Source organism: Rhodococcus sp. AQ5-07, assembly GCF_009707305.1.
Lineage (GTDB): Bacteria > Actinomycetota > Actinomycetes > Mycobacteriales > Mycobacteriaceae > Rhodococcus_F > Rhodococcus_F erythropolis.
Window position 1 is genome coordinate 4,813,379 of record NZ_CP046099.1, and the last position, 461,373, is coordinate 5,274,751.

Genomic DNA, 461,373 nt, shown 5'->3' on the forward strand with positions numbered 1-461,373 from the left:
AGGCAGCTCCGGCGCCTAAGGCACCGGAGCCGCCTCGCGGCCCGTCGGATTCGGCCCAGAAACCGGCGGCTGCGGCTCCCGACGCCGCGGGTGCGGCCAAGGGCCAGGCTCCTTCCGTTCCTTCTGTGGCTCCGGTTGCGCCGGTAACTCCGGCGAAGGGTGATGGTCAGGCTCCGCCGCAACCGGTCGCCAATCAGGCTCGTGGCAGCCAGGCACCGCCGTGGCAACGGGGACCCCAGCCGTCAGGCCAGCCTCAGGGGCAGCCATCTCAGGCGCCGAAGGCTCCTGCTCAGAATCCGGGGTCCAAGGCCCCGGCGTCGAAGGCTCAGCCACCGCAGAATCAGGCTCCGCAAAGTCAGCCGCAGACCAACATCACGCGCCCGGCCGGCGCTGGTGCTCCTGCAGGTCGACAGGCAGCTCCTGCTGGGGGTAAGCCGCCTGCGGGTCCGCAGCGTCCTGCTGCGGCAGGCCCGGCGCAGGGTGGTCCGGCACAGGGTGGTCCGGCCAAAACCCCCGCACAGGGTGGTGCGCCGAAGGGACAGCCGCAGGCGGGTCGCCCTGCTGCCGGTGCACAGACAGGTCGTCCTGCCGGCAACCCGTCGGCGCGTCCTGTCGTGACAGGAACGGCAGCTGCCGCAGCTACTGGTGGCGTCGCCGGCGCAGCGGCAGCCAAGGCTGTTGCACCCTCGGGCGCAAATCCCAAGGCTGCAAATGCCACGGCCGCCAATCCCACCGTCGCTAATCCGAAAGCAAAAGCCGCCGCGATCGACGGGCCGACTCGGCACATCGATCGCAAGGATCTGCCGAAGGACATGCCTGACCTCTCCGAGGCCAAGCATCCGTTGCCTGCTGCGGTGAAGGGTGAGAAAACTCACGCCGTATCGGCTTCGGTCGTGGACGGTGCGCCACTGCGCGCAACGGTCCAGATCCGTCGTATCGACCCGTGGTCCACGCTCAAGATCACGTCCGTGATCTCCGTGTCGCTGTTCTTCGTGTGGATGGTGGCCGTCGGACTGCTCTACGTCGTTCTCGACGGCATGGGCGTCTGGGATCGCCTGAACAACGCGTTCACCGACATCGTTGCCGACGGCGGCTCCGACGGTCTGGTGACGGCCGGCCAGGTGTTCGGCTACGCCGCGCTGATCGGTATCGCGAACATGGTGCTTTTCACGGCACTCGTCACGATCGGATCGTTCATCTACAACCTCTGCAGCGACCTGGTTGGTGGCGTCGAGGTAACTCTCGCCGACCGCGACTGACCTGCGAAAACATTGCTCCGCCGGGCCCGTTTTGGTGTCAGCGGCCCGGTGGGGTAATCTTTGGAATCGGTTCAGGGGCCTATAGCTCAGGTGGTTAGAGCGCTTTACTGATAATGAAGAGGTCGGAGGTTCAAGTCCTCCTAGGCCCACTCCCATGTGCCGAAGAAGGGTTGCTGGAATGAAGGTTTTCCTGCTTGTCGGGGCCGGAATTCTGGTAGCTCTCGGGGTCACCAAGCTGATCAAAAGTCAGCGCGGAGACAAGGTTTGGCACGATTTGGAAACAGGATAGAACCTAGGTACTCTGACTCCGGTCAGAAAACCGAACGGGGCCTTAGCTCAGTTGGTAGAGCGCTGCCTTTGCAAGGCAGATGTCAGGAGTTCGAATCTCCTAGGCTCCACAGTAAGAAAACACCCTCCCGGGATCCGGGAGGGTGTTTTTGTATGCCGATGTCCGACCAGTCGGTGCCCGACTCGTGGCCCTCCCCTTTGAGCGAACGGCACTTTCGGCGCACTGAAGGCGATGAACATGCCGTTCGCTCGGAGTGGGGTGGCCAGAACAGCGCCCACTATGGACCGTTCGTCCCGAATTCTCCGGAAAGTCTAGTGGTCATAACCAGCCGGGCGTAGCGTGAGGAGAACCCAATTTCAGGAGGTTCGTAGTGCTTCACAACGACATTCCCAGCCACGGTGAAATTGCCGCACTCGCGGAGGTGGAAGGGCCCACCTGCATCACCATCGTGACTCCGACTGAAGATGCGCCGCAGGATCATGACAAAGCGCGCATCGCCTTCAAGGACCAGGTCCGCTCGGCACTCGCATCGGTGGAGGATCCGGCCGAGCGCAAGCTGTTCGAGGCCGAATACGCAGAGCTCGACGACGACGACGATTTCTGGCGCTTCCAGTCGCGCTCATTGGTCACGTACGCGACGCCGGAGCGTCTGGTGACCTTCCGCCTGCCCAACCGTCTGCAGGCGCTCGAAACGGTCAGCGATCGGTTTCATCTCAAGCCACTGCTCCGTTCGGTGACCTTCCCCCAGACGGCGTTCGTTCTCGCTCTCGCCGAAGGTTCGGTGCGATTGATCGAGATCGCCGCCGATCAACCGGCCGACGAGGTTCGTGTTCAGGGAATGCCGAAGAACGCTGCCGATCACGCGGGTAAGTCCTCGATCAACAGCCGAACTGAAGCCGGTCGGCTCTCGGGTTCGGACAGCCGAAAGCTGCGCGTCAATCAGTACGCCCGCGCAGTCGATCACGAGGTCCGTGGTGTCCTCGCCGGCCGTGACGTCCCCTTGATCCTGGCCGCTGCGGAACCCATCGCGTCGGTGTATCGCTCCGTGAATTCGTACCGCCACCTGGTCGACAAAACCGTCGAGGGAAACCCGGAAGCCTTGTCGACGCAGGAAGTGGCGGACGGTTCGCGTCCGGCGCTCGACGATTTCCACGCCGAGCAGTTGGCGGCGGTGCGGGACACCTTCAATGTGCGCACGGAACAAGGTCGCACTCAAACCGACGTCGCCGACGTGGCAACGGCCGCGACGTACGGACAGGTCGACACCGTTTTCATCGACATCGATTCCGTTGTACCCGGAAGTCTCGATCCCCAGACGGGCGCTCTCACGACCGGTGAGTCGACCAACGGAAGTACATACGGGGTCGTCGACGAGATCGCTCGTCGTGCGCTCCTGACGGGTGCTCGGGTCCTCGCTGTTCGCGCCGAGGACATTCCGGGCGGCGGCGCAGTTGCCGCGATTTTGCGCTTCGCCCCGTAAACAGACTGGACGCGTGTGCGCTTCGTGACCTGATTCGGGCACGGGGCGCATACGATTCCGGCATGAAACGTGTGTGGGAACGGCTGCGCCTCTACTGCAAGACGCTGCACCCGGTCGGGCTTGCCTTTGCTCTGGTCTTCTTCACCTGGTCGATGAGTCCGTCCCTGTTGCCGCGCGCGTGGTACTTGCAGGGCGTTGCGACGGGCATCTCGCTCGCGATGGGATACGGCGTCGGCGTGACGGTTGCCTGGATGATCCGCAAGTGCGGCGTCGAACCGCAGTGGTCGGATCGCACCAAGAAGATCGGCTGGCGAATCCTGTTGGTCGCGGCCGTCATTCTGGTTCCGACGTTCTTGGTCCTCGGTTCGTGGTGGCAGCAGATCGTGCGTGACCTTGTCGAAGCTCCTCGCACCAATCAGGCGAATTACCTTCTGGTGCTGCTGATTTCGCTCGGAATCTGGTTCATCCTGCTCGAGGCAGGCCGTGGTCTTCGTTTCACTACCAACAAGCTCACCGCCGTCGCACTTCGGTTCGTTCCCCTCGAAGCGGCGAAGGTCGGCAGCTTGATCGTCATCTTCGCCCTCGGCATCTTCATCGTGAACGGTGCGCTGTACAACGGGTTGATTGCCTTCGCGAACTGGAGTTTCTCCGGTGCGGATCACGAAACACCGGACGGCATCGAACAACCCTTGATCGCTGAGCGCAGTGGTTCACCGATGTCCGCCGAAGCCTGGGATTCGCTCGGCCAGGAGGGGCGCACCTTCATGGGCAGCGGTCCCACCGCGGCCGAGATCACCGCATTGACCGGACGTGAAGCGAAGCAACCGATCCGGGTGTACGCCGGACGCGAATCCTCGGACTCGATCAACGGTGTCGCACAGCGGGTCGTCGACGAGTTGGAGCGCACCGGCGGATTCGACCGCGGAACCCTCGCGGTTGTCACGACCACCGGCCGCGGTTGGGTGAACGAGGACGTCGCGTCGGCGTTCGAGTACGTCGAGGGCGGGGACACGGCGATCGCGTCGATGCAGTACTCGTTCCTTCCGAGTCCGTTGGCCTTCATCGCCGACCGTGAGACGCCGATGATTGCCGGTCGCGCACTGTTCAACGCGGTGTACGCCAAGTGGATCGACCTGCCCGTGGAGACGCGACCCGAACTGGTTGTCTTCGGTGAGAGCCTCGGCTCCTACGGTGGCCAGGCCGCATTTGCCGGCGCTCAGGACATGATGACGCGCGTCGACGGCGCACTGTGGGTCGGAACGCCCAACTTCACTGCTCAGTGGCAGGAAATCACGGACAGCCGCGACTCGGGCTCACCGGAGATCCTGCCGGTGATCGACGGTGGCCAGGCAATTCGGTTTGCCGGCGATCCGGAAGATCTGGAGCTGAAGTCCGACTGGGACGACGATCGCATCGTGTACTGGCAGCACGCCAGCGACCCGATCACATGGTGGTCCTTCGACCTGCTGCTCAACAAGCCGGATTGGCTCAAGGAACCGCTGGGTCGCGACGTGGATCCGGGAATGACGTGGGTACCTCTCGTGACCTTCTGGCAGGTAACCCTCGACATGGTCTTCTCGGCTGACGTCCCGTCCGGGCACGGTCACAATTACGGCGAGGATGCAGCGGACATGTGGGCCAAGATCCTGCACCCCGAGGCGTGGACCTCGGCTGATACCGACAAGCTTCGTTCGCTGCTGACCTCCAATCTGGAGCCCACGAAGTAGTCGTAAACGGTTGTAAGTCAGCCTGTTAAGGCGAAAACCTCACGAAAAAGTGTTACGTGAGGTATGTGTTACTCTGCGTTCGCTGTGTGCCAAGCCACAGCGCAGGCGAGCGTGGGGAGATCGAAACGTGAAGAGCAGAGCATGGTGGGCGGCCGGGGTTTCCGTCGCGGCACTGGTCATGGGTGCTGTGACGGCCCCTGCCGCAATGGCGGACCCGGCGGATTTCTACACGCCGCCGTCGGAGCTTCCGGCAGGTGCCAACGGAGATCTCATCAAGAGTGAGCCGTCACCACTGCTGCTGAGCGTGCCCGGATCGAACGGTGCGTGGCCGGCAACCGCCACCAAGATCATGTACCGAAGCGAGGACGCCAAGGGTGCTCCCGTTGCCGTGACGGGGACCTACCTCGAACCGTCGAACCCGTGGACCGGGCAGGGGGCGCGTCCACTGGTTGCCGCAGCGGTAGGAACGCATGGGCAGGGCGATCAATGCGCTCCGTCCAAACTGTTCAACACCGGTATCGAGTACCAGTTCCCGACGGACGTCATGGTCGGCTACGAGTCCATCTGGGTGAACACGTTGCTGCTCAACGGCATCGCCGTCGTAGTCACCGATTACGAAGGCCTCGGAACTCCTGGCGACCACACCTACGTCAACCGTGAAGCCGAAGCGCACGCGGTTCTGGACTCGGTGCGTGCCGCTCAGCAGCTCCCGAACACGGGCATTCCCGCCGACGGCCCCGTCGGACTGTGGGGTTACTCGCAAGGTGGTGGAGCTGCCGCTGCCGCAACGGAATTGAAGCCGTCGTATGCTCCCGAGCTTGATCTCAAGGGCACGTACGCAGGTGCACCGCCCGCCGATCTGGCGGCGACGCTGCAGCAGGTCGACGGCACGTTCCTCACCGGAGTGATCGGCTACGCGCTCAACGGGATCCTTGCGCAGTACCCCGAGGTTCAGCCGCTGCTCGACGCCGAGATCAACGATCGCGGCCGACAGATGTTGGCCGCCACCAAGAACCAGTGCGTCGCCGAAAGTGGATTGCAGTTCGGCTTCCAGCAGTCGTCGAGCTTCACCAATTCCGGTGAATCACTCTCCGCAGTTCTGGCGCGTCTACCCATGGCGCAGGCGATCCTCGACGAGCAGAAGATCGGCAAGCTGACGCCGGAGTCGCCCGTGCTCATTCAGCATGGCCGCTCCGATGACATCGTTCCGTTCGGTCAGGGACAGCAACTGGCGCGAGACTGGTGCGGCAAGGGCGCGGCGGTGCAGTTCTCCGTCAACGAACTGCCCCCGATCATTCCGGGCATGGCAATCAATCATGCAACGCCGTACCTGGTGGGTACACCCGAATCCGTCGGGTACATGATCGATCGCTTCAACAACGTCCCGGCACCGTCCAACTGCTGAACGTGAACATCGAAAAGCCCCGGAACACAATCTGTTCCGGGGCTTTTCGTGTGTCGACTAAGCGGTCTTCTCGGCCGAGTTCTCTTCGAGCCGAGGGGGTGCGGAAGCGACCGGCGGATGCTCGCGTCGGCGGCTCTTGAAGAACACCGCGCCACCGATCACCGCAACACCGGCGATGACGAACACGGCGACGCGCTTGCGGCCGCGAGGCTTCTCGGTGCGTTCCGCGGACTTCGTGGGGATAGCCTTTGCGCGCTCGACGCCCTTCTTGGCGAGGACCTTGCCCTGACGACCCAGGAACAACCCGACCTGCCCGGCGCCGCGAGCGACCGATGTGGCGACCACCGCGGCGATACGGCGAGCGTTGTCGGCTGCCTCGGACTCCTTGATACGAGCCGCTGTCTCTTCGAGGTAGGCGGCAGTCTCGTCGAAGGTGTCCTCGACGCGGGCGCGCGCTTGATCGAAGGTGTCGGGCAACTGCGTGCTGAGGGACTCGGTCACTCGTGTCATGACTTCACTTTGCCACAAGGGCTGTACCGGGGTAGGTCGGTCGCAGATCGGACTTACGATGGATGAATGTCGACCTCCCCTGCACGGTCCCGTCGAAGCCCAGGCCGACCTGCGATTACGTCGACAGAGGAGATTCTCGATGCAGCGGAACGGGTGGGTTTGGACCGCCTGACGCGGGCGGAGGTCGCACAGGTCCTGGGCGTTTCCGCTGCGACGATTCGCCATCACGTCGACTCGACCGATCGTCTCTACTCGTTGGCGTGTGCGAGAGCTTTCGGACGTCTGCAATTGGATTCGGATTCGAAGTCCTGGCAGGACTACCTTCGGACGCTAGGTCAGCGGTTCGCTGAACTCGTGACTGCCACGCCTGGGCTCGAGGACTACGTGCTTCGAGGGCCTTACGAAGAGGGCACTCTGGCGCAGTTCGAGCGAATCATGAATGAGGTACTTCTACGGAAGCCTGAATTTGACCGTGCAACAGCACATTTGCTCGGCTCTCGGACACTGATCATGTCGGCGGCACTGCATACACCGGCGCGCAATCGTTACCCGGATTCGCAGTATCCGAAGCCTGAGACTCTCTCGGCTGTTGTTTCCTGGACGCTCGACGCCTTCCTTGTCGGTGCCGAAAAGATGATCGATTCCGGCCTCGTTCCTACGGTCGTTCCAACTCCTGACGCTTCCTGGACTCACATTTCGGATCACTGATGCCCTTCCGGGATAGGAAGGTAAGGCAACCCACATTAATTATTGCTACTGTGGCAATTATGAATAGACACAGGTGGAGGCCAAGATTCCTCGGCGCGGCCGGGGCCGCGTTAGTGTTCGCGCTCGCTGGATGTTCGTCACCGAACACGAACCCGGACGCTGACGGAAGTCCCGCAGCGAGCGGAAGCTATCCGGTGACCGTGAGCACGGAATCCGGAGACGTGATCATCGAGTCGGCACCTGAACGGATCGTGACCTTGGGGAACCCGGCGTTCGAGAACGTCGTGGCGCTGGGATCGCACCCCGTGGCCGCGAGCGTGACCAACATCGACAAGCTTCCCTATCTGGCGGACTACGTGGGAAACGAAGCGCTCGACGAGTCCTTGGCTGACATCTATGCAGGGCAAGTGAATTTCGAGCGGATGCTTGCGGTCGAACCGGATCTCATCATCGCGCCTGCCTGGCCGGTTTTCACCGAGCCCGCCACGTTGGAGCGGCTCCGAACGATCGCTCCCACTTTGATATTCGACATGCAGGACGCAGACAACGATTGGAGAGTCGGCGTTCAGCAGGTCGCGGATGCGTTGGGCAAATCCGAGCAGGGTGGCGAGTTGATCACCTCGGCAGTCGACGAATTTACGGGTGTGGCTGAGTCGAACCCAGGACTTGCGAAGCGGCCGTACTCATTCGGGCTCTACTACAAGGAGCAGATTTCGTTGGGATCGGGCGGAAACATACTGCGCCTCTTCGGAATGAAGCCGGCGGAGGACCAAGCCGCGGTGGAATCGACGGGAACTCCGGTGACGTATTCGGGTGAGACCGCGGGTGACGTCGACGGTGAAGCGGTACTTCTGATGCCGTCACCACGGGATTCCATCGCGAACCTCGAACAATCGCCTTTCTGGGAGTCGAATCTGAAATCCCGCGTCGTATGGCTCAGTGATGCGCAGGGTGAGGCGATCAACAATGCGGGTGTACTTGGAAAGACGTGGCTGCCGGGAAACCTGGGTACCGCGTTGGGACAGTTGGGTTAGTCGAGCGTGGACAGGGCGAGAGAATCCCGGTTACCTGCGGGCATGGTCATGACCGTTGCCTCGATTGCCGAGGTTGAACAGCGAACGGACGACACCGTTCGAGTTGTGTTGCAGTCGAGCGAGTTCGGAAACCTGAGCGTTCGTGGGGCGGCGCCGGTGTTCAAGTTGTTCGTGCCTCGGGAGCCGGCGGACGAGATGATGCTCCCCACCTTGGGGTCGGACAAACTCGCGGTTCCCAGTTGGGAGGCCGACCCCCGGCGTCCGATCGGGCGTTCCTACACAGCAATCGATTTCAATCCTGGCGATCGTAGGATCACGTTCGATGTCATAGGTCTCGGGAAGCCGGATTGGTGGCTCAACCGGACGGGCGTAGGCAGTCGCGTTGGGGTGATCGGATTCAAACACGAACTCGTCCTTGTTCCGGGCGTCACTGACGTCGTTGCAGTCGGCGACAGATCTGCGCGCCCTGCTGTCGGATCCTTGACGAATCTCGCCGAACAAGTCCGAATACACAGTTTCACGGGTCCGTCAGGCGAGCACGGATTCCCTGATATCGAGTGGGTGGACATAGTCGATCGGACCAAGGCGCAGACAGAATCGACAATGTTGTGGATCGGCGGAGAGAAAAGCTGTGTCGCCCGCTTGCGCAACCAAGCGATCGAAAACGGCCTACCACCGTCCCGGATTGTCGCATTGCCGTACTGGTCGGCGGGGCGAACGCGCGACGAGTTCGATCATGCTCTGTACCGGCTGTACCAACGCGCAGCTGCGGACGGAATCGACATTTCCGATCCGGTCGTTGCCGCCGACATCGAACTGCAGTGACGCATGCCTCGTCGCACGGAATTGGCAGGCTCACATCCGCGAGAACGCCGGCAATGGCACGATGGTGGTGTGACTTCAACTCATCAGACCGCAACCGCAACGCTGCACACGAACCGCGGCGACATCAAGATCGCTCTGTTCGGCAACCATGCGCCGAAGACCGTCGAGAACTTCGTCGGCCTCGCCGACGGCTCGAAGGAGTACACCACCGCAAACGCCGCCGGCACCAAGACCGGCCCGTTCTACGACGGTGCCATCTTCCACCGCGTCATCGACGGCTTCATGATCCAGGGTGGCGACCCCACCGGAACCGGCACCGGCGGCCCGGGCTACAAGTTCGGTGACGAGTTCCACCCGGAACTGCAGTTCGACCGCTCCTACCTGCTGGCCATGGCCAACGCAGGCCCGGGAACCAACGGCTCGCAGTTCTTCATCACCACCGGCCCGACGCCGCACCTGAACCGTCGCCACACCATCTTCGGTGAGGTTCTCGACGACGATTCCAAGAAGGTTGTCGACGCTATCTCCTCCACCGCCGTCGATCGTGGCGATCGTCCGGTCGAGCCCGTCGTGATCAACAGCATCACCATCTCCTGAACAGGTAAAACAAGCAGATGACGAACCCCGGTTGGGGCGGCGGTGCGAGTGAGGGCATCCCGCCCCAACCGCGGTGCGTCCGCCATCCAGATCGACCTACCGCACTTTCCTGCAATCGTTGTGGACGTCCGGCGTGCCCGGACTGCCTCCGCGAGGCGGCGGTGGGATACCAATGTGTTGACTGTGTAGCTGCCGGCCAACGCGATGTCCGCCCCGTTCGGGGCGTCGCCGGAAACACCGTGAGCCCCGCCCGTGCGATCCCGATCGTGACGTACACCTTGATGGGGCTCAACGTCCTGGCGTTCCTCGCCACCTTCGCGCAGTCGCGAAGCATCATGAACAATCAGGTCGGCTCGTCGATCTTCGCGAACTGGGCACTCAATCCGGGTCTGGTCGCCAGCGGTGACTGGTTCCGGCTCATCGGCTCCGGGTTCTTGCACTTCGGCATCTTGCACCTCGTGGTCAACATGTACGCCCTCTACATCCTGGGGCGCGACACCGAAATCGTGATGGGCCGCTCCCGGTACATCGGCATCTACCTGGTTTCGCTCCTCGGCGGTTCCGCCTCGGTGATGGCGTTCCAGCCGGTGTTCTCCTCGCTCACGGCCCTGTCCTGGACCGCTGGAGCGTCGGGTGCAATCTTCGGCATCATGGGCGCACAGGCCGTCCTTCTACTGCGTTTGCGTCGAAGCCCGGTCCCGATCATCTCGGTGATCGCGATCAATGTGATCATCAGCATTTCGCTGCCCGGGATCTCGTTCTGGGGTCACGCGGGAGGTCTGGTGGCAGGTGCCGCAACGGCCGCTGCATTCCTGTACGCCCCACAGTGGTTGGGCGCCGGTGAGAACCGCGTGAAAGCAGTGCGGATCGGCTGGATCGCTTTTGGTGCCGTCACCGTGGTGACGTTGGGAGTCATCGTGCTCCGCGTCGTCCAACTGCGCGAACAGCTGGGAATCAGCTAGCAAGAATCCTAGGGCCCAGCCGTTCTATGGATCAGCCGCCGATGATGGACTCGCAGGCGAACGTGATCTCGAAGCTCGACGTCTCCATCGGGTTGCCCTTGTCCCGGGCGCCGATTCCCTCGCCCGTCACCACGAAGGTATTGCCGTCCTGCTTGGCACTGGCAGATCCGCCAGGCAGACCCGGCGCGAATCCGGCGGTGTACGGCAGACCGTTCGATCCACCCTCGCTTCCGGCGATTCCAGCAGTCTGAACCGTGCCGGATTCATCGATGATGGCTGAGACGGTCAACATGCCGTAGGTGGCATTTTCCGCGTCGAGCAGTGTCATAACTGTCGTGCCGCCGTCCTTTGCGCACTTCGTCTCGAATTTGGCGTCGAGCGTCTTCCCTCCGACGGTGGCCGAGGATGTAGCGGACGAGGCGCCGGCAGCGCTCTTGTCGGAGTCGGTCTTGTCGGAGTCGCTGCCGCAGGCGGAGGCGAATAGTGCGACCGCCGCGATGGTGGCAGCGACTGCGGTGGAGGACCGGCGGGTCATCGTGGTCCGAACCATCTTCGTCATGTTCTGTCCTTCAAGTCACGCGGTGCGCCCGCACTTGCTCTGGCTATTTCGCCGATAACACTAGCCAGTGACTCGGTGCTCGTAGCGCTAAACCCCCAGCTCAGGCGGGTTTGTCGCCTTCGACTGTTCAGGGACGTTCGTCAGGCTGCTGCGGGTCATTCGCCGGATCGTTGGGAGTAAATGCACATGCAGGGACGGCTTCTGTAGAGATTGTCCACATAGGTTGGGCTCGGTGGTGCTTCTACTGTGGCTTGAGTCACTTCGTAGATTGCAACGCTGACCTTTTCCGAGGAGTACCCCTGCCATGACCTCCACCGATAGCACCACCACTGACGGTGGGGTTGCGCCGAGCGAGATCGAATCTCGCGTGGTGAAGAAGGTAGCGCGCCGGCTGATTCCCTTCCTGATCCTGCTCTATTTCGTGAACTATCTGGATCGTACGAACATCGCCTTCGCGAAGCTCACCATGAGCGCCGACCTCGGGATGACCGAGACCATGTTCGGGCTCGCCTCCGGACTCTTCTTTGTCGGCTATCTGCTGTTCGAGGTGCCGAGCAACCTGGCCCTGCACCGCTTCGGCGCCCGGCTGTGGATCGCGCGCATCATGCTCACCTGGGGCATCCTCGCCGCTGCGCTGGCATTCGTGCCCAACGTGGGCAGCCTCTATTTCCTCCGCATTCTGCTGGGAATCGCCGAGGCCGGCTTCTTCCCCGGAGTTCTTCTCTACCTGACCTTCTGGTTCCCGAAGAAGTACCGCGTACGCCTGATGGGCTTGTTCCTGCTGACACTTCCGCTCTCGTCGGCGCTCGGTGCCCCGCTCTCTGCTGCCATCATCCAGTACGGCGACGGCCTGTTCGGGTTGGCCGGATGGCGCGTGATGTACCTGATCGAGGGTCTGCCCGCCGTGATCTTGGCGTTTGTCGTCTGGTTCTACCTCACCGACCGTCCCGCCGACGCGAAGTGGTTGACCCTCGAGGAGCGCACCTGGCTGATGAAGTCCATGGCCGACGAGGAGAAAGAACTCGGCGACGCCGGTCACCAGTCCGCCGGCAAGACCCTGCGCGATCCCCGCGTCATCGGTTTCGGTCTGGTCTACTTCGGAATCACGTACGGCCTTTACGCTTTGAGCTTCTTCCTGCCCAGCATCGTCGCGGGATTCAAGCAGACGTTCAACACCGATTTCTCGCTCGTCGAGACAGGCATGATCGTGGCCGTCCCCTACGCGATCGGCGCTGTCGCGATGGTGCTGTGGAGCCGCCATTCCGACAAGACCGGTGAACGGATGTGGCACGTTGCAGCCCCGACGCTCCTGGGTGCGGTATCCATTCCGATTGCGCTGTACCTGGATTCACCGTTCACCGTCATGATTGCGGTCTCGCTCACCGCCGTCGGCGTGCTCTGTGCGCTCCCCGTCTTCTGGTACCTGCCCACCACGTTCCTGACGGGTGCCAGCGCGGCCGCGGGTATCGCCATGATCAACTCGATCGGCAATGCGTCGGGCTTCGGTGCTCCGTACATCACCGGCTGGCTCACCGATGTGACCGGAAATGCCAAGGCAGGCCTGTGGGTGGTGGGCGCCGTGATGCTCTGTGCCGCAGTTCTTGTGGTGGCACTGGCCAAGCGATCGAGCAAGCCCGCTCAGATCTGACCGAGTTTCCCCGCACTGGCACGCAGCCGGATCAGGAGCGCAAGATCGAGCGCCTGGTCCGGCTGACGCCACTGGGTGCCGATCAACCGGTCGATCGATTCGAGGCGTTGATACAGAGTGTTGGCGTGAATCGCGAGCGCGGCGGCGGTCGCAGAATGCTTGCAATTGTGTGACAGGTACGACGCGAGGGTGTCCAAGAGCGGAACGCCGCGTCGTTGCTCCTCCTCGAGGAGAGGACCGAGGGACCGCAGCGTCAGCGCTTCGAGTTCTTCGCGGCCGGTGCGGCTGAGGAGAATTCGGTAAATGCCGAGGGAACTTGCCGGTTCCACGTGGGAGGCCCGCCCGAGAGTCTCGAGGACGTCGACGGTGTGTTGTGCCTCGACATAGGCTCGCGCCAGACCTTCCGCTCCCACCGCAGGATCGGCGATTCCCACTGTCGGGTTCTCCGCCGGCTGCACCCACGCCGCCGCAACCTCTACTGGTGACATTCCCGGAATCAGAGCGATGACCCGTGAACCATGCTCGGCAACAACAGTTCCTGACGGTAATGCAATTTCCTCGATACTGCGACGCGTACGGTCTACGGCGTCGGCCGGGCCTGCCACCACGACGGTGTACGAGCGGTCGGGGTTGAGTCCGGCCAGGCGGAACTGACCGGTGACTTCGGCCGGCGTCGGCGCTGGCCTGGTGATCAGATCGACCAGAAATGCGTCGCGTGCTCGGCGAGTGGCTTCCCTGGCCGCCCGTTCGCCTACCAGGGCAAGCGCAATAGCCGGGGCTGACCTTTCGAGTGCCAACCTCATGGCGGCGGTGGGTTCATGACGCGAGAGTAGGAACAGAACTCCGAGTTGGTCACCGGCACTGCGTACTTCGGTGGCGAACAGGAACTGCTCACCGACGATGAGCGTCACCTCCTGCTCGCGTCTGTCAGCGGCAAAGATGTCGAAGACCCGATGCACGCTCTCGCTCACCCGTTGCAGTCCCGGTGGGATCTCCGACGTTCCGGTCACGAAAAACACCGGTGAACCCGTCGACGCGGAGGTTTCTTCCACGAGTTCGCGAACACCGCCGCCGCGCAGGACAACTTGTGTGAGCGATCGGTCCCAGGTCAGGGTCTGTTCGAGAAGTGCTGTGCGCTCGGCAAGTTCGGTGTTCGCTGCATTCACTTCTGCAACCGTCGCGCGATAGCGTTCGAGAGAGCGGGCATTCTCGATGGCTACCGAGGCATGAGCTGCGAGGGCGGACAGCAACGCAACTTCCTCGTTGCCGAATCGACGCTCCTGACGCTTGCACGCGCAGAGGGCACCCAGGATCTTGCCGTTCAAAGTCAGCGGAACGGCCAACAGGCCGCGCATGTTCTCGGCTCGTGCTGCGTCGTCGGCGGGCCCGATGTGTGCAAACGAGGGATCGTTGCGGTAATCGGGAGACCAAGCAGGAGAGGAGTTCTCGACCACGCGACCGATGAGGCCTTCTCGGAACGGAACCGTCAGGCCGAGCAGTTGCGACGTATACGCCCCGCTCGTGACTTCGATGATCAAGATGTCGTCGTGAATGAGAGCAAGGTACGAAAGGTCTACGCCGAGTAGCCGTTTGGCCTGATCCACGATCTCCTGCAGAAGGGCGTGGTGATCGTGCATCGTGGTCAGCAGTGACGCGATGTCGTTGAGCGCGCCCAGTTCGGTGGCACGTTGTCGGCGCTGAGCCAGGAGACTTCGCAGTTGGAGTGCGGATCGGGCTTCTCGCTCGATCTCGGCTGCGACCTCGGGGCCTGACCCGGCGGCCAACTGATCGCGGTGTTCGATCAGTTCCTCGGTGGATGCCTCGGCCAGGAGAAGCTGTAGCCAGTTCTCGTGCATCCGCACTCCCTTGTCAGGCCAACTTGTCAGGCCAACGATGAGTATGGAGAGAATGTCCATACGGTTTCCGGTTTCTCGGAGTAAATCTACATGGGGTGGTGTAGCCGCCGTCACTATCGTGGAGGCATGACACTCCTCGAGGCGCTCGGCTCGCAGATCGATGCGGATCGACTGATCACCGACCCCGACATCATGGCGAGCTACATCCACGACGACGCCGAGTGGGCTCCCTACGAGATGCCCGTCGCCGTGGTCCGCCCGCGTACAGCCGAGCAGGTACAGACAGTTGTGCAGGCGTGCATCGCCCACGGTGCGCCCGTCGTCACGCGCGGCGCAGGCACCGGTCTGTCGGGTGGAGCCAACGCAGTCGCCGGCGGCGTCGTGATCGCCTTCGACGCGATGAACGCCATCAAGGAGATCAACACCCTCGAGCGTTTGGCCGTGGTCGAACCCGGAGTGGTCAACGATCACCTCCGCGACGCGTGCGCCGAGCACGGCCTCTGGTATCCGCCCGATCCGGCGAGCGCACCCTGGTCGACGATCGGCGGCAACGTCGCGACCAATGCCGGGGGCCTGTGTTGCGTCAAGTACGGCGTCACCAAGGACTACGTGCTGGGCATGCAGGTGGTTACCGGAACCGGTGAGCTGGTTCGGCTCGGGCGTCGAACTGCCAAGGGAGTGGCTGGGTTTGATCTCTCGGCACTCATGGTCGGCTCCGAAGGCACTCTCGGGGTGATCACCGAGGTGACGGTCAAGCTTCGTCCTCAGCGCGATCCCGAGCGCACCATCGTCGGATACTTCGACTCCATCGTTGCTGCGGGCAAGGCCGTCGAGGCCGTCGCCGCAGACGGGCTCACGCCGTCTGCCCTCGAGCTGATCGATCGACAGTGTCTGCTTGCCGTCGACGCCTGGAAGTACATGGGCCTCTCGGCCGACGCCGAGGTGGTCCTGCTCGGCCGCATCGACACACCTGGTGAGATCGGCGACGCCGAAGCCGAGCGAATGTTGGCCTGTTTCAACCGTTCCGGGGCAACCTGGAGCGCCAGATCCACCGACCAGGAGGAAGCCGACGCCCTGTTCTCCGCCCGGCGTCTGGCGTACCCCGCCCTCGAGCGGCTCGGCCCGGTGCTCACCGAGGACATCTGTGTCCCCAAGGCAGCGGTCCCGGAGATGTTGGCACGGATCGAGGCCATTTCGGCCCGTCACGACACTCACATCGCGAACATCGCGCACGCGGGTGACGGCAACCTGCATCCGCTGCTGATCACGCCACACGACGACGAAGCGGCGCGGAGGTGTGCTCAGGCAGCTTTTGCCGAGATCATCGACAATGCCCTCGAGTTGGGCGGAACCGTCACCGGTGAACACGGCGTCGGCCTACTGAAGATGGGTGGCCTGGCACAGGAACTGTCACCGGCCGTCGTCGCGATGCATCATGCAATCAAGGGCGCACTCGACCCTCACGGAATCATGAACCCCGGCAAGGTGATTTGAAAGGCCGGGTGATCTGAAGGCTGGCTCCGTAACCGAATCGGTTTCCGGGGTTACGCCGTCGAAATGACGAGTTCCTACGCTCGAGTTGAACCGTTTGACGAACTCGACGTATGGAGTGATGAATGTTCTCTTCCGATTTGACGCTGGCAAGTGTTGTTCCGCGGCGCGTGGACACGGTCGAGGCCGTCCGGGCGGCAATCGCGCTGGACGGCGCCGCGGTCTTCGGTGGGCTGCACACCGAGGATGACGCCATTGCGTTCGCGTCGAAGTTGCTCGGTGAGAAGTGCATTCGCGTCGGCCGCCAGTTCGAGGCGAGCGCCAGAAGTCAGGATGCCGAAGCCGCTGTCGTCGACACCCAACCGGTGGACGAACGCGGGCGCAAGCGCTCGTTCGGTATCTCCGGCGAGCGGATGACCGCCCACAACGACGGTTTTGCTTTCGGCGATTACGCTCCCGATTACCTGTTTCTGTGGTGCAAGCGCCCGGCGTACCCGAGTGGGGGCGACTCGTTTCTCATCGACGCGGTCAAACTGACGCGATTGCTCGCCTTCGATCCATCAACAGCGGAGCTGGCCGAATTCTGTTGGAGCACAGACATCGACCATTCGGAACCGAACTTCCCGCAGAACACATTTGCGCCGATCGCCCGGACGGTGCCGAGTGGACGCAACCAGGTTCGCTATCACCCGTACCTCGCGCCGATCGCCGGCGAATCGGAAGAAGCGCAGTGGCCGCTGGTGAAGCAGTGGAGTGAGGCCGTGATTCACGTGCGCGACAGCGGGCCGATGTTCCGTGCCGAAGCCGGCGAGATGATCTGCATCGACAACTACCGGGTGCTTCACGGCCGCGACGGGTACACCGACCCCGGCCGCGAGCTGTACTCGATCTGGGGATGGTCGAGCGACGCCGTCGCGGTGCCGCAGCAGGCACTCGACATCGTGCAGCCGGACCTCGCGGCACTGGCCATGTAACCCGGCTTACTTCTCGGGCGGTACCAAACCGTGGACGGTAAGCACGTCCAGGACGTCCTCCGGCGTCGTACCGAGATCCCAGCGTCCGAAGATCAACAGCTTCTCCGTGTCGGTGGGCCGGTCGACGATGTCGATCTCGAGCATCGGCACGCGTCGACCCAGTCGCGGGTAGCGGACGAGACGCACGCGGTCGATCTGTTCGCGGGTGAACGTGTGGCGGGCGCGCAATCGCTGCACCGCGATCGACTTGGTTCCTGCGTTGTCGATCACCGCCAGGCGGGGGCGCTGACGCAGGGCGAGGCCGCCCATCACGAACAGCCCGATCACCGCGAGGGCGAGCAGGAAGCGTCCGGCAGGCTCCGTGGGCGCGATTATCGAGGCGATCGCGAGGGCAATTCCGCCGCCGAACATCGCGTAGACAACACCCATCGGAGTGGCCCACGAGACGACCTCGGTGGCGTTGTCACGAGGCTGTGGATGAAATTCATCCTCGAGCATGTGGATAACTTCCTAGGTTGTCCACAGGAGTTATCCACAATGGGGATGAATGACACCCATGTAATTGAGAGACGGTCACGATCCGAGCCGAATCAGATAATCGCTGGTCAGCGCCATCTCATGGTCATCACAAGGCCCACAACCATGAAGCCGAAGCCGACGAGGAAGTTATAGTTTCCCAAGTCGTTCATCCACGTGATCGAATCCGCGGCCAAGTAGTACACAATCAACCACGCCAGGCCGAGAAGCATGAATCCGAGCATCACGGAGACGTACAGCGCGCTCGACGGACCCATCTTCACCTTCACCGGAGTGCGGTTTGCTGGGTTGACTGTGTAGTCGTTCTTCTTACGGACCTTCGACTTGGGCATGGCGTCCTCGCTCTACGGTGTGACCTGCATGTGTTACCTACACGCTAACGTAGCTGTGTCCAGTTGGTCACCGGCCGACCTGCACAATCCGGGAGGAGCCACGTGTCTTCGGGTGAATCATCACGAACTGTCTGGCACATCGGTGTACTTGCCGTCTGCCTGGTAGCCGGTCTGATGGTTGCCACGGCGCAGAGATCCGCCGAGGAAAACCAGCTTCAGGTCACCGAAAGCACCAGGCTCTCCGATCTGGTCCGCAGCGCCCAGGCCAATGCCGAAAAAGTTTCGGCCGACCGGGACGAACTTGCCGCTCAGCTCGATTCGTTGCAGGAAGACGCCGCTCGGTCCGACGCCGGCGTGGCCGCCGCTCTCGGTGACATCAAGAACATCTCCGCCGACGCGGGACTGACGGAGATGACCGGCCCCGGCGTCGTGGTCACCATGACGGACGCCCCGCGCAACGCCGACGGCAAGTATCCGGTCGACGCCACCCCGGACGACCTCGTCGTGCATCAGCAGGACGTCCAGAGCGTGCTGAACGCACTGTGGGCCGGCGGGGCCGAAGCGGTGGGCATGCAGGACCAACGGATCATCAGTACGTCGGCGCCGCGGTGCATCGGAAACACCCTCCTTCTTCACGGCCGTACCTACAGCCCGCCGTACGTGATGAGCGCGATCGGCGATGTTGCGCGCCTCGAGGCGGCACTCGCTGCCGAACCGGGCATTCGGATCTACAAGCAGTACGCGACCCGCTTCGGCCTCGGGTACACGCAGGCGACGCCGTCGCAGATCACGGTCCCCGCCTATACCGGCGGATAGCACGGGCGTTTACCCTGCTCTCATGAGGATTCTCGTCGTCGACAACTACGACAGCTTTGTGTTCAACCTGGTGCAGTACCTCGGCCAGCTCGGAACCGAAGCCGTGGTCTGGCGCAACGACGATCCACAACTGACGGCAGACCTCGAGGGTGCAGTAGCGCAGTTCGACGGCATTCTCCTGAGCCCTGGCCCCGGAACTCCGCAGCGCGCGGGAGCGACGATGGATCTGGTGAAGGTCTGCGCCGACACCAAGACCCCGCTGCTCGGCGTCTGCCTCGGACATCAGGCGATCGGTGCGGCTTTCGGCGGAACCGTCGACCGCGCGCCCGAACTGCTTCACGGCAAGACGAGCTTGGTTCATCATAAGGACGTCGGCGTCCTGGCCGGGCTGCCCGATCCGTTCACCGCTACCCGCTACCACTCGCTGACGGTTCTCGAGGACACCATTCCCGAGGAACTCGAGGTGACCGCACACACGGAGAGCGGCGTCGTGATGGCGATGCGTCACCGCGAACTGCCGATTCACGGCGTCCAGTTCCACCCCGAGTCCGTTCTCACCCAGGGTGGGCACCGGATGCTCGCGAACTGGCTCGCAGTCTGCGGTGAGGCGCCCCCGGAAGGGCTCGTCGCAGCCCTCGAGGCCGAGGTCGCGTCGGCGCTCGGTGGCGCATTGCCCGCAATTCTCTGACACCTGTCCACAAAAAAGTGCCTCCCGGAAATCTCCGGGAGGCACTTTTTCACTTTGCTAGCGGCCGGGGATTCCGAGCGCTCCGACGCTGACGGTGATGACTGCGTCCTTGGAGATCTCCGAGCCCGGGGGCTGGGTCTGCGAGACGATCTTGCCCACCATTTCCGGGGTGAGCGTCGTGCTCTGGTTCTGCACCAGCTGCGATGCAGTTCCCGCCCAGCCGGCTGCGCGAAGCGTGGTCAACGCCTCGGACACCGTCTTGTTGGTCAGATCAGGCATCGCGACCTGGTTGCCGTTGGACACCCGCAGCGTCACGGTCGAACCCTTGGTGGCCGACGTGCCGCCGGTCGGGTCGGTCGAAACGACCTGTCCCTTCGGCAGTCCCGAATCGATCTCCGTGATCTGGACGACGAACCCGGCACCTTCGATGTTGGGCCTCGCCACCTCTTCACGCTGACCGGTCACATCCGGGACACGAACCTGCTCCGGACCGGTGCCGACGGTGATCGAGACCGCGGAATCGAGAACAACCGACACTCCGACGGCCGGATCCTGATTGACGATCTTGTCGACCTCGGCAATGGTCGACGCGGCCTTGCCGATGGTCGGATCAAGTCGGAGTCCAACGGAGTTGAGCTTCTTCTCGGCGTCGTCCTGGCTCAGGCCCGTCAGGCGAGGGATCGCGACCTGCTCGGGGCCGGTGGACACGTCGATGGTGACGGTGCTGCCCTTCTCGATGCGCACCCCGGCAACCGGACGCGTCGTGATGACGTTTCCCGCAGCGATCACCTTGTCCGTCTTCTGCTGACGCTCCACTTGGAATCCGGCGTTGGTCAGCGTCGCCTCGGCGACATCAGCGGGCTGGTTGGTGAGGTCACCCGGAACGGTCACCATCTCGACCTTCGGCGAGTTCACCCGAATGAGGAAGAACGTCACCAGTCCGATCACCAGAAGCGCCGCGATGCCCATCAGGGCGTAGCGTCCGCCCTTCTTCTTGGCAGGCGGCTCGGCGGCGCGAGTTGTCCGCGCAGGAACCGGCTCGACCGGATCGGGAGCAGTGCGGTAGTTCCCGGTGTCGGAGCCGACGGCGCCGAGGATGGTGGTGCGGTCCTCGTCGTTCATCACCATCGGCGCACTCGGACGCTGACCGCCCAGAACGCGTACCAAGTCGCTGCGCATGTCGCCGGCGCTCTGGTAGCGGTTGGCCGGGTTCTTGCTCATCGCCTTGAGAATGATCGAATCCAGCTCGCGCGGAATGTCGGGATTGATCTCCGACGGCGTCTGCGGATCTTCACGAACATGCTGGTACGCCACGGCGACCGGTGAATCACCCTTGAACGGCGGCTCGCCCGTCAGAATCTCGAACAGCACGCAACCGAGTGAGTAGACGTCCGAACGTGCGTCCACCTGCTCACCTCGCGCCTGCTCCGGCGAGAGGTACTGAGCGGTGCCGATCACGGCGGCCGTCTGCGTCATCGGGCTCGACGCGTCGGAAATGGCACGGGCGATACCGAAGTCCATCACCTTCACGGCGCCGGCACGGTTGATCATGATGTTGGCGGGCTTGACGTCGCGGTGCACGATGCCGTTGCGGTGGCTGAAGTCCAAAGCGGCGCACACGTCCGCGATCACTTCCATCGCCTTGCGCGGAGTCATCGGCCCGGTGCTGCGCACGATGTCACGCAACGTGTCGCCGTCGACGTACTCCATGACGATGTACGGCAGCGGCCCGGCGTCGGTCTCGGCTTCACCGGTGTCGTAGACGGCCACGATCGCCGGATGGTTCAGCGCGGCAGCGTTCTGCGCCTCACGACGGAACCGCAAGTAAAACGTGGGATCGCGCGCGAGGTCTGCACGCAGCACCTTGATCGCGACGTCGCGGCTGAGTCGGAGGTCGCGCGCCAGGTGAACCTCGGACATTCCGCCGAAGCCGAGAATCTCACCCAGCTCGTAGCGGGAGGAGAGATTGCGGGGTGTCGTCATTGGTCTTGTCCTAGCGGTTCTTCAGCGTCTCCGGGATCCGCCAACGGCTCAGTGGTCGTTGTGGTCGTCGTTGTCGTCGTGGTGGTGGTTGTGGTCGTCGGAGTTGTTGTTGTCGTGGTCGGCGTTGTCGTGGTGGTTGTCGGCTCGGTTGTGGTTGTCGTCGGCCGAGTCGTCGTTGTTGTCGGCTCGGTGGTCGTCGTCGTCGGCCGAGTCGTCGTCGTGGTGGGCTTGGTCGTCGTGGTGGTCGGCAACGTCGTGGACGTGACGACGGGCGGCGTCGGGTCGCTCGGACCGTCGGTCGCGATCCAGACTCCGCCGATGATCAACGCCAACAAGATCAATCCGCCGCCGGCCCATGCCACGGCCTTCTGCCCACTGGTCATTCCGCCGGCTGCCGCGTCGTCCGCAACAGCTGCGCCCGTCACCGGGCCCGCGTACGTCGGCGGCATGACCTGCGTGGCACCCGTAGCCGGCAACGCGCTCGCGGCACCGGTGGCGAGCAGACCGGGCGGCGGTGGACGCCTCCCTGCCCGAACGGCTGCAACGGCGTCGGCGAACTCACCGCCACTGGCGTAACGGCCGGCCGGATCCTTGGTCAACGTGATGTCGATGAGCTCGCGGATGTTCGGCGGCAGGTCGGCCGGCATCGGCGCCGGGGTTTCCTGCACGTGCTTCATCGCGACGGTGAGCGCGCCGTCACCGGTGAACGGGCGTCGACCCGAAAGTGCTTCGTATCCGACGATTCCCAGCGAGTACACGTCACTCGCCGCGGTCGCGTCCTGACCGAGAGCCTGCTCGGGCGCGATGTACTGGGCGGTGCCCATCACCATTCCCGTACGCGTGACGGGCGAGTTCTCGACGGCCTTGGCGATGCCGAAGTCCGTGATCTTCACCTGGCCCGTCGGCGTGATGAGGATGTTGCCCGGCTTCACGTCGCGGTGCACGACACCGGCGTCGTGTGCGACCTGCAGGGCGCGGCCGGTCTGCTCGAGCATGTCGAGGGCATGCGGAACCGCCAGGCGGCCGACGCGTGCCAGGACGGCGTTGAGCGGCTCACCGTTGACGAGTTCCATCACCAGGTACGCCGTGGAATCGCCCGAGCTGTCACGGGTCTCGCCGTAGTCGTAGATTCCGGCGATACCGGGATGGTTGAGCTGTGCGGTGGTGCGGGCCTCGAAGCGGAAGCGCTCCAAGAACTCCGGATCGGAAGAGAACTCGGACTTGAGTACCTTGACGGCGACGCGACGGTTGAGCCGGGAGTCGGTGGCTTCCCACACCTGACCCATCCCACCGGTGGCGATGAGACGGATCAATCGGTAACGATCGGCGATCAAAGCGCCGTTGTTCAACGCCACGGTTCAGCCCCCTTGGATTCCGGCTGCGATGACTGCACGACCGATCGGCGCAGCAACCGAGCCACCGGTAGCGGCAAGTCCGCGGTCACCACCGTTCTCGACGATGACGGCCACGGCGACCGTCGGATTCTGCGCCGGTGCAAAAGCGATGTACCAGGCGTGCGGCGGAGTTTCCCGCGGGTTCACGCCGTGCTCGGCGGTACCGGTCTTGGACGCGATCTGAACGCCGGGGATCTTGCCGTCGCCGCCGGTGAAGTTCTCCGAGCCGATCATCAGATCAGTCAGCGTTGCGGCCACTGCCGGCGAGATCGCCTGACCCATCGACACCGGTGACGGCGTACTGAGATCGGTCAGATCCGGTGCCTGCAACTGGGAGATCAGGTTGGGCTGCATCCGCACACCGCCGTTGGCGACGGTCGCGGCGATCACTGCATTCTCGAGCGGGGTCACCGCGACGTCGCGCTGGCCAATGCTGGTCTGGCCGAGAGCCGCGTCGTCGGAGATGTCGCCGACGGTGCTGTCCGCAACCGGCAGCGGGATCGCCGGAGTGTTGGGCCCGATGCCGAAAGCGCTGGCCTCGTCCTTGATGGCGTCCGCGCCGTCCTTGATGCCCAGTTCGACGAAAGCCGTGTTGCACGAGCGCGCAAACGCGTCGCGCAACGACGCCGTCGGGTTGGGGCCGCAGGTGCTGCCGTTGTAGTTCTCGAGGGTCGTGCTGGTGCCGGGCAGCGTGATCTGCGGAGCCGCGGTCAGCTGGTCGTCCGGCGTCGCACCGTTGCCAAGAGCTGCGGCCGTGGTGAGCACCTTGAACGTCGAGCCAGGAGGGTAGGTCTGCGAAATAGCGCGGTTGACCAACGGATCGTTGGGATCGGCATTGAGCTCGTCCCACGCCTTGGTGGTCTCGGCACCGTCGTGGCTGGCAAGCAGGTTCGGGTCGTAGCTCGGAGTGCTGACCATCGTCAGGATGCGTCCGGTGCTCGGCTCGATGGCGACGACGGAACCGGTGTAACCCTTGCTGGTCAGCTGGTCGTACGCCACCTGCTGCATCGCCGGATTGAGCGTCGTGACGACGTTGCCGCCGCGCGGATCGCGTCCGGACACCAGGTCGAAGAAGCGCTGACTGAACAGCCGGTTGTCCGAGCCGTTGAGAATCGGGTCCTCGGTGCGCTCGAGGCCGGCGCTGCCGTACTGCATCGAGTAAAAGCCCGTGACCGGTGCGTACGGGTACGGATTCGGATACTCGCGCAGGTACTTGTACCGGTCGTCTGTGGCGCGGGAGGCGGCAAGCACCTGACCGGAAGCCGAGATCTGACCTCGCTGGCGTGAGTACTCGTCGAGCAGCACCCGCGAGTTGCGCGGGTCGGCTCGCAGGTCGTCAGCTTTGATGACCTGTACGTACGTGGCGTTGGCGAGGAGCGCGACGACCATCACCATGACGGCCATCGCGACGCGGCGCAGTGGAGTGTTCATACGCGCGGCATCATCTCGGTATTGGCGTCAGCGATTGGGGGCGGACCTTTCTTCTTCGTCACTACCGGCGCACGTGCCGCGTCCGAGATCCGGACGAGGATGGCCAGCAGTAGGTAGTTCGCGAGCAGCGACGAGCCGCCGTACGACATGAACGGTGTTGTCAGACCCGTCAGCGGGATCAGTTTGGTGACGCCGCCGACGACGACAAAGATCTGGATCGCGATGGTGAACGACAGACCGGCGGCCAGCAGTTTGCCGAAGCTGTCGCGCACTGCCAACGCCGTACGCAGGCCGCGCACGATGAGAAGCAGGAACAGCATCAGCACAGCGGCCAGGCCGATCAGGCCGAGCTCTTCGCCGATGGTCGCGATGATGAAGTCCGTCTTCGCGAACGGCACCTGGTTGGGGCGGCCGCTGCCCAGACCCGTTCCGGCGATACCACCGGTGGCCAGGCCGAAGAGCGATTGCGAGATCTGATACCCGGTGTTGGCGTAGTCGCCGAGCGGGTCCAGCCAGGTGTCGACGCGAACGCGCACGTGTCCGAACATCTTGTAGGCGAAGAAGAATCCGATGGCGAGCAGTCCGCCGCCGATCACCAGCCAGCCCACACGCTCGGTCGCGATGTAGAGCATCACCAGCACGGTGCTGAAGAGCAGCAGCGACGTACCGAGGTCGGTTTCGAAGACGAGCACGCCCACCGAGACGATCCAGGCGAGCAGGATCGGGCCGAGGTCGCGGGCACGCGGAAAGTCCATGCCCAGGAAGTGTTTACCGGCCGAGGTGAACAGGTCGCGCTTCGCGACGAGCACTGACGCGAAGAAGATGATGAGCAGGATCTTCGCGAACTCGCCTGGCTGAATGCTGAATCCGGGCAGGCGAATCCAGATTTTTGCGCCGTTCACGCTCGAGAACTTCGCCGGCAGGATCGCAGGAATCGCCAGGAACACCAGACCTGCGAGGCCGAGCGTGTAGCTGAACCGCGCCATCAGGCGGTAGTCCTTCAAGAACACGAGCAGCAGCACGAAACCGGTGATCGCCAGTGCAGTCCACATGACCTGCTGGTTCGCATCCGGTGACGGTGCCTCCATGCCGTTGTAGAGCGCTGTCTGTTCGTCGGCGAGGTCGAGTCGGTGGATGAGCACCAACCCCAGGCCGTTGAGCAGGGCGACGATCGGCAGCAGCAGCGGATCGGCGTACGGCGCATACCGCCGAATTGCCAAGTGCGCGATCAGGAACAGGCCCGTGTACGCGAGCGCGTACTTGGCCAGATCGAGAGTGATCTTCTGTTCCTGGCTCGCCTCGACGAGCAGAAGCGAGACCGTCGTGATGATGACGGCAAAGCCCAGGAGCAGAAGCTCCATGTTTCGACGGGTCGACTGGACCGGCGCCGGGGCAAAACCTCCGGGCGGACTCGGAAAAGCCGTCCCCGCAGCTGCGTTGGACGACATCAGTTGACCGTCCTGCAAGTCTGACCGGGAATGTCGGTCGGCGTAGGCGTAGTCGTGGGTGCTGCCGTCGTCGGCGTGGCCGGCTCAGCGGGCGGCGCAGGAGCCGGAGTGGTCTCCGGTGCAGGCGGGGGAGTGGGCGCGGCCGTCGTCGTCGGAACCGGCTCGCAACGAGGCAGCAGATCGCCGCCGATGAGTCGGATCATCTGGCTCTGCGCATCTTCACGCTTGCCGGACGGCAGCCCGGCGCGCACCTGCTCCTGCGCCGACGGCTGCAGATCGGTGACCTCGAGGATGTTGCAGTTGCTGGGAATCGCGTCGGGGGAGACGAGGGTCAGGACGTCGTCGTCGCCGACGCAGCCCACCAGATCCGCGTCTTGCAGCGAGTAGCCGAGCACCGAACCGGGGATTCCGCGCAGCACCGTCACGCGGCCGTTGTCTTCGCCGACGTAGTAGTTGTTGCGGATGACGGCGCGGCCGATCACGGCGCCGACGCCGACCAGAGCGATCAGCACTACGGCGAGGACCACCCACCACAACCGGTTCCGCTTTTTCTTCGGTTCCGGTTCGGGTTGGGAGACAACTCGCTTGGGCGTCGCGCGCGGCGGACGCATGGCAGCGGCGCGGCCGGCAGCGGTGTTGGGGGGAGGGGCGTCCTCTTCCTCTTCCGTCGACGCGGCGCCCGCGACGATGGGATGCGACTGGCCGTAGTCGAGGTCGATGACATCGGCGACGACGACGGTGACGTTGTCGGGACCGCCGCTGCGCAGCGCCAATTCGATGAGACGGTCGGCGCACTGCTCCTGCGAGCCCTCGCGCATCGTGTTCTCGATGGTCTCGTCGCTGACCACGTCGGAGAGGCCATCGGAGCAGAGCAGGTAACGATCGCCGGCACGGGCTTCGCGCACGGTGAGCGTCGGCTCGATCTCGTTGCCGGTCAACGCCCGCATGATCAGGGATCGCTGCGGGTGCGTGTGTGCCTGTTCGGCGGTGATCCGGCCCTCGTCGACCAACGACTGAACGAACGTGTCGTCGCGGGTGATCTGCGTCAGGTGGTCGTCGCGCAGCAGGTAGGCGCGCGAGTCGCCGATGTGCACGAGGCCGAGCTTGCTGCCGGAGAAGAGGATCGCGGTGAGCGTGGTGCCCATGCCGTCGAGTTCGGGTTCTTCCTCGACGTGATCGGCGATGGAATCGTTGCCCTCGCGGGTGGCTGCCTCGAGCTTGCCGAGCAGATCCTCGCCGGGCTCGTCGTCGTCGAGATGCGCCAGAGCGGCAATCATCAACTGCGACGCGACCTCACCGGCCGCGTGTCCGCCCATGCCGTCGGCCAAGGCCAGCAGGCGTGCACCGGCGTAGACGGAATCTTCGTTGTTGGAGCGCACGAGACCGCGGTCGCTGCGCGCCGCGTAGCGGAGAACAAGGGTCACGGGCGTAGCTCGATTACCGTCTTGCCGACGCGAACCGGGGTGCCCAGCGGGACGCGCACCGCAGTGGTGACCTTGGCGCGGTCCAGATAGGTGCCGTTGGTCGAACCGAGATCCTCGACGTACCAATCGGCGCCGCGCTGCGAGAGCCGCGCATGGCGCGTCGACGCGTAATCGTCGGTGAGAACGAGCGTCGAATCATCGGCGCGACCGATCATCACCGGCTGAGAGCCCAGGGTGATGCGGGTGCCGGCGAGGGCGCCCTGCGTGACCACCAGGTACCGAGGCACCTTCGCCTTGCCCAGCGAGGGCAGGACCTTTCCGGCGCGGGTGTACCGCGGCGGAACCCTGACCCCGGAGCCGGCATAGATGTCGGAGCGGAGAGTGCGGAGGACTGCCCAGACGAACAGCCACAGTAGGAGCAGGAAGCCCGCCCGTGTGAGTTGCAGAATCAGGCCCTGCACGGCTGTCCACCTCCTTCTATGGCTCGAGCCCCGCCGCAGCGGGGTTCGAGCATTGTCGACTGGCAGCATCATAGGGGGCTCTGGGCCCCGAAGATCACGATACTGACAGCCGCGTGACGGCGGCGCGCCGACGGACCGCCGAATGTTCGATTGTTATCGGAAAAATCCTGGCGTCCGTTTCTCAGCTCAGAGAATGCGAACCAGAATCTCCGAGTGACCTGCACGAATGATGTCGCCGTCTGCCAGCTGCCAGTCCTGGACCGGTGCTCCGTTGACGGTGGTGCCGTTCGTGGATCCCAAATCGGACAGCATCGCGGTGCGGCCGTCCCAACGGATGTCGATGTGGCGACGTGAGACGCCGGTGTCCGGGAGGCGGAACTGAGCTTCCTGGCCGCGGCCGATGACATTGCTGCCGTCGCGAAGCTGGAAGTGGCGTCCGCTGCCGTCCTCGAGCTGCAGGGTTGCCGTCAGGCTCTGGGCCGTCGGTGCGTAACCGCCCTGCGGCTGGGCGTAGCCCTGCTGCGGGTAGGCCTGCGTCTGCTCGAAGTTGCCGCCCTGCTCGTAGCCGGCCTGCTCGTACGGCTGCTGTGTGTACGCCTGCTGGTCGTAGCCGCCCTGCTGGTAGCTCTGCTGGTCGTAGCCCGGCTGATCGTAGGACTGTCCGTTGTACGGCTGCTGGTAACCCTGCTGGTCGTAGCCGCCCTGCTGGTAGCCCTGCTGGTCGTACCCACCCTGGTACGCCTGCTGGCCGTAGCCCTGCTGGTCGTACGGCTGCTGCTGGTAACCCTGCTGGTCGTAACCGCCGCCCTGCTGGTCATAGCCCTGCTGGTCGTAACCGGCCTGCTCGTACGGCTGCTGCTGGTTCGGGTACGCCTGCTGGTCGTAGCCACCCTGCTGCTGGTTGTAGCCCTGCTGGTCGTCGCCCGTGCGGTAACCGTCGCCGCGGTCGTAACCGTTCTGGTACGGCGCTTCCTGGCCCTGCGGAGCGGCGTAACCGCCGTCGTCGTGGGAGTACCCGTTCCGTGCCGGCTGCTGCGGTTCGGGCTGGCGACCCGCCGGTTCGCGGCTTGGTTCGTAGCCTGAGTTCTGCGTCATGGGGCCGGCTCCTGGTTGTGACGGGACTGGATTGGAAACAGGGGGAACAATCGGTGCGGGTCGCTGAGGCGGCCGTTGTGGAGGCCGCGACGAAACCTGCGGAACATGCGACGGCGGCGATGCCTGCTCGGCGTCACCATCCGGGTCGACGGTTCCGCGGGTGCGGAACTGACCGGTGTGGAGCGTAGGCGAAGGCTCGAAAGTGACCGAGATGTCGCCGTACGTCTGCCAACCCTGATCGCGGATGAAATCCTGCAGGTGTCGGCTGAAAGCCTTTGTCGTCAGTTCGCGATCTGCTGCCAACTCTTCGTGATCGGAGTTGTTGATGGTGATCACGTAGTTGTTGGGGGCGAGAAGGATTCCGCCGCCGAGGTGCTCGACGCGGTCACGTGCCTCCTGCTGGAGCGCCGCCTCTACTTCCTGCGGCACAACACCACCACCGAAGACCCGCGCGAATGCGTCGCCGACAGCTCCTTGGAGCTTTCGTTCGAAACGCTGCACGATGCCCATCGGGCCCTCCTCTCGCCTCGCATCTACGACGGCAAAATGCTCGGCAAGTAGCGCCGGCACCGCCTTGTCGCGTGTCGTCCAAACTGCTGTACAGGTTCCACGGTACTGTCAAATGTCGCTTCGGCAGTACCTGGCCGCTGTTTCAGCATGGTATCGGTTCTGGGCTTTCGGGTGCTCGGTGTTCATCGATTCGTGCCCTGAGCTGCACGAATAGAACTTTCAAAGTTTGTCGTGATAATGTTTCGGCGTTGCTCGGGCGAGTGGCGGAATGGCAGACGCGCTGGCTTCAGGTGCCAGTGTCCTTCGGGACGTGGGGGTTCAAGTCCCCCTTCGCCCACCACAAGACGAGGCCACGAACTCACAAGAGTTGGTGGCCTCGTTTTTTGTTGTCGGCTATCTGGCCGCAGCCTGAATGAAGCTCAGAACGAAGTCCAATGCGGTGCCTGCAAACGAGTCGTTGACTGTTTGAGGGGCCGCGGCGGGCGCAGTGATCTGAGGGTTCATCATCCCTGGCGGCAGTGTGCCGGGTGGGAGATTGATGATGGCGTTGATGTCGTAGATGGTGTTGTCGGGACCGTTGGTCACCGAGAACGAGATACTGCCGAAGTCGGCCACCGGACTGTCGGCCGATGCAGTACCCACTGCGCTGCCGAAAGTGATTGCGGCAGCGAACGCGCCGACACCGAGGGCCGCGGTGGTCCGGGACAAACGATTAGGTGTGTCGAGTCCATTCACAGATGTGTACCCTTTCGTGGTGACAGCATCCCTGCACGGGACGCCAAGCAGCCAGGAGATTGCAACCACTATCGAGGAAGATAACGGACATTCACCCCATGGCGGGGTGGTTCGCACGAAGTGTTCCGCGCTTATAGAGCTATCGGACGGGGTTGTCGACGGAGCGCCGGTGCAGGCTTTCACAATGATGTGTTTTGTAGTCACCGCTTTGATCGTGGTTTGCCTACCGTGTGCGGCGGCTGTGAAGGGTATGGCACCAGCGGCATTTTGAGGAACCAGTTGGCGAGGTCAATGAGGACCGCCTCGGCCGACGGCCGGATCTGTGGTCCCACCCACCAGTGCAGGGGTTCGCCTGATGTCCCATTGTCGTACAACTGTTTTCGAGGGCGGGGGCTCGCATTGCTGAACTTCCGGGTCCGATAACCGTCCCTTATGTCAGGCAGCCCGCTGCGCGGGGATCGGCGTCTGCCGATCCCCGATCCGGATACTTCACGAGCTCAATCACCCCTGCCACGATGCTTGACAGCCGCCCTCATCCCGGCGCAAGGCGTTGTACCAACCGCTTGACGCTACGCCGTCGGAGAACTATCGACGTGCACGGATAAGCCTGTCGGCCATGCCTTGTCCGGGCGGACCCATACCTGACAGATCCGCTTCGTCAATTCCATCGAACGCGATCGAATGTCCTGGTCGGTCCACCGATTGCCATACTCGTCGATGATCTGCGTGTTCACGCGCAGAACGCTGAACTTGCTGAGCAGTGATCGCTTGCCACGGCCGGCCTCTTTGCCTGTGGGCGCGGATACCGCCGCCTCTTCATCAGTCCAGGGGCGATGCGACAACGAACCGTTGAGCTTCTGGGTGACCAGCGTCAGGTTGCCGAGCGTGTTGACCAAACGATCGCGATCGGCGGCAACGCCCTCGTCGAGGCCGGTGTCCCAGTGGGTGTGCCACTTCTGTGGCATCACATGCTCGATCTGCAACGTGTGTCCGATACTGACGTCCTCGTTGTACTCGGTGCGAAGGTGGTGCTCGACGCCTTCAAGCACCACTCGAAGGCGTCCCTGCCGGATTGCCGTACATCCGCAGGTTCGGGACTTCAGCGACCATCTCCTCGTCGGTCGGCCAACGTCGGGCTTCGGACTTCTGGACGGCGAGGAATCCGGCAACGATGCTGCCGATAGTGTCGGTGGAGCTCTCGTCGAGCATCCCGAGGATCGACACCATCGTCTTGTTGACGTCCTTCATGTTGCGCCGCAGCAATGTCCGGCGGATCACCCAACTCTCGAGCGCCGACAGCGCCTGCTGCACTTGCGCATCGGGCACGTTGTGGTTGTCGGAGATGATCCACATCAACAGCGGCATCGTGGCCGCCATCTCGAACTCTTGGACCACACGCTGGTGGAACCGCCCCACCTCGGTGTCGGCTGGGTTATCGGCCATCGACCTGAACTTTTCGGCGTCGCGCAGGAGCGCGGCGAGGAACCCTTCGGCCGCAGCGGGTGCCGACATACGGTCTGCCGCGTACTCGGTGAACGTGCGGAACACGTCGTCGGTGAGGACCTCGTCGCGGGTGCGCATGGTCAGCCAGTACTGCAGGAACGTGTCGATACGCGAGCGCATATGCCGGCCCTGGGAGGTCTCCTCCCGCCACCAGTCATCGTCGAAGTCGTTCCAGAACTGATCCGGCCAGGTATCAGTCTCTGCGCGAATCTTCTCGCGCTGCTGGAAGATCCAGTTCTTGATCAGGTCAGCCTTGAGCAGTGGTGCGCCTCGATCGTTGAGCGTCTCGAAGATCAGCTGATCGTCGTCATGACCGGACAAGTTGATGGCCACCACACACAGTCGTGATTGCACAGCACAGCCGTTGCGGCGGGCTGCGTCGATCCACCGTTGCAGGATGCGGACTTCGGCGACGAAGTTCTTCTGTTTGCGGTAAACGATCGCGGCTTGTTCGGTGTACCAGGGTGCCGGCATCCCGCCCCCGAGGGTTCCCGGCCGTTCGGTGACGTCGACGCATTCGAGCAGCAGCTCAAATCGATCTCCCTAAAACTGTTGACGGAGGGCATAGGAGCCGTGCGACAACCGATTCACGTACCCGACGCGCATTTACCCGCTGTACCAGCGCGGGACAGGCCAGGCCGGCGCGGATTCGACATCAGCCCACCGACTACGCGGGCTGGCCGCACGTAATAGCAATTGCAAAGCAGCTTCGGTATCCAGTCTTTTCACCGTCTCATCGTCGAGTTCAATCTGAGGAGGCCGTGGCGGAACCGCGATGTGCGCTGCTATACCGTCACCAGGGCGTTCGAACGTAGTCTTGGCTGCAGCCCCTACCAATTCAGTATTGACGCTGTGCGTTTCCGAGTTGGCGAGCCGGTAGGGTCCACGATGCCGAAGACCAGGCCTGAGCATCACCAGGACGCAATATGGGTTAACCGGATAGAGCACTACAGCGCTCATCAAAGCACCTACAGAATATTTCCTGGTCAGCGGTGGTCCAGACACAAAAATGACCGGGTCATCGCATGTGATGACGGGAGAAGCGGTGCGGAATAACGCCCATTCGCGTTGATAGAGAGAATCGGCGACAACGTTGCGGACATCCTTAATCATCAGATCCAGGACTTCCTGTTTCGGATCAGCGTGCCGATTCCGCATGGACTGCTCGATCTCGGCAATGCTCAACCGCGGGTTCATCTTTCTCAGAAACATCCGCTTCGCCGCATCCGGGCCGTTGACCAATAGAAGGGAGCGTTGACGATTGCTGGGAGTCCGAGTGACCTGAAGTCCGAGGAATACCGACAAATCTCGCTTCAACGCGTCATCCGACACTAACCCAGAGCCCCATGCCTCCAGCTCGTCCAGTCGAAGTGCACAGTCAGCCTCGATGCGGCCGAGATGGGTCTCGAGCCACTTGAGCGGTAGGTCCATCGCACTGCCGGCAGGAGGGAGACTGTAGAAGTTATTCTGGTACGCAACTTCTTTCGGAGGCTGCGGCCGATGAACCTGCTGTGTATCGACCTGTGTGGGCTGTACCTTCCCGTCCAGCGCCCATCTACGCAAATACATCTGCGGCACGTAGTGATGTTTCCGGCCCTTCTCATTCACGGCCAATTGCTGTGACTCCGCGACGAATTTCTCTGACAGCCATTCGTGCTCGAAACTCATCATCTCGATCAGCTTCATCAGATCAGGAACCATGAGGCGGAGCGTACGTGCCGGGTCCGACGCTGCCTCTATTGTCACTCCAGCGGAGCGTTCCAAAACCTTGGAATTGAGACACCCGCTCGCTCGTGCGCGGGGATCGGATGTTGGACCAGCTCACTGCGTCTCACAAGTACGTACTAAAACCAACGTCTCACCGTTGTTCAATTCGCCAACTTGTGAGACTGTCCGGATTATGAGCACAGTGACCCGCACCGGACACCTCGTCGGTTACGCCCGCGTCAGCACCGGACACCAGACCCTCAACGGACAACACGACGCATTCAAGGCCGCCGGCGTGGACCGCATCTTCGGCGACATCATGTCCGGCACTCACAAGGATCGTCCCGGTCTCGCTGCTGCTCTCGACTACGTCCGCGAAGGCGACACCCTCCTCGTGCCAGCCCTCGATCGACTGGGCCGCTCCCTTGTCGACACGATCAACACCCTCGACGCACCCCGCAAGCGTGGCATCTACGTCCGCGCCCTCCGGGAAGGCATCGATACCTCGACGTCCGCCGGCCGCATGGTCGCCGGCGTGCTCGCGTCGCTCGCAGAACTCGAGCGAGAGTTGATCCATGAACGCGCAGCTGTTGCTCGCGAGGCGGCGAAGGCGCGTGGTAAGCAGACCGGCCGACCGAAGGCGCTCACGAGCGAACAGGCGGGGGTGGCTCGGTCGCATGCGCGAGACCGGAGAGTCCGTTGCGACGATCACCAAAATGCTCGGCATCTCCCGAGCAATGTTCTATCGCGTAATGTCCGACTAATCGGTGCCCGTTACCCGGGAGCGAGGAGCAAATCCGCCCGATCCGGCGCTAAGGAGTGACCGCACATAGTGTCATGCTATGTGCGGCAACGTCTGAACCGTCTTGACTCGATGCGCCTTTCAGGTGGGGCGACTCGGGAAACTATATGCGGTAGTAGTCCGATGGTGTCCACCGTGGCAGCGTGCTCGGCGAGCAAAGCTGCCGGATCGCGTTGAACACATTTTATGAAAACCGCTTTCAAGCTGATCGAAGAAAATTTAAGGAAGGCAAAGTAGTGGCAAGGTCCGCTGAAGTCGTATTTCGTTCACTCGGCAACACAGAGTTCGAATGCGAGGTTCGCAGCCCGGGAGGGCTGACGATGCGCTGCAACGGTGCGCTCGGCGATCTGGAGCCTCGCGTTCTCGGTGACGACGCGTTGGGCACCAACCCTGCCCTAGTCCACAACGCATGGGCATTCGCCAAGCACGATCATTTAGACCGCACGCTACCGGAGGGTGCCGAGCGGAAAAGTCATCGTGAGCAGGCGAGTGCGCACCGTAAGACTGCGGCTGGCATCGCCGAACTGATCGACAAATTAGGTACCGTGTCGAAGAATTCCTGGTGCTCAGCATGTTTCACCCGAAGCGACCACCGCTGCTTGACGCAAGGATTCGGCACGATGCCGGCGTACCTATGCGAATCGTGCGGATCGCCGACACTGGGATGCGCAGGTCCCGGGTGCACGAACATGGCCACGCGAGGTTTCGCAGCTGTGCTGGTGCCGCGGTACTGCGCCGAGCACAGGCATGAGATCCCCGGGTTCGAAAAGGCATCGGCAAGCTTCGGGGCGCTGGAGGACTACCACGAATTCCTCGATTTCGAACGTCGCAACCTCGCACTAGGCTCACGTGTAGCAGCGATTTCCGTTCTCTCCGCGGGCGCCCTTGCGTCCGGCGCATTATTCGCTGCTCCGGCGATTGGCGGTGCAATAGGTAGCCTGAGCATCGCAGGGGGTGGCTACACGGGGGCCGCAGCGAGCAGTTACGGGTTGGCCTTGCTTGGTGGTGGCTCGATCGCTGCGGGTGGGCTGGGCATGGCTGGCGGGACAGCAGTCGTCGCAGCTGTCGGTGGAGCCCTCGGCGGCGCATTGGGCAGTTCCGTGACAACGGCTTACATCGGTGCTGACAAGTCGTTCTCGATCGAACTGATCAAGGCGGGGTCCGGCACAGCCGTGATCGTCGCGAATGGACTGTTCAGCGAGGGAGCGGACACACGCAAGGACTGGAAGGATTTTGTCGCACGACGCTACCCGGATTCGCCGATCTATCGAGTTCACTGGGGGAGCAATGATCTCGGAGACTTAGTGGCAATGGCCAAGGCGCTGGGTGGACAACCTGCAGCCGCGCTCGGAGTCAAGGGGCTGGCTGCAAAGGCGGGAAGGGCGGGCGCGAAGAAGCTGGGACCGTTGGCACCCGCGCTGGTGATAGCAGCCGTTGCCAAAAACCCTTGGCACACTGCAAAAGTCAAGGCAGACCGGACGGGCGTGGCTCTGGCAGGACTATTGGCGAGAACCGATGCAAAACGTTACGTGCTTGTCGGGCATAGCCTTGGTGCCCGCGTTGCAGCCACAGCAGCCCAGACCCTTGCGACGGCGAGGAGCGGACCGAAGATCGACACGGTCCATTTGCTAGGCGCTGCAGTCGGGTCGGGTGGTGACTGGCGACTTCTCAACAAAGCAGTCACCGGCGCCGTGCACAACTACCACTCATCGAACGATGGTGTGCTCAAGTACGCCTATAAGACCGCCCAAGCCGGACAAACGGCGGTCGGATTCGTTGGTTTCCGCACCGACTACCACCGAATCCACGACCACGACGTCTCCGCTATTGTCGCTGGTCATTCAAAGTATCTCGAAAACGTGCAGCTCAACTGATAGAGCTTCTCTGTCGGAGATATCCTATCGAACGGAGAAGAATTCGAAACACTATTCCCTGAATCGCGGGGGTCGAGGAGCAGATCCGCCGAATCCGGCGCTAAGAGGCAGCGAGTGCGTGGCCTTGAGCGACCGAGCGATCCGGCCCGGCAGCGTCGGTCGCCCGCGTACCGCTCAGCGGGCTCGGAAGCGTCGGTCGCCCGCGTACCGCTCAGCGGGCTCGGAAGCGTCGGTCGCCCGCCTACCGCTCAGCGGGCTCGGAAGCGTCCCAACGGATCTTCGCCGAGCGCCGGACCGCGGCGAAGACAATTTCTGGAACTAGCCGACGGTCGAATCCAGATGAAAATTCACTGTGGAAACAGTGCAGTCGCGCCCATAGTCCCAGCGATTGCGCTCTGCCCCGTTGGGGATGGTTGATTGCGAGGGAATCGGAATCCGCAACGGCCAGTCGAGATTCGATCGATATTCGACGCTTCTGTGAACCATGCGTATCCCCAGCTTGATCGGAGGTCGAGCTGTCGAGAACTCGCGTCGGTAATCTATGTCGAAAAATCTGCTGGGATTAACTATTCGACAGAGAAGTTTCTTTCAGGCTGCCCACCAGGTGATGACGAGGGCGAAGAGGAGGCAGCCGAGAATGCGGGAAGCTCCGACTGGCACGCCGACCCATTCGTGCATGCATCGTCATCGGTTGGTCCGAGGGGGTGCTGTGGTCATGGGGTGGTTGCGAGTTGGAGTGTTGCTACGTTTATGCGCTGATCGACCCACGAGATCGCTCCGTCTTTACGTAGGAAAGGGAGTCGGAGATCGCGTCTACGGTCACGTCTGGTCCGCGATGGGAGCAGCTGAATTCGTCAAAGACGGAATCGAAAGTGAATCCTTCACAGTGAAATCGGCAAAGAACCAACGTATTCGAGATATCTATCAGTCTGGCAGGATAGTCGAAACGTCATCCTTAGGCACCGGATCGAGCCCGAGGCGACAGCTGACAAGAGCGCATGCCATCGAGCAAACCTTGATCGATGGGCTCCGCCTGACAGAAGCGCCGACGGATGAGGCCGTGTTGGTGACCATTGCGGGCGGTCACACCACGACGGAGCGGGGCCCCCGCTACCGGAGCTGATCCGACGCTATGCCGCCTCTGCGGCACCAGAGATCGAACTGCCCTGCGTTATTCTCATCGTTAATACGGCTCTGAACCCAGATAACTCCAAGGAGCGAGTTTGCGAAGAAGGCCGAGGCTGGTGGCGCGCCGGCCCGGCTGTTCGCAACACACCGGACGTCCCGATCTTCTTCGTTGCTGCGGACAACGTCCGAGCGGTGTATCGGGCTTCGGGTTGGGAACAGAGTGGACTCGGCGGTGCCTGGCGGGTTTCCGGCCCGGCGGATCCGGAGCTGGAAGCCCGCTTCCTCGGAACTAGTGTCGCGGAGCTGAAGAATGCACGTCCGACTGGGCGATGGCGTCAACATTTGGCATCCCGACCCGGTGGACTGAAAACGCGGGCCCGCGCTACCCGCCCCAGGCAGCGAGCGGGCTCCTAGAATTGCCGAGTGGTAGGGCGGGGGACGGCGGTGAGGATGTTTAGGGAGGCGGTGAACCGGCAGGTCGGTATTGTCTTGTTTTGCGCTTTGTAGCAAGATGTCCCAATGTCCGAATACTATCCGCCATCAGCATCTATGCCGTTGCCACCGGCGACTCCTGGGCGAGTCACCACGGTCCCACCTACTCGGCCACTGCTGGGATTGCCGATATTTTGGATCGGCTTGGGTATCTTCCTCGCCAACTTCTTCGGTGCATTTCTGCACGTACTTTTTATCAAAGACTCAGCGCCAGGATGGTTCGTCATCGGCGTGGCCGCTGTCCTCGGGGCCGTCGGCATTGCACTCGTCATATACCGGACCAACGGGATTGCGTGGTGGCATTGGCTGCTGATGGCCTTTTGTGTCAACCTGCTGCTCGGTGCAGTGAATCGCGCGACCGATGTAACAGCGATCCAAGTGGTCTTCGGAATCGTGAACTTCGTGGGTCTTCTCGCGTTGATCGTTGGCGCAATTCTCGCTGCCGTACGGTCGTCGAAACAACCCACCGCAACGCCCACAGGTCCACTGTTGGCACCGATCGTCGGTTATACCGCTGAAGGACAACCGGTCTACGGCTCACCCGTTCGATCACAGACCACCAATACCTTTGCGATTCTTGCACTCATCTTCGGATTCCTCGCCGGTGTACTAGGGATCATTTTCGGTCATATCGCGCTGAGCCAGATCAAGCGCACAGGTGAGAATGGCCGCGGTATGGCTATCGCAGGACTGATCCTCGGCTATTTGTTTGTCGCTTTCTGGCTGGTGCTCTTTATCGTCGCTGCCACCAGTGCCGCGTGACGCCCCATTCTGGGGCGTGATGCGAGCGCAGGCGTGCTCGAATTACGGCCCGTATTTGTGTTTCGGGCGTATCCGACAGAAGTTCTCCGTCTTCCTTGGACAGTGACGAAGGTCCACGTGTGTCCGAAATGTCGTCCCCATCGGGGACGCCTCAACGCCGAGACTTCAGTGCTGCCTGCGCAGCATTGAACCCACCCATCCCGTGGACCCCGCCGCCCGGCGGGGTCGCGGACGAGCAGAGGTACACGCCCGGGGCCCCGGTGGCATAGGGGTCCAGCCCGAACCGGGGACGCGCGATGATCTGTCGCGCCGTGTTCGCACCCGCGGAGATGTCGCCGCCCACATAGTTGGGGTTGTACGCCTGCATCTGCGGCACATTGCGCACGTGGACGCCCACGATCCGGTCCCGGAATCCCGGCGCAAAGCGCTCGATCTGACTCGTGACCGCATCGGTCGCGTCACCCGGATAGCCATGCGGCACATGCGCATACGCCCACACCGGGTGGATGTCTCCCACGGATCGGGAGGGGTCGGCCAAGAACTGCTGGCCCAACAGAATGAAGGGCTTGTCCGGCATCTGACCCCGTACGGTCTGGCGTTCGACAGCAGCAGTTTGCGAAATCGTCCCGGACAGGTGCAGGGTGCCGGCCTTGCGGGCATGCGGATTCGTCCACGGCACGACGCTTCCGTCGGAATCACCACGCACGGCGTAGTCGACCTTGTAGGCGGCGGTGCCGTAGCGGAATTTGCGGTAGGCCCGGGCAATGCGGTCGGGCTGCCGACCGTCGAGCAGACGACCTGCAGCATCGGGAGCGATGTCGAGCATGACGATGTCGTAGTCGGCGATCTGGGAGTAGTTGGTGACCCAGTTTCCGGTTTCGATGGTGCCACCGAGGCTGCGCAGGATCGACGCGAGCGCCGCAGCAATTGATCCTGAACCACCCTGCGCCACAGGCCAACCGTGAGCATGAGCGGCCGCAGTGAGCATCGAGCCGACAGCACTGGAGAGTGGAAGGGTCAGCGTCCCGAACATGTGCGCCGCGACGCCACCGAACAGCGCCCGCGCTTGTGGGGTCTTGAACATCCGCGCGAAACCCGTCGCGGGAAGCAGAGCGCCCGTCCCGAAACGGGCGAGCATCAGCGGGTGCTTCGGAACGTGCACGATCGGCTTGAAGACGTCCTGCACCAACTCGTCGAAGTTCTCGGATAGGTATCCGAAGACGTCGAGCCAGCGCTTACCGTCGGCACCCAATCCCTCAGCGGTCCGGTTGATGTCGCGCCAGAGAACCCCGGCGGTGCCGTCGTCGAGTGGATGGACCAGTTGGATCTCGGGCCACAGCCACGTCAGGCCATGCTTGGCGAGCCCGAATTCGCGGTCGAGTTCCTTGAAGTAAGGAGAAGCCAAAGCGGTGGGATGGAAGGCGGAGCAATCGTCGTGGACGAGTCCGTCGACTATGTATTCGCTACTGCGGGTGCCACCGCCGATCTTGTCCGCACCCTCGATGACGTGGACGTCGATTCCGGCGCGGGCGAGTTCGATCGCCGCCGCGAGACCGTTGGGACCACTGCCCACCACTACTGCTGTTGTCATTTGCTCTTCGCCACCCGTCTTCTCAGGTGTGAGCCTACGGAAATTACAGCGATGGCATTCTGCGAGCAAACAATTCAGGCCTAGGCCTTGGTTGATCGATCAACTTTTGTTACAGTTCGAGGCGCACTGGCCGCAGCTGATTCTTATCGCTGCGGCCAGTTGTTGCATTCATCGCCCATCGCGCCTGTTTCCTGCGGATTCGGTATCCTGTGAATCGGAACTTCTCTGCACAGACGCAGCTCCGAAATCTGTCGAGGGGCCTTCTGGCTCCCTGCATCGCCGCAGTTCAGAGCAATTATAGGGCTACCTTAGTTGCGCCCGTGCCGGGGTTCTGAATTATCGTTTTCGTTACACGGTTGACTCACAAAAGTTTCAACCGACCGAAGACTCACGTCGCCGGGTGCCAGAACGCACACCATCGCGTCTGCGCAGGGCGGCTACTTCGGTGGTACCGAACACATCGTCGTGTCGGTGCTTTGAAGGACTTGCATTGCAAGTTGATGGCCATCAGCGCTGCTGGTCGTCGGTGCATCTTTATGGCATACGAAGGCTGGGTATGAAGCAACTTCCAGGCCCCCAGGGCCTCTATCACCCGTCCAATGAGCACGACTCCTGTGGAGTCGCATTTGTTGTCGACATGCATGGTCGCCGCAGCAGGGACATCGTCGAAAAGGCGATCACCGCTCTGGTCAACCTCGAGCATCGCGGCGCTGCCGGATCAGAACCCAACACGGGTGACGGTGCGGGCATTCTGCTGCAGGTTCCCGACAAGTTCTTCCGAGCTGTCGTGGACTTCGCGCTGCCCGCCGAAGGCGCGTACGCAACCGGTATCGCATTCCTCCCGCAGGGCGATGCCGATGCACACGAGGCTGCTGCTGCAGTCGAGAAGATCGTCGTCGAAGAGGGCCTGAAGGTTCTCGGCTGGCGCGAGGTCGGAACCGACGACTCCTCGCTTGGCGCATTGGCGCGCGACGCGATGCCGACGTTCCGTCAGATCTTCATCGGCTCCGAGGGTGACAAGTACACCGGCATGGATCTCGAGCGTCGTGCGTACGTGGTGCGTAAGCGCACCGAGCACGAACTCGGCTCCGAAGGCGCCGGCAAGGGTGGCCCGGGTAGCGAGACCGTGTACTTCCCCAGCCTGTCCGGCCAGACGTTCGTCTACAAGGGCATGCTCACCACCCCGCAGCTCAAGGGTTTCTACCTCGATCTGCAGGACGATCGTGTCGAGAGCGCACTCGGACTCGTCCACTCGCGCTTCTCCACCAACACGTTCCCGTCGTGGCCGCTGGCGCACCCGTTCCGCCGGGTCGCTCACAACGGTGAGATCAACACCGTCACCGGCAACGAGAACTGGATGCGCGCTCGCGAGTCCCTGATCGACAGTGACGTCTTCGGTGGCCGCGAGAACCTGGACAAGATCTTCCCGATCTGCACCCAGGGCGCCAGTGACACCGCTCGTTTCGACGAGGTGCTCGAGATGCTGCACCTCGCCGGCCGCAGCCTGCCGCACGCAGTTCTCATGATGATCCCGGAAGCCTGGGAGAAGCACGAGAGCATGGACCCCGCTCGTCGGGCGTTCTACGAGTACCACTCGGCACTCATGGAGCCCTGGGACGGACCGGCGTCCGTGTGCTTCACCGACGGCACCGTCATCGGCGCCGTGCTGGACCGCAACGGTCTGCGTCCGTCGCGTCTGTGGATCACCGAAGACGGCCTCGTCGTCATGGCGTCGGAGGTCGGCGTTCTGCCGATCGATCCGTCCACCGTGGTCCGCAAGGTCCGCCTCCAGCCCGGCCGCATGTTCCTCGTGGACACCGCGCAGGGCCGGGTCATCAGCGACGACGAACTCAAGTCCGAACTCGCTGCCGAGCACCCGTACCAGCAGTGGATCGACGAAGGTTTGATCCACATGGACGACCTGCCGGACCGCCCGTACACATACATGTCGCACGAGCGCGTCGTGCTGCGTCAGCAGCTCTTCGGTTTCACCAGCGAAGAGGTCAACCTGCTGGTCAAGCCGATGGCACTCTCCGGTGCCGAGGCACTGGGCTCGATGGGTACCGACACTCCGATCGCCGTGCTCTCGTCACGTCCGCGGATGCTGTTCGACTACTTCTCGCAGCTCTTCGCTCAGGTCACCAACCCACCTCTCGACGCGATTCGTGAAGAGGTTGTCACCAGCCTCGGCGCGACCATCGGCCCCGAGGGCGACCTGCTGCACCCGAATGCGGACTCCTGCAAGCAGATTGCGCTCCCGCAGCCGATCCTGCACAACGACGACCTGTCGAAGCTCGTTCACGTCAACGACGACGGCGAATTCCCGGGCTTCCGCAGCGTCGTGATCCGCGGCCTGTACCCCGTCAAGGAAGGCGGCGACGGTATCCGTCGTGCGCTCGAGGGCATCAAGTACCAGGTCTCGCAGGCAATCGAGGGTGGCGCACGCATCGTCGTGCTCTCGGACCGTGAGTCCACCGAGGACTACGCGCCGATCCCGTCGCTGCTCCTCACCTCAGCCGTGCACCACCACCTGGTTCGTGAGAAGTCGCGCACCAAGGTCGGCCTCATCGTCGAGGCCGGCGACGCCCGCGAGGTGCACCACATGGCGCTCCTCATCGGCTTCGGTGCCGCAGCGGTCAACCCGTACATGGCTTTCGAGACCATCGACGAGTTCCTGCAGAACAAGGAACTCGAGGGCCTGACCCTCGAGAAGGGCATCGCGAACTACATCAAGGCAGCCGGCAAGGGTGTCCTGAAGGTGATGTCCAAGATGGGCATCTCGACGCTCGCGTCGTACACCGGTGCTCAGCTGTTCCAGGTCATCGGCCTCTCGCAGGAGCTGACGGACGAGTACTTCACCGGTCTGCAGTCGCAGCTCGGTGGCATCGGCCTCGACCAGATCGCAGCCGACGTCGAAGCACGTCACCGCATCGCGTACCTCGATCGCCCCGAAGAGCGCGCTCACCGCGAGCTCGAGGTCGGCGGCGAGTACCAGTGGCGTCGTGAAGGCGAGTACCACCTGTTCAACCCGGATACGGTCTTCAAGCTCCAGCACGCAACTCGCACAGGTCAGTACGAGGTGTTCAAGGAGTACACGACCATGGTCAACGACCAGTCGGAGCGCCTTGCCGCTCTGCGTGGTCTGTTCGACTTCAACATCGGCAAGCGGCCGTCGATCTCGATCGACGAGGTCGAGCCGGCCAGCGAGATCGTCAAGCGTTTCTCGACGGGTGCGATGAGCTACGGCTCCATCTCCGCCGAGGCTCACGAGACTCTCGCCATCGCGATGAACCGTCTGGGCGCCCGCTCCAATTCCGGTGAGGGCGGCGAACATCCGTCGCGCTTCACGCCGGACGAGAACGGCGATCTGCGACGCAGTGCCATCAAGCAGGTCGCGTCGGGACGCTTCGGTGTCACCTCGCACTACCTGAGCAACTGCACCGACATCCAGATCAAGATGGCGCAGGGAGCCAAGCCCGGTGAGGGCGGCCAGCTTCCGGCTCACAAGGTGTACCCGTGGGTGGCCGAGGTTCGGCACTCCACGCCTGGCGTCGGCCTGATTTCGCCGCCGCCGCACCACGACATCTACTCGATCGAGGATCTCGCTCAGCTGATCCACGACCTGAAGAACGCCAACCCGCAGGCCCGCATCCACGTGAAGCTGGTCTCCGAGGTCGGCGTCGGAACCGTCGCGGCCGGTGTCTCCAAGGCACATGCCGACGTCGTTCTGATCTCCGGTCACGACGGTGGCACCGGTGCCACCCCGCTGACCTCCGTCAAGCACGCGGGCGCACCGTGGGAGCTCGGCCTGGCCGAGACCCAGCAGACGTTGCTGCTCAACGGTCTTCGTGACCGCATCGTCGTGCAGGTCGACGGCCAGCTCAAGACGGGTCGCGACGTCGTCGTCGCTGCCCTGCTCGGCGGCGAGGAGTTCGGTTTCGCCACCGCACCGCTGGTGGTCTCGGGCTGCATCATGATGCGCGTCTGCCACCTCGACACCTGCCCCGTCGGTGTCGCGACGCAGAACCCGTTGCTGCGTCAGCGTTTCAGTGGCAAGCCGGAATTCGTCGAGAACTTCTTCATGTTCATCGCCGAAGAGGTTCGCGAGCTTCTCGCCGAACTCGGTTTCCGCACGCTGCTCGAAGCAGTCGGCCAGGTCGACATGCTGGACACCACGCGCGCTCTCGATCACTGGAAGGGAAGCAAGGCAGGCAATCTCGACCTGTCGCCGATCCTGACCCAGGTCGAGTCCGCGTTCATGGACCAGGACGTCCACTGCACCGGCACACAGGATCACGGTCTCGACAAGGCACTCGATCAGCAGTTGATCGTTTCGGCCCGCAACGCACTCGACAAGGGTGAGGCGGTCTCCTTCGAGTCCGCGATCACCAACGTCAACCGCACGGTCGGCACCATGCTCGGCCACGAGGTCACCAAGGCGTTCGGTGGAGAGGGCTTGCCCGAGGGCACCATCGACATCACGTTCACCGGTTCCGCCGGTAACAGCTTCGGTGCTTTCGTGCCCAGCGGTATGACCCTGCGCCTGCACGGCGACGCCAACGACTTCGTCGGCAAGGGCCTCTCGGGTGGACGCATCGTCGTACGGCCGCCGCTCGATGCAGCGGAAGGCTTTGTCGCCGAGGACAACATCATCGGTGGCAACGTCATTCTGTTCGGCGCCACCAGCGGCGAGGCTCTGCTTCGCGGTGTCGTCGGCGAACGCTTCGCAGTCCGTAACTCCGGCGCCACTGCCGTCGTCGAGGGTGTGGGCGATCATGGTTGCGAGTACATGACGGGTGGAAAGGTGGTCATCCTCGGAGCCACCGGACGTAACTTCGGCGCCGGCATGTCCGGTGGCGTCGCGTACATCTACAACCCCGACAAGGCATTCGAGAAGAACCTCAACACCGAACTGGTGGATCTCGAGGATCTTTCGGGCGACGACTTCACCTGGTTGAAGAGCGTCATCGAACGTCATCGCGACGAAACCGGCTCCGAGGTTGCCACGCGCATCCTCGGCGACTGGTCGCAGCAGGTGGGTCACTTCGCAAAGGTGATGCCCCGCGACTACAAGAAGGTTCTTTTGGCCATCGCGGCCGCAGAGAAGGATGGCAAGAACGTGGACGAGGCAGTTATGGAGGCAGCTCGTGGGTGATCCAAGCGGCTTCCTGAAGCACACGTCGCGCGAACTTCCGGTTCGCCGGCCGGTGCCGTTGCGCCTGCTCGACTGGAAAGAGGTCTACGAGGAGTTTCCGAAGGAAACCCTCCAGACTCAGGCCAGCCGTTGCATGGACTGCGGAATTCCTTTCTGCCATAACGGTTGCCCTCTCGGAAACTTGATTCCCGAGTGGAACGACCTGGTCTTCAAGGACCACTGGCACGACGCCATCGAGCGTCTGCACGCGACCAACAACTTCCCGGAGTTCACCGGTCGTCTGTGCCCTGCACCCTGTGAGGCGTCCTGTGTCCTGGGCATCAACCAGGATCCGGTCACCATCAAGCAGGTCGAGGTCGAGATCATCGACAAGGCCTTCGACGAAGGGTGGGTCAAGCCGGTTCGCGCCGCGCATGCCACCAACAAGAGGGTCGCAGTTGTCGGCAGTGGTCCGGCCGGTCTGGCTGCAGCGCAGCAGCTGACCCGCGCCGGTCACGCAGTTACGGTCTTCGAGCGGGCAGACCGCATCGGCGGCCTGCTGCGCTACGGCATCCCCGAGTTCAAGATGGAGAAGCGGCACATCGACCGCCGTCTCGAGCAGATGGAAGCCGAAGGCACCGTCTTCAAGACCAACGTCAATGTCGGCGTGGACATCACCGCGGACGAGCTGCGCGAGCAGTTCGACGCAGTGGTTCTGGCCGGCGGCGCCACCGCAGCTCGCGATCTGCCGATCCCGGGCCGCGAACTGGACGGCATCCACCAGGCGATGGAGTTCCTGCCGATCGCCAACCGCGTGCAGTTGGGTGACCTCGACGCTCCCACCATCACCGCTGAGGGCAAGAAGGTCGTCATCATCGGCGGCGGCGACACCGGCGCGGACTGCCTCGGCACCTCGCACCGTCAGGGCGCAGCCAGCGTGCACCAGTTCGAGATCATGCCGCGTCCCCCGGAGACTCGCGCCGAGCAGACTCCGTGGCCGACGTACCCGCTCATGTTCCGCGTGGCTTCGGCTCACGAGGAAGGCGGCGAGCGTCTGTTCTCCGTCAACACCGAGAACTTCGTCGGTGAAAACGGCAAGGTCACCGGACTCAAGGCTCACGAGGTCGAGATGAAGTCGGGTCGTTTCGAGAAGGTCGAGGGCTCGGACTTCGAGCTCGAAGCCGATCTCGTGCTCCTGGCAATGGGCTTCGTCGGTCCCGAGAAGCCGGGTCTGCTCACCGATCTCGGTGTCGACTTGAACGAGCGCGGCAACGTCGCCCGCACGTCGAAGTGGAACACCAACGTCGACGGCGTGTTTGTGGCCGGCGACATGGGCCGCGGGCAGTCCCTGATCGTCTGGGCCATCGCCGAGGGACGTTCCGCAGCAGCCGCTGTGGACACCTACCTCGAGGGTGTCACCGCCCTTCCGTCACCGATCCACCCGACAGCGGCTCCGCAGCGCTAGAGGCTCTTACAAAGCCGCACCCCATCGCATTCGGTGGGGTGCGGCTTTGTTTCTCCAAGTAGTTCGCACGATCTGTAACAAACCTTCATCAATCGTGCATCGGACAGACACAACGCCCAGACAGTATGATTCCGGAGCATCGATAGTGGTGTATGGGTTGCTTAAGTTAAATCAGGGGAGTTTCATGCGTGCGAGGCGTCTCGTTGCGGTGTTGTCGGCACTAGCTGCGGCAGTAGTGGTACCGGTTGTCAGTTCTCCCGTGGCGTCGGCTGATCCCTGCCCCGGTCTGTACGTCGTGGCCATTCCTGGAACCTGGGAGCCTTCGGGTACTTCTCCCGGTGCCGGCATGCTTGCCCCGGTCACCAACGGCCTTCCCGGTTCCGTGCGCACGGATTACGTCACGTACTCGGCAACGGCCTTCCCGTGGGAGTCCAACGTCTACGCCAAGTCGAAGCAGCAGGCTGTCGACAACGCCCGCGGCATGATCGCCGCGATGGCCGCCTCGTGCGGTGACACCCGCTTCGCGATCGTCGGATACAGCCAGGGCGCCGACGCGGCAGGCGATCTCGCAGCCGAGATCGGAACCGGCATCGGCGTTGTTCCCCCGACTCGCGTCGAGGGCGTCGGCCTCCTGTCAGATCCCCGCCGCTCCGAGTCAGACGTCCTGATCGGACCCGCTGTCGGAGGCAACGGCGCCAGCGGCGCTCGCATCGGTGGATTCGGTTGGCTGTCAGGCAAAACCGTGACGCTGTGCGCCGTCGGTGATCTGTACTGCTCGACGCCCAAGGACGATTTCGTGATGCGTCTGGCCGGGTTCATGGCTCAGGTTTCCGACCCCACTCCGGCAAACGCTCTCTCGCTGCGCGACGAGGCCGCCGTGATCGTCAACGACCTGGTCACTGCAGGCGGACTCCCCGCACTGATGGCTCAGCTCGATCCAGGCGCGAACTCCCGGCGCGTCGATCAACTGGTCGCCTTCTACGGCTCGCAGGTTCACACCGACTACACGCGTTACGTTGTTGACGGCGCAGGCAATTCGGCCACATCCTGGCTGCACAACTGGTTGGCCGGCAAGGCCTGATCAGCAGTACGTCTGCTCCGCGGTGTCGACGTAGATCTCGGCGATCCGCTGCGAAGACATCGGCGTGATCTGTGAGTACACCTCGCCGACGGAGTTGAACTCCGCCAGCACCTCGGACCGCGGCATGCCGTCGGCCAGCGCCTTGCAGGTGCCGTCGGCGTAGAGGATCTCGGCGGAATCCATTCCGGCGGGCGGGATCCCGGCCAGACGTAGTGCAGCGATGTACCGCTGTCCCTTCTCGCCTGCGTTCGCGACGATCTCGTCCGGTGACCGGGCGTCGATCGGTGCGTTCGCCGGTGGCGCTACCTGTGGCGCTACCGGCAGCGCTACCGGTGGGGGCGTCGATTCGACGACGCTCGGCGCGGCTTCCGGAGTTGCGGCGGGTGGGCTGGTCGCCAGCGCCGACAGGGACTCGGGGGCAGCTGAACTCGACGTTGCCGCGATCGACGTGCTGGTGGCAGCAGATGTGGATTCCGCTGCGTTGCTGTCGGATTGGCTGCTGCAGCCGCTGAGGAGTAGGCCCGCTGCCGCGACGCAGAGGACCAGTCTGTTCGTGTTCATCACCCGTGAGTGTTACACACCGTACCGCTTAGTTTGTCCGTTTTAAGGAAACTCCCTTTTGCCCTGTTTTTAAGTCGAAGTCCTGTGATATACATCTGTTCAGTTGTTACTTGTGAGTAGGAGCACACCGCAAGACCTTGTCGGCGGCGGTCGAAACACAAGCAATGACTGCGAGTTTCGTCCCCCATCACATAAACGGCAGGGAGAAATCAGTGCAGAAATCTCACAAGAACGGCAACAGACGTCTCGGCACGCGCGTGGCCGTTATTGCAGGTACCGCAGGTGCAGTGCTGGCTTTTGCAGCGCCGATGGCCTCGGCTCAGGACCCGGTCGACAATTCGGTACCGGGCGCCGCAGTGTGTCCGGCTACTGCCGAATCCTGTGTGTCGGTAGTGGTTCAGAGCGGAACCTTCGACAACAACGGCTTCAACCTCCCGATCGGAAAAGGCGACATGATCATTGCCGCCGAGGCCGGCTCCGGTGAAGGTGAGTCCACCGTTCTTCTCCCGCGCGACGACGGACACAACGGTGTCTACTCCAAGCCGTTGACAGTTCCGGGTGGAGTTCTCGGAATCGATCTGCCGTTCGGCAATCTGTTCGGCCTGGCTGCCGTCACCGCCGAGGTGGAGGCAACGGCTGCGCCGACCCTCAACGGAATCATCACCGACATGGATCTGAGCATCCCGGTGCGGATGAAGATCAACAACGCGTTCCTCGGTGACAACTGCTACCTGGGTTCCGCGGCGGCGCCGGTGAATCTTCGTCTCGCACCTGACCCGTCAGTAGTACCGACCTACACGGTGCTGCCGTCGACTGCGCTGAAGGTGAGCCCGGTCGGGAACGAGGCCACCGGCTTCGCGCTGCCCGCCGCCAGTGGTTGCGGACCGTTCGGAGTGCTGAATCCGATCGTCAACTGGCGAGCAAAGGTACCGGCCACGTCCGGAACCTCGCTCAGCACGACCTCCGACGCCTACCTGTACCCGGGCGGGCTCACCGGTAGCGATCCTCTCGACGATCTCGGTGGCGGAACAGGATCCAGTGGTTCCAGTGGCTCGAGCGGTTCGTCCGGAAGCTCCGGTTCCTGAAAAATCGGAAGCCTAGACGCAGCGGTGGTGACGGAATGTCACCACCGCTGCGGCGTCCGACCTGTAATAACCTGTGCCTCAGGGTGGGCGAAGGCGGCACTCCATCAGGAGGACCTGCGCGGCCACGAAATCACAGGGGAGTCCTCAAACATGTTTCGAGACAGCGTTCTTGCCGGTTCGGTCCTGCGTCGGGGTGTGACGGCACTGGCAGTTGCTGCCGCAGCCACCATGTTTGTCGGCACCGCAGCAACGGCGGAGCCGGCAGCAGTTGTCGGTGAGGTGTCCGCGGACTCCATCGCGGCAGCCCGTGCGCAGGCCATCGGAACGACGGTCACCGTCGTGGGAACCGCGACTACGCCGTCCGGAGTGTTCGAATCCAGCTTCTACGACAAGGGCTTTGGTCTCCAGAGCGGCAATTCGGGCATTTACATCAGCGATCCGAACAACTCCGGGATTGCTCTCGGCGATCAGGTTCAGGTCACCGGAGTCCTCGCGGATCAGGAAGGCCTGCTCGTCGTCCGCCCGACTGCCGTCGAGGTAATCGGCACGAACACCCAGATCAGCCCGGCGCGATTGCCCCTCAATGCAATCGGTGAGGGCAGCGAAGGTCGTCTCGTGACGGTGTCCGGGATCGTGAGCGGACCCGTCGTCGACGATCTGCCGTACGGCCACAAGATCCTGGTGTCCGGCGTCGACGGAAACACCGTCATCTTCGTCAACACCCAGACCGGAATCGACGTCGACGCCATTGCAGTCGGACGCCCGATCACCGTCACCGGTTTCAGTGGCCAGTACGCCAGCACCTACGAGGTTCTTCCCCGTTCGGAAGCCGATGTGCAGCAGGGTTTCACGGGCAGCCTGAGTTTCGGAAGCTGACCTAGATCTCGAACCGAGCTCCGACGCGCATCGACCCGGGAGACAACCGGCTGATCGTGCGTCCGAGCTTGGCTTCGACGGTCACGGGCACCACGGCCTTGTTCGTGCGAACTGCTTTCACGATGGCACTGGCCACCCGGTCGGGGGTGAAGTTGCGCTTGCGGTAGAAGTTGTCGACCTTGGTCTGATTCTCGAGTTGTTCCTCGGCGGTGGTCCCGGCGAACTCGGTGGTCTTGAGGATGTTCGTGTGCACGAGGCCGGGGCAGATGGTGCTGACGCCGATGCCGTGTGGAAGCAGCTCTGCCCGTAGGCAATCCGAGAGCATGAATACCGCTGCCTTGCTTGTCGAATACGCGGTGAGGGCCTTCTGGGGTGTGTAGGCGGCGGCCGAGGACAGGTTGACGACGTGTCCGCCGGTTCCGCGATCGATCATCATCGGGGTGAATGCCCGGCAGCCGTAGACAACTCCCCAGAAGTTGATGTCCATGACGCGCTCGAACTGGCGCTGCTCGGTGTCGGCGAATGTGCCGGAGAACCCGATTCCAGCGTTGTTGACGACGATGTCCGGCACGCCGTGATGCGCCGCGACTGTCTCCGCGAATCGGATCACGGCCTGTTCGTCGGACACGTCGACCTGGTAGGCGTGCGAACCGCCACCGAAAACCGCTTCGGCTCCACTGGCCTGAGTGGGTGTGTTGATGAGTGCCGCAGTGTCCTGCGCGCTTTCGAGGTTGATGTCGGAGACGACGACGATAGCTCCCTGGGCCGCGAAGGCGAGGGCCGTTTCACGCCCGATGCCGCTGCCTGCACCGGTGACAACTACGAGCGTGCCGGTGAGGTCGCGTAGTCGACGCTGCAACTTCGTGCCGCGTCGCCAGCCGGTGACGTCCTTCAGTAGCCCCATTGGTTGCCCTTTTCGTGTGTACGTTTGCGGCGTGTGTCTCTAGCTGACTTCCCCTCTGCGAAAGGTATCCGATGAGGGAGCTTCGTGTCGTACGAGTCGTTAGAGTGCGCACATCTGCAGGCTGCACTGGCCGCGGCTGCCCACTCCTCGACGGTGCTCCGGCAGTTCACCCGTTGAGGACACTCGAATCGGAATGAATTCCTGACCTTCGCTAACGGCCTGACCTGCAAATGTCGCTCGAAAACTGAACAATCTTCTCGCTACATTCCACTGAGCGGGACCTGCAACTAATCCCTGTGCCTTACGTCACAAACTGTCTCGACAATGCTTCACATCACAGTTTCTGACCTGGAGGTTTTGAATGAGTCGCAGTTCTCGGCGCGGTCACCGCAAGGTTGCCGCCGTCGCGCTGGCTGTCTCCGCCGGCCTGTTCGTCTCGTCGTGCGCTGACAGCGGGAACGGGGGTGGGAGCGGCGACGCACCGGATTCCGGTTCAGGGTTGTCCATCGGCCCGGTTAACGAGCAGTCCGGCGAGGGTGACGCGGTCAAGGGCGGCACGCTTACGTTCAGCGGGTACTCCGCTGTCACGAATCTCGACCCCGCGAAGACTCAGATCGCCGGTTCGGTCGCCGGTTCGGAGTTGGGCGCCATCTACGACACCCTGCTGCGCTACGACCCGGCGTCGAAGGAATTTGTTCCGAAACTCGCGGAGTCGATGGAACCGAGTTCCGATTTCAAGACGTGGACCCTCGAACTGCGCGACGGTGTGAAGTTCAGCGACGGGACGCCGGTGGATTCGGCGGCCGTGTCAGCGAGCCTCAATCGCTACGTCACCAACAAGGGGCCGCAGTCGAGCCTGTACGCGTCGAAGATTGCGTCGGTCGACACCCCGGACGCGTCGACGGTCGTCTTCAATCTTGTCGACCCGTGGACCGGTATCGAGTCACTGCTCTCCACCGGACCCGGCATGATCGTCGCGCCGAGCGCCCAGCAGGGCGATCAGTTCACCCCGATCGGCGCGGGCGCGTTCACCCTCGAGAAGTTCGCTCCCAACGAGGAATTGATCCTCGACGCTCGGGAAGACTACTTCGACGGTGCCCCGAACGTGGACAAGCTGCGGTTGATCAGCATCGTCGGTTCACAGTCCACCACCGAATCCCTCAAGAGCGGCGGCACCGACGTCGCGTACATGCGTTCGCTTCCGAACGTCCTGGATCTGATCGACTCCGGCTACCCGGGCTTCGTCGACATCCCGTCGCTGTCGTACCTCTCGCTCGTCAACACGGCTCCCGGTCGTCCCGGTGCCGACGTGCGGGTGCGTCAGGCATTGGCGCTCGCGACCGATCCCGTCGCTCTCGACAACCGACTCAACGAAGGTAAGGGTCTGCCCGGCCAGGTCATCTTCCAGGACACCTCTCGCTGGCACAACGACGTCGCTCCGATCGGCGTAGACACCGCCAAGGCGAAGCAGCTTCTCGACGAGGCCAAGGCCGACGGTTTCGACGGCAAGATCACATACCTGACGCTGCAGGAGAATTCGGCGCAGGCGATGGCTCTGGCGTTGCAGTCGATGGCCAACGCCGTCGGTTTCGATTTCCAGATCGAGTACGTCAACTCGGTTGCCGACGTCGTCAAGCGTTTGTACGCCGACCGCGACTTCGACATGGCAACAGGTTCGGCCAATCTTGCGGAAGCCGATCCGTTCGAGCGTCTGTACTCGAACCTCAAGTCCGGTGGACGAAACAACGCCACGAGCTTCTCCGATCCGGAGATCGATTCGCTGCTCGACCAGTTGGGTGTAGCGACGTCGAACGACGCGAAGATCGAGGTGCTCGCCAAGATTCAGGAGCGCGCCAATGAGGTTGTGCCGTGGCAGGTTTACGGCAGTACCCCGTGGCTCGGTGTGTGGGGGCAGAACGTCCACGGCATTCAGCAGAGCCTGGACGGAATCATGTTCTTCGACAAGGCCTGGAAGAACTGAAGGCTTCTGAAGAACTAAAGAACTGACCAGACCCGAGAAGCGTCCCCGCGGGGACGCTTCTCGGCGTCAGAGAGTGTGACCGATCAAGAAGTGAGATCGAGGGCGGCGCGAACGATGCTGTCGGAGTCGAGGCCGTGGTACCGGTAGACGTCTTCGAGTGAACCGACCTGACCGAACCGGCTCACTCCGAGCGCAGCACCCGGGACATTGTTGATTCCCGTCAGGAACGCGAGGGTGTGCGGGTGCCCGTCGAGAACGGTGACCATCGGCGCGGACCGGCTACTCGGAAAGACCTGATCCAGGATCCACGACGGACCGTCCGCGAGACCGCGCCGAGACTGGAGCGCTTCGAAGAGCAATCCGGGGCTGGTCACGCACACGACGTCGGCGGAAATGCCTTGCTCGCCCAGTCTTTCGGCTGCGACAAGTGTTTCGGTGACGGTGGCACCCATGCCAACCAGGGTGACGACCGGATCAGGGTTGTGCCGCAGCGTGTACGCGCCGGCCACCACCTGACGTCGACGGCGTTCTCGCGCGGCCGGATCGGCCGGCACCGCGGCCAAGGCCTGATCGACCGGACGGGTCGACAGGCGCAGATACGACGAGCTGCCGTCTGGTCGGCCGAGGCGTCCGATGCTGTCGAGGAGCGTCCACTCCACGTCGACGGCGAATGCCGGTTCGAAACTGACGCATCCCGGCTGTTCGAGTCCGATGGACGGGGTCTTGATCGACTGGTGCGCACCACCTTCGGCAGCCAAGGTGACGCCCGACGGAGTGCCGACCATGATCGACTGTCCACCGGCGTAGATGCCGTACGACCACGGTTCGAGAGCCCGCTCGATGAAGGGGTCGTACATCACGCCGATGGGGAAGAGCGGCTGGCCCCAGCGACTCCAGGTTGCACCGAGTTCGCCCATCAGCCCGACCAGGTTGGTCTCGGCGATACCGAGTTCCATGTGCTGACCGGTGGGCTTCTCACGCCAGTGCATGATCGTTTCGGCGTCGTCGGCAAACCAGTTGTGCCGCTCGTTGGGGGACCAGACCCCGACCTTGTTCAGCCACCCTGCCAGGTTGGTGGTGGAACTGACGTCCGGGCTCAGTGTGACAACACGTTTCGCGGCGTCCGGCGCCTCTCGGCTGAGGTCGAGTAGCACCCGACCGAGAGCTGCCTGAGTGGTGGATGTGCCGGAGGGGGTACGGCCGATGTCTTTCGGAACTGCCGGGGGCATCAGATGCTCCACCTTCGGGCGAGCCAGGCGCTCAGCGGTTTCGGCGCAGATGCGGCCAGACGGGCCGTCCGCCTCGAACCGTTCCCAGGGCTTCGACGGATCCATGCCGAGTTCCGCCGCCAGAATCTCGTACTGCTCGGCGGTGAGCAGCGACGAGTGGTTCTGCGGATGGCCCTGCGTCGGCAGACCCCTGCCCTTGATCGTGTACGCGATGATCACGGTGGGGCGGGTGTCGTCGATCTGCGCGTACGCCTCTCGCAGAGCGTCGAGGTCGTGGCCACCGAGATTGCGGATGGCCTCGAGCACCGTGGCGTCGTCGAGGTCGTTGATCAGCGACGTGATCGCGTCGGCGTCCGCCGCGTCGCCGGGCAGCCTCAGACGGACCTCGTCGGCCGTGCATCGCAGCAGACGCTGGTACTCCGGATTCGGCATGTCCAGGATTCGTTCGCGCAACGCGGTGCCGCCCGGCCGGGTGAACAGCGATTCCAGGAGCGCGCCGAATTTCACGGTGATGACCTGCCAGCCGGCGCCCGAGAACATGCGCTCCAGGCGGGTTGCCGCGATGTTCGGCACCACCCGGTCGAGCGATTGGCGGTTGAGGTCGACGATCCACACGATCTCACCCAGTTCGGCGACCGAATGATCGAGAACTGCTTCCCACACCGCGCCCTCGTCGAGTTCGGCGTCACCGACAAGGGAGTACTGACGCCCGGTTCCGGCGCCGCCGAGGGAGGCGTCGACGTATCGGCGTGCGATCGCGCCCCAGATGGGAGCCGTCGCACCGATTCCCACCGATCCGGTCGAATAGTCCACCGGATCAGGATCTTTTGATCGACTCGGGTAGCTCTGCAGGCCCCCGAACTCGCGCAGCGTTGTCAGGTACGACTCGTCGAGTTCACCGAGCAGATAGTTGATGCCGTGGAGCACCGGAGCCGCGTGCGGCTTGACGGAAACCCGGTCGCCGGAACGAAGTTGGCCGAACCACAGCGACGTCATGATCGAGACCATCGACGCGCACGAGGCCTGGTGGCCGCCGACTTTGAGCCCACTGGGATTCGGACGGACACGGTTGGCGTGATGGATCATCGCGGTCGACAACCACAGAACGCGCTTCTCGATCTCCGCCAGTGGCTCGGGAGCGTTCTGGTTGATGCTGGGGCTGTTCACGGCCGGTCCTGCCTTCGATAGTTGACATCGATCGCCGCACCGCCTGTACCCCAGATCATGGGGCCGACGATGTGGTTGTGATGTTTGGCAGGACTTCCTGAGGCCGAACCGTTCGGCGCGGCAAAGTCCAGCCGCACCTGTCGATCTGTTGTGCAGATTCTGCGTCAAAGTCCATCATCGGCATACAGATTGGGCAATAGCTACCCAGTGGATTGAGCAATGTGCGCAACACCGAGGCCTGTGCGCCGTGCGAGGTGGGCACTATGCGCAGCACACTGCGAGTCGTGCGCGCTCAATCCATCAGATCGTGGACGTAGCACCAGCGCCAGGATTCGCCGGGCTCGTGCGAGCGCATGACCGGGTGCGCGGTGTCGCGGTAGTGGTTGGTCGCGTGCTGATGGGGGCTGGAATCGCAGCACCCGACGTGGCCGCAGGACAGGCACATGCGCAGGTGAGACCAGTTATCCTCGCCCAACTCGGCGCACTCCTGGCAGACGCCGGGCGTCAGCGCTGCCGGGTCCGTTTCGGGCGCATTGGTTAGTTCCTCGCAACCGGTCGGAGCGGGTGCGGGCTGCTGTGTGCGAGCTGCTGCTCGCTTCAGGATTTTCTTCATCGCCTTCCATACTGCATGCTGCCAGAGTGAACGGCATATTACTGGGGGTTGTAGTAGCGGCGTTGCTGGTGGCGGCGGTCGCGCGAAGGTTCGGATTGTCTTCGCCGCTGATCCTTGTCCTGGTCGGTTTGATCGCCTGCCAGATACCCGGTGTTCCGGAGTTGGAGCTCGATCCGGACCTCGTCCTGTTCGTCGTGTTGCCTCCACTTCTGTACTCGGCGGCGCTGGACAGTTCATACCTGGCACTGCGGTCCAATCTGCGTCCGATCGGATTTCTCGCAGTGGGGCTGCCCCTGGCGACGACGGCAGCGGTGGGCTTTGTCGCCTATCTGATCGTGCCGGAGTTCTCGATTGCGGCCGCACTGGTTCTCGGCGCCATCGTGGCGCCGCCGGACGCGGTGTCCGCGAGCGCAATCGGACGCAAGCTCGGTCTGCCGCGCCGAATCATGACCCTGCTGGGCGGGGAGAGCCTGCTCAACGACGCCACCGCTCTGACTGCCTACAAGGTCGCTCTCGCGGCGGCGGTGGGTACCGGTGCGACACTGATCGGCGGCTTCGAGACCTTCCTCGTCGCAGCGGTCGGTGGAACGGTGATCGGCCTCGCGGTGGGCTTTGTCATCTCGAAGGTTCGCGGCAAACTCCAGGATCCGGTGATGGAGAGTGGAATCGGATTGGTGGTGCCGTTCTTCACCTACCTGGCTGCTGAAGAGGTCCACGCGTCGGGCGTCATCGCGGTCGTCGTGGCCGGATTGTTCCTCGGCCAGCGCTCCACGCGCGCGAGTTATGCGACGCGCTTGCAGGACACGGCAGTGTGGAAGGCCGTCGACCTGATCCTGGAGTCCTTCGTCTTCCTGTTGATCGGGCTCCAATTGCCCAGTGTTGTCAACGGATTGCAGGGGTACAGCACCTCGATCGTCGTCTGGGCGTCGATTGCTGTGCTCGTGACCGTCGTGGTGGTGCGGATCGCCTGGGTGTTCCCGTTCACGTACGTACCGCGTTGGCTGTCGCCCCGTATCCGAGCGAGGGAGCCGGAGATTTCGGCGCGGGCAGTGTTCGTCGTGTCGTGGGCCGGTATGCGAGGGGTCGTGTCGCTGGCTGCTGCCTTCGCCATTCCGTTGACGGTCAACAGTGGTGAAGACTTCCCGGGCCGTTCGCTGATCCTGTTCCTGACGTTTGTCGTCGTGGTCGGCACGCTGCTGCTGCACGGCCTGACGTTGCCGTGGGTCATCCGTGTCCTCGGTGTGCAAGGAGACGAGGAGCAGTCCGACGCACGCGCCGAGGCGGCGGCTCAGGACAAGGCTGCACGCGCTGCTGCGGCGCGCCTGGACGAATTGGTCGGAGCAGACGCCGACGACGTCCCTCAGGTCCGCAATCGCGCCGCAGACATCTTGCGAAGCTGGAACACCCACCGCGCGAACTCGGCGTGGGAGCGACTGGGACGCAGCGACGAGGATCTGGGGGAGAGCCCGTCGAACGCTTTCCGCTCGCTGCGCCTCGAGATGATCGATGCCGAGCGAGGTGTGTTCATCGCCGAGCGCGATGCCGGCCGGATCGACGACGAGGTTCTTCGCAAGGTACTTCGAGAGCTCGATCTCGAGGAAGCCACGCTCGACCGGGACTAGACCGGCTGGTCTGATGTCGGTGAGGGTATTCGCTGGCCAGGGTCGGTTTACCTGGCCGTTGAGGCCTGCAACTTAACCGATTCCACTGAGCGAGACTCGATCCAATTTTCTGTGCCTCCCGTCACAGACTGTTTCGTGTTCAACATCACGTCACGGTCTTACCCCGCCTTGGAGGCATTCGAATGAGTCGTAGTTCCCGCCGCGGAGGTCGCAGATTGGCTGCGGCTGCGCTGGCGATCACCGCAAGTATGTTCCTGGCGTCGTGCGCCGACAACGGCTCGAGCAATGGCGGCGGCGAATCTGCTGATTCCGGTTCCTCGCTGAAGATCGGCATGGTCAACGAGCAGGCCGACCCCGGCACTCCGACCAAGGGCGGCACGCTGACGTTCAGCGGCTACTCGGCGGTCACGACTCTCGATCCCGCGAAGGCTCAGGTTGCCGGCGCCACCGGTGGCAGCGAGCTCAGCGCCATCTACGACGTGCTCATGCGCTACGACCCCATCGGGCAGAAGTTCGAGCCCAAGCTCGCCCAGTCGCTCGAAGCGAGTTCGGACAGCAAGACCTGGACGCTGAAGCTCCGCGACGGTGTGAAATTCAGCGACGGAACAGCTTTCGATTCCAAGGCAGTGGCGGACAGCATCAACCGCTACGTCACCAACAAGGGACCGCAGTCGAGCCTGTGGGCTTCCAAGGTTGCCTCGATCGACACCCCCGACGCGACGACCGTCGTCTTCAACCTCGTTGATCCGTGGACGGGCATCCAGTCGATGCTCGCTACCGGACCCGGCATGATCGTCGCCCCGAGCGCCCAGCAGGGCGACCAGTTCACCCCGATCGGTGCCGGCGCGTTCACTCTCGAGAAGTTCGCTCCCAACGAGGAACTGCTCTTGGCTGCTCGCCCCGACTACTACGACGGCGCACCGAACATCGACAAGCTCAAGCTGATCAGCATCGTCGGCGCTCAGCCCACCGCTGAAGCCCTCAAGACGGGCGGCATCGACGCCGCGTACATGCGTACGCTCACCCCGATCCTGGATCTGATCGAGTCGGGTTACCCCGGCTTCGTCGACATCCCGTCGCTCGGTTACATCGCGAACGTGAACATGGCCCCGGGTCGCCCGGGCTCGGATGTTCGTGTCCGCCAGGCGATGGCGCTTGCCGTCGATCCGGAAACGCTCAACACCCGCGTCAACAACGGCAAGGGACTGCCCGGCCAGGAGATCTTCCAGGACACCTCGCGCTGGCACAACGACGTCGCACCGATCGGCGTCGATCCCGCCAAGGCGAAGGAACTGCTCGATCAGGCCAAGGCCGACGGCTACGACGGAAAGATCACCTTCCTCTCCATCCAGGAACCGTCCGCCCAGGCAACGGCTCTGGCCATCCAGGCAATGCTCAACGCTGTCGGATTCGACGCTCAGATCGAATACGTCACCGGTGCAGGTGATCTGGTCAAGCGGATGTATGCCGATCACGACTACGACATGAGCACCGCAGCACTGAGCCTCGCCGAGGCCGATCCCTACGAGCGTCTGTACACGGGCATCAAGTCCGGCGGCCGTAACAACGCCACCGGCTACTCCGACGCCGAAATGGACGCTCTCCTGGACAAGTTGGGCGTCGCAACCACCGACGACGACAAGAAGGCAGTCCTGGCACAGATTCAGGAACGCGCCAACGAGACCGTCCCGTGGCAGGTGTGGGGCAACGTCGCCGCACTCGACGTCTGGAACCAGAACGTTCACGGTCTCGAGCAGAGTCTCGACGGAATCGTGCTCTTCGACGGAGCTTGGAAGTCCTAGAGAGCCTGAAGTCCTGGAGAGCTTGAACCAAGACCTGAAATCAGAGGAACTGCTGTGTATTGCGAGCTCGCTGTCCGAAGGAGACGAAATCGATGAACATCGGCGCAATAGGTAAGAAACTGGGCCAGCTCGTCATTGTGATCCTGATCGTCAGCTTCGGAACCTTCGTGCTGGCATCACTGATCCCCGGCGATCCTGCTGTCTCCGTTCTAGGTGAAGGCCGAACGCCCGCCGAGTACGAGGAAGTTCGGCAGCAGCTCGGGCTCAACGATCCACTCCTGGTTCGCTATTGGGACTGGCTGACCAGCGCTCTCCAGGGCGACCTCGGTAATTCGCTTGTTCCCCCGCAGCAGGACGTTCTGACTGCGATCGGCTCGGCACTGCCCGTCAGCGTTCAGTTGGCCGTGATGGGTCTGGTCATCGCACTCGTCGTCGCCGTGCCGCTCGCACTCTGGTCGGCGCACCACGAAGGCGGCGTCATCGACCGCGTCATCAGCGCCGCGACGTTCGGTGTTCTTTCCGTCCCGAGCTTCCTCGCCGGTCTGTTGCTGATCATGGTCACCGTCAATTGGCTCGGCTGGTTCCCGCGATCACAGTGGGTGCGCATCGGGGACAGCCTCTCCGGAAACCTCTCACACGCAATACTCCCGGCTATCACCATCAGCCTCCTCGAGATGGCGATGTTCACTCGCGTTCTCCGATCCGATCTGGTGACGACGCTCCGTGAGGATTACATCCTCGCTTCGAAGGCGAAGGGAATGCCCACGCTGCGAGTGCTTTTCAGTGACGCGCTCCGACCGTCGTCGTTCTCGCTCATCACGATGATGGGTCTGGCTCTCGGCGGCATGATCGGCAGCACCGTGATCGTCGAGACGCTCTTCTCGTTGCCCGGAATGGGCACGCTCATCGTCCGCGCAGCGCAGCAAGGTGATTCGCCGATGCTGCTTGGCGCGGTGGTCGTGATCGCGGTCATCTACGTCCTCGTCAACAGTGCGATCGATGTTCTGTACACCTATCTTGACCCGAGGAGTCGTCGTGTCCATGTCTGAAGTGACGCCAGACGGAGCGGCCCCGTCCGAGGTGATGACATACCGGCAGCAGACAGTCCTGCTGGCTCCCGGTCCCGTCGAGACGTTGGAACAGCCCAAGAATCTGGTCCTGATCGGATCGATTCTCACGGTGATCGGCGTTGCGCTGCTCGGCACCGCACTCTTCGGTTCGGCCATCATGATGACCGTCCGCATCGTGCTCGCGCTCGTTGCCCTGGTTTTCCTCTTCAAGGGTCTCGGCAAGCTCGGTACGTCCAAGTGGGGCAGTCAGTTCGATCTCTCGTACTGGTTGGCGTGCATCTGGCTGGCCGCGCTGATCCTGGCCGCGATCTTCGCACCGCTGCTGCCGCTCGGTGAGTACAAGGACACCGTCAAGACCTTGGCCGAGCCGGGCTTCGCCTCGCCGAGCCTGCTCTCCGATCACCCGTTGGGTACCAACAACTTCGGTCTCGACCTGCTTGCCCGCGCTTTGTTCGGTGCCAGGGCATCCTTGACCGTGGCCATCTGCGCCGTACTGATCGGCATGATCATCGGCGGCACCATCGGCGTCATGGCCGGTTACTTCCGCGGCAAGGTCGACGCAGTCGTCGGAATCCTGACCAACTCGCTGCTGGCCATTCCTTCTCTGGTGCTGTTGATCGCACTGGCCGCGGTGCTCACGTCGAACCTGCGCAACATCACCCTCGCACTCTCGATTCTCTGCATTCCCAGCATGGTTCGAATCGCCAGGGCCAACACCATCGTCGTCGCCCAACGGGAGTTCGTGCTTGCCGCGCGGGCCATGGGCGCCACCAAATGGCGCGTCATCTGGCGCGAGTTGGTTCCCAACGTCCTCGTTCCGGTCGCCGCGCTCGGCCTGGTGGCCGTCTCCGGCCTGATTGTCGCGGAAGCATCACTCAGCTTCCTCGGACTCGGTATCGCACAACCTGATCCGACCTGGGGCAACATGATTGCGGAAGGCCAGGGCGGGATCGTGGAGAAGCATCCGTTCATCGTTCTGGTTCCCGGCGTCTTCCTCTTCCTGACGGTGTTCTCCTTCAACCTCATCGGCGAGAAGTATCGGAGTAAGCTGTGACCACTTCAGTTCAGAACGGCGTTCCGCTACTGCAGGCGGACAACATCAGGACCGTATTCGCCACTCCGCGTGGCCAGTTGCGAGCAGTCGACGGTGTCTCGATCCACGTTTCCGCCGGTGAAACTCTCGGTATCGTGGGTGAATCCGGTTCCGGCAAGTCGGTTCTCGGACGCACCATCATGGGTCTGCTGCAGAAGGGTCCGGCTCTGGACATCAGCGGGACGGTGACGTTTGCCGGCCGCGACATGTCGACCATGAAGAAGTCGGAGATGAAGCACTTCTGGGGACCCGAGATCGCCATGGTCTTCCAGGATCCGATGACCTCGCTCAATCCGTTCAAGCGCATCGGCACCCACATCACCGAATCCTTGAAGTTCCACCTGGGTCTGAAGAAGGACGCGGCCCGCGATCGCGCAGCGGAACTCCTGTCGATGGTGGGTATCCCCGAGCCCAAGCGTCGGCTCGATCAGTACCCCCACGAACTTTCGGGCGGTATGCGTCAGCGTGTGGTCATCGCGATGGCCCTGGCCTGCGAGCCGAAACTGCTGATCGCGGACGAGCCGACCACAGCTCTCGACGTGACCGTGCAGAAGCAGATCCTCGACCTGCTCGCCTCGCTCAACGACAAGCTCAACATGGCCGTCATCCTGATCAGCCACGACCTCGGTGTGGTCTCGGGACGATCGGATCGCGTCGCCGTCATGTACGCCGGTTCCGTCGTGGAAACGTCGGCCACCGAAGAGTTGTTCACTCGTCCACGCCACCCGTACACCGAAGCGCTGATGGCCGCGATTCCGCGACTCGAATCGCCGACGCACACAGTGCTGCAGACAATTCCGGGTGGACTGCCGGACATGACGAAGCCGATCACCGGCTGCCGCTTCGCCGCTCGCTGCCGGTACGCCCAGGACGACTGCCTGACCGGCGAACCGGCTCTGGCTCCCGGCGGCCTGGGAGACAACACAACCGAAAGCCACACGTTCGCGTGCCACTACCCGGTCGACACCCCTGAAGGCACAACGGCATTGGTCGCCAACGAGAAGGCCGGCACTACCGCAGCGGGCCTCTCGCTCGCGGTGAAGGAGATGGTCTGATGACTGCAGCAACCGAAACCAGAAAGCCCGAGACGGTGGACGCGGCCCTGACGGTCGAGGACCTGGTCGTCGAATTCAACGTCGGCAAGGGGCAGACCGTTCACGCCGTGTCCGGGATCAGCTTCACCGTCGCTCCGGGTGAAACATTGGGCGTTGTCGGTGAATCCGGCTGTGGCAAGTCCACAGCGGGCCGGGCGATCATGCAGTTGCCCTCACCGACGTCGGGCTCCATTCGCCTCGGAGAGACCGAAATGACGGCACTGGGCGCGGAAGAACTGCGTCGCAGTCGCACTCAGTTGCAGATGATCTTCCAAGATCCGATCTCCTCCCTGAACCCGCGTCGCAAGGTCAAGGCTCTCATCACCGAGGGTCCGTCGATCTGGGGCGGAAAAGACAAGGCCGCCATCGAAGCTCGGGCACGCGAGGTTCTTGCCGAGGTCGGGTTGGACCCGGACATGGTGTGGGACCGGACCCCGCGCGAACTCTCGGGCGGACAGTGCCAGCGTGTGTGCATCGCCCGTGCATTGATGCTCGATCCCAAAGTCCTGATCTGTGACGAGCCGGTCTCGAGCCTCGACGTCTCCGTGCAGGCGCAGATTCTGAACCTGCTCGAGGATGCGAAGAAGCGTCACGGGCTGTCTTTGCTGTTCATCGCGCACAACATGGCCGTCGTGAAGAACATCAGCGACCGCGTGATGATCATGTACTTGGGCCGCGTCTGCGAAATCGTTCCCGCAGAAGACATGCAGAACCGCGCGCTGCACCCGTACACGCAGCTACTGCTGTCGTCGATTCCCGATCCTGATGCCACCGTCACCGCAGCGCAGAACGTCGAGCAGAAGGTCATCGAGCTGCCGTCGCCGCTCAATCCGCCCAGCGGCTGCCGGTTCCGTACTCGGTGCCCGCTGGCCACGGATCTCTGCGCCGAGGAAGTTCCCGAACTTCGTCTCGTCCAGGGCGGTCATCAGGTGGCGTGCCACAACGTGTGACTACACGCGAAGCATGTTGCGTACGTGACCGGTTTCGTTGATCGACCCGACCCTGCGGCTTCCGTCCCGGGAGACAAGTATTCGCGTGACGGACACGTACTCGATCGGGAAGGTCAACGGACGCTCCAGCCCGAGTAGTTCCTGCAGAACGATATTGATGACGCCGCCGTGGCAGAAGATCGCCACGGTGGCGTTGTTGTCGGTTGCGGCGACGACGTCGTCGATCGCACCGAGGACTCGCGCACGAAAAGCGTCGCCGTCCACCGACTCGGGTAGCCATCCGGCCTTGATGCGCGCATACGTTTCCGGTGCGCGTTCCAAGACCTCGTGCATCGGGATGTAGTGGGGCTGCTCGTAGTCGTACTCCGCCAGACCCTCGAGCTGGGTGACCGGAAGATCCAATGCCTGCGCTACCGGGTCCGCGGTCTCGAGTGCGCGCTTCTGCGGGCTACTGAAGAGCCCGGTGATCCGGTAGGGGGCCAATGCCGCAGGCAGCCGAAGTGCCTGCACTCGACCGGCGTCGGTCAGTGAGGGATCGGCGAAGCCTTCGGTGACCTCGGCCAGTTCGGGGAGCGCGTGTCGGATCAGGAGTAGTTGCACCCACGTCACCTTGCCATGTACAGATCGACGGCCACCACGAGGTTTCGGCCTTCGCGTTTCGCCTGGTACATGGCGGTGTCGGCGATGTCGAGCAGAGCGTCCATCTCGGCCATGGCCTGATCTACCCAGGCGACTCCGATACTGACCGTTCCGGCGAAGCCGCGGATGGATCGGGAGTGCGCCTCCTGCCTCTGCCTGATGCGTTCTGCCAGGGCAATTGCTTCCTCGAATGTGCAGTCGGCGGCGGCGACGGCAAATTCCTCCCCGCCAAGGCGACCGGACAGTCCCAGTCCTTCGGTAGTGGCGAGGAGGGTGTTTCCGAATTGTTCGAGGACCGAATCTCCGGTGAGGTGGCCGAGGTTGTCGTTGATCGATTTGAAGTGGTCGAGATCGAGCATCATGACGGCGATCGATTTTCGCGCTGTGTGTTGGGTGTCGAGGAGTTCCTGCGACTGGGTCCAGAACGCATGTCGGCTCAGCGTTCCGGTCAGGGCGTCGCATTCGGCGATGCGTTGGAGTTCACGTTCAGCGCGTCGCTGTGCGCCCGTGGCGACGGCTACGGCGATGGGGGAGAGCGCCATCAAGATGACGGAGATTCTGGTGGTTACACCTTCGCTGAGCAGATGAACCGGATCGGCCAGGGCCAACCGCCCCTGGCCCGCCATGATCAGCGCCCACGCGCTCCACCCAGCCGCGAGGAGCGAAGTGCTGAACAGCGAGACGCGCATCGCGCACCACAAGAGCGCCGGCATCGGAAGCAGCAATGCGAGGGCTCCCTGCACTTCGAGGGCCAGCGGGAGGCAGGCGAGGAGGGCTGCCAGCGGCAGAAGGATCTGGGCGACCCGTCGAAGTCGCAGATTCTGCCGCACGGACGGCCCGAACGTACGACGGACGTGGTCGAACGGAGGTGCGGAAAGAAGGATGGGCAGCACGATCAGATAGGTGCACAGGTCGGCGAAGAACCAACCCACCAATTCCGTTCCCGCACCGCTTCCTTCGTGGAGTTGAGTGCGCAGCGCGCTGGCGGACCCAGCCGTGAACGACGCCAGAACCGAGACGACGAAGATTCTGGTCGTGTACTTGGTCTCGGAGATCCGCCGCGGAAAACAGCCGAGCAAGTTCGCGGCGATCAATCCTGTCGTGACGCCGACCAGATTGATCGCATTCAGTTCGAAGGCCCTCTGCACGGGGCTTCCGGTCGCAAGATCCGCGGTCAGCAGCGCGGCGCCGCCGACAGCGAGTCCGATCGGCGCAAACGAGCGCGGGTTACGAAGGAGAATGCCCAGAAGAATCGCGTTGGCGGGCCAGAATGTCGACAGAAACCCGGGCGGACGGGCGGCGATGCCGGCGAGAGCGACAACGAGTATGGCGACGAAGATCAGCGACGAGCGCACCCGGGTTGTCGAACGATCCATGGCCAGCCTGTCGTAGAAAGCAGAAGCTGTCCGAGCCTAGCAATGATCCGGCTACTGTCCGAGTTGTACGTTGAAGTGTCATTCCCGAGGGTTCGGCTGCGTGAGGCGCCGAATCAAGTTCGCCAACTCCTCGGGCTGATCGATCATCGCGTGGTGATGCGCCGGGCGCAGGACGTGAAAACTCCCGCCGAGGTAGGTGGCGAGTTTCTGCTGCTTTGCCATCCAGGCGATGGACCAGGGAGTGGTGTGGCCAGTGTGTGCGGCGACGACGCTGAGGTCGATGTCGGGCAGTGGGTGCTTGCTCGAGCGTCGTAAAGCGGTGAGCTCCAGCGCCATATCGGTGTACGCGACGTATTCGATCATCGCCGCCTCCAGATAGTGAGGCTCGCGGTAGATCTTCCTGACCCATTCGAGGGTGGCTTCGGACGACCCGCTCGGCGGCACGGACTGGTTGAGGATCTTGCGCGTCGTGGTGCCGAGGAGTCGTTGGAGCCCGGTGGTGCTGAACGAAGCCGCGGCGGCCCGGGAGGCGATCAGCAGCAGGTCACGGGGGAAAAGACGTTTCGGTTCTTTCTCGGCACTGGAATCGAGGAGCAGCATCCCCGCTGCCCGATCGGGGAACAGTCGCGAGAAGCCTTCGGCATAGAAGCCGGCGATGGAGTGGCCGACGACGACGGCCGGACCAGTCAGTCCCAGAGTGTCGAGCACGTCGCGGATCCGCTGAGCTTCGCCGCGGACGGTCGGCACGTCGGAAGACGGCTCGCTGAGTCCGAAGCCCGGGCGATCGAAGCGGACGACGGTGTGGTCCGACTGGAGATGACGCGCGCAGTCATCCCAGTCGAACCAGTTGCCCGCCAGTCCGCCGCACAGGACGACGACGGGGCCGTCGCCCTCGGCAAGAACATGCAGTCGGCTCTCGCCGACCTGCAAGATCTCGCCCGGTGGTTTCACGTGGAACAATTCCGGCACGTGAGAATCCGGACTACTGACGCGGTTTCGCGAGGGGGAAGGCCAGCGTCTCGCGGATGCTGCCGCCCGTGATCAGCATGACGATTCGGTCGACGCCCATCCCGAGACCACCCGTCGGCGGCATCGCGTGTTCGAGGGCTTGAAGGAAGTCCTCGTCCAATTCCATTGCTTCTGGATCACCGCCGGCCGCAAGCATCGACTGCTCGGTGAGCCGGTTGCGCTGATCCACGGGGTCGGTCAACTCGCTGTACGCGGTTCCCAGTTCGACACCCCATGCGACGAGGTCCCACTTCTCGGCAACGCCGGGGATGCTGCGATGCGGCCGGGTGAGCGGAGACATCGAGGTGGGGAAGTTGGTGTAGAACGTCGGGAACTCCGTGTAGTCCTCGACCAGGTGCTCGTACATCTCCTGCGCGATGGCGCCGGTATCCCAGCTGGACTGGTACGGGATCTCGTTGGCGTCGCACAGCTTCTGCAGGTCTTCGAGACTCGTCTCGGGGGAGACGTCGACACCAAGCTTTTCGGCGACGGCGCCGTGCATCGTCTTCACCGGCCACTCGCCGGAGATGTCGACCTCGACCAATTCGCCGTCCGGGCCGGGTCGCATGATGATTTCGCGCCCGAACGCTGCGACGGCCGCCGCCTGGATGAGCTCGCGGCACATCCGCATCATGCCCTCGTAGTCGCTGTGCGCCTCGTAGGCCTCGAGGATCGTGAACTCGGGATTGTGTTTGAAGTCGACGCCCTCGTTACGGAACACGCGGCCGATCTCGAACACCTTCTCCATACCCGCGACGCACAACCGCTTCAGGTACAGCTCGGGTGCGATGCGGAGATAGAGGTCGAGGTTGTACGCGTTGATGTGTGTCAGGAACGGAGCGGCGTTCGCGCCGCCGTGCACCTGCTGCAGGATCGGGGTCTCGACTTCGAGGTATCCGCGACCACCGAGTGAATCGCGAAGCGACTTCACGACGGCACTTCGAGCTTCGAGCAGTTCGCGGGCCTTCGGGTTGAGGGCGATGTCGAGGTACCGCTGGCGGACTCGGGTCTCGGGATCCGAGAGGCCCTTCCACTTGTCCGGCAGCGGGTGCAGGCACTTGCCGTTCATGCGCCACTCGACGGCGATGAGCGACAGCTCGCCCTTGCGGCTACGCCCGATGGTTCCGCTCACTTCGATCAGGTCGCCGAGATCGAACTCGGCGGCGAACTCCGCCAGCTTCTCCCGGCCGACGTTGTCCTGGTCGACCAGGACCTGGATGTCGCCGGACCAGTCGCGCACGTCCGTGAATACGACTCCGCCGTAGTCGCGAACCCTCAGCAGGCGTCCCGCGATGCGTACGCGGGTGCCCTCCGGCGACTTCACTGCGGCGGCAATCGTGTGGGTCGGCGGATAGGCGACGGGGTAGGCGGCGATCCCTTCGTCGGCCAGTTGCGCAAGTTTGTTCATGCGCACCCGGACCTGCTCGGGTCGACGCGGACCGTTGGTCGTGAACGACGGCGCCGAGTCCGGCGGGCTGCCGTCGGCGTGCAGTCCTTCGGAAGTCACCAGAGCTGCCGGCACCGCCGCATGTGTTCCGGTGTGCTTGACGACCTGGCTCGACTTGCGGCCGAAACTGGGCAGCACCACAAAGCCTTCGGCGATGGCCGACGCGAATCCGACGCGTGGAAGCTCACGGTTGTCCTCGAAGCAGAGAAAACGCGGCTCCCAATCCGGCTGGTACTTCACGTTCGAGCGGTACAGCGCTTCGAGCTGCCACCAGCGGGAGAAGAAGACGAGCACCGAGCGCCAGATGCGGAGGATCGGGCCGGCGCCGATGCGCGAACCTTCCTCGAACACCGAGCGGAAGACGGCGAAGTTGAGCGAGACCCGCACGACGCCGATCTCGTCCGAACGTGTGGCCAACTCCGAGACCATCAATTCGACGACACCGTTGGGCGCCGTCGGCTTACGGCGCATCAGGTCGAGCGAAACGCCGTTCGGTCCCCACGGCACGAGCGAAAGCATGCCGACGACGCTTTCGTCCTCCGTGCCTTCGCCCATGACGGCTTCGACGAGGAGGCAGTCGCCGTCGAGGTGATCGCCCAGTCGGCCGAGCGCCATGGAGAAGCCGCGCTCGGTGTCGGTGTCACGCCAGTCGTCCGCGCGGATGATGACGGCCGCCATGTCCTCGGGCGGGATGTCGCGATGGCGTCGCATCCGCACGGTGACGCCGTGGCGCCTGACGCGGGTGACGGCCTGGCGTACCGGGCGCATGTCGCGTCCGTTGAGGTTGAACTCGCGGGTGCGCAGGATCGCTTCGTCGCCGAGTTGCAGGACGCTCAAGCCTGCCTTCTTGTACGCCGTCGCCCCGGTTTCGCTGGCGCCCATGACGGCTGTCGCCCAGCCGTACTGCGAGGCCAGGTCCTGCCACGCTTCGATGGCGTGCGGCCACGCCTCGGGATCGCCGATGGGATCACCACTGGCGAGGCAGACGCCGATCTCGACGCGGTACGTGATCGCGGCCTTGCCGCTCGGCGCGAAGATGACGGCCTTGTCGCGGCGGGTGGCGAAGTAAGCGAGGGAGTCGTCGGCGCCGAAGTTCTGGATCAACCCGCGGATCGCGGACTCGTCGTTGCCGGTGAGGGCGTTGTTGGAGCGTTGCGCGCGGAAGAGCGTCATAACTGCGGCGAGTAGTGCGATGGCGCCGAGGAGACCGAGGACCGTGTTGACGAAGACGCGTGGATGGCCGTCGAATACCTCGTTGTCGACCGAAGCCGCCGCGGTGACGCGGTTCAGGGCCCACAGGAATCGTTGGTTCTGCGGCAGGTCGCCCGGGAAGAGTTCGACAAGGCCCCAACCGATCACGGTCGCGACAGCCATGCCGCCGATCAGTACGCCGAGCGCTTTCCAACCGGCGCCGCGTCGTACGCGTGTGTAGAACTCGGGCCTCGCGGCGATGAGGATTCCGATCACGACAAGCAGAACGACAGCGGCGACGGCGTTGTTCGGGTTCTTGTCGACGATCGTGGAGGCGATGTTGGTGAGGGTGATCAGCGCGAGGTAGATCGTCAGCAGCCACCAGGCGATGCGCTTGCGACTCGCGAGGGCCGCGGCGAGCAGGGCGACGACGAGCGCCCACGACAGGCTCGTATCCGGTGCGTCGAAGTAGTAGCTGTCGATGTATTCGCGTGGGACGCGGAGGATGTGCCGCAGAACCGGCGAGATGCTCCACAGGAACACCAGTACGGAGAAAACTCCGAGGATCAATCCCGAGATATGGGGAACCTGGCTGAACCGCCCTTTGCGGAATCGCCGCGCCTGGCGCGGATTTTCGGGTGGCGATTCCACCAGCTCTGCAGTGGTGTCCGATACCTCGGTCAATGGTGCCATCGAGCTTCCTCTCCTACCGGTCGATCAGATCCTCACGCTAAGTGTGGTCTGTCGTGTCCAGTTTTGTGGGAGGAGGAAGATGATTGACATGACCGACAACATTCCAGCAGTACCCATCCGCGACGAAATGATTCGGCTCGGTCAGTTTCTCAAGCTCGCGAACCTCATCGAATCGGGCGCGGAGGCCAAGGAAGTGATCGCCGACGGCATGGTTTCGGTCAACGGTGAGGTCGAAGATCGTCGGGGCCGCCAGCTTCGTGACGGCGATGTCGTCGAGATCGGCGGGATGGCCGCCAAAGTGGAAGCCCCCGCCTGATCCCGCGACTTCTGACTAGCTTTCGCGAACGACGACGCCGTCCTGGTCGCTGTAGACGATCTCGCCGGGGTTGAAGGTGACTCCGCCGATTTCGATCGGCACGTTCTTCTCGCCCGAACCGGTCTGAGTGCTCTTGCGCGGGTTGGTACCCAGTGCCTTGACGCCGATGTCGAGGGTGCGCAGGATCGCCGAGTCGCGGACAGCTCCGTTGACGATGACTCCGGCCCAGCCGTTGTCGACGCCGCGGCCGGCGATGATGTCGCCGACCAGGGCGGTGTGGATGCTCGCGTCACCGTCGACCACGAGGACTCCGCCGTTGCCCGGTTCGCTGAGGGTCTGCTTCACGAGCAGGTTGTCCTGGAAGCACTTGATGGTGGTGATGGGGCCGGCAAACACTTCACGTCCACCGAACTGGGTGAACTGCGTGTCGCAGCTACGGATGTCGGGTCCGATCTCGTCGGCAAGGTCAGCGGTCGCTACAGGCTCGGTCATGCCCCACAGGATAGTCGGCGGGGCTCGGGCCTAGTTGTCGTCGGGGAGTATGCCGTTCAGCACTATGTCGGCAAGAGAATCGGCAAACGGTCCCGGGTCCGAGACGTCACGAACCGACAGCGCGAAGATGGCCGCGCCCGCCATGATGTCGAGGAGAGCGTCGGCGTCGACGCCACTTCGGATGTCGCCGCGCTCCCTCGCCGCTTCCAGTCGACGGTTCAGCTCGACGCGGACTCCGGCCAGTTGCCGCACCACGAGAACGTCGCGTAATTCCGCGTTTGTGCGCACTTCGCTCATCAGTCCGGGCGCCGCGGCTCGGGTGGCGGGAGCGGCGAACAGCGCCACCGCGCCCTGCACAAGCGCGCGAATCTGATCCGCGATCGTGCCCTCGGCGCCGAGTTCGGTGTCGATGTCCGCGCCCTGTTCGACGTCGAGTACCGGATAGATCGCGTCGTTGACGATGTGTGCCTTCGACGGCCACCGACGGTAGATGGCTGGACGCCCCACTCCGGCACGCGTGGCGATGGCGTCGATGGATGTGCCGGCGTACCCCTTTTCTTCCAACAGTTGCCTGGTCGCGTCCAGTACTGCGTCGTCGATTGCAGGGTTTCGCTGCGGGCCCAGGCGGTGCTGAGTTTCGGAATCTTTGGACATTTTGGGCAAATCCCTTGCGGTATCGCTGTGATGGCCGTTACATTCTGTCACGGCTTTAGTCGATACATATTGTATCGACTATCGGCACGTGCGCATCGGCGCCACCGAACCACGAGGAGTGGTGATGAACCTTCGAACCGAAACAGAAACCTCAGGCGGAGATCCCGACTACGCCGAATTCGCCAGGCCCGGCGAATCCCGCAATGACCCGTCAGAGATGCGACGCAGCCTCGAAGGCTGGCTCGCGAGCGTGCTGTGGCGAGGCTCGAAACCTTCCGTGACCTCGGTCGAGGTGCCAGCTGCGAACGGCATGTCCAACGAGACCGTGCTGTTCGATGCGACGTGGATCGAGGACGGGGTTCGAGCCGAGCATCGCCTGGTCGCCCGCATCGCCCCGCGAGACAGTGCGGTGCCGATCTTCCCGTCGTACAACCTGGACCAGCAGTTTCGGGTCATGAGCGCCGTCGCAGCTCATACGTCGGTGCCGATCCCGCGCGTGTACTGGTCCGAGAGCAACCCGGACGCGCTCGGCGGCGAGTTCTTCGTGATGGAACGGCGCGACGGCGAAATCCCGCCAGACGTCATGCCGTACACGTTCGGATCCTGGCTCTCGGAGGCTTCAGCGGCCGACTGTTCTCGGCTCCAGCAGTCCTCGGTCCGAGTGCTGGCGGAGTTGCACGCTATGGCCGATCCACACCTCGCTCTCCCCGAGTTGTGCCGCGATGGTGCCGAACCGACTGGGGCAGAAGCACTTCGCTCGCACATCGAGGACCAGCGACGCTACTACGAGTGGGCAACAGCCGACGGACCGGGATCTCCGTTGATCGAGCGCGGCTTCGACTGGATCGAAGCGAATTTTCCCGCCGATGCCGGTTCCGCAGTGCTCTGCTGGGGTGACTCGCGGATCGGAAACGTCATCTACCGCGACTTCGAACCGGCGGCGGTCCTCGACTGGGAGATGGCCACACTGGGGCCGCGTGAGCTGGACCTCGGCTGGATGATCTTCCAGCACAGGTTCTTCGAGGATCTCGCTGCCATGGCCGGACTCCCCGGAATGCCGGATTTCCTTCGTCGCGAGGACGTGGCAGAGGCCTACGGCTCGCTTTCCGGCCACCAGGTTGCGGATCTAGATTTCTACATCGTGTACGCCGCGTTGCGGCATGCGGTGATCATGTTCCGAGTCCAAAGTCGCGCAGTGGCTTTCGGTCAGGCGGAATTCCCCGCCAACCCGGACGAGATGATCCTGCACCACAAGACACTCGAAGCCATGCTCGACGGCACCTATTGGGAATCGCTCGCTACAGCCACGCTCACAACAGCGTCGGCCGCAACAGGAGATGCACGATGACACTGTCCCCGCTCGACGACTACCCGGTACATCAGATCGCCGAGACCATCCGCCACGTGGGCACCTCGGATCGAAACTTCTACGACCGTTACTACTTCAACTGCCATGCTGGCGTCGACGGCGACAGCGAGCCGCTGTTTCTCATCATCGGTCTCGGTCAGTACCCCAATCTTGTTGTGTGCGACGGCTTTGCGGTTCTTCGGCGCGGCGACGACCATATCGTCTTCCGGGCATCCCGCGCCTTGGGTGACGATCGTATGGACCTTTCAGTAGGCCCGTTGAGGATCGAGATCATCGAGGGTCTGCACCGTCTGCGGGTGGTGTTGGACCCGAGTCCCGAAGCGCCGGACCTGAGCTTCGACCTCACCTTCGAGTCCGACGGCCCCGCCAATCTCGAGGCCAGACATTTCCATCGCCAGCTCGAACGAGTCACCTTCGACACGCAACGATTCGTGCAGACCGGAACATGGTCCGGATCCCTGACCGTCGACGGCGACGTCATCCCGGTCACCCCGGAGACGTGGCGGGGTAATCGCGATCGATCCTGGGGTGTTCGACCAGTCGGCGAGGCGGAACCTCCTGGACGCAAGGCGGATCCGTCGATCGCCGGCAGTCAGAACTTCTTCTGGATCTACTCGATCATGCAATTCGGGGACTTCACCGTCGTCACGGTCGTTCAAGAAGATCAGCAGGGACGCCGCATTCTGGAGGATGCGACGCGCGTCTGGGCGGACCGCTCGCGGGAGTCGGAGTGGTTGGGTCGACCGGACCACCAGCTCACCTTCATTTCCGGCACCCGCGAGGTGAAGAGCGGAACTCTGTACTTCCGGCGTCCCGGTGCACCAGGAGAATCCGACCACATCCTGGAGATAACCTGCGAACCGATTCTGCCCAACTACATCGGTGTCGGTACGGGCTACGGACTCGAGCAGGATTGGCGCCACGGGATGTGGCAGGGAGAACTGGTGGTTCAGGGCCTGCGAGAGAAGGTTTCGGACATCGAACCGTGGAAGAAGATGCTGTGCCCGGTCGACAACTTGGCCCGGTTCATCCTTGTAGAAGACGGCGTAACTCGCACCGGGACAGGCCTGTTCGAAGTAGCAGTCATCGGACCCCATCAGCGATACGGGTTCACCGGAATCGGTGACGTCGCACCGTAACTCCAGCTCACCAAACCGCAAATCCCAAACCACAGAGAGAGACACTGCCACATGTCCACACGCTCACGAATGTTGTTCGCTCGCACTGCGAAGGCCGCCGCACTTGTTGTCACCGGAGGCCTGTTGTTTGCCGCTCCCGCCACGGCCATCCCGCTCGACTTGGGCTCTCTCAACACGGGATCGGTCGATCTCGGCTCGCTCGATCCTGTGCTCGCGCCGACACCGAACTTGGCCTCCGTGGCCAACTTTCGCGACGTCGCCGGCAATGACGGTAGGGGATACGCCACCGTCGACGGCTCGCACCTCAAGCGCGGCGTCATCTACCGGTCCAATGCGCTGACCGCGACCAGCGACGCAGACAAGGCGACGCTCACCGGCCTCGGACTTGCCGACGCCTATGACCTGCGCGGTTCAACCGAGATCTCCAACCCGTTCATCGGTGGCGCGGACAAGCTCCCGGACGGTGTGACGTACACGAACATCCCCATCGAGTTCAAGGATCTCACTCAGCTCGCCACAACGATCAAGTCGCCGGAAGAGGCCAAGCAGTTCTTGGTCGACACCAACCGTAGTTTTGTCACCGATCCCGTGCGCCGTGCCGGCTTCAAGCAGGTTCTCTCGGACATCGCTGCTGGTGACGGGGTGCAGTTGTTCCATTGCACTTCAGGCAAGGACCGCACGGGTTGGACCGCGATGTTGCTGCAGACCATCGCTGGTGTCCCCGCCCAGACGATCATGGACGACTATCTGTTGAGCAACACCTACCTTCAGGCGACCAACGAGAAGATCCTTGCGCAGATCTCTCAGGCTCTGAGCCCGCAGGTAGCGACCAATCTCGAGCCGGCCCTCGGTGTCGATGCGTCGTACCTGGAAGCTGGACTCGCGCAGATAGTCAGCGATTACGGAACCGTCGACGGTTATCTCACCGAAGGTCTCGGACTCACTGCGGACACGATCGCACTTCTGAAGGCCAAGCTCGTCGACTAGTTGCGCGCCGCTAAAACGCTTGAACGAACGAGTACCAGTCGCCGTCGAACTCCTGGTATCCGATCTCGCCGTCGCGGCGGGGCTTGCCGAGATATGGTGCGCCGTCGGGTAAGTACGCCAATCCGATCGAATCGATCAGACCGCCCTCGATGTGGAAGCGGCACCCGTTGCCGACGGGCCAGACCTGCAGGACCCGGTAGACGCCAATTGTTTGGTTGTCCAACGACTTCTGGCAATCCGCGGCCACTGCTTCGAGCGAATCTTTCGACAATGCAAACGCAACACGCGAAGGGACGGACAAGGTCACGAGCGCGCCGGTGACGAGGACTATCACCGGCGCGATCGTGCTCAACCGGAGCGTTTTGTACTTCATCCAACCAATCAGGCTGAGTATCAACCACACTCCACCCACACCGAGTAATACCGAGGCGGCGAGCGCAAAGAATGGAAAGTACACAACCGGCGGCATGAAGGACCACACGATGACGCCGCATGTGAGAGCGACAAGTACTGCGGTGACAATCGCTGTCACCTTCCACCAGGATGCCGGACTTCCACGCTCAGTTGTCGGATCACCGTCAGTCATCGGATCACCCTTGCACAAGGCAGTAATTGTGGGGTGGCAACGAATGGAATTGTTGCCACTGGTTTACGTCGAGGCCGTCGTGCGTTGAACCGAGAATTGGTCACTTTCAGCGCCGGCTATCTCTCTGATGCCGGAGGGTATGGTCGGATTGTGAACCAGGATCTGATCATTCGCCGCTACCTACCCTCGGATGAGGATGTGGTCGTCGACCTGTGGTCGCGCGCTGCCCGTGAAGCCCATCCGTTCCTTACGGGTGAGGGAACGGGCGATCGGGAGCAGAAGATGCGTGAGGTCTATCTGATCCAGGCCGATAATTGGGTGGCTGAGCACAACTCCGAAGTTGTTGGCCTGTTGGGAATGATCGGCTCCGAGATCGGCGGACTGTTCGTCGCGCCGGCGTCGCAAGGGTTGGGTGTCGGTCGGGCGTTGGTCGAACACGCCACAACCATGCACGGCGAGGTGACACTCGAGGTTTACACCCTCAACGATCGCGCCCGCAGGTTCTATGCGCTGATGGAGTTCGAAGAAGAGGGGCGCCGACACGACGCCGAGACAAACCATGAATTGATCACCCTGCGTCGTACTGGTCGCGACTCCTCCCAAGCGCCGGCATGAGAAATACGGATCAGCCCAGCACGGGCCTGACACTGTGCACCGATCTGACGGCTACCGATTGGCTGGTCGATCAGGATTTGCCTTGGTATCAGTTGGCTGGGCGCGGCCCGATCGGATTTCCGAAGTATGCGCGCCTGCGGTTCATCCCAGATCCGAGCTTTCCCGGTCAGAAATTCAATGATGTCGATTTCGATCAAACCGGGCCGGAAGAGAAAGTGCTGATCGGCTTCGCCCTGGATGTGTTGTCCACTTACACAACCACACCCGACGAGTGCTATTTCTGCATGTGGACCGGGTGGGGGTCGGCAGTCGGTGATGACGTTCCGCGGTTCGAGATCCCCAATCGTGACTACTGGCTCTTCCGTGGAACGCTTGCCGACTACGCCGATTGGAGCGTGGAGAACTCAGCTCGTTGGCCGTGGGGTTCTTCCCCTGATCCGGCCTTCATCTGGCCGGCGGATCATGCATGGTGCATAACCAATGATGTCGACCCACATTTCGCGATCATCGCCGCCCCTGAGGAAGCGATTATTCGAATTGTGGCCGATTCGCGGATCGATGCCGTCCTCGACGACCCGGATATCGTTCCGCCGTATTGGCACTGACGACCGATCACGGCCAAGTCTCGAGTTCGACTACCAGCGTGTTCCAGCGGACGCCGAAATTTGTGGGGACCTGACCCGTCTCGCAGTACACCGTCGGCCCGTCGAAGACGACGTTGAAGAGACCGGAATGAATTGTCGTCAAGAGTGTTTCGTGTCGCACGAGGTGGCCGGGCCGCGCTTTCACCCGTACGCGCCCGGTGGGCTGAGTGCGGTATTGCGTCCAGAGGTAGCGATCCCACACCAGGCAACCTCTCAACCGCACCTCGCCGACGCTTCCGACATCGTCGCCGATCAGTGTCGTAAATCCGTGTCCGAGATGGGCTATGTGCTCAGTGCGGCCGTCGATTGTCACGGTCGCGATGCGTGCATCGATTTCGCAGCACACCTCGGCAGGAAGGTCCAACATTTCGGGACTGGCCCAGTAGGTCGTCGGTTCGCAAGTATCGCCAGGCATGGGGGTGTCGCGCCACGGTTCGAGATCCTCGAGCATCCAGAGTTGCGCCACCGTGCAAGTATCCCAACGCGTCTACGCTTGGGCCTGCTGGTCTGCCTGCAGGTGCTTGACCGGGCATCCCGTGGGGAAGGTGCCGAGGTCTTCGACCTTGTAACCGTTCGGGTAGCTGCGGATGTTGGGCAGCTCGCGGGCGAATTTCCGCTTCGTACGCACCGGGAAGAAGCGCAGCAGACGCGCACGGACCTTCAGCGCACCGCGCGAGACGACGCGCATCGCGGTGCTCGGGTGCTTGTAGTGGAAGGCGTCGAGTAGGTGATCGTCCATGAGGGCGAAGGCGAATCCCTTGACCAGAGCCTTCGGCGCCAGGTTGTTGGGCGGGAAGGTGCACATCAGGTCGAGGGTGGAATCAGCGACGGCCCGCGCTCCGGAGTCGAATGAAAAGTGTTCGCGCTCATAGTCGTCGAGAAGTTTGACGAACCCCTCGTAGGTGTCAGGAGTGTCCTTGATGTTCATGTACCGACCCAGGTGGCGGTAATAGTTCGTCGACCCGACGATCTCGTTGTCGGTCATCTTCCGCCAGCCGTACTCGTCGAGCCATCTGACCGGCGTGACGACAAAGGTGGCCAGAACGTAGAGCATGTCGTCGTTGGAGATGTCGTAAGAACCGTGCATCTGATTCATGCGACGGACGCTCTTGCGGCCTTCCGTGCTGCTGAGGCCGTGCTCGAGGATGGCGTCGAGGATCAGGCTGGTGTCGTCGTAGCGCTTTTGAACCTTGTCGGTGAACTCGCCCGTCGAGAAGAGGAGCTTGCCGATCGAGGGAACCGCATACGTGCGAAAGAGGGCGAAGCTGAGCGCCTGATTGATGTCCCAGGGAAACTCTTGCGCCGCGAGAATGCGCGACATCTCTTCGTAATCGGTTTCGGGATCGAGTCGATCCGTGCGACTGCGGAGGTCGTAGCGCTTCATCTGAACACTCCCTGGGACTGGTCTGCGCGCTGCAGAGGTAGGTGTGAGCTGCACCACCGACTGTAGTTCTGACAACACGCGTTGTCTAGGGGTGTGAATAGTCGACTTTCCATCGTTTCGGGCGTTGTACCAGGGGTATCCGGAAAGTGTTGTCGACCCGAGGAGCAGCTATGAGCGTCACACGCACGGCCGGGGTTTTTGCGGCCATCGGATTACCGATTGCCGCGAGCGTCATGTTCGCCGGAGTCGCCTCGGCTGATCCGCCCCACCCTTTCGGCGGCGCCGCCGTCACCATCGGGTGCCCGAATCAGGGGTCACTGGCCTCGTTGACCGGGCTCACCGGCCAGTCCGGACCAGAGTCCAATCCGCCCATCGCCAAGGGTGATATTCGCTTCGATTCGTTCCCGGCAGCTGCGCCCATCCCGGCGGCGGGTCAGGTGACCGTTGCGTGGGTCAACACAGACACGGGTAAGTCCGGAATCGTGGACCTGGTAGGGGCGTACCCGTATCTCTCTGCCACGGTGAACACCGGCGTCGGCAATGTCGTTGCGACGGCGTTCGGTTCGATCAATTGGGGCAGTAGTCCCATCTGCCAGTCGAATCCGACGATCGGCAGGTTCATAGCCTGATCGTCGCAGCCTGATCGTCACAGCCTGAACGGGCACAGGGTTGGCGGTATCGCGTGATTATCTGTCATCTCGGAGATACCGCCGTGTCCGTCCCATCCCATATTCTGAAACGTGTTAGTTGAAAGCATATTTCAGGGATGGAAAAGGTGGCGACGTGAACGGGTCGAGCGCGCGTCAGTTGATGAGCCAGATGCTCGTCGAGAAACGAAACAGTCTTGCGCCCGAAAAGGTCGGCATGCGCTGCGAGGGTGCTCGCCGCATGCACGGCCTCAGTCGGCGTGATGTCGCGCAGATTGCCGACATCAGTTTCAATCACTATCAGCGGCTGGAACAGGGTACGTCCGTTGGTGTTTCGGCTCCGGTCATCGTACGTATCTGCGACGCCTTGTTGATGGAAGACGACGAGAAGGCGCGCATGCTGGCGTTGCACCAGGCATGGGCGCGCCCTCGTCGACCGCTGGCTGGATCCCGAGTTGCCGGACCTCAGGCGGCCGGTGAAATCTCCGGTAGGCAGCGGGCCAGTTCGTCCGGCGTGTAGAAGAAACTCCCGGCGCTCACCGGAGCGCACGGGGCAGCAAATGCTGTCTCGCGCTCGTTGTAGAGCATTCGGACCAGCCGATCACCGTCCGGTCCGGCGTAGACGTCCCACTGCACGTTGGCGGCCATCGGGCTGACATTCGCTCCGCTCCAGGGGTTGTTCGCGTAGGTGTAGAGATCGCCCTCGGCCTGCGAGACGGTGCTCCCCGGCAGTTTCAGGAGCGCAGCGAAGGGGATGATCGTTTCTGCGTGTGCAAACCGGAAGTCTGCTCCCGGTACGGTGGCGTCGCCGGTGTGTTCCTGCAAGCCGCGCACGAACTCGTCGCGCAGGACGGTTGCCATCCGGTAGGTGACGTCTTCACCGGTGAAGCCAGGGCCCTTGGCGTAGAAGTCCTCGGCGTCGTTCGTGTACGCGAGCCACTGAGCGTCGTCGGAGTCGATGAACCGCTCGAAATTCCACTTGCCTTCTTCGGCCATGCCCGGAGTGATGATGTACGTGTTGTACAGCATGTACGCGGCGTCGACCTCGTTGTCGATCGTGCTGGAACCCTTGCCACGGTCGACGAGTGAGAACTCGCCCGCACTCAGCCGGTTCACGAAGTCCTCCGAGTAGAGCCTGAGCATCATGTGCCGCGAGACCTCGCGGGTGCGGGGAAGATCGGCGATCTGGTCGTCGACGGCTTTCAGTCGAGGATCGGACTCTTCGTAGTCCTTGTAGTCGGCGTTTGCATCCGAGTCGTGGAAGTAGAGAAGGTCGGCATCCGTGGTCACCGGCGCAACATCGCCGGCGACGGCCGGAAACGCACCGGTCAGGCCCTGAGCGAAGTTCTCGGCGCTGTCCACGGCACGGTCGACGCCCGACGAAGTCAAAGTAATGGTGCCCTGTTGCGCTGCGATGGCGTCGAACAATTGAGGGAGACGCTCGGTGACGCGCGCTCCGAGCTGCCGATGTTCGGTGACCCCGAGTCCGCTGAGGTTGCCGTACCCGAGCTTCTTGTTGGCTGCCATGAGATCACGAAGCGCCGGGCCGAATTCCTTGCCGACGGGAGTCAATGCGTTCTCGGCTTCGGCGATTTCCCACAGCTGTAGGCTCAGGTCGTCGTACTTCAGGCTCGACAGTGCTCTGGAACCATGGCGCGCAACGCTTTCCGTGTACACCGGGATGTATCCGGTCGGCGGCACCTGATAGTCGGCGATGCGCTGGCCGGGAGTGTAGGGCGTCTTGGACGTGAAGCCGCCGTCGCTGACGGTCGGTATCTCTGTCGAACCGGAACTCGAACCGGCGTCGAGCGAACCGAACGGTGACGCCGTGGCGATCGACTGAACGCTGCTGGTGACAAGCACGAGTCCGAGAGCGCCGGCAGCGGCCAGCACGCCGAAGCGTGAGCTTCGCATGGTGAGTTGATCCTCTCCGTCGGTGCCGAGGTGACACGACGGAAGGAAAGTTAGAACAGCTAAGCGTCCGAATTGCACCTATTTGCCCATGTGCAGATGGACGCGGGGTTACAAGTTTCGGATTCGCGGAGCTCAGGAGGGTTTGGCGGCAATCCCGATCGACACGGAGAGCGACAACGCGATGAGGGTCATGGCCAGCCACTGGTAGCTCTTGGGCGTGGGCTGCTTCTTACGTCCGAACTTGCTCACTGATGTCTCCCGTTTGTCCGTGGGTACTCAGCACATATTACTGTTCCATTACCCCGATTGCGTGGTCGACCTAAAACTGTGCGCGATCAGACAGCAGGCGGACCGTGAAGTCCGCCCGCTGCCCTGTGATCAGGAGGTCGTGCGCAGCTCCCGTCGCAAGATCTTGCCCGTGACGGTCTTGGGCAGTTCCTCCACCAGCACCACGGAGCGTGGGTACTTGTACGCCGCCATCCGCTGCTTGCAGTGATCGATCAGGTCTTCCGGGGTGACGGACGCCCCCGCGACGAGGCTGACAAACGCCTTCACCGTCTCACCGCGGTATTCGTCGGCGATCCCGACGACTGCCGCCTCACGGACTGCGGGGTGCTCGGCAAGAACGTCCTCGACCTCGCGTGGCCACACCTTGTAGCCGGACGCGATGATCATGTCCTTCTTACGGTCGACGACGTAGAACCAGCCGGCTTCGTCCATGAAACCGACGTCGCCGGTGTGGAACCACCCGTCGCGAATGGCCGACGCACTCTCCTCCGGCTTGTTCCAGTAACCGCGCACCACCTGTGGACCACGGACGACCAATTCGCCGATCTCTCCGATCGGCAGGACCGCACCGCCCTCGTCTTCGATGCGGACCACGGTGTTGGGTACCGGAACGCCGACGGACAGTGCCCCGGACGTGGGGTCGACGGGGGTATCTGCCCCGACGGGAACGGCGTGAGTGGGCGACGTGGTCTCGGTCAGCCCGTAGATGTTGTGCAGCGCAGTACCGGTCATGGCGCGGACTGCCTCGGCGGCTGTCGGCGAGATGGGTGCGCCGCCGGAATACAGCAACCGCATGGAGGTGAAGTCTTCGGGCGCGCAACCCGGAGTGTTGAGCAGTGCGGTGAACGCAGTGATGGCGCCGACTGTGAATGTCGGGCGGTGCTCACGAATCGCGTCGAGCATCACCTCGGGCTGGAAGCGGTAGGCAAGCACCAGCGGCATTCTCGCCAAGACGGACACCGCGATGTGACCGATCAACCCCGTGATGTGGAAGAGCGGTGCGACGCCGAGAACCGTGTCTTTCGGGGTGAGCCCCAGCCAGTCACGGTAGACCTGGGCGTTGAAGGTCATGTTCGCGTGAGAGGTCATCGCTCCCTTGGGCGGACCTGTGGTCCCCGACGTATAGGTCAGTACCGCAATGTCTTCCGGTGCAGCGTCGGTAGTGATCGGATCGCCGAGACGATGCTGGTCGATCAGCGTCGCGAGATCGTCGGTACCGAGATCCTTCTTCACGATTCCGTCGAAAACCCGTGGATCGTTGCGGCTTTGGTACTCGAGTTCCGAGGTGGTGATGACTCGCCTGACCGGCGAGTCGGAGACGACGTTGCGGCCGACGGACTCGTAGAGCCCCTCGAGAGCGATCAGAACCGCTGCTCCGGAATCTTCGAGTTGGTATCCCAGTTCTCGTTCACGGCTCATGGGATTGATCGAGACTGCGACGCCGCCGGCTTTCCAGATTCCGGCGAGGGCGAGCACGAATTGCGGAACGTTCTGCAGGAAGAGTGCGACACGGTCTCCCTTCGTCAGACCACCTGCTCGTAGTGCGCGGGCCAGGGCGTCACTCTGCTGATCCAGTTCGGCGAAACTGAGTTGACCGTCGAAGTACTTCACAGCCGTGGCGTCCGGATCAGAGCGAACCGTCGCCGCCAACATTTCGAGCATTGTGGGCTGTTCGACGTCGATGTCGGGGGGAACGTCGTTGCGGTACAACGCCAACCAAGGGCGATCTTCGTATGTCATTTGATGGCAACCGGATTCACGGGAGAGCCGCTGGCCTTGGCAACCTTGAGCGGTGCGGCGACGTACAAGAACGTGTACTGGCCGTCGGACGCGCAGTCCGCGGCCAGCTTCTCCAGATCGCAGATCTCGGTGAACACCACACCGAGGTTGCGCATCAATGCGTTGTGGAGAACCAGTGCCACACCGTTTTCGGGGTCGGTGGTGACCTCGTTGGCAATGGTGTCGGTGACGAGGTTCGGAATCTCCATGTCCTGGAACCACTGGACGAGTTCGGGGCTGTAGATCAAGCCGGGCTCGCAGAAGCCCTCGTAGAAGGCTTCGCCCTGGTCGAAGAACAGCTTGAGGAAGTTGGTGCGGATGACGAGAATGTCACGCTTCTCGATGGTGACGCCCTGCGCTTCGGCACAGGCCAAAAGATCATGGTGCGTGAAGGTTTCGGCCTTGTCGAGGTTTTCCTTGCCGCGGAACTTCGCCATGTCGAGAAGTACTGCGCGTCCGACGACGCCGCGGTCGGCAATCGGTTCGACGCTGGCCTTCTCCAGGCCGCCGACAGTGGTATCAGCCGAGTATCCGTTCCACAGGGCGCCGTCGTACCAGACGTGGCCGAGTGCGTCGTACTGCGTCGAGCCCTGCAGGAACGCGTCGATCTTGTCGTCCGCGTAATGCAGGCCGCCGGGGAAGTTGGGGGCGTCGTCGCCGTCCCAGCTGCTCTCGTCGAAGATCTGTGTGCGCTCGGCGGGGCTCCGTCCCGGCCAGACCGGATCACCCTTGGGATCGCCGATAAGACGTTGGAGTGTGAACACGGAACCCTGCTTGATGGTTCCGACGCCGCGAAGCACCTGTCCGGCGTCGAGGTAGTTCAGTGAACCGACCTCGTCGGACTCTCCCCACTTGCCCCAGTTACTGGGTGCGTCGCGCAGGAGTTCTCCAAGATATGGCGCCTCGGTCATGGTGATTCGATCCTCTCGCTACCGACACCGAACGATCGCTCGGGCGGACCTGGGTCTTTGTGATCCACATCATGTTCAGGCCGATAACTAGTAGTCAACACGTTCATAGATTTCCGTGGTCATCGCATTGTTGGAAATCCTATGTTCGGCAATACTGAACACTGTGACCGAATTTGAGAATGCTGTCCTGATCGGGGCGTCGATCCGGCAAGCGCGGCGTCACAGCGGGCTCTCGCTGCGTGAATTGGCCAGGCGTCTCGATGTCAGCCCGGCCACCCTCAGCGCTGTCGAGACCGGAAAGACCAGAGTCAGCGTCGACCGGTTGGCGGCAATCGGCGGGATTCTCGGAGTGCGTTTCGACGCTCTGCTCCCGGCTGCGATAGTGCGTCCGCCGGAACAGCCGCGATGGGGAGGCGACGACGCCGACCCGGACGCACATTTTCGCCCGAACGAGTGGCGAAGGTTCGGTCCGAGTTCGTTCGATCCGGTGTTGGCTGCCGCGCTCGCGGAGATGGTGAAGACCGGATATCACGGCGCTGCGATGCGTGAGATCGCCAAACGTGCGCAGATGAGTGTTCCGGGTCTGTATCACCACTATTCCAGTAAGCAACAGATGTTGGCCGAAATTCTCGACCTCACCATGGCTGAACTCAACACGAGATCGTTGGCGGCTATCGAAGAGGGCGAAAGTCCCGACGAAAGATTGGCTTTCCTTGTCGAATGTGTGACCTTGTTCCATATCTATCGGCGTGATCAAGGATTTCTCGGCGCCAGTGAAATGCGCAGTCTCACAGCCGAGAACAGGTTGCGCATCACGGAATCACGCAACTACCAGCAATGGTTGATGACGAAGCAAGTGGACGACGGAATCGCCGCCGGTGTGTTCGAGACGGATCGGCCGCGACAGGCCGCGCGTGCGATTGTCGTGATGTGTGTCTCTGTCGCGCAATGGTATCGGCCGAGTGGGCCGCAAACGCCCGAGGAAATTGCACGTGACTACGTGCGTTTTGCGCTCGATCTGGTGCGCCTTCAGCGACCGTGACGGACGTCATCCGGTTCGGGTGATGCGCCTGCGGGCAAACGGGTCCATGCTTGGAAGGTATCCGTACCGCGACTCGAGTAAGGAACGAAACCCAATGTCTTCCAATCTGTCTCACAAGGCCTACATGATCGGTGCCGGCATCGGAAACCTCTCGGCTGCCGTCTATCTGATTCGAGACGGTGAGTGGAACGGTGAGGACATCACCATCATGGGCCTGGACATGCACGGAGCGAACGACGGCGAATCCGCCGCTACGTTTCAGCACCAGTACGGCCATCGCGAACTCGGTAACGACGCGGGTTTCATCAACCGCGGCGGCCGCATGCTCAACGAGGAAACCTACGAGAACCTCTGGGACATATTGAGTGCGGTTCCGTCGCTGGACAACCCGGGAAAGTCGGTGACGGATGACATTCTCGACTTCGACCACGCGCACCCCACGCATGACGTCGCACGGTTGATCGACCGAGACGGTATTCGCAACAAGGGCGAGAACGATTACAAGCACATGCAATTCGACAACAAGGACCGGTACTTGTTGACGAAGCTGATGACGATGCCGGAGTCGGACGAGGCAAAACTCGACGACATCAGCATCGAGCAGTGGTTCGAGGACACTCCGCACTTCTTCACCACCAACTTCTGGTACATGTGGGAGACCACTTTCGCTTTCAAGCGGGTGAGTTCGGCGATGGAGCTTCGCCGGTACATGAACCGAATGATTCTCGAGTTCAGCCGCATTCAGACGCTTGCGGGTGTCACCAGGTCCCCGTACAACCAGTACGAGAGCATCATCTTGCCGATGCGGACCTTCCTCGAAGGTAAGGGCGTGAAGTTCGTCAACGAACTGAAGATCACGGAGTTCGTGTTCAAGGACACCCCGCTTCGAGACGAGATCATCGTGACGGGACTCGATTACGAGAACGTCCGCACCGGCGAGAAGGGCCGAATCGACGTGGCGGAAGGCGATTTCGTCTTCGACACCAACGGCAGCATCACCGACAGTTCGTCGATCGGCGATCTCGACACCCCGATCGTCGAAGACATGAGATACGCACCGAGTGCGCTGCTGTGGAAGCAGGCCACCGAGCATTTCTACGATCTCGGGAATCCCGACAAGTTCTTCGGGGACCGGGCGCAGAGTGAGTGGACCAGCTTCACCGTCACCACTTCGTCACATGAGCTCATCAACGAGATTTCCCGAATCACCAAGCAGCTCCCCGGAAATGCACTCAACACGTTCGTGGACTCGAACGTGCTTCTGTCGATCGTGGTTCACCATCAGCCGCACTACCACGCGCAGAAGGAGAACGAAGGAGTCTTCTGGGGTTACTGTTTGTTCCCGCGCAAGGACGGCGACTACGTGAAGAAGCCGTTCATCGAGATGACCGGCCGGGAAATGCTGGAAGAGACTCTCGGGCATCTCGAGGCACTCGACGAGAGCGGTGCGCTCGCCGCGCGCCGACAAGAGATTATGGACAGCGTCGTGAATTCGATTCCCAGCCACATGCCTTACGCCAGTGCGCTGTTCAATCGGCGAGCCGTCGGCGACCGGCCGCTGGTGGTGCCGAAGCACTCCAAGAATCTGGCCTTCATCAGTCAGTTCGCGGAGTTGCCGTTCGACATGGTGTTCACCGAGCAGTACTCGGTGCGCTGCGCTCAGGTGGCCGTCTACAAGTTCCTGGGGATTCCGGAAGACAAGCTCACCAAGATGCATCACTACGAGAAGGATCCGAAGGTCCTCGCCAAGGCCGCAGTGACGATGTTCCGCTGAGGGGTGCTCAGCGACCGTGCCGCTTCTCGTAGTCCTCGCGAGTGCGATCGGCACGGCGCTGGGCCTTCTCGTCGAGCAATTCGGGATCGAGTCCGTGACTCAGCAGTCGGTGACGGCGGTAGATGGTCCCGAGCGCCACGACGAAGTACGCGAGCGGGATGAGCAGCAAAGCCATCATGGCCAAGGGAATCCAGATCGGTCCCGGAATCAACAGGAACAGCAGAAGAATCAGCGTCGCCGGCACGGTGAAACGAATGATGTAGCGAGCCTGCGCACCCGGTCCGACCAGATCGTTCCGCACCCAGTCCTGGTACCGGTCGGGGAGCGTCTTCCCCAGGAGGTATCCGCAGTACTGGGGAAAGTTCGGGCGAGTCTGTTCGGCCATGGTCTCCAGGATAGTGCCTGGTACTGCCGCTTACGCCGGTGCCTTGAACGTGCGTCGGTAGGCGCTCGGTGAAACGCCGAGCGCCTCGTTCATGTGTTGACGCATCGATGTCGCGGTCCCGAAGCCGGTTCGAGCTGCAATTGCATCGATCGACAGATCGGATTCCTCCAGCAATTCACGTGCCCGATCGACACGTCTGCTGGTCAACCAGCGGTTCGGTGTGGTTCCGACTTCGTCGCGGAATCGACGACTGAAGGTGCGGACGCTCATGTTGGCACGCGTCGCCAGGTCTGCCAGCGTGATCGGATCGCCGAGATGTTCGAGGGCCCAGTGCCGAGCGTCGGCAGTCGATTCCGAAGGCTTGTCGGCCAGTGGGCGGCGGATGTACTGCGCTTGGCCACCGTCGCGCCACGGCGGTACGACGCAACGCCTCGCGACGGTGTTCGCCACTTCCATGCCGTGGTCGCGCCTGACGATGTGCAGACAGAGATCGACGCCTGACGCCACGCCGGCCGAGGTCAGGATGTGGCCTTCGTCGACGAACAGCACGTCGGGATCCACGTTCACCTTGGGATAGACACGCTGGAAATGGTCGGTGTTGCGCCAATGTGTCGTGGCGCGGAGTCCGTCGAGCAAACCGGCCGCGGCGAGGATGTACGAACCGGTGCAGATCGAGACCAGCCGGGTCCCCGGGCGGATGTGTTCGAATGCTGCGGCCAATTCGGGGGAGAGATAACCCTCGTCGAAGGCCGGGCCCAATTCGTACGACGCCGGGATGACGACGGTGTCGGCGGTGGCGAGCAACTCGCTCCCATGGTCGACCGAAATGCTGAAGTCAGCGTCGGTCTGCACGGGATTGCCGTCGACGGTGCACGTCAGGATCTCGTACAGCGGCCGATCCTCGACGTCGATGGCACGCCCGAAGATACGCGCGGGGATCCCGAGTTCGAAGGGAATGACTCCGTTCAGAGCCAGTACGACGACGCGATGCGGACCAGACATGGCTCGATCCTTTCATATATTGGCAATCTGGCCACTGTTCTCGATCGAATCCGAACTGCAGAATTCTCTCTGTGACTTCTGAGACCGCTCTCCCCGAATCGGGCCCGCAGCAGGTGAGCCCCCCGCGCTTTCACCGCGCGTGGTCCGTCGCGATCGTGGCATTCCTGGCATTGGTCGGTGCGGCGAGCTTCCGCGCTGCCCCATCGGTGCTGATCGATCCGCTGCACGAGGATTTCGGGTGGTCGCGCGCCAGCATCTCGGCCGCCGTCTCGGTCAACCTGATCCTGTACGGGCTGACCTCGCCGTTCGCCGCTGCCCTGATGGAAAGGTTCGGTATCCGGGCGGTCGTCACTTCGGCGTTGGCGCTCATCTCGCTCGGCAGTGGTCTCACGATCTTCATGACCTCGAGTTGGCAGCTCATTCTGCTGTGGGGTGTGTTCGTCGGCCTCGGTACGGGTTCGATGGCGCTGGCGTTTGTCGCCACCGTCGTCGATCGCTGGTTCGTCGAAAAGCGTGGTCTCGTGACCGGCATCCTGACGGCCGGTGGTGCTGCCGGTCAGCTGGTGTTCCTGCCCGTCCTGGCGAAGCTCGCGGAAACGTACGACTGGAAGAGCGTCGCCTTCACAGTTTCGTTTGCCGCACTGGCCGTCGTGCCGTTCGTTCTGCTGTTCCTGCGTAACTATCCGTCAGACGTGGGAACGACGCCGTACGGCGCGCCCGCCGATTACGCCCCACCCGCCAAGCCTGTCTACCAGCGCGGCGGCGCCGGAGGCCGGGCGATCTCGGTGCTGGTGATGGCGTCGAAGACCAAGGTGTTCTGGCTTCTCGCCGGTACCTTCGCGATCTGCGGCGCGAGCACCAACGGCCTGATCGGAACGCACTTCGTCCCGGCGTCGCACGATCACGGAATGCCGATCACGACGGCCGCGTCCCTGTTGGCGTTGATCGGAATCCTCGACATGGTCGGCACCATTGCTTCGGGTTGGTTCACCGACCGGATGGACTCGCGAAAACTTCTCGGCATCTACTACCTCTTCCGCGGAATCTCGCTGCTCTTCCTGCCGCTGCTGCTCGCCAACACCGTGAATCCGCCGATGATCGCGTTTGTCATCTTCTACGGGCTCGACTGGGTGGCGACGGTTCCGCCGACGGTCGCGCTGTGCCGTCAACACTTCGGCGCCGACGCCCCCATCGTGTTCGGTTGGGTGCTGGCATCTCATCAGATCGGTGCGGGTCTGGTGGCCTTCTTGGCCGGCCTCGTTCGTGATCAGATCGGCTCGTACGACGCTGCATTCTTGGTGGCCGGCGCGCTCTGCGCGATCGCTGCAGTCATGTCGTTGTTGATCGCAAAACGTCCGAAAGAGGCAGTATTGGTTGACTCTGTCTGATTCGGCACTGTGATCGGTACCACCGACGGGGTAAGTTGTGTGTAACTCCAAGAACTACTCACCAGTAGGGGTACTGAAATGCCTGCTCCGTCCGCTGCGACCTTCTCGCGGCTCGCCGATCTGATCGCCATCGACAATGTTGCCGATCGCCCGACGAAGTCCATCACCGAGGTGTTCACCGGCAAGGAGCTGGCGACCATCCCCGTTGGCACCGCCGACGACGCACTTGCGGCCATCGCCCGTGCCCGCGTCGCCCAGAAGGAATGGGCCAAGCGCTCCGTCCTCGACCGCGCTGCCGTCTTCCACCGCTACCGCGATCTCATCCTGGAGAACCGCGACGCCCTCATGGACATGGCTCAGGCCGAGACCGGAAAGTCGCGTACCGCAGCTCAGGAAGAAGTCCTCGACATCTCGATGACGTCGCGTCACTACGCACGTGTGGCGCCGAAGCTGCTGCGCCCGCGTCGCGTCTCCGGCATGCTCCCGGGTCTGACGAAGACCGTCGTTCGATACCAGCCCAAGGGTGTCGTCGGCGTCATCTCGCCGTGGAACTACCCGATGACGCTGGCCGTGTCCGACGCCATCGCCGCGCTGCTCGCGGGCAATGCCGTTGTCCTCAAGCCGGACAGCCAGACGCCGTACTGCGCGCTCGCCTGCGTCGAGCTGCTCTACAAGGCGGGACTGCCCCGCGACCTCTTCGCCGTGGTTCCCGGACCGGGCTCCGTCGTGGGCACCGCGTTGGTCGAGAACACCGACTACCTCATGTTCACCGGTTCCACCGCGACCGGTCAGCTCCTCGCCGAGCAGGCCGGCCGTCGACTGATCGGCTTCTCCGCCGAACTCGGTGGCAAGAACCCGATGATCGTCGCGGCCGGCGCAGACCTGCGCGAGGTCACCGACGCCGCTGTGCGTGCGTGCTTCTCCAACTCCGGTCAGCTGTGCATCTCCATCGAGCGCATCTACGTCGAAGAGTCCATCGCACCCGAGTTCATCCGTATGTTCGGTGACCGCGTCAAGAAGATGAACCTCGCCGCCGGTTACGAATTCGGAATCGAGATGGGCAGCCTCGTCTCCGAGGCCCAGGTCAAGGCAATCTCCGCGCATGTCGACGACGCAGTGGTCAAGGGCGCCACCGTCATTGCCGGCGGCAAGGCCCGCCCGGACATCGGACCGCTGTTCTACGAGCCCACGCTGCTCACCGGGGTTCCCGAAGACGCCGAGTGCTACCGCGACGAGACCTTCGGGCCGCTCGTCTCGATCTACCCCGTCAAGGACGTCGAAGAGGCCATCGCTGCGGCCAACGACACCGAGTACGGCCTCAACGCCAGTGTGTGGGCGGGAAGCAAGGCTGCCGGCGAAGCCATCGCAGCGCGCATCCACGCCGGCACCGTCAACGTCGACGAGGGTTACGCACCCACCTGGGGCAGCACCGCAGCACCGATGGGCGGCATGGGTGTCTCGGGCGTCGGTCGTCGTCACGGCGCCGAGGGGCTGATCAAGTACACCGAGCCGCAGACCGTTGCCACCACCCGCGTCATGAATCTCGGTGGACCGCGCGGACTTCCGGCCAAGGTGTGGGCAAAGCTCATGCCTCACGCCATCAAGATCATGTCCTGGGTTCCGGGCCGGTAACGGGTGGAAACCGCCAGCGCGTACATCGAGGCAACTCCGGTATCGGTGTGGAAGGTTGTCAGCGACATCGAAGGTATGGGTCGCTTCAGCCCTGAAAACACGGGCGGAACATGGACTTCCGGAACCCCGGGCACCGTGGGCGCAAAGTTCAAGGGCACCAACAAGCACGGCCTGATTCGGTGGAGCACGCACTGCACGGTGGTCGACGTGGTCGACTGCCGGAAGTTCTCCTTCGAATCGGACGAGCCGAAGGCTCGGTGGACGTACGTGCTCGAACCTTCGGGAACGGGCACTGTACTTACCGAGACTCGTGAAATCTATGCGACGCCTGCGCTTTACGTCCGCGTGATGTCGGGTAGCGGCCTACTCGGTCGGGGTCGAGATCAGCTGATGCAGACCGGAATGGAAACCACTCTGGCGCGCATCAAGGCGTTTCTGGAGAGCTAGAAACATACACAAGTGGGGCTGCACTCGAATCGAGTGCAGCCCCACTTGTGTTGCTGCGGATCAGTTTGCAGTGGTGACAAGCGCGGCGTCGACGAGCGCGGTGTAGACACGCTCCGGCTCTTCGGCGATGCGATTGAGTACGTACAGCCACCACTGTGTTCCGAAGATGACGTATTCGCGTGTGGTGAAGCCCGCGGCTCGGAGTGCGTCCAGTTGCTCGGTACCGAGACCGAGCAGCATCTCGAACTCGACGTGCTCGCCTCTGAGCTTCGAATCATGCTCGGCACGTAATGCTTCGAGGATGTCGCGGTCATGCGTCGCGATGGAAACCTGGTGACCCGATTCGACGATTCGGGCAGCGTAGTCGAGATACGCGCTGCGCAGTTCGGCACTACCGCGCGGGTAGGCGACGGATTCGGCTTCGAGGAAGGCGCCCTTCACGAGACGGATGCGGCCGGGTCGGTCCAGCAGAGCGGCGAGATCCTTTGCGGTCCGGTGCAGTCGGGCCTGAACAGTGATCCCCACGTGAGTGAAGCGCTCGGCCAGCCGCGCGTGCATGTCGAGGACCAGGTCGGTGCGATCGGACGCTTCGGCGGAGATGATCAGCTCGGCACCTGCGCGTTCCGTGGTCTCGGCCAGGCGCACGACATTGCGAAAGCACTGCTCCGGATCGATCACCAAGCCGATGTGCGAGAGGTCGAACGACACGGTGCTCTCGACACCCGACGTGCCGATTCGTTCCGCGAGTTCCACGAAAACATCGGTTTCGGCGTTCGCGAGCTCGGGATCCCGGACGCTTTCCCCGGTGTATTCGATGCTCGCCTTGTGTCCTCGCGCGAAGATCGAGGGGAGGCGGTCGAAAGCGTCGTCGATGGTTTCGCCGCCGATGTAGCGAGCGGCGACTTTCCGTGCGAGTGCTGCAGTCGCAGCGTCCGCCATGGTGCGTTCTTTCAGGGATTCGTCGAGTGCGAGGCGGCGTAGGACGTCTGCGGCCTGGGCTTGTAGATCCGTGTTCACGGCTTCAGCGTATCCGGACGAGGGTGCGGGAATTATTCTCCGGACCCTTGCGTTCGATCTATTGTCGATATATCGTCGATACGTCAAACAAACACAGACAGTCCAGGAGGACAACATGTACGCCCCACACAACAACCCAGAAATGCAAGAACGTCGCGAGCATGGCCGCCGAGGCCCGCATCGTGGACACGGTTTCCGTCGAGGATTCGATGGAGAGCGCCCCGAGGGTCGCTTCGAAGACCGAGCAGAAGGACGCCCCGAAGGCCGACGCGGTCGCGAAGGTCAGCGCGGACACGGTCGTCCCGACCAGCGTGGACACGGCCGCCCTCACTTCGGTGAAGCCGGCGCAGCGCTCCGTCCCGCGATGGGTCTACTCCGAGGTGCCGCTGTCGCGGTAGCCGCAGGTGGGACCGCTGAGCAGGTCGCCAAGGCAGAGGCAATTCTTGCCGAGGCACGCCGTGCACTGTTCGAGATGCTGGCGGAAAAGCCGGCTGACGTGCAGCAGGCTCACGCAGAATCTACCGACACACTGCCGGCAGAGTGATTACGGCGCTCAGGCGCCGACGGTGACTTCCTCGCTGTTCATGCCGGAAACGTGGCCGTCGGCGCCCTCTCGCCAGTACCCGACAACATTGTGCTTGTCGCGAGCAATTCCTCGAACTTCCCTCAGATGCTTACGAATACGACGGCTGGTTGCGCTTTCGCACGCCACCCACGCGTAGACGTCGGCCGATTCGGATTCGGGAAACTCGATCTTCTCCACAGCCTCGAACAGCGCGCTCGGCGCCTTTCCGAGGCCACTCCCCACGAGCCACGTGTACGTGACGTCGCCGCGAGTGACAAATTCCTGTCGATCCTCTTCGGTTTCGACCTCGATGATCGCCTGTGCGACATCGCCCTCTCGAAGTTCTTCGACAATCCTGCCCAGTCCGGGGAGACCCGTGGCGTCTGCGACCAGCAGCTGCCAGCGAGGACCCGCCGGTGCTTGGTAGTGGGACCGCGAACTGTCCGACCAGAAGACGCCTAGTAGGTGACCTGGTTCGGCCCGCAGGGCCCAATCCGCTGCAATGCCGCCAGGGTGCACGACGAAGTCGATGTCCAGACGTCGGCCGCCGTCGTGCACCTTGCGCACGGTGTAGTGCCGCCACGGTGGCTCGGTTCCGAGATCGGCCTTGCCGTAGTCGGGATTATTGAAGTAGTCGTAATCTGCTTCTGTTTCACCGGGTTTCGGGAACGCGATATCGATGCGCTCGTCGCCTTGTCCGCCGGTCGGCCAGTGCCAGTCGCCTTCTGCCTCGATGCTGATTCGCCGCATGTGCGGGGTCAGGGACGTGACGGTGACAACGCGGGCGGGTTCGCAGAAAGACATGCCTCGACCCTATTGGTCCTGCGTGTCGAAGTGGAGACAGATGCTGTCGCAAGACGGACATCGAGCGCAACCGAAAATGCCAGCGTATGCCCCGGGGCATGGTTATTCCCCGGGGCATACGCTGGCATTTTCAGTTATGCCCGTTCAGGCGGCTGTCGGTGGGCTGTTCCCGCCGATCGGATGTTGATACGGATCGATCGACATCGGTGGGTAGAACACCGTCTTCCGATCCGGGCCGACCTCGACACGCCACTCGGTGTGGTGCAGCGTCCGATGATGATGACCGCACAACAAGATCAGATTGTCGAGATCTGTTGGGCCACCATCATTCCAGTGAACAATATGATGAGCATCGCACCACCCCGACGGAGTCCCACACCCCGGAAACGCGCACCCGCCATCACGAACTGCCAACGCCCGCCGCTGCGGCACCGTCGCCGTTCTCGCTTCCTTACCGCAGTCGAGCGGAACACCATTCTCATCCAGGAGGATCCGGGTGACGGTGCAGTCGCACGCCAGCATCCGGGCAGTGTCGATACTGATCGGGCCCACCCAATCCGTCCACGCAAACCCCAACTCCTCAGTGGACGGCAACAGGTCTTTCAGAACTTTAAGGTCCGTCATGTCTTTCGCCGACGCGGTCACCGTGATGTGCGGTTTCACGCCGCCCTCGATCGGACCCAACCCCGCCCGCTCATACCGGCGCAACAATTCACAAAACCCATCCGCACGCCGTAATGCAGGAGTACGGGTGTCCTTGACACCGTCCCTCTCCGGCGTCGGAGCCGACAGACTCGACAACAACGTGATCAGACGCGCCCCGTTCACCGCATCCAGATCACCCTTCACAGTCACTCTGCCGTACAAGCCTTTCGAGGCGTAGAACTCATTCCGCTCCGAATCTTCCCCGACCGGAACACCGTCCTCACGCTTGCCATATTGCTTCTCGATCCGCCGGATCGCCGCCCGCACCGCATCACAATCGGCAATGTTCTTCGACGCCAGGCCAAGCAGAATCCCCCGGGCCTTGTCCACATCCGCCAGGGTCATGTTCTTGGGCGGATGCTGACAAAACGACGCCACCTGACGGGCTTTCAACGCATCAACGTCACCCCGGTGAAACGCATCGCCGACCACAGGTTCGAGCATCAACAACCGCGCCAACCCGACCAGCAGACTGCACTCACCGATCTCCAAATTCGTCGACCCGTGCAACCACTGTGCGATCGCCCGAAAACCCTTCCCGCCGAGAACCTCACGGGAAAACATCTCCACGATCAGCAACACCATCCGCGACTGCAACTCGTGCCGGGCACGCACCAGATCGAAAACCTCACTCTTGAGGTCCTCACCATCCAGTTGCCACGCATCCCGACTGTTCATGAAGCAATCATATTCGAACAGAGTTTCGAACACAAGAGAATTACAAGCGAAAATTACTGCTGTCCAGCTACTTTCGACAATTCGGACAAACGTCAGATCGAACCCAGCTCCCGCGCACGAGCTACCGCCGACGTCCGCGACTTCACGCCCAACTTGCCGAAGATGTGGACCAGATGCGATTTGACCGTGGTCTCGCTCAGGAAAAGTTCTTTACCGATCTCTCGGTTGGATCGACCCGCCGCCACCAACTTCAGCACTTCGATTTCCCTTGGACTAAGGCTGGTTTCGGGTTTGCGTACCCGAGTCATGAGCTTCGACGCGATGGCAGGGGAGAGAACGCTGTCCCCGCTCGCAGCGGCGCGGACGGCCGACAGCAACTCGACCGGGGGTGTGTCCTTGAGTAGATAGCCGCTGGCTCCGGCTTCGACGGCGCTCAAGATATCCGCGTCCGTGTCGTAGTTGGTCACAACGAGTACGTGCGGCGGATTCGGCAGCGCGCATACCGCGCGGGTGGCGTCGACCCCGGTCTTGCCTGGCCCGAACCGCAGGTCCATGAGCACGAGGTCGACCGGCGTGGTGGCGCAGAAGGCTATGGCTTCCTCGGCGGTCCCTGCTTCGCCGACCACCTCGATGTCGGATTCGCTTTCGAGCAGCGCTCGCAGCCCGGCGCGCACGATCGCGTGATCGTCGGCGAGCAGCAGGCGGATCACTGTTCACCGACATCGAGGGGAAACGTCACCGCGACGGCCGTGTGTCCCGGCTCCGACTCGATGGAGAACGTTCCGCCCTGCAGTTCGACGCGTCGTCGAATTGCGTTGAGGCCAAAAGATTCCGCCGGTCCACGTTCGAGAACTTCCACGTCGAAGCCGCGGCCGTTGTCGACCACGTCGAGGCTGACGGTGTTGTCGGAATACGTCAGTGTCACAGCCATTCTGGTTGCATCCGCGTGGCGGAGAACATTGGACACCGCACCCTGGGCGATGCGCACCAGTGTTGCTTCGAGGGGCATCGGCAGCCGGATTGCCTCACCCTCGACCACGGATCGTGCTTCCAGTTCGGGACTGCTCGCGCGTTCACAGATTCGACGAAGCGCATCGGCGAGCGACTGACCGTCCAGGGCCGCCGGTGTCAATTCGGCTATGAGTTGGCGGGTTTCGGCAAGACTGTCCGCTGCAGTTTCCCGTGCGAGGCTGATCTGCCGGATGGCCGGGCTTTCCGGATCGGCGCGTTCGGCAGCGTGGAGGAGCATCTGGATGCTCGAAAGTCCTTGGGCCACGGTGTCGTGGATCTCGGCCGCGAGCCTTTCACGTTCGGCGAATTTTCCGGCATCGCGAGACGTCGACGCCAATTCTTCACGGGTGTTCATCAATTCGTCGATGAGACGTCCGCGCTCGGCTGCCTCGCGGTACAGCGCTTGGTATCCGAGACCGATAGCAACGGCTACGGCGGCGCCGATGATCGGTCCGACGGCGCCGGCCACTGTCCACCCGCGATGCAATCCGGTGCCGATCACGGCGACAGCCGTTGCCGCGGTGACGGCCAGCAGGCTCCAGGGGCGCCGCAGAATATGGAGATAGAGGAAGAAGAGTCCGAATGCGAGGTAGGCGGCGTCGGCGGATACCGCCATCGTCGCGATCCAGACGAGGGTCAGCACGGCCAGCCACCAGCGGGCAGCGTTGCCGCGCAGCCTTTTGGCAACGCCGAAAAGATAGACGGCAACAAAGATCACGGCCAACGCGATGATTGTTGCGGTGAGGTCGGATTCGTCGATCAGCGCTCGAAGAAACACCACACCGGCCAGCGCCATGACAAGGACATGCAGGCCCAGTTGTAGGCCGGCGAAGACAGGCGTGAGCGGAGATCGGTGCATCTCGCCCAGCTTAGCGAGGTTCGGGCCTGGTTCATCCATCAAAAGTTGTAAACCGGGATGGTTCTTTCGAGCGCTGGAATGTCGATCCGAGGTGCGATGGAAAAAGTCTGCATCCGCGAGAGCGTAGAGGCAAGCACAGGAAAGGAATTCACAGTGTTTGTCGCAATGAGGGACTTACGGGCAGCGCGAGGTCGTTTCGCGCTGATCTCCGTCGTGGTTCTGTTGGTTGCACTTCTCGTCAGTTTTCTCAGCGGGTTGACTGCAGGACTTCGCCATCAGAACGTGTCGGCCATCGAGGCCATGAATGCCGACACGGTGGTGTTTGCAGACACCGGAGCTGGGGCGTCGTTCGACGAGTCGGCGCTCACACAGGACCAGGTCAACGCCTGGGCCGGGGCCGCGAAGGATGTCGATCCCATCGGAATCGGCCGCGGGAAGGCAGGATTGGCCGACGGAAATCAGAAGTCGGTGGCCCTGTTCGGTGCTGACGGCGGTTTCGGTGACGTAACGCCGTCGGCGTCAGGCACGGTGGTGTTGAGCGAAGGTGCCGCCCGCGATCTGGGGGCGGGCGCCGGCGATCAGGTGAGCGTCGGTACGCAGCAGTTCACCGTCAGCGACGTTCGCGGTGACGACTGGTACAGCCATTCGCCCGTCGTCTGGATGACGCTCGGTAACTGGCAGGCGGCCAATCCACGCGGCGGAGTTGCGACAGTACTGGCTGTCACCGGAGCCTCCGACGCTTCCGCAACGGACAAGTCAGCCGCGACGACGTCGACGACGGTCAGCGGTTCGCTCGACGCGATCGGTTCGTACAAGTCGGAAAACGGGTCGTTGACGCTGATGACGCTCATGTTGTTCGCGATCTCGGCCCTGGTGATCGGTGCGTTCTTCACGGTGTGGACGATCCAGCGAACCCCGGACATCGCGACGTTGAAAGCGCTCGGCGCGACTACTGGTTCTCTGGTGCGCGACGCACTGGGCCAGGCGCTCATCGTTCTGATCGCCGGCGTCACCGTCGGAATCGGGCTGACGGCCGTGGCCGGCTCGCTGATCGGAGACGCCATGCCGTTTGTCCTGGACGCATCCACGACCGTCGTACCTGCCGTGGCATTGATCGGACTCGGTCTGCTCGGCGCGGCCTTTGCACTTCGATTCCTCTCGACCACCGATCCACTCACAGCAGTGGGGAGCGCACGATGACCATGACAACCGGCACCACAGTTCTCGACATCCAGAACGTCGATCTGACGTTTCCCGACGGGCAATCGCGGGTGACGGCGCTGGACGACGTGTCTCTGCGACTGCACCGCGGCGAGATCGCCGCAATCACCGGACCTTCGGGTTCAGGCAAGTCCAGCCTGTTGGCGGTGGCGTCGACCCTGATCCGTCCGGATTCCGGGCACGTCTATCTCCGGACGCCGGAAGGCAGCACCGACATAGCGGCGCTGAGTCGGAGGGCGGCGTCGGAATTGCGACGCTCGTCGATCGGAATCGTCTTCCAGCAGTCCAACCTCGTGTCGTCGTTGACGGCTCTGGAGCAGCTCGAGGTGATGGCGCATCTGGGGCAGTCCGTTTTCACGTCACGGACCCGTCGCAAGGCCGTGAAATCAAAAGCGATGGATTTGCTGGACGCTGTCGGGCTCGCGGATCAGAGCGGAAAACGACCGTCTCAGCTGTCGGGTGGGCAGCGACAGCGCGTCAATCTCGCGCGAGCATTGATGAACGATCCGCAGCTTCTGGTGGTCGACGAGCCCACCAGCGCGCTCGATCAGGAGCGCGGTGCCGCTGTCATGGATCTGATCATCGGGGTGGTGCGGGAACACGAGGCGGCAACCCTTCTCGTGACACACGACCGAAGTCACCTGTCTCGGATGGATACTGTCTATCGTGTTGTTGACGGTTCCTTGGCGGAGGACCAGGAGGCGCTCGCGGCGTAACTCAGGCGGGCACGATTCGGGCATTCGTCACTGCATCCGGGCGGGAAGTCAACCCGCGATTTGCTGGGCAGTTAGACTGTTGTCGACTCGGGCAACTTGAGAGGACGTGTTATGGAACGCCGCCGCAATGTTGCGCAGCCGCCACAATCGCCGATTGCGGATCTGGAGCAGATGCCTGCTCTGATTCTCCTCGACAGGCTTCCGGTGCCGGTTATGGCCGTTCACCGCGACGGCAGCATCGTTTTTGCCAACCCGTCCTTCGCTGACATGCTGGGATATCCCAAGAAGGCCGTCTCGGCTTTGCGTTTGCAGGACATTCTCTACGACAAGGATGCCGACGACGTCAGTGCCGAGCAGGCTCATCGTGAACTGAGTTCCGAGCCGGGCTCGGTCAAGGAGTTCGTGCACTCGGACAGCACATTGGTGCGCGCGACGGTCAGTCAGTCTCTGCTCCGACGGGACGACGACACGATCACCCTCGCCGTCCTTCACGATCTGACGGAACGCCTGTGGAACAACCCACGGCACATCGACGACAAGCCCACCAAGTAGTCCCAGCTACTTCCGGTATTTGACGGTTCGGTCCAGGCCCAGGGTGGCGGCAAGGGTGTTGACCACCCATTCTTCGTACTTTTGGCCGGTCCAACCCGCGCCGACCACGAGGTCTGTGTACGTCTCGGGACTGAGCAGCGTGAGTGCGACGTTCACGGCTGTTTCGAGGTCGACGGTTGGCGCTTTTTCGACGATGCCGACCATCAGATGTTCCTGCACCGTGCGTCGCTGAGTGCGGTTGATTTGCCAAAGGCGGGCGGCGTCCTCGTCCGCGGAAGCAGCGGCCCGCAGGGCCAACAGGATGTCCGCGGTACGCTCCAGAATGAGCCGTCCGTGGTGAACCTGAATCCGGAGTTGCCCGAGTGGATGTGGGGCGCCCAGTGCCGCCGCCACCCACGGACGGTCGAGAGTTGCCGTCTTTTCCTCGTCGCCCGCAACGGCCACGTCGAGCAGTGCTGACAGCACGCTCGGCTTGTTGCCGAACACAAAATAGACACTCTGCACCGACACGCCCGCCGCCGCGGCAAGCTGTTTGATCGTGGCGGCCGCGTAGCCGGGATCGACAAAAACTTCACGCGCTGCCTCGATGATCTTGCGCCGCGCCGACGTGTCTTCCCGAAGTACCTCAGTCATGATTAGAGTCTAACTCTAGAGTCGAACTCTAGCGACTCGGGAGGCGAAATAATGACGAAGGTTCTTGTACTCGGTGGCTACGGTGCCGTCGGGATTCCCCTGATGAAACAACTCGCGAAGGTCCCCGAAATCTCCGCGTACTCCGCCGGGCGCGATCGTGCTCGCGCTGACGTCGTCGTTGATCTTAAAGAACCAGGCGCGTATTCGGCTGCGGTTCGAGACTTCGATGTCGTGGTGAATGCCTCGGGTTTCGAGGATGTTCGCCTGGCAGAAGAAGCGGTACGCGGTGGGGCGGCATTCGTCGACATCACGGCAACCTCAAGCTACTGCGAAGAACTGGAAGCGGTCGACGGCCCAGTTCTGATGGGCGTCGGATTGGCACCGGGATTGACCAGTGTCCTTGCCGCCGAAGCGCATCGACTCGGCGACGGACCCGTGGACATCGTGATCGGCCTCGGCGGCGGAGAACTACACGGACCGGCCGCGACGGCGTGGACGTACGGGATGTTGGGAACGAGGTTTCCCGATCCCGACGGGCGATCGATCCGGAACTACGCCGGGATGAAGACGTTTCGGATGCCGGCGGACGCGACCGGCTACCGCACCGGTCCTGCTGTGCGGGCCGATTTTTCGGACCAACATGCCCTGACGCGCGACCTTGGCGTACCGGTGCGGACGTACCTGCGATTGGACACGTCCACAGCGACACTCGGGCTTGCAGCCATGACGTGGGCGCCCGCCCTCCAGAAGGTTGTGCCGAAGAAGCTGTGGGGTTCGGATCGTTGGGTTGCGATGGCCCGAACGGATACCGTTCCGGCGCTGTGGGTTTCGGGGCGTAGCCAGTCGGCCGCGACGGCAACCATCGCCGCGCGTGCCGTGCAGGTGATTCGAGACCGTGCAATCTCGAAGCCGACGTGGTTTCACGCGGTGGAGACCGCAGAGTCGTTACAACTGGCAGTTCCGGAACTGTCAGTGCGGCAATGGGATGGTGCGAATTGGATGTCCGGCAAGACTGTCGACTAGTCGTGGTGATCCGAGAAACGGCAATCCGGCGGCCGCATTGGTGAGACAACCGGGTACGACGGCGCGGACGACATGCAAGCCAGCGCGGAGAACATCAGCAGTGGTGAGGTCGACCCATGCCGGCCTGAAACCCGAGCCTGTCAGTGCGCTTTCGGTGTCGATGGGTGACGTCAGAGAGTCGAGGTCCACCTCGCCGACGACGGCACCTGCCAGCTCACTCTCGAATCGTGCTTGGATCTCCGGGTCCAGGTGGAGCTGCAAGTGGCACCCGTAATCCATCACGTCGGCAAAGTCCGATCGGTAGGCGCCTGCATAGCTTCGGTCAGCTCGCCAAGGCGCAAGCGGGCTGGTCGGGGAGGCCGCGGCTCGACCGATGCCGCTCTCCGGGTTGTCGTAGTCGGCGGAAAGCAGTTGCAGCTGAAGCGCTTCGCCGAGCGACTTGAAAGCAGCCGTCTGCGCTTCTTCGTGGCAGGCGGTACCCATGGTCGAGTATCCGGTGAGTCGGTCGTGGACGAGGGCGCCGAGCACCGGGATGCCGAAATCGCTGTCGAATGACAACCACCTGGTCGAGAGGCTGCCGTGATTGCCCAGGCGGCGAAGCACCTCGGGGATGCCGGTGACTATCCGAACGCCGCGTCTTCCGGTCCAGGAAAGCGTCATCGCGTCGCGCTCGACTATCTCGCGCAATGCATTCCGTATCGCGAATTCCGTCGTGGGACCGGCAGCGAGACCCGCCTGCGCTACTGGAGAGATCGCCGGACCCGTCCGGGCGACGAAATGAGGATACGAACCCCAGACGAGTTCGGCCGGTACCCAGATATCCGAACCCGTGATCAGGTCGACTCCGCGAGTCCAGTCCAACTCGAGATCGTCGGTTGGTTCGACGAACGGGAACTGTGGCCGCGCGTACTGGGCGGCGTCGAAACGCGCGAGTTGTGACAGGTCGATGCTTGCTCCGATCAATGCATCGGCCGACCCGCGGACGATCGGTTTGGCGACGATGTTCCCGCAATATCGTTCCACCGCTTCGCCTATCGCAGCTGCGGTAGGCCGCGCACGGTCACCCAGATCGAAGCAATATCCGGCGCCCGCCGAGTCGCTGGACCAGGGTGAGAAGCGTGCCGAGTCGGAGGCATACGAGTGAATCAGCTTGAACTCCGGCGGAAAGTGCTGGGGAACAACGGCGTCGACCAACTCTCGAATGATCCCAGTTCGGCGGTCGACGAGCAAAGACCTCATGCGAGAGGGACCGGCAGATGCAGATGGGTGGTCGATGCGCTGGTCAATCTGCTACCTCCAAGAAGGGGAAAAGCTGCCGGCGCATTGTTGTAGAGGCCGGGAGACAGGACGCGGACGACGTGCAACCCGGCAATCGAGATGTCGCGGGTGGTGAGATCGACGGAAATCGGTTGGTACCCTCGAGACGTCAGAAGGGCTACCAGAGAAGCAAGATTCACAGGATCTTCGTCGGGAATCTCTGATACCGAGCGTGTTTCGGTGTAATCGAAGAGATGCTCTTCCGCTGCCCCAGCCATCACGGGGTCGAGATACAGCTGGGCGACGGTCGGCAGATCGACGACGTCCTTCCACTGCGCATCGAACTCGTCCCGGTAACGACGGTCGGCCCGAAAGGGTTTGTACAGGTGCGCCGGCAGCGTTCCGTCCGCCACGCTGCGCCAGGTCGGCCCGTCGGGGTCGGCGAGGTCGATCGTGATGGCAAGTACGGCGTACGCCTCGACAAGGGCCTTCGAGACTGCCGCCTCCACCGTTGGTCGACAAGCTGTGCCCAGCGCGACCAATCCACGTCGGTCATCCCGGATCCACACTGCGGCGACGGGAATGCCGAAGGGGGAGGGGAGCAGAAGCACTCGAACGCTCCGAGTGTCGCTCTCCAGATCCCCGAGTTGGCGGTGCACAGGTAACCGCTCCCAGTCGGCGAGTTCGATTGCCGGCTGTGACCGGTCCCCGCACCACCACAGTGCGGTGGCATCGCGTTCGAGAAGTTCCAGCAGAGCTGACATCTCGGCCTCGGCGCGTGAGCGTCCCGCGGCGATTCCGGCGTACTGCAACGACGCGATCGGTGGTTCGCCGCGACGGGTGCCGGTGTAGTACCCGAGATAGGTCAGGGCGGCTGGCACATAGGTGGGCACTTTTTCGTCCATGGTGTGACCCAGCGCCCAGCGGATTTCCAGAGCCGATGTGAAGGGAACAAAGGGGAATCCGGGAAGGCGGTACTGGTCCTCGCTGTACAACGCAAATTTCGCGGGATCGACGACCCGTGAGCCTGCCAGTTCCAGCGCTGACGCACTGCTGCGGATCAGATCTTCGGGGACTACGTTGCCGCAATATCTTTCGACAGCCTCACCGGTTGCAGCACCGCGAGCTGCTGCGTCGTCGCGTATCGAAGCCCCGAATCCGTAAGGGTCCGCGCGAAACAGTGAACCGCTGCCGCCGAAGTTTCTGGTGTCGGCCACCCTCGCGGCCCAACCGACCCAGCCTGTCGGCATGTCCGAGCGAATGTGTGGTTCCAGTGAGGTCAGCACGCCGCTTCGGGCGTCGACCAGCAAGTCATCCACCGGCAGTTCCTCCGAGTATGGGCAGGGTCAACGACCCGGAAAATGATTGGTGCAGTGCGGTACTGCGTGTTCCTCGATAGCGATCACCGTCTCCGAGATTGCGTGCGAGCCGTGGGAAGTCCGAGCCGGCGATCCGCAGCGTCAAGACATCACCCGCGCGCACAGTGTGGAGCACGGGATCGAGATCTATGGTCAACGTGCCGGAGCAAAGGCTGACGCCCGCGCCACGAGCGATCGATCTCGTGACTCGAGTGGGATCGACGACGCTCAGTTCGGCGATCCAATCGGCTTCGCCCTGGGGTGAATGCACTGTCAACTCCACCGAAGGCATTCCCGACAGCACACACTCGACCTCCATGTCGAAAGTCCAGACAACACAGTCGTTTCGGCCCTCGTCTGCGTGGTGCGTGAAGTTGAAAGGCGCCGTCCTCGGGTCTGGTTCGAGACGAATCCGGTTCGCACCCGTGACGTACGGTTCGGTCGACCATTCGCCGGCACCCCGGTCGAATACCCGATTGATGGTCACGGGCCGCGCCGAGAATATCGATTCCATCCACTCGACCTGAAGGCGGCCGAAACTTGTCTCGCCGACCCTTCCCGGGCGGAGGTCGTGCGCCCAGGGGCCCACGATCAAACTCTGCGGCCCGCGCCACACGGATGCGAAGTGCCGCAGTGTCTCCCGAATCATCGCATCGTCCCAACCGCCGATGTGCAGCCCGGCGACGTCGAGTTCGGAGAGTTCGTCCGCGGACACCAGATCATCGCCACCGAAGTCTTCGCGCTCGCGAGCGCGACGGATCGGCGTCAACCAGCCCGGTGAATCGGAGGTCAGGCCAACATCCTCGATCATCGACTGCACCGGGAGATGTTCCAGCAAAGACGAATCCGAGCGCATCAGGGCAGGGATGAAACCCTCACGAGAGGAAGACGAATCTCCGTGCTCGCCCCACCACGCCAGATGCTCGGCGAGGAGAAGTATCCCCGAGGGATCACGTTTGACGCGGTCGCTTCCGATGGTCGGCACTTTGGAGACGACGCCGCGAGCACGAAATGCCCGATCGGCGCCGTTGGTCTCGGCAGTAAACGCCCACGCAGTTCCGGCCGCATACGAAGCCCCGCTTGCGATGACGCACTCGGGTGTCCACGGCTGATCCTGCAGCCACTCGGCAAGGGCGGCGGCGTCCTCGCGCTCGTGAACGTAGGGTTCCCAAGATCCGGTGGAATCGTGCCGTCCACGTACGTCCTGACAGATGAAGGCAATTCCTCGTGATCGCCATTCGAGCCCCTCGGCCAGATGCCACCCGCGTCCGTACGGGGTTCGGATCACGATCAATCCTCGAGGTGAAGAATCTGGGAGAAGCACATCCGTAGCCAGCGAAGAGCCGTCTGCTGCCGGGATCTTCACTCCGAGTGAGATCACCGGAGCGTCGGCGAAGGTTCGAGAACGCCGCCTGGCAGTGGTAGCACGGGATGTCGAGTCATCATCAGGGTTCGTGGATTCATCCGGATCTGGTGGTGAAGGTGTGATTGCGGTGCGCCGTAAGAACTAGCCACGACGTCCGAACATGCAAGTGCACTGACCATTGCGGCTGTGGTGGGTGAAAGTCCAAGCGGACGACGTTCACTGTCGGCGAGGTGGTTCCACAGCGCCAGAAGGTGATCCGGTACGCGTGACGCGGCTAGCCGTCGACCGCAGACGTCCCGGTAGCTCGCGCTGTCGATGCCGTCGAAGAAGGGACCGATGCAGATCTCACCCAGCTCTGCGTGGACGCGTTGCCACGGAGTTCGGCTGTGGCGGCACCAGGTATCGAGTTCCGACCACGCGTCGTGAGGAGGAGCGTCGGCAACCGACAGTACGAGGTCCGACGACGCAACGTCGTCTTCGATTGGCGCAGTGGTGGATACGACGTCGAGATCCGGAAGAGCCTTGGAGAGCAGAGCGATGCAGGCATCGGCAACGGGTCCGACCCCGTCCATCAGCACACGCTGTGGACCCGGAATCTCGGGCACTTGACCTGGAACAGCCAGCACGCCGCGAGAGGCGAGAGCGTCGGCGATCTCGATCGCTCCCGGGCCGAGCACCGAACCAGAGCGCCTGAGAAAGTTGTCGAGTTTCGCGAGGTCTTCGGCCGGCGCACCGATCGTGACTGCGTTCTCGTCCGGTGTCAGGTAATGCCAAGTACCGTCCGGTGTCGGATACAGCTGGTGTCCGTCGGCGAGGGCGTACACGGATCTCCTTGTCGGTGCCCGCACCCGACGAGTCGGATGCGGGCGGGGTCATCGGCAGATCAGGCCGTCGAAACGGTCTGGATCAGGGAAGGTTTCAGCTCTGGAAGCTGAACGGGTTGTCGACGAGGGCGTTGGTGCCCACACCCTGCAGAGCGTGTGCGGACGTCGCCTCGGCAACCGGCTCGAAGGTGAACGGGTTGTCGACGAGGGCGTTGGTGCCGACGCCCTGGAGTGCATTGGCCGGAGCCGAGTTGGAGACGCTGTCGAACGAAATGTTGCTCATTGTCATCCCTTCCGTAATGGAAACCATTTCCATTACGATGCCACCGTACGAAAGATCGCCACGAAGAGCAACAGGTACAAGAGAGTGCATAGATGAGCGAGACCTCGACGACGGGATCCGCCGAAGCGCAACCACATGTGTTTCGGGACAGATCGTTTCGATTCTTCTTCACGGCTCGCACGATTGCCGTGGCCGGTGCGGCCGTCACCGGAGTGGCAATGCCGATCCTGGTGTTCGACATCAGCCGGTCTCCGTTTCTCACCTCGCTCGCGGCTGCGGGGACGGTTCTGCCGTACCTCGTGTTCGGCTTGTTCGCGGGCGCCGTGGCAGACCGAGTCAACCGGCGGACAGTCATCCTGTGTGCGCAGGCCGTCGCTGCTCTTGCCTTGGCGAGCATTCCGGCGGCTCAGGCGCTCGGTGTGTTGACGGCATGGCACGCGGTCGGCGTATCGATGTGCATCGGAACGTGTTTCGTGTGGTTCGATGCTGCAGCTTTCGGAGCCTTGCCTGCGCTGGTCGGTCGGCAGAGAATACCGGCCGCCAACAGTGCGCTGTGGACTTCCAGCACGCTCGTCGATGTTGCCTTTCCGGCTATTGCCGGAGTGCTCGTGGCGTCGATCGGCCCGGCCTACGCATTGGGTGCTGATGCACTGGCCTACGTATTGGCCGGGCTGGCCATGGCGTCGATCGGAGCCTCGTTCTCGAGTACTCCTGCGGCGCCGAAGAAGTCGGAACCCGGAATTGCGCGTGACATACGCGAAGGCCTCAGCTTCCTCTGGCAGTCTCCGCTCCTGCGAGCATTGACCGGCGTCGGCTTCGTCAATTCGCTGACGCAGGGCGCTGTCACGGCGCTCCTGGTGGTGTACGCGACCGAGAGGCTGGGGATTTCGACGTCGAGTCCGATGATCGGGGCCGTGTGGACAGCAGTCTCCGTGGGTGGCGTGGTCGGCGCAGTCTTGCTCCCACGCCTACCGGCGCAATGGCCGGTCGGCGCGATCACTGTCGGTGCGTTGACCATCGCCCCGGTGGTGCTGTTCGTCGTTGCGACAACCAGCAATACCGCCGCAGCGATCACCGCTCTGACCGTCTACTCCGGCTGTGCGACTGTCACCATCCTCAACGGCATCGGTGCACGTCAGCGTCTGACTCCGGATCGTCTACAGGGGCGCGTGAACACCACGGCGAGGATGGTCGCCTGGGGTGGTTCGCCGGTGGGTGCCTTGATTGCCGGGGCAATTGCAGGACGTTGGGATATCGGCACCGCCTACCTCGTTGCGTGCAGCTTTGCGCTGGTCGGGGCACTCTTCGCGTGGGTGAGCGCCCTGCGGACCGATCCTTGTCCGCACAGATGAGCATGTCACTATTAATGAAAACGACTGTCGTTATGGTTAGATCCACCTGTTCATGCCTGTGAACCCCACCTCTTCAGGAGTGCGATGACGCTGACCAGCGAAGCAGTACCTGATGCCCCGTCGCGTGCGCATCCCGTCGGCGACCGCGGATACGTCCCGTTTCTGTTGGCCACGGCCGTGGTCCTTGCCACCGCCTCTACCGTCGCGGTGTGGTCGGGCGCTGCGTCGCTGTCCTTCGCCGACGTATTCGCGGTGTTGTACGCGCACGTCGGTGGACCGCCGGTCGACCCGCTGCTCGATCGGATCGTGTGGGGACTGCGGGTCCCGCGCATTCTGATCGCGGCACTGGCAGGTGCCGGATTATCACTGGCCGGCGCGGTACTGCAAGCGTTGGTGCGCAATCCGATTGCCGATCCGTACATCTTGGGTGTCGGTTCGGGAGCGTCCTTCGGCGCAGTGCTGATCATGACGACGGGCATCGGAACCGGTCTGTCGATCGGTGTTCCGGTGGCAGCCTTCCTGGGGGCCATGGTTTCCCTGATCGCGGTTCTCGTACTGGGTCGGCGCGAGGGAATGCTTGTCCCGCTGCGCATGGTCTTGGCCGGAGTTGCCATCGGCTATCTGCTTTCGGCTGCAACAAGTTTTGTGCAGTTGCGCGCCGATCCGAGTCAGCTTTCGGGAGTGCTCTTCTGGTTACTCGGTTCGGTGAGCGGGGCAGGTTGGTCGGATCTCGGTGTGCCCGCCGCGGTGATCACCGTCTGTGCGGCAGTGCTGTTGACGCAGTCTCGCCAACTCAACGCGCTGGCTATGGGAGACGAGAGCGCGCAATCGGTGGGCGTCGACGTGCGCCGTACCAGGTTGCTACTACTGGTGATCGCGTCGTTGCTGACCGCGGTTGTTGTATCCGTTGCCGGCGGAATCGGTTTCGTGGGGCTTCTCGTGCCGCACGCCGTACGACTCCTCGTCGGATCCGACCACCGCAAGCTGCTGCCGGCAACCGCGCTGGTCGGTGCAACCTTCCTGGTGATCGTCGATCTTGCGGCTCGGATGTTGGATGCGCCCAACGAATTGCCGCTCGGAATCATCACCGCCGGATTGGGTGCTCCGTTCTTCCTCTGGTTACTTCGACGCGACGGAGGTGCGCAGTCATGAGATTGTCGGCCAGCGGGATTCACGTCGTTCGAGGTGGGCGTCTGGTGGTTTCCGGCGTAGATCTCGAAGCGCCCGAGGGGAGCGTGGTCGGACTCGTCGGGCCGAACGGCAGTGGAAAGTCCTCCCTCCTGCGCGCGTTGTACCGCTCGATGAAGCCGAGAAGCGGAATCGTGAAGGTCGACGAAGTGAACGTGTGGGACGATCTCTCGCCACGATCCGCAGCACGCATCATCGGTGTTGTGGGGCAGGAGCATTCATCCGACTTCTCGTTCAGCGTCCGCGAGGTGGTGGCGACGGGCCGGACGCCGCATCACAGCGCATTCTCTCGACTCGGTGAAATCGACCGGGACATCGTCAGTGCCGCCCTGGCGCGAACCGGTATGCACGGCTTCGGATCACGACTCTTCGCCGAACTGTCCGGCGGAGAAAAGCAGCGTGTGATGTTGGCCCGGGCGATCGCTCAACAACCTTCGGTGCTGGTCTTGGACGAGCCCACCAACCACCTCGACATCCGAGCTCAACTCGAATTGATGGAATTGGTCGCCGAACTCGGTACTACGACGATTGTCGCGATCCATGAACTCGCTTTGGCCGCAGCGTATTGCGACTACGTCTGTCTGCTCTCCGGCGGGGTAGTTGTCGCGACAGGACCAACGGCTGAGGTCCTCACCGAGGACCTGCTGTCCGAAGTATTCGGGGTTCAGGTGCATCTCGGCACTCACCCCTTGACCGGGCGTCCCTTGCTCTCGTTCGCCCCTCCGCTCCTACACACGAAAGAAGCAGTGTCTTGAAATCCTCGATACGTACTGCCGCGCTGTTGTGCTCGGCCGTTACTGCCACTGCGGTACTGACCGCATGCGGAAACTCCACGGCGGATTCGGCGGCGTCGTCGTCCGAGAAGATTTCCGTCACCAATTGTGACCGCGAGGTCACGTTGCCCAAGACGGCGGAGCGGATTGTCTCGCTGTATCCGTCGATGACGGAGCTTCTGATTCAACTCGGTGCCGCCGACCGCATTGTCGGACAATCGAATACCGATCTCTCTCCTCCCAGCCCCGAACTCGCGGATCAGTTCGCGGCCGTGCCGGTACTGAGCACCGGAGTTCCCGCGAAAGAAGCATTGCTCGACGCCCGTCCGGATCTGATCGTCTCCGACGGGGAATACTGGTTCGACGGTGACCGACTGCAGAGCATGGACGAATTGCGTGACCTCGGCATCCCGATCTTCGTGAACAGCGGCTATTGCCACAAGGCGGTCACCGAGGGGCGGATCGACGACGTCTGGTCCGACATCGACGGTCTCGGTGCCCTGACCGGAACAAGTGACGAAGCAGCAACACTTCTGGCAGATGGCAAGAAGTCGCTCGCAGCAACCGAGGCATCCGTGGCCGGGAAGGAGCCGGTTGCCACTGTGATGGTTCAGGTTTCGGAGGGGCAGTCCTACGCTCTGGCGAGGGGCCTCTACAGCAGCGTGCTCGAGGCGGCCGGGGGAAAGAACCTCTACGAGAGCGACCTTCCGGATGGGAAGTACTTCGGCCAGGTAGCCACCGAATCGATACTCGCGAAGTCGCCGCAGGCAATTCTTGTCGTTTACTCCACCGAGTCGGCTCGGGAATCCACACTCGAGGCTGCCCGCACGGCATTTGCCGGGACGCCTGCCGCGACGTCGAATGCGATCTTTGCCGTTCCGGAGGCGTGGTTCGCCGGTGAATTGGTGTCGATCGACGGAGCTGCCGAGGTATCTCGCCTGCTGCACCCGGGTTCGTGAGGTCTTGACCGCCCTCGAGCGGGTCGAGGCCGTCGTATCGCTGCATGCTGCGCTTGACCGGACGGTGGCTCCGTCGGAGCTACCGTTCGACGAGGGCGCACTGCCCCCGGTGACGTCTGAGTTCGTTGAATTACCGGCGCCGACGCCACTGCCGGCCCAGGACTTTCCGGATATCTTGCAGGCACGACGGAGCCACTTCAACCCAGCGCAAGATGCTTTGGGAATCGATGAACTTTCAAATGTGCTGCACCACAGTCTGGTCAGCAGCCCGACGGCCGGTGGGATGCGCGAACTGACGCTGTCGTTTGTTGTCAGCCATCCCGGACCCTCGCTTGGAGCCGGGGTGTACCGGTACATCCAGGAAGGCCGTGCTGAGGCCGTTCGGCCGGGTGACGTACAAGGAAACCTTCGAGCGAGCCTTCTCCAGCCCGAGTTCGTCGACGTGTTCCCGGTTCTTCTGTTTGTGGTCGCCGACGTGGAAGCGCCGCTCGAGAAGTACGCGATGCGGCACTACCGCACGATGCACGTGGATGCCGGTGTGCTGGTTCAGAATCTGTACCTTGTGACCGAGGCGATGGGACTTGTGGGCTGCGCCATCGCAGGATTCACGGATGCCCGAGTGGCATCTCTGTTGAATCTCGCGACGACGCAGCTTCCCGTCATGGCTTTTGCACTCGGGCGGCCCAGCTAGTTCAGGCGAGGATGCGCGCCTTCTGGGTCTCGAACTCGGCCTCCGTCAATACGCCGGCATTCTTGAGTTCGCCCAGCTTGGTGAGCTGTTCGAGCTTCGCATCCATCGACATTTCCGATTCTGCCGGAGGTGCCTGCGGCGGGAGGGGCGGTAGATCGGGAATCGGCGGCACCGGCTGGACCTGCGCTGCGCGGGCCTGATCTTCGGCAGCCCAACGGGTCCGCTGACGGCGCTGAACATTGCCGTGAATGGAGCTTGCGACGGCTACCCGGCCGGCTCGCCTCAAGAAACTCATGCGTCCTTCTCCGTGGTATCCGGTGCGGTGTTGTCCAGTGCAGCAGCCAGTTCGTCCACGCTCAGGTGACCTTCGGTGACAACCTTTGCGCCGCTGCGGGTCCAGGCCTCGATGACCGGCAGTATTGCCAGTTCCTCGTAGACGAGTACGGCGGCAACACTTCCGGCAGCCAACTCTTCACCAACGGCAGCGATGTCGCCGGCGTCGAGCAGTCCGGAGGCAGCGCCGTCGAACTGCGCCAGATCGAAATCTGCGAGTTCGAAGGTGGACGCGGGTACGACGGATACCGATCCGTCGGCGGCTTTGGTGACGAACTCGAGGTCGAGGATGCGGATCACTCCGGAGTCGACGAGAGTGAGCAGCTGCTCGAATCCCGCGGAGGTCGGTGCACCGCTGGGAAACTCGACGGCAACGTATTCGATCGGACCGAATTGGTCTTGGTTGGACATCGGTTACTTCTTGCCCTTCGTGGGTTGCGGTTCGTCCAGAGCAGGTACTTCGTTGGGCATGCGCCCGGCCGGAATGATGGCGAGCAGAGAGAGCCCGGCGAGTACGAGCAGCGAGGTTCGCAGTGCGCGCAGGCGCGCTTCGGTGTTGATCCGGATGGCTTCGTCGATCTGTGCCTGTGTCGCGGAGGTGTTTTCGAGCGTCACGACGAGTTGATCGTTGGGGACGAAGTTGACCTGGTCGAGATTGATCCCTGACTCGACCTTGAGCGATGCCGGGATGGTGGGGTTGTCGATCAGCTGCGAGCTGACGAGGGTACCGAGGATTCCGACGGCGAACACGCTGGCCACCGCGATGCCGACGCTCCCGGACATGTTGTGTACCAGTCCTCGCCAGGCGCCGACGTCACCGGCCAGTTCCTTGGGAGCTGCGGTGAGGAGGGTGTTGAACACCAGCGCAACGATGGCGCCCTGCCCGAGGCCGAGGGTGATAAGGCCGATGACAACAAAGATCTGATGCCAGTCACCACGAATGGTGAAGGCCAACAGTATGAGTCCAGCGGCAACAACGACGAACCCGGCTCGTGCGATCAGACGCGGGGAGTACGTCTTGTACAGGCGCGCGACGACGGTGCTCGCGATGAAGATCGAGAGTGTGTACGGGATGATCGAGAATGACGTCTGCAAGCTGCTGCGGCCCTGGATGATCTGCATGTACAGCGGAATGAGGAAGTTGGCCGCGGTTCCCACGAACATCATCGTCGCCATGCAGATCGTGGTGGCGCGCTCGGCGCCGGTCTTGAGGACGTCGAGATTGAAGAGCTGAGGCTTGTTCTGCGCCTTGCGGCTTCGCGTCCACTGGAAGAATCCCTGCGCGCAGATGGTGCCGAGGACTATCAGGATGGCCGCGGGTGAAACACCGATGACCGAGAACGGCGCAGCGTCGGTGGCCAGGATGACGCCCCACGAGTTCAGGCCGCTGAAACCGAAGCTGAGCAGGATGACGGCAACGGCAGCCAGTGCGGCGCCGGCCCAATCGATGGTGATGTCCTTCTGCGGGGGAACAGGTTTGACACGGAAACTCAGGACCAGGTTGACCACGGCGAGCGCCACGACGAGGGCGAAGGAGTAACGCCACCCGATGGTCGTCGCGAAGGAACCGGCGATGAGTAGTGCCAGCACACCGGCTGCGGGGATTGCTGCTGCCAGGTAACCGATGGCCTTTGCCTGCTGATCGCCATTGAAGTTCGTGGCGATGAAAACCGTCAACGCGGGGGCGATGAGAGCGATCACGGCGCCGGACGCGGCTTGCGCCACGAACAGCATTGCCGGGCTCTGGCTCAGAGCGACCGCAGCCATCGCGAGACCGTGAATCGCGACGGCAATCTGGAAGACCAAACGCGTCCCGTAGCGGGCGCCGATCTTGGCGCCCAGCAGAATGAAGGCAGCCATGGCAAAGGTGCCTGCGGTGATCGCGGTGCCGACACTTGTTGCAGGAGTGTCGAGATCGGTGGTGATGCCGGCCATCGAGACGGTCAGCGCATTGACGGCGAACGACGCCTGAATCTGCGTGAGGACCACCACGATCAGTGGTAGCCAGGAGGCGGTGGTTACGGCGGCCGACGTATCGGCTGCGCCAGGCTTTACGGACATCATGGGTCACGCCTTCCTCGACACTGCGTGTACTCGCGGCGTGCCCGGATCAGCCACGCACGGTTACATTAGCCGGAATTGTGCTGAATGGTCGCCTGCAAGTGGTTGGTTTCTTCGCGGTAGACCACCATCTCCCGTTGCAAGGCGCGCCGGAAGCGTGGTTGCTCGGCCAGGAGTACGGCCAGGACGGTCAGCAACAGCCACGTCGCGGCCGCGCTCGCGAGGAGCAGCAGGACCGGAATCCACGGCCCGCCCATTCGTTCGAGCAGCGTCGTCTTGGCCCAGACTCGCCAATAGAGCATCAGATTGACGATCAGTCCGACACCGTACGAGATGACGAAAGACAGCAGGAACTGCTTCCACGTGCCGTCGTGGCGCCTCGCCGTCATCGGTTCGGCCCGCAGCGGCAAGGCCACGGACATCACGTTGGCGACACCGAGCCACAGCAGGATCATGGTCAGTACCTGACCGCACGCCTTCACCAGATCAGCACTGCTTCCGGAGCGCCACGCGAGGATGGCACTGAGCAGGAACCCGGCGCTGCCGACGAGAAGCAGCATCATCGTATTCTTCGCGACGAGGACGTGCCAGAGCCTGGTTCCGCCGGACAAAGCAGCACGGACGCGGCCGGCGTCGAAGCTGAGCGCATTGGTGCACACGACGCTTCCGACCACACCCGAGAGTGCGTACAGCGCAAGGTAAGGCAGTCGATCTTCCTTGGAGTCCCACTGGAAGAGGCGAATGAATGCCAGGTACGCCAAGCCCACTCCGAGGCTCAGCCCCAGCCGAAAAGCGATCGACCGAGGCTTGCCACTCACGACGTGCCGTGCTTCCTCACGGATCCGGGAGCCGAGATCCTGCACGTGCCGGACGACGGGGTTGCCCGAGTTCAGCGGGACGTAACCGCGGATCGCGGCGGCGACGGTATCGGTATCTCCAGCATCGAGCGCGGCGACGCGTGCTTCGAGAACCGCAAGGTGGGCGGCGCGCAAGGCTATCCGCGCGGTGGTCACCGCGGCGACGGCGTCGGCCTCGGCCTGCGCGGCGGTGCTGATGCCGGCGTCGGCGGGCAGTGGCGGCTGCAACGTCGTGATCAGTTCGAGTTGGCGAGCCATGTGCGGCGACGGCGACAACCCGCTGTACGACGGTCGGCTCAGCGCTGATCGTTCGTCGTCGAGCGAATCACGCACGGACGCGGCGGCCTTGCGGACGGCTGCCGGGTTGTGCCAGCGCACCGACCGGGCGTCACGCTCGGCGGCGACGGCCCGGGAGGCAACCTCGGTCAGATCCTCCACCGCTGTCAATGTCTGCTCCACTCGGTTTAGGTTGGTTTCATGACCACCAACTCGGAAAAGGAAGATCTTCAGCGGTACCTGCAGGCAGCACGTGACGCGCTCGTCTGGAAGCTCGACGGGCTGTCGGAGTATGACATTCGGCGTCCGATGACCCGGACAGGGACCAACTTGTTGGGACTGGTCAAACACATGATCGGCGTCGAGCTCGGGTATTTCGGTCCGACGTTCGGCCGTCGGGTTCCCGATCTACCGGCGTGGTTGCGTTCGGAGGAACTCAACGTCGACATGTGGGCCCGCGCCGATGAGTCCAGTGCCGACATCGTCGAAACCTATCGCCGCACCTGGGCTTTCGCTGACGCCACGATCGAGCAGCACGATCTGGACGCCCCCGGCTTCGTGAAGCACTGGCCGGAGGATCGTCGCGACGTCACATTGCACCGGATACTCGTTCACGTTGTCACCGAGATCCATCGGCACGCCGGCCACGCGGACATCGTGCGGGAGCTGATCGACGGAGCTGCTGGGATGAAGGCGGGCGACAACAATCTGGCTCCCGGTGATGAGGCGTGGTGGGCCGAGTACAACGACCGTCTGGAGACGGCGGCACGCGAGGCCCACCACGCCTGAACTACTCGAATACCGCTGCCGCACCGATCACCACGACGACGATCGCCGGGCAGACCATGTCGCCGGCCCCACGGGTGATCCGGGAGACGATTTTCTTCTCGCCCATCTTCGCGACTGAGCCGACGAGAACGGCGGCGAGGATGCCGCAATTCTTGACATTGACGTCAACGTCAACACACACTGTGACGGTGACCACCAGCGAAACGCAGGAGCGAGCGCGGACAGCCCGCAAGCTCGGGGACGGTCCACGTCGGGCCTGCCTGCTCGACACCGCTGCTCTCTGTTTCGGCGAACTCGGATACGACGCCGTGACCGTCGAGACCATCACCACCAGGGCTGATGTGTCCCGAGCGACCTTCTACGCGTACTTCTCGTCGAAGGACGAGGTCTTTCGTGCCGTCGCCGAAATGATGTGCCGACGGTTTCTCGACGCCCAGCACATGGAGGGGCCGGCCGAGGATCTACGCGAAGTTCTCAGAACGACCACGTCGGCGTTCATCACGGCCGTGTACACCTACGGGGACCTGCTCGCGGTGATCGAGCACCGGGCGCGGGTGGATTCCGAGGTCGAGCGCAGTTGGTCAGCAGTTCGCGAAAAGCTCGTGAGCCGCTACGTACGCTTCGTCGAACGTATTCGACAGGTTCACGATGTAGATCCCTGCGTTTCGCCCCCGGTGCTCGTTCAGATGATCTCGGACGCACAGATGGCCGGTGGAGCACGACTGAGTAAGGCGAGTGTCGAAGAGCAGAACCAGTTCATTGCAGATATGACGACGATGTCCGAACGGTTGATCGGGTTCGAAGAGTCGAAATAGATTTCTTTTACGAATGGAGTGATCGGTGGCAGAACAAGACGTGCTCGAAGCGGCTCTGGCGGAAATCACTGCGCTGCAGCAGGCGCATTGGCCCGCCGGGATTCCCCGCTCCGTCGAGTATCCGCTCGAAGGCGGGGGACTTGTCGACTACTTGCGGCATTGGGCGCTCGAGCGGCCGGATACTCCCGCAATCGTCTTTTACGGCCGCGTCATCACGTACGCCGAGTACGACGAGCTTTCGGATCGTTTTGCCGGATGGCTGCTTTCACTCGGAGTCGAACGAGGTGATCGTGTCGGCGTTCACCTGGTCAACTGCCCGCAGTTCCACATCGCGATGCTCGGCATTCTCAAGGTCGGTGCGGTTCACGTGCCCATCAATCCGCTCTTCCGTGAACACGAATTGATTCACGAACTCAACGATGCCGGCGTCAAGGTCCTACTGACGCAGAACACTTTCTCGAAGCTGGTGAAGAAGGTTCGCTCACAGACTTCACTCGAACACGTCGCGAAGACCGCAGTATCGGACATGCTGACTGCGATCCCCACCGTCGAACTGCCCTTCGAGGTCGACGATCCGCGCCTGAGCGACTGGCAGTCGATCATCACCAGTGAGCGGGCGACTCCCGTTGCCACCGAGCTCGATTCCCTCGCCGCCCTGAACTACACGGGCGGAACGACGGGAATGCCCAAGGGCTGTGAGCACACTCAGCGCCACATGGTTTACACCGCGGCCACCGCGACGCTTGCCGGTGGTGACCAGGTGGGCGCCAATCCGCCGGTATCTCTGGTGTTTCTGCCGATCTTCTGGATCGCGGGTGAGGACTTCGGCATTCTGGTTCCGCTCGTCAATGGCGGAACCGTTGTCCTGCTGAATCGTTGGGATGCGGAGACCACGCTCGACGCGGTCGAGACCTACGGTGTGACCTCGCTGGTCGGAACCGTCGACAATTACGTCGAACTGATGGACACATCAGGGTTCTCGGAGCGAAATCTCTCGACACTCCAGAACGCCATGGCAGTCTCGTTTGTTCTCAAACTCGATCCGGCCACGCGCCAGCGGTGGCGCGAGGCTACCGGCGGTGTTCTGCGCGAAGCGAGCTACGGCATGACCGAAACCCACACCGCGGACACGATCACTCTCGGTTTCCAGGACGGCGACTACGACCTGAAAAGCGAGCCGGTGTTCTGCGGAATTCCGGTGCCCGGTACCGACGTTCTGATCGTCGATCACGACGGCAGGCCGGTTCCCGTCGGTGAGCACGGACAGATCATCGTGCGCAGTCCGTCGATCCTTTCCGCGTACTACCGCAACGAGGCTGCCACCGCCGACGCCATCCGTGACGGCTGGTTGCAGACCGGCGATGTCGGAAAGTTCAGTGAGCGTGGTGGTTTGCACTACCTGGCGCGAAACAAGGAAATGATCAAGACCAACGGCATGAGTGTTTTCCCCTCCGAGGTGGAAGCGCTGCTCATGCTGCACCCGGCGATCGAAAAGGCTGCGGTGGTACCGAAACCGGACCCGGACAAGGGGCAGGTGGCTTTTGCGTTTGTCCAGCTGGTCGAGGGTTCCGACACCGCGGCCGACGAGATCGTCTCGTGGGCCAAGGAGAACATGGCTACGTACAAGGTGCCCGAAGTGGAAGTGCTCGAGGCGCTTCCGATGACTGCAACAGGAAAGGTGCGCAAGGGCGATCTGTTCGAGCGCACTCAGGGGGAAAAGTGAGACTGCTGATTGCGAACCGCGGCGAAATTGCGCTGCGGATCATTCGAACTGCCCGTGAACTCGGGATCGAGACGGTGTCGGTGTACGCCGAGGACGACGCGTCCAGTCCGCACGTCGCGGCGGCCACGGAGTCGGTGCCGCTCGGAGCTTCGGGCGCATCCGCGTATCTCGATCAGAGCGCACTGCTGAAGATCGCGGCCGAAACGGGCGCCACGCACGTGCACCCGGGCTACGGATTCCTCAGTGAGAATGCCGAATTCGCGCAGGCGTGTACCGAGGCGGGCATCGTCTTCGTCGGCCCGGACGCCCAGGTTCTCCGGACTTTCGGCGACAAGGCCAGCGCCCGCACTGCGGCGGTCGACTCCGGCGTACCGGTCCTGCCGTCGACATCGGCGAACGCCGACCTCGACGAGGTGCGTGAATTCTTCGAGCGCAACTCCCGCGGCATCATGATCAAGGCGCTCAGCGGCGGCGGTGGCCGCGGTATGCGCGCGGTGCGCGACCCGAAAGCGCTCGACGACGCGTACCGTGTGTGTGCGGCCGAAGCCCAGTCGGGATTCGGCAGTTCGGCACTGTTCGCCGAGGTACTCAGTGAGCACGCTCGGCACATCGAAGTGCAGATCGTGGCGGGGCCGGGGCAAGGCGGAACCCACGCGCTCGCTCTGGGTGACCGTGATTGCAGCGTCCAACGTCGGCACCAGAAGTTGATCGAGGTTGCGCCCGCGCAGGGGCTGTCGGGGGCCCTGCGCGAGCGTCTTCACGCTGCGGCCGCGCGGCTGTGCGCCGAGGTCGGCTACCGAGGCATCGCGACGGTCGAGTTCCTGGTCGAGGAACGCGGATTCGTCTTCCTCGAAGTCAATCCCCGAATTCAGGTGGAGCACACGGTGACCGAGGAGGTCACCGGAATCGACCTCGTCGCCGTGCAACTCGCGATCGCGGACGGGGTTCCGTTCGAGGACCTGGACCTGCCAACCGGAATCACTGCTGTCGAGAAGGTATCGGAGACAGTCGGATCCGTGGCAAACGCTTCGGGGATTGCGATACAGGCCCGCGTCAACATGGAAACCATGACGCCGGACGGCAATGCGCTGCCGTCCTCCGGCACGCTCGACAACTTCACTCCTCCGGGCGGACCCGGCGTGCGAGTGGACACCTTCGGTACGGTCGGACTCTCGCCGAGTGCGCGTTACGATTCGCTGCTGGCGAAGGTCGTCACCCACACGCGTCGATCGGATTTTCCTGCCGCTGTGCGCAAGTCGATTGCTGCTTTGAGTGAGTTCACTATCGACGGCGTGGCGACCAACCTCGAATTCCTGCAGGCAATACTGTCGGACAAGGACTTCCGCGACGGCCTGGTCGACGTCGACTGGTTGGGTTCTCGATTGGCGGAGCTCGTTCCCGAAGCGGACCCACAAACACCCTCCGCGAGTGTGGACATCGCGCCGGACGAGGACGTGGTTCGTGCGCAGATGGCGGGAATCGTCGTCGAACTTGCCGCAGTCGGTGACGGCGTCCATGCGGGTGGCCAGGTTGCCGTCCTCGAAGCGATGAAAATGCAGCATGTTCTCTCGGCGCCCGGTGACCTCGAAGTGGTCCGGGTTCTGTCGTCGCCGGGGAGATCGGTGAGTGCGGGCGAACCGTTGCTCGTCGTCCGTAGCGCGAGCGCGGGATCGAAGCTCGCCGAGGTCGACGAGGTGGACCTCGACGACGTACGTCCCGATCTGGCGGAGATCATCGCTCGCCACGAGGTGACCCTGGACGCGGCGCGGCCCGCGGCAGTGGCGAAGCGCCACAAGCTGGGGCGGCGGACTGCTCGCGAGAACGTCTACGACCTGGTCGACGACGACAGCCTGGTCGAGTACGGCGCTCTCGCACTGGCTGCGCAGCGCAGTCGGCGAAGCGAGGAAGACTTGATCGCCAACACTCCTGCTGACGGTCTGATCGGCGGAGTGGCGACCATCAGCGGCGGCGAGAGCGTCGTGATCTCGTACGACTACTCGGTGCTCGCCGGTACCCAGGGCATGCGCAATCACGCCAAGACCGACCGCCTGCTCGAGATCGCCGATCGCAAGCGAGTTCCGGTAGTGCTGTTCGCGGAAGGCGGCGGTGGTCGCCCCGGTGACACCGATGCAGGGGCGGGAGCGGGCCTGGAACTGGGAACCTTCCGTGCCATGGCGGCGCTGAGCGGCCGCGTACCCATGGTCGCTGTCGTGTCCGGCCGCTGCTTCGCGGGCAACGCGGCCCTGGCCGGCGCCTGCGACGTACTGATCGCGACGCCCGACGCCAACATCGGCATGGGCGGCCCTGCCATGGTCGAGGGCGGCGGGCTCGGAAACTTCCGCCCCGAGGACATCGGCCCCATCGACGTGCAGCGCCGTAACGGCGTCGTACACCTGGTGGCTGACGACGACGCTCATGCGGTGGCGCTGGCCAAGCAGTACCTCGGCTACTTCCAGGGTGCGAGCGGAGAGTGGACGGCTCCGGATCCGCGGCTCTCGCGGCATGTGGTGCCGGAGAATCGCCTGCGCTCGTACGACGTTCGTGGAGCGATCGACGCAATCGCGGACGTCGACAGCGTCCTGGAACTGCGTCGAGACTACGGACGCGGTGTAGTCACCGCACTCGTTCGTGTCGAAGGAGTTCCGTACGGTGTGCTGGCGAACAGCAGCGAGCATCTCGGCGGCGCGATCGACGCGGAAGCCTCGGACAAGGCTTCGGATTTCCTGGAACTGCTCGAAGCGCACCGCATTCCTCTGGTGACCCTCTGCGACACACCGGGATTCATGGTGGGCCCGGATTCGGAGGAGGAGGCGACGGTTCGAAGGTTCGGCAGGTTCTTCGTTGCCGGTGCTCGCCTCACCGTGCCGTTCGGAACGATCATCCTGCGCAAGGGTTACGGGTTGGGCGCCATGGCAATGGCCGGTGGTTCCTTCCACGCCCCCGAGTTCACGGTCGCGTGGCCGACGGGCGAGATCGGGCCGATGGGTCTGGAAGGTGCTGTGCGTCTCGGTTTCCGCAAGGAACTCGAATCCGTCGAAGATCCGGTGGCTCGGGAAACTCTGTTCGGTCAGTTCGTGGAACTGGCCTACGCACAGGGCAAGGCGCTGATGGCGGCGACCACGTTCGAACTGGACGACGTCATCGACCCGGCCGACACCCGCGCCTGGATCAGGCAGCTCGGCAGAAACAGTTGAGATCCTGCTGATTCGAGCTGTTGCCGCACGTGGGCAGGGCAACTAGCCTTGCCCACGTGTCGGCTGCGCGAGATAACGTCCTGATCATTCATTGGCACGACCTGGGCCGACACCTCGCGAGTTACGGTGTCGCCGGGGTCAACAGCCCCAACCTGGACCGGCTGGCGGCAGAGGGCATCCGGTTCACCGACGCACACGCGACGGCGCCGCTGTGCTCACCTTCGCGCGGTTCTCTCTTCTCGGGCAGGTATCCGCACAACAACGGTCTGATCGGGTTGGCGCACCACGGCTGGGAGTACCACGCTGAGGTGCAGACGCTTCCGCAGATCCTCTCCGACAACGGTTGGTACACCTCGCTCTTCGGCATGCAGCACGAGACTGCGTACCCGAAGCGACTTGGCTATCACGAGTACGACGTCACGAACTCGTTCTGCGACTACGTGGTTCCGCGTGCCCAGAACTGGCTACGACGTTTCCCGCCCGAGCCTTTCCTTCTCACCACGGGGTTCTTCGAAACGCATCGGCCGTACCCGGCCGATCGCTATACCCCGGCGGACACCGCAGCGCTGGAGGTGCCCGGATATCTTCCCGACGTGCCGCAGGTACGCGAGGACCTGGCCGAATTCCACGGCAGCGTAGAGGTAGCCGACGCCGCGGTGGGTGATCTGCTCGGGACGCTCGAGGAAGAGGGGCTCGACGAGAACACGTGGGTCTTCTTCCTCACCGATCACGGCGCCGCGTTCCCACGTGCCAAGTCGACGCTCTACGCACCGGGCACCGGGATTGCGTTGATCGCTCGGCCTCCGGCTCGGTATCGCAGTGGCGGAAAGGAATACGAGACACTGTTCAGCGGTGTGGATCTTGTTCCGACCATTCTCGATCTCCTCGGTATCGATGTCCCCACCGAGGTGGAAGGGCGCTCGCACGCCGATGCCCTCGTCGATCGTGGAACCGAGCCGTCCGAACCTGTCCGAACCTCCTTGTTCACGGAGAAGACCTTTCACGACAGTTTCGATCCCATTCGCGCGGTGCGCACCAAGGACTACAGCTACATCGAGAACTACGCCGTCCGCCCCGCTCTGGATCTACCGCTCGACATCGAGGACAGTCTTTCCGGAAAGGCGCTCGGCACCGAGCATCTGGCGGTACGCGCACCCCGGGAGCTGTACGACCTCCGTGCCGACCCCGACGAGAAGATCAATCTGATCGATCGACCGGAAGTCTCGGCAATACAGGCGGAATTGTCCTCGCAGCTTCACACGTGGCGCGCCGAAACGGATGATCGTCTCCCGGACGAGGCATTGGGAAGCGCGATGGCGGTGCATCGCATGGCGGCGTACCTCGAGAAGATCGGTGTCCGACCCAACGTGCGGTCCGCCTACAGTGCGGACCGCGGTTACCTCGAGTCGGACACCGAAAACCCCTAGGGCCTACCGGTTTCGCGCTCCTCCAACAATGCGATGACCCGCCCGACCAGTTCGTTGATGTCAGCGCCTGTCGTGTCGAAAGCCAGGTCCGGGTCCTCCGGAGTCTCGTACGGTGCGTCGATTCCGGTGAGCCCCTTCAGTTCACCGGCCCGCGCACGCGCGTACAGGCCCTTGGGATCTCGGCGTTCGCATTCTTCGACGGGAGTGGTGACGGCAACTTCGAGGAAGGTGAGCCCGGCAGCTTCGTTGAGAGCACGCGCAATTGCTCGATCCGAACGCAGCGGTGAGACCATCGACGCGATGGCCACGACGCCGGCATCGGCGAACAGCCGAGTGAGATGCCCGACGCGCCGGATGTTCTCGGCCCGGTCTCCCGGCGAGAACCCGAGATCGTCGGAGATACCGTGGCGGACGTTGTCACCGTCCAGGAGATACGCGGTGCGTCCCGCGTCGACCAGCGCACGTTCGACAGCCACGGCGACGGTGGATTTTCCGGAGGCAGGCAGGCCGGTCAACCAGATCGTCGCGCCCTTCTGGGTCGTCGACGCCCACCGCCGCTGACGTTCGAGTGAAGACGGATGCCACTTGATGTCGTTGCGGGTCTGCTCACCGGGAACGACAACGCGTGGCTCGAGAATGGTGCCGGCGCCGACGGTGTCGTTGCTCTGCTCGTCGATCAGAATGAAAGCGCCGGAGTCCCGATTGTGGTCGTAGGTGTCGGCGACCACCACGGAACTGGTTCGGAGCGTGACCGTTCCGATGTCGTTGAGCCCCAGTTCGACTGGGCTGTCCTGCTCGTCGAGCGTCTCGGGGTCGAGTCGGGTGTGCAGTTCTTGAACCGTCGCGCGCACGGTCCGGGACGTGTGTTTGAGTGCTATCCGATCGCCGGCTCGCAATGGAGTGTTCGACAACCAGCAGATCGTGGCTTCGAGTTCTCGGGCCAGAACCGGCAAATGGGCCTGCGCACCGCCGCTGACCAGAACGTCGCCACGTCCGACGTCGATGTCGTCGGCCAGTTCCACCGAAACCGACAGTGGTGCAACGGCAGTACTGCGGTTGTCGTCGAGGGTGTCCAGGCTGATCACGGTGCTCTTCGATCCGGACGGCAGTACCACTACCTCGTCTCCGACGCTCAGTGTGCCCGCCGAAATTCGGCCGGTGTACCGGCGCCGATTCTGCGGATCGGGGCGCGAAACCCACTGCACGGGAAGCCGAAGTTCCTCGATGTGGGTCGCGGGCGCATGGAGTTCGACGCCTTCGAGATATTCGAGAAGTGTCGGCCCGTTGTACCACTCGGTGTTCTCCGAGCGGGTCACGACATTGTCGCCGGCTTTCGCGGAGACGGGGATGGCAAGTACGTCGCCTCGCCCGAGCTGGCGTGCCAATACCCGCAATTCTTCCTGTACCTGCGCGAATCTCGCTTCGTCGAAGCCCACCAGATCGATCTTGTTCACCACGGCCACAAGGTTCGGAACACCAAGTAGCGCTGCGATTCTGGCGTGTCGACGCGTCTGACGCAGCACGCCGGTTCTCGCGTCGACCAGCAGGACCGCTACGTGGGCGTTGGACGCGCCGGTGAACATGTTGCGCGTGTAGCGCTCGTGTCCCGGGGTGTCGGCGAGTACGTAACTTCTGGTCGGAGTGGAGAAGAATCGGTACGCGACGTCGATCGTGATGCCCTGTTCGCGCTCGGCGCGCAATCCGTCGGAGAGTGCAGCCAGGTCGGCGACACCGTGCTCGTCGGTCACGGAATCGAGGTGATCGGTAGGCAGACTGTCGGTGTCGTGCAACAGTCGGCCGATCAGCGTGCTCTTGCCGTCGTCGACGCTACCCGCCGTGGCCAGCCGCAGGAGTTGGCGAGTGATGGTGGTGGTCATCAGAAGTAGCCCTCACGCTTTCGGTCTTCCATCGCGGCGACCGAGGTTCGGTCGTCTGCGCGAGTCTCGCCTCGTTCGGAAACCGTCGCGGCCGAGATCTCGGTGACGACGTCGTCGATGGTGGTGGCGTGCGATCGAACGGCGCCGGTGATGGTCAGATCGCCGACGGTTCGATAACGCACCCACTCGGTCGTTGCCGCGGCGTTCTCGGCGTCGGTGCTGAATTCCGAAGCAGCGAGGAGCATTCCGTCGCGCTCGAATACCCGCCGTTCGTGCGCGAAATAGATGGGCGGCAGTTCCAGTTCCTCCTGGGCTATGTAGCGCCAGATGTCGAGTTCTGTCCAGTTGCTCAGCGGGAAGACACGAACGGACTCTCCGCGTCTGATCCGACCGTTGTAGAGCGACCATGGTTCGGCCCGTTGCGCCCGAGGGTCCCACTGGCCGAACTCGTCACGGAAGCTCAGGACTCGTTCCTTGGCTCGCGCGCGTTCCTCGTCCCGGCGGGCGCCGCCGAATGCGGCGTCGAATCGCCCGCCTTCGAGAGCGTCGAGCAGAGTTCTGGTCTGCAGGCGGTTTCGCGATCCGCTGGTCTCGGTCGACTCCTGCACTCGACCCTGGTCGATCGAATCCTGAACGGAAGCAACCAGAAGTGTGTGCCCGCCCTCCTTGATTCGGCGGTCGCGAAATTCGATGACTTCCTCGAAATTGTGACCGGTGTCGACGTGAAGGACCGGGAAAGGGAGTGGGGAGGGTCGAAACGCCTTCTCGGCGAGTCGAAGCAGGACTATCGAGTCCTTGCCGGCTGAGAAGAGCAGTACCGGTCTTTCGAGTTCTGCCACCACCTCTCGAATGATGTGAACCGCTTCGGATTCGAGAACTCGGAGTTCGTCGACAACATCGGTGACGGTGCTCATGTGACGGGGTATCCGTTCTGTTCGGCGTCGATGCGATAACGCTGCACCCATTCGCGGGAGCGTCCGTCGCTCTGACGACGCAGCGGCGGTGGTGGGGCCAGTTGTCCGTCGAGACCGAGGGAAATGAGGGTTTTTGCGACCACGGACTGCGGGTCTTCGGTGAGATCGCGGAACCCGATCTCGATGGGGGAGATGTCCTCTTCCTCGAACCAGCGCTTCCACTGTCGTTCCTGCTCACCGAGAATCGTCACCAGGTGTGCGATTCCGAGCGCGTTGTACTGCGCACCGTCCGAGAGATTCGGTGGGGTCGCGTCGTCGCGCCAGACCTGCGTCTGCACGGCTCGCCACATCGATACAGCCTGAGCGACAACATCTTCTCGATAGACGTGGATGAACTGCAGGTCGTGATCGAGAGTGTCGTGGAGTGCGGAACGTAGATCTGTCCCACTGCGCCACGGCAATCCGGCTGCGCGATCGAGCAGGAGCGGTGTCTGATTCCACATCAGCTTGCCGCCCCAGACTCCGTTGGGTGTTCGGCCGAGTTCGAGAAGTTGTGTGCGCCACTGCTCGGAGGTGCGGGTGTCCGGCGTACCCGGGTGGAACGGGGCGAGCAGACCCAAGACGGACTCGTCCGTGACGTCTTCGAACCACTGCCTCGGTTGCGGCGAACGCGAGGTCTCGGGGAGGTACTGGAAGAACTCTTCCGGCTCACCCGCGACCCCTGTTGCTCGCAGGGATTCGACCAGCAAAGTACTGCCACTGCGCTGCGAAGCGCAGACGAGAAACGAGCGTTGGGCCTCCGTCATGCGAGCAACGCTAAGGGTGGCCGGAAACCGCCGCAAGCTGGGAAAATAAACTCACGTAGAGGTTAAATCTCGACGTGAAACGTTAAATGTGCGGGTCACGAAATCTTGTGCTGAGGCACGTCTTACGCAGTTGTCGCAAGGGCCGCGGCGAGCCCGAATGCGATGGCCATGAAGACAACTTCACCGATGGCGCGGCGCAGGGATCCGTCCGAACTCATGCGGTGTGCAGCACTTGCGACCACCCATGTCCGGCGCCACCACCATCCCAGTGCGACGAGCATTGCGATCGCCACGATCTTGGCGAGGATCACCCGGCCGTAAGCGGTGTCGTAGAAGGCGGAGAGCGAGTCGAGTCGCACGACGGCGTTGACGATACCGGTGACGACCAACGCGAGGACACATCGCCAGGCGAGGGCGGAGTACCTGGGCAACCAGATCGCCCAGGCACCGCGCGACGGTACGGCAAGCGCGAGTGCGGCGAGCACGCCGAACCACAAGGCCGCAGCGAGGACGTGAACGGCGTCGAGGATCGATCCGAAGCTCTGCTGCGCCATGTGCCCGGTGATCGGGCGGGCAGCGAGCGCCAACGCGGAGACGACCAATGCCGGTGCGACCGGCACCGTCTCGGGATTGGTGAACCCGTAGATGCCGTAACAGACCACGGCAAACGCGCACGCGATGATCGCGACACCGACGCGGCCGACGTTGACCTCGGAGACGAATGCGCCGAAGTGCCCGATGGTCAGTGAGGTGACCGGGGCGCCGTCTGCCGCTGCGGCATTGAGCACGAGGAGCGTGATCTCGGCGACGAGCCAAACCGCTGCCGCCGCGGTGAGCTGAGTCCACATGATCGCGGGGGTTGTTGCCGGACGGCGTTCACTGCGGCCCATCCAGGCAAGCGTCGCGATGCCGAGCGTCAACGAGCCGCATCCGATCGCGAGAACGCGGACAGTGCTCGACGATTCGGGTCCCGACGGACTCGCGAGGCCCCAGGCGATGAGGACTCCCAGCAGAGCTGTGGGTACGGCAAACAGCAACCACCACCTGTTTGCCGTACCCGTCACGCGATCAGCTCGACTTCGGCTTACGCAGCACGAAGAACAGCGCACCGCCGAACACGACGACGCCGGCGACGATGAAGATCCACACCGGCATGCTGCCGGACTCCGACTCACCCGTACTCGACGCGGCGGCAGCGCCGGGAGTGCCCGACCCCGCCTCGGTGAGGGTGAAGGTCAGTGTTCCGTTGACGGGGTGACCGTCGGCGGAAGTGACGCGGTACGCGATGGTGTAGACGCCGGTCGGCCCGAGATCGCCGAGGTCTGCACTGACAGTGGGTCCTTCGACGGACGGATCGCTCTTGGTCCAGAGGTTGCCGTCCGGGCCGGTGACCGTCAGTGCCGCGAACTGCGCCTGCAGAGCCTCGTTGAACGTGACCGAAACCTTGTCAGGCGCAACCTGAATGGACGCGCCGTTTTCCGGGTTGGAGCCGACAACCGCGGAGTGCGCACTGGCCGTGCCCATTCCGAGCATCGTGGCCAGCATCGCGAGCATGCCGACGGCGATGACCTTGATCCGGGTACTCATCAGCGCTTGCTCCTGACCAGTGCGCCGAGGCCGAGTGCAGCGCCCAAGGCGCCGAGCACCAGGCCGACGCCGCCGAGCCAGCGCGCGGTGTTGTCTGACGAAGAAGATTCGGAAGCAGCGGACGTCTCGGCAGTGTTATCGGCAGCAGGCGCTCCGTGAGCATCGCCGGTGGATGCGGCGAGAGTCAGCGTCGGCGCGGGCTTGTCCGGCTCGCTGCCGTCGGCAAGTTCTTCCTGATCCCAGTTGACGACGTTGCCGTCGCTGTACGTCTGCACGGCCTTGAACTCGACCTCTTCCTGCTCCGGCAGCGGGCCGGCGGAAAGAACGAACTGCTGGAACTGGCCGGGGGCGATTCCGACGCCGGGGTCGGCCGTCCAGGTCACGGACTTCGCGACCAGCGAGGTGGGGTCCTTCTCGACGACGGCGGTCCAACCGGGCATCGGTTCGGTGCGTGCCGACTTGAGGTCGGGGAGGGCCACCGTCAGCTTGGTGGTCGAAGCGGTGTCGGATTCGGTGGGCACGCGGAACGTGAGAACGGAGTATCCGCCCTGCGTAGCTCCTGGTGCGACGACGCTGACGTGTGCTGAAGCAATTCCGGCGGCCAGCAGCACAGCGCTGCCGGTAGCGACGGTCGTGACAACCGCACGCGAAATCAGGGTGTTCTTCATGTCGGGAAGTGTCCTCTTGGTCTGGTGAAGGGGTGGGGAGTTCTACGAATCTTCAGACCAGGGCAGGAGGACCGCGCCGCGAGATGCTGGCGCGAAGAAGGGCGTCGACGGGTCCGTGATGGATTCCGGTCGAGACGGTGTGGCCGCGGGAAGTGACGGCGGCGGGAGCCAGGGACGCCAGGACGACGTGGAGAGCGTGGGTGACAACGCGGTAGAGGCGCTCGGCGGCCAGGACCGCCACCGCACAGGCGACGGTGGCACCGGCGTGAGCACCGAGCATCACCAATCCCGGAGCGGGCGAATGAGCGTGCTCGGAGAGCGTCATGGTGGTGTGGGCGGCAAGCTGACCCAGGCCAAGAGCCACGATCAGGGCAGCGGGCCCCCGGGAGAGGGCGGGAAGGGTGGCCGTCACGGCGCCGACGGTTGCGCAGACGGCGAGCAGCAGGGTCAGCGACGACGACTGTGGCAGCTCGCCTCCGCCGATTCCATGCGCGGCGACAGCGAGAGCAGCCGAAGCGGAACCGACAGATATCCCCCGGAGGGTCGCGGTCTGCTCGGCTGCTCTCACTGGCGTTCTCAGGTCTAGCGCACGCCGAGACGTGCGAGCAGATCTGCTTCGACGCCGTCGAGTTCGGAAGAAATTGCCTGGTGAGCTGCCTTACGGCGAGCCTGAGGCATCTGCTCGGCAGCGCGAACTGCCGTGCTGAGATCGCCGAGGCGCTCACGGATGGCGGCGGCAAAACGCTGCGTCTCCGCATCGTCGGGCTTGCGGCTGAGGATCTCGGTGACCGAGCTCTCGGCGCCGGCGATACGAGCGCTCAACTTCGCGCCGTGACCGGTGTAGTCACCGAGCTGGTCGACGGCGATGCCCATCTTCTGCGCGCGCGTGGTGTCGAGCTGGGCGCGCACAGCCGTGGCAGCGCGGTAGGCGATCGGCAGGAGAACGGGGGCAAGCAGACGTGCCACACCCAGGTACTTACGCACCTTGGCGACAGTCAGGCCCTGATTCGCAGCGGCTTTCTCCTGCGCCTTCAGGGTCGCGATCTGCGCCTTTTCGATCTTGTGCTGTGACTCGATCTCGGCTTTCTCCAGCTTCTTGAGCGACTTGGTCTCGACCTTGTCGCGCTTACGCTGGCTCTTGGCGTTGAGCTTCGCCTCGACCTCAGCCTTGTGCTTGAGAGCCTTTGCCTCCGCCTTGCGGGTGGCACGAGACTTTCGCTTCTTGAACAACCCCATCGAAAAGGACCCCGTTTCCAGGTGTTTGTGTGTTGCCAGGTACCTGCGCTTCGGCTTCAGCCTAGGGGAGCACATAATCTTCGTCATCGTGTGTTCCGTTAACAACCCCGCGCCCCAGCTCCCGATCATCGATTCGGGGGCGTTGACCCGATGCCGTCATCGGGTGCGTCTGGACGGGTTGTTTCCCGGGAAATCGGCTTCGGAACCCGTCGACACCGGCGTCAAGCAGCGCCAGGATGCCGCGATCGCGAAGCGCGCGGAGATCGCCGAACTCGTGATCGGCGCTGCTCCCGAGCGTTGGGTGAAGATCAACCCCGATCAATCGGCGTCGGCTCAGGCTCGTGACACTCTTGCTGCCTGTGAGGCCGGCGCGGACCGGATCTGGGGCGCGGTCTTGCCCGTCGAGCGCGACACCGGACGCAAGGGCCGCTGCGAAATGCTCATCCGTGACGACGAGGGCGGCGGGTACATCCCCGTCATTGTCGTCAATCACAAGGTGACCGATCCCGGCCAGGGCGCGATCACCTCGGGGCTCTTCGAATGGGAGCCCGCGGTCGATCCCAAGCGCAAGGTCCGCAGTCAGGTCCGCGATCAGATGCGCGTCGCGCAGGTCTATCGGATGCTCGAGCGTCGTGGGCTGGCGAGCCCGTCGCTCACGGCAGGCGCGATCGGATACAACGGAGACTGCGTCCTCGTCCACGACCTCAGTGCGATTCTCGACGATTACGACGAGCGTTTCGCCGACCGTATCGCTGTTGCCCGCGGTGAGGTGCTGACGTCCCCTTCACAGGTGAGCGAGTGCAAGTCGTGCCCGTGGTGGACCGAATGCAAGCAGGAGTTGGTTCGCAACCGCGATGTCAGCCTGGTGGCTGTCGGATCGCGCGCGGAGCTTCTGCGCGACGTCGGCTGCAACACGATAGATCAGCTGGCCGCCTGGGACGGTGAGCCGCTCGAGGATTGGCCGCACGGAAATTTCGACGACGCAGTCGTGATCGCCAAGGCGTGGTTGGCAGATGCTCCGTTGGTGCGGCGGTTCGAGAAGATCTCGGTGACTCGGGCGGACATCGAGATCGACGTCGACATGGAGAGCTATCAGGAGCACGGCGCCTACCTGTGGGGAACGCTGCTCAATGTCGGTGGCTTCTCGATGTATCGAGGATTTGCGACGTGGGATCCGCTGCCGACGCGTGACGAGGCGCGGTCGTTCGCGGAGTTCTGGGGCTGGCTGATGGCGGAGCGTGCCGCAGCCGCTGCTTCGGGTAAAACCTTTGCCGCGTACTGCTATTCGCGTTCGGCCGAGGACAAGTGGTTGTTGGACTCGGCGCGCAGGTTTGCCGGTGAGCCCGGGATTCCGAGCAAGGACGAGATCCGCGAGTTCATCGACAGTCCGCAGTGGGTCGACATCTATCAAGCGGTGAGTGATCAGTTCATCTGCCCGAACGGCAAGGGACTCAAGAAGATTGCCCCCGTCGCCGGGTTCAACTGGCGTGACGCCGAAGCCGGTGGTGAAGCGTCGATGGCGTGGTACCGCGAGGCGGTCGGCTACGACGGTGAGCCGGACGAGACGCAGCGGACACGCATCCTGCAATACAACGAGGACGACGTCATTGCCACCAAGGTTCTACGTGAGTGGATGACGGACCGCGCGGAGAAGGAAATTCCGCTGGCTTCCGAGTTGTAGCGCCGATCCGTTCTGTCGCTATTGTCTGAAACATCCTATTTAACAGTGTATTTCAATTCGTAGTTTCTCGTCATCGTGTGTCCCGAGCCCGCATCCGCGCTACCTTCATCTGGTCGGCTCCACGATGGAGGGTGTTGCATGCTGAGCAGGCTGACTTCGAGTGCGAGCGACGCCGAACTGTCTGACGTCGAGCGGCGCGACCTCTTCGCACGCCAGATACTGCAGGTGACGACGGTCGCGCCACTGGCCAACATGGTCAATGTACTCAGCGTGTGCGCTTTGCTTGCGTACGTCATACCCCCCGGTCACAACGAGTTTCGGGCGATCTGGGGTTCTGCGGCCTTCTTGGTTGTCCTCAATTCGGTGCGCGTCTGGATACCGCGAGTCGTCCTGAAGGGCCGGTACACGCCCAAACATACGACGAGGTACGACTACTGGGCGCTCATGCTCGAGGTGATCCTGCTTGGGCTTCTGCTTGTCGTTCTCGCCGCCGCGATGCTTCCCGTGACGGACAACTCGCGAAAGCTTGTGCTTATAGCGACATTCGCCGGAGTCATGGGCGCCGGCGCCGTGGCATTGTCGACGGTTCGGTCGATAGCGGTAGCGTGGATTCTGGTGCACAGCATCGGATTGCTCGTCGTTATCCTGCCTAAGAGAACCACCGAATACACTGTCCTCTCGTTCCAGTTGGTCGTTTACTCGGTGACACTGATTATCGGCGTCGTGTACCTCTGGGCGTCGTTCCGAAGTCGTTGTCTTGCCGAGTTCGAGGCTGCTGCCGAGCGCCAGACGGTCAGTTTGCTTCTCGACGATTTCGAGGGCGGGTCTCGTGACTGGCTGTGGGAAGTCGACACCACCGGGACGTTGTCGCACACCTCCGCTCGGCTGTCGCAGATCTCGGGAGTCTCCGTCTCCGACCTGCGAACCCTGTCGCTGCGCGGATTGTTGGATCGGCTCGACGTCGGTTCGACGAAGAGTGGTCGAGCCGCGGTCCACGTCATCGGAGATCACCTCGACCGCCTCATGCCGTTTCGAGAGGTCGTCATTCCCGTTCGTGTCGGCGGCGTCGACCGATGGTGGTCTCTGTCGGGTCATCCCAGGCTTTCCGAGGCCATGGAGTTCGTGGGTTGGCGAGGCGTGGGCTCGGACATCACCGAGAAGTACAACTACGAGCGGCGAATTCTTTGGCTTGCTGCAACCGACGGACTGACCGGGCTCCCGAATCGCCGGACGTTCGGCACGGAGCTGTCCGACGCGCTCGGCGCTGTCCGGACCGGCGAGCAGGTTCTTGTCGGCATCCTCGACCTGGACAATTTCAAGTCGGTGAACGACACGTTAGGGCACCCCGTCGGCGACAAACTGTTGATTTCCGTTGCTGCACGGCTCAATCGGGTGGTCGACGGTGCCATGTGCGCCCGAATCGGTGGCGACGAATTCGGCGTCGTCTTGCGGGGAACAGGGGACGGCGGCGAGGTGTTTGCTCGCTATCTGGGTGCATTGCGTGAGCCGTTTTTCGTGCGGGGGAATCGCATCGAGGTTCGTGCATCGATCGGTTATGCCAGCTCACCGGCAGATTCCGAAGACGCGGACACGCTTGTCATGTCCGCCGACCTGGCGCTGTATGCCGCAAAATCCGCCGGCAAGAACCGGGTCGGAAGATACTCGCCGGTGCTGCGCGCGCGGGCCAGGGAACGAGCATCGGCCCTGCAAGAGCTTGGGCTCGCGATCGAGTCTCGGCAGTTCGAGCTGTACTACCAACCGCAGGTTCGTGCGGACACCGGCCGCGTCGAGGGTTTCGAGGCACTGCTGCGCTGGAATCATCCGGTGCGGGCAGTGCTTGCGCCGCGCATTTTCATCGATGTCGCGGAAGAGACGGGTTTGATTGTCCCGCTGGGGCTTCAGGTTTTACACATGGCCTGCGCCGAAGCGACGACCTGGCCCGATGACACCTATGTGACGGTGAACGTCTCTCCGGTGCAACTGATGTCGTCCGGCTTCGGATCAGCAGCCAACGATGCGCTGGAGGCATCCGGTCTGTCCAGCAAACGGCTTCAGCTGGAAATCACAGAGACGGGAGCGGTAGAGGAGCTTGCCGTCGCCGAGCTGGATCGCCTGCGTGCCACCGGAATTGCGATTGCCCTGGACGACTTCGGAACTGGCTATTCGTCTTTCGAGAGTTTGAAGAAACTGCCGTTGGACATTCTCAAGATCGACCGGTCGTTCATCACCGAACTGAGCGAGGGTGATTCGGCAGTTGTCACTTCGGTGGTCGAGGTGGCGAAGGCGCTCGGTATGCAGTCATTGGCGGAAGGCGTGGAGACGGCCGACCAATTGAGTCTCTTGCGTACCGCCGGTTGCGAATTGGTTCAGGGTTACTACGTCAGCCGACCGATGCCGGCGACGGAAGTGGCCGAGTACCTCAGCGCAACTGCCCAATCCAGCGGTGGGTATTTTCATTCGTTCTGACAACCGTGCGCCTTTATTAACCGCGGGCGGTTAATAAAGGCGCACAGCAGGGAAGTTAGCGCGGCGCCATGCGGAGAGCGCCGTCCATGCGGATGGTCTCGCCGTTGAGGTAGTCGTGCTCGACGATCATCTGCGCGAGCTGCGCGTACTCGGACGGCTGGCCCAGGCGGGACGGGAACGGAACGCCGGCCTCCAGGCCCTTGCGGTACTCGTCGGTGACGCCTGCGAGCATCGGGGTGTCGATGATGCCGGGGGCGATGGTGTTGACGCGGATGCCGAACTGCGCGAGGTCACGGGCAGCCGGAACAGTCATGCCGTGCACGCCGCCCTTGGAAGCGGAGTACGCGATCTGGCCGATCTGTCCTTCGAAGGCAGCAACGGAAGCGGTGTTGATGACGACGCCACGCTGGCCGGACTCGTCGACGGCCTCGGTCTTGGAGATGGCGTCGGCCGCGAGGCGCATGACGTTGAAGGTGCCGAGCAGGTTGACGGTGATGACCGTGCGGAACAGCTCGAGGTCGTGCGGACCCTTCTTGGACAGGATGCGTCCGGCCCAGCCGACACCGGCACAGTTGACGACGATACGCAGCGGGGAGCCCGACTCGACGATCTGGTTGATCGCTGCTTCGACGTCTTCGCCGCTGGTCACGTCGGTGGGGATGAGGGTGACGCCGGCGGGGACGTTGTCGCCTGCGCGCTCGATCGACGCGGGCAGATCCAGGCCGAAGACGGTAGCGCCGGCGTCGGCGAGGCGCTTGGCTGTTGCGGCGCCGAGGCCTGATGCCGCTCCGGTGACCAGTGCTGCGGTTCCCTTGATTTCCACTTCGTGTGCTCCTCGAGTTAGCGATCGGTAAGGCGGTGGTGCGTGTCGAGAACCATAACGCGAGGGTGTATGTGAGGGCGAACGCGCGAGACCCGCGTAGGGCTGGGTACCTTGGACGCGAGGTCTGAGAGCAAAGCACCGGACGAGAGGGGACCTGCGTGAGCAAGGCGCCTGTGCGTCCCGCCGCTTCTGTCGAGAATTTCGAGCGGTTGCAGCGCGACCCGCTCTTCGAAGATCTTGCCGAGCTGATTGCCGAGGTTCTCTCCTACGCGTTCGACGCTCCGGCCGCCGTCGAGATCGAACAGTGGACGATCAGTTGCCTGCCGTCGACAAATCGATCGGCGGAGCGCCATCGCTTGTTCACACTCAACATCGGTCCGATGGAGATTCTGAGCGTCGAGTGCCATCTGGTCGGCGGTAAGCCGATCGAGCACGTCATGTCCGTGTACGTATCCAGTTCGGCACTGGAATCGCGAACCGGCTGCAGCATCGAAGAACTCGATGCCAAGCACGATCTGGTCGCCATCAGACGCACCGAGTTGGCGTCCGCCGACGGCGACGGGACCGTGATCGACTGCAGTCTCGAGGACTCGGATGCGTTGGAACAGTTCGCCCTACTGCCTGTCGATGTGACGACGGTACGTCCACTCGCGGAGCATCTTGTTGCCAAGGGCAAGGGCCCATTTCGGCAATATCACAACTCCGGGTTCGCCAAATATGTACTGGAAAGGTCGCTCGACCATGGTTGATCAGTTGCCCATCCGCCTCCCGCGTGTGCTGCGAGACGGGGACGATGCCGGCGCGGTCGACGTGCTGCAGGAATACTTCACGAGGCCGCTCCGAAAGACGGGCTATCTCCGTACCGGTGCGCTGTGGGATTCCTGGGATCCCAGTGGCAACCGCGATCGTGATGCGAACATCTTTACCGCGGAAGATCTTGTTGCGGTGACGCTTCTGTCGGTTCAGGTTCCGGCGCAAGGGGCCTTCTTCCTACTCGGGGAGAACAATGCCGAACTGAACCGACTCCTGGCCGACGTGGGCCCCGATCGCGATCTGTCGAACGAACCCGATCCCTTCACTCCGGAATCTCCGGTGTGGCGGTTGGAGACGGCGCTTCGAGAGATTCACGGCGTCGGGCGAACCATGGCGTCCAAACTGATCGCACGCAAGCGTCCGCGGCTCTACCCGATCTACGACGACGTCATCGGGCGGGAGTTGGGAACGAAGGCTGCCCATGTGGAACCGGTACGAGAGGCCTTGCACGACGGAGAATTACACGTGCGATTGCTCGACTTGCGAGTTCGGGCCGGACTGGACGATGCCATTCCGGCGATCCGGGTGCTGGATGTGCTCGCCTGGATGCAGGGTAAGGGATACAAACCGGCACTCTAGCTTTCTTGTCGGTGGGCAGGTCTAGTGTCGAATGTATGTTCGATAATGGATCGACGGGCGGTGTGGGGGCAGTCGTAGATGACGGCCGTCCTGTCGTCGATCCACTCGTGCTGCCGGACATGCTCTTTGCAACGGCGCAGAGCGAGAACATGCTGGCCGCACAGAAGGTGCTCGGTGCATCCATGTTGTCGGAGTCGAGATTCAATGCGGAACTCGACGTGTCCGGTGATGTCGACAAGGCGTGGCGGATCGCGTGCAACGAGATCGCGGTCATGCTCACGTGTTCGCGGCGCACAGCCGAAGTTCACATCGAGATCGGTGACGCCTTGCGCGAGTTCCTTCCGCTCACCAAGGCCGCATTTGCTGCCGGCGAGCTGGACTATGCGCGTGTGCGCAAGATTGTCGACGGGCTCACCGGGGCCGACCCCGAGGCGATCGCAGCACTCGAGCGCCGAGTACTTGCCTCCGCGCACCGTCTTCCGCCCGGGCAACTCGAGCGCGACATCGAACGTCAGCTCTTTGCCTACGATCCGGATGCTGCCGCCGAACGTCGCCGGAAAATGCTAAAACACCGCGATGTTCGCACGCGTGCAGACCGTCACGGACTCGCCCAGTTGCAGGCAACACTCAGCGCGAACGAGGCTGTCGAAGCGCTTGGCCTGATCAACGAGGCCGCCGGAAGCGTCTGCAACCACGATCCTCGGAATGCCTCGACGCGCCGGGCCGACGCGTTGGTCGCTCTCCTGCACGGCGAACAGGGGCTGACTTGCCAGTGTGGCAGCGAAACGTGCGAGGCAGTATCCCCAGCAGCTCGATCAACTGCGCCCTCACGTCGGAAGCCGTTGCTGCACATCGTGTGCGATCTGGCGACGCTCCTCGGGTTGACGTCAGATCCCGCGAGTATCGACGGGTACGGGCCAATCGATCCCGACTTTGCTCGCGAGCTTGCCGCCGATTCCACTTGGCAGGCACTGTTTGTCGACTTTCGCTCTCAGGCCGCCGGGAATCGACCGCGTCGGCGACATGCTCCGACTGTCCTGCCGCTTGTCACCCGACGTGATCGCCTGAGTCGCGAACCGAAAGGCTGCGGAGATCGGATTCGGGCGATGCAACGGTTGGTCGCGCGAGCCCCGGACATAGTTCGAAGATCGGATGGGCATGGCGCCCAGCCCGATCCACCTCCCGGCGCGCTGACCTATGCTCCGGGAGCGGCTCTGGCCGCATTGGTGCGGGCCGTCGACGGTCACTGCCGGTTCCCTGGTTGTTCGGTGCCCGCGAACAGGTGCCAACTCGACCACATCACCGAATTCGATCCTTCCGATCCGAGACGCGGTGGGTGGACCATTGCGAGCAACCTCCAATGCCTGTGTCGCCATCACCATCAGGTGAAGACCTACAGGTTGTGGACACCAGTGATGCTGGAGGACCGTGCTATTCACTGGACCGACAGCACCAGCGGGTTGACGGCTGTCACGGTTCCGGAGAGGCGCTGACTTCGAAGATGGTCTCCAGACCGTCTTCTTCGTCCCACTGCTCACCGACTTCGTTGAAACCGTACTGGCTGATCAGATTTCGCGATGCGATGTTGTCCGGGCTGATGGTCGCTCGAACGATGTGCACTTCGGATTGGCGACTCGCGACGTCGAGAAGTATCTCGAGGGCAGTTCGAGCGTAGCCCAGTCGCCGGAATTCCGGATCGATGCGATATCCGATCTCCACCATCCCGCGCGCATCGGGGCGACCGTGGAATCCGGCCAACCCCACCGGCGTCGAGGTGCGGGCATCGACGGCGATGCGGGTGATCCACGCGCTGTCGAGTGGGTTCCCGGTTATCTGCTTGCTCCGGTAGCGCCACAAGCCCTGGCATTCTTCGCCGAGGAGATACGGGGTCAGGAGGTTGGGTTCGAGTTCCATTGCGAGAGTGGCGTTGTCTTCACCCAGTGCGTGGAGGGCGAGTGGTGGAACCCGGATCAGTTGAAGTCCACGTCCGTCGAGTGCCCAGGGTAGTTCGGTGACTGTCACAGGTCGGCGATCGGAGTCGACAGAGTTATGTCGACGCCGATGCTCCGAAGATTGCCGTCCAGAACCTGCCAGATGGAGCGCCCGAGGAACTCGGCCAATTCCGCACTGGTCACATCGGAACCCGGCTGGCTGAGCCAACGGTTGACGCTGACGTCGACCAATCCGATGACGCCGAAAGCCAAGGGCTCCGCCATCTTCGACGATTTCCCGCGGCTGGCGAGGATCGCACCCAACAGGTTCCCCAATTGCACGGCGATGGCCGTCTTGGTTCCGGTCACCACTTTCGAACCGGTGGCCCGCGTGCTCGGCGAGCCCTTGCCTAAAAAGTGGTGCAGTCGTGGGTATTTCACAATCCACTGGAGGTAGGTCTCGACTGCCCGTGAGATAGCCTCGCCGACCGTACCCTGCGGCGTGAGGGTGGGTGTCAGGTCGGTCATCATCATCTCGAGGATGCGAACTCGCAGCTGCTCGTCGAGGTCGGCTCGATCCTTGAAGATCCGGTAGACAACGGAACGGGGGACGTCAGCGCGCTCGGCGATCTGCTGGACGCCGACGTCGGCGCCACCTTCGTTGACTGCATCGAGTGCTGCGTCGAGGATCCGCGCTTTGCGCTGCTCCTTGTGATCGTTCCAGCGAGTGCTGCGCCCGTCGGGCTGCGCCGACTCGGCTGTTTTTGTCATAAATCGAACGATACTCACCCCGCCATTGACTGGACAAGATGTCTCACATACTTTGGTGGGACAGCGTGTCACACACAGATACCGTTCTCTTCAGGAGTGGCAATGAGTAACAGGGTTTTTGTCGTCGGCGTCGGCATGACGAAGTTCGAGAAGCCGGGAGCCCGCGAGTGGGACTACCCCGACATGGCACGCGAGTCGGGTACCAAGGCGCTCGAAGACGCGGGTATCGACTACACCGAGGTCGAGCAGGCATACGTCGGCTACGTCTACGGCGAGTCCACCGCAGGTCAGCGGGCTGTCTACGAGCTGGGTCTGACGGGCATCCCCATCGTCAACGTCAACAACAACTGTTCGACGGGATCGACCGCGCTCTACCTCGCCACGCAGGCAGTCAAGAGTGGTCAGGCCGACTGCGTACTGGCGCTGGGCTTCGAGAAGATGCAGTCCGGGTCCCTCGGATCCACCTACGACGACCGTGAACAGCCACTCATGCGGCACCTCCTCGCTCTCGCCGAGCTGCAGGAGTTCGCGATGCCGCCCGCTCCGTACATGTTCGGCGCGGCCGGCGTCGAGCACATGGAACGCTTCGGAACCACTGCAGAGCAGTTCGCGAAGATCGCCGTCAAGAACCACAAGCACTCACTGAACAACCCGTACGCGCAGTTCCAGGACGAGTACACCCTCGAGCAGATCCTCGAAGCACGCCAGATCCACGGGCCGCTCACCAAGCTCCAGTGCTCGCCTACCTCGGACGGATCCGGCGCGGCGATCATCGCCAGCGAAGCATTCGTCGAGAAGCACGGGCTCACTGCTCAGGCGATCGAGATCGTCGGGCAGGCCATGGTCACCGACATGAACAGCACCTTCGAGGACAAAAGCGCGATCAGTCTCGTCGGCGCGGACATGACCCGTAAGGCCGCTGAGAAGGTGTACGCGCAGGCCGGGATCACCGCCGACGACGTCGACGTCATCGAACTCCACGACTGCTTCTCCACCAACGAGTTGCTGACCTACGAGGCGCTCGGACTGTGCGCAGAAGGTGACGGCGGCAAGCTCGTCGACGCCGACGACACCACCTACGGCGGACGCTGGGTGGTCAACCCGTCCGGCGGCCTCATCTCCAAGGGTCACCCCCTCGGCGCAACCGGCCTTGCCCAGTGCGCCGAACTCACCTGGCAGCTCCGCGGAACCGCCGACAAGCGTCAGGTCGACGGCGCGAAGGTCGCGCTCCAGCACAACATCGGACTCGGCGGCGCAGTTGTCGTGACCGCATACAAGCCCTACGCACGCTGAATCACACCCACAACCCGCCAGCTACCCACTAGGAGTTTCATCATGGCTTCCGTTTCCGTCTCCGCTGTACTGCCCGCATCCCCCGAGAAGACCTGGGATGCGCTCTCCGACCTGTCTCGCTGGGAAGAGTGGCTCACCATTCACCAGGGCTGGAAGAGTGAACTCCCCACCCAGGTTGCGTTGGGCGCCAAGTTCACCGAGGTCGTCTCCGTGATGGGTATGGCAAACAAGATCGAGTGGACCGTCGAAGAGGTCGAGGTTCCGAAGATGGTCAAGATTGCCGGTACCGGAATGGCCGGCGTCACCGTCGAATTCGTTCTCTCGGTCGAGGCCGACGGTGCCGGTTCGAAGGCAACCGTCGACGCCAGCTTCAAGGGCACCATGATCGTCGGGCCGATCGGCAAGGCAGTAGCCAAGAACGCCAAGGCTGATCTCGAGGCCTCGCTGGCCAAGTTCGCCGAGCTGGTCGGGTAACGGCTCAATGACGACACCGAAGACCAACGCGGTCGAATTCGATACGTCCGGGCTGGACGTATGGACCGATCCGGAGCACTTCGAGGTGACAGCCGAGCGCATCGCTGAATACGCGGCTGCCACCAACGATCCCATCGAGCGACACCTGAAGGGCGAGATCGCTCCACCGGTCTTCGCGGTGGTACCCGTCTTCATGTCGATGGCACCCGCTGCGCTGTCGGTGGCGCCGGTCGAACTGCTGATGAAGCTCGTTCACGGTGAGCAGGACTTCCTGTTCCACCGTCCGATCTACCCCGGTGACCATCTGGTCGCTCGCGCCAAGCCCATCGGATTCGAGGGCCGGGACAACGGCTCCACCGTCGTCATCTACGTCGAAACCAAAACCGACAAGGGTGAATTGGTCAACGAGCAGTGGATGACGGCCTTCTTCCGCAAGGTCGACGCAGGCCCAGGCCTGGGTGAGAAGGCTCCCGAACACCGATTCGACGACGCTCTTCGCGCTGGTAGTCCCGCAGCGGTGGTGAACCAGCATATCGACGAGGACCAGACATTCCGGTACTCACCGGCTTCCGGCGATCCGATGCCGATCCACCTCGACGAGGAGATCGCTCGGATGTCCGGTCTCCCCGGAATCATCAACCACGGACTGTGCACGATGGCGTTCACGTCGTGGGGAGCCCTGACCGAACTGGCAGGCGGCGAGACCGAGCGGTTGCGCCGTCTCGCAGTGCGATTCGCGAAACCCGTACTCCCGACACAGGACATCGAGACGGTGTTCCACAAGTCGGGTTCGGCAGACGGAGCCACGTCGTACTCGTACGAAACCAGCGCGGTCGGTGACCTCGTCATCAAGGACGGCCTCGCGGTCATCGCCGACAAATGAGTCTTCATGTCCGACAACTGAACTGATGGGAATCTGAACTGATGGGAAGTCTCGACGGTCGCGTAGCGATCATCACCGGAGCAGGACGCGGCATCGGCCGTGAGCATGCGCTGCTCTTCGCTCGTGAGGGTGCGAGCGTCGTGGTCAACGATCTCGGCGGAGCAAACGACGGTTCCGGTGCAGATGCCGGCCCCGCGCAGCAGGTAGTCGACGAGATCGTCGCTGCAGGCGGCAAGGCTGTTGCCAACACCGACAACATCGCCACCTGGGACGGCGCCGAGGGCCTTGTCAAGCAGGCCGTCAGCGAGTTCGGCCGACTCGACGTACTGGTCAACAACGCCGGCATTCTTCGTGACGCCTTCATCGCCGGTATGGACGAGAGCCAGTGGGACGCAGTCATTGCCGTGCACCTCAAGGGTCACGCGGCGACGCTGCACCACGCTGCCGCGTACTGGAAGGACCAGAGCAAGGCAGGCGAGACCGTCAACGCTTCGGTCATCAACACCGCTTCGGCTTCGGGTACCTTCATGCCCAACGCGGGCCAGGGCAACTACGGCGCCGCCAAGGCGGGCATCGCAGCCCTGACTCTGGTGGCCGCTGACGAGCTCGATCGATACGGCGTACGTGTCAACGCTATTGCGCCGATCGCGCGTACTCGGCTGACGCTGGCGACACCCGGTATGGGCGCGTTGTTCGCCGCCGAGGTCCCCGAGGGTGAGTTCGACGCGTTTGCGCCGTCCAACATCTCCCCGCTGGTGGCCTATCTTGCGGCAGCGGATTGCAAGCTGACCGGCAAGGTGTATGCCGTTCAGGGTGGGGCCATCACGGAACTCGCCGGCTGGCACGGTGTGAACACCATCGAGAGCGAGGGTCCCTGGACCACCGCCGACCTCGCAGAACGTCTGTAAGCGCATGGCACGCAACGCATACGAACTCGGCCTCGGGCTGAGTGAGGAGCACACCGCACTCGCAGATTCGGTGCGGTCATTCGCCGAGCGCACCATCACTACCGAGCAGGTGCGCGCGGCGGTGGAGTCGAGGACCGAGGACAAGTTCCCCGAGTTCTGGACGGCACTGGTCGGGCAAGACCTTCTCGGGCTCGCGGTTCCGGAAGAACAGGGTGGTCACGGCGCCGGTCTGCTGACCTTGGCGGTGGCACTGGAAGCATTGGGCCGCACTGTCTCTCCCGGCCCGTTTGTTCCGACGGTATTGGCAAGCGCCGTTCTCGGCGCCGCTGATTCCAAGGCGGGACCCGAGTTCCTGCCGGGCCTGATCGACGGAAGTCGTACGGCAGCAGTCGCCTTGGGTGCACCGTTGACGGCCGAGTCGTCGGACGGCGGATACAAGATCACGGGCGCACTCGACGGTGTGCTCGGCGGTGAACATGCCGACGTGCTGCTGGTCCCGATCCAGTTGCCCGAGGGTGTCCGCTACGCGGTGCTCGAGAGCAGCGCAGTCGCGATCACCGTGCAGGACAGCATCGACGTGCTGCGCGGCAGTGCGCGGATCGAAGCTGACAATGTTCAGATCAGCGCCGAACGGATACTCGACGGTCTCACCGAGGCGCGGGTACGGTCCATTGCCGCAGTCGTTCTCGGTGCCGAAGACGTCGGCGTCATGTCCTGGTGTGTTTCCACTGCGTCGGAGTACGCCAAGACACGCGTGCAGTTCGGGCGACCGATCGGTCAGTTCCAGGGCGTCAAGCACAAGTGTGCGCAGATGGGCATTGCGCTCGAGCAGGCACGCGCCGTTGTGTGGGATGCGGCAAGCGCATTGGACAAGGGCGACGACACGGCAGATTTTGCCGCCGATATCGCCGCAGTCATCGTGCCGGACGCCGCAGTGCAGGTAGCGCAGGATTGTGTGCAGGTCCACGGCGGCATCGGATTCACGTGGGAGCACGACGCCCACCTGTACTACCGTCGCGCGCTCTCGATCCGCGGCATTCTCGGTACTCGCGAGGATCGCGCCAATCGTGTTGCGCAGCAGGCACTTGACGGTGTCAGCCGGGCTTCGGTTCTCGAACTGCCGCCCGAGGCAGAGGAGATCCGCGGCGGCATCGCGGCCGAGCTGGCCAAGTTGGTCGAGCTCGACGAGGACGACCAGCTCATCGCGCTCGGCGACGGCGGCTGGGTTCAGCCTCACCTGCCGAAGCCGTACGGGCGCAGCGCCGCTCCGCTCGAGCAGATCGTCATCTCCCAGGAGATCAAGGCTGCGGGTATCTCGATGCCGCAGCTCCTGATGGGCACGTGGGCCGTGCAGGCCGTCGTAGCGCATGGTTCGGACAAGCAGAAGCAGGAATTGGCAATACCGACCCTGCAGGGTGAGCTTGTGTGGTGCCAGCTCTTCAGTGAGCCCGGTGCTGGTTCCGACCTCGCGTCATTGTCCACGAAGGCCGAAAAGGTCGACGGCGGTTGGAAGATCACCGGTCAGAAGATCTGGACCACGGTTGCGCAGTTCTCCGACTGGGCAATGCTGATCGCCCGTACGGACGCCACCAAGCCGAAGCATCAGGGCATCACCTACTTCGTGCTCGATATGTCGACACCGGGCATCACCGTCCGCCCGCTGCGTGAGATGACGGGTTCGGCGTTGTTCAACGAGGTGTTCCTCGACGACGTGTTCATCCCCGACGAGAACGTGGTCGGCGAGGTCAACGACGGCTGGAACGTCGCACGTACGACGCTGGCCGGCGAGCGCGTCGCACTGAGCCAGAAGATGGAGGCGTACGCCTCGGACTCCGATCTACTGAAGTTCGCGAAGTCAGCAGACCTGAGCCCGATCGGGCGCTACCGCGTCGGCGAGCTGGTTGCCGAGAGTCAGGCGATCGACCTCATCGGCTCCCGCGTTGTGCTCAAGCAACTTTCGGGGATCGACGTGAGTACGACGTCGAGCGTCGGCAAGCTGTTGGCGATGAAGATCAGCCAGTCGATCGCCGAGTTCGTCGTCGCCGAACTGGGTGCTGCCGGAGCGGTCAGCATCCCAGGTCAGCCAAGCGACAAGGCGATGGAGCAGCTCATTTCGGGCCGTGCCACCACCATCTACGGCGGCACAACCGAGGTGCAACTCAACGTGATCGGTGAGCGCATGCTCGGATTGCCGCGAGACTGAGGGTATTTACCGGTGAGGCTCAGTCCTGGATTCTTCTCCAGGGCTGAGCCTCTTCCAGTTCGAAGGCCAATTCGAGGAGTGTGCGCTCGTCGCCGAGATCGGCGGAGAAATGCGAAGCCAACGGCAAACCGTTGCTGGTCTGGTGCATCGGTAGCGAAATCGCGGGACCACCGGAGATGTTGTTGAGCGGTGTGAACGACGTGTACGCGATCAACTTGTCGAAAAGCTCCTCGAAAGGCTGAGCGGGAGAGAGGTATCCGAGCTCGGGGGTGGTGTGCCCCAGAGCCGGCGAGAGCACGACGTCGTACTTCAAGAACATGGCGCTGTACTGCTGCTGGAGCCGTCGCAGGCGGTAGAGCACGCGCGGCGTCTTCACCAGGTTCTTCCGGTACAGCGTGTACAGGCCCTTGGTGAGATTGTCGGTGCCGGACTTGTCGAAGTCGGGCCCGAGCATCTGTTTGCCACCGGTGGAGATGGCAAACGACAAAAAGCCCCAGTAGATGCTGAAGTCGTCGATGAATTCCGGTCCGACGGGCAATGCCGCGTCCTCGACGTGATGGCCAAGGCCGGCAAGGAGTTCAGCCGTAGCTTCGACGGACTTGCGTGTCTCGTCGTCGGTCTTGGTGACCGTCACGGAATCGGTGATCACGCCGACGCGCAGGCGGGTTGAGCTGGGTCCTTCGATCAGACGAACCGGTGCGAGTCGTGGATTGCGGTAGTAACTTTCGGCCGCTGACATCCATCGTGCGGTGTCGCGAACCGTGCGGGTGACGGCGCCCTGAGAGATCAGCCGGATCGGCATCGACTTGTCGGCCGGATCGGCGATGGTACGGCCGCGAGTGGGTTTGAGTCCGACCAGTCCGCAGGCAGCAGCGGGAATACGAATCGATCCACCACCGTCGTTGGCGTGCGCGATCGGGAGGACTCCGGCAGCAACCAGTGCGGCAGCGCCACCCGAGGAAGCGCCCGACGAGTAGGCCGGGTTCCACGGGTTGTGCACGGGTTCTTCCGTCATGTACTCGGTGGACGCACTGAATCCGAACTCGGGCAGTCGGGTCTTGCCGATCGAAATGGCCCCGGTGGAGAGGAACTGCTTCGCGAAATCGCTGTCAGCCTTGGCGGGGACTGCTGTGAAGGCGGTGCTGCCCTGCTGGGTGGGAAGGCCGGCGCTGTCGGTGTTGTCCTTGATCGCGGTGGGCACACCGGCGAAGATGCCCGCGGCCGGCCGGTTGCTCCTGGCAAGGGCGCGATCGAAATCTGTGCAGGCCAGACCGTTCAATCGCCCCTGCACTGCCTCGGCGCGCGCGATCGACGCCTCCATGACTTCCCGTGCGGTCACCTCGCCTGATTCGATCCGGGCGGCGACGCCGGTGGCGTCGAGATCGCCCAGGGCGTCATCGGTGAATGCGTGGACGGGGGTGTTGGGGCTCATGGGGATCCTTGTCAGGCGGAGGCACTCAGGTCGTCCGTCCAGCATATTGGACGGACGACCCCTGAGTGGCGCTATCTGTGGATTGCGGTATCAGCTACCGAAGATCGTCACTGCCTGCTCTGCTGCCTGCGGTGCCTGCTGGAACAGGCCCTGAGGGATGAACTGCTGAGGAATGAACTGCTGGGGAATGAACTGCTGGGGACCCAACTGCTGGAAGTTCGTGACCATCGGGTGGATGACGTTGTTGAATACATCGTTGAACATGTGTTGCGTCCTTCGGTTACAGCGTTTTTCGAACTTCTGACTCCATCGACACTAAGCACGGTTCGGGTGGGTTTCAACGAAAATCACTGATACACAGTCAAGTTCAAGTTCATTGCCAGCTAGGGGCCAGGAATCGGCGTTTCTTCACAGCTTCGACGCGGTGCCGTGCAGATTCTTGGCTGTCGGGGACGTCTCGACGGATTTTGGATCGGGGTACGTGCCCAGTACGCGATCGGCCGTTCCCGCGGTGGTGACGGTGAACCAGTAGTGCTCGTTCTTGAAGTGATGGTTGCGATGGTTGCGCCAAACCGACCGGTAGAGAGCAGTTTTCGGCTTGAAGTCACTGTGGATGAGGAAATGAGTCCACTCGTAGCCGAGGCCGAGTACGGAAATACAGGTCAGGAAGGTCAGACCGAGTTCGACACGGGGAAACGCCAGGAGTGCGACGGCAGTCAGGACGGGAATCACGATCAGGAGCGTCTGCCACGGAATGAAGATGAGTGAGATGGTTCGCGGGGCGAAATGGTGCTCCCGATGGCTGCGCGCCAGGCGTGAATCGAGGGTGACGCCAGCAATGGTCCGCGGCTTCCAATGGAGAACGAAGACGTGAATAATCCACTCCACGAAGGGGAATGCGGCAAGCATCACGAGCGGAACAAGGGCGTCGGTGATCTGCCAGTTGCCCAGCGTGAAGCGCGCTGCCGCAGCGACCACCAACATGGTGCCGATCATCCACGGCGTCGGTGACTTGCGGAACGTCCGTGCTGCGTCGGCCAGAGTGAGAGGCTTGCTCATGGTTTGAGTCCTTCCAGGAAGGTGAGAGCATCGCCGATTGCCGTCGTACCGGTGTGAAGGAGCTGTGCGGCTGACGCCTCGGCAGTTGACTCGTCGTGTGAAGTGATGGCGGAGGCCAGTTTTCGATACAGGTCGGTCTGGCCGACTTCGGCGACCATGACGGAGGCAAGTGCAGTCATGGCCGGTTCGTATGCAGCGCGCAGGCTGTTGAAGATCAAACGGAAGGCAATGGAATCCGCGCTGTCGACGACGACGTCCCAGAACGCCAGAGCGCGGTCTTGCAGCTCTACCGGATCTTCGGTGGCGCCTAGTTGATCCACGGCCGTGTCGAGTTCTCGGGCAGATTCCGCGGAGATGCGACGGGCGGCCAGCACCGCGATCTGCGGTCCCATCAACTCGCGAGTTTCCAGGACGCTGCGCACCACGGTCAGGTCGGGGACGCCGTCTCGAACCAACAACTGGGGGAGAAGTTCGGGTCCGGCCTGGCGTCGAAAATCTCGCACGGACGTGGACTCGCCCTGGCGGACCTCGACGAGCCCGGCCTGGGCGAGCTTCTGAATTGCCTCGCGGACTGCGGGCCGCGAGACACCGAATGCCTCGGCGAGCTTGCGCTCGCTGGGTAGCGCCTCACCCGCGGCCAACTCTCCGGCCAGCACTTTCACCGAAATCTGGTCGAACACTGCGCCGGAAGCGGAGGTACGTGCAACGGGTTGGAACATGTACTGACCGTAAGCGCTAACTGGTGAGAGGTCAAGTGGTATGACCAGTTACCGTCACTGCAGGTTGCGAGTGGTGTCCGCCAACTTGTTCAGGAAGTCCGTGTAGGTGAGTGCGAATCCGACTTTGTCGTCGTAGTCGAGCGGTGCAACATTGCCGGCGACCACGGCTGGAACACGATCCCACGCCGGGTTGCCCGGCCAGGAGTCGAGATTCTGGGCGACGACGACATCGGCGTCGGCGAGCACATCCGCATTCTCCCAACCGAATTCGGCGCTGTAGCCGCCGATCGCGGCCGACTGGGCGGCGGTGATCGCGTCGTTGGACAAGATCGTGTAACCGAGTGACGACGCTACGTCGACGGTCAGGTTGTTCGGGGTGTTGAACACGAAGAACTTGTCCTCGATCAGCGATACGAAGGCGATCGTCTTGGTCTGCGCGACGGAACCGACGTCGTCGCGGGCAGTGGCGAGAGCGGCTTCGTACCGCGCCTGTGCTGCCGAGGCGGCGGCGGTCTTGCCCAGTAGTGCCAGTTGCTCGCCCATGAATCCCAGAGGCCCGCCGAGTGATTCGGTCTCCTTGTCGGGCGAGCTGCCGTCCTGGATCACCAGAACCGGTGCGATGTCCTCGAAAGTGAGGTTCTGTGACTTGTAGCTCTCGTACCAGCCGACGGAGATGAGGATCAGGTCCGGGTTGTAGCTCAGCACGTCCTCCTTACTGAGATTGCCGCCCAAATGCCCCGCATCGGCAGGGACCTTGGATGCGAGATGGCTCGACTCGTCGTAATCGAGGGCGACGATCGGGTAATCGGCGAGAAGTGCGAACTCGAGGGACGTCCGGGAGTCGATGACAACCACTCGCTGCGGGTCGGCAGGTATCTGGGCGGAGTACCCCGCGAAGCTGTAGTCGATGGTCTCGGCCGAAGGCGAGGGCTGGTCGTCGGACGAGCTGCACGAGGCGAGCGTGCCGATCAGGATCGCGCCGACCGCGAGCGCGATAGACCTGGCAAAACGGCGGCGGTGGTGCATCTGTGGTGTTCTCCAACGTGTTCGGGCAACATGGTTTGCCTTGCCTAACAACGCTAACGTGTCACCCGTGCGGGTTTGGTGCCATTCTGATGCGGTTTCATGACAGGTGAGAACGAGCGGAAGTACGCGGCGGGGGTGTGGCCGATGACCTGCCTGAACAGGTCGATGAACGTTCCAGGGTTGGCATACCCGAGGCCGCGGGCCACGGCGACGACAGGTTTGCCTGCGGCAATCTCGATCAATGCAACGCGGACGCGCACCAGAATTCGCCATTGAGTGAGCGTCGTGCCGGTGTCGGCCTGGAAGCGACGCATCAAGGTCCGGCCACTCACGCCGATGGTGCGAGCCCAGTCGGAAGTGGTGCGGTCGTCCGCCGGATCGGCGATGATCTGCTGGGCAATCGAAAGAAGGTCAGGCGTTCTCGGCAACGGAATGTCGAGACTCGCGGCCTGAACGGGATGGATGAGGTCGATTGCCACCTGCTGTAGCCGTAGTCGCTTCAGGTCGGGCATGGCGTTGTTCTCGTTGTGTAACAACACCTCCCGAAGTGCACCGGTCATGGGTATGCCGACTATCGAGTCCCAATCGGTGTCGATTCGATCCGGCGTCAGGTACGTCGCGAAGATGACGGCGCCGTCGTCGGAGCGGACACGGTGCGCAGTGCCGGCAGGAATCCAGATGCCGAGCATCGGCGGAACCATCCAGAGGTGTTCGGACGCTTCGAGGGTGACGGTCCCACCTGCCGACCACAGCAGTTCATGTTCGCGGTGGGTATGGAAATCCCAGACGCCAGTTGCCGTGCTCTTGAACCGGATGGTGCTGACGGACCACGGCTCCGCGACGATCCGGTTCGGGGTGGACACCGGCTCGTTCCACGTCGACGGTTCCAGGGTCGGCGCTCCCCACAACATGATGCCGGGGAAGTCCTGTCGCGAAGGCGTCACGAACCAAGAACGTACCGGCTTCCGGCCGTCGACCGAGGGGGTGCGCGTATCGATGGCTCGATCGAAACAGTGGTTGGCCATGACGCTTCACCGTAACAGTGCAGGTGAGAGTAATTTTAGGTAGCCCTAATTCGGATACCGTCAGGAAACCCATGACATCACTTCTCTTGCCTACCGCTGACACCGATGCCGAGTTCGCTCGCATCACCGCAGCACTTACCCGACGCGGTTTCCTCGGGGCCGGTGCCTTGGCGGGGATCGGATTGCTCACGGCCTGTGGAACCAGCTCCAGTGAATCGGCCGAGGGCTCGATGCGCACCATCAACACGGCACTGGGGCAGGTGGAGGTTCCCACCAACCCGCAGCGAGTGGTCAGCGCCGATTACTACACGGGCCCCGCGATGTTCGACGCCGGATTCACGCCCGTCGGATTGCCGGTGGACTACGAGAACGCCGACGGTGTCCCGGAACCGTATGCGTCTGCCCTGCGGACTCTTCCGAAGGTGGGACGCTGGTACGAGCCCAACGCCGAGGCGATAGCGGCTTTGTCTCCCGACTTGATCGTGATGACCAACCTCCTTTCGGAGAACAACCCGGATCTTTACGAGCAGATCCGGTCGATTGCACCGACCGCAGTTTTTGCCGAAGACGGCCAGTACGCGTGGAAGGAGCGCGCCCTCGGGGTCGCGGACGCACTCAACCAGAGTGCGAAGGTTCAAGAGTTGGCAGACCGGTACGAGGCGCGGATCGCGAAGTTCCGCAGCGACAATGCTGACGTGTTGAGCAAGGTGAAGGTCGTCTACACCACGTACTTCGAGGAGAGTGGTTTCTCGCTGTACTCGCCGACCAAGTATCAGACGACGGTCATCAGCGAGGCCGGGTTCCAGTTCAACGACCGCTCACTCGCAATTCCTGCCGGCAGCAACGAGTGGTTCCCGAAGGAGCAGTTGGAGCTACTCGACGAAGCCGACGTCATCATCACCAACAGTGGCAAGGGCCCCATCAACGAGAAGTTGGCGAACGACACCATCTTCCAGCGTCTGCGCGCCGTCAAGAACGATCAGGTGTACTCGTTCGACTACGAGGGCGTCGCGTCGTTCGGTTGGGCCCTGACGTTCCTCGAGCAGTTCCAGCCGATTGCTGAGGAGATCAGAGCCAAGCTCTGATCTCCTCAGCGATCAAGAGGAAGCCGGCGCCACCACATCCAGCCTCGGTTGATGCTGGTCGGTGTATGCCCACGGGCGGATCTTCTCCAGTGCTTTGCCGATCCGGAACACGGTCGGTTCGTCGTACGTATGGCCGACGACCTGGACGCCCGTGGGAACGCCGTTGTGTGCGTGTCCACTGGGCACCGCCAGTACGGGACACCGATTAGCGACGTTGAACGGCAACGTGAGAAGTGCTTCGGCGGTGGTGTTCACGTGCTGGCCCGCAACCGTGAGGCCGTCGAGCAAAGACTCGCCTGCCGGGAAGGCGATGGTGCCCGAAGTCGGGCAGATCAGCGCATCGAATGGAGCCATCGCCTCGGCGAGCTCTCGTTGCATCTGGGTTTCTTTGCGAAGGCCGTCCAGAAATGACATTTCCGCAGCGCCCTTCGACGTGATCGCGACGTTGTCGAGCGTGTAGTCGGCAAGAAGATCACCGTGGACGCGAGCAACTTCCGCGACGGATGCACCCATGATCGTTCCGAAATGGACTTTCACCGCTGCTGCCATCGAATCACGAGTCCACGGCAACTCGATCTCCTCGACGATCGCGCCGGCATCGACCAACGACTGTGCGAGAGCCCGGGTGTTCGCCTCGATGTCAGGCTCGATGGGGAAGTCACCGAGCCGCAGGCACAGGGCAATGCGCATTCCCTCGACCGACGGGTACTCGTGTGGCAGCGTGATCGCCGGCCTGAGGGAAGAATGGTCACGCGGATCCGGCCCGATCAGAACGTTGGCCAAAAGAATTGCGTCGTCGACAGTTCGGGCCATCGGACCGTCGCCACGGTAGGAATCCATGGACAGCGGGGCGACCCCGGGAATGCGGCCGTACGACGCTTTGAGTCCGACGGTGCCGGTGAAGCCTGCCGGGCCCCGCGTCGACCCGCCGATATCGGATGCTGTTGCCAGAGTGGTAGTTCCGGCAGCGAGGGCGGCGCCCGCGCCTCCGGATGAACCGCCGGGACTGTAATCGAGGTTCCAGGGATTGCGAGTCACGCCCCACAGTGGAGAGTGCGTGAACGCCGCAACACAGAACTCCGGCGTCGTGGTGCGTGCGTGAATCAAGCCGCCTGCTGCCAGAACTCGATCGATCACCGGTGCGTTCTCGCGGGCGATGTTTCCGCGCGCCGCCAGCGAACCTTCGGTCAGAGACTTTCCGGCAATAGCGTGTTTTTCCTTGGCAGCTACCGGAATTCCCTCGAGCGGCCGCGGATCGGGTCCGTGGCCGAGATATCGGCTCTCAGCTTCCCGAGCGCCGGTCAGTGCCTCCTCGAACATCTCTTCGGTGAAGGCATTGATGTGAGGTTCGAACTTCTGGGTTCGGTCGACGACTGCTTGTAGCAGTTCGACCGGAGACAATTCTCGCGTGCGAAAGTGTGCAATAGCTTCGGTGGCGCTGAGGTAATGCAGGTCGTCTGACATGGCGTTATCTCCCTGGAGAAGTATGTGTAGGAATCACGCGCTTCGCGCAAGGGCGCCCAGTGCGGCCGCAGTCATAGCCGTGACACCTTCGGGTAGTGCCGCGGCCGGATCCGGCGCGAAGCGCGGTGAATGATTCGAGGGTGTGCCGGGAGGAATCCGTCCCTCGGCGAGTGCGGCGAGAGCTCTTTCGTCGAAACTCCGAAGCGCCGTCCCGCCGAAATGCCAGAATACGGAGGGGCATTGGGCAGCAGTGCCGAAGACTCCGAAGTCCTCGCTGCCTGAAAGCGGTTGCGGCAGGGTGTGCATTCCCAATCCTGCCCGGCGTAGGTCGGACATCACCGTGGACGTTGCGTCCGGAGTGTTGACCGTGGCCGGAAAGCCGTTGTACGCATGAACGTCCGGCGCTTCGGCGGCGCCTGCTCCGTCCGCTTCTGCGCGAGCGATCCGGCCTACAGATTCGAGCATGTGTTCTCGCGACGATGCACTGAAAGTTCGCAGACTGAGTAGTAGTTCGGCGTCGTCGGCAATGATGTTCGCAGCTGTGCCGGCGTGCAATGCTCCCACCGTGAGCACCGGTGCTGTCGGGGTTGCCGCTTCATGAGCGACCAGACTTTGAATGCGCAGCGCGAAAGATGCTGCCATCAACAAGGGGTCGATGCACGCGTACGGCGATGACGCATGTCCACCACGGCCGTGAAAAACCACTCGAATCGTGTCGGATGCTGCCATCAAGATGTCGGGTTTGCTGACCAGCATCCCAGCCGGAGTCGGGCCCACGTGTTGTCCCAGGCAGAGGTCCGGTCGCGGGAAGCGGTCGAAGATTCCGTCGTCGACCATCGCACGAGCGCCGGACCCGGTCTCCTCGGCAGGCTGGAAGACCGCGACAACAGTGCCGGTGATCGACGTCGGATCCGCGGAAAGTGCTGCGCACGTGGCAAGTAGCGCGGTGACGTGGACGTCGTGGCCACACGCATGCATGACGCCATCCGTCTTGGAGGCGTATGACAACCCGGTGTCTTCTGCGACCGGCAACGCGTCCATGTCGGCGCGTAGCAGGATCACCGGCCCGCTGCTCCCTTGGAGAACACCGACGACACCCGTGCCGCCGACTCCGATCGTGACGTCCCAGCCGCCGATCCGCCGAAGCTCTTCGGCAACAAGTGCGGCAGTGCGAGTTTCGTTGCCGGACAACTCGGGGTGTGCGTGCAGGTCCCGGTACAGATCGAACCAGTGCGGCTCGACGGTTCGCAACCGCGACGGGTCTCCGAATTCAAGATTCGAAAGCAGTTGATTCATGGTCGATCTTCTTTCGGTTGGTGATGATCAGTTGGCGGTTTTCAGTTGCACCAGGTTCAGCATCTTTTCTCGGGTCTGCGGCGCTGCCATTACCGCGATGATCGCCACGACGGGCCCGAGCGCGAGCGATACGAACGCCGCTGACCAGGAGAGATGGTCCACGATGAATCCGAACACCAGCGGCGCGACAATCCCGGCGACCATGCCGCCGAAAATGATCATCGACGAGGCGGCTCCGACCACCGAAGAAGGCAGGCTACGAAGTGGGAGTGCAAAACACGGCATGAAAGCGAAAGAGGCAGCGGCAGATCCGAGGGTGACGAGAACGACGAACAAGGCCGTGTTGGAGGCGAAAGGAACTGAAACGAGCATCACGATGCACGCGAGCATGGACGGCACTACGACGATGCGGCTGTTGCCTGCCAGTCGATCCGAGATTCGGCCGCCGATGACGGTGGTCACGGCGGCCACCACGGTTGCCGGGATGAGAAGGAGGCTCGCACTCGAGAGGGCGATTCCACGTTCGTCATGGAGGTAGGACGGAACCCAGGACGACATCCCCCAGATCACGAAGTCGTAGCCGAAGAACATCAAGGCGAAGAGCCACATCGCGCGGGAGCGAAGTACGGTGCGCATGTTGTCCCAGGAGGAATCCGGACCGTGGTCGATCTCCGCCGGAAGTGCGGGCGGGAGCCACAACTTGATGCTGACGAGCGAGAGTACGCCGAGCGCCGCGACGGCCAGAAACATCCCACGCCAGCCGATCAACGGGAGAAGCGCTGCCGCAACGACAATGGCGAGAAGCGTACCGACGGCGTTGGAACTGTTCATCCATCCGGTTGCGGTGGCACGTTGCTCCGGGACGCTGCGTTCGGCAACCAGCTTTACTGCGGCTGCCGGAAACACGCCCTGTGCGAGACCGAAGAGAAAGCGAACAACCAGAAGCGTCCCGAACGACCACGCAAGGGCGGTGAGGCCGGTGAAGACACTCCACGCCACCAACCCGATCAGAGCCATCCTGACTGCGCCGTATCGATCGGCGAGCAGTCCACCAGGCAGTTGGGCCAGTGTGTATGCAATGAAGAACGTGGAGATGATCAATCCACGCTGGGAGTAGTCGAGATCGAACTCCTCACCGAGCAAAGGGAGGGCGAGGTTGATCGCCAGCCGATCTATGTAGTCGATCGCGTAGGCGACGAACAGCAGCGCGACCGTGACTTTGGTGGAGCGAAGCACTGGGCCTCCAAGTGGTGAACCTGTGAAGTGATTCACATATCTTCGGCAAACAGGCAGGGATCACCGGCCATAATGCAGTAATCCAGCAATACTTGGCAGATGAAGCCGGAATCCGACGCATTTGTGATCGCGGAATCTGATCTGGAGATCATCAATGCACTCCAACTCAACCCCCGCGCGTCGTGGACACAGTTGTCGTCGGTACTCGACATGGATTCGACGACGATCGCCCGCCGGTGGCGTCGACTCGTCTCGAACGGTCATTCGTGGGTCAACGCGGTCGCAATCGGTCGAACCCACATATTCGGCTATCTCCTGATCAGGACCACTCAGGATGCGGTTGCCGACGTGGGGGAGCGGTTACGTGAGCTGGCCTGCGCTTATCTGTTGGCCAGGACGGAAGGTGAGTACGAGTACTTCGTCGGAGTTGTGGCCGCCGACCAGAAGAGTTTGGACGCCTTGGTGTGTGAGCACCTTGCTGCCGATCCTGGAATCTTGTCGATCAGAAGCCGGGTCGGGGTGAAGGTGTACCGAGACGGCTTCAGTTGGGAGCCGGGCGCTCTGGGGCAAGCAGGTCGCGCTCAGCTGGCAACCGCTGCGGCGCCGGCAGATCCGACAGTGTTCCGTGAGTCCGACGGTGCCCTGTTGGAGGCGCTCGGCCGTGACGGACGTGCCAGCTATGCGCGTCTCGCCGCGATTTGTGGAACGAACGAGACTGCGATTCGACGGCGCTTGGCCCAGCTGACTGCATCGCGACAGTTGATTTTCCGCTGCGATGTCTCGCAACAGGCTGTCGGTTTACCGTTCGAAGTGATCTTCGATGTCGCTGTGGACGGTTCCACCGACGAACTCGGCAATCTTGTGTCGAGTTGGCCGGAGATCAGATTGTTGGTGGCGACTACCGGAACAGCGAACATGTTGATCAGCGTGTGGCTGAGCAGCCTCGCGCAGAGTCTTGTCGTCGAGGATCGACTCCGCCGAATCGGTAGTGTGCGGATCCTCGATCGACGTGTCTCGCTGTACCCGATGAAGCGGTTCGGGCAGCTACTCGGACCGAGCGGAGTGGCGGAAGGTCATGTCCCGGTCGCGATTTGGGGCGCCGGCGACGTTATTCGTTGAGCGTCAGTCGATCGGCGTCCGATTGTCGTCGACGAGGTGCGTGTCGGAGTCGGTCGCACGGGAGCGCTTCCAGATCATCCGCGCCAGCGCACCCAGTACGGACACTGCCAGGACAACGCCACCGCCGATGATGCCGGCCGACGAGTCGGGGAAGATGCCCTCGAGCAGCAGCCAGACACCGAAGACGAAGAACAGCACCGCGGCGCCGATCTTGATGAATCCGTCTGGGAGGTGCTTGCCCAGTACCGAGCCGACGATGATGGCGAGAGCGTCGGCCGCCACCATGCCTACCGTCGACCCGATCCAGACGCCGATCCAGTCGTTGTCGGTCGCAAGGGTGATGGTGGCGAGCATGGTCTTGTCGCCGAGTTCTGCCAGGAAGAAGGCCGACGCGACGGCGATGAAGGCGGATCGCGTGACGCGACCGGCCTTGTTCTGCTCGTCGTCGGTGAGATCGTCACCGCGCAGGGTCCAGAGGCCGAAGATCAGGAACGCGATACCGCCGACGATGGAGATTGCCGCGGTGGGGAGTGCGACGCCCAGGTAGTGGCCGACGGCGACCGAGACAAGGTGAACAAGGGTGGTGGCGACGGTGATTCCGCCGAGGACGACCCACCAGCGATATCGCAAGGCGAACGTCATTGCCATCAGTTGCGACTTGTCGCCGAGTTCCGCGACGAAAATGACGCCGAAACTCAAAAGTATTGCGGCAAGCAAGGTTTACTCCTCCGGTCGGTGTAGGTCGGAGGAAAAATGCGAGCCTCCGGCCTGGGCAGGCGCATAGTGCGCTTGTCCGGCCGAAGGTCTCGCCCACCGAGGCCACAGGACCTTCGGTTCGCCAGGCCGGGTGCTTCGCGATCCGCACCAGGCGGAGCGCGTCGAACCAGTATGTCGACACAGGCGATTGGGGGCTACTCCCCTTCGTTGCTCCCCACGTTAGCGCGCCTGAAACGAATTGGCAAAGCGCACAGCAAGTTTGGGAGTCCGAACTTATCGCTTACCGCGGCCGTCACGAAGCGAGGAGCATGGCCAAAACAGCGGTGTCGGGATCGCTGATCAAATCGATGCCGACGCGGCTGATCATGGAGACGACCGTGCCGTCCGGCTCCGCCTCCACCCAGGCCGCACGATGCTCCAAGCCCAGGTAGGGAAGTCCTGGCAGTAGTACGCACCCCGACGCGCTTCCTTCGCATTCCGGCAGGCTGGGGGTAGTTTCCGACGGCGGGTGCAGCATGATCAGTGCCGGCGGCTGATGGTCGGAGAAACGGCCGGGTGTCAGTGCAAAATCGCCGAGCACCGGACCTTCGGCAACCACCAGACCGACAGTGCCGGGTTGCGGATCCTCGGGAACGTCCTCACGCACTCCGAAGACCGTCGTCGTCGGCAACAATCCCGGCATCGAGGCCACTCGGACAGCCAGGGCGAGAAGCTGCGCCCACTCCTGGGTGGTGTCCGGCCAACGGCCGGAAATGACGAAACCCTGCAAAGACCCAGCGGCTTGGAACGGAGAAATGCCTATTGCTTCGTTTCTGTTCATTTCTGTTCCTCCCTCGGTGCTGGGGCAAATCTCGGTCTGACGCGCATGCGTCGGTCCGGCACACCTCGTTGGGTAATCGAAATATGCACCTATTCGGTACTGGCACACAAGACAGGGAGAGTGCCAGCCAGGTTTGCGCTGGTGAGAGCGGTGGTATGCGCAGGCATGACTCTGTCGAAGAACCGTTCTCGGCTCGAAGACCTGGCAACGCAGGCGTGGATCTTCGGGTATCCCCTGTTGATTGCGGCGGTATCGCGTGACGTCATGACGGCGACGCCGACCCCGGTGGCGATGAAAGCCCCGCTCAACCAGTTCGCTTATGCGCGTACGACGCCCGATGCGAGCTTCACCGATGTCGTCTCGCCGAACGCGGACACTCTTTACTCGTCGGGGTGGCTGGACGTCTCGACGGAACCGCAGGTGCTCTCGCTGCCGGACTTCGGCACCCGGTACTGGCTGGTCCCCATCCTCGACGCGTGGAGCGACGTCTTCACGGTGCCGGGATCTCGGACGGTAGGACGCACCGGGGGACCGTACCTGGTGGCCGGACCGAATTGGAAAGGCAACGTGCCCAAGGGTTTGACGCTGCTGCGGTCGCCGACGGCGATGAATTGGATAGTCGCCCGCTACGCGACGTCAGGGGGAACAGACCTGGCCGAAGTGCACAGCCTGCAGGACCGGACGCGACTCACACCACTGTCGGAGTGGACAGGTGATCCGCAGGACTACACGCCCGGAGAAGTTCCGGTGAACTCCGCTGTCGACACGCGCACACCGCCGGTGGACCAGGTGGCCGCAATGGACGGCGAGGCCTTCTTCACCACGCTCGACGCACTTCTCGACGACAATCCTCCGCGTCCGGAGGATACCGAGATGATGAAACAGCTGTCCGACATCGGAATCGGCTCCTCGTTGCCCTGGAAATCGCGTCCGCAAGAGGTGCGTGATGCCCTCGACCGGGCTGCGCGAACCGGAATGGACGTGCTGAGCGAGATCGCCAAGGAGGCGGAAGGCAATCCGAAGAACGGCTGGACGATGCACCGCGGCTTGGGGCATTACGGGACTCATTACGCTCAGCGGGCTCTGATCGTCTGGCTCGGTTTCGGGGCCAACCTCGACGCAGATGCCGTGTACCCGCACGCCACCACCGACGTCGACGGTAAGCCTCTGACCGGTGAGAAGAAGTACGTACTTCATTTCGAGAAGGACGAGCTCCCGCCGGTCGAGGGATTTTGGTCGCTCACGATGATGAACGAGCGACAGTACTTCGTGGACAACCCGATCGATCGATATGCCATCGGCGATCGAAGTGATCTGGTGTTCGCCGACGACGGCTCGTTGGACATCTATCTCCAGCACGAGTCGCCTGGTGGCGAGAAGGAGCGGAACTGGCTGCCGGCTCCGTCCGGTGACTTCAACGTCTTTCTGCGCCTGTACTGGCCGAAGGCTGCAGTGCTGTCGGGATCGTGGACCGCGCCCGGTATTCGGGAAGCAAGTATTCGGGAAGCAGGCTGAAAGTCCCCTCGCTTCGTACCCGAAGAGCACAACTCGGTATCAGCCGCGCGTTTCGATGGGCGGAAAGGTCACGATAGCCATACGATCTGTCGGTATTGCCCTGTTTGAAGAGCTGTTGAATCGGTCAGAGACACCGCTTGCTTCGGAGGCTACTGATGGTCACGCAGAACCCGTTCGTGCAGTACGGCAAAGAGATCTGGTGGATGATCCTGATCCGCGGAGTCTTCGGCGTGATCTTCGGAATCATTGCGCTCGTGTGGCCGGGAATTACCGTGGTGGCCTTGGTTTTCCTGTTCGGTATCTACTCCATTGTCGACGGCTTGATCACGCTCGTTCGAGCCATCCGGGACCGCGAACACCTGAGTTCGTGGGGATGGTGGGTGTTCACCGGCGTCGTTTCGGTGGGAGCCGGTATCGTCGCGCTGGTCTGGCCAGGCATCACGGCGCTGGTACTTCTGTACATAATTGCCTTCTACGCCATCATGTTCGGAATCTTCGGAATTGTCGGCGCCTTCAAGATGAAAGCGCTGCCCGGATCCAGTTGGGGATGGCTGCTCGCCGCGTCGGTGCTCGCGGTCATCTTCGGCATCATCCTTCTGATCGCACCAGGCGAAGGCATCATCAGCCTCATCTGGTTGTTGGGTTGGTACGCAATCTTGTTCGGCCTCTTCATGATCGTGGGCGCATTCCAGATCAGAAGCCGGGCAAAGGAAGCCGGTGTTCTCTAAGAAGGGCAAGCCGGCCGCCGCGGCTCCCGCTCCGATCCCCACGCTTTCCGGTAGTGCGAACTGGTCGATCCCGCGCGGTCTGATCGTCCTGCTCGGTCTCGCGGCCACCGTGGTTGCCGTCGGCGGAATGAAGGTGTTCGGCGGCATCCTCGGACCGGTATTCCTGGCGCTCGTGCTGACGATTGCCGTTCAGCCCATTCAGGATTGGTCACAGCGACGAGGATGGCCCAAGTGGGTCGGGATGCTCGGCTCACTGGTCACCGTGTACCTGATTCTGCTCGGGTTGGCGGCGTCGTTGATCGTGTCGACGGCCCAGTTGGCGACAATCCTGCCTCAATACTCCGAGGAGATGACCAACCTCCTCAACGAGGGCCGCGACAAGTTGGCCGACTTCGGAGTCAGCACCGAACAGATCCAAAGCACACTCAGCAGTATCGATCTCACGAAGGTCGTGGGCGTACTCGAAAGTGGGCTGGAGGGTCTGCTCGGCATTCTGTCGGATCTGGTGTTCATCCTCGCGCTGTTGCTGTTCATGGCTTTCGACGGCATGAGTATCCGCTCACGGTTGAATGTGCTGTCCGAGCAACGTCCCGAAATCTCCTACGCGCTCTCCACCTTTGCCGCCGGAACTCGCAAATATCTGGTCGTCTCGACGGTCTTCGGCCTCATCGTGGCGATACTCGACGGTGGCGCGCTGTGGCTGATGGGCATTCAGCTGCCCGTCCTGTGGGCGCTACTGTCCTTCATCACCAACTACATCCCCAACATCGGGTTTGTCATCGGCGTCATCCCACCGGCGCTCCTGGGACTCCTTCAGGGCGGGCCGTGGCTGATGCTGTGGGTGATCGTCGTCTACTCCGTCATCAACTTCGTGATCCAGTCCATCATCCAACCCAAGTTCGTCGGCGACGCCGTCGGGTTGTCGGTGACGATGACCTTCCTCTCGCTTGTCTTCTGGGCGTGGGTTCTCGGAGCACTCGGAGCATTGCTGGCGATTCCGCTCTCGTTGCTGGTGAAGGCCGTCCTGCTCGACATCGACCCGGCCACACGCTGGGCGGACATCCTGATCAGTGGTCCTCGAACCGAACCGGATGAAGACCCGAAAGAAGAAGCGAAACCGACCCCGGCGCCCACCTAGAACTTCTCAGTGTTTCTACAAGTTGTTGCTTTATCGTCTCGCCCATGAGCGCCGAGAACACCACCGAGAACTCCCACCGCCAGCCGTCACGCCTCGGTCGACGGCTGGCAGTGGGTGGTGTGGCCGCGATTGTCGCGGCTGCGGTGGCGGGGATCGGGTTCGTGATCTTCGCGGGCGGTGCCGATTCCTCGAACACCGTCGCGATCGTGAACGCCGACGCGGGAACCACGCTCGACGGCAAGGAACTTCGGGCCGGCGACACCCTGGTGGACACGTTGGGCAAGAACGAAGACTTCGACTTCCAGGTGGTCGACAATCCCGGCGGGAACTACTTCGCGACGTTGACGGTGCCGGAAGACTTCAGCGAAACCGTCGCGTCGATGTTCGGCACTGATCCCCGCCAAGCCAGTGTCGAACTGGCGGTGAATGGCTCGGACTCGGAGAAGTCCGCCGAGTTGACCCGGGCCGTATCGGCGCAGGTCGGCGCGGACGGAATCAAGGGTTTGCTGGCTCAGACTTCGGCCGCGCGGCGCTCGATCGATCAAAACCTCACCACCGCACAGATTCTGGTCGCCGGCACCAACGAGGCCGGAAAGTCCATCGATCAGGTGAAGGCAGGCGCAGGCACTCTGCTGCCGTATCTCGAGACCGCACGCGCTCGGGAGCGTTGGAGTTGATGAGCGTGGCGGACCAGGTATCCGGCGTGGTCGATCAGGCGTCGGGGTCGGCGGAAGAGCTGGCCACGCGCGCTGACTCACTGGGCCTGACGCTGGGGGAGGCGTCGTCGTCGACCGCGGAATTGAAGACACGGATCGACACGTTGCAAACTGCGTTGAACGGCCTTCCGATCCCGCCCGACGTGACAGCGCAACTGGCCGGTGTGAGTTCGGATCTCGGTGCGCTGAATGCGCAATTGGGCACCGTTCCGGCACTGTTGGGTGGCTCGGTCGGACCCGATACGGAGCTCGGTGATCTAGTCCGCACCGCTGTCGGGCAGCTGCAAGGCGCGAGCGATCAACTGAGCAGTGCTGCCGGACAATTGAACGACGGACTCATCCCCATCGCCGATCAGGCACCGCAGATGCTCGGCGACGTGACCGATCAGATCACCCAGGGATTCACGACGCTGCAAGGGATCGCCAAGTCATTGGTCACGGGCCTCGACGGCGCAAAATCCGGTATTCCGGCGATGACCACTCCGCAGCAGGTTCAGTTGACCTCGGTGCTGTCGGATCCGGTGGCCGTGAATCAGACCAGCGCGAACAGTGGTGACTCCGGAACTCGCACACTGGCATTGGTCTTCGGAGCCACGACGGTCCTGCTCGGTGGCGCTCTGCTGACGCGAACGGCGGCGCCCCTGGTGAGGCGCCGCCGTTCGCAAGAAGAGCTGTGACTAGACGATCAGACCTGCGGTCTGGGTACGTGCACGGTCGAAGCGAGCCGAAACGTCGTTCCAGTTGACGATGTTCCAGAATGCCTTGACGTAGTCGCCCTTGACGTTCTGGTAGTCGAGGTAGAAAGCGTGCTCCCACATGTCGAGGAGCAGCAGCGGCGTGAGGCCGATGGAGATGTTGCCCTGCTGATCGTAGAGCTGGACGATGATCAGACGCTGTCCGATCGAGTCCCACGCGAGGATGGACCAGCCGGAGCCCTGGATGGCGTTGGCGTTCGCGGAGAAGTGAGCGCGGAAGAGATCGAACGAACCGAAGTTGTCGTCGATCGCTGCGGCGAGCTCGCCTTCGGGCTTGTCGCCACCGTCAGCGCTGAGGTTGTTCCAGAAAACGGTGTGGTTGGTGTGGCCACCGAGGTGGAACGCCAGGTTCTTCTCGAGCAGGTTGGCCTGCGCTGCGATGGTGTCGTTCTCACGAGCCTCGGCCAGCTTCTCGAGTGCAGCGTTGGCGCCGGCAACGTAAGCCGCGTGGTGCTTGTCGTGATGCAGCTCCATGATCTTGCCCGAGATGTGCGGCTCGAGGGCTGCGTAGTCGTAGGGGAGTTCCGGCAGCGTGTAAACAGACACGAGGGTCCCTTCTTTGCGGGCTGGTGAGCCCTGGTGCTTTAGAGTGCGTCGATCACCGGTCACGGCGTGACGTCACTCGCGTATGTGCAAATCATTCTTCGGGTTTCCACCCAATAACATTCGTACACCGTCCGCAACAGTCCGGCTCAGGTAGTAATCACCAAAGAATAAAGTTTGGTTAACCGAACTTAGTCGGATCTAAGGGTAAGCTAATATGCGCAAATTCGTCGTAAAGGTGAACGGAACCTTAAACTTGCGCGATGCCCGCACCAGTTTTCCTCCCGGAATCACCAGAGGCGGCCGCGCCTCGGGTGAATCTTCCGGGCGCTGACCTGCTGCGAGCACTGGCGGTTGCCGCCGTGATCTACTCCCACATCTCTTTTTACGTCATCGACGATCTCGGCTCGGGTTGGTGGGTGATCGACGTCGTTTACGGCGTTCTGATCGAGCCTGCCGAACTCAACCAGCACCTCTCTTTTGTCGGCGTCGCGGTATTCATGATGCTGACCGGCGCTCTGGTGACGCGGTCCGCGATTCGTGACGGCCCCGGAAAGTTCTTGACCAACCGATTCAGCCGCCTGCTGCCTGCATTCTGGGTGGCAACCGCGATTGCCATTCTTCTGGTCCGCCTCGGAATCAACGGAATGTTCAGCGGTCAGGAAGGTATTTCCGATACCGAAGCGTTGATGAGCTTTTTTCTCGGCGGATTCTTTCTCAAGCCCGAGGTAGCGGTTCTCGGAGTGACCTGGACGCTCACCGTCCAGTTCCTCTTCTATCTCGCCTGCGTCGCGGCTCGACCGATACTGCGTCTGCGTCCAATCGTCATGCCGCTCGCGGGCGGAGCACTGTGCTCATTGGTGCTGCTCTACAACGTCTACGCGCCGTTGCCGTACACGGTGCCGATGCTGTCCAAGATCGCCGCGACGCTGCCGGCTGTCTTCCTCGGTCAGATCATGTACCTCGCGTGGGCCAAGCTCGCTCCCGGCCGCTGGCTGATCGTTGCCGTCCTCGTTCAGATGCACGTCATCATCGTGGCGACCCAGTTCCGCGTCTACTGGGCCGGCGAGCACTACCTGTGGACCATTTCGGTAGTCGCCGCAGCGGTAGTTCTCATCGGCCGCTACGACGGTGTCCCGACGCGCTGGTCGGTCGTGAAATGGCTCTCGACGCGCAGTTACATCATCTATCTCGTGCACACCCTGATCCTGTACCGCGTTGTCGAGAACACCGTTTTGCACGTCGGACCGACGCTGGCGTTCGCGCTGTTCCTTCTGGCAACGGCCGCGGTAGCAGAAATCGGCTACCGGTGGGTGGAGCTGCCCGGCGCCCGCGCGGTCACGGCGTGGCGAAACAGCCGCTCGCGCGTAGCATCGAAGCATGAGCTGGTACGACGACATTCTGGGACGAGCGTCCGCAAAATCCACGCTGATCGCGCCTGAGGACGCCCTGCCCGGGCGAGAGCAGAAAATGCCGGTACCTACCGCGCACTACGTCAACGGGCATCCGTTGACGCCGCCGTTTCCGGCCGAACTGCAGACCGTCGTCGTCGGGATGGGTTGTTTCTGGGGCGCCGAGAAGGAGTTCTGGCAGCTTCCCGGTGTGTACACAACCGCTGCGGGTTATGCGGGAGGCTTCACCCCCAATCCGACGTACGAAGAGACGTGCTCCGGACGCACGGGTCACACCGAAGTGGTGCTGGTGGTCTTCGATCCCGCAGTGATCTCCTACGAGCAGATCCTGGCGCACTTCTGGGAGAACCACGATCCGACGCAGGGGATGCGTCAGGGTAACGACCAGGGCTCGCAGTACCGTTCGGCGATCTTCACGACGTCCGCCGAGCAGGAAGAAATCGCTCATGCGTCGGCCGTCGCTTTCGGTGAACGACTTGCCGAAGCCGGATACGGCGCGATCACCACCGAAATCGGTCCGCTGCGCGACTTCTTCTACGCGGAGGATTACCACCAGCAGTATTTGGCGAAGAACCCCGGCGGCTACTGCCCGGTGCATGCCACCGGCGTCAGTTGCCCGGTCGGATTGCTCCGTCAGGATCAGGTTCCGGCGCAGACGGACATCCTTCCGCCGAGCGAATAACTGGACAGGTGTTGGAGGACACATGTGATTCAGCTCGTTAACACTTGCAACTAGATCGAAACAAAGGGAATCTCGATGTAAGAGTGTGTCGTCGAGAGAACTGAGCTAATAATGTCAGGTAGTACGCGAGGAACTGCGTCGCTGCTCCGACGCACCATTCATGTAGGCCACGATCCGATGGTTCGCCGCAGTGATCGGATCGAAGGATTCATGTCCTTCGGTCTGATCATTTTCGCGATTCTTCTGCTGCCTCTCGCGGTATGGGCAGGGGCTGCGACGGCTTCGAGCCAGAACGCACTGATCGCCAAACAATCCGCCGAACTACACAGCATTTCGGCGACGACGACTGCAGACTCGACGCAGACCACCCCCTCGACAGCCGATTACATTGCACCGACCACCGAAATGGCCAGCGCGCAATGGAACTGGAACGGCGAGGTTCACACGGGTGATGTCACTGTCGACTCGGCGACGCCCGTCGGCACCGAGGTCCCCATCTACGTCAACGATCACGGCGACAAGACCGTAGCTCCGATCACGCAGAGTGCTGCCGACGTCGCAGCCGTGGTCACCGGGGTTTTCACCTGGTTCAGCGTGATGTCCCTGTTGGTCATCGCGTTCATGCTGGTGCGGGTCTTTCTCGATCGTTCCCGCTCGGCCCAGTGGGACCGAGACCTACGCGCGTTCCTCGACGCGAACGCGCTGTAGATCCCGGACCTTTCCTCACTGCAGTTGGGGCATGACCTCGCTTGCGACGAGTTCGAGATGATCCAGATCGGCCAGATCGAGAGTCTGCAGATACACGCGCTGTGAACCGGCCTCGGCGAAAGTGCCGATCTTGTCGACCAGCTCCGAAGGTGTTCCGGCCAGACCGTTCTCACGTAGCTCGTCCACGTCGCGTCCGATCGCTTCGGCGCGCTTCTTGATCTCCGCCTCGTCGCGGCCGCAGCACAGGACGAGAGCGTTGGAGTACACCAATTCGTTCGGATCGCGCTCGTGCTCGACGCAAGCCTGACGAACCCGCGCAAAGATGTCCTTCGTTTCCGCGAGGGACTTGAACGGGATGTTGAACTCGTTCGCGAACCGAGCGGCGAGTGCCGGAGTCTTCTTCTTGCCCGTGCCACCGATCAGGATCGGCGGACCGTCGACCTGGTGCGGTTTGGGAAGCGCGGGAGAGTTCTTGATCTGCACGTGCTTACCGTCGTAGTCGAACGTGTCGCCGACCGGCGTACGCCACAGGCCGGTCACTACGTCGAGAGTTTCCTCGAGCAGTTCGAAGCGATCCTTGAGCGCCGGGAACGGGATGCCGTACGCCTGGTGCTCTTCCTCGTACCAGCCGGCACCGATGCCGAGGTCTACGCGGCCACCACTCATCTGATCGACCTGTGCGACCGAGATGGCCAGCGGTCCGGCGTGACGGAACGTAGCCGACGTCACCAGAGTGCCGAGGCGGATGGTGGATGTTTCGCGGGCGATTCCGGCGAGCGTGATCCACGCGTCGGTGGGCCCGGGAAGGCCGTCGGAATTCATGGCGAGATAGTGGTCCGAGCGGAAAAATGCGCCGTAGCCGAGTTTTTCGGCGGTCTGGGCAACAGTCAGTAGTTGTTCGTAGGTAGCGCCCTGCTGGGGTTCGGTGAATATACGCAGCTCCATGACTTCTACTCTGCCACTATTTTGCGGAGGTCGGGACGACGGCACCGACTTGTCCGGCGCCGAAACACAGCGTCAGTCCCGGCGTTGTCGGCGTGATCTTCACACTGTTTCCGTGGCCGACCAGGCGCACGAATGCCGAGTGCAAACCCTGCGTCACGGGTACCGATACTGCGTCGCCGGACTCCAACGCAACATCGATCGTTCCGTCGGTGCTCGCGAGGTAATTGAGCTGCACCGTCCATTCCCAGCCGGCCAGGGGGCCGTCGAGGGGGAGTTCGGTCGGGCCTTCGGCACGGGTGCCGCAGTTCGGTGCCGCTCCTTCGGGAATCCTTCTCGTCCAGGTCACTTCGGCATCGACAATCCGTCCGCTGTCGTCGATGGTGCGCAGAATCGGAGTGCTGGAAGAGAATTCGGGGCGATCAGGCAGTGGCGCGAGAACATTGCTTGCCAAATTGTTCGGAAAGGCGACGGGAAGGAGCACTTCGATCGCGACGGGTTGCTCGAGCAGTGGAGCATCCTCATTCTGTGACAACGACATTCGCGCGTTGGCGAGGTAGTCGCGAGTCGGGTTCTCGCGCCAGATGTCGACGAACGTGACGGTCGAGACGAGCGAACTGACCACGAAGAGCGCCGACAGGCCGGCGGCGACTGCGACGGGTATCCGGGCCGGACGCCGCCGAGGTGCAGCGAGAATCAGAGCGGCGGCGAGGGCGAACACCGTCGCCGAATCCGTGAAGTAACGCAAGGTCTGCGCCAACTCGTACGTGGTGTCGGCGTCGGATCGGGTAGCGGTCATCGCCACGACAGAGGCCAGGAAGTACAGCGCCGCGGCGGCCCAGATCCAGGCAGCGCCGCGTCGGGCACGCACGGTCATCACGACCGTCGTCAGCAGCGCGGCCCAGGCCGCGGCCACCAAGACCGTCGGCGGATCGGCCCAGGCGGGGCTGGGGATCCACCGCTCCCAGCGCCAGGGGCCGCCGAGAAGGGTGGGAAGCATCCCCAAAGACGTGCCGTGATGCAGCAGTTCGGTGGACATGGAACGGCCGTTGCCGGTGATCGGAGATTCGACAGTTGTCAGATACACCGGAATCCAGATCGCGAGCACGGCGGCGCAGGCCGTCCACAGGCGTCGGCACTTCGTGACCGCACTTCGTATCGGCGTTCCTTCACCTTGTGTGCGCAAGTACAGCACCAGAAAAGCGAGTGCTACGAACGGAACGAGCACTGCCTTCTCGAAGAACAGCAGAGAGACGACAAAAACCGCGGTGCCCGAGAACACGTAGCGCACATGCCCGGTGCGGTACAGCTTGATCGCGTCGCCGCATGCCCAGGCAAGCGCGATCTGAAGCGGCAAGGCGTTGAGTGCGGCCGCCCACCACGAGAACGACGGAAGGGTCAGCGGGACGAAGAGATACAGGATCAGCGGAATCAACAGCGCCGGTCGCCAACCAAGGACCAACCGAAGAGTGCGCAGAAGCGCCAACGACGCCGCGGCCTGGCCGATGACGAGCAGCGTTGCCGACAGCGCCAAGTTGTACGGCGCGATGCGGGTGATCAACCCGGTGAAGAAGAAGGCCGCGGGCATGAAGTGACCGTCGTGGTCGTAGAGCAGGAGTTCGCTCGAGAAGAGAGGGAAGCGTCCTCCGCGGCCCATCAGGATGAGGTCGTCCCAGTAGAAGTAATTGCTCGCGGCAACCCAGGCGCGAATGACGAGCTGACATCCGATCAACACGAACGCGAGCTGCGCGACCCGTTTCGGGGTGAACGTCAGAGTTGGCTCGGGCTGTGGAGAAGTCATCGACGGTCATGCTTCCAGGTGTGTCAAAAACCGACTTCCCGCAAAAAAGGGATAACGGTCTTTTCTGTCTTTTCGGGAGCAATTTCTGAATGGATTGTGAACTTTGCCGGGATAAATGACGCCGACGCCCAAAAGTTCACTGACCTGCGGTGTCAAATTCATCCTCGAGCCTGTGCATCGTTCGCTAACACCTGTCAGCAAATTCTCAGGGTCTTGCCCGTGACCTGTGGATAAAGCCCGATTCATTCATCCAGAACTGTGGATGAACCTGTGGAAACTGTGGATAACTCGAGTTTTTAAGTGGCGGAGGTCACATTATTCGAACAATGCAGGTGAACGCGGTGGAGGTTCGATCACAAATCGGGAGTGAATCCATTTGCTGCCGTTACCGATACGGCGTGACAGAATCGAAGTTGTGAGTGTCGTTCAGGTCTGCGCCCGGTGCGCCGCACGCTGGCCCGTAGTCGGCGGCCCCACGCAGTGGTGCCCGCGCTGCAGCGGCGTCCTGCTGATCCCCACCCGCACCGAGATCTACCAACCACCCAACCGTCGTGGCTTCCGCTGGATCGCGCGCTCACCGTCCGACCCACGCGGCGTGGGGGACGCACCAGTGCGTCGTAGCCTCACCACCCCGCGCTACGACGCCGTCCCGCAGTGGGGACTGCAGGACGTCGTCGACACCTCACCGGTGCCGCCCTCGCGAGCGGACCGGATGGCCGACCGAGTCGGGCCGTTGCTGACACTCGCGACAATCCTCTACGGACTCGCTGTGTTCGCCGAACTGGGCAGATACGCGATCCTGGTGCGTAACCGCACCACGCTGATCCCGCAGTGGCTTCTCACGGTCTCCGACGCCGCCGTGTACTTCACTCAGTTGGGTGGACTGCTGATCTCGGTCTTCGCGGCTGTCGCCGGTGTCTGCTGGCTGCTTCGTCAGCGTCGTGAACACTTCGCAGGTGCCCGTGAATCAGATCCGCGCACAGCGTCGGAAGTGGTCGTCGGCTGCGCTGTGCCGATCCTCAACCTCGTGATGCCGGCGGTTTATCTCTTCGAGTTGGTCCGCCGCGATCCGCGCGGAACTCTGCTGGTGAAGATCTGGTGGGGCTTCTGGGGATTCAGCGCTCTGCTGCTGGTGGTCAACGCGTACTGGCGATCACGCCCGGGGATTCAGGCAATGGCCGACGGGGTTCTGCTGAACGCCTTCATCGCATTGGTCGCAGCCGTCACCGCGGCGTTGACGCTCGTCGTGATCCGACGGATCGAGCGCAGGGGTTGGCGCGGCGAACCCGAATCGGAAACTCGATGGGTGCCAGTGCCGCGCTCGGTGCTGGAAGAGAAGGAGACCGCTGCCCTGTGAGCCCAGATCGTCGAGGTCCACTCGTCGTTGCGCACCGAGGTGCGTCGGCTGCGCGGCCGGAGCACACCCTCGCCGCCTACGAACTGGCCCTCGAGGAGGGTGCCGACGGGCTCGAATGCGACGTCCGGCTCACCCGCGACGGGCACCTGGTCTGCGTTCACGACCGCAAGGTCGATCGCACCTCCAGCGGCACGGGGATCGTCAGCGAGATGACGCTCGATTCGCTGAACGCTCTGGACTACGGGTCGACGAGCGAACCGGCCGAACTGCTGACTCTCTCCGACCTCATCACCCTCGCCCTGGATTTCGCGCGGCCGGTGAAGCTGTTCATCGAAACCAAGCACCCAGTGCGATTCGGCGGCCTGGTCGAAGCAAAACTTCTCGCGGAACTGCACCGCTTCGGGATCGCGTCGCCGCCGTCGGCCGATCACTCTCGCGCGGTGGTCATGTCTTTCTCGGCTACTGCGGTCTGGCGAGTGCGCCGTTCGGCACCGCTGCTGCCGACGGTCCTACTCGGTGACGCGTCGCGATACCTCGGCGGTGGTGCGTCGACGGCTGTCGGCGCCACGGCGATCGGGCCGTCGATCAAGGCGTTGCGCGAACATCCCGATCTGGTCGATCGGGCTGCCGCTGCGGGTCGCGCGACGTACTGCTGGACCGTCGACGACAAGGCGGATGTGGACCTGTGTCGTGAGCTCGGGGTCAGTTGGGTGGCCACCAACCATCCCGGGCGCACGAAGCAATGGCTGGGCAGCGTGTAGATTTTGCCCTCGTGGCCAAGAAGAGCAAAAGAAACAGTGGACCGAAGCAGGGCAGCGCACGCGCAGAGAAGCTGGCGGCACGCCAAGCAGAGCGTGAAGCCGCTGCCGGCGCAGTGAACCGCCCGTTCGAGGGCCTTGCCGCCGAGTGCGATCTGGTCGCGCTGCGCGAATTCGTTCCGTCCGCCACGGCTCCGTTGCCGGTCATCGGCTCCGACCGTCCCGTCACGTTGGCGACGGTCCTCCCCGGCGCTGTTGCCGCCCTCGTCCGCGACGAGGGCGAGACGGCCACCGGATTTGTCGGTGTCCAGGTTCAAGCGCACTCTGCCGACCTCGGCGCAGACCTCGCCGCTTCGGTGAACTGGATCAAGGACGCGGCCCCCGGCGACGCGCTTTCTGCCGCGAACCCCGATTCCGAGACACCCGCCGTCACCGAGGTTGTCGATCCCTCGGCTCTGCTCGACATCACCGTGCACCAGAACTTCAACTGGTGGATTCCGGAAGGCGTCGAAACCGATCCTGAGGTTGCCGCCACCGTGCAGCACGCCAACTCGGCGATCATGCCCTCTGCACGCCTCGAAGGAGACGGCCTCGTTGCCGCGTGGTGGGTCGACGCCGGCGAGAAGGCGCACCTGCGTTGGGTCCGCCCCGAGAGCGAAGACGACCTGATGCTCGCGTTGGCGCGCGTGCACGCGACCGGTGGACTGCACCTGGGTGAGGGCTCGCGCTACGCAGGCTCGTTCCGCACCCACGGCCTGTTGGTCCCCGTCTTCGACCTCGACCGCGAAAAGCATGCAAACGAGTGGGTAGCGGCAACCGTCGAGCTCGGTGAGCGTCTTGCCGAGGCTCTGGCCGTCGACGCTCCACTGAACTCGGCCGAGCTGCGCTCGCGCGACGGCCTGCGCGGACGCCAGGTCACGCTGCGCTGATTTTTTCGCCAGAACTATAGGCGTTACGCAAAGTTACGGTTAATGTTGGCGGCATGACTTTGTCGCACGACATCTCCGGTAGCGGTCCCACGCTTGTGCTCGTCCATGGCATCGTCCATCGACGGCAGGCGTGGGATTCGCTTTTGGACCAGCTGACGCCGTATCGCCGTGTGGTCACGGTCGACCTGCCAGGTCACGGAGAGTCCCTGCTACCCGAACTCGGTCCGGACGTCATGGGACAGCTGATCGACGACGTCAGTGAGTTCGTCAAGGAAGTGACTCCGGCGGGGGAGCGCGCCCACGTCGCCGGAAACTCACTCGGCGGATGGATTGCACTCTCGCTGGCAGCGCGCGGAGACGTCGCGTCGGCGACAGCTCTTTCGCCGGCCGGGTTCTTTGTCAATCACCTCGATCAGGTGCGGGCGATCAACACGTTCCGTGCACTGCGCGGCACGGCCAAGCTCATGGGTGATGGTCTGCCACGTGCATTGCGGTACAAGCTGATTCGCTATCCGGCGCTCGCCGCGTTCTTCGCTCATCCGAGTCATGTCGGCTATGCGGCGGCGTTGGCCGACTGCCGTTCGCTCGTGTCCAACGAACTCGTCGATCTCGGTCTCGAGATGGACTTCGTATTGCCGCCCATCGTGGATCCCACTGTGCCGGTGACGGTTGCGTGGGGTCGACGCGATCTCATTCTGCCCGTGTACCAAGCGCAGCGCGTGAAAAAGCCTTTCCCGCAGGCGAAGTTGATGGTTTTGCCCGGACTCGGGCACGTACCGATGACAGATGCCCCCGAGCTGATCAGTTCGATCCTGCTGGCAGGAAGCGAACCGTTCGGCTCGAGGGCAAAATCCGTGAGTGCTGCAGGCTAGATGGTTCCGCCTGCTGCGTTCGGCGCACCGGTGGTGTCACCGACGGTGCTCATCTCGCGGGACACGAAGTCTTCGAGGTCGAACAGGTTGGCGCCTGCGCGGTCCGCGATGGTGAGAAGTGTTGTCATGCTGGCAACTTCCTCGACCTGCTCCTTGAGGAACCACTGCATGAACTGCTCGCCGAGGTAGTCGCCTTCTTCGCGGGCAGTGCTCGCGAGCTGGACGATCTGCTCGGTGACCGTCTTCTCCTGCGTCAGCGCGAGGGCGATGGGCTCACGGGCATCCTTGAAGTCGGCCTTCGCGGCGTCGACGCCGGTGAGTTCGACGTTGATGTCGCGATCGAGGAAATACTGAACGATCATCATGGCGTGGTTACGCTCTTCCACAGCCTGCTTGTAGAAGTGCTTTGCCAGCTGTGGCAGGTCCGCATTGTCGAAGTAAACCGCTGTCGCGATGTACTGATGCGAAGCGTTGAACTCGTTGCGAATCTGGTCTCGGAGTAGTGCGTGGAATTTGGTCATGTGAGTCTCCCCAGAAGTCATGAATTCCAAGATAGTGCAGGTCAGAGGCCCTGTCATCCCAGTCTGACCTTATTGTGGTAAGCGTTCCCAAACTAAAGAAGACCTAATTTCTTTTCGAATTCGGTGCGGTTATCCATTGGCTCGAAAGCGAATGTTTCATTTAGGAATGTCCTTTTCACCAGGCGAGTTCCGTGCATTTACCGTCACTTCCCTGGAGTTCCACCTGCACGGTGGCGTGCTCCAGTTCGAATACCTCGGCCAGCAAGGTTTGGGTGGCCGCGAGCACCGTAGTGGGATCGGCGTCACTGGCCGCGGTGACGTGAACGGAAGCAACTTCCATCCCCGAGGTGAGTGTCCAGACGTGCAGATCGTGCGCGTCGACGACTCCCGGGAGTGTGTTGATCTTCTCGAGTATCGAGGTGACGTCGATGCGATCGGGAGCCTGCTGGAGCAGGATGCGGACGGCATGGCGGCCCAGGTTGAAGGCGCGCGGCAAGACGAAAAGGCCGATGGCGACGCCGATGACGGGGTCGGCGTAGCGCCAACCGAAAGCGAGCGTGACCAAGCCGCTGACGAGGACGCCGATGGACCCGATCATGTCCGCCATGACTTCGAGGTAGGCGCCGCGGATGTTGATGCTTTCCTTCGCGCCGCTGCGGAGCATCAGGAAGGCGATGACGTTCATCGCCAAACCGACGACGGCGACTATCGCGACGGGGAGGCCCGGAACCTCGGGCGGATCCGAGAATCGGCTGGCAGCCTCGTAGAGCACCCACCCGGCGACTGCGAAGAGCAGGATCGCATTGGCTAGTGCCGCAAACACTTCCGTGCGGTACATGCCGAAAGTGCGATCCGGGCGCCGTGCTGCGCGCTGTGCGACGAGGATCGCGGCGAGCGCCATGAAGATGCCGAAGATGTCGGTGAACACGTGCGCCGAGTCCGAAAGCAGCGCCAGTGACGAGGTGAAGAAGCCGACCGTCACCTGCAGCACGAACGTCACCAACCCGAGGCCGGCGGCGATCCACAGTTTGTTGACATGCTTGCCGCTGTTGCTGGTCGCAGCCTCGGCGGGAGAGATTCCGTGCCCGTGTCCGTGTGACATCGAAGGTCCTTTCGTCGACGTCAGCCTAGACACATATGCATATATGCGCAATAGTGCATGTCTTAAAAACTATGCAACATAGTTGTAAGGTGGCGGCGTAGACCTTCATTTGTCATCGACGCGAGGACCGAGAAGTGGGAAGACATCGAAAATCCGAGCCGATCAGACCCGGCGGGCGCATGGCAGCGGTTTCCGTGGCGACGGGCGCAATCCTGGCGTCCGGCACTTCCATCGGGCACGCATCGCCGCTTCCAGTTGCAGCGGAAGGTCCAGCGCTGGTGTCGGTGCCGGAGATACTCGACCTTGTTCGGACGACGGATCTTGCCGGGATAGCCGAACAACTCGGTAAAACGAGGCAACTCGAAGCCCAACGGGCGGCGTTGGCGTACGAGGCAGAAAAGCCGCGGGTGATGGCCCCCGTCAGCGGGACGATGACGTCCAACTTCGGTCCACGCTGGGGAACAACCCATTACGGTCTCGACATCGCAAATTCGATTGGTACGCCCATCGTCTCGGCGACCGACGGTGTTGTGATCGAATCCGGTCCCGCCGCGGGATTCGGGCTCTGGGTCCGCATCCAGCAGGACGACGGGACCGTCGGCGTCTACGGGCACATCAACGAGGCGCTCGTGGTTGCCGGTCAGAAGGTGCGGGCGGGTGAACTGATCGCGACCGTCGGCAATCGTGGACAATCGACGGGACCGCACCTGCACTACGAGGTGTGGCAATCTGACGGGCAGAAGACTGATCCGCTCGCGTATCTGAATTCCCGGGGCGTGTCGTTCGGGGAGAAGGCCGCGAGCGGCTGAAGTTCTGTCACGACGCGATGGAGGAGCAATGCAGGGGCTGGGCGGACTCGAAGCCGAGGTCATGGATGTGCTCTGGCAGTCCGACGACGCGCTCTCGGTCAAGGATCTGGTCGAGATCTTGGGTGAGCGTCGACAACTCGCGTACACCACCATCCTGACCGTCGTGACTCATCTCTACGACAAGGGCTGGGTGAGTCGTGAGAAGAAGAGTCGCGCCTACTTCTATCGGCCGAGTCGCAGCCGTGAAGAGGCCACATCCAGGGCACTGCGCGAATTGTTGGACAGCAGTTCCGATTCCGCTGCCGTGCTGTTGCACTTCGCGAAGACAATGACGGACGCTGAGAACGAGGCCCTGCGCCGAGGACTTTCCGGGGAAGGTGCGCAATGACACTGGCCTTGCCGATGCTTCTCGGTGCGGTATTCGTCGGATTTTTGGTTCCGAGAGCGTTACGGGCCGTTTCCTCGACGTTGTCACCGACGGTGCTGCTCGCGGCGTGGCTCGGCAGTATGGCGTCGGCTCTGTATCTCGCTCTCTCCGCGGTCTTGGTTCTGGTGTGGCCGAGCCACGCGCCGGTCGAGGGGCTGGTCGACGGTATCGCTCGGTGTTTCAGCGCCTTCGCGCACGGCACGAGTTCATGGGTGGGTGAACTGATCACCGGCACAGCCGTTGGTGTGGTGGGTTTGACCGCTGTTCGGATCGTGCTGGCCGGCCGCAAACAGGCACGTGAGCACGCGAGAGTCCGAGATTTCCATCGTGATGTTCTCTCGATCGTCGCGCGCCGCGACAACTCGGAGTCCGACGTGTTGTGGTTGGATCATCCGCTGCCGATGGCCTACAGTGTCGCCGGAAAGCCTGGATTTGTTGTTGCGACACAAGGCTTGTCATCCGCTCTTACCGGGGGCGAGCGTGACGCGGTCCTCGCGCACGAGCGTGCGCACCTGAGCGGCGGTCATCACCGAATCGTCGGTGCCTGTGAAGTCTTGGCCGCTGTTCTGCCGGGAGTGCCGTTGTTCGCGGCGGCACCTGCTGCCGTCGGCGCGATCGTGGAACTGTCGGCGGACCGGCACGCCGCTCGCGTCACCAGCCCGGCTGCAGTGCGTTCCGCCCTTGCCGTGGTGTCGAAATCGCCGCTTCCTCAGCCGGACTGGAGTTTGGGCGATCGCGGCGGCGCGACCGCAGTGCGATTGCGTTCCCTGGTCGACGGCGACGTGGCGTCGCCTCGGCGACTGACCTGCGCGGTCGCGGCGTGCGTGCCGGCGGCCATCACGACGGCCGTTGCCGCAGCCGTGACGGTGGCCGTCTCCGCCGGTATCTGCGCTGTTCTGACCTGATCATTGCTCCAAGGCTGAGTCGATCTGGGCTTTCAGATCTTCGTAGCTCGGCATCTGGGCCAGCTTCACGTCGTTGAGGAACAGCGTCGGGGTGCCCTGGACGCCAAGGCGTTTGCCCTCGTTGAAGTCGCGCTCGACCCGCTCGCGGACGCCGCGGCTGCTGAGGTCGGATTCGAATCGGGTCATGTCCAGGCCGAGATCTTGTGCGTAGGAGCGAAACAGTGCCTCCTGCGATTCGGCGGATTCACCCCACTGCGACTGAGTCTCGTACATCCGTTGATACATCTCGACGAACTTGCCCTGGCGAGATGCGGATTCGACGACCTGCGCCGCGAGAGTGCTGTTGGTGTGACTCGGAATCGGAAAGTATCTGATACCGAATGTGATTCGATCCTCGTACTCGGCTCTGATTCGCTCCATCGTCGGGTACAGCGCGAGGCAGGCCTCACATTCGAAGTCGAGGAACTCGACAAGATTCACTTTGTCGTCAGCGGCCGAGGTCAATCGGTACGCGTCGTCGGTCAGGACGGCGGTGGATTGTGCTGCCCGATCGGTGCTCTCGTTGTCCGCCCTGATCGGATCGACGGTGATGAACGTGATCAGTGCTACCGCGAACAATGCGATCAGGGCGGCGGATATCTTCATGCTTCTGGACACTGCTGTTTACCTTGACCTTCCGTCGATTACTTAAATACTATCCAACATAGTATTTAGGTGTAGAGTCGACGGTACCCGAAAGGATTCGAAGGAGGGTTCGCCCGTGAATCGGAGGTGAACGGTCTGGCGCCGCCGTCGATCGGACAGATGTTGACCTGGGACTCCTCGTCCCTGTCACCTCTTGTTCTACTGGGAGCTGTTCTGGCGCTTTGGTATTGGTGGTCAATGCACCGTGTGCGTGCGCGGGGACGGCTATGGCCCTGGTATCGAACTGCATGTTTTCTGGCCGGGTGCTTGCTGTTGATCGCCGTGACCGGTTCGAAGGTCGAAAGTTACGGGAACGAACTCTTCAGTGTCTGGATGTTCCAGCATTTGACGCTCTCGATGGCGATCCCGCCGCTGTGGGTGCTGGGCTCGCCAGGACTGCTGCTACTGCGTTCGACGTCGCATCGAGGTCCCGGGAGAAATGTTCTGGCGCTTGCACTATCGGCATTGCGCAGCCGTCCGGCGGCCGGACACGTCTTTCTCGAAATCTTCTTTCTCACCAGCGGTCTGCTCTTCATCATGCCCGTGCTCGCCACCGGACCACTGCCGGTGCGGCAAAGCTATCTCGGCCGGTGTTTCGACCTTTTCGTGGAGATGCCGCTGCACGTGTTCATCGGAGTCGTCCTCATGATGGCGACAAAGCCGCTGCTGACCACGTTCGTGAATCCGCCTCCCGAGTGGGGCGTGGACGTGATGCAGGACCAGCAGTTGGCCGGTGCCCTTGCGTGGTCGTACGGTGAGCCCGTCGCGCTGGTGGTGGTCGTGATCTTCGCGATGCGCTGGAACCGGGACGACAAACGGATGAATGCCGCCCAGGACCGCCGCGCCGAGATCGACGGCGACAGTGATCTGGAGGCATACAACAACTTCCTCAGATCACTGAGTGCCGCCGAGCGGCCGGAGACTCGGTAGGCCGGTGGCCCTCAGACGCCGCCGCCGGCGGGCGTCGGCGCCATTGCGTCGGCAGCTGCCGGTGTGTTCATCTCGCGTGCGACAAACGTTTCGAGGTGGAAGAGGTTGTCGCCGGCGCGGTCGACGATGGTGAGAAGTGTTGTCATGCTTGCAACTTCCTCGACCTGCTCCTTGAGGAACCACTGCATGAACTGCTCGCCCAGGTAGTCGCCGGTATCGCGCGCGGTGCGCGCCAACTGCGTGATCTGCTCGGTGACCGTCTTCTCCTGCTCGAGTGCCAATTCGACCGGGGCACGGACGCTGTCGAACTTCGTCACGACGTCGTCGACACCCGGTACGTCCACGTCGAGGTCGTTGTCGAGCAGGTACTGGATCATCATCATCGCGTGACCGCGTTCCTCGGTGGCCTGGCTGTAGAAGCGCGCGGCCATCTGCGGAAGATCGTGTGCATCGAAGTACACCGCTACCGCGATGTACTGCTGCGATGCAGTGAACTCGTTACGGATCTGCTGACGCAGCAGAGTGGTGAATTCGCTCGAGTTCTTCGCCTGTGTCATCCCAACAGATTACTGGGTCGGCGGCACGGACAGGGAGCTACTTGTTGTCGAGCTGATCGATGATGAAGTCGAGAGTTTCCGGCCGGTATCCGTAGACGAACGAGTCCTTTTCGCCGACGTACCAGTCGCCGCACTGAAAAGAACTGCCCTTCTCGACCCCTGTCGGCCACCACTGTGCGGACAGCGATGCCGGACGAGTTTCGACGGTAGGTCGTGCGATGCAGCTGTTGTGATCTATCTCCGTGATGTTCGCAGTCATTCGCAGGATGCGTTCGTTGCCGGTGGTGCGGATGACCTCGTCGATACCCGTCGCGCCGGCGGGAACCCAACTCGGCAGTGTGTCGATTCCGTTGGATGCTTGTGCAAAAGAGAAGGTTTCGGTTTTCTTGTATGCCTTCGACTCGTCGAACTTGTCGAAGGTGCCCGAGCAGGACGTGGCCAGTGAAGCCGCTCCGGCCGAGGCGGCGATGACGGCGGCAGTGCGGAATCGGCGGTGTGCTGTGTTCATACCTTCACGGTATTTTTCCGCCGGCCGTTCCGCGTCCTGCCGGAAAGCGATTTGTTCGCTCGGCCTGTCCTCCCGGGGTACTACCGAAACTCAGGGCAATCACCCCGTGGTGATCAGATCCTGCGGAATCTGCTGATCGTTGGCCAGGGCGTCGAAGAACTGCGAAGCGCGTGCCTTGTCCCACAACAACACGTTGCCCGACCCGTCCACGTCCTCGAAACCGGCGACCGGAACCGTCGTGGTGGTCATCCCGCCGCGAAGCGCCCAGGCGAGTGAGGCCAGATTCCAGATGTGATCGCCCTCGTCGACCTGCAAAGACTTGGCCGTATCGGAGACGAGCGGCCACAACCGGAACGGATTGAGGAACGTACTCGGACTCGTCGCCTTCGACAGCAACGCCGACATGAACTGGCGCTGGTTGTTCATGCGGTCGAGGTCGGCGAGCGCGGTTGCTCGGGTCCGTACGAACCCGAGTGCATCCGAACCCTTCAAGTCCTGGCATCCGGCGGGGAGGTTGATTCCGGCCAGCGGATCGTCGATCGCCTGCGTCAGGCATACATTGACGCCACCGACGGCGTCGACGATGCCGGCGAACCCGCTGAATCCGATCTCGGCATAGTGGTCGATGCGAAGTCCGGTTGCCTCCTCGACGGTCTGCACCAGCAAGGGGGCACCACCGAAAGCGAAGGCGGCGTTGATCTTGTCCGAGCCGTAGCCGGGAATCGGAACGTACGAATCGCGAGGGATGCTGACCATGGTCGTCTTCCCGCTCTTGGGAACGTGGACCAAGATGACCGTGTCAGTGCGCTTGGGGCCGGTGTCACCACCTGTCGCAAGCGCTTGCTCCTGCTCGGGTGTGAGCCCCTCACGACTGTCGGAGCCGACGATCAGCCAGTTCGTGCCCGGAGTATCGGCGACGCGTCCCGCGTAGTCGGGCAGCGCGTCGATTCGATTGAGCGAACTGTCGACGTAATAGACCGCGCCGGCCAGCGCGAGCAGCAAGACCAACAACGTGATGCCGATACGTTTACCCCAGCTGCGACGCTTGCGTGGGCGTCGCTGCTTCGGGGGTTCAGGAGGGCGAGGCGGGGCGTTCGGCGGGGTTCGGCGCGGCGGCGCGGGTGCGTACTTCGCCTGGCGTTGCGGATCCTGACGCGGCGGCCCCTGCCTGCGGGGGTCGTCCTGGAACGGCTGCGGGCGTTGGGTCGGCGCCCAGTCCTCACGCCTGGGTTGCTGCGGCGCTTCTGGTGGGACCTGTGACCAGGCCTGATTGGCCGGATTCTGCTGCGGTGGACGTCCGTCGCGGCGAATGACCGTCGGCCCTTCGGGCGGCATCGGTGGGCGCCGCTGCGGGGGTGGGCCCTGACGGGGTGGCATCGGTCCACGCGGGGGCGGCTGGCGCCGCGGAGGTGGCCCTGGCGGCTGGCGCCGCGGAGGGCGCTGAGGATATTCGGAGTCGCCGGTCACCAGTTCACGGTACCGGTCACGGCAGCCAGGAGACGTGATCGCGCAGGAGGGCGTAACCGATGAACGCCACCATGTCGATGAGCGCGTGGGCGATGATCAGCGGCCACAGCTTGCCGGTGCGCTGCCAGTATCGACCGAACACGAGCCCCATGATCACGTTTCCCACACCGCCGCCGAACCCTTGGTAGAGGTGATAACTACCGCGCAGGAGTGAGGACGCGAGCAGAGATTTGTTCTCGCTCCAGCCGAGTGTTCGGAGGCGAGTGATCAGGTAGGCGACGACCAGTACCTCTTCGGCGCCCGAGTTCGCGATCGCGGACAGTACGAGGATCGGAACCCGCCACCAGTGGTCGTCGAGCGCGCTGGCTTGGACGGTGAGGTTGATGCTCAGTGCCTGAGCGACGAGGTAGAACAAGAGTCCGGGGAGGCCGATCACAGCGGCGAGGCCGAATCCCGGAGCTATGTCGCGACCGAATCGAGGTTTGGGAGTCAGGCCCGCAGCACGTGGACCGATCCCCGAACGCCACAGTAGATAGAGTCCCAGCGCTGCCCACGCGAGAAGCTTTGCGACGCCCAGTAATTGGCGCGCCAGGTCGATCCAGTAGATGGCGGCCCGCGACGGGTTGAGTGCAACCGTCTGATCCGAGAGCGCAACCGGCGTCGCCAAGGATTCGGCGAGCGAAAGGATCCCGGACAATCCGCTGAGCCCGAAGGTGACCAGCAGAACGATAGTGATCTCGATCCGGATTCCGCGTCTGGCGGCGGGATCGAGTTCCGGGTCCGTTCGAACGGGAGACGGCGGCCGTAACCAGGTGCGGACGGTTTCGCGGGCATTCACCCGCGCAACGCTAGCCGTTTGCAGCGCCACCCGATCGGAGGCCGTTGAGGAAAGGGCACCCGACCAGCATTCGGATGGCGCGGCTCAGCGCGGGAGCGTCGTCGACGGGGTTGGCGAACGGCATCCACACGTCGCGGTCGCCGGTGTGATCCTCGACCCGCAGGCGCAGTCCGTAGCGGTCGATGCCGAGTGGGCGAACGCGTCCGGTGCGCATGTACGGGGGAAGCTTGCGCACGAGCAGGTCCACGAGATCGCGGTGGTCTTCGTCGAGATGCTGCAGCCACGCCGTCTCCATCTCCCAGAAGGGATCGGGGCTGGCGTTCAGCAGTTCGTCCACGGCGACGGGCTCTGCCCCCGTCGAGTCGGCGACAACGGCCGAGGCCAGGCTCAGGCGAAGGAGGACCGAGGTGTGGCCGATGTCGAGGAGCCCCGGATGGGGGTGTTCGGATGCGACGTCGTCGGCGAGAACGCGTGCCTCGTAGTCGGGCACGGCGTGTAACGAGCCGCGAAGCCACACGAGGGAGCGCACGGGCTCACGCAGACGCAGTGGTGCGTGATCGGTGATCTCGAGGACGGCAGGCAGTCCGCCGCCGCCGGAGTTCCAGGCCAGGGCCGCAGCTGCGGAGGCATGTGGGACTGCAACGACGACGTCACCGTTCGAACGCAGGTGATGCACCGACGTGACGGTGGGATCGCTGCCTTCGATGGCGAGAACTGCGTCCTGTGCGCGCACACAGGCGCTGCGGACGCGTTCGGCGGTGGACGGGCCGGTGCTGGTCTTCGTTGCCATGCTGCCCCCTTGGCGGGTGTTCTCTCGAACTCCATCGGATGATGAGGTAACCCTAACCTAAGGCGCTTCGGTGTGAATCGCAAGACTTTTGCGCAACTCGCGTGGAATCCGCCGCCTGCGTCGGGGTTACGGTTTGTCTGTGGCCATTCCTCTTTCACTCGGGCTGCCCGCCCCGAGAAACTCGCGCGGACTCCTCGAAGCACTCTTTCTCCCGGTCGTTCCGGCGTCGGCGCTGATCGGTGGCGAAGCAGCAGGCCGGGTTGTCGTCCGCCTCGATATCGATCCGGAAGAACTGCGCGCGGACACGGAAGCGTCGTACGAGGCCGTCCGTTTCGACGTCGACGTCACCACCGACCAGATCGACGACGCGATCGCGCTACGTCTGCCCGCTCCGCTCGCGGTGTACGTCGACGGCGGCGAAGAGGATCTGACACCCGCCGAAGCGGCGCTGCGCCTGTGCGAAGGTGGACGGATCCCCGGACTCGCCGCCGGTCGCACGCCCACCGAAGTGGCTGATTTCCTGGCGGTACTCGCGCACGAGTCCGTCGGTTTCGTAGCCCGCGCAGCCGACGGCGACGAGGTGATCGCCCTACTGTGTGGCACCGTCGCTGCACTGCGCGGCGACGACGTGCGCGCCGCGATAGTCGATCCGAAGCCCGAAAAACTCGCCGCGCTGATCCCGGAAGCCGCATCCGCGATGCGCGAGGTGCTGCTCACGATCGAGGTCGCGGATCTGCCTGCGGTGGAAACGGCTCTGCGTGCCGCGGGTTTGCAGTGACCGGCGTGGGTCGATGCGTAATCTTTTAGGCGTGCCAAGAATCGCGTATTTCGGTCCGTCGGGAACCTTCACGGAGATAGCTCTCGCCCAGTTGGAGGCTGAGGGCGCGTTCGGCGAAACCGTCGAGCGAGTACCGGCCGGCAGTCCGCCGGCGACTCTCGACATGGTTCGCGACGGTTCCGTGGACGGGGCCGTAGTTCCCTTCGAGAACTCGGTGGAAGGCGGCGTAGCTCCGACGCTCGATTCACTCGCTCTCGGTTCGCCCCTGCAGATCGTCGCCGAAACCGATCTGGACGTGAGTTTCTCCATCCTGGTTCGGGCCGGGACCACCGCCGACCAGGTCCGCACGATCGGCGCGTACCCGCATGCGGGCGCACAGGTCCGCGGTTGGATCTCCGAGCACCTGCCCCAGGCCGAGGTTGTGTTGGCCTCGTCCAATGCCGGTGCGGCGCTGGACGTGCAGGCCGGAACAGTCGATGCCGGTGTCTCCACGGCTTTGGCCGGTCAGATGCTCGGACTCGACAGCCTGGCGGACAACGTCGCCGATGTGGGCGGCGCCCGTACACGCTTCGTGCTGGTCACCAAGCCGGCTCCGGTTCCCGAACGGACCGGTGCCGATCGGACCGCGCTGGTGCTTCACCTCGACAACGCTCCCGGCTCCCTGGTGCGCGCACTCTCCGAATTCGCCGCTCGCGGTATCGATCTGACTCGGATCGAATCACGTCCGATGCGAACGGAATTGGGTACGTACCGGTTCTTCGTGGACTGCGTCGGACACGTCGAGGACTCGCTGGTGGCCGAGGCGATGCGTGCACTGCATCGCAAATCCGGAGTCCGCTTCCTGGGGTCGTGGGCGACAGCGAATTCGACCGGGCCACAACCTCCTTCGGACGAAGAAGCGATTCGGTGGATCGACGAACTCAAGCATGGAGGGGGAGAACGATGACCGGAAGGCTCATCCTCGTTCGGCACGGTCAGACGGAGGCGAATGTCGCCAAACGTCTCGACACCGCTCTGCCCGGAGCAAAGCTCACGCCGGAAGGGTTGGCGCAGGCCGAGACGTTGGGCATCGGTCTGGCTTCGGCGCCTCCTCTGGCGCTCGTATCGTCCTTGGCTTTGCGTGCCCGGCAGACCGCAGGTTTTGTGGAGCAAGCCGCCGGCGTATCCCTGGATGTGCGGGACGGACTGCACGAGGTCCAGGCCGGTGACCTCGAGGATCGCACCGACGAGGCCGCGCACCGACTGTTCATGGAGACGTTCCATCACTGGCACACCGGCAACCTCGGCGCTCGCATTCCCGGCGGTGAAACGGGATACGACGTCCTGGAACGGTACGTCCCCGTCGTCAATGCGCTGCGCGAAGAATTTCTCGAAGGCTCACGAGACGGCGGCGACATCGTCGTGGTGAGTCATGGTGCTGCGATTCGTCTTGTCGCCGCCCAGCTTGCCGGTGTCCCCGGACTGTTCGCAGCCAACAACCACTTGGCCAACACCGAGACCGTCGAACTGTTGCCCTCAGCTGATGGCGGCTGGGAGTGCCTACGCTGGGGAGCCGTCAACCCGCCGTTCGAGCACCGACTCATCCCCGGCGCCGACGACGTGATGGGCTGACGGACTGCTTCACCACCAACCGGTCTGGACGCTCAGTTGGCGCCCGAGTTCAGCGGAAAGTGTGCTCACGTAGCTGGCTGTCAGGTGGTGGGAATCGTGATACACCAACACATTTCCCTCCACGACGCGGCACAATTCCGGTCCGCACACACCGTCGCTGAGGTCGAGTAGACGGACGTTGGTCAGATCGGCAATTGCCGACGGCGCCGGATTGACGTCGCTGAGCATTTCGGACCGTGGCATCGCGCAGTGATCGGGTGACGTGGTTGTCGCCAGACAGTCGATCGCGCGGTAGGCGACGCCGTCGTGGTGCAGCCAGGGGGTATCGCGAATGGCGAGTACGTCGATACCGTCGCGCTCCAGTTCCTGCCAGACGTGAACGTACGATTCGGGCGTCACGTCACCAGGGCCGTCGGAACTCGGCCTGGTCGCCGTCGTGAACACGAAATCGGGTGAGGCGTCGGCCAACTCGGTCAGCACTCCACGCGACCAGTCGACACAATCCGGATAGTCGTTGTCCGACAACGTCTGCATGGAGTCGACGGTGAGCGGGCAGCCCATCTTCAGATACGTGTCGACGCGGAACCCGTGACTCTTGCCGAGTTCGTCGAGCGCAGTGAGCCAGTGCTCGGAGTGCGAACCACCCGCGAGCGCGATGGTTCTGTCTGCATCGGCGTCGCCATAGGTGCAGTGGACGACGTCCCGCTCGAGAAAATCGGCGATACAGCCGTCGAGCGTACTGGCCGGAAGGTCCAGTGGCGCATCGAAGATCGAGGGAACCATCGACGCCTTGGGTACTTCGGCACCGTCGGTGAGCGCGAGTGCGCCGGGATGGGTCGGGAGGTCGAGGGTGTCGACCGCCCGCTGGCCCGTCGTCTGGCTGCTCGCGTACGACTGCCAGGCGACCGAAGCGGCGAGGACCGCGGCAGCGGTGACGACGCATGCCAGGACGGTATACCGGCGCGAGCGGCCTCCGCGCTCCACCGGAACCTCGACCAGGCGCCGGAGTGCAAGCGCCCCCGCGACGGAGAGGGCGATGATCAGTGCCCCGCCGAGCAGGCCGGCTTCGGGGCGTCCGGAGATCACGAGTGCAAACACCAGAATCGGCCAGTGAATCAGGTACAGCGCGAATGCGAACGAGCCGAGCCACGTCAGTGCCGGATGGGCGAGCGTCTTCGACGTCCAAGGTGTGTCGTCGCCGACTCCGGACAGTATCAACGCAAGAGTGGCCAGCACCGGTACCAGCGCCCACGGGCCGGGGAACTGCTGGGCGCCGTCGAGCACTATGCCGCACAACAGGATCGACGAAAGCCCCGCCCAGCCGATCGTCGCTCTGACCGAGAACGGCAGGGATGCGATCTGCCGACTGCGCGTGCTGGTCATCAGAACGGCCAGCAGACCACCGAGGGCCAATTCCCACAACCTGGCGCCGGAGTCGTAGTACGCCCAGGCTTGGTGACGCGAAGATTTGGCGAGTGCGTAGAGAAAAGATCCTGCGGTCAGAACCAGAAGGGTGACCGCGAGTGACGGGCGGAAATAGTTGGGATTCACGCGTGAAGCCACATAAGCGATCACGGAGACGAGTGCGATGGCCAGGAGATAGAACTGACCTTGCACGGCCATCGACCACAGGTGCTGCTGGGGAGTGACCGAGCCGTCGGCGGCCAGGTAGTCGCTTGCGGTGCTGGCGAGCTGCCAGTTCTGGAAGAACCCAAGCACCGCGATCAGTTGATCGCCCAGATCGGCCCAGCGTGTGCGTGGCAGCAGCAACGCGGTCCCCAGTGCGGTCAAAATGCTGACCACCGCGATAAGGGGGAACAGCCGCAGAAACACCCGCCGCAGTGCCGGGACCGGGTTGAGTGAACCCCCGGCTTCGGCGCGTCGAACCAGTGAGCCGACGAAGAAGTATCCGGACAGAACCAGGAAGACGTCCACCCCGCCCGATACCCGTCCGAACCACACGTGGAATACGACCACCAAACCGATGGCGAGGCCACGCAGTCCGTTCAGGTCTTGTCGGTGCGGTGTTGTTGCCCGTTCTTCGTTCGGCCGGTCGATCGTGGCGACCGAGCCTTGTTCGCCCGGTGACGACGGTTGACGCGAGAACTGCATGCTGAAGTAAGGCTCCGGGCGTTGAAGGGACGCCTCGAGGTTACCCGGAAGTCTCCGGCGTCGATTCCTCGAGTTCGGTTACCAGCGCGTTCACGGCTTGTCGCAGGCGATGCGGTGTTCCGGAACTGATGGACGTCCACTCGGTGCCGTCGGCAGCCCGAGTAGTCGAACCCACGAGCCGGCCGGCCAAGGTGTCGTACACAGTCACTGCGCCGGTCATGAGCGTCGTCGCTCCCAAACTGTGTGGTATTCCAACCAATTCGGCGAAGGCGGTGCATGTGACGATTGCGCTACCCAGTTGGCGCGCGTCGGCTTCGGGTATCCCGGCGTTGATCAAGGCCGAGGTCACGCTGTCTGCATCCGGGCCGGCGCCGAATGCCAGGCTGAGCATCTCGGTCGGTGCGTTGATCACGGCAATCGGCATTGCTTCGGCGCTGCCGAGCGCGGTGACGACGGGTGCAGCTGGTTCGGCGGTGACGCTGCACAATGCGAACGAAGAATCGGTTGAAGTTGCTTCGACACAAAGGAATTCGCCCTGTGCGACGCAGAGGCGTGAAATCCTTCCACCGACATGCCGACGCAGCGCCAACTCCCACTTGGGGTGGGTCAGGACGCGTAGGCGGGCACTGAGTTCGTGATGGATCTCCCCGCCGGGGAGGAGATCGCGCTCGGAGAGTGAATCTGCCGCGGACTGCATCGCCATACGGTGAGCGCTCGCACCGGCGTGAACCGTCGCGCCACCGAGAACCACGGGAAGCGCATCGAGCCCGAGTCGCTCACGTACATAGTCGATTTCGTCCTGTGAGAAGGCGACGACAGGCAAATTCCACCCATCAGGTGAGGTGCCGAGGTCCACCATCAACGCTCTGCAGTTTCGAGTGCGCCACCGATCACGGACGGGATGACTGTTCGGCCGTCGGCGAAGTGCTCGAAGTGCTTCAGATAATCAGGTGTGTCGTGCTCGGTGTCGTCTTCAGATTGGGCCGCATGACGGCCGCCGGCGATCGGCGCAGATCCGCCTGCGGTTCGGGCCGGATCCACTTTGACGGTATCGACGGTGCCCTGAACCGGCGAGGTCACGGGGTTCTGGCGCGCGGCGCTCTGGCCGGTGGAGGGATCCGGAAGAGCGTGCCGGCCGGTGCTGCTGCTCGACGACGAGCCCGCGAATGCTCCGGCTCCGGTGGTCGCGGAAGCTGCGCTGACCTGTGCCGTTGCCCGACTTGCCGACGGGGTGCCGAACAGTGATGGTGTGGAAGCGCCGAGTCTGGCGCCACCGAGCCCTGCGCCACCGAGCCCTGCGCCGCCCAGTCCGGTGAGTCCTGCTCCGGCCGTCGCGAGAGTTGATGCGGCAGTGGTGGCGCCCGTGACGGCGGTGGTCGCGGCACTGACGGCGGCCGACGCTCCACCGGAGATGGCACCGGCCTGTGAGGCAGCGGCGGCAAATACCGGGTTGGAAACTACGGATGCGACAGCAGCGGTTGCGGCGCGCACGGGATCCGCGATTACGTCAGCGAGCGTTGATGCCGCTTGCGCGACGGACTGTCGTGCGGCGTTGCCTGGGCTTTCGGCCGAAGCGGATGCCCCAGCTGTGGGTTCCGCGATGGACGGTGGTGAATCGAAGTTCTGCTGCACGGCCAGATGCGTCGTTGCGGCGTCGTACGTTTCCATCGTCACCGCCGCTCGAATTTTGAGAGCTTCTTCGGCAGCCTCGGCGGCAGCGGCACCGCCGACCAGGGCCCCGCCGATGGAGTACGCGGCGACCTTGGCCGCTTGAACCGCCGCGATCTCCGCCAGGGACGGCATGGCCAGGGTGGCAACGGTGTAGGAACCGGACTGCACTTGGGCTTTACCAGCGGTTTCTCCCGCGAGCAGCGCGGCCGAGGCAGCCCATTCCTGGAACGGTGCGAACTTGCTCAACGCGGCATCCGCGGCTTCTCCTGACCACCCGGTGCGAAGGTCCGCCATCACGCGAGAGATGGACGCAGCGGTGTCGGTCAGTCCGGACGACACGGTGGACCAGGCCCCGGCCGCCACACCGAGAGGGACCGGCCCGGCCCCGGCGACCAGTGCTGCGGAGTTGGGTGCTGCGCCCCGTGGATACCAGATGACGCCGGTGATGCCGACCATTGTTCTTCCCCCCAGGAAGTGTGACTGTGTTGCCGAGTTGCCGAGTTACCGAGTTCGATTTCTGTCGATCAGATCGGTGCGACTGCCAGGCTGGACTTGGTGAGCTGGTCTTCGAGCTCGTAGGCAGCTGCATTCTTGCGCAGAGCTGCCGCAGCCGCGGTGAGCTCCTCGATTGCCCGATCGGTGGACGAGGCAAGGCTGCCCGAGATGGTGTTGAAGTAATTTGCCGCGCTACCGGACACTTCTTCGGATCCGGCTGGGAGAACGCGTAGCGTCGGCTGCGCAGTAGAGACGATTCCGCGCAATCGCGTCGCCGCAGACTCGAGTTCCATTGCGGCGGCAACTAGGGCTTGAGGGTCGACGTACATAGTGCCGAACTCCTTCCTGACCAGGGCGGATAAGTGGCCGGGAGGTCGTGCACACAGCCGTAGAAATCCCCCCGCACATAGTTTGATGCATACCGGCCGCTTTTGGTTCCCCCGAAATCGGACGACTTTGCCCTCAGCCCCAGCCGAGTTCGTGCAATCTGTCTTCTTCGATGCCGAAGTAGTGCGCGATCTCGTGGATGACGGTCACGGCAACCTCGTGAACAACCTCGTCCTCGGATGCACAGATGTCGAGTATCGAATCGCGGAAAATAGTGACCGTGTCCGGCAGGTACCCACCGTAATGAGAATCCCGCTCGGTCAGAGCGACGCCCTGATACAAACCGAGCAGCCCCGGTTCTGCCTCGTCACGTGCTTCGACAAGCACCACGACGTTGTCGATGGCCTTGGCAAGTTCGGGCGGAATCAGATCGAGCGCCTCGCCGACCAGTTCCTCGAACCGGTCGGGCGTCATAGTCACCGTCATGGCTTACGACGGCGGAGCTGCGCCGGGCAACGGCGTCGGCAGCGACCGACCTTCCGGTGCAGCGGGTGGCGGGACCGGAGCGGCGCCGTTGATCAGGATTTCGCCCTTGGCGCTTCCGGTGATCGCGGCAAACCCGCCGGTTTCGACCTCTTTGCCGATCGAACAATTGACTCGGCGGCTACCGGCCAACCAGCTTTCCAGTGAAATGTTGTCCCAGAACAGCGTCAGCGTCTTGTCGCGAAGCGCGTCTGCGGAACCAAGGTACTCGTTGGACGCCTGAGTGCAGACGCCCTCGAGGTAACGGTCCTGATCTTCGACCGACGGCATTGCGCCCGGGAATTGAGTGCCGAGGTCGATCACCGAAATAACCTCGTATGCATGCGGTTTCGCGCAATCGACCGGATCGGTCGGGAGGTTCTGGTTGATGCCGATGCACGTGCCGACGTCCCACACGTTCGACTGGTCCTGGTCCGCCACGCGGCCCACGAACGGTTGTAGTTCGCCGGTCGTGGTCGAGAACTGCAAGCCGCAACGCAGTGCGCGCTCGCCCGAAGCCCAACCCGATTCGCTCGGGAACATCAGGCCGACGCTGAACTTGCCCTTGGGATCGAACTTCGAATCGAGGTAGGACATGACGATGGGTGTGCAGTGCTCGTCGCGGAGTTCGGCGAATCGAAGGGCGCCCGGGTACCGGGAACCGGGGCCGAACTCGGCGCCGGGGAACACCGAGAGGTCGAGTGGTCCGGCAACCTCGAAGCGGTGTTCAGTTCCGCACTGAACCTTCGACATGTCCGTGCGGTCCCCGCCCGACTCGGTCGCAGGCGTCCAGTTGAGGCAGTCGCCGGCCGCAGCCGCGGTGAAGGCGTCGTCGCGAGTAGATCCCGTCGCTGCTGGACCGCCACCACTGACACTGACCGAGGACGAGTCGTCCTTGTTCAATCCACCGGAAATCGCGATCGTTGCGATCGCGGCGACCACCGCACCTACCGCCACAGCAGCCAGGACCCGACGGGTGCGACTCGCTGAGACAGTTTTCTTCGCCGGCGTCCCCTGGGGATCTGCCGGATCTGGCGACTTCTCGATCTTGTCTTCGGACATCGATTCCATCATGCCTGTTGCCGTGGCGATATCGAACCTTCACTACAAAACTCACAAACGCGTCTGTGAGTATTTTGTAGTCATGAGCGAAAACACCCCACTCGATCCCGAGGCCGTCGAGCTGGCGGGCCGGCTCTTCGACATGGCACGAACCGGCGACGCGGCCGGGCTGGCGTCGTACGTCGATGCTGGAGTTCCCGTCAATCTGACCAACGAGAGTGGCGACACGCTCGTCATGTTGGCGGCGTATCACGGTCACGCTGACGCCGTCGTTGCCTTGATCGAGCGCGGCGCCGACGTCAACCGGCCCAACGACAAGAACCAGACACCCCTCGCCGGAGCCGTCTTCAAGGGCGAGGATGCGGTGGTGAAAGCGCTGGTGAGCGGGGGAGCCGACCCGAAAGGTGGACACCCGACTGCCGTCGACGCGGCTCGGATGTTCGGACGCGAGGACTACCTGAGTCTGCTCGAATCGTGATCTCTCCCTCTCCGACATGGACGTGACCGTCGGCGAGCTGCGGTGAGTGGGTAAAGTTCGAAGTCGTGATTGACCTCAAGTTTCTCCGTGAGAACCCCGAAATCGTCCGCGAGTCGCAGCGCACCCGTGGAGAAGATCCAGGACTGGTCGACGCTCTGCTCGAAGCCGACGCGTCCCGACGCGCCGCCGTTCTGACCGGAGACAACCTCCGCGCAGAGCAGAAGGCCTTCGGCAAGAAGGTCGGACAGGCATCTCCGGAGGAGCGTCCCGCGCTGCTCGAGGGTTCCAAGGAACTGGCGGCCAAGGTCAAGGAAGCCGAGGCCGCGCAGCACGAGGCGCAGGCCGCGCTCGACTCCGCACACCGCGCGATTTCCAACGTCGTACAAGAAGGTGCGCCGGCCGGCGGCGAGGACGATTACATCGTGCTCGAACACGTCGGTGAGATTCCGAAGTTCGACTTCGAGCCGAAGGATCACCTCGAGCTGGGCGAGTCGCTCGGCCTGATCGACATGGAACGCGGCGCCAAGGTTTCGGGTTCGCGCTTCTACTTCATGACCGGCTACGGGGCCATGCTCCAGCTCGGACTGCTGCAGTTGGCGGCGCAGAAGGCGATCGCCAACGGATTCACGATGATGATTCCGCCGGTGCTCGTACGCCCGGAAATCATGGCGGGCACCGGGTTCCTCGGTGCTCACTCGGACGAGATCTACCACTTGCAGGATGACGACCTGTACCTCGTCGGAACTTCCGAGGTACCCATGGCCGGCTACCACTCGGGCGAGATCCTCGAACTGAACGAAGGCCCGAAGCGTTACGCCGGTTGGTCCTCGTGCTTCCGCCGTGAGGCCGGCAGCTACGGGAAGGACACCCGCGGCATCATCCGTGTCCATCAGTTCGACAAGGTAGAGATGTTCACGTACTGCCGTCCCGAGGATGCCGACGCCGAACACCAGCGTCTCCTCGGCTGGGAGCGAGACATGTTGGCGGCCATCGACGTTCCTTACCGCGTGATCGACGTCGCCGGCGGAGATCTCGGTTCTTCGGCTGCGCGTAAATTCGACTGCGAGGCATGGGTTCCGACGCAGGGCACCTACCGCGAGCTGACATCGACGTCCAACTGCACGACTTTCCAGGCCCGCCGCCTCGGAGTTCGGTACCGCGACGAGAACGGCAAGCCGCAGACGGCTGCCACTCTCAACGGCACCCTGGCAACGACGCGCTGGATCGTGTCGATTCTCGAGAACCATCAGCAGGCCGACGGCTCGGTGCGAGTGCCCGAGGCATTGGTGCCGTTCGTCGGCACGGATGTGCTTCGCTGACACACTGAACAAACACAATCAGGGCCGCGACGGACTCCGTCGCGGCCCTGATTCGTACTTTCGTACTGGTAGGTTTGGAACTTTTTCTGAACTGGCGGAATATCATATTTTTCCCGCCGATTGACGAGTTGACCACCAAAAGCGTTGTCGATAGACCGCTTTGGCGTTAGTTTTGCGTTCAATCGGGCTTCCATACCCTGCTTTTCCATCCCCCGTCAGGTGATGTGAGGGTGAGTCCGGGGTGAATTGGACAAGTGTCTTGCCAAAAGTAGTACACGTACTAGTTTTTTCGTTATGTTGTGACGGCGCGCACACGTTTTGTCCGAATCCACTGCTTATGTTTGCCCTTCCGAAGGAAGTGCCCATGCCCCAAATCTCTCAGTTGCGGCGATTCGCCGTGCCCATAACCGGAACCGCCATGGTTGCGGGGATGCTGCTGATCGGGTCCCCAGCCTCAGCAGTTCAAAGCCAATTCAACTTCTCCACCTCATGCCAGGCGAAAGCACTCATCACTGTCGACAAAGTGACTACGAGTTTTGTCACCGTGGATGCCCCCACATCAGTTGCTCCGGGTGAAACCTTCACCATCCGAATGCAATCCAATGGCCAGTCCTTTCCGAACTCGGATTCGGGCGCCACAACAACCAATTTGTCGCGCTTGAAGAACGATTTCGATGTCCCGGCAAATGCCACCTTCATCAGTGCGGCGATCGTGCCCGGAACCTCGTTCAACTTGGAGAACGTCGCCCCCAGTGTCATCCGCATCAACGAGGCTGGAAGCCCTGACGCGGCGGGTCCATATCTCCGAATCTCGGGTAACAACGAGGTGATCGGAAACAGTCCCAGTACCAGCACGAACAGCGAGGGTGGGATCCGCGCACCCAAGACGAAAAAGAACCTCGACGGGAGCACCAACACCAACGGTGACAGTTGGTTCAGGATGCCTGCAATCGATATTACGATGATCGCCGGCGCATCCGGCGTGATTCAGCCGAAGGTCAGAACTGCCGGTGACGCTGCTACATACGGCAACGACAAAAATTTCAATACACAGCTTGCAAAAGCGAGTCTCCTCGGCACGCAATGGGCCCCGACCAGATGCACGCCTCGAGATGCGAAGGGTAGCGCTCTCAACGCTGGTGCAGGTCCGCTCGCGACAATCAGCATTGCTTCGGCTCCGGTGGATGTCGAGACGACGACGTCGCTCTCGGTTCCCGCTACGGCAATTACGGGTGCGGCTGTTGATCTGACGGCGACCGTGGCTCCGAACAATGCTGTCGGTACGGTGCAGTTCAAGTCGAACGGCACGGCCATTGGTTCGCCGGTGACAATCACGTCGGGTGTTGCGACGCTCTCGCACATCTTCGATGCTGCTGGTGCTCAGAGCATTACCGCTGACTTCACCGCCGGTGCAGGGTTTGTCAGCTCCTCGGCATCTGCTCAGACGGTGACGGTCTCGGATCCGGCTCCGGTGGATGTCGAGACGACGACGTCGCTCTCGGTTCCGGCTACGGCGATCACGGGCAGCGCGGTTGATCTGACGGCGACCGTGGCTCCGAACAATGCTGTCGGTACGGTGCAGTTCAAGTCGAACGGCACGGCGATCGGTTCACCGGTGACGGTTTCCGGTGGAACCGCGACGCTGTCGCATTCCTTCGATGCTGCTGGTGCACAAAGTGTTACCGCTGACTTCACTGCCGGTGCTGGCTTTGTGAGTTCGTCGGCGTCGGCTCAGACGGTGACGGTGTCGGATCCGGCTCCGGTCGATGTGGAGACGACGACGTCGTTGTCGGTTCCGGCGACGGCGATCACGGGCAGCGCTGTTGATCTGACGGCGACGGTGGCTCCGAACAACGCTGTCGGTACGGTGCAGTTCAAGTCGAACGGCACTGCCATCGGCACTCCGGTGACAGTCTCCGCGGGTGTTGCGACGCTGTCGCATTCGTTCGATGCCGCTGGCGCTCAGAGCGTTACGGCTGACTTCACCGCCGGTGCTGGCTTTGTGAGTTCGTCGGCGTCGGCTCAGACGGTGACGGTGTCGGATCCGGCTCCGGTCGATGTGGAGACCACGACGTCGCTCTCGGTTCCGGCGACGGCGATCACGGGCAGCGCTGTTGATCTGACGGCGACGGTGGCTCCGAACAACGCTGTCGGTACGGTGCAGTTCAAGTCGAACGGCACGGCCATCGGCACTCCGGTGACAGTCTCCGCGGGTGTTGCGACGCTGTCGCATTCCTTCGATGCTGCTGGTGCACAAAGTGTTACCGCTGACTTCACCGCCGGTGCTGGCTTTGTGAGTTCGTCGGCGTCCGCTCAGACGGTGACCGTTTCGGATCCGGCTCCGGTCGATGTGGAGACCACGACGTCGCTCTCGGTTCCCGCGACGGCGATCACGGGCAGCGCTGTTGATCTGACCGCGACGGTGGCTCCGAACAACGCTGTCGGTACGGTGCAGTTCAAGTCGAACGGCACGGCCATTGGTTCACCGGTGACGGTCACGTCGGGTGTTGCGACTCTGTCGCATTCCTTCGATGCTGCTGGTGCACAAAGTGTTACCGCTGACTTCACCGCCGGTGCAGGGTTTGTCAGCTCGTCGGCGTCCGCTCAGACGGTGACGGTCTCCGATCCGGCTCCGGTCGATGTGGAGACGACGACGTCGTTGTCGGTTCCGGCTACGGCGATCACGGGTGCGGCGGTTGATCTGACTGCGACCGTGGCTCCGAACAACGCTGTCGGTACGGTGCAGTTCAAGTCGAATGGCACGGCGATCGGTTCCCCGGTGGCAGTCTCGGCGGGTGTTGCGACGCTGTCGCATTCGTTCGATGCTGCTGGTGCTCAGAGTGTTACGGCTGACTTCACCGCCGGTGCAGGGTTTGTCAGCTCGTCGGCGTCCGCTCAGACGGTGACGGTCTCCGATCCGGCTCCGGTCGACAAGGCGACGAAGACGGTTCTGAGCGTTCAGGGTGAAGCCAAGGTCGGACTGCCTGTTGATCTCTTCGCGACAGTGTCCGAAGATCCCTCGGACGCCCTGGTGCCGTCCGGCGGAACGGTTCAGTTCAAGATCGGTGGAGTCGATCAGGGTGCCCCGGTCGCGGTTGTTGACGGAGTTGCCAAGCTGCCGCACGTGTTCGGAGCAGAAGGCACCTTTGTAGTCTCGGCTGTATTCAGTGGCTCCGGCGTGTTCACGTCGTCCACCGCGGAATCCGTCGACGTCAATGTCACGGTTCCGACCCCGTCGGATGTCGAAAGCTCTACGTCGTTGACGGCTCCGTCTTCGGCAAAGGTCGGCACGTCGGTGCAGCTGAAGGCTGTGGTCAGTTCTTCCGGCGCGACGTCGGGAACCGTCCAGTTCTTCGATGGAACGACTCCGATCGGAACGGCCGTCGATGTTGTCGGTGGGCAGGCTGTGTTGAGCCACACCTTCACCACGACCGGCAACCATTCGATCACCGCGGTCTACAGCGGAGCCCAGGGCGTCACGGGTTCCACGTCGACTGCATCGGTTGTGAACGTCGGTAACGGGGGCGGTGACTTCGGTTCGCTCGGATCGTTGTCGCTGCCGTTCGGGTCCTGATTCTCCGATGATGTGATGCCCCTTGCGCCCGACGGGTGCAAGGGGCATCGCTCTTCGCGAATCGATGATTGGTCGTTAGCAGAACTATCGGCAATTCGTGAATATTTGTCTGAAATAACTGATACAAGTACTACTTTCGACGGGTACTGTACGAGCGTCCAGCTCCATTCTGATTTCCGCTCTGTTCGAGTGACCTCCTTCCGTGCGGTTCCCGATCCACGTCTGTTGCTAGCTGAGGAGAGTTCGTGTTGGTGAGAAGAAGTTCCGCGGTTGTGGTGGCGGCGTTGGTCGGTGGCGTGCTGGTGGCAGGTGGTGTTGCTTCGGCTGCTCCGACGTCATCTCCCGCGGTGGAGGACACGATCGGGTTCAAACTGGGTTGCGATGGTTACGAGCACCCTGGCTTGGGCAGCATCTCCGACGAATTCCACTCCACGGGCGTGACCATCTCGGCTCCGGAGAAGGTCGCGGCGGGGTCGACGTTCACCTACCGAGTCCAGCCAGGTGCGATGACTGTTCCCACGAGTGGTCATGCGGGGCGTTCGGCGATCAGGTGGACACGGATGAAGTACGACTTCGACATTCCTGCGGGGGTGTCGTTGGTCGATGCTCAGGTAGTGGCGGGTACGTCGTCGAATTTGTCGGGTGCGGCGCCCTCGGTAATTCGAATCAACGACGGTGGTTCGCCGGATGCTGCGGGCACTCACTTGCGTATTTCGGGTAACAATCAGACTGCTGACTCCAATGGCGGTGGTGGAAACGGTCCGAGTACAAGTAAGAACGATGATGGCGGAATCGGCGCGGAGGCTGGAAAGACTTTCCGGTTGCCGGCGATCGATGTGACGGTGATTGCGGGTGGTGCGGGTAGCACTGTGCAGCCGAAGTTAAGGGTGACGGATGGCAATTCGGGATCCTTTGATTCTCCGAAAAATGCCTTCACCTTCTTGCAGCGCGAGAAGGACGTCTTCACCGTCGCATACTGGGAGAGGTACAACTGCTCTCCGCATGACTCACGCAGCGCGGGATTGAATGCGGGTGGTCAGGCATTGGCCACCGTCAACGTCGTCTCGCAGGTGGCGACCACGACCGCAGTGACGTCCGGCGCGTCGGCCACGATCGGTCAATCGACGGATTTGATTGCGCAGGTCTCCCCGGTGCCGACAGGCGGCACCGTTCAGTTCAAGGATGGCGGGACTGACATCGGCGCCCCGGCGGCCGTCGTCAATGGCGTTGCCACACTGCCGCATACATTCACCGCGGCGGGAGATCACTCCATCACCGCTGTGTACGACGGAGTTCTCGAGTTCTTGACCTCAACGTCACCTGCGCGCACAGTGAGCGTGGCTGCTGCCGATGTACAGACGACCACGGCGCTGACAGTTCCGAGCAGCGCCGTCGAGCAGACCTCGGTCGCGCTGACCGCAAACATCTCTCCGGCAGCTGACGGCGGAACGGTCCAGTTCAAGGATGGTGGCACAGACATCGGCGGACCGATCGCGGTGACTGCCGGCGGAGCGACCCTGGATCACACGTTCACTACGACGGGATCGCACTCGATCACTGCCGTCTACTCAGGCACTGCAGGTTTTGGTGGTTCGACCGCGCAAGCTCAGACCATCGAGATCTCGAGCTCCGCGCTGAGTACGACTACAACGCTTCAAGTTCCGGCTGCTGCGATCACGGGTACTGCGGTTGATCTGACGGCGACGGTTGCTCCTTCCAACGCTGTCGGTACGGTGCAGTTCAAGTCGAACGGCACGGCGATCGGCACTCCGGTGGCAGTCTCCGCGGGTGTTGCGATTCTGTCGCATGCGTTCGATGTTGCTGGTGCTCAGAGTGTTACGGCGGACTTCACCGCTGGTGCAGGGTTTGCGAGTTCGTCGGCATCTGCTCAGACGGTGACCGTTTCGGATCCGGCTCCGGTGGATGTCGAGACGACGACGTCGTTGTCGGTTCCGGCTACGGCAACTACGGGTACGGCTGTTGATCTGACCGCGACGGTGGCTCCGAACAATGCGGTGGGCACGGTGCAGTTCAAGTTGAACGGCACGGCAATCGGTTCTCCGGTGACGGTGGCTGCTGGTGTTGCGATTCTGTCGCATTCCTTCGATGCTGCTGGCGCTCAGAGCATTACCGCTGACTTCACCGCTGGTGCAGGGTTTGTGAGTTCGTCGGCGTCGGCTCAGACGGTGACGGTCTCTGATCCGGCTCCGGTGGATGTCGAGACGACGACGTCGCTGTCGGTTCCGGCGACGGCGGTTACGGGTGCGGCTGTTGATCTGACGGCGACGGTTGCTCCGAACAATGCTGTCGGTACGGTGCAGTTCAAGTCGAACGGTGCGGCGATCGGTTCGCCGGTGGCAGTCGCGTCGGGTGTTGCGACGCTGTCGCATTCGTTCGATGCTGCTGGCGCTCAGAGTGTTACCGCTGACTTCACCGCCGGTGCTGGCTTTGTCAGCTCGTCGGCGTCGGCTCAGACGGTGACGGTTTCTGATCCGGCTCCGGTCGATGTGGAGACGACGACGTCGTTGTCGGTTCCGGCTACGGCGATCACGGGTGCGGCGGTTGATCTGACCGCGACCGTGGCTCCGAACAACGCTGTCGGTACGGTGCAGTTCAAGTCGAACGGCACGGCGATCGGTTCACCGGTGACAATCACGTCGGGTGTTGCGACGCTGTCGCATTCGTTCGATGTTGCTGGTGCTCAGAGTGTTACGGCGGACTTCACCGCTGGTGCAGGGTTTGTGAGTTCGTCGGCGTCGGCTCAGACGGTGACGGTTTCTGATCCGGCTCCGGTGGATGTGGAGACGACGACGTCGCTCTCGGTTCCTGCTACGGCAACTACGGGTGCGGCGGTTGATCTGACTGCGACGGTGGCTCCGAACAATGCGGTGGGCACTGTGCAGTTCAAGTCGAACGGCACGGCCATTGGTTCACCGGTGACAGTTTCCGGTGGGACCGCGACGCTCTCGCACATCTTCGATGCTGCTGGTGCTCAGAGCATTACCGCGGACTTCACCGCTGGTTCCGGATTCAAGAACTCGGTTGCGAGTGCGAAGTCAGTTCAGGTGAGTGTTGCCGACCAGGAATCCGTCGTCGAACTGAATATCCCCACCGATGCCAAAACTGGTGTGGCGACCGACTTGTGGGCAACAGTCCGAACGTCGTCGGATGACGCTGTCGGCGTCGGAACCGTGCAGTTCTACGACGGTGGCGTCGCGATCGGCGGTCCTGAAGCGGTTACGGCCGGCGCTGCTGGTCTGTCGCATACGTTTACCTCTGCGGGTGCGCACAGCATCACGGCGGTTTACTCGGGAGGAGCCGGTGTAGTCGGGTCCTCGGCCCAGGCGCGGACGGTGAATGTAACGGACCCTGCGCCTTCGGATGTCACCACGGAGACTGTGGTGACGGTGCCTGCCGATGGTGTGGTGAACAAGTCGGTGACCCTGTCGGCGACTGTCAGTTCGGTGCAGAACGGTGGAACGGTGCAGTTCATGGATGGGGACACCCCGATCGGTGACGCTGTGCCAGTGGTCAACGGGATCGCGGCGCTGAACCACACCTTCACCACAACCGGTGCGCATTCGATTTCGGCAATCTACAGCGGCGCAGCCGGATTCACAGGCTCCACCTCGGCGGCCCACGCAATTCAGATCAAGGCTGCAACCGGCGGTGGCACGGGCAGCCTCGGTTCAGGCAGCGCTGGCTCGAGCGATTTCCTTCCCTTCGGTTCCTGACCGAAGCGGTTCAGGTCGCGGCCCCGAGGCAGTATCCCTCGGGGCCGATCGACAGGGTGAACTGCATCGGGCGTGAGTTACCGGTTCCGTCGCTTACGGGCAGGGTGACACGGACGTAGTCGCCGCGAACCGGAGTGACTGTTGCAGCGTCGGCGTCGAAAGACTTGATACCGGCCAGCTGATTCGGATCGAGCTTGAGTGGCGGCTGGCCGGTGGCGCCGGTGCCGTCGGGATCCCACGGGCTGTTGCCGGGGCAGATCAGTGGATAGAACGTCTCGACGTCGCGGGTATTGACCGGCCGTCCCGTGGCGCGTGAGAGAAACCGGACGACGGCGTGGGAAGCGTCGGCCGCGGTGTAAAAGTTTGATTGCCCCGCAGGGAAGACGAACGGGCACGCATAGCCGGAAGCGATCTCCGAGCGCTTGGCGGCGACGGAGAGTCCGCCGCCGCTCCAGGTGACCGCGTACTGGCCGTCGACGCCTGGTGCGGCGATGGCCGTCAAGATGGCGGGCAGATCCGAGTATCGGTCGGCAATTGTTGTGGGCGGCATCGTCCAGCATGCGTTCGTGAGCGCGTCGACGTCCAAAGACACCAGGTCCGTTGCCCAGGCCGCCAAGGCCGGCGCAGCAGCCGGATTACCGGGCACGTCACCAACCGGAGGTGGCGCGACCGGCGTGGCGGGCGCAGTGGTGGTCGTGGGCGCGAGAGTGGTTGTCGTCGTGGTTTCCGTCGTAGGCGGAGACGGTTCGTCCGTCAGGATTCCTGTCCGTCCGTCGTCCTCACATGCGGTTATCGCCAATGTCATGGCGAGTGCGACTGCCCCCACTGCCGCTCGTCCTGCCGACTTCATTCGTTCTTACGCCCCTTTTGCGACATTCTGACCAACATCCACCCCATAACTGCTGCGGGTCAGATCACGGATTCCCGTCTACGCTAGCGAACTGTGGATCCCGTTTACAGAACAGTCATCGGCATCGCCCGTACCGTCTTCGCTTTCGAGGGCCTGAAGTTCTCCGTCAAGGGAGAGCAGAACATCCCGGCGTCCGGTGGCGCCGTGATCGCGATCAACCACACCGGATACATGGACTTCACGTATGCGGGACTGCCGGCGCGGACCCCCAAGCGCTACATCCGGTTCATGGCGAAGAAGGAGGTCTTCGACAACAAGATCTCCGGACCGATCATGCGGGCCCTCAAGCACATCCCGGTCGACCGCGGCGCGGGCGCCGACTCCTATAAGGCGGCCGTAGATTTCCTGAAGCGCGGTGAATTGGTGGGCGTGTACCCCGAAGCGACGATCAGTCGGAGCTTCGAGATCAAGGAATTCAAGTCCGGAGCCGCCCGGATGGCGATCGAGGCGGGCGTACCGATCGTTCCCGTCGTCATCTGGGGCGCTCAGCGCGTGTGGACGAAGGGTTATCCGAAGCGGTTGGGCCGCACCAACACTCCCATCTCGATTGCCGTCGGCGAGCCGATTGCACCTTTCGAGCCGGCGAGTGAGCTGACGGCGAAGCTGCGGTCGACGATGCAGGAGTTGCTACTCGATCTGCAGAAGGACTACGACCATCCCGCCGGCGAGTACTGGGTACCGGCCCGCCTCGGTGGCAGCGCGCCGACGCTCGAGCAGGCCGACAAGATGGATGCCGACGAGGCCGAGGCGAAAGCCAAAGCACGTGAGGCGCGGAAGTCCGAAGGCTGACCCATGTCGTTCGAACCCGTTTACACCGCCGTCGAGGTAGTCGCGCGTGGTCTGAGCGGTTTTCAGGGCGTGAAAGTCACCCGCACCGGGACGGAACACGTCCCGGTGTCCGGCGGTGCCGTCATCGCGATCAACCACACGAGTTACCTCGATTTCATACCGGCGGCCCTGGCGGTCGGCACCGCGAAACGCAAGCTCAGAGTGATGGCCAAGGCTGAGCTGGCGGACAACAAGGTCCTCGGCTTCCTCATGCGTGGATGCGGCGTCATCGAAGTGGACCGCTCCGCCGGAGCGCAGGCGTATCGAGCCGGAGTCGACGCCCTCGAGCGTGGCGAATTGGTGGGCGTCTACCCGGAAGCGACGATCAGCCGGAGCTTCGAGATCAAGGAAATGAAATCCGGAGCAGCTCGGATGGCCATCGACGCCGGCGTGCCGATAATTCCGCTGATCGTCTGGGGCGCCCAGCGGATCGTCACCAAGGGCGGACCGAAAAATCTGGGCCGCAATCATTTCCCGATCTCGGTGGAGGTGGGTGCACCGATCGATCCGGTCGAGCCCGCCGAAGCGCTGAGCGAGATCCTGCGCATCGAGATGGATGCGATCCTGCGCCACGTTCAGGACGGATTCGTGCACGAACCCGGGGCGTACTGGGTGCCTCGCCGACTCGGCGGTGGCGCGCCGACGCCGGCGGAAGCCGCGGCCATGGACGCACAGGAACGCGCGAAGCGGGCGCGCTGAGCGAGACCGTCGTACCGGGCAGGCACAATGGCGGTGTGAGCCCAGACCGTCGTATCAGCCCTGACCGCCCAACCTTGGTTGCGACCGATGTCGACGGCACCCTCATCGATCACGACGAGTTGGTCAGTGCCCGCACCCGCGCCGCCGTGCATGCCGTCGTCGAATCCGGCACGCCGTTCCTGCTGGCCACCGGACGTCCTCCGCGATGGATTTCGCCCGTCGTCGAAGGTTTGGGATACGCGCCACTCGCCGTCTGCGCCAATGGAGCCGTTGTCTACGACAGCTACGCCGACCGCGTCCTCAGCGCCGCGACCTTGTCGGTCGACGCACTCACCGAACTCTCCGAGTTGGCTCTGGTTGCACTTCCCGGGTCGGGATTGGCCGCGGAACGGGTGGGGGAGAGCGCACACGACGCCGCCACCCCACAGTTCGTCAGCTCACCAGATTACGAACACGCCTGGCTCAACCCGGACAACACCGAGATGTCCGAGGACGAAGTGCTTGCGGCGCCGGCCGTCAAACTCCTGATTCGCCGTCCAGGCATGACCAGCACGGCGATGTACGACACGCTCGCCCCGCACGTCGGTGCGCTCGCCGACATGACGTACTCCACCGAGAACGGACTGATCGAACTCTCGGCGCCGGGAATCACGAAGGCGTCCGGCCTGGTTGCCGCGGCCGAAAGGTTCGGCTTCGACCTGTCGGGTCTGGTGGCCTTCGGGGACATGCCCAACGACATCCCGATGCTGGGGATGGCACGCCTCGGCGTTGCCATGGGCAACGCTCACCCCGAAGCCAAAGCCGCAGCCGACGAGGTCACCGACACCAATTCGGAGAACGGCGTCGCAAAAGTCCTCGAGCGCTGGTGGTCGTAGAACCCACCAGCGCCCGAGGACGTGTACTGCTCGAGTGTCAGCCGACAGGCGCGCTGTTGGCCATTTCCTGGGCAAAGGTCTCGTTGTAGGTCTTGAGGACCTTCGTGACCATGCCGGTGATCTGGTTGAAGATCAGCGAACCGTTCTCGAAGTCGCTGCGCAGGCCGTCCGGGATCGAGTATTCGTCCGAGATCGGCAATCCGAGTTCACCCGCGTCGGAACCGAAGCTCTGCCACGACTTGAAGATCTCGCCGAGCACGGTGAACACTCCGCCGTTGGGTGAGGTGTAGACAGCGCCGTTCTGGAACAACGCACCCTGGTTGCCGAGCTTCGCCTGCAGGATTCCGGACAGCGCCTGGCCGAGGCGTCCGAGGTCACCACCTTCGGCGATCCACTTCTGCGCGAGCGGTGAATTGTCGGTGATCTTCAGAATCTGGGTGACCAGATCCGGGATCGACGATCCGGTGCCACCGGTGACCGTGTCGACCGGAGTGGTCGGCTTGGGCGCAGGCGTCGACGGATTGGAGGGGTTCGACGGGTTCAACGATCCGCCGATATTCGCGGCCGCGATGTTCCGGATGTCGTTCATGTGTGCGTATGCGGCATCACCAGGGCAAGCCGTGTTTCCGACGTCGCGGTGGGCGAAGATGATCGGCAGATCCACTGCTGCGCCCTGCGGGTACGGAGTGAACTCCGTGCCCTCGGAGTACATCGTCGTTCGGCCCTTCGGGTCGAGGCCGGCCAGGCCGAGCTTCCAACCGAGGAACTTGCCGACGGCGTTGAGCGTCGCCTGCGAAGGCTCGACGGTGGAGTAGTCACCCATCATCGCGATACCGGTGGTGTTCTCGTTGAAGCCGCCGGCGTGCGCGCCCTGAACTGCTTTGTCGAGTCCGCCTGCGCGGCCTTCGAAGGTCTGACCGTACTTGTCGACGAGGACGTTGTATCCGACGTCGCACCAGCCGAGAGTGCGTGCGTGGTAGGCGTAGATCGAGCGGACGATGCCGGCCGATTCTTCCTTGGTGTAGTTGTTGCTGCCCGCGGTGTGGTGGACAGTTGCTCCACCGGTGAAGTCGTCGTACGTGGGGGAGTCGCAGCGAAGTGACTCGTCTGCTCCCCACTGTGCGCGGGTGATGACGGAGGGTCCACTGCCGCCGAGCGGTGCCGCGACTGCCTGCAGATTGCTGTCCGCGTCGCTGGTACCCGGATCGATCAACACTGCGGTAACGGCATCTGCTGCCGTCGTCGCCTGGCGAAGCGGCTTGGACACCGAAGCCGGGGTGTACCCGAGTTCGCCGGTGGCTGCGGGTGCTTCCGCAGGCACAGGTGCTTCGGCCGGCGCTTCGGCAGGCACAGGCGCTTCAGCAGGTGCTTCGACAGGTGCGGGTGCGGCTTCCGGAGCCGGCACAGCTTCGGCCGCGGGGGCAGCGACACCCTGCGGGGTGAGGATCTGGATGGACTTGGTGGCGCCGACGAAGACAGGTTCGGTGGCGGTACCGGCGTTGGTGGCCTGATCCGAACTGGCGGAGTCGATGGCGTCAGGGGTGAACCACGGACCCCAGGTGCCGTCTTCGGCCAGGGCGCGGACCTTGGACTGCGCCGAGGCGAGCGTGTCCGAGGTCAACGCGACCATGCTGAACGGAGTGTCGCGGGTGACTTCCTTGACCACGGCACCTGGCTCTTCCTCGGAGGGAACCGGAGCGGTTTCGGTCGGGGCCCCGGGAGCAGCGGGTGCCGGGAAGAGTTCGGTCGGCAACGTGATCCCTGGAGGTAGCGGGATTTCGGTCGGGAGCTTGAGGTTTCTGAGATCGCCCAGGTTGATGTCGGGGAGATCGAGACCGGTCAGCTCCTTGACCGGAATGATGATGTCGGGCACCGACGCGAGGAGCACCTCTGCGATCTGGGTCGGCACTGCTACTGACGTCGTTTCGTTCGCGGAACGTACATCGGACGTAGTGCTCGTGAAGCCGTAGACCGCAAAAGGACTTGCGACAGCCACTGCGGCTACAGCCCCGAGTACGAGCGAGGGCTTCGGTCGACGGTGTGGCAAGGGATTACTCCTCGGTTGTAGTTACTTGCGAGCGAACCTCAGGGCCGATGACGGCCGTGAACGGAATCCTTCAAAACCGGATCCGAGCAGGTCGGATGCCATGTTCTGGGGTTGAACTCCAGTTTTCGGACGCGTACGTCTGCAACTCGTGATGCTGATGTGACTCGTGTGACTGGTGTTGCTAACTCCAAACACTCTTGCCACACTAGTCACAAAAGTCCATAACGCTCAACCTTAGGGTGAGACTTTAGTTAAATCGTTGTGGACTGGCCTGCACGCGAAGTACCGACTTCGCGGACTCGTGAGGCCGGTAGCGATGAGGAGAGCATTGATGGCGAGAAGCGGAAGAAGCGGAACTGCAGGTAAGAAGCCTGTGTCCGGTCGCGCAGGTCGCTTTCTGGTGGGCGGACCCGGGAGGCGAACCTCGCTGATGCGGGTCTCGGTCCTCGGTCTCGTTCCGGCTCTTGCGCTCGGCGTCGCGATCGGAGGTTTCACGCAAATCCGCGCTGACGAGCCGTCGATCCTGCACGCCGTCGCCGCCGATACACAATTCACGCTCTCCGGTCATGGCAACGGACACGGCCGCGGAATGGGGCAGTGGGGCGCTTACGGCTACGCCAAGAACGACGGCTGGTCCGGCGAGCGAATCCTCAGTCACTACTACGGCGGAACCGTCCTGGACTCCTTGCCGCCCGCCCAGATGAGTGTGCGGCTCACGGCCCAGGACAACTCGACGCTCGACGTCTACTCCGACGCCGGCCTCGTGGTCAACGGTCAGCGCACCGCGCCGGGCGAGGCTGCCCATCTCACTGCACTGCCCGGTGGCGGTGCGCAGGTGGTTGTCACCAGCGGGTGTGGTGGCGGGGTTGTCTGGGAAGCGGTCACCGAGCATCCGTGGGTGGATCCTGTGGATCTCAGTCCCGATCGACCCGCCGACCAGTTCCTGAAGCTGTGCAACAACGACGCGCCCTATCGCGGCGCCCTCGGCGTAGTGCTCGACAACGGCTCGGCTCGGACGGTCAATCTCCTCGACATGGAGGACTACCTGCTCGGCGTGGTGCCGGTCGAGGCGAAAGCCGAATGGGCCGATTCCGGTGGGGCCGAAGCACTACGGGCGCAAGCCGTGGCGGCGCGCTCGTACGCTGCGACCGAGCATCGCAGCTCGTACGCCGACACGTGCGACACTCAGGACTGCCAGGTCTACGGCGGAGCGGGCAAGGAAGATCCCCGGACCACTGAAGCCGTTCGGTCCACCGCCGGCGCCGTTCTGTCGCGTGACGGCAAGATTGTTGCCACCGAATTCTCTTCGTCCACAGGAGGTTACAGCTCCGGCGGTGAATTCCCGGCCGTCGAGGATCTCGGTGACGCCCTTTCGCCCAATCACGACTGGACAGTGAATCTGACCGCGGGTGAGATTGCGGACGCCTTCGATGTGGGCGAGCTGCAATCGCTCAAGATTCTCTCGCGCAACGGATTCGGTACCGACGGCGGGCGAGTGACGGCAGTCGAGGTGGTCGGAACAGATGCAACTGTTGGCGCCACCGGAATGCAGTTCCGTCAGAAACTCGGCCTGAAATCGGACTGGTTTACCGTCGGCGACGGCGCTGGTGTGGTAGTGGCACCGGATTCGGAATCGACAGTGCCGGAATCCAATTCGCCATCCGGCGATCCATCGGGTACGGTTACGGAGACGCAGATCGAGAAGAAGTATCGGGAGCTCGGCGGTGAAAGCGGCTCTCTCGGTGCTCCTGCCGGCCCGGAGATGCAGTTGCCCTCCGAAGCAGGCACTTTCCGTGTCTACGAAAACGGAACCATCATCTGGACAAAGGTTTTGGGTGCGCAGGTAGTTGATGCCAACGTGCTCCGCGAGTGGATACCGACGGGCGGAAGCTAGGGGAAGGTCGGTCGGTAGCGACTCGCACGTATCGACTCTGAAGGGTCTCTGCCGTAACCCGGCGGAGGCCCTTCAGGTCGTTCAGGGCTCATTGGTTGTCGGTCAGATGGTCGGAGCGTCGCCGAGCAAGCGGTACTCGAGCCACAACTCCGCACGTTCCGTGGGGGAGCCGAGGTCCAGTTGGAGAAGGCTCTCGATCCGAGCGAGTCTGCTGCGCAACGTATGCCGATGAATATTCAGCGCTGTGGCTGCGGCGTCGCCCACCCCGTTGTGTGCCAACCACATGGCCAAGGTTCGGTAGAGATCGCTACCGCCCTTCGCTTCCAGAAGTGGGCGCAAGTGTGCCGCCGCGAATGCCGTCGAGCGATCCTGGTCGAGAAATGCGGACAATCCGCTCTCCGAGAGTTCGGCGAACCGCATCGAAGGCAGGTTGCGGGCGCCGGCCTCGGCTGCTGCCTGCGCGGCTTGGCGTCTGGCGCGCGAGAGATCGTCCCACCACAGCATGTCCGACACGCCGACGGTTACGTCGATTTCGTTGACACGGGCGAGGATTCGCCCGCTGTCGGTAGCCGAGACGACGGCGATCAACGCTCCGTCGGTGATGCCGAACGCCAGATCGCGGCTGAGGCCGTCGAGCAGTGAGACGGACACGCTCTCGAGCAGGCCACTCGGGCCCGCTACGTGGAAGACCTGGAAAGGTTCGACCGGAAATCCTCCCCACAGTTCCCCGGAGATGTTGCGGGCGAGCGCATTCTGTCCTTCGAACAGCTGATGCATCGCCACGGTACGCAAGTGGTTCATCGTCAACTGCGCATCTCGGGTTCGAGCCGTCATCAACGTGAGCAGAGACGCGGCGGCGATGACGATGCCCTGATTCAAAGAGCCGACGGCGCCGGGGCAGCCGGCGACGAGGTACCCCATCAGCTTTCCCCTCGACGTCATCAAAGGATGGGAGATGACGTCCTCGTTCTCGCTCGTGAGGAAACTGACTTCCATCGGGCGGGCGTCGCGCTCGGGGGCCGTTCGCTCGATTCCTGCGGCAGCAGCGGTGTGTGAGATCTCGACGGTATGGCCGGCCGAGTCCAGCAGGGCCGCCCATCCGCCGATCAATTCCGCCACCCGTCGTACGACTGCCCGGGTGCCGTTGACCGTCACTGCAGCTTGAAGTAGTCGCCGAAGGCTCTGGTAGTTGCTGCGCAGCGCTTTCATGTCGTCGTCGGATTGCGCTTTCGACACCGCTTTGGTCAGGGCGATGAAAGGTGTTCGCAATGGGACGTCGAGTAGGGGCACACTGAAACGGGTGGCCGCATCCACCAGAGTCTGCGGCGCCTCCTCGTATCCGAGGCCGGTTCCGAAACCGATTCCGGCAATTCCGGCCGCCACCAGGGTCCGTACGAATCGGGTCGTTTCCGCGGCCGTCGTCGGTAGTGACACCCCGGTGATGAGTAGTAGTTCGCCGCCGTCGAGGAAGGGCGTCGGGTCGGGAAGTTCGGAGACATGTGCCCAGGTCAGGGTGCGATCGAGCTGGTCGTGCCCCGCCAGGACGCGAAGGCCGAACTGTTCGGTCGCACAAAGCTGGCGGAGCGTGATGGGCATGGGTCCAGTCTGACACCTCGGACTCGCCACTTTGTAGTGCCTGCGGTCACGTTTGTACAAAGTGGAGCCTGACGCGAGCTTGCCGAAGGTCCGACACTGGCGCTATCGAAAATGCGCTCCAGAAGAGCGTCACCGAGATCCACGTCCCGAACAGCCCACAAGGAGTACTGATGTCCAGTACAGACCAGCCGGCACTTCAGCACACGCTGAAGAAGCGGCATCTGTCGATGATTGCGATCGCGGGCGTCATCGGCGCCGGACTGTTCGTCGGCTCCGGTGTGGCGATCCAGGAGACGGGACCGGGTGTCCTGGTTTCCTACGCGTTGGCCGGCGTAGTCGTCATCCTCGTGATGCGCATGCTCGGCGAGATGTCGGCAGCGTCGCCGGAAACCGGCTCGTTCTCGTCGTACGCCGACAAGGCCATCGGCCGCTGGGCGGGCTTCTCGATCGGCTGGCTGTACGCGTGGTTTTGGATCATCGTGCTCGGCATCGAGGCCACCGCCGGTGCCCTCATCATGAATCGTTGGGTTCCCGGCGTTCCCCAGTGGACCTGGGCTCTGATTCTGATGATCGTGCTGACGCTGACCAACATCATCTCGGTCAAGTCGTTCGGCGAGTTCGAGTTCTGGTTCGCTTCCATCAAGGTCGTCGCCATCATCGCGTTCCTCGGCATGGGCATCGTGGCGATCTGCGGATGGATGCCCGGCGTCGAAGCACCGGGAATGACCAACCTGACCGGTCACGGCGGTTTCCTGCCGAACGGAACAGGAGCCATGCTCGCCGCAGTCCTTGTGGTCGTGTTCTCGTTCTTCGGCGCCGAAATCGCCACCATCGCCGCCGGTGAATCGGCCAACCCGCTCGAAGCTGTTCGCGCTGCCGTCAAGTCCGTCGTCTGGCGAATTCTCATCTTCTACATCGGCTCGATCGCGGTGGTCGTCACTCTGCTTCCCTGGGACAGCGCATCGGTCGCGCTCAGCCCGTACGTCGCCGTCATGGACTCCTACGGCATTCCGGCCGCGGGCAACATCATGGACGTCGTCGTCCTCACGTCGGTTCTGTCCTGCCTCAACTCCGGTCTCTACACCGCGAGCCGCATGATCTTCTCTCTCGCCGGCCGCGGCGACGCCCCCAAGTCGCTCTCACGTATCGAGAAGACCGGCGTCCCGATGCGCGCTGTCCTGGTCTCGACGATCGTCGGCTTCCTGACCGTCGGCATGAACTACCTCTCCCCGGACAAGGTCTTCCTGTTCCTGGTCAACTCCTCCGGAGCGATCGCGCTGTTCGTCTGGCTCGTCATCTCGGTGTCTCAGCTGCGCACCCGCCGCAAGCTCGAAGCTTCGGGCCAGGAGCTGGAACTCAAGATGTGGTTCTTCCCGTACCTGACCTACGCGACGATCGCCGCCATCATCGCGCTCTGCATCGGCATGCTCACCCTGGACTCGACGCGCAGTCAGATGATCGTGTCCCTGGGGCTCGCAGCGATCCTCGTGGGCATCGGGCTCTACCGATACCGGAACCACAAAGAGACCGAGGACGCCGAAGGCGCCGACGCCGAGGTTGTACCCGTGTCCGAGAGCGCTCCCACACCCTGACACTAACGTCCCCATCTGCGAGATACTTAGATGTCCTAGTATCGGCCACGGACAGAGAAATCGACGTGAGCACAGCAGATGGGGACAATCATGACCACACCCGAACCGATCGTCATCGTCGACGGGGCCAGGACCCCCGTCGGTAGCTTCGGCGGCGTCTTCAAGGACGTACCCGCACACGAGCTGGGTGCCGCAGCAGCCAAGGCTGCGCTGAGCCGCGCCGGCGTTGCACCCGAAGACATCGACGAGGTCGTCATGGGCTGCATCGGCCAGGTCGGCCCAGACGCCTACAACGCACGCCGCGTGGGTATCGCCGCCGGACTGCCCGAGAACGTTCCCGCCTACACCGTCAACCGCCTCTGTGGCAGCGGCCTGCAGGCCGTGTGGTCGGCGGCGATGCAGATGCGCTGGGGCGCAGCTGCCATCACCCTCGCCGGCGGCGACGAGAGCATGTCACGCATGCCGTTCTACGACTTCGCCGCCCGCTCGGGCTACAAGCTCGGCGATCGCAGCCTCGTCGACGGCACCGTCGCCATGCTCACCGACCCGTTCAGCAAGGCTCATATGGGCCGCACCGCCGAAGCCGTCGCCCGCAAGTACGGCGTCAGCCGCGAGCAGCAGGACGAGTTCGCCGTGGAATCTCAGCGCCGCGCTGCTACCGACGCAGCCAAGGCAGCATTCGCCGAGGAGATCACTCCCGTCGAGACCGGTGGTCGGCGCTCCGTCACCGTCACCGAAGACGAGCACCCCAAGCCCGGAACCACTGTCGAAACCCTCGCCAAGCTGCGCCCCGCATTCGAAGAGGGCGGATCCGTCACCGCCGGTAACGCGTCGGGCATCAACGACGGCGCCGGCGCCCTCGTCCTCGCTACAGGAACCGAGGCAGCCAAGCGCGGCCTCACCGGACTCGTCACGCTCGAAACCGTCACGACGGCAGCCATGGAGCCCGGCCTGATGGGCTACGCTCCCGTGCTCGCTCTCGAAAAGCTTTTTGCGCAAACAGGATTGAAGCCGTCCGACATCGGCACCGCCGAGGTCAACGAGGCCTTTGCTTCGCAGGCCATCGCCGTCATCCGTGACAGTGGCCTGGATCCGGAGAAGACCAACCCGTACGGCGGAGCAATCGCCCTCGGACACCCGGTCGGCGCCACCGGAGCCATCCTGACCCTGCGCGCCGCCCGCGACATGGTCCGTCGCGACCTCGAATTCGGCATCGTCACCATGTGCATCGGCGGCGGTCAGGCACTCGCTGCCCTGCTGAAGCGGGTCTGATCATGGCGACCAAGCGCAAGCCGTCGTGGCATGACGACGAGATCACCGCAGTAGCCGAACTGGCCCGTGGTTTCTTCGATCGTGAACTGATCGCCAAGCGTGAGCAGTGGGACGCTCAGCATCGCGTCGACCGGTCCGTGTGGCTCGAAGCCGGCAAGCTCGGCCTGCTGTGCTGCTCGATTCCCGAGGAATACGGCGGGGGCGGTGGAACTTTCGCGCACGATCTTGCAGTCTTCGAGGCGCAGGGCTACTGCGGGGACTATGCACTCGGGAACTCCGTACACAGTGGCATCGTCGCCCACTACGTGCTCGAGTACGGAAGCGAAGAGCAGAAGAAGGCCTGGCTGCCAGGCATGGCGACGGGCGAGATCCTCGGCGCCATCGGAATGACCGAGCCGGGAACAGGTTCCGACCTCAAGGCCATCACCACGTCCGCGATCCGCGACGGTGACCACTACGTCGTGAACGGGTCGAAGACCTTCATCACCAACGGTGGCAGCGCAGACATGATCGTGCTCGCCGTCAAGACCGATCCCAAGGCGGGCGCCAAGGGTGTCTCGCTCCTGATCGTGGATCTGCGTGACTGCGAAGGCTTTGCGGTCGGCCGCGTCCTCGACAAAGTCGGTCAGCACGGCGCCGATACGTCGGAGCTGTCCTTCACCGATGTTCGCGTTCCCGTCTCGAACCTCCTCGGCGAGTCCGAGGGGCTCGGTTTCGGTCAGTTGATGGCGCAGCTGGTGCAGGAGCGTCTCATCATCGGCGCGCAGGCCATCGGCACCATCGAGCGTGCCGTCGAGGAGACCGTCGCGTACACCAAGGCGCGTCAAGCGTTCGGGCACAGCCTCTTCGAGTTCCAGAACACCGCCTTCGAGCTGGCCGAGTGCCAGACGATCGCACGCACCTGCCGTGTCTTCCTCGACAACTGCATCGAGGATCACCTCAATGGCGAGCTGGACGGCGCAGACGCCGCGATGGTCAAGTACTGGCTCACCGAACAGCAGTGCGCCGTCGTCGACCGGTGCGTGCAGCTCTACGGCGGATACGGCTACATGCGTGAATACCCGATCGCGCGCATGTACGAGGACTCCCGCGTCCAGAAGATCTACGCCGGCGCCAACGAAGTGATGAAGGGCATCATCGCGAAGAGTCTTTGATCACCGGCGTCGAAAACCATTGACACCGACCAGGCACCCACCGAGCATTTCGGTGGGTGCCTTTGTGTGTGCCTACAAGCGGTATCGAGCTGTTCGGAAGGCAATCACTGATGAGCTTCACCATCGACGTCGGATCGGCGCGCGTCACTCAACTGACGGAGCTGGCGCACTGGCCGTTCCCGCCGCGAGAGCTTTTTCCGCACGCGGGTGATGCGGAGATCGAGGACGCGTCGGCGCGGCTGACACCGGAGTTCTTCGACGCGGGTAGCGGTGACCTCGTACTTGCCATCCACACCTACCTGGTGGAAATCGGGAGCAAGGTCATCGTCGTCGACACCGGCAACGGGAACAGCAAGCACCGGCCGAACCTCCTGCCGCACCACATGTTCGGTACCGACTACCTCTCGCGCTTCGCCGACACCGGCGTCGACGTGGGCGACGTCGATCTGGTGGTCAGCACACATCTGCACCCCGATCATTGTGGTTGGAACACCAACCTCGAGGCCGAAACCTGGCGGCCCACCTTTCCCCGCGCGACCTACATTTTCGACCGCACCGAACTGGCCGCGCTCGAACAACTCGCCGCCGACGGTCCACACGAAGGAGTGGTCTCGGATCTGGCGCAGACCTTCGAGGACAGCGTCCGTCCCGTTCTGGACGGGGCGAAGTGGGAGGCGGTCGACGACGGCCACGTCCTGGCCGAGTCCGAAGGCACACGCGTCGTCGTGCGCAGCGCGCCCGGCCACACGCCGGGCCACGTCGTGATCGAGATCCGCACCGCCGACGGCGGCGCCGTCATCGCCGGCGACGTGATCCACCATCCGATCCAACTTCTGTACCCGGACCTCAGCCAGGGCGGCGACGCGGATCCCGAGATCGCCAGGGTCACCCGCCGCGAACTTCTCGAACGCTGCGCGTCGGAGGGACTGCTTCTACTTCCCGCACACTTCCCCGTCGACGAACCGATCACGGTTCGGTTAAACGAGGACGATCGCCCGATGGCACCTTCGATATATGTTGCGAGGCCTGCATAGAATAGGCCAATGCCTGCGACCGAATCGACGCCATCGCTCTCCGGCAGGCCGCTTTCGAGTCGGATCGGATACGGCTTGGTCAAAGCCGCACTCCGCGTGAGGCAGTCGTACGCGGAGGCTTTGTCTCGCGTCGGACTGCTGCCCAATCATCACGCCATTCTCAGCACACTCGATGAACTCGGCCCATGCCATCAAAAGGAGCTTGCTTCCCGAGTGGTGGTCGACCCCGGTGACATCGTTGCCTATCTCGACAGTCTGCAGGAGTCGGGATACGTTGTGCGCGAACGCGATCAATCTGATCGGCGTAGGCAGGTCGTATCGATCACGGACTCCGGAGTAGCGAAGTTGATCGAGGGCGATGCGGCCCTCGACGCCGTCGAGCAAGAGGTCTTCGAGTCGTTGACCGATCAGGAACGTGAGACATTGACGGTCGTATCCGCCAAGCTCACGGGGCCGACGGCGCGGCCGTCAGAGGCCTGATGATTCCGGGTACTCTTTTGCTCATCTCGGCTGGACGCTTGTGGCCCCAGTAACTCGGTTGGTTGTAAGTTCTTGCCACCCAACTCAGATCGTCGACGGTGAGACCACCGAACCCGTACTCGATCTGCAGACCGGACGGGCTGCCGATGTAGATCGACGTCATCAGGTCATTGGTGTGGCGCCCCAGCGTTTGCATGACCTCGGTGTCGTGGCTGTCGAGAAGATCGATCAGGCGTCCGAGATCGTCCATGCATTCGACTTCGAGCATGAGGTGGTTGAAGCCGACGTGGCCGGGATATTCGGCCAGCGCAAGTGAATGATGACGCCCGTTGACGTGATAGAAGCGCACGGTGAATTGGTCGTTGGTGATCCGGTCCGAGAGTCGGAAACCCAGCACATCCACGTAAAACTTGTTGGCTTCCTCGATATTCGGCACCTGTAAAACGATGTGGCCCAGGCCTTGATCTCCGGTCACGAATCCACCGCGCATGACACGACCCGGTGTGAACGACAGTGGCGTCGATGCCTTTCCCCACGAGATTTCGTGTCGAGTTCCCCATGGGTCGGTGAACCACACGAGTTCGGCGACTTGCCGCTCGGCGAGCAGGTCGGGATTGCCGTCGTGCAGCGTGATGCCGCTCCGGTCGAGGTGTGCGGCAAACGAGTGAAGATCGGATTCATTGGCCATTGCCCAGCCGGCGTAAAGGAATTCGTCTACCTTGCCGGGGTGGACGGCAATTCGATAGTTGACGTCGTCTACTGCGAGCCGGATTGCGCCATCCGGTCCGTCTGGTGACAGTTTCGCGCCCAGAAGTCCCGTTCCGTACTTTCTCCAGTCCTCAGCCCTGGGTGACGCGACTCCGATATACGACAGTTCCTGAATCACGATGATCTCCCTCGAATGCACTTGATGGTCACTGTTCCCAAAATATAAGCAGTGTTACCAATGATTGGCAAGACAATCGTTGGTATTGCCAAGTAATTCATGAGTAGTAGCCGCCAGGGATGCTGAAATCAGGAAACAAGGGCCATAGTCCCTGGTGACGCATCCAACCCTCGGCGTCCGAACAGGTCCGATACCCTGGTTCATCGTGACCGCTGCAAATTCAGAGACCGCCCGTGCCCAGTACGACCTGATCGTCGTCGGTTCGGGATTCTTCGGGCTGACCATCGCCGAGCGTGCCGCTACCCAGCTGGGTAAGCGCGTGCTGGTGTTGGACCGCCGTCACCACCTGGGGGGGAACGCATACTCGGAGGCAGAGCCGGAGACCGGCATCGAGGTCCACAAGTACGGTGCCCACCTGTTCCACACCTCCAACAAGAAGGTCTGGGACTACGTCACCCAGTTCACGGAGTTCACGAACTACCAGCACCGCGTCTTCGCGCTGCACAAGGGACAGGCGTACCAGTTCCCGATGGGCCTCGGCCTCGTGTCGCAGTTCTTCGGTCGGTACTTCACTCCCGAAGAGGCACGGGCCCTCATCGCCGAGCAGTCCAGCGAGATCGATTCGAAGGATGCCTCCAACCTCGAAGAGAAGGCGATCTCCCTGATCGGACGCCCGCTCTACGAAGCATTTGTGCGTGACTACACGGCAAAGCAGTGGCAGACCGACCCCACCGAGCTGCCCGCGGCGAACATCAGCCGCCTGCCGGTCCGCTACAACTTCGACAACCGCTACTTCAACGACACGTACGAGGGCCTGCCCGTCGACGGCTACACGGCGTGGCTCGAGAACATGGCAAAGGATCCGAAGATCGAGGTCCGCCTCGACACCGATTACTTCGACGTCCGCGACGAACTGCGCACCGCCAGCCCCGAGGCACCCGTCATCTACACGGGCCCGCTCGACCGCTACTTCGACTACTCCGAAGGTTCGCTCGGATGGCGCACCCTCGACTTCGAGACCGAGGTTCTGCCCACCGGAGACTTCCAGGGCACCCCCGTCATGAACTACAACGACGCGGACGTCCCGTTCACCCGCATCCACGAGTTCCGTCACTTCCACCCGGAGCGCGAGTACCCGACCGACAAGACCGTCATCATGCGTGAGTTCTCACGTGCTGCGGAGGCGAAGGACGAGCCGTACTACCCGATCAACACTCCCGAGGATCGCGAGAAGCTCTCCGCGTACCGCTCACGCGCCAAGAAGGAGACCGCGGAGAACAAGGTCCTCTTCGGTGGGCGTCTCGGCACCTACCAGTACCTGGACATGCACATGGCGATCGCCAGCGCACTGACGATGTTCGAGAACACCCTGCGCCCGCATCTCGAAACGGGTGCGGAATTGGCAGGGGAGAGCGAATGAACGCACGTCATCTACTCGAAGGCGAAGAAGCCGTCAGCGGCGACGAGGTGACCTACCTCGGCAAGTCCCTGCTCCAGCGGATCATCCTGCCCCGTGCCGGTGAGCCGCTCGACGTCCGCACGTTGTACTTGGAAGAGTCCTGGTCCAACAGTCGACGGGCGCACTCGACCTCGCGCACGTCGGTAGCGCTCGGCGCCGAGACCGAGGTCTCGTTCGCGACCTACTTCAACGCGTTCCCCGCCAGCTACTGGCGGCGCTGGTCCATCCTGAAATCGGTGGTCCTTCGACTCGAACTGTCCGGACACGGCCGCGTGGATGTCTACCGTTCCAAGGCGGACTCCTCGCGAATTCACGTGGAAGGTAAGGAATTTGCCGACGGCGATGCCGCGGTCGAGTTCGAGGTGGAACTGGCGCCGTTCGAGGACGGTGGCTGGATCTGGTTCGACATCACCACTGATACGGCCGTCGTCGTCGAGAGTGGTGGCTGGTACGCGCCCGTCGAGGCTCCCGGCGAAGCGACTGTTGCCGTTGGTATTCCGACGTTCAACCGTCCGACCGACGCGGTCAAGGCTCTCGCTGCACTTGCTTCCGATCCCCTGGTGTCGGACGTGATCAAGGCCGTCATCATGCCGGATCAGGGCACGCGCAAGGTGCGCGACGAACCCGGATTTGCCGAAGCTGCTGCAGCGCTCGGTGATCGGCTCGCCATTCACGATCAGGGCAACCTCGGTGGTTCGGGCGGATACAGCCGAATCATGTACGAGGCGCTCAAGACGACGCAGTGCCAGCACATCCTGTTCATGGACGACGACATCGAGATCGAACCCGACTCGATTCTGCGTGCGCTTTCGTTCTCACGTTTCGCGAAGTCGCCGATGCTGGTGGGTGGGCAGATGCTCAACCTGCAGGAACGAAGCCACCTCCACGTGATGGGTGAAGTGGTCAACCGCGGCATCTTCATGTGGACCGCGGCACCGAACGTCGAATACGACCACGACTTCTCGAAGAAGCCGCTGCGCGAGTCGAAACTCCTGCACCGCCGCATCGACGTCGACTTCAACGGCTGGTGGATGTGCATGATCCCGCGCCAGGTCGCCGAAGAAATCAAGCAGCCGCTACCGCTCTTCATCAAGTGGGACGACTGCGAATACGGTTTGCGCGCAAAGAAAGCCGGATACCCGACCGTCACGCTTCCGGGTGCCGCGATCTGGCACATGGCGTGGAGCGACAAGGACGACGCCATCGACTGGCAGGCGTACTTCCACCTCCGTAACCGCTTGGTGGTGGCAGCGCTCCACATGCCGGGCAACGGCCGTGGCCTCGTGGTCAACACGGTGAAGGCAACGCTCAAGCACCTGCTGTGCCTCGAGTACTCCACCGTCGCGATCCAGAACAAGGCAATCGCAGACTTCCTTGCCGGACCCGAGCACGTCGCGAACATGCTGCCGACAGCACTCGGTGAGGTCCACGCCCAGCGCAAGGAATTCTCCGATGCCGTCGTACTGCCTTCGTCGACTGCGCTTCCGCTGCCCTCGGGTGCCGATGTCGGGGACGTGAGCCTGCCGTTGTCGACCGTCGCGAAGATCACCCGGGTCCTCAAGGCCGGAGTGCACAACGTGAAGCCGGCCAAGCCGGAACACCTCGAGCGCCCTCAGCTCAACGTGCCGACCATCGACGCCCGTTGGTTCCTGCTCTCACAGGTCGACGGCGTCACGGTCACCACCGCTGACGGTCGCGGCGTCGTCTACCGCAAGCGAAACCCCAAGCTTGCACTCGAACTGCTCAAGGAAGCCACACGGTTGCGCCGCGAACTCGCCGCGCGTTTCCCCGAGCTCAAGAAGCAGTACCAGGACGCCGTTCCTTCACTGACCAGCACGGAAAGGTGGGAACGTGTCTTCGGCATCTCCTGAAGTACAGATTCTGGCCGGTATTCAATCGACCGTCGGGCAGCTGCCGGGAGCCGTCAAGGTCGCCCGCGGTATGTCTCACTTCGGTGAGCACTCCCTCGGGTGGATAGCGATCGCTGCCGTCGGAGCTGCCGTGGACAAGCCGCGTCGACGTGAATGGGCCGGAGCAGCCGTCGGAGCATTCGGTGCACACGCCGCCTCCGTGGTGATCAAACGAGTCGTCAGGCGCAAGCGACCTTCCGACCCTTCGGTGCAGGTCAACGTCTCGACACCGAGCAAGCTCAGCTTCCCGTCGTCACACGCGACGTCGACGACGGCGGCGGCTGTGCTGATCGGTCGACTCACCGGGCTACCCTTACCGGCGTTGCTGGTGCCCCCGATGATGCTCTCGCGTCTGGTCCTGGGAGTTCACTACCCGACCGACGTACTCGCCGGAGCGGCACTGGGAGCCGCATCCGCGGCGGTAGTTCGCCGGGTCGAAGAAGCCAGAGCCGAACAGAAATGTGGAGATAAATGAGCGAGGAACCGGCTACGGTCAGCGGACCCCCGAAGTCCCTGCCCGCCGGCATCGTCAAGGCGCTTCGCCCACGTCAGTGGGTCAAGAACGTCCTTGTGCTGGCAGCGCCCATCGCGGCCGGAACCGCCACCGAAGCCGACGTGCTCCTGCCCGTCGCGCTGGCGTTCGTCGTGTTCTGCATGGCGGCATCGGGCATCTACCTCGTCAACGACGCGATGGACGTCGAAGCCGACCGTGCTCACCCCACGAAGCGATTCCGTCCCATCGCGGCCGGAGTTCTACCTGTCAACATCGCCTACGGCATGGCAGTCGTGCTGCTTGCCGGTGCGATCGGGCTGTCCTTCCTGGCCAACTGGCAACTCGCCGTGGTCATGGGCGTGTACATCGTCATCCAGCTCGCCTACTGCTTCGGCCTCAAGCATCAGGCCGTCATCGACATCTGCATCGTCTCGTCCGGCTTCCTGCTTCGAGCGATCGCCGGTGGCGTTGCCGCCGAGATCGATCTCTCGCAGTGGTTCCTGCTGATGATGGCGTTCGGTTCACTCTTCATGGCGGCAGGCAAGCGCTACGCCGAACTGCAGTTGGCCGAGAAGACCGGCGCGAAGATCCGTAAGTCCCTCGAGAGCTACACGATGACGTACCTGCGTTTCGTGTGGACGATGGCAGCGACGACGCTGGTCCTCTGCTACGGACTGTGGGCGTTCCAACAGGACGCCATCAAGGGCACTAACTGGTATGCCATCTCGATGGTGCCTTTCACCATCGCGGTGCTGCGATACGCGGTGGACGTCGACGGCGGCGAAGCCGGAGAGCCTGAGGAGATCGCGCTCGGTGACCGGGTGCTGCAACTCCTCGCGATTGCGTGGATCGGAGTAGTGGGTGTCGCTGTCTACCTCGTCTGAGCCACGCACCGAGGCCGACCCGCACGTCGACACTGCGGCGAACCGCACCACCCTCAGTCGAGGAGTTTTTCTCGGCGGGGTGGTGCTTGCTGCTGCCCTCATGTTCTGGGGGGCGTGGGAGCGTCGCTGGATCGCCGACGACGGACTCATCGTCTTGCGAACCGTCCGCAACCTGCTCGCGGGGAACGGCCCGGTCTTCAATGCGGGTGAGCGTGTCGAGGCGAACACGAGTACCGCGTGGACGTACATCGTCTACGCGTTCAGCTGGCTCACGCAGATCCGCCTCGAATACGTCGTTCTGACGATCGCGCTCGTGCTATCGACTGCTGCCGTCGTGCTGGCGATGCTCGGCACCGGTCGTCTGTACCGCGGCGTTCGGCCGTCGGCGGGCGGAACGATCCTGCTGGTACCGGCAGGTGTTCTCGTCTACATCGCGGTTCCGCCTGCGCGAGATTTCGCCACTTCCGGGCTCGAGACTTGCTTGGTGATCTTCTGGATCGCGCTCCTGTGGCTACTGCTCGTTCGGTGGGCGCAGGCGTCGACGCCGTCCACGGCGTCGATCCTGACTCTCTCGTTCGTGGCAGGCCTCGGACCATTGGTTCGACCCGAGATGGCAATTCCCGGTGCTGCCGCGTTGATGATGATCGTTCTCTCCGCAGGTCTGACCTGGAAGATTCGTGCACTGATCGTGGTCGTCGCCGGACTTGTGCCGGTGGGCTATCAGATCTGGCGAATGGGCTATTACGCCCTGCCGTACCCGAACACCGCGGTGTCGAAGGACGCCGGTGGCGCGAAGTGGGCGCAGGGTTTTGCGTACCTGTGGAACCTCGTCGGGCCGTACTTGCTCTGGCTGCCGCTGCTGTTCCTGCTCATCGGCGCGCTGCTGCTCGTGTGGCGAAGCCGAGCGGACGCACCTGCTACCGCCACCGATCAACCCGCACGCTCGCTGTGGCAGCGCTTTCAGCAGTTTCTGCGCACGCCGCGGGCCGTCGTCACGTTCATCCTCGGCAGCGGGCTGATCCTCGGGATCTATTCGCTACGCGTCGGCGGCGACTTCATGCACGGCCGCGTCCTGTTGCCGGTGTTGTTCTGCCTGCTCATCCCGGTCGCGGTTATTCCGTTGCGGGTTCCGGCGCGGGCAGCGTTCGGAAGTAACCGCGACACCGCGATCTTCGGAGTCTCGGCGGTGCTGTGGATCGGCACGATCATCTGGGCCTTCTTCGCTGCAAACACGACGGGCATGCCGGAAGGCTCCGTGGTGGGTCGCTCGGGAATCGTCGACGAGCGTGCGTTCTATGCACTCAACACCGGTCACAAGCACCCGATTCTTGCCGAGGACTACCTCGACTATCCGCGAATGCGTGCCATGGTGGAGACCATCGCGCGGACTCCGGAGGGTGGGCTGCTGTTGCCGTCGGCGAGTTACGACTCCTGGTTCGTCGTCCCACCGCCAGGGCCGCTCGAGGAGCCTGCCGAGCACGTCGTCTTCTTCCTCAACCTCGGAATGACGAGCATGAACGTGGGCCTCGACGTTCGGGTGCTCGATCAGATGGGGCTGGCGTACCCCCTGGCAGCACACACCGAGCGCCTCGAAGACGGCCGGATCGGGCACGACAAGAATCTATATCCGGACTGGGTGGTCGCGGATACCGGAATGATCGACGTTCGCCCGTGGCTGCCGTTCTTCCTCGACGAGGACTGGGTTGCCGACGCGAAGCTGGCGATCACGTGCCCGGAAACGCAGGAGTTGCTCACGTCGTACCGCTCCGAGCTGACCTGGGCCAGATTCAAACAGAACTTCCAGCAGGCTTTCGACTTCGCGAAGTACCGATTCGACCGGGTTCCGGCCTACGAATTGGAACGCTGCGGGCTCGTTCCGCCGGAGCCGCCGAAGTGATGTGATCAGCATCACCGACGGTTGAAGGTTTGAATATTTCGATTCAGTAACACCGAATCGATTGGCCACGATGTACTCGAAGACGATTCACCTAACCTGAATCACTCCCTGCGGGTGATGACGGCGTCGCCCGCGGACTGAGACGTAACGGTCTGTCTATTTGTCACAGCTGAACCTGTGACATAAAGTCCAGCGAGCGCAGTGTGACTTGGAAGAGGTCCGCTGCCGACCCGAACTTGTTCGGGCTGGCAGAAAAGCCTGTTCCCCGACGGAATCCGCCGGAGCCACTCCACCGAGTGAGTGCCGCAGACGAAGAGAGAGAGCAGTATCCATGCGTTTTGCCAGAAAGAGGCTGACCCAGCGCCTCAAGCACCGAGCGTTGGCCATCGGTGCCGCAGCACTTGTGCTACCCCTTGCTGCAGGAGTTGCCGGTAGTGCTGTCGCCTCTGCTGCGCCCGCGCACACTGCTCCCAGCCACACCGCCCCCTCCGGCGGATACGACGAGCTGTGGGTGCCCTCCTCGATGGGCAACATCAAGGTCCAGGTCCAGTGGGCCGCACGCGGCGGAAACGCTGCCCTCTACCTCCTCGACGGCCTGCGTGCGCGCAACGACGCCAACGCGTGGAGCTTCGAGACCAACGCGATGGACCAGTACCGCAACGACAACATCACCCTCGTGATGCCCGTCGGCGGCGAGTCCAGCTTCTACAGCGACTGGTATGCACCGTCGAACTTCAACGGTCAGCAGATCACGTACAAGTGGGAAACGTTCCTCACGCAGGAACTCCCCAACTTCCTCGCGAACTACGGCGTCTCGCCGAACAACAACGCGGTTCTCGGTCTCTCGATGGGTGGCAGCGCTGCTCTGACGCTGGCTGCTTACCACCGCGACCAGTTCAAGTTCGCCGGCTCGCTGTCGGGCTACCTGAACATCTCGGCTCCCGGCATGCGCGAGGCAATCCGCGTCGCAATGCTCGATGCCGGTCGCTTCAACGTCGACTCCATGTGGGGACCGCCGTGGAGCCCGTCCTGGCTGCGCAACGACCCGTTCGTCTTCGCACCGCGTCTGCAGGGCCTGTCGATGTACATCTCGTCGGCAAGCGGCCTGCCCGGTGAATACGACCACCCGCGCGCACCGATCGATTACTACAACACGGCTAACGGCATGGGCCTCGAAGCACTCGCCCTGGTCAACACCCGTGCATTCCAGATCCGCATGAACTCGCTGGGTATCCCGGCCACCTACAGCTTCCCGTCCAACGGCACGCACTCGTGGCCGTACTGGTCGGCAGAGCTGTGGAAGGCTCGCGGCCAGATCCTCGACACCATGAACGCTTGGTGATCGTGCGCCATCCCGTGACCTAGTCACTTCACCAGTGCCGTTCCGGACTCCCTCCAAGGGAAACCGGGACGGCACTTGTGTATTCAGGCGCTGCACGATCGCCTGAGGTCAGTAACAATTGCACCACCAGTAACAGCGCGGCTACCCCAAGCGGGGATCGTTTGCGTGTAGAAATAGTTTCAACGGGGGTCTGGCTGCTCAGGCGGCTACACGATCGACGCGCGGACCGAACGTAAGGAAAGAGAGTGAGCTCATGCGAGTAGGCCTTGCCACGGAGGACCGTCGCCGGTCCCGGGCAACCTTCCGGACAAAGGTCGTCGGCGCACTGGCAGCGATGCTGGTACTGCCGATCGCCGCGGGCTTGACGACGGCCGGAACCGCGGCAGCCGCGCCGGCACCTGCTCAGGCCGCACCGGCCGTGACCCAGAACCCCACCGGCGCAGCGGTCACGAAGGTCGACTGGCTCAGTGAGCGTCGCGTCGCGCTGTGGGTGAACTCTCCCGCGATGGGCACCCCGATTCAGGTGCAGATCCTCTTGGCTCGCGATTGGAACGTCAATCCGTCGGCCAGCTTCCCCTCGGTCTGGATGCTCGACGGTCTTCGCGCGACCGACAACGAGAACGCCTGGACCTACGAAACCGACGCCGAGTCCTTCTACGCGGACAAGAACGTCAACGTCATTCTTCCCGTCGGCGGTCAGTCCAGCTTCTACTCCGACTGGCTCGAGCCCGACAACGGCAAGAACTACCAGTGGGAGACGTTCCTGACCAAGGAACTGCCCTCCATCCTCGAAAAGGACTGGCGCACCACGCAGACGCGCGGAGTAGTCGGACTGTCGATGGGCGGAACGTCCGCGATGTTCCTCACGGCGCGCAACCCCGGCTTCTTCAAGTTCGCGGCTTCGCTGTCCGGCATCCTCACCACCACCTCGCTCGGCATGCCTCAGGCAATCCAGTTCGCGATGACCGACGCCGGTGGATACAACTCCGCCGCGATGTGGGGACCGCCGTCCAACGCACAGTGGGCTGCACACGATCCGTATGCGCTCGCCGAGAAGCTCAAGGGCGTCAGCCTGTACGTCTCGAGTGGCAGCGGTACGACCGGCCCGTACGACCAGCCGTCGGGAATTCCCGGCGTCAGCACCAACTACGCAGGTATGGGCCTCGAGATCCTCGCTCGCCTGACCTCGCAGACCTTCGCGACCAAGCTCAACCAGCTCGGCATCCCCGCGCAGGTCAATTACCGCCCGTCCGGAACCCACTCGTGGCCGTACTGGCAGTTCGAGCTTCATCAGCTGTGGCCGCAGTTGGCCAACGCCATCGGCGTCGAGGTCGAGAAGCCGGCTTGCGGCACGTCGGGTGAGATCGGTGCGACGGCTGCAGTCAACGGTTGGATCGGCGACTGCATCACGCCCGAGTACAGCGTCGCGGGTGGCCTGGCACAGGACTTCCGCAACGGTCGCATCTACTTCACCAGTGGAACGGGCGCCCAGCCCGTCGCCGGTCGTATCGCCGGCGCGTACATGAACACCGGAGCAGCAGCCGGCCCGCTCGGCTTCCCGCGTACTCCGGAACTCGGTACCCCCGACGGACGCGGACGCTTCAACCACTTCCAGAACGGCTCCATCTACTGGACCCCGCAGACCGGCGCTCACCCCGTCAGCGGTGACATCCTCGCCGAGTGGTCCGCACAGGGATGGGAAGGTGGCCCGCTCGGCTACCCGACCGCCGACGAGATCGCGACGCCCGGCAAGCCGGGCAAGGTTCAGGGATTCGAGATCGGCGCGATGTACAGCAGCGCCAACGGAACTCACGCGGTTCTCGGAATGATCATGGGCAAGTACGGCGAACTCGGTTGGGAAAACGGCTGGCTCGGATTCCCGAAGTCGAACGAGGTTCCGATCAAGGACAACGGACGCTTCACCGAGTTCGAGGGCGGCAACATCTACTGGAGCCCCGGCACCGGTGCATGGTCCGTCGAGAACGGCCCGCTCTTCGACGGCTGGAAGAGCGTCGGATACGAAGGCGGCCGCCTCGGATTCCCGATCAGTGACAAATTCGACATTCCCGGTGGTGTCCAGCAGAACTTCCAGTTCGGCTACATCACGGTGATCGGTGACAAGACAGAAGTTCACTAACTCACAGTGGTGCACGACGGGCGGGCCCGATCACGGATCGGTGCCCGCCCGCGTGCGTTGCGTAACCTGTTGATGGACTTTCGACTGAAGGCAAGGACGGACATTGATGTCGCTTTTCTCGGGTAACCGAAACACTTGTGCACGCGCGATCGCGGTCGGCGCCTTGGCGCTCGCCGCGGGTGGCGCGCTTGTCGCGTGCGGTAGTGACGACTCCACTGCAACCTCCAATCCGGTCACCACGACGTCCGCTGCGGCTTCGTCCTCGAGCGGTTCGGCGTCTGCGTCCGCCTCTGCGACCACGACGGCGTCGGCTGCGCCCACCAGTCCAGGAGCAGCAGCCACCGCGCCGCCGGAGCAGCCGCAGAGTATCGAAGGCTTCCCGGGCCCCACAGTCGTCGAGGTCAGTCCAGAGGCACAGAAGTTCCTCGACGGACTGAAGGCGAAGGGCATCACCCCAGCCGGTGACGGAAGCATCGCCGTCAACACGGCCAATTACATCTGCGCTGCCGGTCCTCAGACCGACGACGAGGTCCTGACCTTCGTGACTGCCTTCGTCGGCCAGGAAGCGTCGGCGGAAGGCAAGCAGATCACTCCCGAGCAGGCAGGTGCGAACGCTCAGATCTATATCGACGTCGCCAACACCACCTACTGCAAGTAGGCGCGGGTCATGGCGAGGTCTGGAAAGCGTCGTGGGTGCCTGATCCCGCTGCTGATCATTCTTGTGGTCGCAGCGGTCGTGATCGGCGGTTGGTACATCCTGGCCGGGCGGGTGCCTTCGCCGACTCCGATCCCGCCGAGTCCGGAGCCGCCGGTGTCTCAGCCGGCCAGTTGCCCCGATGTCCAGGTAGTAGCCATACCGGGTACGTGGGAGTCGAGTGCTACCGACGACCCGTACAACCCGACGGCCAATCCGGCGTCGTTGATGCTGAACGTGACCCGTCCTCTTCAGGAGAAGTTCGATAGTTCGAGGGCCGACGTCTACACCGTTCCTTACGTCGCACAGTTTTCGAATCCGGTTGCGATCCCGCCGGACGGACAGCAGTCCTACAACAACAGCCGGGCTGCGGGAACTGCTGCCACTAACGACTTTCTGATGAAGCGGCACGCCGAGTGCCCGCTCACGAGCTACGTCCTGACCGGATTTTCCCAGGGCGCGGTGATCGCGGGTGACGTCGCCGCGAGTATCGGCGACGGTACCGGCGCGGTGCCTGCCGATCTGGTTCTGGGCGTGGGCTTGATTGCCGACGGTCGGCGCGATCCGGCGTTCGGGAACACGGTTGGCCCGAGCGTTGCCGGTGTCGGCGCCGAGCTGTCGCTGAACGGGCTGAAGCTTCCCGGTCTCACGATGACCGGCCCGAGGCCAGGCGGATTCGGCGACCTCAACGACCGGACTTATCAGATCTGCGCGCCGAGCGACGGTATCTGCGACGCTCCGGCCGCCGCTCTCAATCCGACCAACTGGTTGAGTTCGGCGCCGCGGCTTCTCGAGTACTACAACAACCCTGTGCACGCGATGTACAACTCCTTCCAAGTCGATCCGAACGGCACGACGGCCACCCAATGGATGGCACAGTGGGCTGCGGAGAAGATCGACGCCGCACCGACACCGCCCCACAGTTGAGTCACCGCCGCACTGTTGATTCGTCACAATCGGGCGTCTCGGGAGTTCGCTCGCGGGTAATCTGCTCGTTTGGTCCCGGTAGAGTGCTGCACGGTCCGGGGGCGTCCTCTACAGTGCTGTCACGTAAGTGACTGGCGAGTAGGTTCGATTTGTCCGGTTTCGAAGTCCGAGTACGACGTACGTGTCCATCACAGGAGAATCGCTATATGAGTTCCACCCACGGCAGCGATGCCCTACGCAAATTCCGGTTTGCGGCCGGTGGCGAGGGCAACGCCGAAGAGGGTGGTGCGCGACGTTTCATCAAGCTTGCGCAGAAGGCCGAGGAACTCGGCTACGACTCGTTCATGATTCCGGACCACCTGGGTAATCAGGTCGGACCGATCGCCGCTCTGGGAGCACTCGCAGTGGCCACGGACAAGATCCGTCTGGGCACTGCCGTGTTGGCCAACGGCTTCCGCCATCCTGCTGTGCTCGCGAAGGACGCGGCGACTATCGACGTGCTGTCCGGTGGCCGACTCGAACTCGGTATCGGCGCAGGCTGGATGAAGGAAGAGTTCGACAAGGGCGGCATCGCATACGAAAGCCCCGGCGTTCGCATCGAGAAACTCGAGGAGTCTCTGCAGATTCTCGACACACTGCTGCGCGGGCAGGAATGCACTTTCGAAGGCAAGCACTATCAGGTGCGTGGCCTCAAGGGCAGCCCGCGACCGCGGCAGGGCCCGCGGCCGCCGATCATCGTCGGAGGCGGTGGACCGAAGATGCTCGCTCTCGCCGCGAAGTACGCGGACATCATCTCGGTCGCCACCCCGACCAACCGTGACGGGCGGCTTCTGCTCTCCGGAATCACGATGGAAAAGACCATCGAACGTGTCGAGCGGATCCGCGAAGCTGCCGGCGAGCGTTTCGATGAGATCGAACTCAACTGGACCATCACCATGATCATGATCACCGACGATCGAGAGCAGGCTGCCGAGATGGCAATCGCCGCTCTGGACCAAGGTTTTCCGCCGAACATCGAAGTGGATCGTAAGCTGAGCGTGGAGGAGTTGCTGAACTCTCCATACCTGGCTGTGGGCACTTTCGAGGAAATCGCAGACCAGATTCGACTGGTCCGCGAGAAGACGTCGATGTCGTACGTCGGGGTCTTCCCGACGCAGATGGAAGCGTTCGCCCCGATCATCCCGTTACTGGCGGGCGAGTAGGCCGGAGAATACGGACGATGCGAATCTGTAACATATCGATGGTTTGGGATCGATGAAGTGATTCAGGTGAGTTGCGCACAAAGTGCGATTCGATTGATCGAAGATGGACCCGAGAGAGCGAAGGAAGTCTGGGGCGCAGGCATGAAAGACAGTGCTTGTGTGATCGCTTCGGAGGAGATGGAATGAACGCGCTGTTCGATGGCTTTCTCGACGAGAAGGGCCAGATCCGCCTGCAACCAGGCTTCACGCTGGTCGACTACGTCGAGCAACACTCGCGTGTCAACGCGGACGAGCTCGCGTATCGGTACATCGATTACTCACGCGAACGTGACGGTGAAGCCCTGGAGCTGACCTGGGAGCAGTTCGGTGTGCGTCTGCGCGCTGTTGCGGCCCGTCTGCAGCAGGTCACCAAGCGTGGCGACCGTGTCGCGATTCTTGCTCCGCAGGGGCTCGACTACGTCATTTCGTTCTTTGCCGCCATTCAGGCAGGTTCCATCGCGGTGCCGCTCTTCGATCCGGACGAGCCTGGTCATACCGACCGTCTTCACGCTGTTCTCGGTGACTGCAAGCCGACTGCGATTCTGACTGCCGCTTCGTCGGCAGCCGGTGTTCGTCAGTTGTTCCGCTCGCTTCCCGCTGCCGAGCGTCCGCGCATCATCGCCGTCGACGCGATTCCCGACACCGTCGGTGAAACGTGGGTTCGTCCCGACATCGAACTCGACGACATCGCGTACCTGCAGTACACCTCCGGTTCGACCCGAGTTCCCGCCGGCGTGGAGATCACCCACCGCGCTGTCGGAACGAACGCGCTCCAGATGGTCGACTCCATCGAACTCAACGAGGACTCACGCGGCGTCACGTGGCTGCCGCTGTTCCACGACATGGGCCTGCTGACGGTCATCCTGCCTGCTCTGGGCGGCAAGTACATCACCATCATGAGCCCGCGCGCTTTCGTGCAGCGGCCGTACCGGTGGATCAAGGAACTGGCTGCGGTTTCCGACGGCGCAGGCACCTTCGCCGCCGCTCCCAACTTCGCTTTCGAGCACGCTGCCGCGCGCGGCCTGCCGAAGGACGGCGAGACCCTGGACCTGAGCAACGTCATCGGCCTGATCAACGGCAGTGAGCCGGTCACGACGTCGTCGATGCGCAAGTTCAACGACGCTTTTGCTCAGTACGGTCTGCCCAAGACTGCGATCAAGCCGTCGTACGGCATGGCCGAGGCGACGCTCTTCGTCTCCTCGACCAAGCATTCCGACGAGGCCAAGGTCATCTACGTCGACCGCACGGAACTCAACAAGGGCCGCATGGTCATCGTCGACCAGTACTCCGAGAACGCCATCGCACAGGTCTCCTGCGGGTACGTCTCGCGCAGTCAGTGGGCGGCGATCGTCGATCCCGAAACTCTGACAGAGGTCCCCGACAATCACGTCGGCGAGATCTGGTTGCACGGCGAGAACATCGGCATCGGCTACTGGGGTCGCCCCGACGAGACGGCGGAGACCTTCCACAACAAGCTGGACAATCGGTTGAGCGAAGACAGCCACACCGAGGGCACGCCGGCGGATGCCAACTGGATGCGTACCGGCGACTTCGGCGTCTACGTCGACGGCGAGCTGTACATCACCGGCCGCGTCAAGGACCTCGTGATCGTCGACGGTCGCAATCATTACCCGCAGGACCTCGAGGCTTCGGCTCAGGAAGCCAGCCCCGCCCTGCGCCCCGGCTTCATCGCTGCGTTTGCCGTCCCGGCCAACCAGCTGCCTTCTGTCGTGTTCTCCAACACGCACTCGGGTCTGAAGTTCGACGACGACGATTCCTCGGAGCAGTTGGTCATCGTGGCCGAGCGTGCTCCCGGCGCAGGCAAGGCCGATCCGCAGCCGATCGCGGACACTGTGCGTGCGGCGATTTCTTCCCGTCACGGTGTTACGGCCCGAGACATCCTGCTCGTCCCCGCGGGTTCGATTCCGCGTACGTCCAGCGGCAAGATCGCTCGCCGCGCGTGTAAGGCGAGTTATATCGAGGGAACGTTGCGAGGCGGCTATCAGCAGACCGCATTCCCCGATAGCGTTTGAGGAGCAGTCCCTTCATGATCGGTGGCTTGGTGAGTTGATGGTTGAACAAGATGGTGTGCAGAGCAAAGACGTTGTGAGCGAGATGAGTGTCGCGCAGTTGCGTGAGTGGCTTCGCAACTGGATCGCCGACGCGACCGGTCAGCCGGTGTCGACGATTGTGGACGACCGGCCGCTGGACGAGTTCGGACTCGCCTCGCGGGACGCAGTTGCTCTGAGCGGAGACATCGAGGATCTGCTCGGTGTCACGCTGACCGCCACGATCGTCTACCAACACCCCACCATCGCCTCGCTGGCTACTCGGATCATCGAAGGTGAGCCCGAGGCGCCGGAGGAGACCGTCGACGCGTCGTACTACGTCTCAGGCGCCACGACGGACGCCCACGACATCGCCATCGTCGGACTGTCCACACGATTCCCCGGTGCCGGGCACACGCCTTCGGACATGTGGGAAATGCTGGCGGCCGGACGCGACGGCATCAGCGACCTCCCCGAGGACCGCTGGGCCGAGTTCATGTCGGATCCCGCCATCAAGGCCGCGGTCGAGAACGCCAACACCAAGGGCGGGTACCTCGACGACGTCAAGGGCTTCGACGCCGAGTTCTTCGCGATGTCTCCGCTCGAGGTCGTCAACGTCGATCCGCAGCAGCGCCTCGCACTCGAACTCGCGTGGGAAGCGCTCGAGCACGCGCGCATTCCGGCCAGCGGGCTCAAGGGCAAGCAGGTCGGTGTTTTCATCGGCAGTTCCGCCAACGATTACCAGTTGCTCGCGGTCAGTGATCCGACGACGGCGCACCCGTACGCACTGACCGGAACGTCGACGGCCATCGTCGCGAACCGGGTTTCGTACTTCTTCGACTTCCGTGGACCGTCCATCGCTCTGGACACCGCGTGCTCGTCTTCGCTGGTTGCCGTTCACGAGGCTGTGCGTTCGCTGCGCAGTGGTGATTCCAACATCGCGCTGGCCGGTGGCGTCAACATGCTGCTGGCCCCTCCCGGAACCCTCGGTTTCGACCAGACCGGGATGCTCGCTCCCGACGGCAAACTGCGTGCATTTTCCGCACACGCTCAGGGAATCGTTCGTAGTGAGGGCGGCGGACTCGTCGTGCTCAAGCGTCTCGAAGACGCCGAGCGTGACGGCGATTCCATCCTCGCGGTGATCGCCGGATCCGCGGTCAACCAGGACGGCCGTTCCAACGGATTGCTCGCGCCCAACCCGGACGCCCAGGCCGACGTGTTGCGTTTCGCGTACCGCGACGCCGGCATCGTGCCGACCACAGTCGACTACATCGAGGCGCACGGAACGGGCACCGATCTCGGTGATCCCATCGAGGCCGACGCGCTCAGTCGTGTCGTCGGTCGTGGCCGTGACGACGACAAGCCAGCTCTGCTCGGTAGTGCGAAGACCAACTTCGGGCACCTGGAAGCAGCTGCGGGCGCCGCCGGCCTGATCAAGGTCGTTCTGGCGATGCAGGAAAACAAGATTCCCGCGACGATCAACTACCTGGGCCCGAACCCGCACATCGACTTCGAGAAGGCGCACCTGCAGGTGACGCCCGAGGCCACCGACTGGCCGCGCTACACCGGCAAGGCCGTCGCCGGCGTTTCCGGTTTCGGTTTCGGCGGAACCAACGCGCACGTCGTGGTCAAGGAATACGTGCCTGCCGACGTGGCAGTCGATGAACCAGTCGTGGATGCCCCGGTAGCTGACGAACCGGCAGCAGAGGACGAGAGCACCGTTGTGCTGGCTGTGTCCGGTGCGCTGCCTTCGCGTCGTCGCCGCGCAGCTGCAGATCTGGCCGACTGGCTCGAAACCGAAGAGGGAAGCAAGACGCCCCTCGCCGACGTCGCCCGCACACTCGCGCGTCGCAACCACGGACGCTCGCGCGCCGCTGTTCTGGCGAAGACGCGGTCCGAGGCCATCAGCTCGCTGCGCGCCGTCGCCGCAGGCAAGCCGGCTCAAGGAGTCTTCTCGGCCGACTCGCCGTCGCCCAAGGGCGCGGTGTGGGTGTTCTCGGGCTTCGGCTCGCAGCACCGCAAGATGGCCAAGCAGCTCTACACGGAGAACGCGGCTTTCAAGGCAGCCGTCGACGAGGTCGATGCGCTGATCCAGGACGAGGCCGGCTACTCGATGGTCGAGATGTTCCTCGACGATGCGATCGAGTACAACGTCGAGACCGCACAGGTGGGAATCTTCACCATCCAGGTCGGTCTGGCCGCATTGCTGCGTCACCACGGCGCTGAAGCCGAAGCCGTGGTTCCGCACTCGATGGGTGAGGCCGCTGCCGCATACGTGTCCGGTGGTCTGAACTTAGAAGACGCTGTGCGCGTGATCTGTTCACGTTCACGGCTGATGGGTGAGGCCGAGGGCGCACTCGTCGGCGACGACATCCGTCTGATGGCACTGCTCGAGTACAGCGCATCCGAGATCGAGGCGCTGCTGCCCACGTATCCCAAGCTCGAGGTCTGCGTTTACGCAGCTCCGACGCACACGGTGATCGGTGGACCGCAGCCGGACATCGAGGCGATCGTCGCGGCCGCCGAGGCCGACGGCAAGATGGCGCGTGTCCTGCAGACCAAGGGTGCCAGCCATACTTCACAGGTGGATCCGCTGCTCGGCGAGCTTGCCGCGGAGTTGGCCGGTATCGAGCCGACCACGTTGAAGCTCGGCGTCTACTCGTCCGTCGACAAGGACACCTTCTACCGTCCCGGTCACGAGCCGATCCATCAAGAGGCGTACTGGGTCAAGGGCCTTCGCCACAGCGTGTACTTCACCAATGCGGTACGCGGTGCAGTTGCCCACGGCCACACCACTTTTGTCGAGCTTGCACCCAACCCGGTGACGCTGATGTCGGTGGCGGCTACCGCGTTCGATTCGGGCCTGCACGACATGGAACTCATCCAGACGCTCAAGCGTAAGGAAGACGAGTCCGCGGGTGTGCTTGCCGCTCTCGCGCAGCTGTACGTGCACGGCCATGCCGTGAACCTCGAGTCCTTGCTTCCTGCAGGCGATTTCGCCTCGGTTCCGCGTACTGCATTCCTGCGTAAGCCGTACTGGCTCGACATTCGCGTCAGTGCCGGCGGTTCGGCTCGCGTACCCGGCTCGCACGTCGCTCTGCCCGACGGCCGCCACGTGTGGGAGGTCGACGCATCCGCCGTCACCGATCTGGCTGTGCTCGTGAGCGCTGCTGCCGGACAGGTGCTCTCGGATGTCGCTCTCACCGCTGCCGTTCCGCACGGTGAACTGGCCGGCGCTGCGACCCTGACGACAACCCTCAACCCGCATCCGGGTGGAGCGTCGGTGCAGGTGCACGCACGCGAGGGCGCTACGTTCCGTTTGCTGTTCGATGCCGTCGTCACGTCCGGTGAGCCGCTGCCCGAGCTGGTCATTAGCGCGCCGGTCAAGACCAGTGCGCCGATGGAAACCCTGGCCGAGGTCGTCGAAGACGCCGGAGACAAGTGGGATCCGAACGGTTCGCAGAGCCTCGACGACCGCCTCAAGATCGTTGTGGCCGAGTCGATGGGGTACTCGCCGGAAGATCTTCCGGCCGAGGTTCCGCTCATCGAACTGGGTCTCGATTCGCTCATGGCGATGCGTATCAAGAACCGCGTCGAGTACGAGTTCGACATTCCGCAGCTCCAGCTCCAGGCAGTCAAGGACGCGAGCCTCAACGAGGTCAACAAGTACCTGCGCTACGCGATCGACAATCGCGAAGAGGTTCAGGCGATGGCCGACAAGCAGGCTGCCGAGAAGTTGGCAGCCGATGCGGCTGACGAGGACGCTGCTCCCGCTGAGGAGTCGGTGGAACTGCCGGCGACTGCTCCGGTTGCTGCTGCGCCTTCCGATCCTTCTCGAGCCGGAACTGCCGACGATGCCGGCTCCGATGTTCCGCCGCGAGATGCGGCCGAGCGCTTGACGTTTGCGACGTGGGCCGTCGTCACCGGGAAGTCCGCCAAGGGTATTTTCAACGATCTGCCGATCGTCGGTGACGAGGTCGCCGAGAAGCTTGCTGCTCGGCTTTCCGAGCGTGCGGGCGGCGAGATCACTCTCGACGACGTTCTCGATTCCACCACCATCGAAGAGCTCGCGGACGTCGTGCGCCAGTACCTCGAGGACGACGGCAAGATCGACGGACTCGTACGCACTCTGCGTGCCCGTCCCGAAGGTTCCACTGCCGTACCGGTATTCGTCTTCCATGCTGCCGGTGGTTCGACGGTGACGTACGAGCCTTTGCTCAAGCGCCTGCCCGCCGGCACGCCGATGTACGGGTTCGAGCGGGTCGAGGGCTCGATCGAAACCCGTGCTGCTGCTTACGTTCCGCTGCTGCGTGAGATCCAGGGCGACGGGCCGTACGTACTGTGTGGCTGGTCGTTCGGCGGCGTGATGTCGTATGCGGTCGCGAAGTTGCTGCGTGAGCAGGGCGCTGACGTGCGTGTGGTCGGACTGCTCGACACCGTCATGGCCGGCGAGGTAGTGCCGGACACCGAGGCGGAACGACGCAAGCGTTGGGAGCGCTACGGCAAGTTCGCCAAGCGCACCTACAACCTGGATGTTCCGCTGCCGCTTGACGTTCTGGCCTCCACCGAAGCGGACGAGGATCAGATCCAGATCTTGATGGACATGATCAAGATGAGCGGCGCCAAGATTCCCGGCGGCATCATCGAGCATCAGCGGACGTCGTGGTTGGACAACCGCGCCATCCAGACGGCCGAGTTCAGCAGCTACGACGGCGACGTCGTGCTCTACATGGCCGACAAGTACCACGACGAGCTGATGACGCTCGAGCCCGCATTCAAGACCCGCAAGGCAGATGGTGGTTGGGGTGACTACGTGAAGAACCTCGAGGTCGTCTACATCGGCGGGGACCACCTGCAGATCGTCGACGAGCCGTACATCGCGAAGGTTGCGGCAGACCTCACCACCAAGCTGGCCCAGATCGAGACAGCTCAGACCAAAACAGCGGAAACCGGAGTTCAGAAGTGACGACAACCACCGCGGAGAAGCTCGCTGAACTCCGCGAAAAGTTGGAGAAGGCAAAGGAACCGGGCTCGGCTCGGGCCATTGCGAAGCGCGATGCAGCAGGGCACAGTACGCCGCGCCAGCGCATCGACATGTTGCTCGATCCCGGTAGCTTCGTCGAGGTCGGCGCCCTGGTGAAGATGGCGGGCGAGGACAACCCGTACAGCGACGGCGTCATGACCGGTCACGGAACTGTCGACGGGCGTCCGGTTGCCGTGTTCGCGCACGATCAGACTGTGTTCGGCGGTGCCGCCGGAGAGATGTTCGGTCGTAAGGTCGCCGCCGTCAACGATTTTGCACTGAAGGTGGGCTGCCCGGTCGTCGGTATCAACGATTCCGGTGGAGCTCGAATCCAGGATGCCGTTTCCTCATTGGCTTGGTACGCCAACATGGGTTCACGTCAGGAGCCCTTGTCCGGCGTCTGCCCACAGATCTCGGTCATCCTCGGTAAGTGCGCCGGCGGTGCCGTGTACGCACCGATCAACACCGACGTCGTGGTCGCGACCGAAGAGTCGTACATGTTCGTCACCGGACCCGACGTCATCAAGTCGGTCACCGGCGAAGAGGTCAGCCTCGAGGATCTGGGCGGAGCGCGCAAGCAGGCGGAGTACGGAAACATCCATCACGTCGCTCCCGACGAGAAGGCTGCATTCGACTGGGTGCGTGAGTACCTGAGCTTCATGCCGTCCTCGTGCACGGAGAAGGCGCCGTTGATCAACCCGGGTCTCGAACCCGAGATCACCGAGTCGGATCTCGAACTCAACGCCTTCATGCCGGATGCCGACAATGCCGGCTACGACATGCACGACATCATTCTGCGGATCTTCGACGACGGAACCTTCCATGAAATCGGAGCCCAGGTCGCGCACAACGTGATCACCGGGTTCTCCCGCGTCGACGGCCTGCCCGTCGGCGTCGTGGCCAACCAGCCCACGTACCTCAGTGGCGCCCTCGATGCGGACAGCTCCGACAAGGCTGCCCATTTTGTGCGCCTGTGCGACGCTTTCAGCATCCCGCTCGTTTTTGTCGTCGACACACCAGGCTTTCTTCCCGGCGTCGATCAGGAAAAGGTCGGTGTCATCAAGCGCGGCGGGCGTTTCCTGTTCGCGTACATCGAAGCCACTGTCCCGAAGGTGACGGTGGTGGTTCGTAAGGCGTACGGCGGCGGTTATGCCGTCATGGGTTGCAAGCAGCTCGGTGCCGACATCAACCTCGCGTGGCCGACCGCTCGTATCGCCGTGATGGGTGCCGAGGGTGCCGTCAACATCATGGGACGTCGTCAGCTCGCCGAGGCGGGAGAGAACGCACCCGCGGTGCGTGCTCAGTTGATCAACTTCTACAACGAGTTCGTCGCGACGCCGTACATCGCGGCTGAGCGCGGATACATCGACGCGGTGATCGAGCCTTCGCAGACGCGTCTCGAAATCCGCAAGGCTCTGAAGTTGCTCAAGGACAAGACGATTTTCAAGAACCCGCGCAAGCACAACTTGATGCCGCTCTAATTCTTCTTGTCACCGAGGGCGTCGAACTGGCGGCGTAGCGCTTCTATCGCCGCCAGGACGGCAGGTCTTTCGCTGTCGGTCCGCCAGGCGAGGTAGATGTCGCGGCCCAGCGGCGGAAGGGTGTCGAGCATTCGAACACCTTCCGGTGGTACAACTCTCGCCAGGCGCGGGATCAAAGCGACGGCGAGGCCCTGAGCGACGAATTCGACCTGGGTGGGAAACTCGGCGACCTCGTACTCGATTCGTGGGTCGAACCCCTGCGCGCGCAGGGTCCTGACGGTGAAGGTGTGAAAGTCCGTTCCCCGGGTCCACGTCGCCCAGGCATGCTCGGACAGCTCGCTGAGCGCGACGACCTTGTTCTCCGCCAGCGGATGTGACGCGGGGAGAGCAAGCAGCGCCACGTCGTCGTACACGGGCGTGAAGGAGACTCCGTCGGGAAGTTCGACGGGCAGAGTGCTCCAACTGTCGACCACCACGACGTCGAGGTCGCGGCGAATCAGTGCGGGGAGCAGTTCTTCGGATTCGCCTTCGTTGAAGGTGATTTCGAGCTGGGGGTGCGCGTGCCTGATCTCGGCGATGGCTCGCGGCAGCACTGTCCTGCTGGGGGAGACCAGGGCCCCGATGCGTACGCGGCCCGTCACCTCGCTCTGCAGCGACGCGATTTCCGCCTCGGCCTGGGCGAGCGTCGAGAGAACCTCTGCGGTTCGGCGCGCGAGGATCCGGCCCGCTTCGGTGAGTCGCACACCGCGGCCCTGCGGTTCGAGGAGCGGAACACCGACCTCGCGCTCGAGCTTGTTCAACTGCTGCGAAATTCCGGAGGGTGTGACATGCAAGGTGCGGGCGGCAGCCGCTACTGATCCGTTCTCGGCGACAGCGTGCAGGGCGCGAAGTCTTTCGAGATTCAACACAGTAGCAATGCTACCGAATATACGGTCTGAACATTTGCTTGTGCTGAATAGTTAGCGGCAGGAACATTGTCGAGTGACCACTCTGACCTCCGTGACTGCGCAGACACCGACACCCACCCGAACTCCTCGGGGGCGTATCGACCCTCGATTGCTGGTCGTCGGAGGCGCAGCCGCGATCTCGATCAGTTCGCTCCTCATCAAGCTGGCCGATGTCGGGCCCTCGACCGCCGTTTTCTTCCGTTGCTTCCTGGCCTTGCCGCCGCTGTTGTGGTTGGCGTGGCGGGAGTACCGCCGGGTGGGCAAGCCGAGCCGGCGGGCAGTCGTTCTGCAGGTGCTCGGCGGTCTGTTGCTCGGACTGGATTTTGCATTGTGGTCGCAGTCGATTCTGATGATCGGCGCGGGTATGGCGAGCGTCGTCGTGAACGTGCAGGTGATCGTGGTGCCCGCACTGTCCTGGTTGGTATTCGGCAATCGGGTGCCGATGCGCTTCGTCTTCGCCCTACCGTTCATGTTCACGGGAATCGCCCTGGCGGGCAGCGTGTTCGGGGGCGGGGGAACCGGCGACGAACTGCTGTGGGGAACGGCGCTCTCGCTCGTCTCCGGAATCGCGTACGGCGGTTACATCTTCGTGGTCGGCCGTACGGGCGAGGCGGATCGGGCCGCGAGCCAGGTGTTGATCTCGACGACGTCCGCGGGCATCGCCGGCTCCGTCATCGGATCGCTGTGGGGCCGGATCGATTTCGTCCCGGGTTGGGAAGCGTTCGGCTGGCTCGCGGCACTGGCGCTGGTCGGCCAGGTGTTCGGCTGGATGCTGATGGGGCACTCGCTCCCTCGGCTTCCCGCCGAGGTGGGCGCGACGCTCCTGCTCATGCAACCGGTCCTCGCCGTGCTGCTGGCGGTTGTGCTGCTCGGCGAACGGCCAGGCGTTGGGCAACTACTCGGGTGCGTCGTCGTTGTCGGAGCGGTCTCGGCCGTCTCCGTACGTCGCACCCGAGCAGTCACCCGAGTAGGTAGCGCAGGCTAGTGCACTCGCATCTCGCCGGGCATCCACATGCCCGAGCGGGTTGCGGTGCCCGTCTCCACCTCTGCCGGAACAGCATTCGGGAAGTACCGGTCGTAGCGCTCGAGTGATCCCCAGTCCCGTGCCCAGTCGTCCTTCAGGTACGTCGGAACCGTCGTAGCACCGGCGAGGACCTCGGTGAATCCGAGCGGTCCACCGTTGTCTGCGGACTGCCAGGTATCGGTGGAGCTGACGGCCAGGGGACGGTCCGGGAGGATGCGGAAGTTCGGCATCTCGGCCACACCGTTCTGATGTGTGAACGGACGTTGGCACGGGAACTGAAGGCCGACAGCCCAGTCCAGGAGAACCGGCTGCTCGCTGCCGATGTACGAGTCCAGGGACTCGAGCTTGGGCACGCGCGGCGGCGTGAATGCCATCCACTGATCGCCCGTGAGGTTGGGATCGAACGCGACCACCCGAACGGCGTCGGCATCTGGCGCGAGTTCGTCGATCGGGATACGGACGTTGCGCCACGACGGCGCCGGGCCGATGTCTCGCGGCATGTACGAACCCTGAACCTGCACGGTTCCGTCGGGCTGAGTCTTGCCGTACTCGACCAGAAGCGACTGGCCGTACGTGATCGCACCGGTGTTGTCGACGGACCACACGCGGCCCGCCACGGACATGACCACCAGCGGTGATTCTTCACTGCGAGTGGGCAATCCGTACCAACTCGAGATGAGGGAAGCAGGTTCCTGCACGCCGGGCTGGTAGCTGCCCATGACCGGTGTCTTCGACGGATCGAGGCCGAAGGGGAGCTTGGCCGTGCTGCCGTTGACGCCGAGGTTACCGGTGCCGCCGCTGGTTCCGGCGCCGGAACCGGTAGCGAAGGTGGGGCCGACACTCTGGCTGTCGGTATTGCCCATGCCCTGCTTGACTTCGATGTAATCGGCGGTCAGATCGCTGGGAACCCCATTGGGGGAGAAGCCCTTCGAATCGACTCCGGACAACGGATCCTCGGCGTTGAATCCGGGAGCGGGCAGAGGCCGCAGATTTCCGGAATTGACGTCGGTCTCGACCAGAACGTCCTCGGCCATGCCGCAGGTCTTGCCCGCGAGTGCCTCGATGTTGCTTCGGCCCAGCGAGTACGCCGGGTACTGCGACACAGCGCCCTTGAGTAGTGAGAGCACCTCGAACAGGACCATCAGACCGGCGATCACGGTGAGCGGAGCAGCCGCGAACTTGCGAATTCGTCTGCCCTTGGCCGTGTTCGGCTTCTCGGGCGGGGCTGCAAATCCCTCACGCAGGTACTGCCAGGCGGCAAAGGCCAAGGCGAGAGCAAAGAGCGCGAGGAACAGTGTGTTGGATTCACGGCCGTCGTAGGAGATGGTCTTGTCGAACCACGGAACGCCGTAACTCGAGACGTACCAGTAGCCGTTGATGCCGGCGAACGTCAACGCGAGCATCAGGAGCAGCCCGGCCACGAACACCGATCGGTTGCGACGCGAGCGCAGGGCAGACGCGGACACTGCCACGGCGGTCAGCGCGGCGAGAGAACCGGCGATGCCCGCGTACGCACCGAAGTGGTGAGTCCACTTGGTGGGGTTGAACATCATCAGGAACATCGTGCCGAAGACGACGCCGACCAGGCGCCACGACGGACCGGTTGCCGCGCCGGGGACGCGGCCGCGGCGCAACAACACGAAGAGCGTCGTGAAGAGGCACAGGATCATCGTCAAGAACGCGAAGCGTCGGGCAACCGAGCCGTCGACCGTCTGGACGAAGAGGTAGTAGTAGCGCAGGAAGTCCTGGTACCACTCGAGATTGGGCCCGATGATCGTTCGGACGCGCGTGGCTTCCATGACGCCGGCAAAGGTCTGGTCGGCGAAGATGACCACCAGCACGATGGTTCCGGCAGCGGCGATCGGAGCGAGAAGCGGCAGTGTGCCGACCAGTCGGTGACGCTTGACGACGATGCGCACCAACGGGCGCACACCGGCGAGAAGGGCTGCGATACACATCAATCCGGTGGGTGCGGCGGCAAGAGTGAAGGCGCCGATCAAGATTGCCGTGGCCGCGGGCAGCAGACGTCCGGTGGCGATGGCGCGCTCGATGGAGCACCAGGTGAGCAGTGCGCCGAGAGCCACGATGGGCTCGGGGCGAAGACCGTTGTTGTACGCCAGCCAGAAGGACAGGAATACCAGACCGCCGGTCCACAGGGCGACGTTGCTCCGGCGAACCGCCCGGCCGAGACGCGGGACGACCTCGCGGCTGATCACCATCCAGCAGAGGATTCCGGCGAGCAGAGCGGGCAGACGCATGAACGGGCTCGCCGTCGAGATCTTCGCCATCACGGCCAGGACTTCGTAGTACCAGCCGAACGGGGCCTCGGGAACGCCGAACCAACGGAAGTAGTTGGCCATGTATCCCGCGTCCGGCGAGACTCGGGCCATGGTCAGGAGATAACCGTCGTCGGCGGTGTTCGCGCCGATGAAGTGCCAGACGACCAGCGTGCCGACCACAACTCCGTCGATACCGGAGAACTTCCACCAGCGTTCGGGCAGGAAACGTCGGTGCTTGCGGCCGTCGGTGCCGTCGAGGCGAGCCAGGGCGACCAGCGCGACGATGGTCGAGAGCACTGCCACGATCATCGCGACCAGCTTCAGGACGCTGGGGCTCGACGAGAAACGTGAGTCGATCGTCATCGAGAAGCCGAGGCCCTCGGGGGCAGCGCCGTCGGGCAGGTCGCTGAAGACGCCGACCACCTGCGGGCGGAAGTCGCCGTCGAGCTGGCCACGAATCGGGTTGCCGTCGGGATACGTCAGGCCGACGAACTCTGCCGAGGTCCGGTTGACGTCAGAGCTGAACGCGATGGCGCCGCAGCGACTCGACTCGACGTCCTCGCGCGCTGCCGAAGCTACGACGACGTTGCGATCGAGCACGTCGACGCTGGTAGCGGACACACGGACGAACATCGACGAGAGCGCGGCACCGTCGCCCTGAGCAGGTGCCGTCGACATCAGGATGCCGCCGCCCTCGGGGAGTGAGCTGACCGCGGTGCAGGGGATCGACGCGTTGACGTCGATGGGAACCTGCGCCATCAGCGGTGCCTCGACGTCGCCGATCACGCCGTTCTGTGGCCAGTTGACCGTCGCCGTCGTCTGCACGACAGGAAGCAGAGGAGTTGCCAGTGCGAGTACGAAGCCGAGCAAGCCGGCGATGATCGCAACCCATCGAGTGCGATGGAAACGCTCGCGGGCATCCTGACCAGCAGGAGGCGGCGAACTCGAAGTCTGGGGTGAAGCTGTCACGGCGTCGGGCACGGCTACCGATGGTATGTCAGGGCTGAGCGTGGACCTACCGTGCCTGGGTGGTTGGTAGGTCCACGCGTAACAGTTACGACTGGTAACGAATCGGGCCCGGTGTCCAGGTGCCCGACCGGGTCTCGGTGGTGACGTTCATTTGCGCGGGAACTGCGTCCGGATCGAGCGGTGTGTACTGCTCGAGCGAACCCCAGTCACGATCCCAGTCGTTGTCCAGGTAGGTGGGCAATGCCCTGGCCGAGAGCAGTTCGCTGGTCCAACCGAGCGGTCCGCCGCCGTAGTGGTCCTGCCAGGCGTTGGTGGACTCCGCGCCGATGCGGTCGGGCAGAATGCGCCACTCGGGGATCTCGGCGACGCCGTACAGATGATCGACCGGACGTTGGCACGGGAAGGCCAGACCGACGGCCCAGTCCATCAGCACCGGATCGGTGGATCCGACGACGTCCTGCAGCGTGCGCATGGTCGGCACTCGCGGCGGTGTCACCGCCAGCCACTGGTCGGCACTGATGTCGGTGTCACTGGCCACCAGACGCACGGTGTCGGCGTCTGCGGGCAGTTGATCCATCGGAACGCGCAGGTTGCGCCACGACGGCGACGGGCCGATGTCGATCGGATCGACTCGTCCCAGCGCGTCGACGCTTCCGTCGGCCTGCTTCTTGCCGTACTCGACCTGCAAGACCGCGCCGGGGGTGACGATGCCGTCGGAGTTGACGTAGCGGATTCGTCCGGCCGCGGCGACCGTGAGGAGCGGTGCGGCGTCGTTGCGCTCGGGCAGTGAGTACCAACCGGTGGTCAGCGACGCGTTCTGGGGCGCTCCGTAACTACCGAGCACCGGCGTTTTTGCGGGGTCGAGCCCGAACGGGAGCGCGACGTTGCTGCCGTTGACGCCCGAGGTCGACTGCGAGCCGCCAGCGGTTCCGGATCCGGTTCCGGGCGTGCTGGTGGTGCCGGACTGAGAGGTCGTGGTGTCGAGGCTGTTTGCACTGCCCGCCGTCGAGTCCTCGGCGTCTGCGGTGAGGTCGCCGGCGACTCCGTCCGGCGAGAATCCGGTCGATTCGCTTGCACCGAAAGCTCCGGCGCCGGCGAGGTCGGTGGGCCTGTCCACCAATTGCAGGACGCCGGTGTTGGGATCGGACTCCACGAGTACCTCACCCGCGAGACCGCAGCTTCCGCCGAAGACGGATTCGATGTTGGACTTGCCGATCGAGTACGCGGGGTACTGAGCGACCGCTCCCTTGAGTAGGGACAGCACCTCGAAGAGCACGACGGCTCCGGCCGCGATGGTCAACGGTGACGGGGCGAGAAGGCGAAGTCGCCTTGTCTTCTTGACGCTGTCTTCTGTGCCGTTTCGCTCGCGCGGCTCCATGACGTGGTACCAGGCTGCCAGCAGCAGGGCGAGGATCGTGAGGCCGAGGAAACCCGTCGAGAATCCCTTGCCGGCGATTGACGGCGGCTTGTCCCACCACGGCACGCCGTAACTCGAGACATACCACCAGCCGTTGGAGCTGGTGAACGCCACAGCGAGGATGAACAGGATGCCCGCGGCGAACAGCGCGCGGTTTCGTTTGGAACGCATGCTCGACGCACTCACGCCGACAGCGGCGAGCACGGCAACCGTAGCGGCCAGACCGGCGTACACACCGAAGTGGTGGGTCCACTTGGTGGGGGTGAACTGCATCAGGAGCAGCGACGCGAACACGATGCCGAGGATTCGGCGCGAGGGCCCGATCGCGGTGCCGGGGATCCGGCCCTTGCGCAGGATCATCATGACGCAGAAGACGAGTCCGACGATCATGACGAACATGCCGAAGCGGCGTGCGAGTGAGCCGTCGGGGGAGATGGTCATCAGTGCGTCCCACCGCAACCGCTCCTCGAACCACGGAACGTTCGGCCCGACGGCGGTTCGCACCCGGGTCGATTCGAGAACTGTCGCGAGGGTTTGATCTGCGAAGACTGCGACAAGAACCACGGTTCCGGCTGCGAGGATCGGCATGACCTGGGACAGGAAGCCGACGCGTTTGCCGCGGGCGATCAGGATCTGCAGGATCGGCCGGGCTCCGGCGATCAGCGCGCCGATGGCGATCAGCCCGGAAGGCCCGGCGGCCAGCGAGAATGCGGCGATCAGCACGGCCATCGCGGCGGGCAACAGACGTCCGGTGGCGATGGCGCGCTCGATGGAGCACCACGTGAGCAGGGCGCCGAGGGCAATGATGGGTTCGGGACGCAGGCCGTTGTTGTACGGCAACCAGAAGGCCAGGAACACGAGCCCGCCCGTCCAGATGGCAACCTTGTTGCGGCGCACCGCAACACCGAGTCGCGGTATCACCTCGCGGCTGATGACCATCCAGCACAGAATGCCGGCGATCAACGCGGGCAGGCGCATCCACATGCTCGCGGTGCTGACCTTCGCGAACAGCGCCAGCACGTCGTAGTACCAACCGAACGGCGCTTCGGGGACGCCGAACCAACGGAAGTAGTTCGCCATGTACCCGGAGTGCTCCGAGACTCTGGCCATGCCGAGCAGATAACCGTCGTCGGAAGTGTTGGCGCCGAACACATGCCAGAGCGCCAGCGTGCCGATCACCAGGGCGTCGATGCCGGTGAACTTCCACCACCGTGCCGGAAGGAACCGCCGGGCACGACGGCCGTCGACGCCGTCGATCCGGTGCAGTGCGTACAGCGAGACGATGGTCGAGAGTGCCGCGACGATCATCGCGAACAGTTTGAGAAGTGTGGGGCTGGACGAGAACCGCGAGTCGACGTCCATGTGGGCGGACAGTCCGGCGGGCGCTGCGCCCTGCAGGTCGGTGAAGATGCCGACAACCTGTGGGCGGTAGTCACCGGTCAGGGTGGTGCCGACGCCGTCGATTCCGGTGACCGCCGCGACGGTCTGCTCGGAGTTGGTCGTGATGGTGATCGCCGTGCACCCGCTCAGTTGATCGAGCGGAGCCGAGATCAGCACCGAATCGCGAGTGAGTGCTTCCAGGCGGTCGGCAGTGGTGCGGACGGTGAGGCCGCGGGCGTTTCGGTCCGGCGCACCGTTCGGCATGGTCGAGAGCAGTGTGCCGCCGCTGCCGCCCAACTGGCCGAGGGTGGAACAGGGAATGCTGATGTCGAGCGATGTGGGCGAGTAGGAGATCAGCGGCGACGAGACGCTGTTGACGGTCCCACCCTGCGGCCAGTCGATGCTCGCGGCTTCCTGCTTGACGGGCAGGAACGGCGTCGCGAGTGCAAGAAGCAGGCCAAGAAGGCCGGTGACTATCGCGATGAGTCGTGCCGTCCGGACTCTCTGGGAATCCGATTCTCGGGGAGCTTCGGGGCCAGTGGGCACGGGTTTCGGGGGCACTACTACTTCAGACGGCACAAGGAACGATGTTAGGCGAGTGCGGGCCCACACATCCTGAGAGAACTACTCAGGATGCAACTTCCTGTTCGGATTGTGGTGTTTCAAGTGTTCGGGCGATGGTGTCGAGTGAAATACCCAACACTTCCGCGACCGCGCTGATGGTGAAGAAGGCGGGTGTCGCGATGCGTCCGGTTTCGATCTTGCGCAGCGTTTCGACGGAAATACCGGCGTCGAGCGCTACCTGAACCATGCTTCGGTCCCCCCGCGCCGATCGCAGGAGTTCACCCAGCCTTAGTCCTCGTTCGAGTTCTTCCGCCGTCAGCGGCACGCGCACCATGTGCTTATAGTAATACCGGTATAGTTATTCGACAAGGAAGGTGTTCGAGATGGTCGAAATCAAGACCGCAGGGGAAATCGACGCGATGGCGGCGGCGGGGAGAATCACCGCGCAGGCGCTGGCTGCGGCGCGTGAGGCGGCGAGCGTCGGAGTGACGTTGCTCGAATTGGACGCCGTTGCCGCGGAGGTCATTTCGGCTGCCGGCGCCTCGGCGCTGTTCTTGAATTATCGGCCGGCGACGGCGCCGATACCCTTTCCCGGTGTGGCCTGCATCAGCGTGAACGATGCTGTGGTGCACGGTATCCCGAATGGGTACCGACTCCGTGACGGTGACCTGATCAGTATCGACTGCGGTGCGAGACTCGACGGCTGGTGCGGCGACTCCGCCATCAGCTTCACCGTCGGACAGGGAAGTAGTGAGGATCAGGCACTGATCGACGCGACCGATGAGGCACTTGCCCGTGGCATTGCCGCCGCCCAGCCCGGAAACCGATTGGGCGACATCGGTGCCGCGATCGGACAGTACGCGCGTGGCCGCGGGTACGGCATGCTCGCCGATCACGGTGGGCACGGCATCGGCCGCGAGATGCACGAAGGGCCGGATGTGCCCAACGAAGGTAGAGCAGGCAAAGGCTTCAGGTTACGGCCCGGCCTGGTCATCGCCATCGAACCGATGCTCATTGCCGACGGAACCGACGACTACCGGCACGACGCCGACGGGTGGACCCTTCGCACCGTTTCGGGCGCCAGGGCTGCGCACAGTGAGCACACTGTCGCGATCACCGAAGACGGTCCGGTGATCATGACCCGCTGATCAACCCGCTCAGCTCTGGTTGGAGGTCTTGCCGCTAACGAGGTCTCGTACGTCCCACACCCACACGTCGTCGACGCGCTTGGCGTCGAAGCCGACCAGCTCGTCGACCGTGTGGCGCAGGGCGTCGTCGCCGGAGAATCGGGGAAGCACCAGTACATCGGCGTGCCAGTACCGCAGGTCGGTCAGTGCGTTCGCCCTGGTGCCCACGTCGATCAACGGGACCTTGCCGGTTTGTTTGGCATTGACCAGCAGGGTCGAGGTGGGCCGGGACTCGGCGCCGTAGATTCCGGCGCGGGTCTTCGAATCCGGGCCGACGAAGTACCCGCCGGCGATGGGGAAGCCGAAGTCGGCGTCGACCTGCCAGCTCAGTGCGCGGGCGTCCTCGGCGCTCGCGACAGGGGCCGTCACCAGAGTGCCGTCGCTGACGTAGTTCTCCCACGAGCCGCTGGTGATGAATTCGGGCGTCGCAGATCGCTGATCGGCGTCGATGGGGGTCGGGATGAGGGGAATCATCGCGACGGCGAGCGCCACCAGCCAGACACCGGCTGCCGTGCGGCGCGGTCCACGAAGTTCGACAAAAGCGCGGTAGGTGCCGAGGGTGAGCAGCAGCCCGATCGCCGGAATCGCGCCCATGGCGAATCGGGATTCGAGCACCGATTCGAACAACGGCAAGTCGGCGAGGAGTTTCCACGGCAGGGTGATGCCGGTCTTGTCACCGTCGATGGTCAGTTCGGAACCGAGCGAGAGCACACCCATCACCACGATCACGGCGGCGGCAGCGCGGGTCAGACGGATGCGCCACAGCCACACCGTTGCACCGAGAAGCAGGAGCACCAACGGCCATCCGAAGTACGCATTCTCCTCGGTCGGGTTCATTCGGAACTCCGCGCCCTCGGGATCACCCGCAACCGATTCGGTCGGGAACGTGGTGAGTGCAGCGGTGTCGTTGCCTGCCTGACCGTGTGAGACGCCGTCGTAGCTCGCAGGGCCGAAGAACTGCGACCACAGCGGCACCGCGGTGATCAGGAGTGTGACCGCGCCGCCGATCACGAGACCGGGCATCGCGCGCTTGATCGCCTGGCGCGACTTGGCCAGGTCAGGCAGTGCATAGGCGGCGCCGAACACCATGGCTGACATCGTGAAGATGAGGAGCGGCTCTTCGCCGAGGAAGATCTGCCACGCGACGAGTAGGCCGAGAACGATTCCGTCGCGAACCGGACGCTTGCCGTTCGAGATGCGTACTACCTGCAAGAAGATGAAGGGGAGTACGAAGAAAGCCACGAAGTTCGGATGACCGTTGGCGTGCGAGATCATGGCGGGCGCGAATCCGCAGAACCCCGCTCCGACGGCGGCGGCGATCTTGGAGCGGACGGAGACACCGGTCAGTACGTGCCGCGAGAATGCCCAGTACCAAGCGATGGCGGTGCCGCCGAGGCCGGCGGTCAGCCCGATCGCATACGTGGCTGTCGGTCCGAAGATCAGCGTGATCGGGGCCAACGGGATGCTGATGCCGAACATCGCGGTATTGGCCATCAGGTTCACGCCGAGCGGGTAATTCTGCAGGTCACTGAACAGCGGGCTGCGGAACTGGGCGAGGGCGTGAGCGGTATCGGCGAAGAACCATTCCCACATGGCCTGGTCGCGGCCCGCGTTGAACAGATAGCCGGACTGCAGATCGCTCCACAGGTTCGACATCACGTAGATCGCCGCAACGGTGAACGTCGCCATGATCGCGAGGTCGACAAGACGCCCGCGCTGGACGACCGAGCGCCGCACTGCTGAACGGACTCGCCCTGGACGTGCTTCTTCGAGCAGTTGGACGTCGGGCAAGGTCTCGGTCATGCAGTCGGTGCCTTTCGGTTCTGGCGCCCATCCCTGAAGTGGCAGTTCTCAGAAGTTCGGGGTGGCCTATTTAGGTCTCGATTCGATAACTTCCTCTGTCAGAGTAACGAACAAAACGGTTCGCGTCCGCGAGCGGGCGCAGCCGACGGGACAAACCGGGCCACCCGACTTGTCCGGAAAGTAATGTTTTCGTGCATCGTTTGACGGGTTCGTGACCGGGGTATCGCAACAAGGATCTTGCTCGCGTTTGTTCAGGCAGCCCCGACGAATCCCATCCTCGACGAAGAGTTGGAACCTACGTCCGGGGCCTATACCGGATGGGATGGTGCTTGTGCATGTCGAAGACAGCAGTTCGCAGTAGCGCAGTGGGAGCAGTGGCCTTACTGGCCGTTGTCCTGGGGGGTGGGACGGCGTCGGCAGGCGTCGACAACACCAGTTCGATCACCGACGTCAAAGGAAATCGGATAGAGGTCTATCAGGCTGATACCGCTATCCACGTCTTTCCGCCTCTCGACAGCTCACCGCTGAGCGTTGAGTTCTTCCACGACGGGGTTGCCGGCGTGAAGATCGACGGGCCGGACGCGGCAAGCTTCACCGGAACGAAGCTGACTATCGGTTATCAGATCGGCTATCCGATCGCGCTGACCGGTGCGACGGTTGTTCTCAACAGTCCCGGCCTCGACTGGGCAGTCGAGAGCGGAACGAACCTCGGTATCGGTCTGGTTCCGGACTTCGAACTGGGCCTGGACATTTCGAACGGGTTCGCCATCGGCGGCGACATCATTCCGTCGCAGGAACTGGACGTCGATCTAGCGCCGGGCGGTATCACCGACGTCGCGCTACTCGAAGACCAGGAATTCGACGGACCTGAAGCAGCCGTCCGGCTCTCCGGAGTTCACGGATACGTACAGGGAGCAATCGGGCCGGTAACCATCAGGCCCTACGCGAAGGCTGTCACGTCGAATGGCGATACCGTCGTCACTTACGGTGTGCCGCAACGGTTGTAGTGCAGTACCGGCGCTCCCGCCCTCACGCTGCAACAGCGTGGTGGTGGGAGCGTTCCGCGTTGTGAGTTGTCGAATCGGTGCCACGAATAGGCTCGGCGTCCGCCCAATGGGCACTGCGGGAAACACTGACGAGTTTCGCGACCAGCCGTGCCGCGATCCACACGAGGTACACGGCGGTGATCAGAAGCAGAAGCGCCCAGTCGTGCGCGAAGAATCCGACTATCCCGCCGATCGTGAACGCGAGGGCGACGAAGACGACGCGTCCGCCCACGTCGGTCTCGACCAGATACTCCGGCTCGATCGGATCGTCGAAGTCGTTCGATTCATCGGCGTCTCCAGCCGATTCGGCTCTGGACTTCTCGTGGTGTTCGGTCGGGATCTCGAGTAGCTCACCCCATTCGAGCACCGCAACGGTGTGTGCGGTGTCGGTCGGGATCGCGCGGTAGTCGCGGGACTCGGAAACGTCGATGAGAGCCCTTGCCAGAGTGAGTACTTCGATGCGATTGCGAATCGCGACGCTCAACACTTCGTGGAAGGCCTGCTCGCGCCCGAACGGTTTGCCGCGCGCAATGACCAGAACATGTTCTGCGGAATCGAGAACTGCACGATGCGGTACAAGCTCGCGGCTTTGCGTAACGAGTTCGCTCACTGTCATCACCTACCCCGCCGGTGGTTGATGCGGCCGTTTGCTCGACTGCGCTTGGAGGGGCTGAGTACCCCGGCAGTTTCGGAAACAAACTCGCCGGACAGCGTGTCAGATTTGCGCAGCCGGGGCCGAGAGTGCTCCGAGGCAACTTTCGATCAGGTCGGCAACAATCACGTGAGCACGTTCTCGGCTGTCGACGCGACCCTCCCACGTGGCAAAAGTGACGACGGCGAGCACGGTCAGAGTTGCCGCCCGAAGTTCGGCGATCTCTGCCGGCAACGAGGACGCAGTGACTATCCGCCGCTGAACTTCGCGGAAACTCTCGGCCTGCATGTGATCACGGATGGTCGACGACATGGCCGGGTCGAAGATCGACTGCACCAGGAACCGTGCGTACAACGTGCCCTCGCGGTAGATGGTCTGTTCCGCCAACGGCAGGACGAGAGCCCCGACGAGGGCGCGCATCGTCGGTGGATTCGCGTCGAGATCGATCGTGTCGAGCAACTCGCGTCGACGCTCACCGGCAGGTCGCATTCTGGACTCGACGACGGCCGCCAGCAAACCTTCACGTGAACCGAAGTGATACTGCGCAGCCGATTTGTTGGCCTGTCCGGCTTCGGTCTGAACATCACGAAGCGTCAGAGCGGCCAGACCTCGTTCGGCAACCAGACGCTCGGCTGCATCGATCATTGCCGCTCGGGCATCGGTTCGGGTCACGGTATGAAGTTAGGGGTGCGTCGGGGTCGCGTCAACGACCCCGACGGTAAGCCTTTTGTGACGTATCTCCTGGTTAGATCGCGTCAGAGCGGGTAACGACCACAAACGGGCCCTGCTCGGTGACTGTGAAACGAGGATCGTCGAACAGTTCCTTGGGGAACGTGACCGTGTAGCGGCGGACGTTCGGGTCGTTGGGGTAGACATCCTCGGCCAACCGCAGTGTGTACCCGTCGGCGCCCTGGCGGAAGACGAAGGCGTCGGGACTGCGCCACGGCGACGCGTCCAGCGCAGCTATCAGTTCGTCAGGGGTCTTCAGTTCCGACCACTGCTCGATCAGTGCGGCGCGGGCACGGAAATCGGCGAGGGGGTTTGCGTAGTGCGACGTCAGACCTTGGAAACCGAAGTACGGGTAGAAGCTCAGGAAGCCGATGTCGGCGGTGAGTACCACCGTGTCATGGGGTTCACGTCCCAACTGTTCGCGGATGATCCGGTCGATGTCCGCGTAATTGGCTTCGGCCCCGGGAGGTCGCTTGTCCCCGCGCTCGCCGTTGCCGTCGGTATCGCTGTATGCCACAGCGATATCCGGCGCCAGCACCTGCGGGATGTTCTGCGCGAAGGCGATGGCTCCGATGACACCGAGTGCAACCAGTACCGCTTTGACGCGGGGATTTTCGCTGGTGGCCAGGACGATCCAACCGGCGAACTCGAAGAATCCGAACACGCCGGCGGCCGCAAGGAGTCCGATCAGGACCGGCTCCAGTCGAAAGCCGAGGAGCGTACTGCCGGCGACGGTGAACGTCATGGACAGCAGTGCCCACAGGTACACGGCAATGACACCGATACCGAGTGCCCGGGCGCGGCGGGAGAAGAGGAAACGAGAAATCAGCCAGACCGTGCCGAGTAGGCACAGTCCGCCGACGAGCGAGAAACTCAGCATCGGGAAGGGCAGTACCGCACCGGAATCGGGGAGGTAGTGCATTGCCGTGCCGGATTCTGCAGTGGCACCCGAGAGTGCCTTCAACAGGTAGGGCGCCCAGACCGTCAGAGCGACCAAACCCGAGATCACCGCGATTGCGGCGAGCCTGACAAGGGGACCCAGTGCGGCTTTCCACGTGTTCTGAGCGCGGGCGGCAAGTACTGCGGCAACGACTGCCATCAGAGTCACTGCGAACGCGGCGAATCCGAGATACAGCGTGTAGACGGTTGCGGCAAAACCGAGGAACAGACCCGTCCCGAGTATCGCGCCGGCACCGGCGAATCGAGACGCCCCCGGCCGGTCCAATGCGCCCCACGCGAGGATCAGCACCGGCGGGATCAGGAGGTTGATGACGGCGCCGTACGCCTCGGGGGAGTTGTACGCCAACACGACTGCAGTGACGGCCAACGCTGCGACTACGGCCCAATCGCGTCGAATCAGCTTGGTCCACAACACGAGTGCAACGACGGCGACGACAGCCAGCGAGCCGATCGCGTAGGGCTTGAAGGCTTCCCAACCGTCCATGCCCAGCAGGTTCGCGACGCGTCCACCGATCCAGAACCAGCCGGCCGGGTAGAACGGCGGCAGATCCACGTACGTCATGTCCTGCAGCGCAGCCGAATCCGTCAGCCGGGTCAGGTACTCGGTCCGGAACTGCTGATCGACCGAGACGCCGTGCAGATACAGACTCGTCGCGGCCAGGGGAAGTCCGAGCGTCGTGGTGACGAAACCGGAGAGCCCGGCCCACGAGAGGAGTTTTGCGACCCGCTCGGCCTTGCGGGCGCGGAACATCAGAACCGCAACACCGACCACTGCGATGCAGAGCACCTGCAGCACCGTCGTGACGGCCTGCGTGACGTTGGAAGACGTGAACGCCGGCCACTGCACTCGGCCGAAAGCAAAGAGCCCGACAGCGGCTACAACAGCGGCGACCAGCGCTCCGAGGGCCATTTCCACCACCGTCGCCGCGGCATTACGCCACGGCGACGGGGTCGAAAGTTCTGTACTCGGAGCAGTTGTTGTTTCTGGCACGGGAGGAGCTTAAACCGGCAACTTCCGGAAGATCGGGCGCGGCACGTGGCGAAGACCCATCATGACGAAGCGCCACGGGCCGGGAGTCCAGACGATTTCCTTGCCCTTGTCCGAGGCGGCAACAGCGAGCTTCGCGACGATGTCCTTGTTGACCGTCAGCGGAGCTTCCTTGACGTGGGCGCTGAACTGCGTGCGCACCATGCCGGGACGGACGACGGTGACCTGCGGTCCGAATTCCGCGAGAGCCTCGCCGAGTCCGAGGTAGAAACCGTCGAGGCCCGCCTTGGTCGATCCGTAGACGAAGTTGGCACGCTTGACGCGCTCGCCGGCAACCGACGACATCGCGATGATCTTGCCGAAGCCCTGAGCCTTCATCTTCTCGCCGAGAAGAACACCGACCGAGACGGATGCGGTGTAGTTCACGTTTGCGACCAGAACCGCCTTGCGCTGGTTCTGCCACAGCTCTTCGGAGTCACCGTCCAGTGCGAAGGCGACGATCGCGACGTCGACGTCCCCGTTCGAGAACGCCTGGTCGATCACCTTCGGGTGCGATTCGAAATCAACGGCGTCGAAGTCGATGAGCTCCACCGAGGTGGCACCCTTCGCTTCGAGCTGCTTGACCGCAGCTTCGCGTCCCGGATCGCCGGGAAGTGCCGCAAGAATGACGCGGAGCGGCGCCTTCTTCAGGTATTCCTCACAGATGGCGAGGCCGATCTCGGAGGTTCCACCGAGAAGCAAAACGGTTTGCGGGTTACCTACAGCGTTGATCACAGTTCCAGCCTTCTGGACATATCGGAGGCGAAAACGCCTGTGGGGTCGTACTTGCGGCGCGTCGCGATCCACTCGTCGATGCGCGGGTACATGGCGTGGAAGGTTTCCGCGGACGTCCGCGAATCCTTGGCCGTGTACAGGCGCCCACCGAATTCGAGGACACGCTTGTCGAGTTCGGTGACGAACTCGTTCAGGCCCGGCTTGATGCGGAAGTCGACGCAGATGTTCCAGCCCGGGATCGGGAAGCTCAGCGGCGCCTGGTTGCCCTCGCCGAACAGCTTGAACACGTTGAGGAACGAGTAGTGCCCGCTGCGCTGGATGTCGACGATGATCTTCTTGAATTCGTCGACGGCCTCCGGCGGAACCACGAACTGGTACTGCAGGAATCCGTTGGATCCGTACGCCCGGTTCCACTCACCGAACATGTCGAGCGGGTGGTAGAACTGCGTCAGATTCTGGACCTTGCCGCGGTACTTGCCGGACTTGCGGAACCAGACCTCACCGATCGCGGTGAAGTTGAACTTATTGGCCAGCCCGTTGGGGAAGACGTCGGGGAACGTCAGCAACTGCGGCGCATCGAAGGCGAGCGGGTTCTTCTGCAGCTTGGCCGGAAGCTGGTCGAGCTTCGCCAGAGATCCGCGCGAGACTGCCGCACGGCCGAGCTTCGGGGGCGCGGAAATCGCGTCGAACCAGGCGCTCGAGTACTCGTAGTTGGCCTCGCTGCCGTCGCTGTGCAGCGCGATGGTCTCGTCGAGGCTGTTGGTGACGTCGCCGTCGGCGATGAAGTACGCCGTCTCGGTCGGTGTCATCTTGATGGTTGCCCGCAAGATGATGCCCGTCAGGCCCATGCCGCCGATCGTGGCCCAGAACAGTGCGGCCTTCGGGTCGTTGCGCCCGCCCTTGGGGGTGAGCGTGCGAACCTTGCCGTCGGCCGTCAGTAGATCCAACGACACGACGTGGTTGCCGAAGCTACCTGCGCTGTGGTGGTTCTTGCCGTGGATGTCCGAGCCGATGGCGCCGCCGATCGTGACCTGGCGAGTACCCGGCAGGACCGGAACCCACAGGCCGAACGGCAGAGCAGCCTTCATCAGCTGATCCAGATTCACACCGGCGTCGACGTCCACCAGGGCGGTGTCGCGATCGATGCGATGAATGCGGCTGAGTGCATTCATGTCGATGACCAGCCCGCCGGCGTTCTGCGCCGGGTCGCCGTACGAGCGGCCGAGGCCACGCGCGATGACGCCGCGTCGCAGATGCGATGGCTTGGAATCGTTCTGTTCCGCAACCTGGGCGACCGCGTTGGCGATCACTTCCACGTCGGGGGTGGACAGCACCTGTGCGGTGGTGGCGGCGGTGCGTCCCCAACCGGTGAGGGTGCGGGCTTGGGTGTGGAGAGCCGGCTGCGGCGTCTCTTCTGCTGTCGTGGACATCAAGGTAGAGGTTACCTGGGAGTAGTGCCGACGGCTCCGACTCGAGTGGTTACTCTCGTCGTCGTGCCCGAAACACCTGCAAGTCACCAGCACGAACCCCATGTCCCGCTGCCCGTCGAGATTCCTGTCACGACGGACATCGCCGACGACGCGCTGGACCTGAAAACGCAGATCGTCCGGTTCGTCGCGACGGGTGGGCTGTCGGCGGTCGTGGACTACGGGCTGTATGTGCTGCTCCTCGCGTTGGGGTTGCCGCGCGTCGCCGCAAAATCGCTGAGCTTCGTTGCGGGCACCACGACGGCGTACCTCATCAATCGTCGGTGGACGTTCAAGGCCGAGCCTTCTCGCGCCCGCTTCATCGCTGTAGTCGCGCTGTACGCGGTCACTTTTGCGGTTCAGGTCGGACTCAACGAACTGATGGTCCATGTCTTCGACGAGCATTGGTGGCGGACACCGCTGGCCTTCGTCATCGCGCAGGGCACCGCGACGGTCATCAACTTCATCGTTCAGCGGGCAGTGATCTTCAAGATCAAGTAACGGTTCGGGGTGGATTAGCGCATTCGTCCGGTTTCTCGAGAGAGAATCGAGCGCATGATCATCGTTCTCGATTCTTCGGCCCTGACCAGGGGTGTACGGTTCGACACTGCCATCGCCGACGCTCGCGCACTCGGACACCGCGTCGTCGTGCCGCGATTGGTTGTCCTCGAGGTTGCGAGTCGCTACCGCGAGGAATCGGCGGAGATGATCGCGGCCCTGAGCGTCCAGGCGCGCATGTACGACCGACTGGGGTTGCGGCGCGACCTCACGAGGTTCGTCGACGCTGCTCACGACAAGGCCGACGGCTACGTCGACGACGTGATCGAAGACCTCGTGGCGATCGGCGTCGAAGTGGTCGATCCAGTCGACGTGTCGCATCTCGAGGTGGCCGAGAGGGCGATCTCGCTGCGTCGGCCCTATACCGACAAGAAGAAGCGAGACGGCTACCCGGCGACGCTGAACTGGCTGACCGTGCTCGATCTCGCCCACCGCAACCCGGAGGTCGACGTCATCTGGGTCAGTTCCGACGCGCGGGCATACGGCGACGGCGAAGACGGGGTCTGGCACGCGGATCTCGCACGTGAACTGGCATCGCGCGGCCTCGAGTATCGGGTCCGCTGGGCGTCGGACATCCCGGTGATCGACGGACCGGTGCAGGTGGAGCAGGTGGCTGAGGTCGCTGAGGTCGCGCCCGAGGCCCCGGTTGCTCAGGGCTTCGTGGAGCCGGAAGCGGTCGTTCCAACAGAGATTCCCGAACCCGAGGTTCCGGCGGCGCCCGTCGTTCCGGAGGCACCGGCATCAGCTCCCGCACCCAAGCCCGTACAGCGCGCAGCGCGGACGAGAGTTGCGCCGCAGCGCATCGAACCCGCCCCGAAAGCTCAGTCCGGTGGACTGCGCGGCCTGGGCAAGGTCATCGGCGGGCGGAAACGAAAGGTCACGATCGTCGACGATCTCGACGAAGTCGACCTCTTCGGTGCCTGATCGCTTCTAATCTGGACAGATGTCTCTGTTGCCGACAGTCAGTCGTAGGACCGGAACTCGATACGGCAGGCCGAGTATCGAATCGCAGGTCCTCTACAACGCGTGTCGATGGATGCTTCGGCCCGTAGTTGGGATCGCGCCGCTGACGCCTGGCGCAATGCGCCGCGCCGCAGTTCTGGACTCGGCCGCGGGTGTACGCATTCCCTCCGGGATCGATCGGGAAGCGATTCGTTTTCCAGGTTTCGACGGCGAACTCGTGCGCACGGCAGGCTCGACGGCTGATCTGCGCGAGGGTGTAGTTCTCTACCTGCACGGCGGCGGGTTCATGTGCTGCGGGCTCAACACGCATCGGCCGGTCGTTGCCGGCATCGCCAAGCGAACCGGCCTTCCGGTCCTGCACATCGCATATCGGCAGTTGCCGAGCACGAGCATCAGCGGGTCCGTCGACGACTGCCTGGATGCGTACCGGTGGCTCCTCGAACAGGGAGCCTTGCCGGAAAAGGTTGTCTTCGTTGGTGATTCGGCCGGAGGTTTCCTGGTCTTCGCGACGGCGCTTGCAGCAGTTTCCGCGGGGCTCGAGGTTCCGGCCGGTCTTGTCGGCCTCTCGCCGCTCCTCGATCTCGATTGCACCACCAAATCGGTCCATGCCAACGCTCGACGCGACGTGATCGCCCCGGTGTCGGCATTGATGGCGATCGGAAAGCTTGGCGGACAGACGAACTCGCCCGTCGACGGCGATCTTGCCGCTTTGCCGCCGTCGTTGCTGATTGCCGCCGAATCCGAGGTGCTCAGAGTCGATTCGGAGGTGATGGCGCAACGGCTCGCCGCCGCGGGGGTGCCGTGCTCGCTGCAGATCTGGAACGGCCAGGTTCACGCGTTTCCCGCCGTGTGGCCTGGCTTGCCGGAGAGCCGGGCTGCGTTACGCGACGTCGCCAGGTTCATTCGCACCAGGCTCGATGCGGTCCCGCCCCAGGAGTCACGTGCGCAGTGACGCGACAACTGCCCGTGCGAGGGCGTCGGCAGATCCAGGGGCGAATGGCAGAAAGAGTTCGGGCTCGATCAATTCCACTTCCATGAGCAGTGGTTGATCCACCGGACCCACGACGTCCACACGCGCATAAAGCAATTCGCCGGGGCCGCATGGGGTCGCGGCCAGTGCCGCGTCGGCCACCGCGAGTTCGGCGGCGGAAGGCTCGTGGAGGTAGTTGGTTCCGCCGTGGAATTCCTGCACGCGGAAGTCGTTGGTGGCCGGGATCTTCCGGACGGCGTGGGAGTAGCGTCCGCCGAGGTGGATGATCGAGCGCTCGCCGTCGACGACGTCCGAGATGAAGGGCTGGACCAGAGCGTCGTTGCCACTCTCGAGGATCGAGGTGAGGTGAGCGCGGGCCTGCGCGGACCCGGCGGCAAACTTTCCCACTCCGACAGCGCCGGCGGACACGGCAGGCTTGACGATGACCTCGGCACCCTCGAACGAAGGGAGGGTGAGTGTTTCGCTCTTTCCGGCAGCGATCACAGCGGTTGGGACGATGGGGACGCCGGCCGCGGCAAGTTCGGTGAGGTATCCCTTGTGGGCGTTCCACTCGACGATCGGGAGCGGGTTGGCGATCGGGGCGGTCAGCTGATCGAGAACGGCAAGAAATTCGTCGAGGCGCTGGGTGTAGTCCCAGGTCGACCGGATCAGAACCAGGTCGGCGTCGATATCGAGGAGGGACGGGCTCGACCACGGCGCCATCGTCGACGCAATGCCGTAGGAGGTGAGAGCTTCCATGACGAGTTTGCTTTCGACATCCGCCTCGCGGGCGGCGCCGTCACAGGTGAGCAGGAGAACCGTGGTCATGCCACGATGCTTTCACGGCTGGCGCCTTGTACGACTAGCGAGGTGGCCCCTCGTCGAGGACCAGCGAACCGGTCCCGGGTTGCCCGGTTGCGTCCACCCACGTCACCGCGACGGTGTCGCCGGGGCGGCGCGAGCTCATCGCCGCGTTGAGATCAGCGGACGACGCGATCCGGCTGCCACCGAACTCGGTGATGACCGCACCTTTGGTCAGCCCCACCCGCTCGGCCGGCGAATCGAAGCTCACGGCAACAACTTCCGCGCCGGCCGGCATCTCCGCGTGATCCTTGACTGCGACACCGAGCACGGGTGTCGGTCCCACACGCACGGTTTCGGAGGAGCGGCCACCGAGTACCTGCTCGACGATCGGTAGCGCGGTGTCGATCGGTATCGCGTAGGACTGAGGCGCCGGCGAGGTTTCGGTGCGGTCGGTGACGGCGTTGCCCGCACTGCTGACGCCGATCAGCTCGCCAACGGCGTTGACCAGGGGGCCACCGGAATCGCCAGGCCGGATGTCCGCGTCGACCTCGATGAGGCCCTTCAACTGGTTTCGCGATCCGTCGGACACGTTGCGGGTGTTGACGGTGACACCGAGGTTGGTGATGACGCCGGGAGCTGGGACGGGCACTCCGCCGCCTTCCGCATTTCCGATTGCGGTGACGGCATCCCCACGAGTGGCTTCTGCTGATTTGCCGACCACAGCCACCGGCAGATCCGTGGCGCCCGCGAGTCGAAGGACGGCAAGGTCGCTGACGCTGTCGTACCCGAGGATCTCGGCGTCGTAGATCAGTCCGTTGGACATGCTGACGGCAGTGACGTCCGAGGCTCCGCTGATGACGTGGTGATTCGTGAGCACAACTCCGTCAGGGGAGAGCACGATCCCGGTTCCGGCGGTGGTGGTGAATCCGGCCGGCGCGGTGATGGTGACGATGGTGGGGACCACCTGGGCCGAGAGCTCCTCCGGGGTGAGCGGAACAACCGGCGCCGGTGGGGTGGTCGTGATGACCGTGACGGGGGCGGACTCGATCGTGCCTGGGGTCAGAGGCGGTGCGGCCAGTGCGAGGGCGCCGAGTCCGGCTGCGAGAACGGCGGCCGTCCACAGACCGCGTCTGCCCGCACGTTTGGTCATCCAGCCGTCCGTCCCGCCGGTCGTCATCCCATCGAGTGTGAAAGGTGAAGATTACCGATTCGGCGAATCTTCGGCCACAAAACCGGGCAACAGACCGTCCGCGCGGAGCGTCGCCAGGGACGGTGCGGCGGCGTCCTTTGCGGAGAGCTCGTAGGTCAGGGGGTCGCCATTACGGTCCGTCTTCGGCCATTCGATCGCGAGTTCAGGATCGAAGGGATCGAGGTCGCGGTCCAGGTTGGGAGAGTATTCGATGCTGCACAGGTACATCACTGTCGATCCGTCCTCGAGTGAAAGGATCGCGTGGCCGAGGCCTTCCGCCAGGAACACCGCTCGTCGATCGACGTCGTCGATCACCACCGCATCCCACTCGCCGAAGGTCGGTGATCCGACCCGTAGGTCTACGACAACGTCGAGGAAGGCACCTTTCACGCAGGTGATGTATTTCGCTTGTCCGGGCGGATTGTCCGTGAAGTGGATCCCGCGGAGGCTGCCGGCTTCGGAAACGGAGCAGTTGGCCTGGGCAAGGTCGAGTGTGCGGCCGGTTGCGGCGGTGAAGGTAGAGCTTTTGAACCATTCGAGAAAGACGCCGCGGTGGTCGCCGAACTGCTTCGGCGTAATCTCCCACGCTCCAGCGATCTTCAGTGGACGAATTTCCACGTCACCATTCCTTGCCGTGCTCGATCAGTTCGAGTAGGTAGTGGCCATACCCGGATTTGCCCAATGCTTCTGCCTGAGTGCGCAATTGGTCGGAGTCGATGAATCCCTGACGCCACGCGACCTCTTCGGGTGAACCGATCTTGAGACCCTGGCGGTGTTCGATGGTCCGCACGTAGTTTGCAGCCTCGAGCAGGGAATCGGGTGTTCCGGTGTCGAGCCACGCGGTTCCGCGGGGGAGGACGTCGACGGTGAGTATGCCTGCTTCGAGATAGCGCTGATTGATGTCGCTGATTTCGTATTCGCCACGCGCAGAGGGCTTCAGCGTGCGTGCGATGTCCACGACGTCGCTGTCGTAGAAGTAGAGGCCGGGGACTGCGTAATTGGATTTCGGTGACGTCGGTTTTTCCTCGATGGACACTGCTCGACCCGAGTCGTCGAATTCGACGACGCCATAGGCGGTCGGATTCGAGACCCAGTAAGCGAACACGGCTCCGCCGTCGATGTCGGAGAAACGCCTGAGTTGGGTTCCGAGGCCGGGGCCGTAGAAGATGTTGTCGCCGAGGACAAGCGCCACGGATTCCGATCCGATGTGATCCGCGCCGAGTGTGAATGCCGTTGCGAGGCCGTTGGGTTCGTGCTGGATCGCGTACGTGAGATTCACACCGAATTGTGAGCCGTCGCCGAGAACTCGTCGGAATTGCTCGGCGTCGTGTGGAGTCGTGATGATCAAGATGTCGCGAATGTCCGCGAGCATGAGAGTGGAGAGCGGGTAATAGATCATCGGCTTGTCGTAGACAGGCAAGAGTTGCTTGCTCACTCCGAGGGTGATCGGGTGCAACCGCGACCCGGTGCCACCGGCCAGAATGATTCCGCGCATGCGTGCAGTGTCCTGCACTCCTGCCCGCCGATGCAAACGGGACATGGCGAATTCTGCCGCTAAAGTGGGAGTTCGTTCGATGAACCTGAGGAGATGAAGTGCGACTACTGGTCACCGGGGGTGCCGGCTTCATCGGTGCCAATTTCGTTCATCAGACGGTGTCGACTCGTCGCGACGTGGAAGTCACGGTTCTCGACGCTCTGACCTACGCCGGAAATCGCCAGTCCCTGGCGTCCGTCGAGGACCGGATCACGTTTGTTCACGGCAACGTGGCCGACGAGCCGCTGGTCGACGATCTTGTCTCGCGCTCCGACGCAGTCGTGCACTTCGCCGCCGAAAGCCACAACGACAATTCCCTCGCCGATCCGGAACCGTTCCTGCGGACCAACGTCATGGGTACTTTCTCGCTCCTGCAGGCAGTGCGTTCGCACGGGGTCCGCTATCACCACATTTCCACCGACGAGGTGTACGGCGACCTCGAACTGGATGATCCGGCGAAGTTCACGGAGACGACACCGTACAACCCGTCGAGTCCGTACTCCGCGTCCAAGGCGTCGAGTGATCTGTTCGTGCGTGCCTGGGTGCGCTCGTTCGGGATCGCGGCGACCATCTCCAACTGCTCCAACAATTACGGCCCGTACCAGCATGTGGAGAAGTTCATCCCACGCCAGATCACCAATCTGCTCGACGGGGTGTGTCCGCGGTTGTACGGGGAAGGTCGCAACGTCCGCGACTGGATTCACGTCGAAGACCACAACCGCGCCGTCTGGGACATCCTGGACCGCGGAAAGTCCGGCGAGACTTATCTGATCGGCGCCGACGGTGAAACCGACAACCGGACGGTGATTGCGGCTCTGCTCGAAATTTTCGGACGCAAGCCGGACGATTTCGACTTCGTCACCGACCGCCCTGGTCACGATCTGCGGTATGCGATCGACTCGACGCGACTGCAGCAGGAGCTTGGGTGGAAGCCGCAGTACCGCGATTTCCGAAGCGGGCTGGAAGCCACCGTCGAGTGGTATCGCGACAACGAGCAGTGGTGGCGTCCGCAGAAGGCCGGCGTCGAGACGCAGTATTCCGCGTCCGAGAAAGTGGTCTGACCGAACGTCAGGCTTTGGTGGGGTCCGGCACCCGCGAGCGCTCGTGCACGAGTGCATTGCGCAGGCCCCGTGATCCCGACAACGCAGCCACGACGCCGGCAAAGACCTCACAGAGGGTGAACAGCAGCCTCGACGCCAGTGCGAGGCCGAGCGCGACGCCGGCATCCATGAACGGTGAAAGCGCTGCGACGATGACGGCTTCGCGGACACCGATTCCGGACGGGACGACAAAGACGAGGACTCCCGCGCACATACCGAGGGCGAGAGCGCCGATGCACTGGACGAGCCCACGGATTTCGAAGCCCGCCGAACTGGACGCGAGCAGCCACAACTGGATGCCGTAGAGCACCCAGCTTGCTGCGCACCAGCCCAAAGCGAGCGCAATCTTGTGCATCGTGAGCGGCTTGTGCAGCGGCGTGCGGCGGAGCAGTTTCAGCGCGAGGTTCACCAGGCGTGTGAGCACCGGCGGGTAGGCGCAGACCAATGCGATCGGTACGAGGATGATCACGCCGACCGCTGCCGCCGTGCTGACCTCGAACAGGGCAGGTAGACCGAAGAGGCCGACGACCAGCGCCGAAGTTGTGCTCAACCCCACCGTGACCAGCACTGCGACAAAGCCTGCGGCACGGGACACACCGGCGCGCCTGACGAGTTCCGTTTGCAGAACGAAGGCCCAGACACTGCCGGGAAGGTACTTGCCGAGTTGGCCGACCAGATAAGCGCGAGCGGCGTCGAAGGCCGGGATCGGTTGTTCGAGGGCGCCGAGTGCGTGCTGCCAGGCCCGCACTGCGGCACCCATACCGAGGAAGATGAACACCGACGAGGCGGCAAGCGTCCACCAGTTCAGCTCGGTGATCGTGTTCTTGACCTCGGACCATTGGGACTTCACCGCGAAGATGATCGCGACGACGATCGCGAGGGTGACGAGCACCTTGAACCCGTTGACGAGAAGGCCGCGCAGAGCGTTCGGCTGTGCGGCCGGTTCGACGTCTTCGACCGGTTGTTCAGATTCGGGAGAGGTACTCACGCGCCTGCATCCCGCCCGTTCGTCATTTCGCAGACGATACCAACCAGGATTTGTCTCGCTAAACCACGAGCGGTTTGTCGGCGCGTTCCCGCCACCAGGTGAAGGCTTCCGAGAGTGAGTCCGGAATGGCCGGTGACGTGCCGAAGCTGCCGGCGGCGTAGAGGTCTTCGATTGCGGAAATATCCGCGTCCGAGATACCTGATCGGCTCATTCCGATCCGGTTGACACCGTTCAACGACACCGGGTTGCCGAATGCCTTCGAGAAGGGTGGAACGTCCTTGACCACGACGGTTCCCATCCCGATCATGGATCCGGAGCCGATGATGCGGCGTTGGTGCGCGACAGTGTGCATGCCTAGGTTGACGCTGTTTCCGACGCTGACGTGCCCGGCAAGCGTCGTGCCGGATGACACGACGCATCGGTCACCGATCTGCACGTCGTGCTCGATTCCCACTCTGTTCATCACGAAGCAGTCTTCGCCGATCTCGGTGCGGCGTTCGCTGCCCTGATGGACGGTGCTCAATTCGCGAATCGTCGTTCGAGCACCGATTCGAATTCCCAGACCGGCGCTGACCGACCAGGATGTCGGGTGTAGCGCGCCGAGGATCTCGGGGGGAGCTCCCAAGACCGCTCCCGCGCCGATCCAGCACTCGTCGCCGATCTCGAGTGGGCCGGTCAGCACGGCGTTCGGTCCGACCGTGACCCCTGCCCCGATCAGTACGTCGGCGCCGATGACGGCGGTCGGATGGATGTGGCAGTCGGCTCGTTCAGACATGCGGGTTCCGGAATCCTCTCGAAGTATCGAATCGTGTTTCGATACGCTTCCTGGGTTGTCGGGGTATTTCGTTCCGACGACGGTCGGATGAATCTATCGGAGGTAACTCAGTGATCGCGATATCCAGTATCTCGTTCGGGGAAGAAGTCGAGCGCGAGGTGCTGGACACTCTGCGATCGGGGATCGTCGCGCAGGGACCCAAGGTGAAGCGGCTCGAGGACGAGTTCGCGGCGCTGGTCGGGACGCGACACGCGGTGGCGGTGAACAACGGCACGACGGCGTTGATCGCGGCTCTGCAGGTCCAGGATCTTCAGCCAGGTGACGAGGTTCTGACCACGCCGTTCACGTTCGTGGCCACGCTCAATGCGATCCTCGAGGCAGGCGCGACGGCGAGGTTCGCCGATATCTCCGAGTCCGATTTCAATATCGACCCGGCGGTCGCTGCCGATCGAATCGGGGACCGCACGAAGGTTCTGATGCCGGTTCATCTGTACGGACAGTCGGCGGATATGGGCGCATTGATGCCGCTGGCATCGAAAAACGGTCTGACTGTCGTCGAGGACGCCGCTCAGGCCCACGGAGCGACGTACGACGGGCGAGGCGCCGGCAGTTTCGGTGTGGGTTGCTTCTCGTTCTATGCAACGAAGAACCTCACGACCGCCGAGGGCGGAATGATCACGACCGACGACGACGCGATCGCCGATCGACTTCGGGTCCTGCGCAACCAGGGCATGCGGGCGCGCTACCAGTACGAGATGGTCGGCCAGAACTACCGGATGACTGACCTCCAGGCGAGCTTGGCTCTGCCCCAGATGGCGACGTACATGCAGCAGGTCGAGGCGCGCCGCCGGAATGCGGAGGCCTTGCGTGTCGGCCTGAAGGACGTCGAGGGACTGATCCTGCCGAGCGAACTGTCCGGTCGTGGACATGTCTGGCATCAGTTCACCTTGCTGCTGGCCGAAGACGCACCGATCACTCGCGACCAGTTGAGTGAGCGTCTGGCCGCGAAGGACATCGGTAGCGGCATCTACTACCCGAAGGCCGTCTACGACTACGAGTGCTACCGCGAGCATCCGCGCGTCGTCATCGACGAGACGCCGGTGGCCACTTCGGTCGCGTCGCGGTGCCTGAGCATCCCCGTCCACGCTGCGTTGTCCGCCGGCGACGTCGATCAGATCGTTGCCGCGGTACGCGGCGCCATGGAGGCCTGAAAAATGACTGCTAGCAAGCCACGTATCGCTCTTGTCGGATCCGGTCAGATGGGCTCGCTGCATGCGCGGGTCATCGCGCAGTCGCCGCTGTGCGAGTTGGATCTGCTGATCGAGCCGCGCGAGGAGCAGGGCAAAGCTGTTGCTGCGCGGTTCGATACGCGTTGGGCCGCCGATTTCGACTCGCTCGACGGTATCGACGCCGTGGTGATCGCCGCGGCTACGCCGGCGCACTACGAGTTGGCCGGGCGGGTTCTCGATCTGGGTAAGCCTGTCCTGGTGGAGAAGCCGTTGGCTGCGACGTACGAGCAGAGCGTCGACCTGGTCGATCGTTCGCGCGCGTCCGTTGTTCCACTGATGTGTGGACTGCTCGAACGCTTCAATCCTGCTGTTCGCACCGCCCGCGAGTTCTCCGGCGATGTGTGGCAGGTGAACGGTATCCGCCACTCGCCGTTCGTTTCCCGCATTCCGACGGGTGTCGCGACGGACCTGCTGATTCACGATATCGACCTTGCCATCGGATTTGCCGGCTCGGAACCCAGTTTGGCAAAAGGGGAGTTCGGCTACTTCCACCCGACGTCCGTGCAGAACCGGTCGGAAGATTGCGCCGACGCCGTATTGCGCTTCGGATCAGGTGCTGTTGCAACGATTTCCGCGAGCCGGATCAGTCAGCGCAAGATTCGCCAGCTGTCGTTGCTCGAGGCCGATCGACTCATCGAGATCGATCTCTTGCGTCGCGACATCACGATCTACCGGCACATCGACGACAACATGCCTACCGATCGGGACGGCTACCAGCAGCAGACGGTCATCGAAATTCCGACGATCCGCTACAGCGAGGAACCGCTTGCCGCGCAGCTGACGCATTTCCTCGGATTGGTGCAGGGCACCGGTGACGCAGACGGTGAGCGAGCGTCGATTCTGCCCGCTCACCGCGCGGTTCACGAGGTGACGGAATCTGCGTTGGCTGCAGCGTTGTCGTCCTGACCGCTGCGTCGGCGTCGGAAGGCCCACGCTCCTTGAGACAGTGCCAGGAGCAGTCCGACGCCGGCGACAGTCCAACCGAAAGTACTTCCGGGTGGACTGAATTCGATGGTGAGGGTAGATCCGGATTCGGCGCTCGGCGGTAGATCGACCTGCAACAACCCGCCGGGGCTGGCCTTCGTCTCGACCGTCTGACCATCTACGGTCGCGCTCCAACCCGGCCAGGCCAGCAGGGCGAATGTGACCGTGCCTGATCCGGTGTATTCGACGGTTTCCCTGGTGTCCGTAGCGGCGGCATCGCCACGCACGTCGAGACCAGGCGTCGTTGCCGATACGCGACCGTCGGGCCACTGATGCTCGGTGGTGCGATGGCCGACCGTGACCACCCGATCCGGCGATACGGTCCACTCGCCCTCGGGTAGGGCGTCGAGGGCGCGTTTTCCGCCGTACGGTCCGGAATTCTGAACGACGACCGTGTCGACTCGCATCGCGTCGAGCCAGGACACACCCGTTCCCGGCGATTCAGCGAGCAGTCGGTCGACGCCGTCCGGACACTGGACGCCGCCGTAGTAGTTCAAGCACAGTGCTTGAACGAAATCGTTGTAGCTGATTCCGGCGTAGCTGTTGACGGCATTGACTCCGGCAGGCTGCCAGGCGCTGCCGAACAGGAGGTCACCCCACTGCCCGGTTTCGTTGTCCGGCGGGATGTTGACGGGGTCGGCGATCGCGAAAGTGGTTCCCTGGTAACGGTCCTCGAACTTGGACTCCAGGAATGCCACCTGCCTGGGGAACTTCCACGGTGTCACGTTGTAGTTTCCGGTGAACCAGAAATTGGTCTGAGCACTGAGCACGACGACGATGCCGACAGCGAGTGCACCGGCGAGGTAGCGGGGCTTTCGGTAGGCCACGACCAACGCGAAGACGGTGAGAACCACGGTGATTATCAGTGATGCCGAGTGAATACCGATGTCTTCCGGGACATTCGACCAGGCAAGATAGAACTGAAGTGCCAACAATCCCGCGGTGATGATTGATCTTGTCCGGATTCGATCACGATGCAGTCCGGCAGAGAGGGCGACCGCCGTGACCACGATGGCGGGCAGTTGACCGTACTCGAGCAGTCGCGCGGGCCAACGGAAAAGCCACAGATTCGACGGTCCGAGAAGTAGTACGACGTAGATTCCGCCGAAGACGAACAGCGAGACGCTGTGGCGGCCCAACTTCTTCAGTGACTTCCACTGAATCCACGGTGCGAGCGGTATGAGGAACCAGGCCAGGTACACCAGTGGAATCGTCATGGCAGGCGAAGCGAAAGCGGTGACGTACGGCTGGTTCGACGGGCCGGAGAGGTTGAGCAGATCACCGAGATCGGGTCGAAGCGAACCGTCGTTCGCGATTCCGGACTGAGTACGCACCGACACGCCGGTGGTGAAGAGCAATGGTAGATACACGATCAGCGACATCATGATGATCGCTGCCGCGCTGATCATCAGTGATTTGATGCTGCCTGCGCGTTTGATTGCGATGCATTCCGCTATGACAGCGAGGTAGACGACCGCGACACCGACAGCGCCGTACGGGTTTCCGGTGGTCATCGCAAGATAGCCGAAAACGATCGGTACCAGGGGGTTCACTCGGCCGAGGGCGCTGGCGCGGGTAGACCACCAGACGTGGGGGATCCAGGCGAAGGCGATCAGCCCGGACGCCCAACTGGAGGCGTCGAAATAGAGCGTGTATCCGGCGAACGGCATGGCAAATCCGGCGATGAAAGCCATCGACCGATTGGCGCCGTACTGGCGGGCCACCAGATAAACGCCTACCGCGAGAATCGCCATGAATTGCATCTTGACCAGGGTGATTCCGATTCCCAGGTTCGGAATGAGTGCAATGGCAACCGAATCCAGAAGGATCACGGGATTGTATGTCCCGTAAAGGGCTTCGGCTGTGACATTGCCGCCGGCCCACAATTCGGGAATGAGCGTCGGCCATGACCCGGACAGGATTCGCTCGCCGATCGTGTGCCAACCAGGCGTGAAAGCTGCTGCGCTGTCGTCCCAGTAGTAGAACCACCGATTGGAGATCAGTGGGATGGCGGCGACGATCGACACCAGAGCGGCGAGAAGAATTGGCGGCACCACGCGTTGTGCGAGCGGTAAGTCAGATTTCACGATGTGCTTTCGTCTTCGAGTCGATGGCTGTTGTTCGGAGCCTGGGTCGTGCTCTTTTTCTCGGAGCCTGGGCTGCGCCTTGTTTCTCGGAGCGTAGTATTCCGACGAGTTCGAACTGCAGTCGGGGAAGTAAGGAGATCGGGACGTGGCGACATCGCGAACGGAACCCGTTCGTGGGGAACCAGCTACGCCGGAACTCTCGGTGATCATCCCCGCATACAACTCAGGCGAGGTGCTGGAGTCGACGGTGCGTCAATTCGCCGACTACTTCACCAACCGCCCCGCCGAGAGCGCCGGTCAGGTCGAGATCATCGTCGTGGAGAACGGTTCGACGGACAACACTGCCGACGTGTGTGCTGCTCTGGCAGCTTCCTGGTCTTGGCCTGGAGTGACCTTCCTGCCGATGAGCAGCGACAAAGGGATGGGCGCAGCGCTTCGCGCCGGGACGCTAGCTTCTCGTGGACGACGCGTGTTGCTCACCGCGGACGACCTTCCGTTCGGTTTCGGTGACATCGAAGGCGCCGACCGCGTGATGGCGGATCGAGGGTCCGTCCCGCCGGTGGTCATCGGTTCGAAGGCTCATTCGGAATCAGAGGTGGAACGTGGCTTGCTGCGTTCGGTGATGACGGGTGGATTCGCGACGCTGCGACGGGTGGTGCTGGGTACCCGCACGGGCGACCCGCAGGGAACTTTCATCGTCGACGGTGTCTTGCTGCGTCGAATCGCACCCTCGTTGACCGAGCGTGGCTTCCTTTTCACCACCGAACTGGACTACGCCCTCGAATTGGCCGGAGTACGCCCGGTCGAGGTCCCGATCCGACTCAGCGACGATCATCTGGCGCATGCGAGCCGTATCTCGCCCAAGGACGTGATCCAGATGGCGAAGGGTTTGTTGTCGCTTCGTCGGCGAAAGACCGAGCTGCGGGCGGCCGCTGCAGTGAGTGATCGCTAGGAGTAATCGCGGGTAATCGCGGGTAGACCTGGTGTGTCTCGGTGCCCGGGGCGCCGAGGTGCGGATTCGCGATACCCTGCGGGGCGTGGATACCGTGAACACGACCGATGACCAGTCCGATTCCGGAGTCGAGTTGATCGAACGCAGCGCGACGTCGGATCGACTGCTGGCGCAGCGGACGTTGTTCACCGGAACTTCGCCCGTCGCCAGTGACGAACTGTATGCGGTGACCAAGGTCGGTATGTCGACGCGATCGCGGTTCGAGTTGCGGCTTCAGCCGGGCGCGGTCGCGCACACCAATACCTTCTTCGGTCGTTTTCCGGCCAGCTACTGGCAGCGCTGGACCAATGTCACCGAGGTCACCGTCACTGCACATGTCGTGGCCGATACCGCTTGCCGCATCCAGATCCAGGCCTCGGACATCGGTGGCCACCGTCGTATCGTGACGAACGTCGTCGTGACCGGCGACGAGCGAGTGTCCATGACCGCCCCGCTCGATACTTTCGTCGACGGCGGGGCACTGTGGCTGCAGTTCGAAGCGCAGGGTGGCGGCGCAGTGGTCGACGATGTGGAATGGACCGTCGTCTCGCCGGAGTCGATTCGCCCGGTAGCCGTGGCGATCTGCACATTCAATCGTGCGGACGACTGCGCGCGCACGGTCGAGGCCCTCGCGTCCGACGAGCGTGTACTCGCGTTGCTCGACGCTCTGTACGTCGTCGATCAGGGAACGGATCCGGTAGAGAGCCGTGAGCTGTTCCAGGAAGTGTCGAAGAAGTTCGGTTCGCGGTTGCAATATCTGCGGCAGGCGAATCTGGGTGGTGCCGGCGGATTCACCCGGGGCCTGTACGAGGCTTCGGCGGCCGGGCCGCACGCCGACGTGATCTTGATGGACGACGACATTCTGTGCGAACCCGAATCGGTTCTTCGACTGAGTGCGTTCGCGAACATGACGACGGAGCCGGCGTTGATCGGTGCCCAGATGCTCTTCCTGTTCAACCCCGACTACCTGTTGGCTTCAGGTGAACGCGTCGATCTGGGCACGCTTCAGCGTGGTGTACCGACCGATGAGCACGGTGTTCGCAACCGGAGTGTGCTCGAGAAGCTGCCGGAACGTCGCGTGGACGCCGAATACAACGGCTGGTGGTCTTGCCTGATCCCTGCTGAAGCCATCGAGCGGATCGGCTTGCCACTGCCGGTCTTCTTCCAGTGGGACGACGTCGAGTACAGCTTGCGGGCCGGGCGGGCCGGGATTCCCACCATCACGTTGCCGTCGGCTGCTGTGTGGCATGCGGACTTCTACTGGAAGGACGTCGACGGTTTTGCGCACTACTTCAGTACGCGCAACGGACTCATCACCGCTTCGCTCGACCCGGGGTTCGCGCCCAAAACGCTCGCGAAGCAACTCTCTCGCGACATTTCGCATTCGATCGTCGGGTTGCAGTACGGCCTTGCACACACGCAACTCCGGGCGATCGAGGGATTCCTCGAGGGGCCGGAAGGTTTGGCGGACGGTGGGCAGGAGGCGCTTGCCGCGATCAACCAGGAACGTAAGCGCTTCCCCGAGACGGTAACTCGCCCGGCGTCGGAGCTGCCGGGAAGGCTGCCGATCCGTCGCGTTGCGCCCAGCCCGAAACCCGGTTTGTGGACAGACCTGGTTCTCGCGAAACGTGCTGTGATGCAGGCGCGCAATCATCTGGAGCGGGGCCCGGTGGCGATCTCGTACGAAGATGCGCAGTGGTGGCACGTCGGACGTTTCGATCACGTCTTCGTCACCGATGCTTCGCAGGGAGGCGTGCGTGAACGCCGCTTCGACAGCGAAAAGGCCGCCGAGATGAGCGGCCGCCTCGCCGGCGTCATGAAGCGGTTCCTCGCCGAAGCACCAAGTGTGGCTGAAGCATTCGCTCGCGAGTTCCCGCAGCTCACCAGCCGCGAGAACTGGGCTCGACTGTACGAGAAGTGAGCCTCAACGCACTATCTTGGCGATGACCTGCTCGTTGTCGACGGTGTACCCGAGATATTCGAACGAGATGCCGGTGCGTGTGACGAACTCCGTCCACGCCCGGTACTCGTGCTGCTGCCACCCGGGATAGTTGAAGAACTCGTCGAAGACGACGATCGACCCGGGGACCAGTCGGTCGCCGAGGAGATCGAGCACGGTCTTGGTGGACGAGTAAAGGTCGGCGTCGAGGTGCAGGAACGCAACGGGGCCGGATTCGTCGTTCAGGAACGAGGGCAAGGTGTCCTCGAAGAGGCCCGGAACAAGTTGCGCTCCAGGCACTTCGGGGATGGATTCCTGTGCGAACTCGCCGACCGGGAACCCGGTGCGCCAGGTCTCCGGAAGGCCGGAGAACACGTCGAAACCTGCGACGGTCCCCTCGCGTTCGGTGAAAGCCTCCGCGACGATCCTGAGTGTGGTTCCGCTGGCAACACCGAATTCGAGTGCCATGCCGGGGATTTCGATCAAGCCCAGTGCATGGCGAAGCGTGTCGTGTGGGTGGGCGAACGTCTCGGCGACGCGAAGGTGTTCGAGGATGAACTCTGCGGTCGATGCCGTCGCTTGCAGGTCGACGGCGTAGGCCAGATCCCGTCGCTGACGAAATTCCAGTTCGTCGATCCTGGACCGGAGGCCCGCGATGTCACCGCGGGCCCCGGCCAGTTCGTCACGTGAGAGCGTCAGCGCATCGAGGATCTGTTGCGTGCGATCTGCGTTGCGCCGGTCGGCGGCCTCGACCACCTCGGATACCGCACGCTGAAGCTTGGTTCTGGCGCTGGAACGGAACTGCTCGAACATGGCAACCTCTCGTCGGGATCACTCCCATGCTGCCAGGCTTTGTTCGCTACCGGTCCCGACCGCGGTAGTGACTCTTGAGTTGTCGGGAGATCACCTTGATCTCCCGCGTCCTCTCTGCCTGCAGACGAGCATCGCTTCGCGCGGCGTTCCATGCATTCTCTCGCTGTAGTTTCCGGTAGCTCGCAAGTCTCCGTTCGTCGATATCGCCGCGCCTGAGTGCGCTCAGGACTGCGCATCCCGGCTCGGAGTTGTGTGCGCAATCGGAGAACCGGCACCCTGCAATCAGCTCCTCGATCTCGGGGAACGTCTTGTCGATCCCCTCCGCCGCGTTCCACATGCCGACCCCTCGCAGGCCGGGTGTGTCGATCAACGTCCGGCCGCCGGAGAAGGGGATCAGTTCTCTCGTGACGGTGGTGTGGCGTCCCTTTCCGTCGCCGGTCCGAACGCGACCGGTCTCGAGTCGATCGGCACCTGTGGTGTCCGCGAGGAGGGCGTTCGCGAGCGTCGACTTACCGGCGCCGGATGGACCGAGTATCGCCACGGTGCCGTCCAGAACTGCATCGAGTACATCCATTCCTTCGTTGGTCTCGGCACTCACAGCCAGCACTGTTGCGCCGGGCGCAATGGCAGAGACCTCGGCGAGAGTGTCGGAGATATAGTGAGCTGCATCCGATTTGGTGAGTGCGACGACAGGGGTTGCACCACTTTCCCAGGCGAGTGCGAGTAGTCGCTCGATGCGCCCGAGATCGACGTCGCCGTCCGAAGCTGTGGCGATGACGACGGTGTCGACATTGGCCGCCAGAATCTGGCCTTCCGATTTTCCGGATGCCGAGGATCGAACGATGCTGCTTGATCGAGGGAGTATCGAAGTGACCGTGCGCATCTCGGGTTCGCGTGAGTCCCGTAACTCGGCCACGGCGACCCAGTCACCCGTACAGAGTGGATCGCTGCCGCTGAGTGCGCGAACTGTGCCTTCGGCGACGGCCACGTCACACCGCCCTCGGTCGACGCGAAGAACGCGCCCGGGTGCGGAGTCCGGTGGGGCCAGGGCAGTGAATGTGTTCGAGAGTGTTGCGTTCCAACCGTATTCGGTCAGGGGCGTGCTGTTTTCCGACATGGTGAGTGTGTCCTCGAGTACGAAGAAGTGTGAATGTTGACGGTGCTGAAACTGCGGAACACGACAGTCATCAATACTCACTCCTCGAAAATCTCAGGACGCACCATGCGTCGGATCAGAATCGTCTCAGCCGCAGACGCGACTGTGCAACTGAATTAACTCGGGGCGGCCGACTTAACTCGGACGTTCGAACTTCTCTTCCCGGCCGAGCTTGCGCAATCGCATCCACTCGCGCAGTCCTGCCGGATCGCGACGGGTGATCAGGAAGTACCAGCCGAACCGAACCCATTCCTGCGGAAGCAGTTTCCGCATTCCCGGTTGGGAGAGGATGTATCCACGGTTGCGGTACGTGAAGTAGCGCTTCGTGTCGTTGTCGGGGTACTGCGTGTGCATGCGACCGCCGAGGATCGGCTTGAACTCGTCCGCGCCGTTGGGGTGGACGTAAGCAGTTTGCAGGCAGGTGCCGAACTTCAGGCCGGAGCGGACGAGGCGACGGTGTACCTCGACCTCGTCGCCGCGGACGAACAGGCGTAGATCCGGAACTCCGACGGCATCGATCGCGTCGGCTGTGAACAGTGCGCCGTTGAAGAGAGACGCGATGCCTGGCAGGAGATCCTCGTCGCCGAGCTCGGAACGCAACCGGCGCCACGACGTGCCGCGGCGCAGTGGGAACGCGAGGCGGTCGGGGTTGTCGATATCGCAGACGACGGGGGAGACCTCGGCCAGGTCGTTTCGAATTGCACAGTCGAGCAGTGTTTCCAGGACTTCGGGTCCCTCCGGGCGGCCGTCGTCGTCGGCGAGCCAGACGCGGTCGGCACCGAGCGAAAGTGCGTAGAGAATGCCCAGAGCAAATCCTCCGGCACCGCCGAGGTTGTGCTGAGAACCGATGTAACTGGTCGGCAGTGGAGCGTTGTCGACGAGCTCTTTCACATCGGCTTCGTCGGCATTGTCGACGACAACCAGGTGATCGAGCGGACGCGACTGGGTGCTGAGAACCTTCAAGGATTCGGCCAGCAGTTCACGACGCTTGTGAGTGACGACGACCCCGATGATTTTCTCGGGTGCGCTCACGGGGTGTTCTCCCGTTCCATTTCCTTGATCACGTGGCGCACATGTTCGGCGGCGTCGTCACCTTCGTAGGCGCGCACGACGTCTTCGATGTCGCCTTGCATGCGGATCTGGCCGTGGTCGATCCACATCGCGCTGTTGCACAGCTGAGCGAGGAATTCGTTGGAGTGGCTGGCGAACACCAGGATGCCGGAGCGTTCCACCAGCTTCTGCAGCCGGATGCGGGCCTTCTTCATGAATTCGGCGTCGACGGCACCGATGCCCTCGTCGAGAAGGAGGATCTCAGGATCGATACTGGTCACGACGCCCATGGCAACGCGTACGCGCATGCCGGTGGAGTAGGTGCGCAACGGCATGGAGAGGTATTCACCGAGTTCGGTGAATTCGGCGATCTCGTCCATCTTCGCGAGCATCTGCTTGCGGGTCTGACCGAGGAACAGGCCGCGGATGATGATGTTCTCGTACCCGGAGATTTCCGGGTCCATGCCGACACCGAGGTCGAAGACGGGTGCGACGCGCCCGCGAATGCTGGCGGATCCCCGGGTGGGTTCGTAGATTCCGGAGAGCAGGCGCAGCAGGGTGGATTTGCCGGCGCCGTTGTGGCCGACGAGCCCGATGCGGTCGCCTTCCTTGAGCGTCATCGTGATGTCGCGGAGCGCTTCGACGACGACGACATCGGAGTCGTTGCGGCCGATGGATCCTCCGGCCTTGCCGAGGAAGGCCTTCTTGAGCGAGCGGGATTTCGCGTCGAAGATCGGGAAGTCGACGCACGCGTTCTGCGTGTGGATGCTGACTGGCTGACTCATGTGTTTCCTCTAGACCCAGTAGGGCACGCGTGCCCGGTACTTGCGGAGTGCCAGAATCGCGACGGCCCAGCCGACGACGGTGAAGGCGATGACGATGTACCAGTGGTATGCCTGCTGGTCGGCCCCGATGAGTGGTGCTCGGATGATCTCGAGGTAGTGGTACAGGGGGTTGAGCTCGGCGAGTCGCACGCGCCCTGCGGCTTCTGGACTTTGATCCTTGAGAGCCTGCGTCGTCCACATGATCGGCGTCAGCACGAACAGCAGCAGGGTGAGGCTGCCGAGGATGGGGGCGATGTCGCGGTACCGGGTGGAGAAGATACCGAAGACGATCGAGACCCACAGCGTGTTCGCGACGATCAGCACGAATGCCGGTATTGCCGCGAGCGCCGTCCAGCTCATGTTCTGCCAGATACTGAACGCGAACAGAAGAACTATGTAGATCGCGAAGTTGTGCGCGAAGAACAGCACCTGTCGCCAGACCAGGCGATAGACATGCACACTCAACGCCGACGGCAACTGCTTGATCAGGCCCTCGTTGGCGATGAAGACCTCGGAGCCTTCGAGGATGCTTGCACTGATCAGGTTCCACACGATCAGCCCGACCGTGACGTACGGCAGGAACTCCTTGAGCGGAATGTTCAGCAGCGCAGAGTACAGAAGACCCATCGCGGCGGCCTGAACGCCGGTGGCGATCGTGATCCAGAACGGTCCGATCACCGACCGGCGGTAGCGCTGTTTGATGTCCTGCCAGCCGAGGCTGAGCCACAACTCACGCTGATTCAGACCGTCGCGAAGGTCTTTGAACGCACGACGGAACGTCTGGGAGTCGGACACGGGCGCAGGTGCGTCCGGCGTCTCGGATTCGATTGCGGATGCTGACACGGAGGTCGAGCCTACCGGCCTGGCGTCGGCGCCGGATTTCCCTCGGACCTAGTGGTGGTCCGGGTTACAGATACTGGCCGGTTCCTGGGCTCTGTTGGTCCGGATGTGCAGGCGAATGCGGAGCCCCGATGCTCATGCCGGGAGGCAGTGCGCCCTGACGCATTTGTTCGAGCTGAGCGCGCGCTGCCATCTGCTGGGCGAACAGTGCGGTCTGAATTCCGTGGAACAGTCCTTCGAGCCAGCCGACGAGTTGGGCCTGCGCGATTCGCAGTTCGGCGTCGGAGGGAATGGAGTCGTCGGTGAACGGGAGGCTCAGTCGCTCGAGTTCTTCACGGAGTTCGGGTGCCAGGCCCTGTTCCAGTTCTCGGATGGACGAGGTGTGGATGTCCTTGAGGCGCTTGCGGCTGGCGTCGTCGAGCGGCGCGGCGCGCACTTCCTCCAAGAGTTGTTTGATCATCGTGCCGATTCGCATGACCTTCGCCGGCTGCTCGACCATCTCGGCGACGGACTCGGCTTCGGATTCCGCGCCTTCGGTGGTGCCGGAGGTGGAGGCCTCTGCCTCGGCGGCCGGCATCGCGACGGGTCGACCGTCGGGTCCGATAACGAGTACCTGCTCTTTGTCGGGGTTCGTCATGCTTCCATCTTGTCGTGTGTGGGCGACAAACGCCGCGTAACCCCCAAAAAGTTAGCTATCGAATAACTGTACTGACGGGTAATTGGGTGACTGCCTTCGACTAAGCGGGCGTCTGCACCTAGAGTGTCGAGCATGGCTTACGACGTTGCCCGCGTACGGGGGTTGATTCCCTCACTCGGTGACGGCTGGATCCACCTCGATCCGCAGGCCGGAATGCAGATCCCGGACGCCGTCTCGCGGACGGTCTCCACCGCGTTCCGTGCCTCTGCATCTTCTTCCTCCGGTCGCCACGTCTCGAACCGTCGTAGTGCTGCCATTCTCGAGAGTGCGCGCACCGCGGTCGCCGATCTGGTCGGCGGAGATCCTGCGGGAGTCGTTCTCGGATCAGACCGAGCGGTGTTGTTGGCTTGGCTCGCCGAGTCGCTCAGTTCGCGGTTGGGCCTCGGAACCGGTCTCGTGCTCTCGCGCCTCGACGAAGAGGCGAACGTCGCGCCCTGGCTTCGTGTGGCCAGTCGCTACGGCGCTCAGGTGCGATGGGCCGAGGTCGAAATCGAAACGTGTGAGCTCCCGAGTTGGCAGTTCAACGATCTCATCACCTCGACGACTCGCTTGGTGGCCTTGACGGCCGCATCACCGGTCGTCGGTTCGGCTCCGAACGTCCGTGCCGCAGCTGATCGTCTGCACGAATTCGGCGGACTGATGGTGGTCGACGCCGTCGGTGCAGCGCCATATGCGCATGTGGACATGGCTGATCTCGGGGCGGACATCGTTGCCGTCAGCGCGCCGTCGTGGGGCGGTCCGCAGGTGGGCGCACTCGTCTTCCGCGATCCCGGACTGCTCGACCGAATTCCGGCCGTGTCGCTCAACCCGTACGCGCGTGGCGCCGAGCGACTCGAGGTGGGCGGTCATCAGTTCGCGCTGCTGTCCGGTCTCACGTCGTCGATCGATTTCCTGGCAGGCTTGGACGAATCGGCAACGGGAACCAGGCGTGAGCGCCTCGAAACCTCGATCAGCTCGCTGCAGGACTATCAGGACGGTCTGTTCGATCACCTCATGCGTTCTCTCGCAGCCCTGCCCAACGTGATGGTGATCGGCGGCGCACCCACGCGGGTGCCGACGCTCAGCTTCACACTCGAGGGGATGGCGGCAGACAAGGTCGCCGCGCACCTGGCCGACAAGCGCATCGCAACGGTCAGCGGTACGCATGGTGGTTCCAGGCTGCTCGACGCCCTCGGTGTCAACGACGAAGGCGGCGCGGTCACCGTCGGCCTTGCGCCGTACACGACGCGGTACGAGATCAATCAGCTGGTCGCCGAACTCGGCGCCCTGGGCTGATCGATCCCGCTCGGCTCACTTCACGGTGAGGATGACCTTGCCTACGGTTTCCGGCGAATCCAGCAACTGATGGGCTAATGGCGCCTCGGTGATCGGAAGTTCGGTCGACACGATCGGTTGAACCGATCCATCGGCGATCAACGGCCACAACTTCGCACGGACGTCGGCGACGATGTCCGCTTTACCGCCGGGGCCGGTGAGCGGACGCCCGCGCAGGCCCGTCGACGTGATGTTTCCGCGCTTTCCCATCAGCTTGGCGATGTCGACTTCGCCCTTGCGGCCACCCTGCATTCCGATGATCACGACGTGGCCGTCCATGGCGAGTGCGTCGACGTTGCGCCCGAGGTACGACGCTCCCATGTTGTCCAGAACCACGTCGGCGCCGTGGTTGTCGGTGGCTTCGGCGAGTGATGCTACGAAGTCGCTGTCGCGATAGTTGATGAGAATATCCGCGCCCAATTCGCGGCAGCGGTTCAATTTGTCCTCCGAACCCGCGGTAACTGCGACGCGGGCACCGAGGGCTTTGCCGACCTGAATGGCGTGGGTGCCGATTCCGCCGCCACCGCCATGGACGAGGAGGACCTGTCCGCGTCTTAAGCCGCCGCGCATCACGACGTTGGACCACACCGTGCACGCAACTTCCGGCAGAGACGCTGCGACACGGAGATCGACGCCAGCGGGAACCGGGAGAAGTTGTGTTGCCGGGACCGCAACCTTCTCGGCATAGCCACCGCCGGCCAGCAATGCGCAGACTTCGTCGCCGACGGACCAACCGGTGACGTCTTCGCCGAGTTCGGTGATCACACCCGAGCATTCGAGGCCGAGAATGTCACTCGCGCCTGGCGGCGGCGGGTAGAAGCCTTGACGTTGGAGCAGGTCGGCGCGGTTGACGGCGGTCGCGGCGACCTCGACGAGTACGTGCCCGCGAGGTAGTTCAGGATCGGGCTGCTGCGCCCATTTCATGACCTCGGGACCGCCGGGCTGATCGATCGTTATGGCGTACATGGATACGACGCTAGCGAATCTCCCCGCTGACGGGTGTTTTGCCGCTACCGTCGCGGACGTGACTTACTTCGGGAACATGCAGAACGAGATCTATCTGACGGGACTGAGCGGCGCGAAGCCGGCTTTGCCGATGACTGCGGCGGGCTTGGAAGATGCCGCGCGCGAGCAACTCTCACCAGAGGCTTTCGGGTACATCGCCGGTAGCGCGTCGACCGAACGGACCGCGGTGTCGAATCTGCGGGCGTTCGACAAGCATGCGATCGTGCCGCGGATGTTGCGGGGGACTGCGGCGCCCGACGCGCGCGATCTGAGCGTCGAGGTGTTGGGGACGCGGTTGGCCGCACCGATCCTGACGGCTCCGGTGGGAGTGCTCGGCTTGGTCCACGACGACGCCGAGGTTGCGGTCGGTTCGGTCACTGCCGAGTTGGGGATCGGATCGATTCTCTCGACGGCGGCGTCTTCGACCATCGAAGACGTAGCGGCGGCCTCGGGCGATAACTGGTGGTACCAGCTGTACTGGCCGGCCGACGACGAGCTTGCCGAGTCGTTTGTCCGTCGGGCGGAGACGGCGGGCGCGAAGGCTATCGTCCTGACTGCCGACACTCCCGGTATGGGTTGGCGTCCAAGGGATCTCGAGCTCGGTCACCTGCCGTTCCTGCAGGCGAAGGGTATTGCCAACTATCTGTCGGATCCGGTGTTCCGCGCCAAATTGGCGACGCCTCCCGAGGAGAGTGCAGAAGCCCTGCAGATCGCGGTTCTCACGTGGGTGTCGTTGTTCGGCAATCACGCGGTGCGGATCGCGGATATCGCGAAACTTCGCCAGTGGACGACACTTCCGATCGCGGTGAAGGGAATTGTCCATCCCGACGACGCACGTGAGGCCGTCGCGGCCGGCGCCAACGGCATTGTGGTGAGCAACCATGGTGGGCGTCAGGTCGACGGGTCGATTTCGGCGCTCGACGCTCTCGGTCCTGTCGCTGATGCGGTGGGGCATGAGGTGGACATCCTGATGGACTCCGGAATTCGTTGTGGCGCAGACGTAATCAAGGCTCTGGCTTTGGGTGCCGACGCAGTGCTGTACGGACGGCCGTGGGTGTACGGGTTGGGATTGGCCGGAGCGGACGGAGTGCGTCATGCATTGCGCAGTCTCCTGGCCGACCTGGATCTCACCATGGGGCTGGCGGGGCTGGCATCGGTCGCCGAAATCGATTCCTCGATCCTCATGTCCAATTCGTGACTTTAGGGTGAGTCTTACTGTGACGGGCGGACACAGGTCTAAACTTGGAACCTGTGACAGCTGAAGCGACAACCGAGGAGACCTCGCAGGCGGCGCACGGTGAGACACCGTGGCTGACGCCATGCGAGATGCGTGCATGGCGCGGCTACATGGACGGTAATCAGCGCCTCATGGAGGTTCTCAACCGCGAACTGCAGGATTCACACGACCTGTCGTTGGCCGATTACCGCATTCTGGTCATGCTCTCGGAGTCAGCTGACGGGTCGTTGCGGATGAGTGACCTGGCAGACGGCGTGCTGTCTTCGCGCAGCCGCCTCACGCACCAGATCCGGCGGATGGAATCTCAGGGCATCGTCGTGCGCGACACTTGCGTCGAAGATGGTCGCGGCGTACTTGCGCGGATCACGGAAGAGGGTAGGCGTCGCCTCGCCGAGGCGGCACCTACTCACGTGGCCGGAGTGCGGAACAATCTGGTCGATCTGCTGACTCCCCAGGAACTGGACGTGCTGGCAGACGTCTTCGAGAAGGTCGACAAAGCCATCGGCGAGCGCTGACGTCGGAGCCGTTTTCGCGGTCCGCGGGAACACCCGATAGGATCGCCCACGGAAGCGTGGCAGAGCGGCCGAATGCACTCGCCTTGAAAGCGAGCGTGGCGTTAAACCCACCGGGGGTTCAAATCCCTCCGCTTCCGCCAAAGCAAAGGCTCTGACCTCGGACTTCGGTCCAGGTCAGAGCCTTTACTGTTTTCAGAGTCACACTGCTTGGGTAGTGGGCGTCAGAACCGCACGGTGAATACCACGTGGCGACGCTCTCGGGCCGCGCGCTGGAAAAAGTCCGCCACTTCCTGAAGCCAGCCCCAGGCGTACCCGCGCTCGTCGGAGCCGTACTCCGGGTTGCGGTCGTCGAGCGGCATCGCGTCGTAGCGCACGCCGAACTCGGATTCGGTGATTTCCGCCAGGTACGAGGAAACTTCGGCGACCCGATCGGGTGCCAGGTAGGTGAAGAGTTGGTCGTCGGTGTCGGTGTTGAGGTCTTCGTCCCCCAAGATCACGCCGTAGGCCGGCCAGTTCTCGGACACGCGCTCGTACCCCGTGCTGGAGAGGGCGCACAGGATCGGATCCCACGCCTTGTCCGTGTCGCACGAGAACTCGGATCGGCCCGTCTCCTCGATGTCCTCGACCACAGCGCCGAGTTGTCGTCGTCGCCGCGCGCGTCCAGAAGTTCCGCTGCCACGCTGTCTGACAGCGCGAAATGCACCCCAAGTTCCATGGCGTGATGCTAACGGCCGACCTTGCCGGCGTCCCCGCCCTCACTACAAGGCGAATCGCCTTAGGTAACGATCCTGCTCTGCCTCCGACCGAAGTTACCCATGGTGGGCCTGCTGTCATACATACTTCATCGGTGATTCCGACAAAACGGACCGGCCTTTCTGTTGTATCGCTGGTGATCCTCGTCGTCGCGGGGTTGCTGGTCGCAGCCCCTGCCAGCAGCGCCGCGCCGCCGCCTGACTGGAAATACACAATGGTGGCGTTCAGCAATGCCAGCGACCGTGACATGGATGTCTACGAGTCGGCCGACGGCACCGGCTTTCAGCTCGTCCAGCAGTCGGCGTACAGGCCGCCATCTGGGCTCGTGCGTGATCCGAGCATCTTCCGGAACACGGACGGGTTGTACTACCTCACCTACACGACGGGTGGTGGGGCGAATATCGGGTTCGCACGCAGCAGCGACCGCATCAACTGGACGCCGCTGGGGAACTATCCGGTTCCGTTTTGCTGCGCCTTGATGCCTGGCACGGGAGATGGCACCGGTTCTGCGAGCCCCCCGGGCTTCTCGGGTTCGGCCGGATTCAGCGACGGACCGTCGCTGTCACCATTCGTCACCAAGGCCTGGGCGCCTGAATGGTTTGTGGACGGCGATCGCGTCAACGTCATCCTGTCGATGTCGACCGGTGGAGGATTTGTACCGTATCTGATGACGGCGTTGGAACCGTCGCTCCGGTTGTGGAGCCCGCCTGTTCCACTCGCCGGGATCGGTGCGGACCACATCGACACCACCGTGGTCAAAGTCGGATCGACCTATCATGCGTTCACCAAGAACGAGACGAGGAAGGTCGTCGAGCATGCGGTCGCTCCGTCGGTGACGGGACCTTATTCGTTTGTCCCGCCCGGGAATTGGGGCTCCCTTGTCGAAGGTCCGGCCGTGGTTCAGTTGCCGAGCGGCGACTGGCGGATCTATCTCGACGCCTATACCGAAGGAAAGTATCTCTACTCCGACAGCACGGACGGGCTGAACACCTGGTCTCCGGTGCAAGAGGTTCCTGGGGTGTCCGGGACTGCACGGCATCTCGGCATCATGAGAGAACCGGCATAACTTTCGACCCCGAGTTGGTAAGGCTCTGATCAAGGACTCCGGTCTTGGTCAGAGCCTTTTCTCGTACCTGCGTACTACTTGTGTGCGTCGCCTGCGCGAATCAGTGATTGACAAGCTAACGATGCGATGCCGTTGGGTCCGACGAGTTCGCGCCGACCATGAAGTGAGTATCTCCGCGTGAGCTGTGCAGAGTTGCGCTCCCAGGCCCCGCTTGGGCGCCGTACTTCACGATTGATTGCCAGGTAATGCCTGTTAGTTTCATATTCAAGTACGCGCACTGGCTTGATGCCCGCACTTTCTGCCTTCAGCTGCTCTGAGGCCCGCGGGATGCGGGTCGAATCCGATTTGCCGCACTGTTTCTGAGGGGTCTTCTCGTCCGTAAACGGTGACCTTGCTCATAGTGGGACCTAGGTCCTTTTCGCTGCTGATAAGCCTGTCGATATATATCTGTTACCGAAAGTTCACCCTAAATCCAAGATGGGGGAGATGGCGCGCTGGCGGGCAAACAGGACGATTGGTACCGTCCGGTAACTAATTCAGTTAGTTGTCGGCTACCGCTCTGGTTGCTGTGTCACGTGGAGGAGCAGTTCATGTCGATCGAATCGCAAAACGGCGTATCCCATCGTCGATCGAGGGCCGCGGTAGGGCTCGCGGCGTGTGCGGTTGCCGCGCTGTCGTCTGGTGTGGTCTTCGCAGGGAGCGCATCGGCAACGCCGACGGCGTTGGCGGACAAATTCGCGAGCACGGTCACCGATGACGGTTGGTCGTTGGATCTTGCCGCCACGAAACTGTCGGCGAACCCGGTGCCGAATCTGGCGACGACGGCGTTCACCCGTGAGGGGTTCGTGTCGGCGAAGGTGACCGGCACGATCGGTGGTGCGGGCGATTCGGCGGTGAAGACCGGATATGTCGAGCAGGGATTGCAGATCGGCTGCCAGATCGATGTTTCCTCCGGACTTGGCTTGGGGCTTGGCTTTTCGCTCGGCCCGTCTGTCGGTGTGAGTATTTCGGGTGTCCCGTCGGCGAACGTGGGTGTGAATGCGTCGGTGAATCCGAGTATTCAGTCGACGATTGCGCCGGGCACGATCACGACGATTCCGTTGGGGAAGAAGGATCTCGAGTCGTCGAAGGCGTCTATCACGGCAGAGAACGTGCACGTGAAGGTTGATGCGTGCATGGGGCCGGTGACGATTCGCTCGTATGCACAACTCTCGGTGTCGACGGCGACGTCGGACAACACGTTGTTCGTGTACTCCGATCCCACCTGGCTCTAACCCACGCAGACTTCGCCGGCGCTGCTGGCGAGCAATTCCTGATCCGTCCCGTCCCGGGGTGGTTACTCATCACGCTCACAAAGGAGAAATCATGAAGATTCGTACCTTGGCCACTGCCGGAACCCTCACAGCGGGTATCGCCCTGATCGGTGTTCTCGGCGCCGGCGTGGTATCTGCTGCAACTCCGATCGTGCAACCGGAACATGGCCGGATCGGACTTTCGCTTTCGAACGCCGAAACGGCGGCGCTGGCGGCGAGCCCGATCCCGGACGCCATCTCCGACATCGTTCCAGGCTCGCAGCGGTGGATTGAGCTCGCACCGGGCTCGGCGCTCACCGTCGGCCCCGATGGCAAGCTCAGCGCCCCCGACCGCGTAGTGATAGGCGAAGCCGCTGCCCATGCTGGTGGCTACGTCGATGTCTACCTGGCTGATCCGAACAACCCGGCCAACGCCGGGTACGTCACCCTGACCTACCAGTACTGGAACTGATACCGCGCCCAGCACCGGCGACCCGTTGTCCCCGCTCTCCCTTCCTATTTGGAGTTCCAGCCATGACCGTCAACAACGCCGAACGCCGCAGTGTCCAGTCGGAATCCACTGCCGTCGATAGTAAAGACGTTGCAGACGTTGATGACTGGGATCCGGACAGCGAACTCAGTCCACTTTCCAAGGCTGTGATAGCCACCGCAGTCGGACTGGGGTTGCTAATCGCGGCATTCGCGGTGATCGGGAAGCTCGCCGGCTGGGCGAACGACTACGGGACGATCCTGGTTTACCTGGCATTCTTCTTGTGGATGTCGATCTCCGGACGGTTGTTCTGGTGGGGCGCAGACAAACTCATCGCGCTACTCCGAACGAAGAAGAGTGACAATCGTGGTGCGCACCGGTGAAGTCCGGTAGACGACTTCGCCGGACTCTCGCGGGAGTGCTTGCCGCTGGGGCGCTGTTGACTGGAGCGGCCGGAGCGATCGGTGCGGGAATCGCACTCTCCGCCGCTCCGGCGAACGCGACGCCGGAAGAAGACTGCGCGGCGGTGCGGGCACGTGATCATCAGATCTACCTGAATCTCATTGCGTCGCTGCCACCTGGTGCGCCCATCCCGCCAGAGATCATCAACCCGTGCCTGAGTGCGCCGTCCACGACGTCGACAGCTGCGCCGACGACCACTGTCGGGCTCCCCGGTACGCAGGCTCCAGGCGGTGGCCCGAACGTCGGCGCGAATGCTCCGACGAACTTTCCCACCTACAACGGCACCCCCATCGTCCCTGTGCCGACGATCGAGGTTCCGCCCATTACTTCCGAGTCCCCGGCCTCGGAAACTGGTGTCGGTGCATTCCCCAATGCATCGGCATCAGCGGTTCCCTCACCCACACCCACCCCGGGTGAGGGAACCACCACCGATCGTGGTCCCGGACCGATCTCCACGGATTCGGATTCGAATACCGCACCGGCCCAAACGGTTCCGGATCCGGCAGCAGATGTTTCCACAACCGGGGAGGACTCGGGCCGTGACAGGTATCTCGAACTGGTCCTCGTCGGGGCGGCGGCGTTCACCGCTGCGGGTATGGGAGTGAGAGGGCGGCCGGGACCGTTCAGTGCGCGTGTGAGCGCGCGCCCGTGGGAGTCGGTTCTCTCCCAGGTAGTCGGTACGGTCGCGAAACCGTTCATGCCGTATTTCGTCGGCGGTCAGGACGTCGTGGTCATCCCCGACCCAGGTGGCGGACAACGCACCATCTTCCTCATTCACGACGAAACCTCCTCGCATGAAGCTCAAATGGTGGTCGACGTACCACCCGGCGGACACATGAGCATCAACGACGACGGGTCCGTCGGTGTCTACGACGCGAACGGAGACTTGCAGGGCACCGTTGCCGCTGCGTGGGCGTACGACGTCAACGGCGATCCGGTTCCCACCTACTACGAGATCCGTGACGGCAAGCTTTACCAAGTCGTTATCCCGACCCCGGGCGTCATCTACCCGGTCACCGCTGACGGCCCCTACGGCGGCAGCGACCCGGTCACCGGACGAGACATCACCGCTACACCCCTTCAAGGCGGCGGTGAGGTCGTCAACCAGTCCGGCGGACCGGTCATGGTCAACGTCCCGACAGAGTCCCCCTACAACGACGTCGGCGGGATCGACCCACTGGGCAATCTCGACATGGATCCGCCGACGCAGTCAGCACCGACAACGCCTCTGCCGTTCGATATCGGATCGCCGACCGACTCGGGCGCCGATACACCCGAGGGTACAGCGAGCGAGCCTCCGTGGAACCCACTCGACAACCTCGACATGGAAACGCAGACGCAGCCAGATCCTCCAATGGAACTACCATTCGGGATCTTTGACTCTGATCCCAACAACGGTCTGATCAGCCCCGCGCAGAGGGCCGCGAACCAACGGGCGCTCGCCCATGGCGACGTACCTGCTGACTTCACTGGCAACGTCCCTCTGACCGCACAGCAACAACTTGACGACCTGCAATGACAGGTGGATCAGATGCGAGACCGCGGCTATACAGATTCCGAGATCACGACTGTCTTGAGTAAAGGCAGCACCGCGCTCGGTGGCCCCGCCTCGGGCTTGCAATCTGCGGGCACCCTTGCGAACACTGGTGTGCATCATGCTGGTTCGCTTCCGAGCGCTGCGCAGGCCGGTCGGTCGGCGGCGGTGGGTACTGTTTTAAGCAGATTATCGGTGGCAGCTGAGGTTGCCTCGGGTGTCATCAAGTGGCGCGAAGGCGCGCCAAGTGGCGAAACTGTGGGAAATTCCGGTGGCGCAATCGCATTGGGATGGGCAGGCGGCAAAGGTGGCGCCGCACTCGGCGGGTTTCTCGGCGGCCCGATAGGTGCCGCAGTTGGGGGCGGAATCGGTGCAATCGGAGGATCGCTACTCGGGGCATATTTGGGTACCCGGGCAGGCCGATCATTTGATTGAAGCCTTAGACAATGATCGATCGTCCAAGAGAAGGGACTGAGACCATGCATTACCTGCTGATCGCTGCCATTGCGTTCTGCCTAGCCTCGGGGGTGCTGTCGGCGCTTGATGCCGCAGCAGGCAATCCGATGCGGGGCGCGATAACCTTGGCCGTTTCGTTGACGGCTGCGAGTGGGATGGTCTTCCTCGTGACAGACAATTCGACCACCCGGATCGGCGCTGTCGCGGGCACTGCGGCGGTCCTCGTTTTGCGTTTTCTCCCAAAGAGTTCCATATACCGACGACACACCGTTCCTCGAGCGGAATCGGCACCATGACCACCTTCTATGCGATTTGTGCGATTACCGCAGGGGCTGTGGCGTTGATCGTATCCACGCCCTACGTGATGTACCGCAGTCATGCGAGAACGATCTACTGGAGTTCGTCGATCCTGACCATCGTTTTCGCTTGGCTCACCGCTCCTCAGCGGTCGATTCTCGGACCTGTCCTCTTGTGCGGTTTCGCTGCTGTGTTCGTGGCGTGGTGGTGGACCCCCTTCCTCACGCGAAGGCATCCCACCGGATTCAACGATGTTTTCGGTGCTTGGCTGACACGGGCGCTCTACCGCGAGCAGAAGGATGCACCTCCGGTAAACAGGTACGACAAACTGCACTACAAAGACACTGACCGCCAAGCACGAGATACCGATTCTGACGGAAATCAGGTCAACACCTGAGCCGGCGCGTAGAGCGCTTTGACGTGATGTCCTCAATACCCCCACGTGGCACGTGCCTCGGATCCAGTCTCCAAAGAGCAGATGATCAATTTGTCTGACCAGAAGGGATCTCGAGGTCATGATCGGTTTCGGGGGGTACCTCACGCACCGACTCGTTCTCCTGCACCTTTGCCGACGAATCGCTGATTGCGCTGGCGTTAAGGGTCGTACGGGGGCAGGCCGATATCTGGGCCTCTCGTGTCACCGTGCTCTACCACCGGACCGAATCATCGCCTCAGCGCAACGTACCCGGCGACGCGATCGTGGGCAGTTGCACCTACTTCGGCCTTGAGTTGCTGATCGACGAAACACAACTCCCACCCCAGGGTGGAGGCTTTTCCGTACGGGAACAGAACGATCGTCATCCAGCGTGATCCAAGCGCCCTGTGGGCCGCCGACGATATCCTAAGCATCCGCGCTGCAGCAAGATTGCCGACCGGGACGACCGGAGGTGCGTCTACCCAAGGTTCACGAGGGCTCTGGCACCCTAGACGTGACACCAGGCGTTCCCGCCCAGCTCACGAATGTGATGGCGTCTCCATCTTCCCCTGACGTGGTGACGACCGCCGAGCGTGGGCTCCTAAGTTCAATGGTTGGAAAGGACGGGGCGATGAGCTTTTTCGGGCGGCGGCCGACAGTGGGGGGTATTGGGGCACGCGGGTGCAGTCGAGTCAGGAAGTGGCGCAGACGATGCGCGCTTTCCTCGACGACCTGGAAGCGATCGACCCGGAGTTGGCGTTGTCGTTGGTCTCGACTGCCGAGTTCGACAAGGTGCCAGCAGATCTCAGTGTGGACGGGTTGGTGCGAATCTTCGAGCATTCCCGCTCGAAGGAGATGGGGTATTCGGACACCCCGGGGCCGGGCTACGACGTCGACTTGTCGCCGGAAGACGGGACCGCGCGCCGGGTCGGTGCCTGGGTCGGCGGGCTGGAAACCAGTGCTCCCAACAGTGTCCGGGTGTCGTTGCCGACGGAGAAGCAGCTCACCGACAGCACCCGGCAGCTGCTCGACCCTGACATCGGAGACGCGATCATGAAAGTTATCGTCAAGCATTGGGAACCGGATCGAGCTCGGTGGAGCATCGGCGACTACATAGATCTTCAGAATCGGTCGAAAGGTGAGGTCGAGGTGGGATGGGATACATATTTCCATTCCGGAGTTACGTTCGATCGCAGCGCGCTGCCCCAGTCTGCGGTGGTAGAGGATCTGCTCAATGGCACGTTGATTCGGTTGGGGGACAAGCCTATGCAGGTTGATGCCGCCGACATTGTGGCGGTGCGGGCGGCGTTGGGTCACCCGGTGTAGGCCCCGCAATGGGTCCGGAGTTCACCATTGCATCAGACGTCGAGAAATGTGTTAACCGGATGGCCTGCTTCGCCTTTCGATAGTATCGTCAGATGGCACTCCGAACCGACTTGCTCGCGTGGCTCCTCGATTCGGATCCAGCGATTCGGTGGCAGGTGGAGCGCGACCTGCTGAACGAAGCGCCCACTGTGTGGGCGGCGACGCGCGCATCGATCGCTACCAAAGGATTTGGTGCACGCCTGCTTTCATTGCAGGATCGAGACGGCCAATGGGCGGCTGGCGCGTTCTTCCCGGAAGAATTCGACTTCGCGGGACCCGAAGCAGCAGAACAAGGTCCGCAACCCTGGACGGCAACAACCTGGACGCTCAACTCCTTGCGTGAGTGGGGCCTCGACGCCAGTGTTCTGCGGGAGCGTCGTACCGCAGAACTGCTCGCGGAGAACTGTCGCTGGGAGTACGAGGGCCGGCCGTACTGGGACGGCGAGGTCGATTGCTGCATCAACGCCTGGACGGTGGCAAACGGTGTGTGGCTCGACATGCGTGTTGATGAACTGGCTGATTGGTTTGTGCAGCATCAACTTCCGGATGGCGGGTGGAACTGCGAGTGGATCGAAGGTTCGACGCGATCGTCGTTTCATTCGACCCTCAATTCACTCAAAGGGCTTCTCGCGTACGAGATCGCGACCGGGGGAACAAAGGAGACGTGCGCGGCTCGACGATCCGGTGAGGAATTCTTGCTGCAGCGCGGTCTGTTCCGGCGACTCTCGACCGGCGAACCGGTGGGGCCCTGGGTCGGCCGGTTCGCGTACCCGTTCCGGTGGCGTTACAACGTGCTCAACGCAGCCGACTACTTCCGTGAAGCGTCGTTGTCGTATGGAAATGAGCCTGATCCGCGAATGGCGGACGCGATCGAGATGATCCGGGCCGCTCGAGCCTCGGATGGGACGTGGCTCCAGGCCGGTCGCCAACCGGGGCGGGTATGGTTCGAGGTCGACACAGAGGCGGGGGAGCCGTCGAAGTGGCTGACTTTGTCCGGCATCCGAGTGCTCGCCTGGTGGGATCAATCCTCCCCTCTAGGTTCCGCATAACAAAAGAGTTACAGCGAGAGTTTTTTCACCTTTAAAGGTTATTGAAAGGTGATCTTCGACTTTCCGGTCGAAATATCCAGTACGGATGAAGAACATATTAACGACAGGATTGCCCTCAGTGCGGTGAAGGTTAATCATCTGAACAGGTGAGAAGATGTTCGGTGAAATTACCTACCCGATTGGATAGGCGGGTCACCGACGTTGGTAATCAAATAGGGCGCTCGCGGCTGTCTTGGTTAGGGAGCTAAGTCCCGAGCTGGAAATGGCATTTCTGCTTCGAAAGTGTCGCTCACCTGCGGCTACGTTCCCCATTTTGCAAGACTTAAACCACTTTCGGCGAGAATTGGTCCCGCAATTGTAGGTTGTGGAGCGTCCGCAATGTTTAGGCAAAGTCCCATCTTTTCCCAGAACAATGCTCTACTAAACGTGAAAACCGGATGTTCCCCCGATTTTGCTGAGAAGGTGCAACTATGGGGCGTAGCGTAACTGTCGCAGCGAACCGGAACATCGCGAATTGCTGCTCTAACCAATGACTTTGTTCAGGTCCGAATAATGCTCGGAGGTCGTCGATGTCGATGGAAATGGTGTTAGCCGAAGCAGTGATAGACAGTGGGGACACGGCATGGGTGCTGATCTCCGCGGGCCTGGTTCTGTTCATGGTTCCCGGACTCGCCTTCTTCTACGCCGGTCTGGTGCGTGGTAGCAGTGCGCTCGTCATGTTGCAGCAGAACCTCGTCCCACTCGGACTCGTCTCGATTACCTGGGTCGTGTTCGGATACAGCTTCGCGTTCAGTGGAGACTGGGGTTCCGGCTTCCTCGGTGACCTCAAATTGTTCGGCTTGCAGGACATACACACTGCCGCCGCCCCGGGCTTCCACCTGATCGAAGGTGCAGTCGCGGTACCGACTCTGGCGTTCGTGGTCTATCAGATGATGTTCGCGATCATCACGCCCGCGCTGATCACCGGTGCGACCGCAAACCGGCTCAAGCCCTTGGGCTGGGCCGTTCTGCTCGTGCTGTGGTCGATCATCGTCTACCCCCCGATTGCGCACTGGCTCTTCAATCCCGAAGGCTGGTTGGCGCTCCGCGGAGCTCAGGACTGGGCCGGCGGAATTGTCGTCCACGCATCCGCCGGCGCCGCCGCCCTGGCAATCTTGCTGGTGGTAGGTAAACGTCCGGGATGGCCCAACGCCGAGGCAGTCCCGCACTCGGTGCCTCTGGCGTTGATCGGCGCAGGCATCCTGTGGTTCGGCTGGTTCGGATTCAACGCAGGCGACGGATTGGCCGCCGATGGTGTTGCGGCACAAGCCTTGATGAACACTCACATCGCCGCAGCGGGCGGCATGGTCGTCTGGCTCGTCATCGAAAGGTATACCGAGGGCAAGGCCACGGCGATCGGTGGAATCACCGGCGCGGTAGCCGGTCTCGCGACCGTCACCCCCTGCGCCGGCTTCGTCAGCACCTTCTCCGCGTTGGCGATCGGCGCGCTTGCCGGACTGGTCTGCCACTTCGCGCTCGCGCTCAAGTCGATCTTCAAGTTCGACGACGCGCTCGACGTCATCGCGGTCCACTTCATCGGCGGCATCCTCGGTTCACTCCTTCTCGGTTTGTTCGGCGAAAAGGCGATCAATTCGATCGGCCGCGACGGACTCTTCTTCGGCGGCGGCGCCGGACTACTCGGCGAGCAGGCGTTGGCGTTGATCGTCGTCATCGCTTTCTCGTTCGTGGTGACCTGGCTGATCGCCACAGGCATCGAGAAGACCATCGGTCTCAAGCTGGCCCCGAAAGACCAGGTGGACATCGACCGTCGTCAGCAAGGCATGGACGCATACCGCTACAACGCCGCGTTCGTCGACGCCGGTGGTGCGCCGCAGACCAGCGGGTTCGACTCGGGGGTCCTGGTCGAGGGGACAAAACTTGTTCCGAACCTCGCCGCCCCGAAGCACGAACTCATCACCGCGGTATTGCAGACCATCGAGTCCGAGAAGCTTCGGGAGGCGCTGCTGGCTGCCGGAGCGGAGTCGATAGTCGTATCGGAAGCGCATGTCTCCGCGAGTGACTCGGCCTCGCTCAAGTTCCGCGGACAACGCAACGACGTCGTGTTCACCGAGCGGTTGCGTGTCGAGGTGTTGGTCGCCTCGGAACATGCCCAGGCGGTTCTGGACGCGATCAACGAGTACTCGGGCGGCAGGAGGAGCGGTTTTGTCCAGCAAGCGGCCGAACCACTCACCGAAGCGACGGAACAGGGGAGCTGACATGTATTCGACGACAGGGAGTTACCGCATGATCGACAAGGAGCGTTCGGAATGCATCTGACACCGCGAGAACTCGACAAGCTGACAATTCTCATGTTGGCGGATGTCGCACTGAGGCGAAAGGCAAAGGGGCTCAGACTCAACCATCCGGAGTCCGTCGCAGTCATCACTGCAGCCGCTCTGGAGGGAGCTCGGGAGGGCAAGACTCTCGAGGAGGTCATGGCCGACGCATCGCACGCCTTGACGGTCGACGACGTGATGGAAGGTGTCGCGGAGATGATTCCGCGTGTGCAGGTCGAGGCGGTGTTCCTCGACGGTAGCCGGCTCGTCACCGTGCACTCTCCGATCCAGTAGCCCGACCGAGATGTCAGGAGCACTCCAAGATGGCAAGCAAATCGACGAAGAAGGATTCCGGCGGCGAGAAGAAAGTGCCGGTCGGCGGATACGTGTTGCGGGACGAGCCGATCGAACTGAACGAGGGCCGTCCCCGTTTGAAGTTGCGAGTCCGAAACACCGGTGACCGTCCCATCCAGGTGGGTTCGCACTATCACTTCATGGAAGTCAATCGCGCGTTGTCCTTCGATCGTGAACAGTCCTTCGGCTGGCGCCTCGACATTCCAGCGGGCACGGCGGTCAGATTCGAGCCGGGCGACGAAAAGGAAGTGACGTTGGTGCCGTTCGGCGGCAAGCAACGGGTTCAAGGCTTCAACGGACTTGTCGACGGTTGGGCGCCGACCCACGCCGCCTACCGCCCTCGGCTTCCCGGAGCCGTCCAGCGTGCCGAAGAACTCGGCTTCCTGTCCGAACCTCAAACCGACTGATTCTCGTTCACGGCGGACCAAGGAGAGCGACACCCATGACAAGCATTTCGAGACAAGAGTATTCGGGCCTTTTCGGGGTAACCACGGGTGACCAGATCAGGCTCGGCAACACCGACCTGTACATCGAGGTCGAGGAAGATCTTCGAACCATCGGCGACGAGTCGATCTACGGCGGCGGCAAGACGCTGCGCGACGGCATGGGCCAGGATCCGGAGTCGTGCAGCATCGACGGTGCGCTCGACCTCGTGATCACCAACGTGGTCATCGTCGATGCGACCATCGGGGTCGTCAAAGCGGACGTGGGAATCAAGGACGGCAAGATCGTCGGCTGGGGCAAGGCGGGAAACTCCAGCACGATGGAAGGCGTCACTCCGGGGCTGACCACCGGTCCGGCGACCGACGCGATCTCCGGTGAGCAGATGATTCTCACTGCCGCCGGCATCGATCCGCACGTGCACCTCGTGTCACCACAACAGGCGTACCACGCACTCAGTGGGGGAGTGACGACGCTGATCGGTGGTGGTATCGGCCCGACCGACGGAACCAACGGCACCACCATCACTTCCGGTATCTGGAACATGGAGATGATGCTCAAGGCCAATGAGGGTTTGCCGGTCAACGTATGCATGCTGGGCAAGGGCAACTCGTCCGGGCATCAGTCGTTGGTCGAACAGATCAAGGCCGGTGCGGCCGGACTGAAGGTCCACGAGGACTGGGGCGCAACCCCGGCCACAATTCGTGAGTCTCTGCGGGTGGCAGACGAAATGGACGTTCAGGTCGCCATTCACACGGACACACTCAACGAGGCCGGATACGTCGAGGACACCATCGCGGCCTTCGAAGGCCGTACCATTCACACCTATCACAGCGAGGGCGCGGGCGGCGGTCACGCACCCGACATTCTGCGGGTGACGGGAGAGGACAACGTACTTCCGGCGTCGACCAATCCGACGTTGCCGTACGGCATCAATACTCAGGCCGAACTCTTCGACATGATCATGGTCTGTCACAACCTCAATCCCAAAGTGCCCTCCGATGTTTCGTTTGCCGAGTCCCGCGTTCGCGCCGAGACGATCGGGGCCGAGAACGTACTGCAGGACATGGGCGTCATCTCGATGTTCTCGAGTGACTCACAGGCGATGGGCCGCGTCGGAGAAAACTGGCTACGCGCGATCCAAACAGCGGACTGCATGAAGCGGTCCCGCGGGAAGCTGCCCGAGGATTCGCCGACGCACGACAACTTCCGCGTGTTGCGTTACGTCGCGAAGGTCACGATCAATCCCGCGTTGACGTTCGGTCTTTCGCATGTGGTCGGGTCGATCGGTGTCGGGAAGATGGCGGATCTTGTTCTCTGGGAGCCCGCATTCTTCGGTGCGAAGCCGAAGACGATCATCAAGAACGGTCTGATCAGCTGGCACGCCATGGGAGATCCGAATGCGTCGCTCCCGACACCACAACCGGTGATCTACCGGCCGATGTTCGGTGGATTCGGCAAGGCGTTGCCGCAGAGTTCGGTCTCGTTCGTCTCGCGAGCGGCACTCGACGACGGCATCAAGGACCGGCTCGGTCTCGAACGTCAGGTTGTTGCTGTCGAGGGGACCAGAACAGTCACCAAGCGTGATCTGGTTCGCAACTCGGCCACTCCGGAAATCAAGGTGGACCCGGAGACCTTCGCGGTGACTGCGGACGGCGTCCACGCATACGTCGAACCTGCCGAATCCATTCGCTTGAACCAACTTTACTTCTTTAGTTAGGGGTCTCCAGTGTCGGGAACAATCACACACACGCACGGCGCCGATGCGACGCCACACACGCACGGCGAGATGACCGCGCCGAGCGGAAAGCCGACGCGAGTCGACGCGCTGCTCGGGAAGGAGACCGACGAGGAGTGGGCCGGTCGACTCGACAATGCGGTAGTCGACGTCTTGTCGCTCGATCAGTGGGAAGCGCAGAAGAGTCGGTTACGACGCACCACGATCGGTGGCCGTGAATTGGCCGTCTCGCTCGATCGGGGTATTCAGTTGCAGGACGGCGACATTCTGCTGTGGGACGAGCCGGTGAACACCGTCGTCGTGGCGAGGATCAACCTCAAGGACGTGTTGGAGATCGACCTGAGCGCACTGGTCGACGTGACGCCCGAGAAGATGATTCAGACGTGCTTGGAGTTGGGACATGCCGTGGGTAACCAGCACTGGCCTGCGGTGGTGAAGGGAATGAAGGTCTACGTTCCGTTGACGGTCGACAAGGCGGTCATGGGCTCGGTGATGCGGACACATGCTTTCGAGGGCATCGAGTACACCTTCATCCCGGGCGCCGAGGTCATTCCCTACATCGCTCCACACGAGGCACGCCGTTTGTTCGGTGCGGCCGCGCGTGAGGGCGAGGGGCATACCCATGACCCTCTCGTCTGAGGGATCCGGGCTCAGCATCAACCGCGCGATGCGGATGATGCAGTTTTCCGATTCCATGTTCCCGGTCGGTTCCTTCTCGTTCTCCAACGGTTTGGAATCGGCCGTGGCGCAAGGAATTGTCACGGGCGGTCCGTCGCTGCGGGAGTTTGTGCTCTCGGCCACCCGTCAGGGTGCGACGTGCGACGGTATCGCCGTACTCGCGGCGCACCGGGGCGCGACCGCCGGTGACTTCTCGGCGATCCTCGCCGCTGATCATGCAGTGATCGAACGCAAGCTCAACGAAGAAGCACGCACGATGAGTACCCGGATGGGTAAGAAGTTGGCCGAACTCGGCGGGCGCTTGGCCGGTGAGACCCTGTTCAACAAGTGGTTGGCCGCGATCGCATCGGGGGAGACGCCGGGTACCTACCCCGTCGGCCTCGGAATTGCTTTCGCGGAGATGGGTTCTCCGGAGGAGGACGCTTTCACGGTCAATCAGTACGGTGTCGCGATGACGTTGCTCGGCGCTGCCCTTCGCATCGTCCGAGTAGATCACCTTGCGACACAGGAGATTCTGTTCGAGGTCAATCAGAGCGCCGGCCGTGAGTACGCCGCAGTGCGTGATTACGGACTCGACGACATGTCCAATTTCGCCCCGATGATCGACATTCTGGCTGCGGTGCACGTCAAGGCGCACGTCCGAATGTTCATGAACTAGAAGGAGAACGATGAAGAAGACAACGCGCATCGGAATCGGCGGACCCGTGGGTTCGGGTAAGACCGCACTCATCGAGGCGATCACGCCGGAGTTCATCAAGCGGGGCACCAGCGTTCTGATCATCACCAACGACGTGGTCACCACCGAAGATGCCAAGCATGTGCGCAAGGCTCTCAAAGGTGTTCTCGTGGAGGAACGCATCGTCGGCGTCGAGACGGGGGCCTGTCCGCACACCGCCGTTCGCGAAGACCCGAGTATGAACCTCGCGGCCGTCGAGGACATGGAGAAGACGTTCCCAGACACCGACGTGGTCTTCATCGAAAGTGGTGGCGACAACCTCACACTGACGTTCAGCCCGGCTCTCGTCGACTTCTTCATCTACGTCATCGACGTAGCCGCAGGCGACAAGATTCCGCGTAAGAACGGTCCGGGAATCTCGCAGTCCGACATCCTGGTCATCAACAAGACCGATCTCGCACCGTACGTCAACGCCGATCTCGGAGTCATGGATCGCGACTCCAAGGGAATGCGGGGAGACAAGCCGTTCGTCTTCACCAATTGCATGACCGGGGAAGGCATCAAGGAAGTGGTGGACCTCATCGTGCACGGAGTCCTCTTCGACGAAGAGGAAGTGGGAGCGAGCGCACCGTGAGCGCACCGCCCGTCCCGGGAGCATCGCGGGCGCTCCCGGGTCCGATCCCGACCATCCCGGAACTCGACCAGTACCAGGACCAACCGAAGCAGGCTCCGGCCGGCAAGGTCGGGAAGACCGGCGTTCTCGAGATGCGATTTGTCGACCGTGGCGACAAGACGATTCTGCGGGACATGTACCGCAAGACACCGCTGCTGGTTCAGCAGGCGCTGTACTGGGACGAAGCGTTGCCGACCATGCCGTGCGTCTACATGATCTCGACGTCCGGCAGTGTGTTGCAAGGCGATCGACTGTTCCTGACCATCGAGATGGAACCGGGTTCCCTCGCGCACGTGACCACTCAGTCGGCCACCAAGGTTCACCGGATGGACGCCAATCACGCGTCGCAACTCCAGAAAGTGGTGCTCGCGGAGAATTCGTATCTCGAACTGATGCCGGGGGTGACGATCCCACACCGCAACGCGAGGTACTACGCGCGCACCGACATCACGGTGGATCCGACTGCAACGCTGTTGTTCTCGGAGATCGTGATGTCGGGTCGCAAGTACCACGACGGCGGAGAGATGTTCGTCTACGACCTGTACTCCACAATGATCAAGGCGGAGCGTCCGGACGGGAAGAACCTCTTCACCGAGAAGTTGGTGATCGAACCGGCACGCTTCCCCGTGCGATACGGCGGAATCATGGGTGACCACGACGTGTTCGGCAATGTCATCTTGTTGACGCCGAAGGAGCACGCCGACGCGATTCTCGAAGAGGTAGTTCCGGGCCGTGACGGCAAGGTCGTTTCCGGAGCGAGTCGGCTACCGAACGACGCCGGTCTCATCTTCAAAGTCCTCGGTCCGGAGAGCGAACCCGTCAAGGCGAAGGTTCGTGATTTCTGGGCTCTGGTGCGAAAGGCAGTTCTGGACACCACCATTCCGCCCGTCCCGCTCTGGGGATGACGCGGATCGTCGGATATGGATCGAGGGACGTGCGATGACCACCATCACCAAACCCTGGGACGACGTCGCGGACAAGAACGTCGTGCTCAGATTCATCGACACCAATCTCAAAGGCTCCGGGCAGGTGATGTTCCAGGGCAATGCGCTGACGGGCCTGCTGTTTCTGGTCGGTATCTTCTGGGGAGCGATAGCCGCGGACACGATCACCGTCGCGATCGGTGCCGTGGTGGGTCTGGTGGTATCCACCGTCACCGGCATGATGCTGCACTCCGACGACGATTCGATGCGTATCGGCCTGTACGGATACAACGGAATTCTTGTGGGAGCTGCCTTTCCGACGTTCCTTGCCGGTGGCGTGATGCTGTGGATCTACCTCGTGGTGGGAGCTGCCGCGTCGACCATCGCGTTCCTGGCTGTCGCCAATGTCTTCAAGACCTGGGGCGTACCGGCGCTGACCTTTCCGTTCAACCTCGTCAACTGGTTTTTCCTCCTCGCGGCGTTCCAGTTCCTGCGGATCGAAACGTCGGACCTCAGCGCCGGCCAGTTTCCCCAGCACATCGGGGACTCGTCGGTTCATGCCGACATCACTTTCAACTTCCTGTGGGACACGCTGTTTCGCAACGTCTCCCAGATCTTTCTGATCAACAACACTGTCACCGGTATTATCTTCGTGATCGCGCTGCTGGTCGCGTCGCGTTGGGCGGCGTTGTTCGCGCTCATCGGTTCCGCGATAGCGATGGGTTCGGTACTGGCGCTGGGTGCCAACACCGTCGACATCGGGAATGGTCTCTACGGGCTCAGTTCGGTGCTGACGGCAATTGCTCTCGGATCGGTGTTCTACAACCCGTCGTGGCGTGTGTTCGTCTACACCGTCTTCGGAGTGTTGGTCACTGTTGTCATCCACGGCACGCTGGTGTCTGCGTTCGCTCCGATCAGCCTGCCGGCCGGAACGGGCCCGTTCGTCTTCGCGACGTGGCTGTTCCTGCTGCCGAAGAAGAAGTTCGTTCCCATCCAGCACGACACCATCGAGGGCGGAGCGGCCGAAGGCAAGGATTCGATCGCAAAGGCGAACGGCTAGACGGGCCGAATTGGCGAGGCGCCCGTACGCTGGGGCACACCGATGAGTTGATCCGATCGCCCCGCCACTCTCGAAGGAACGCACCTAAATGACAGACTCCAGCGCCCCTCGCATCCATCTCGGCCCCGTCGAGGATCCGCACATTGCCGACGGAATTCGCGGAGTCGGTGGGGTTCTCGTTCCACTCGCCGAGGCAGAGGGCGTGGTCTGGGTACATGGTCCGGACACGTTCCCGTCGTCGCTACCTGACTCGGTTCGTTGGGTGCAGTTGCCCTTCGCCGGGATCGAGCCATGGTTCGATGCCGACGTGATCGACGACAAGCGGGTCTGGACGTCCGCTGCCGGGGCTTACGCGGGCAATGTGGCCGAACATACGATGATGCTCCTCCTCGCCGGAGTGCGTTCTCTCCCCGAACAATTGGTGGCGCAGTCGTGGCGAAAAGAAGAGTTCGATCCACGGGTGGGCACCTTGCAGGGCTCGACAGTGGCGATCATCGGTTGCGGTGGAATCGGCCGTGCGCTGATCCCGTACCTCGCCGCGTCCAAGGTCAGAGTCATCGCCGTCACCCGCTCGGGAACCCCCGTCGAAGGTGCCTCCGAAACGCTCTCGGCCGATCGAACCGGTGAAATCTGGTCCCAGGCGGATCACTTCGTGATCGCAGCACCGTCGACGTCCGCGACGCGGCATCTGGTCGGCAAGGCTGAATTGGACCAGATGTCGGAGTCGAGCTGGATCGTGAACATCGCACGCGGCAACCTGGTCGACACAGACGCGCTGGTCGATGCTCTCGAAGCTGGTTCGATCGGCGGGGCGGCACTGGACGTCACCGACCCCGAGCCGCTGCCGGACGGGCACCGGTTGTGGAAGCTGCCCAACGCGATCATCACGCCGCACGTCGCCAACCCGGCTACGACGCTCACGCGTGTGCTGGCAGATCACGTGGCCGCCAACGTCGCTCGATTCGCTGCGGGTGAGGACCTTGCTGCGGTAATCGATCCGTCGGCGGGCTACTGAACCGACAGAACACGCAAATCCTCGAGACCGTCCACGACGGGAACGCGCCACGAGGCAAGCTCTTCCGGTCCCTGCTCGTCCCACAGTTCGAACAGTTCCGAATCGGTCGAGGAGATGGTGCGCTCCACCATCTCGATCAGCCAGGTGAGCCGTTCGCTGGTCAGGGCCGAGGTGAAGGAATCGAGATCGAGGTCCTGGGCGGCGGGGTCGCGTTTGCGATCGGCGCGCACGATCAACACCAATTCGAGCAAGGCGACGGCGATTTGGCCGCCGTCCACCTCGAGGTAGTCGTCCTCGAATGCCCACTCCACCGATTCGAAGGTGAAGTCACCGTGTCCGATGGACGCGATCAAATCCCCTGCACCGTCGTTATCGAACGGTCCCGATCCCCACGCGCCCACTGTCTACTCTTTTCCGATTGCCGTGTCAGCGCGCTTCGAGCGCGATCTTCGCTCCGAATCCTAGAAGAACTGTTCCGGTTATGCGCTCGAGTGCCTGTCGCACTCGGGGCTTCTCGAAGGTGCTACGCGCTCGCGAGAGAAGGACCACGTAGCCACTGAGCCACACGATGGTGATCGCTGCGTGGATGAGCACCAGCAGCGCAAGCGATGGTCCCGTCGGCCACCCGGCCGGAACCAGCTGCGGCAGCAGTCCGGTGTAGAAGACGGCGATCTTGGGGTTGAGCAGGTTGGTGGTGAAGCCCGTCTTCCACGTTCCGGCCTTCTGCGACCGTGGAGCGTCGGCATTGTGTTGCATCCGCGACGTCCGGCTCTCCCACAGTGCTCGCACACCGAGATAGATCAGGTAAGCAGCACCGGCGAGCTTGACGACGGTGTACGCCTCCGCCGACGCGGCCAGGATCGCCGACAGCCCGAGGACGGTCAGCAGGCCCCACACCAGAAGGCCCGAGACGATGCCGGCCGCTACCCGGAATCCGGCGGATCTGCCGGCGCCGAGAGCAGCCTGTGTCACGACGGCCATGTCGGGCCCCGGGACCAGGGTCAGTAGGGCGAGCACAGCTGTGGCGGCGAGGAGAGCGGTCAGCATGCACCAAGTATGAAGCTGGGGTGGGGAGCGTTCTCGGTCGGTGGTGTCGTCCCTGTGAACAAAGAGTGGCGCGGTGGAGTGAACTGCATGGACACGCCCGGAAACCGCTGTCGTGCCCGGCATGTTCGTCAAAGTTATGCACACTGTGGGGAAACGAAAAGATGCAGGTAGAAGGAATGACTTCGGTGTAATTCATTCTTTAGTCCACAGGTTATGCACAACTGGGAAGTGAATGTGAATGAAGTTATCCACACCTGTGTGTGCATCGGTGGAAAACTGTCCAACTCCATCGGATACCCGCGAGTAATAAATCCCAACCAGTGGGTTGACCTCGGGACGTTCGTCCTGTCCAATCGAGGGTTAGCGATAGTCGTGCGATGCTCAGGGGGCGCTTGACGGATGCGGAGATTTGGGTTTGTCGGGATTGTGTTGGTCGTGCTCGCGCTTGTTGTGGGCGGAGTGGCGTATGCCGAACCGGCGCCCGAAAATCCACCAGGAGATCTGACAGGTCAGACCGGGGCTCACATCAATCGCATCGAGCAATTGTCGCCCACTCGTAGCGCCGTGTTCGTCGATTCGCCGGCTATGCGGCGCGAGGTGCAAGTGCAGGTTCTGCATCCAGCGTCGAGCGCCGGTTCGCGTCCGTCCTTCTACCTACTCGACGGCGTCAGTGCCGGTTCGGAATCCGGATACTCCGAAAGCACCTGGACTCAAAAGACCGACATCGAAACATTTTTCGCCGACAAGAACGTCAACGTCGTTCTCCCTGTTGGCGGTACCGGCAGTTTCTACACCAACTGGAAGAACGACGATCCGAACCTCGGTGTGAACAAGTGGGAATCGTTTCTCGCTGAAGAGCTTCCGGCGTTGATCGATTCTGCGTTTTCCGGAAATGGGATGAATGTGGTCGGCGGGGTGTCCATGGGTGCGCTCGGCGCGGCCAACCTCATCACACATCACCCGAAGCTCTATACCGGATTAGCCTCGTACAGTGGCTGTCTCGACAACTCCGAGTCGTCTTCGCAGGATTCCGTGCGGCTCACCGTGGCCAGTAAGGCAGGCGACGCCACCAACATGTGGGGCCCGTCATCGGACCCCGACTGGCAAAAGCACGACCCGTCCACCAATGCTGAAACGCTGCGAGGAAAGACGATCTACGTTTCCTCGGGCACGGGCGCACCCGGAGAATACGACAACATTTTCACCCCGGGCGGCCTGCAGACGGCCATCGAAGGCGGGCCGCTCGAGGCACTGGCAAACACGTGCACGCAACTGTTCGAGGCGAGGTTAGGGGAGTTGTCGATTCCCGCAGTGTTCGCGTATCGAAACGTCGGCACCCATTCATGGCCGTACTGGCAAGACGCGCTTCACGATTCCTGGCCGACAGTGAAGACCGCCCTGGGAATGTGAACTGGGCTGTGAGCTGAGAACTACTCGGCCAGTGCCAGTTCGAGCAACTGGAGGGCGCCGTCACGGGTCTGCGCAGCCGCGATGAACCCAGCTTTGTGGCAGAAGACCGAACTGTCGACGCCCGTCTCGGCGGCAAGGTCCGAGCCGTTCAGGCCGCGCCACGGCTCCGGCAACAGCTTTCGTGAACCGAACTTGGAGTCAGCGGGCTTGACCGTCTGAATCGACCAGCCGCCGTTGGTGTTCGGGAAGATGGTGAACAGAAGTTCTGGCTGGGCCGACGCGGCGCGGCCGTGGGGAACGAAGCGTTCCAGCACGACGAAGCGCGGATCCGTTGCTTTCTCGTAGGTCTCGGTGAACTCGCGCTCGGCTGCAGCGTCGCCGGCGTACTTGGCGCGCAGGCGAATCAAGACCTGAGTTGCGAGAACCACGGCCAGCTCGAACTGGGTGTCGAACTCTTCGTCGGTGGACGAGATCGGATTGAACAGGTCCAGCACCGACGACAGATCAAAAGGCTTGGTGCCGTAGTCGTTGAGGGTGTAGATCTCCTGGCCGTTGTCGACGGCGTCGATGCCCTCGACCAGACGACTGTCGATTCGGCGGAAAACGGAGGCGTCGCCTTCGCAGAACTGCAGGCCGTATTCCTGCCAGAGCAGACCGAAAGCGGAGTACAGGATGCCGTTGCTGCGCTCGCCGGCATCGCGCTGGTGATGGTCGAAGCGACCCTCGGCCGGGTTGTAGCGACCGCCGACGTCGAGCACGATGTCCGCACTGTCGAGGACGGACTCGTCACGGCTGCGAACGACGGTGGCGTCGGGGTACAGCTGCTTGAGCAGCGATACGCCGAAGACGTCGTCTGCATGGAACTTGCCGTTATGGGTCGCGATGATCACCCGTCGAGACTAGGCAATCGAGCGGGGGGATGCCTATTCAGCCGACGGTGCGGATGCGATCGGTGGCAGGCGGCGAGACCGGGGACCCGGCTGCGAACAGGGCAGTCAAGGCGTCGAGGTCGTTGCCCGCGCCGGTCATCTGGGTGGAGTTCTTCAGTGCGGTGAAACCGTCCCCGCCCTCGGCGAGGAACTTGTTCACCACGACGCTGTAGACGCCGTCGGGGGCGATGTCCTGCCCGTTCAAGCGCATTTCCGAGATTCGCGAGCCCGGCGCTGCTCGCCGGTCCATGGCGTAGGTGAAGCCCGCGGACGGGGAGAGGATGCGCTCGGTAGCGGTGCCGTCGAGGTCGATCTGGAATTGCTGTTCGAGAGCGTCCTTCAACACCGCTCCTGTGACGGAGAGCACTTCGAGGCTGTTGCCGAACGGTTGAACACCGTAGGCCTGGCGGTAGGTGACCTGGCCGGAAGTGCCGAAGTCCAAGTCCTCGCGCATGCCGCCCGGGTTCGTCAACGCGAGTTGAGCCCCTCGTGTCGATCCGGCGGCGAGTTGAGCGTCGGCGACCAGGTTGCCGAGTGTCGATTCACCGCTGGGGACGCGGTCCCGTGTCAGATCGGCGGTGATGGTCCCCACCGGTCGCTGAGCGCTTTCCGACGCCTCCGACCAGGCCCTGTCGGCGAGAGCCTGAATATCGGGATCCGGCGAAATATCGTGTGTCACTATCTGATTGAAAGCGGACGTCTGATCGCGAACCACCTCGCGGGTGTTGCGGTCGATGGTGACGTCGGCGACGGACACGATCCGGCCGTGCGAAGCGCCCTGCATGACGACTCTGGGATTGCCTGCGGGATCAGGGAATTCGCAGTTGTACTGCTGGTGGCTGTCGGCGGTGAAGATGACGTCCACCTTCGGTGAGGCACGAAGGGCGATGTCGCGGGCCGGGCCGGACTCGACGTTGCAGTCGTTGGGCCCACCTTCGACGGCCGGTTCGTCCCCACGGTGCAGGAGAACGGTGATGGCTTTGACGCCGAAGAAGTCGAGGACATCGGCGGTGCGGTTGATCGCTTCGACCTCGTCGCCGAACTGCAGATCGGCGATCCCGCCCGGTGTCACGATCTGCGACGTGTTGGCGGGGGAAATCGCGATGACTCCGAGCGGAATGCCGTCGACCATGTTCACGGTGAAGGGCAGCGTGGCCGGAGTGCCGTTGGTGTACGTCATGTTCGCGGCCATCAGTGGGAAGTTGGCGCCGCCGAAGGACGGACTGAACGTGCACGCGTCGACGGCGGAGCAACCGCCGGACTGCATACGACGGAACTCGGCGAGCCCCTTGTCCAGTTCGTGGTTGCCGATCGCGGAAGCGTCGATCTTCATCCGATTCAGCAGTTCGACCGTCGGTTCGTCGTTGAACATCGCCGATTCCAATGCCGACGATCCCCAGTTGTCGCCGACCGAATACAGCAGCGAGTTGGTGGCTTGGCTGCGAAGTTGCGTCACGTATGCCGCGAGATACGCCGCGCCACCTGCGGGGGTGAGCGAGCCGTCGGCCTGCCTGATCTCGCTGCGAACACCTTCCGGCGGGCGGAGGCTGCCGTGCAGATCGTTGAAGGCCAGCAGACGTACCGACACCGTGTCCTGGGACTCGGCGGTGGCGACGGCACTCAGGGAGGTCGCGGTGGTGGCGAGAAGGGTCGTTGCGAGCACGGCACACGTTCGTGTCATGCGTCGCGTCATGCGTCGTGCTCCCTCACTCGGACCGGCCTCGAACCTCCCTGAGTGTGCCCGTCCGCCGAAACGAATTCCAGTCCTCGGCGTAACAGTTATGTATCGAGTGTCACGCGGTGACGCCGATGCCCGCAGCCTGCTTCGCGACGTCGGTGTTCGCGAAAGCGAGGAACGCGTCGTTCTCGTGTGGATCGCCGATGGTCATCCGGACGCCCTCGACGCCGTACTGACGGATCAGAATGCCCGCCTCGGTACTCGCCTCGGCGAAACCGGGGGAGAGCTCTCCGAGGGGGAGATAGACGAAGTTCGCCGACGACTCGGGGACGGTGTACCCGGCTTCGATCAGTGCACTGCGCACTCGCGTCCGCTCGGCGATGACGCCTTCGGTGCGGGCAAGCAGTTCGTCTGCTGCAGCCAGGGAAGCGATTGCGGCGGCCTGCGCGACAGCGCTCACGGTGAACGGGGTGTGCACCTTGCCGAGGGCCACGATGATCTCCGGATCCGCGACTGCGTAACCCACGCGGATTCCCGCGAGGCCGTACGCCTTCGAGAAGGTGCGCAGAACAACCACGTTGGGGCGGCTGCGGAACAGTTCGATGCCGTCGGCGTCCGAGCGTGAGTATTCGAAGTACGCCTCGTCGAGTGCGACGACGACGTGCGTCGGGACCGCGTCGAGGAAGCTCTCGAGCTCTGCCTTCGACAGCGCGTTACCGGTCGGGTTGTTGGGGTTGCACACGAAGATCAACCGCGTGCGATCCGTGATCGCGGCCAGCATCGCGTCGAGGTCGTGGCCGAAGTCCTCGGTCAGCGGAACCTTGACCGAGACGGCATGGCCGACCTGGGTGACCACGGGGTACGCCTCGAACGAACGCCATGCGTAGATGACCTCGTCACCCTGATCGCAGGTGATCTGCACGAGTTCTTGGCACAGCGTCACGGAGCCACAACCAGCGGCGACGTTGGCCGGTTCGACTTTCAGGAAGCTGGCCAGCGCCTCGATGAGTGCGACCGCGGCATTGTCCGGGTAGCGGTTGGCATTGGCGACCGCGTCGGCGACGGCGTCACGCACACCGGGCAACGGCCCTACGGTCGTTTCGTTGCTCGCCAGCTTGATCGCACCCGGAAAATTGCGTCCGGGAACGTAGGCGGGGATGGAGGCGAGGTCAGGGCGAATGTGTGCGGTCACGAGTCGATTATGCGCGCACCGATTTGGTGCGTAGCGGCCGTCTGCGTGTCAGAGTTAGAAGATGTCGGAAATCTTCCGGGCCACCGCGTATCTGCGCGGAGCCGAAGGGGAGGTCGCCACGGCTGTTCCGCTGACGGTGGTGGAGCCGGACGGCCCGACGCGGGGCGGGATCGTCGTCCTGCATGAAGCCCGCCAGTTCAGCCCGGCTCTGCTGAATCTGATGTGCGCACTCGCCGGCGAAGGGTGGGTGAGCGTCGCACCGCACCTGTTCCACCGCGAACCCGAACACATGCAGGGCGAGGTGTTCGGTGACAACCTCTTCGCCGATTTCGACGCGACCCTCGATTGGCTCGTCGGACGCGAAGTTCTCGCGGACACCGTCGGGGTGCTCGGATTCGACGACGCCGGGACCGCCGCGATGCTCGTGGCCACCAGCCGTCCCGTGGGTGCCGCGGTGAGCGTCGCCGCCCGGGGAATCGTCGAAGCCTTGTCGGTGGATGCTCAGGCGCTCGTCGATGCGGCCACTTCCCTGCAGGCGCCGTGGCTGGCGCTGTACGGCGAGGACGATCCCAGCACGCCGCGTGAGCACGTGACCCTGCTCCGGGAAGCGACCGCCAAGGCCGACGTCGCGACACTGGTGGTCAGCTACGCCGGACTGGCTCACCGGGCGGACGAGCCGCCACAGCTGTCCGAGGACGCCGACCTCGACGACCCTGGCTCGGCTTCGATCGTCGAAGCTCAGACCCGGATCTTCGACTGGTTCGACAGCCACCTGCGGTAAGTCGACAAAACAAGGCGCTGACCACACGTTTTGCCTTTGGTGGCGAAGGGTGTGTAATCTTTCGATCCGGCGGTCCGAAAGGATCGGAACCCCCAGGGAGGCGTGCCAGAGCGGCCGAATGGGACTCACTGCTAATGAGTTGTCCCTTTTACGAGGGACCGGAGGTTCAAATCCTCTCGCCTCCGCCAAGCCGGTGATTTTGACCGGCGGGTTAGAAATGATAGAAAGTACGACGGTAAGACACGCAAGACCAGCAAGACAACAGAACATGCGCCCGTAGCTCAACGGATAGAGCACTTGACTACGGATCAAGAGGTTAGGGGTTCGAATCCCTTCGGGCGCACAAGAAAGAAGGTCACAGACTCCGGTCTGTGACCTTCTTTTTGTTGTGGTGCATTCGCAATTTTTGAATGTGTGTGACGTCACCTCGGCGAATTTCGGTCGGTGACCCTCGCGATCGTAGGAACCAACAACCGATCCCCGCGACCTATGCTTTCTCCGGAGCAGCCGCGCAAACCGAGGAGAACCCGTTGGAGACCGTCGACAGTCGGACGCTCCCGGTCTACTCGGCCGGGGCGGTCGAGGTGCCCTTTGTCATCGCGGGCATGGACGAACTTGTCTCCCGCGAGACCCGGTGGGAGGCGCACTCGCACCCGACCCACGAATTGTTGTGGAACGAGCGAGGAGCGTCGAGCGCCACGGTGGGATCGCGCACGTGGACGATCACCCCGACCGTCGGTCTGTGGATGCCCGCCGGTGTCCTGCACTCGGCGATCGCGCCCGCCGGAACCTGGTATCGGGCCGCTCAGCTCGACATCGCATCGGTTCCGTCTCTGTCCGACGTGCCGGTGGCGATCGAGGTAACTCCGCTGCTGCGGAACCTCCTCGAGCGACTGGCAGACGATTCACTCGGAACCTCTTCGCGCTCGCTCACAGAGCAGATGGTGATCGACGTACTGGCGCCGTCACCCAACGAGTTGCTGGTTCTGGTGCCGGACTCGGCGCTTCTGCAACCCATCGTCGACGCGATCGGTGACGATCCGAGTGACATGCGAACGCTGTCCGACTGGGCAAGGCTCCTCGGCGTCAGCCCGCGAACCATCACCCGGGTATTTCGGTCGGAGACCGGGATGAGTTTCGGGCAGTGGGTGTCAGCGGTGCGCGCCCAACGGGCGGTGACGCTTCTTGCACACGGCTTGGATCTGCAAGAGGTTGCCGAGCGCGTGGGCTACCACTCGACCAGTGCGTTCGGTGCGGCATTCCGGCGCACCACCGGGGCCACACCAGGGATGTTCCGGGCTAGCTGATCGGCCATCACACCTTGTCTCGATCGCTACACAGGGTGTCCCAAACACGCGATTGCGCCACATTGCCCTCCCGTATACGGTTTAGGCAAACCTCACCTAAGTGCCTGATTGGGCCGGGTTGAGGGCCGTACCCCTTCTCGAGAGAGTTCTGTTTTCATGCGTTCAAAACGCTTCTTGGCGGTGGCCGCAGCAGCGGTCGCAGTCGCCCTCGGCATGACAGCTTGCAGTTCCGACTCCTCGGAGACCGCCGACGGCGGCAGCGCCGGAAGCGGCTCCAGCTCTTTTCCCGTCACGATCGAGCACGCTTTCGGAACTACGACGATCGACGCCAAGCCGGAGCGAGTTGCCACCGTTGCCTGGGCCAATCACGAAGTGCCCCTTGCTCTCGGCGTGGTTCCCGTCGGAATGGCAGCGGCGACGTTCGGCGACGACAACGGCAACGGAATGCTGCCGTGGGTCGAGGAAAAGCTCGACGACCTTGGCGCGAAGCCGCCGGTGCTCTTCGACGAGACCGACGGCATCGACTTCGAAGCCGTCTCCGATACGAACCCTGACGTCATTCTTGCCGCGTACTCCGGATTGACGCAGGAGGACTACGACACTCTCAGTGAGATCGCTCCGGTTGTGGCGTATCCCGAGGGGCCGTGGGCGACGTCGTGGCGTGACGTCATCAAGTTCAACAGCATGGGCCTCGGCATGGAATCCGAAGGGCAGGAACTGATCTCCACCATCGAGAAGGAGATCGCCGACGAGGTTGCCTCACATCCGCAGCTTGCCGGCAAAGCAACAATGTTCCTGACGCACGTCGACACTGCCGACCTGAGTCAGGTCAGCTTCTACACTGCGAACGACACACGTGCCGCGTTCTTCGAGGACCTCGGACTTTCGACGCCGAAGAGCGTTGCCGACGCCTCGACGGGTGGTGAGTTCTCGAAGAAGGTCAGTGCCGAGCGTGTGGACGTCTTCGACGACGTCGAACTGATCGTCACGTACGGTGACCAGGCACTTGTCGACGCACTCAAGGCTGACCCGCTGCTCTCGCAGATGCCTGCCGTCGCCAACAATTCGATCGTGTTCCTCAACGGAACCGGGCCGATGGGAACGGCGGCCAACCCGACTCCGCTCGCCATTTCGTGGGTACTCGGCGACTATGTCGATCTGCTCGCCGGGGCTGCTGGAAAGTCGGAGTGACTGTAACCTCGCAGGATTCGACGTCGGGCGCCAGCGATACGCGGCGCCCGACGTTCGGCAATTCGCTGTGGCTGATCGCCCTTCTCGTGGTCCTCGCGGTGCTCATGTGCGCCTCGATCGTCATCGGCTCTCGTGAGGTCGATTGGTCCGACATCGTTGCCGCACTTGGCGGTTCCACTGACAACATCGGTCAGGGTGCGATTGCCAAGCGCATTCCGCGGACGGTGCTCGCGATCGTCGTGGGTGCTGCGCTCGGTCTTGCCGGCGCGGTGATGCAGGGGATTACCCGAAACCCTTTGGCGGATCCCGGAATCCTGGGCGTCAACATGGGCGCTTCGCTCGCCGTGGTTATCGGAATGGCGTGGTTCGGATTGTGGACCCAGACCAGCATGATCTGGGTGGCAGTACTCGGTGCAGCCGGGGCGGCATTGTTCGTCTACGTAGTCGGGTCACTCGGGCGAGGTGGAGCCACGCCACTCAAGTTGGCTCTTGCCGGGGCCGCAACGTCGGCTGCGTTTGCTTCGTTCATCACTGCGATCATGCTGCCGCGAAACGATATTGCGGGCAACATTCGTTCGTGGCAGATCGGCGGCGTCGGTGGCGCGAGTTTCGAGGTGATCCGGCAGGGTCTGCCTTTCCTCATTGTCGGCTTCGTGATCTGTCTGCTGTCAGCGCGCAGTCTCAACTCTCTTGCGCTCGGTGACGAGGTTGCATCAGGTCTCGGCGAACGCGTCGCGGTGGTTCGTGCAGTGGCAGCGCTCGGTGCAGTGCTGCTCTGCGGTGCAGCCACTGCCATTGCCGGACCGATCGGCTTCGTCGGTTTGGTTGTCCCGCATCTGTGCCGGTTGCTGATCGGGATTGACAACCGTTGGCTACTACCGTTTTCTGCGCTGACAGGTGCCGGCCTTCTCGTCGCCGCCGACATTCTCGGACGAATTGTCGCCCGGCCGAGCGAAATCGACGTCGGCATCATCACCGCGCTCGTCGGAGCGCCCTTCTTCATTTACATAGTCCGCCGTCAGAAAATACGTGAGCTGTGACCACTACATTCGTTACTCCCGAAGTCGAGGTCGACGCAGTCGGAGCAAGCCGTATCCGACGAGGTAGACGCCGCCGCATCGTGATTGCCGTGCTGACGGTCCTCGTCGTCGCCTCCTTCGCGGTCACTCTGATGGTGGGAAAAACCTTCTACCCGCCGTCAGATGTGCTTCGCGTCGTGCTGGGGGAGAAAGTACCTGGTGCCTCGTTCACCGTCGGCCGCCTCCGGCTGCCTCGCGCTGTCCTCGCTGTGGTCGCCGGAATCTGTTTCGGCTTGGGTGGCATCACGTTCCAGACGATGCTGCGCAACCCGCTCGCGAGCCCCGACATCATCGGGATCAGCTCCGGCGCAAGCGCTGCAGCGGCTTTCGCGATCATCTCGCTTTCGCTCGGCGGCTCGCAGGTCTCGATCTTCGCCATCGCTGTCGGTCTGGGCGTCGCAGTCTTGATCTACGTTCTGTCCTTCCGAGACGGTGTAGCAGGCACTCGGCTGATCCTGATCGGTATCGGCATCGCCGCGATGCTCGACAGCGTCACCGCCTACCTGCTCAGTACCGCCGCCGCGTGGGATCTGCAGGAGACGATGCGTTGGCTCACCGGCAGCCTCAACGGTGCCAACTGGGGTTCGACGGTTCCCGTACTCCTGGCGCTGGTTGTCCTCGGACCTGTGCTGCTGAGCCAATCGCGCAACCTTTCGATCATCCAGCTCGGTGACGACGCAGCACAAGCGCTCGGCGTCAGAGTGGAACGAACGCGCATTCTGACGATCATTGCGGCCGTCGGACTCATCGCCTTTGCCACTGCCGCTGCGGGGCCCATCGCCTTCGTCGCATTTCTGTCAGGGCCCATCGCCGCCCGCATCGTCGGTCCGGGAACATCAATTTTGATTCCGTCGGCGCTGGTCGGAGCGCTGCTGGTGCTAGTTGCCGATTTCTGCGGACAGTACGCCTTCGGCACCCGCTACCCCGTTGGCGTGGTGACTGGCGCGCTGGGAGCGCCGTATCTCGTCTACCTCATCATTCGCTCCAACCGAACGGGAGGTTCGCTGTGACCGAATCCCATACTCTGACTGTCGAAAACCTCGAACTCGGTTACGGAGGACGGACCGTCGTCGAATCGCTCGACCTCGCGGTGCCGCCGGGAAAGATCACGACCATCGTGGGCGCCAACGCGTGCGGCAAATCGACGCTGCTGCGGTCGATGTCGCGGCTACTCAGTCCCCGAAGCGGTCATGTTCTGTTGGACGGCAAGGATGTTCATCGCCTACCCGCGAAGAAGCTCGCTCGCACGCTCGGTCTGCTGCCGCAGTCACCGATCGCACCGGAAGGGATAGTTGTCGCCGATCTCGTCGGCCGAGGCCGACATCCACATCAGCGGGTGCTGTCGAGGTGGAGTCGCGAGGATGACGCAGCCGTCGCTGAGGCGCTTGCGGCAACGGACACAACCGAATTGGCCGAACGATCGGTGGACGAACTTTCCGGTGGTCAGCGCCAACGTGTGTGGATTGCGATGGCGCTCGCCCAACAAACCGATCTGCTTCTTCTCGACGAGCCGACTACCTTCTTGGACGTGAGCCACCAGGTTGAGGTCTTGGACCTGCTCACCGACCTGAATCGGACTCGGGGTACAACGATTGTCATGGTTCTGCACGATCTCAATCTCGCCGCCCGCTACGCCGACTACCTCGTCGCCATGGCCGATCGCCGGGTCTACGCGGAGGGTGATCCTGCCGAGGTGCTCACGAGCGACAACGTCCGCACCGTTTTCGGTCTCGATAGCCGAATCATCCCCGACCCCATCTCGGGTAAGCCGTTGGTGTTGCCGCTCGGGCGCCACCACGTTCTCGACGACGTGTTGACGTGACGGCGTCGAACGCCCCGGGCGGGCGGATCGAATCCGTGGAACAACTCAATGCGATTCTCGGACAGCCCCATCCGACGATCATGGAGAAGCAGACCGCTTACACGACTCCGTTGATCCGTGAATTCATCGAGCAAGCACGGTTTTTTGTGCTTGCGACATCCGATGCGGCTGGAAATTGCGACTGCTCGCCGCGCGGAGACTTGGTCAGTCAGGTTCTGTTTCCTGACGAGAAGACGCTCGTGCTCCCGGATCGTCCGGGCAACCGGCGCGCTGACTCGTACCGGAACATGATCGAAAATCCTCACGTGGGGATCCTCTTTCTCGCGCCCGGGCACGACGAGATCGTGCGCGTCAACGGCACGGCGACGCTGTCCACCGATCCTGATCTGCTGGACTCGATGGCGATGAACGGCAAGCCGGCGCAGCTTGCTGTGATCGTGAAGATCGACGAGGCGTATCTGCATTGCGCGAGAGCGATTCTGCGGGCGAAGCTGTGGGATCCGTCGACGTGGCCCGCATCCGATGACGTACCGAGTCTGCGCGACATGATGGCCGAGCAGCACAGCCTGCTGGTCGAGGATCTGGAGCCGGCTCGGCAGGAGGCGTACCGCAAGTACCTGTACTGACTTCAGCCCATTGGCCTTTCGCAGAAGAACGGTCCCCGCCAGTTGATCGGCAACTGGTGGAGACCGTCGTTCCTACTGTTCCAGGTCTTACTGAAGCGAAATTGTGGCGCCACCGGAGAACATCGAGTCGTGGACCTCGATCTCCTTGGGGGTGGCACTGGTCGGGATGTCGAAGACAATGGTGGTCTTCCGCGTGATGCCGGGGTTTATGTCGCCGCCGATCGCGGTTTCGGCGTCGATATTGATCGCTGCCATCGTGTTGTTGGTGAACTCGCGACCTTCGGTGTCGATCAAGGTCTGATTGGATCCGAAGTAAGCCTGGGGCTTGTCGGAAGTGTTCGTGATCTCGACGTGGACGAGTACGAACTGTCCCTCAGCTTGCTCTTGCAAGTAGGGATTGTCGCCGATCGTCGTGAGGCCGGTCTCGATACCCGTCACGACGAAACCGAACTTTCCGTCCCGCACTTCCTCGCCGATTCCGGGATTCGAAGACTTCGTTTCCTTGGGAGCTTCGGCCGGAGCAACTGCGGCCACCGAGGCATCGCTTGCTGCGGCTTGCGCGGTTGTGGGGGCAGCGGCGGATTCGTCCTTGTCTTTGTCACCGCCGCTGGTCGCAATTGCGACCACCACGAAGAATGCCACGATGCCTCCGACGACCCATGGCCACTTCTTCTTTTTCACCGGTGCGGGCGGCGGTTGCTGGAATCCACCGGCCGGCTGAGCGTACTGGCCCGGGAACGGCGCGCCAGACTGATCTGGATGAGGCTGTCCATAAGGTTGCTGAGCCGGCGGTTGCTGTCCGTAGGACTGCTGCGGTGGCTGCCCGTACGGCTGCTGAGGCTGCTGGCCATATGGCTGGTTAGGGTCCTGCGGGGGTTGTGTCATGGCCGTTCCTTCACGTGGGATTGCTCACGCATTACTCGGTGAGCATTCGATACTTCTACCAGACTGACCGGTCGCAATGTGTGCAGAGTGGTCGGTTTTGTCCGACAATGATCCGTGCCTTCAATTGCCTCATCGCTGTTCTGGATTGCGCTGATCGCGGCCATCGCGCCGATAGTCGCGGGCTTGATCCCGCGTCGACTGGTTCCCGAAGTGGTGTTGCTACTGGTCGCGGGCGCAGTGGTCGGGCCGTTCGCCCTCAACATCGCCGCTGACAGCGAAGCGATCGGAATCCTCCGCGAACTCGGCCTCGGCATGCTGTTCCTGCTCGCCGGCTACGAGATCGACCGACAGGAACTCAGTGGGCGCGGCGGACGTCGAGCGCTCTACACGTGGCTGTTCTGCCTCGCGTTGGCGTTCACGGTGGTCGCGCTGCTCGGCATGAGGAACGTGATCTCCGCGGAAGCCGCTGTTGCCATCGCAATGACGTCGACCGCACTGGGCACGCTGTTGCCGATCCTCAAGGACAACAAACTCCTCGACACACGCTTGGGCAAGACGGTCCTCAATCACGGGGCCGTCGGCGAACTCGGGCCGGTCGTCGCGATGGCGGTGCTGCTGAGTGCCCGTGGTGCCGTCCTGTCGCTGATCGTTCTTGCCGTCTTCGCCTTGATCGCCATCGTCGTGGCGGTGCTGCCCGGCAAGCTGATTCACGAAGGCTCGTGGACACATCGGCTGGTGCGGGCAGGAGCGGACACCACGGCGCAGACGACGGTCCGCCTCACCGTTCTGTTGTTGGTCAGCCTCGGAGTGCTGTCGGCCGTGTTCTCGCTCGACGTCATTCTCGGCGCGTTTGCCGCCGGCTTCATCCTGCGGCGACTGATGCCAGAGGGCGACGAGCGCCTCGAGATCAAGCTCGACGGGATCGCCTTTGGGTTCCTCATCCCGATCTTCTTCATCACTTCAGGCATGGCAATCGACGTCTCGGCGGTCGCCGCCAGTCCCGGCATACTGATTGCGTTTCTGATCCTGATCGTTGTCGTCCGCGGCGTGCCGGTGTTCTTCGTGACCAAGTTCGAGAAGGTCGAGCCGCCCTTCACCACGCGCGAAAGTGCGCAAGTCGCGTTGTACGGGGCTACCGGTCTGCCCATGATCGTGGCGGTCACTGGCGCTGCCGTCGACGCGCATCAGATGTCCTCGGACAACGCGTCGATTCTTGTCGCGGCCGGGGCGATCACCGTTCTACTGCTGCCGATGCTCGCCACTCTCTTGACGAAAAAGGAGAAAGTGTCCTGATTCAGAGATCCAACTGCTCGTCGAGCCAGTCGAACATCCGCTGATCCGTCAGACGCCTCGCCATGGGCTGGCAGTGGAAGTTCGCGCCCTCGGCAGCGGTGAAGGGAACCACCGTCGTCGGTCCGCCGGATAGGGCGGCAAGCCGCTTGGATTGACCGGGCCAGAACTGCTCGCCTTCCGGATCGGTGATGAGCAGGGGAGTGGAGATCGAGCCGGCGACGTGTTCGAGGTGGTACTTCCGAACCTCGGCGAGAGTGTTGTAGTAGCCGTCGGCGAGGTACGGACGCGCTCGGAAGCGCCAGATCCGGGCGCTGTCCTTCGAGAATTTCATCCCCAGCCCTATCGCCATGTCGCGGTCGAAGGCCTCCGACTTCCCCTCGTCGAGCAGCTTCTGCATGTTCTTGGGGATATGGGCGAGCCACGACGCGGCCACGTCCACGACCCCCGGATCGGCGATCGCTGCCGCGATCCGATGCTCGAACGCCAACGACTGCGGTACCCAGTAACCGCCCTGACTGATCCCGTAGATCGCCAGCTTCGACGCATCGACGTCCGGCCGGTCCACGAGATAGTCGACGACGGGCGTGATGACGGATTCCCAGTCGTGACGGAACGGGATGTTGCGCTCGAAGAGCATCGACTGCTGACCGGGTCCGTCGAACATCAACACGTTGTAGCCCCGTTCGAGGGCCCCGGCGCCGCCGCTGCCCCACAGTCCGCTGATCGGGCCGTCGCTACCGTTCACCATGATCAACGTCGGCCGTCGCACGTCGCCGGGCGGCCGGAAGAAGTACCCGGGCAAGTAGGTGTCCTCGTAAGGGATCCGGACGCGTTCGACGGGCTGGGCGGTGGTGTCGACGAAGCGGTCCCACGCTTGTCGGTGACGTTTGAAAGTGGGGACCAGAACCGAATCGTCGCTGAGACCGTCTACGGCGTTGATCGCCACACCGAAGTACGACGCCGCCCGCAGGTACGCGTTGGACGCGCTTCGTGAATGCCCGGCCTCGGCCGCCTCATCGGCGTGCCCGAATACTCGTGTGCCGAGGTCGAACCAGGCCTCGTACCAGCCCTCGAGGTCTTTCTCGCCGACATGAGCGATGGCCGAGAGCACTTCGCCGGTATCTGCCGCGCCGTAGGTGGCTTGCCCGAGAACGACTCGTAGCTCGAAGTCGAAGGACTCGTTGCGGTAGAAACCGGCAGTGAACGCCTGGTGTGGATGGGCGAAGAACGACGACGCGAGAGACATGGGCACACCTTCGCTAGTTCGGGGCAGCCATTTTCAGTTGTAGTTCCAGGATCGCCCGAATCGGTTGCCGGAAAACCTGTCAGCGTGGCGACGCCGGGAGCCCGGTGGATGGCGGCCTCGACATCGCAAATGCCAGGGTGCACAACCACAACGACATCCCCAGCACCTGTGCGCGTTGAGCGATACCCAGTCCGAGATTACCGCCGCCGGAGACTTCGATGCTGTTGGTCGTCAACATCCACACCGTCGCAAGGGAAGTCAGGATCAAAATGGTCAGACCCGTCGTCCGCAAAGAAGGGTGTTCGCGATACCTGAACGCTCCCACGGTGAATGCGATCATCGCGGTGAAGATCGCGAACACCGCCACGCTGCTCGTCAATGCGTGAACGTGGTGAAGCTGCGGAAGTAGGCCGTCGGGTGCGCTCGACGGGCAGCCCTCACCCGAGCATTCGAGAGGGAACGACGCGTCGGCGATTGTGGCGATGCCGAACACTGCAAGTGCAATCCAGCCCGTGACGTAGAGCCTGCGCCTGGGCGTGATCAGCAGACCCAGCGCTCCGGAGATCAACATCAAGATCGCGGACAGGACGTCGGCATTGCCGAAGACGTCACGGTATTTCTGGTTCTCGGCATCGAGTTCGCTGAGGAACGATGTCACCGGGTCGAGGCCGGTGTCGAGGAAGAATTCGAGAATCCACGACGAGTAGACAATTCCGCCCAGAGCCAGCGCAGCCACCAAACCCCACCGCGCAACGTTGCGTTCCTTCACGAAATCGAGCTTACGGACCGAGCAGGGCTTTCTGGACGCGTTCGGCTGCTACCAGCGGATCTTCGTGCTCCCAGATGCGGATGACGGTCCAACCCTGCTCTGCCAGACGTGCATCGGTGTCGCGGTCTCGAACCACGTTGGCGGCCAACTTGTCCGTCCACCACTGCGCGTTGTTCTTGGGAAACGTCGCATGCTGCGGGCAGCTGTGCCAGAAGCATCCGTCCACGAACACCGCGACTTTGCGGCGCGGAAACACCAGATCAGCGCGTCGGCGAACACCTTTGACAGGCGCCCGGTCCACGAAGTACCGGAGTCCGCGCCGATGAAGCTCGCGTCGAAGTGCAATTTCAGGTTTGGTGTCGCGCCGACGCTGAGCGCTCATCCGAGCGCTGGTGGCAGGATCCGTCGCAGGCACCGTGGTTCCCTCAGCCGTCGGAATCGTCGCTGTCTTCGGGATCGGACCAGGTGGGCGCAAACCTGTTGCGACGCTCCACTTCACCGTGCACGACGGTCACGAAGTCGGTGAACGAGAGCGTCTGAGCTTCGGTGGGCCGGCCGTTGCGCGGCGGCGGCTCGTCGACGTCGAAGAACCGAACCGCGCCATCGGGTTCGTAGAGTCCGATGTAGACCTTCTCGAAGAGGTCGTAGCGGGTGTCCTCGGCGCCGAGATCCACCCAGGCCTTTCCTGGAACGCCGACCACTGCGCGCTTGCCCCGGCCCGAGCGCTTCGAGAGCGTCGTGACGTGGTGTGCAAAAGAGGATTTGCCGGTGTCGCTGGTCTTGGTCGGGTCGCCGTCGTCGCATGTGGCGTACGGCTCGAACATGACGGCGACCAACACGCTGTACGGCTGACGCTGATGCAGAACCATTGCCTCGCCACGCAATTCGTGGTCGTTGCGGACGATGTTCTTGGTCCACCGTCCAAGTTTTCCGCTGCGGGGACTGTAGTCCTGGAAGTTGTACGTCTTGATGGAGACGCAGAGGATCAGGCCGAGAGTGGGGTCGAGTGCCTTGACGTCCAAGCGCTTTCGGCCCTTGGCGACATCAACGGTTGCCTCCTGGCCTTCGCCGGACGCTGTCGGGGTGATGTTGGGATACAGCGGACGCAGAGCGTCGGCCACCGTCTGTGCCAGTTGATTGGAGAGTCGCTGGGCGTAGTTCTTCTTCTCGCCGCGATCGGCGTCGGCCGGAGGCTTGTCGCCCGCGAGTTGCAGTGCACTCCACAGTGGTTCGTGTTCCGGCTCGGAAAACAGCGGTTCGGGGAATAGCGTTTCAGGTTCGGGGAACAGTGATTCCGTCATGCCGCGGCCTCGGGGTATCCGCCCATCCGCTCGAGATGGCTTTCGACGTCCTCGATGAAACCGGGGATGAACCGAAGATTGCCCATGCGTGCGCGCTTGAGGAAGCCGGCCGTGGCCCGCGCCGACAGCAACCGCGTGTCCTCGAGGAAGCCACTCAGATCCTCGTAGTCGTACTGGACCGGCCAGGTCGAGGTGTGGACGCGGAAGGCTTGGCGGTTACGGCCCCACGCCGCACTCGGCCACGCGTCGCCCGGTTCGAGTGGCGTTTCGCCGGCGGCGTCGTATTCGATGGGATCGTTCAGCCGGCCACCGACCCACGACGCCATCCGCACGCTCACGGCATTGCCGACGAGCTTCCATCGGTGGCTGTGGCGTAGGCCGGGAACCTCGACGGACGGAAGCGTCCAGTCGGGATCGAAACCCTGCAGGCGTTCGGCGTCGACGAGGCCGGGAGTGACGATCTCACCGGACGGCAACCGGACCGCCGGCTGGCTGGGGATGCCGACGGACGAGCCGCCCTTGAGCGTCGGCACCGCATTGACGGCCCATCCGAGTCCGCGGGTGCCTTCGGTCCAGTAGAAGCCGCAGGGGTAGTCCGCGGGATCACCTCCCAGGCGCTCGCCGGCGTCCTGGCCGAACAGGATTTCGCGAGGATCGTCCGTGCGCGAGGCAAGCATGATGACGCGCTGGCGGCGCTGGGGGAGTCCGAAGGCGCGGGCGTCGACCACCCGGTATGCCCAGGTGTATCCGAGGTCCTCGAGAGCGTCGGTGATGTGCCGCATGGCAGCGCCCTTGCCGAGTTGCAGCATGAACGGAACGTTCTCGATCAACAGCCAGCGCGGGCCTTTCTTGCGCTTGACCAGCCGGAACACCTCGTCCACCAGGCCTGAGCGTGCGCCGGTGATGCCTGCTGTTTTGCCAGCTTGAGAGAGGTCCTGGCAGGGGAAACCGGCGGCCACCAATTCGATGTCACTGGGCAGCGCGCGCAGTTTGGTGACGTCGCCGTGCAACGGCACGTCGGCGAAACGCGAACGGAGAACTGCCTGGGCGCCCGGATCGATTTCACACAGCAGTTCGGTGTTCCACCCATGTTCCGAGAGCCCCAACTCGAGCCCGCCGATACCGGCAAACAAACCCACCATGCTCCGCGACGACGTCACAGCACCCTTCCTCACGAACCGACCTAGAAGCACGGTACTCGAGAACTCCGACACCGTTTGCCAACTATTCGGTCTGCGGGGTGCTCCTGGCTGAAGAAGCGTTGTGAAACGGCTTACATCGAGATCTTCGGGGCCGATCGAAGTCCCTAAAAGGTCCCTGATCGAAGCAATAACCCGAACCAGCGGTGCTCCGCGCCCGTTCGTCCATTACCGTGGTCGGGTGAGCATCCAACCTTCCGGTGACGCGTCCTGGCCCGCGGTATTGACCTGGCAGGCCCACAACGCTCCTCGTATGGAGTCTGTTCGTGTGCAGCTGAACGGAAATCGCATCAAGGCTTCCGGCCGGATCATCGGTGGAGCCTGCAGTGAGCACCCTGCATTCAGCGCGTCATACGACCTGGTCACCGACGAGGCCGGCATCACCCGCCGGCTGTCGGTGCGGACCGCCCTGGCCGCCGGTGAGCGTCAGATGTCGATCAGCCGGGACGAAGAAGGCACCTGGATGGTCGAGAACGGCGCCAGTCACCAGCGCTCTGCGTTCGATGGCGCACTTGATGTCGACGTGATCCTCAGCCCGTTCTTCAACACGCTGCCCATCCGCCGCGTCGGCTTGCAGAACGACATCGAAGACGCCGAGGTCCCGGTCGTCTACGTCAACCTTCTCGACCTGCGCGTCGAGGGTGCGACCATCACCTACAGCAGCGGCACCGACGGAATCAGTGTGCTGTCCCCGGTGTCCAGCTCGACGCTGGCCGTCGATACCGAAGGCTTCGTCCTCGACTACCCGGGTCTGGCAACTCGAATCTAGGTTTCGTACCTCTAGGTTTCGGATCGCCGGATGACGCCGCCGCGTCGACCGGCGTCCCGCATCCGCTCGATCCAGTCGGGTTCTCCGACCTGAACGTCTTCGATGTCCCAACGCTCGTGCGACTCGTAAGCGCCGCGCGCAGCGAACCCTGCGTCCACCAATCGTGCCGTGGAGCCGTTGTCGAGCAGATCGGTGCGTGCACCCTGCAAAAGGTCGAGCGCTTCGTCCAGCGCGACCAGCAGGGCGTCACGGTTGCCCTCGCACATCGCCCGCACCAGGCCAGGAGCGCTCCCGGCTACGCGGGTGCCGTCGCGAAATGACCCGGCGGCCAGCCCAAGGGCCAGTTCGCCGCCGGCAGCTCCGGTGATCGCGAGTGTTTCCGCCAGTAGGTGGGGCAGGTGAGAGATACGCGCGACTGCTCGATCGTGCTCGAGAGATTCGGCCGGCACGACCACCGAGCCGCAGTCGAGTGCCAGGTCGGCGACCTGCGACCACACGTCTGCGTCGACGCCGTTGTCGGTGGCAACGACCCACACCGCGTCGACGAACAGATCGGCATCCCCGACCGCCCAACCCGAAGCTGACGTCCCCGTCATCGGATGACCGCCCACGAACTTGGCGCTCAAGCCCGCTCGTTCGACCGCGGCCTTCACTTCGCCCTTGACGCTGACGACGTCCGTGATCGGATTGTTCGGCGCATGCGCGGCGATTGCCTCCAAGGTGGCGTCGACGGCAGGCATCGGCACGGCGATCACAATGATCGCACCGCTCTCGTTCGCTCTCTGCAGCACTGAAACCAGATCGGTGTCGGCGTCGAAACCGTCGGCTCGGGCCGCGTCGGCGGACTCGCTGGAACGGTTGTAACCCCACGCCTGACGGCCGGATCGGACGGCGGCGCGAAGTAGCGAACCGCCGATCAATCCGAGGCCGAGAACGCAGACTGGTGGGGCGGAATCGATCGCAGACACGAGTTCAGGTTGGCACATCGATGCTCGGACTTCACTCACTGGCACCAGGCGGGCTACCGTTGCGCCATGGGTGCACAGCGCGCGGGTAACAAGAGCGCCTCTTCGAACCAGTCGGAGGAGCTTGAAGGCTTCGGTGTCGCGGTGGTCCGTGAAGAGGGGCGTTGGACGGTCAAGGCACTGACGCCCGACGCGTTGACCTCGCTCTCGGCCGCCGAAACGCAGCTGCGTGAGCTGCGAAGTTCGGGTGCCGTCTTCGGTCTTCTCGACGTCGACGACGAGTTCTTCATCGTGTTGCGTCCGGCGCCGTCCGGCACGCAGTTGCTGATTTCCGACGCGACCGCCGCCATCGACTACGACATCGCAGCCGACGTCCTCGACGCCTTGCACATCGAGATCCCCGACATCGACCCGGACGACCTCGACGACGTCGAACCCTGGGAAGAGGGCGACCTGTCCGTCCTGGCCGATCTGGGCCTGCCGGAACCCGTGCTCGCCGTCATCGCGGCCGAGACCGATCTTTATCCGGACGAGCAGTTGGGGATGATCGCGCAGCGACTCGGGTTCGCATCCGAGTTCGGCGCAGCGCTCGACAAGCTCCCGCGCTAGATGACTCTCGCTGACGATCAGCGCATGATCCGTGCGGCCATCGTGGCCGCACGTTCCGCCTCCGACGCAGACGTCCCGGTCGGGGCAGTGGTGTTCGACGCAGACGGCGTCGAAGTTGCTCGGGCCTCCAATGCAAGGGAAGCGTCGTCCGATCCGACCGCGCACGCCGAAATCCTCGCGTTGCGTGCTGCCGCAAAAACCTACGGCGACGGCTGGCGCCTTGAAGGTGCGACGCTGGCCGTCACCCTCGAGCCATGCACGATGTGTGCGGGCGCTCTGGTCCTCGCCCGGGTTTCTCGGGTCGTTTTCGGGGCGTGGGAGCCGAAAACCGGAGCCGTCGGATCATTATGGGACGTAGTTCGAGATAAAAGATTGACCTATCGGCCGCAGGTGCGCGGCGGGGTCCTCGAGGACGAATGCGCTGGGCTTTTGGAAGATTTCTTCCGCGAGCAGCGGGCCTGAAATCGGTATTCCCCATCGAGAGTGATCGCACACTCGGGTAGCCGGAACCGGTAATCACGGGCATGGTGGAGATCAGATGCCGTCAGGGTATCGGCGAATCGCCGGAAGGTGATTCGTTCGCGTTCACAGAGGAGTACTCATGGGAATCGCAGACAAGGCTCAGAACAAGGCCGAAGACCTCGGGGGCAAGGCCAAGGAAGCTGCTGGCAGCGCTACCGGTGACCGGGACCTCGAAAACGAAGGTAAAGGCGACCAGGTGAAATCGGCCGTCAAGGACGCCGGCGAGAAGGTCAAGGACGCCGCATCCAGCATCAAGGACAAGCTCACGTAATACCGCTCCACCTGGCGATTTCGGCCACGGGCACTCCATCCGGTAAAGTCACCAGCGGTGGCGTGTCCGAGCGGCCTAAGGAGCACGCCTCGAAAGCGTGTGACGGGTAACCCCCGTCCGAGGGTTCAAATCCCTCCGCCACCGCCAAGGAACACCCTCTGAACTGCCAGTTCAGAGGGTGTTTTTGCGTCTACTGGGATGTGTTCGCTGCCGCTTGTGGCCACTTTTTGGCCACACTTGCCGGTGAGTAAGCCTTATCCATCGTGACCGCAACGTCGTCGAGGTCGGTGTCGAACAGGTCCGCATACGTGTCCAGGGTGACCTTCGCCGAGGTGTGCCCGAGCATCCGTGCCAGCGCCAGGACGTTCACGCCCGAGCTGATCGCCAGGCTTGCCGTGGTGTGCCGCAGATCGTGGGGCGTGATCGTCTGGACACCAGCGCGCTTGACGGCGCCGACGAACCAACCGCCGTCCGACTTGGGCCGTGGAAGGAACCGGCCGTCGGGGCCGGGGAACACGAGATCGTTCGGCGACTTGCCGACGCACTGGCGAGACAGCTCGTCGAGGATGAACTGAGGGACGGGTACCGATCGGGTCCGGCGACTCTTGGTCAGTCCTTCGGCGTGATCGACGCCGAGCTGCACGGCGTTGTCATGGACGGTGATGCGACGACGCAGGAATTCCACGTCTTTCACCCTCAGCGCGACCAGCTCACCCCAGCGGAGGCCAGTGTAGGTCAGAGTGAGCACCAAGACCCGATGTTGTCCTGACTCGTGAGCCAGGCGCGCAACGTCGTCGGCCGAGAGATAGACGTGACGCTTAGCCGTCTTGTTGGGCAGGTTCTCGACGCCGCGCGCCGGATTCTTTGCGATCCGTCGAGACTTCACCCCGTCGTCGAGGATGCCCGCCAGCACGCCGTACGCCCGAATGATGACCGTCGCGCCGCTGCCCTTCTTTAGGATCTTCTTCTTGTCCTTCGGGTCTTTGATCGTGCGACCCATCTCGGCTATCCACTGCTCGACGCCGGCCGGTTCGATATCGACGAGCCGGACGTGACCCCACCGTGGTTTCACATGGTTTCGCCATGCGGCCTCGAGGGTGCGGTAGTTCGACGGAGCTACATCAGTTTCCTTGCGCGCCAACCAATCCGGTGCCAGTTCGGAAACGGGAATCCGGCCAAGGGCCGGTGCAACGTATTCGCCAGTGAGCTTTTGCACCTCGACCGTGTTCGAGAAGGCTTCGGCGTCACGCTTGGTCTTGAACCCTCGCTTTTGGGTCTGCTTGTGATCCGGCGTGCGATAGCGGACGCGATATCGCTTGCCGCCCTTCGTGTCATAGCCCTCAATCGTCGCCACGTTGCGCACCCTTTTCGATCGCCTGCAGTGAATTCATGAACTCCGTAAATGCCCGCCAAACCGCGCTCGAATCAGAATCTTTGGACACCCGCGATAGCCAGCGGCCGATTGGCGCGAGCCCCTTCTCTCGCGGATCCTCCCACCATTCGTTCAGCGGATCGCCGGGTGGAGGGTCAAGCAAGAGGTATGCCCACACGTGAGATGCGCTGGTAGTGCCGAATGGTGCTGGACCGTCGACTCTTTCATCTGCGCTGTGCGCCTCTGGCATCAGAAGCAGTGCGGGGGTGACGTCAAGCGCAATTGCTAGAGCGAACAGGTCGTCGACGTCGACACGTCTTGCGCCGTTCTCTATCTGGCTGATAGCAGAGGCCGAGAGTGCCCATTGATTGGACTCAAGTTCCGCGGCGAGGTCACGCATTGTGAATCCCTGCCTCTTTCGGTAGCGCGTCACGTTCGCCGCCACCGTGCGACCAGTTGGACCGATTTCCACTTTTCGAGTAGCCATGATCGAAACAGTATTCCCGATCTTGCTTGATTCCAAAGTGCATGCAATGATGAGACGTGATCGAAACAGAAATCATCATCATCGAAACGGAGGGCATTGTGTCCGAACAGTCACCACTCGCTACAGCCGAGGAAGCGGCGATTTTCCTGCGAAGCACCACCCAGCGTCTCGCACAGGATCGATACCTTGGCGCAGGCCCTCGCTTCGTCAAGCACGGCCGGCGCGTCCTCTATCGCTGGGACGACCTGCACGCGTACGTGGACGCCAACACGTTTCAGCGCACCGATGACCGTCCGGTGTCCGCCTGATGACCACCAACTCGCCTCACGAAAACGCCCTCGACGCCGGCCAGGGCATCGAGGGCAATGAAAACCACCCAGCTACCAAGCGAGGAGCAGATTTCATGAACGACGATATCTCAGTCGAGGTCACGCAGAAAGCGATCGACACGGCCGCCGACGTGGCTATGGTGGCGAGCTGCAATGGTCGGATCGAATCGGCTACCGAGATAACCACGGCCCTGGTTCGTGAACTGCTCGAGCTGGTGAAGCATCAGCGTGGGCCGCTTTACGAGGCAGATGACGATCAGTGTGAATGCATCGCGTTCCGTATGTCTCACTCGGACGACAAGGAATGGCAGCGTACGGAGTTCTGGTCCAACATGCTCAAGCTGGAATCCGAAAACGGTAGCCCGGAGGGGTTCGAATGGCAGCGCGATGACGGACTGTGGGTTCACGACGAACCGCTGAACGAATACCCCAGGGTCACAGCTGAATCGGGTAGCGGCGTCGTGCAGATTCACCGATTCGACCGCTTACTCTCGGATGGCACAGAGACTCCGATGATCGGCGTCGAGGCCCCGCACGGTGAGTTAACCTACGACGAGGTTCACACGCTGATCGATCAACTCAAAGACGCCGCGCGATCCATGGTTGCAGCCGAGGACGTGAAGTGACGTGGACACTGCTGCAAAGCAACTCGCGCGGAGGCGTGAGGCCTCCAGGCGGGTTCCGCCTCTCGATTGTGGTTGCCCTGATCCGTGGCCCTGCAAATGCTCGGTTCCGCCGCTGAGTGACCGGGTGGCCGACAGTTGGCGCGATGCCGCCGCTCACATCCTGTTCACCGGTAAGTGCCCGATCGTCCCGTTCGAGGTGCTTCGTGCGCTGTATCGCAGGGGCGGGGAAGACCGCGGCATTGCGGTGGAGATCTTTCATCGAAGTGGAGGGGTAATTGCGTGAGCATTCCGTACGGCCAGGACTACCCCGAACCGGAGTGGCCTGACGGCCCACCTGACGACAATGTTCCGGCCGAGCTCAAACCTGCGCCGTCGATCGGGCAGCGTCATCCGGTGCTCGACTGGGGGCGTGTCTTTGAAGGTGCTCCTGAGGACGTGCAGTGGTTGGTCCCCGACGTCATTGCCCGGGGGCGGGCGTATTCGATCGTGGCGACGGCGAAGGCCGGCAAGTCGCTACTCATGCTCGACATCGCGGCCTCTCTCTCGACGGGCCGGCCGGTGCTCGGTAACCGCAAACGCAAGCCTGAGCGCGTGCTGTATGTCGATCTGGAGAACTCGCAGGACGACATTGCAGACCGCTTGCGTGATATGGACTATCGGCCCCAGCAGCTCGACAACCTCCGGTATCTGTCGTTCCCGACACTGCCGACTCTCGACTCCGAAGCCGGAGGCCGCGAGTTGGCGGAGTTGGCAGAGCTGCACGACGCATCACTGGTCATCATCGACACGCTGTCCAGAGTTGTGCGTGGGGATGAGAACTCGGCAGACACGTACCGGAATCTGTACCGCTATGCGCTGGCTCCGCTCAAAGCTCAACGTCGCGCAGTGGTGCGACTTGACCACACAGGCAAAGACGGCGCAGCCGGCGCGCGTGGATCGTCGGCGAAGAACGATGACGTCGATGCTGTCTGGCTGCTGTCACAGCAGGTTGAAAAGGGTGGTCTTGCTCGTGTCGGATTGAAGCTCGAGCGTCAGCGCGGCAACGCTCATCCCGAGCGCGTGAAGATCTTGCGTGAGGTCGATCCGATCCTGCGCCACGTCGCGATCGAGGATGAACCGCCTCTCGGCGACCAACTCCGAATTCAGGAAACGATGGCCGAAATGGCTCGGCTCAAACTCGATCCCGAGACGGGCGGGAAGCGGGCACGCACCGCCCTTCGGGCAGCCGGCTTCAAGGTGCGCAACGACATCGTTGTCGCCGCAGTCAAGGCTCGCAAGAAGGCTGCCGAAGGGGTCGACGATCGTCCGATACCCGAGTTGGCGGCCTTCTGATGAAAATAGCAGGTCACGCCATTGTTGGTTTCAATGTGCCTGGTCAGAGGGTGTCCCCGATTTGGCGGGGACACCCTGAAATCGGGAACACCCGAGGTGTTCGGGGACACCCTGTTTTTCGCACCTCCACGAAGAAGGAAGAGCCAGCTCAGAGGGTGTCCCCGCGATTTGGGGACACCTTGGGGACACCTTGCAGCCAGAGCGCCGCCGAGGGTGTCCCCGCACACCCCCCTCTCTTAAAGAGGGGGTGCGGGACCCACGTCGGCTCAGCTGCACACAGAAAGCGAAACACGATGAACTCAGTGGACTGCGCGAGAAGTGGGAATGCACCAAGGATTCTCGCTGGAGTCACAGCCGTCGAACGCGTGCTCTCGGACGGGCGATGGCAGACCAAGAGCGTGGTCCTCGACGCGATCGTCGCGACAGGTCTTGCGAAGAAGACTGCCGACGCGATCATCCGGGATGGCTCGATGTCATCGCCGCCGCTCTTGGTCCGTCGAGGTGCCTGGGATCGACGGGAATGCAGACTCGCATGGGGATAGTCAAGCCGCCGACGGAAGAGCAGATCGCGGAAACCGTCGCAGACCTCGATCGGTTGCGTGTCCCAGTCACGGCCACCCGCGCCGAGGCGCTCCAGGCATTGCGGAACGCGAAGTGCAGTGTGGGCACCGATCGTCTGCGCTTGGCGACGAACCAACGGAAGGCGGCTGCTGGGCTGACGCCACGCAACAGCGATCCCGCGAAACCGAAACAGGTCAAGCGCACGAGCACACGGTCAGACCCGCATCCACAGAGACGCACGTCCATCGCACTACTCGCGCTTTCGTCCCTCGCGGATCCTCGTCTCTTCGGTGCGGCGTGCGTCGGGTCTCACGAACTGTTCGACGCCGAACTCGATGGTGAGCAGCGAGTCGACAGAGATGCCCGCCATGATCGCGCAATACAGATCTGCGACCGCTGCCTCGTCTACGAAGCCTGCGATCGCGCTGCGGCAGAGAACCGAGCTTCGGTTGCCGGTGTCTGGGCCGGCCGGGTGCGAACGAAATCCTCATCAATGGAAGGCAACAACTCATGAAGGCCGAACGCTTCTGGGAACGCCCACAGGCCCCGAAAGAAGAGCAGATAGAACGGTGGCAGCCATTGCCGGCCGATTCGGCGCACCCCGGACTCGACGACGAGGGCCGCATCGGGATCGAGCGGCACTGGCACGCGTGGAATCACGACCAGCTCGACGAGTTGCAGACGATCGCTGTCACTGCCGTCTTCCAGAACGGTGCCGGCGGCAGTGTCGAACTCGGACCGTGGTCGATGGACCCACACGACGCCCGAATGTTGGCGCAAAGCCTGACGATGCTTGCCGACGCTGCAGAACCGGATGGTGAGATGTCGTGAGCCACTCGAAGCAAACCGTGCGCGTGATCCACCGTCCGACGAGACCGCTTCAAATCGTGGTTCGCAGCGGCCGAGCTGAGTTGTCGCTCACGTACACCGAAGCGATCGCGCTGGCGGATCGATTGGTGGATACCGTCGAGCGCAAGCAGGGGCAGGGGCGATCATGACCGCCATTCCTGCACAGATCCTCGATAGGGCCGTCATCCTGCAGGGGCCAGCGATCGAGGCATGTCTGTACGCCGCGGAGGCGGCGCAACGAGCGCGCGTCCGTGCTGGTCATGCACCCAGCCGAGACCTGTACACGCTCGCTGTGCTGTGTCGGGCTGCGGCCGGGTCCGGACAGACGGACATCGATTCGTCGCCCGCGGTGCAGGATTCGGGAATCGATCCGATCGACGTACGTCAAGCCGCGGCGATCCTCGGGCTGTCATCACGACAGACCAGACGTATCGCAGAAGATCTCGACGGCCGGATCGTTGGTGGTCGCTGGATGTTCGAGCGTCACACCGTCACCGAGTTCGCGCGCACACAGAAGAAGGAGGGATAAAGGCTCATGCCTACCAGAAACGAAGTAATTCAGTATCTTTCGTCACTAACCGATGACGAATTCGCGGAAGTTCTACGTGAAGCACGCAATACCCCCGTTGCCACCCGGTCGCGTCCGGGAGTCGACAGGATGGCGCAAGGCCTGGCCGATCAGTACTCACGAGATGAGAGACGGAAATGACGGACGAGCGCGAAAGGGTCTGGGCTACCGGCTACCTCACCCACGAGGCGGGGGCGGAGGCGGCTGCCGCCCGCGACGGGGCCCGCAAAGCTGCAACAATCGTCAAAGATGCACTTGCACAGCAGCCCTGGGTTGAAGCATTGATCGAATATGCGATTGCCCAAAAGCGTTCCGACATTGTGTTCAAGCGCATCGAGCGCGCACACATGGCACTTGGAACTGAACCGCCGCGACCGCCGAATGTACCGCTTTCCATCGCTGACTGGCGTGACGGAGTTCCGTCACCCGGCTTCCTGATTCGCCCTTTGATCGATCTGATAGACGATGCCGCAGATGTGCGCGCGGCCGAACTGATCGCAGAGCGAGACGCGGAAGTTGACGCAATCATCAGCGATGATGACGCGATTGCCCGATCAAGTGAACGCAACGAAGCAGACCTTGAACGCGCCGCAATCGATCCAGCTTTCGCCGTCAGCGTTGGCACATCAAGCGATCGCATCGAGGTTCGCACCGTCGACATCGACGGTGTTCCGCACACGGTGCATCGAAATATCGACACCCTGGAGCAGGTAGCAGTCGGCCCCGACGGGAAAGTACACAAACGGCCGACGGTGTGGCGTTCCCCGCTCGACTCGCCGCCAGACTGGACGCAACTGGGATAGGCGAACGTATCCAGGTAGGGCGTCAAAGTCACCGACTCGATACCGGCCTAACAAGGTCGAGCGAGGTCGAGAATCGGAATCCATGGCAGACGGCCAGGGCGACAACCGTCCAAGGCGATGAGCTCGCCAGCGCCCCACAGTTGCGAGGGTCGGGACCTGTTGGTTCCGACCCTCGTCAGCTCTAACGAAGGGGGAGGGGTAACCCCCTTTTCGACTTCAAAAGTCACAACACGGCGAGGTGTTCGATACCCCCCCGACTTTTTCCACACGCTGAGGTCAGCAAACTCGTGCACCTCGAGGCGGAACGACCGAGGCCACACCCAGTGTTTGACGACAACATGAAGTCCCACGAAACGCTGCCCCCAGCGAAAGCCCCCGCGTCTGCGTCAACAGACCGGGGGCGAGGCCGACATTCCATGGAATCGGCGGAACAACGATAACCGGAACGCACGTCGGCCCCACGTGCACCCCGACTCAACCGAGTCGGGGTGCACGTGGCATCTGCACCGCCCCTCGAAAATTACGAACGGGTGGAGGTGGCCCTGACTGTCGCGCTCGTCAGGAGAATTTTTTACAGATCCGAAGCCTCTGCGCAAACGGCCCTTTACTGCTGGTCAGGCGGAGAATCGTGTGATTTGCGAGATCGCGCAGTGCGGAAGGCTCGACTGACCGCGAGAACGACGACCACACAGTCGCGAAGTGTGCGGGATGACTCGGTGAAAGCCTGAATGAATGCGAGAAGTTCCAGCATCGTCGGACGACCTCCAGGATGGAAGGTGACGCCCGGCCCGAGGCCAGCAGCAGATTTAGTCACAACCTACCGGGAAATTGGTGCGCGCCTCGCATGTCGGTGTCGCCAGGTAACCTGGCGCATTCAACCTGGCTGAGGGAGATTTCCCAAGATGCCGGGTTATCGCATACATTGGCGGTACAGTCAAATGTGCCTGTGGAATAATCTGTGGATAAGTCGCAGTTTCATGTTGATGAGCCGTGAGGGAGGTCTTCAATGTTGGTCTGGCAAGAAGCTCGCCGGCAAGCGCGAGCACTCGTTGAAGAAGGTCAACTTGCGGGCGATCCGTACAAGCTCTGCCGGCGGTACGGGATTGATGTCCGTGTCGGCAAGCTGCCCGCCGACGTCTCGGGAATGATCATCAAGGAAGCAGGTCGTGACGCCGAGATACTGCTGTCGCAGGATGACTCGCAGAATCGGCGTCGGTTCACTTGCGCCCACGAACTAGGCCACTACATCGAGCGCACCGCTGTCGCAGGTGACAAGGATTTCTCCTTCCGCGACCTCCGCTCGCCCGGGAACTACGACCTACACGAGTTCTTTGCCGATGAGTTTGCTGGCGAGTTGTTGATGCCTGCTCGTACATTTGGCAGGGATCTGAGGGATGGTGTGCCGATCTCATCACTCGCGCTCAAGTATGGAGTGACCATTTCCGCGGCCGAGAAGCGCAAAGAGCGACTTGAGAAGTTCTCCGAGCCGCTGGCCGAGAGTTCAGGTAAGTAATCGGTCGGTGAAACTTCCCCGATTGCTGCGGCGACGGTCTGGCGCTGCTGCGGAAGATCAACAAGATCAAATCATGCTGCCAGTTTTGCCTATCAGCGCAGAGGAATCAGCGCTGGACTTGCTTGCTGCGATGGATACGTCAGTTCTTGAGAGGTCTAATGTTCACGTCGCCAATCGGGACCGAAGGACGGCGAAGGGCTTCGAAGATATAGAGAAGGATCGCCTTCAGCAAGCGACAAAGTTGCGTCCGTGGTTCTTCGGTCTTGCAGCGGTGCTTGCTGCAGTTGCTGTCGGTACAAGCTCCGCGATGGTTTGTGGAGTCGTATTCGGTGGCCGGCAAATCAGCGACGCCTTGGGTGTTGCGTTCATCAGCAGCCTTGCGGTCGAGACGCTGGGAATCTTGACGATTGTTGGAACGTATCTTTTCTCTCATTCGGTAGCGAAGAATGGCGGGGCAAAGCCTCCAGAGGAGAACGAATCACCGCTCTGAAACTTTGGAATGCCCTTCGGTGCACCCGTCGGCCCCAATTTCGTCACCCGCCCAGGGTGCAACTGTCGTTCAGGTTGTCCGAGTAATTTTCATGATAGCTAGGTCACTCTTTCGCGGAATACCATCTCGCGTTCGCATTACTTACCTACTCTGCTGGGCATGAGCGCATTTCGAGTACATTTCATCAAGCCTGGCAGTCGAGGGATCTCCTTTCATCGCTATCCCGAAGCGAAGAAGTTTCAGTTGGCCACAGATGGAGGCCTCTTTGTCTTGGATTCGTCAGGGAAGGGCATCGGCGTCTACGCGCCAGGAAACTGGACTGACGCATACTTTGAGGACTCCATCGGAGAACCTGAACAGGGCTAGCCCTGGCCAACCACTCGCGTGACGCTGGTGCCGGCGGGGCAACCACTGCTGTTACGGCTGTGGCTCGCTGATCTTCCGCACTGTCACCGGCCCACATTTCGACGCCCACTCGGCGTTCTCCCGCTTCATTCGCGCGACCCTCGACTCGTAGGGCACTTCCTGCAAGCGGGACTTCGGAGGCATTCGCTGATGCCAGTCGGAATTGTCTTCCATGCGATCGATTGTGCCAGCGTTTTCGTGGCCACATTTTGGCCACACTTCACCCCAAAACCGGGTGATTCAACGTTATCTCCGATGATGTATTCGGGCAGTTCAGGCGGCATTTACGCCCCTGGCCTGGTGGCCAATTAGGGTTCAAATCCCTCCGCCACCGCCAAAGCTCCTCACCTGTTCACGCAGGTGGGGAGCTTTTTTGTGTGGTAAACCTGGCGTGCGAGCGCTGCCGACCGTCAGGACGGACACGCTCCGACTGGACCATCGGACGACCGGCCAGTCCGCCATTCGGACGAGGACAGCGCTGGACTTCGGAGGAGATCGGAAGCTGCACTAAGTCTTATGGGGGAGGGGCCGTCCTCCGGTGGACATTCACAGGTTGACGAAGTTCAGGAGCGGCGAGCGATCCACTCTGCAGCGGCGGCATCGATGTCCTGCTTCAGCTTCTCGAAGAACGAGGGTGGCGGGGTAGGGATCAAATCTGCTGCGGTAGTGAGGGATCGACTGAGGGCGATCCGACGCTCGCGTAACTCGTCGTCGGTCAGGAGCGTCAGGTCCGCCATTGCGAGCCCCCCCGATCGGTGTGATTCGTGTTTCGGGCAGACCGTGCGCATCGGGATCGATGCATGATTCGATGCGCACGGCCCAGGCACTCCAGGCTGGGGGCCGGAGTGCAAAACCACTTTACCAAATGATTACTAATGGCTGCGGGTGTGCCCGCTTTCGGTGTTCGTGGAGCGCTTTCACAGGGTTCTCCCAGGTCGTAAGTCCTGACAATCGTTGAAGCTGCAACTATCGTCGAACCCATGAAAAAGATCTGGTGGATCGGCGGAGCAGTAGTTGTGGTCGTACTCGCCCTGCTTGTGGGGCCGTGGGCGTACGGGAAATTCATCGCTGAAGACGATGCGCCGGCGGCCGTGGTATCCACTCAGGGCGCAGAAGCGGCGTCCGGATCGATCGACGGGCAGTGGACCGTCGTCGCCGGGCAGGGGGGCAACCAGACGGCAGCGGGATACACCGTGCACGAGATTCTGAACGGATCGAGTGTGACCGTCGTCGGAACCACCGGCGAGGTGAGCGGAAACGCGGTTGTCGAGGGTGAAAAGCTCACTTCAGGCGAAGTGACGGTGCAGGTGGCAAGCATCAAGACCGACTCGGATCGGCGCGACGGCCAGTTCACGGGCAATGTGATGGATACCAGCACGTATCCGACGGCGACGTTCACGATCGACTCGCCGGTGGACTTGGCTGCTGTGCCGACGGACGGAACAACGGCGACGGTCACGGTGTCTGGCACCTTGACACTCAAAGGTCAGTCCAAGCCGGTGTCGGTCGACATGACCGTGCTGCATTCGGGTGATTCGCTGATCGCATCGGGCTCGATTCCGGTCACCTGGACCGATTTCGGAGTTGAACCCCCGTCCCTCGGTTTTGTCACCGTCGACGCCAGTGGATCGGTGGACTTCCTCGTCTCACTCGCCGCGAGCTGAATTACGTCTACCCGATTCGCACTGCTTCGGGGCGGGCAGGGAAGATTAAGGACATGACCTTCCTTTCTTGTTGTCCGTTCCGAAGGCAGTGTGCGATTTCTGCCCGGACGGAATGAACAGGTGATGCCCCGGTGGAGACCGTTCCGAACGGGTGAAGACCCCGATCCACGGTTCACTCTCGCCAATGAGCGGACGTATCTGGCCTGGATCCGCACGGCGACGGCCTTTGTCGCGTCGGGCGTCGGACTCGAAGCGTTCGGCGGCGACATTCTCAACCCGACGGTTCGTGCCGGCTTGGCCGCGTTGTTACTCGTCGGAGGCGCTCTGATCGCCATCACTTCTTTTGTTCACTGGATCAGTGCCGAGCGAGCGCTGCGTGCTGAGCGCTCGTTGCCGGTACCGCTGATGGCGCCGGTGGTCGGCATCGTGCTGGTGATCTGCGCGACCGTCCTGGTGGTCGAGGTCGTGAACTGATTGACCGCGCTGGAACCGTCGGAAGGTGTCAAGCCTCCGGACAAGGGCTTGCAGTCCGAGCGCACATCGCTCTCGTTCGTACGGACGAGTCTGTCGATCCTCGGCTTGTCTGCCGCCTGTTTGAGATGGTTGCCGCCGTTCGGTTCGCTAGCACTGATCGGCCCGTCCCTCGCTGCCGTGCTTGTCGTCGCGGTGACGGTCTACGAACGTCGGTCGCGGCCCAGGCGGTTGGCCCAGTTCTCAGCCGAAAAGGCAACGCCAGCTTTGGGTATGGGTGCAGCTCTCGCGGTCGCCCTGCTCCTGCTCAGTGCGACGGGGCTGGGGATTCTGCTGAAGTAACCTCGGCTTTGGGTGCCCAGCCGGGTGGGCCGAACACGTAGCCTGCGCGCTGGCGCCACGACTTCGACGCTTTCCAGTCGCGAGCGATGGCAGCGTATTCGCGTGTTTGGAGCTTCCAGATGTTGTACGTTCCGACCGGCGTCGTGAGTCCGTAGGTGGGCCGGTGGGTTTCGGCCGCGAAGGTTCCGAACATCCGGTCCCAGATGATGAGAATTCCGGCGTAGTTGCGGTCGAGGTACTCGGCGTCGGAGCCGTGGTGGACGCGATGGTGTGACGGCGTGTTGAAGATGAATTCGATGGGCCGCCAAAGTTTTCCGACACGTTCGGTGTGGACGAAGAACTGGTAGACGAGGCTGACGGAGAAGCCGACGAACACCATCCACGGCGGAATCCCGAGGAACGGCAACGGCAACCACATGATGATCTCACCGCTGTTGTTCCACTTCTGCCGCAGTGCGGTGCTGAAGTTGAAGTACTCACTCGAATGGTGAGCCTGGTGTGTGGCCCAGATGACCCGAACTCGGTGCGCGATGCGGTGATACGCGTAATAGAGGACGTCGATTCCGAGCAGCAGGATCACCCAGGTGTACCAGGCCGTCGGCGAGAGGTGCCACGGAGCGAGGTACACCCAGATTGCGGAATAGCCGATCAGCGCCAGCACTTTCCAGAAGGTGCTCGTTGCGATCGACACGAGTCCGAGCAGAACGCTGGTTCTGGCGTCGACGCTTCGGTAGCCACCTTCCGCGGGTCGTGCGCGTCCGTCGGCGTCGTCGGGATGATCCTCGAGAGCGCGGGCCGCGAACCATTCGATTGCCAGGAAGATGACAAACGCGGGGATTGCGAGCGTGACTGGATCATGGAGCGGTTCGAGAAGTGACTTCCATGATTCGAGAAGGGTTTCCCACACGCGATTTGTCCTGTTCTCTAGCTTCGATCGTTACATCATGCATCAAAATGTAACGTCACGGAACCCTTTGCGGCGAAGAACTCGCAGGTTTGTTGCGACTATTCATAGAACGATGGTAGGAATTGCCGGTGCATATCACCGCGAAGGTGGACTACGCCGTGCGGACTCTGGTCGAGCTCGCGGCAGTAGGTCCTGACCCGGCCAAGGCAGAGTTTCTCGCCAAATCCCAGGTCATACCCCACAAGTTCCTGGAAGCGGTGCTCTCGGACCTGCGGCGCGGCGGCTTGGTCAACAGCCGTCGAGGCCCGGACGGGGGATACTGGCTCGCTCGGTCCGCGGACGAGATCACGATTGCCGACGTCATACGAGCCGTCGAAGGACCGCTTGCTTCGATTCGGGGTCAGCGACCGGAAGACGTCGACTACGGGGGGCCGGCGACGCCCCTCAAGGAGGTGTGGATTGCAGTGCGCGTCAACCTCCGTGCTGTGCTCGAAAATGTCACACTCACCGATGTTGCAGGTGGGGAGTTGCCCGAATTCATTCACGAACTGACGGCAGATCCCGAGGCGTGGAATCGGCGCTGATACAGCCCGGTTTCAGTGTGCCCGTCGACGTGGAACAGTCATAGGAGCAGTGTTCGCAGTGTTGCCTCCCGCGGATTTTGCGTCGTACATCAGATGATCGGCCGCAACGATTGCTCGGGAGAACTCGTTGTAGTCGAACTCTTCCTGATGCGGGATGAAAGGTAGCGTCGCTGCTCCGACGCTGACCGTGGCCAAGGGGTCGTCGGAAGCGTTCACGACGGCTTTGGGCAGTGTCGCGATTCTTTTGCGAAGTCCGTACGGGGTGCCGATCATCACAACGGTGAACTCCTCGCCGCCGGTGCGCGCGGCGTAGCCGAAACCGTTCACATGCTCCTGCAGGCGCGTTCCTGTCCGGATGATGACGGCGTCACCGACTTCGTGACCGAAGGTGTCGTTCACAGCCTTGAACTTGTCGATGTCGACGACGGCAACAGCAATGTCGGCACGATTTGCCGACGCGACCGACCAGATACGCTCCGACATGTCCCACAGCCCTCGCCGGTTCAGGAGTCCGGTGAGTACATCCACCTTGGATCCCGTTGCGCGCGAGAGTAATTGCCGCCAGGTGAATTGAATGGTGGCCGGAATGAAGATCACGGCACACAGTACGACGTCGGTGCGTGCAATCACGCTGGTTGCCGAGTAGTCGCCGTTCGTCAGGCCGAGCACGGTCAGGGCGATGACAAACGTCGTGGCAAAGGCGAGGTGGAATGCCAGCCAGCGGCGGTCGAGAAAATAGGTGAAGTAGGCGCCGGTGGCCACAAAGAGTGCCGCGCCGAAAAGGGCGGCGTTATGGCTGGTGAAGGTGATGAGAATCGAGGCAGTTCCGAGATCCGCCCACAGACCGTAGAGCTTGAGCATGCGTGAACCTCTGATTCGGCCGACAAACCAGAGAATCGTGGGGATCAGGTTGACGGTCGCAATGCCGACGAGCCAACTGCGCGCAAACGGTCCGTCCGGGCCCTCTCCGCTGAGGAGAAACAGGAACGCCACGATCGAGAAATTGAGTGAGCAGAATCCGATGGTGAGACGGACGAGACGTAGTACGGAGCCTCGTCCGGACTTCGATCCCCACAGCATTACCGTGGACGAAACCGGCCAGGTATGCAGGAGCGGGTCCATCAGATTCCTTCGCCGAGCACATTGCGGTTAATTCACCGCAAAGTATGTCAGGCCATGTTGATTCACGCGTCAACTTGGCAGTGGGAGTCACGCCGTGGAGCCGCTCACAACTCTCTCTGTCGCGCTGTTCAGGCATTTGCCGTGCGTGAGTGTGAGGTACGCCTCGAGTTTCCGCGCTGTGTGTTCGATCGCACAATATTGCAGACCTCTGCAAAGTTGCAGAGCTCTGCAAGTTGGGTACCGTGTTGGAGTGATCATCGAACAAGGCCTTCGCGACCGCAAGAAGGCAGCAACCCGTGCCGCACTCAGTGGCGCGGCAGCACGGCTCGCTCGTGCGCTGGGGATCGAATGCGTCACCGCTGACGCGATCGCCTCCGAGGCCGGAGTGTCGACGAGGACGTTCCACAACTACTTCTCCAGCAAGGAGGAGGCAGTGCTCGCCAGTTTCGAGGAATCGGTGAACCTGTGGATCGAGGCGCTTGCGTCGCGGCCCGCGGACGAACCAATTCTCGACGTCCTCGAAGAACTTGTGGTCGAAATCGTGAACGACTCAGGTCCGAGTGGGAGTGAGAAGGCAAGTATCTGGCTGCTGTCGGATTCGAGTCCCGCGCTCTACCGGGATGCCGCAGACATGCATCAGCGGATCAACCGTGCAGTCGTTCAGGCATTGGCGGAACGCACCGGTACCGACGCCGAGAAGGACCTGTACCCGACGCTCCTCCTGGGAGCGGTGGGCGGAGCCGCTAAATCGGTGATCGACGTCTGGACTGGCGGAAAGTCGGAGGCTTCCAGTCCGGAGGAGTTGGTTCACGACGCTTTTCGGCAGATTCGTGCCGGATTGCCCGCCCCTGAGATGTCGCGTCCCTGAGATGTCCCGTCTCTGAGCCCCACACGTAATACCTGTCCACGTACACGCACCGAAACAGCAAGGAGCCCGTCGTGGCCACCTATCTTTATCGGATCGGCAAGTTCGCCTACCGGCGAAAAGGCGCGGTCCTCAGCGTTTGGCTGATAATCCTGGTCCTGATGGGCGTCGGGGCAGCCACTCTGTCCGGCCCCACCAAGGATTCGTTCTCCATTCCGGGAACCCCGGCACAGCAGGCGCAAGACCTGATGGCGGAGCGTTTTCCCGACGCGCCCAACCCGATGGATTCGCTGAGCGCACGATACGTAGTGCAAGCTCCGGCGGGCACGACGCTGGCCGATCCGGCGAACGTCAAGGCCATGGACGAGATGCTCGAGAGTATCCGTGGCATCGACAAGGTCGCCGACTCCGCCAAGGTGGACCCGGCGACTGCCACTCCGGAACAGGCCGCGAAGGCGTTGGTCAATCCGGTTACCGGCAACGACTCCATGGTTGCGATGTTCAAGGAAAAGGCTGCTGCGGCTGGAACTTCCGAGACGCAGGCCGTGGACGACGCGCGCGCGTTGTCGCCGCTCAGTGCCGACGGCACGGTCGGGTACGTCGAGGTTCCGTTCAGCGGTGACTTCGCCGATCTCGATCAGGCGTTACGTGATTCGATCAACTCCGCAGCTGATGTCGGTCGGGCCGAGGGACTCAACGTCCAGGTCAGTGGTTCTGCTGCACAGGAAGCGGAGATGCCCGGTGGTGTCACCGAGCTGATCGGTATCGCCGTTGCCGCTGTCGTTCTGGCCATCACCTTCGGTTCGCTTGTGGCCGCGGGGCTTCCGCTCCTCACCGCGATCATCGGTATCGCTATCGGCAGCCTTGGAATCACGGTTGCCACCGGATTCATGGATCTCAGTTCGATGACTCCGACGCTGGCGATCATGATCGGTCTGGCCGTGGCGATCGACTACTCGCTGTTCATCATGTCCAGGTTCAGGCATGAGCTCACCCTCACCGACAACCGTGCCGAAGCAGCAGGTCGCGCCGTCGGAACCGCCGGTTCCGCAGTGGTATTCGCCGGTTTGACAGTCATCATCGCGCTCGTTGCCTTGCGTGTCGTCGGTATCCCGTTCCTCTCGGACATGGGTGCGGCAGCGGCCTTCACGGTGCTGATCGCGGTCCTGATCGCATTGACCTTGCTGCCCGCGATCCTGGGTATGTTCGGGCGCAAGGCTTTTGCCGGCAAGATTCCCTTCCTCAGCAAGCGTGCGGAGGAGTCCGAAAACGATGATTCGGGCAAGCCGAAGTTGGCTCTGCGCTTCATCACCGCCGTCGTTCGTCGTCCGCTCGTGCCGCTGATCGGTGGAGTAGTCCTTCTGGGCGCATTGGCTCTGCCCGCAACGGGATTGAGCCTGGCATTGCCGTCGGAGGCCACCGGTGACCCGGCGACCAGTGCGCGTCAGGCGTACGACCTGATCGACGAGGGCTTCGGTGACGGCCGCAACGGACCGCTGATCGCGGTTGTCGACGCCAAGGATGCCAGCGTCCCCGCCGGGGAGGCCTTTGCGGAGGTCGTCTCGACCATCTCGAGCTTCGGTGACGTCCAGAACGCACAGGTCGTCGGAGTCAACGAGGCCGGCAACACCGCGCAGGTACTGATCACTCCGAAGAGCGGACCGACCGATCCGGCCACGATGGATCTGGTGGGCAGCCTCCGCGGAGCAGAAGCGGGACTCAACGATTCGATCGGCGTCAGCTACGGCATCACCGGTCAGACCGCACTCGAAGGCGACGTCTCGGACACGCTGAAGGATGCATTGGTGCCCTACCTTGCCGTAGTGGTCGGCCTTGCATTCATTCTGTTGCTCTTGGTGTTCCGTTCGATCCTGGTTCCGCTGACGGCGACGCTCGGCTTCCTGCTCAGCGTGCTCGCGACATTCGGTGCGACGGTGGCGATCTTCCAGCACGGTTGGTTGGGCATCATCTCGAACCCACAACCGCTCGTGAGTTTCATGCCGATCTTCCTGATCGGCGTGGTGTTCGGGTTGGCGATGGACTACCAGGTGTTCCTCGTGACGCGTATGCGTGAGGAGTACGTCCACGGTGCGAGCGCGAAGGAGGCCGTGACCATCGGCTTCAATCACGGTGCCCGCGTGGTCAGTGCGGCCGCGGTCATCATGATCTCCGTGTTCGGTGCCTTCATCGCGGAACCGAACTCGTTCATCAAGTCGATCGGATTCGCGCTCGCCGCGGCGGTGTTCTTCGACGCCTTCATCGTGCGCATGGTGATCATCCCGTCCGTCATGGCACTGCTCGGCGACAAGGCGTGGTGGCTGCCGAAGTGGCTGGACAAGATTCTGCCGAACGTCGACATCGAGGGTGAGAAGCTCAGCAAGGCCCTCCGTGACGAGAAGGAAGCGGAACTGCAGTCCGCATCTGCTTGATCTCTGCTGTGCGCCTTTATTAACCCCCCGCGGTTAATAAAGGCGCACAGCTGTTTTTGTGTATCGAAATATCCAGCGGCACATGTCGGCCAGGATTGGTAACCTTCGCTCACTATGCTGATCAGGCTGCTGCGCACTTATCTGACGCCGTACCGGGGTGAACTCACGGGCGTTGTCGTCCTGCAGTTTATTTCGACTATGGCGGCCCTTTACCTTCCGAGTCTCAACGCCGACATCATCGACAACGGCGTGACCAAAGGCGACACCGGCTACATCCTCTCCACCGGCGGGATGATGCTGATGGTCACGCTGACGCAGATCCTGTGCTCGGTGGGTGCCGTCTTCTTCGGAGCGCGAGTCGCCATGGGCGTCGGGCGCGACCTCCGAGCGTCGGTGCTGCATCAGGTCGGGACGTTCTCGGCCAGGGAAGTCGGGCACTTCGGTGCGCCTTCGCTGATCACCCGCAATACCAACGACGTCCAGCAAGTACAGATGATGGTCGTGATGAGTTGCACCATCCTCGTCATGGCTCCGATCATGTGTATCGGCGGCATCATCATGGCTCTACGACAGGACCTGAATCTTTCCTGGATCCTCGGGATCAGCGTCCCGCTCCTCGTAGTCTCGATGGGTTTCCTGATTGCCCGGATGGTCCCCGGATTCCGGGTCATGCAGGGCCGCCTCGACGCCGTCAACCGTGTTCTTCGCGAACAGATCACGGGCATCCGCGTCGTCCGAGCGTTTGTACGGGAACCGTACGAGGTAGAGCGTTTCGGCGACGCCAACCGCGAACTGACGGAGACTGCACTCGGCGTCGGCCGCCTCATGGCACTGATGTTCCCGCTCGTGATGCTGATCAGCAATGTCACCAGCGTCGCGGTCATCTGGTTCGGTGGCCATCAGATCAACGAGGGCTCGATGCAGATCGGCTCGCTCACCGCGATGCTCAGCTACATCATGCAGATCCTGATGGCCGTCATGATGGCCACCTTCATGGCGGTGATGCTGCCGCGTGCGTCGGTGTGCGCCGAACGTATCTCCGAGGTACTCGACACCGATTCCTCGGTGATTCCGCCCGAGAATCCGGTCCTGGAGTTGAAGGACCCGGGCGTCGTCGAGCTTCGTGGGGCTCAGTTCCAGTTCCCCGGAGCCGAGGAGCCAGTGTTGCGCGACATCACCTTCCGCGCCGAACCAGGCAAGACGACGGCGATCATCGGCGGCACCGGTTCGGGAAAGACCACTCTGCTCAACCTGATTCCACGTTTGATCGACTCCACCTCCGGATCGGTATCGGTGGGCGGCGTCGACGTCCGCGACATCGACACGGAGCTGCTCTGCTCGGTGATCGGTCTGGTCCCGCAGAAGCCGTATCTGTTCTCCGGCACTGTCGCCACCAATCTCCGCTACGGAAACCCCGAAGCTACCGACGAATGGCTGTGGGAGTGCCTCGAGATCGCCCAAGCTGCCGACTTCGTCCGCGCCATGCCAGAAGGCCTGGACACACCGGTGGCACAAGGCGGTACGACGGTATCGGGCGGTCAGCGTCAGAGACTCGCCATCGCGAGAGCGTTGGTGCGTAAGCCGCAGATCTATCTGTTCGACGATTCCTTCTCGGCACTCGACCTCACTACCGACGCACGGCTGCGTGCGGCGCTCCGGCCGGTCACGCAGAACGCCTGCATAGTCGTTGTCGCGCAGCGTATCTCCACTATCGTCGAGGCCGATCAGATCATCGTGCTCGACGACGGCGCCATCGTGGGGATCGGCACGCACGACGAACTCGTGGTCAGTTGTCCCACCTACGGCGAAATCGTCGCCTCTCAGCTAGCCGTACAGGACGCATCATGAGTAATCGACCGACTTCCTCGCCTCCCATCGGCCCGCCCGGCGGCGGCGATCCCACCAAGAAGGCCATGAACTTCGGCCCTTCGCTCAAGCGTCTCCTCGGTCGCTTGAGCCCGGACAAGCCGATCGTCATCCTGATCTTCGCTTTGGTGACGGCAAGCGTCGTACTTTCCTCGATCGCGCCGAAGATCCTGGGAAACGCCACCAATCTGATCTTCGACGGCATCGTCAGTAAGCAACTCCAGCCGGGGACGACAAAGGAACAGGCTGTCGAAGGATTGCGCGCTTCGGGGCAGGGTCAACTCGCCGACATGGTGTCCGGCATGGCCGTTGTGCCCGGAACCGGAATCGATTTCGACGCCGTCGGCAAGGTCTTGATGATCGTGCTGCTGCTGTTCGTCTGCGCGTCGCTGTTCAGTTGGCTGCAGGCGTATCTGCTCAACATCGTTGTGCAACGGACCGTTCGTCGGCTGCGTGAGGACGTCGAACAGAAGATTCATCGACTTCCCTTGCGGTACTTCGATACCCATGCCCGCGGTGACGTACTCTCGCGCGTGACCAATGACATCGATAATGTCGCGCAGAGCTTGCAGCAGACGCTCAGCCAGTTGGTCATGTCGGTGATGACCGTCCTGGGCATTCTGGTGATGATGCTGTGGATCTCACCGTTGCTCGCCCTGATTGCAGTGGCAACTGTTCCGCTGTCGATCATGGTCACGGCGTTCATCGCGAAACGTTCGCAGAAGCACTTCGTCGCGCAGTGGAAGAGCACCGGCGGAATCAATGCACAGGTCGAGGAAGCATTCAGCGGTCACGAGTTGGTCAAGGTGTTCGGCCGCCAGCAGGAGGTCGAGGAGCGCTTCCGCAAGCAGAACGAGGATCTGTACGAGTCGAGTTTCAAGGCGCAGTTCATCTCCGGTCTGGTCATGCCGGCCGTGATGTTCCTCGGCAACCTCAACTACGTCGCCATCGCAGTGGTGGGTGGCATGCGCGTCGCATCCGGAACGATGACCCTCGGCGACGTGCAAGCGTTCATCCAGTACTCGCGGCAGTTCACCCAGCCGCTCACGCAGATCGCGTCGATGACCAATCTGCTGCAGTCCGGCGTCGCTTCGGCCGAGCGGGTCTTCGCGCTGCTCGACCAAGAGGAGCAGTCGGAGGACCCGAAGAGTGCGAAGTCGCCCACGGTCGACAAGGGTCGCGTCAAGTTCGAGAACGTCACCTTCAGTTACAAGCCGGAACAGCCGCTGATCGAGGACCTGTCCCTGACTGCCGAGCCGGGCCAGATGGTTGCGATCGTCGGACCCACCGGCGCCGGCAAGACCACCCTCGTCAACCTCATCCTGCGGTTCTACGAACTCAATTCGGGCCGAATCACTTTGGACGGCATCGACATCGCCGACATGACGCGAGACGATCTGCGCTCACGGATCGGCATGGTTCTGCAGGACGCGTGGCTGTTCGGTGGAACCATCCGCGAGAACATCGCCTACGGCAAGCCTGGTGCCACCGACGAGGAGATTCGTCGTGCGGCCGAGATGAGCTACGTCGACAAGTTCGTGCACTCTCTGCCTGAGGGTTACGACACGGTCATCGACGAGGAAGGCAGCAACGTCAGTGCAGGCGAGAAGCAGCTCATCACTATCGCCCGCGCCTTCATCTCGCAGCCGTCCATCCTGATCCTCGACGAGGCGACCAGTTCGGTGGACACACGCACCGAACTGCTGGTCCAGAGCGCCACCGCGGTTCTGCGCAACGACCGCACCAGCTTTGTCATCGCGCACCGTCTTTCGACAATTCGTGATGCGAACCTGATCGTGGTGATGGAGGAAGGCCGGATCGTGGAGCAGGGGAGCCATGAGGCTCTGCTCGAATCCCGCGGCGCGTACTTCCGTCTGTACAACAGCCAATTCGTGGGCGCGGAGATCTGATGCCTCAGTAGACTGGAGCAGACTTGGTCCGCTGGGTGGACCACATTCTGTGTACTGGAGGCGCTCGGCGATGCATTCGTTGCTGGGGAAAGCGCGCCTGATACTCGATTCCTTCGATGCGGATTCGGGTGCGCTGTCGCTGACCGAACTTGCGAATCGGAGTGGTGTTGCGAAGGCGACGGTGCATCGAATAGCCGGTGAACTGGTGTCTCTTGGTCTACTGGAACGGGTCGGAACCAAGTACAGGTTGGGGTTACGGCTCTTCGAACTGGGGCAGTTGGTTCCTCGTCAACGTATTCTGCGCGAGGTGTCCTTGACGTATGTGCAGGATCTTCACGCGGCGACCCGGGAGACGGTTCACCTCGCGATTCGCGACGGCCTCGATGTTCTGTACATCGACAAGATCTCCGGTCATCACGGGGTGGACCTGCCGTCGCGGGTGGCTGGCCGGCTGCCGATGTATGCCACGGCAACCGGCAAAGCGATACTCGCGTACTCACCGGATTCCGTTTTTCGAGCGGTGACAGGCAACGGATTTGTCGAGTTCACCGATCGGACGGTGAACTCGGAAGACGGGTTACGTAGGCAACTCGACGCTGTTCGTTCGCAGCAGTTGGCGGTCGAGACCGAAGAGGTTCGCCTGGGAACATCGAGTATCGCTGCCCCGATCTTCGGTGGACTTGGTGAAGCAGTTGCCGCGATCGGTGTGTCGAGTCCGCGGTATCGAATGGATACCGAGCGTTTTGCCGAACCGTTGCGCGCGGCGGCCGAAGGGATCAGCCGGAAGGTATCGGTTCTCGAACGCTCGGCATAACCGTTTTATCGACGCACGCAGAGCAGCGCGATCACGCCGAGAACCGAAGCCCCGGTCATGGAGATGGCCACGGCAAGACTGGTGTTGCCGAGAAGGCCGACGATGGGCGCAACCACAGCGGCAGCGCCGAACTGCGCAAATCCGATCAGCGCGGCTGCTGAGCCTGCGGCTTCTCCGTGACGGGACAGTGCAACCGCCGGTGCGTTGGGCATGACAAAACCCGTTGCGCAGAGCATCAGCAGGATGGGGACGGCAAACCCGACGAATCCCCACGAGTCGGTGGCGGCAACAACAACAAATGCAGCGCCGACGGCACTACTGCCCCACATTGCCCAGATCGTGATGGAATTCGGCGACCACCGGCCGAGAAGCACGACGTTGAGCTGGGACGAACCGATCAAAACGACGGCGCCGCCGGCAAAGGCAAATCCGTATGCGGTGGCGCTCAGTCCGAACTGTTCCTGCATCACGTAGGACGACGCGGCGATGTACGACCACAAAACGCCGCGGCCGAGACCGCACACGAGCACCAACACCATGAAGTGGGCATCCTTGCCGAGCGCAATGTAGTTTCGCGCGATGGCGCCGATGCCCTTGCCCGACCGATTCTCGGGTGGAAGTGTTTCCGGCAGCGATACTGCCGCGAGTGCGATCATCGCGATGCCCAGGATGAAGAGAGCGAGAAAGACTCCGCGCCATTGTGTTACGGACATCAGTGCCCCGCCGATGGAGGGGGCCAGGATGGGCGCTACGCCCATGACCAACATCAGCCGCGAAAGTACAACTGCCGCATCGTGTCCGGTGAATAGATCACGAACGATTGCCATCGCGATCACGCCCGTCGCGGCGGCGCCGAAACCTTGAAGGGTTCGCAGCGCAGTGAGGACTTCGATGGACGGAGCAAAGAAGCAGGCCAACGACGCGCCGACGTGAATTACGGTGCCCACGAGCAGGGGACGTCGACGTCCGTAGATGTCGGACAGTGGGCCGATGAGCAACTGGCCGAAAGCCAGACCCAGCAGTGTGCCCGTCAGGGTCAGCTGAACCATCGTGTCCGACGTGCCGAATTCCTGCGTGATCTGTGGCAGCGCAGGAAGATACATGTCGACGGTGAACGGCCCGAGGGCGGTGAGAATTCCGAGAAGCAGTACCAATCGGATCCGTGCACCGCCCGTCGGGGCGATCACCGTTCGTTCAGTTGTGCTGTTGGTCAAGGAAACCCGAAACTACACTGTAGTAGTCGTATGGTCGTTCTTCCTGAAGATGATGCGACGCCTTGTCCATGATGTAGAGATGGCCATGGGGAATCATCCGCGCCAGCATGAGCGGGTAGTCCGGGGTGAGGAATGCGTCGTGCATGCCCCAGGCGAAGAGCGTCGGCGCCTGGATCTGGCCGAGTTCAGCTGTGAGATCCTGCCAATCGCCACGAGGTGAGTCCGCCGAGGCAGCCAGGGCCATTTCTTCGGGGTCGAGACTTTGCTCGTATCGCATCTGGAGGGTTTCGGCGGGCAACTTCGATCCGTCGAACCATTCGAGACTGGTGATCAAGGTGCGGAGTTTTTCGAGGGTGGGGCCGGTGCCGCCGTAGTAGAGGTCGCGGGCGTTGCGGCCACGCCGGCCATCCTCGGGGAGCGGCGCGAGTGGACCGTAGAAGACGGGCATGCTGCCCGTGATCACCAGGGAGCGAACGCGTTCCGGGTACTTTGCCGCAAGATTGAGCGCTATGGTGCCGCCCCACGAGTTGCAGACGAAGTCTGCGCGTTCGATTCCGAGTTCGTCGAGCAGGGCAACCATCTTGGCGGCGTGGAAGTCCCACATTGGGCCGGCGATGGTGCACTTGTCGGACCGACCGTATTGCAGCAGATCAACGAGAATCGCTCGTCGATCCGAGGCGAAGAGCGGTGCCACCGGCCCGAAGTCGGACCACGCAGTGCAGCCGGGGCCGCCTCCGTGCAGGAAAATCGTGGGGTCGCCCTCGCCGAGGTCGTAGTAATGGAATGTGACGCCATCTGCTTTGGCGTACAAGCTCTTCGGTTGATCAGCCATGGCTATACCTGACCTCGAGGTGAGCGGTATGGGAAGTATCGCGGTCCGGCAGGCGAACCCGGTTCGTGGCTGTGAGACTTCCGAATGCCTAGCGTGCTGGCATGAGAACAGAACTCGAGCACGCGCGTGATCGCGCGGAGGCGATGATCGGTACGCGGGAAACGCGAGAGTTGGGAACGGTGCGTCCGGCGGAGTCGGTTGCGTTTGCGGTTGCCACCGCCGAGACGGACCCCCGGTTTCTCGACCCGGAGCACCCGGCATTTGCCGTCCATCCGATGTATCTGCCTTCGCTTTTGCGAGGACCGCAAGGTGGCTCCGATCGAGAGTACCGAGCAGACGGCATGTTCCGTGACGAAGTGCCGGGCACAGACGGTATCGACGTGCGCTTGATGGCCGGCGGGCAGAGTGTGACTTTCTTGCGACCGGCCCCGCTGGGTGAGGCTGTCGTCGTAGGGCGAGTACTCGATACCGTGACGACCAAGGGCCGGGCTCCGGACGAGTTTCTGCTGCTCTCGGTCACCAAGACTTACCGGGGTGCGCAGTCCGGCGCATTTGCCGAGGTCGTCGAGAAGTTCATCGTCCGATGACCGAAACAGTAGTCGTGGGCACGCCGATCGAATCGGTGACCTTGGTCTGCGATCCGGTTCGGATCCTTCGATTCGGGGCGTCGACGCACAATTCGCACCGTATTCACTACGACGCCTCCTATGCGCAGACGGAGGGGTTGTCCGCACCGGTGGTCATGGCCCAGTTGCAGGGCACGCTGTTCTTTCGTGCCGCGTCACACTTTGCCGGTGGATACGAAGGAGTTGTGTCCGTCTCCTGGCAGAATCGTGCGCCCGCGCCCGTCGGAACCACACTCGAGGTGTCGGGTGAAGTGTCCCAAATCGACAGTGACCAACTAACTTTGACAATGCGGGAGCATTCGGACAATGGCGTGCTGTGTGCCGTCGGAACCGCTGTGGTGGTCCGGGTCTGCTGAGCGAACCGAATCCATTGGCGTAGACCGCAATCTCACCCAAGATCTGTTTCATTCAAACGTTCAGTGTCGAGAGGACTTCACATGACTGGTGTCGAGGCGTCGGAAGCCACGTTCGCGCTGCCCGAGCGGCCACGAGCGGCCGGTCGGCAGGATTGGACGGCATGGCCGGGTTACAACGCAGCCGGCAGCGGATACCGCGGTTACTGGTACCCGGTCACGTGGTCGAACCACATCACCAAAGACCCCAAGAGCTTCACCATCTGTGGTGAAAAGCTGGCGATCATCCGCGACGCAGGCAAGGCATATGCCCTGCACGATCGGTGCCCGCACCGCGGCGTTCCGTTGTCCGAGGGCGATCAGCAGTTCCCGGGAACCGTCAGCTGCCCGTACCACGGCTGGACGTACCGGCTCACCGACGGCAAGCTGGCCGCGGTCATCACCGACGGTCCGGATTCCAAGATCTGCGGCAAGCTGAACGTCCAGACCTATGCGATCGAGGAGCGACTCGGTCTGGTGTGGGTGTACATCCCGATCGCCAACGAGCCGGCGCCGTCCATCGACGACCAGTTGCCGCGTGAGCTGGTGGAGAACAAGGGTATCGTCGGTGGTCGGATTCAGCCCCGAGAAGGCAACTGGCGCTTCGCATGTGAGAACGGTTTCGACGAGGGACATGCGAAGTACCTGCACCGCACCGCATTGTGGCGTCTGTTCAAGCCGATGCCCACGTGGAACATCACGAGCATCGTTCCGGAGGGACGCTGGATCTACCGGGTGCAGGAAGAGGTGTACTGGGAGGCGGAATTCCCGGGCGTGGGAACCTGGACGAACAAGCGGTGGTGGAAGAAGAAGCCGGACGAGACCCAGATTTCGCAGATCGGAAACGTCGGCGCCGGCCTGGATGTCAATCCTGTGATCGCAGCTCAGAACTTCCCCGGTTTTGCTTCACTGTCCATGCCGGGTGTCCTGCGCATCGCGTACCCCAAGTTCATTCACTACGAGTTCTACGTCCCGGTGGACGAAGACAACCACAAGTACGTCGGCCTCATGGTCAACTTCGTCTCCGGCGCAGCAAAATTGGGCTTCTACGCCAAGTACCTCGGCGCGATCCGCTGGCTGTTCCACGGTCAGTTCTCGGGTCAGGATGCGTGGATGGTCGAGGTCACCGACGCGCCGCCGGAGAAGCTGTACCGACCGGACGTGTCGCTGACGACGTGGCGAAATCTGGCAGAGGAAGAGTACGCCGAGAAGATCGCCGACGCGGCCAAGCACACCCCCAAGGCGCCGGTCAGGCCCACCCGAGAGCGCCGGACGCCAACGTCCCGCTCGGCCCCTGTCGCCGACGCTCAGATTCCCACCGGCACCAGCGAATAGGAGAGATACATGTTCAAGATTCTGACGGCTGTCGCTATCGGTGCCGCTGTTGCAGTGGCAGTTCCCAAGCTGTGGCAGCTGGCCGGCGAGCGCAGCAATACTCAGGTACATCAGGTCAATCCATGACCACTGCGAGGGCCGACGCTCTCGCAGGCCTAGGCGACGAGCGCCGGGAATGGGTCGAGCGAGCCTACGCCCATGTCGATCGTGCGCGATTGCGAGATCTCGCCACTTCGGTGGTGAACATTCCCAGTCCGACGGGTGACGAAGCACCGCTGGCCCGCCACATCACGGCGGTCCTGGCAGCGTCGGGCATCGAGGCCCACACAATGGATCTCGATGATCGGCAAGCGAACTCGTGGGGAAGGCTCCGCGGTGACGGGTCCGGACCGGACCTGTTGCTGTATGCGCCGATCGACACCGTCACGACGGGCGATCCGGCGGAAGACCTGCCGTGGGTGGGAAACGAGCTGCGAGCGGATCTGACGCCGCACGCCCAGTTCGACGAGAACTACGTGATCGGATTAGGTGCGTCGAACCCCAAAGGCCACGCCGTCTGCATCGTCGCAGCGGCCGAAGCAATTGCCGCAGCTGGCATTCCGCTCCGCGGTGACCTGGTACTCGGATTCGGCGCCGGCGGTATGCCGACCAATGCCCGCCCCGGTGTCGGAAACCCCCGACACAACACCGGCCAGGGCGTCGGCTGCTCGTTCCTCCTGGAACAGGGAGTGTGGGCGGACTGCGCGCTGATCGCCAAGCCCGGCTGGACGGTTTCCTGGGAAGAAGTGGGCCTGGCCTGGTTCGAGATCACGGTGCACGGTCTGCACACCTACGTCGGCTCGCGCCACCGGTTGCCGTACCGCAACGCGATTACCGCCGCCGGCGAGGTGGTCGCCAAGTTGGAGGAATGGTTCCCGAAGTACTCGGCGGCGCATCAGGACGGTTTGGTTGCGCCCCAGGGGATCGTCGCCAACATCCGCGGCGGGTGGGAGCGAACAGCGTCGTTCACCCCCGAGCAGGTGCGCCTTACCGTTGATCTGCGGCTCAGCCCGCGGACGACGCCCACCGCAGCCAAGCGTGAACTCAAAGCTGTCGTGGCGGAGATCGCACAATCGCTGGATCTACAGATCGACGTCGAACAGGTTCTTGCCATCCCCGGTGAGGGTTCCGACCCTCGAATGTGGTTGCGCCGCGCCGCAGTCGACGCGTGGGAGGCTGCCGAAGGAGAGCCGCATCAGGACTTCTTCGACGCCAGTGGAGCCACCGACGCAAACATCCTGCGCAGCCGCGGCATCCCGACGATTCGGGTGGGTATGCCCAAGGTGGTCGACGCACCCTTCGAGGTGGACTTCGCGATGGGGATGAACACTGTGGATCTCGCTGCGGCGGAGAGATTTACGAAGTATCTGATCCGAGTGGCCCTCGACACCGTCACCCGCTCGCTCGAGGAAGTAGGAATCGACTGATGGCGAAGATAGTTCTGGGTATCGGTGCCTCCCACAGCACCTTGATGAACACCCATTGGGAAGAGACGACGCACAAGGCGGAGGCCGAACGCTTCAGGGACGCGCTGTATCTGAGCCGGGAGAAGATCGCGGCGTCGAAACCCGATGTTGTCTTGATTCTCGGCTCCAACCACTTTCGCGGTTTCTGGCTGGATCTGATTCCGGCGTTCACTCTCGGCGTCGGAGAGTGCATTTCCAGTGGCGAGTCAGGAACACCCAAGGGGCCGCAACGGGTCGACGTGGAGTTCGCCAGGCACCTTGCAAACGAGCTGATCGAAGGTGGCCGGTTCGATCTTGCCTACTCGGCGCGATTGCAGATCGATCATGGTCAGTCTCACGCGATTCAGTACCTTCTCGACGGAATCGATGTTCCGATAGTTCCGTTGGTGGTCAACGTATTCGCGCCGCCCCTCCCGACGTTCAAGCGATGTGAGGAAGTGGCGAAGGCCCTGCGGGATGCCGTTGCGTCGTATCCGGCGGATACCCGGGTCGTGGTGATCGCGTCCGGTGGATTGTCTCATCGTCTGCCCTGGCCGGACTGGCGTGATCCGCACGGTGAGGACGAGGATTTCATGGTTCAAGCCTGGCTGGACGGCCGGGAGAACTGGTCCGACTACGACGTCCGGCGACGCCAGATCATCCGCGCAGCCGATGCCGCGATCACTCCGGAGTTCGATGACCGAATTCTTGATCTGTTTGCCAGCGGCAAGGCAAGTGAGCTTGCCGAGTTCACGACGCAGCAGATCGAAGACGAGGCGGGCAACGGTGCGCAGGAGTTGCGGACCTGGCTCATGATGGCCGCGATGCTCGACTACGTTCCGGGTGAACGCCTTGCCTACGAAGCGATTCCCGAGTGGCTCACCGGTATGGGTGTCACGATTCTCGATCCAGCTGGAACAGACAGCGCAACAACATAATCTGCACCTTCAGTAAAGGAAGTTTCTCTGATGACAATCTGGAACGAACTTGCCGGGCTCGATTTCGAGTTGACGACCGTCGACGCCGGCGGTGTGCCCACGCGCTCTCTGCAGGCAGGATCCGGTGACGAGGCCGTGATCTTCCTGCACGGCACCAGCGGACACCTCGAGGCATTTGCACGCAATATTGCACCGCACGCCGAGTCTTACCGGGTTCACGCGATCGACATGCTCGGCCATGGTTACACCGGCAAGCCTGACTACCCGTACGAGATTCCGCGCTACGTCGAGCATTTGGTGAACTACCTCGACGCGGTCGGACTGGACCGTGTGCACTTGGTGGGTGAAAGCCTCGGTGGTTGGGTCGCTGCCTACCTGGCCAGCGAGCAGCCCGAACGTGTTCTGTCGCTGCAGTTGCTGGCAGCAGGCGGAACAGTCGCGAACCCGGTAGTCATGGAGCGCATCAAGACGTCGACCGCGAAGGCCGTCCAGAGCGACGACATCGAATTGACCCGCGCACGTATGCAGTTGCTCATGCATGATCCCGCCGATGCAACCGAGGAATTGGTTCAGGCTCGTCACCGGATCTACCATCAGCCTGATTTTGTCGCCAACATCCACAACCTCCTTTCCTTGCAGGAGATGGAGGTTCGCCAGCGGAACCTGCTGCGCCCGGATCGAATGGCACTCATCAAGGCGCCGACTCTTGTGGTCTGGGGTCAGGAAAATCCGTTCGGTGATGTTCCGGAAGCGAAGAAGATGGCCGAGGATATTCCGGGCGCTCAGCTCGAACTCTACTCGGAGTGCGGTCACTGGCCGCAGCACGAGCAGGCAGCGAAGTACAACCCGCTGAGCCTCGAGTTCTTGGCAAAGGCATCAACCAGCGCGAAGGCAGCTATCTGAGAAGTTCCTGCCAAATATACTGCTGCGTAATGGAGCCGGTCTCTCGATTGGGAGGCCGGCTTCCGCGTTTTCGAAGGTACAGTCATCGTCTTACAGCGAAGGAGTTCTCGTGAAGAAAGTACTTCTGCTGACGGCCGACGCCGACAACGGACTCGGTACCGCAATCCGTGACGCCGTCAGGGGTGAGGCGGAGGTAGTTCGATTACCTGAGCGCACCACGGGGGCGCTCCGTGCGGAGTTGCCGACATGCGACGTCGTGGTGGGGGACTGGAGTGGTGATCTGCCACTGGGCAAGGAGGAAGCAGAACTCGGCCGGAATGTGCTCCTCGTCCAACAGCCTGGTGCCGGAACCAATTTCATCGATGCCGAAGCATGGCGCGCCGCCGGAGTTCCGGTGGCGAATACTCCCGGTGCAAACGCGAATTCGGTTGCGGAGTGGGCAGTGCTCGCGGCAGGTGTGTTGTGCCGCTCCATGTTCTGGGCGCACAACGAGGTTACCGATGGTCGATGGCCACAGGAATCCATCCTGACGCGCGATTGCCGCGATCTGGCGCAGCGCCGGGTCGGCGTCGTAGGTGTCGGTTCGATCGGCCGCCGGTGTGCAGAATTGTTTGCCGCCTTCGGTTGCGACGTCTACGTCACCGCGCGTTCGAGACCGCGTGACACTGTGGCTGCGACGTTTGTGTCACTCGACGAGTTACTGCCTCTCGCGGATGTCCTGGTGCTGGCCGTCCCGCTTACGGAATCAACTCGGGGACTGATCAATTCCCATCGAGTTGCGCAGTTGCCCACCGGAGCGATCGTGGTCAATGTGGCGCGCGGCGCTGTCGTCGACGACGCGGCATTGGCGCGTGCCTTGCGTTCCAGGCATGTCGGCGGCGCTGCCCTCGATGTGTTCGACGTTGAACCACTACCGATTTCGAGCCCGCTCCGTGGATTCGATTCGACCCTCCTGAGCCCGCACGTCGCCGGCGGCAGCGCCGGAGCGCGTGCGTCGATCTATTCGATGACGGCGCAGAATGTCGCCAGTGCGCTGCGCTCGCAGACAATTCGGTGGACATTGTGATTCGGTGGACATTGTGATCGAGGGCCGTGTTACCGAAGTATTTCGGTCCGCACGTTCCTCCAGGTGCAGTGTTTCGCCGAGGTAAGTTCCTGTCCCCGGTCCGCACGGTGGACCCGGTTGGTTCTCGGGTGTAGGTACACACAGCTAGGTTTGCTCTCCACGACCCGCAACTGCGGCACAGATCACAAACAAAGGTGTGAGTAGATGGCCTCGCTGTCAAAGTTTGGAAGGACTGCTCTTGTTTCGGCTGCGCTGCTGCTGACCGTTGCAACCGGCGCATGCAGCCGCCCGGCGACGCAAAGCACAGCTGATTCCGCCGGAAGTGGACCACTGCGTATCGCAGTCGGAATCGATGCTTCCTACGCTCCGTTCTTCGTAGCGGATCAGGAAGGCATGTTCGACGCTGCCGGTTTGGACGTCGAACTCGTCCAGTTCGGTCGTGGTGGCGAGGCCGTCGACGCACTCTCGACCGGGCAGGTCCAGATCGCCGGTAGCTCCGATACGACAACGATCGCCCAGTTGCGTCAGAATCCGTCGTTGCGCGCGATGTACTCGTACGAGGCGTCGGGTGACTACATCAAGGTCGTGCTGCGTAACGGTGTCGACTCACCGGCTGCGATCAAGAAGATGGGCATCGTCCCGGGTCTCAGCCAGATTTCGACGGACAAGTACCTCGCTGCCAACTCCATTGCCCCCGGTTCGGTCGAGATGATCTCGGCGACCCCGACGGACATGCCCGCACTGCTCAGTCGCGGCGACATCGACGGGTTTGTCCTGTGGGAGCCGTGGCCGGCCACCGCCCTGGATCAGGGAACCGGCCACGTGGTGGCAGTAACCGGAGACTACGGCTGGTTCTATCATCATTGGGCGATCACGACGGCTCCGTGGTTGTCGTCCAACGAAGAGACAGCGCGAACCGTCGCGAAGGTGCTCGACGAGGCAACGCGCAAGGTCGAGTCGGATCCGGGCGTGGCAGCGTCCGCGACCAAGGCGGCTGTGAACGTCAGCGAGGATCAGACTATTGCCGCGGTGGACGAGATCGACTTCGCCGTGGTGAATCTCGAAGCTGCGGATGTCGAGTCGGCTCAGTCGATCGTAGATTTCTACAAGTCGATCGGTGTTCTCAGCGACCAGCCGGATCTCGAATCGGCAATGCTTCTGGATTGGTACAAGGATGGTGCACAGTGAGTATCGCAACAAGTGGTTCAACGACCAGCTCGACGAATAGCGCGGGGACAGCCGGCCCCGGCAAGAAGAACACCGGTGTTGCCATCGACGTGGTCGACCTCGGAATCAGCTTCGGCGCGGCGGAGATCGTCGCCGGAATCGACATGCACGTGCAGCCAGGTGAATTCGTCTGTCTGCTCGGTCCGAGTGGCTGCGGCAAGTCGACGCTGCTGTCGTCCATGGCCGGCTTCGTGGAACCCAGCGCCGGCGAGATCGTGTGCGACGGAGATGTCGTCGCCGGCAGTAACCGCCACGCCGGCATGGTGTTTCAGAGCTCCGAAGCGTTGTTCGAATGGATGACCGTGAGCCAGAACGTGGCCTACGGCCCCAGGATGCGTGGAGCGAACCGCAGCGAGCAGGCGAGTATCGCGGCCGAGTACCTCGCGATGGTCGGCTTGCCCCACGCGGGTGCGAAGTTCCCCTCGCAGCTGTCCGGCGGTATGCGGCAACGTGTTCAGATCGCACGAGTTCTTGCCAACCAGCCGTCGTTGGTTCTCATGGACGAGCCGTTCGGTGCGTTGGACGCTCAGACTCGTCAGGTTCTGCAGACCGAACTCGACCGTATCTGGCGGCTGACCCGCTGCACCGTGGTATTCGTGACTCACGATATCGACGAGGCACTGACGTTGGCTGACCGTGTGATCGTGATGTCGGCCGGCCCGCGGGCCCGGATCAAGAGCGTCTACGAGGTCAATGCGGCTCGTCCGCGAGACCGCAACGATCCCGAGGTGATCGAGCTCTATGAGAAGCTGCGGGACGACATTCGGGCAGAAGTGGTTGCGTCGCTGCGGAACCAAGGCATTGAGGAGGACGAGCTGTGACGGCTGCAGTGACCGGTGGTTCAGCCGGTGTGAGAACAGCGAAGGTGGCGCAGACAAAAAAGCGTTCGTCGGCGCGGCGATCCAAGATTGTCAAAGCGACGCTGATGTATGCAGCCTCAGCGGCAATCGGTTTGGGCATCTGGTCGTTCCTGGCGTGGTGGTACGGGCCGACCACCATTGCATCACCGGCCGAAGTATGGTCGGCGGCACAGGAACTGTGGGAGAGCGGCGTTCTGTGGTCGTCGATCACCGCATCGGGTCAGCGAATTCTCATCGGCTGGTTCCTGGGTGTCGTGATCGGTGCTCCCGTCGGAATTCTGATGGGCCGCATTTCCATCGTGCGACAGCTCCTCGATCCGTACATCGAGTTCTTCCGGTTCATTCCGCCTATTGCGTTTGTCACTCTCGCCGTCGTCTGGTTCGGCATCGGTGAGACGTCGAAGGTTGTTCTGATCTTCTACACCTCGGTATTCATCGTCACGGTCAGCACGATTGCCGCGACTGTAGCGATCAGCGAGAACAAACTGCAGGCAGCGGCAAATCTTGGTGCCAACAAACTTCAGATCATGAAGACGGTGGTCTTGCCGTCGTCGATCCCCGGCATCGTCACGGGCGCTCGCCTGGCGATGGGCAACAGCTTCCTCACCATCGTGTCGGCGGAGATCGTCGCCGCCGACCAGGGTATCGGTTCGATGATCTGGCAGGCTCGAAACTACGGCCGGATCGACTGGACGTTCGTCGGCATCATCGTCCTGGGCATCATGGGCTTCATCTTCGACCGGATTCTCCGCATTCTGTCCTCGCGGTACCTCGCCCGTTACGGCGTCAAATAGTCAGGAGCGCAGCATGAATCACCCGCTGAGCATTGCCGAGCAGGCCGGAATTCCGGGACCGCCCGAGTTCACCGATATCGAGAGTGAGCGGCGTCGTCGCAAGACCGCTGTCATCGGCGGGTATCGGATTTTGTCGAAATTCGGTTTGGACGAGGGAATCTCGGGACATATCACCGCCCGAGACCCAGAGGATCCGGAGACTTTCTGGACTGCGCCGTTCGGGCGGCACTTCTCCCAGGTTCAGCCGGAGGAATTGCTGCATGTGGCGTCGGACGGCACGGTCATTTCCGGAGACGGACCGCTCAACCGAGCAGCGTTTGTCATCCACAGCAAGGTTCACGAGGCTCGTCCCGACGTCATCGGAGCTGTTCACGCTCACGGTTTGAACGGTAAGGCGTTCTCCTCGCTGCACACCCGCCTCACGCCGATCACTCAGGACGCGTGCGCCTTTCACGAGGATCACTCGATCTACGAGGAGTATCACGGGGTGGCGCTGGACGAAGAGGAGGGGATTCGCATCGCGGATGCCCTCGGATCGAACAAGGCCGTGATCCTCACCAACCACGGTCATCTGACCGTCGGAACTTCCGTGGAGAGCGCAGTGTGGTGGTATGTGTCGATGGAGCGGTCGATGCAGGCGGAGCTGACGGCGCGAGCCGCCGGTGATCCGGTTGTCCTGCAAGAGAAGATCGCGGCGCAGACCTACGAGGCAGTCGGCACCGAGAAGGTGGGGTGGTTTGCGTACTCGACCATCATCCAGAAGATCGCAGCAGACGAACCCGAGGTATTCGCGCACTGAATTCTTCGCGCACTGAATTCTTGCGAGCATTGGGCCCGTAGACCGAGAGGTCGGCGGGCCCTTTTCGTGGTGTCCCGCAACTGTTACCGAGGTCTGTTGAGCGGACCGGTTTCATTTGCGGGAGTCCGTCAGCGCAATACCGTATCGAGCGTGAACACAACGTCTTCCACGGCGACCGACAACGAGATCGGCGTCGATATTCTGATCATTGGTGCCGGCCCCGCCGGGCTATACGGCGCGTACTACGCAGGCTTCCGCGGCCTCTCGGTTGCCGTGATCGATGCCCTTGCGGAACCGGGGGGACAGGTTAGTGCGATGTACCCGGAGAAGGCGATCCTCGACATCGCAGGATTCCCTTCGGTCAAGGGACGCAACCTGATCGAGGGTTTGATGGCGCAGGCTGCCCCGTTCGATCCGGTGTACCTTCTGGGCATGCAGGCTCGTGAGCTGTCGCATGACGACGACGGCCGGGTGCGGATCACCACCAGCACGGGCCAGGTCGTGGTGGCCGGCGCGGTTGTCATCACCGGCGGCATCGGAACCTTCACCCCGCGTCCGTTGGCGAAGGGTTCGGAGTTCATGGATCGGGGGCTGAGTTACTTCGTCCCGGATTTGTCGGCGCACACCGGGAAAGACGTTGTCATCGTCGGTGGCGGCGACAGCGCGTTCGACTGGGCCGTTCACCTGGAACCGATTGCCAAGTCCGTCACCCTGGTTCACCGGCGAGATCGTTTCCGCGCGCACAAATCCACAGTCGCCAAGGTGCAGGAAAGCAGTGTCCAGGTTCTCGTCAACGCCGATGTCTCGGCGGTACGTGGAAACGGGTGGATCGGCGAGGTCGACATCACCCACAAACAAGACAAGAGCACGTCCACGCTGCCCGCTCAATCCGTCATCGCTGCATTGGGATTCACGGCCGACCTCGGTCCGATGATGGAGTGGGGAATCGAGATCGACAATCGCCACATCGCGGTGAACACACGGATGGAGACGAATGTTCCGCGTGTGTATGCCGCCGGGGACATCACGGACTATCCCGGCAAGGTCCGCTTGATCGCCGTCGGTTTCGGCGAGGCCGCGACTGCGGTGAACAACGCTGCGGCAGTGCTGGATCCGGAAGCAGAAATCTTCCCTGGACACTCCACCGAACAGGAGAGCTAGGCAATGGCATTTGTCATCGGTGAAGCATGCATCGACTACACGGACCGATCGTGCATGGAAGAATGCCCCGTGGATTGCATCTACGAGGGTGATCGCAAGCTCTACATCAACCCGAACGAATGCATCGATTGCGGCGCTTGCGAATTGGCCTGCCCGGTGGAGGCGATCACCGTCGACCGGAAAGCAGACCCGGATTTCAAGGAAGACAACAAGCGCTTCTTCCTCGAGGTCTTGCCTACCCGTAGCGAGCCCGTCGGAAATCCGGGTGGTTCGGCAAAGATCGACATCGTCGGCGTCGATACCCCGATGGTTGCGGCGTTCTGATGGCTGGCGGCCTGCAACTCGGATACGTGGATTCGTCTTTCGGGCAATTGCATTACGCGCAGCAAGGTTCGGGTGAGGCGATTCTCCTGCTTCATCAGGCGCCCCGGTCGTGGGACGAGTTCCGCGAGTTCATTCCACTCCTTGCCGACGACTTCCGCGTTGTCGCGATGGACATGCCGGGGTACGGCAACAGTGCTCCGGTGCCCGGCCCGCAGACCATCGAGACCTATGCGCGAGGCGCGTGGGAATTGCTCGACACCCTGGGCGTCGATCGAGTCACGGTCATCGGTCACCACACCGGTGCGGCAGTGGCGCTCGAGATGGCGGCATCACGCCCCGAGAGGGTGCACGCTGCCGTGCTCTCGTCGTGCCCGTGGACCGACCGCAACTACCGCGAGGGGCACTCGGGACCCGGTGGGATCGACTGCGTCGACCGGGCCGCAGACGGTAGCCATCTCACCAGGCTGTGGGAGATGCGTCGCCCCTACTACCCCGAACCAGGCACCGCACTGCTCGACAGGTTCATCCGAGACGCGCTTGCCTACCGGGTAGATCCGGCGGAGGGGCACAAAGCCTGCGCCCGCTACGTCATGGAGGCGAGAGTCGGTTCGGTGACTGCGCCGGTTTTGCTGATCGGCGCGCAGAAGGATCCCTTCTCGATGCCTAACATTGCGCCGTTGCGTGCACACCTGACGGGTGCGGCAGTGGTGGAAACGGAGATCGTCGAATCGGGGACCGTCGCACTCGTCGAGGAGCACGCTCCGCAGATTGCATCCGCCGTCCGCATGTTTCTGGAGAATTACGCAGGTAGGCGCCCCGTGTAAACTCTGCGGGACGGGTTCACTGAGCGGACCGTGTGGCGTGCGTCTCATCGTGTCGTCACCATAGTGTCAGTCTCGAAGCACCTGCACCTAACGAGGGCCCCGACCGATCTCGGCCGTTGTGGCACTCGGTCTCGGCAGGCTGTCACAGATCGTTCAGGAGGACACTCATGGCCGCTCCACAACAATCCGTCGGGTTCGGATCCGTACTACCCATCGCGTCGGAAACGACCGCTGCATCGCAGCCTGCAGGTGAACTGTCCTCGGTCCTGGGCAAGGCTCGAATGATCTTGGACGCTTTCGACACCGACCACAGTGACCTGTCTCTGACGGAGCTCACCCGGCGCAGTGGGGTCGCGAAAGCGACGGTTCACCGGTTGGCCGGCGAGCTGGTCGAGTGGGGATTGCTCGAGCGCGCGGGTACCAAGTACCGGCTCGGCCTGCGATTGTTCGAGCTGGGCCAATTGGTGCCGCGTCAGCGGATTCTGCGCGACGCGGCGCTGCCGTACATGGAGGACCTACTGCTGGCGACGCAGGAGACGGTTCACTTTGCGGTTCGTGACGGCATCGACGTCCTCTACATCGAGAAGATCATCGGACACCGCGGGCTCAATCAGCAGTCGCGGGTGGCCGGTCGGCTCCCGCTGTACTGCACCGCCACCGGCAAGATCATCCTTGCCTTCTCCCCGCAATCGGTCTTCGACGAGGTAGTCGAGCAGGGTTTCACCGCCTTGACCAGTCGAACGACGATGTCCGTCAGCGTGCTGCGCCAGCAAACCGAGCGGATGCGTAAGGAACAACTCGCGGTGGAGGTCGAGGAGACACGGCTCGGGTACATGAGCGTCGCAGTGCCGGTGTTCAGCGGCCCGCGCACTCTGGCCGGCGCGTTGTCTGTGACAGCGCCGACGGCTCGCCTCAACGTCAGCCGCATCACCGGGGCCCTGCGCACTGCCGGCGCCGGAATCACCCGAAAACTTCATGCCATGAAGTGCACACATTCGCCGAGCGACCCGCTGGCTCTGCGCACGATCTGCAGTCCGGTGATGTGTTCGTTCAACGGTTGCGGCAAGTAGCGAGGCGCGGTCTATCGCCGGGCGCGGAACACGCTCTTCTCGCAGTCCCAGGTGTGTGGGCCGACGCCCCTCTCACGTAGCACTGCTTTCTGTACCTTGCCGGTTTCGGTGAGTGGCAACGTGTCCACGACGTCGATGTACCGGGGAAGTGCAAAGTACGGCAGCTGTTGCTGGGAGAACTCCAGAATCGAAATGGGGTCGAAAGATACTCCGGGGCGCAGTATTACAGTTGCCATGACGTCGTCCTCGGCCAGATCCGACGGTACCGGGAAGACGGCAACCTGACCGACTGACGGATGCAACGCCAGAACGGTTTCCACTTCGGCCCCGGAAATATTTTCACCGCGGCGCCGAATCACGTCTTTGATGCGATCGACAAATCGGAACCAGCCGTCTGCTTCCCGAATCACCCTGTCACCGGTCTGTATCCAACTCTCCGTCGCCGGAATCTCCTCGCCCAGATAGCCCAGTGAACAGGCGCCGGGGATCGTGCTGCGGACCACCAGTTCGCCGGGCTCCCCGTCTGCGGCAGCAGTACCGTCGTTGACGACTGCGGCGTCGTAGCCACTCATCACCCGCCCCATGTACCCGGCCCGCCGATCTCCCGGAAGTGTGCCGATCACGAGATTGGTTTCGGTACTTCCGAATCCGTCCACGAGTTCTACACCGAATCTCTGGGCAAACGGTTCGATCAGATGAGCCGGCGTTGCGGGGGCAAGTGCCACGTGGACGCTGTGCTGTCGGTCTTGCGGCGATGGGTCCGCGTTCATCAACATGGCCACCATCGCACCCAGCAGGTAGTCGACAGTTGCGCCGATCTCGCGAACTTCGCGCCAATGATTGCGGACCGAAAAGCGTTGTCCCAGGAAAAAAGTAGACCCGGCCCAAAGGGACTGAACAAAGGCATTGAGAGCATTGGTGTGAAACAGCGGCAGGCAGTTGTACAGCACATCGTCCCCGGTGAGCCCGAGTGAGGCGCCGACGCCTTTGCCCCACTGCAGGAACTGCGCGTGCGGGCATCGGACGCCTCGGGGCAGACCGGTGGTGCCGGAGGTGAAGAGTATCGCGGCCAGGTCGAGCGGATCGAGGGTCTCGGGCTCACAGCCCGGATGCGAACCGGCAGTGGGGACGCACTGTTCACCCATGACCCACACGGTGCCGTCGAATCCGGCTACAGCGCCTGAGTATTCGGGTGAAACCAGGATCCGTTGTACACCAGCCTGTTCGAGTGCGCTGGCAACACTGTCGGCTCGGAGGGCCGTATTGAGTGGGACGACAACCGCACCGATCCACGCGCATCCGAGAACAAGGTCTGCCAGTTCGATCCTGTTGCCGGACAGTGCCGCCACGCGCTCCCCACGGCCGACACCGTGATTACGGAGATCCGCCCCCATCGACGCTGCACGATCCCGCAATTCGCGGTAGGTGACCGTGATCCCGTCGACGACGAGCGCCGGGTGCTCCGGACGCTCCAAAGCTCGCCTCCGGATCAAATCCGGAAGCGAGCGCGGAATGGCATGTGCGTCGTGGGGCATGGGTAATTGTATCCCTCAGGGTACGACGACGGCCCGGCCGGCAACCTTGCCCTCACCCATCAACTGCAGTGCCGTTGCGATGTCATCCAGCGGAAACTCCTGCACTGCAACGGAAATCTTGCCTTCGATGAGCAGTCGGATCATTTCAGGTGCCAGTTCGGCTTGCCGGGCAGTCTTGCGAATCATGTTGACGGGCAGGATCCGGACATCGCTGAGCAACCAGTTCGGCAAGTCCAGGGTGAGGCTCTTACCCAAGGTATATCCGATCAGGGCAGCCCGGCCACCGGGGATAACACTCGCCAGAAGGTGCGGCAAGCCGTCGCCGCCAAGCGTGTCGATCACGGCGTCGACGGAAGGCTCGGATCCCAGCACCCCGGCAAGTTCGTCGCCTTGCCCGACGACGGGACGCACACCCTCCGGAAGCAAGGCAGCCTGATCTTCGCGCGGTACAACACCGATTACCTCGGACGCTCCGGCAAGCAGAGCGAACTGTGCTGCCATCGATCCGACAGCGCCGGATGCTCCGGCGACAACAACTCGTTCGCCGGGAGCGACGGCTGCAATGTCGTTGACGGCAACATAGCCGGTTGTGCTGGGCAGGAAGAAGGTTGCGGCGACGGCCGGCGACAGTGCGGGATCAAAGGGTGTGAACGCCTTGTCTGCCGCTACCAGATACTCAGCCCAGCAACCGTTCTTGAACAGGCCGACTCCGCCGCCTCGGACCAGAAGGCGGGTGCCAGGCTCATAGGTGTCGGATTCGATTACCGTCGCCGCTCCGTCTGTTCCACCGATATGTGGCAGGTTCGGCTTGACTCCGAAGTTTCCGCTCGCGACGGTGATGTCGAGATGGCCGAGCGCGGCAGCGTCGATGCGCACGAGCGTCTGACCGGATTCACGTGTGGGAATGTCGATGTCGTCGATGACCGGTGAAGTGCCGAACTGATGGAGTCGGGCCGCGCGCATTGTGTCTCCTAGGAGCGATCTGTGAATGGATGTACTGAATATGAGTGCGGTCAGGACAGGATCGACTGGTCGCGAAGTCCGGCGATCAGTTCGTCGCTGTATCCGAGCACCGACTCGAGGACGTCGTCGGTGTCCGCGCCCAGCACCGGCGCAGCGCGTCGGATCGAGCCGGGTTCGGAGTTCCGGCGAACGGGGATGCCTTCGTGGAGGAATGTTCCGGCGAGGGGATGTTCCTGTGCCGAATAGAAACTGCGTGCCCGAAGATGTGGATCGCTCTCGACCAGGTCGCGTCCGTCCTGGACGGTGCCGGCCGCGATACCCGCCGATTGCAAGCGTTCCATGACGGTTTCGGGTGACAGAGTCCTGGTCCAGTCGGCGATGGCGTCGTCGATACGTTCGTGATCGGCTTGGCGGCTTTCTGCACTCGCGAAGTCAGGATTGCCGATCCATTTCTCTGCTTCGATGATGCGGCACAATGCATTCCATTCCGTGGTATCGCGAACGGCAATCGAGCACCACCGGTCGCTGCCGAGGCACGGGTACACGCCGTGTGGTGCCAGTTCGTGATGGCTGTTGCCGATCGGATCGGGGGACTGTGACCGGGCGGCTTGGAGAACGCTGGTACCCATGTGCGCTGCCATGGCTTCGAGTTGTGACAGGTCTACGTGCTGTCCCCGGCCGGTCCGGTCGCGGTAGTCGAGGGCTGCCAGCATCGCGACGCCGGCTTGCAGTCCGGCGACGATGTCGCCATGGCCGTAGATGACTCCGACAACGTCATCGGCGTTCCAGCCGGTCAGTGCGGTCAAACCGGTACTTGCCGAAACGATGTCGGCATACGACACCCAGTCCTTGCGAGGACCGGTGTGACCCATCCCGGACATCGACACGTAGATGATGTCCGGGTTGAGCTCCCGGAGTTGTTCGTAGCCGAGCCCCATCTTGTCCATGACCGACGAGCTGAAATTCTCGACCACGACGTCGGAGTTCCTGATCAGGTCGCGCAGTACCGAAAGGCCCTCTGCGGATCGGGTATCGAGTGTGATGCTGCGCTTGTTGCGGTTGACGTCGTTGAAGTACCCGCTGGTGTTCGGATTGTCGTGCGGTCCTCGCGAGAGATGCATGAACGGTGCAAAGCGAGTCGGGTCCGGGCGTCCGATCGATTCGACCTTGATGACATCGGCACCGTGGTCGGCAAGGATTCTGGTGCCGTACGGGCCCGCCAACACCCACGTGAGATCCAGGACGCGGACACCTTCGAGGCTGGGCGTGCTGCCACCGCTGAACTCGTGGGTTTCGTTCACTGCCACAGGCGAGGTGGCCTTCAAGAGTTCCTGATGCTGGCCCAACCGGGCAGCCTCGAGCGTTCCGATGCGCCGGCCTTCGGGGAAAGCGAAGCCGAACCCGAGATCGCGGTAGGTACCGTGATCTCCGGTCACGTCGGTGAAGAAGTCCCGGTCGTTGAGTTGCGGGTTACGCAGCAGTTCTTCGGGCCGGTCGACCGCTGCCCACGGCAACTTGCGTGACTGCGCGCTGACCGCGAATTCTTCCTTCGGCCACTTCGCGATGAAGGCGGACAGAACGTCGAAAATGTGTTCCTGATGCGTCTTTCGGTAGACCGCGTCGGACCACTCCGGTTGATCGAGATCGTCCTGAGCATCGTTGTCGATCAGCCAGGCCAACATGCCGTCCCACATGCGGGGGCTACCGCCGAGGCCGCCACCGACATAACCGTCGGCGGCCTGGAACAGTCCGTGCGGAACGAGCGGATGTACCCGGCCCGGACGCGGTGGTACGCGGTCCTCGTGAATGTAGGCAAGAGTGCCCGCTTCCAGCGCGGCGGCAACACATTCCTGAGCGCTGATCTCCAGCAACGGGTTGTGGCCCTTGGATCGCGAACGCAGTCCGAGAAGCACGCCGATTGCGGCATTGATTCCGGCGAGCTGCTCAGCCTGGAGTTCGGGGAGCAGCAGTGGAGGGTGCTCGGGATCGCCGACCTGGGCCATCATCCCGCCGAGTGCCGCGACGGTCAGATTTGTTGCCTTCCAGTCACTTCGCGGTCCGGTTGTGCCGAAGGGTGTCACTCGTACGTGAACGAGAGATCCTCGGTTGTCGCGTAGAGCGCCGGTCGCGCTGCCGTCGAGCAGGACGTCGGCACTGCGCAGCAGTGCTTCGAAAGCGAGGCGATCGTTGCTGTCGTCGATATCGAGGACAACGGACTTCTTGCCCGCATGCCAATGCAAGTACGAATCACCCTGGGACTCGGTGCGACTGGGGTCACCGGTGGGTGGTTCTACCAGAATGACCTCGAAACCCAGCCCGACCAGGATGCGCCCGGCGAATCGCGCAAACGGACTGGAAATCTCTACGACCCGTACCGGGGGATGCACCACAACTACTCCGTTTCAATCGAAAGATATCGCCGAACCGACTGGTGTCGAACGTAGTTCTGCGGGCCGGTGGGCGACATGATTTCGGTCTGCCCACCGGACCCGTTCTCACTCTCCGCTCAGGCGGCGTTCTGCTCGAACCATCCCGAGAGGAGGACAGCGGACGGATCGATGTCCGCGGAGATCTTGCCCTGCTCGCGGAAGAATGCAACAAGTTCGTTTGCGCGCTCCACGTCGTCCTCGGTGAATCCGCGTCCACCGAAATCGATTTGGGTCACCCGGTCTGCGGCCTCGGCCGGGTCCATCTGGATAGACGCGGCAATTGCGGTTGCAGCCCGATCCGGATCCGAGTTCACGATTGCCGACGCTTCCGAGATCACCTTGAACACCTTGCCTGCGGTTTCTTCGTTCGCGGACAACCAGTTGTCCGAAGCGATGATCCATTGGGCGTACTTGGCGCCGAAGTCGCCGGTCGTGGCAACAACGCGCCCGCCGGTATTGACACTCTGCGTCACCCAGGGGTCGAAGGACAGGAAGCCGTCGATGTCACCGCGCGCCAGCAAAGCAGGCTGTTCGGGCGGGCTTGTGCTCACGAGTGTGACCGTCGTGGGGTCGATGCCGAGACTGGCCAGGTACTGGTTCGTGAAGTAGAGGCCGATGCCGGGGAAGACGCCCATGGTCTTGATCGACTTCGGCTCGACGCCATTCCTCAGTACAACCTGGAAGTATCGGTCGGATTCCTGAAATACGCCCAGCGCCCGCAGGCTCGGATTGGCGGCCATGACGGACAGTGCTGTCGAGTCGGCATTGCCGGAGAGTTCCGAAGTTCCGGCTACGACGTTCTGGGCGCCCGCCGCCCCGCCTTCCGTCTGGATGACCTGGACGTCGAGGCCGGCGGCCTCGAACATGCCCTCGTGGTCGGCCAGGAAAATCGGGGCGTACGACGGGTCTACACCCACCGCGATCCGTACCAGGCCACCACTTTCCGCGGAATTGTCGGTAGCGGGCCGGGTGCATCCGCTGACCGCGATCGTCAGGGCGGCGAGAGAAGCGACTGCGCCCACCCATTTCTTCTGAAATTTGTTGAGCATGATGGCCTCTCGGTAAATGGGAGCTGTCAGCGTCCCGTGAAGGTGGGGGACCGCTTGTCGAGGAATGACTGAAGTCCCTCAGCAGCGTCGTCCGTCTTGATCAGGTCGAGCACTGCCTCGAATTCGAGATCCAGCGCTTGATCGAGCGGCAACGACATGCCCTCGTCGACAATGCGTTTGATCATTCCGATGGTGGCAGTGGGTTTCGTCGCGAGTTCGCGTGCGAGGTCAGCGCAATGCGCATCGAGGTCGGCGTCCGCAACGACGGTGTCGACCAGGCCGATATCGAGTGCATGCTCGGCGCTGAGGCGCTTGCCTTCGATCATGAGCACTTTGGCTCGGTGAGCGCCGATGAGGCGTGGAAGTCGCTGGCTGCCACCGGCACCCGGAAAAAGCCCAAGTCCGATCTCGGGGAAGCCGATGGTCGCCGACTGCGCCATGATGCGGAAGTCGCAGGCCAACGTCAGTTCTGCTCCGCCGCCGAGTGCGTGCCCGTTGATCTTCGCGACGACAGGTTTGGGAGCCGACTCGAGGATCCGCTGTACGTCGACCCACGGGCGCATCGCGCGCTGAGTTTCTTCCGTCAGCTCGCGCATCACGGTGATGTCCGCACCGGCGACGAAGAACCGTCCAGTGCCCGTCACGACAATGACGCGGACGGTCTGGTCCGACGCGAGTACCGGCAGTATCTCCAGAAGCTCGGCGATCATGCTGGGGTTGAATGCGTTGGCTGGAGGTTTGTCGATAGTCACGGTGGCAATCGAGTCTGTGACGTCGACGGTGACGAAGTTGTAGGTCTGGCCGGTCTGTCTCGTCAAGTGAGCTCCTGTCAGCGGGTTGGCGGGGTAAACCGGTCGAGCCGGGGGATGTGTAGTGGGAAGTATGGTGGGGACCCTCACGCGGCGGTACCGCTCGGGTTCGGTCAGTAGACCAATGCGGATGCTGATCGCGTAGGAACTTTCTTCGCTGTGATCACGTCGATATTTGCTCCTGTGACAGGATTGAGCCCGTGACTTCTGCAGTACCGACACCGCCCGCGCCCTCCGTCGACAAGCGTCCCGAGTCGATTTTCACCATGGGGACCAGGCTCGAGGACCGGCTCGGACGCACCGGCACCATCCACACACCGCACGGTGATATCGCGACGCCGTCGTTCGTGGCCGTCGGAACCAAGGCCACGGTCAAGGCCGTGCTGCCCGAGTCCATGAAGGAACTCGGTGCGCAGTCGTTGCTCGCCAATGCGTACCACCTGTACTTGCAGCCGGGACCCGACATCGTCGACGAGGCCGGCGGGCTGGGCAAGTTCATGAACTGGGACGGGCCCACCTTCACCGACAGCGGCGGCTTCCAGGTCATGTCGCTTGGTGTCGGGTTCAAGAAGGTGCTCGCGATGGAGGCCGTCGGTGTGCAGTCCGACGACGTCATCGCGAAGGGCAAGGAGCGTCTCGCGACAGTCGACGACGAGGGCGTGACGTTCAAATCGCACCTCGACGGCAGTAAGCATCGCTTCACCCCCGAGGTGTCGATGCAGATTCAGCATCAGCTGGGTGCCGACATCATGTTCGCGTTCGACGAGCTCACCACGTTGCTCAACACCCGCGGCTATCAGGAGCGATCGGTCGAGCGTACGCAGGCCTGGGCGATCCGCTGCATCAACGAGCACGAGAAGCTCACCGCTGAACGCGCTGACAAGCCCTATCAGGCTCTCTTCGGCGTGATTCAAGGCGCGCAATACGAAGATCTACGTCGTCAAGCCTGCCGCGGACTCGAGTCGATCGAAGGCGAGAACGGATACGGCTTCGACGGCTATGGCATCGGCGGCGCCCTCGAGAAGCAGAACCTCGGCACAATTGTGCGTTGGTGTAACGAGGAACTACCCGAGAACAAGCCGCGTCATATGCTCGGCATCAGTGAACCGGACGACTTCTTCGTAGCAATCGAGAACGGCGCGGACACTTTCGACTGCGTCAATCCGTCGCGTGTTGCTCGCAATGCCGCGATCTACGTCCGCTCCGGCCGGTTCAACATCAACACCAGCCGATTCCGTCGTGACTTCACGCCTATCGACGACGAGTGCGACTGCTACACGTGCGCCAATTACACCCGCGCGTATATCCATCACCTGTTCAAGGCGAAGGAAATGCTCGCGTCGACGCTGTGCACGATCCACAACGAGCGATTCACCGTGAAGTTGGTCGACGACATCCGAGCCAGCATCGAAGGCGGATACTTCCACGACTTCAAAGCGGACATGCTCGGAAAGTTCTATGCGGCGAAGACGCCTGCACCTCAGACGTAGGTCGGTTCGCGCTTCTTCACGTAGGCGATGACGCGGTAGGTGATCGGCATGACCAGAACCTCGACAAGCGTCTTCCACAGGAAGCCGACCAGCACGTAGTTGATGAAGTCTTCCCACGTACTGATGCCGATGACACCGGCTGCGATGGAACAGAAGATGAGGGTGTCGGCGAATTCGCCGACGACGGTCGAGCCGATCAGCCGCGCCCACAGGTGCTTCTCCTGCATGCGCTTTTTCATCATGACCAGGACCAGGGAGTTCAGCAGCTGGCCGACGAGGTAGGCGGCCAAGCCTGCGACCAGCAGCCGGGGAATGACGCCGACCACGGTTTCGAGGGCGGCCTGGTTCTCGTAGAACTCTGCCGACGGGAGTTGCACAGCGATCCAGAAGCACGCGGCGGCAAGAATCAGTGCGCCGAAGCCCAGGTAGATCGCGCGTCGGGTCGCCTTGAAGCCGTACACCTCGCTGAGTACGTCACCGAGGACGTAGGCAAGCGGGAACAAGAAGAATCCACCATCGGTGATGATGGGCAGAATCTGCAAGGGACCGAGCGAGAAGTCGGAATCCGCAAAGAAGGCGACCCCCTTGGTCGCCGCCACGTTCGAGATCAGCAGCGTTGCGGTGAAGAGCGCGACGATTGTCGGGTAATAACCCCGGCTGACGTGCGCAAATTTGGTTTCGTGGGTCGATTCGTCTTGCTGATCCTGAGCTGTCACGTCCGTCATCCAAGCACCACAAGGCGCTCGGAGGCGAGTTGGCGACCGTCCAGTTGCGCAGAACACACCGAAGGCCCTGCGGTTTCACGTGGAACCGCAGGGCCTTCGGTGATGCAAACGAACTGATCAGGCAGCTACATGGCCGCCGGTCAGCACGCGGTATGCGTAGGTACTGGCGATCAGCGCGACGGGCGCCGTCACGAGAAGACCGATTCCGCACAGCAGTGCGCCGATGATGTTGATACCGATCAGAGCGAGCGCCAGCAGGATCAACGTTCCGACGTTCGACGAGGTCAACGCGTAGCTCGATTTGATGCCCGAAATCGCATCCTGATTCTTGTCCACGATGAAGGTCAGCGTGTAGTAGAGCAGGAACGCCGCGATGATGCCGGGAATGATGCACAGAACCAAACCGACATAGGTGGCGACGGCGACAAGGAAACCGCCGAGAACAACTGCACCGATGTTCGTGAATTGGAAGAAGGTGCCGAAAGCCGGCTTGATTCCGTCCAATTCGCTCAATGCTCCACGAAGGAATGCGGCTTGGATGATGTAGCCGACGATTGCGGTGACCAATCCACCCACGATCGACAGCGCGCTGAATTCGGTATTGGTGTAGTCGAAGCCGTTGAAAGCGCCCTGGATGAGTCCGGCGATCAGAAAAGCGATGATCGAGATCCCGATCCAGACCAGTGCGTTGTCTTTGAACTTGTTCCAGCCGTAGGTAATTGCCGCACCCACAGAAAGCTGGGGGGCGCCGAAGCCTGCGCCGTAGTCATTCGGGGGCGGAGGCGGGAAGTTGCCACCACCGGGAGGAGGTGGGTACCCACCGGGAGGCGGGTAGTTTCCGCCGGGAGGGGGATAGCTTCCACCCTGCGGGGGTGGAGGGAAGTTGCCCTGTGGGGGCGGCGGGTAGCCGCCGGGCGGGGGATAACTTCCACCCTGCGGAGGACCGGCCGGTGGAGGAAAACTCCCCGGAGGGGGTGTTCCCTGCTGGCCGTACGGATCCTGGGGTGGGAATTGCTTCCCGTCTTCTGGGTTCTGGTTGGGGTCTTGCCCACCGGTTGTCATATATGTCTACCTAACCCTTGACTACCTGAGTCCCACCAGCGAGCTCGTCATGCTTGCCCTGCTTGGTGGGGCTGTTGTTGATGGTGACCGCGATGACGATGTAGGCGACCAGCGCGAGGATTCCGCCGATGATCGGAATGATCGAGAGCAACGTGAAGGCGTTGCGAATCGCAGACTGCTGGACGGAGGGGCGAGGTGCGCCGCCCGGACCGTGCACTGAAAGGCCCAGAATCATCTTTCCCAAAGTCCGACCCTGCGTTACTTCCATTGCGATGAAGTAAGCGAAGGTCAGAATTCCCGAGATCAGAATCAAGCTGTCGGAGTCACTGACCAAGAGAGCCAGAATCGCGGCGATGATGCCGACGATGATTCCGTCGATGATGCGGGCGCCGAGTCGAATCCACAGATCACCCGGCTGAGCACCCGAGGGCAGTCGATTTCCTCCGCCGTACGCACCTTGGTCGTTGAACTGCGGAGGCGGCGGGAAGTTGCCACCCTGCGGAGGCGGCGGGTATCCACCGGGCGGCGGGTAGTTGCCACCCTGAGGGGGCGGGAAGTTCCCGCCCTGTGGAGGAGGCGGGTAGCTACCGCCCTGCGGGGGGCCGGCGGGAGGTGGGTAACTTCCGGGAGGAGGTGTTCCCTGCTGGCCATATGGATCCTGGGGTGGGAATTGCTTCCCTCCTTCTGGATTCTGGTTGGGGTCGTACCCGCCGGTTGTCATGTGTTCCCCTCAGTCGTAAATATCGCGCTCGAGTGTGACAGTGGATATGACCCTACTGGGATCAAAGAGCGATGTGGATGACATCTGCTCACTTGGATTCGGAGGTCACCTGTGGTTTAGGCTGCGTTGTATGACGAGTTCCGGGGGCAACAACGACGATTCTTCGAGCGATTACCAGGCAAAACCTGGATACGGAGAATTTCCGAGCCTGCCGCCCGAGGGGTACGGCGTGTCCCCGTCCGAAACGCAGTCTTCACCTGAAGTTCCCGGATATACCACTCCCAACGAGCAGTACCCGGGTTATCCGCCGCCGTCGTACAACCCGACCGGTAATACGCCTCAGCCGGGTGGAATTGGTGAACCCAATCCATACTTGCCGCCGCCGAATCAATATCAGCCGAATCAATATCAGCAACCCGGACAATACGGACAAGCTCAATACGGACAGCCCCAATACGGTCAACCGCCGAATGCGTACGGTCAACCGAACCAATTCGCTGGTGGATACATCCCGCCGATGCAGCCAGTCGGCACCAATGGTCTCGCAATTGCGTCGTTGGTGGTATCGCTTGCAGGCGGTTGTTTCTACAGTCTCGGCGGAATCATCGGAATCATTTTGGGAATTGTCGCGCTCAATCAGATCAAGCAGACAGGTCAAGAGGGACGCGGGCTTGCGATAGCCGGAATTGCGGTCGGAGCAACTTTCTTGGCCATTTTTGCCGTGATTCTCGTGGTCGCACTCATCGCGAGCGCATCGTCGTCGTACTGAAGTTTGGCGTCGTACTGAAGTGGCTGGCGCTCACACGGGAGTGACTATGGACGACGCAGGAAGTGGCTTCCCGAAGTAATAGCCCTGGCCCATGTCGCAGCCGGCTCGCAAGACGTTGGCTGCGTGTTCCGCGGTTTCGACGCCCTCGGCGATCGAATCAAGCCCGAGCTTCCGCGCGATGTCGGCGATTGACTCCATGACCATGAAGGCGCGGTCTCCAGCACGACCCGCTGCGCTGACGGCCCAGGTCAAGGATTGGTCGACCTTGAGAATGTCGAGCGGCAATTCCGACAACGCGGAGAAAGACGCGAAGCCCGCCCCGAAATCATCCAGCGCGATTCGAATTCCCTCGTTATGCAAGACGTGAAGGGTCTCGGCGGCATGCCGACCCACGACGCCGAGTTCGGTGACTTCCACGATGATTCTGCTCAGTGGGGTTTCTGAACTGTCCAGCGCTCCGAGGATCTCGTGAGCGGCGTGCGGGGTAGCGAGTTGGCGAGGTGAAAAGTTGACCGCGACCATCATGTGCTCAGGCCACGACGCTGTTTGGGCACAGATCATGTCCAGAGCCTGCAGCCCGATGGGAATGATGAGCCCAGAGGATTCGGCGGAGCGCATGAAATCTTGGGGTTCGATCAACCCTCGAAGCGGATGGCGCCACCGCAGAAGTGCTTCATAGCTGATAATTGCTGACGAGTTCAGATTGACCTGGGGTTGATACAACACCTCGAATTGATGGTCGTCGAGTGCCTCGCGAAGCTCGCGGACCATGCGTATTCCTTTTCGTCCTGAGTCGCCCGTGCCGCACGTGCGTGTCAGCGTGGATGCTGCAAGTGGGTACTGCGGTCGGATCCCAGGTTCAGATCCCGGGCGTAGTTTTGCAGGGACTACTCGCCCTGAATTTCCTTCGCCAGTCTTGACCGTACTTCACTAATCGAGAATTGCCAACGAATAGCTATTGCGGATGGCTTTGTCATATCGGACAATCGAGCTTTTGTCCCGACGAGGTGTCGATTGAAACTTCACTTACTTCGCCGGGAAAATCCACGGGGTTCGGGGGATCTTGCGAGAGTCGAATCGATCCGCCAATTGGGGTGGTGTGACAACTTCCCCGGGTTCAGCGAGACCGATGCTCGACGCGATCATTGTCAGGACCTGTTCGGCACTGCGTCCGGCCTCGAGTTGATCGGCCAGAGTCACTGCGCCGTCGCGCTTCGCGAGTCGTTTGCCTTCACTGTTCAACGCGAGAGGAACGTGGGCGTACGACGGCGGTTCGATGTCGAGCAGTTGAGCAAGGTGCGCCTGACGCGGTGCCGAGGTCAGGAGGTCGTCGCCGCGGACCACCTGATCGATGTTCTGCGCACCGTCGTCGACGACAACGGCGAGGTTGTAGGCGGGTACGCCGTCTCCGCGGAGCAGGACGACGTCGTCGACTTGCCCCGTCACCTCGCCGAACAGTTCGTCGTGCACGGTGAACGAATCGATGTCGGCCCGTAGCCTCAGCGCGGGGGATCGGCCGCTTGCCGATTTCTCGGCGCGTTCGGCCGCCGACAGGTTCCGGCACGTGCCGGGATAGGCGCCATCGGGAGCATGGGGAGCGGACGGTGCCTGCAGGATCTCCTTGCGTGTGCAGAAGCAGGGATAGGTCAGGTGGCGCTCGCGTAATAGCTCGATAGCGTTGTGGTACAAGGGAAGACGGTGCGACTGCAATACGACTGGGCCGTCCCATGTGAGGCCGAGCCTGCGCAGATCGTCGAGTTGTCGTTCCATCGAGCCGGGTCGGACACGGTCGAGATCCTCGACTCGAATGAGGAAGTCGCGACCGCTGGTGCGGGCGAACAGCCAGGCCAAGAGGGCGGTACGGAGGTTTCCCAGATGGAGATCGCCGGACGGGCTCGGCGCGAAGCGCCCTGCTCCTGCCACGTCAGCTGGCGAGCCCGACGGAGGCGAGCGGGTTCTCGGCGTCGTGCAGGGTGAGGCGGATCTGGGTTTCCAAAGCGTGATCGAGGTACTGCGGCGGATACATGGCGGGGCTTCCGAGTGCGTCGAGGGCCAATCCATTGACGGTTGAAAGTAGAAGTGCCGCTCTGGTTTCCGCTTCCGGAGTTCCGATCCCGATCAGAACTGTCGAGATGCCGGTGCGGATTGTGAACAGGGTTGTCCGGCGGATTTCGGAGAGTGACTCACTGGTTGCGGCGCGCACGGCAAACGCGGCGAGCACATGCGCCTCACGCGTGCGTTGCTCGTCGAGGGGCAGGAGTTGCGAGAGCGCCTGGAACAGGGCGGTATGCGGGTCCGCGTCGGCGGATGATTCGGCCAGTCTGGTCAACAATCGATCGACGAGTGTTCGCAGTGCGAATGCGAACATCTCGTCCTTGGTCGAGAAATGATGTTGCACTGCGCCGATCGAGACACCCGCCCGTTTTGCGACCTCGCGAACGCTGGCATTTTCCAGTCCGGATTCCGCGGCGACATCGAACAATGCCGCCGCAAGCAGGTCTGGACTCGTGGAGGATTTTCGGCGTTCCGGCATACCGCGACATTACATGTGTATGGAAGTAATGCCCACGTCAGGGGTACTTTTTCACGCCTTCCGGCCGAGGAAGGCAAGGAGTTTCGTCGCTTTGTCAGCGTTGTCCGGAACCTGTATTTCCGGGCCGCACACACCGCTCATGCGGATCGACTCGCCGAGGCCCGCGGCGATCTCCGACACCCACTCCACGTCCGTGTCACGCATCGTCGTATCGGTGCCGGTCGCGGCTGCGAGATCCCAACCGTGGATGACCAGATCGAAACACAAGAACCCCTCGACCGTGGCCCCGAGGTTGGTCCGGCCGAAGTGCCCGTCGTATTCGAGGGTGGACTTTGCCGGATCGTCCAGAATGGCCTGCATCGAATCTCGGACGGCCGCCCAGGCTGCCGACGGGTCGTCGTCGACCGACGGACCGGGTGCCAATTCCAGGCCGACTACCTTGACCATGTCTCGTTCGCTGTCGAGCACGTGTCTCACCACGTCGCGGGCGGTCCAGCCCTCGCAGGGGGAATCGTTGTCCCAGCGGTCGGCGGGTACGGCGTCGATCCGCGCCGTGAATCCGGCGGCCAGATCCCGATAACGGTGGGCGGGGGAGATCTCTGTTGAAGTCATGACAGCAATCCTTCTCCACCGCGGCGCGTCATGATTGATTATTTCGGACATTCACTCGATCTCCGGGGCTTCCGCCCAGATGTCCATCGGTACGACCCCGGCGCTCTTGCCTTCGTCATCGAGAAGTCGGCCCACCCTTTTCATCGATCGCAGCACCACTGACCTGTTCAGCACCACCAGGCCCGGTGCCTCTTGTGCGAGTTGTACTTCGGTAATGGGAGTTTCGCGAAGGGAGTGTGCGGCGATCGCGAGCAGTGTGTTGGCGTGTCCACCGGATATCCGCATGCACACTCGTGTTCCAGACACTCGCTCCACCAGAGCACGAATCGTCGACCGGTCCGTGGGATCGACATATCCCCACACCCAGGTCACGAGGGGCCAGCCGGACAGCGGTAGAGACACGTCGCAACGGAACACGATTTGGTTGCGCGACGTCAGTTCGGCAAGTCGCCGCCTGACCGTACTTTCGCTGAGGCCGGTACCGACCGTGAGCTCGGCAATCGAGGATCGACCGTCCTCGCCCAGCTTCAATATCAATTGGCGGTCGACCGCGTCGAAAGTCTTCCCGTGATGGCGCTGATCCGTCGGAGCATATTTGTAGCGCACAGGCCGGTCTGTCATCACCGCCCGCTGCGTGGCATCGAGTACCTGCAATTTCCAGTCGTCTCCGATCGCGAAGACCTCGGTGACGAGGTGCGCACGCGAACTGACGATCCCGGGCACCGACGCGAGTGAGCGAAGCAGGAAACGCGACAGGAAAGCCATGTCTCTGACCTCGACGAGAAGGGTCAAGTCGCCTGGGCCGCTTGTGTGTTCGACGCTCAGAACCTGCGGCCAGCGGGCAAGGCGTTCCGCAATCGCCAAGGCGTTCGAAGTCGTACAGTCGACTTCCACGAAAGCCAGACACGATTCCGGACGGCCGTGGCCGGTTGCCCTCGCGGAGACCCAGGCGGTGCCGGAGTCCTGTAGCCGTTGCCAGCGGCGCGCGACGGTAACCGGATCAACTTTGAGCGCGTCACCAACCGTGCGCCACGACGCTCGCGGGTCGAGTTGCAGGCAATTGATCAGGGCGAGGTCGACGTCGTCGAGCACGGCGGAATCCTGCGTTTCTTCGATCATGTTGCAAGTATCGTGCATCTTCATTGTGTCTGGGATCACTTCATTCATGCTCGAAGGGCAGAACGCGGTGGCAAGTGCCCACCGCGTTCGTGCTGTGAAAGGAGAACCCAGATGTCGTCCACCACGTTGTCCGCTGTTCCAACCGAGAGAAGTCTCGACTGGGTGCAGCGCCTCATCGGAATCGATACGACGAGTGCCGTGAGCAATCGACCGTTGATCGATCTCATCGCCGCGGAACTACGTCGCCACGGGGTCGAGCCGATACTCGTTTGCGACGACGAGGGTTCCAAGCTGAACCTGTTGGCAACATTCACGCCTCCTGACGGAAGCACTGCCGGTGGAGTGATGTTTTCCGGCCATACAGATGTAGTGCCGGTCGACGATCAAGACTGGAGCAGCCACCCTTTCACTCCCGAAATTCGCGACGGAAGTCTGTACGGACGCGGCACGTGCGACATGAAGTCGTTCATCGGGATCGTTGTCGCGGCGATCCCCGACATCGTTGCTCGGCCGCTGGCGAAGCCGATTCACTTTGCATTCTCCTACGACGAGGAAGTCGGCTGCATCGGTGCGGCCGGGTTGGTCGAGGAGGTTGTTTCCCGGAACCTGCGCCCTGATGTGTGCGTCGTCGGAGAGCCGTCGGAGATGCGGGTCATTCGCGCACACAAGTCGATGAACGTCATACGTGTTGATCTGCATGGTGTTTCGGCGCACTCGTCGCTTACTCCGCAAGGAGTCAACGCGATCGAATACGGCGCGGAGTTGATTCGATTCGTCAGAAGCGTGGCCGACGAGCTCCGTGCGTCCGGCCCGTACGACGACGCATTCGACGTGGCCTGGACGACGTGTTCGGTCAATCTCGTATCCGGCGGGATCGCAGTGAACACTGTCCCCGAGGATTGCTCCATCACTTTCGAATTCAGGAGCATCAGCTCAGCTGGCGCCGCAGATTTGCTCGAACGCTTTGCCGCCGAGGCGAATCGGATCGAAAACCTGATGCAGGAAGAAAACCCGTCAGCCTCCGTGACGATGCACGTGTCGGCCTCGGTTCCTCCCCTGGAGACGGATGCGAATGCTTCGGCGGCCGCACTGGTCGAACAATGGGGTGGTCGGCCCTCGGACGAAAAGGTCGCGTACGCCACCGAGGCCGGGATGTTCGCGAGTATCGGTGTCCCCACTGTTGTGTGTGGGCCGGGAAGCATCACTCAGGCGCATGCACCTGACGAGTACGTGACACTTGACCAATTGGCACAGTGCGAGCAGTTCGTTCGGAACGTCATCGCTCACGCCCGCGCCTGACCCACCCTCACCCCCCTAAGGAAAACCATGTCCACGGCAACTACGCCAACCTCCGGAGCAGTCACCCCGGAACGCCTGGCCGCTGCTCGCAAGGCGGTGATCAGCAGTTCGCTCGGCGCTGCGCTCGAATGGTTCGACGTCATCGTCTACGCATCATTTGCAGTGGTCATCGCCCATAACTTCTTTCCCGGCGGCGACAACACTCTCGGCTTGATACTGACGTTCGCGACGTTCGCGATCTCGTACGTCATCCGGCCGCTTGGCGGGATGGTTCTCGGAAGCTATGCCGACCGTCGCGGGCGCAAGAACGCCTTGACGTTGACGATGATGCTGATGATGATCGGCACGCTCATCATGGCGGTGGCGCCGACGACCTCGATGATCGGGCCGTGGGCCGGCGTCGTCATCCTGGTTTCGCGACTCATTCAAGGATTCTCCGCAGGCGGTGAATTCGGTACTGCTACAACCTTCCTCGTGGAAACTGCACCGCACAAGAAGGCGTTCTACTCTTCCTGGCAGGTTGCCAGCCAGGGTGCTTCGGTTTTCCTGGCATCGTTATTCGGATACGTGCTCAATACCCATCTCTCGCATGAAGCGCTTTACTCATGGGGCTGGCGCGTTCCGTTCTTCTTCGGCATCATCGTCGGGCCGGTCGGTCTCTACATCCGCGCCAAGCTCGATGAAACGGACGATTTCAAGACGAGCGTCCCGGAAAAGGCCCCGCTGAAGACGACGCTGACCAGGCATCTCGGCCGGGTGCTGACCGGCGCCGCAGTAGTCGGCGTCGCGACGATCTCGATCTACCTCATCTTGTACATGCCGACGTTTGCCGTGAAGAACCTCGGAGTATCCGCCTCTGCCGGCTACCTCGGCGGAATCGTCGCCGGACTGGTCACCTTGATCACCGTGCCGTTGATCGGTCATCTTGCAGACCGGGTCGGACCTGCGAGAGTTATGACCTGGGCCGCCGTTGCGGCAATCGTCCTGGCCTGGCCGCTCTTCAAACTGATGGTCGATCACCCCTCGACTCTGACGCTCGTCCTGGTTGTTTCGGCCCTGGGCGTCATCATGGCGTTTGCCTTCGGCCCGTTGCCTGCCTTGATGAGTTCGCTGTTCCCGGCGGAGATCCGGGCTACCGGGATGTCTTTGTCGTACAACCTCGGCGTGACCTTGCTCGGCGGAATCGCGCCGTTGGTCTTGACCTGGTTGATCAGTACAACAGGCTCGCTCGACGCTCCGAGCTACTACTACATGACGGTCGCAGTGCTCTCCCTCGGCGGGCTGTGGTCTGCCAGGACGCTTTTCAGTCAGAAGTGACGGCGGGGGAGCGCGGTAGCGATCATGCGACCGCGTCTCCCTCTGCCAGCGCGACAACGGTATCCGACCCGTGCCAGTCGGGGGCTTGGGTTCGCAGTAGAGCTGCCGGGGTCAGCGAAGAGATTCGGCGGCATTCACGCGTCAAGTGGGCCTGATCGCTGAATCCGCAGTGGGCTGCGGATTCAGCGAGGCCCAGTGCGGGTCGACTGCGAGCGAGCGCCATGAAACGCTGGAGGCGCAGGATCGAGCGCAGCGTTGCAGGGCCGTATCCGAAGGCGTCGTTGCATCGACGCTGGAGTTGGCGCGAAGTCAGTGCCGCCGCGTCGGCGAGAGTGCTGACATTCCACGAATGTTCGGACAGTGCGGTGCGGACGTGGTTGATCACCGGATCGTGACGGAAACTCGAACTTGCCCAACTCCGGACAGCGCTTTCGAGGATCGAGACTTGTTCGTGGTCTTCGGAATTTTCCAAGCGGTTCAACAGTATTCGTTCCGTGCGTGCGTCGGTTACAGCGCTGAGGTCAGCGCGAGAATCTCGAAGCTCGGACGCCGAGGTTCGCAACATCGGCGATGCCGATCCAGGGCGGAATCGAACACCCACGGAGCGTGTTCCGGGCGGAAGAGTGAATGACCATGCAGCGGTTTCGGGGCCACAGACGCGTATGCCGACGCCACGTATCCACAGCACGTCCATGCAAGCATCGGGCACGAGCAGGTGTTCACCTTCTGCGCACGCCGTCCAGCCACACACCAGGATGTCGGAGAGATCCGGGGCGACCGATTGTGGTGTGTACCAACCCATGACAAGAGCCTATCGAGCGCCACCGACACGAAGGCGAGTTCATTCGACCGGGCCGAAGCGATATCCGAACCCCCGGATGGTTTTGATGTACTTCGGTTTCGCGGGATTGGATTCGAGTTTGGACCGCAAGCTGAGAATGGTCGCGTCGACCACACGTGTCTTTTCGTGGTCGGAACCCCAGACGTTTCGGATCAGATGATCACGCGAGTACACGCGCCCAGGCTCGGTCGACAGTTCCAGGAGTACCCGCCATTCGGTCCGGCTGAGGACGAGCAGCTTTCCGCCCATCGTCGCCGTCATCGCACGTCGATCGAGGAGCAGGTCACCGTGACGTTGGTGTTTTCCGGCGGCGGGATGCGCGGTTTCACGAAGGATCGCGGTGACCCGAAGATCGAGCGCGTGAGAATCGATCGGGTTCAGTACGAAGTCCGAGACAGCGCCATGTGGTGCTTCGTCGATGTCCTCGTGGGTATCCACCAACATCATGATCGGCATCGAACTGCGCAAGCGGATCTGTCGTGCAATCTCGTAGCCGTCGATGTCCGGCAACAAGAGATCGATCACGGCGATATCGAAACTGTCGGTGTCCAGGTCGTCGAGTAGGCGGCGCCCGGTGCGGACGAGCTGTGTTTGATGACCAAAATGTACTAATTCGGCCCCGAGTGTCTGGGCAAGCTCCGAACGGTCGGTAGCTGCAAGTATCAAGCTCACGTGAAATCCTCCCCCCGAAGGTGTTACTAGTCGTAACAGCTTGCATTCTGGCAGATCATCCACCGCATGGCCACAACAAGGTGGCTGATCAAAAGTTGAGGGAACCTGGGGCGTTCGTCGCTAGACTTCTTTCATGGGCACTCTGTTCGCGTTGACGCTGCCAGGCTTGCTCGTGCTGCTGGTCCTGTTCGCGTTCGCCGAGACTCTCTGGAACCGGCTCACCGGTGGCCGGGCCCTGCCGTGGACCAGGGGGCGCACGACTCGTCCGGTCTCGGCTGCGGGCTTCGAAGAGGTTGCTGCCCTGTTTCAGGGGTCCAAGCATCATGAATTCGAACAGCGGCAGAGTGCGTTGATGCATCGTGAGGACGGAACCGACGGTGACCCGCCGTGGGTGCCCGTCGATCCGGAAGCTAACAAGGTCGTTCTCCGTCGACGGAGTTGACAGTCGCCGACAGTCGACGGAGTTGACAGTCGACGGAGTTGACAGTCGGGCTCAGGCCCAGTGGCTGGGGCGGGTCAGTGAATCGGGGAGTGTGGTAGCCGAATCGCCAACCGCCGCGTTGATCTGGAACTGAGTGAGAAAGATACTGCCGCGGAGTTTTGCGCCGCGAATGTCGGTGCCGCGCAAGTCTGCACCGATCAGATCGGCGCGATCGAGTTCGCAGCCGCGGAGGTCTGCACCGATCAGATAACTCCCGCGAAAGTTGGCCCCACGTAGGTCGGAACCACGAAGTTTGGCGCCGATGAGGTCTGCGCCGCGGTGGTCGAGTTTGCGACCCTTCTTGCCTGAGATCGGCGAGCGCACAAGGTTACTCGTCTGCAAGAGCAGTGTGTTGACTGCCGCTCGGTGTGCTGAGACGTCGACGGCTTGAATCTGCGAAGGCGTGCCGTTAGTCAGGCTTTCCGTCTCTGCGAGTGCAGCGTCGAGTTCCTTTCGTATCGAGTGGGTTTGCTTCAGCGAGCGGGCTTCGGCGAGATACCAGAGCAGTTCGTGCAACTGGCGTACGACAGGGAACGTTTCGAACATGTCTGACGCGGTCTCCGGGGCATCATGCCAGCTGATGCCGTCGTAGGTCTGCTGTGAAACCTTCTGTCCCGCACCGAAACAGTCGTACACGGTGCAGCCGGTGAAGCCCTTCTTTCGCAATCCGGTGTGAATGCCGCAGCGGAAATCCTGCTGCAGGTTCTTGCAGGGGTCGCCGGCATTCTTGTTGGTCGCGAAGTCGGAGGACTTGGAAAAGGGGAGTGCGACGCAGCACAGGCCGAAGCAACTGCTGCAATCCGCGAGCAGATTGGTCTGGCTGGCAAGCACGCGTACTCCCGATGGTTGGGTTGGACGGAAAGTGTGTCTTCGGGTTCGTGAGTCTGTCAAACGAAAATTTTGTAGATCTGAAACAGTCGATGCGCTGCTACGCTGCTTTTTCGCGTGTCGATTCGAAGCCGGGGGGCTTGGGTGGGGAACGAAGTACTGCAAGCGGGCGGCGGTTGGATTCGGGGCAAAAGGCGTTGGAAAGGCCGGAACTTTCGGGTCGACTTCGATGATGGCCTGGTGTGGATATGATGCGCCGCAAACGATTCCACAAGCAGGGCTCGACGGGTACGCCGACGGCGGCGCGGGATCGCTGGATCGATTCCAAGACGGACTGCGTGCATCCCACGACGGCACGCATTAATGCAACACGGTCATCGGACACATTTACGGATCGACCGTGATCGGCGCTGCGGCGCCTCGGACGGACGATCAATGGACGCGAATGATCTGTTCTTCGTGGGAAGCCCCGGAACATATCGGTGGCCATGTATACGCCACCGCCGCGGCAAACGATCCGGTTCCGATGATCGGGGACGTGTTCGGCGGTCTCTCGCATGGCGCGAACCCCGCGAACGATCTTCCGCTGATCGGATTCGGTGCCACTGTCATCGAGTCCGCACCCGGAACCGGGATCGACGCGGGTCTGTTGGGCGAGCTCCCCAGCCCAGTCGCACACAGCGAGTATTGGGAACGCACCAACCCGGCTCTTGCCGGGATGGGCCACGTGATCGCCGGACTAGGAGCGCCATGACCAACGCAACGCGACGCCGTAAATCACTCGGCATGAGCAGTATCGCGGTGGCAATCCTGCTGTCGGCGTGTACGACCCTGCTGTCGGCGTGTACGACGACGGAGAACGGGAAAGTGATGGAAGCCAACTTGAATCTAACCCTCATGCAGGCACAGGCCAAGGTGATCGAATACATGACGGACACGATCACGGTACTGCCGCCGGGCGCCTACTTGACGCGGTATTCCGAACTGAACCAGAAGGTCACCCTCGATCCGGGTGGCACCGTCCCGTGCAATGACAGCAATCTGTCGAAGGACACATCCGTGGACTACGGCGTGACGTACTTCCTCACCTCAACTGAAACCGCCGACATCCCAGGTTTCGGTGATCCGATTCGCAATCTGTGGACTGAGCGCGGCTGGAAGTTTCGAACGTACGACTCCGCTGGGGACTCGACGAGCACCGAGACAATCTTGCCGGATGGATATCGAATGGTTCTGGAGGAGTACGCGCGGGGAGCAAGTTTGACCGGGTCGTCGCCGTGTTTCCCCCGACCCGATGCATCGGATCGTCCGAACGCGCCCGTGCAGATCGATCAACCTTGACCGGGCCCGCGTCCTCGTTTCCCGAGTTGACTGTCCTCGCTCGCCAGTCGACGCCGAGGTCGGGAAGGTTCGCGCCCGCGCAGATGCTGGAGGTGGTGCAGTCAGCGTCGAGGTCGACGCGTACGGCGCGATCACTGACTTGCAACTCGCCGAGAGCGGTCTCCGGGCCGGCGCGGCTGCGCTCTCCGCCTCGATCGCAGCGGCCCACCGAACCGCTTCTGCGTCAGCAGCGTCTGCCGCGCAAGAACTACGCGCCCCACTCCTCCGTGAACCTCGCGTCGCCAGGGCAATGAATGCTTTCAATGCAGTGGACGCGTTCGATCAGGCGCCGGCCGCACCTGAACCTCACGTGGTGAAACGAGCCGACCGCACGTCAGTCGACGACGACCTACCCTTCGACGGCGGTTCGTTCATGCGACGTGCCTGAGCCCGGGCAAAAAGAACCCCTGCGAACCGCTTCTCAGCAGTTCACAGGGGTTCCTTTGGCGGAGGATAGGGGATTTGAACCCCTGAGGGCGTTAACCCAACCCGCGTTCCAGGCGAGCGCCATAGGCCACTAGGCGAATCCTCCGTGGAGCAGCATACCCAATTGCAGGCGTGAAGCGTTAAACGGGTACCTGACCTGCGAAGAACCGGTGGATCTCAGGGTTTGCATCTCCACCCCGGTAGGTGGTGTGCAGCGGCCGACGAAAGCCGTCTACACTGTTCATTGGATCCCGCGCGGCGCGCATCCTGTGAACTCCCCCAGGGCCGGAAGGCAGCAAGGGTCAACGGGCTCTGCCGGGTGCGCGGGGTCCTCTATTTTTTTCACATACCCGACCCCGCCTCGTCGGTGAAAGGCCGCTCCGGATGCCTATCCAAACCCAGATCGGGTTGATGAGCCATGAAGAACTCACCTCCGAGCATGAGAGCCAGAGCGCGAAGTACACGCAGCTCCAGGCGCAGAAGCTCGCACTCGATCTGACCCGCGGTAAGCCTTCCCCGGAACAACTCGACCTTTCCGCAGAGCTGCTGACGCTGCCCGGCGACGGTGACTTCCGTGACGGCAGCGGCACCGACTGCCGTAACTACGGCGGACTCACCGGTCTGCCGGAACTGCGCGCCATCTTCGGTGAGCTGCTGGGTATCCCCGTTGCGAACCTTCTCGCCGGCAACAACGCGAGCCTCGAGATCATGCACGACAACGTCGTGTTCTCACTGCTGCACGGCACTCCGGATTCGGCCCGGCCGTGGGCACAGGAAGAGAAGATCAAGTTTCTCTGCCCCGCACCGGGCTACGACCGCCACTTCGCGATCACCGAGTCCCTCGGCATCGAGATGATTGCGGTGCCGATGAACCACGACGGCCCGGATGTCGTCAAGATCGCCGAACTTGTTGCGTCAGATCCGCAGATCAAGGGCATGTGGGCGGTTCCGGTCTACGCGAACCCCACCGGTGCCGTGTACTCCGAAGAAATTGTCCGGACGCTCGCGTCGATGCCGACGGCCGCGCCCGACTTCCGCCTGTACTGGGACAACGCGTATGCCGTGCATCCACTTGTCGGCGAGACTGCGCCTTCCTACGACATTCTCTCGATGGCAGCGGAGGCCGGACACCCCAACCGTCCGCTCGTGTTCGCGTCGACGTCCAAGATCACTTTCGCCGGCGCTGGTGTGAGCTTCTTCGGTAGCTCGGCGGAAAACCTTGCCTGGTACCAGAAGTTCCTGGGTAAGAAGAGCATCGGACCGGACAAGGTCAATCAGCTTCGCCACCTGCGTTTCTTCGGCAATGCCGACGGCGTTCGTGCGCACATGGAGAAGCATCGCGCGTTCCTCGCGCCCAAGTTCGAGCTCGTACTGCGGATCCTCGAGGATCGTCTCGGTGCTTCGAAGGTCGCGTCCTGGACGGAGCCGAAGGGCGGATACTTCATCAGCCTCGACGTGGTCGACGGCACGGCCAAGCGCGTCATCGAACTGGCGAAGAACGCGGGTATCGCGCTCACCGCTGCCGGATCGGCTTTCCCGTACAGCACGGATCCGGACGACCGGAACATCCGGTTGGCCCCGAGCTTCCCGTCCACGGCTGAACTCGAAGTTGCCATGGACGGCGTGGCGACGTGTGTCCTGCTCGCAGCCACCGAATCGCGTCTCTCCGAGATCTGAGTTCTCGAAGCGGCGTGCCCGGTCGGTACTTTTCGGTCTCGTCTTGTACCGTTCGGAGCATCAATTCCCGACATAGGGTGTAAATCCCGGAGGTTGTAGTGACGGGCGCGATCAACGCTTCGGATGGGCCTTCTTTCGAGGCGCACACCGCGAAATCAGAGTCGGTCATCGAAGCTGACATACCGCGACGCAGTCTCCGTGTCGGTGTTCTCGGATTCTCTGTGCTCGGTGTTCTGGCAGTCGTGTCCGTGCTGATGGTTCTTTTCGCCGTGCCGATGAATACGCGGTACTGGGGGATCTTCGAAAATTTCCTCGATCTCGACGTCTACCGCCACGGCGGCAGCGTTGTGGTTCAGGGCCTTCCGTTGTACGACGGGCCAGTCCTGGAAGGGATGATGTTCACGTACACCCCGTTTGCGGCTTTGCTGTTCACGGTGTGGGCGGTGCTCTCGTTCAAACAGGCGATTGTCGTGTGGACGGGTTTGAACATCGCTGCGTTGTTCGCAGTGATCGTGTTGTGCTGGAAGTACCTCGGTTATCGGCTCGACGTGAAGGCGTACGCCGTCAGTGCGTTGGCCACCACGATCTTTCTGTTCATGGAACCGATACGTACGACGCTCTGGCTCGGGCAGATCAACATCTTCCTGCTGCTCTTGATCGTGTGGGACCTCGGTCGGGACGAGAAGAGTCGGCTCCGAGGAATCGGGGCAGGCATCGCCGCCGGCGTGAAGCTCACTCCGGCCTTCTTCTGGGCGTACCTCTTCATCACTCGTCAATGGCGTGCGTTGGTGACGGCCGTCGTGACGTTCGCGGCGACCGTCGCGATTGGTTTCGTCGTGATCTACAACGATGCGTACAAGTACTGGACCGGCACTCTTGTCGACAGCGAACGCGTCGGACCGACGGATGCTCCGAGCAACCAGTCCGTGTCCGGTCTGATTGCTCAGCTCACTCACACTCCGACGCCGTCGCGGGTCCTGGTCCTCGTCTTCAGTGCGCTGGCAGTATGCCTCGGACTCGGTGCCGCGTGGATTGCTCACCGGCACGGCCAGAAATTGCTCGGCCTCACCATGACGGGGTTGACTGCGACCACTGTCTCGCCGTTCTCGTGGGGTCATCACTGGGTGTGGTTCGTCCCGCTGGTCGTCCTCGCCGCGCACTACGCGATGGTGTCGAAGAAGCGCTGGGCGTGGGTGGCGCCGTTCGTTTTCCTGCTCCCAGTCTTGAACTGGTCTCACACTTGGTGGGACCCGTCGGTCATTCCGGGTACGGATCGCTTTGTCGGAATGGGCCTGTTCATGTTCGTGCCGCCCGAGTATCTGCGGATTCCGACCGTCGGCGTCTACCTCTGGGTCTTCACGCTTGCCGCGGTCTCGACGTTGGTTCTGTTCGGCTGGAAGAAGTGGAAGATTCCGGCTCCGGATGCGTCGGCGCCGGTCACAACTGCCGCCTGACGTGGCAGTATCGGACTCATGGCACTTCAACTGAACCTTGTCGGTGACCCCGAAGCGGATGCCCTCCTGGCCGAGGACCCGTTGGCGTTGTTGATCGGAATGCTTCTCGATCAACAGGTTCCGATGGAAACGGCCTTCCTCGGTCCGAAGAAGCTGGCGGATCGGCTCAGCGGTATCGACGTCAGGCGTATCGCCGACATGGACACCGACGAGTTCATCGCCATCTGTGCCGAGCCTCCGGCTGTGCACCGATTCCCCAAGTCGATGGGCGAGCGTATCCAGCTCATGTGCCAGTTCATCGTCGAGAACTACGACGGCGACACCGCGGCGATCTGGACTTCGGGAAATCCCGACGGCAAGGAAGTGCTGAAGCGGCTCAAAGCCCTACCCGGTTACGGGGATCAAAAAGCCCGGATCTTCCTGGCGTTGCTCGGAAAACAGATCGGCGTCGAGCCGAAAGGTTGGCGCCAAGCGGCCGGCGACTACGGGCTCGAGGGCTCGAGGCGCTCGATTGCAGACGTGGTCGACGAACAGTCTTTGCTCGAGGTCCGCGAGTTCAAGAAGGCCGCAAAGGCCGCAGCGAAGGCCGACAAGAAGTAAGCCGCTTTCAGGATTTCCGGGACCCGCTCGCACGCACTACTTTCATCAGGTCGCCTGCGGGGCCCTCGAGCTGACGCGGCGGGCGCCACACTGCACGCAGGGATCGGTCGAGTTCCAAGCCTTCGACGGCTACGACCCGAAGTTCTCCCTGCTTCACCTGGTCCTCGACGGCCAGCGTGCTCAGTACCGCCGGGCCGACGCCACCGAGCACGCTGGTTCGAATCGCGGCCGAACTACCCAGTTCCAACAACGGTGCACCGCGCTCGTATTCGTGTAACGCCAGGTCGAGAGTCGTTCTGGTTCCCGATCCGGGCTCACGCACCAGCAGCGGTGTCGCTGCCAGTTCGGCGACGGTCAGCGGCTTTCGTCGACGCGCCCATGGATGATCCGGATGAACGACCACGACCAGCGAGTCACGCGCGACGGTGACGCTGGGCAGGCTCTTCGGAACGGTCGGTGACTCGACGAATCCGAGGTCACACATTCCTACTTCGACGGCTTCGAGTACGCGTGCCGAGTTGTAGACCTGAAGGTGGACGGTGACACCAGGATGCAGTGATCGAAAGACGCCGAGCCAGGCCGGGATCAGATGTTCGGCGACGGTCATGCTGGCACACACGGTCAATTCCGCGGATCGTTCGGTCCGCATCCCTTCGGCGACGTCGAGAAGCTGCCTCGAGTTGGCGAGGACGCGGCGCGCCCAGTGGACGATGACGGTCCCCTGCGGAGTCAAAGTCGCCCCCGTCGACCTTCGGTGTATGAGTGGCATCCCGAGCTGCCGCTCGAGGGCTTTGACGGCGCGGCTGGCATTCGGTTGTGCGATGTGAGCCAGACGGCTTGCAGCACTGAGGCTTCCGTGATCATCGATGCCGACGAGTAGCTCGAGTGTGGTGAGGTCGGGCCACCTTCTGGTCATGCAGACAGGCTATACCCAGCATCTATTCCATATCGATCTGATATGTCGTGATGGTAGAAATCGCCCTACCGGAGCGATGGTGGCTCAAGGACGCTGGATGAGTGAACCGTGATGTGAAGTCCGTGGCCGAGAAACCCGCAGTCGCCCCTTCGTCAGAAGTACGACGGTGGTCGAGTGTCGCTGCATTGGTGCCCGGAGTTGCGTTGTGCGCCTTGGGTGCCACGGTCGCGCTGATAGCCGGTCAGTTCACCTCCGCCGTGAGTCCGTTGCTGATTGCGATCGTGGCGGGTGCGGTGTTGGCGAATACCGTCTCTTTGCCGGCGAAATTCCAACCTGGCCTGGCATTCTCGGCGAAACGGCTACTTCGGGTGGGTATCGCTCTGCTCGGGCTGCAATTGATGTTCTCCGACATCGTCGGTTTGGGTTGGGGAGTGATCGCCGTTGTGGTGGCGATAGTGTTCCTCGGTATCGCCGGGACCATGTATGCCGGAAAGCTTCTGGGATTGAGTTGGTCGCAGAGGATTCTGATTGCCTGCGGCTTCTCGATCTGTGGCGCAGCCGCTGTGGCTGCTGCGGACGGTGTGGTGAATGCGCGAGAGGAAGAGTTGCTGACCGCTGTAGCGCTGGTGGTGATCTTCGGAACTCTGATGATTCCGACGATCCCCTTGCTGGCCGATGCTTTCGGTATGAACGAGATCGAGGCGGGCATGTGGGCCGGTGGGTCGATCCACGAAGTGGCACAAGTAGTGGCTGCCGGCAGCGCTCTCGGCGCCACCGCGTTGGGTGTCGCGACCGTGGTGAAACTTGCGCGCGTATTGATGTTGGCGCCGGTCATGGCGTTTCTGAGCATTCGGCAACGCACGATGGTCGACAACACCGCCACCAAGCGGCCCCCGCTGATTCCGTTGTTCGTCGTGGCATTCATCGGCTGCATGGGTTTGCGCTCCACCGGAATGTTGCCAAATGAGCTTCTCGGATTGGCGAAGACCGTGCAGACGGCGCTGTTGGCTGCTGCGATGTTCGCTCTCGGGCTGGGGGTGCGGCTGAGCGTCATTCGTGGAGTGGGCGCACGACCATTCGTTCTGGCCGCGATTTCCACCGTGTGGGTGGCGACGATCGCCTACGTCGGAGTCGTGCTGGTCAGCTGATCGAGCGTTGAGTCCGCCATGCGCTCGGGCTCGTCGAGAACTGGGTGCGAAACCAGCGCGAGAAACTGCCCTGCGTCGAAAACCCCAGGTGCACCGCCACTTCGGTCAATGAATAGCGAGGGTTGGCGACAAATCGTTCCGCGAGGGTGCTTCGGACCGAATTGAGAACGGCCGTGAACGTATCTCCGGATTCGGCGAGATGACGGTGCAGTGTCCGCCGGTCGAACCCGAGGCTTCGTGCCACCTGCTCGACAGAGCAGCGGCCGGTCGGAAGCAGAACTTCGATCAATTCCTTGGTGCGGCTGAGGGTGTCGGAGGTTTCCGATGCGGGAAGTGAGTCGAGGAACTGGCGAGCGTACGGCCGGAGCAACTCGTCGGACAGTTGGTTTGCCGCATCCAGGTCGGCGGCGAAGAAAACGATTCCGGTGAATTCGTGATCGAATTCCACGGTGTCGCCGAGGATTCGTCGATGCGTGCTCGTATCTTTCGGGGCATTGTGCGTGAATCCCACGCTGACCGGATGCCATCGAGAACCCAGGAAACTTCGCAGGATCTGCAGCGTCGCGCCGACTGCGAGTTCGACGCTCTGTCTGGTGTCGACCGGTTCGCCGACCTCGAGCGAGATTCGCAGGGTGGCGAGTCCGTTGACCTCGTTCAATCGGATGCGCAATGACTCGTTGTACGTGTGCTCGTATCGCATCAATACGTCGAGCGCGCTCCTGACGTCTGGTTCTTCCCTGATGACCAAGCTGAGGGGACCGAGATTGGACAGTCGACGCAGGCCGGCGAGTAGAAGCCCGAAGTCTTCGTGTCCGGACTCCGCTGCCGATCGCTCCAGGAGCGATGCGATGGAGGCGGCCGGTACCCATTGGTCGGGGTTCGCCAGGCTTGCCGGGCTCAGGCCGACACTTCTCATGAGGGCCACAGCGTCCACGTCCACTGTTCGGCACAGGTCGACGTATCGGTTCAGTGACGCGTAGCGGGCGAGTGGCTTCATAGGGCCCCCTTTACTCGATGTCCCGAAATGTTGTGTTGTGTGTCTCGTCAAGTTAAGCATGTGAGCCGGATCTCACATAGTTTTGTTCACATCAGTTCGGCACGACCGCGAAGTCGAGCACCGACTTCTGGAAGTTGTTGCGTACGAATACAGCTCGACCGTAATCGAGTCGAGCCCGCCCACAGAATTGGAGAGCATTGATGGCAAACGCCATTCGGTTCCATGAGATCGGCACACCGTCCGTCATGCGTTGGGAAGAGATCGAGGTAGGACGACCGGGTGCCGGAGAGGTTCGGGTTCGTCATGAAGCGGTGGGGTTGAACTTCGCCGACACCTACTTTCGAAGTGGCCTCTATCCTGCGCAATTGCCTGCCGGGATGGGCGTTGAGGGCGCCGGTGTGGTCGAAGAGATTGGCGAGGGAGTAGTCGATTTTGCAGTGGGGGACCGTGTGACCTACACCGGCAGTCCGCTGGGTGCGTACGCCACCGAGCGGATCATGGCGTCGTCCGACCTGATCGCGCTACCCGACGGCATCGCCTTCGACACCGCGGCCGCCATGACCATGCGAGGACTGACCGCCGCCTACCTTCTGCGTCGCATCTACCCGTTGAAAGCGGGAGACACCGTGTTGCTGCATGCTGCGGCGGGCGGGGTTGGACTGATCTTCACCCAGTGGGCAAAACTGTTGGGAATCAAAGTGATCGGAACGGTGTCGAGCGACGAGAAGGCGAGCGTTGCCCGTGCTCACGGGTGCGATGAAGTCGTCATCTACACCCGCGAGGACGTCGTAGCGCGTGTCAAGGAGATCACCGGGGGCGTCGGCGTGCCGGTTGTCTACGACAGTATCGGGCAATCCACGTTCGACATCTCTCTCGATTGCCTTGCCAGGCGCGGGCTGCTGGTGTGCTTCGGAACGGCGTCCGGGCCGACTCCGCCGATTCAGGCAATGCAGTTGGCCGTCAAGGGATCTCTCTTCCTCACACGTCCGGCACTTGCCGATTACATCGCGGATCCCGAGGAACGTGCCGAATTGGCGGGCGAACTGTTCTCACACGTCGAATCCGGGCGAATCAAGATCGAGATCAACCAGCGATACCCCCTCGAAGATGCGGTGCGTGCGCACCACGACATGGAGTCCGGTCGCAGTATCGGTTCCTCCGTCTTCTCCGTCTGAACCGAAACAGCACTTCCCAGAGGAATTGTCATGACCAACACCGCAACGTTGACAGAAAACCTTCCCTCGTCGACCAGCACGATCCACGTCGAGAAATTGACCTGTTCGATCGGGGCAGAGTTGTCCGGGGTGGATCTCGGCGAGGTCGCACGAGATGCTGCACTCTTTGCCCAGATCAAGGGATTGCTGCTCGAGCACAAGGTTCTGTTCTTTCGCGACCAGAACTTCTCCAGAGCCGAGCACGTAGAACTTGCCCAGCGATTCGGTGAACTCGAGGATCATCCGGCCCTGGGCAGCGACCCCGACCACCCGGGCCTGGTCCGCATCTACAAAGACCTGGACAGCCCGCCGGAGCATTTCGAGAATGCGTATCACTGCGACGCCACCTGGCGCGTGAACCCGCCCATGGGATGTGTATTGCGTTGTGTGGAAACACCTCCGGTCGGCGGCGACACGATTTGGGTGAACATGGCACTCGCCTACGAGAATCTGCCGGCGCGGGTCAAGGAGCAGATCAAGGACCTGCGTGCCAGGCACAGTATCGAGTCGACCTTCGGCGCTCGGATGCCGATCGATCAGCGGCACCAGCTGAAGGAACGCTTTCCCGACGCCGAACATCCCGTGGTACGAACACATCCGGAGACCGGCGAGAAGATTCTTTTCGTCAATTCGTTCGCCACACACCTCGTGAACTATCACACGCCCGAGAACGTCCGCTACGGAATCGATTACGCCCCCGGCGCCGGGAATTTGCTCACTTACCTGGCGAGCCAGGCTCAGATTCCCGAGTACCAGGTTCGGTGGCGCTGGACCGAGAACAGCGTCGCGATCTGGGACAACCGGTCGACACAGCATTACGCGGTGCAGGACTACTGGCCCGCGGTTCGAAAGATGGAGCGCGCCGGAATCATCGGCGACGCACCGTTCTGATCGCTCTTCCCAGCCCCGAAGATAATTCATTCACTCGATCGGAGTCACGCTATGCATTTCCACGACGATTCACTGTTCCCCGAAACCCAGGACAAGCTTGTCATCACCGTTGCTCCCTACGGACCGGAGTGGGAGCCGGACGATTTTGCAGAAGACCTCCCGTTGTCGATGGACGAGCACGTCCAGCAAGCCGTCGACTGCTTCAACGCCGGTGCCACCGTTCTCCACATCCACGTGCGTGAACTCGACGGCAAGGGCTCGAAGCGACTGTCGAAGTTCAACGAGCTTCTCGGCCGCTTGCGTGAGGCCGTTCCCGAGATGATTCTGCAGGTCGGCGGCTCGATTTCGTTTGCCCCGGAGGGCGAAGGCGCCGATGCGAAGTGGTTGTCCGACGACGTGCGTCACATGCTGGCGGAATTGGAGCCGGCTCCCGACCAGGTGACGATCGCGATCAACACCAGCCAGATGAACATCATGGAACTGATGACCGACGACGACATCGCGGGTACGTCGATGCAACGTCCGGAATTGGCCGATACGTATCGGGAAATGACCGTGCCCGCCGGTCCGGAGTGGGTGGCAGAGCACCTGCGCCGGTTGCAGGCCGCCGGAATCCAGCCGCATTTCCAGTTGTCCAGTATTCCGCAGCTCGAAACGGTGGAGCGGTTGATCCGACGCGGCATCTACACGGGTCCGGTCAACCTCACGTGGGTCGCAATCGGCGGCGGCTTCGACGGCCCCAACCCCTACAACATGATGAACTTCGTCCAGCGTGTTCCCGACGGTGCGTGCCTGACGCTGGAAACGCTGATGCGTAGCGTCCTGCCGGTGAACACGATGGCCATCGCGATGGGCTTGCACGCTCGTTGCGGCAACGAGGACACCATCTGGGGCCGCAAGGGCGAGAAGATGACGTCGGTGCAGCAGATCGAGCAGTTGGTGCGCATTGCAGGAGAATTGGGCCGCGAGGTGGCTACCGCGAAGGAAGCTCGGGACATCTACCGGATCGGTGAGACGTATGCCGACACCGACGAGACGTTGGCGAAGCTGGGTTACGCGCCCAACCGCCGGATCGGCCAGCTGGGATTCACGCAGCACGCCTGAGTTCGCGCCCTCTCGTACAACAGTTCCGGGGGTACGAACCGCGACGGTTCGTACCCCCGAATCCCCCCGTCTACCTCGAGTACTTCTAGGAGAGTCATGGGACTGCAAGCTCCCGCCACGCCACGTGTGGACACCGCGCTCGGAATCGGCGGACGACGAAAGTTATACCCGTGGATCGTTTTCGCCCTGGCTTTCGGTCTTCTGCTCTCGGACTATATGTCGAGGCAGGTGCTCAGTGCAGTCTTCCCGATCCTGAAAGCGGACTGGGATCTCTCCGATTCGCACCTCGCCTCCCTGAGCAGCGTGGTGGCATTGATGGTCGGGCTGTTGACGTTCCCGTTGTCGCTGCTCGCGGACCGCTGGGGCCGCGTCAAGAGCTTGATCTTGATGGCGGTGTTGTGGAGTGTCGCGACGTTGCTGTGCGCAATCGCTCAGACCTACGAACAGATGTTGGGCGCCCGATTCTTGGTAGGTGTCGGTGAAGCGGCGTACGGCAGCGTGGGTATCGCCGTGGTCCTCAGTGTGTTTGCGCCCCGCGTGCACGCAGCTCTTGCCGGTGCCTTCATGGCCGGTGGATCGTTCGGTTCGGTCATCGGTGTGGCAATCGGTGGGTTCATCGCAGTCCAGTTCAGTTGGCGGTGGTCTTTTGCCGCCATGGCGATCTTCGGTCTGATTCTGGTTGCGCTGTTCCGTGCCCTCGTCACCGAGAAGAAGCTCACCGCTTACGCCGTCGAGGCCGCGCCGGATGCCGCCGGGGAAGCGGTGAGACACGACGGTTTTCGTGCGCCGGTGTCCTCGCTGTTCACCAATCCCGCCGTGTTGTTCGCCTACATCGGTGGTGGTCTCCAGATGTTCACCGCCGCTGTACTTCTGGCGTGGTTGCCGAGCTTCTTCAATCGCTACTACGATTTGGCCCCGGACAAGGCCGGCGTCACGGCTTCCGTGTTCGTCCTCCTGGTCGGAAGTGGGATGGTGGTGTGCGGGTTCATCACAGATAGATTCAGCCGCGACGATTCGGCGCGGAAATGGACCACCGCCATCGTCTACTGCGCCATCTCGTTGGTGACGCTGAGTATCGGGCTCCGGTTGGATACGGGGACAGCGCAACTCGTATTGCTCGGTATCGGTGCATTCTTCTCCGCCGGTTCGTCGGGGCCGACGGCAGCTATGGTCGCGAACCTTACCCATCACTCGATTCGAGCGTCGGCCATGGGAACGCTCACCGTTGCCAACAACCTTCTTGGGCTGGCGCTCGGTCCCTTCGTGGTCGGCATCCTCGCCGATCACCTGGGTCTTCTCGGCGCTCTACAGCTTTCGCCCTTCGTCTATGTCGTCGCGGCCCTCGCGTTGGTAGCCGGCAAGCGTGCCTATCCCGCCGGGATGAGGCGGTTGGCGACGTTGCAGAATCGGCCCGAGATCCCCGGCGCCACTGAAGTAGCAGAAGTTCGGAGTTCCTGATGGATGAATCACCCACGGTAGTAATAGTTCCCGGTCTGCGCGATCATGTCGAGGATCATTGGCAGACTCACCTCGCGCGCAGGCTCGACAACGTTCTGACGGTTCCTCCCCTCGAGACCGACAAGCTCAGTCGCGATGCCAGGGTTGCGGTATTGGACGAGGTGTTGACAAGTGTTTCCAGCCCGGTGGTCCTGGTCGCGCACAGCGCCGGAGTCATGACAGTTGCCCACTGGGCGAGGGCGCATCATCGAGATGTTGCCGGCGCACTTCTGGTCACGCCGGCGGATCTCGAACTTCCTCTACCCGAGTCCTATCCGTCTCTCGAGGAGCTCGATCGGAACGGGTGGCTACCGATACCGCGTCAGCGTCTGCCGTTTCCGAGCACGGTCGCGGCGAGTCGGAACGACCCGCTCGCCGGATATCGCCGAGTTGTGGGTTTGGCTGAAGGATGGGGGAGTCGGTTGCTGGATCTGGGTGAGGTCGGACATCTCAATCCGGCGTCCGGATACGGGTATTGGCCGCGGGCGGAATCATTGGTGTGGGAACTGCTCGAGTCGGTGTCGCGCGCTGCCTCGTCTCATGCCACGGATTCCGATGCGCAGGAGGAACACAGTCATGCTTGATCTTGCTGCTCTGCTGGAAGACTCGGCCCGGCGGTACCCGGAACGGGATGCGCTGGTTCTCGGGGAAGCGAGGCTGACGTATGCGCAGTTCGACGCGTACGCGAATCGCATCGCCCATCTGCTCGTCTCGCGGGGTGTCGAGCCAGGTGACAAGGTGGCGTTGTCCTGCCCGAACGTTCTCGAGTTCCCGATCGTCTACTACGGCATTCTCAAGGCCGGTGGCGTCGTCGTTCCTCTGAACATCCTGCTCAAGGGGCGCGAAATTGCCTATCGCCTGGCTGATTCGGAAGCGAAGCTGTACTTCTGTTTCGAGGGAAGTCCCGAATTACCGATCGCCGAGTACACCATCGCCGGGTTCGAGCAGAGCGAGACCTGTTCGGCCCTGATCGTGATCAGCGCCGAGCCGGGTGCACCGTCGTCGATCCTCGGAGTCGAGACTCTAGGCGAAGCACTGGCATCCGTGTCCGGCACGGAAACGCCTGCAGCCGCGGTTGTTCGTGAACCGACGGACACCGCGGTCATTCTCTACACCAGCGGCACGACCGGAAAGCCCAAGGGCGCCGAACTCACTCACTGCAACATGGTCTTGAATGCACTGTCGACCAACCGGTTGTTCGAGAGCGCTCCGTCCATGCATGAGCGTTATCTCCTGACTTTGCCGTTGTTCCACTCGTTCGGCCAGACAGTGACCATGAATGCGGGAATCTGCGTCGGTGCCACCTTGGTGTTGATGCCGCGCTTCGATGCGACCGCGGCACTCGAGATCATGGGACGCGAAAAGATCTCGGTCTTCGCGGGCGTCCCGACCATGTATTGGGGACTGCTCGGCGTGCTGGAGGAGGTAGTGAAATCCGGGGTGGATGTCGAGACCGTTGCACAGAACATGCGGTGCGCGATCTCCGGTGGTGCAGCGCTTCCCGTCGAAATCTTGACACAGTTCAGGGAACGCTTCGGTGTTCAGATCCTCGAAGGGTACGGGTTGTCCGAGACCTCTCCGTTGGCCTTGTTCAGTGACCCGGAGAGCGACCCCCGGCCCGGTTCGATCGGCGTGCCGATCTGGGGCGTCGAAGCGCGGCTTGTCGATGACTCTTGGCGTACGATCACCGGCCCCGATGAAGTGGGAGAGTTGGCGATTCGCGGGCACAACGTCATGAAGGGCTATTTCAACCGACCCGAGGCGACGGCGGAAGTAATGTGCGACGGATGGTTTCGCACCGGGGATCTGGCACGGGTCGATACCGACGGAAATTACTACATCGTCGACCGCGCGAAGGACATGATCGTGCGGGGAGGATTCAACGTCTACCCGCGCGAAATCGAAGAGGTTCTGCTCACCCACCCAGCCGTCTCACTCGTCGCCGTCGTCGGGGTGCCGGACACGAGCCTCGGCGAAGAAGTTGTCGCGTTCGTGATCCGAGAGCCGAGTGAAGAGATCTCCGAATCGGTTCTCGTGGAATGGTCGCGGGAACAGATGGCCGCCTACAAATATCCGCGCCGCATCGAGTTCGTGCCGTCGCTTCCGATGACGGCAACCGGAAAGATTCTCAAACGTGAACTGAATCAAGCATTTTCGATTGTCTGAGGAGATCGATGACTGACGTTCGAGCAAGTGAAGCTTTTCCCGTGACCCAGGCCATGAAGGATTCGGGTGGCTGGAATCCGTTGTGGGACGGACTTTCGGAGCTGGATCCCGAGTGGACCGAGCTGTACATGAAGACAGCAATGCAGCCCTGGAACAGTGGGGTGCTGTCACCTCAGGTGATCCAGTTGCTGTGCATAGCCGTCGATGCGGCGAGCACGCACATGTACGCGCCCGGCGTACGACGCCATATTCGCGCCGCGCTCGACATGGGAGTGACCCCGAAGGAGGTTCTCGAGGTGCTGAAACTGACCACCGTCGTCGGGATTCACTCCTGCAATGTCGGCGTTCCGATCCTGATGGAGGAAATCGCGAACCGGTGATGGCGGTCAGTCCCGTTCGCGGTTCTCCCGTTCCTCACGCTGACGCTGGAGGAACGGGCTCGGGTTCTGTCCGCCGATCGGGCCGTGGCCGAGGACTCCGTGCTCGTAGGCGGACTCCGCGTGCAGGGCAACGTCGATTCCGCGGGCCTCGTCTTCACGCGAAATACGGAAGCCGAAGGTCTTGTCGATGAGCTTTCCGAGACCGTAGGTCACACCGAAGGCATAGAGCGCGACCACGACGACACCGACGAACTGCTTGCCCAGCTGCGCGAATCCACCGCCGAAGAACAAACCTTCCGGACCGCCCGTCATCACGGCCGTCGCGAGGAGTCCGATCAGCAACGAGCCGACGATTCCGCCGACGAGGTGCACGCCGACGACGTCGAGGGAGTCGTCGTAGCCGAGCTTGTGCTTCCATCCCACGGCGTACGAGCAGACGATGCCCGCGATCAGACCGATGACGAGCGCACCGAACATGTTCACCGTTCCGCACGACGGGGTGATCGCGACCAGACCGGCGACGACGCCCGAAGCTGCGCCGAACGTCGTGGGGTGTCCGTCACGGTTCTGCTCGACGAACAGCCAGCCGAGTAGTCCGGTACAGCCGGCGACGAGTGTGTTGAGGAAGATCTGCGAGGCCATACCGTCGGCCGCAAGGGCCGACCCGGCGTTGAATCCGAACCAACCGAACCAGAGCAGACCGACGCCGAGCAGGACGAACGGCAGATTGTGCGGACGCATCGACTCGGCCTTGAAACCCATCCGCTGGCCGAGAACCAGTGCCAATGCCAGGCCTGACGCTCCGGACACGATTTCGACCACGAGGCCACCGGCGTAGTCGAGTGCGCCCATCTGGGCGAGCCATCCCTGCGGATTCCACACCCAGTGAGCGACGGGGACATAGACGAGCAAGGACCAGATGGGGACGAAGATCATCCAGGCGGAGAACTTCGCGCGGTCGGCGATCGCACCACTGATGAGTGCTGCAGTAAGGATTGCGAACGTCAATTGGAAGGTTGCGAACAACACTTCCGGGACATTCCCGTGCACGGTCGACGGGTCGATGCCCGCCATGCCGATGTGTTCGAGTCCGCCGATGATGCCACCGTGATCGTCGCCGAACACGAGGCTGTAGCCCACGAACAACCACGCGACCGTGACGAGTGCGATGGAGACGAAGCTCATCATGATCATGTTGAGCACGCCGGTCGAGCGGACCATGCCGCCGTAGAAGAGCGCGAGTCCTGGCGTCATCAGAAGTACGAGTGCAGTACTGACGAGCAACCAGGCAGTTGCTCCGGCATCGATGGTGGCGGGCACAGTTTTCTCCTCACGCATGCGGACCAGCCCGCGTGCACGGAACCCACGATGGGTGCGTGCGGTTTCCTCCGCACTGCGATTGTGTTGCGAACATGTTTCGGGAGAAGTCGGCGTTGCACCCGCACCGGATCACCTGTCGTGGGTCGCCGGTAGTCTTTGCGCGTGGCCCTGTACCGGAAGTATCGACCCGCGTCCTTCGCCGAGGTGGTGGGGCAGGAGCATGTCACCGCACCGCTCAGCACGGCCCTCGACACCGGACGCATCAACCATGCCTATCTGTTTTCCGGCCCGCGCGGCTGTGGAAAGACGTCGTCGGCGCGAATCCTGGCGCGTTCGCTGAACTGTGAGCAGGGACCGACGTCGACGCCGTGCGATGTATGCGACTCGTGCGTTTCGCTTGGCCCGGGCGGCACAGGCAACCTGGACGTGACGGAACTCGACGCCGCAAGTCACGGTGGCGTCGACGACACCCGAGAACTCCGAGACAAGGCGTTCCACGCCCCCGCCGCTTCTCGCTACCGCGTCTTCATCATCGACGAGGCACACATGGTGACGGCGGCGGGCTTCAACGCGCTGCTCAAGATCGTCGAAGAGCCGCCGGAGCACCTCATCTTCATCTTCGCGACGACGGAACCGGAAAAGGTTCTCCCGACCATCCGTTCGCGTACACACCACTACCCGTTCCGCCTGTTGGCGCCGTCGACCATGCGCGGACTCCTGGAAAAGATCTGCGCCCAGGAAGGCGTACCGGTCGAGCCTGCTGTTTATCCCCTGGTCATCAAGGCTGGCGGCGGTTCGCCTCGCGACTCGTTGAGTGTCCTCGATCAGTTGCTCGCGGGAGCCGGCGAAGAAGGTGTCACGTATCCGCGGGCGCTCTCTCTTCTCGGAGTCACCGACGTCGCGCTCATCGACGAAGCAGTAGACGCCCTGTCTGCCAGTGACGGAGCCGCCTTGTTCGGCACTGTCGATCGGGTGATGGACGCCGGTCACGATCCACGCCGATTCGCGCTCGATCTCCTCGAACGTCTACGCGATCTCATTTTGATGCAGGCAGTCTCCGATGCCAGCGAACGAGGGTTGGTCGATGCGCCGGAGGCCGAGCTGGTCACGATGCGTGAACAGATTCAGCGAGTCGGCCCGGCCACGCTCACCCGTTTCGCCGAAACCGTCCACGCTGGTCTCAGTGAAATGCGTGGGGCGACGGCGCCGCGGCTGCTGCTCGAAGTGATGTGCGCGAGAATGCTGCTTCCTTCGGCCTCCGACACCGAGTCGGCTGTGTTGCAGCGGCTCGAGCGCCTGGAACAAGGTATTCCGGCTGCCGGAGTCGCGGCTGCCGCTGCCCCTCGCGCGGCAGCAACGCCGGCACCGACTGTGCCGCCGCTCGAACCGGAGATTGCTTCCAAGTTCCAACGGCCCTCCCAACGCAAGGCCGAGCCTGAGGCACGGCACGAACCAGCCGCCCCGGCTCCGGCGGCGCCGCCGGTCGTCGAGGCTCCTGTCGTCGAACCTCCGGTAGCGGCAGCTCCCGTGGTCGAGCCTCCCACCGTCGAGATCGTGGAACCGCCGGTTGCGGAAGCTCCAGTGGTTGAAGCTCCGGTTGCCGAAGCTCCAATAGTTGAAGCTCCTGTGGTTGAACCACCGGCTCCTGCTCCGGTCGAAGCGGAAGAGCTGATCGGGCTTGCCGAGCCGGAACCCGACTACGAGCCCGAGCCCGAGTACGAGGAGCCGGCGGCTGCAGAAGCTGCGCCGGTCTCGGCGGGCCCCACAGTCGAGACCCTCCGTGAATCGTGGAACACCTTGCGCAACAAGGTCGGTGAACGAAACAAGGTTCTTCCGGCCATGCTTTCCGCTGCGACGGTTCACGACGTGCGTGGACATGTTGTGGTCATCGCTCACGGCTCGCCGGTCCTGGGTGCTCGTGTGACGCAACCGCACAACGCGGCGGTCATCTGCGAGGTCCTTGCCGAGATGTTCGGTGGCACTTGGCAAGTCGAGTACCAAGAAGGTGCGCCCACAGCGCCGGCAGCATCGAGCGCACCCAAGGCGACAGAAGCTGCGAGCCGCCCGGCCGCTGCGCCCCGCTTCTCGCGCCCCAGTCAGGAGCGTGCAGCGCAGCAGCCCAAGGCCCCGCAGCCCCAGCGCGGAGATTCGGACGACATTCCGCCGCCTGAGGCCCCCGACTATCCGGAAGACCCTGGACCGGCCCCTGCTCCTGAGGTCGACTACGAGGCAACTCCTCCGCCTGCAACGCCGGAGGACGAGGACGAGATGTTCGCGGAGGCGGCTGAGCCCGCTGATCCGACTGCCAGACGTGATCCCGAGGACGTTGCAAAGGAACTCCTCAAGGACGTCCTCGGGGCACGCCGCCTCGAAAGCTGAGTTGCCGACTCGGTCCGTGCGCGTGAAACGGCTGTCGGAATGCCGCGGCACCACTGTGTGATCGAATTGTTATAAGTGCCGTTCCTTTTGTGTGCGCACGTGTCGAAAGGGCACCGGCTCGGCCCGGCAAAGCTGAATTGTGTGTGGCCGGTTTGCTGGCACATTCGTTCGCTCAATTCCGGTGTAACGAAACATCGATTCGGACGATGGTCGCCGAAGAATATCTGGAATTTCTCGTTGTCTGATCGACATTCGCGTGCTGTTGCTAATTCTCGGTGTGTCACGAATGTTCAGATTGATAGTTGTCGGATGTTTGTTTTGCGGTGATCGACCAATTTGGGACATTCGGCGAATTGGCCACATATTCGGCATTGCGGCATTTCGGTGCGCACTCAACTGAGCATTTGCCGATCTCGAGAAAACGGTGGCCGTGAAACCGGTGTCCGGTACGGATGTTCAAACCACTGCTTGACCGGCGACGAAGCAAATAAGTAACTCCGAGTTACAGCTAACTATCGATTGCTGTCAAATTGCTGACACATGTTCACGGAGCTGAACGACCTTTGTTATTTGTTTATGCCTTGAGGTGAATCTGCGTTTTACACACGGCTGAACGCGTGGTTAGTCTTCGGTCGATTGAGTCTCCCGTGGATGCGCGCGAAAATAGGAAGTGTAAGATGACTGAAGATTCAACTAATCCCGCGATCGCGATAGTCGGGATGAGCATGTGGTCTCCCGGTGCCCATGATCTGCAAGGATTTTGGGAGAACGTCCTCGCGCGACGGATGCAATTCCGAAAGTTTCCCGAGTCGCGGATGTCGCTCGACGACTACTGGAGCGCGAGCCCTGACGACGTCGACAAGACATACGCCGACCGCGGCGCGTTCATGGATGGTTTCGAATTCGACTGGGTAGGTCGCCGGATACCGGAGCGAACCTTCAAGTCGACAGATCTCACACACTGGTTGGCGCTGGAAACAGCACTCGGGGCTTTGACGGACGCGGGCTACAGCCGAGGATCGGTGCCAACTGGACGCAGCGCCGCAATCGTCGGCAACTCCCTCACCGGTGAAGAATCCCGGATGTGGTCGATGCGTTTGCGTTGGCCTTACGTCAAGCGCGCACTCGCTGTGGCCGCCGAAGCGCGCCAGTTGGACAGTTCCGTCGCCGATGCTCTCGCCGAGACGATGGAAGAGGTCTACAAAGGCCCGTTGGTGGAGCCGAGTGAAGACACTCTGGCCGGCATGTTGTCGAATACGATCGCCGGCCGCATCTGCAATTACCTCGACTTCAACGGCGGCGGATACGTCGTGGACGGTGCGTGCGCGTCCGGAATGCTCGCGGTGGCGACTGCAGCCGAAAAGCTGGCGTCCGGCGCGGCCGACTTCGTATTGGCAGGTGGAGTCGACGTCAGCCTGGATCCCTTGGAACTGGTGGGATTCGCCCGTTTGGGTGCACTGACACGCGGCGACATGAACGTGTACGACGCAAGCCGAAGCGGATTCATCCCGGGTGAAGGTTGCGGATTCGTGGCCTTGAAACGACTCGAGGACGCCAGGGCGGACGGCGACTACGTGTACGCGACGATTCGCGGCTGGGGCATCTCCACCGATGGCAAGGGTGGAATTACCAAGCCCCGCGCCGAAACTCAGGCCGAAATGATCCGTCGCGCATACTCGGGAGCGGGATTCGCGGCCAGCGAGGTTGCCTTTGTCGAAGGACACGGAACTGGTACTCCCGTCGGGGACCCTGTCGAATTGGCCGGCGTCCAGCAGGCCGCGCAGACGGACGGACCCGTCGAGGCTCGTAGCATCGGCATGACCTCACTGAAGTCGCTGATCGGGCACACGAAGGCGGCGTCGGGCATCCTTGCGCTGATCAAGGCGACCATGGCCGTCAATCAACGAATCCTTCCGCCGCTCGCCGGTTGCACCGACCCGAACCCGGCGTTCGGAACCGAAGCACCGGCACTCTTTCCGCTTGTCAACGGCGAGATCAGAGATCCGTCGGAGAAGATGCGTGCCGGTGCGCAAGCCATGGGTTTCGGCGGTATCAACTGCCACGTCGCGATCGAATCGGCTGATGCACCGTCCAGCAAGCTGACACCCTCGCAAGACGTCCGCACGATGATGGCGTCGTATCAGGACACCGAGGTATTTGTACTCTCTGCAGATTCCGCGGTGGACTTGGCGACCCGAGCGCGGGATGTTGCAGATCTGGCGGTTCCGTTGAGTGTTGCCGAGCTGCTGGACTTTTCGGCGAAACTCTCGCGAGTGATCTCGCCGACCGCGCCCTTCCGTGCCGCAGTGGTGGCCGGACGTCCCGCGCAGTTGGCCGAACGCATGCGTCAGCTTGCCGTGATCTGCGAGAACTCCGCTCCAGCTTCCGGCCAGGTCAAGGTGGTGAGCAACGAGATCTCGATCTCTAACAGCGTCCGCCACGACATCGGATTCCTGTTCCCTGGACAGGGATCCCAACAACTCGAGATGGCTCGCGTGCTGATCGAGCGCTTCGAGTGGGCGCGCGAACTGGCGACCAAGGCGGACGGCTGGTTGGAGGGAGTTGGAGCGGAGGCGATCACGCCGCGGATTCTGCGGAACCCGGTCAAGAGCGCAGACGCTGCGGAATTGGCGAAGTGGAAGCGGGACCTCGCCCAGACACAGTTCACCCAGCCCGCCGTCGCCTTGGCGTCGCTGCTCTGGTTCGAGTACCTCCGCCGATTGGGTGTCACACCCAGTGCTGTCGCCGGCCACAGTCTCGGGGAGTTGACTGCGCTCTACGCGGCCGGAGCTTACGACCAGAAGACGCTGATCACCTTGGCTGCGGCGAAGGGTGCGGCCATGGCTGTCAGTGGTGGTGGAAACGGCGCAATGGCGAGCCTGACCTGCGACCGATCGACGGCTGAGGCGATCATCGCGGAGGCAAAGGGTTACGCGACCGTCGCGAATCTGAATACGCCCACGCAGAGTGTGGTTTCGGGTACCAAAGACGCGGTCGACGATGTGGTTGCCATCGCGAAGACCCGCGGAGTGTCGGCTCAGGCGCTTGCCGTGTCGAATGCTTTCCACTCCGAGATGATGAACGAGGCCGAACGGGAGCTGAAGTCCACTGCGCCCGTTGACGAGCAAGTCGATTCGTTGACTTGCCCCGTGTATTCCTGCGTCGAAGGGGAACGCGTACAGACGCCACTGGCACTTCGCGAACTGGTCACCAAACAGGTTGTCTCACCGGTTGACTGGGTCAAGACGGTAAGTGGGATCTCGCAGGAAGTGGACCTGCTCGTCGAGGTCGGACCCGGCCGTGTGCTGACCGGGCTCACCAAGGCGATCAATGGGACCGACGGCGTGCGCTGCTTCCCCGTTGCGTCCAAGTCCGGACGCGACGAGGACTTCAATGTCGCACTGGCCGCGATGTACGTACACGGCGCTCAGGTCCGCTGGAACGAACTTTTCGACGGCCGGTTCGTGCGCGAATTCGTTCCTGCCGATCAGAAGGTGTTCATCGAGAACCTGGCCGAGGCGAAACTGACGGTTGCCTCTGCTCCCGAACCGCTCGCACTTGGTACGTCCGGCGGGGATCCGGCTGCGGCGCTGGCCGATTACCTGAGCCGACGCGGGACCTTCCTCGTCGACGTCATTCGCGCGGATGTAGGCAGTGGAGCGACTTCTCCGTCTTCTCCATCTGCTCCGACTTCGCGGGCAGTCACCAACGGCCACGAATCTGTAGCAGCGAAAGCTCCTTCGCCGGTTTCGGCTCCGGTAGTCGAAGAGCCGGCTGTTGCGGGCGCTGGGTCCGTGGAAAGTGAGCTGATCAGGATCCTCGCCGATACGACGGGATTCCCCGCCGAGTCGATCACGACGGATCTGCGTCTGCTCGATGATCTGAATCTCGACTCGATCAGTGCGGCAGAGGCTATTTCGAAGGTTGCACATCAGTTCGAGGTTGTCGACCTCGACCCTGCCGAGTTGGCCAACGCCACCATCGGAGAAGCAGCATCGCTGATCCTTGCGGCATCACCGCATCCCGGCTCTGCCGTTCCAGCAGCGAGTTCGGCGCAGTCGGACGTGTCGCGAATACTGCTCGAGGTAATCGCGGAGGACACCGGATTTCCGGTGGAGTCTCTCGACGTCGATCTCCACCTTCTGGACGACCTGAACATGGACTCGATCAAGGCCGCCGATGCAATCGCGACGGTGGCAACACGATTGGGTGTTCAGGGTGACCTGGATCCGGCCGAACTCGTCAACGTCAGCCTGGGTGAACTGATCGAAGTGCTCGATCGGTCCGCGAAGGAGAAGTCGGGGCAGCAGCAGCCGGCTGCGCGGGCGCTGCCGGCGAAGGCAAAGGGTATATCAGCCGACAGCTTCACCTGGGTTCGTGATTACACCCTGGAAAAGGTTCGGAGCGAGACAGCGTTGCACGGAGTCCGAGACCTCACGGACACGACGTTTGTCGTCATCGGTGACGACGCCGGTTTGGTCGGAAAGTTGGAATCCGAACTTCGAGGTCGTGGCGCTCAGGTCGACATTCGCACATTCTCCGACAGCACTACTGCGAATGCACACCACGTGGTTGCCGTAATGCCGCGCGTGACCGATGATTCCGTCACCGAAATCGGCTTGCGCCGTGGGATCGAACACATGTACAAAATAGTTCCGGCGCAGCAAAGTGGAGGCGCGCGAACCACATTGGCAGTGGTTCAGTTCACCGATGTCGAGTTGAGCAATCCAGCGCCGGTGCCGAGTGTGGCGGCTTTCGCCGCTTCGGTGCATCACGAGCGCCCCGAACTGGATGTGCGCGTCATAGGATTCGACGGCTCGACTGCGGACGCGGAGGTGGCAGCCACTGTCGTCTCCGAGTTGGATTCGGTTGCACCCTATGTGTTCGCGACTTACGACGCCGAGATGGGACGCACGGCACTGCAACCGCGGGTTCTCGCCTCCAACGACTACACCGTCCGCGAAAGCGGATTGGGAAGTTCGGATGTCGTGGTCGTGACCGGTGGCGCGAAAGGCATCATGGCCCAATGTGCTCTGGCCCTCGGTCGAAAGACCGGCGCCGAACTGGTGCTGATCGGAAGCTCTCAGCGACAAGCGGGCGACGAAATCGCCTCCACTCTTGCGGACTTCACGTCTGCCGGTTTGAGCGCTCACTACTATCGCTGCAACGTCACGGATGCCGCGGCGGTGGCCGGCGTCGTCGCCCAGATCGAGGTCGAGGTGGGGCCGATCACCGGGTTTGTCCACGGTGCGGGGGCAAATGTTCCGCGGCGGTTCGAGAGAGTCGACAGCGCTGCGGCTTTCAAGGAGGTTGCACCTAAGGTCCTGGGCGCAGCCAACTTCGTCGAAGCGCTCGCTGATCGTGACTTGAAGCTGTTCGTGGGCTTCTCTTCCATCATCGGATTCACAGGTATGCCCGGAAACAGCTGGTATGCATACGGAAACGAGCTTCTCGACGAAATGGTGGTGCGGTATGCCGCCGGGCACCCGAAGACTCGGACGTTCTCGCTCGCGTACAGCGTGTGGGGAGAGACCGGGATGGGCGCCCGCATGGGCAGTGTCAACCACCTCGCGAAGATGGGTGTCATGCCGATTTCGACGGCTGCGGGAGTGGATCATTTCCTTCGCCTGGTCGACAGCGGACCCGAGGCGAGTCGTATCGTCGTGACCAGTCGACTCGGCGGTCTCGACACCTGGGCGCCGGCAGCACCGGCTCTGCCGGCGGTGTCGCGCTACATCGACCAAGTGGTGACATTCGAGCCGCAGGTAGAACTGGTGACCCGGACGACGTTGTCCACCTCGGCGGATCCCTTTGTCCTCGATCATGTCTGGAAGGGATCGGCGCTGCTTCCGACGGTGTTCGGGCTCGAGGCGATGTCGCAGGCGGCGGCGTATGTCACCGGACGCGTGACCCTGGGTCGCGTCCGCATCGACGACATCAAACTGGATCGACCGATCGTCGTCGACACCGTCGAGGGCACCAGAGTCGAGATCAAGGCAAGCGTCGTGGAGCAGGATCGTGATGCCGCAGGAACGCGGGTGCATGTCACGATCGGCACCGAACGGACCGGGTACGGGCGGCCCCATTTCTCGGCCGACTTCATCTTCGGGGTGGACGAATCACTGCCGGAGTTCGAGAAGGAGTTGCCGCGACCTGTGCTCGACATCGATCCGTTGGACGACCTCTACTCGTGGTTGCTGTTCCAGGAGGGCGATTTCCGCCGACTCGAAGAGATCTCGAGCCTCGATTCCGAGCACATTCTCTTCAGTGCTATTTCGCGAGCCGACCGTAAGCAGCACCTCCTCGGTGATCCGTATTTCCTCGATTCCCTGCTCCAATCGGGCCAGATCATGGTTCCGCGGGAGATCTGCCTTCCGGTCAACATTGCGCGAATCGACATGTACGACGGACGATTCGAGGCTCGTTCGTTCACCGCGTACGCCTACGACAAGGTGCAGACAGAGACCCACATGCAAGCCGACGTGGCGGTGGTGAAGGACGGACGAGTGGTGATGCAGCTCGAGGGATATCGCTCCCAGATTCTCTCCCACGACGAAAGCCGTCCTACGGCTGAGGAAATCGCGGATCCGACTGCGCGCGACGCACAGATCATTCTCGACAAGCTCGCGCAACACAGCCGGGCGTTGGGAGTGAAGAGCCCGCGGGTTGTGGTCGCGCACACCCCGGGGATTCACGAGTTGACCAAGTCGGAACGCCACGAGCAGGAGAAACCGATCGCCGAGGCGGCCGTGAACATTCATCTCGATGAGGATGTGGTGATCAAATGAGTAATGCCTTTGCCATCGAATGGCAGGAAACCGGAAAGCCCGTCGTTGTCGGTGATATTCCACCCTCTGTGGATGTCTCGCTCTCGCACGACGGCAGCAAGTCACTCAGTTCGGCCGGCGACTGGCCTCAGGGGTGTGACATCGAACCGATTCGCTCCCGAACCGTCGTGCAGTGGAAGGCGCTTCTGGGTTCGGCGCGGATTCCGCTGCTCGACGAGTTGATCGCAGGCGGCGAATCACTCGATCGTGCGGGAACCAGGCTGTGGGCGGCGGCCGAGGCGATCCGAAAGGCCACGGGGCAGATGTCGGTTTCTCTGGCGATGGGCGCCAGGGAGGACGACGCAGTGACCTTCCGCGGCGGCGCAGAGGGAAGCGTGGTGGTTCTGACTTTTCCGGCTCTGTTGACGGACAACGAGGAGCGGATTCTCGCTTTTGTGACCGATGAGGCGGATGCCGAAGAGCGTGTTTCGGACGAGGCGGATGCGGAAGAACCGGCGCAGGGCCCGGCACCACAGTTCGACTCCGGCCCGTTGTCGGCGAAGTCTCTCGCGCAGTTCGATCCGATGGCCTACGGCTCCGACGTGCATGTGGTGGCCCGGAGCGGCTATCCGGCGGTGTCGATCCGGTTCCCCGTCGGGTTCCGGGACGCGTGCAACGTCGGTGGATCAGTGGGGTTCGCGAGCTTCGCGCTGTGGTTGGGCGCTTTGCGAGAGAGGGGAACCGGACCGATCTCGAAGCAGATCGTGGAGGACATGGCGACGGGCCGTTGGGGCATGGTGACCAACAACTCCGAGGTGTTCATCGATGCGAACCTGTACACCGACGACATTGTCGAGGGGACGATCTGGATCACCGGCCTCACCGGTCCGGATCGGGCAACCACCAATCTGCATGTCGAATGGTGCCGGGTCGACGGCGGGACGCGCACACACATCGGATGGAGTGCGATGCAGACGACGTGGGTGGAAATCCTCTCCCACGGTGTGGTGGCGGCACGGCCGATGCCGCAGTACTTCCACGATTTCATCGAGCCGATGACGATTCCGACGGGGGCGAAGAACATCGCTGTCCCCACACAACCGAAGGACGTCGATCGTGGTTCCTTGATCCGCTCGGCTCCGATGGTGCCGCGCAATCCGTACCTGCTCGAATCCGAGGTGTTCTCGACGACGATGCAGGACGGAAACGTCGTGGGCAACATCTACTTCGGCAACTATTACATCTGGCAGTCGAGGGTTCGGGACAAGTTCCTCGCCCGTTCTCAGCGTGAGGCCATGGCGGCCAGAGGCGCTCTCGGGGAACTGCGTTGTGTGCACACCAGGGTTGAGCATCTGCGCGAGGTCATGCCGTTCGACGACGTCCTGGTCACGATGTCCTTGGCTGCCCTCTACGAGAGGGGGATCGACCTCGAATTCGAGTACTTCAAGGTCAATCAGGACGGATCACGGGAGAAGCTCGCGATCGCTCGGCACAGAACTGTCTGGACGATGCCGGGCGCTCCGGGAGAACTGGAAATCTCTCCGCCGTCGAAACTTCCGCAGTCACTGATCGATTCGGTGCTGGAGGCGATCGACGGAAAGTAGACGGGGGATTTTCCGAGATCGAAGTGGAGAGACGGGTTGCGTTTTCCTTGCCGGAGAACGCAACCCGTTTCGATGGGGAGGGGTATGTATGGGTATCGGGGTTTCGAGAAGGTCGGTTCTGAAGGGGTCGGCAGTCGGCACGGTGGCGGTTGCATTGGGTACAAAGGCAAGTGCTGTTCCAACCGGGAGCGCGGACATCGAGTCGCCGTTGATTTTTCATTCGCCGGAGTTCGAGCCGTTTTGTGACGAACTACCCTCGTTGTCGACGCTTTCCGGAAACGAGATCACGCTGACAGCGCAAGTGGGGCAACATGCCTTTCATCGGGACTTTCCATCGTCCCCGGCACTGTCGTACCGCAGCGGAGAGATCGGTGGCGGCTATCTGGGCCCGACCGTCGAGGCGCATTCCGGCGAGCCGATCATGTTGACGTTCGAGAACGGTCTGACCGGACATCCGTTGGCAGCGGACATGGATATGACGCTGCACGGAATGCAGGCCGACTTTCGTGCGAAACCGCCGACGTCGTTGCACTTGCACGGTGGAGTCACTTCACCTGAGAGCGACGGCCACCCGGAACTGCTGGTGATGCCGGGACAGGCTGCGATGCATCACTTTTCGCACGGTCAGGAAGCCGCCCACCTCTGGTATCACGATCACGCGATGGGCATCACCCGGCTCAACGTCTACGCCGGTCTGATCGGCAACTATCTGATCAGGGATGAATTCGACACCGGCAAACTGGGAAATCCGTTGGGGTTGCCGGCCGAGGAATTCGAGATCCCGTTGATCCTGCAGGAGAAGATCTTCACGCCGACAGGCGCCCAGAACGGCCGATCCACCATCTTGATCCCGGAAGGATCGTGGGAAGGCGGCGCGGTGGGCGACGTTGGCTTGGTCAACGGCAAGGTGTGGCCGGAACTGTCTGTGGCTCGGGGCCTTTACCGCTTCCGCATCGTCAATGCGTCGTCGGCAAGTGTGTGGAATCTTCACTTCTCGAACATGATGACGTTCTGGGTCATCGGCAACGACGCCGGAATGCTCGACGCACCCGTCGCGGTCAATGCCTTCCGCTGCGCACCGGGGGAGCGGTACGACCTCCTCGTCGATTTCACCGGACTGTCGGAGGGTTCGACGGTGGAGCTCCGCAACGACGAGGCGCCCCCGCTGCCCGCTGCTGTCATCGGTGAAGTGACTATGCCGTTGTTCTGCCGGTTCCGCGGCGACTCCAGGCGCGGATTCACCGGTGGTGTTCCGTCGCAACTGCGCGGTGGGCGCCGACAACGTGACGTTCTCGCCCCGTTGGAGCAGCCGACGGTAATTCGCACGGTGACGGTGAGCCAGCAACTGGAACTGCGGAATCCACCGGCTCAGATGACGCTGAACAACCTGACGTTCAGCACCACGGACGTCGAGAGGCCGCGGCAAGGCACCGTCGAGCAGTGGAACATCGTCAACACCACGCCGGACCCGCATCCGATACACCTGCACCTGGTGAATTTCCGGATTCTCGGCAGGACACCGATGCGGACGCTGGAGTACTTGATCCGCCATCCGCAGCCGGTGATCGGCAACAAGTGGACTCCGTCGCCCGACGGGTTCGAGGCGGGGCCGATGATCGCGCCGGCGCCGTGGGAAGCGGGGATGAAGGACACCGTCAGGGTGGACGGCGGCACTGTCACCCGGATCATCGTGCGATTCCCCACCGAGGATGAGCTGGGTTTCGATCCCGACGCGATGTTCGATCGTCTTCCGAGCGCTGTGATGACGGGCGGTGGGATGACGGGCGGTGATCAGGCGCATCAGGGAAACGGGCATCACGGCATGAGCAACCACGACGCGAGTTACACCGGTCGGCTCCAGGGATACGTGTGGCATTGCCATCTACTCGATCACGAAGATCACGACATGATGTTGCCGTATCGCATCGTGCCGTGAGTGCTTCCGGGGGCGCTCTCGAAATGAACCGAAGCGGGCAGGCGTTCGCGCGTCGGATCACCTCGGTCACCTAGCAGGATCGCTTCGGTCCTTCCCATGAATTTGGAACACGTTCTACAGTGAAAGGGCTGAGGTCTGTACCTCGGCCATGCGCCACCACCGAAGGCGGCGCGGACGATCTGCAGACCGGTTCGACGAATTACACGGAAGGAACACCTCACAGTGACCACAGAGGCATTCATTTATGAAGCCATCCGTACCCCGCGAGGCCGCGGCAAGAAGACCGGGTCGTTGCACTCGGTCAAGCCGATCTCGCTGGTCACGGGTCTGATCCAGGAACTGCGCGTGCGCTTTCCCGACCTCGACGAGGATCGGATCTCCGACCTCATCCTGGGCGTCGTCACCCCCGTTGGCGATCAGGGAATGGACATCGCCCGCGTTGCAGTCAACGATGCGGGACTGCCGGACACCGTCGGCGGCGTTCAGCTCAACCGTTTCTGCGCTTCCGGCCTCGAAGCCGTCAACATGGCAGCTCAGAAGGTTCGGTCCGGCTGGGACGAACTGGTGATCGCCGGTGGCGTCGAGTCGATGTCCCGCGTTCCGATGGGATCCGACGGTGGACCGTGGGCGCTCGACCCCGCCACCAACTACGACAATTACTTCGTGCCGCAGGGCGTCGGCGCAGACCTCATCGCTACCATCGAGGGCTTCTCGCGTGACGACGTCGATGCATACGCCGTGCGCTCGCAGGACCTCGCCGCCAAGGCGTGGACCGGCGGATACTTCGCCAAGTCGGTAGTGCCGGTCAAGGACATCAACGGCATCACCATCCTCGACAACGACGAGCACATGCGTCCGGGCACCACGGCCGAGAACCTTGCCGGCCTGGCTTCCGCGTTCGGTGTGATCGGTGAAATCGGCGGATTCGACGCCGTATCGCTGCAGAAGTACCACTGGGTCGAGAAGATCAACCACGTTCACCACGGCGGCAACAGCTCGGGAATCGTCGACGGCGCTGCCCTCGTGCTCGTCGGTAGCGAGCAGGCCGGCAAGGACATGGGTCTGACGCCGCGCGCTCGCGTCGTCGCCACCGCCACCAGCGGCGCCGACTCCACCATCATGCTCACCGGCCCGACGCCGGCGTCGAAGAAGGTTCTGGCAGCTGCCGGCCTGACGGTCGACGACATCGACCTCTTCGAGATCAACGAGGCATTCGCTTCCGTCGTCCTGAAGTTCCAGAAGGACCTGAACATCCCGGACGAGAAGCTCAACGTCAACGGTGGCGCGATCGCCATGGGTCACCCGCTCGGTGCAACCGGCGCGATGATCACCGGAACGATGGTCGACGAGCTCGAGCGTCGTGGCGGCAAGCGCGCCCTCATCACCCTGTGCATCGGCGGCGGTATGGGCGTTGCCACCATCATCGAGCGCGTCTGACGCGGCGTCCGTCCTTCCAACGAGGCTTACCAGGAGTCAAGCAAAGTGACTGATCAGAACATCATCAACTGGGACCAGGACGCCGACGGCATCGTCGTGCTCACCATCAACGATCCCAACCAGGGCGCAAACACCATGAACGACGCGTACATCGCGTCGATGAAGGCCACCGTCGACCGCCTGGTCGCCGAGAAGGACTCCATCACCGGTGCCGTCATCACCTCAGGCAAGAAGACCTTCTTCGCCGGTGGCGACCTCAAGAACATGATCAAGGTCGGCCCCGAGCAGGCCGAGGAGATCTACAACCACAGCGTCGAGATCAAGGCAGACCTACGTCGCCTCGAAACTCTCGGCAAGCCGGTAGTCGCCGCCATCAACGGTGCGGCGCTCGGCGGCGGCCTCGAGATCGCTCTCGCGACCCACCACCGCATCGCGGCAGACGTCAAGGGCGTCAAGATCGGCCTGCCCGAGGTCACCCTCGGCCTGCTGCCCGGCGGCGGCGGCGTCGTGCGCACCGTGCGGATGCTCGGTCTGCAGAACGCGCTCATGGGCGTCCTGCTCCAGGGGCAGCAGCGTGGACCCGTTCAGGCCAAGGAAGTCGGCCTCATCGACGAGGTCGTCGGCTCGGTAGAAGAACTGGTTCCGGCTGCGAAGGCATGGATCAAGGCCAACCCCGAAGGCGGCGTTCAGCCGTGGGATGTCAAGGGCTACAAGATCCCTGGCGGAACCCCGTCCACCCCGGCTTTCGCTGCCAACCTCCCGGCGTTCCCCGCGAACCTGCGTAAGCAGCTCAAGGGCGCTCCGATGCCGGCTCCGCGCGCCATCATGGCCGCAGCCGTCGAAGGCTCGCAGGTCGACATCGACAACGCGCTCCTCATCGAGGCTCGCTACTTCACCTCGCTGGTGACCGGCCGCGTCGCGAAGAACATGATTCAGGCGTTCTTCTTCGACCTGCAGTCGATCAACGGCGGCGGTTCACGTCCGGCAGGCATCGAGAAGTCCACCATCAAGAAGGTCGGCGTCCTCGGCGCGGGCATGATGGGCGCGGGCATCGCGTACGTCTCCGCGAAGGCCGGCTTCGACGTCGTCCTCAAGGACGTCAGCATCGAGGCTGCCAACAAGGGCAAGGCGTACGCCGAAGGCATTGAGGCCAAGGCACTCTCGCGCGGCAAGACCACGCAGGAGAAGTCCGACGCACTCCTCGCCAAGATCACCCCGACGGCTGACCCGGCAGATTTCGCCGGCGTCGACTTCGTCATCGAAGCGGTCTTCGAGAGCCAGGAACTCAAGCACAAGGTGTTCCAGGAGATCGAGGACATCGTCGATCCCAAGGCACTGCTGGGCTCGAACACCTCGACGCTGCCCATCACGGGTCTCGCCACCGGCGTGAAGCGTCAGGAAGACTTCATCGGCATCCACTTCTTCTCGCCCGTCGACAAGATGCCGCTGGTGGAGATCATCCGCGGTGAGAAGACTTCCGACGAGACTCTGGCTCGCGTGTTCGACTACGTCCAGGCGATCCGCAAGACGCCGATCGTGGTCAACGACTCGCGTGGCTTCTTCACCTCACGTGTCATCGGCACCTTCATCAACGAGGCCATCGGCATGCTCGCCGAGGGTGTCGAGCCTGCCACCATCGAGCAGGCCGGTATGCAGGCCGGTTACCCGGCTGCGCCGCTTCAGCTTTCGGATGAGCTCAACCTCACCCTCATGCAGAAGATCCGCAAGGAATCTGCCGACGCCGCCAAGGCCGAGGGCAAGGAACTGCCGGCAGATCCGGCCGGCGAGGTCATCAACACCCTCGTCGAGAAGTTCGATCGTAAGGGCAAGCTCGGTGGAGCCGGCTTCTACGATTACGCCGAGGGCAAGCGCACCGGCCTGTGGTCCGGACTCCGCGAGAACTTCAACTCCGGAACCTCCGACGCCCCGATCCAGGACCTCATCGACCGCATGCTGTTCATCGAGGCGATCGAGACGCAGAAGTGCTTCGACGAGAACGTCCTGATCACCACGGCGGACGCCAACATCGGCTCCATCATGGGCATCGGATTCCCGGCCTGGACCGGTGGCGTTCACCAGTTCATCGTCGGATACGAGGGCGGCACGGCCGGCTTCGTCGCTCGCGCAAAGGAACTCGCTGCGCAGTACGGCCCGCGGTTCACCCCGCCGGCTTCGCTAGGGGCATAGCCCCCGTGCGCGGTTAGGGAGTCTCAACACTTCCTAACCGCGCACAGCTTTATCCACAGGTTGGTTTTCTCGGCGAAATCCGACTGTATGTATTTGCAGGCTCGTCGTATGCCTTCACATACAGAAATCGATGCATTGCAGACCGTCGTCGATGCTCAGCACGGACTGGTCACTCACACTCAACTTCACACCATCGGATTTCCTCGCTCTCGCGTGAAACAACGAGTTGAGGTCGGACGCTGGCAAACTGTTCTTCGCGGCGTCTACTCCGTCACCACGGGCCCATTGACCAGGTATGCCGTACTCGAGGCCGCGCTCTTGTACGGCGGCGGGTCGTCGATGCTCAGCCATCACACCGCCGCTGAGGAATGGTCGATGCGTCGGCCGGACAACACTGCACCCGTACATATCACCGTTCCGTACGGGAAGTCTGCAATCTCTCAGGCCGCCACTTTCGTTCGTGGCCTCGGCGCCGACCGACATCCATCACCCCTGATCGGCACTGTCCTCCATCCCGGCGTTGTGGTCCACCGTTCGAGGGCTCATCGTCACATCGGCGTCGACGCGCAGATGCCGCGCACCGGCAAGGCTGATACAGCACTCGATCTGGCCGTCGCAGAACCGACTCCGCGCGAGGCCTATGTCAGCCTCATCACCACAGTCACCAACGGCCGCATCCGCTTGACGGACATCCGCCGACGCATGGAGGAGCGCTCACCCCGTAGATACCGGAAGGCCCTCGAAAGTGCGGTGAAGCTTTTGGCCGACGGGGTGCAATCGACTCTCGAATATCACTATGCGGTGGATGTGGAGCAGGCACACGGGTTGCCGTCGGCCAGACGCCAATCACCGGTTCGCGTCGACGGTCGCACACTGTACGAGGATTGTGATTACAGCGAAGTGGGTGTGCCGCTGATCGTGCGTCTCGACGGTCGGTGGGCGCATTCCATGGCCGAGGTGGCATTCCGTGATCGCCGTCGTGACAACGCGGCAGAGCTGGCAGGTCGTCCGCGGTTGGTCTACGGATTCGACGAGGTGATGAAGACCCCGTGCCAGGTTGCGCACGAGGTGGAGATGGTCTTGCGGCGGGGAGGCTGGGAGAGAAGAGGGGAGAACCCCTGCGGGGCCTGTGAGTGGTTAAGGAGTGCAGAGACTCCTTAACCACTCACAGGGAGCGGAGCTCCCTAGGCCTTCCACCACGGGCGAAGCGGCACATGCGCCTCACCCTTGGGGCCGAGCTTGACGGCCAGAACCTGGTGCAGCTGAACGACGTTGCGCTCGAACCCGAGTCGTGAGCCGGCCATGTACAGGCCCCAGACGCGTGCGGTTCCCTCGCCGACCTCGGCGACGCAGGCGTCCCAGTTGTCGACGAGATTCTGGCACCATCCGGCGAGCGTCAGTGCGTAGTGCTCGCGCAGGTTCTCCTCGTGGCGCACCTCGAGACCGACGTTCTGGATCTCGGAGATGATGCGACCCGAACCGGTGAGCTCCCCGTCGGGGAAGACGTACCGGTCGATGAATCCGCCTGCCTTGGCACTGCTTCGGTTGTCCGGACGGGTGATGCAGTGGTTGAGCAGACGCCCACCTTCACGCAGCTTGCCCTTGAGGAACTCGAAGTACGCCGGGTAGTTTCCGACGCCGATGTGCTCGGTCAGGCCGATGGAGGACACTGCGTCGAATCCCGTCTCGGCCACGTCGCGGTAGTCGGAGAAACGGACCTGGGCGAGATCGGCGAGGCCCTCGTCCTCGATGGCCTTCTGTGCCCAATCCGCTTGCTCGCGTGAGAGAGTCACGCCGATCACCTTGACACCGCGTCGGGCCGCGTAGCGAACCATCGAGCCCCAGCCGCAACCGATGTCGAGAAGTCGATCACCCTTCTGGAGTCCGAGCTTCTCGAACACCAGGCGGTACTTGTTCTCCTGGGCTTCTTCGAGCGTCTGTTCCGCATTGTCGTAGGCGGCACAGGTGTACGTCATGGACGGGCCGAGGACGTACTCGTAGAAGGTGTTGGAGACGTCGTAATGGTGATGGATGACTTCGGCGTCACGAGTCTTGGAGTGACGCAGTCCTTCTGCGACGCGACGCCAGCGAGGAAGGTGTTCCTGGGGCGGCGGGGCGATGGGTCGCAACAGATCCCAGCCCAGTGAGCGGGTGATGCTGGCGAGTGTCAGTGCCGACGGGCGCTTGAGGTGGAGTTCGTCACCCATGATGCGCAGGATCTCGTACGGATCACCGGGGTGAACACCCTCGGCTTCGAGATCGCCGGAGACGTACGCACGGGCCATGCCGAGATCGCCGGGCGCCGTTGCGAGATAAGTGGTTCCGCGAGTCGACTTGAGGTGCAGTCCGTAGTCGGCATCTTCTGGGCCGGCGGTGCTGCCGTCGTACGCGGTGAATCGAAGCGGCAGCATGCCGTCGGAAAGCGTCTCGAGAATCTCGGCAATAGAGAGCTTGTCCTGGCTTTTGGAGTCTTTGAACGTGGTCATTTACGTTGCACCGCCTTAGAGAATAGATCCAATAAACGGGATTTCGGGTCGTAGCGTTCCTTGAGTCCGATGTACCGGTCGCCGCCGTAGTACAGCTCCTCGAAGTCTTCCTTCGAGTAGTAGGAGTCGGAGTAGAGCGATTTGTGTCCGTCGAAATCGCTGACCTTTTCTTCGATCAGTCGATTTGCTGCCCCCTCGCGCTCGCCGGGAACGATCGGCACCGAAGACCAGAAGCCGATGTTGACGTAGGTGCGCTTGGGTTCGAGGGGGTAGAGGGGCCACGGCCGAGAAGCTGAGGCAGCTGCCGGGCTGGGCTCACGAAGACGCAACGGGCACAACCACAGTGGTTCGATCGGAATTTCCTCGAGGAACCAAGAGACGAAGTCCGCGGTTCGTTCGATGGGTACCTCGACGTCCTGGACGACGCGTTCGCGCGGGGGCTTGCCCTTGCGCTTTTCGAGGCGATCTCCGATGTCGTACTTGTGGTCGAGGGCGATCAGCTTCCAGTAGAAGCTGCTGCGCAGGTACTGCTTGGGCCAGAAGCGTCGAATCTTCGGGTTCTGTGCACCGAAAGCCCGTGAGCACCAGAACCAGTCGGTATCCCAGCGCCACAGGTAGTCCCGAATGGTCAAGCGATCCGTCTTGGGCTGTGTGAGTGACGGATGCTGGATCGACCGGTAGAAGATGTCCTGGTCGGTGTAATCGCTGACCGGGCCTTCCTCGTCGGTTTGCACGCCGAGTGTGAGGTAGCTCTCGGAATCGGTGAAGACCACCCCGTCGAGGTAGTCGACGGCGATCCCGTCGTACTCGCGCTCGGTGACGATGCGATCCATCGTTTCTTCGAGCTTCTTCAACGAATCGAAGCGCACGTGACGCAGGGCGACGTACTTCTTGACCGGTTCGAGTGCGATCTTCAATCGCGTCGAATAGCCAAGTGTGCCGTAGGAATTGGGGAAACCGAAGAACAGTTCGGCGTGTTCGCCGTCCGGCGTAGCGGTGATGATCTCGCCGCTCCCGGTCAGTACGTCGATTTCGAGCACCGACTCGTGTGGCAGGCCGTTGCGGAACGAGGTGGACTCGATGCCCAGGCCCGTCACCGCACCGCCCAGGGTGATGGTCTTGAGTTGAGGTACGACCAGTGGCGCCAGACCGTAGGGCAGTGTCGCGTCGACGAGGTCTTCGTAGGTGCACATGCCGGCGACGTCGGCTGTGTGCGCCTGCGCATCGACGGCGATGACACCTGCCAGACCGCTGACGTCGAGGCCGGGGGCCGACGTCTTGGCGCGAGCGCGGAACAGATTGGATGTCTTCTTTGCCAGGCGTACAGAAGCATCGGCGGGAATGGCGCGGTATGACGCGAGTAGGCGTTCGACGCCTTCTCTGTGCTGCTCGAACCCCATTTCACGCGCAGCATCGGAACCCGGGCCTTGCTTTGTCCGGATTCGATCTAACTTCTGAACTACCCCATTGAACGAGAGAGTCACACCCTGACGCTATCGGTAGTTGCGTGTGCAAGCTATCCGGAGGGGTATTAATGCCCGAATTTGATCGAGTTGTTGCAATCGAACTCGGTAAATGCTCCGAGTGGTGAACCAGCTCACACGGAATGGGTAGATGGTCGAGATACCCGGGCGCAGCAGGCAGTATGGAAAGGAATATCTGCGCAGTTCGAGGTGCGGATTCGGGTAGTCATTCGCGGTATCGAGCCGCGTTGGTCGAGCAAGGAGACGTAGGGCATATGGGTCAGGTCAATGCAATGAGTTCGATAGTCGTCACAGCAGCACCCGACAAGGTGCTCGCGGCGCTCGCGGACTACGAGACGGTTCGCCCGCGGATCCTGTCCGAGCAGTACCTCGACTACAAGGTCGTCGAAGGCGGCCAGGGTGACGGCACCGTCGCGCAGTGGACGCTGAAGGCGACGGAAAAGCGCTCGCGCAACGTCAAGTCCACCGTTACGGTCGACGGCAACGTCATCACCGAGAAGGACGCGAACTCCAGTCTCGTCACCACCTGGACCGTTGCCCCCAACGGCACCGGAACGACGGTGACGACGCTCACCCAGTGGCAGGGTGCCACCGGTATCGGCGGTTTCTTCGAGCGCACGTTCGCCCCGAAGGGTCTGCAGCGCATCCAGGCCCAGGTCCTGGACAACCTCAAGCGCGAACTCGTCTAACTGATCCTGCATCACCGAGATGGCGTCGTACCTTCACCGGTACGGCGCCTTCTTTCATGGGCCGGTAATGATCCGCCCCAATTCGGTGAGTGCGGGGTTTCCGCTTTCCCAGTAGTCGCTGTGAACTCCGAACCCAGGCTGCCCGGGTGATCCGGCGAACATCTGCGCGCCGAATTCCGGATCCGACGGGTCGAACCCGTGGACTCCGAGGATCTTGGGGATCAATTGGACCGGATCCCAGAAGGCCGTCGTCGAATGAACATGGCGCGCCACCTCGTCCGAGTCGACGCCGTCCAGGCTCAGTTCGTTCACGCGCTCGACATCGACGCCCGGACTTGCGACAAAAACCAGTTCGTCGACATCGAGAGAAGCGCCACGGGTAGTCGCAGCACCGACGACGGTGCTGCCGTAGGAATGACCGATCACCACGTTGTGCGACGGCTGACCGTCATGCGAGGTTCGTAACCCGTCCTGGAAGCTGTCCAGCCTCGGCGCCGCGGAGTTGGCGTACCGATCCGAGGCTGCATCGGGAATGCCTGGGGGAGCGTCGTATCCGGACCACAGGATCACTGATGTGGCTTCCGTTGGCGCCGCCGCGACCGCCGCGTCGTACATGGCCTTGGTTCGTTGCAGATCTCCGCCGACGCCCGACAGCCCGGAGCCGGTTCCGGGAACCAGTGTTGCGACGTTGTCGGCGGCATCGGGATTACCGACTGCCACTACGGCGTGCCCATCCGTGACCGAGAGAAGGAACGTGTCCGGTCGCAGTTCGCCGCGCACGGCCGTGTATCCGGCAGCTACCGTTCGATCCGGCAACTGCTCGAGCGCAGAGAGGTACCGCCGGTTGTAGTAGTCCCGGTCGAGAGCGGGAAGGCCGTCGCGGCTACCGATGGACGGATCCCACCTCGCCAACGCGTCTTTCTCGTTGGGAGTGAGCGATTCCCACAGTCGGTGTAGCTCCGTTGGTGTCCCGGGGAGTGTCGACCTCCCATCGATGATGTCGACGACAATGCGGTTGAGGCGATCAGTCTGATTGCCAAGGAGTGATCCGATCTCCCGGAATGCCTCACCCAGAGCAGTCGCGGCCCGGTTGTCTTCATCGTCGAGTGCGGTCAATGCAGTGGAGATCCTCTGCTGAAAAATCTCTGCAGCCGTGGCGTTTTCGGAATCTTGCATGACGTCGGCCAGATTCCACGGCTGCTTCGTCTCAGGCGCCGATACAGCTCCACTGTCTGACACCGTCAAGCCGTGTTCGAGAGTCGCCTCCTCGACCAGGTCCAGAACTGATTTTCGCGCCGCCCCGATCGTATTGGCCGCTCCGCCATACAGATCCGCAACTACGCGAACCGCAATCGACAGCCGCGACGAGGAAAGCGAGATGCCAGACCACTGCACTGCCGCCGCGCTCGACGCTTGTCCCTGCCAGAATTCGCGGACGGCGTCGATGCTGCGTCCGGCGTCATTGCCGAGAGCTTCGATCTGCCGGTCGATGTCGATCAGTTCCGAAGTGCTCGTGCGCAATTTCTCCGGTGACCACGTTCGAAGCTGAGAGACGGTGGACTGCATCAGTAGGCTCCGCGCAGTTCGGACACCACTTCGCCCTCGGCAGCGTCGTACAGACGTGCTGCGGCAGCGGTTCCCGACGCCATGAGTCCCAATTGCGTAGCCAGGTGCCGGTACGCGTCGGCGATGACGCCGGCATTCCCAGCCGACACAGCCGCGACAGCGGACGAGTTCAGGGCCGCCGCGGCTTCGAAAATCGGGCCGGCGGAATCGATCCCCGAGATCTGATCCGCAATTCGAGACAGATCAGCTGAAAGTTGCTGCAGAGCAGCGAAATCTACCTGAAGTATCGGCCCCATGGCAGAACCGTATCCAGGTGAGCTGGCTAGCGGGACGGTGCCGAGTTTCCTGTGGACAATCGGGATTTCTCCACAGTAGCGAGGTCAGGGGGTTGTCAGGAAGGCGGTGACTCCGCTGGTGACGGCGGTTGCATACTCCTGCTGACCGTCCGGGCTCGTCATGCGCGCTGCCTCGTCGGCATTTCGCATGTTGCCGAGTTCGACCAGAATCGACGGCCGCTGCGAAAGATTGAGTCCCGTCAGATCGGCGCGTGGCGCCAAGCCGTCGTCACCGATGTAGGTCGACGGGGTGAGCCCGGCGGTGACGAGTGAGTCGCGCATGGTTTCGGCAAAGGCGACGGACGGGCCGGCCTGCACCGTGTTCAGCGGGGGCGCGGAGTAGCAGACGTGGAAACCCTCGGCCCCGGCTGCTGCGCCGTCCGCGTGAATGCTCACCACTACGTCGGCGCCGGAGGAATTGGCGGCTTCGGCGCGTGCGTCGACGCATGATCCGACGCTGACGTCATCGGGTCGACTCAGGACGACAGTTGCGCCTTGGCCTTCGAGCTCGCTCTTGACCAGGCTCGCGACTTCCCAGTTGAAGGTGTGCTCGGGGAACCCGGCATCGGTGTTGGTGCCGGTGGTCTGGCAGTTCTTGGTGCCGCCGCGGCCCGTGGGGACCTGGGTGTTGATGCTGTCGTCGTTCGCCCCGCTGTGCCCGGGATCGAGGAAGACGACCTTGCCGGTGAGCGCAGCGGGGACGTCAGCGGCCACAGTGCTGAGCGGAGACACCTCGACCGAAGTCGTGGCCTCGGCAGTCTCGGTCGGAATCGTGCACGCAGCGCTCAGAAGCCCAGCCCCGACCACGGCGATCAGGGCAGTGGAGCGGAACACACGTGATGCCATGTTTGACCTACCTGACGGTTTTACGGTGTCTGACTGGTTCCGGCGCACCCGCTCACGGTAGCGCGCACCGACTACGCTGGTGGGGATAACTCTGTAGAAAGGACCGCTCGTGCAACCAGGTGGAGCACCCGACATGTCTGCTCTGTTGGCTCAGGCTCAGCAGATGCAGCAGCAATTGATGGCGGCGCAGCAGGAAATGGCTCAGGCCGAAGTGACCGGTCAGGCCGGTGGCGGACTGGTTGTCGCCACGGTCAAGGGCACCGGCGAGGTTGTCGGTCTGCAGATCGATCCCAAGGTCGTCGACCCCGAAGACGTCGAGACGCTGCAGGATCTGGTGATCGGCGCGATCGAGGACGCTTCGCGCAAAGCACAGGAAGTCGCTGCTGAGAAGCTCGGCCCGTTGGCCGGCGGACTCGGCGGAGGCCTTCCCGGTCTCCCCGGCTTCTAGAAACGAGAACGCGTGTACGAAGGTCCGGTTCAGGATCTGATCGACGAACTCGGGAAGCTTCCCGGAGTCGGGCCGAAGAGCGCTCAACGCATCGCTTTTCACCTGCTCTCCGTGGAGCCTCCCGAGATCGACCGTTTGAAAAATGCATTGCAGCGCATCCGTGACGGCGTTCAGTTCTGCACGGTGTGCGGAACTGTGTCCGATCAGGAGAAGTGCCGCATCTGCGCCGACGCGCGTCGCGATCGCACGGTGATCTGCGTCGTGGAGGAACCGAAGGACGTCCAGGCTGTCGAGCGCACCCGTGAGTTCAAGGGTCGCTACCACGTGCTCGGCGGTGCGCTCAATCCGCTCTCGGGGATCGGGCCTGACCAGTTGCGTATCCGGGAGTTGTTGGCTCGCATCGCAAATCAGGAGGACGGCGTCGACGTGTCCGAGGTCATCATCGCCACCGACCCCAACACGGAGGGTGAGGCGACAGCCACCTATCTCGTTCGCATGATGCGAGACATTCCGGGGCTGACGGTGTCTCGGTTGGCCTCGGGTCTTCCGATGGGTGGCGATCTCGAATTCGCAGACGAGTTGACGCTGGGTCGGGCACTGTCCGGCCGTCGTGAATTGTCGCGGAACGCTTGATGAGCGGCACGGAGCAAGGTCAGCAGGTGCGTCGTACGTCCGAGCAGACGCGTGCGCAGATCATCGCGTCGGCCGGGAAAGCATTCGCGACTCGGCCGTACCGCGAAATCACGCTCAAGGACATCGCCGAAGACGCAGGCGTCAGCGCACCTCTGATCATCAAGTACTTCGGTTCCAAAGAGCAGTTGTACGACGAGTTGGTCGACTTCCGGGCAGCGGCGGTCACGGTCTTCGACGCCCCGAACGACTCGCTCGGCGAGCGCATGGTCTCGCTGTTCACCAAGCCGTTGGAGTCGTACAAGCCGCTGTCCATGAGCTTGTTGTTCATGAGCGGCGTCAGTGAAGAGAGCAACCGCAAGCTGCGCGAGAACTATTCGACGCAGATGATCGACACCCTCGCCGCTCGCCTGTCCGGCCCCGACGCGAGATTGCGCGCGGAACTGGCGATGTCGATGGTGGTTGGAGTGGCGATCATGCGCCGACGGATGATGGCCGGCCATGCCACCGGCACCCAGGACGAAGTGGTTGCGCTGTACGCACCACTTGTCCAAAAGCTGCTCGACGGGTGAGCGGCATCACAATTCTTGCTTGGTAAATATCCGTTCACCTAATGTAGGTGAACGGATATTTACCTAGTGGGAACAGGCGGTGTGGGGTGACGACGCTCGACCGTCCGCCGGGCACGCCTGCAGCCACCACCCCCGACGCGAGTCTCGCGCAGCCGCGCTCCCGCTTTCTCTTCCCCATCGTTGTCGCCGCCGCCGTGTTCCAGGCTGTTCTGCAGACGGTCATCGTTCCACTGCTGCCGGAGTTGCCGCACTTCACAGGCGCTGGACGCACGGCCGTGTCCTGGCTGGTGACCGTAACGCTGCTGGTCGGCGCCGTCGTCACTCCCATCTTCGGCCGGCTCGCCGACATGTTCGGCAAGAAGAAGATGCTTCTGGTTGCCTTCTCGATGATGACTCTCGGCTCGATGTTGTGTGCGCTGTCGTCGGACATCGCTGTCCTCATCTTCGCGAGAGCGTTGCAGGGAGCCGGGTCGGCGGTCATCCCCATCGGAATCTCCATGCTGCGTGACGAATTGCCACGCAACAAGGTCAATGGCGCAGTGGCCATGATGAGTTCGACGCTCGGCGTCGGAACCGCTTTGGGCATACCGTTTTCTGCGATGATCGCGCAGTACTCGAACTGGCACGTCCTGTTCTGGGTAACCACCGCCATCGGGCTGTCCGTGACTCTTGCTGCGGTGCTGTTCATTCGAGAGTCCGAGCCGAATCCGTCGGGAAGATTCGACGGCGTCGGGGCTGTCGGTCTGAGCGCCGCGATGATCGCTCTGCTCGTGCCGATCACTCAGGGATCGAGTTGGGGATGGACCAGCGGAGCGGTGATCTCCATGCTGGCCGCGTCGGCGGTGCTGTTCACGCTCTGGGTAATTCAACAGCGGCGCAACGTCAATCCGCTGGTCGACGTCCGTGCTCTCGTGAAGCGTGCGGTGTTGATCCCGCATCTGGCGGCTCTGCTGGTCGGGTTCGCATTTTTCGGGAACACACTGATCACTACACAACTCCTCCAGGGGATGAAGGGGCCGGGCGCCGGGTACGGCCTGTCGATCATCGCAGCAGCGCTCTGCCAGATTCCGGCGAGTATCGCGATGGTGCTGTTCTCACCGGTTGCGGTGCGGATCACCGACCGCTTCGGTTCACGGACCGCGATGTTGACCGGTGCCGTGTTCCTCGCCGGCGGGTACGGGATTCACGCCGTTGCCGGTAAGCCGCTGTGGGGAGTGGTTGCAGCACTGGGCATCACAGCAGTCGGGACCGCCATCGTCTACAGCACGCTCTCGCTGCTGATTCTGGTTGCCGTGCCTCGACAGCGACTGGCGGCAGCCAACGGGGTGAACTCACTTCTGCGGACGTCCGGAAGCACGATCTGCAGCGCGACGGTGGCAACGATCCTCGCCGCGTTCGTGATCAGCGGTTCGGAACATTCCACGTCGTGGACCGGATTCTCCGTCGCCTACCTGGTGTGCGCGGGCTGCGCCGTGGTCGTGTTCGCAGTGTCGATCCTGTTGCCGCAGGGGCGAACCCCGAAACATCTGGACCTGCCGGATCTCGTCAGGCGACCCTGAATCCCGAGAGGAAGAGTGTGATCATCAGATCCGCGAACTCTTCGGTGGTGTATTTCTGGCGGTCCGGCCAATGCGTGGTCGACCACAGGGTGTCTCGTACTGATCGATAGAAAATCTCCGGGGCCACGTCTTTGCGGAAGATTCCCTGATCGACGCCTTCGGCGATCGCTTTCATCCAATGCTCGCGGACTTGGCGGGAAGGACCGTCGACGGATTGCAGGAGATCGTTGTCGCGTAGATACGCCCGATCGTTCTGGTAGATCGCCGTCGGGTGCGGGTGCAGTTCGATGACGACCAGGGTCTCGCGGATCAGGCCGCGTAGGACGTCCTCGGGGTCGTTCGCCGTCTTCTCCACCTGATCGAAGCGGAGTTGAATGTCGGTGATGAAGCCGCGCATGAGCTCGGCGACTATCGCATTCTTCGACTTGAAGTAGTGGTAAAGGCTGCCCGAGAACACTCCAGCGGCGTCGCCGATCTCGCGAACGGTCGTGGTGGCGACACCCTTCCTGGCGAACAGCTCGGCTGAGCTCTCCAGGATCTTCTCCCGACGATCTGGTGATGCCACTGAAATCTCCACTGGTTGTCGGTCCTGCTCAGAGCAGGGTTTCGCGGGTGCCGGGCTGCCGGCGTCGAACGTAGCGCAATCCTGCCTGATGGCTCCGGCTCGAACCAATTCGTCGGTGAGATCGCGTGTTTCCACTTCCGGATTCCTATGCTAGCTTCAAAATCAAGCGCTTGCTCAACTTTCGTTCACGGAGGATTTCAGTGCAGAGCCTGCAGACGCAGTTTCCGAATTTCATCGGCGCAGAGGCTGAACCACCCCGCGTCGCCCGCTACGCCGTCAACGAGGCGATGATCCGCAACTGGGTCGAGGCACACGACGACCGCAACTCGATCTACGTCGACGCCGAAGCTGCTCGCAGCACTGGCCGTCGAGACGTCGTCTGCCCACCCGCCATGATCTCGACCTGGGTGATGGCGGGCTACCGCCGCTATCGGCAGGTCCAACAACTTCGCGCCGACGGAGCCTCCGAGGATTTCGCCTATTCACGACTACTCGGGCTGTTGGACGAGGCCGGCTACACGTCCGTAGTCGCGACCAACGTCGAGCAGGAGTATTTCGCGGAGTTGAGTCCCGGAGACCACGTCACCGCATATTTCACCATCGAAGCGATCTCACCGTTCAAACAGACGGCTCTCGGTCACGGGTGCTTCATCACTCTGTTCAAGAAGTACGTGGACCAGGACGGAAAGACGCTGGTCGAAGAGCGCTTTCGACTGCTCAGATTCAAACCAGATACCCAGACAGATACCAAGCCCGAAGCCCAGGAGGTAATCGCATGAGCGAGACTGGCTCCCGCCACACCGCGGTGCCGAGACTCACCGTCACCGACGACAACGATTTCTTCTTCTCCGCGGCCAAAGAGGGTCGCCTCGAGATCCAACGGTGTGCGGATTGCAAGACACTGCGCCACCCGCCAGCGCCCGCCTGCCCGGAATGCCGCTCGTTCAGTTGGGACACAGTCGAATCCACGCGGCGATGCACGTTGCACAGCTTCACGGTCATTCATCACCCGAAGGATCCTGCCTTCGAGTACCCGCTCGCCGTCGGACTCGTCGATCTCGAAGAAGGGACGCGTCTGGTTGCCGACATCGCGGGCATCGATCACGAGGAACTCGAATTCGGTATGGAACTCGAAGTGGCGTTCTCCGAGCACGCCCACGGGGAGATGCTGCCGCAACTGAGGCGACGGGGATCGGCGCAGTGACGAATCTTTTTGATTACGAGGTAGGTTCGGCCCTTCCCAGCCTCGAACTGCCGTTGGACCGAACGCTCATCGTCGCCACGGCGATCGCTTCTCAGGATTTCGAGGACGTGCATCACGATCCGGGCAAGGCGCAGGATCGCGGAACTCCCGACATCTTCATGAGCATCAACACCACCAACGGGCTCATCGACCGCTACATCACCGACTGGTCAGGCCCGGGATCGCGAATCGTCAAAACATCACTACGGCTTGGTGTTCCGAACTTTCCCGGAGACACCATGACGTTCACCGGCAAAGTGATCGACACCGACGGCCGGGCGCTCACCGTGACGGTTCTCGGCAAGAACGCTCGCGGAACGCACGTGACAGCCGACGTGACTCTCGAACCGGCGGAAAGGGTAATCGCATGACACGAGGATTTTCGAGGCAAGCCGCCATCGCCGGGATCGGCGCCACCGAGTTCTCCAAGAACTCCGGCCGCAGTGAATGGCAGTTGGCGTGCGAATCCGTGATCGCCGCGCTCGACGACGCTCACATCGAGGCAGAAGAGGTGAACGGATTTGCACTGTTCACCATGGAGAACAATCCCGAGATTGCGGTCGCACGCGCTCTCGGGATCCCGGAACTGACGTTCTTCAGTCGTATTCCACACGGCGGCGGCGGTGCCTGCGCACCGGTTCAACAAGCAGCGCTTGCCGTCGCCAGTGGTGTCGCCGACGTTGTGGTCGTCTACCGTGCCTTCAACGAAAGATCAGGTCACCGATTCGGCGCCGGGCCACCACCCTTTGCGTACAACGCGTCGACGGACCAGGAGTATCGGAACTGGATCAACCCGTACGGGCTTCTGACGCCGGCGCAGCAGGAAGCCTTCCTCGCCAAGCTCTACATGCACAAGTACGGGGCAACCAGCGCCGACTTCGGTCAGATCTCGGTTCTCTCACGCAAGCATGCCGCGAACAACCCGAAGGCCTGGTTCTACGAACGCCCGATCACCATCGAGGATCATCAGAACTCGCGCATGATCGCCGACCCCATCCGCCTGCTCGACTGCTGTCAGGAAAGTGACGGCGGACAGGCGCTGGTCATCGTCAGCGCGGAGCGCGCCCGCGACCTGCCGCACAAACCAGCGATCATCAGCGGTGCTGCGCAAGGTGTAGGTCCACAACAGATTTCGATGAGCAGCTACTACCGCGAAGACATCGACAGCATGCCGGAAGTCGAACTCGTGGCGCGCCAACTGTGGGACCAGGCCGGTATCGACCCGGACGACATCGATGCCGCAATTCTCTACGACGCCTTCACCCCGATGGTTCTGCTTCAACTCGAGGAGTACGGATTCTGCGGTCGAGGCGAGGCAAAAGACTTCATCGCCGACGGCAATCTCGAGCTGGACGGTCGCCTGCCGATCAACACCCACGGCGGTCAACTCGGTGAGGGATACATCCACGGCGTCAACGGTATTGCCGAAGGTGTTCGCCTGATCCGCGGTACCTCCACCAACCAACCCACCAAAACTTTGGACAACGTGCTCGTGACCGGCGGCTCTCCCGTCCCGCACAGTGCGCTCGTCCTCTCGGCAGATCGCTGAATCTGCCGCCTATTCGAGAAAGCAGGAACAAGATGAGTGAGCGGATCACCTACGCCAGGGCTACACACGGCGAGGAAGAAATACAGGCGGTTGTCGACGTTTTGCGCAGCGGGCATCAAGGATTGCGCATCGGCAAGAACGTCTTCGAGATGGAAGAACGCATCGCGGCCTTGGCAGGCAAGAAGTTCGGCGTCATGTGCAACTCGGGATCCTCGGGTTTGTACTTGGCAGTCGAGCTGCTCGGACTGCCTGCGGGAAGCGAGATCATCACGTCGCCGTTGACGTTCTCCACCGACATCGCACCGATCGTGCGTGCCGGTCTGGTGCCGGTGTTCGTGGACGTGGAACCCAACACGTTCAACGTCGACGTCACCAAGATCGAGGCAATGGTCACCGAAAAGACCGGTGCCATCCTGATGCCGAACCTCGCCGGCAACTGCCCGGACTGGGACGTCATTCGTAATATCGCTGATCGCCATGGACTCAAGGTGATCGAGGATTCGTGTGACGCGATCGGCGCCACGCTCCGCGGCACTCCCACCGGCTCCCGGGCGGACATCGTCGTCACCAGTTTCTCGATGGCACACATCATCACGTGCGCGGGAACCGGCGGAATGGTGTGCGTCGACGACGAAGCCAGCCGCGACAAGGCGCTCCTGCTTCGCCGCTGGGGCCGTCGCAGCGAGCCAAACCTGTTCGGTAGCACCAAATCCGGCCGAGTCTTCCGTGAAGAACTCGACGGCGTCGACTACGACAACGACTTCATCTTCGAGCTCATGTCATGGAACTTCGAGCCCTCCGAACTCGGCGCAGCCTACGGCGTCGTGCAGCTCGACAAGCTGGAAGAGAACTACAAGACGCGTAAGGCGACGTTTGCGGCCTTCACGGCGGCATACGGCGCCCATCCTGAATTCTTCACGACGCCGGTAGAACTCGACGGTCTCGATACGGCGTGGCTGTGTTACCCGGTGATGATCAACGAGAACGCCCCCTTCACGCGCAGCGACCTGCAGGAAGCCATCGAGGCCGACGGTATCGACACACGAACTGTGTGGAGCGGCAACGTCACTCGTCACCCGATGATGAACAACATCGAGTTCCGTCAGCCGGCCGAAGGATTGCCGGAAGCCGACGCGGTTTTCGCCCGAGGAATGACACTCGGCATGAGTCACGGCCTGCGTGAAGACGAAGTTGCACGGATCGCGGAGAGCATCAATCGCTTCGCCTCGAAGTTCAAATAGCATGACGAGGCGCTTTGACGGCCGCCGAGCGCTTGTCACCGGTTCCAGTCGCGGAATCGGTGCGGGCGTCGCAGAGCGACTGGCAGCCGAGGGTGCCGACGTCGCCCTCGTGGCTCGGACGCTCGGCACGCATGCAACCCTGCCGGGCAGTCTCGAAGAGACTGCGGCTCGAATTGCCAAGTACGGAACCAAAGTCGAGATAGTTGTCGCAGATCTGACGGACGAGCAGCAGCGCGACACGGTGGTGCCGCTGGCGATCGAGAAGCTTGGCGGGACGATCGACATCCTGGTGAACAACGCGGCAGCGGCGATCTATCAGCCGCTGTCGGATTACCCACTGCGGCGGCGACGTTTGATGTTCGAGGCAAATGTCCATGCACCGCTCGATCTGATGCAAGCCGTGGTGCCGGGGATGGTGGCAAGCGGATACGGCTGGATCGTGAACGTGTCCAGCGGCACCGTCAAACCGTGGCATGGCCCGCCGTTCACGTGGGTCGAACCGGGAACTTCCATGACCGTGTACGGCGCGTCCAAAGCAGCGCTCAACAGGATGCGCAACGGCATGGGCGTGGAACTTTACGGCCAGGGGGTTCGCGTCAACACGGTTCAACCGCGGGCAGCGGTGCTCAGTGAGGGCGCCAGAGTCCTGGTCGGTGAGACTATCCGGCCGGATCAGGTCGAATCTATGGAAGAAATGGTGGAAGCGGTCACAGCGCTGTGTGATTGCGACACCGAGTTCACCGCGCGCTCGAGCGTCAGCTTGGACCTGATCGACGAGTGGTCCCTGACCGTACGCGGTCTGGACGGAACGGCACTACGAACCGAGGAGTTGGCATGAAGCCCGTCATCGTGGACGCAGCACGAACGCCGTTCGGCAAGCGTGAGGGTTGGCTGTCCGGAGTCCACGCGGCGGAACTGTTGGGTTATGCGCAGAGAGGCGTGCTGGATCGGGTGGGCGTGGATCCTGACGCGGTCGACCAGGTCATCGGCGGCTGTGTGACGCCTCTCGGTGAGCAGTTCGGAAACATCGTGCGTACGTCCTGGATGCATGCGGGCCTTCCGTTGAAAGCGGGCTGCACCACGATCGACGCGCAGTGCGGCACAGCGCAGCAATCGGTGCAGTTGATTGCCGGGCAGATTGCCATCGGTGCAGTCGACGTGGGTGTGGCGTGCGGTGTCGAGTTGATGTCCCGCGCTCCGTTGACGTACAAGGTGGGTACCGGCCTGGGAACGCCGCGTCCGGAGTCGTGGTCACTCGATACCGTCGACCAGTACACCGCGGCCGATCGGATTGCTGTCAAACGCGGTTTCAGCCGCGAGGATCTCGACGCCTTCGGGCTGCGCTCGCAGCAGCGGGCGGCGGCGGCGTGGGAGGCAGGACGCTTCGACTCGCACATCATCGATGTGGTCGCTCCGGGCTCTGACGTTCCGGTTCATCGGGATCAGGGTCTGCGCGAATCGAGTCTCGAAGGGCTCGCGAAGCTGCGCACCGTTCAAGAGGGCGGATTGCACACCGCTGGAACGTCTTCGCAGGTCTCGGACGGTGCGAGTGCCGCTCTGCTGATGTCCGAGGATCGAGCCAAGGCCCTCGGCGTGCGGCCGCGCGCAAAGATACTGGCGCAGTGCGTCATCGGCGGTGACACCGAGTTCATGCTCGACGGTCCCGTCGACGCGGCAAACATCGTGCTCGGACGCACCGGGCTGACAATCGACGACATCGATCTGTTCGAGGTCAACGAGGCATTTGCTTCGGTACCGATGTCGTTCGCGCAGGTTCACGGCGTCGATCCCGAATTGCTGAACGTCAACGGTGGTGCAATCGCACTGGGCCACCCGGCCGGTGCAACCGGAATCAGACTGTTGGCCAATGTCATCGACGAACTGGAACGCCGGAACAAGTCCATCGCACTGATCGCGATCTGCGCGTCCGCCGCAACCACCTGCCTGATTCTCGAATGCATCTGACAAGAACCGAAGATTGAGGAACCTGCCATGGCACTACCCCTGCTCGAAGATCACCGTGACCTGGCGGAAGCGGTAGCCGCATTCGCGAACCGCTTCGGTGGAATCGCCGATACCCGGAGCAACGTCAAGAGGTACGCCGCCGGTGATCGGCCGGACTCGTGGGATGGGTTGGTCCGTCAGGGCCTGCACGCAGTGCACCTGCCGGAGCAGTACGGCGGTGACGGGGCGGGTCTTGCCGAACTTGCAGTGGTAGTCGAGCAATTGGGTGATGCGCTCTATCCGGGACCGTACGTTCCGACGGTCATCGCGAGCGGCATTCTCGCAACAGCTGCGGGCCCGGCTGCGGAAACAATGCTGACCGAATTGGCCGCCGGTGCAACCGGAGCAGTCTGCACCGGAACGAGATTGCGCGCGGCTCGCAGCGACGCTGGGTGGACAGTGAGCGGTTCTGCCGACCCAGCTCTAGGTCTGCCCGGAGCTGATGTCGTTCTCGTGCGGGCGAACAGCGAAGACGGCGAGTTGTGGTTCCGGCTCGAACCGTCGACTTCCGCTGCGGTGGTGATCGAAGACGGGGTGGATCTGACACGGTCGATCGGAACACTGACGTTGACCGATCACCAGGTCGAGGCTGGGCTGATCGTCGACGGCCTCCAGGCGCACCGAGTCGAACTGATCGTCAACACGGTGTTGGCTGCGGAGGCGAGCGGTATCGCCGGGTGGGCGCTACGGACCGCAGTCGACTATGTGAAGTCCCGGCAGCAGTTCGGCCGTCCGGTCGGAAGCTTCCAGGCAGTTCAGCACAAGGCGGCCATGATGTTGGTCCGCTCCGAGATTGCCTGTGCCGCAGCGTGGGACGCCGCTCGATCCGAAGAGCACGACGAGGATCAGCAGAAACTTGTCTCGGCTCAAGCTGCGTTGGCCGCTTTGCCCGTCGGCATCGAGAACGCCCTCGAATGTGTAACTTTGCTCGGCGGAATCGGATTCACTTGGGAGCATGACGCGCATCTGTACTGGCGCCGGGCGATCAGTATCGCGGCAGTGGCGGGTTCCGAGGTGAAGTGGGCACACACATTGGGAGACCGGTCCGCCGATTCGGAACGGGATTTCTCCTTTGTCGACCCGGAAATGCTGCCGGAGTTACGAGAGCAGGTTCGGAGGGTTCTGGACGAGGTTGCGCTGCTGCCTGACGACGGAACCACCAGCGCGAGTTGGGCGCCGGCCAAGGGGAGCGCTCGACGCGCCCGATTTGCCGACGCCAAACTGGTTGCCCCGCACTATCGGGCGCCGTACGGGCTGGGAGCGGGACCGAGGGAACAGGCCGTCATCGCACATGAATTCGCGATGCGAGGTTGGGCTCAACCGTCCACGGTGATCGGGGAATGGGTGCTGCCCACGATTCTCGAACACGGCAACGCCGAGCAGCAGGACAGGTTCGTCGAGCCTTCGCTGCGTGCCGACATCATCTGGTGCCAGCTGTTCAGTGAGCCGGGCGCGGGATCAGACCTGGCCGGTCTGAGCACGAAAGCGCGCAAGGTCGACGGTGGCTGGGTCCTGTCAGGTCAGAAAGTGTGGAACTCGGGTGCGCACGAGGCAGATTGGGGAGTATGCCTGGCGCGTTCCGACGCGGACGCTCCGAAACATCGTGGGCTGTCGTACTTCCTGGTCGACATGACCTCGAAGGGCATCGACGTACGCCCGCTGAAGCAAGCCACCGGTAAGTCGGAGTTCAACGAGGTATTCCTCGACGACGTCTTCGTGCCGGACGACTGCCTGGTGGCCGAACCTGGGCAAGGGTGGAAACTGGCTGCGACAACGCTGTCCAACGAACGCTTGAGCATGGGCAGCACGCTGCACCACGGTTCGAGTCGACTGTTCCGTCAGGTGATTGCCGACGCGAGCCACGACTGCCCCCGCGAAGATGCAGTGGAAGGCCTCGGCCGCAGTATCTCTCGTGAGTTGGCACTGTCCGCGATGAATCTGCGCGGAGTGTCGGCGCGACTGGCGGGTCAGGAACCGGGCGCCGAGATCAGCGTGTCGAAGGTGTACAACGCCCTGGCGCAGCGCGAGGGCTCGCGGGACCTGTTGCGACTGCTCGGACCGCGCGCCGCAGTTGTCGACCCGTCGGCGAGTTACGCGATAGACCACATCGGACTTCCCTCGATTCTGTTCGGCGGCGGAACCGTCGAAATCCAACTCAACGTCATCGCGCAGCGCGTACTCGGCCTGCCGCGTTCGTAGATCTTAGGAGCTTCACCATGTACTTGGATTTGTCGGAGGAGTCGAAGACTCTGCGCAAGGAATTGCGCGCATACTTCGCAGAGATCATCAACGACGAAGACCGCCGTGCTCTCGTGGATCAGACCGAAGGCGGCCCCGTCTTCGATCGCATCCTGCGCCGGATGGGTAAAGACGGTTGGCTGGGCTTGGGGTGGCCGGAGGAATTCGGCGGTCGGGGTGAGAACCCCGAAGCTCTGTATGTGTTCTACGATGAGGTGATTCGCGCGAATGCGCCGCTGTCACTGGTCACGCTGAACACCGTCGGACCCGCTCTGATCAAGCACGGGACGCAAGCTCAGAAGGACTTCTTCCTGCGTCCGATCCTGGCGGGTGAATTGATCTTTGCCATCGGCTACACCGAACCCAATGCGGGCACCGATCTCGCGGCACTCGAAACACGCGCCCGCATCGAGGGCGACGAGCTTGTCATCAACGGCAACAAGATCTTCACCAGCGCCGGTGTGTTTGCCGACTGGGTCTGGCTTGCCGTTCGCACCGATCCTGACGCGCCGACGCATCAGGGCATTTCCGTGGTCCTGGTACCGACCAATTCGCCGGGGTTCTCGGTCACCGAAATTCACACCGTGGGCGGAATCAGCACTTCGGCAACCTATTACGAAGATGTTCGGGTGCCGATCAGCAATGTCATCGGTGAGCTCAATCAGGGGTGGAAGCTCATCACCAACCAGCTCAACCACGAACGTGTTGCCCTGGCAGCACGCGGCGGCATCGCCAACGAGCTCTTCGCCGAGGTGGTCGAGTGGGCAAAGACAGAACCCGCCGGTGACGGCCACGTCTACGACATCGGCTGGGTACGTGAGAAATTGGCGGAAGTCTACGCGCTGCTCAGCGCCGCCGACCTGATGAACCTGCGACTGGTGGCGGACGTCGCCGCCAACACCTTGGGCGGCGGGGATTCGGCCGCGGCCAAGATCTTCGGTACCGAAGCCGTCGTCAGTGCGTACGGCATGCTGCAGGAAGTGCTGGGTGCCAAAGGCTTACTGCGCCCCGGTACACCCGGAGCGGTACTGGAAGGGCGGGTCGAGAACCTGGGTCGGCGCGCCCAGAACAACACCTTCGGTGGTGGTACCAACGAAGTGATGCGTGAAATTGTCGCCGCAAAATGCCTGGGCATGGCGCTTGCTGCGCGTCGCCGGCCCGCTGCACAGAACGAAAAGAGCTGACATGGAATTCGAATTCGACGACAACTTGTCCGCCGTGCGGGATCTGAGTGAATCGATCTTCTCGGCGAAGTGCGGAGTGGACCGACTGCGGGAAGTGGAGAGCACCAGCGGTTTCGACGCCGAACTGTGGAAGCTCCTCGCCGACTCCGACGTTCTGGGAATCGCTCTGCCGGAAGAGGTCGGGGGAGCAGGACTCGGAATGCTCGGCCTGGCTGCGGTGCTCGAACAACAGGGCCGCCGGGTCGCCCAGGTGCCGCTCTGGTCGGTGTTTTCCACGGCGGCGCTGCCGATTTCCGAGTTCGGCAGCACGGAGCAGAAAGCGTCGTGGCTTCCGGGACTGCTCGACGGCTCGGTGATCGTCACCGGCGCATTCGACACCGGCTACAACGCCGAGACGGCGGTTCGCGCCGAACCGGCGCCTGACGGTTGGGTTCTGTCAGGCCACGTCGACTCCGTGCCTGCCGCGGAGTTCGCGGCCGCGCTGGTCGTTCCGGTGACGATGCCGGACGGCAGTGTCAGCGTCATGATCGTGCCCACGGACCGGGACGCGCTGGTGCGTACACCGCTTGCGGTGACCAACCGCGAGAGCAACAGCGCTGTGCAGTTCGACGGGGTTGCGGTTACTGCAGCTGACGCACTTCCCGCAGACGGCGCGGTGGTTCGAGACTGGACGTTGCGGCGTGCACGGGTGGCTCTTGCGGCCCTGGCTACCGGCGTCTGCGAGGAAGCGCTGGCGATGACGGCGAAATACACCTCCGAGCGAGTGCAATTCGGTCGTCCACTCTCGACCAACCAGGCAGTTGCCGTCCGGGCCGCCGACGCGTACCTCGACACCGAGAGCACAAGGTTGACCACGCACCGCGCTGCCTGGCTGATGGACAGCGGAGTCGAGAGTGAAGCGGAAGCAGCGGCGCTGGTCGCCAAATGGTGGGCGTCGCGCGGCGGCCTGCGTGTGGTGCACGCGACCCAGCACCTGCACGGCGGAATCGGCGCGGACGTCGACTACCCGATTCACCGCTATTTCCTGTGGGGACGGCAGATCGCCTTCACCTTGGGGAGCGCGGGGGCGATAGGCGCCGAACTCGCCGATCAGTTGGAAATCCGAGCCCAGATCGGGGCGTCGGCGTGAATATCTGAGACGACAGGTTGCAGTCACGGGCAGCGCGTCGGCAATCATCGCGCTACTCTGCCCTTCGTGAATCGCACCAGTTCGTTCATCCGGCCGTTGGTTCCGCGGGATCCGCACGAGCCGCATCGGGTGGCGACGCCGCTCGAGCTGCTCACCGACCTCTGCTTCGTCGTGGCGGTCGCTCAAGCGGCCACCGGTCTGCACCACGCGATCAGCGAAGGGCACGCGGCTTCGGGCGTCGGGCACTTCGCGATGGCATTCTTCGCGATCTGGTGGACGTGGCTGAACTTCACGTGGTTTGCCTCGGCCTACGACAACGACGACGGCATTGCGCGACTTCTGACGATCTTCCAGATTCTGGGCGCGCTGGTACTGGCAGCCGGGATTCCGCGCTTCTTCGACAACGATCCTCTGCTGATTATTCTCGGCTACGTCATCATGCGAATAGCCCTGGTGATTCAATGGGTTCGAGTGTCGAGGAATGATCCCGAACACGCACTGACCGCACGCAGATACGCCCTTGGCATCGTCCTGGTTCAACTTGGGTGGATCGGCTTCTACTTCGTGCCGACGGCAATCTACGTTCCGACGTTCTTGTTCCTGGTGCTGTGTGAATTTGCCGTGCCGGTGTGGTCGGAGAAGCCCGGAGTGACGCCCTGGCACCCGCACCACATCGCGGAACGATACTCACTGTTCTTCATCATCGTTCTCGGCGAAACGATTCTGTCCACCACCGTCGCGATTCAGGACGCGGTGTCCGGTGAACATCCGGCGGCCAAAGTGGCGTACGTCGTGGTCGGCGGAATCCTGATCGTCTTCAGCCTGTGGTGGCTGTACTTTCAGCGAAACGCCGGCGACGCTCTCAGCGGCGACAACGTCTCGCCCTTCGTCTGGGGTTTCGGGCACTACTTCATCTTTGCCGCCGCCGCTGCCATCGGTGCCGGATTGGCTTCCCGCGTCGACTATTGGACCGGCCACGCCGAAGGCAGTGCCTTGGTGACCGGTGCCGCCGTCACGGTGCCGGTTGCCGTCATCCTGGCGGCACTGTGGTGTATTCACATCCGCTTGCACGATTCCTCGACGCGAACCCTCGTGCCATTCGGCGTGGCCATTGCGGTGATCGTCGGCGGCACTTTCACCGCCGTCCCGGAATTGGTGGCCGGTCTGGCGTGCGCTGCGCTGCTGGCAGTGGAATTGGTTCTCACTGAGGGAACGAAGGGTACTGCCGCGTGCTGATCGCCAGGCGTGTTTTCGAAATGACGACCAAAGTTGGGCCGCCGGTCCAGTCTCGCGTCGTCGAAAATCCAGATCCCAGGCACAGATCCAGATTCCCGACGACGCGCTGCAAACCAAGTCGTAGTGGGTCCGTCCATCGACCTCCTGCCGTTCCCGCCATCCTCGGAGTTCAGCTGCAGGGACTACTCGACTTTGTCGAGGTCGACTCCCTTGGTCTCGCGGCTTGCCAAGAGTGCGATCACGGTGATCGACATCGTGGTCACCAGGTAACCCACGACCATGCCTACGCCGTGGTTCTCGATGAGCCAGATGGCGATGAACGGGGCAGGTGCACCGGCGATGATCGACGAACCTTGGAAAACCAGCGAGGAGCCGGCATAGCGATAGCGGGTCGGGAACAACTCGGTGATCCAGGCTGCTTCCGGGCCGGCGAGCATGCCGTGGAACAGTGCTCCGACGCACACACCGAGCCACAGCATCGGAAGGCTCTCGAGTTGGACAAGCCAGAAGAAGACTGGAGCCCACATCATGAGGACGACAGCGGGCACGAGCATTGCGAGGCGTCGGCCGACCCGGTCGGACCACGCTCCGCCCCCGATCATGCCAACGAACTGGAACACCGAGGCGAAGGTAACTGCCATGATGACGTTGCCGCGCTCGAAGTCGAAATATGTTGTGGCGTAAGCAATGACAAAGATCGTGTAAACGTAGAAAGCGATGTTTTCGCCGATGCGCATACCGAGGCCGATGAGCACCGTGCCCGGTCGTGACAACGCTTCGAGAATGCTCGAGCGGTTCTCCTGCTGTGGCGCCTTTGCAGCTTGCTCCTGTGCGGCCTTGAACACAGGCGATTCCTCAACGCCGCGGCGCACCCAGAAGCCGATGACGAGCAGCGGGATCGCGAACAGAAAGGCGATGCGCCAACCCCATTGGTCGAACGCCTCGTCCGGGACTGCGAATACGAGGATCGATACCACGACGGTGGCCAGCACCGTACCCATCGGTGCACCGGCCTGCGGCCACGAGGCCCAGAAACCGCGACGCTTGGGTTCGCCGTACTCACTGACCAGCAGCACTGCGGCACCGAACTCGCCGCCGAGCGCGAAGCCCTGGATCATGCGTAGGACTACCAACCCGACAGTGGCCCAGATGCCCACCTGTTCGTAGGTGGGCAGCAAGCCGATCGCGGCAGTCGCCGTACCCAGCAGAATGAAGGTGGTCACCAGCATCGGCTTGCGGCCGTACTTGTCGCCGAGGTGCCCGAATACGATGCCGCCGAGCGGCCGGGCGACGAAGCCCAGGCCCTGGGTGGCGAGTGCGAGCAGCAGCTTCGCAACGCCGCTGTCGCCCGGGAAGAAAAGCGGCCCCAGTACGGTTGCGGCGAGGATGCCGTAGATCGCGAAGTCATACCACTCGAGAACGGCACCAGCCATGCTGCCGGTCAGTACGCGCTTGAAACTACTGCGGGGGACGGCGTCGCTGGCGGGAGGCTCTTCCAGGTCGGAGACCTGGGCTTTCTGTGATCCCATGAGGATCCTTTCGGGTCGGGAAGAAATGGGGGAAAGATGGGTCAGAGGGCGAGGGAGATCTTCTGTCCGCAGGCGCGCGAGCAGCAGGTCATCATCGATTTATTCTGAGCGCGTTCGGTTTTCGTGAGCACCATGTCGCGGTGATCCACCTCGCCGTCGAGGACGGGGGCCTCGCACGATCCGCACAGGCCTTCCTCGCAATCGCTCGGGATGTCGATATTGGAGGCACGCAACGCGTCGAGGACGGTCTGATCGGCGGCGACCTGGATTGTCAGACCGGAGTCACGGAGTTCAACCTCGAACGCGTGCTCGTTGGACGGGTCGAGTGTCGCGAGCGTGGAGGTGAAATGCTCGACGTGCAGCGAGTCTTCGGGCCAGTGCGCAGTAGCCTCCCCGAGCGCGGCGAGCAGTCGTTCAGGACCACAGGAGTAGATCTGAGTGTGTGCCGTCGCAGTGGAGAACACTGTCGTGATGTCGAGGCGGTTGCCCGCGGCGCTGGAATGCACGACAAGGCGGTCGCTGTGATCGGCATTCAGCCTGTCGAGCATCGCCATCGTGGCGACACTGCTTCCGCAGTAATGGATCTCGTAATCCTTGCCCACGGCCTTGGCATGATCGGCCATCGTCACGATCGGCGTGATTCCGATGCCGCCTGCTACGAAGACGTAGCGCTCGGCAGCCGGATCGAGCTTGAAATGGTTGCGGGGCCCACGCATCTTGAGGGTGTGGCCGGTTTCGAGAGTGTGGTGCACGTACCGTGAGCCGCCCCGACTCTCGGGCTCTTCGCGCACGGCGATCTCGTAGCGGGACAGATCGTGAGAGTTGCCGCAGAGCGAGTACTGCCGCGTCAGATCGCCGAGATCGATGTCGATATGCGCGCCTGGCGTCCACTTCGGAAGTGCTTTGCCGGAAGGATCGGAGAGTGTCACCATGACCACGCCGTCGGCGGCGGGAGTGATCGCGTCCACCCGCACCGTGCGCGAGATATTGGTCTTGGACGGCTCACCGATCTTCACGGGCTGTGTTCGCGTGAGAATCGAAGCATCGCGGAGTTCCGGGTTCGCATCCGGATTCCACTGTACCCAAACATGATCGGGTCCTCTGAATGAGGTGTTCGGTAGGTAGGTGAACTCCTGATCGGGGACCAGTTCCAGGTGTGGGAGTCGTGTGGTGATCTCCTCGAGGAAGATCTGCATCTCCATACGAGCTAGGTTCTTGCCCATGCACTGATGGCTGCCGTAGCCGAAAGTGAGGTGATCGCTCGAGTTCTCGCGGCGAATGTCGAACTCGTCTCCGCTCTCGAAATGGCGGTCGTCGCGGTTTGCGGACGATGTGACGATCAGGAGCTTGGCACCCTTCGGGATGTCGATGCCGCCGATTCGGGTGTCGGCAGTGGCCAGTCGGCGCCACGCGGCAACTGAGCCTGAGTGCCGCAGGCACTCCTCGACGGCGTTCGCGATCAGACTGGGATCCTCGCAGATCTCCTGCCACACGCTCCGGTTTTCGAGCAGCAAGCGGAATGCGTTGGCTGACGCGTTGGCGGTGGTCTCATGGGCGGCAACGATTCCCGCCATCATCATCGAGTGCAGATAGGAGTCGGTGACGACCTCCGGTTGTTCCTTCTGGACGCGGAGACCGTACGGCATCCAGCCGTGGCCGGAGGGATCCTTGCGCATCTTTTCGAGCACAGTGCCTGCGTACTGCCAGAATTTGCCTACGGCTTCGGCGACCGCGACCTGTTCCTCGGGTGCGGGTCGTCCCCAGGTGTTGACGGTGTGCGCGATCGAGTACTTGCGAAGGTCGTCCATGTCCTCCTCCGGCACGCCGAGGAAGTGCAGCGCGACGGTGAGCGGGACCTCCCACAGCATTTCGTCGACGAGGTCGACCTTGCCTGAGTCCACGAAGCGGTCGACGTACTCGCGGACGAGGCGACGAACCATCGGCTCGTGGTGCACGAGTTCCGCCGGTGTGAACGGATCCATCAATGCGCGGCGACGCGGCATGTGCGCGGGCTCGTCTTCGTTCACCAGGGTGCGCGACATCGCATAGTCGTACTTGGCGAGGGTGGCGGTGGCTTCCTCCGAGACAGGGGTGATCTTCTCCAGTGCGACGGACGGCGAGAACAGGATGTTATCGCGGAAGACGGCCTTGACGTCCGAATAACGGGTGACGACCCAGTAGCCGATCTCGGGACTGAAGAACACGGGCTCCTCGTCACGCGACCAGCGCAGCGACGCAGCGGGATCCACCTGGTAGTCGCCGCCGAAGGGATTGAAGTCGGCTGCCTTTCCGGATACCGGACATCCCGAGTTAAGAGCCGCATGATCGATCGGGCATCCGTTCATGACTTCTGACATCTCTATAAACCGTCCTGAACTGTGAAGTTACTAATAGCGCACATAGTGTGCCTTGAGCGCACTTTGCACAGGGTAAGGGAGGTCACATTCAAAGGTCAAGATGGCTGAAAAACACAGTCGGGCGAAGATTTCGCCGACGGAACGATCAGGCAGAAATGAGGCGTTCGAGTTCTCGCGCCGTGGTCATCACGGCTTGGGCAGCGAGTTCGGTGTCGAGACCGTTGATCGCCACGACGCCGACGCTGCGCTCGAGGTTCGTAGCCGCTCCGAGCTTCTCCGGCAGTGCAATCCCGGACGCAATGCCGATGGCGCCGTGCTCGAGTTGCCCCAAAGTCAGGCTGTATCCGTCCTTGCGCGCCTGTTTGACCTCTTCGGAATCAGATGCAGCTTCGGGGCGCAGGGCCAATATCGCGATCCCGGCGGCACCCTTGTCGAGGGGGTGCCGCGTGCCGGTTCTGTATCCCACCCGGATGAGTGTGTCTTCGGGTTCGGCGACCATCAGTACAACGCAATCCTGGCCTTGCGCAACGGATATGAAGGCGGTTGCGCGCGTGGAGTTTGCCAGTGAGTGGAGTAGGGACTGCCCGTCCCGGTTGAGCTGTGGCTCGAAGCAAGAACCAAGAACCGCGGCTCCGACACCAAGTCGAATTCGTCCGTCCTCGATCCGAGCGACCAGCGAATGTGCTTCGAGTGTCGAAACGATGCGATAGCAGATGGCCCGGTGCACGTCGAGCTCACGAGCAAGGTCCGCAACCGAAATCCCGGCCGGGAACTGAGCAATGATGTCGAGCGCACGCAGCCCACGATCCAGAGTTTGCAGGGTACTCATTGGCGTCCTGTTCGTGGGCGGGCGGTCCGTGTCCGACTTTGCGTTGCCAGAGATCAGCGAATCGCGAGCCGCTCCTTGCGGAGCTTGTCGACCTCGGGCAGATGCAGGGGTTCGAGCTCGTTGACGCCCAAGGCCCGCATGAGCAGGAGGTCCGCGAGTTCCGGATTCCGGGCCAAGGCGGGTCCGTGCATGTACGTCCCGATCACCGAACCCTGCACGACGCCTTCGAATCCGTCACCGACGCCGTTTCCGACACCATGGGTGACACGTGCGAATCCAGAGGCTGAGCTACCCAGAGTTGTTCCGCCGCGGTGATTCTCGAAACCTGAGAGAGGCGCGGTGAGCCCGTCGATCAAGGGCTTCGTGATGACCTCGCCGATGGAACGCTTCTCCTGCGGAGAGGTCGTGACGTCGAGCATCGAGACACCGTCGACGCGTTCGCCGCTGGAGGTTTCGTACCAGTTGCCGAGCACCTGAATGGCAGCGCAGATCGCCAGAACCGGTGCGCCGCGCTCGGCGGCGCGTTGCAGGCCAGGGTATTTCGCGAGATGGCGCGTTGCGAGTCGCTGAGCGGAATCCTCGGCGCCACCCAATGTGTACACGTCGAGCGAGTCGGGGACCGGATCGCTCAAGGTGATGTCCACGATTTCGGCGTCGTACCCGCGCATCCGCAGACGCTGACGCAGGATCAGGGCATTGCCGCCGTCGCCGTAGGTGCCCATGACGTCGGGGAGAACCAGTCCGATGCGAATTGTCGAGTCAGACATTGCGAGACTCCTTCGCGATGGCGGTGTTGAGATCACGGAAGGCTGTGTAGTTCGCCAGTACCTCCACGCGTCCGGGAGGGCAGGAAGCGATGGCGCGCAACGGATCCGGATCGAGGGTGTGCTCGACGCCTGCGTACGTGAGGCGAACGGCGAGATCGGTTCCGCGTTCGCCGGCGGCCACTACCTTGACGCCTTCGAAGTGCTCGAACTTCACGTCCCACAGCCAGGAGAGGTCCTCGCCGTCCGGCACCTGACCGTTCACCGCGATCACCAGTCCGTCCACCGTGGGATCGATCATCGACAGCGCTTCCTGCCAACCGGCGGGATTCTTCGCGAGCAGCATGTGGACGGAGTGCGGTCCGACCTCGACGGTGCTGTAGCGGCCGGCGACTTCCTGGACCGTCGACGCGGCGGCAACTGCCCCGACCGGATCTGCGCCCAAAGCAGCCGCAGCAGCTACGGCCTGAGCGGCGTTACCGCGGTTGGCTTTTCCGGGGAGAGTCAACGTCATCGGAATCTTCAGGCCGTCGGGGCCGTAGAGATTGTCGTCGTCGAGCCACCAGGTCGGCTCGGGCCGCGCGAAGTCGGAACCGGTACTGCGCCAGTGCTTTCCCTCCCACACAATGGGTTCGCCGGTGCGCGGGCAGCTGACGGAATCGCCGGCCCAGCCGCCGCCGGCAGCAACCCACACGACGTTGGTGGCGTCGTATGCCACGGAGGTGACCAGTACATCATCGCAGTTGGCGACGATCACCGCGTTCGGATGCGCATTGACGCACGCGCGGAGCTTCCGCTCGATCATGTTGATCTCGCCGACCCGGTCGAGCTGATCGCGGCTGAGATTGAGCAGCACGATCACTTCCGGATTCACGGCGTCGGCTACGTGGGGGACGTGCAGTTCGTCGACCTCGAGTGCTGCCAGCGTTGCGTCCGTACGCGCGGCCAGAGCGGCCACGATCCCGGCATCCATGTTGGCGCCGTCGGCCTGCGTGGCGACGTCACCGAGTGTCGCGAGCGCTGCGGCGGTCATACGCGTGGTCGTCGACTTGCCGTTGGTGCCCGTGACCACGACGGTGCGCTTGCCGCGTCCGAGCTGAGTCATGAGCGTCGGGTCGATCTTGAGGGCGATCAACCCGCCGATCATCGAACCCTTGCCGCGACCGGCCTTCTGCGATGCCCAAGATGCTGCTGCGGCAGCTCGCATGGCGAGCTTTCCGCGCACTGTGATCGATAGTCCAGTTCCCACGGCCCGAGTTTGGCACAGGGCATCGTCAGACGCCGAGTCGCGCCGGTGGTGAGGCTGCAGGTGTGTCCGAGAAAACAGTGTTCGCGGGCTTGCGCCTCATCTGTGCGGCACTCGCTCCGGCGATCACGATGACTGCCCCGACCAGGGACAACGGGCTCGGATCCTCGTGCAGGAACAGCCAGGATGCGCCGATTCCCACTACCGGTACCAGCAAGGAGAGCGGCGCCACCATGCCGGCGGGATAGCGGCCCATGAGCATCGTCCAGAGCCCGGATCCGGCGATGGTGCCGAGCAGAATGATGTAGGCCAGCCCGACCAGTGACGGCCAGGCGTCGGCGCTGAACGCGGTGCCGAGCGCGTGCCATCCGACGGTGGGGCCTTCGACCGCCGCTGACAGGGCGAGCATCGGCAACGGCGGGATGACGCACATCCACAGCATCAAGCGCATCGGTGCGGGCTCGCCGACGGTGTTCGCCGCGGCCAAGCGGCTGCCGAGATTGCCGAACGCCCAGGACAGGCCGCCGAGGAGCGTGAGGATCACGGGCAGCAGTGCCGCGTGGTGTGAACGGTCCCAGCCGATCAACGACATACCGGCTACGGCGACGGCGATCCCGGAGACCTGCCAGACGCTGAGCTTCTCGCGGAGTAGGAACGCGCCGAGGACGACGGTGAACGGCGCGGACGACTGCAGGACCAGTGATGCGAGACCCGTCGGCATCCCCGAATGCATCGCCCAGAAGAGGAAGACGAACTGGCCGAATCCGAAACCGAATCCGTAGAGCAGCAACCAACGGAGCGGTACCTGCGGACGCGGCACGAAGATGACCACCGGAATCGCGATGATCAGGAACCGCAGCGCCGCGAAGAAGAACGGCGGGAAATGATCCAGGCCGACGCGAATGGCCAGGAAGTTCAGACCCCACAAGACGATCACGGTCAGGCCGAGGAGACGGTCGCGGGGAGTCATGACGTTAATCGTGAGCCGTACGAAGCATCAGAACAAGCGAATATAGATGCACTATCCATGTAGTTTTGCTACATGGATATTCGTCACCGTATGGATGCCACGCGCTTGCGGATCCTCCGCGAGCTCGCCGACCGAAGAACCGTCGGCGCTACTGCTCTCGCTCTCTCGATGACACCGTCCGCCGTCTCGCAACAACTCAAGATCCTCGGCCGAGAGGCGGGGGTCTCGCTCCTCGAACCGGACGGGCGCACGCTGCGCCTCACCGACGCTGGTCGAGCGCTGGTGCTCCGCGCCGACGACGTGGTGGCGGCGCTCGACCGGGCAGCGGACGAGATGGCGTCGTACCGAGGCTCGCCGCGCGGCAAGGTGCGAGTCGCGTTCTTTCCCTCCGGAGCAGCTCTCCTGCTGCCCGGCGTCCTGACGGCGCTGAAGAACTCGGACGTGGACATCGACGCCCACGACGTCGACAAACCGGCGTCGGCCGTCCCTGGACTGTTGGCCGATCACGACGTGATCCTCACTCACCGTGACGAACGCGGCGCCGAGACCTCGTTTCCCCGGGTCAGCGTGCAACCGCTGATGCGTGAACCGATCGATCTGGTGCTGCGGCCTGATCATCCACTCGCCGAGCAGGATTCGGTCCGGTTGGAACAATTGGCCGACGAGAACTGGATCAGCGTGCGCGGCGGGTTTCCGGTCGACGACGTTCTGTTGTCCGTTGCATCCGTCACCGGGGTCCAACCTCGAGTCGCTCATCGGATAAACGATTTCCGAGTTATCGAAGAGTTGGTGGCGGCGGGCCACGGTGTGGCTTTGATGCCGCGTTACGCGATCACACATCCTGGAGTGTCGAGGAAACCGGTGGCAGGCGTGCGCGCTGCACGCGTTTATGAATTGGCAACTCGATTACACATCGACCGCAGCCCGGCAATCGGAGTGGTTCTCGACGCTTTTCGCGACGTCGCCCGGGCGGTCGGTGAATGAACGGCTGTTGGTGAATGAACGGCTGTCGGTGCATGAACGGCGGATGGTGAATGAATACAAAACGGGAGCGACACGATTAGTGTCGCTCCCGTTTCGGTAGTGCAATCCTCACTGATTAGTGAGGGCCTGAATCAGGCGAGGGCCTTGGCCTTCAGCGCTGCGAATTCTTCTTCGCTGATGGTGCCGGCGTCGAGAAGCGCCTTTGCATCTGCGATGGACTCGGCCGGGGACTTTCCGGCAACCTCACGGATGTAGCTGTCCTGTGCATTCTTGACCTGCTGAGCAGCCTCCATGGAGCGCTGGGCCATTCCGTCGCTTCGGACGATCAGATAGACGAGCGAGGTGAGCAGCGGAATGAAGAACAGGAAGACGATCCAGATTGCCTTCACCCAGCCGGAAGTCTTGTGATCACGGAATAGGTCGGTGATGATCGAGAAGAGCAGGATCAGGTACGCGATGAACGCGAAGCTGATGATGATCAGCCAGAGGAAGTCCCAAAAGGAATCCATTGTCGAGCCCCATTTCACAAGTCGGATTTGTCTGAGGTGACTATCTCACGTGCCGAGGTCGGCTGCATCATCCTCGATGGGTGAATCCTGTTTGTTAACTTCGCTAAGCGACTCTTTCGGGACCTATGTCATGCCGAACCGAAAACACGGACCGAAGAACTTCTGTGCCGTGAAAACAACCCTGGTCTCACCCGAAAATCGGGTGAGACCAGGGTTTGTTGAAGAGCCGGGTTCGTATTGCGTGAGTGTCAGCTCGCGCGGTTCACTGCCGAAACCACGGCGCGCAGCGACGCCGTCGTGATCGACGTGGCGATACCCACACCCCAGACGACGGTGCTCTGACCGTCCGGGCCAGTCACTGCGCACTCGACGTAGGCCGCCGCTTGGGCGTCGTCGCCGGCGGACATTGCGTGCTCGGAGTAGTCGAGGACACGAACGTCGAAGTTGATGCTTCCCAGCGCGTCGACGAAGGCAGCGAGCGGGCCGTTACCGGTTCCCGAGATCTCCTGCTCCTTGCCGTTCACCTTGACGATGGCGGTGATGGCGTCGGTGCCGCCGTCCTCCTCGGAGGCGGTGACCTTCTGCTTCATGCGCTCGAGCGGGGTGACGGGGGCGAGGTACTCCTCGTGGAAGACGTCCCACATTTCCTTCGGCGAGACCTCGCCGCCTTCGCCGTCGGTGATCTTCTGGACCGACTGCGAGAACTCGACCTGCAGACGACGCGGCAGCACCAGACCGTGATCGGCCTTCATGATGTACGCGACGCCGCCCTTGCCGGACTGCGAGTTCACGCGGATGACGGCCTCGTAGCTGCGGCCGACGTCCTTGGGGTCGATCGGCAGGTAGGGGACCTGCCAGAGAATGTCGTCGACGTCCGAGTCCTGGTTGTCGGCGTCGACCTTCATGGCGTCGAGGCCCTTGTTGATGGCGTCCTGGTGGCTGCCGGAGAACGCGGTGTAGACCAGGTCGCCGCCGTACGGATGACGCTCGTGGACGGGCAGTTGGTTGCAGTACTCGACCGTGCGACGGATCTCGTCGATGTTCGAGAAATCGATCTGCGGGTCGACGCCGCGCGTGAACATGTTCAGAGCGAGGGTGACCAGGCAGACGTTGCCGGTGCGCTCGCCGTTGCCGAACAGGCAGCCTTCGATGCGGTCCGCGCCGGCCTGGTAGCCCAGCTCGGCTGCAGCGACGCCGGTGCCGCGGTCGTTGTGGGGGTGCAGCGACAGGATGACCGAATCGCGGCGGGCCAGGTTGCGGTGCATCCACTCGATGGAGTCGGCGTACACGTTGGGTGTCGCCATCTCGACGGTGGCGGGCAGGTTCAGGATGACCGGGTTGGCAGGCGTCGCACCCAGGGTTTCGGTGACGGCGTCACATACTTCCTTGGCGTACTCGAGCTCGGTGCCGGTGTAGGACTCGGGCGAGTATTCCCAGCGCCAGTTGGTGTCCGGGTACTTCTTCGACTCGGCCAGGACCAGTTCGGCGGCGTCGGTGGCGATCTTCTTGATCGTGTCCTTGTCGGCGCGGAACACGACGCGGCGCTGCAGGATCGAGGTGGAGTTGTAGAAGTGCACGATCGCGTTCTCGGCACCTTCGCACGCCTCGAATGTGCGCTTGATCAGTTCGGGACGCGACTGCGTCAGCACCTGGATGGTGACATCGGACGGGATCGCGCCGTCTTCGATGATCTCGCGAACGAAGTCGAAGTCGGTCTGGCTCGCGGACGGGAATCCGACCTCGATCTCCTTGTAGCCCATACGGACCAGGAGATCGAACATACGACGCTTGCGCGCCGGGCTCATCGGATCGATCAGCGCCTGGTTGCCGTCGCGCAGGTCAACGGCACACCACTGGGGTGCTCGGTCGATGATCTTGTCCGGCCAGGTGCGGTCGGGCAGCGTGACCGTCTCGACCTCTTCGGCGAACGGGCGGTAGCGGAACGTCGGCATCGACGAGTTCTTCTGCGTGTTCCACGCAGGCTGGTCGGAAGGTGCCGGCTTCGTGGGCGGGGTAATGGTGCGAGTGCCGGTGGTGAATGCGTCAGCGGGGGACATTGGTGTGATCTCCAGGATTGTGGACCTGGCCTGATGACCTGTTGGTCAAGACCATGAGTCCGGAAGGCTTGGTCGACCGGCGCACAAAAACCCCGCGGCGGGAGGCCAGTCTGGATCAGACCCCGTCGCGGCAACCAAGAAGGAGTGCGCGCTGCATGCACAGCACTCTACTCCTGGATTTCGCGAGAAATCGGTGGGGTTCGCCCTCATGTCCAATTTGTCGCCGAATTGTGCTGCCGTTTCGGCCTCGAAAATGGTGGACTGTCGTCCATGGATCCCCGAATCGCCGTGGCGAGCACGTACCTCGACGCGCTCCGTAGCCACGATGGCAGTTCCGTACCGCTGGCTCCGGACGCGGTACGTCACGGGGTCGGGTTGAAGACCGGATTTTCGGGGAATCATTTGCGGCGCAGCCTTTCCGGAGGTCCTCAGTATCGCGTGATCCGCGACATTCGTGAGGTGGAGTGGACGGTCGACGGGGACGACCTGACGGCTGACTACCTCCTTGACGCCGGGTTGTTCGGGCGCAACCTGATGACCGTTCGGGTTACCGAGACCTTCCGGATACCCGCTGACGATCACCGCATTCACCACATCACCGCGAAGATTCGACCGGCGCGCGCCAAGCACACGTGATGCGCTCGATCCGCTGGATCGTCTGTTCACTGCTGATCGTTCTCGCTGGTCTCGGTTTTGCCGGCTCGGTGCTCGCGCTGTTCGTCCACACCCAGGTGAACGACACCGACAGCTATGTCGAGTCCGTTGCCCCGCTGGCTGCCGACCCCGCTGTCCAATCGGCGGTCGTTGATCGGCTGACCGAGGAATTGACGCAGCGGTTGGACGGGTTTCCGCAGGTGGTGACGAGACAGGCCGAGAGACTTGTTCGTGAGGCCGCTCAGTCGTTGGTCTCGAGCGACCAGTTTGCGACGCTCTGGACCGCGGCCAACCGTCGAGCGCACGCGCAACTTGCCGCGATGGTGACCGGCCGAGCCGCCGACGGCATAGTTCGGGCCGACGAAAGCGGAACGGTCACCGTCTCCCTCGAACCGGTCATGACGGAACTGAGGACGAACCTGCGCGATCGCGGATTCACCGTGATCGATCGCCTCCCGGCGCTCGATCCGCAGTTCGAGATCCTGCAATCCGACGAGTTGGTGCGGGCCCAGGATTTCTCGAACACTCTCGACCGAGCAGCAGCCTGGTTGCCGTGGGCGTCGGTGGCCTGCGCGATTGCGGCCGTCGTAGTTGCACCGGGGCGAATGCGCGCGCTGTCCCTGGTCGGGCTGGCGACGGCGGTGGCGATGATCGCCCTGCTGGTGGCGCTGGCCGTCGTGCGCCGGGTCTATTTACAGAATTCAGACATACCGTCGTCCGAGGCGGCTGTGGCGGTGTACGACGCGCTGGCAGTTTCCCTGGTCAGCAGTATCCGCGTGCTTCTCGCCTGCGGAGTTGCCGTCGCGGTGGTCGGTTACGTTGCCGGTGGTTCGCGTTCTGCGACGTTGATGCGAGCGCGGATCTCGCAACTGATCCCGCGCGGATCTGAGGCGAACAGCAGTACGCATCGGGAAGTCCCAGGACCACCTCGGTAAGCTCGACCTCTGGTATCTGTAAACAATTTCGACCTGGAGGTAGAAACGCGTGGCTCTCGTCGTCCAGAAGTACGGCGGATCCTCGGTGGCAACCGCCGAGCGCATCCGACGAGTCGCTGAACGGATCGTCGAGACCAAGAAGGCCGGCAATGATGTCGTCGTCGTGGTGTCAGCGATGGGCGATACCACCGATGAGCTGCTCGACCTGGCTCAGCAGGTGTGCCCTTCCCCGCCGGCCCGTGAAATGGACATGCTGCTGACCTCGGGTGAGCGCATCTCCAACTCCTTGGTAGCGATGGCAATTCACTCCCTCGGCGCCGAAGCTCGTTCGTTCTCGGGCTCACAAGCCGGAGTCATCACGACCGGCAGCCACGGAAACGCCAAGATCATCGACGTCACGCCGGGCCGTGTTCGCACCGCCCTCGACGAAGGCTCGATCGTTCTGGTCGCCGGATTCCAAGGCGTCAGCCAGGACAGCAAGGACATCACGACGCTCGGACGCGGTGGCTCCGACACCACCGCCGTGGCGTTGGCAGCTGCACTCAACGCTGACGTCTGCGAGATCTACACCGACGTCGACGGCGTCTTCTCCGCCGATCCTCGCATCGTCCCCGACGCTCACCGCCTCGAGACGGTTTCCTTCGAGGAAATGCTCGAACTCGCAGCGTGTGGTGCCAAGGTGCTCATGCTCCGGTGCGTCGAGTACGCCCGTCGTTACAACGTGCCTGTGCACGTCCGTTCGTCATACACCACCAAGCCCGGAACAATCGTGTCCGGATCGATGGAGGACATTCCTGTGGAAGAGGCCCTGATCACCGGAGTCGCGCACGATCGCGGCGAAGCCAAGATCACCGTTGTCGGATTGCCGGACACACCGGGACATGCTGCCAAGGTGTTCCGCGCTGTCTCCGATGCCGAGATCAACATCGACATGGTGCTGCAGAACATCTCCAAGGTGGAGACCAACAAGACGGACATCACCTTCACGCTGCCGACCGCCGACGGCCCCCGCGCCGTCGAGATCCTGACCAAGCGTCAGGAAGACATCGGCTTCACACAGATCTTGTTCGACGACCACATCGGCAAGGTTTCCCTGGTCGGTGCCGGAATGCGGAGCCACCCGGGCGTCACGGCCACGTTCTGTGAGGCCCTGGCCAAGGCCGACATCAACATCGATCTCATCTCGACCTCCGAGATTCGCATCTCCGTGCTGGTCAAGGACACCGAACTCGACGACGCCGTGCGCGTTATCCACGCCGCTTTCGGTCTCGGCGGCGACGAAGAAGCTGTAGTACACGCAGGAACAGGACGGTAATTTCTGATGACAACAATCGCTGTTGTCGGTGCGACCGGTCAGGTCGGCATCGTCATGCGCACTCTGCTCGAAGAACGTAACTTCCCCGCGGACAAGGTGCGGTTCTTTGCATCGGCACGCTCCGCCGGTAAGAAGCTGACGTTCCGCGGCGAAGAGATCGTTGTCGAGGATGCCGAAGCAACGTCCGACGAGGATCTGAAGGGCATCGACATCGCCCTCTTCTCCGCCGGTGCGACGCTGTCTCGTGCGCAGGCTCCGCGCTTTGCCGCGGCCGGTGCGACGGTTGTCGACAACTCTTCCGCATGGCGCAAGGATCCCGAGGTTCCCCTCGTGGTCAGCGAGGTCAACCCGCAGGACACGAAGAACCTGGTCAAGGGCATCATCGCGAACCCCAACTGCACCACCATGGCAGCGATGCCGGTGCTCAAGGTTCTGCACGACGAAGCCGGTCTGCAGCGTCTGATCGTCTCCAGCTACCAGGCTGTGTCCGGTAGCGGCATCGCCGGCGTCGAGGAACTCCTCGGCCAGGTGCGCGCCGTTGTCGGTGACGCCGAGAAGCTGGTTCACGACGGCAGCGCCGTCGACTTCCCGGCTCCGAACAACTACGTCGCCCCCATCGCGTTCAACGTCCTGCCGCTGGCAGGTTCGCTGGTCGACGACGGAAGCGGCGAGACCGACGAGGATCAGAAGCTCCGTAACGAGAGCCGCAAGATCCTCGGACTTCCTGATCTGCTGGTTTCGGGCACCTGCGTGCGCGTTCCCGTCGTGACCGGACACTCGCTCGCGATCAACGCAGAGTTCGCGAACCCGCTCTCGGTCGCTCGTGCGAAGGAAATCCTCGCCGACGCTCCCGGAGTGGAGTTGGTCGAGGTTCCGACGCCGCTGGCCGCTGCCGGCGGCAACGCGTCTCTGGTCGGTCGTATCCGTCAGGATCCGGGTGTCCCGGAGGGACGCGGACTCGCGCTCTTCGTTTCGGGTGACAACCTCCGTAAGGGCGCCGCTCTCAACACGATTCAGATTGCCGAGCTGTTGGTCGGCTAGATCTTTCCTTCGGTACCGGCCCCGCACCTAGGTGTGGGGCCGGTGTCGTTTCAGCAGGAGCTCTAGTCGAGTTCGGAAATGGCGACCAGGTCGCCGAGGTACTCGGCATCCGAATACGCTTTGGCGAGAAGCACTCCGAGTTCACCAAGAGCTTCGTTGTCGCTGCCGTACGCAACAAACATGCCGGCTTCGGGATCGGTGCCGAAGCGGCCCTCCAGATGCGGTGCATCGCGGCCTACCACCGCATGGGCCACCGACGCCCAGTCGTAACCGGAGCCTTCGAAACCCTCTACCTGCTCGAATACCGCTGCCACCTTGCCGAAGTGCTGGTCGGTGAGCATCAGTGACCAGTTGCCCGGGGACGTTTCGAAAAGCTGTAGCGGTTCGATCGATGGTGATGTCATGCGTGTATTGAAGCAGATCCGACCGACAGGTTTCAGTGGTCTGCTAACGCCCGACCGACTGAGCGAGCGCAACGGCAAAGCTGGAAAGGCGTTCTCGGGTATAGGTTTCGGGGTCGCTGACGGCCAGTCGTCCGAGCATTTCGGCAAACGACATCATGGTGTGTGCGAGGAGAACCGGATCAAGGCCTTCGAGCTTCGGTTCGAGGGCAATCCCGGCACGCGCCAGTTCTTCGGCGCGGGCGAAGACAGCTCCGCGAGAGAGCTTCAGCAAGCCGTGATACTCGCTGGGGGCGTTCTCGACAGACGTCAGAATCAGGCGCCAGCGCGTCGGGTTCTCCAGTACGGCGTCGACGAAGGCGCCAACGGTTCCGGTGTATGACGCCGCTGGGCCGAGTTCGCTCAGATCCGTCGGCATGGTTTCGAGCACCTGAGCGATGGCTCGCTCGTGCTCGCGGCGCAGGAGTGCGGCGACGAGATCGGTCCTGGTATCGAAAATCGTGTAAAGGACGGGCTTGCCGACGCCGGCTTCGGCAGCGACGGATTCCATGCTGAGGTTGTGCAGGCCTACTCGGCCGGTGACCTCGAATGCTGCGTCGAGCAACTGTTCGCGTCGTTGCTCGGGCGCCATGCGAGGGGCGTATTTGCGTCGCGGTGTATCCGTTGTGTCAGCTTGTGACCTGGTCATCGTGTGCCTCACCTCCGCTCCCACCCTAATCTGCCTGCCAATTCTTCGTGAATCATACGCAACCGTTGTATTCGTCGTCATCAATTGTTACGGTGGCGTTGTATTCGAAGAGGCGGTCAGTGAGGCGCCTCTGCCGAGATCTCTAGGAGAACAACCGCGATGACAGCGTCGACCTCTTTAGTGCCGAATGATCTGTTGCTCCATCCCTCCACTTACGATCGGCCGGAATTCGACGCGACCACGCGGAGACTGCTGGGCGCGACCGTCGACTGGTTCGAGGCGCGTGGAAAGAATCGACTTCTGGCCGACTATCACGACAAGACCTTTTACTCCGACTTCCTCGACTTCGCGGCAAAGGAAGGCCTGTTCGCGACTTTCCTGACCCCCGCCCGCGACAGCGGCGGTGACTCCGACAAGCGCTGGGATACCAGCCGTATCGCCGCGCTGTCCGAGATCCTCGGTTTCTACGGACTCAACTACTGGTACCCGTGGCAGGTGACCATTCTCGGCCTCGGGCCGGTGTGGCAGAGCGACAACGAGAAGGCAAGGGCGCGAGCAGCTTCCGCTTTGGCTTCCGGAGGCGTTGCGGCATTCGGATTGTCCGAGAAAGAGCACGGCGCCGACGTCTACTCCACCGACATGGTCTTGACGCCGAACGGCAGCGGCGGGTACCTGGCCAGCGGTTCGAAGTACTACATCGGAAATGGCAACTGCGCCAACACGGTCTCTGTCTTCGGTCGTGTCGACGGAGTGGAGGGCGCCGATCAGTACGTCTTCTTCTACGCCGACTCGGACCATCCGGCATTCACCGTGGTGAAGAACATCGTTCCGGCGCAGATGTACGTAGCGGAGTTCTCACTCGCCGAATATCCCGTTGTGGCAGAGGATATCCTGCATACCGGCGAGGCAGCATTCAGTGCCGCACTCAACACCGTGAACATCGGAAAATTCAACCTGTGCTTCGGCGGAATCGGTATGTCGACTCATGCCTTGTACGAGACGATTACCCACGCGCACAATCGAATCCTGTTTGGCAATCCCGTCACGGCGTTCCCACACGTACGACGTGAATTCGTCGACGCGTACGCGCGCCTGCTGGCGATGAGGCTCTTCTCGGATCGTGCGGTGGACTACTTCCGCACCGCATCGCCCGAGGACCGCCGCTACCTCTTGTTCAATCCTGTCACCAAGATGAAGGTGACAACCGAGGCACAGAAGGTGATCGGACTGCTCTCCGACATCGCTGCGGCAAAGGGCTTCGAGAAGGACAGCTACCTCGCGGTGGCCAAGATGGATGTCGACGGGTTGCCCAAGCTCGAGGGGACCGTCGCCGTCAATCTCGCCCTGATCGCCAAGTTCATGCCGGCGTACCTCTTTGCCCCCGAGTCGTTTCCGGCGATTCCGACGCGTAACGACGCAGCCGACGACGAGTTCCTGTTCCGTCAGGGCCCGGCGCGGGGGTTGTCCAAGGTTCGATTCGACGACTGGCGAGCGGTGTACGCGAAGTTTGCGGATGTTCCCAACGTCGCACTGTTCGTGGAGCAGGCCGAAGCTCTCGTGACCCTCCTTGCCGAAGCTGCACCGGATGCGGCGCAGCAGGTCGACTTGGACTTCGGCCTGGCGATCACCGAACTCTTCACCCTCGTCGTCTACGGCCAGTTGATCCTCGAACAAGCCGAGATCTTGGGATTGGACGAGGGGCAGCGGAGCGATGGGGTGCTGGATCAGATCTTCGACGTCCTGGTCCGCGACTTCAGTGCTGCAGCGGTGGAGTTGTACGGAAAACCCAGCGCCAGTGAAGATCAGCAGCGGTTGGCTCTCGCATCTATTCGGCGCCCCAAATTCGCGGCCGAGCGATTCGAGTACGTCTGGCAGCAAGTAGTCGCCTTGTCTGGTGCCTACGAAATGAACGGTGCAGGGTCAACGAACGGGGAGGAATGAAATGTCTGAACTGACGATGAATCGACCGCGTGAGGATTACGGCTTCTTCGGCCCAGGATCACCCAGTTGGAAGATCTGGGCGGCTCCGACAGCATTGATCGGTTTCCAGCGGTCAGTGGTGCTCGAGCACTTCGACCCCTTCCTTGCTGCCGCAGTGGCAGATATGAGCGGGATCTACAGCGATCCCGCCGGGCGACTCGACCGAACCTTGGCGTACTTCCTGACCGTCGCCACTGCCGACGGGCGGACGGCACTGGCGTTGTCCGACCATCTCATGACGGTTCACGCTCAGGCCACGGGTATCGAACCGATCACCGGAACTCGTTACAGTGCAAACAATCCGGCGTCACAACTGTGGATCCACGTGACCGGTTGGCATTCGGTGCTCAAGTGCTACGAGATGTACGGGCCGGGCCCACTCTCCGCCGTCGAAGAGCAGCGGTACTGGGAAGAATGCGTGATCGCTGCCGAACTGCAGACATGCAAAGCGTCCGACGTTCCGCGCTCGCGAGACGAGGTACGGGAGTACTTCGCTGAAGTCAGGCCCAGATTGTGTACCTCCGAGCGTGCCAACCGGGCGATGCACTACTTGTTGAGAACGCCAAGGGCGCAGGGGAAGACGAAGTTCGCGACGTTCAGCCGATTGGTCGCGCCGGCCACTATCGCAACATTGCCGGGCTGGATGCGAACCATGGGCGGCTTCGATCAACCCGCTTTGTTGGACAGGGCAATTGCGCCCGCGGTGCGAACTGCGGTCCGGGTCGGCAGTTCACCGAAGAACATGACCACTGCTCTGAAGGTCATCGCGCCGATGACTGGCAAGGTGTTGGAGCGCCACCTGCGTGACGAGCAACCCCTCGACCCGAGAGTTGTCACGCCGGCGGAGATTCGGGAGCGATTCCCACGCACCACCAAAGTTCCGCAGGCGGTCTGACGGAATTCACGGCTTTCGGCACCGCATCGAGATCTGCTCGATGCGGTGCTGGCCCGTGTTCTGTTGTGCCCGAGGAGTACTACCTCAGGTTTTGAAGGTGGTGTTCGCGGGCCGTGGGTGCTGGCCGGGGTCGATCGAGGGTGGTGGGATGAACCAGGGTTTGTTGTCGGTGCCTATTCGGATTTCCCATTTCCCGACGAACCCGGCTTTGCGGTGCATCAATCGATGATGCGAACGGCACAGCAGGACAAGGTTGCTCATCACCGTCGGGCCACCGTTGGCCCAGTGCCGAATATGGTGCGCATCCGTCCAGGCCGGTACACACGTGCAGCCGGGGAACGCGCAGCCTTTGTCGCGGGCGATCAACGCCACTCGCTGTTCGGCGGACACCAACCGTTTCCCGGGTTTCGCATCCAACGGCGCCCCGTGATCGTCGAGCAGGACAGTGGAGAGGAAACAATCGCAGCCGAGGAGTCTGGTCTGCGACACGGACAGTGGCCCCAGCCAGGGCATGTGCCCGACATCGAGATCCGACACAGCCACAGCCACTCCACCACCAGGAGCAGCGGATGTTGCGGCGCAGTCACGGTGCTCCGCCAGATCACGGGCGTTGATGTGAACATTCACGTGCGGCCGCTGCCCACCGTCCGTACCGGTCTTCGCGCAGTCCAAATACCGGCGGATCAGTTCGGTGAACCCGTCCGCGGTCCGCTTCGCCGCCGACCGCGAATCCGGCGTTCCATCGGGTGCCGGGGTCGGCATCGTCAGATTCGACAACGCCGATAGCAGCATTTCGCCGGTGAGAGCATCGAAATCGCCGCGCACCACCACCCGGCCGTTCAACGTCGACGCGATCCGGAGCTCGTTGCGATCCACATCTTCGGCGGGTGGAATCTCATCGGACTCGAACACTCGCTCCAAGGTCGCGATAACACTCCGCACCTTCGTGGTCGTCGCCTCCACCCCGGACGCGGCAGCCAACAACAAATCGATACAGCGAGGGAGCGCTTCCTCCGGCATGCCCTTCGGTGGTGATTCGCAGAACGCCACGATCAACACGGCATGCTCGAACGAGCAGTCCCCGACGTCGAACCGGGCCGTCACCGCGGGAAACGGCCGCAGCGCCGCACCCAGGGCGGCGATCTTCTTCCCGTCCCGAACCTGCAGCATCGTGTTTGCCGCCAACCAGCAACCCACCCCGCGGCTGGCAATCACCTGATCATCCCGGCGCATCGACAACTCGTCCACCACCGCCACACGAACAGCCTCGAGACGAAGAATCTCCGCACTCGCCTCGATAGCAGCGGTACGTAACTCCGCAGCAGACAACCGCCACAGTCGTCCGCGCAACCCCACCGCAGAACCAGACACCACATCCGACAACAAGACGCTCATTGAATCCCCCGATCCCCTACACACAAGAATACTCGAACATGCGTTCGAGTCAAGAGTGTTTTCGAATCCTCGATTCGATCCCGTCAAGGAGGATCTGTAGGCCCTGAGTAAATGACTCTTCGGTTTCTCGTTCGAGATAGAAGTCGCCGCCCGGTACCGGTGGGGCCTCCCGACCCAACTGCATCGTGTGGGGGAAGTCGTCCGCGAAATCCGGTGCAGCATCGGCCAGTGCAGCAGAAGACTCTGCCCACCAATGAGATTCGGAATCTCCGATGGTCGAGGCGCTCCGGATCTCAGCTAGGGTCCGCGCGGACCCCCGGATGAAATGGAAAATCATGCTCACCGATCTGCGGATGATCGGAGCGTCGAGGCCCGTGGAGTAGAGAATGGACAGGAGTGATTCGAGTCCTGCCTGCTCGTGCGGACCCAGGACGGGGCGCGCCAACGAGACATCCAATGTCCACGGATGGCGTGTATGTAGGGCGAAGAGTGCGGCGGCCCAGTCGGACAGTGCCATGCGCCAGTCGCCGGTGTCTGCGATCGGCGGTAGCTCGGCATGCACCCGGTCGTACATCAGGTCCAGTAGTTCGTCCTTTCCCGGTATGTAGGTGTACAGAGACATCGCAGTGCGGCCGAGGTGGTCGCCGATCATGCGCATCGACAACGGTGTCGTGGGGTTGGCGTCGGCGACTTCGATCGCGGCGTCAACGACTGAGTCCGTGGACAGCGCGGGCTTCGGTCCTCGGCGGACGGAAGGCGTCTCGGGTTGACGCCACAGAAGTGAAATCGTGCGTGCGATATCGCGTCGGCCTGCCTGTTTGTTCATCTTGTCGCTTTCGTGGAGTCGCGCTATTCTTAATTACTTTACAGTGTAAAGATTTGGGAGTGGGCATGGTTGAGGCAAGACTTCACGACGGGACAACTATCGATGTCGAGGTTCTCGGACATGGCCCCGCCGTGCTGATGCCCGTGAATCCGATTTCGGCTGCCGGCATCAAGGCTGACGAACTGCGCGCCTGGGGCGTTGACCCCTCGCTCGGTCGAACGTTCATGGAAGGGTTGGCGTCGAACTTCACTGTGGTTGCCTTCGACTACGAAGGGCACCGGATGGCGTCGCCCGCTCCGGACACGCTCACTCCCGACAACATCACGTCCGACATTCTGGCTGTGGCGAATTCGGCTGGGATCGACCAGTTCGCCTACTACGGATACTCCTGGCTGGCTCTGTGCGGATTGCAGTTGGCGCTGCGCACCGATCGTCTGACCGCACTGGTCATGGGTGGTTTCCCGCCGGTGGATGGGCCGTACAAGGCGATGCTCCAGGTTACCGAAGCTACACACCGCATGACGAGTGAACCGCCCCAGCGCACATCACAACCCACGGCATCATCAGACGAGTTCGATTGGAACTCCATAGACATTGCGTTGACCGGAGCGCAGACCCGGCAGTTCGTGACGCTGTACCGCGCACTTGGTGAATTCGACGATCGAACAATGCAAGGGCGCATCCTTTGTCCGCGAATGTGTTTCGTCGGTTCGCAAGACGTCATCGAATACGGTGACCGATGGGGTGGGGTACGGGTCGCGCCGGCCGATCTCGACCTCGACGCCGCTCGGTCAGCAGGGTGGGATATCGAGGTACTAGACGGTCTGGATCACACGCAGGCAATGCAACCGGCTCATGTTCTACCCATTCTCAAACCTTGGTTGGAGAAGGTGGTCGGTGTTTGACCGTGCGAGCACACGGGTAACCCGCTCCGGATGCCGTCAGCGTGAGGGGGCCGTGAGTGGACGAGTCACACAAGATCCGTCGACGATCGTTTGTTCAAGGGCTTGGCTTGCTGGCCGGCCTGAGTGCATTGTCCGCTGGATCAGCGACAGCTCGACCCCCTGACATCGATCCGCTACGCCCATTCCAACTTCCGTCACCCCGGTTGGAACCGTTTCGGGAGACCCTTCCTGTCCTGCCGGGCATTTCGGGTGGCAACCTGGAGCTTCGCGCGGCTTCGTCGATGCACCGTTTCCATCCGGACCTACCGTCGTCGCCGTCGCTGGGTTACGGCGGAATGGATTATCTGGGCCCCACCATCGAAGCTCACGTCGATCAGCTCGTCACAGTCCGATATGCCAATGACATTTCTGCGTATCCGCTTGCCGCGGATGTCGATCCGGGTCTGCACGGCGTCAGCGACCTCGACCGCACACAGGTCCCCACCTCGCTTCACCTGCACGGAGGAGTTACTGCACCACAGTTCGACGGACATCCGGAGTTGATCCAGCGTCCGGGTGAAGGTTTGGTCCACGAATACACGAATGGTCGTGCCGCCGGCAATCTCTGGTACCACGATCACGCCATGGGAATGACGCGCCTCAACGTCTACGCCGGATTGGTCGGGATGTATTTTCTCCGTGACGACGTTGACACGGGCGCCGCCGGGAATTCTCTCGGCCTGCCGACCGGTGAGTTCGAACTCCCGATGATTCTGCAGGACAAGGTATTCACTTCCGACGGTCAGCAGAGTGTCCGTTCCACGTGGCTCACTCCGCAAGGTTCATGGGATCCG

At 62.6% G+C, this 461,373-nt stretch carries 423 protein-coding genes, 8 tRNA genes, 1 other RNA gene and 1 pseudogene (2 of these 433 only partly in view); 255 read left to right on the forward strand and 178 right to left on the reverse strand.

The window, feature by feature from the left end; all coding sequences use genetic code 11:
* From GJB56_RS22430 to GJB56_RS22455, 6 genes are all read left to right on the forward strand, one after another.
* On the forward strand, positions 1–1,259 hold the 3' portion of the coding sequence (locus GJB56_RS22430) for a DUF3566 domain-containing protein (protein WP_113683380.1). The gene continues 148 nt to the left of window position 1, outside the view; 1,259 of the gene's 1,407 nt are visible here — the last part of the coding sequence; its start codon lies off the left edge, out of view; it ends in the stop codon at positions 1,257–1,259.
* 75 nt (positions 1,260–1,334) lie between these two features.
* Positions 1,335–1,408 (forward strand) — tRNA-Ile (locus GJB56_RS22435).
* Between the two features lie 176 nt (positions 1,409–1,584).
* Positions 1,585–1,657, forward strand: a tRNA-Ala gene (locus tag GJB56_RS22440).
* 261 nt (positions 1,658–1,918) lie between these two features.
* Positions 1,919–3,028 (forward strand): baeRF11 domain-containing protein, encoded by a 1,110-nt coding sequence (locus tag GJB56_RS22445; protein ID WP_003942559.1) that lies wholly within the window; start codon positions 1,919–1,921, stop codon positions 3,026–3,028.
* 62 nt (positions 3,029–3,090) lie between these two features.
* On the forward strand, positions 3,091–4,755 hold the full coding sequence (locus GJB56_RS22450) for an alpha/beta hydrolase (RefSeq protein WP_019746219.1): 1,665 nt from the start codon (positions 3,091–3,093) through the stop codon (positions 4,753–4,755).
* A gap of 127 nt (positions 4,756–4,882) precedes the next feature.
* Positions 4,883–6,160 (forward strand): lipase family protein, encoded by a 1,278-nt coding sequence (locus GJB56_RS22455; RefSeq protein ID WP_029256819.1) that lies wholly within the window; start codon positions 4,883–4,885, stop codon positions 6,158–6,160.
* Positions 6,161–6,217: 57 nt separating this feature from the next.
* Here the strand turns inward: GJB56_RS22455 and GJB56_RS22460 are convergent, their stop codons facing one another.
* Positions 6,218–6,670, reverse strand: a complete 453-nt coding sequence (locus GJB56_RS22460) for a hypothetical protein (RefSeq protein WP_230091047.1) — start codon at positions 6,668–6,670, stop codon at positions 6,218–6,220.
* A 66-nt stretch (positions 6,671–6,736) separates the two neighbouring features.
* Between GJB56_RS22460 and GJB56_RS22465 the strand changes: the two genes are divergently transcribed.
* From GJB56_RS22465 to GJB56_RS22485, 5 genes are all read left to right on the forward strand, one after another.
* Complete coding sequence (locus GJB56_RS22465; RefSeq protein WP_020967984.1) at positions 6,737–7,378, forward strand: TetR/AcrR family transcriptional regulator; 642 nt, start codon at positions 6,737–6,739, stop codon at positions 7,376–7,378.
* 200 nt (positions 7,379–7,578) lie between these two features.
* Positions 7,579–8,412, forward strand: coding sequence for an ABC transporter substrate-binding protein (locus tag GJB56_RS22470; protein WP_157770410.1), 834 nt, complete (start codon positions 7,579–7,581; stop codon positions 8,410–8,412).
* Positions 8,413–8,454: 42 nt separating this feature from the next.
* Positions 8,455–9,237, forward strand: coding sequence for a siderophore-interacting protein (locus GJB56_RS22475; RefSeq protein ID WP_113683382.1), 783 nt, complete (start codon positions 8,455–8,457; stop codon positions 9,235–9,237).
* A gap of 69 nt (positions 9,238–9,306) precedes the next feature.
* Positions 9,307–9,834, forward strand: a complete 528-nt coding sequence (locus GJB56_RS22480; protein ID WP_007729190.1) for a peptidylprolyl isomerase — start codon at positions 9,307–9,309, stop codon at positions 9,832–9,834.
* A 17-nt stretch (positions 9,835–9,851) separates the two neighbouring features.
* Positions 9,852–10,796: a rhomboid family intramembrane serine protease gene (locus GJB56_RS22485; protein ID WP_113683383.1), complete on the forward strand. Its 945-nt coding sequence runs from the start codon at positions 9,852–9,854 to the stop codon at positions 10,794–10,796.
* 31 nt (positions 10,797–10,827) lie between these two features.
* Here the strand turns inward: GJB56_RS22485 and GJB56_RS22490 are convergent, their stop codons facing one another.
* Positions 10,828–11,355 (reverse strand): lipoprotein LpqH, encoded by a 528-nt coding sequence (locus GJB56_RS22490; RefSeq protein ID WP_021332617.1) that lies wholly within the window; start codon positions 11,353–11,355, stop codon positions 10,828–10,830.
* A 304-nt stretch (positions 11,356–11,659) separates the two neighbouring features.
* Between GJB56_RS22490 and GJB56_RS22495 the strand changes: the two genes are divergently transcribed.
* Positions 11,660–13,003 (forward strand): MFS transporter, encoded by a 1,344-nt coding sequence (locus GJB56_RS22495; RefSeq protein ID WP_113683384.1) that lies wholly within the window; start codon positions 11,660–11,662, stop codon positions 13,001–13,003.
* On the opposite strand, the gene GJB56_RS22500 is transcribed toward GJB56_RS22495, so the two are convergent.
* Positions 12,994–14,859, reverse strand: a complete 1,866-nt coding sequence (locus tag GJB56_RS22500; protein ID WP_113683549.1) for a helix-turn-helix domain-containing protein — start codon at positions 14,857–14,859, stop codon at positions 12,994–12,996. The genes GJB56_RS22495 and GJB56_RS22500 overlap by 10 nt on opposite strands.
* Before the next feature lie 126 nt (positions 14,860–14,985).
* On the opposite strand from GJB56_RS22500, the gene GJB56_RS22505 reads away from it, so the two are divergent.
* Positions 14,986–16,353, forward strand: a complete 1,368-nt coding sequence (locus GJB56_RS22505) for an FAD-binding oxidoreductase (protein WP_230091048.1) — start codon at positions 14,986–14,988, stop codon at positions 16,351–16,353.
* Between the two features lie 122 nt (positions 16,354–16,475).
* Complete coding sequence (locus tag GJB56_RS22510) at positions 16,476–17,324, forward strand: TauD/TfdA family dioxygenase (protein ID WP_113683386.1); 849 nt, start codon at positions 16,476–16,478, stop codon at positions 17,322–17,324.
* A gap of 6 nt (positions 17,325–17,330) precedes the next feature.
* On the opposite strand, the gene GJB56_RS22515 is transcribed toward GJB56_RS22510, so the two are convergent.
* Both GJB56_RS22515 and crgA read right to left on the reverse strand, forming a co-directional pair.
* Complete coding sequence (locus tag GJB56_RS22515; RefSeq protein WP_020905623.1) at positions 17,331–17,822, reverse strand: PH domain-containing protein; 492 nt, start codon at positions 17,820–17,822, stop codon at positions 17,331–17,333.
* Between the two features lie 107 nt (positions 17,823–17,929).
* Complete coding sequence (gene crgA, locus GJB56_RS22520; protein WP_113683387.1) at positions 17,930–18,193, reverse strand: cell division protein CrgA; 264 nt, start codon at positions 18,191–18,193, stop codon at positions 17,930–17,932.
* 102 nt (positions 18,194–18,295) lie between these two features.
* Here crgA and GJB56_RS22525 point away from each other — a divergent pair, with 102 nt between their 5' ends.
* Positions 18,296–19,009, forward strand: coding sequence for a DUF881 domain-containing protein (locus tag GJB56_RS22525; RefSeq protein WP_020967993.1), 714 nt, complete (start codon positions 18,296–18,298; stop codon positions 19,007–19,009).
* Positions 19,010–19,031: 22 nt separating this feature from the next.
* Complete coding sequence (locus tag GJB56_RS22530) at positions 19,032–19,697, forward strand: aminodeoxychorismate/anthranilate synthase component II (RefSeq protein WP_003942537.1); 666 nt, start codon at positions 19,032–19,034, stop codon at positions 19,695–19,697.
* A 57-nt stretch (positions 19,698–19,754) separates the two neighbouring features.
* On the opposite strand, the gene pknB is transcribed toward GJB56_RS22530, so the two are convergent.
* The 7 genes from pknB to GJB56_RS22565 form a co-directional block, all read right to left on the reverse strand.
* Positions 19,755–21,680 carry a Stk1 family PASTA domain-containing Ser/Thr kinase gene (gene pknB, locus GJB56_RS22535; RefSeq protein ID WP_019746231.1) on the reverse strand — a complete coding sequence of 642 codons (1,926 nt, stop codon included), beginning with the start codon at positions 21,678–21,680 and terminating at the stop codon, positions 19,755–19,757.
* Positions 21,677–23,035 carry a protein kinase domain-containing protein gene (locus tag GJB56_RS22540; RefSeq protein ID WP_019746232.1) on the reverse strand — a complete coding sequence of 453 codons (1,359 nt, stop codon included), beginning with the start codon at positions 23,033–23,035 and terminating at the stop codon, positions 21,677–21,679. The genes pknB and GJB56_RS22540 overlap by 4 nt, the downstream gene beginning before the upstream one ends.
* A 3-nt stretch (positions 23,036–23,038) precedes the next feature.
* On the reverse strand, positions 23,039–24,505 hold the full coding sequence (locus GJB56_RS22545; RefSeq protein WP_007735774.1) for a peptidoglycan D,D-transpeptidase FtsI family protein: 1,467 nt from the start codon (positions 24,503–24,505) through the stop codon (positions 23,039–23,041).
* Positions 24,502–25,953, reverse strand: coding sequence for an FtsW/RodA/SpoVE family cell cycle protein (locus GJB56_RS22550; protein WP_113683388.1), 1,452 nt, complete (start codon positions 25,951–25,953; stop codon positions 24,502–24,504). Before GJB56_RS22550 ends, GJB56_RS22545 begins: the two co-directional genes overlap by 4 nt.
* Positions 25,953–27,377: a PP2C family protein-serine/threonine phosphatase gene (locus GJB56_RS22555; protein ID WP_003943416.1), complete on the reverse strand. Its 1,425-nt coding sequence runs from the start codon at positions 27,375–27,377 to the stop codon at positions 25,953–25,955. Before GJB56_RS22555 ends, GJB56_RS22550 begins: the two co-directional genes overlap by 1 nt.
* Positions 27,374–27,838, reverse strand: coding sequence for an FHA domain-containing protein FhaB/FipA (locus tag GJB56_RS22560; protein WP_003943418.1), 465 nt, complete (start codon positions 27,836–27,838; stop codon positions 27,374–27,376). Before GJB56_RS22560 ends, GJB56_RS22555 begins: the two co-directional genes overlap by 4 nt.
* A 186-nt stretch (positions 27,839–28,024) precedes the next feature.
* A complete protein-coding gene (locus GJB56_RS22565; protein ID WP_020905627.1) occupies positions 28,025–29,443 on the reverse strand; it encodes a DUF3662 and FHA domain-containing protein in 1,419 nt (472 codons plus the stop codon).
* 254 nt (positions 29,444–29,697) lie between these two features.
* Here GJB56_RS22565 and GJB56_RS22570 point away from each other — a divergent pair.
* A tRNA-Leu gene (locus GJB56_RS22570) sits at positions 29,698–29,783 on the forward strand.
* 53 nt (positions 29,784–29,836) lie between these two features.
* On the opposite strand, the gene GJB56_RS22575 is transcribed toward GJB56_RS22570, so the two are convergent.
* The 4 genes from GJB56_RS22575 to GJB56_RS22585 all read right to left on the reverse strand — a co-directional run bounded on the left by GJB56_RS22575 (position 29,837) and on the right by GJB56_RS22585 (position 33,382).
* The gene (locus GJB56_RS22575; RefSeq protein ID WP_113683389.1) at positions 29,837–30,178 is read right to left on the reverse strand and encodes a hypothetical protein; all 342 of its coding nucleotides are present in this window, start codon (positions 30,176–30,178) and stop codon (positions 29,837–29,839) included.
* A 569-nt stretch (positions 30,179–30,747) separates the two neighbouring features.
* Positions 30,748–31,230: an HNH endonuclease family protein gene (locus tag GJB56_RS22580; RefSeq protein WP_162793426.1), complete on the reverse strand. Its 483-nt coding sequence runs from the start codon at positions 31,228–31,230 to the stop codon at positions 30,748–30,750.
* Positions 31,220–32,155 carry a DUF262 domain-containing protein gene (locus GJB56_RS31430; RefSeq protein ID WP_162793427.1) on the reverse strand — a complete coding sequence of 312 codons (936 nt, stop codon included), beginning with the start codon at positions 32,153–32,155 and terminating at the stop codon, positions 31,220–31,222. The genes GJB56_RS22580 and GJB56_RS31430 overlap by 11 nt, the downstream gene beginning before the upstream one ends.
* A 132-nt stretch (positions 32,156–32,287) precedes the next feature.
* Positions 32,288–33,382 carry a DUF4238 domain-containing protein gene (locus tag GJB56_RS22585; protein ID WP_113683391.1) on the reverse strand — a complete coding sequence of 365 codons (1,095 nt, stop codon included), beginning with the start codon at positions 33,380–33,382 and terminating at the stop codon, positions 32,288–32,290.
* Positions 33,383–33,581: 199 nt separating this feature from the next.
* On the opposite strand from GJB56_RS22585, the pseudogene GJB56_RS22590 reads away from it, so the two are divergent.
* The 4 genes and pseudogenes from GJB56_RS22590 (at position 33,582) to GJB56_RS31695 (ending at position 38,446) form a co-directional block, all read left to right on the forward strand.
* A pseudogene (locus GJB56_RS22590) lies at positions 33,582–34,152 on the forward strand (recombinase family protein).
* Between the two features lie 727 nt (positions 34,153–34,879).
* Positions 34,880–36,064 (forward strand): DUF726 domain-containing protein, encoded by a 1,185-nt coding sequence (locus tag GJB56_RS22595; RefSeq protein ID WP_230091049.1) that lies wholly within the window; start codon positions 34,880–34,882, stop codon positions 36,062–36,064.
* A gap of 715 nt (positions 36,065–36,779) precedes the next feature.
* The gene (locus tag GJB56_RS32125) at positions 36,780–37,187 is read left to right on the forward strand and encodes a GIY-YIG nuclease family protein (protein WP_397510584.1); all 408 of its coding nucleotides are present in this window, start codon (positions 36,780–36,782) and stop codon (positions 37,185–37,187) included.
* Positions 37,188–37,711: 524 nt separating this feature from the next.
* Positions 37,712–38,446 carry a DUF4190 domain-containing protein gene (locus GJB56_RS31695; RefSeq protein ID WP_230091050.1) on the forward strand — a complete coding sequence of 245 codons (735 nt, stop codon included), beginning with the start codon at positions 37,712–37,714 and terminating at the stop codon, positions 38,444–38,446.
* 151 nt (positions 38,447–38,597) lie between these two features.
* Here GJB56_RS31695 and GJB56_RS22605 read toward each other — a convergent pair whose 3' ends face one another.
* Positions 38,598–40,037: a phytoene desaturase family protein gene (locus GJB56_RS22605; protein WP_113683394.1), complete on the reverse strand. Its 1,440-nt coding sequence runs from the start codon at positions 40,035–40,037 to the stop codon at positions 38,598–38,600.
* 556 nt (positions 40,038–40,593) lie between these two features.
* On the opposite strand from GJB56_RS22605, the gene gltB reads away from it, so the two are divergent.
* The 3 genes from gltB to GJB56_RS22620 all read left to right on the forward strand — a co-directional run bounded on the left by gltB (position 40,594) and on the right by GJB56_RS22620 (position 47,717).
* The gene (gltB, locus tag GJB56_RS22610; RefSeq protein WP_020968012.1) at positions 40,594–45,192 is read left to right on the forward strand and encodes a glutamate synthase large subunit; all 4,599 of its coding nucleotides are present in this window, start codon (positions 40,594–40,596) and stop codon (positions 45,190–45,192) included.
* Entirely contained in the window at positions 45,185–46,636 is a 1,452-nt protein-coding gene (locus GJB56_RS22615; protein WP_020968013.1) for a glutamate synthase subunit beta, read from the forward strand. Before gltB ends, GJB56_RS22615 begins: the two co-directional genes overlap by 8 nt.
* A 184-nt stretch (positions 46,637–46,820) precedes the next feature.
* Positions 46,821–47,717 carry a cutinase family protein gene (locus GJB56_RS22620; protein WP_020905644.1) on the forward strand — a complete coding sequence of 299 codons (897 nt, stop codon included), beginning with the start codon at positions 46,821–46,823 and terminating at the stop codon, positions 47,715–47,717.
* Here GJB56_RS22620 and GJB56_RS22625 read toward each other — a convergent pair whose 3' ends face one another.
* Positions 47,718–48,278 (reverse strand): DUF732 domain-containing protein, encoded by a 561-nt coding sequence (locus tag GJB56_RS22625; protein WP_113683395.1) that lies wholly within the window; start codon positions 48,276–48,278, stop codon positions 47,718–47,720.
* 212 nt (positions 48,279–48,490) lie between these two features.
* Between GJB56_RS22625 and GJB56_RS22630 the strand changes: the two genes are divergently transcribed.
* Entirely contained in the window at positions 48,491–49,363 is an 873-nt protein-coding gene (locus GJB56_RS22630) for a hypothetical protein (protein WP_113683396.1), read from the forward strand.
* A 150-nt stretch (positions 49,364–49,513) separates the two neighbouring features.
* The gene (locus tag GJB56_RS22635) at positions 49,514–50,239 is read left to right on the forward strand and encodes a hypothetical protein (protein ID WP_113683397.1); all 726 of its coding nucleotides are present in this window, start codon (positions 49,514–49,516) and stop codon (positions 50,237–50,239) included.
* A gap of 1 nt (position 50,240) precedes the next feature.
* Here GJB56_RS22635 and GJB56_RS22640 read toward each other — a convergent pair whose 3' ends face one another.
* Positions 50,241–51,143 carry an SDR family NAD(P)-dependent oxidoreductase gene (locus GJB56_RS22640; RefSeq protein WP_020968018.1) on the reverse strand — a complete coding sequence of 301 codons (903 nt, stop codon included), beginning with the start codon at positions 51,141–51,143 and terminating at the stop codon, positions 50,241–50,243.
* Between the two features lie 361 nt (positions 51,144–51,504).
* Between GJB56_RS22640 and GJB56_RS22645 the strand changes: the two genes are divergently transcribed.
* On the forward strand, positions 51,505–53,124 hold the full coding sequence (locus tag GJB56_RS22645; protein ID WP_113683398.1) for an ABC transporter substrate-binding protein: 1,620 nt from the start codon (positions 51,505–51,507) through the stop codon (positions 53,122–53,124).
* Positions 53,125–53,207: 83 nt separating this feature from the next.
* On the opposite strand, the gene GJB56_RS22650 is transcribed toward GJB56_RS22645, so the two are convergent.
* Together GJB56_RS22650 and GJB56_RS22655 are read right to left on the reverse strand one after the other, a co-directional pair.
* Positions 53,208–55,520 carry a transketolase-like TK C-terminal-containing protein gene (locus tag GJB56_RS22650; protein WP_113683399.1) on the reverse strand — a complete coding sequence of 771 codons (2,313 nt, stop codon included), beginning with the start codon at positions 55,518–55,520 and terminating at the stop codon, positions 53,208–53,210.
* Between the two features lie 292 nt (positions 55,521–55,812).
* The gene (locus tag GJB56_RS22655) at positions 55,813–56,133 is read right to left on the reverse strand and encodes a UBP-type zinc finger domain-containing protein (RefSeq protein WP_019746256.1); all 321 of its coding nucleotides are present in this window, start codon (positions 56,131–56,133) and stop codon (positions 55,813–55,815) included.
* 26 nt (positions 56,134–56,159) lie between these two features.
* On the opposite strand from GJB56_RS22655, the gene GJB56_RS22660 reads away from it, so the two are divergent.
* From GJB56_RS22660 to GJB56_RS22685, 6 genes are all read left to right on the forward strand, one after another.
* Positions 56,160–57,755: a Na+/H+ antiporter gene (locus GJB56_RS22660; protein WP_020905652.1), complete on the forward strand. Its 1,596-nt coding sequence runs from the start codon at positions 56,160–56,162 to the stop codon at positions 57,753–57,755.
* Positions 57,756–57,937: 182 nt separating this feature from the next.
* Complete coding sequence (locus tag GJB56_RS22665; protein ID WP_113683400.1) at positions 57,938–59,557, forward strand: ABC transporter substrate-binding protein; 1,620 nt, start codon at positions 57,938–57,940, stop codon at positions 59,555–59,557.
* Between the two features lie 92 nt (positions 59,558–59,649).
* Positions 59,650–60,606 carry an ABC transporter permease gene (locus tag GJB56_RS22670; protein ID WP_019746259.1) on the forward strand — a complete coding sequence of 319 codons (957 nt, stop codon included), beginning with the start codon at positions 59,650–59,652 and terminating at the stop codon, positions 60,604–60,606.
* The gene (locus GJB56_RS22675; RefSeq protein ID WP_230091229.1) at positions 60,599–61,681 is read left to right on the forward strand and encodes an ABC transporter permease; all 1,083 of its coding nucleotides are present in this window, start codon (positions 60,599–60,601) and stop codon (positions 61,679–61,681) included. The genes GJB56_RS22670 and GJB56_RS22675 overlap by 8 nt, the downstream gene beginning before the upstream one ends.
* Positions 61,678–62,775 carry an ABC transporter ATP-binding protein gene (locus tag GJB56_RS22680; RefSeq protein ID WP_020905655.1) on the forward strand — a complete coding sequence of 366 codons (1,098 nt, stop codon included), beginning with the start codon at positions 61,678–61,680 and terminating at the stop codon, positions 62,773–62,775. Before GJB56_RS22675 ends, GJB56_RS22680 begins: the two co-directional genes overlap by 4 nt.
* The gene (locus tag GJB56_RS22685) at positions 62,775–63,764 is read left to right on the forward strand and encodes an ABC transporter ATP-binding protein (protein ID WP_021332638.1); all 990 of its coding nucleotides are present in this window, start codon (positions 62,775–62,777) and stop codon (positions 63,762–63,764) included. The genes GJB56_RS22680 and GJB56_RS22685 overlap by 1 nt, the downstream gene beginning before the upstream one ends.
* Here GJB56_RS22685 and GJB56_RS22690 read toward each other — a convergent pair whose 3' ends face one another.
* The 4 genes from GJB56_RS22690 to lysX all read right to left on the reverse strand — a co-directional run bounded on the left by GJB56_RS22690 (position 63,765) and on the right by lysX (position 70,118).
* On the reverse strand, positions 63,765–64,364 hold the full coding sequence (locus tag GJB56_RS22690) for a histidine phosphatase family protein (protein WP_020968024.1): 600 nt from the start codon (positions 64,362–64,364) through the stop codon (positions 63,765–63,767).
* 5 nt (positions 64,365–64,369) lie between these two features.
* On the reverse strand, positions 64,370–65,779 hold the full coding sequence (locus GJB56_RS22695) for a GGDEF domain-containing protein (RefSeq protein WP_020905658.1): 1,410 nt from the start codon (positions 65,777–65,779) through the stop codon (positions 64,370–64,372).
* Positions 65,780–65,857: 78 nt separating this feature from the next.
* Complete coding sequence (locus GJB56_RS22700; RefSeq protein ID WP_113683402.1) at positions 65,858–66,748, reverse strand: alpha/beta fold hydrolase; 891 nt, start codon at positions 66,746–66,748, stop codon at positions 65,858–65,860.
* Between the two features lie 13 nt (positions 66,749–66,761).
* Positions 66,762–70,118 carry a bifunctional lysylphosphatidylglycerol synthetase/lysine--tRNA ligase LysX gene (lysX, locus tag GJB56_RS22705; RefSeq protein ID WP_113683403.1) on the reverse strand — a complete coding sequence of 1,119 codons (3,357 nt, stop codon included), beginning with the start codon at positions 70,116–70,118 and terminating at the stop codon, positions 66,762–66,764.
* A gap of 88 nt (positions 70,119–70,206) precedes the next feature.
* Between lysX and GJB56_RS22710 the strand changes: the two genes are divergently transcribed.
* Positions 70,207–70,434 carry an RNA-binding S4 domain-containing protein gene (locus GJB56_RS22710; protein WP_003943569.1) on the forward strand — a complete coding sequence of 76 codons (228 nt, stop codon included), beginning with the start codon at positions 70,207–70,209 and terminating at the stop codon, positions 70,432–70,434.
* 15 nt (positions 70,435–70,449) lie between these two features.
* Here GJB56_RS22710 and rraA read toward each other — a convergent pair whose 3' ends face one another.
* Positions 70,450–70,926, reverse strand: coding sequence for a ribonuclease E activity regulator RraA (gene rraA / locus GJB56_RS22715; RefSeq protein ID WP_003943552.1), 477 nt, complete (start codon positions 70,924–70,926; stop codon positions 70,450–70,452).
* A 30-nt stretch (positions 70,927–70,956) separates the two neighbouring features.
* On the reverse strand, positions 70,957–71,580 hold the full coding sequence (locus tag GJB56_RS22720; RefSeq protein WP_020968028.1) for a TetR/AcrR family transcriptional regulator: 624 nt from the start codon (positions 71,578–71,580) through the stop codon (positions 70,957–70,959).
* Positions 71,581–71,704: 124 nt separating this feature from the next.
* Between GJB56_RS22720 and GJB56_RS22725 the strand changes: the two genes are divergently transcribed.
* From GJB56_RS22725 to GJB56_RS22735, 3 genes are read left to right on the forward strand one after another with little or no spacing between them, the layout of a single operon-like run.
* The gene (locus tag GJB56_RS22725; protein ID WP_113683550.1) at positions 71,705–72,928 is read left to right on the forward strand and encodes a phosphotransferase family protein; all 1,224 of its coding nucleotides are present in this window, start codon (positions 71,705–71,707) and stop codon (positions 72,926–72,928) included.
* Positions 72,925–74,088 (forward strand): hypothetical protein, encoded by a 1,164-nt coding sequence (locus GJB56_RS22730; RefSeq protein ID WP_113683404.1) that lies wholly within the window; start codon positions 72,925–72,927, stop codon positions 74,086–74,088. The genes GJB56_RS22725 and GJB56_RS22730 overlap by 4 nt, the downstream gene beginning before the upstream one ends.
* A 51-nt stretch (positions 74,089–74,139) precedes the next feature.
* The gene (locus GJB56_RS22735; protein ID WP_113683405.1) at positions 74,140–75,075 is read left to right on the forward strand and encodes a tyrosine-protein phosphatase; all 936 of its coding nucleotides are present in this window, start codon (positions 74,140–74,142) and stop codon (positions 75,073–75,075) included.
* A gap of 10 nt (positions 75,076–75,085) precedes the next feature.
* Here the strand turns inward: GJB56_RS22735 and GJB56_RS22740 are convergent, their stop codons facing one another.
* Positions 75,086–75,661, reverse strand: coding sequence for a hypothetical protein (locus tag GJB56_RS22740; protein ID WP_230091051.1), 576 nt, complete (start codon positions 75,659–75,661; stop codon positions 75,086–75,088).
* 150 nt (positions 75,662–75,811) lie between these two features.
* On the opposite strand from GJB56_RS22740, the gene GJB56_RS22745 reads away from it, so the two are divergent.
* Both GJB56_RS22745 and GJB56_RS22750 read left to right on the forward strand, forming a co-directional pair.
* Positions 75,812–76,276: a GNAT family N-acetyltransferase gene (locus GJB56_RS22745; RefSeq protein WP_113683406.1), complete on the forward strand. Its 465-nt coding sequence runs from the start codon at positions 75,812–75,814 to the stop codon at positions 76,274–76,276.
* Complete coding sequence (locus GJB56_RS22750) at positions 76,273–76,881, forward strand: hypothetical protein (protein ID WP_113683407.1); 609 nt, start codon at positions 76,273–76,275, stop codon at positions 76,879–76,881. The genes GJB56_RS22745 and GJB56_RS22750 overlap by 4 nt, the downstream gene beginning before the upstream one ends.
* A gap of 7 nt (positions 76,882–76,888) precedes the next feature.
* Here GJB56_RS22750 and GJB56_RS22755 read toward each other — a convergent pair whose 3' ends face one another.
* On the reverse strand, positions 76,889–77,386 hold the full coding sequence (locus GJB56_RS22755; RefSeq protein WP_047889329.1) for a hypothetical protein: 498 nt from the start codon (positions 77,384–77,386) through the stop codon (positions 76,889–76,891).
* Between the two features lie 21 nt (positions 77,387–77,407).
* Positions 77,408–78,304 (reverse strand): oxygenase MpaB family protein, encoded by an 897-nt coding sequence (locus GJB56_RS22760; protein WP_021342356.1) that lies wholly within the window; start codon positions 78,302–78,304, stop codon positions 77,408–77,410.
* A 170-nt stretch (positions 78,305–78,474) separates the two neighbouring features.
* Between GJB56_RS22760 and GJB56_RS22765 the strand changes: the two genes are divergently transcribed.
* Together GJB56_RS22765 and GJB56_RS22770 are read left to right on the forward strand one after the other, a co-directional pair.
* Complete coding sequence (locus GJB56_RS22765; protein ID WP_019746277.1) at positions 78,475–78,933, forward strand: hypothetical protein; 459 nt, start codon at positions 78,475–78,477, stop codon at positions 78,931–78,933.
* Positions 78,934–79,087: 154 nt separating this feature from the next.
* Positions 79,088–79,471, forward strand: a complete 384-nt coding sequence (locus tag GJB56_RS22770) for a helix-turn-helix domain-containing protein (RefSeq protein WP_070796722.1) — start codon at positions 79,088–79,090, stop codon at positions 79,469–79,471.
* Here GJB56_RS22770 and GJB56_RS22775 read toward each other — a convergent pair.
* From GJB56_RS22775 to GJB56_RS22785, 3 genes are all read right to left on the reverse strand, one after another.
* On the reverse strand, positions 79,417–80,865 hold the full coding sequence (locus GJB56_RS22775; protein WP_113683408.1) for a histidine-type phosphatase: 1,449 nt from the start codon (positions 80,863–80,865) through the stop codon (positions 79,417–79,419). The genes GJB56_RS22770 and GJB56_RS22775 overlap by 55 nt on opposite strands.
* 378 nt (positions 80,866–81,243) lie before the next feature.
* Entirely contained in the window at positions 81,244–82,893 is a 1,650-nt protein-coding gene (locus tag GJB56_RS22780; RefSeq protein ID WP_113683409.1) for a class I adenylate-forming enzyme family protein, read from the reverse strand.
* Positions 82,890–83,843: a cyclase family protein gene (locus GJB56_RS22785; RefSeq protein WP_003943547.1), complete on the reverse strand. Its 954-nt coding sequence runs from the start codon at positions 83,841–83,843 to the stop codon at positions 82,890–82,892. The genes GJB56_RS22780 and GJB56_RS22785 overlap by 4 nt, the downstream gene beginning before the upstream one ends.
* Positions 83,844–83,958: 115 nt before the next feature.
* On the opposite strand from GJB56_RS22785, the gene GJB56_RS22790 reads away from it, so the two are divergent.
* Together GJB56_RS22790 and GJB56_RS22795 are read left to right on the forward strand one after the other, a co-directional pair.
* Positions 83,959–84,885 (forward strand): TetR family transcriptional regulator, encoded by a 927-nt coding sequence (locus GJB56_RS22790; protein ID WP_029254130.1) that lies wholly within the window; start codon positions 83,959–83,961, stop codon positions 84,883–84,885.
* 94 nt (positions 84,886–84,979) lie between these two features.
* The gene (locus tag GJB56_RS22795; RefSeq protein WP_021332662.1) at positions 84,980–86,659 is read left to right on the forward strand and encodes an oleate hydratase; all 1,680 of its coding nucleotides are present in this window, start codon (positions 84,980–84,982) and stop codon (positions 86,657–86,659) included.
* Between the two features lie 7 nt (positions 86,660–86,666).
* On the opposite strand, the gene GJB56_RS22800 is transcribed toward GJB56_RS22795, so the two are convergent.
* Positions 86,667–87,044: a DUF5313 family protein gene (locus GJB56_RS22800; RefSeq protein ID WP_003943558.1), complete on the reverse strand. Its 378-nt coding sequence runs from the start codon at positions 87,042–87,044 to the stop codon at positions 86,667–86,669.
* A 30-nt stretch (positions 87,045–87,074) separates the two neighbouring features.
* Complete coding sequence (locus GJB56_RS22805; RefSeq protein WP_020968039.1) at positions 87,075–88,046, reverse strand: GlxA family transcriptional regulator; 972 nt, start codon at positions 88,044–88,046, stop codon at positions 87,075–87,077.
* 71 nt (positions 88,047–88,117) lie between these two features.
* Here GJB56_RS22805 and GJB56_RS22810 point away from each other — a divergent pair, with 71 nt between their 5' ends.
* The 3 genes from GJB56_RS22810 (at position 88,118) to GJB56_RS22820 (ending at position 91,513) form a co-directional block, all read left to right on the forward strand.
* Positions 88,118–89,434, forward strand: coding sequence for an MFS transporter (locus GJB56_RS22810; RefSeq protein ID WP_021332663.1), 1,317 nt, complete (start codon positions 88,118–88,120; stop codon positions 89,432–89,434).
* A 78-nt stretch (positions 89,435–89,512) separates the two neighbouring features.
* The gene (locus GJB56_RS22815; RefSeq protein ID WP_003943578.1) at positions 89,513–91,066 is read left to right on the forward strand and encodes a succinic semialdehyde dehydrogenase; all 1,554 of its coding nucleotides are present in this window, start codon (positions 89,513–89,515) and stop codon (positions 91,064–91,066) included.
* A gap of 3 nt (positions 91,067–91,069) precedes the next feature.
* The gene (locus tag GJB56_RS22820; protein ID WP_113683410.1) at positions 91,070–91,513 is read left to right on the forward strand and encodes an SRPBCC family protein; all 444 of its coding nucleotides are present in this window, start codon (positions 91,070–91,072) and stop codon (positions 91,511–91,513) included.
* Between the two features lie 60 nt (positions 91,514–91,573).
* Here GJB56_RS22820 and GJB56_RS22825 read toward each other — a convergent pair whose 3' ends face one another.
* Entirely contained in the window at positions 91,574–92,530 is a 957-nt protein-coding gene (locus tag GJB56_RS22825; protein WP_029254135.1) for a proline dehydrogenase family protein, read from the reverse strand.
* A 115-nt stretch (positions 92,531–92,645) separates the two neighbouring features.
* Here GJB56_RS22825 and GJB56_RS31700 point away from each other — a divergent pair, with 115 nt between their 5' ends.
* Complete coding sequence (locus GJB56_RS31700; protein ID WP_230091052.1) at positions 92,646–93,074, forward strand: hypothetical protein; 429 nt, start codon at positions 92,646–92,648, stop codon at positions 93,072–93,074.
* A 9-nt stretch (positions 93,075–93,083) separates the two neighbouring features.
* On the opposite strand, the gene GJB56_RS22835 is transcribed toward GJB56_RS31700, so the two are convergent.
* The 4 genes from GJB56_RS22835 to GJB56_RS22850 form a co-directional block, all read right to left on the reverse strand.
* Entirely contained in the window at positions 93,084–93,899 is an 816-nt protein-coding gene (locus tag GJB56_RS22835; RefSeq protein WP_070796729.1) for a siderophore-interacting protein, read from the reverse strand.
* Positions 93,900–94,043: 144 nt separating this feature from the next.
* Positions 94,044–95,282, reverse strand: a complete 1,239-nt coding sequence (locus GJB56_RS22840; RefSeq protein ID WP_113683411.1) for an HNH endonuclease signature motif containing protein — start codon at positions 95,280–95,282, stop codon at positions 94,044–94,046.
* Between the two features lie 92 nt (positions 95,283–95,374).
* Positions 95,375–95,992 (reverse strand): response regulator, encoded by a 618-nt coding sequence (locus tag GJB56_RS22845; protein WP_019746299.1) that lies wholly within the window; start codon positions 95,990–95,992, stop codon positions 95,375–95,377.
* Positions 95,989–97,191 (reverse strand): sensor histidine kinase, encoded by a 1,203-nt coding sequence (locus GJB56_RS22850; RefSeq protein ID WP_021332670.1) that lies wholly within the window; start codon positions 97,189–97,191, stop codon positions 95,989–95,991. Before GJB56_RS22850 ends, GJB56_RS22845 begins: the two co-directional genes overlap by 4 nt.
* Before the next feature lie 114 nt (positions 97,192–97,305).
* Here GJB56_RS22850 and GJB56_RS22855 point away from each other — a divergent pair, with 114 nt between their 5' ends.
* The 3 genes from GJB56_RS22855 to GJB56_RS22865 all read left to right on the forward strand — a co-directional run bounded on the left by GJB56_RS22855 (position 97,306) and on the right by GJB56_RS22865 (position 99,641).
* Positions 97,306–98,352, forward strand: coding sequence for an ABC transporter permease (locus tag GJB56_RS22855; RefSeq protein WP_195849557.1), 1,047 nt, complete (start codon positions 97,306–97,308; stop codon positions 98,350–98,352).
* Positions 98,349–99,089: an ABC transporter ATP-binding protein gene (locus GJB56_RS22860; RefSeq protein ID WP_020968047.1), complete on the forward strand. Its 741-nt coding sequence runs from the start codon at positions 98,349–98,351 to the stop codon at positions 99,087–99,089. Before GJB56_RS22855 ends, GJB56_RS22860 begins: the two co-directional genes overlap by 4 nt.
* 111 nt (positions 99,090–99,200) lie before the next feature.
* Positions 99,201–99,641: a PAS domain S-box protein gene (locus GJB56_RS22865; RefSeq protein WP_003943598.1), complete on the forward strand. Its 441-nt coding sequence runs from the start codon at positions 99,201–99,203 to the stop codon at positions 99,639–99,641.
* 6 nt (positions 99,642–99,647) lie between these two features.
* Here the strand turns inward: GJB56_RS22865 and GJB56_RS22870 are convergent, their stop codons facing one another.
* The gene (locus tag GJB56_RS22870; protein WP_113683413.1) at positions 99,648–100,274 is read right to left on the reverse strand and encodes a TetR/AcrR family transcriptional regulator; all 627 of its coding nucleotides are present in this window, start codon (positions 100,272–100,274) and stop codon (positions 99,648–99,650) included.
* 51 nt (positions 100,275–100,325) lie between these two features.
* Between GJB56_RS22870 and GJB56_RS22875 the strand changes: the two genes are divergently transcribed.
* On the forward strand, positions 100,326–101,297 hold the full coding sequence (locus GJB56_RS22875; RefSeq protein ID WP_113683414.1) for a sugar nucleotide-binding protein: 972 nt from the start codon (positions 100,326–100,328) through the stop codon (positions 101,295–101,297).
* Here GJB56_RS22875 and GJB56_RS22880 read toward each other — a convergent pair.
* From GJB56_RS22880 to GJB56_RS22900, 5 genes are all read right to left on the reverse strand, one after another.
* Entirely contained in the window at positions 101,244–102,536 is a 1,293-nt protein-coding gene (locus GJB56_RS22880) for a YcaO-like family protein (protein ID WP_113683415.1), read from the reverse strand. The two genes, GJB56_RS22875 and GJB56_RS22880, sit on opposite strands and share 54 nt — an antisense overlap.
* On the reverse strand, positions 102,533–103,873 hold the full coding sequence (locus GJB56_RS22885; protein ID WP_113683416.1) for a YcaO-like family protein: 1,341 nt from the start codon (positions 103,871–103,873) through the stop codon (positions 102,533–102,535). Before GJB56_RS22885 ends, GJB56_RS22880 begins: the two co-directional genes overlap by 4 nt.
* Positions 103,866–105,200 carry a CocE/NonD family hydrolase gene (locus GJB56_RS22890; RefSeq protein ID WP_230091053.1) on the reverse strand — a complete coding sequence of 445 codons (1,335 nt, stop codon included), beginning with the start codon at positions 105,198–105,200 and terminating at the stop codon, positions 103,866–103,868. The genes GJB56_RS22885 and GJB56_RS22890 overlap by 8 nt, the downstream gene beginning before the upstream one ends.
* 89 nt (positions 105,201–105,289) lie before the next feature.
* Entirely contained in the window at positions 105,290–106,102 is an 813-nt protein-coding gene (locus GJB56_RS22895; RefSeq protein ID WP_113683417.1) for a hypothetical protein, read from the reverse strand.
* Between the two features lie 94 nt (positions 106,103–106,196).
* Positions 106,197–106,385: a streptamidine-related RiPP repeat protein gene (locus GJB56_RS22900; protein ID WP_003943543.1), complete on the reverse strand. Its 189-nt coding sequence runs from the start codon at positions 106,383–106,385 to the stop codon at positions 106,197–106,199.
* Between the two features lie 92 nt (positions 106,386–106,477).
* On the opposite strand from GJB56_RS22900, the gene GJB56_RS22905 reads away from it, so the two are divergent.
* From GJB56_RS22905 to GJB56_RS22925, 5 genes are all read left to right on the forward strand, one after another.
* Positions 106,478–107,737 carry an MFS transporter gene (locus tag GJB56_RS22905; RefSeq protein WP_031330989.1) on the forward strand — a complete coding sequence of 420 codons (1,260 nt, stop codon included), beginning with the start codon at positions 106,478–106,480 and terminating at the stop codon, positions 107,735–107,737.
* An 84-nt stretch (positions 107,738–107,821) separates the two neighbouring features.
* Positions 107,822–108,889, forward strand: coding sequence for a FecCD family ABC transporter permease (locus GJB56_RS22910; protein WP_113683418.1), 1,068 nt, complete (start codon positions 107,822–107,824; stop codon positions 108,887–108,889).
* Positions 108,886–109,680 (forward strand): ABC transporter ATP-binding protein, encoded by a 795-nt coding sequence (locus GJB56_RS22915; protein WP_020968054.1) that lies wholly within the window; start codon positions 108,886–108,888, stop codon positions 109,678–109,680. Before GJB56_RS22910 ends, GJB56_RS22915 begins: the two co-directional genes overlap by 4 nt.
* Positions 109,677–110,657, forward strand: a complete 981-nt coding sequence (locus GJB56_RS22920; protein ID WP_020968055.1) for an ABC transporter substrate-binding protein — start codon at positions 109,677–109,679, stop codon at positions 110,655–110,657. The genes GJB56_RS22915 and GJB56_RS22920 overlap by 4 nt, the downstream gene beginning before the upstream one ends.
* A 4-nt stretch (positions 110,658–110,661) precedes the next feature.
* Positions 110,662–111,348 (forward strand): SagB family peptide dehydrogenase, encoded by a 687-nt coding sequence (locus GJB56_RS22925; RefSeq protein ID WP_113683419.1) that lies wholly within the window; start codon positions 110,662–110,664, stop codon positions 111,346–111,348.
* A 1-nt stretch (position 111,349) separates the two neighbouring features.
* Here the strand turns inward: GJB56_RS22925 and GJB56_RS22930 are convergent, their stop codons facing one another.
* The 4 genes from GJB56_RS22930 to GJB56_RS22945 form a co-directional block, all read right to left on the reverse strand.
* Positions 111,350–111,643 (reverse strand): SHOCT domain-containing protein, encoded by a 294-nt coding sequence (locus GJB56_RS22930; protein WP_020968057.1) that lies wholly within the window; start codon positions 111,641–111,643, stop codon positions 111,350–111,352.
* Complete coding sequence (locus GJB56_RS22935; protein WP_070384763.1) at positions 111,640–112,092, reverse strand: DUF6325 family protein; 453 nt, start codon at positions 112,090–112,092, stop codon at positions 111,640–111,642. The genes GJB56_RS22930 and GJB56_RS22935 overlap by 4 nt, the downstream gene beginning before the upstream one ends.
* Before the next feature lie 3 nt (positions 112,093–112,095).
* A complete protein-coding gene (locus GJB56_RS22940; protein WP_019746318.1) occupies positions 112,096–113,745 on the reverse strand; it encodes an MFS transporter in 1,650 nt (549 codons plus the stop codon).
* 65 nt (positions 113,746–113,810) lie between these two features.
* A complete protein-coding gene (locus GJB56_RS22945) occupies positions 113,811–115,058 on the reverse strand; it encodes a hypothetical protein (RefSeq protein WP_029254151.1) in 1,248 nt (415 codons plus the stop codon).
* A gap of 18 nt (positions 115,059–115,076) precedes the next feature.
* Between GJB56_RS22945 and GJB56_RS22950 the strand changes: the two genes are divergently transcribed.
* Positions 115,077–115,664 carry a DinB family protein gene (locus GJB56_RS22950; RefSeq protein ID WP_019746321.1) on the forward strand — a complete coding sequence of 196 codons (588 nt, stop codon included), beginning with the start codon at positions 115,077–115,079 and terminating at the stop codon, positions 115,662–115,664.
* A 1-nt stretch (position 115,665) separates the two neighbouring features.
* Here GJB56_RS22950 and GJB56_RS22955 read toward each other — a convergent pair whose 3' ends face one another.
* Positions 115,666–115,845 carry a hypothetical protein gene (locus GJB56_RS22955; protein ID WP_134771718.1) on the reverse strand — a complete coding sequence of 60 codons (180 nt, stop codon included), beginning with the start codon at positions 115,843–115,845 and terminating at the stop codon, positions 115,666–115,668.
* Position 115,846: 1 nt separating this feature from the next.
* On the opposite strand from GJB56_RS22955, the gene GJB56_RS22960 reads away from it, so the two are divergent.
* From GJB56_RS22960 to GJB56_RS22975, 4 genes are read left to right on the forward strand one after another with little or no spacing between them, the layout of a single operon-like run.
* Positions 115,847–116,479 carry a TetR/AcrR family transcriptional regulator gene (locus tag GJB56_RS22960; protein WP_113683420.1) on the forward strand — a complete coding sequence of 211 codons (633 nt, stop codon included), beginning with the start codon at positions 115,847–115,849 and terminating at the stop codon, positions 116,477–116,479.
* Positions 116,480–116,504: 25 nt separating this feature from the next.
* Positions 116,505–118,202: an AMP-binding protein gene (locus GJB56_RS22965; RefSeq protein WP_113683421.1), complete on the forward strand. Its 1,698-nt coding sequence runs from the start codon at positions 116,505–116,507 to the stop codon at positions 118,200–118,202.
* Positions 118,199–121,396: a carboxyl transferase domain-containing protein gene (locus GJB56_RS22970; protein ID WP_113683422.1), complete on the forward strand. Its 3,198-nt coding sequence runs from the start codon at positions 118,199–118,201 to the stop codon at positions 121,394–121,396. Before GJB56_RS22965 ends, GJB56_RS22970 begins: the two co-directional genes overlap by 4 nt.
* Before the next feature lie 56 nt (positions 121,397–121,452).
* Complete coding sequence (locus GJB56_RS22975; protein WP_020905704.1) at positions 121,453–122,823, forward strand: sulfatase family protein; 1,371 nt, start codon at positions 121,453–121,455, stop codon at positions 122,821–122,823.
* On the opposite strand, the gene cysC is transcribed toward GJB56_RS22975, so the two are convergent.
* The 8 genes from cysC to GJB56_RS23015 form a co-directional block, all read right to left on the reverse strand.
* Complete coding sequence (gene cysC / locus GJB56_RS22980) at positions 122,820–124,700, reverse strand: adenylyl-sulfate kinase (RefSeq protein WP_021342384.1); 1,881 nt, start codon at positions 124,698–124,700, stop codon at positions 122,820–122,822. The genes GJB56_RS22975 and cysC overlap by 4 nt on opposite strands.
* Positions 124,700–125,614 (reverse strand): sulfate adenylyltransferase subunit CysD, encoded by a 915-nt coding sequence (gene cysD / locus GJB56_RS22985; RefSeq protein ID WP_019746328.1) that lies wholly within the window; start codon positions 125,612–125,614, stop codon positions 124,700–124,702. The genes cysC and cysD overlap by 1 nt, the downstream gene beginning before the upstream one ends.
* Positions 125,611–126,420 carry a trehalose 2-sulfotransferase gene (gene stf0, locus GJB56_RS22990; protein WP_019746329.1) on the reverse strand — a complete coding sequence of 270 codons (810 nt, stop codon included), beginning with the start codon at positions 126,418–126,420 and terminating at the stop codon, positions 125,611–125,613. The genes cysD and stf0 overlap by 4 nt, the downstream gene beginning before the upstream one ends.
* Before the next feature lie 122 nt (positions 126,421–126,542).
* A complete protein-coding gene (locus GJB56_RS22995) occupies positions 126,543–127,484 on the reverse strand; it encodes a copper resistance D family protein (RefSeq protein WP_019746330.1) in 942 nt (313 codons plus the stop codon).
* Positions 127,485–127,488: 4 nt separating this feature from the next.
* Positions 127,489–128,007 carry a copper resistance CopC family protein gene (locus tag GJB56_RS23000; RefSeq protein ID WP_020905707.1) on the reverse strand — a complete coding sequence of 173 codons (519 nt, stop codon included), beginning with the start codon at positions 128,005–128,007 and terminating at the stop codon, positions 127,489–127,491.
* On the reverse strand, positions 128,007–128,675 hold the full coding sequence (locus GJB56_RS23005; RefSeq protein WP_020905708.1) for a YcnI family copper-binding membrane protein: 669 nt from the start codon (positions 128,673–128,675) through the stop codon (positions 128,007–128,009). Before GJB56_RS23005 ends, GJB56_RS23000 begins: the two co-directional genes overlap by 1 nt.
* A gap of 52 nt (positions 128,676–128,727) precedes the next feature.
* On the reverse strand, positions 128,728–129,243 hold the full coding sequence (locus tag GJB56_RS23010; protein ID WP_019746333.1) for a hypothetical protein: 516 nt from the start codon (positions 129,241–129,243) through the stop codon (positions 128,728–128,730).
* Between the two features lie 14 nt (positions 129,244–129,257).
* Entirely contained in the window at positions 129,258–129,911 is a 654-nt protein-coding gene (locus GJB56_RS23015; RefSeq protein WP_003944178.1) for a DUF6474 family protein, read from the reverse strand.
* Positions 129,912–130,035: 124 nt separating this feature from the next.
* Here GJB56_RS23015 and GJB56_RS23020 point away from each other — a divergent pair, with 124 nt between their 5' ends.
* Together GJB56_RS23020 and GJB56_RS23025 are read left to right on the forward strand one after the other, a co-directional pair.
* A complete protein-coding gene (locus GJB56_RS23020; protein WP_029537352.1) occupies positions 130,036–131,592 on the forward strand; it encodes a TM0106 family RecB-like putative nuclease in 1,557 nt (518 codons plus the stop codon).
* A gap of 138 nt (positions 131,593–131,730) precedes the next feature.
* On the forward strand, positions 131,731–134,058 hold the full coding sequence (locus GJB56_RS23025) for a putative bifunctional diguanylate cyclase/phosphodiesterase (RefSeq protein ID WP_113683423.1): 2,328 nt from the start codon (positions 131,731–131,733) through the stop codon (positions 134,056–134,058).
* Positions 134,059–134,113: 55 nt separating this feature from the next.
* Here GJB56_RS23025 and GJB56_RS23030 read toward each other — a convergent pair whose 3' ends face one another.
* On the reverse strand, positions 134,114–134,881 hold the full coding sequence (locus tag GJB56_RS23030; RefSeq protein WP_020905712.1) for an SDR family NAD(P)-dependent oxidoreductase: 768 nt from the start codon (positions 134,879–134,881) through the stop codon (positions 134,114–134,116).
* Positions 134,882–135,039: 158 nt separating this feature from the next.
* Here GJB56_RS23030 and GJB56_RS23035 point away from each other — a divergent pair, with 158 nt between their 5' ends.
* The 3 genes from GJB56_RS23035 to GJB56_RS23045 are packed head-to-tail and all read left to right on the forward strand — an operon-like array spanning position 135,040 to position 137,766.
* Positions 135,040–135,630 carry a hypothetical protein gene (locus GJB56_RS23035; protein ID WP_020968068.1) on the forward strand — a complete coding sequence of 197 codons (591 nt, stop codon included), beginning with the start codon at positions 135,040–135,042 and terminating at the stop codon, positions 135,628–135,630.
* On the forward strand, positions 135,623–136,273 hold the full coding sequence (locus GJB56_RS23040) for a DUF6308 family protein (RefSeq protein ID WP_084325541.1): 651 nt from the start codon (positions 135,623–135,625) through the stop codon (positions 136,271–136,273). The genes GJB56_RS23035 and GJB56_RS23040 overlap by 8 nt, the downstream gene beginning before the upstream one ends.
* A gap of 35 nt (positions 136,274–136,308) precedes the next feature.
* On the forward strand, positions 136,309–137,766 hold the full coding sequence (locus GJB56_RS23045; RefSeq protein ID WP_113683424.1) for an HNH endonuclease signature motif containing protein: 1,458 nt from the start codon (positions 136,309–136,311) through the stop codon (positions 137,764–137,766).
* Here GJB56_RS23045 and GJB56_RS23050 read toward each other — a convergent pair.
* Positions 137,744–138,295, reverse strand: coding sequence for a GNAT family N-acetyltransferase (locus GJB56_RS23050; protein WP_113683425.1), 552 nt, complete (start codon positions 138,293–138,295; stop codon positions 137,744–137,746). The two genes, GJB56_RS23045 and GJB56_RS23050, sit on opposite strands and share 23 nt — an antisense overlap.
* Positions 138,292–138,975: a TetR/AcrR family transcriptional regulator gene (locus tag GJB56_RS23055; RefSeq protein WP_020905717.1), complete on the reverse strand. Its 684-nt coding sequence runs from the start codon at positions 138,973–138,975 to the stop codon at positions 138,292–138,294. Before GJB56_RS23055 ends, GJB56_RS23050 begins: the two co-directional genes overlap by 4 nt.
* A gap of 102 nt (positions 138,976–139,077) precedes the next feature.
* Between GJB56_RS23055 and GJB56_RS23060 the strand changes: the two genes are divergently transcribed.
* Genes GJB56_RS23060 through GJB56_RS23080 form a run of 5 tightly spaced genes read left to right on the forward strand, consistent with a single transcriptional unit; the run spans position 139,078 to position 144,736 of the window.
* On the forward strand, positions 139,078–140,268 hold the full coding sequence (locus GJB56_RS23060; protein ID WP_113683426.1) for a lipid-transfer protein: 1,191 nt from the start codon (positions 139,078–139,080) through the stop codon (positions 140,266–140,268).
* A 42-nt stretch (positions 140,269–140,310) separates the two neighbouring features.
* Entirely contained in the window at positions 140,311–140,742 is a 432-nt protein-coding gene (locus GJB56_RS23065; protein ID WP_019746343.1) for a type II toxin-antitoxin system Rv0910 family toxin, read from the forward strand.
* Between the two features lie 7 nt (positions 140,743–140,749).
* On the forward strand, positions 140,750–141,625 hold the full coding sequence (locus GJB56_RS23070) for a MaoC/PaaZ C-terminal domain-containing protein (protein WP_021342394.1): 876 nt from the start codon (positions 140,750–140,752) through the stop codon (positions 141,623–141,625).
* A gap of 41 nt (positions 141,626–141,666) precedes the next feature.
* Positions 141,667–142,533: an SDR family oxidoreductase gene (locus tag GJB56_RS23075; RefSeq protein WP_007735961.1), complete on the forward strand. Its 867-nt coding sequence runs from the start codon at positions 141,667–141,669 to the stop codon at positions 142,531–142,533.
* A 4-nt stretch (positions 142,534–142,537) separates the two neighbouring features.
* Positions 142,538–144,736, forward strand: coding sequence for an acyl-CoA dehydrogenase (locus tag GJB56_RS23080; protein ID WP_092765635.1), 2,199 nt, complete (start codon positions 142,538–142,540; stop codon positions 144,734–144,736).
* Positions 144,737–144,755: 19 nt separating this feature from the next.
* Here the strand turns inward: GJB56_RS23080 and GJB56_RS23085 are convergent, their stop codons facing one another.
* From GJB56_RS23085 to GJB56_RS23105, 6 genes are all read right to left on the reverse strand, one after another.
* Positions 144,756–146,168 carry an amidase gene (locus GJB56_RS23085; protein WP_070796743.1) on the reverse strand — a complete coding sequence of 471 codons (1,413 nt, stop codon included), beginning with the start codon at positions 146,166–146,168 and terminating at the stop codon, positions 144,756–144,758.
* A 90-nt stretch (positions 146,169–146,258) separates the two neighbouring features.
* Positions 146,259–146,432, reverse strand: a complete 174-nt coding sequence (locus GJB56_RS31435) for a hypothetical protein (RefSeq protein ID WP_179300798.1) — start codon at positions 146,430–146,432, stop codon at positions 146,259–146,261.
* Between the two features lie 144 nt (positions 146,433–146,576).
* On the reverse strand, positions 146,577–147,227 hold the full coding sequence (locus tag GJB56_RS23090) for a sterol desaturase family protein (protein ID WP_113683427.1): 651 nt from the start codon (positions 147,225–147,227) through the stop codon (positions 146,577–146,579).
* Positions 147,224–147,946, reverse strand: coding sequence for a FadR/GntR family transcriptional regulator (locus GJB56_RS23095; protein ID WP_019746349.1), 723 nt, complete (start codon positions 147,944–147,946; stop codon positions 147,224–147,226). Before GJB56_RS23095 ends, GJB56_RS23090 begins: the two co-directional genes overlap by 4 nt.
* Positions 147,947–148,000: 54 nt before the next feature.
* The gene (locus GJB56_RS23100; RefSeq protein WP_029254172.1) at positions 148,001–148,972 is read right to left on the reverse strand and encodes an ABC transporter substrate-binding protein; all 972 of its coding nucleotides are present in this window, start codon (positions 148,970–148,972) and stop codon (positions 148,001–148,003) included.
* A gap of 53 nt (positions 148,973–149,025) precedes the next feature.
* Positions 149,026–149,916, reverse strand: coding sequence for a helix-turn-helix domain-containing protein (locus GJB56_RS23105; protein ID WP_198538398.1), 891 nt, complete (start codon positions 149,914–149,916; stop codon positions 149,026–149,028).
* Between the two features lie 152 nt (positions 149,917–150,068).
* On the opposite strand from GJB56_RS23105, the gene GJB56_RS23110 reads away from it, so the two are divergent.
* Positions 150,069–151,082 carry an ABC transporter substrate-binding protein gene (locus GJB56_RS23110; protein WP_113683428.1) on the forward strand — a complete coding sequence of 338 codons (1,014 nt, stop codon included), beginning with the start codon at positions 150,069–150,071 and terminating at the stop codon, positions 151,080–151,082.
* A gap of 12 nt (positions 151,083–151,094) precedes the next feature.
* On the opposite strand, the gene GJB56_RS23115 is transcribed toward GJB56_RS23110, so the two are convergent.
* Genes GJB56_RS23115 through GJB56_RS23125 form a run of 3 tightly spaced genes read right to left on the reverse strand, consistent with a single transcriptional unit; the run spans position 151,095 to position 155,078 of the window.
* Positions 151,095–152,546, reverse strand: a complete 1,452-nt coding sequence (locus tag GJB56_RS23115; RefSeq protein ID WP_092765629.1) for an amidase — start codon at positions 152,544–152,546, stop codon at positions 151,095–151,097.
* A gap of 33 nt (positions 152,547–152,579) precedes the next feature.
* Complete coding sequence (locus tag GJB56_RS23120) at positions 152,580–153,842, reverse strand: amidohydrolase (protein ID WP_113683429.1); 1,263 nt, start codon at positions 153,840–153,842, stop codon at positions 152,580–152,582.
* 27 nt (positions 153,843–153,869) lie between these two features.
* On the reverse strand, positions 153,870–155,078 hold the full coding sequence (locus tag GJB56_RS23125) for an MFS transporter (protein ID WP_113683430.1): 1,209 nt from the start codon (positions 155,076–155,078) through the stop codon (positions 153,870–153,872).
* Between the two features lie 99 nt (positions 155,079–155,177).
* Here GJB56_RS23125 and GJB56_RS23130 point away from each other — a divergent pair, with 99 nt between their 5' ends.
* Positions 155,178–156,197 carry an Lrp/AsnC family transcriptional regulator gene (locus GJB56_RS23130; RefSeq protein WP_113683431.1) on the forward strand — a complete coding sequence of 340 codons (1,020 nt, stop codon included), beginning with the start codon at positions 155,178–155,180 and terminating at the stop codon, positions 156,195–156,197.
* A 3-nt stretch (positions 156,198–156,200) separates the two neighbouring features.
* On the opposite strand, the gene GJB56_RS23135 is transcribed toward GJB56_RS23130, so the two are convergent.
* Together GJB56_RS23135 and GJB56_RS23140 are read right to left on the reverse strand one after the other, a co-directional pair.
* Positions 156,201–156,914: a TMEM165/GDT1 family protein gene (locus tag GJB56_RS23135; RefSeq protein ID WP_019746358.1), complete on the reverse strand. Its 714-nt coding sequence runs from the start codon at positions 156,912–156,914 to the stop codon at positions 156,201–156,203.
* Positions 156,915–157,206: 292 nt separating this feature from the next.
* Positions 157,207–157,734 (reverse strand): hypothetical protein, encoded by a 528-nt coding sequence (locus GJB56_RS23140; protein ID WP_019746359.1) that lies wholly within the window; start codon positions 157,732–157,734, stop codon positions 157,207–157,209.
* Positions 157,735–157,899: 165 nt separating this feature from the next.
* On the opposite strand from GJB56_RS23140, the gene GJB56_RS23145 reads away from it, so the two are divergent.
* The 5 genes from GJB56_RS23145 (at position 157,900) to GJB56_RS31710 (ending at position 162,508) form a co-directional block, all read left to right on the forward strand.
* Positions 157,900–159,249, forward strand: a complete 1,350-nt coding sequence (locus GJB56_RS23145; RefSeq protein WP_046377720.1) for a DUF1254 domain-containing protein — start codon at positions 157,900–157,902, stop codon at positions 159,247–159,249.
* Positions 159,250–159,404: 155 nt separating this feature from the next.
* Complete coding sequence (locus GJB56_RS23150; protein ID WP_021342412.1) at positions 159,405–159,977, forward strand: HdeD family acid-resistance protein; 573 nt, start codon at positions 159,405–159,407, stop codon at positions 159,975–159,977.
* On the forward strand, positions 159,967–161,115 hold the full coding sequence (locus GJB56_RS23155; RefSeq protein ID WP_113683432.1) for an AI-2E family transporter: 1,149 nt from the start codon (positions 159,967–159,969) through the stop codon (positions 161,113–161,115). Before GJB56_RS23150 ends, GJB56_RS23155 begins: the two co-directional genes overlap by 11 nt.
* A 44-nt stretch (positions 161,116–161,159) precedes the next feature.
* Positions 161,160–161,792 (forward strand): hypothetical protein, encoded by a 633-nt coding sequence (locus GJB56_RS31705; RefSeq protein WP_230091054.1) that lies wholly within the window; start codon positions 161,160–161,162, stop codon positions 161,790–161,792.
* A complete protein-coding gene (locus GJB56_RS31710; RefSeq protein ID WP_230091055.1) occupies positions 161,792–162,508 on the forward strand; it encodes a hypothetical protein in 717 nt (238 codons plus the stop codon). Before GJB56_RS31705 ends, GJB56_RS31710 begins: the two co-directional genes overlap by 1 nt.
* On the opposite strand, the gene GJB56_RS23165 is transcribed toward GJB56_RS31710, so the two are convergent.
* Positions 162,509–163,132, reverse strand: coding sequence for a superoxide dismutase (locus GJB56_RS23165; protein WP_003944189.1), 624 nt, complete (start codon positions 163,130–163,132; stop codon positions 162,509–162,511). It abuts the gene before it with no gap.
* A gap of 260 nt (positions 163,133–163,392) precedes the next feature.
* On the opposite strand from GJB56_RS23165, the gene GJB56_RS23170 reads away from it, so the two are divergent.
* The 3 genes from GJB56_RS23170 (at position 163,393) to GJB56_RS23180 (ending at position 165,931) form a co-directional block, all read left to right on the forward strand.
* Complete coding sequence (locus GJB56_RS23170) at positions 163,393–164,571, forward strand: acyltransferase family protein (RefSeq protein ID WP_166655136.1); 1,179 nt, start codon at positions 163,393–163,395, stop codon at positions 164,569–164,571.
* Complete coding sequence (gene msrA, locus GJB56_RS23175) at positions 164,510–165,223, forward strand: peptide-methionine (S)-S-oxide reductase MsrA (protein WP_020905733.1); 714 nt, start codon at positions 164,510–164,512, stop codon at positions 165,221–165,223. The genes GJB56_RS23170 and msrA overlap by 62 nt, the downstream gene beginning before the upstream one ends.
* A gap of 177 nt (positions 165,224–165,400) precedes the next feature.
* Positions 165,401–165,931 carry an Rv1733c family protein gene (locus GJB56_RS23180; protein ID WP_019746366.1) on the forward strand — a complete coding sequence of 177 codons (531 nt, stop codon included), beginning with the start codon at positions 165,401–165,403 and terminating at the stop codon, positions 165,929–165,931.
* A gap of 15 nt (positions 165,932–165,946) precedes the next feature.
* On the opposite strand, the gene GJB56_RS23185 is transcribed toward GJB56_RS23180, so the two are convergent.
* Together GJB56_RS23185 and GJB56_RS23190 are read right to left on the reverse strand one after the other, a co-directional pair.
* Positions 165,947–166,876, reverse strand: a complete 930-nt coding sequence (locus GJB56_RS23185; protein ID WP_070384785.1) for an LLM class F420-dependent oxidoreductase — start codon at positions 166,874–166,876, stop codon at positions 165,947–165,949.
* A gap of 16 nt (positions 166,877–166,892) precedes the next feature.
* Positions 166,893–168,674 (reverse strand): hypothetical protein, encoded by a 1,782-nt coding sequence (locus tag GJB56_RS23190; protein WP_113683433.1) that lies wholly within the window; start codon positions 168,672–168,674, stop codon positions 166,893–166,895.
* Between the two features lie 415 nt (positions 168,675–169,089).
* Here GJB56_RS23190 and GJB56_RS23195 point away from each other — a divergent pair, with 415 nt between their 5' ends.
* Genes GJB56_RS23195 through GJB56_RS23210 form a run of 4 tightly spaced genes read left to right on the forward strand, consistent with a single transcriptional unit; the run spans position 169,090 to position 172,590 of the window.
* Positions 169,090–170,031: a DUF4328 domain-containing protein gene (locus tag GJB56_RS23195; protein ID WP_113683434.1), complete on the forward strand. Its 942-nt coding sequence runs from the start codon at positions 169,090–169,092 to the stop codon at positions 170,029–170,031.
* Positions 170,028–170,792, forward strand: coding sequence for a glycerophosphodiester phosphodiesterase (locus GJB56_RS23200; protein ID WP_019746370.1), 765 nt, complete (start codon positions 170,028–170,030; stop codon positions 170,790–170,792). Before GJB56_RS23195 ends, GJB56_RS23200 begins: the two co-directional genes overlap by 4 nt.
* Positions 170,793–170,803: 11 nt before the next feature.
* Entirely contained in the window at positions 170,804–171,718 is a 915-nt protein-coding gene (locus GJB56_RS23205; protein WP_024487903.1) for a DUF5926 family protein, read from the forward strand.
* A 53-nt stretch (positions 171,719–171,771) separates the two neighbouring features.
* On the forward strand, positions 171,772–172,590 hold the full coding sequence (locus GJB56_RS23210; protein WP_003944129.1) for an alpha/beta fold hydrolase: 819 nt from the start codon (positions 171,772–171,774) through the stop codon (positions 172,588–172,590).
* Here GJB56_RS23210 and GJB56_RS23215 read toward each other — a convergent pair.
* Positions 172,587–173,132, reverse strand: a complete 546-nt coding sequence (locus GJB56_RS23215; RefSeq protein ID WP_024487904.1) for a ferritin — start codon at positions 173,130–173,132, stop codon at positions 172,587–172,589. The genes GJB56_RS23210 and GJB56_RS23215 overlap by 4 nt on opposite strands.
* 154 nt (positions 173,133–173,286) lie before the next feature.
* On the reverse strand, positions 173,287–174,213 hold the full coding sequence (locus tag GJB56_RS23220; RefSeq protein ID WP_019746373.1) for a cation diffusion facilitator family transporter: 927 nt from the start codon (positions 174,211–174,213) through the stop codon (positions 173,287–173,289).
* Between the two features lie 179 nt (positions 174,214–174,392).
* Here GJB56_RS23220 and GJB56_RS23225 point away from each other — a divergent pair, with 179 nt between their 5' ends.
* The 3 genes from GJB56_RS23225 to GJB56_RS23235 are packed head-to-tail and all read left to right on the forward strand — an operon-like array spanning position 174,393 to position 176,354.
* Positions 174,393–175,022 carry a M23 family metallopeptidase gene (locus GJB56_RS23225; RefSeq protein ID WP_069146679.1) on the forward strand — a complete coding sequence of 210 codons (630 nt, stop codon included), beginning with the start codon at positions 174,393–174,395 and terminating at the stop codon, positions 175,020–175,022.
* 28 nt (positions 175,023–175,050) lie between these two features.
* On the forward strand, positions 175,051–175,410 hold the full coding sequence (locus GJB56_RS23230) for a BlaI/MecI/CopY family transcriptional regulator (protein WP_019746375.1): 360 nt from the start codon (positions 175,051–175,053) through the stop codon (positions 175,408–175,410).
* Positions 175,407–176,354: a M56 family metallopeptidase gene (locus GJB56_RS23235; protein WP_113683435.1), complete on the forward strand. Its 948-nt coding sequence runs from the start codon at positions 175,407–175,409 to the stop codon at positions 176,352–176,354. Before GJB56_RS23230 ends, GJB56_RS23235 begins: the two co-directional genes overlap by 4 nt.
* On the opposite strand, the gene GJB56_RS23240 is transcribed toward GJB56_RS23235, so the two are convergent.
* Positions 176,355–176,999, reverse strand: coding sequence for a DsbA family protein (locus GJB56_RS23240; protein WP_021342427.1), 645 nt, complete (start codon positions 176,997–176,999; stop codon positions 176,355–176,357).
* A gap of 126 nt (positions 177,000–177,125) precedes the next feature.
* Here GJB56_RS23240 and GJB56_RS23245 point away from each other — a divergent pair, with 126 nt between their 5' ends.
* Positions 177,126–177,968 (forward strand): cytochrome c oxidase assembly protein, encoded by an 843-nt coding sequence (locus tag GJB56_RS23245; RefSeq protein WP_113683436.1) that lies wholly within the window; start codon positions 177,126–177,128, stop codon positions 177,966–177,968.
* 11 nt (positions 177,969–177,979) lie between these two features.
* Here the strand turns inward: GJB56_RS23245 and GJB56_RS23250 are convergent, their stop codons facing one another.
* From GJB56_RS23250 to GJB56_RS23270, 5 genes are all read right to left on the reverse strand, one after another.
* Positions 177,980–178,525 (reverse strand): ferritin, encoded by a 546-nt coding sequence (locus GJB56_RS23250; RefSeq protein ID WP_020905744.1) that lies wholly within the window; start codon positions 178,523–178,525, stop codon positions 177,980–177,982.
* Between the two features lie 37 nt (positions 178,526–178,562).
* On the reverse strand, positions 178,563–179,033 hold the full coding sequence (locus GJB56_RS23255; RefSeq protein WP_113683437.1) for a hypothetical protein: 471 nt from the start codon (positions 179,031–179,033) through the stop codon (positions 178,563–178,565).
* 99 nt (positions 179,034–179,132) lie between these two features.
* A complete protein-coding gene (locus GJB56_RS23260; protein ID WP_020968096.1) occupies positions 179,133–180,368 on the reverse strand; it encodes an LCP family glycopolymer transferase in 1,236 nt (411 codons plus the stop codon).
* Between the two features lie 148 nt (positions 180,369–180,516).
* Positions 180,517–181,338, reverse strand: coding sequence for a CPBP family intramembrane glutamic endopeptidase (locus GJB56_RS23265; protein ID WP_113683438.1), 822 nt, complete (start codon positions 181,336–181,338; stop codon positions 180,517–180,519).
* Between the two features lie 10 nt (positions 181,339–181,348).
* Complete coding sequence (locus GJB56_RS23270) at positions 181,349–182,128, reverse strand: DUF2470 domain-containing protein (protein ID WP_019746383.1); 780 nt, start codon at positions 182,126–182,128, stop codon at positions 181,349–181,351.
* Between the two features lie 139 nt (positions 182,129–182,267).
* Here GJB56_RS23270 and GJB56_RS23275 point away from each other — a divergent pair, with 139 nt between their 5' ends.
* Genes GJB56_RS23275 through GJB56_RS23285 form a run of 3 tightly spaced genes read left to right on the forward strand, consistent with a single transcriptional unit; the run spans position 182,268 to position 184,517 of the window.
* Positions 182,268–182,906 carry a hypothetical protein gene (locus GJB56_RS23275; protein WP_021334642.1) on the forward strand — a complete coding sequence of 213 codons (639 nt, stop codon included), beginning with the start codon at positions 182,268–182,270 and terminating at the stop codon, positions 182,904–182,906.
* 31 nt (positions 182,907–182,937) lie between these two features.
* On the forward strand, positions 182,938–183,852 hold the full coding sequence (gene pheA, locus GJB56_RS23280; protein WP_097388053.1) for a prephenate dehydratase: 915 nt from the start codon (positions 182,938–182,940) through the stop codon (positions 183,850–183,852).
* Positions 183,849–184,517, forward strand: a complete 669-nt coding sequence (locus GJB56_RS23285) for a histidine phosphatase family protein (RefSeq protein WP_019746386.1) — start codon at positions 183,849–183,851, stop codon at positions 184,515–184,517. The genes pheA and GJB56_RS23285 overlap by 4 nt, the downstream gene beginning before the upstream one ends.
* Before the next feature lie 9 nt (positions 184,518–184,526).
* Here GJB56_RS23285 and GJB56_RS23290 read toward each other — a convergent pair whose 3' ends face one another.
* From GJB56_RS23290 to GJB56_RS23315, 6 genes are all read right to left on the reverse strand, one after another.
* Complete coding sequence (locus GJB56_RS23290; protein ID WP_113683439.1) at positions 184,527–186,629, reverse strand: acyltransferase family protein; 2,103 nt, start codon at positions 186,627–186,629, stop codon at positions 184,527–184,529.
* A 40-nt stretch (positions 186,630–186,669) separates the two neighbouring features.
* Complete coding sequence (locus GJB56_RS23295) at positions 186,670–187,488, reverse strand: ESX secretion-associated protein EspG (RefSeq protein WP_113683440.1); 819 nt, start codon at positions 187,486–187,488, stop codon at positions 186,670–186,672.
* A complete protein-coding gene (locus GJB56_RS23300) occupies positions 187,488–188,756 on the reverse strand; it encodes a PPE domain-containing protein (RefSeq protein WP_069146672.1) in 1,269 nt (422 codons plus the stop codon). The genes GJB56_RS23295 and GJB56_RS23300 overlap by 1 nt, the downstream gene beginning before the upstream one ends.
* Positions 188,757–188,824: 68 nt before the next feature.
* Positions 188,825–189,124 (reverse strand): PE family protein, encoded by a 300-nt coding sequence (locus GJB56_RS23305; protein ID WP_046377729.1) that lies wholly within the window; start codon positions 189,122–189,124, stop codon positions 188,825–188,827.
* A gap of 133 nt (positions 189,125–189,257) precedes the next feature.
* The gene (locus GJB56_RS23310; protein ID WP_070796765.1) at positions 189,258–189,608 is read right to left on the reverse strand and encodes a metallopeptidase family protein; all 351 of its coding nucleotides are present in this window, start codon (positions 189,606–189,608) and stop codon (positions 189,258–189,260) included.
* Between the two features lie 3 nt (positions 189,609–189,611).
* Positions 189,612–190,718 (reverse strand): septum formation family protein, encoded by a 1,107-nt coding sequence (locus GJB56_RS23315; RefSeq protein ID WP_019746391.1) that lies wholly within the window; start codon positions 190,716–190,718, stop codon positions 189,612–189,614.
* 70 nt (positions 190,719–190,788) lie between these two features.
* Between GJB56_RS23315 and GJB56_RS23320 the strand changes: the two genes are divergently transcribed.
* The 4 genes from GJB56_RS23320 to GJB56_RS23335 all read left to right on the forward strand — a co-directional run bounded on the left by GJB56_RS23320 (position 190,789) and on the right by GJB56_RS23335 (position 199,811).
* Positions 190,789–191,184 (forward strand): ankyrin repeat domain-containing protein, encoded by a 396-nt coding sequence (locus GJB56_RS23320; protein WP_003945404.1) that lies wholly within the window; start codon positions 190,789–190,791, stop codon positions 191,182–191,184.
* Between the two features lie 65 nt (positions 191,185–191,249).
* A complete protein-coding gene (gene serS, locus GJB56_RS23325) occupies positions 191,250–192,503 on the forward strand; it encodes a serine--tRNA ligase (RefSeq protein WP_003945400.1) in 1,254 nt (417 codons plus the stop codon).
* A gap of 364 nt (positions 192,504–192,867) precedes the next feature.
* Positions 192,868–196,077: a beta strand repeat-containing protein gene (locus tag GJB56_RS23330; RefSeq protein ID WP_230091057.1), complete on the forward strand. Its 3,210-nt coding sequence runs from the start codon at positions 192,868–192,870 to the stop codon at positions 196,075–196,077.
* A 251-nt stretch (positions 196,078–196,328) separates the two neighbouring features.
* Entirely contained in the window at positions 196,329–199,811 is a 3,483-nt protein-coding gene (locus tag GJB56_RS23335; RefSeq protein WP_154606699.1) for a beta strand repeat-containing protein, read from the forward strand.
* Between the two features lie 10 nt (positions 199,812–199,821).
* On the opposite strand, the gene GJB56_RS23340 is transcribed toward GJB56_RS23335, so the two are convergent.
* Positions 199,822–200,661, reverse strand: a complete 840-nt coding sequence (locus GJB56_RS23340) for a hypothetical protein (RefSeq protein ID WP_113683443.1) — start codon at positions 200,659–200,661, stop codon at positions 199,822–199,824.
* Positions 200,662–200,754: 93 nt separating this feature from the next.
* Here GJB56_RS23340 and GJB56_RS23345 point away from each other — a divergent pair, with 93 nt between their 5' ends.
* Genes GJB56_RS23345 through GJB56_RS23355 form a run of 3 tightly spaced genes read left to right on the forward strand, consistent with a single transcriptional unit; the run spans position 200,755 to position 203,123 of the window.
* Positions 200,755–201,510 carry a lysophospholipid acyltransferase family protein gene (locus GJB56_RS23345; protein WP_020905757.1) on the forward strand — a complete coding sequence of 252 codons (756 nt, stop codon included), beginning with the start codon at positions 200,755–200,757 and terminating at the stop codon, positions 201,508–201,510.
* A 3-nt stretch (positions 201,511–201,513) separates the two neighbouring features.
* Positions 201,514–202,248 (forward strand): lysophospholipid acyltransferase family protein, encoded by a 735-nt coding sequence (locus GJB56_RS23350; protein WP_029254200.1) that lies wholly within the window; start codon positions 201,514–201,516, stop codon positions 202,246–202,248.
* A gap of 53 nt (positions 202,249–202,301) precedes the next feature.
* Positions 202,302–203,123 (forward strand): HAD family hydrolase, encoded by an 822-nt coding sequence (locus tag GJB56_RS23355; protein ID WP_113683552.1) that lies wholly within the window; start codon positions 202,302–202,304, stop codon positions 203,121–203,123.
* Positions 203,124–203,160: 37 nt separating this feature from the next.
* Here the strand turns inward: GJB56_RS23355 and GJB56_RS23360 are convergent, their stop codons facing one another.
* Positions 203,161–205,170 (reverse strand): N-acetylmuramoyl-L-alanine amidase, encoded by a 2,010-nt coding sequence (locus GJB56_RS23360; RefSeq protein ID WP_070796556.1) that lies wholly within the window; start codon positions 205,168–205,170, stop codon positions 203,161–203,163.
* A 331-nt stretch (positions 205,171–205,501) separates the two neighbouring features.
* On the opposite strand from GJB56_RS23360, the gene GJB56_RS23365 reads away from it, so the two are divergent.
* Positions 205,502–207,064, forward strand: a complete 1,563-nt coding sequence (locus tag GJB56_RS23365) for a SpoIID/LytB domain-containing protein (RefSeq protein ID WP_042950300.1) — start codon at positions 205,502–205,504, stop codon at positions 207,062–207,064.
* A 102-nt stretch (positions 207,065–207,166) separates the two neighbouring features.
* On the opposite strand, the gene GJB56_RS23370 is transcribed toward GJB56_RS23365, so the two are convergent.
* Positions 207,167–208,660 carry a PucR family transcriptional regulator gene (locus GJB56_RS23370; protein WP_113683444.1) on the reverse strand — a complete coding sequence of 498 codons (1,494 nt, stop codon included), beginning with the start codon at positions 208,658–208,660 and terminating at the stop codon, positions 207,167–207,169.
* Between the two features lie 170 nt (positions 208,661–208,830).
* On the opposite strand from GJB56_RS23370, the gene GJB56_RS23375 reads away from it, so the two are divergent.
* From GJB56_RS23375 to GJB56_RS23395, 5 genes are all read left to right on the forward strand, one after another.
* Complete coding sequence (locus GJB56_RS23375) at positions 208,831–210,252, forward strand: amino acid permease (protein WP_019746401.1); 1,422 nt, start codon at positions 208,831–208,833, stop codon at positions 210,250–210,252.
* A gap of 90 nt (positions 210,253–210,342) precedes the next feature.
* Entirely contained in the window at positions 210,343–211,524 is a 1,182-nt protein-coding gene (locus GJB56_RS23380) for a thiolase family protein (RefSeq protein WP_007731825.1), read from the forward strand.
* Positions 211,525–211,526: 2 nt separating this feature from the next.
* Positions 211,527–212,678 carry an acyl-CoA dehydrogenase family protein gene (locus GJB56_RS23385; protein WP_007731824.1) on the forward strand — a complete coding sequence of 384 codons (1,152 nt, stop codon included), beginning with the start codon at positions 211,527–211,529 and terminating at the stop codon, positions 212,676–212,678.
* 110 nt (positions 212,679–212,788) lie between these two features.
* Positions 212,789–213,712, forward strand: a complete 924-nt coding sequence (locus GJB56_RS23390; protein ID WP_113683445.1) for an MBL fold metallo-hydrolase — start codon at positions 212,789–212,791, stop codon at positions 213,710–213,712.
* Positions 213,713–213,721: 9 nt separating this feature from the next.
* Positions 213,722–214,192, forward strand: a complete 471-nt coding sequence (locus GJB56_RS23395) for a MarR family winged helix-turn-helix transcriptional regulator (protein ID WP_021342452.1) — start codon at positions 213,722–213,724, stop codon at positions 214,190–214,192.
* Here the strand turns inward: GJB56_RS23395 and GJB56_RS23400 are convergent.
* The gene (locus tag GJB56_RS23400; protein WP_113683446.1) at positions 214,158–215,078 is read right to left on the reverse strand and encodes a VOC family protein; all 921 of its coding nucleotides are present in this window, start codon (positions 215,076–215,078) and stop codon (positions 214,158–214,160) included. The two genes, GJB56_RS23395 and GJB56_RS23400, sit on opposite strands and share 35 nt — an antisense overlap.
* A 205-nt stretch (positions 215,079–215,283) precedes the next feature.
* Between GJB56_RS23400 and glf the strand changes: the two genes are divergently transcribed.
* The 13 genes from glf to GJB56_RS23465 all read left to right on the forward strand — a co-directional run bounded on the left by glf (position 215,284) and on the right by GJB56_RS23465 (position 236,614).
* The gene (gene glf, locus GJB56_RS23405; protein ID WP_097388267.1) at positions 215,284–216,498 is read left to right on the forward strand and encodes a UDP-galactopyranose mutase; all 1,215 of its coding nucleotides are present in this window, start codon (positions 215,284–215,286) and stop codon (positions 216,496–216,498) included.
* Positions 216,495–218,408 (forward strand): glycosyltransferase, encoded by a 1,914-nt coding sequence (locus GJB56_RS23410; protein WP_113683447.1) that lies wholly within the window; start codon positions 216,495–216,497, stop codon positions 218,406–218,408. Before glf ends, GJB56_RS23410 begins: the two co-directional genes overlap by 4 nt.
* Positions 218,389–218,922, forward strand: a complete 534-nt coding sequence (locus tag GJB56_RS23415; protein WP_003943893.1) for a phosphatase PAP2 family protein — start codon at positions 218,389–218,391, stop codon at positions 218,920–218,922. Before GJB56_RS23410 ends, GJB56_RS23415 begins: the two co-directional genes overlap by 20 nt.
* Positions 218,919–219,824 carry a decaprenyl-phosphate phosphoribosyltransferase gene (locus tag GJB56_RS23420; protein WP_003943808.1) on the forward strand — a complete coding sequence of 302 codons (906 nt, stop codon included), beginning with the start codon at positions 218,919–218,921 and terminating at the stop codon, positions 219,822–219,824. Before GJB56_RS23415 ends, GJB56_RS23420 begins: the two co-directional genes overlap by 4 nt.
* Positions 219,802–221,721, forward strand: a complete 1,920-nt coding sequence (gene zomB, locus GJB56_RS23425) for a flagellar motor control protein ZomB (protein WP_029254208.1) — start codon at positions 219,802–219,804, stop codon at positions 221,719–221,721. The genes GJB56_RS23420 and zomB overlap by 23 nt, the downstream gene beginning before the upstream one ends.
* 331 nt (positions 221,722–222,052) lie before the next feature.
* Positions 222,053–223,063 (forward strand): alpha/beta hydrolase, encoded by a 1,011-nt coding sequence (locus GJB56_RS23430; RefSeq protein WP_020905770.1) that lies wholly within the window; start codon positions 222,053–222,055, stop codon positions 223,061–223,063.
* Positions 223,064–223,316: 253 nt separating this feature from the next.
* Complete coding sequence (locus GJB56_RS23435) at positions 223,317–225,200, forward strand: alpha/beta hydrolase-fold protein (RefSeq protein WP_113683448.1); 1,884 nt, start codon at positions 223,317–223,319, stop codon at positions 225,198–225,200.
* A 106-nt stretch (positions 225,201–225,306) separates the two neighbouring features.
* Positions 225,307–225,858: a DUF732 domain-containing protein gene (locus GJB56_RS23440; RefSeq protein WP_021342459.1), complete on the forward strand. Its 552-nt coding sequence runs from the start codon at positions 225,307–225,309 to the stop codon at positions 225,856–225,858.
* A gap of 9 nt (positions 225,859–225,867) precedes the next feature.
* Positions 225,868–226,821, forward strand: coding sequence for a cutinase family protein (locus tag GJB56_RS23445; protein WP_019746409.1), 954 nt, complete (start codon positions 225,868–225,870; stop codon positions 226,819–226,821).
* Positions 226,822–227,027: 206 nt separating this feature from the next.
* Complete coding sequence (locus GJB56_RS23450; protein ID WP_020968111.1) at positions 227,028–228,023, forward strand: LLM class F420-dependent oxidoreductase; 996 nt, start codon at positions 227,028–227,030, stop codon at positions 228,021–228,023.
* Positions 228,024–228,205: 182 nt separating this feature from the next.
* On the forward strand, positions 228,206–230,095 hold the full coding sequence (gene fadD32 / locus GJB56_RS23455; RefSeq protein ID WP_003943899.1) for a long-chain-fatty-acid--AMP ligase FadD32: 1,890 nt from the start codon (positions 228,206–228,208) through the stop codon (positions 230,093–230,095).
* Positions 230,096–230,132: 37 nt separating this feature from the next.
* Positions 230,133–235,076 (forward strand): polyketide synthase Pks13, encoded by a 4,944-nt coding sequence (gene pks13, locus GJB56_RS23460; RefSeq protein WP_113683449.1) that lies wholly within the window; start codon positions 230,133–230,135, stop codon positions 235,074–235,076.
* A complete protein-coding gene (locus GJB56_RS23465) occupies positions 235,073–236,614 on the forward strand; it encodes an acyl-CoA carboxylase subunit beta (RefSeq protein ID WP_019746413.1) in 1,542 nt (513 codons plus the stop codon). Before pks13 ends, GJB56_RS23465 begins: the two co-directional genes overlap by 4 nt.
* Here GJB56_RS23465 and GJB56_RS23470 read toward each other — a convergent pair.
* On the reverse strand, positions 236,611–237,522 hold the full coding sequence (locus tag GJB56_RS23470; protein ID WP_020968113.1) for a LysR family transcriptional regulator: 912 nt from the start codon (positions 237,520–237,522) through the stop codon (positions 236,611–236,613). The two genes, GJB56_RS23465 and GJB56_RS23470, sit on opposite strands and share 4 nt — an antisense overlap.
* A gap of 73 nt (positions 237,523–237,595) precedes the next feature.
* On the opposite strand from GJB56_RS23470, the gene GJB56_RS23475 reads away from it, so the two are divergent.
* On the forward strand, positions 237,596–238,546 hold the full coding sequence (locus GJB56_RS23475; RefSeq protein WP_113683450.1) for a DMT family transporter: 951 nt from the start codon (positions 237,596–237,598) through the stop codon (positions 238,544–238,546).
* Here the strand turns inward: GJB56_RS23475 and GJB56_RS23480 are convergent.
* The 3 genes from GJB56_RS23480 to GJB56_RS23490 form a co-directional block, all read right to left on the reverse strand.
* A complete protein-coding gene (locus GJB56_RS23480; protein WP_020968115.1) occupies positions 238,543–241,845 on the reverse strand; it encodes an arabinosyltransferase domain-containing protein in 3,303 nt (1,100 codons plus the stop codon). The two genes, GJB56_RS23475 and GJB56_RS23480, sit on opposite strands and share 4 nt — an antisense overlap.
* A 73-nt stretch (positions 241,846–241,918) precedes the next feature.
* Complete coding sequence (locus GJB56_RS23485) at positions 241,919–245,209, reverse strand: arabinosyltransferase domain-containing protein (RefSeq protein ID WP_442792696.1); 3,291 nt, start codon at positions 245,207–245,209, stop codon at positions 241,919–241,921.
* A gap of 49 nt (positions 245,210–245,258) precedes the next feature.
* The gene (locus GJB56_RS23490) at positions 245,259–245,528 is read right to left on the reverse strand and encodes a helix-turn-helix domain-containing protein (RefSeq protein WP_003943854.1); all 270 of its coding nucleotides are present in this window, start codon (positions 245,526–245,528) and stop codon (positions 245,259–245,261) included.
* A gap of 49 nt (positions 245,529–245,577) precedes the next feature.
* Here GJB56_RS23490 and map point away from each other — a divergent pair, with 49 nt between their 5' ends.
* Complete coding sequence (map, locus tag GJB56_RS23495; RefSeq protein WP_070796571.1) at positions 245,578–246,342, forward strand: type I methionyl aminopeptidase; 765 nt, start codon at positions 245,578–245,580, stop codon at positions 246,340–246,342.
* A gap of 9 nt (positions 246,343–246,351) precedes the next feature.
* Here map and GJB56_RS23500 read toward each other — a convergent pair whose 3' ends face one another.
* Positions 246,352–248,184: a glycosyl transferase gene (locus GJB56_RS23500; RefSeq protein WP_113683452.1), complete on the reverse strand. Its 1,833-nt coding sequence runs from the start codon at positions 248,182–248,184 to the stop codon at positions 246,352–246,354.
* 335 nt (positions 248,185–248,519) lie between these two features.
* On the opposite strand from GJB56_RS23500, the gene GJB56_RS23505 reads away from it, so the two are divergent.
* On the forward strand, positions 248,520–249,191 hold the full coding sequence (locus GJB56_RS23505) for an MspA family porin (protein ID WP_020968119.1): 672 nt from the start codon (positions 248,520–248,522) through the stop codon (positions 249,189–249,191).
* A gap of 22 nt (positions 249,192–249,213) precedes the next feature.
* On the opposite strand, the gene GJB56_RS23510 is transcribed toward GJB56_RS23505, so the two are convergent.
* From GJB56_RS23510 to GJB56_RS23530, 5 genes are all read right to left on the reverse strand, one after another.
* Positions 249,214–249,846 carry a hypothetical protein gene (locus GJB56_RS23510; protein ID WP_195849558.1) on the reverse strand — a complete coding sequence of 211 codons (633 nt, stop codon included), beginning with the start codon at positions 249,844–249,846 and terminating at the stop codon, positions 249,214–249,216.
* A 99-nt stretch (positions 249,847–249,945) separates the two neighbouring features.
* Complete coding sequence (locus GJB56_RS23515) at positions 249,946–250,554, reverse strand: TetR/AcrR family transcriptional regulator (protein ID WP_230091058.1); 609 nt, start codon at positions 250,552–250,554, stop codon at positions 249,946–249,948.
* Between the two features lie 73 nt (positions 250,555–250,627).
* Positions 250,628–252,481 (reverse strand): galactan 5-O-arabinofuranosyltransferase, encoded by a 1,854-nt coding sequence (locus GJB56_RS23520; protein WP_046379736.1) that lies wholly within the window; start codon positions 252,479–252,481, stop codon positions 250,628–250,630.
* A gap of 90 nt (positions 252,482–252,571) precedes the next feature.
* Positions 252,572–253,333 (reverse strand): decaprenylphospho-beta-D-erythro-pentofuranosid-2-ulose 2-reductase, encoded by a 762-nt coding sequence (locus tag GJB56_RS23525; RefSeq protein ID WP_019746424.1) that lies wholly within the window; start codon positions 253,331–253,333, stop codon positions 252,572–252,574.
* Positions 253,330–254,763 carry an FAD-binding oxidoreductase gene (locus tag GJB56_RS23530; protein WP_003943934.1) on the reverse strand — a complete coding sequence of 478 codons (1,434 nt, stop codon included), beginning with the start codon at positions 254,761–254,763 and terminating at the stop codon, positions 253,330–253,332. The genes GJB56_RS23525 and GJB56_RS23530 overlap by 4 nt, the downstream gene beginning before the upstream one ends.
* Before the next feature lie 63 nt (positions 254,764–254,826).
* On the opposite strand from GJB56_RS23530, the gene GJB56_RS23535 reads away from it, so the two are divergent.
* Genes GJB56_RS23535 through GJB56_RS23545 form a run of 3 tightly spaced genes read left to right on the forward strand, consistent with a single transcriptional unit; the run spans position 254,827 to position 257,272 of the window.
* Complete coding sequence (locus GJB56_RS23535) at positions 254,827–255,300, forward strand: GtrA family protein (RefSeq protein WP_074447111.1); 474 nt, start codon at positions 254,827–254,829, stop codon at positions 255,298–255,300.
* A 54-nt stretch (positions 255,301–255,354) separates the two neighbouring features.
* Positions 255,355–256,281, forward strand: a complete 927-nt coding sequence (locus GJB56_RS23540; RefSeq protein ID WP_113683454.1) for a PIN domain-containing protein — start codon at positions 255,355–255,357, stop codon at positions 256,279–256,281.
* 19 nt (positions 256,282–256,300) lie between these two features.
* Positions 256,301–257,272 (forward strand): alpha/beta hydrolase, encoded by a 972-nt coding sequence (locus GJB56_RS23545; protein WP_113683455.1) that lies wholly within the window; start codon positions 256,301–256,303, stop codon positions 257,270–257,272.
* Here the strand turns inward: GJB56_RS23545 and GJB56_RS23550 are convergent.
* Genes GJB56_RS23550 through rfbA form a run of 4 tightly spaced genes read right to left on the reverse strand, consistent with a single transcriptional unit; the run spans position 257,258 to position 260,778 of the window.
* Positions 257,258–258,118 (reverse strand): ATP-grasp domain-containing protein, encoded by an 861-nt coding sequence (locus GJB56_RS23550; RefSeq protein WP_113683456.1) that lies wholly within the window; start codon positions 258,116–258,118, stop codon positions 257,258–257,260. The two genes, GJB56_RS23545 and GJB56_RS23550, sit on opposite strands and share 15 nt — an antisense overlap.
* Positions 258,119–258,152: 34 nt before the next feature.
* Positions 258,153–259,244, reverse strand: a complete 1,092-nt coding sequence (locus GJB56_RS23555; protein WP_113683553.1) for a S1C family serine protease — start codon at positions 259,242–259,244, stop codon at positions 258,153–258,155.
* Positions 259,245–259,295: 51 nt separating this feature from the next.
* Entirely contained in the window at positions 259,296–259,901 is a 606-nt protein-coding gene (locus GJB56_RS23560) for a dTDP-4-dehydrorhamnose 3,5-epimerase family protein (protein WP_020968128.1), read from the reverse strand.
* 1 nt (position 259,902) lies between these two features.
* Entirely contained in the window at positions 259,903–260,778 is an 876-nt protein-coding gene (rfbA, locus tag GJB56_RS23565) for a glucose-1-phosphate thymidylyltransferase RfbA (protein ID WP_113683554.1), read from the reverse strand.
* Positions 260,779–260,876: 98 nt separating this feature from the next.
* Here rfbA and rfbB point away from each other — a divergent pair, with 98 nt between their 5' ends.
* Positions 260,877–261,878, forward strand: a complete 1,002-nt coding sequence (gene rfbB, locus GJB56_RS23570) for a dTDP-glucose 4,6-dehydratase (RefSeq protein WP_113683457.1) — start codon at positions 260,877–260,879, stop codon at positions 261,876–261,878.
* Positions 261,879–261,885: 7 nt separating this feature from the next.
* Here rfbB and GJB56_RS23575 read toward each other — a convergent pair whose 3' ends face one another.
* The gene (locus GJB56_RS23575) at positions 261,886–262,839 is read right to left on the reverse strand and encodes a lysylphosphatidylglycerol synthase transmembrane domain-containing protein (protein WP_153211149.1); all 954 of its coding nucleotides are present in this window, start codon (positions 262,837–262,839) and stop codon (positions 261,886–261,888) included.
* A gap of 124 nt (positions 262,840–262,963) precedes the next feature.
* The gene (locus tag GJB56_RS23580) at positions 262,964–263,680 is read right to left on the reverse strand and encodes a DapH/DapD/GlmU-related protein (RefSeq protein WP_042950322.1); all 717 of its coding nucleotides are present in this window, start codon (positions 263,678–263,680) and stop codon (positions 262,964–262,966) included.
* Positions 263,681–263,790: 110 nt separating this feature from the next.
* Here GJB56_RS23580 and GJB56_RS23585 point away from each other — a divergent pair, with 110 nt between their 5' ends.
* Complete coding sequence (locus GJB56_RS23585) at positions 263,791–264,891, forward strand: DegT/DnrJ/EryC1/StrS family aminotransferase (protein WP_042950324.1); 1,101 nt, start codon at positions 263,791–263,793, stop codon at positions 264,889–264,891.
* Between the two features lie 3 nt (positions 264,892–264,894).
* The gene (locus tag GJB56_RS23590; protein ID WP_113683458.1) at positions 264,895–265,875 is read left to right on the forward strand and encodes a Gfo/Idh/MocA family protein; all 981 of its coding nucleotides are present in this window, start codon (positions 264,895–264,897) and stop codon (positions 265,873–265,875) included.
* Here GJB56_RS23590 and GJB56_RS23595 read toward each other — a convergent pair.
* Entirely contained in the window at positions 265,830–268,040 is a 2,211-nt protein-coding gene (locus GJB56_RS23595) for a hypothetical protein (RefSeq protein WP_019746439.1), read from the reverse strand. The genes GJB56_RS23590 and GJB56_RS23595 overlap by 46 nt on opposite strands.
* 145 nt (positions 268,041–268,185) lie before the next feature.
* Between GJB56_RS23595 and GJB56_RS23600 the strand changes: the two genes are divergently transcribed.
* Complete coding sequence (locus GJB56_RS23600) at positions 268,186–268,992, forward strand: glycosyltransferase (protein ID WP_084324974.1); 807 nt, start codon at positions 268,186–268,188, stop codon at positions 268,990–268,992.
* A gap of 85 nt (positions 268,993–269,077) precedes the next feature.
* Positions 269,078–270,952: a glycosyltransferase gene (locus GJB56_RS23605; protein WP_054827092.1), complete on the forward strand. Its 1,875-nt coding sequence runs from the start codon at positions 269,078–269,080 to the stop codon at positions 270,950–270,952.
* Between the two features lie 3 nt (positions 270,953–270,955).
* On the opposite strand, the gene GJB56_RS23610 is transcribed toward GJB56_RS23605, so the two are convergent.
* The 6 genes from GJB56_RS23610 to GJB56_RS23635 all read right to left on the reverse strand — a co-directional run bounded on the left by GJB56_RS23610 (position 270,956) and on the right by GJB56_RS23635 (position 276,290).
* Positions 270,956–271,783, reverse strand: coding sequence for a TylF/MycF/NovP-related O-methyltransferase (locus tag GJB56_RS23610; protein ID WP_084324975.1), 828 nt, complete (start codon positions 271,781–271,783; stop codon positions 270,956–270,958).
* A gap of 46 nt (positions 271,784–271,829) precedes the next feature.
* Positions 271,830–272,900, reverse strand: a complete 1,071-nt coding sequence (gene rsgA, locus GJB56_RS23615) for a ribosome small subunit-dependent GTPase A (RefSeq protein WP_042950330.1) — start codon at positions 272,898–272,900, stop codon at positions 271,830–271,832.
* 174 nt (positions 272,901–273,074) lie between these two features.
* Positions 273,075–273,971, reverse strand: coding sequence for a galactofuranosyltransferase GlfT1 (glfT1, locus tag GJB56_RS23620; RefSeq protein ID WP_113683459.1), 897 nt, complete (start codon positions 273,969–273,971; stop codon positions 273,075–273,077).
* Positions 273,968–274,774 carry a galactan export ABC transporter ATP-binding subunit Wzt/RfbE gene (gene wzt / locus GJB56_RS23625; protein ID WP_007731776.1) on the reverse strand — a complete coding sequence of 269 codons (807 nt, stop codon included), beginning with the start codon at positions 274,772–274,774 and terminating at the stop codon, positions 273,968–273,970. The genes glfT1 and wzt overlap by 4 nt, the downstream gene beginning before the upstream one ends.
* Before the next feature lie 9 nt (positions 274,775–274,783).
* Complete coding sequence (wzm, locus tag GJB56_RS23630; RefSeq protein ID WP_019746445.1) at positions 274,784–275,656, reverse strand: galactan export ABC transporter permease subunit Wzm/RfbD; 873 nt, start codon at positions 275,654–275,656, stop codon at positions 274,784–274,786.
* Between the two features lie 64 nt (positions 275,657–275,720).
* The gene (locus tag GJB56_RS23635; protein WP_003943894.1) at positions 275,721–276,290 is read right to left on the reverse strand and encodes a bacterial proteasome activator family protein; all 570 of its coding nucleotides are present in this window, start codon (positions 276,288–276,290) and stop codon (positions 275,721–275,723) included.
* A gap of 132 nt (positions 276,291–276,422) precedes the next feature.
* Here GJB56_RS23635 and GJB56_RS23640 point away from each other — a divergent pair, with 132 nt between their 5' ends.
* Positions 276,423–277,625, forward strand: a complete 1,203-nt coding sequence (locus GJB56_RS23640) for a cysteine desulfurase-like protein (RefSeq protein WP_007731767.1) — start codon at positions 276,423–276,425, stop codon at positions 277,623–277,625.
* Between the two features lie 15 nt (positions 277,626–277,640).
* Here the strand turns inward: GJB56_RS23640 and GJB56_RS23645 are convergent, their stop codons facing one another.
* The gene (locus GJB56_RS23645; protein WP_007731765.1) at positions 277,641–278,630 is read right to left on the reverse strand and encodes an NAD(P)H-quinone oxidoreductase; all 990 of its coding nucleotides are present in this window, start codon (positions 278,628–278,630) and stop codon (positions 277,641–277,643) included.
* Here GJB56_RS23645 and GJB56_RS23650 point away from each other — a divergent pair.
* The 3 genes from GJB56_RS23650 (at position 278,629) to GJB56_RS23660 (ending at position 280,561) form a co-directional block, all read left to right on the forward strand.
* On the forward strand, positions 278,629–279,867 hold the full coding sequence (locus GJB56_RS23650; protein ID WP_019746446.1) for a lactate 2-monooxygenase: 1,239 nt from the start codon (positions 278,629–278,631) through the stop codon (positions 279,865–279,867). The genes GJB56_RS23645 and GJB56_RS23650 overlap by 2 nt on opposite strands.
* A 128-nt stretch (positions 279,868–279,995) precedes the next feature.
* Positions 279,996–280,421 (forward strand): MarR family winged helix-turn-helix transcriptional regulator, encoded by a 426-nt coding sequence (locus tag GJB56_RS23655; RefSeq protein ID WP_020968140.1) that lies wholly within the window; start codon positions 279,996–279,998, stop codon positions 280,419–280,421.
* Positions 280,422–280,471: 50 nt separating this feature from the next.
* Positions 280,472–280,561, forward strand: a tRNA-Ser gene (locus tag GJB56_RS23660).
* Positions 280,562–280,642: 81 nt separating this feature from the next.
* Here GJB56_RS23660 and GJB56_RS23665 read toward each other — a convergent pair.
* The gene (locus GJB56_RS23665) at positions 280,643–281,050 is read right to left on the reverse strand and encodes a DUF1877 family protein (RefSeq protein WP_230091060.1); all 408 of its coding nucleotides are present in this window, start codon (positions 281,048–281,050) and stop codon (positions 280,643–280,645) included.
* 338 nt (positions 281,051–281,388) lie between these two features.
* Between GJB56_RS23665 and GJB56_RS23670 the strand changes: the two genes are divergently transcribed.
* The 6 genes from GJB56_RS23670 to GJB56_RS23695 all read left to right on the forward strand — a co-directional run bounded on the left by GJB56_RS23670 (position 281,389) and on the right by GJB56_RS23695 (position 286,453).
* Positions 281,389–282,240, forward strand: a complete 852-nt coding sequence (locus GJB56_RS23670) for a glycoside hydrolase family 43 protein (RefSeq protein WP_003943973.1) — start codon at positions 281,389–281,391, stop codon at positions 282,238–282,240.
* Positions 282,241–282,830: 590 nt separating this feature from the next.
* The gene (locus GJB56_RS23675; protein WP_020968149.1) at positions 282,831–283,514 is read left to right on the forward strand and encodes an MspA family porin; all 684 of its coding nucleotides are present in this window, start codon (positions 282,831–282,833) and stop codon (positions 283,512–283,514) included.
* Positions 283,515–283,605: 91 nt separating this feature from the next.
* Entirely contained in the window at positions 283,606–284,004 is a 399-nt protein-coding gene (locus tag GJB56_RS23680) for a hypothetical protein (RefSeq protein ID WP_113683460.1), read from the forward strand.
* 62 nt (positions 284,005–284,066) lie between these two features.
* Positions 284,067–284,405 (forward strand): hypothetical protein, encoded by a 339-nt coding sequence (locus tag GJB56_RS23685; RefSeq protein ID WP_029254242.1) that lies wholly within the window; start codon positions 284,067–284,069, stop codon positions 284,403–284,405.
* Positions 284,402–286,003: a hypothetical protein gene (locus GJB56_RS23690; RefSeq protein ID WP_230091061.1), complete on the forward strand. Its 1,602-nt coding sequence runs from the start codon at positions 284,402–284,404 to the stop codon at positions 286,001–286,003. Before GJB56_RS23685 ends, GJB56_RS23690 begins: the two co-directional genes overlap by 4 nt.
* Positions 286,004–286,213: 210 nt before the next feature.
* Positions 286,214–286,453 carry a hypothetical protein gene (locus GJB56_RS23695; RefSeq protein WP_113683461.1) on the forward strand — a complete coding sequence of 80 codons (240 nt, stop codon included), beginning with the start codon at positions 286,214–286,216 and terminating at the stop codon, positions 286,451–286,453.
* Positions 286,454–286,502: 49 nt separating this feature from the next.
* On the opposite strand, the gene GJB56_RS23700 is transcribed toward GJB56_RS23695, so the two are convergent.
* Entirely contained in the window at positions 286,503–286,685 is a 183-nt protein-coding gene (locus tag GJB56_RS23700; RefSeq protein ID WP_125461318.1) for a hypothetical protein, read from the reverse strand.
* A gap of 81 nt (positions 286,686–286,766) precedes the next feature.
* On the opposite strand from GJB56_RS23700, the gene GJB56_RS23705 reads away from it, so the two are divergent.
* Positions 286,767–287,168, forward strand: a complete 402-nt coding sequence (locus GJB56_RS23705; RefSeq protein ID WP_042950357.1) for a hypothetical protein — start codon at positions 286,767–286,769, stop codon at positions 287,166–287,168.
* Positions 287,169–287,434: 266 nt separating this feature from the next.
* Here GJB56_RS23705 and GJB56_RS23710 read toward each other — a convergent pair whose 3' ends face one another.
* Positions 287,435–287,572 carry a hypothetical protein gene (locus GJB56_RS23710; protein ID WP_154606700.1) on the reverse strand — a complete coding sequence of 46 codons (138 nt, stop codon included), beginning with the start codon at positions 287,570–287,572 and terminating at the stop codon, positions 287,435–287,437.
* 313 nt (positions 287,573–287,885) lie between these two features.
* On the opposite strand from GJB56_RS23710, the gene GJB56_RS23715 reads away from it, so the two are divergent.
* The 12 genes from GJB56_RS23715 to GJB56_RS23770 all read left to right on the forward strand — a co-directional run bounded on the left by GJB56_RS23715 (position 287,886) and on the right by GJB56_RS23770 (position 299,473).
* Positions 287,886–288,512, forward strand: coding sequence for an Imm52 family immunity protein (locus GJB56_RS23715; protein ID WP_230091062.1), 627 nt, complete (start codon positions 287,886–287,888; stop codon positions 288,510–288,512).
* A gap of 92 nt (positions 288,513–288,604) precedes the next feature.
* The gene (locus GJB56_RS23720; RefSeq protein WP_084324978.1) at positions 288,605–289,600 is read left to right on the forward strand and encodes a squalene cyclase; all 996 of its coding nucleotides are present in this window, start codon (positions 288,605–288,607) and stop codon (positions 289,598–289,600) included.
* 575 nt (positions 289,601–290,175) lie between these two features.
* Positions 290,176–291,855, forward strand: a complete 1,680-nt coding sequence (amt, locus tag GJB56_RS23725; RefSeq protein WP_230091063.1) for an ammonium transporter — start codon at positions 290,176–290,178, stop codon at positions 291,853–291,855.
* 51 nt (positions 291,856–291,906) lie between these two features.
* Positions 291,907–292,209: an urease subunit gamma gene (locus GJB56_RS23730; RefSeq protein WP_020905830.1), complete on the forward strand. Its 303-nt coding sequence runs from the start codon at positions 291,907–291,909 to the stop codon at positions 292,207–292,209.
* A gap of 29 nt (positions 292,210–292,238) precedes the next feature.
* The gene (locus tag GJB56_RS23735) at positions 292,239–292,676 is read left to right on the forward strand and encodes an urease subunit beta (RefSeq protein ID WP_003943812.1); all 438 of its coding nucleotides are present in this window, start codon (positions 292,239–292,241) and stop codon (positions 292,674–292,676) included.
* A 35-nt stretch (positions 292,677–292,711) separates the two neighbouring features.
* Complete coding sequence (locus tag GJB56_RS23740) at positions 292,712–294,430, forward strand: urease subunit alpha (RefSeq protein ID WP_003943847.1); 1,719 nt, start codon at positions 292,712–292,714, stop codon at positions 294,428–294,430.
* Positions 294,431–294,439: 9 nt separating this feature from the next.
* Positions 294,440–295,087 carry an urease accessory protein UreE gene (ureE, locus tag GJB56_RS23745; RefSeq protein WP_084324979.1) on the forward strand — a complete coding sequence of 216 codons (648 nt, stop codon included), beginning with the start codon at positions 294,440–294,442 and terminating at the stop codon, positions 295,085–295,087.
* Entirely contained in the window at positions 295,071–295,784 is a 714-nt protein-coding gene (locus GJB56_RS23750) for an urease accessory protein UreF (RefSeq protein WP_084324980.1), read from the forward strand. Before ureE ends, GJB56_RS23750 begins: the two co-directional genes overlap by 17 nt.
* A 10-nt stretch (positions 295,785–295,794) precedes the next feature.
* On the forward strand, positions 295,795–296,436 hold the full coding sequence (gene ureG / locus GJB56_RS23755) for an urease accessory protein UreG (RefSeq protein ID WP_007731713.1): 642 nt from the start codon (positions 295,795–295,797) through the stop codon (positions 296,434–296,436).
* Complete coding sequence (locus GJB56_RS23760; protein WP_020968162.1) at positions 296,433–297,380, forward strand: urease accessory protein UreD; 948 nt, start codon at positions 296,433–296,435, stop codon at positions 297,378–297,380. The genes ureG and GJB56_RS23760 overlap by 4 nt, the downstream gene beginning before the upstream one ends.
* A gap of 34 nt (positions 297,381–297,414) precedes the next feature.
* Entirely contained in the window at positions 297,415–298,458 is a 1,044-nt protein-coding gene (gene yut, locus GJB56_RS23765; protein WP_060939557.1) for an urea transporter, read from the forward strand.
* A gap of 88 nt (positions 298,459–298,546) precedes the next feature.
* Positions 298,547–299,473, forward strand: a complete 927-nt coding sequence (locus GJB56_RS23770; RefSeq protein ID WP_029254254.1) for a D-isomer specific 2-hydroxyacid dehydrogenase family protein — start codon at positions 298,547–298,549, stop codon at positions 299,471–299,473.
* Here the strand turns inward: GJB56_RS23770 and GJB56_RS23775 are convergent.
* Together GJB56_RS23775 and GJB56_RS23780 are read right to left on the reverse strand one after the other, a co-directional pair.
* Positions 299,467–299,874: a DUF4259 domain-containing protein gene (locus tag GJB56_RS23775; protein ID WP_020968164.1), complete on the reverse strand. Its 408-nt coding sequence runs from the start codon at positions 299,872–299,874 to the stop codon at positions 299,467–299,469. The genes GJB56_RS23770 and GJB56_RS23775 overlap by 7 nt on opposite strands.
* 25 nt (positions 299,875–299,899) lie before the next feature.
* Complete coding sequence (locus GJB56_RS23780; RefSeq protein ID WP_007731691.1) at positions 299,900–300,520, reverse strand: LysE family translocator; 621 nt, start codon at positions 300,518–300,520, stop codon at positions 299,900–299,902.
* Between the two features lie 399 nt (positions 300,521–300,919).
* Here GJB56_RS23780 and GJB56_RS23785 point away from each other — a divergent pair, with 399 nt between their 5' ends.
* On the forward strand, positions 300,920–301,930 hold the full coding sequence (locus GJB56_RS23785) for an alpha/beta hydrolase (protein ID WP_195849560.1): 1,011 nt from the start codon (positions 300,920–300,922) through the stop codon (positions 301,928–301,930).
* 20 nt (positions 301,931–301,950) lie between these two features.
* Here GJB56_RS23785 and GJB56_RS23790 read toward each other — a convergent pair whose 3' ends face one another.
* The 3 genes from GJB56_RS23790 to hisC form a co-directional block, all read right to left on the reverse strand.
* Positions 301,951–302,820, reverse strand: a complete 870-nt coding sequence (locus GJB56_RS23790; protein WP_019746470.1) for an MYG1 family protein — start codon at positions 302,818–302,820, stop codon at positions 301,951–301,953.
* Between the two features lie 37 nt (positions 302,821–302,857).
* Positions 302,858–304,552: a bifunctional metallophosphatase/5'-nucleotidase gene (locus GJB56_RS23795; protein WP_029254255.1), complete on the reverse strand. Its 1,695-nt coding sequence runs from the start codon at positions 304,550–304,552 to the stop codon at positions 302,858–302,860.
* A 100-nt stretch (positions 304,553–304,652) separates the two neighbouring features.
* Complete coding sequence (gene hisC / locus GJB56_RS23800; RefSeq protein ID WP_029254256.1) at positions 304,653–305,729, reverse strand: histidinol-phosphate transaminase; 1,077 nt, start codon at positions 305,727–305,729, stop codon at positions 304,653–304,655.
* Between the two features lie 61 nt (positions 305,730–305,790).
* Between hisC and GJB56_RS23805 the strand changes: the two genes are divergently transcribed.
* The 9 genes from GJB56_RS23805 (at position 305,791) to GJB56_RS23845 (ending at position 312,535) form a co-directional block, all read left to right on the forward strand.
* A complete protein-coding gene (locus tag GJB56_RS23805; protein ID WP_113683463.1) occupies positions 305,791–306,510 on the forward strand; it encodes a dienelactone hydrolase family protein in 720 nt (239 codons plus the stop codon).
* Positions 306,511–306,606: 96 nt separating this feature from the next.
* Positions 306,607–306,698, forward strand: a tRNA-Ser gene (locus tag GJB56_RS23810).
* A gap of 82 nt (positions 306,699–306,780) precedes the next feature.
* Positions 306,781–306,853 (forward strand) — tRNA-Arg (locus GJB56_RS23815).
* Between the two features lie 187 nt (positions 306,854–307,040).
* Positions 307,041–307,817, forward strand: a complete 777-nt coding sequence (locus GJB56_RS23820) for a helix-turn-helix domain-containing protein (RefSeq protein ID WP_029537413.1) — start codon at positions 307,041–307,043, stop codon at positions 307,815–307,817.
* A gap of 156 nt (positions 307,818–307,973) precedes the next feature.
* Positions 307,974–309,008: an iron-siderophore ABC transporter substrate-binding protein gene (locus GJB56_RS23825; RefSeq protein ID WP_020968170.1), complete on the forward strand. Its 1,035-nt coding sequence runs from the start codon at positions 307,974–307,976 to the stop codon at positions 309,006–309,008.
* A complete protein-coding gene (locus GJB56_RS23830) occupies positions 309,005–310,048 on the forward strand; it encodes a FecCD family ABC transporter permease (RefSeq protein WP_020968171.1) in 1,044 nt (347 codons plus the stop codon). The genes GJB56_RS23825 and GJB56_RS23830 overlap by 4 nt, the downstream gene beginning before the upstream one ends.
* Positions 310,045–311,097: a FecCD family ABC transporter permease gene (locus GJB56_RS23835; protein WP_113683464.1), complete on the forward strand. Its 1,053-nt coding sequence runs from the start codon at positions 310,045–310,047 to the stop codon at positions 311,095–311,097. The genes GJB56_RS23830 and GJB56_RS23835 overlap by 4 nt, the downstream gene beginning before the upstream one ends.
* Entirely contained in the window at positions 311,094–311,909 is an 816-nt protein-coding gene (locus tag GJB56_RS23840) for an ABC transporter ATP-binding protein (RefSeq protein WP_113683465.1), read from the forward strand. Before GJB56_RS23835 ends, GJB56_RS23840 begins: the two co-directional genes overlap by 4 nt.
* Complete coding sequence (locus GJB56_RS23845; RefSeq protein ID WP_003943810.1) at positions 311,906–312,535, forward strand: pyridoxamine 5'-phosphate oxidase family protein; 630 nt, start codon at positions 311,906–311,908, stop codon at positions 312,533–312,535. Before GJB56_RS23840 ends, GJB56_RS23845 begins: the two co-directional genes overlap by 4 nt.
* Positions 312,536–312,622: 87 nt before the next feature.
* On the opposite strand, the gene GJB56_RS23850 is transcribed toward GJB56_RS23845, so the two are convergent.
* Entirely contained in the window at positions 312,623–313,420 is a 798-nt protein-coding gene (locus GJB56_RS23850) for a DUF4352 domain-containing protein (RefSeq protein ID WP_113683466.1), read from the reverse strand.
* 114 nt (positions 313,421–313,534) lie between these two features.
* On the opposite strand from GJB56_RS23850, the gene GJB56_RS23855 reads away from it, so the two are divergent.
* Complete coding sequence (locus GJB56_RS23855) at positions 313,535–314,713, forward strand: cation:proton antiporter (RefSeq protein ID WP_019746478.1); 1,179 nt, start codon at positions 313,535–313,537, stop codon at positions 314,711–314,713.
* Position 314,714: 1 nt separating this feature from the next.
* Here the strand turns inward: GJB56_RS23855 and GJB56_RS23860 are convergent, their stop codons facing one another.
* The 5 genes from GJB56_RS23860 to GJB56_RS23880 form a co-directional block, all read right to left on the reverse strand.
* Complete coding sequence (locus GJB56_RS23860; RefSeq protein WP_113683467.1) at positions 314,715–315,959, reverse strand: alpha/beta hydrolase family protein; 1,245 nt, start codon at positions 315,957–315,959, stop codon at positions 314,715–314,717.
* Positions 315,960–316,038: 79 nt separating this feature from the next.
* Positions 316,039–316,728: a DUF998 domain-containing protein gene (locus GJB56_RS23865; RefSeq protein ID WP_007731663.1), complete on the reverse strand. Its 690-nt coding sequence runs from the start codon at positions 316,726–316,728 to the stop codon at positions 316,039–316,041.
* A 10-nt stretch (positions 316,729–316,738) separates the two neighbouring features.
* The gene (locus GJB56_RS23870) at positions 316,739–317,143 is read right to left on the reverse strand and encodes a very short patch repair endonuclease (protein ID WP_019746481.1); all 405 of its coding nucleotides are present in this window, start codon (positions 317,141–317,143) and stop codon (positions 316,739–316,741) included.
* A gap of 10 nt (positions 317,144–317,153) precedes the next feature.
* Complete coding sequence (locus GJB56_RS23875) at positions 317,154–318,029, reverse strand: hypothetical protein (RefSeq protein ID WP_019746482.1); 876 nt, start codon at positions 318,027–318,029, stop codon at positions 317,154–317,156.
* Entirely contained in the window at positions 318,026–319,171 is a 1,146-nt protein-coding gene (locus GJB56_RS23880; RefSeq protein ID WP_174531793.1) for a DNA cytosine methyltransferase, read from the reverse strand. Before GJB56_RS23880 ends, GJB56_RS23875 begins: the two co-directional genes overlap by 4 nt.
* A 238-nt stretch (positions 319,172–319,409) precedes the next feature.
* Here GJB56_RS23880 and GJB56_RS23885 point away from each other — a divergent pair, with 238 nt between their 5' ends.
* Positions 319,410–319,997 (forward strand): putative glycolipid-binding domain-containing protein, encoded by a 588-nt coding sequence (locus tag GJB56_RS23885; RefSeq protein WP_019746484.1) that lies wholly within the window; start codon positions 319,410–319,412, stop codon positions 319,995–319,997.
* Between the two features lie 11 nt (positions 319,998–320,008).
* Here GJB56_RS23885 and GJB56_RS23890 read toward each other — a convergent pair whose 3' ends face one another.
* A complete protein-coding gene (locus GJB56_RS23890) occupies positions 320,009–320,983 on the reverse strand; it encodes a prephenate dehydrogenase (RefSeq protein ID WP_113683468.1) in 975 nt (324 codons plus the stop codon).
* 48 nt (positions 320,984–321,031) lie between these two features.
* Between GJB56_RS23890 and GJB56_RS23895 the strand changes: the two genes are divergently transcribed.
* The 4 genes from GJB56_RS23895 (at position 321,032) to GJB56_RS23910 (ending at position 322,511) form a co-directional block, all read left to right on the forward strand.
* Positions 321,032–321,571, forward strand: a complete 540-nt coding sequence (locus GJB56_RS23895) for a tRNA adenosine deaminase-associated protein (protein WP_003943823.1) — start codon at positions 321,032–321,034, stop codon at positions 321,569–321,571.
* Entirely contained in the window at positions 321,572–322,033 is a 462-nt protein-coding gene (locus tag GJB56_RS23900) for a nucleoside deaminase (protein WP_003943976.1), read from the forward strand.
* Between the two features lie 139 nt (positions 322,034–322,172).
* On the forward strand, positions 322,173–322,364 hold the full coding sequence (locus GJB56_RS23905) for a CsbD family protein (protein WP_003943869.1): 192 nt from the start codon (positions 322,173–322,175) through the stop codon (positions 322,362–322,364).
* Positions 322,365–322,420: 56 nt separating this feature from the next.
* Positions 322,421–322,511 (forward strand) — tRNA-Ser (locus GJB56_RS23910).
* 43 nt (positions 322,512–322,554) lie between these two features.
* Here GJB56_RS23910 and GJB56_RS23915 read toward each other — a convergent pair.
* Together GJB56_RS23915 and GJB56_RS23920 are read right to left on the reverse strand one after the other, a co-directional pair.
* Positions 322,555–323,718 carry a site-specific integrase gene (locus GJB56_RS23915; protein ID WP_113683469.1) on the reverse strand — a complete coding sequence of 388 codons (1,164 nt, stop codon included), beginning with the start codon at positions 323,716–323,718 and terminating at the stop codon, positions 322,555–322,557.
* Complete coding sequence (locus GJB56_RS23920) at positions 323,705–324,223, reverse strand: helix-turn-helix domain-containing protein (RefSeq protein ID WP_113683470.1); 519 nt, start codon at positions 324,221–324,223, stop codon at positions 323,705–323,707. The genes GJB56_RS23915 and GJB56_RS23920 overlap by 14 nt, the downstream gene beginning before the upstream one ends.
* Before the next feature lie 56 nt (positions 324,224–324,279).
* Here GJB56_RS23920 and GJB56_RS23925 point away from each other — a divergent pair, with 56 nt between their 5' ends.
* From GJB56_RS23925 to GJB56_RS23970, 10 genes are all read left to right on the forward strand, one after another.
* Complete coding sequence (locus tag GJB56_RS23925; protein ID WP_442792697.1) at positions 324,280–324,531, forward strand: DNA-binding protein; 252 nt, start codon at positions 324,280–324,282, stop codon at positions 324,529–324,531.
* A 95-nt stretch (positions 324,532–324,626) separates the two neighbouring features.
* Positions 324,627–325,178, forward strand: coding sequence for a hypothetical protein (locus GJB56_RS23930; RefSeq protein ID WP_154606701.1), 552 nt, complete (start codon positions 324,627–324,629; stop codon positions 325,176–325,178).
* 279 nt (positions 325,179–325,457) lie between these two features.
* Positions 325,458–326,510, forward strand: a complete 1,053-nt coding sequence (locus GJB56_RS23935; RefSeq protein ID WP_162793428.1) for an AAA family ATPase — start codon at positions 325,458–325,460, stop codon at positions 326,508–326,510.
* Positions 326,511–326,892: 382 nt separating this feature from the next.
* Positions 326,893–327,585, forward strand: a complete 693-nt coding sequence (locus GJB56_RS23940; protein ID WP_113683473.1) for a WhiB family transcriptional regulator — start codon at positions 326,893–326,895, stop codon at positions 327,583–327,585.
* Entirely contained in the window at positions 327,582–327,902 is a 321-nt protein-coding gene (locus tag GJB56_RS23945) for a hypothetical protein (RefSeq protein ID WP_113683474.1), read from the forward strand. Before GJB56_RS23940 ends, GJB56_RS23945 begins: the two co-directional genes overlap by 4 nt.
* The gene (locus tag GJB56_RS23950; protein WP_154606702.1) at positions 327,899–328,069 is read left to right on the forward strand and encodes a hypothetical protein; all 171 of its coding nucleotides are present in this window, start codon (positions 327,899–327,901) and stop codon (positions 328,067–328,069) included. The genes GJB56_RS23945 and GJB56_RS23950 overlap by 4 nt, the downstream gene beginning before the upstream one ends.
* Positions 328,066–328,449: a hypothetical protein gene (locus GJB56_RS23955; RefSeq protein ID WP_113683475.1), complete on the forward strand. Its 384-nt coding sequence runs from the start codon at positions 328,066–328,068 to the stop codon at positions 328,447–328,449. Before GJB56_RS23950 ends, GJB56_RS23955 begins: the two co-directional genes overlap by 4 nt.
* A 176-nt stretch (positions 328,450–328,625) precedes the next feature.
* On the forward strand, positions 328,626–329,291 hold the full coding sequence (locus tag GJB56_RS23960; protein ID WP_113683476.1) for a hypothetical protein: 666 nt from the start codon (positions 328,626–328,628) through the stop codon (positions 329,289–329,291).
* A gap of 1,006 nt (positions 329,292–330,297) precedes the next feature.
* Positions 330,298–330,804, forward strand: a complete 507-nt coding sequence (locus GJB56_RS23965; RefSeq protein ID WP_113683477.1) for an ImmA/IrrE family metallo-endopeptidase — start codon at positions 330,298–330,300, stop codon at positions 330,802–330,804.
* Positions 330,805–330,811: 7 nt separating this feature from the next.
* Positions 330,812–331,294, forward strand: coding sequence for a hypothetical protein (locus GJB56_RS23970; RefSeq protein ID WP_113683478.1), 483 nt, complete (start codon positions 330,812–330,814; stop codon positions 331,292–331,294).
* A gap of 968 nt (positions 331,295–332,262) precedes the next feature.
* On the opposite strand, the gene GJB56_RS31440 is transcribed toward GJB56_RS23970, so the two are convergent.
* Positions 332,263–332,436: a hypothetical protein gene (locus GJB56_RS31440; RefSeq protein WP_003943953.1), complete on the reverse strand. Its 174-nt coding sequence runs from the start codon at positions 332,434–332,436 to the stop codon at positions 332,263–332,265.
* 243 nt (positions 332,437–332,679) lie between these two features.
* Between GJB56_RS31440 and GJB56_RS23975 the strand changes: the two genes are divergently transcribed.
* From GJB56_RS23975 to GJB56_RS23985, 3 genes are all read left to right on the forward strand, one after another.
* Positions 332,680–333,363 carry a YceI family protein gene (locus tag GJB56_RS23975; RefSeq protein ID WP_113683481.1) on the forward strand — a complete coding sequence of 228 codons (684 nt, stop codon included), beginning with the start codon at positions 332,680–332,682 and terminating at the stop codon, positions 333,361–333,363.
* 123 nt (positions 333,364–333,486) lie between these two features.
* A complete protein-coding gene (locus GJB56_RS23980; protein WP_029537421.1) occupies positions 333,487–333,837 on the forward strand; it encodes a YidH family protein in 351 nt (116 codons plus the stop codon).
* Positions 333,838–334,176, forward strand: a complete 339-nt coding sequence (locus tag GJB56_RS23985; protein WP_113683482.1) for a DUF202 domain-containing protein — start codon at positions 333,838–333,840, stop codon at positions 334,174–334,176.
* On the opposite strand, the gene GJB56_RS23990 is transcribed toward GJB56_RS23985, so the two are convergent.
* Positions 334,142–335,083 carry a sterol desaturase family protein gene (locus GJB56_RS23990; protein WP_113683483.1) on the reverse strand — a complete coding sequence of 314 codons (942 nt, stop codon included), beginning with the start codon at positions 335,081–335,083 and terminating at the stop codon, positions 334,142–334,144. The genes GJB56_RS23985 and GJB56_RS23990 overlap by 35 nt on opposite strands.
* A 128-nt stretch (positions 335,084–335,211) precedes the next feature.
* Here GJB56_RS23990 and GJB56_RS23995 point away from each other — a divergent pair, with 128 nt between their 5' ends.
* Positions 335,212–335,667, forward strand: coding sequence for an RrF2 family transcriptional regulator (locus tag GJB56_RS23995; RefSeq protein WP_003943908.1), 456 nt, complete (start codon positions 335,212–335,214; stop codon positions 335,665–335,667).
* A gap of 12 nt (positions 335,668–335,679) precedes the next feature.
* On the opposite strand, the gene GJB56_RS24000 is transcribed toward GJB56_RS23995, so the two are convergent.
* Positions 335,680–336,789 carry a GGDEF domain-containing protein gene (locus GJB56_RS24000; RefSeq protein WP_113683484.1) on the reverse strand — a complete coding sequence of 370 codons (1,110 nt, stop codon included), beginning with the start codon at positions 336,787–336,789 and terminating at the stop codon, positions 335,680–335,682.
* A 250-nt stretch (positions 336,790–337,039) separates the two neighbouring features.
* Here GJB56_RS24000 and GJB56_RS24005 point away from each other — a divergent pair, with 250 nt between their 5' ends.
* The 5 genes from GJB56_RS24005 to GJB56_RS24025 all read left to right on the forward strand — a co-directional run bounded on the left by GJB56_RS24005 (position 337,040) and on the right by GJB56_RS24025 (position 344,673).
* Complete coding sequence (locus GJB56_RS24005; RefSeq protein WP_113683485.1) at positions 337,040–337,657, forward strand: TetR/AcrR family transcriptional regulator; 618 nt, start codon at positions 337,040–337,042, stop codon at positions 337,655–337,657.
* A 71-nt stretch (positions 337,658–337,728) separates the two neighbouring features.
* Positions 337,729–340,083 (forward strand): MMPL family transporter, encoded by a 2,355-nt coding sequence (locus tag GJB56_RS24010; RefSeq protein ID WP_021342526.1) that lies wholly within the window; start codon positions 337,729–337,731, stop codon positions 340,081–340,083.
* 114 nt (positions 340,084–340,197) lie between these two features.
* Entirely contained in the window at positions 340,198–341,931 is a 1,734-nt protein-coding gene (locus GJB56_RS24015; RefSeq protein WP_020905870.1) for an ABC transporter ATP-binding protein, read from the forward strand.
* Positions 341,928–343,859: an ABC transporter ATP-binding protein gene (locus tag GJB56_RS24020; RefSeq protein ID WP_113683486.1), complete on the forward strand. Its 1,932-nt coding sequence runs from the start codon at positions 341,928–341,930 to the stop codon at positions 343,857–343,859. The genes GJB56_RS24015 and GJB56_RS24020 overlap by 4 nt, the downstream gene beginning before the upstream one ends.
* Before the next feature lie 70 nt (positions 343,860–343,929).
* Complete coding sequence (locus GJB56_RS24025) at positions 343,930–344,673, forward strand: IclR family transcriptional regulator (protein WP_007731643.1); 744 nt, start codon at positions 343,930–343,932, stop codon at positions 344,671–344,673.
* 5 nt (positions 344,674–344,678) lie between these two features.
* On the opposite strand, the gene GJB56_RS24030 is transcribed toward GJB56_RS24025, so the two are convergent.
* The gene (locus GJB56_RS24030; RefSeq protein WP_058038203.1) at positions 344,679–345,860 is read right to left on the reverse strand and encodes a multidrug effflux MFS transporter; all 1,182 of its coding nucleotides are present in this window, start codon (positions 345,858–345,860) and stop codon (positions 344,679–344,681) included.
* A 7-nt stretch (positions 345,861–345,867) separates the two neighbouring features.
* Positions 345,868–346,719 (reverse strand): alpha/beta fold hydrolase, encoded by an 852-nt coding sequence (locus tag GJB56_RS24035; RefSeq protein ID WP_046377785.1) that lies wholly within the window; start codon positions 346,717–346,719, stop codon positions 345,868–345,870.
* A gap of 101 nt (positions 346,720–346,820) precedes the next feature.
* Here GJB56_RS24035 and GJB56_RS24040 point away from each other — a divergent pair, with 101 nt between their 5' ends.
* From GJB56_RS24040 to GJB56_RS24110, 15 genes are all read left to right on the forward strand, one after another.
* On the forward strand, positions 346,821–347,306 hold the full coding sequence (locus GJB56_RS24040) for an FAS1-like dehydratase domain-containing protein (RefSeq protein WP_007731639.1): 486 nt from the start codon (positions 346,821–346,823) through the stop codon (positions 347,304–347,306).
* On the forward strand, positions 347,303–347,701 hold the full coding sequence (locus GJB56_RS24045) for an acyl dehydratase (RefSeq protein WP_070385914.1): 399 nt from the start codon (positions 347,303–347,305) through the stop codon (positions 347,699–347,701). Before GJB56_RS24040 ends, GJB56_RS24045 begins: the two co-directional genes overlap by 4 nt.
* A gap of 81 nt (positions 347,702–347,782) precedes the next feature.
* On the forward strand, positions 347,783–349,072 hold the full coding sequence (locus GJB56_RS24050) for an aromatic ring-hydroxylating oxygenase subunit alpha (protein ID WP_046377787.1): 1,290 nt from the start codon (positions 347,783–347,785) through the stop codon (positions 349,070–349,072).
* 122 nt (positions 349,073–349,194) lie between these two features.
* On the forward strand, positions 349,195–350,538 hold the full coding sequence (locus tag GJB56_RS24055) for a M20 family metallopeptidase (protein ID WP_021342534.1): 1,344 nt from the start codon (positions 349,195–349,197) through the stop codon (positions 350,536–350,538).
* On the forward strand, positions 350,538–351,494 hold the full coding sequence (locus tag GJB56_RS24060) for a 3-(2,3-dihydroxyphenyl)propionate dioxygenase (RefSeq protein WP_007731630.1): 957 nt from the start codon (positions 350,538–350,540) through the stop codon (positions 351,492–351,494). The genes GJB56_RS24055 and GJB56_RS24060 overlap by 1 nt, the downstream gene beginning before the upstream one ends.
* 30 nt (positions 351,495–351,524) lie before the next feature.
* The gene (locus GJB56_RS24065) at positions 351,525–352,397 is read left to right on the forward strand and encodes an alpha/beta fold hydrolase (RefSeq protein ID WP_113683487.1); all 873 of its coding nucleotides are present in this window, start codon (positions 351,525–351,527) and stop codon (positions 352,395–352,397) included.
* 109 nt (positions 352,398–352,506) lie between these two features.
* A complete protein-coding gene (locus GJB56_RS24070; protein ID WP_019746501.1) occupies positions 352,507–353,463 on the forward strand; it encodes an NAD(P)-dependent oxidoreductase in 957 nt (318 codons plus the stop codon).
* Positions 353,464–353,667: 204 nt separating this feature from the next.
* Positions 353,668–354,651 (forward strand): ABC transporter substrate-binding protein, encoded by a 984-nt coding sequence (locus tag GJB56_RS24075; RefSeq protein ID WP_046377789.1) that lies wholly within the window; start codon positions 353,668–353,670, stop codon positions 354,649–354,651.
* Entirely contained in the window at positions 354,648–355,511 is an 864-nt protein-coding gene (locus tag GJB56_RS24080) for an ABC transporter ATP-binding protein (RefSeq protein ID WP_205318842.1), read from the forward strand. The genes GJB56_RS24075 and GJB56_RS24080 overlap by 4 nt, the downstream gene beginning before the upstream one ends.
* Entirely contained in the window at positions 355,508–356,344 is an 837-nt protein-coding gene (locus tag GJB56_RS24085; protein ID WP_113683488.1) for an ABC transporter permease, read from the forward strand. The genes GJB56_RS24080 and GJB56_RS24085 overlap by 4 nt, the downstream gene beginning before the upstream one ends.
* A gap of 13 nt (positions 356,345–356,357) precedes the next feature.
* Positions 356,358–357,143, forward strand: a complete 786-nt coding sequence (locus GJB56_RS24090) for a class II aldolase/adducin family protein (RefSeq protein WP_113683489.1) — start codon at positions 356,358–356,360, stop codon at positions 357,141–357,143.
* 150 nt (positions 357,144–357,293) lie between these two features.
* Positions 357,294–358,304: an NAD(P)/FAD-dependent oxidoreductase gene (locus GJB56_RS24095; protein WP_046377791.1), complete on the forward strand. Its 1,011-nt coding sequence runs from the start codon at positions 357,294–357,296 to the stop codon at positions 358,302–358,304.
* A 3-nt stretch (positions 358,305–358,307) separates the two neighbouring features.
* On the forward strand, positions 358,308–358,628 hold the full coding sequence (locus tag GJB56_RS24100; protein ID WP_007731605.1) for a DUF362 domain-containing protein: 321 nt from the start codon (positions 358,308–358,310) through the stop codon (positions 358,626–358,628).
* Complete coding sequence (locus GJB56_RS24105) at positions 358,628–359,452, forward strand: alpha/beta fold hydrolase (protein WP_007731603.1); 825 nt, start codon at positions 358,628–358,630, stop codon at positions 359,450–359,452. Before GJB56_RS24100 ends, GJB56_RS24105 begins: the two co-directional genes overlap by 1 nt.
* A gap of 167 nt (positions 359,453–359,619) precedes the next feature.
* On the forward strand, positions 359,620–360,522 hold the full coding sequence (locus GJB56_RS24110) for an IclR family transcriptional regulator (RefSeq protein WP_007731601.1): 903 nt from the start codon (positions 359,620–359,622) through the stop codon (positions 360,520–360,522).
* 11 nt (positions 360,523–360,533) lie between these two features.
* Here the strand turns inward: GJB56_RS24110 and GJB56_RS24115 are convergent, their stop codons facing one another.
* The 5 genes from GJB56_RS24115 to GJB56_RS24135 form a co-directional block, all read right to left on the reverse strand.
* Positions 360,534–362,057, reverse strand: coding sequence for an AMP-binding protein (locus tag GJB56_RS24115; RefSeq protein WP_021342542.1), 1,524 nt, complete (start codon positions 362,055–362,057; stop codon positions 360,534–360,536).
* Positions 362,058–362,072: 15 nt separating this feature from the next.
* Positions 362,073–363,020, reverse strand: a complete 948-nt coding sequence (locus GJB56_RS24120) for a quinone oxidoreductase family protein (protein ID WP_021332885.1) — start codon at positions 363,018–363,020, stop codon at positions 362,073–362,075.
* A 50-nt stretch (positions 363,021–363,070) separates the two neighbouring features.
* Complete coding sequence (locus GJB56_RS24125) at positions 363,071–365,410, reverse strand: CaiB/BaiF CoA-transferase family protein (protein WP_113683490.1); 2,340 nt, start codon at positions 365,408–365,410, stop codon at positions 363,071–363,073.
* Positions 365,411–365,526: 116 nt separating this feature from the next.
* Positions 365,527–366,498, reverse strand: coding sequence for an ABC transporter substrate-binding protein (locus GJB56_RS24130; protein ID WP_007731596.1), 972 nt, complete (start codon positions 366,496–366,498; stop codon positions 365,527–365,529).
* Between the two features lie 26 nt (positions 366,499–366,524).
* Positions 366,525–367,316 carry an enoyl-CoA hydratase/isomerase family protein gene (locus GJB56_RS24135; RefSeq protein ID WP_020723626.1) on the reverse strand — a complete coding sequence of 264 codons (792 nt, stop codon included), beginning with the start codon at positions 367,314–367,316 and terminating at the stop codon, positions 366,525–366,527.
* 191 nt (positions 367,317–367,507) lie between these two features.
* On the opposite strand from GJB56_RS24135, the gene tgt reads away from it, so the two are divergent.
* Complete coding sequence (gene tgt, locus GJB56_RS24140) at positions 367,508–368,797, forward strand: tRNA guanosine(34) transglycosylase Tgt (RefSeq protein ID WP_397510514.1); 1,290 nt, start codon at positions 367,508–367,510, stop codon at positions 368,795–368,797.
* On the opposite strand, the gene GJB56_RS24145 is transcribed toward tgt, so the two are convergent.
* From GJB56_RS24145 to GJB56_RS32005, 3 genes are all read right to left on the reverse strand, one after another.
* Positions 368,788–369,522 (reverse strand): queuosine precursor transporter, encoded by a 735-nt coding sequence (locus GJB56_RS24145; RefSeq protein ID WP_019746509.1) that lies wholly within the window; start codon positions 369,520–369,522, stop codon positions 368,788–368,790. The two genes, tgt and GJB56_RS24145, sit on opposite strands and share 10 nt — an antisense overlap.
* 117 nt (positions 369,523–369,639) lie before the next feature.
* Positions 369,640–370,584, reverse strand: a complete 945-nt coding sequence (locus GJB56_RS24150; protein ID WP_230091064.1) for a hypothetical protein — start codon at positions 370,582–370,584, stop codon at positions 369,640–369,642.
* Between the two features lie 10 nt (positions 370,585–370,594).
* Positions 370,595–371,305 carry an RDD family protein gene (locus GJB56_RS32005; RefSeq protein ID WP_326839306.1) on the reverse strand — a complete coding sequence of 237 codons (711 nt, stop codon included), beginning with the start codon at positions 371,303–371,305 and terminating at the stop codon, positions 370,595–370,597.
* A 130-nt stretch (positions 371,306–371,435) separates the two neighbouring features.
* Here GJB56_RS32005 and GJB56_RS24160 point away from each other — a divergent pair, with 130 nt between their 5' ends.
* A complete protein-coding gene (locus tag GJB56_RS24160) occupies positions 371,436–372,074 on the forward strand; it encodes a DUF4190 domain-containing protein (protein WP_113683491.1) in 639 nt (212 codons plus the stop codon).
* A 30-nt stretch (positions 372,075–372,104) separates the two neighbouring features.
* Here GJB56_RS24160 and GJB56_RS24165 read toward each other — a convergent pair whose 3' ends face one another.
* From GJB56_RS24165 to GJB56_RS24185, 5 genes are all read right to left on the reverse strand, one after another.
* Complete coding sequence (locus GJB56_RS24165; protein WP_097387997.1) at positions 372,105–372,845, reverse strand: EAL domain-containing protein; 741 nt, start codon at positions 372,843–372,845, stop codon at positions 372,105–372,107.
* 255 nt (positions 372,846–373,100) lie between these two features.
* Positions 373,101–373,997 carry a tRNA glutamyl-Q(34) synthetase GluQRS gene (gene gluQRS / locus GJB56_RS24170; protein WP_019746514.1) on the reverse strand — a complete coding sequence of 299 codons (897 nt, stop codon included), beginning with the start codon at positions 373,995–373,997 and terminating at the stop codon, positions 373,101–373,103.
* Position 373,998: 1 nt separating this feature from the next.
* Positions 373,999–374,607 (reverse strand): TetR/AcrR family transcriptional regulator, encoded by a 609-nt coding sequence (locus tag GJB56_RS24175; RefSeq protein ID WP_019746515.1) that lies wholly within the window; start codon positions 374,605–374,607, stop codon positions 373,999–374,001.
* Positions 374,608–374,658: 51 nt separating this feature from the next.
* Positions 374,659–375,219: a TIGR03086 family metal-binding protein gene (locus GJB56_RS24180; RefSeq protein WP_113683560.1), complete on the reverse strand. Its 561-nt coding sequence runs from the start codon at positions 375,217–375,219 to the stop codon at positions 374,659–374,661.
* Positions 375,220–375,270: 51 nt separating this feature from the next.
* Positions 375,271–376,338: an Lrp/AsnC family transcriptional regulator gene (locus GJB56_RS24185; RefSeq protein WP_230091065.1), complete on the reverse strand. Its 1,068-nt coding sequence runs from the start codon at positions 376,336–376,338 to the stop codon at positions 375,271–375,273.
* A 111-nt stretch (positions 376,339–376,449) separates the two neighbouring features.
* Here GJB56_RS24185 and argE point away from each other — a divergent pair, with 111 nt between their 5' ends.
* Positions 376,450–377,637, forward strand: coding sequence for an acetylornithine deacetylase (gene argE / locus GJB56_RS24190; protein ID WP_113683493.1), 1,188 nt, complete (start codon positions 376,450–376,452; stop codon positions 377,635–377,637).
* A 27-nt stretch (positions 377,638–377,664) separates the two neighbouring features.
* Complete coding sequence (locus GJB56_RS24195; protein WP_020905883.1) at positions 377,665–378,954, forward strand: MFS transporter; 1,290 nt, start codon at positions 377,665–377,667, stop codon at positions 378,952–378,954.
* Between the two features lie 22 nt (positions 378,955–378,976).
* Here GJB56_RS24195 and GJB56_RS24200 read toward each other — a convergent pair whose 3' ends face one another.
* Together GJB56_RS24200 and GJB56_RS24205 are read right to left on the reverse strand one after the other, a co-directional pair.
* The gene (locus tag GJB56_RS24200) at positions 378,977–379,756 is read right to left on the reverse strand and encodes a helix-turn-helix domain-containing protein (protein ID WP_046377798.1); all 780 of its coding nucleotides are present in this window, start codon (positions 379,754–379,756) and stop codon (positions 378,977–378,979) included.
* A gap of 39 nt (positions 379,757–379,795) precedes the next feature.
* Positions 379,796–380,467 (reverse strand): response regulator transcription factor, encoded by a 672-nt coding sequence (locus GJB56_RS24205; RefSeq protein WP_019746521.1) that lies wholly within the window; start codon positions 380,465–380,467, stop codon positions 379,796–379,798.
* 133 nt (positions 380,468–380,600) lie between these two features.
* On the opposite strand from GJB56_RS24205, the gene GJB56_RS31715 reads away from it, so the two are divergent.
* On the forward strand, positions 380,601–380,909 hold the full coding sequence (locus GJB56_RS31715) for a DUF6191 domain-containing protein (RefSeq protein WP_230091066.1): 309 nt from the start codon (positions 380,601–380,603) through the stop codon (positions 380,907–380,909).
* Positions 380,910–380,960: 51 nt separating this feature from the next.
* On the opposite strand, the gene GJB56_RS24215 is transcribed toward GJB56_RS31715, so the two are convergent.
* Positions 380,961–381,779 carry a pentapeptide repeat-containing protein gene (locus GJB56_RS24215; RefSeq protein ID WP_113683495.1) on the reverse strand — a complete coding sequence of 273 codons (819 nt, stop codon included), beginning with the start codon at positions 381,777–381,779 and terminating at the stop codon, positions 380,961–380,963.
* A gap of 229 nt (positions 381,780–382,008) precedes the next feature.
* Between GJB56_RS24215 and GJB56_RS32130 the strand changes: the two genes are divergently transcribed.
* From GJB56_RS32130 to GJB56_RS24235, 4 genes are read left to right on the forward strand one after another with little or no spacing between them, the layout of a single operon-like run.
* The gene (locus GJB56_RS32130) at positions 382,009–382,140 is read left to right on the forward strand and encodes an alpha/beta hydrolase (protein ID WP_092765389.1); all 132 of its coding nucleotides are present in this window, start codon (positions 382,009–382,011) and stop codon (positions 382,138–382,140) included.
* Positions 382,141–382,176: 36 nt separating this feature from the next.
* Complete coding sequence (locus tag GJB56_RS24225; protein WP_024487912.1) at positions 382,177–382,530, forward strand: hypothetical protein; 354 nt, start codon at positions 382,177–382,179, stop codon at positions 382,528–382,530.
* Positions 382,527–383,117, forward strand: coding sequence for a hypothetical protein (locus GJB56_RS24230; RefSeq protein WP_020968197.1), 591 nt, complete (start codon positions 382,527–382,529; stop codon positions 383,115–383,117). The genes GJB56_RS24225 and GJB56_RS24230 overlap by 4 nt, the downstream gene beginning before the upstream one ends.
* Positions 383,071–383,544 carry a YbaB/EbfC family nucleoid-associated protein gene (locus GJB56_RS24235; protein WP_113683497.1) on the forward strand — a complete coding sequence of 158 codons (474 nt, stop codon included), beginning with the start codon at positions 383,071–383,073 and terminating at the stop codon, positions 383,542–383,544. The genes GJB56_RS24230 and GJB56_RS24235 overlap by 47 nt, the downstream gene beginning before the upstream one ends.
* Positions 383,545–383,600: 56 nt before the next feature.
* On the opposite strand, the gene GJB56_RS24240 is transcribed toward GJB56_RS24235, so the two are convergent.
* Positions 383,601–383,688 (reverse strand) — tRNA-Ser (locus tag GJB56_RS24240).
* A gap of 136 nt (positions 383,689–383,824) precedes the next feature.
* Here GJB56_RS24240 and ffs point away from each other — a divergent pair.
* From ffs to GJB56_RS24260, 4 genes are all read left to right on the forward strand, one after another.
* Positions 383,825–383,924: signal recognition particle sRNA small type (gene ffs / locus GJB56_RS24245), an RNA gene on the forward strand.
* Positions 383,925–383,966: 42 nt separating this feature from the next.
* Positions 383,967–385,259 (forward strand): aminotransferase class I/II-fold pyridoxal phosphate-dependent enzyme, encoded by a 1,293-nt coding sequence (locus tag GJB56_RS24250; RefSeq protein ID WP_019746524.1) that lies wholly within the window; start codon positions 383,967–383,969, stop codon positions 385,257–385,259.
* Positions 385,260–385,357: 98 nt separating this feature from the next.
* Positions 385,358–386,713 (forward strand): glycosyltransferase 87 family protein, encoded by a 1,356-nt coding sequence (locus tag GJB56_RS24255; RefSeq protein WP_113683498.1) that lies wholly within the window; start codon positions 385,358–385,360, stop codon positions 386,711–386,713.
* A gap of 18 nt (positions 386,714–386,731) precedes the next feature.
* Complete coding sequence (locus GJB56_RS24260; protein ID WP_019746526.1) at positions 386,732–387,313, forward strand: HhH-GPD-type base excision DNA repair protein; 582 nt, start codon at positions 386,732–386,734, stop codon at positions 387,311–387,313.
* A 7-nt stretch (positions 387,314–387,320) separates the two neighbouring features.
* Here the strand turns inward: GJB56_RS24260 and GJB56_RS24265 are convergent, their stop codons facing one another.
* A complete protein-coding gene (locus GJB56_RS24265; RefSeq protein WP_113683499.1) occupies positions 387,321–388,229 on the reverse strand; it encodes a LysR family transcriptional regulator in 909 nt (302 codons plus the stop codon).
* A gap of 101 nt (positions 388,230–388,330) precedes the next feature.
* Here GJB56_RS24265 and GJB56_RS24270 point away from each other — a divergent pair, with 101 nt between their 5' ends.
* Complete coding sequence (locus GJB56_RS24270; RefSeq protein ID WP_020905890.1) at positions 388,331–389,377, forward strand: YeiH family protein; 1,047 nt, start codon at positions 388,331–388,333, stop codon at positions 389,375–389,377.
* Here GJB56_RS24270 and GJB56_RS24275 read toward each other — a convergent pair.
* Positions 389,370–390,374 carry an AraC family transcriptional regulator gene (locus GJB56_RS24275; protein WP_021342611.1) on the reverse strand — a complete coding sequence of 335 codons (1,005 nt, stop codon included), beginning with the start codon at positions 390,372–390,374 and terminating at the stop codon, positions 389,370–389,372. The two genes, GJB56_RS24270 and GJB56_RS24275, sit on opposite strands and share 8 nt — an antisense overlap.
* A 200-nt stretch (positions 390,375–390,574) precedes the next feature.
* On the opposite strand from GJB56_RS24275, the gene GJB56_RS24280 reads away from it, so the two are divergent.
* The 7 genes from GJB56_RS24280 (at position 390,575) to GJB56_RS24310 (ending at position 397,626) form a co-directional block, all read left to right on the forward strand.
* Complete coding sequence (locus GJB56_RS24280; RefSeq protein WP_003943928.1) at positions 390,575–391,549, forward strand: quinone oxidoreductase family protein; 975 nt, start codon at positions 390,575–390,577, stop codon at positions 391,547–391,549.
* A 30-nt stretch (positions 391,550–391,579) separates the two neighbouring features.
* Complete coding sequence (locus tag GJB56_RS24285) at positions 391,580–392,479, forward strand: TauD/TfdA dioxygenase family protein (RefSeq protein ID WP_070796497.1); 900 nt, start codon at positions 391,580–391,582, stop codon at positions 392,477–392,479.
* A 51-nt stretch (positions 392,480–392,530) separates the two neighbouring features.
* Positions 392,531–393,583, forward strand: a complete 1,053-nt coding sequence (locus GJB56_RS24290; RefSeq protein WP_003943988.1) for a 3-keto-5-aminohexanoate cleavage protein — start codon at positions 392,531–392,533, stop codon at positions 393,581–393,583.
* Positions 393,584–393,679: 96 nt separating this feature from the next.
* On the forward strand, positions 393,680–395,041 hold the full coding sequence (locus GJB56_RS24295; protein WP_021332896.1) for an MFS transporter: 1,362 nt from the start codon (positions 393,680–393,682) through the stop codon (positions 395,039–395,041).
* Positions 395,041–395,664 carry an RBBP9/YdeN family alpha/beta hydrolase gene (locus tag GJB56_RS24300; RefSeq protein WP_113683500.1) on the forward strand — a complete coding sequence of 208 codons (624 nt, stop codon included), beginning with the start codon at positions 395,041–395,043 and terminating at the stop codon, positions 395,662–395,664. Before GJB56_RS24295 ends, GJB56_RS24300 begins: the two co-directional genes overlap by 1 nt.
* Positions 395,657–397,246 carry a long-chain-fatty-acid--CoA ligase gene (locus GJB56_RS24305; protein WP_113683501.1) on the forward strand — a complete coding sequence of 530 codons (1,590 nt, stop codon included), beginning with the start codon at positions 395,657–395,659 and terminating at the stop codon, positions 397,244–397,246. Before GJB56_RS24300 ends, GJB56_RS24305 begins: the two co-directional genes overlap by 8 nt.
* An 8-nt stretch (positions 397,247–397,254) precedes the next feature.
* Positions 397,255–397,626, forward strand: coding sequence for a carboxymuconolactone decarboxylase family protein (locus tag GJB56_RS24310; protein WP_113683502.1), 372 nt, complete (start codon positions 397,255–397,257; stop codon positions 397,624–397,626).
* 6 nt (positions 397,627–397,632) lie between these two features.
* On the opposite strand, the gene GJB56_RS24315 is transcribed toward GJB56_RS24310, so the two are convergent.
* Positions 397,633–398,946: an ammonium transporter gene (locus GJB56_RS24315; RefSeq protein ID WP_003943791.1), complete on the reverse strand. Its 1,314-nt coding sequence runs from the start codon at positions 398,944–398,946 to the stop codon at positions 397,633–397,635.
* A 162-nt stretch (positions 398,947–399,108) separates the two neighbouring features.
* Between GJB56_RS24315 and GJB56_RS24320 the strand changes: the two genes are divergently transcribed.
* From GJB56_RS24320 to GJB56_RS24350, 7 genes are all read left to right on the forward strand, one after another.
* Entirely contained in the window at positions 399,109–401,325 is a 2,217-nt protein-coding gene (locus GJB56_RS24320) for a DNA polymerase III subunit gamma and tau (RefSeq protein ID WP_113683503.1), read from the forward strand.
* Positions 401,326–402,002: 677 nt separating this feature from the next.
* The gene (locus GJB56_RS24325; protein ID WP_113683504.1) at positions 402,003–408,113 is read left to right on the forward strand and encodes a type I polyketide synthase; all 6,111 of its coding nucleotides are present in this window, start codon (positions 402,003–402,005) and stop codon (positions 408,111–408,113) included.
* Positions 408,110–409,696, forward strand: a complete 1,587-nt coding sequence (locus tag GJB56_RS24330) for a hypothetical protein (protein WP_113683505.1) — start codon at positions 408,110–408,112, stop codon at positions 409,694–409,696. The genes GJB56_RS24325 and GJB56_RS24330 overlap by 4 nt, the downstream gene beginning before the upstream one ends.
* A gap of 88 nt (positions 409,697–409,784) precedes the next feature.
* Positions 409,785–411,632 carry a multicopper oxidase domain-containing protein gene (locus GJB56_RS24335; RefSeq protein WP_113683506.1) on the forward strand — a complete coding sequence of 616 codons (1,848 nt, stop codon included), beginning with the start codon at positions 409,785–409,787 and terminating at the stop codon, positions 411,630–411,632.
* A gap of 222 nt (positions 411,633–411,854) precedes the next feature.
* Positions 411,855–413,069 (forward strand): acetyl-CoA C-acetyltransferase, encoded by a 1,215-nt coding sequence (locus tag GJB56_RS24340; protein WP_003943886.1) that lies wholly within the window; start codon positions 411,855–411,857, stop codon positions 413,067–413,069.
* 45 nt (positions 413,070–413,114) lie between these two features.
* Positions 413,115–415,256 carry a 3-hydroxyacyl-CoA dehydrogenase NAD-binding domain-containing protein gene (locus tag GJB56_RS24345; protein ID WP_003943799.1) on the forward strand — a complete coding sequence of 714 codons (2,142 nt, stop codon included), beginning with the start codon at positions 413,115–413,117 and terminating at the stop codon, positions 415,254–415,256.
* Positions 415,257–415,364: 108 nt separating this feature from the next.
* A complete protein-coding gene (locus GJB56_RS24350; protein WP_230091067.1) occupies positions 415,365–416,417 on the forward strand; it encodes a hypothetical protein in 1,053 nt (350 codons plus the stop codon).
* A gap of 23 nt (positions 416,418–416,440) precedes the next feature.
* Here GJB56_RS24350 and GJB56_RS24355 read toward each other — a convergent pair whose 3' ends face one another.
* Both GJB56_RS24355 and GJB56_RS24360 read right to left on the reverse strand, forming a co-directional pair.
* Positions 416,441–417,742: a class I SAM-dependent methyltransferase gene (locus GJB56_RS24355; RefSeq protein ID WP_003943932.1), complete on the reverse strand. Its 1,302-nt coding sequence runs from the start codon at positions 417,740–417,742 to the stop codon at positions 416,441–416,443.
* Positions 417,739–419,142 carry an FAD-binding oxidoreductase gene (locus GJB56_RS24360; RefSeq protein ID WP_019746543.1) on the reverse strand — a complete coding sequence of 468 codons (1,404 nt, stop codon included), beginning with the start codon at positions 419,140–419,142 and terminating at the stop codon, positions 417,739–417,741. Before GJB56_RS24360 ends, GJB56_RS24355 begins: the two co-directional genes overlap by 4 nt.
* A 338-nt stretch (positions 419,143–419,480) precedes the next feature.
* Between GJB56_RS24360 and GJB56_RS24370 the strand changes: the two genes are divergently transcribed.
* Positions 419,481–419,915, forward strand: a complete 435-nt coding sequence (locus GJB56_RS24370) for an SRPBCC family protein (RefSeq protein ID WP_113683508.1) — start codon at positions 419,481–419,483, stop codon at positions 419,913–419,915.
* 54 nt (positions 419,916–419,969) lie between these two features.
* On the opposite strand, the gene GJB56_RS24375 is transcribed toward GJB56_RS24370, so the two are convergent.
* The 3 genes from GJB56_RS24375 to GJB56_RS24385 form a co-directional block, all read right to left on the reverse strand.
* Positions 419,970–421,481 carry an alpha/beta hydrolase gene (locus tag GJB56_RS24375; protein ID WP_113683509.1) on the reverse strand — a complete coding sequence of 504 codons (1,512 nt, stop codon included), beginning with the start codon at positions 421,479–421,481 and terminating at the stop codon, positions 419,970–419,972.
* Positions 421,481–421,777, reverse strand: coding sequence for a hypothetical protein (locus GJB56_RS24380; protein WP_113683510.1), 297 nt, complete (start codon positions 421,775–421,777; stop codon positions 421,481–421,483). Before GJB56_RS24380 ends, GJB56_RS24375 begins: the two co-directional genes overlap by 1 nt.
* Positions 421,778–421,861: 84 nt before the next feature.
* Entirely contained in the window at positions 421,862–422,662 is an 801-nt protein-coding gene (locus tag GJB56_RS24385) for an Rv3717 family N-acetylmuramoyl-L-alanine amidase (protein WP_047888073.1), read from the reverse strand.
* 109 nt (positions 422,663–422,771) lie between these two features.
* Between GJB56_RS24385 and GJB56_RS24390 the strand changes: the two genes are divergently transcribed.
* The 4 genes from GJB56_RS24390 (at position 422,772) to GJB56_RS24405 (ending at position 425,871) form a co-directional block, all read left to right on the forward strand.
* A complete protein-coding gene (locus GJB56_RS24390) occupies positions 422,772–423,110 on the forward strand; it encodes a YbaB/EbfC family nucleoid-associated protein (RefSeq protein ID WP_003943929.1) in 339 nt (112 codons plus the stop codon).
* Between the two features lie 12 nt (positions 423,111–423,122).
* The gene (gene recR / locus GJB56_RS24395; protein WP_003943917.1) at positions 423,123–423,743 is read left to right on the forward strand and encodes a recombination mediator RecR; all 621 of its coding nucleotides are present in this window, start codon (positions 423,123–423,125) and stop codon (positions 423,741–423,743) included.
* Positions 423,743–424,312 carry a TetR/AcrR family transcriptional regulator gene (locus tag GJB56_RS24400; RefSeq protein ID WP_007731538.1) on the forward strand — a complete coding sequence of 190 codons (570 nt, stop codon included), beginning with the start codon at positions 423,743–423,745 and terminating at the stop codon, positions 424,310–424,312. Before recR ends, GJB56_RS24400 begins: the two co-directional genes overlap by 1 nt.
* A gap of 86 nt (positions 424,313–424,398) precedes the next feature.
* Positions 424,399–425,871: an MFS transporter gene (locus tag GJB56_RS24405; protein ID WP_069147121.1), complete on the forward strand. Its 1,473-nt coding sequence runs from the start codon at positions 424,399–424,401 to the stop codon at positions 425,869–425,871.
* Here GJB56_RS24405 and GJB56_RS24410 read toward each other — a convergent pair.
* On the reverse strand, positions 425,858–426,571 hold the full coding sequence (locus GJB56_RS24410) for a TetR/AcrR family transcriptional regulator (RefSeq protein WP_175413859.1): 714 nt from the start codon (positions 426,569–426,571) through the stop codon (positions 425,858–425,860). The two genes, GJB56_RS24405 and GJB56_RS24410, sit on opposite strands and share 14 nt — an antisense overlap.
* Positions 426,572–426,636: 65 nt before the next feature.
* Between GJB56_RS24410 and GJB56_RS24415 the strand changes: the two genes are divergently transcribed.
* From GJB56_RS24415 to GJB56_RS24465, 11 genes are all read left to right on the forward strand, one after another.
* A complete protein-coding gene (locus GJB56_RS24415) occupies positions 426,637–427,215 on the forward strand; it encodes an FAS1-like dehydratase domain-containing protein (RefSeq protein WP_003943815.1) in 579 nt (192 codons plus the stop codon).
* Positions 427,212–427,640 carry a Zn-ribbon domain-containing OB-fold protein gene (locus tag GJB56_RS24420; RefSeq protein WP_003943933.1) on the forward strand — a complete coding sequence of 143 codons (429 nt, stop codon included), beginning with the start codon at positions 427,212–427,214 and terminating at the stop codon, positions 427,638–427,640. The genes GJB56_RS24415 and GJB56_RS24420 overlap by 4 nt, the downstream gene beginning before the upstream one ends.
* Positions 427,637–428,050: an acyl dehydratase gene (locus GJB56_RS24425; protein ID WP_113683511.1), complete on the forward strand. Its 414-nt coding sequence runs from the start codon at positions 427,637–427,639 to the stop codon at positions 428,048–428,050. Before GJB56_RS24420 ends, GJB56_RS24425 begins: the two co-directional genes overlap by 4 nt.
* Positions 428,047–429,228, forward strand: coding sequence for a lipid-transfer protein (locus GJB56_RS24430; protein ID WP_113683512.1), 1,182 nt, complete (start codon positions 428,047–428,049; stop codon positions 429,226–429,228). The genes GJB56_RS24425 and GJB56_RS24430 overlap by 4 nt, the downstream gene beginning before the upstream one ends.
* A 32-nt stretch (positions 429,229–429,260) precedes the next feature.
* Complete coding sequence (locus GJB56_RS24435; protein WP_113683513.1) at positions 429,261–430,469, forward strand: DegT/DnrJ/EryC1/StrS family aminotransferase; 1,209 nt, start codon at positions 429,261–429,263, stop codon at positions 430,467–430,469.
* A 1-nt stretch (position 430,470) separates the two neighbouring features.
* On the forward strand, positions 430,471–431,307 hold the full coding sequence (locus tag GJB56_RS24440) for an SDR family NAD(P)-dependent oxidoreductase (protein WP_113683514.1): 837 nt from the start codon (positions 430,471–430,473) through the stop codon (positions 431,305–431,307).
* The gene (locus GJB56_RS24445) at positions 431,304–432,434 is read left to right on the forward strand and encodes a steroid 3-ketoacyl-CoA thiolase (RefSeq protein WP_060939254.1); all 1,131 of its coding nucleotides are present in this window, start codon (positions 431,304–431,306) and stop codon (positions 432,432–432,434) included. Before GJB56_RS24440 ends, GJB56_RS24445 begins: the two co-directional genes overlap by 4 nt.
* A gap of 27 nt (positions 432,435–432,461) precedes the next feature.
* The gene (locus GJB56_RS24450; protein WP_060939253.1) at positions 432,462–434,672 is read left to right on the forward strand and encodes an acyl-CoA dehydrogenase; all 2,211 of its coding nucleotides are present in this window, start codon (positions 432,462–432,464) and stop codon (positions 434,670–434,672) included.
* 17 nt (positions 434,673–434,689) lie between these two features.
* Positions 434,690–435,895 (forward strand): acyl-CoA dehydrogenase family protein, encoded by a 1,206-nt coding sequence (locus GJB56_RS24455; RefSeq protein WP_060939252.1) that lies wholly within the window; start codon positions 434,690–434,692, stop codon positions 435,893–435,895.
* Between the two features lies 1 nt (position 435,896).
* Positions 435,897–437,024, forward strand: coding sequence for an acyl-CoA dehydrogenase family protein (locus GJB56_RS24460; protein WP_113683515.1), 1,128 nt, complete (start codon positions 435,897–435,899; stop codon positions 437,022–437,024).
* 66 nt (positions 437,025–437,090) lie between these two features.
* Positions 437,091–438,260, forward strand: a complete 1,170-nt coding sequence (locus GJB56_RS24465; RefSeq protein WP_113683516.1) for a low temperature requirement protein A — start codon at positions 437,091–437,093, stop codon at positions 438,258–438,260.
* A 182-nt stretch (positions 438,261–438,442) separates the two neighbouring features.
* On the opposite strand, the gene GJB56_RS24470 is transcribed toward GJB56_RS24465, so the two are convergent.
* From GJB56_RS24470 to GJB56_RS24495, 6 genes are all read right to left on the reverse strand, one after another.
* Positions 438,443–439,789, reverse strand: a complete 1,347-nt coding sequence (locus GJB56_RS24470) for an MFS transporter (protein ID WP_113683517.1) — start codon at positions 439,787–439,789, stop codon at positions 438,443–438,445.
* A gap of 41 nt (positions 439,790–439,830) precedes the next feature.
* The gene (locus GJB56_RS24475) at positions 439,831–442,134 is read right to left on the reverse strand and encodes a cytochrome P450/oxidoreductase (protein WP_113683561.1); all 2,304 of its coding nucleotides are present in this window, start codon (positions 442,132–442,134) and stop codon (positions 439,831–439,833) included.
* 157 nt (positions 442,135–442,291) lie between these two features.
* A complete protein-coding gene (locus tag GJB56_RS24480; protein ID WP_113683518.1) occupies positions 442,292–442,975 on the reverse strand; it encodes an IclR family transcriptional regulator in 684 nt (227 codons plus the stop codon).
* Between the two features lie 53 nt (positions 442,976–443,028).
* Positions 443,029–443,742, reverse strand: coding sequence for a type 1 glutamine amidotransferase (locus GJB56_RS24485; protein ID WP_019746560.1), 714 nt, complete (start codon positions 443,740–443,742; stop codon positions 443,029–443,031).
* A complete protein-coding gene (locus GJB56_RS24490; protein ID WP_021332917.1) occupies positions 443,735–444,988 on the reverse strand; it encodes a Mur ligase family protein in 1,254 nt (417 codons plus the stop codon). The genes GJB56_RS24485 and GJB56_RS24490 overlap by 8 nt, the downstream gene beginning before the upstream one ends.
* Positions 444,989–445,013: 25 nt before the next feature.
* A complete protein-coding gene (locus tag GJB56_RS24495) occupies positions 445,014–445,955 on the reverse strand; it encodes an EamA family transporter (protein WP_113683519.1) in 942 nt (313 codons plus the stop codon).
* Positions 445,956–446,045: 90 nt separating this feature from the next.
* On the opposite strand from GJB56_RS24495, the gene GJB56_RS24500 reads away from it, so the two are divergent.
* Positions 446,046–446,939: a LysR family transcriptional regulator gene (locus GJB56_RS24500; RefSeq protein ID WP_069147130.1), complete on the forward strand. Its 894-nt coding sequence runs from the start codon at positions 446,046–446,048 to the stop codon at positions 446,937–446,939.
* A 131-nt stretch (positions 446,940–447,070) separates the two neighbouring features.
* Here the strand turns inward: GJB56_RS24500 and GJB56_RS24505 are convergent, their stop codons facing one another.
* Positions 447,071–447,448, reverse strand: a complete 378-nt coding sequence (locus tag GJB56_RS24505; RefSeq protein ID WP_020968226.1) for an SHOCT domain-containing protein — start codon at positions 447,446–447,448, stop codon at positions 447,071–447,073.
* Positions 447,449–447,696: 248 nt separating this feature from the next.
* Entirely contained in the window at positions 447,697–449,505 is a 1,809-nt protein-coding gene (leuA, locus tag GJB56_RS24510; RefSeq protein ID WP_019746565.1) for a 2-isopropylmalate synthase, read from the reverse strand.
* A gap of 270 nt (positions 449,506–449,775) precedes the next feature.
* Here leuA and GJB56_RS24515 point away from each other — a divergent pair, with 270 nt between their 5' ends.
* Genes GJB56_RS24515 through GJB56_RS24530 form a run of 4 tightly spaced genes read left to right on the forward strand, consistent with a single transcriptional unit; the run spans position 449,776 to position 453,450 of the window.
* Positions 449,776–450,141, forward strand: coding sequence for a hypothetical protein (locus GJB56_RS24515; protein ID WP_113683520.1), 366 nt, complete (start codon positions 449,776–449,778; stop codon positions 450,139–450,141).
* Positions 450,141–451,094, forward strand: coding sequence for a hypothetical protein (locus GJB56_RS24520; protein WP_021342645.1), 954 nt, complete (start codon positions 450,141–450,143; stop codon positions 451,092–451,094). Before GJB56_RS24515 ends, GJB56_RS24520 begins: the two co-directional genes overlap by 1 nt.
* A 49-nt stretch (positions 451,095–451,143) precedes the next feature.
* Complete coding sequence (locus tag GJB56_RS24525) at positions 451,144–452,409, forward strand: aspartate kinase (RefSeq protein ID WP_019746567.1); 1,266 nt, start codon at positions 451,144–451,146, stop codon at positions 452,407–452,409.
* 6 nt (positions 452,410–452,415) lie between these two features.
* Positions 452,416–453,450 carry an aspartate-semialdehyde dehydrogenase gene (locus GJB56_RS24530; RefSeq protein ID WP_019746568.1) on the forward strand — a complete coding sequence of 345 codons (1,035 nt, stop codon included), beginning with the start codon at positions 452,416–452,418 and terminating at the stop codon, positions 453,448–453,450.
* 62 nt (positions 453,451–453,512) lie between these two features.
* Here GJB56_RS24530 and GJB56_RS24535 read toward each other — a convergent pair whose 3' ends face one another.
* Together GJB56_RS24535 and GJB56_RS24540 are read right to left on the reverse strand one after the other, a co-directional pair.
* A complete protein-coding gene (locus tag GJB56_RS24535; protein ID WP_069147132.1) occupies positions 453,513–453,854 on the reverse strand; it encodes an Imm51 family immunity protein in 342 nt (113 codons plus the stop codon).
* Between the two features lie 43 nt (positions 453,855–453,897).
* Positions 453,898–454,539, reverse strand: coding sequence for a TetR/AcrR family transcriptional regulator (locus GJB56_RS24540; protein WP_113683562.1), 642 nt, complete (start codon positions 454,537–454,539; stop codon positions 453,898–453,900).
* A 159-nt stretch (positions 454,540–454,698) separates the two neighbouring features.
* On the opposite strand from GJB56_RS24540, the gene GJB56_RS24545 reads away from it, so the two are divergent.
* Positions 454,699–456,480: an acyl-CoA dehydrogenase gene (locus tag GJB56_RS24545; RefSeq protein ID WP_162793429.1), complete on the forward strand. Its 1,782-nt coding sequence runs from the start codon at positions 454,699–454,701 to the stop codon at positions 456,478–456,480.
* A gap of 1 nt (position 456,481) precedes the next feature.
* Positions 456,482–457,414, forward strand: coding sequence for an oxygenase MpaB family protein (locus tag GJB56_RS24550; protein WP_020968231.1), 933 nt, complete (start codon positions 456,482–456,484; stop codon positions 457,412–457,414).
* Between the two features lie 84 nt (positions 457,415–457,498).
* Here the strand turns inward: GJB56_RS24550 and GJB56_RS24555 are convergent, their stop codons facing one another.
* Positions 457,499–458,809 (reverse strand): HNH endonuclease signature motif containing protein, encoded by a 1,311-nt coding sequence (locus GJB56_RS24555; protein WP_113683521.1) that lies wholly within the window; start codon positions 458,807–458,809, stop codon positions 457,499–457,501.
* Between the two features lie 49 nt (positions 458,810–458,858).
* Positions 458,859–459,635: a TetR/AcrR family transcriptional regulator gene (locus tag GJB56_RS24560; RefSeq protein WP_113683522.1), complete on the reverse strand. Its 777-nt coding sequence runs from the start codon at positions 459,633–459,635 to the stop codon at positions 458,859–458,861.
* Positions 459,636–459,700: 65 nt separating this feature from the next.
* On the opposite strand from GJB56_RS24560, the gene GJB56_RS24565 reads away from it, so the two are divergent.
* Entirely contained in the window at positions 459,701–460,540 is an 840-nt protein-coding gene (locus GJB56_RS24565; protein ID WP_113683523.1) for an alpha/beta fold hydrolase, read from the forward strand.
* A 56-nt stretch (positions 460,541–460,596) separates the two neighbouring features.
* Positions 460,597–461,373, forward strand: the 5' portion of a protein-coding gene (locus GJB56_RS24570) for a multicopper oxidase family protein (RefSeq protein WP_020905930.1). The gene runs 990 nt beyond the window's last position; only the first 777 of its 1,767 coding nucleotides appear in the window; the start codon lies at positions 460,597–460,599; the stop codon falls past the right edge of the window.

What these genes read in the sequence shown, in the direction of transcription:
- GJB56_RS32125 (WP_397510584.1), top strand. Translation starts at nt 36,780, where the DNA reads ATGGGGTGGTTGCGAGTTGGAGTGTTGCTACGTTTATGCGCTGATCGA.
- GJB56_RS24100 (WP_007731605.1), top strand. Translation starts at nt 358,308, where the DNA reads ATGGCATTTGTCATCGGTGAAGCATGCATCGACTACACGGACCGATCG.
- GJB56_RS22545 (WP_007735774.1), bottom strand. Translation starts at nt 24,505, where the DNA reads ATGAACACTCCACTGCGCCGCGTCGCGATGGCCGTCATGGTGATGGTC.
- GJB56_RS22720 (WP_020968028.1), bottom strand. Translation starts at nt 71,580, where the DNA reads ATGTCCAAAGATTCCGAAACTCAGCACCGCCTGGGCCCGCAGCGAAAC.
- GJB56_RS24180 (WP_113683560.1), bottom strand. Translation starts at nt 375,219, where the DNA reads ATGACTTCAACAGAGATCTCCCCCGCCCACCGTTATCGGGATCTGGCC.
- GJB56_RS23750 (WP_084324980.1), top strand. Translation starts at nt 295,071, where the DNA reads ATGACCCTCTCGTCTGAGGGATCCGGGCTCAGCATCAACCGCGCGATG.
- GJB56_RS22915 (WP_020968054.1), top strand. Translation starts at nt 108,886, where the DNA reads ATGAGATTGTCGGCCAGCGGGATTCACGTCGTTCGAGGTGGGCGTCTG.
- GJB56_RS24285 (WP_070796497.1), top strand. Translation starts at nt 391,580, where the DNA reads ATGACCAACACCGCAACGTTGACAGAAAACCTTCCCTCGTCGACCAGC.
- GJB56_RS24325 (WP_113683504.1), top strand. Translation starts at nt 402,003, where the DNA reads ATGACTGAAGATTCAACTAATCCCGCGATCGCGATAGTCGGGATGAGC.
- GJB56_RS32005 (WP_326839306.1), bottom strand. Translation starts at nt 371,305, where the DNA reads ATGACAACCGGCGGGTACGACCCCAACCAGAATCCAGAAGGAGGGAAG.
- GJB56_RS22875 (WP_113683414.1), top strand. Translation starts at nt 100,326, where the DNA reads ATGACGAAGGTTCTTGTACTCGGTGGCTACGGTGCCGTCGGGATTCCC.
- GJB56_RS24540 (WP_113683562.1), bottom strand. Translation starts at nt 454,539, where the DNA reads ATGACCAGGTCACAAGCTGACACAACGGATACACCGCGACGCAAATAC.
- GJB56_RS24370 (WP_113683508.1), top strand. Translation starts at nt 419,481, where the DNA reads ATGGGTCAGGTCAATGCAATGAGTTCGATAGTCGTCACAGCAGCACCC.
- GJB56_RS22495 (WP_113683384.1), top strand. Translation starts at nt 11,660, where the DNA reads ATGACCTCCACCGATAGCACCACCACTGACGGTGGGGTTGCGCCGAGC.
- GJB56_RS22785 (WP_003943547.1), bottom strand. Translation starts at nt 83,843, where the DNA reads ATGACCGAGGCGCCATATCTTGGAGAACTCCTGCGCGACGCACCCAGT.
- GJB56_RS23100 (WP_029254172.1), bottom strand. Translation starts at nt 148,972, where the DNA reads ATGCACCACCGCCGCCGTTTTGCCAGGTCTATCGCGCTCGCGGTCGGC.
- GJB56_RS23720 (WP_084324978.1), top strand. Translation starts at nt 288,605, where the DNA reads ATGGCACTCCGAACCGACTTGCTCGCGTGGCTCCTCGATTCGGATCCA.
- GJB56_RS24040 (WP_007731639.1), top strand. Translation starts at nt 346,821, where the DNA reads ATGAGAACAGAACTCGAGCACGCGCGTGATCGCGCGGAGGCGATGATC.
- GJB56_RS22765 (WP_019746277.1), top strand. Translation starts at nt 78,475, where the DNA reads ATGAGCGTCACACGCACGGCCGGGGTTTTTGCGGCCATCGGATTACCG.
- GJB56_RS24185 (WP_230091065.1), bottom strand. Translation starts at nt 376,338, where the DNA reads ATGATCGAAGAAACGCAGGATTCCGCCGTGCTCGACGACGTCGACCTC.
- GJB56_RS23290 (WP_113683439.1), bottom strand. Translation starts at nt 186,629, where the DNA reads ATGCAGTTCTCGCGTCAACCGTCGTCACCGGGCGAACAAGGCTCGGTC.
- GJB56_RS23980 (WP_029537421.1), top strand. Translation starts at nt 333,487, where the DNA reads ATGCCCCGGTGGAGACCGTTCCGAACGGGTGAAGACCCCGATCCACGG.
- GJB56_RS23320 (WP_003945404.1), top strand. Translation starts at nt 190,789, where the DNA reads ATGAGCGAAAACACCCCACTCGATCCCGAGGCCGTCGAGCTGGCGGGC.
- GJB56_RS23255 (WP_113683437.1), bottom strand. Translation starts at nt 179,033, where the DNA reads ATGAACACAGCACACCGCCGATTCCGCACTGCCGCCGTCATCGCCGCC.
- GJB56_RS22475 (WP_113683382.1), top strand. Translation starts at nt 8,455, where the DNA reads ATGGTCATGACCGTTGCCTCGATTGCCGAGGTTGAACAGCGAACGGAC.
- GJB56_RS24385 (WP_047888073.1), bottom strand. Translation starts at nt 422,662, where the DNA reads ATGGCATCACGTGTGTTCCGCTCCACTGCCCTGATCGCCGTGGTCGGG.
- GJB56_RS22645 (WP_113683398.1), top strand. Translation starts at nt 51,505, where the DNA reads ATGAGTCGCAGTTCTCGGCGCGGTCACCGCAAGGTTGCCGCCGTCGCG.
- GJB56_RS24440 (WP_113683514.1), top strand. Translation starts at nt 430,471, where the DNA reads ATGACGAGGCGCTTTGACGGCCGCCGAGCGCTTGTCACCGGTTCCAGT.
- GJB56_RS22935 (WP_070384763.1), bottom strand. Translation starts at nt 112,092, where the DNA reads ATGTCCAACCAAGACCAATTCGGTCCGATCGAATACGTTGCCGTCGAG.
- GJB56_RS23225 (WP_069146679.1), top strand. Translation starts at nt 174,393, where the DNA reads ATGGCAGCGGTTTCCGTGGCGACGGGCGCAATCCTGGCGTCCGGCACT.
- GJB56_RS23780 (WP_007731691.1), bottom strand. Translation starts at nt 300,520, where the DNA reads ATGCTGACCGCTCTCCTCGCCGCCACAGCTGTGCTCGCCCTACTGACC.
- GJB56_RS24420 (WP_003943933.1), top strand. Translation starts at nt 427,212, where the DNA reads ATGAGCGAGACTGGCTCCCGCCACACCGCGGTGCCGAGACTCACCGTC.
- GJB56_RS24145 (WP_019746509.1), bottom strand. Translation starts at nt 369,522, where the DNA reads ATGACGGACGTGACAGCTCAGGATCAGCAAGACGAATCGACCCACGAA.
- GJB56_RS23655 (WP_020968140.1), top strand. Translation starts at nt 279,996, where the DNA reads ATGCGTGCATGGCGCGGCTACATGGACGGTAATCAGCGCCTCATGGAG.
- GJB56_RS31710 (WP_230091055.1), top strand. Translation starts at nt 161,792, where the DNA reads ATGAGCGTGGCGGACCAGGTATCCGGCGTGGTCGATCAGGCGTCGGGG.
- GJB56_RS23440 (WP_021342459.1), top strand. Translation starts at nt 225,307, where the DNA reads ATGTCGCTTTTCTCGGGTAACCGAAACACTTGTGCACGCGCGATCGCG.
- GJB56_RS24485 (WP_019746560.1), bottom strand. Translation starts at nt 443,742, where the DNA reads ATGTCTGACTCGACAATTCGCATCGGACTGGTTCTCCCCGACGTCATG.
- GJB56_RS23610 (WP_084324975.1), bottom strand. Translation starts at nt 271,783, where the DNA reads ATGTTCGAGCAGTTCCGTTCCAGCGCCAGAACCAAGCTTCAGCGTGCG.
- GJB56_RS23710 (WP_154606700.1), bottom strand. Translation starts at nt 287,572, where the DNA reads ATGACGATCGTTCTGTTCCCGTACGGAAAAGCCTCCACCCTGGGGTGG.
- GJB56_RS23945 (WP_113683474.1), top strand. Translation starts at nt 327,582, where the DNA reads ATGAAGGCCGAACGCTTCTGGGAACGCCCACAGGCCCCGAAAGAAGAG.
- GJB56_RS23110 (WP_113683428.1), top strand. Translation starts at nt 150,069, where the DNA reads ATGACATCACTTCTCTTGCCTACCGCTGACACCGATGCCGAGTTCGCT.
- GJB56_RS24230 (WP_020968197.1), top strand. Translation starts at nt 382,527, where the DNA reads ATGACCAACGCAACGCGACGCCGTAAATCACTCGGCATGAGCAGTATC.
- GJB56_RS24055 (WP_021342534.1), top strand. Translation starts at nt 349,195, where the DNA reads ATGACCACTGCGAGGGCCGACGCTCTCGCAGGCCTAGGCGACGAGCGC.
- GJB56_RS23370 (WP_113683444.1), bottom strand. Translation starts at nt 208,660, where the DNA reads ATGCCCATCACGCTCCGCCAGCTTTGTGCGACCGAACAGTTCGGCCTT.
- GJB56_RS24535 (WP_069147132.1), bottom strand. Translation starts at nt 453,854, where the DNA reads ATGACATCACCATCGATCGAACCGCTACAGCTTTTCGAAACGTCCCCG.
- ureG (WP_007731713.1), top strand. Translation starts at nt 295,795, where the DNA reads ATGAAGAAGACAACGCGCATCGGAATCGGCGGACCCGTGGGTTCGGGT.
- GJB56_RS24530 (WP_019746568.1), top strand. Translation starts at nt 452,416, where the DNA reads ATGACAACAATCGCTGTTGTCGGTGCGACCGGTCAGGTCGGCATCGTC.
- GJB56_RS22665 (WP_113683400.1), top strand. Translation starts at nt 57,938, where the DNA reads ATGAGTCGTAGTTCCCGCCGCGGAGGTCGCAGATTGGCTGCGGCTGCG.
- GJB56_RS23150 (WP_021342412.1), top strand. Translation starts at nt 159,405, where the DNA reads ATGGTCACGCAGAACCCGTTCGTGCAGTACGGCAAAGAGATCTGGTGG.
- GJB56_RS23430 (WP_020905770.1), top strand. Translation starts at nt 222,053, where the DNA reads ATGCGTTTTGCCAGAAAGAGGCTGACCCAGCGCCTCAAGCACCGAGCG.
- GJB56_RS23900 (WP_003943976.1), top strand. Translation starts at nt 321,572, where the DNA reads ATGACTCTCGCTGACGATCAGCGCATGATCCGTGCGGCCATCGTGGCC.
- GJB56_RS24025 (WP_007731643.1), top strand. Translation starts at nt 343,930, where the DNA reads ATGCATTCGTTGCTGGGGAAAGCGCGCCTGATACTCGATTCCTTCGAT.
- GJB56_RS22950 (WP_019746321.1), top strand. Translation starts at nt 115,077, where the DNA reads ATGACCACCAACTCGGAAAAGGAAGATCTTCAGCGGTACCTGCAGGCA.
- GJB56_RS31435 (WP_179300798.1), bottom strand. Translation starts at nt 146,432, where the DNA reads ATGTTCAACGATGTATTCAACAACGTCATCCACCCGATGGTCACGAAC.
- GJB56_RS24250 (WP_019746524.1), top strand. Translation starts at nt 383,967, where the DNA reads ATGCCTATCCAAACCCAGATCGGGTTGATGAGCCATGAAGAACTCACC.
- GJB56_RS23435 (WP_113683448.1), top strand. Translation starts at nt 223,317, where the DNA reads ATGCGAGTAGGCCTTGCCACGGAGGACCGTCGCCGGTCCCGGGCAACC.
- GJB56_RS22510 (WP_113683386.1), top strand. Translation starts at nt 16,476, where the DNA reads ATGTTCTCTTCCGATTTGACGCTGGCAAGTGTTGTTCCGCGGCGCGTG.
- GJB56_RS22620 (WP_020905644.1), top strand. Translation starts at nt 46,821, where the DNA reads ATGCGTGCGAGGCGTCTCGTTGCGGTGTTGTCGGCACTAGCTGCGGCA.
- GJB56_RS23505 (WP_020968119.1), top strand. Translation starts at nt 248,520, where the DNA reads ATGTCGAAGACAGCAGTTCGCAGTAGCGCAGTGGGAGCAGTGGCCTTA.
- GJB56_RS24500 (WP_069147130.1), top strand. Translation starts at nt 446,046, where the DNA reads ATGGATGCCACGCGCTTGCGGATCCTCCGCGAGCTCGCCGACCGAAGA.
- GJB56_RS23060 (WP_113683426.1), top strand. Translation starts at nt 139,078, where the DNA reads ATGAGTAACAGGGTTTTTGTCGTCGGCGTCGGCATGACGAAGTTCGAG.
- GJB56_RS23220 (WP_019746373.1), bottom strand. Translation starts at nt 174,213, where the DNA reads ATGTCACACGGACACGGGCACGGAATCTCTCCCGCCGAGGCTGCGACC.
- GJB56_RS23850 (WP_113683466.1), bottom strand. Translation starts at nt 313,420, where the DNA reads ATGACACAACCCCCGCAGGACCCTAACCAGCCATATGGCCAGCAGCCT.
- GJB56_RS22450 (WP_019746219.1), top strand. Translation starts at nt 3,091, where the DNA reads ATGAAACGTGTGTGGGAACGGCTGCGCCTCTACTGCAAGACGCTGCAC.
- GJB56_RS23705 (WP_042950357.1), top strand. Translation starts at nt 286,767, where the DNA reads ATGACCACCTTCTATGCGATTTGTGCGATTACCGCAGGGGCTGTGGCG.
- GJB56_RS22675 (WP_230091229.1), top strand. Translation starts at nt 60,599, where the DNA reads ATGTCTGAAGTGACGCCAGACGGAGCGGCCCCGTCCGAGGTGATGACA.
- GJB56_RS24065 (WP_113683487.1), top strand. Translation starts at nt 351,525, where the DNA reads ATGACAATCTGGAACGAACTTGCCGGGCTCGATTTCGAGTTGACGACC.
- GJB56_RS23040 (WP_084325541.1), top strand. Translation starts at nt 135,623, where the DNA reads ATGGTTGATCAGTTGCCCATCCGCCTCCCGCGTGTGCTGCGAGACGGG.
- fadD32 (WP_003943899.1), top strand. Translation starts at nt 228,206, where the DNA reads ATGAACGCGCTGTTCGATGGCTTTCTCGACGAGAAGGGCCAGATCCGC.
- GJB56_RS24330 (WP_113683505.1), top strand. Translation starts at nt 408,110, where the DNA reads ATGAGTAATGCCTTTGCCATCGAATGGCAGGAAACCGGAAAGCCCGTC.
- argE (WP_113683493.1), top strand. Translation starts at nt 376,450, where the DNA reads ATGTCGTCCACCACGTTGTCCGCTGTTCCAACCGAGAGAAGTCTCGAC.
- GJB56_RS23315 (WP_019746391.1), bottom strand. Translation starts at nt 190,718, where the DNA reads ATGATGGAATCGATGTCCGAAGACAAGATCGAGAAGTCGCCAGATCCG.
- GJB56_RS23000 (WP_020905707.1), bottom strand. Translation starts at nt 128,007, where the DNA reads ATGAGTACCCGGATCAAGGTCATCGCCGTCGGCATGCTCGCGATGCTG.
- GJB56_RS22640 (WP_020968018.1), bottom strand. Translation starts at nt 51,143, where the DNA reads ATGGGGCTACTGAAGGACGTCACCGGCTGGCGACGCGGCACGAAGTTG.
- GJB56_RS24445 (WP_060939254.1), top strand. Translation starts at nt 431,304, where the DNA reads ATGAAGCCCGTCATCGTGGACGCAGCACGAACGCCGTTCGGCAAGCGT.
- GJB56_RS23510 (WP_195849558.1), bottom strand. Translation starts at nt 249,846, where the DNA reads ATGACAGTGAGCGAACTCGTTACGCAAAGCCGCGAGCTTGTACCGCAT.
- GJB56_RS22530 (WP_003942537.1), top strand. Translation starts at nt 19,032, where the DNA reads ATGAGGATTCTCGTCGTCGACAACTACGACAGCTTTGTGTTCAACCTG.
- pknB (WP_019746231.1), bottom strand. Translation starts at nt 21,680, where the DNA reads ATGACGACACCCCGCAATCTCTCCTCCCGCTACGAGCTGGGTGAGATT.
- GJB56_RS23860 (WP_113683467.1), bottom strand. Translation starts at nt 315,959, where the DNA reads ATGTCTCTCGCGTCGTCGTTCTTCGCCCATCCACACCAGGCGTTCACT.
- GJB56_RS22900 (WP_003943543.1), bottom strand. Translation starts at nt 106,385, where the DNA reads ATGAGCAACATTTCGTTCGACAGCGTCTCCAACTCGGCTCCGGCCAAT.
- GJB56_RS24150 (WP_230091064.1), bottom strand. Translation starts at nt 370,584, where the DNA reads ATGACAACCGGTGGGCAAGACCCCAACCAGAACCCAGAAGACGGGAAG.
- GJB56_RS22655 (WP_019746256.1), bottom strand. Translation starts at nt 56,133, where the DNA reads ATGAAGAAAATCCTGAAGCGAGCAGCAGCTCGCACACAGCAGCCCGCA.
- GJB56_RS23120 (WP_113683429.1), bottom strand. Translation starts at nt 153,842, where the DNA reads ATGAATCAACTGCTTTCGAATCTTGAATTCGGAGACCCGTCGCGGTTG.
- GJB56_RS23295 (WP_113683440.1), bottom strand. Translation starts at nt 187,488, where the DNA reads ATGGTGGACCTCGGCACCTCACCTGATGGGTGGAATTTGCCTGTCGTC.
- GJB56_RS23940 (WP_113683473.1), top strand. Translation starts at nt 326,893, where the DNA reads ATGGCAGACCAAGAGCGTGGTCCTCGACGCGATCGTCGCGACAGGTCT.
- GJB56_RS23085 (WP_070796743.1), bottom strand. Translation starts at nt 146,168, where the DNA reads ATGAGCCCCAACACCCCCGTCCACGCATTCACCGATGACGCCCTGGGC.
- GJB56_RS23975 (WP_113683481.1), top strand. Translation starts at nt 332,680, where the DNA reads ATGAAAAAGATCTGGTGGATCGGCGGAGCAGTAGTTGTGGTCGTACTC.
- GJB56_RS31440 (WP_003943953.1), bottom strand. Translation starts at nt 332,436, where the DNA reads ATGGCGGACCTGACGCTCCTGACCGACGACGAGTTACGCGAGCGTCGG.
- crgA (WP_113683387.1), bottom strand. Translation starts at nt 18,193, where the DNA reads ATGCCCAAGTCGAAGGTCCGTAAGAAGAACGACTACACAGTCAACCCA.
- GJB56_RS24355 (WP_003943932.1), bottom strand. Translation starts at nt 417,742, where the DNA reads ATGACCACGTTCAAAGACTCCAAAAGCCAGGACAAGCTCTCTATTGCC.
- GJB56_RS24175 (WP_019746515.1), bottom strand. Translation starts at nt 374,607, where the DNA reads ATGCCGGAACGCCGAAAATCCTCCACGAGTCCAGACCTGCTTGCGGCG.
- GJB56_RS22585 (WP_113683391.1), bottom strand. Translation starts at nt 33,382, where the DNA reads ATGGTTCCTGATCTGATGAAGCTGATCGAGATGATGAGTTTCGAGCAC.
- GJB56_RS23740 (WP_003943847.1), top strand. Translation starts at nt 292,712, where the DNA reads ATGACAAGCATTTCGAGACAAGAGTATTCGGGCCTTTTCGGGGTAACC.
- GJB56_RS22710 (WP_003943569.1), top strand. Translation starts at nt 70,207, where the DNA reads ATGACCGACAACATTCCAGCAGTACCCATCCGCGACGAAATGATTCGG.
- GJB56_RS23550 (WP_113683456.1), bottom strand. Translation starts at nt 258,118, where the DNA reads ATGACCACGGTTCTCCTGCTCACCTGTGACGGCGCCGCCCGCGAGGCG.
- GJB56_RS24460 (WP_113683515.1), top strand. Translation starts at nt 435,897, where the DNA reads ATGGAATTCGAATTCGACGACAACTTGTCCGCCGTGCGGGATCTGAGT.
- GJB56_RS23005 (WP_020905708.1), bottom strand. Translation starts at nt 128,675, where the DNA reads ATGAAGAACACCCTGATTTCGCGTGCGGTTGTCACGACCGTCGCTACC.
- GJB56_RS23215 (WP_024487904.1), bottom strand. Translation starts at nt 173,132, where the DNA reads ATGACTTCTGGGGAGACTCACATGACCAAATTCCACGCACTACTCCGA.
- GJB56_RS23230 (WP_019746375.1), top strand. Translation starts at nt 175,051, where the DNA reads ATGCAGGGGCTGGGCGGACTCGAAGCCGAGGTCATGGATGTGCTCTGG.
- GJB56_RS23445 (WP_019746409.1), top strand. Translation starts at nt 225,868, where the DNA reads ATGGCGAGGTCTGGAAAGCGTCGTGGGTGCCTGATCCCGCTGCTGATC.
- GJB56_RS24475 (WP_113683561.1), bottom strand. Translation starts at nt 442,134, where the DNA reads ATGAACGGATGCCCGATCGATCATGCGGCTCTTAACTCGGGATGTCCG.
- GJB56_RS31700 (WP_230091052.1), top strand. Translation starts at nt 92,646, where the DNA reads ATGTACGCCCCACACAACAACCCAGAAATGCAAGAACGTCGCGAGCAT.
- GJB56_RS23875 (WP_019746482.1), bottom strand. Translation starts at nt 318,029, where the DNA reads ATGACGGAATCACTGTTCCCCGAACCTGAAACGCTATTCCCCGAACCG.
- GJB56_RS22605 (WP_113683394.1), bottom strand. Translation starts at nt 40,037, where the DNA reads ATGACAACAGCAGTAGTGGTGGGCAGTGGTCCCAACGGTCTCGCGGCG.
- GJB56_RS24515 (WP_113683520.1), top strand. Translation starts at nt 449,776, where the DNA reads ATGGATCCCCGAATCGCCGTGGCGAGCACGTACCTCGACGCGCTCCGT.
- GJB56_RS24360 (WP_019746543.1), bottom strand. Translation starts at nt 419,142, where the DNA reads ATGGGGTTCGAGCAGCACAGAGAAGGCGTCGAACGCCTACTCGCGTCA.
- GJB56_RS23930 (WP_154606701.1), top strand. Translation starts at nt 324,627, where the DNA reads ATGAACGACGATATCTCAGTCGAGGTCACGCAGAAAGCGATCGACACG.
- GJB56_RS24280 (WP_003943928.1), top strand. Translation starts at nt 390,575, where the DNA reads ATGGCAAACGCCATTCGGTTCCATGAGATCGGCACACCGTCCGTCATG.
- GJB56_RS23545 (WP_113683455.1), top strand. Translation starts at nt 256,301, where the DNA reads ATGTCTCTGTTGCCGACAGTCAGTCGTAGGACCGGAACTCGATACGGC.
- GJB56_RS22815 (WP_003943578.1), top strand. Translation starts at nt 89,513, where the DNA reads ATGCCTGCTCCGTCCGCTGCGACCTTCTCGCGGCTCGCCGATCTGATC.
- GJB56_RS24435 (WP_113683513.1), top strand. Translation starts at nt 429,261, where the DNA reads ATGAGTGAGCGGATCACCTACGCCAGGGCTACACACGGCGAGGAAGAA.
- GJB56_RS22725 (WP_113683550.1), top strand. Translation starts at nt 71,705, where the DNA reads ATGAACCTTCGAACCGAAACAGAAACCTCAGGCGGAGATCCCGACTAC.
- GJB56_RS23955 (WP_113683475.1), top strand. Translation starts at nt 328,066, where the DNA reads ATGACCGCCATTCCTGCACAGATCCTCGATAGGGCCGTCATCCTGCAG.
- GJB56_RS23770 (WP_029254254.1), top strand. Translation starts at nt 298,547, where the DNA reads ATGACAGACTCCAGCGCCCCTCGCATCCATCTCGGCCCCGTCGAGGAT.
- GJB56_RS23240 (WP_021342427.1), bottom strand. Translation starts at nt 176,999, where the DNA reads ATGAAGATATCCGCCGCCCTGATCGCATTGTTCGCGGTAGCACTGATC.
- GJB56_RS24060 (WP_007731630.1), top strand. Translation starts at nt 350,538, where the DNA reads ATGGCGAAGATAGTTCTGGGTATCGGTGCCTCCCACAGCACCTTGATG.
- GJB56_RS24015 (WP_020905870.1), top strand. Translation starts at nt 340,198, where the DNA reads ATGCTGATCAGGCTGCTGCGCACTTATCTGACGCCGTACCGGGGTGAA.
- rraA (WP_003943552.1), bottom strand. Translation starts at nt 70,926, where the DNA reads ATGACCGAGCCTGTAGCGACCGCTGACCTTGCCGACGAGATCGGACCC.
- GJB56_RS24545 (WP_162793429.1), top strand. Translation starts at nt 454,699, where the DNA reads ATGACAGCGTCGACCTCTTTAGTGCCGAATGATCTGTTGCTCCATCCC.
- GJB56_RS24480 (WP_113683518.1), bottom strand. Translation starts at nt 442,975, where the DNA reads ATGAGTACCCTGCAAACTCTGGATCGTGGGCTGCGTGCGCTCGACATC.
- GJB56_RS22460 (WP_230091047.1), bottom strand. Translation starts at nt 6,670, where the DNA reads ATGACACGAGTGACCGAGTCCCTCAGCACGCAGTTGCCCGACACCTTC.
- leuA (WP_019746565.1), bottom strand. Translation starts at nt 449,505, where the DNA reads ATGTCCCCCGCTGACGCATTCACCACCGGCACTCGCACCATTACCCCG.
- GJB56_RS22910 (WP_113683418.1), top strand. Translation starts at nt 107,822, where the DNA reads ATGACGCTGACCAGCGAAGCAGTACCTGATGCCCCGTCGCGTGCGCAT.
- GJB56_RS23825 (WP_020968170.1), top strand. Translation starts at nt 307,974, where the DNA reads ATGCGTTCAAAACGCTTCTTGGCGGTGGCCGCAGCAGCGGTCGCAGTC.
- GJB56_RS22505 (WP_230091048.1), top strand. Translation starts at nt 14,986, where the DNA reads ATGACACTCCTCGAGGCGCTCGGCTCGCAGATCGATGCGGATCGACTG.
- GJB56_RS32130 (WP_092765389.1), top strand. Translation starts at nt 382,009, where the DNA reads ATGGCCTGGTGTGGATATGATGCGCCGCAAACGATTCCACAAGCAGGG.
- GJB56_RS23075 (WP_007735961.1), top strand. Translation starts at nt 141,667, where the DNA reads ATGGGAAGTCTCGACGGTCGCGTAGCGATCATCACCGGAGCAGGACGC.
- GJB56_RS23450 (WP_020968111.1), top strand. Translation starts at nt 227,028, where the DNA reads ATGAGTTCCACCCACGGCAGCGATGCCCTACGCAAATTCCGGTTTGCG.
- GJB56_RS24290 (WP_003943988.1), top strand. Translation starts at nt 392,531, where the DNA reads ATGCATTTCCACGACGATTCACTGTTCCCCGAAACCCAGGACAAGCTT.
- GJB56_RS23065 (WP_019746343.1), top strand. Translation starts at nt 140,311, where the DNA reads ATGGCTTCCGTTTCCGTCTCCGCTGTACTGCCCGCATCCCCCGAGAAG.
- GJB56_RS24295 (WP_021332896.1), top strand. Translation starts at nt 393,680, where the DNA reads ATGGGACTGCAAGCTCCCGCCACGCCACGTGTGGACACCGCGCTCGGA.
- GJB56_RS23905 (WP_003943869.1), top strand. Translation starts at nt 322,173, where the DNA reads ATGGGAATCGCAGACAAGGCTCAGAACAAGGCCGAAGACCTCGGGGGC.
- GJB56_RS24310 (WP_113683502.1), top strand. Translation starts at nt 397,255, where the DNA reads ATGACTGACGTTCGAGCAAGTGAAGCTTTTCCCGTGACCCAGGCCATG.
- GJB56_RS22500 (WP_113683549.1), bottom strand. Translation starts at nt 14,859, where the DNA reads ATGCACGAGAACTGGCTACAGCTTCTCCTGGCCGAGGCATCCACCGAG.
- GJB56_RS24505 (WP_020968226.1), bottom strand. Translation starts at nt 447,448, where the DNA reads ATGGATTCCTTTTGGGACTTCCTCTGGCTGATCATCATCAGCTTCGCG.
- GJB56_RS23785 (WP_195849560.1), top strand. Translation starts at nt 300,920, where the DNA reads ATGCGGAGATTTGGGTTTGTCGGGATTGTGTTGGTCGTGCTCGCGCTT.
- GJB56_RS23140 (WP_019746359.1), bottom strand. Translation starts at nt 157,734, where the DNA reads ATGAACAGAAACGAAGCAATAGGCATTTCTCCGTTCCAAGCCGCTGGG.
- GJB56_RS23025 (WP_113683423.1), top strand. Translation starts at nt 131,731, where the DNA reads ATGCTGAGCAGGCTGACTTCGAGTGCGAGCGACGCCGAACTGTCTGAC.
- GJB56_RS24045 (WP_070385914.1), top strand. Translation starts at nt 347,303, where the DNA reads ATGACCGAAACAGTAGTCGTGGGCACGCCGATCGAATCGGTGACCTTG.
- GJB56_RS22840 (WP_113683411.1), bottom strand. Translation starts at nt 95,282, where the DNA reads ATGAACAGTCGGGATGCGTGGCAACTGGATGGTGAGGACCTCAAGAGT.
- stf0 (WP_019746329.1), bottom strand. Translation starts at nt 126,420, where the DNA reads ATGACGGAGGCCCAACGCTCGTTTCTCGTCTGCGCTTCGCAGCGCAGT.
- GJB56_RS24050 (WP_046377787.1), top strand. Translation starts at nt 347,783, where the DNA reads ATGACTGGTGTCGAGGCGTCGGAAGCCACGTTCGCGCTGCCCGAGCGG.
- GJB56_RS23895 (WP_003943823.1), top strand. Translation starts at nt 321,032, where the DNA reads ATGGGTGCACAGCGCGCGGGTAACAAGAGCGCCTCTTCGAACCAGTCG.
- GJB56_RS22670 (WP_019746259.1), top strand. Translation starts at nt 59,650, where the DNA reads ATGAACATCGGCGCAATAGGTAAGAAACTGGGCCAGCTCGTCATTGTG.
- GJB56_RS22550 (WP_113683388.1), bottom strand. Translation starts at nt 25,953, where the DNA reads ATGTCGTCCAACGCAGCTGCGGGGACGGCTTTTCCGAGTCCGCCCGGA.
- msrA (WP_020905733.1), top strand. Translation starts at nt 164,510, where the DNA reads ATGAGCTGGTACGACGACATTCTGGGACGAGCGTCCGCAAAATCCACG.
- GJB56_RS23170 (WP_166655136.1), top strand. Translation starts at nt 163,393, where the DNA reads ATGCCCGCACCAGTTTTCCTCCCGGAATCACCAGAGGCGGCCGCGCCT.
- GJB56_RS23015 (WP_003944178.1), bottom strand. Translation starts at nt 129,911, where the DNA reads ATGGGGTTGTTCAAGAAGCGAAAGTCTCGTGCCACCCGCAAGGCGGAG.
- GJB56_RS24335 (WP_113683506.1), top strand. Translation starts at nt 409,785, where the DNA reads ATGGGTATCGGGGTTTCGAGAAGGTCGGTTCTGAAGGGGTCGGCAGTC.
- cysC (WP_021342384.1), bottom strand. Translation starts at nt 124,700, where the DNA reads ATGACCACCACCATCACTCGCCAACTCCTGCGGCTGGCCACGGCGGGT.
- GJB56_RS23270 (WP_019746383.1), bottom strand. Translation starts at nt 182,128, where the DNA reads ATGGCAACGAAGACCAGCACCGGCCCGTCCACCGCCGAACGCGTCCGC.
- GJB56_RS23555 (WP_113683553.1), bottom strand. Translation starts at nt 259,244, where the DNA reads ATGACCAAACGTGCGGGCAGACGCGGTCTGTGGACGGCCGCCGTTCTC.
- GJB56_RS24265 (WP_113683499.1), bottom strand. Translation starts at nt 388,229, where the DNA reads ATGACCAGAAGGTGGCCCGACCTCACCACACTCGAGCTACTCGTCGGC.
- GJB56_RS23340 (WP_113683443.1), bottom strand. Translation starts at nt 200,661, where the DNA reads ATGAAGTCGGCAGGACGAGCGGCAGTGGGGGCAGTCGCACTCGCCATG.
- GJB56_RS22940 (WP_019746318.1), bottom strand. Translation starts at nt 113,745, where the DNA reads ATGATGTCCGTAAAGCCTGGCGCAGCCGATACGTCGGCCGCCGTAACC.
- GJB56_RS24375 (WP_113683509.1), bottom strand. Translation starts at nt 421,481, where the DNA reads ATGCAGTCCACCGTCTCTCAGCTTCGAACGTGGTCACCGGAGAAATTG.
- GJB56_RS22870 (WP_113683413.1), bottom strand. Translation starts at nt 100,274, where the DNA reads ATGACTGAGGTACTTCGGGAAGACACGTCGGCGCGGCGCAAGATCATC.
- GJB56_RS24165 (WP_097387997.1), bottom strand. Translation starts at nt 372,845, where the DNA reads ATGGTCCGCGAGCTTCGCGAGGCACTCGACGACCATCAATTCGAGGTG.
- GJB56_RS22775 (WP_113683408.1), bottom strand. Translation starts at nt 80,865, where the DNA reads ATGCGAAGCTCACGCTTCGGCGTGCTGGCCGCTGCCGGCGCTCTCGGA.
- GJB56_RS23190 (WP_113683433.1), bottom strand. Translation starts at nt 168,674, where the DNA reads ATGACTTCTCCACAGCCCGAGCCAACTCTGACGTTCACCCCGAAACGG.
- GJB56_RS23795 (WP_029254255.1), bottom strand. Translation starts at nt 304,552, where the DNA reads ATGACGCGACGCATGACACGAACGTGTGCCGTGCTCGCAACGACCCTT.
- GJB56_RS22850 (WP_021332670.1), bottom strand. Translation starts at nt 97,191, where the DNA reads ATGGATGAACCAGGCCCGAACCTCGCTAAGCTGGGCGAGATGCACCGA.
- GJB56_RS24130 (WP_007731596.1), bottom strand. Translation starts at nt 366,498, where the DNA reads ATGCTCAACAAATTTCAGAAGAAATGGGTGGGCGCAGTCGCTTCTCTC.
- GJB56_RS24495 (WP_113683519.1), bottom strand. Translation starts at nt 445,955, where the DNA reads ATGACTCCCCGCGACCGTCTCCTCGGCCTGACCGTGATCGTCTTGTGG.
- GJB56_RS24115 (WP_021342542.1), bottom strand. Translation starts at nt 362,057, where the DNA reads ATGCCCCACGACGCACATGCCATTCCGCGCTCGCTTCCGGATTTGATC.
- GJB56_RS23680 (WP_113683460.1), top strand. Translation starts at nt 283,606, where the DNA reads ATGAAGATTCGTACCTTGGCCACTGCCGGAACCCTCACAGCGGGTATC.
- GJB56_RS24020 (WP_113683486.1), top strand. Translation starts at nt 341,928, where the DNA reads ATGAGTAATCGACCGACTTCCTCGCCTCCCATCGGCCCGCCCGGCGGC.
- GJB56_RS23185 (WP_070384785.1), bottom strand. Translation starts at nt 166,876, where the DNA reads ATGGAGCTGCGTATATTCACCGAACCCCAGCAGGGCGCTACCTACGAA.
- GJB56_RS23115 (WP_092765629.1), bottom strand. Translation starts at nt 152,546, where the DNA reads ATGTCAGACGACCTGCATTACCTCAGCGCCACCGAAGCTATTGCACAC.
- GJB56_RS24560 (WP_113683522.1), bottom strand. Translation starts at nt 459,635, where the DNA reads ATGAACAAACAGGCAGGCCGACGCGATATCGCACGCACGATTTCACTT.
- GJB56_RS24350 (WP_230091067.1), top strand. Translation starts at nt 415,365, where the DNA reads ATGCCTTCACATACAGAAATCGATGCATTGCAGACCGTCGTCGATGCT.
- GJB56_RS23330 (WP_230091057.1), top strand. Translation starts at nt 192,868, where the DNA reads ATGCCCCAAATCTCTCAGTTGCGGCGATTCGCCGTGCCCATAACCGGA.
- GJB56_RS23375 (WP_019746401.1), top strand. Translation starts at nt 208,831, where the DNA reads ATGTCCAGTACAGACCAGCCGGCACTTCAGCACACGCTGAAGAAGCGG.
- GJB56_RS22930 (WP_020968057.1), bottom strand. Translation starts at nt 111,643, where the DNA reads ATGAGTTTCTTGAGGCGAGCCGGCCGGGTAGCCGTCGCAAGCTCCATT.
- GJB56_RS23520 (WP_046379736.1), bottom strand. Translation starts at nt 252,481, where the DNA reads ATGGCCCTCGGAGCGCTGGTCGCCGCTGTTGTAGCCGCTGTCGGGCTC.
- GJB56_RS24455 (WP_060939252.1), top strand. Translation starts at nt 434,690, where the DNA reads ATGTACTTGGATTTGTCGGAGGAGTCGAAGACTCTGCGCAAGGAATTG.
- GJB56_RS23080 (WP_092765635.1), top strand. Translation starts at nt 142,538, where the DNA reads ATGGCACGCAACGCATACGAACTCGGCCTCGGGCTGAGTGAGGAGCAC.
- GJB56_RS22860 (WP_020968047.1), top strand. Translation starts at nt 98,349, where the DNA reads ATGACCATGACAACCGGCACCACAGTTCTCGACATCCAGAACGTCGAT.
- GJB56_RS23095 (WP_019746349.1), bottom strand. Translation starts at nt 147,946, where the DNA reads ATGTTCCAACCCGTTGCACGTACCTCCGCTTCCGGCGCAGTGTTCGAC.
- GJB56_RS24105 (WP_007731603.1), top strand. Translation starts at nt 358,628, where the DNA reads ATGGCTGGCGGCCTGCAACTCGGATACGTGGATTCGTCTTTCGGGCAA.
- GJB56_RS24260 (WP_019746526.1), top strand. Translation starts at nt 386,732, where the DNA reads ATGGCACTTCAACTGAACCTTGTCGGTGACCCCGAAGCGGATGCCCTC.
- GJB56_RS23890 (WP_113683468.1), bottom strand. Translation starts at nt 320,983, where the DNA reads ATGTGCCAACCTGAACTCGTGTCTGCGATCGATTCCGCCCCACCAGTC.
- GJB56_RS23260 (WP_020968096.1), bottom strand. Translation starts at nt 180,368, where the DNA reads ATGCCGCCCGAAGGGCCGACGGTCATTCGCCGCGACGGACGTCCACCG.
- GJB56_RS23645 (WP_007731765.1), bottom strand. Translation starts at nt 278,630, where the DNA reads ATGTACGCCATAACGATCGATCAGCCCGGCGGTCCCGAGGTCATGAAA.
- GJB56_RS23880 (WP_174531793.1), bottom strand. Translation starts at nt 319,171, where the DNA reads ATGGTGGGTTTGTTTGCCGGTATCGGCGGGCTCGAGTTGGGGCTCTCG.
- GJB56_RS23965 (WP_113683477.1), top strand. Translation starts at nt 330,298, where the DNA reads ATGTTGGTCTGGCAAGAAGCTCGCCGGCAAGCGCGAGCACTCGTTGAA.
- GJB56_RS23090 (WP_113683427.1), bottom strand. Translation starts at nt 147,227, where the DNA reads ATGAGCAAGCCTCTCACTCTGGCCGACGCAGCACGGACGTTCCGCAAG.
- GJB56_RS24470 (WP_113683517.1), bottom strand. Translation starts at nt 439,789, where the DNA reads ATGGGATCACAGAAAGCCCAGGTCTCCGACCTGGAAGAGCCTCCCGCC.
- GJB56_RS23650 (WP_019746446.1), top strand. Translation starts at nt 278,629, where the DNA reads ATGGATACGACGCTAGCGAATCTCCCCGCTGACGGGTGTTTTGCCGCT.
- GJB56_RS23805 (WP_113683463.1), top strand. Translation starts at nt 305,791, where the DNA reads ATGTCGGAAATCTTCCGGGCCACCGCGTATCTGCGCGGAGCCGAAGGG.
- GJB56_RS23580 (WP_042950322.1), bottom strand. Translation starts at nt 263,680, where the DNA reads ATGTCTGAACGAGCCGACTGCCACATCCATCCGACCGCCGTCATCGGC.
- GJB56_RS22515 (WP_020905623.1), bottom strand. Translation starts at nt 17,822, where the DNA reads ATGCTCGAGGATGAATTTCATCCACAGCCTCGTGACAACGCCACCGAG.
- GJB56_RS23310 (WP_070796765.1), bottom strand. Translation starts at nt 189,608, where the DNA reads ATGACGGTGACTATGACGCCCGACCGGTTCGAGGAACTGGTCGGCGAG.
- gltB (WP_020968012.1), top strand. Translation starts at nt 40,594, where the DNA reads ATGAAGCAACTTCCAGGCCCCCAGGGCCTCTATCACCCGTCCAATGAG.
- GJB56_RS23920 (WP_113683470.1), bottom strand. Translation starts at nt 324,223, where the DNA reads ATGGCTACTCGAAAAGTGGAAATCGGTCCAACTGGTCGCACGGTGGCG.
- GJB56_RS23670 (WP_003943973.1), top strand. Translation starts at nt 281,389, where the DNA reads ATGGTGGCGTTCAGCAATGCCAGCGACCGTGACATGGATGTCTACGAG.
- GJB56_RS24300 (WP_113683500.1), top strand. Translation starts at nt 395,041, where the DNA reads ATGGATGAATCACCCACGGTAGTAATAGTTCCCGGTCTGCGCGATCAT.
- GJB56_RS24565 (WP_113683523.1), top strand. Translation starts at nt 459,701, where the DNA reads ATGGTTGAGGCAAGACTTCACGACGGGACAACTATCGATGTCGAGGTT.
- GJB56_RS31430 (WP_162793427.1), bottom strand. Translation starts at nt 32,155, where the DNA reads ATGCCGGCACCCTGGTACACCGAACAAGCCGCGATCGTTTACCGCAAA.
- GJB56_RS23365 (WP_042950300.1), top strand. Translation starts at nt 205,502, where the DNA reads ATGGCGAGAAGCGGAAGAAGCGGAACTGCAGGTAAGAAGCCTGTGTCC.
- GJB56_RS24275 (WP_021342611.1), bottom strand. Translation starts at nt 390,374, where the DNA reads ATGAAGCCACTCGCCCGCTACGCGTCACTGAACCGATACGTCGACCTG.
- GJB56_RS24400 (WP_007731538.1), top strand. Translation starts at nt 423,743, where the DNA reads ATGAGCGGCACGGAGCAAGGTCAGCAGGTGCGTCGTACGTCCGAGCAG.
- GJB56_RS23305 (WP_046377729.1), bottom strand. Translation starts at nt 189,124, where the DNA reads ATGTACGTCGACCCTCAAGCCCTAGTTGCCGCCGCAATGGAACTCGAG.
- GJB56_RS23530 (WP_003943934.1), bottom strand. Translation starts at nt 254,763, where the DNA reads ATGTCCACGACAGCAGAAGAGACGCCGCAGCCGGCTCTCCACACCCAA.
- GJB56_RS24110 (WP_007731601.1), top strand. Translation starts at nt 359,620, where the DNA reads ATGGCCGCTCCACAACAATCCGTCGGGTTCGGATCCGTACTACCCATC.
- GJB56_RS23635 (WP_003943894.1), bottom strand. Translation starts at nt 276,290, where the DNA reads ATGACGAACCCCGACAAAGAGCAGGTACTCGTTATCGGACCCGACGGT.
- GJB56_RS23210 (WP_003944129.1), top strand. Translation starts at nt 171,772, where the DNA reads ATGACTTTGTCGCACGACATCTCCGGTAGCGGTCCCACGCTTGTGCTC.
- GJB56_RS22730 (WP_113683404.1), top strand. Translation starts at nt 72,925, where the DNA reads ATGACACTGTCCCCGCTCGACGACTACCCGGTACATCAGATCGCCGAG.
- GJB56_RS24075 (WP_046377789.1), top strand. Translation starts at nt 353,668, where the DNA reads ATGGCCTCGCTGTCAAAGTTTGGAAGGACTGCTCTTGTTTCGGCTGCG.
- map (WP_070796571.1), top strand. Translation starts at nt 245,578, where the DNA reads ATGGTCGAAATCAAGACCGCAGGGGAAATCGACGCGATGGCGGCGGCG.
- GJB56_RS24430 (WP_113683512.1), top strand. Translation starts at nt 428,047, where the DNA reads ATGACACGAGGATTTTCGAGGCAAGCCGCCATCGCCGGGATCGGCGCC.
- GJB56_RS23385 (WP_007731824.1), top strand. Translation starts at nt 211,527, where the DNA reads ATGGCGACCAAGCGCAAGCCGTCGTGGCATGACGACGAGATCACCGCA.
- GJB56_RS24305 (WP_113683501.1), top strand. Translation starts at nt 395,657, where the DNA reads ATGCTTGATCTTGCTGCTCTGCTGGAAGACTCGGCCCGGCGGTACCCG.
- GJB56_RS22735 (WP_113683405.1), top strand. Translation starts at nt 74,140, where the DNA reads ATGTCCACACGCTCACGAATGTTGTTCGCTCGCACTGCGAAGGCCGCC.
- GJB56_RS23590 (WP_113683458.1), top strand. Translation starts at nt 264,895, where the DNA reads ATGACTGCTAGCAAGCCACGTATCGCTCTTGTCGGATCCGGTCAGATG.
- GJB56_RS23180 (WP_019746366.1), top strand. Translation starts at nt 165,401, where the DNA reads ATGGTTCGCCGCAGTGATCGGATCGAAGGATTCATGTCCTTCGGTCTG.
- GJB56_RS22750 (WP_113683407.1), top strand. Translation starts at nt 76,273, where the DNA reads ATGAGAAATACGGATCAGCCCAGCACGGGCCTGACACTGTGCACCGAT.
- GJB56_RS23685 (WP_029254242.1), top strand. Translation starts at nt 284,067, where the DNA reads ATGACCGTCAACAACGCCGAACGCCGCAGTGTCCAGTCGGAATCCACT.
- GJB56_RS24160 (WP_113683491.1), top strand. Translation starts at nt 371,436, where the DNA reads ATGACGAGTTCCGGGGGCAACAACGACGATTCTTCGAGCGATTACCAG.
- GJB56_RS24450 (WP_060939253.1), top strand. Translation starts at nt 432,462, where the DNA reads ATGGCACTACCCCTGCTCGAAGATCACCGTGACCTGGCGGAAGCGGTA.
- GJB56_RS22795 (WP_021332662.1), top strand. Translation starts at nt 84,980, where the DNA reads ATGTCTTCCAATCTGTCTCACAAGGCCTACATGATCGGTGCCGGCATC.
- amt (WP_230091063.1), top strand. Translation starts at nt 290,176, where the DNA reads ATGGAAATGGTGTTAGCCGAAGCAGTGATAGACAGTGGGGACACGGCA.
- GJB56_RS24380 (WP_113683510.1), bottom strand. Translation starts at nt 421,777, where the DNA reads ATGGGGCCGATACTTCAGGTAGATTTCGCTGCTCTGCAGCAACTTTCA.
- GJB56_RS23145 (WP_046377720.1), top strand. Translation starts at nt 157,900, where the DNA reads ATGACTCTGTCGAAGAACCGTTCTCGGCTCGAAGACCTGGCAACGCAG.
- GJB56_RS22835 (WP_070796729.1), bottom strand. Translation starts at nt 93,899, where the DNA reads ATGTCTTTCTGCGAACCCGCCCGCGTTGTCACCGTCACGTCCCTGACC.
- GJB56_RS22465 (WP_020967984.1), top strand. Translation starts at nt 6,737, where the DNA reads ATGTCGACCTCCCCTGCACGGTCCCGTCGAAGCCCAGGCCGACCTGCG.
- GJB56_RS23045 (WP_113683424.1), top strand. Translation starts at nt 136,309, where the DNA reads ATGTTCGATAATGGATCGACGGGCGGTGTGGGGGCAGTCGTAGATGAC.
- GJB56_RS31715 (WP_230091066.1), top strand. Translation starts at nt 380,601, where the DNA reads ATGGGCACTCTGTTCGCGTTGACGCTGCCAGGCTTGCTCGTGCTGCTG.
- GJB56_RS22635 (WP_113683397.1), top strand. Translation starts at nt 49,514, where the DNA reads ATGTTTCGAGACAGCGTTCTTGCCGGTTCGGTCCTGCGTCGGGGTGTG.
- rsgA (WP_042950330.1), bottom strand. Translation starts at nt 272,900, where the DNA reads ATGTCGGAAAACAGCACGCCCCTGACCGAATACGGTTGGAACGCAACA.
- GJB56_RS24035 (WP_046377785.1), bottom strand. Translation starts at nt 346,719, where the DNA reads ATGGCTGATCAACCGAAGAGCTTGTACGCCAAAGCAGATGGCGTCACA.
- GJB56_RS24550 (WP_020968231.1), top strand. Translation starts at nt 456,482, where the DNA reads ATGTCTGAACTGACGATGAATCGACCGCGTGAGGATTACGGCTTCTTC.
- pks13 (WP_113683449.1), top strand. Translation starts at nt 230,133, where the DNA reads ATGGTTGAACAAGATGGTGTGCAGAGCAAAGACGTTGTGAGCGAGATG.
- GJB56_RS22805 (WP_020968039.1), bottom strand. Translation starts at nt 88,046, where the DNA reads ATGTCTGGTCCGCATCGCGTCGTCGTACTGGCTCTGAACGGAGTCATT.
- GJB56_RS23500 (WP_113683452.1), bottom strand. Translation starts at nt 248,184, where the DNA reads ATGACCGAGACCTTGCCCGACGTCCAACTGCTCGAAGAAGCACGTCCA.
- yut (WP_060939557.1), top strand. Translation starts at nt 297,415, where the DNA reads ATGACCACCATCACCAAACCCTGGGACGACGTCGCGGACAAGAACGTC.
- GJB56_RS23735 (WP_003943812.1), top strand. Translation starts at nt 292,239, where the DNA reads ATGGCAAGCAAATCGACGAAGAAGGATTCCGGCGGCGAGAAGAAAGTG.
- GJB56_RS23070 (WP_021342394.1), top strand. Translation starts at nt 140,750, where the DNA reads ATGACGACACCGAAGACCAACGCGGTCGAATTCGATACGTCCGGGCTG.
- GJB56_RS22625 (WP_113683395.1), bottom strand. Translation starts at nt 48,278, where the DNA reads ATGAACACGAACAGACTGGTCCTCTGCGTCGCGGCAGCGGGCCTACTC.
- GJB56_RS22565 (WP_020905627.1), bottom strand. Translation starts at nt 29,443, where the DNA reads ATGGGCATCGTGCAGCGTTTCGAACGAAAGCTCCAAGGAGCTGTCGGC.
- GJB56_RS22490 (WP_021332617.1), bottom strand. Translation starts at nt 11,355, where the DNA reads ATGACGAAGATGGTTCGGACCACGATGACCCGCCGGTCCTCCACCGCA.
- GJB56_RS23300 (WP_069146672.1), bottom strand. Translation starts at nt 188,756, where the DNA reads ATGGTCGGCATCACCGGCGTCATCTGGTATCCACGGGGCGCAGCACCC.
- GJB56_RS23960 (WP_113683476.1), top strand. Translation starts at nt 328,626, where the DNA reads ATGACGGACGAGCGCGAAAGGGTCTGGGCTACCGGCTACCTCACCCAC.
- GJB56_RS24120 (WP_021332885.1), bottom strand. Translation starts at nt 363,020, where the DNA reads ATGCGCGCGGCCCGACTCCATCAGTTCGGCACTTCACCGGTCATCGAC.
- GJB56_RS22595 (WP_230091049.1), top strand. Translation starts at nt 34,880, where the DNA reads ATGGCCACGCGAGGTTTCGCAGCTGTGCTGGTGCCGCGGTACTGCGCC.
- GJB56_RS22800 (WP_003943558.1), bottom strand. Translation starts at nt 87,044, where the DNA reads ATGGCCGAACAGACTCGCCCGAACTTTCCCCAGTACTGCGGATACCTC.
- GJB56_RS24520 (WP_021342645.1), top strand. Translation starts at nt 450,141, where the DNA reads ATGCGCTCGATCCGCTGGATCGTCTGTTCACTGCTGATCGTTCTCGCT.
- GJB56_RS23055 (WP_020905717.1), bottom strand. Translation starts at nt 138,975, where the DNA reads ATGACAAAAACAGCCGAGTCGGCGCAGCCCGACGGGCGCAGCACTCGC.
- GJB56_RS23420 (WP_003943808.1), top strand. Translation starts at nt 218,919, where the DNA reads ATGAGCGAGGAACCGGCTACGGTCAGCGGACCCCCGAAGTCCCTGCCC.
- rfbA (WP_113683554.1), bottom strand. Translation starts at nt 260,778, where the DNA reads ATGCGCGGAATCATTCTGGCCGGTGGCACCGGGTCGCGGTTGCACCCG.
- GJB56_RS23410 (WP_113683447.1), top strand. Translation starts at nt 216,495, where the DNA reads ATGAACGCACGTCATCTACTCGAAGGCGAAGAAGCCGTCAGCGGCGAC.
- GJB56_RS23235 (WP_113683435.1), top strand. Translation starts at nt 175,407, where the DNA reads ATGACACTGGCCTTGCCGATGCTTCTCGGTGCGGTATTCGTCGGATTT.
- GJB56_RS24200 (WP_046377798.1), bottom strand. Translation starts at nt 379,756, where the DNA reads ATGGGTTGGTACACACCACAATCGGTCGCCCCGGATCTCTCCGACATC.
- GJB56_RS22740 (WP_230091051.1), bottom strand. Translation starts at nt 75,661, where the DNA reads ATGACTGACGGTGATCCGACAACTGAGCGTGGAAGTCCGGCATCCTGG.
- GJB56_RS23130 (WP_113683431.1), top strand. Translation starts at nt 155,178, where the DNA reads ATGAAGCCGGAATCCGACGCATTTGTGATCGCGGAATCTGATCTGGAG.
- wzt (WP_007731776.1), bottom strand. Translation starts at nt 274,774, where the DNA reads ATGAGTCAGCCAGTCAGCATCCACACGCAGAACGCGTGCGTCGACTTC.
- GJB56_RS31695 (WP_230091050.1), top strand. Translation starts at nt 37,712, where the DNA reads ATGTCCGAATACTATCCGCCATCAGCATCTATGCCGTTGCCACCGGCG.
- GJB56_RS23285 (WP_019746386.1), top strand. Translation starts at nt 183,849, where the DNA reads ATGACCGGAAGGCTCATCCTCGTTCGGCACGGTCAGACGGAGGCGAAT.
- GJB56_RS23730 (WP_020905830.1), top strand. Translation starts at nt 291,907, where the DNA reads ATGCATCTGACACCGCGAGAACTCGACAAGCTGACAATTCTCATGTTG.
- GJB56_RS24235 (WP_113683497.1), top strand. Translation starts at nt 383,071, where the DNA reads ATGCATCGGATCGTCCGAACGCGCCCGTGCAGATCGATCAACCTTGAC.
- GJB56_RS23395 (WP_021342452.1), top strand. Translation starts at nt 213,722, where the DNA reads ATGCCTGCGACCGAATCGACGCCATCGCTCTCCGGCAGGCCGCTTTCG.
- GJB56_RS22880 (WP_113683415.1), bottom strand. Translation starts at nt 102,536, where the DNA reads ATGAGGTCTTTGCTCGTCGACCGCCGAACTGGGATCATTCGAGAGTTG.
- GJB56_RS22695 (WP_020905658.1), bottom strand. Translation starts at nt 65,779, where the DNA reads ATGGATCGTTCGACAACCCGGGTGCGCTCGTCGCTGATCTTCGTCGCC.
- GJB56_RS24195 (WP_020905883.1), top strand. Translation starts at nt 377,665, where the DNA reads ATGTCCACGGCAACTACGCCAACCTCCGGAGCAGTCACCCCGGAACGC.
- GJB56_RS24000 (WP_113683484.1), bottom strand. Translation starts at nt 336,789, where the DNA reads ATGGACCCGCTCCTGCATACCTGGCCGGTTTCGTCCACGGTAATGCTG.
- GJB56_RS23675 (WP_020968149.1), top strand. Translation starts at nt 282,831, where the DNA reads ATGTCGATCGAATCGCAAAACGGCGTATCCCATCGTCGATCGAGGGCC.
- GJB56_RS22905 (WP_031330989.1), top strand. Translation starts at nt 106,478, where the DNA reads ATGAGCGAGACCTCGACGACGGGATCCGCCGAAGCGCAACCACATGTG.
- GJB56_RS22865 (WP_003943598.1), top strand. Translation starts at nt 99,201, where the DNA reads ATGGAACGCCGCCGCAATGTTGCGCAGCCGCCACAATCGCCGATTGCG.
- cysD (WP_019746328.1), bottom strand. Translation starts at nt 125,614, where the DNA reads ATGAGCACCGTCACCGATGTTGTCGACGAACTCCGAGTTCTCGAATCC.
- GJB56_RS23640 (WP_007731767.1), top strand. Translation starts at nt 276,423, where the DNA reads ATGGCTTACGACGTTGCCCGCGTACGGGGGTTGATTCCCTCACTCGGT.
- GJB56_RS23350 (WP_029254200.1), top strand. Translation starts at nt 201,514, where the DNA reads ATGTCGTTCGAACCCGTTTACACCGCCGTCGAGGTAGTCGCGCGTGGT.
- lysX (WP_113683403.1), bottom strand. Translation starts at nt 70,118, where the DNA reads ATGGCACCATTGACCGAGGTATCGGACACCACTGCAGAGCTGGTGGAA.
- GJB56_RS23250 (WP_020905744.1), bottom strand. Translation starts at nt 178,525, where the DNA reads ATGACACAGGCGAAGAACTCGAGCGAATTCACCACTCTGCTGCGTCAG.
- GJB56_RS24090 (WP_113683489.1), top strand. Translation starts at nt 356,358, where the DNA reads ATGAATCACCCGCTGAGCATTGCCGAGCAGGCCGGAATTCCGGGACCG.
- GJB56_RS22485 (WP_113683383.1), top strand. Translation starts at nt 9,852, where the DNA reads ATGACGAACCCCGGTTGGGGCGGCGGTGCGAGTGAGGGCATCCCGCCC.
- GJB56_RS23490 (WP_003943854.1), bottom strand. Translation starts at nt 245,528, where the DNA reads ATGGTGCGCGTGCCGCTGACGGCGGAAGAACTCGAACGAGGACTAAGG.
- GJB56_RS22685 (WP_021332638.1), top strand. Translation starts at nt 62,775, where the DNA reads ATGACTGCAGCAACCGAAACCAGAAAGCCCGAGACGGTGGACGCGGCC.
- GJB56_RS23540 (WP_113683454.1), top strand. Translation starts at nt 255,355, where the DNA reads ATGATCATCGTTCTCGATTCTTCGGCCCTGACCAGGGGTGTACGGTTC.
- GJB56_RS23380 (WP_007731825.1), top strand. Translation starts at nt 210,343, where the DNA reads ATGACCACACCCGAACCGATCGTCATCGTCGACGGGGCCAGGACCCCC.
- GJB56_RS31705 (WP_230091054.1), top strand. Translation starts at nt 161,160, where the DNA reads ATGAGCGCCGAGAACACCACCGAGAACTCCCACCGCCAGCCGTCACGC.
- GJB56_RS22780 (WP_113683409.1), bottom strand. Translation starts at nt 82,893, where the DNA reads ATGACATACGAAGATCGCCCTTGGTTGGCGTTGTACCGCAACGACGTT.
- GJB56_RS22760 (WP_021342356.1), bottom strand. Translation starts at nt 78,304, where the DNA reads ATGAAGCGCTACGACCTCCGCAGTCGCACGGATCGACTCGATCCCGAA.
- GJB56_RS23390 (WP_113683445.1), top strand. Translation starts at nt 212,789, where the DNA reads ATGAGCTTCACCATCGACGTCGGATCGGCGCGCGTCACTCAACTGACG.
- GJB56_RS24555 (WP_113683521.1), bottom strand. Translation starts at nt 458,809, where the DNA reads ATGAGCGTCTTGTTGTCGGATGTGGTGTCTGGTTCTGCGGTGGGGTTG.